419 protein-coding genes, 4 tRNA genes, 2 pseudogenes and 5 riboswitches (2 of these 430 running past the window's edge) are annotated in these 459,256 nt (G+C 70.0%); of the genes and pseudogenes, 260 read left to right on the plus strand and 165 right to left on the minus strand.

The window, feature by feature from the left end; genetic code table 11:
• Positions 1–1,152: the 5' portion of a DEAD/DEAH box helicase gene (locus HD557_RS04370; RefSeq protein WP_050801059.1), read on the minus strand. It extends 321 nt beyond the left edge of the window; 1,152 of the gene's 1,473 nt are visible here — the first part of the coding sequence; the start codon lies at positions 1,150–1,152; its stop codon lies beyond the left edge, outside the window.
• Positions 1,153–1,326: 174 nt separating this feature from the next.
• On the opposite strand from HD557_RS04370, the gene HD557_RS04375 reads away from it, so the two are divergent.
• Complete coding sequence (locus tag HD557_RS04375) at positions 1,327–2,028, plus strand: ferritin-like fold-containing protein (protein WP_008364174.1); 702 nt, start codon at positions 1,327–1,329, stop codon at positions 2,026–2,028.
• Positions 2,029–2,034: 6 nt separating this feature from the next.
• Complete coding sequence (locus tag HD557_RS04380; protein WP_196872923.1) at positions 2,035–3,096, plus strand: C39 family peptidase; 1,062 nt, start codon at positions 2,035–2,037, stop codon at positions 3,094–3,096.
• An 82-nt stretch (positions 3,097–3,178) separates the two neighbouring features.
• Here HD557_RS04380 and HD557_RS04385 read toward each other — a convergent pair whose 3' ends face one another.
• The 3 genes from HD557_RS04385 to HD557_RS04395 all read right to left on the minus strand — a co-directional run bounded on the left by HD557_RS04385 (position 3,179) and on the right by HD557_RS04395 (position 4,570).
• Positions 3,179–3,490 (minus strand): hypothetical protein, encoded by a 312-nt coding sequence (locus HD557_RS04385; protein WP_008364176.1) that lies wholly within the window; start codon positions 3,488–3,490, stop codon positions 3,179–3,181.
• Positions 3,491–3,629: 139 nt separating this feature from the next.
• Positions 3,630–3,851, minus strand: a complete 222-nt coding sequence (locus HD557_RS04390) for a DUF3107 domain-containing protein (protein ID WP_008364177.1) — start codon at positions 3,849–3,851, stop codon at positions 3,630–3,632.
• 86 nt (positions 3,852–3,937) lie between these two features.
• Entirely contained in the window at positions 3,938–4,570 is a 633-nt protein-coding gene (locus HD557_RS04395) for a TetR/AcrR family transcriptional regulator (RefSeq protein WP_008364179.1), read from the minus strand.
• A 127-nt stretch (positions 4,571–4,697) separates the two neighbouring features.
• On the opposite strand from HD557_RS04395, the gene moeZ reads away from it, so the two are divergent.
• The 11 genes from moeZ to HD557_RS04450 all read left to right on the plus strand — a co-directional run bounded on the left by moeZ (position 4,698) and on the right by HD557_RS04450 (position 17,082).
• Complete coding sequence (moeZ, locus tag HD557_RS04400; protein WP_196872924.1) at positions 4,698–5,912, plus strand: adenylyltransferase/sulfurtransferase MoeZ; 1,215 nt, start codon at positions 4,698–4,700, stop codon at positions 5,910–5,912.
• 161 nt (positions 5,913–6,073) lie between these two features.
• The gene (locus tag HD557_RS04405; RefSeq protein WP_196872925.1) at positions 6,074–6,364 is read left to right on the plus strand and encodes a hypothetical protein; all 291 of its coding nucleotides are present in this window, start codon (positions 6,074–6,076) and stop codon (positions 6,362–6,364) included.
• Positions 6,361–6,993, plus strand: a complete 633-nt coding sequence (locus HD557_RS28580) for a class F sortase (protein WP_196872926.1) — start codon at positions 6,361–6,363, stop codon at positions 6,991–6,993. The genes HD557_RS04405 and HD557_RS28580 overlap by 4 nt, the downstream gene beginning before the upstream one ends.
• Positions 6,994–7,105: 112 nt before the next feature.
• Positions 7,106–7,975, plus strand: coding sequence for a hypothetical protein (locus HD557_RS04415; protein ID WP_008364183.1), 870 nt, complete (start codon positions 7,106–7,108; stop codon positions 7,973–7,975).
• A 21-nt stretch (positions 7,976–7,996) separates the two neighbouring features.
• Complete coding sequence (locus HD557_RS04420) at positions 7,997–8,317, plus strand: MGMT family protein (RefSeq protein WP_008364184.1); 321 nt, start codon at positions 7,997–7,999, stop codon at positions 8,315–8,317.
• Positions 8,317–8,982, plus strand: coding sequence for a lysophospholipid acyltransferase family protein (locus HD557_RS04425; protein ID WP_008364185.1), 666 nt, complete (start codon positions 8,317–8,319; stop codon positions 8,980–8,982). Before HD557_RS04420 ends, HD557_RS04425 begins: the two co-directional genes overlap by 1 nt.
• Before the next feature lie 83 nt (positions 8,983–9,065).
• Positions 9,066–9,764, plus strand: a complete 699-nt coding sequence (locus HD557_RS04430) for a hypothetical protein (RefSeq protein ID WP_008364186.1) — start codon at positions 9,066–9,068, stop codon at positions 9,762–9,764.
• Entirely contained in the window at positions 9,745–10,194 is a 450-nt protein-coding gene (locus HD557_RS04435) for a cupin domain-containing protein (RefSeq protein ID WP_196872932.1), read from the plus strand. Before HD557_RS04430 ends, HD557_RS04435 begins: the two co-directional genes overlap by 20 nt.
• 5 nt (positions 10,195–10,199) lie before the next feature.
• On the plus strand, positions 10,200–10,490 hold the full coding sequence (locus HD557_RS04440) for a DUF1905 domain-containing protein (RefSeq protein WP_196872933.1): 291 nt from the start codon (positions 10,200–10,202) through the stop codon (positions 10,488–10,490).
• Between the two features lie 29 nt (positions 10,491–10,519).
• Positions 10,520–13,861 carry an ATP-dependent helicase gene (locus tag HD557_RS04445; protein WP_196872934.1) on the plus strand — a complete coding sequence of 1,114 codons (3,342 nt, stop codon included), beginning with the start codon at positions 10,520–10,522 and terminating at the stop codon, positions 13,859–13,861.
• Positions 13,862–13,866: 5 nt separating this feature from the next.
• Entirely contained in the window at positions 13,867–17,082 is a 3,216-nt protein-coding gene (locus HD557_RS04450) for an ATP-dependent DNA helicase (RefSeq protein WP_231380175.1), read from the plus strand.
• Positions 17,083–17,729: 647 nt separating this feature from the next.
• Here HD557_RS04450 and HD557_RS04455 read toward each other — a convergent pair.
• Positions 17,730–19,547 (minus strand): hypothetical protein, encoded by a 1,818-nt coding sequence (locus HD557_RS04455; RefSeq protein WP_196872937.1) that lies wholly within the window; start codon positions 19,545–19,547, stop codon positions 17,730–17,732.
• A gap of 37 nt (positions 19,548–19,584) precedes the next feature.
• On the opposite strand from HD557_RS04455, the gene nudC reads away from it, so the two are divergent.
• The gene (gene nudC / locus HD557_RS04460; RefSeq protein ID WP_196872939.1) at positions 19,585–20,496 is read left to right on the plus strand and encodes an NAD(+) diphosphatase; all 912 of its coding nucleotides are present in this window, start codon (positions 19,585–19,587) and stop codon (positions 20,494–20,496) included.
• Between the two features lie 15 nt (positions 20,497–20,511).
• On the opposite strand, the gene HD557_RS04465 is transcribed toward nudC, so the two are convergent.
• Positions 20,512–20,757, minus strand: a complete 246-nt coding sequence (locus HD557_RS04465) for a mycoredoxin (protein ID WP_008364195.1) — start codon at positions 20,755–20,757, stop codon at positions 20,512–20,514.
• A gap of 89 nt (positions 20,758–20,846) precedes the next feature.
• On the opposite strand from HD557_RS04465, the gene HD557_RS04470 reads away from it, so the two are divergent.
• The 4 genes from HD557_RS04470 (at position 20,847) to HD557_RS04485 (ending at position 23,970) form a co-directional block, all read left to right on the plus strand.
• Positions 20,847–22,898, plus strand: coding sequence for an ATP-dependent DNA helicase UvrD2 (locus tag HD557_RS04470; RefSeq protein ID WP_196872941.1), 2,052 nt, complete (start codon positions 20,847–20,849; stop codon positions 22,896–22,898).
• A gap of 138 nt (positions 22,899–23,036) precedes the next feature.
• On the plus strand, positions 23,037–23,252 hold the full coding sequence (locus HD557_RS04475) for a hypothetical protein (protein WP_008364198.1): 216 nt from the start codon (positions 23,037–23,039) through the stop codon (positions 23,250–23,252).
• A gap of 104 nt (positions 23,253–23,356) precedes the next feature.
• On the plus strand, positions 23,357–23,656 hold the full coding sequence (locus HD557_RS04480; protein ID WP_008364199.1) for a WhiB family transcriptional regulator: 300 nt from the start codon (positions 23,357–23,359) through the stop codon (positions 23,654–23,656).
• 149 nt (positions 23,657–23,805) lie between these two features.
• Entirely contained in the window at positions 23,806–23,970 is a 165-nt protein-coding gene (locus tag HD557_RS04485) for a hypothetical protein (protein ID WP_231380176.1), read from the plus strand.
• A gap of 120 nt (positions 23,971–24,090) precedes the next feature.
• On the opposite strand, the gene HD557_RS04490 is transcribed toward HD557_RS04485, so the two are convergent.
• Positions 24,091–25,737 carry a GMC oxidoreductase gene (locus tag HD557_RS04490; RefSeq protein WP_231380177.1) on the minus strand — a complete coding sequence of 549 codons (1,647 nt, stop codon included), beginning with the start codon at positions 25,735–25,737 and terminating at the stop codon, positions 24,091–24,093.
• Between the two features lie 97 nt (positions 25,738–25,834).
• Between HD557_RS04490 and HD557_RS04495 the strand changes: the two genes are divergently transcribed.
• The gene (locus tag HD557_RS04495) at positions 25,835–26,935 is read left to right on the plus strand and encodes an NAD(P)H-dependent amine dehydrogenase family protein (RefSeq protein ID WP_196872944.1); all 1,101 of its coding nucleotides are present in this window, start codon (positions 25,835–25,837) and stop codon (positions 26,933–26,935) included.
• Complete coding sequence (locus HD557_RS04500; RefSeq protein WP_196872946.1) at positions 26,932–27,414, plus strand: carboxymuconolactone decarboxylase family protein; 483 nt, start codon at positions 26,932–26,934, stop codon at positions 27,412–27,414. Before HD557_RS04495 ends, HD557_RS04500 begins: the two co-directional genes overlap by 4 nt.
• 246 nt (positions 27,415–27,660) lie before the next feature.
• Here HD557_RS04500 and argS (HD557_RS04505) read toward each other — a convergent pair whose 3' ends face one another.
• The 3 genes from argS (HD557_RS04505) to HD557_RS04515 all read right to left on the minus strand — a co-directional run bounded on the left by argS (HD557_RS04505) (position 27,661) and on the right by HD557_RS04515 (position 30,784).
• A complete protein-coding gene (gene argS, locus HD557_RS04505; protein WP_196876294.1) occupies positions 27,661–29,370 on the minus strand; it encodes an arginine--tRNA ligase in 1,710 nt (569 codons plus the stop codon).
• Between the two features lie 147 nt (positions 29,371–29,517).
• Positions 29,518–30,291, minus strand: a complete 774-nt coding sequence (locus HD557_RS04510) for a hypothetical protein (protein ID WP_196872949.1) — start codon at positions 30,289–30,291, stop codon at positions 29,518–29,520.
• A 334-nt stretch (positions 30,292–30,625) separates the two neighbouring features.
• On the minus strand, positions 30,626–30,784 hold the full coding sequence (locus tag HD557_RS04515; RefSeq protein ID WP_091051197.1) for a DUF5679 domain-containing protein: 159 nt from the start codon (positions 30,782–30,784) through the stop codon (positions 30,626–30,628).
• A gap of 551 nt (positions 30,785–31,335) precedes the next feature.
• On the opposite strand from HD557_RS04515, the gene HD557_RS04520 reads away from it, so the two are divergent.
• Together HD557_RS04520 and HD557_RS04525 are read left to right on the plus strand one after the other, a co-directional pair.
• On the plus strand, positions 31,336–32,364 hold the full coding sequence (locus tag HD557_RS04520; protein WP_307785534.1) for a PHP domain-containing protein: 1,029 nt from the start codon (positions 31,336–31,338) through the stop codon (positions 32,362–32,364).
• 11 nt (positions 32,365–32,375) lie between these two features.
• Positions 32,376–32,930 (plus strand): M48 metallopeptidase family protein, encoded by a 555-nt coding sequence (locus tag HD557_RS04525; RefSeq protein WP_196872954.1) that lies wholly within the window; start codon positions 32,376–32,378, stop codon positions 32,928–32,930.
• Here HD557_RS04525 and HD557_RS04530 read toward each other — a convergent pair.
• Both HD557_RS04530 and HD557_RS04535 read right to left on the minus strand, forming a co-directional pair.
• Positions 32,927–33,823, minus strand: coding sequence for an LLM class flavin-dependent oxidoreductase (locus HD557_RS04530; RefSeq protein ID WP_196872956.1), 897 nt, complete (start codon positions 33,821–33,823; stop codon positions 32,927–32,929). The two genes, HD557_RS04525 and HD557_RS04530, sit on opposite strands and share 4 nt — an antisense overlap.
• Positions 33,820–35,664: an FAD-binding protein gene (locus HD557_RS04535; protein ID WP_231380178.1), complete on the minus strand. Its 1,845-nt coding sequence runs from the start codon at positions 35,662–35,664 to the stop codon at positions 33,820–33,822. The genes HD557_RS04530 and HD557_RS04535 overlap by 4 nt, the downstream gene beginning before the upstream one ends.
• 87 nt (positions 35,665–35,751) lie before the next feature.
• Here HD557_RS04535 and HD557_RS04540 point away from each other — a divergent pair, with 87 nt between their 5' ends.
• Positions 35,752–36,285 carry a MarR family winged helix-turn-helix transcriptional regulator gene (locus HD557_RS04540; RefSeq protein WP_307785535.1) on the plus strand — a complete coding sequence of 178 codons (534 nt, stop codon included), beginning with the start codon at positions 35,752–35,754 and terminating at the stop codon, positions 36,283–36,285.
• Here the strand turns inward: HD557_RS04540 and HD557_RS04545 are convergent.
• Entirely contained in the window at positions 36,242–36,847 is a 606-nt protein-coding gene (locus HD557_RS04545; protein ID WP_196872964.1) for a dihydrofolate reductase family protein, read from the minus strand. The genes HD557_RS04540 and HD557_RS04545 overlap by 44 nt on opposite strands.
• A gap of 65 nt (positions 36,848–36,912) precedes the next feature.
• On the opposite strand from HD557_RS04545, the gene HD557_RS04550 reads away from it, so the two are divergent.
• Complete coding sequence (locus tag HD557_RS04550; RefSeq protein WP_196872966.1) at positions 36,913–37,749, plus strand: helix-turn-helix domain-containing protein; 837 nt, start codon at positions 36,913–36,915, stop codon at positions 37,747–37,749.
• On the opposite strand, the gene HD557_RS04555 is transcribed toward HD557_RS04550, so the two are convergent.
• Together HD557_RS04555 and HD557_RS04560 are read right to left on the minus strand one after the other, a co-directional pair.
• Entirely contained in the window at positions 37,746–38,285 is a 540-nt protein-coding gene (locus HD557_RS04555) for an NUDIX hydrolase (RefSeq protein WP_196872969.1), read from the minus strand. The genes HD557_RS04550 and HD557_RS04555 overlap by 4 nt on opposite strands.
• The gene (locus HD557_RS04560) at positions 38,282–39,631 is read right to left on the minus strand and encodes a zinc-dependent metalloprotease (RefSeq protein ID WP_196872972.1); all 1,350 of its coding nucleotides are present in this window, start codon (positions 39,629–39,631) and stop codon (positions 38,282–38,284) included. Before HD557_RS04560 ends, HD557_RS04555 begins: the two co-directional genes overlap by 4 nt.
• A 56-nt stretch (positions 39,632–39,687) precedes the next feature.
• Here HD557_RS04560 and HD557_RS04565 point away from each other — a divergent pair, with 56 nt between their 5' ends.
• From HD557_RS04565 to HD557_RS04590, 6 genes are all read left to right on the plus strand, one after another.
• Entirely contained in the window at positions 39,688–40,125 is a 438-nt protein-coding gene (locus tag HD557_RS04565) for a molybdenum cofactor biosynthesis protein MoaE (protein WP_008361863.1), read from the plus strand.
• A 191-nt stretch (positions 40,126–40,316) separates the two neighbouring features.
• Positions 40,317–40,553, plus strand: a complete 237-nt coding sequence (locus HD557_RS04570; protein ID WP_196872975.1) for a hypothetical protein — start codon at positions 40,317–40,319, stop codon at positions 40,551–40,553.
• A gap of 33 nt (positions 40,554–40,586) precedes the next feature.
• Positions 40,587–41,633, plus strand: coding sequence for a YlbL family protein (locus tag HD557_RS04575; protein ID WP_196872977.1), 1,047 nt, complete (start codon positions 40,587–40,589; stop codon positions 41,631–41,633).
• Positions 41,630–42,238 (plus strand): PPA1309 family protein, encoded by a 609-nt coding sequence (locus HD557_RS04580; protein ID WP_008361868.1) that lies wholly within the window; start codon positions 41,630–41,632, stop codon positions 42,236–42,238. Before HD557_RS04575 ends, HD557_RS04580 begins: the two co-directional genes overlap by 4 nt.
• Positions 42,235–45,132, plus strand: a complete 2,898-nt coding sequence (locus HD557_RS04585; protein WP_008361870.1) for a UPF0182 family membrane protein — start codon at positions 42,235–42,237, stop codon at positions 45,130–45,132. Before HD557_RS04580 ends, HD557_RS04585 begins: the two co-directional genes overlap by 4 nt.
• Before the next feature lie 53 nt (positions 45,133–45,185).
• A tRNA-Met gene (locus HD557_RS04590) sits at positions 45,186–45,259 on the plus strand.
• Positions 45,260–45,340: 81 nt separating this feature from the next.
• Here HD557_RS04590 and HD557_RS04595 read toward each other — a convergent pair.
• Positions 45,341–45,997 carry a TetR/AcrR family transcriptional regulator gene (locus HD557_RS04595; protein ID WP_196872979.1) on the minus strand — a complete coding sequence of 219 codons (657 nt, stop codon included), beginning with the start codon at positions 45,995–45,997 and terminating at the stop codon, positions 45,341–45,343.
• A 65-nt stretch (positions 45,998–46,062) separates the two neighbouring features.
• Here HD557_RS04595 and HD557_RS04600 point away from each other — a divergent pair, with 65 nt between their 5' ends.
• The 3 genes from HD557_RS04600 (at position 46,063) to HD557_RS04610 (ending at position 48,568) form a co-directional block, all read left to right on the plus strand.
• Positions 46,063–46,509: an ester cyclase gene (locus HD557_RS04600; protein WP_196872981.1), complete on the plus strand. Its 447-nt coding sequence runs from the start codon at positions 46,063–46,065 to the stop codon at positions 46,507–46,509.
• A gap of 195 nt (positions 46,510–46,704) precedes the next feature.
• Positions 46,705–46,778 (plus strand) — tRNA-Met (locus tag HD557_RS04605).
• A gap of 533 nt (positions 46,779–47,311) precedes the next feature.
• Complete coding sequence (locus HD557_RS04610; protein WP_196872983.1) at positions 47,312–48,568, plus strand: hypothetical protein; 1,257 nt, start codon at positions 47,312–47,314, stop codon at positions 48,566–48,568.
• 97 nt (positions 48,569–48,665) lie between these two features.
• On the opposite strand, the gene HD557_RS04615 is transcribed toward HD557_RS04610, so the two are convergent.
• From HD557_RS04615 to HD557_RS04665, 11 genes are all read right to left on the minus strand, one after another.
• Positions 48,666–49,481 (minus strand): hypothetical protein, encoded by an 816-nt coding sequence (locus tag HD557_RS04615; protein ID WP_196872985.1) that lies wholly within the window; start codon positions 49,479–49,481, stop codon positions 48,666–48,668.
• A complete protein-coding gene (locus HD557_RS04620; RefSeq protein ID WP_196872986.1) occupies positions 49,478–50,008 on the minus strand; it encodes a SigE family RNA polymerase sigma factor in 531 nt (176 codons plus the stop codon). The genes HD557_RS04615 and HD557_RS04620 overlap by 4 nt, the downstream gene beginning before the upstream one ends.
• 71 nt (positions 50,009–50,079) lie before the next feature.
• Positions 50,080–51,054 carry an expansin EXLX1 family cellulose-binding protein gene (locus HD557_RS04625; RefSeq protein WP_196872988.1) on the minus strand — a complete coding sequence of 325 codons (975 nt, stop codon included), beginning with the start codon at positions 51,052–51,054 and terminating at the stop codon, positions 50,080–50,082.
• Positions 51,055–51,184: 130 nt separating this feature from the next.
• Entirely contained in the window at positions 51,185–53,494 is a 2,310-nt protein-coding gene (locus HD557_RS04630) for a carbohydrate-binding protein (protein ID WP_196872990.1), read from the minus strand.
• A 159-nt stretch (positions 53,495–53,653) separates the two neighbouring features.
• The gene (locus HD557_RS04635) at positions 53,654–55,315 is read right to left on the minus strand and encodes a PHP domain-containing protein (RefSeq protein ID WP_196872992.1); all 1,662 of its coding nucleotides are present in this window, start codon (positions 55,313–55,315) and stop codon (positions 53,654–53,656) included.
• A 201-nt stretch (positions 55,316–55,516) separates the two neighbouring features.
• Positions 55,517–56,308 (minus strand): 5'-nucleotidase, lipoprotein e(P4) family, encoded by a 792-nt coding sequence (locus HD557_RS04640; RefSeq protein WP_196872994.1) that lies wholly within the window; start codon positions 56,306–56,308, stop codon positions 55,517–55,519.
• An 86-nt stretch (positions 56,309–56,394) separates the two neighbouring features.
• Entirely contained in the window at positions 56,395–57,348 is a 954-nt protein-coding gene (locus tag HD557_RS04645) for an ABC transporter substrate-binding protein (protein WP_196872996.1), read from the minus strand.
• A gap of 102 nt (positions 57,349–57,450) precedes the next feature.
• Positions 57,451–59,448 (minus strand): ABC transporter permease, encoded by a 1,998-nt coding sequence (locus HD557_RS04650; RefSeq protein ID WP_196872998.1) that lies wholly within the window; start codon positions 59,446–59,448, stop codon positions 57,451–57,453.
• Entirely contained in the window at positions 59,445–60,539 is a 1,095-nt protein-coding gene (locus HD557_RS04655; protein ID WP_196873000.1) for a quaternary amine ABC transporter ATP-binding protein, read from the minus strand. The genes HD557_RS04650 and HD557_RS04655 overlap by 4 nt, the downstream gene beginning before the upstream one ends.
• Entirely contained in the window at positions 60,536–62,266 is a 1,731-nt protein-coding gene (gene betA, locus HD557_RS04660; RefSeq protein WP_008361886.1) for a choline dehydrogenase, read from the minus strand. The genes HD557_RS04655 and betA overlap by 4 nt, the downstream gene beginning before the upstream one ends.
• A 17-nt stretch (positions 62,267–62,283) precedes the next feature.
• Complete coding sequence (locus tag HD557_RS04665) at positions 62,284–63,753, minus strand: aldehyde dehydrogenase family protein (RefSeq protein WP_008361887.1); 1,470 nt, start codon at positions 63,751–63,753, stop codon at positions 62,284–62,286.
• A 167-nt stretch (positions 63,754–63,920) separates the two neighbouring features.
• Here HD557_RS04665 and HD557_RS04670 point away from each other — a divergent pair, with 167 nt between their 5' ends.
• The 13 genes from HD557_RS04670 to hutI all read left to right on the plus strand — a co-directional run bounded on the left by HD557_RS04670 (position 63,921) and on the right by hutI (position 77,090).
• Entirely contained in the window at positions 63,921–64,493 is a 573-nt protein-coding gene (locus HD557_RS04670; RefSeq protein WP_196873002.1) for a TetR/AcrR family transcriptional regulator, read from the plus strand.
• Between the two features lie 50 nt (positions 64,494–64,543).
• The gene (locus HD557_RS04675) at positions 64,544–64,978 is read left to right on the plus strand and encodes an SRPBCC family protein (protein WP_040756760.1); all 435 of its coding nucleotides are present in this window, start codon (positions 64,544–64,546) and stop codon (positions 64,976–64,978) included.
• Between the two features lie 65 nt (positions 64,979–65,043).
• Positions 65,044–65,796 carry an IclR family transcriptional regulator gene (locus HD557_RS04680; protein ID WP_008361893.1) on the plus strand — a complete coding sequence of 251 codons (753 nt, stop codon included), beginning with the start codon at positions 65,044–65,046 and terminating at the stop codon, positions 65,794–65,796.
• Between the two features lie 134 nt (positions 65,797–65,930).
• Entirely contained in the window at positions 65,931–67,589 is a 1,659-nt protein-coding gene (hutU, locus tag HD557_RS04685; RefSeq protein ID WP_196873004.1) for a urocanate hydratase, read from the plus strand.
• Positions 67,586–68,920 carry a formimidoylglutamate deiminase gene (locus tag HD557_RS04690; RefSeq protein ID WP_196873006.1) on the plus strand — a complete coding sequence of 445 codons (1,335 nt, stop codon included), beginning with the start codon at positions 67,586–67,588 and terminating at the stop codon, positions 68,918–68,920. The genes hutU and HD557_RS04690 overlap by 4 nt, the downstream gene beginning before the upstream one ends.
• A 2-nt stretch (positions 68,921–68,922) precedes the next feature.
• Positions 68,923–69,504 (plus strand): HutD/Ves family protein, encoded by a 582-nt coding sequence (locus HD557_RS04695; RefSeq protein ID WP_196873009.1) that lies wholly within the window; start codon positions 68,923–68,925, stop codon positions 69,502–69,504.
• Positions 69,505–69,578: 74 nt separating this feature from the next.
• Positions 69,579–71,033: an aromatic amino acid ammonia-lyase gene (locus tag HD557_RS04700; RefSeq protein ID WP_196873011.1), complete on the plus strand. Its 1,455-nt coding sequence runs from the start codon at positions 69,579–69,581 to the stop codon at positions 71,031–71,033.
• Positions 71,034–71,159: 126 nt separating this feature from the next.
• Positions 71,160–72,290, plus strand: coding sequence for an ABC transporter ATP-binding protein (locus tag HD557_RS04705; RefSeq protein ID WP_196873013.1), 1,131 nt, complete (start codon positions 71,160–71,162; stop codon positions 72,288–72,290).
• Positions 72,287–72,931, plus strand: a complete 645-nt coding sequence (locus tag HD557_RS04710; protein ID WP_196873015.1) for an ABC transporter permease — start codon at positions 72,287–72,289, stop codon at positions 72,929–72,931. The genes HD557_RS04705 and HD557_RS04710 overlap by 4 nt, the downstream gene beginning before the upstream one ends.
• Positions 72,931–73,671, plus strand: coding sequence for an ABC transporter permease (locus tag HD557_RS04715; RefSeq protein WP_196873017.1), 741 nt, complete (start codon positions 72,931–72,933; stop codon positions 73,669–73,671). The genes HD557_RS04710 and HD557_RS04715 overlap by 1 nt, the downstream gene beginning before the upstream one ends.
• A gap of 19 nt (positions 73,672–73,690) precedes the next feature.
• On the plus strand, positions 73,691–74,599 hold the full coding sequence (locus HD557_RS04720; protein ID WP_196873019.1) for an ABC transporter substrate-binding protein: 909 nt from the start codon (positions 73,691–73,693) through the stop codon (positions 74,597–74,599).
• A 155-nt stretch (positions 74,600–74,754) separates the two neighbouring features.
• Complete coding sequence (locus HD557_RS04725) at positions 74,755–75,942, plus strand: allantoate amidohydrolase (RefSeq protein ID WP_196873021.1); 1,188 nt, start codon at positions 74,755–74,757, stop codon at positions 75,940–75,942.
• Positions 75,939–77,090 carry an imidazolonepropionase gene (gene hutI, locus HD557_RS04730; protein WP_196873023.1) on the plus strand — a complete coding sequence of 384 codons (1,152 nt, stop codon included), beginning with the start codon at positions 75,939–75,941 and terminating at the stop codon, positions 77,088–77,090. The genes HD557_RS04725 and hutI overlap by 4 nt, the downstream gene beginning before the upstream one ends.
• A 4-nt stretch (positions 77,091–77,094) precedes the next feature.
• Here the strand turns inward: hutI and HD557_RS04735 are convergent, their stop codons facing one another.
• Positions 77,095–77,754, minus strand: coding sequence for a TetR/AcrR family transcriptional regulator (locus tag HD557_RS04735; protein ID WP_196873025.1), 660 nt, complete (start codon positions 77,752–77,754; stop codon positions 77,095–77,097).
• Positions 77,755–77,808: 54 nt separating this feature from the next.
• Between HD557_RS04735 and HD557_RS04740 the strand changes: the two genes are divergently transcribed.
• From HD557_RS04740 to HD557_RS04755, 4 genes are read left to right on the plus strand one after another with little or no spacing between them, the layout of a single operon-like run.
• On the plus strand, positions 77,809–78,957 hold the full coding sequence (locus HD557_RS04740) for a flavin-containing monooxygenase (RefSeq protein WP_196873027.1): 1,149 nt from the start codon (positions 77,809–77,811) through the stop codon (positions 78,955–78,957).
• Between the two features lie 18 nt (positions 78,958–78,975).
• Positions 78,976–80,457 (plus strand): flavin monoamine oxidase family protein, encoded by a 1,482-nt coding sequence (locus HD557_RS04745; protein WP_196873029.1) that lies wholly within the window; start codon positions 78,976–78,978, stop codon positions 80,455–80,457.
• A 52-nt stretch (positions 80,458–80,509) separates the two neighbouring features.
• Positions 80,510–81,163: a hypothetical protein gene (locus HD557_RS04750; protein WP_196873031.1), complete on the plus strand. Its 654-nt coding sequence runs from the start codon at positions 80,510–80,512 to the stop codon at positions 81,161–81,163.
• Positions 81,160–83,013, plus strand: coding sequence for a YhgE/Pip domain-containing protein (locus tag HD557_RS04755; protein ID WP_196873033.1), 1,854 nt, complete (start codon positions 81,160–81,162; stop codon positions 83,011–83,013). The genes HD557_RS04750 and HD557_RS04755 overlap by 4 nt, the downstream gene beginning before the upstream one ends.
• 2 nt (positions 83,014–83,015) lie before the next feature.
• On the opposite strand, the gene HD557_RS04760 is transcribed toward HD557_RS04755, so the two are convergent.
• Complete coding sequence (locus HD557_RS04760; protein WP_196873034.1) at positions 83,016–83,783, minus strand: hypothetical protein; 768 nt, start codon at positions 83,781–83,783, stop codon at positions 83,016–83,018.
• A gap of 14 nt (positions 83,784–83,797) precedes the next feature.
• Positions 83,798–84,127: a PepSY domain-containing protein gene (locus HD557_RS04765; RefSeq protein WP_196873036.1), complete on the minus strand. Its 330-nt coding sequence runs from the start codon at positions 84,125–84,127 to the stop codon at positions 83,798–83,800.
• A 79-nt stretch (positions 84,128–84,206) separates the two neighbouring features.
• Here HD557_RS04765 and HD557_RS04770 point away from each other — a divergent pair, with 79 nt between their 5' ends.
• Both HD557_RS04770 and HD557_RS28585 read left to right on the plus strand, forming a co-directional pair.
• Positions 84,207–84,884: a response regulator transcription factor gene (locus HD557_RS04770; protein ID WP_196873038.1), complete on the plus strand. Its 678-nt coding sequence runs from the start codon at positions 84,207–84,209 to the stop codon at positions 84,882–84,884.
• A complete protein-coding gene (locus HD557_RS28585) occupies positions 84,881–86,227 on the plus strand; it encodes an ATP-binding protein (RefSeq protein ID WP_196873040.1) in 1,347 nt (448 codons plus the stop codon). Before HD557_RS04770 ends, HD557_RS28585 begins: the two co-directional genes overlap by 4 nt.
• Here HD557_RS28585 and HD557_RS04780 read toward each other — a convergent pair.
• Complete coding sequence (locus HD557_RS04780) at positions 86,224–86,856, minus strand: potassium channel family protein (RefSeq protein ID WP_196873042.1); 633 nt, start codon at positions 86,854–86,856, stop codon at positions 86,224–86,226. The genes HD557_RS28585 and HD557_RS04780 overlap by 4 nt on opposite strands.
• A gap of 127 nt (positions 86,857–86,983) precedes the next feature.
• On the opposite strand from HD557_RS04780, the gene HD557_RS04785 reads away from it, so the two are divergent.
• Complete coding sequence (locus HD557_RS04785; protein WP_196876295.1) at positions 86,984–87,256, plus strand: nucleotidyltransferase family protein; 273 nt, start codon at positions 86,984–86,986, stop codon at positions 87,254–87,256.
• Positions 87,257–87,308: 52 nt separating this feature from the next.
• The gene (locus HD557_RS04790; RefSeq protein WP_196873044.1) at positions 87,309–88,079 is read left to right on the plus strand and encodes an enoyl-CoA hydratase/isomerase family protein; all 771 of its coding nucleotides are present in this window, start codon (positions 87,309–87,311) and stop codon (positions 88,077–88,079) included.
• Positions 88,080–88,096: 17 nt separating this feature from the next.
• Here the strand turns inward: HD557_RS04790 and HD557_RS04795 are convergent, their stop codons facing one another.
• Entirely contained in the window at positions 88,097–88,480 is a 384-nt protein-coding gene (locus HD557_RS04795; RefSeq protein ID WP_196873046.1) for a DoxX family protein, read from the minus strand.
• Between the two features lie 76 nt (positions 88,481–88,556).
• Positions 88,557–89,600 carry an Lrp/AsnC family transcriptional regulator gene (locus HD557_RS04800; protein ID WP_196873048.1) on the minus strand — a complete coding sequence of 348 codons (1,044 nt, stop codon included), beginning with the start codon at positions 89,598–89,600 and terminating at the stop codon, positions 88,557–88,559.
• Positions 89,601–89,735: 135 nt separating this feature from the next.
• Here HD557_RS04800 and HD557_RS04805 point away from each other — a divergent pair, with 135 nt between their 5' ends.
• Positions 89,736–90,911 (plus strand): dipeptidase, encoded by a 1,176-nt coding sequence (locus HD557_RS04805; RefSeq protein ID WP_196873050.1) that lies wholly within the window; start codon positions 89,736–89,738, stop codon positions 90,909–90,911.
• A 31-nt stretch (positions 90,912–90,942) separates the two neighbouring features.
• Here HD557_RS04805 and HD557_RS04810 read toward each other — a convergent pair whose 3' ends face one another.
• The gene (locus HD557_RS04810; RefSeq protein ID WP_196873051.1) at positions 90,943–91,839 is read right to left on the minus strand and encodes a MerR family transcriptional regulator; all 897 of its coding nucleotides are present in this window, start codon (positions 91,837–91,839) and stop codon (positions 90,943–90,945) included.
• 8 nt (positions 91,840–91,847) lie between these two features.
• Positions 91,848–92,285 (minus strand): SRPBCC family protein, encoded by a 438-nt coding sequence (locus HD557_RS04815; protein ID WP_196873053.1) that lies wholly within the window; start codon positions 92,283–92,285, stop codon positions 91,848–91,850.
• A 102-nt stretch (positions 92,286–92,387) separates the two neighbouring features.
• Here HD557_RS04815 and HD557_RS04820 point away from each other — a divergent pair, with 102 nt between their 5' ends.
• From HD557_RS04820 to HD557_RS04845, 6 genes are read left to right on the plus strand one after another with little or no spacing between them, the layout of a single operon-like run.
• Positions 92,388–93,653: an NAD(P)/FAD-dependent oxidoreductase gene (locus HD557_RS04820; protein ID WP_196873055.1), complete on the plus strand. Its 1,266-nt coding sequence runs from the start codon at positions 92,388–92,390 to the stop codon at positions 93,651–93,653.
• Positions 93,650–94,405, plus strand: a complete 756-nt coding sequence (locus tag HD557_RS04825; protein WP_307785536.1) for a DUF1365 domain-containing protein — start codon at positions 93,650–93,652, stop codon at positions 94,403–94,405. The genes HD557_RS04820 and HD557_RS04825 overlap by 4 nt, the downstream gene beginning before the upstream one ends.
• Positions 94,402–95,664 carry an SAM-dependent methyltransferase gene (locus HD557_RS04830; protein ID WP_196873059.1) on the plus strand — a complete coding sequence of 421 codons (1,263 nt, stop codon included), beginning with the start codon at positions 94,402–94,404 and terminating at the stop codon, positions 95,662–95,664. Before HD557_RS04825 ends, HD557_RS04830 begins: the two co-directional genes overlap by 4 nt.
• Positions 95,661–97,001 carry a cryptochrome/photolyase family protein gene (locus tag HD557_RS04835; RefSeq protein WP_196873061.1) on the plus strand — a complete coding sequence of 447 codons (1,341 nt, stop codon included), beginning with the start codon at positions 95,661–95,663 and terminating at the stop codon, positions 96,999–97,001. Before HD557_RS04830 ends, HD557_RS04835 begins: the two co-directional genes overlap by 4 nt.
• The gene (locus HD557_RS04840) at positions 96,998–98,017 is read left to right on the plus strand and encodes an SDR family NAD(P)-dependent oxidoreductase (RefSeq protein ID WP_196873063.1); all 1,020 of its coding nucleotides are present in this window, start codon (positions 96,998–97,000) and stop codon (positions 98,015–98,017) included. Before HD557_RS04835 ends, HD557_RS04840 begins: the two co-directional genes overlap by 4 nt.
• Positions 98,018–98,064: 47 nt before the next feature.
• A complete protein-coding gene (locus HD557_RS04845) occupies positions 98,065–100,143 on the plus strand; it encodes an MMPL family transporter (RefSeq protein WP_196873065.1) in 2,079 nt (692 codons plus the stop codon).
• On the opposite strand, the gene HD557_RS04850 is transcribed toward HD557_RS04845, so the two are convergent.
• The 3 genes from HD557_RS04850 to HD557_RS04860 form a co-directional block, all read right to left on the minus strand.
• A complete protein-coding gene (locus HD557_RS04850) occupies positions 100,127–101,167 on the minus strand; it encodes an isopenicillin N synthase family dioxygenase (protein ID WP_196873067.1) in 1,041 nt (346 codons plus the stop codon). The genes HD557_RS04845 and HD557_RS04850 overlap by 17 nt on opposite strands.
• A 206-nt stretch (positions 101,168–101,373) precedes the next feature.
• Entirely contained in the window at positions 101,374–102,081 is a 708-nt protein-coding gene (locus HD557_RS04855) for a dienelactone hydrolase family protein (protein ID WP_231380179.1), read from the minus strand.
• A gap of 47 nt (positions 102,082–102,128) precedes the next feature.
• Positions 102,129–102,812, minus strand: a complete 684-nt coding sequence (locus HD557_RS04860) for an alpha/beta fold hydrolase (RefSeq protein WP_196873069.1) — start codon at positions 102,810–102,812, stop codon at positions 102,129–102,131.
• Between the two features lie 85 nt (positions 102,813–102,897).
• Here HD557_RS04860 and HD557_RS04865 point away from each other — a divergent pair, with 85 nt between their 5' ends.
• On the plus strand, positions 102,898–103,695 hold the full coding sequence (locus HD557_RS04865; RefSeq protein WP_231380180.1) for an AraC family transcriptional regulator: 798 nt from the start codon (positions 102,898–102,900) through the stop codon (positions 103,693–103,695).
• Here the strand turns inward: HD557_RS04865 and catC are convergent.
• Genes catC through HD557_RS04885 form a run of 4 tightly spaced genes read right to left on the minus strand, consistent with a single transcriptional unit; the run spans position 103,692 to position 106,894 of the window.
• The gene (gene catC, locus HD557_RS04870; RefSeq protein ID WP_008361945.1) at positions 103,692–103,970 is read right to left on the minus strand and encodes a muconolactone Delta-isomerase; all 279 of its coding nucleotides are present in this window, start codon (positions 103,968–103,970) and stop codon (positions 103,692–103,694) included. The two genes, HD557_RS04865 and catC, sit on opposite strands and share 4 nt — an antisense overlap.
• Entirely contained in the window at positions 103,970–104,845 is an 876-nt protein-coding gene (gene catA / locus HD557_RS04875) for a catechol 1,2-dioxygenase (RefSeq protein ID WP_008361946.1), read from the minus strand. The genes catC and catA overlap by 1 nt, the downstream gene beginning before the upstream one ends.
• A 37-nt stretch (positions 104,846–104,882) precedes the next feature.
• Positions 104,883–105,986: a mandelate racemase/muconate lactonizing enzyme family protein gene (locus HD557_RS04880; protein WP_008361947.1), complete on the minus strand. Its 1,104-nt coding sequence runs from the start codon at positions 105,984–105,986 to the stop codon at positions 104,883–104,885.
• Positions 105,983–106,894: a LysR substrate-binding domain-containing protein gene (locus HD557_RS04885; protein WP_008361949.1), complete on the minus strand. Its 912-nt coding sequence runs from the start codon at positions 106,892–106,894 to the stop codon at positions 105,983–105,985. Before HD557_RS04885 ends, HD557_RS04880 begins: the two co-directional genes overlap by 4 nt.
• Positions 106,895–107,088: 194 nt before the next feature.
• Here HD557_RS04885 and benA point away from each other — a divergent pair, with 194 nt between their 5' ends.
• The 7 genes from benA to HD557_RS04920 all read left to right on the plus strand — a co-directional run bounded on the left by benA (position 107,089) and on the right by HD557_RS04920 (position 117,693).
• The gene (benA, locus tag HD557_RS04890; protein ID WP_196873071.1) at positions 107,089–108,456 is read left to right on the plus strand and encodes a benzoate 1,2-dioxygenase large subunit; all 1,368 of its coding nucleotides are present in this window, start codon (positions 107,089–107,091) and stop codon (positions 108,454–108,456) included.
• Positions 108,457–108,458: 2 nt separating this feature from the next.
• On the plus strand, positions 108,459–108,983 hold the full coding sequence (gene benB, locus HD557_RS04895) for a benzoate 1,2-dioxygenase small subunit (RefSeq protein WP_196873073.1): 525 nt from the start codon (positions 108,459–108,461) through the stop codon (positions 108,981–108,983).
• A gap of 8 nt (positions 108,984–108,991) precedes the next feature.
• Complete coding sequence (gene benC / locus HD557_RS04900) at positions 108,992–111,709, plus strand: benzoate 1,2-dioxygenase electron transfer component BenC (RefSeq protein ID WP_196873075.1); 2,718 nt, start codon at positions 108,992–108,994, stop codon at positions 111,707–111,709.
• A 69-nt stretch (positions 111,710–111,778) separates the two neighbouring features.
• Positions 111,779–113,071 carry an MFS transporter gene (locus HD557_RS04905; RefSeq protein WP_196873077.1) on the plus strand — a complete coding sequence of 431 codons (1,293 nt, stop codon included), beginning with the start codon at positions 111,779–111,781 and terminating at the stop codon, positions 113,069–113,071.
• 19 nt (positions 113,072–113,090) lie between these two features.
• Positions 113,091–115,757, plus strand: a complete 2,667-nt coding sequence (locus tag HD557_RS28900; RefSeq protein ID WP_196873079.1) for a helix-turn-helix transcriptional regulator — start codon at positions 113,091–113,093, stop codon at positions 115,755–115,757.
• Positions 115,754–116,965 carry a benzoate/H(+) symporter BenE family transporter gene (locus tag HD557_RS04915; protein WP_196873081.1) on the plus strand — a complete coding sequence of 404 codons (1,212 nt, stop codon included), beginning with the start codon at positions 115,754–115,756 and terminating at the stop codon, positions 116,963–116,965. Before HD557_RS28900 ends, HD557_RS04915 begins: the two co-directional genes overlap by 4 nt.
• Positions 116,962–117,693, plus strand: coding sequence for an alpha/beta hydrolase (locus tag HD557_RS04920; protein WP_196873083.1), 732 nt, complete (start codon positions 116,962–116,964; stop codon positions 117,691–117,693). The genes HD557_RS04915 and HD557_RS04920 overlap by 4 nt, the downstream gene beginning before the upstream one ends.
• Here HD557_RS04920 and chrA read toward each other — a convergent pair.
• Positions 117,680–119,044: a chromate efflux transporter gene (gene chrA / locus HD557_RS04925; protein WP_196873084.1), complete on the minus strand. Its 1,365-nt coding sequence runs from the start codon at positions 119,042–119,044 to the stop codon at positions 117,680–117,682. The genes HD557_RS04920 and chrA overlap by 14 nt on opposite strands.
• 209 nt (positions 119,045–119,253) lie before the next feature.
• Between chrA and HD557_RS04930 the strand changes: the two genes are divergently transcribed.
• The 5 genes from HD557_RS04930 (at position 119,254) to yicI (ending at position 125,947) form a co-directional block, all read left to right on the plus strand.
• Complete coding sequence (locus HD557_RS04930; protein WP_196873086.1) at positions 119,254–120,429, plus strand: ROK family transcriptional regulator; 1,176 nt, start codon at positions 119,254–119,256, stop codon at positions 120,427–120,429.
• 138 nt (positions 120,430–120,567) lie between these two features.
• Positions 120,568–121,893: an ABC transporter substrate-binding protein gene (locus tag HD557_RS04935; protein ID WP_008361965.1), complete on the plus strand. Its 1,326-nt coding sequence runs from the start codon at positions 120,568–120,570 to the stop codon at positions 121,891–121,893.
• 4 nt (positions 121,894–121,897) lie between these two features.
• The gene (locus tag HD557_RS04940; RefSeq protein ID WP_196873088.1) at positions 121,898–122,803 is read left to right on the plus strand and encodes a carbohydrate ABC transporter permease; all 906 of its coding nucleotides are present in this window, start codon (positions 121,898–121,900) and stop codon (positions 122,801–122,803) included.
• Positions 122,800–123,657, plus strand: a complete 858-nt coding sequence (locus HD557_RS04945; RefSeq protein WP_196873090.1) for a carbohydrate ABC transporter permease — start codon at positions 122,800–122,802, stop codon at positions 123,655–123,657. The genes HD557_RS04940 and HD557_RS04945 overlap by 4 nt, the downstream gene beginning before the upstream one ends.
• A gap of 13 nt (positions 123,658–123,670) precedes the next feature.
• Positions 123,671–125,947 carry an alpha-xylosidase gene (gene yicI, locus HD557_RS04950; protein WP_196873092.1) on the plus strand — a complete coding sequence of 759 codons (2,277 nt, stop codon included), beginning with the start codon at positions 123,671–123,673 and terminating at the stop codon, positions 125,945–125,947.
• A 29-nt stretch (positions 125,948–125,976) separates the two neighbouring features.
• Here the strand turns inward: yicI and HD557_RS04955 are convergent, their stop codons facing one another.
• Positions 125,977–126,696 carry an MIP/aquaporin family protein gene (locus HD557_RS04955; protein ID WP_307785537.1) on the minus strand — a complete coding sequence of 240 codons (720 nt, stop codon included), beginning with the start codon at positions 126,694–126,696 and terminating at the stop codon, positions 125,977–125,979.
• Positions 126,697–126,742: 46 nt separating this feature from the next.
• On the opposite strand from HD557_RS04955, the gene HD557_RS04960 reads away from it, so the two are divergent.
• Together HD557_RS04960 and HD557_RS04965 are read left to right on the plus strand one after the other, a co-directional pair.
• The gene (locus tag HD557_RS04960; RefSeq protein ID WP_196873096.1) at positions 126,743–127,414 is read left to right on the plus strand and encodes an arsenate reductase/protein-tyrosine-phosphatase family protein; all 672 of its coding nucleotides are present in this window, start codon (positions 126,743–126,745) and stop codon (positions 127,412–127,414) included.
• Positions 127,415–127,457: 43 nt separating this feature from the next.
• Positions 127,458–127,907 (plus strand): arsenate reductase ArsC, encoded by a 450-nt coding sequence (locus tag HD557_RS04965; protein ID WP_196873098.1) that lies wholly within the window; start codon positions 127,458–127,460, stop codon positions 127,905–127,907.
• Here the strand turns inward: HD557_RS04965 and HD557_RS04970 are convergent.
• Complete coding sequence (locus HD557_RS04970; RefSeq protein WP_196873100.1) at positions 127,894–129,219, minus strand: NAD(P)-binding domain-containing protein; 1,326 nt, start codon at positions 129,217–129,219, stop codon at positions 127,894–127,896. The genes HD557_RS04965 and HD557_RS04970 overlap by 14 nt on opposite strands.
• A gap of 89 nt (positions 129,220–129,308) precedes the next feature.
• Between HD557_RS04970 and HD557_RS04975 the strand changes: the two genes are divergently transcribed.
• On the plus strand, positions 129,309–129,662 hold the full coding sequence (locus tag HD557_RS04975; protein WP_196873102.1) for an ArsR/SmtB family transcription factor: 354 nt from the start codon (positions 129,309–129,311) through the stop codon (positions 129,660–129,662).
• Positions 129,663–129,672: 10 nt separating this feature from the next.
• Here HD557_RS04975 and HD557_RS04980 read toward each other — a convergent pair whose 3' ends face one another.
• Both HD557_RS04980 and HD557_RS04985 read right to left on the minus strand, forming a co-directional pair.
• Positions 129,673–130,431, minus strand: coding sequence for an SDR family NAD(P)-dependent oxidoreductase (locus tag HD557_RS04980; protein ID WP_196873104.1), 759 nt, complete (start codon positions 130,429–130,431; stop codon positions 129,673–129,675).
• Positions 130,432–130,556: 125 nt separating this feature from the next.
• The gene (locus HD557_RS04985; RefSeq protein ID WP_196873105.1) at positions 130,557–131,015 is read right to left on the minus strand and encodes a MarR family winged helix-turn-helix transcriptional regulator; all 459 of its coding nucleotides are present in this window, start codon (positions 131,013–131,015) and stop codon (positions 130,557–130,559) included.
• Between the two features lie 57 nt (positions 131,016–131,072).
• Here HD557_RS04985 and HD557_RS04990 point away from each other — a divergent pair, with 57 nt between their 5' ends.
• On the plus strand, positions 131,073–131,408 hold the full coding sequence (locus HD557_RS04990) for a hypothetical protein (RefSeq protein WP_008361978.1): 336 nt from the start codon (positions 131,073–131,075) through the stop codon (positions 131,406–131,408).
• 51 nt (positions 131,409–131,459) lie between these two features.
• On the opposite strand, the gene HD557_RS04995 is transcribed toward HD557_RS04990, so the two are convergent.
• Together HD557_RS04995 and HD557_RS05000 are read right to left on the minus strand one after the other, a co-directional pair.
• Positions 131,460–133,043, minus strand: coding sequence for a 4-hydroxyphenylacetate 3-hydroxylase family protein (locus HD557_RS04995; RefSeq protein ID WP_196873106.1), 1,584 nt, complete (start codon positions 133,041–133,043; stop codon positions 131,460–131,462).
• A gap of 32 nt (positions 133,044–133,075) precedes the next feature.
• Positions 133,076–133,651 carry a flavin reductase family protein gene (locus HD557_RS05000; protein WP_196873107.1) on the minus strand — a complete coding sequence of 192 codons (576 nt, stop codon included), beginning with the start codon at positions 133,649–133,651 and terminating at the stop codon, positions 133,076–133,078.
• Positions 133,652–133,842: 191 nt separating this feature from the next.
• Between HD557_RS05000 and HD557_RS05005 the strand changes: the two genes are divergently transcribed.
• Positions 133,843–134,787 (plus strand): AraC family transcriptional regulator, encoded by a 945-nt coding sequence (locus HD557_RS05005; protein ID WP_196873108.1) that lies wholly within the window; start codon positions 133,843–133,845, stop codon positions 134,785–134,787.
• Between the two features lie 10 nt (positions 134,788–134,797).
• Here HD557_RS05005 and HD557_RS05010 read toward each other — a convergent pair whose 3' ends face one another.
• The 10 genes from HD557_RS05010 to HD557_RS05055 all read right to left on the minus strand — a co-directional run bounded on the left by HD557_RS05010 (position 134,798) and on the right by HD557_RS05055 (position 146,174).
• Positions 134,798–135,796 carry an IS481 family transposase gene (locus tag HD557_RS05010; RefSeq protein ID WP_196876299.1) on the minus strand — a complete coding sequence of 333 codons (999 nt, stop codon included), beginning with the start codon at positions 135,794–135,796 and terminating at the stop codon, positions 134,798–134,800.
• Positions 135,797–135,912: 116 nt separating this feature from the next.
• Positions 135,913–136,809: a LysR family transcriptional regulator gene (locus HD557_RS05015; protein ID WP_196873109.1), complete on the minus strand. Its 897-nt coding sequence runs from the start codon at positions 136,807–136,809 to the stop codon at positions 135,913–135,915.
• A gap of 180 nt (positions 136,810–136,989) precedes the next feature.
• A complete protein-coding gene (locus HD557_RS05020) occupies positions 136,990–137,808 on the minus strand; it encodes a YceI family protein (protein ID WP_196873110.1) in 819 nt (272 codons plus the stop codon).
• Positions 137,809–137,814: 6 nt separating this feature from the next.
• Entirely contained in the window at positions 137,815–140,244 is a 2,430-nt protein-coding gene (locus HD557_RS05025) for an MFS transporter (RefSeq protein ID WP_196873111.1), read from the minus strand.
• 21 nt (positions 140,245–140,265) lie between these two features.
• Positions 140,266–140,739 carry a MarR family winged helix-turn-helix transcriptional regulator gene (locus tag HD557_RS05030; RefSeq protein WP_231380182.1) on the minus strand — a complete coding sequence of 158 codons (474 nt, stop codon included), beginning with the start codon at positions 140,737–140,739 and terminating at the stop codon, positions 140,266–140,268.
• 96 nt (positions 140,740–140,835) lie between these two features.
• Positions 140,836–141,591 carry a class I SAM-dependent methyltransferase gene (locus HD557_RS05035; protein ID WP_196873113.1) on the minus strand — a complete coding sequence of 252 codons (756 nt, stop codon included), beginning with the start codon at positions 141,589–141,591 and terminating at the stop codon, positions 140,836–140,838.
• Positions 141,592–141,642: 51 nt separating this feature from the next.
• Positions 141,643–143,100, minus strand: a complete 1,458-nt coding sequence (gene gndA, locus HD557_RS05040; protein WP_196873114.1) for an NADP-dependent phosphogluconate dehydrogenase — start codon at positions 143,098–143,100, stop codon at positions 141,643–141,645.
• A gap of 43 nt (positions 143,101–143,143) precedes the next feature.
• Entirely contained in the window at positions 143,144–144,184 is a 1,041-nt protein-coding gene (locus tag HD557_RS05045) for an AurF N-oxygenase family protein (RefSeq protein WP_196873115.1), read from the minus strand.
• Between the two features lie 85 nt (positions 144,185–144,269).
• Complete coding sequence (locus tag HD557_RS05050) at positions 144,270–144,935, minus strand: DUF2470 domain-containing protein (RefSeq protein ID WP_008361992.1); 666 nt, start codon at positions 144,933–144,935, stop codon at positions 144,270–144,272.
• Between the two features lie 63 nt (positions 144,936–144,998).
• Positions 144,999–146,174, minus strand: a complete 1,176-nt coding sequence (locus HD557_RS05055; RefSeq protein WP_196873116.1) for a 4-hydroxybenzoate 3-monooxygenase — start codon at positions 146,172–146,174, stop codon at positions 144,999–145,001.
• 180 nt (positions 146,175–146,354) lie between these two features.
• Here HD557_RS05055 and HD557_RS05060 point away from each other — a divergent pair, with 180 nt between their 5' ends.
• Entirely contained in the window at positions 146,355–148,208 is a 1,854-nt protein-coding gene (locus HD557_RS05060) for an AMP-dependent synthetase/ligase (protein WP_196873117.1), read from the plus strand.
• Here HD557_RS05060 and HD557_RS05065 read toward each other — a convergent pair.
• Positions 148,190–149,128, minus strand: coding sequence for an aldo/keto reductase (locus HD557_RS05065; RefSeq protein WP_196873118.1), 939 nt, complete (start codon positions 149,126–149,128; stop codon positions 148,190–148,192). The two genes, HD557_RS05060 and HD557_RS05065, sit on opposite strands and share 19 nt — an antisense overlap.
• Positions 149,129–149,227: 99 nt before the next feature.
• Here HD557_RS05065 and HD557_RS05070 point away from each other — a divergent pair, with 99 nt between their 5' ends.
• The 3 genes from HD557_RS05070 to HD557_RS05080 all read left to right on the plus strand — a co-directional run bounded on the left by HD557_RS05070 (position 149,228) and on the right by HD557_RS05080 (position 151,809).
• The gene (locus HD557_RS05070) at positions 149,228–149,908 is read left to right on the plus strand and encodes a response regulator transcription factor (protein WP_196873119.1); all 681 of its coding nucleotides are present in this window, start codon (positions 149,228–149,230) and stop codon (positions 149,906–149,908) included.
• Between the two features lie 105 nt (positions 149,909–150,013).
• On the plus strand, positions 150,014–150,886 hold the full coding sequence (locus HD557_RS05075) for an RNase H family protein (RefSeq protein WP_008361999.1): 873 nt from the start codon (positions 150,014–150,016) through the stop codon (positions 150,884–150,886).
• 11 nt (positions 150,887–150,897) lie between these two features.
• Positions 150,898–151,809, plus strand: coding sequence for an amidohydrolase family protein (locus tag HD557_RS05080; RefSeq protein ID WP_196873120.1), 912 nt, complete (start codon positions 150,898–150,900; stop codon positions 151,807–151,809).
• Here HD557_RS05080 and HD557_RS05085 read toward each other — a convergent pair.
• Complete coding sequence (locus tag HD557_RS05085) at positions 151,806–152,921, minus strand: MGDG synthase family glycosyltransferase (protein WP_231380183.1); 1,116 nt, start codon at positions 152,919–152,921, stop codon at positions 151,806–151,808. The genes HD557_RS05080 and HD557_RS05085 overlap by 4 nt on opposite strands.
• A gap of 114 nt (positions 152,922–153,035) precedes the next feature.
• Here HD557_RS05085 and HD557_RS05090 point away from each other — a divergent pair, with 114 nt between their 5' ends.
• A complete protein-coding gene (locus HD557_RS05090; RefSeq protein ID WP_196873122.1) occupies positions 153,036–155,249 on the plus strand; it encodes an Eco57I restriction-modification methylase domain-containing protein in 2,214 nt (737 codons plus the stop codon).
• Between the two features lie 55 nt (positions 155,250–155,304).
• On the opposite strand, the gene HD557_RS05095 is transcribed toward HD557_RS05090, so the two are convergent.
• Complete coding sequence (locus tag HD557_RS05095; protein WP_196873123.1) at positions 155,305–156,153, minus strand: acyl-CoA thioesterase domain-containing protein; 849 nt, start codon at positions 156,151–156,153, stop codon at positions 155,305–155,307.
• Positions 156,154–156,287: 134 nt separating this feature from the next.
• Here HD557_RS05095 and HD557_RS05100 point away from each other — a divergent pair, with 134 nt between their 5' ends.
• From HD557_RS05100 to HD557_RS05130, 7 genes are all read left to right on the plus strand, one after another.
• Positions 156,288–157,670, plus strand: coding sequence for an NAD-dependent succinate-semialdehyde dehydrogenase (locus HD557_RS05100; protein WP_008362010.1), 1,383 nt, complete (start codon positions 156,288–156,290; stop codon positions 157,668–157,670).
• Between the two features lie 53 nt (positions 157,671–157,723).
• Positions 157,724–158,482: an alpha/beta hydrolase family protein gene (locus HD557_RS05105; protein ID WP_196873124.1), complete on the plus strand. Its 759-nt coding sequence runs from the start codon at positions 157,724–157,726 to the stop codon at positions 158,480–158,482.
• An 83-nt stretch (positions 158,483–158,565) separates the two neighbouring features.
• On the plus strand, positions 158,566–159,255 hold the full coding sequence (locus HD557_RS05110) for an EcsC family protein (protein WP_196873125.1): 690 nt from the start codon (positions 158,566–158,568) through the stop codon (positions 159,253–159,255).
• Between the two features lie 281 nt (positions 159,256–159,536).
• A complete protein-coding gene (locus HD557_RS05115; protein ID WP_008362013.1) occupies positions 159,537–161,744 on the plus strand; it encodes a DEAD/DEAH box helicase in 2,208 nt (735 codons plus the stop codon).
• 84 nt (positions 161,745–161,828) lie between these two features.
• Positions 161,829–161,969, plus strand: a complete 141-nt coding sequence (locus HD557_RS05120; protein ID WP_196873127.1) for a hypothetical protein — start codon at positions 161,829–161,831, stop codon at positions 161,967–161,969.
• A gap of 106 nt (positions 161,970–162,075) precedes the next feature.
• The gene (gene trxA / locus HD557_RS05125; protein WP_196873128.1) at positions 162,076–162,444 is read left to right on the plus strand and encodes a thioredoxin; all 369 of its coding nucleotides are present in this window, start codon (positions 162,076–162,078) and stop codon (positions 162,442–162,444) included.
• Between the two features lie 43 nt (positions 162,445–162,487).
• Positions 162,488–162,787, plus strand: coding sequence for a chorismate mutase (locus HD557_RS05130; RefSeq protein WP_196873129.1), 300 nt, complete (start codon positions 162,488–162,490; stop codon positions 162,785–162,787).
• 38 nt (positions 162,788–162,825) lie between these two features.
• Here HD557_RS05130 and HD557_RS05135 read toward each other — a convergent pair whose 3' ends face one another.
• Entirely contained in the window at positions 162,826–164,076 is a 1,251-nt protein-coding gene (locus tag HD557_RS05135; RefSeq protein WP_196873130.1) for an FAD-binding protein, read from the minus strand.
• 127 nt (positions 164,077–164,203) lie between these two features.
• Between HD557_RS05135 and HD557_RS05140 the strand changes: the two genes are divergently transcribed.
• The gene (locus tag HD557_RS05140; protein ID WP_196873131.1) at positions 164,204–165,349 is read left to right on the plus strand and encodes an endo-1,4-beta-xylanase; all 1,146 of its coding nucleotides are present in this window, start codon (positions 164,204–164,206) and stop codon (positions 165,347–165,349) included.
• Positions 165,350–165,438: 89 nt separating this feature from the next.
• Positions 165,439–165,627 carry a hypothetical protein gene (locus tag HD557_RS05145; protein ID WP_196873132.1) on the plus strand — a complete coding sequence of 63 codons (189 nt, stop codon included), beginning with the start codon at positions 165,439–165,441 and terminating at the stop codon, positions 165,625–165,627.
• A 12-nt stretch (positions 165,628–165,639) separates the two neighbouring features.
• On the opposite strand, the gene HD557_RS05150 is transcribed toward HD557_RS05145, so the two are convergent.
• The 10 genes from HD557_RS05150 to HD557_RS05195 all read right to left on the minus strand — a co-directional run bounded on the left by HD557_RS05150 (position 165,640) and on the right by HD557_RS05195 (position 176,043).
• On the minus strand, positions 165,640–167,139 hold the full coding sequence (locus HD557_RS05150; RefSeq protein ID WP_196873133.1) for a CoA-acylating methylmalonate-semialdehyde dehydrogenase: 1,500 nt from the start codon (positions 167,137–167,139) through the stop codon (positions 165,640–165,642).
• 19 nt (positions 167,140–167,158) lie between these two features.
• Positions 167,159–168,460, minus strand: a complete 1,302-nt coding sequence (locus tag HD557_RS05155; protein WP_008362028.1) for an aspartate aminotransferase family protein — start codon at positions 168,458–168,460, stop codon at positions 167,159–167,161.
• 153 nt (positions 168,461–168,613) lie between these two features.
• Positions 168,614–169,738, minus strand: a complete 1,125-nt coding sequence (locus tag HD557_RS05160) for an ABC transporter substrate-binding protein (protein ID WP_196873134.1) — start codon at positions 169,736–169,738, stop codon at positions 168,614–168,616.
• Positions 169,738–170,517, minus strand: a complete 780-nt coding sequence (locus HD557_RS05165; protein ID WP_196873135.1) for an ABC transporter permease — start codon at positions 170,515–170,517, stop codon at positions 169,738–169,740. The genes HD557_RS05160 and HD557_RS05165 overlap by 1 nt, the downstream gene beginning before the upstream one ends.
• Positions 170,514–171,380, minus strand: a complete 867-nt coding sequence (locus tag HD557_RS05170) for an ABC transporter ATP-binding protein (protein ID WP_196873136.1) — start codon at positions 171,378–171,380, stop codon at positions 170,514–170,516. Before HD557_RS05170 ends, HD557_RS05165 begins: the two co-directional genes overlap by 4 nt.
• Positions 171,377–172,255 (minus strand): ABC transporter permease, encoded by an 879-nt coding sequence (locus HD557_RS05175; RefSeq protein WP_196873137.1) that lies wholly within the window; start codon positions 172,253–172,255, stop codon positions 171,377–171,379. The genes HD557_RS05170 and HD557_RS05175 overlap by 4 nt, the downstream gene beginning before the upstream one ends.
• 2 nt (positions 172,256–172,257) lie before the next feature.
• Positions 172,258–173,283, minus strand: a complete 1,026-nt coding sequence (locus tag HD557_RS05180) for a TIGR03842 family LLM class F420-dependent oxidoreductase (RefSeq protein ID WP_196873138.1) — start codon at positions 173,281–173,283, stop codon at positions 172,258–172,260.
• Between the two features lie 4 nt (positions 173,284–173,287).
• Complete coding sequence (hydA, locus tag HD557_RS05185; protein ID WP_008362037.1) at positions 173,288–174,721, minus strand: dihydropyrimidinase; 1,434 nt, start codon at positions 174,719–174,721, stop codon at positions 173,288–173,290.
• Between the two features lie 10 nt (positions 174,722–174,731).
• The gene (locus HD557_RS05190; RefSeq protein ID WP_196873139.1) at positions 174,732–175,580 is read right to left on the minus strand and encodes a nitrilase-related carbon-nitrogen hydrolase; all 849 of its coding nucleotides are present in this window, start codon (positions 175,578–175,580) and stop codon (positions 174,732–174,734) included.
• Positions 175,581–175,743: 163 nt separating this feature from the next.
• The gene (locus HD557_RS05195; protein WP_040756489.1) at positions 175,744–176,043 is read right to left on the minus strand and encodes a hypothetical protein; all 300 of its coding nucleotides are present in this window, start codon (positions 176,041–176,043) and stop codon (positions 175,744–175,746) included.
• Positions 176,044–176,293: 250 nt separating this feature from the next.
• Between HD557_RS05195 and HD557_RS05200 the strand changes: the two genes are divergently transcribed.
• On the plus strand, positions 176,294–177,571 hold the full coding sequence (locus HD557_RS05200; protein WP_008362042.1) for a DUF445 domain-containing protein: 1,278 nt from the start codon (positions 176,294–176,296) through the stop codon (positions 177,569–177,571).
• A gap of 94 nt (positions 177,572–177,665) precedes the next feature.
• Complete coding sequence (locus HD557_RS05205) at positions 177,666–177,908, plus strand: RNA-binding S4 domain-containing protein (protein WP_008362043.1); 243 nt, start codon at positions 177,666–177,668, stop codon at positions 177,906–177,908.
• Between the two features lie 134 nt (positions 177,909–178,042).
• Here HD557_RS05205 and HD557_RS05210 read toward each other — a convergent pair whose 3' ends face one another.
• The 8 genes from HD557_RS05210 to HD557_RS05245 form a co-directional block, all read right to left on the minus strand.
• Entirely contained in the window at positions 178,043–178,417 is a 375-nt protein-coding gene (locus tag HD557_RS05210) for an FKBP-type peptidyl-prolyl cis-trans isomerase (protein ID WP_008362044.1), read from the minus strand.
• A 6-nt stretch (positions 178,418–178,423) separates the two neighbouring features.
• A complete protein-coding gene (locus HD557_RS05215) occupies positions 178,424–181,045 on the minus strand; it encodes a DUF4153 domain-containing protein (protein ID WP_196873140.1) in 2,622 nt (873 codons plus the stop codon).
• Complete coding sequence (locus tag HD557_RS28905) at positions 181,042–181,743, minus strand: response regulator transcription factor (RefSeq protein WP_040756491.1); 702 nt, start codon at positions 181,741–181,743, stop codon at positions 181,042–181,044. Before HD557_RS28905 ends, HD557_RS05215 begins: the two co-directional genes overlap by 4 nt.
• A 77-nt stretch (positions 181,744–181,820) precedes the next feature.
• Positions 181,821–182,252: a CBS domain-containing protein gene (locus HD557_RS05225; protein ID WP_008362047.1), complete on the minus strand. Its 432-nt coding sequence runs from the start codon at positions 182,250–182,252 to the stop codon at positions 181,821–181,823.
• A gap of 53 nt (positions 182,253–182,305) precedes the next feature.
• Entirely contained in the window at positions 182,306–183,178 is an 873-nt protein-coding gene (locus HD557_RS05230; RefSeq protein WP_008362048.1) for an inositol monophosphatase family protein, read from the minus strand.
• A gap of 98 nt (positions 183,179–183,276) precedes the next feature.
• Positions 183,277–184,290 (minus strand): ribosome small subunit-dependent GTPase A, encoded by a 1,014-nt coding sequence (rsgA, locus tag HD557_RS05235; RefSeq protein ID WP_196873141.1) that lies wholly within the window; start codon positions 184,288–184,290, stop codon positions 183,277–183,279.
• A 4-nt stretch (positions 184,291–184,294) separates the two neighbouring features.
• Entirely contained in the window at positions 184,295–185,602 is a 1,308-nt protein-coding gene (gene aroA, locus HD557_RS05240; protein WP_196873142.1) for a 3-phosphoshikimate 1-carboxyvinyltransferase, read from the minus strand.
• 69 nt (positions 185,603–185,671) lie between these two features.
• Entirely contained in the window at positions 185,672–188,242 is a 2,571-nt protein-coding gene (locus tag HD557_RS05245; protein ID WP_196873143.1) for a sigma-70 family RNA polymerase sigma factor, read from the minus strand.
• Between the two features lie 293 nt (positions 188,243–188,535).
• On the opposite strand from HD557_RS05245, the gene HD557_RS05250 reads away from it, so the two are divergent.
• The 5 genes from HD557_RS05250 (at position 188,536) to HD557_RS05270 (ending at position 193,420) form a co-directional block, all read left to right on the plus strand.
• Positions 188,536–189,258, plus strand: a complete 723-nt coding sequence (locus tag HD557_RS05250; RefSeq protein WP_196873144.1) for a hypothetical protein — start codon at positions 188,536–188,538, stop codon at positions 189,256–189,258.
• 41 nt (positions 189,259–189,299) lie between these two features.
• On the plus strand, positions 189,300–190,040 hold the full coding sequence (locus HD557_RS05255; protein ID WP_008362059.1) for an SOS response-associated peptidase: 741 nt from the start codon (positions 189,300–189,302) through the stop codon (positions 190,038–190,040).
• A 4-nt stretch (positions 190,041–190,044) separates the two neighbouring features.
• Entirely contained in the window at positions 190,045–190,683 is a 639-nt protein-coding gene (locus tag HD557_RS05260) for an alpha/beta hydrolase family protein (RefSeq protein WP_008362060.1), read from the plus strand.
• Between the two features lie 75 nt (positions 190,684–190,758).
• Positions 190,759–192,540, plus strand: coding sequence for an IlvD/Edd family dehydratase (locus tag HD557_RS05265; RefSeq protein WP_307785538.1), 1,782 nt, complete (start codon positions 190,759–190,761; stop codon positions 192,538–192,540).
• 10 nt (positions 192,541–192,550) lie between these two features.
• Positions 192,551–193,420 (plus strand): fumarylacetoacetate hydrolase family protein, encoded by an 870-nt coding sequence (locus tag HD557_RS05270; protein WP_196873146.1) that lies wholly within the window; start codon positions 192,551–192,553, stop codon positions 193,418–193,420.
• Here HD557_RS05270 and HD557_RS05275 read toward each other — a convergent pair.
• A complete protein-coding gene (locus HD557_RS05275; protein ID WP_231380185.1) occupies positions 193,410–194,498 on the minus strand; it encodes a LacI family DNA-binding transcriptional regulator in 1,089 nt (362 codons plus the stop codon). The two genes, HD557_RS05270 and HD557_RS05275, sit on opposite strands and share 11 nt — an antisense overlap.
• Positions 194,499–194,748: 250 nt before the next feature.
• Between HD557_RS05275 and HD557_RS05280 the strand changes: the two genes are divergently transcribed.
• From HD557_RS05280 to rsrA, 6 genes are all read left to right on the plus strand, one after another.
• Positions 194,749–195,657 (plus strand): carbohydrate ABC transporter permease, encoded by a 909-nt coding sequence (locus HD557_RS05280; protein WP_008362064.1) that lies wholly within the window; start codon positions 194,749–194,751, stop codon positions 195,655–195,657.
• Positions 195,654–196,520, plus strand: coding sequence for a carbohydrate ABC transporter permease (locus tag HD557_RS05285; RefSeq protein ID WP_008362066.1), 867 nt, complete (start codon positions 195,654–195,656; stop codon positions 196,518–196,520). Before HD557_RS05280 ends, HD557_RS05285 begins: the two co-directional genes overlap by 4 nt.
• A 33-nt stretch (positions 196,521–196,553) precedes the next feature.
• Complete coding sequence (locus HD557_RS05290) at positions 196,554–197,882, plus strand: ABC transporter substrate-binding protein (protein ID WP_196873147.1); 1,329 nt, start codon at positions 196,554–196,556, stop codon at positions 197,880–197,882.
• Positions 197,883–197,955: 73 nt separating this feature from the next.
• Positions 197,956–199,464: an arabinosylfuranosidase ArfA gene (arfA, locus tag HD557_RS05295; protein WP_196873148.1), complete on the plus strand. Its 1,509-nt coding sequence runs from the start codon at positions 197,956–197,958 to the stop codon at positions 199,462–199,464.
• Positions 199,465–199,591: 127 nt separating this feature from the next.
• Entirely contained in the window at positions 199,592–200,236 is a 645-nt protein-coding gene (locus HD557_RS05300; protein ID WP_269210709.1) for a sigma-70 family RNA polymerase sigma factor, read from the plus strand.
• On the plus strand, positions 200,233–200,496 hold the full coding sequence (gene rsrA, locus HD557_RS05305) for a mycothiol system anti-sigma-R factor (RefSeq protein ID WP_008362072.1): 264 nt from the start codon (positions 200,233–200,235) through the stop codon (positions 200,494–200,496). The genes HD557_RS05300 and rsrA overlap by 4 nt, the downstream gene beginning before the upstream one ends.
• A 67-nt stretch (positions 200,497–200,563) precedes the next feature.
• On the opposite strand, the gene HD557_RS29155 is transcribed toward rsrA, so the two are convergent.
• Complete coding sequence (locus tag HD557_RS29155; RefSeq protein WP_370249596.1) at positions 200,564–200,638, minus strand: 50S ribosomal protein bL37; 75 nt, start codon at positions 200,636–200,638, stop codon at positions 200,564–200,566.
• Between the two features lie 79 nt (positions 200,639–200,717).
• Positions 200,718–201,557 (minus strand): DUF2785 domain-containing protein, encoded by an 840-nt coding sequence (locus tag HD557_RS05310; protein WP_008362073.1) that lies wholly within the window; start codon positions 201,555–201,557, stop codon positions 200,718–200,720.
• An 83-nt stretch (positions 201,558–201,640) separates the two neighbouring features.
• On the opposite strand from HD557_RS05310, the gene HD557_RS05315 reads away from it, so the two are divergent.
• Complete coding sequence (locus tag HD557_RS05315; RefSeq protein WP_196873149.1) at positions 201,641–203,131, plus strand: sensor histidine kinase; 1,491 nt, start codon at positions 201,641–201,643, stop codon at positions 203,129–203,131.
• A gap of 36 nt (positions 203,132–203,167) precedes the next feature.
• On the opposite strand, the gene HD557_RS05320 is transcribed toward HD557_RS05315, so the two are convergent.
• Positions 203,168–203,422 carry a WhiB family transcriptional regulator gene (locus HD557_RS05320; RefSeq protein ID WP_008362075.1) on the minus strand — a complete coding sequence of 85 codons (255 nt, stop codon included), beginning with the start codon at positions 203,420–203,422 and terminating at the stop codon, positions 203,168–203,170.
• Positions 203,423–203,756: 334 nt separating this feature from the next.
• Here HD557_RS05320 and HD557_RS05325 point away from each other — a divergent pair, with 334 nt between their 5' ends.
• Complete coding sequence (locus HD557_RS05325) at positions 203,757–204,104, plus strand: hypothetical protein (RefSeq protein ID WP_196873150.1); 348 nt, start codon at positions 203,757–203,759, stop codon at positions 204,102–204,104.
• On the opposite strand, the gene HD557_RS05330 is transcribed toward HD557_RS05325, so the two are convergent.
• From HD557_RS05330 to sodN, 3 genes are all read right to left on the minus strand, one after another.
• On the minus strand, positions 204,101–204,850 hold the full coding sequence (locus tag HD557_RS05330) for a SigB/SigF/SigG family RNA polymerase sigma factor (RefSeq protein ID WP_307785539.1): 750 nt from the start codon (positions 204,848–204,850) through the stop codon (positions 204,101–204,103). The two genes, HD557_RS05325 and HD557_RS05330, sit on opposite strands and share 4 nt — an antisense overlap.
• Positions 204,851–204,899: 49 nt before the next feature.
• Positions 204,900–205,280 (minus strand): anti-sigma factor, encoded by a 381-nt coding sequence (locus HD557_RS05335; protein ID WP_196873151.1) that lies wholly within the window; start codon positions 205,278–205,280, stop codon positions 204,900–204,902.
• A gap of 130 nt (positions 205,281–205,410) precedes the next feature.
• Positions 205,411–205,812 carry a superoxide dismutase, Ni gene (sodN, locus tag HD557_RS05340; protein ID WP_008362081.1) on the minus strand — a complete coding sequence of 134 codons (402 nt, stop codon included), beginning with the start codon at positions 205,810–205,812 and terminating at the stop codon, positions 205,411–205,413.
• A gap of 54 nt (positions 205,813–205,866) precedes the next feature.
• Here sodN and HD557_RS05345 point away from each other — a divergent pair, with 54 nt between their 5' ends.
• The 4 genes from HD557_RS05345 (at position 205,867) to HD557_RS05360 (ending at position 210,369) form a co-directional block, all read left to right on the plus strand.
• Complete coding sequence (locus HD557_RS05345) at positions 205,867–206,241, plus strand: S24/S26 family peptidase (protein WP_196873152.1); 375 nt, start codon at positions 205,867–205,869, stop codon at positions 206,239–206,241.
• Between the two features lie 163 nt (positions 206,242–206,404).
• The gene (locus HD557_RS05350) at positions 206,405–207,598 is read left to right on the plus strand and encodes an NAD(P)-dependent malic enzyme (protein ID WP_008362085.1); all 1,194 of its coding nucleotides are present in this window, start codon (positions 206,405–206,407) and stop codon (positions 207,596–207,598) included.
• Positions 207,599–207,659: 61 nt separating this feature from the next.
• Complete coding sequence (locus tag HD557_RS05355) at positions 207,660–208,628, plus strand: zinc-binding dehydrogenase (protein WP_196873153.1); 969 nt, start codon at positions 207,660–207,662, stop codon at positions 208,626–208,628.
• A 211-nt stretch (positions 208,629–208,839) separates the two neighbouring features.
• Positions 208,840–210,369 carry an MDR family MFS transporter gene (locus HD557_RS05360; protein WP_196873154.1) on the plus strand — a complete coding sequence of 510 codons (1,530 nt, stop codon included), beginning with the start codon at positions 208,840–208,842 and terminating at the stop codon, positions 210,367–210,369.
• 51 nt (positions 210,370–210,420) lie between these two features.
• Here the strand turns inward: HD557_RS05360 and HD557_RS05365 are convergent, their stop codons facing one another.
• Positions 210,421–211,056 (minus strand): TetR family transcriptional regulator, encoded by a 636-nt coding sequence (locus HD557_RS05365; protein WP_008362090.1) that lies wholly within the window; start codon positions 211,054–211,056, stop codon positions 210,421–210,423.
• A 146-nt stretch (positions 211,057–211,202) separates the two neighbouring features.
• On the opposite strand from HD557_RS05365, the gene HD557_RS05370 reads away from it, so the two are divergent.
• Genes HD557_RS05370 through HD557_RS05380 form a run of 3 tightly spaced genes read left to right on the plus strand, consistent with a single transcriptional unit; the run spans position 211,203 to position 213,676 of the window.
• Positions 211,203–212,297: a flavin reductase family protein gene (locus tag HD557_RS05370; protein ID WP_196873155.1), complete on the plus strand. Its 1,095-nt coding sequence runs from the start codon at positions 211,203–211,205 to the stop codon at positions 212,295–212,297.
• 24 nt (positions 212,298–212,321) lie between these two features.
• Entirely contained in the window at positions 212,322–213,446 is a 1,125-nt protein-coding gene (locus HD557_RS05375; protein ID WP_196873156.1) for a fatty acid desaturase family protein, read from the plus strand.
• Between the two features lie 26 nt (positions 213,447–213,472).
• On the plus strand, positions 213,473–213,676 hold the full coding sequence (locus HD557_RS05380; protein WP_040756509.1) for a hypothetical protein: 204 nt from the start codon (positions 213,473–213,475) through the stop codon (positions 213,674–213,676).
• Between the two features lie 101 nt (positions 213,677–213,777).
• Here HD557_RS05380 and HD557_RS05385 read toward each other — a convergent pair whose 3' ends face one another.
• Together HD557_RS05385 and HD557_RS05390 are read right to left on the minus strand one after the other, a co-directional pair.
• The gene (locus HD557_RS05385; protein ID WP_008362094.1) at positions 213,778–213,954 is read right to left on the minus strand and encodes a DUF6104 family protein; all 177 of its coding nucleotides are present in this window, start codon (positions 213,952–213,954) and stop codon (positions 213,778–213,780) included.
• Between the two features lie 12 nt (positions 213,955–213,966).
• Positions 213,967–214,653, minus strand: a complete 687-nt coding sequence (locus tag HD557_RS05390) for a TetR/AcrR family transcriptional regulator (RefSeq protein ID WP_196873157.1) — start codon at positions 214,651–214,653, stop codon at positions 213,967–213,969.
• 85 nt (positions 214,654–214,738) lie between these two features.
• Between HD557_RS05390 and HD557_RS05395 the strand changes: the two genes are divergently transcribed.
• Positions 214,739–216,922, plus strand: a complete 2,184-nt coding sequence (locus tag HD557_RS05395; RefSeq protein ID WP_196873158.1) for an MMPL family transporter — start codon at positions 214,739–214,741, stop codon at positions 216,920–216,922.
• A gap of 66 nt (positions 216,923–216,988) precedes the next feature.
• Here HD557_RS05395 and HD557_RS05400 read toward each other — a convergent pair whose 3' ends face one another.
• Positions 216,989–220,732: a multifunctional oxoglutarate decarboxylase/oxoglutarate dehydrogenase thiamine pyrophosphate-binding subunit/dihydrolipoyllysine-residue succinyltransferase subunit gene (locus HD557_RS05400; RefSeq protein WP_196873159.1), complete on the minus strand. Its 3,744-nt coding sequence runs from the start codon at positions 220,730–220,732 to the stop codon at positions 216,989–216,991.
• Between the two features lie 220 nt (positions 220,733–220,952).
• Here HD557_RS05400 and HD557_RS05405 point away from each other — a divergent pair, with 220 nt between their 5' ends.
• Both HD557_RS05405 and HD557_RS05410 read left to right on the plus strand, forming a co-directional pair.
• Positions 220,953–221,606, plus strand: coding sequence for a hypothetical protein (locus tag HD557_RS05405; RefSeq protein ID WP_008362102.1), 654 nt, complete (start codon positions 220,953–220,955; stop codon positions 221,604–221,606).
• On the plus strand, positions 221,603–222,550 hold the full coding sequence (locus tag HD557_RS05410) for an LCP family protein (protein WP_196873160.1): 948 nt from the start codon (positions 221,603–221,605) through the stop codon (positions 222,548–222,550). The genes HD557_RS05405 and HD557_RS05410 overlap by 4 nt, the downstream gene beginning before the upstream one ends.
• On the opposite strand, the gene HD557_RS05415 is transcribed toward HD557_RS05410, so the two are convergent.
• A complete protein-coding gene (locus HD557_RS05415; protein ID WP_196873161.1) occupies positions 222,551–223,399 on the minus strand; it encodes an alpha/beta fold hydrolase in 849 nt (282 codons plus the stop codon). It abuts the gene before it with no gap.
• 52 nt (positions 223,400–223,451) lie between these two features.
• Here HD557_RS05415 and HD557_RS05420 point away from each other — a divergent pair, with 52 nt between their 5' ends.
• Positions 223,452–224,228: a lysophospholipid acyltransferase family protein gene (locus tag HD557_RS05420; protein ID WP_196873162.1), complete on the plus strand. Its 777-nt coding sequence runs from the start codon at positions 223,452–223,454 to the stop codon at positions 224,226–224,228.
• A 3-nt stretch (positions 224,229–224,231) separates the two neighbouring features.
• Here HD557_RS05420 and HD557_RS05425 read toward each other — a convergent pair whose 3' ends face one another.
• Genes HD557_RS05425 through HD557_RS05440 form a run of 4 tightly spaced genes read right to left on the minus strand, consistent with a single transcriptional unit; the run spans position 224,232 to position 225,580 of the window.
• On the minus strand, positions 224,232–224,564 hold the full coding sequence (locus HD557_RS05425; protein WP_196873163.1) for a MazG-like family protein: 333 nt from the start codon (positions 224,562–224,564) through the stop codon (positions 224,232–224,234).
• 54 nt (positions 224,565–224,618) lie between these two features.
• A complete protein-coding gene (locus HD557_RS05430; protein WP_196873164.1) occupies positions 224,619–224,744 on the minus strand; it encodes a VOC family protein in 126 nt (41 codons plus the stop codon).
• A gap of 26 nt (positions 224,745–224,770) precedes the next feature.
• Positions 224,771–224,968, minus strand: coding sequence for a VOC family protein (locus HD557_RS05435; protein WP_196873165.1), 198 nt, complete (start codon positions 224,966–224,968; stop codon positions 224,771–224,773).
• Positions 224,969–225,004: 36 nt separating this feature from the next.
• Positions 225,005–225,580, minus strand: coding sequence for an acetoacetate decarboxylase family protein (locus tag HD557_RS05440; RefSeq protein ID WP_196873166.1), 576 nt, complete (start codon positions 225,578–225,580; stop codon positions 225,005–225,007).
• 134 nt (positions 225,581–225,714) lie between these two features.
• On the opposite strand from HD557_RS05440, the gene HD557_RS05445 reads away from it, so the two are divergent.
• Positions 225,715–225,921, plus strand: a complete 207-nt coding sequence (locus tag HD557_RS05445; protein WP_196873167.1) for a DUF4287 domain-containing protein — start codon at positions 225,715–225,717, stop codon at positions 225,919–225,921.
• A gap of 12 nt (positions 225,922–225,933) precedes the next feature.
• Here HD557_RS05445 and HD557_RS05450 read toward each other — a convergent pair whose 3' ends face one another.
• Both HD557_RS05450 and HD557_RS05455 read right to left on the minus strand, forming a co-directional pair.
• On the minus strand, positions 225,934–226,479 hold the full coding sequence (locus HD557_RS05450; RefSeq protein WP_196873168.1) for an RNA 2'-phosphotransferase: 546 nt from the start codon (positions 226,477–226,479) through the stop codon (positions 225,934–225,936).
• A gap of 92 nt (positions 226,480–226,571) precedes the next feature.
• Positions 226,572–226,644: transfer RNA gene (locus HD557_RS05455), tRNA-Arg, on the minus strand.
• Positions 226,645–226,730: 86 nt separating this feature from the next.
• Here HD557_RS05455 and argS (HD557_RS05460) point away from each other — a divergent pair.
• Both argS (HD557_RS05460) and lysA read left to right on the plus strand, forming a co-directional pair.
• A complete protein-coding gene (gene argS / locus HD557_RS05460) occupies positions 226,731–228,395 on the plus strand; it encodes an arginine--tRNA ligase (protein ID WP_008362114.1) in 1,665 nt (554 codons plus the stop codon).
• Positions 228,395–229,780, plus strand: coding sequence for a diaminopimelate decarboxylase (gene lysA / locus HD557_RS05465; RefSeq protein ID WP_196873169.1), 1,386 nt, complete (start codon positions 228,395–228,397; stop codon positions 229,778–229,780). The genes argS (HD557_RS05460) and lysA overlap by 1 nt, the downstream gene beginning before the upstream one ends.
• Positions 229,781–229,797: 17 nt before the next feature.
• Here lysA and HD557_RS05470 read toward each other — a convergent pair whose 3' ends face one another.
• Positions 229,798–230,370 carry a hypothetical protein gene (locus tag HD557_RS05470; RefSeq protein WP_196873170.1) on the minus strand — a complete coding sequence of 191 codons (573 nt, stop codon included), beginning with the start codon at positions 230,368–230,370 and terminating at the stop codon, positions 229,798–229,800.
• A gap of 81 nt (positions 230,371–230,451) precedes the next feature.
• On the opposite strand from HD557_RS05470, the gene HD557_RS05475 reads away from it, so the two are divergent.
• The 8 genes from HD557_RS05475 (at position 230,452) to prfA (ending at position 239,011) form a co-directional block, all read left to right on the plus strand.
• Positions 230,452–231,114 (plus strand): hypothetical protein, encoded by a 663-nt coding sequence (locus HD557_RS05475; protein WP_040756517.1) that lies wholly within the window; start codon positions 230,452–230,454, stop codon positions 231,112–231,114.
• Between the two features lie 52 nt (positions 231,115–231,166).
• Positions 231,167–232,111, plus strand: a complete 945-nt coding sequence (locus tag HD557_RS05480; RefSeq protein WP_196873171.1) for a zinc-binding dehydrogenase — start codon at positions 231,167–231,169, stop codon at positions 232,109–232,111.
• A 75-nt stretch (positions 232,112–232,186) separates the two neighbouring features.
• Positions 232,187–233,500, plus strand: a complete 1,314-nt coding sequence (locus HD557_RS05485; protein ID WP_008362122.1) for a homoserine dehydrogenase — start codon at positions 232,187–232,189, stop codon at positions 233,498–233,500.
• On the plus strand, positions 233,500–234,567 hold the full coding sequence (gene thrC, locus HD557_RS05490) for a threonine synthase (protein ID WP_008362124.1): 1,068 nt from the start codon (positions 233,500–233,502) through the stop codon (positions 234,565–234,567). The genes HD557_RS05485 and thrC overlap by 1 nt, the downstream gene beginning before the upstream one ends.
• Positions 234,568–234,572: 5 nt before the next feature.
• A complete protein-coding gene (gene thrB, locus HD557_RS05495) occupies positions 234,573–235,496 on the plus strand; it encodes a homoserine kinase (RefSeq protein ID WP_196873172.1) in 924 nt (307 codons plus the stop codon).
• Between the two features lie 202 nt (positions 235,497–235,698).
• A complete protein-coding gene (gene rho / locus HD557_RS05500; protein WP_196873173.1) occupies positions 235,699–237,489 on the plus strand; it encodes a transcription termination factor Rho in 1,791 nt (596 codons plus the stop codon).
• Positions 237,490–237,631: 142 nt separating this feature from the next.
• Positions 237,632–237,844: a 50S ribosomal protein L31 gene (rpmE, locus tag HD557_RS05505; RefSeq protein ID WP_008362128.1), complete on the plus strand. Its 213-nt coding sequence runs from the start codon at positions 237,632–237,634 to the stop codon at positions 237,842–237,844.
• Between the two features lie 87 nt (positions 237,845–237,931).
• Positions 237,932–239,011, plus strand: coding sequence for a peptide chain release factor 1 (prfA, locus tag HD557_RS05510; RefSeq protein ID WP_008362129.1), 1,080 nt, complete (start codon positions 237,932–237,934; stop codon positions 239,009–239,011).
• A 70-nt stretch (positions 239,012–239,081) separates the two neighbouring features.
• Here the strand turns inward: prfA and HD557_RS05515 are convergent, their stop codons facing one another.
• Complete coding sequence (locus tag HD557_RS05515) at positions 239,082–240,023, minus strand: sunset domain-containing protein (RefSeq protein ID WP_196873174.1); 942 nt, start codon at positions 240,021–240,023, stop codon at positions 239,082–239,084.
• A gap of 176 nt (positions 240,024–240,199) precedes the next feature.
• On the opposite strand from HD557_RS05515, the gene prmC reads away from it, so the two are divergent.
• The 15 genes from prmC to HD557_RS05590 all read left to right on the plus strand — a co-directional run bounded on the left by prmC (position 240,200) and on the right by HD557_RS05590 (position 252,948).
• Positions 240,200–241,057, plus strand: coding sequence for a peptide chain release factor N(5)-glutamine methyltransferase (gene prmC / locus HD557_RS05520; protein ID WP_196873175.1), 858 nt, complete (start codon positions 240,200–240,202; stop codon positions 241,055–241,057).
• Positions 241,054–241,782, plus strand: a complete 729-nt coding sequence (locus HD557_RS05525; protein ID WP_231380186.1) for an L-threonylcarbamoyladenylate synthase — start codon at positions 241,054–241,056, stop codon at positions 241,780–241,782. Before prmC ends, HD557_RS05525 begins: the two co-directional genes overlap by 4 nt.
• Positions 241,782–242,957, plus strand: a complete 1,176-nt coding sequence (locus HD557_RS05530) for a glycosyltransferase family 4 protein (protein WP_008362133.1) — start codon at positions 241,782–241,784, stop codon at positions 242,955–242,957. The genes HD557_RS05525 and HD557_RS05530 overlap by 1 nt, the downstream gene beginning before the upstream one ends.
• 114 nt (positions 242,958–243,071) lie before the next feature.
• Complete coding sequence (locus HD557_RS05535) at positions 243,072–243,488, plus strand: hypothetical protein (RefSeq protein ID WP_196873176.1); 417 nt, start codon at positions 243,072–243,074, stop codon at positions 243,486–243,488.
• A gap of 113 nt (positions 243,489–243,601) precedes the next feature.
• Entirely contained in the window at positions 243,602–244,408 is an 807-nt protein-coding gene (atpB, locus tag HD557_RS05540) for a F0F1 ATP synthase subunit A (protein ID WP_196873177.1), read from the plus strand.
• A gap of 77 nt (positions 244,409–244,485) precedes the next feature.
• On the plus strand, positions 244,486–244,692 hold the full coding sequence (locus tag HD557_RS05545; protein ID WP_091047785.1) for an ATP synthase F0 subunit C: 207 nt from the start codon (positions 244,486–244,488) through the stop codon (positions 244,690–244,692).
• A gap of 26 nt (positions 244,693–244,718) precedes the next feature.
• Positions 244,719–245,255: a F0F1 ATP synthase subunit B gene (locus tag HD557_RS05550; protein ID WP_008362140.1), complete on the plus strand. Its 537-nt coding sequence runs from the start codon at positions 244,719–244,721 to the stop codon at positions 245,253–245,255.
• Positions 245,255–246,067 carry a F0F1 ATP synthase subunit delta gene (locus HD557_RS05555; RefSeq protein WP_196873178.1) on the plus strand — a complete coding sequence of 271 codons (813 nt, stop codon included), beginning with the start codon at positions 245,255–245,257 and terminating at the stop codon, positions 246,065–246,067. Before HD557_RS05550 ends, HD557_RS05555 begins: the two co-directional genes overlap by 1 nt.
• Positions 246,068–246,146: 79 nt before the next feature.
• Positions 246,147–247,787 carry a F0F1 ATP synthase subunit alpha gene (atpA, locus tag HD557_RS05560; protein WP_196873179.1) on the plus strand — a complete coding sequence of 547 codons (1,641 nt, stop codon included), beginning with the start codon at positions 246,147–246,149 and terminating at the stop codon, positions 247,785–247,787.
• Between the two features lie 3 nt (positions 247,788–247,790).
• Positions 247,791–248,717 (plus strand): F0F1 ATP synthase subunit gamma, encoded by a 927-nt coding sequence (locus tag HD557_RS05565; RefSeq protein WP_196873180.1) that lies wholly within the window; start codon positions 247,791–247,793, stop codon positions 248,715–248,717.
• A 26-nt stretch (positions 248,718–248,743) separates the two neighbouring features.
• Complete coding sequence (atpD, locus tag HD557_RS05570) at positions 248,744–250,180, plus strand: F0F1 ATP synthase subunit beta (RefSeq protein ID WP_008362144.1); 1,437 nt, start codon at positions 248,744–248,746, stop codon at positions 250,178–250,180.
• A complete protein-coding gene (locus HD557_RS05575; protein WP_008362146.1) occupies positions 250,180–250,572 on the plus strand; it encodes a F0F1 ATP synthase subunit epsilon in 393 nt (130 codons plus the stop codon). Before atpD ends, HD557_RS05575 begins: the two co-directional genes overlap by 1 nt.
• A 51-nt stretch (positions 250,573–250,623) precedes the next feature.
• On the plus strand, positions 250,624–251,040 hold the full coding sequence (locus tag HD557_RS05580; RefSeq protein ID WP_307785736.1) for a DUF2550 domain-containing protein: 417 nt from the start codon (positions 250,624–250,626) through the stop codon (positions 251,038–251,040).
• Positions 251,041–251,143: 103 nt separating this feature from the next.
• Positions 251,144–251,746, plus strand: coding sequence for a DUF1707 and DUF4870 domain-containing protein (locus tag HD557_RS05585; RefSeq protein WP_196873181.1), 603 nt, complete (start codon positions 251,144–251,146; stop codon positions 251,744–251,746).
• 41 nt (positions 251,747–251,787) lie between these two features.
• Positions 251,788–252,948 (plus strand): MFS transporter, encoded by a 1,161-nt coding sequence (locus HD557_RS05590; protein WP_307785540.1) that lies wholly within the window; start codon positions 251,788–251,790, stop codon positions 252,946–252,948.
• Between the two features lie 90 nt (positions 252,949–253,038).
• Here the strand turns inward: HD557_RS05590 and HD557_RS28600 are convergent, their stop codons facing one another.
• Positions 253,039–256,206, minus strand: coding sequence for a DEAD/DEAH box helicase (locus HD557_RS28600; RefSeq protein WP_196873182.1), 3,168 nt, complete (start codon positions 256,204–256,206; stop codon positions 253,039–253,041).
• Positions 256,207–256,582: 376 nt separating this feature from the next.
• Here HD557_RS28600 and HD557_RS05600 point away from each other — a divergent pair, with 376 nt between their 5' ends.
• The gene (locus tag HD557_RS05600; RefSeq protein WP_008362153.1) at positions 256,583–257,578 is read left to right on the plus strand and encodes a helix-turn-helix domain-containing protein; all 996 of its coding nucleotides are present in this window, start codon (positions 256,583–256,585) and stop codon (positions 257,576–257,578) included.
• 9 nt (positions 257,579–257,587) lie between these two features.
• Here HD557_RS05600 and HD557_RS05605 read toward each other — a convergent pair whose 3' ends face one another.
• Positions 257,588–258,160, minus strand: coding sequence for a cob(I)yrinic acid a,c-diamide adenosyltransferase (locus tag HD557_RS05605; RefSeq protein WP_008362154.1), 573 nt, complete (start codon positions 258,158–258,160; stop codon positions 257,588–257,590).
• Positions 258,161–258,343: 183 nt separating this feature from the next.
• On the opposite strand from HD557_RS05605, the gene HD557_RS05610 reads away from it, so the two are divergent.
• The 5 genes from HD557_RS05610 to HD557_RS05630 all read left to right on the plus strand — a co-directional run bounded on the left by HD557_RS05610 (position 258,344) and on the right by HD557_RS05630 (position 262,551).
• Positions 258,344–258,652, plus strand: coding sequence for an STAS domain-containing protein (locus HD557_RS05610; RefSeq protein ID WP_040756541.1), 309 nt, complete (start codon positions 258,344–258,346; stop codon positions 258,650–258,652).
• 94 nt (positions 258,653–258,746) lie between these two features.
• Positions 258,747–260,774 carry a protein meaA gene (locus tag HD557_RS05615; RefSeq protein WP_196873183.1) on the plus strand — a complete coding sequence of 676 codons (2,028 nt, stop codon included), beginning with the start codon at positions 258,747–258,749 and terminating at the stop codon, positions 260,772–260,774.
• Between the two features lie 120 nt (positions 260,775–260,894).
• Positions 260,895–261,335, plus strand: coding sequence for a DUF6069 family protein (locus HD557_RS05620; RefSeq protein ID WP_196873184.1), 441 nt, complete (start codon positions 260,895–260,897; stop codon positions 261,333–261,335).
• Between the two features lie 125 nt (positions 261,336–261,460).
• Complete coding sequence (locus tag HD557_RS05625) at positions 261,461–262,342, plus strand: FAD-dependent oxidoreductase (RefSeq protein WP_196873185.1); 882 nt, start codon at positions 261,461–261,463, stop codon at positions 262,340–262,342.
• 71 nt (positions 262,343–262,413) lie between these two features.
• Positions 262,414–262,551, plus strand: a complete 138-nt coding sequence (locus HD557_RS05630) for a hypothetical protein (protein ID WP_196876577.1) — start codon at positions 262,414–262,416, stop codon at positions 262,549–262,551.
• Here HD557_RS05630 and HD557_RS05635 read toward each other — a convergent pair.
• Positions 262,526–263,962, minus strand: coding sequence for an MFS transporter (locus HD557_RS05635; protein WP_008362164.1), 1,437 nt, complete (start codon positions 263,960–263,962; stop codon positions 262,526–262,528). The two genes, HD557_RS05630 and HD557_RS05635, sit on opposite strands and share 26 nt — an antisense overlap.
• A 114-nt stretch (positions 263,963–264,076) precedes the next feature.
• On the opposite strand from HD557_RS05635, the gene HD557_RS05640 reads away from it, so the two are divergent.
• Both HD557_RS05640 and HD557_RS05645 read left to right on the plus strand, forming a co-directional pair.
• Positions 264,077–264,928, plus strand: a complete 852-nt coding sequence (locus tag HD557_RS05640; protein WP_008362166.1) for a helix-turn-helix transcriptional regulator — start codon at positions 264,077–264,079, stop codon at positions 264,926–264,928.
• Between the two features lie 114 nt (positions 264,929–265,042).
• Entirely contained in the window at positions 265,043–266,869 is a 1,827-nt protein-coding gene (locus HD557_RS05645) for a bifunctional metallophosphatase/5'-nucleotidase (protein ID WP_008362167.1), read from the plus strand.
• A 16-nt stretch (positions 266,870–266,885) separates the two neighbouring features.
• Here the strand turns inward: HD557_RS05645 and HD557_RS05650 are convergent, their stop codons facing one another.
• Positions 266,886–267,161: a hypothetical protein gene (locus tag HD557_RS05650; protein ID WP_008362168.1), complete on the minus strand. Its 276-nt coding sequence runs from the start codon at positions 267,159–267,161 to the stop codon at positions 266,886–266,888.
• Between the two features lie 62 nt (positions 267,162–267,223).
• On the minus strand, positions 267,224–267,898 hold the full coding sequence (gene nucS / locus HD557_RS05655; RefSeq protein ID WP_008362169.1) for an endonuclease NucS: 675 nt from the start codon (positions 267,896–267,898) through the stop codon (positions 267,224–267,226).
• An 88-nt stretch (positions 267,899–267,986) separates the two neighbouring features.
• Here nucS and HD557_RS05660 point away from each other — a divergent pair, with 88 nt between their 5' ends.
• Positions 267,987–269,153: a 3-hydroxyacyl-CoA dehydrogenase family protein gene (locus HD557_RS05660; protein ID WP_040756547.1), complete on the plus strand. Its 1,167-nt coding sequence runs from the start codon at positions 267,987–267,989 to the stop codon at positions 269,151–269,153.
• Positions 269,154–269,263: 110 nt separating this feature from the next.
• On the opposite strand, the gene HD557_RS05665 is transcribed toward HD557_RS05660, so the two are convergent.
• Complete coding sequence (locus tag HD557_RS05665) at positions 269,264–269,770, minus strand: polyketide cyclase (RefSeq protein WP_196873188.1); 507 nt, start codon at positions 269,768–269,770, stop codon at positions 269,264–269,266.
• 61 nt (positions 269,771–269,831) lie between these two features.
• Here HD557_RS05665 and HD557_RS05670 point away from each other — a divergent pair, with 61 nt between their 5' ends.
• The 4 genes from HD557_RS05670 (at position 269,832) to HD557_RS05685 (ending at position 275,062) form a co-directional block, all read left to right on the plus strand.
• Complete coding sequence (locus tag HD557_RS05670; protein WP_196873189.1) at positions 269,832–271,610, plus strand: 3-hydroxyacyl-CoA dehydrogenase family protein; 1,779 nt, start codon at positions 269,832–269,834, stop codon at positions 271,608–271,610.
• 138 nt (positions 271,611–271,748) lie between these two features.
• Positions 271,749–272,537 (plus strand): hypothetical protein, encoded by a 789-nt coding sequence (locus HD557_RS05675; RefSeq protein WP_040756551.1) that lies wholly within the window; start codon positions 271,749–271,751, stop codon positions 272,535–272,537.
• A gap of 17 nt (positions 272,538–272,554) precedes the next feature.
• Positions 272,555–273,343 (plus strand): alpha/beta fold hydrolase, encoded by a 789-nt coding sequence (locus HD557_RS05680; protein WP_196873190.1) that lies wholly within the window; start codon positions 272,555–272,557, stop codon positions 273,341–273,343.
• 27 nt (positions 273,344–273,370) lie between these two features.
• Entirely contained in the window at positions 273,371–275,062 is a 1,692-nt protein-coding gene (locus HD557_RS05685; RefSeq protein WP_196873191.1) for an FAD-dependent oxidoreductase, read from the plus strand.
• Between the two features lie 12 nt (positions 275,063–275,074).
• On the opposite strand, the gene HD557_RS05690 is transcribed toward HD557_RS05685, so the two are convergent.
• Entirely contained in the window at positions 275,075–275,737 is a 663-nt protein-coding gene (locus HD557_RS05690) for a response regulator (protein WP_008362178.1), read from the minus strand.
• Positions 275,734–276,681, minus strand: coding sequence for a sensor histidine kinase (locus HD557_RS05695; RefSeq protein ID WP_196873192.1), 948 nt, complete (start codon positions 276,679–276,681; stop codon positions 275,734–275,736). The genes HD557_RS05690 and HD557_RS05695 overlap by 4 nt, the downstream gene beginning before the upstream one ends.
• Before the next feature lie 101 nt (positions 276,682–276,782).
• Between HD557_RS05695 and HD557_RS05700 the strand changes: the two genes are divergently transcribed.
• A complete protein-coding gene (locus HD557_RS05700; protein WP_008362180.1) occupies positions 276,783–278,072 on the plus strand; it encodes an ArsB/NhaD family transporter in 1,290 nt (429 codons plus the stop codon).
• On the opposite strand, the gene HD557_RS05705 is transcribed toward HD557_RS05700, so the two are convergent.
• Complete coding sequence (locus HD557_RS05705) at positions 278,051–278,605, minus strand: CGNR zinc finger domain-containing protein (protein WP_196873193.1); 555 nt, start codon at positions 278,603–278,605, stop codon at positions 278,051–278,053. The two genes, HD557_RS05700 and HD557_RS05705, sit on opposite strands and share 22 nt — an antisense overlap.
• 38 nt (positions 278,606–278,643) lie before the next feature.
• Here HD557_RS05705 and HD557_RS05710 point away from each other — a divergent pair, with 38 nt between their 5' ends.
• On the plus strand, positions 278,644–279,606 hold the full coding sequence (locus tag HD557_RS05710) for an EamA family transporter (RefSeq protein ID WP_196873194.1): 963 nt from the start codon (positions 278,644–278,646) through the stop codon (positions 279,604–279,606).
• 63 nt (positions 279,607–279,669) lie between these two features.
• Here HD557_RS05710 and HD557_RS05715 read toward each other — a convergent pair whose 3' ends face one another.
• The 4 genes from HD557_RS05715 to mce all read right to left on the minus strand — a co-directional run bounded on the left by HD557_RS05715 (position 279,670) and on the right by mce (position 284,273).
• A complete protein-coding gene (locus HD557_RS05715; protein ID WP_008362183.1) occupies positions 279,670–280,872 on the minus strand; it encodes an AI-2E family transporter in 1,203 nt (400 codons plus the stop codon).
• Positions 280,869–282,035 carry a hypothetical protein gene (locus HD557_RS05720; RefSeq protein ID WP_196873195.1) on the minus strand — a complete coding sequence of 389 codons (1,167 nt, stop codon included), beginning with the start codon at positions 282,033–282,035 and terminating at the stop codon, positions 280,869–280,871. Before HD557_RS05720 ends, HD557_RS05715 begins: the two co-directional genes overlap by 4 nt.
• 318 nt (positions 282,036–282,353) lie before the next feature.
• Entirely contained in the window at positions 282,354–283,694 is a 1,341-nt protein-coding gene (gene ccrA, locus HD557_RS05725) for a crotonyl-CoA carboxylase/reductase (RefSeq protein WP_008362188.1), read from the minus strand.
• Positions 283,695–283,823: 129 nt separating this feature from the next.
• Positions 283,824–284,273 carry a methylmalonyl-CoA epimerase gene (gene mce, locus HD557_RS05730; RefSeq protein WP_008362190.1) on the minus strand — a complete coding sequence of 150 codons (450 nt, stop codon included), beginning with the start codon at positions 284,271–284,273 and terminating at the stop codon, positions 283,824–283,826.
• A gap of 144 nt (positions 284,274–284,417) precedes the next feature.
• On the opposite strand from mce, the gene HD557_RS05735 reads away from it, so the two are divergent.
• From HD557_RS05735 to HD557_RS05750, 4 genes are all read left to right on the plus strand, one after another.
• The gene (locus tag HD557_RS05735) at positions 284,418–285,605 is read left to right on the plus strand and encodes an acetyl-CoA C-acetyltransferase (protein WP_196873196.1); all 1,188 of its coding nucleotides are present in this window, start codon (positions 284,418–284,420) and stop codon (positions 285,603–285,605) included.
• A gap of 12 nt (positions 285,606–285,617) precedes the next feature.
• The gene (meaB, locus tag HD557_RS05740) at positions 285,618–286,562 is read left to right on the plus strand and encodes a methylmalonyl Co-A mutase-associated GTPase MeaB (RefSeq protein ID WP_196873197.1); all 945 of its coding nucleotides are present in this window, start codon (positions 285,618–285,620) and stop codon (positions 286,560–286,562) included.
• 87 nt (positions 286,563–286,649) lie between these two features.
• Positions 286,650–287,156, plus strand: a complete 507-nt coding sequence (locus HD557_RS05745) for a PH domain-containing protein (RefSeq protein WP_008362196.1) — start codon at positions 286,650–286,652, stop codon at positions 287,154–287,156.
• Between the two features lie 23 nt (positions 287,157–287,179).
• Positions 287,180–288,133 (plus strand): co-chaperone YbbN, encoded by a 954-nt coding sequence (locus HD557_RS05750; protein ID WP_196873198.1) that lies wholly within the window; start codon positions 287,180–287,182, stop codon positions 288,131–288,133.
• On the opposite strand, the gene HD557_RS05755 is transcribed toward HD557_RS05750, so the two are convergent.
• Complete coding sequence (locus HD557_RS05755) at positions 288,106–289,032, minus strand: LysR family transcriptional regulator (protein ID WP_196873199.1); 927 nt, start codon at positions 289,030–289,032, stop codon at positions 288,106–288,108. The two genes, HD557_RS05750 and HD557_RS05755, sit on opposite strands and share 28 nt — an antisense overlap.
• Positions 289,033–289,078: 46 nt before the next feature.
• Between HD557_RS05755 and HD557_RS05760 the strand changes: the two are divergent.
• Positions 289,079–289,942, plus strand: a pseudogene (locus HD557_RS05760) (EamA family transporter); the annotation flags it as partial.
• A 24-nt stretch (positions 289,943–289,966) separates the two neighbouring features.
• Here HD557_RS05760 and HD557_RS28910 read toward each other — a convergent pair.
• Positions 289,967–290,710 (minus strand): NUDIX domain-containing protein, encoded by a 744-nt coding sequence (locus HD557_RS28910; protein WP_196873200.1) that lies wholly within the window; start codon positions 290,708–290,710, stop codon positions 289,967–289,969.
• Between the two features lie 150 nt (positions 290,711–290,860).
• Here HD557_RS28910 and HD557_RS05770 point away from each other — a divergent pair, with 150 nt between their 5' ends.
• The 3 genes from HD557_RS05770 (at position 290,861) to HD557_RS05780 (ending at position 294,629) form a co-directional block, all read left to right on the plus strand.
• Positions 290,861–291,742, plus strand: coding sequence for an RNA polymerase sigma-70 factor (locus tag HD557_RS05770; RefSeq protein WP_008362203.1), 882 nt, complete (start codon positions 290,861–290,863; stop codon positions 291,740–291,742).
• Positions 291,743–291,770: 28 nt separating this feature from the next.
• Entirely contained in the window at positions 291,771–292,925 is a 1,155-nt protein-coding gene (locus tag HD557_RS05775) for an MFS transporter (protein WP_196873201.1), read from the plus strand.
• Between the two features lie 441 nt (positions 292,926–293,366).
• On the plus strand, positions 293,367–294,629 hold the full coding sequence (locus HD557_RS05780) for an HNH endonuclease signature motif containing protein (protein ID WP_196873202.1): 1,263 nt from the start codon (positions 293,367–293,369) through the stop codon (positions 294,627–294,629).
• A gap of 608 nt (positions 294,630–295,237) precedes the next feature.
• Here the strand turns inward: HD557_RS05780 and HD557_RS05785 are convergent.
• Complete coding sequence (locus HD557_RS05785; protein WP_196873203.1) at positions 295,238–298,657, minus strand: M36 family metallopeptidase; 3,420 nt, start codon at positions 298,655–298,657, stop codon at positions 295,238–295,240.
• Positions 298,658–298,797: 140 nt separating this feature from the next.
• On the opposite strand from HD557_RS05785, the gene HD557_RS05790 reads away from it, so the two are divergent.
• The 13 genes from HD557_RS05790 (at position 298,798) to HD557_RS05850 (ending at position 307,962) form a co-directional block, all read left to right on the plus strand.
• Complete coding sequence (locus HD557_RS05790; RefSeq protein ID WP_196873204.1) at positions 298,798–299,577, plus strand: enoyl-CoA hydratase/isomerase family protein; 780 nt, start codon at positions 298,798–298,800, stop codon at positions 299,575–299,577.
• A gap of 5 nt (positions 299,578–299,582) precedes the next feature.
• Positions 299,583–299,918 (plus strand): hypothetical protein, encoded by a 336-nt coding sequence (locus HD557_RS05795; protein WP_008362211.1) that lies wholly within the window; start codon positions 299,583–299,585, stop codon positions 299,916–299,918.
• Positions 299,919–300,029: 111 nt separating this feature from the next.
• Positions 300,030–300,821: an electron transfer flavoprotein subunit beta/FixA family protein gene (locus tag HD557_RS05800; RefSeq protein WP_196873205.1), complete on the plus strand. Its 792-nt coding sequence runs from the start codon at positions 300,030–300,032 to the stop codon at positions 300,819–300,821.
• Positions 300,822–300,844: 23 nt separating this feature from the next.
• The gene (locus tag HD557_RS05805) at positions 300,845–301,798 is read left to right on the plus strand and encodes an electron transfer flavoprotein subunit alpha/FixB family protein (RefSeq protein ID WP_008362213.1); all 954 of its coding nucleotides are present in this window, start codon (positions 300,845–300,847) and stop codon (positions 301,796–301,798) included.
• A 212-nt stretch (positions 301,799–302,010) separates the two neighbouring features.
• Positions 302,011–303,213, plus strand: a complete 1,203-nt coding sequence (locus HD557_RS05810; protein WP_196873206.1) for a phospholipase D-like domain-containing protein — start codon at positions 302,011–302,013, stop codon at positions 303,211–303,213.
• A 23-nt stretch (positions 303,214–303,236) separates the two neighbouring features.
• On the plus strand, positions 303,237–304,142 hold the full coding sequence (locus HD557_RS05815; protein WP_196873207.1) for a phosphotransferase family protein: 906 nt from the start codon (positions 303,237–303,239) through the stop codon (positions 304,140–304,142).
• Positions 304,143–304,194: 52 nt separating this feature from the next.
• Positions 304,195–304,605, plus strand: a complete 411-nt coding sequence (locus HD557_RS05820) for a hypothetical protein (protein ID WP_196873208.1) — start codon at positions 304,195–304,197, stop codon at positions 304,603–304,605.
• A gap of 69 nt (positions 304,606–304,674) precedes the next feature.
• Positions 304,675–305,925: a glutamate-5-semialdehyde dehydrogenase gene (locus HD557_RS05825; protein ID WP_196873209.1), complete on the plus strand. Its 1,251-nt coding sequence runs from the start codon at positions 304,675–304,677 to the stop codon at positions 305,923–305,925.
• 30 nt (positions 305,926–305,955) lie between these two features.
• Positions 305,956–306,117 carry a hypothetical protein gene (locus HD557_RS05830; protein ID WP_196873210.1) on the plus strand — a complete coding sequence of 54 codons (162 nt, stop codon included), beginning with the start codon at positions 305,956–305,958 and terminating at the stop codon, positions 306,115–306,117.
• Positions 306,118–306,128: 11 nt separating this feature from the next.
• Complete coding sequence (gene nadD, locus HD557_RS05835; protein ID WP_008362219.1) at positions 306,129–306,809, plus strand: nicotinate-nucleotide adenylyltransferase; 681 nt, start codon at positions 306,129–306,131, stop codon at positions 306,807–306,809.
• A complete protein-coding gene (rsfS, locus tag HD557_RS05840; RefSeq protein ID WP_008362220.1) occupies positions 306,806–307,180 on the plus strand; it encodes a ribosome silencing factor in 375 nt (124 codons plus the stop codon). The genes nadD and rsfS overlap by 4 nt, the downstream gene beginning before the upstream one ends.
• A gap of 7 nt (positions 307,181–307,187) precedes the next feature.
• Positions 307,188–307,826, plus strand: a complete 639-nt coding sequence (locus tag HD557_RS05845; RefSeq protein WP_196873211.1) for a histidine phosphatase family protein — start codon at positions 307,188–307,190, stop codon at positions 307,824–307,826.
• A 63-nt stretch (positions 307,827–307,889) separates the two neighbouring features.
• A tRNA-Ala gene (locus HD557_RS05850) sits at positions 307,890–307,962 on the plus strand.
• A gap of 128 nt (positions 307,963–308,090) precedes the next feature.
• Here the strand turns inward: HD557_RS05850 and HD557_RS05855 are convergent.
• Complete coding sequence (locus HD557_RS05855; protein ID WP_196873212.1) at positions 308,091–309,533, minus strand: amidase; 1,443 nt, start codon at positions 309,531–309,533, stop codon at positions 308,091–308,093.
• A 189-nt stretch (positions 309,534–309,722) separates the two neighbouring features.
• On the opposite strand from HD557_RS05855, the gene HD557_RS05860 reads away from it, so the two are divergent.
• Complete coding sequence (locus HD557_RS05860; RefSeq protein ID WP_196873213.1) at positions 309,723–311,270, plus strand: AbgT family transporter; 1,548 nt, start codon at positions 309,723–309,725, stop codon at positions 311,268–311,270.
• Between the two features lie 14 nt (positions 311,271–311,284).
• Here the strand turns inward: HD557_RS05860 and HD557_RS05865 are convergent, their stop codons facing one another.
• Positions 311,285–312,268: an Lrp/AsnC family transcriptional regulator gene (locus HD557_RS05865; RefSeq protein WP_008362226.1), complete on the minus strand. Its 984-nt coding sequence runs from the start codon at positions 312,266–312,268 to the stop codon at positions 311,285–311,287.
• 72 nt (positions 312,269–312,340) lie between these two features.
• On the opposite strand from HD557_RS05865, the gene HD557_RS05870 reads away from it, so the two are divergent.
• The 6 genes from HD557_RS05870 (at position 312,341) to HD557_RS05895 (ending at position 324,142) form a co-directional block, all read left to right on the plus strand.
• Positions 312,341–313,348: a 1-aminocyclopropane-1-carboxylate deaminase gene (locus HD557_RS05870; RefSeq protein WP_008362227.1), complete on the plus strand. Its 1,008-nt coding sequence runs from the start codon at positions 312,341–312,343 to the stop codon at positions 313,346–313,348.
• Positions 313,349–313,400: 52 nt separating this feature from the next.
• Positions 313,401–315,749, plus strand: coding sequence for a transketolase-like TK C-terminal-containing protein (locus HD557_RS05875; protein ID WP_196873214.1), 2,349 nt, complete (start codon positions 313,401–313,403; stop codon positions 315,747–315,749).
• Between the two features lie 186 nt (positions 315,750–315,935).
• A complete protein-coding gene (locus HD557_RS05880) occupies positions 315,936–317,063 on the plus strand; it encodes a sugar phosphate isomerase/epimerase family protein (RefSeq protein ID WP_008362229.1) in 1,128 nt (375 codons plus the stop codon).
• Positions 317,064–317,187: 124 nt separating this feature from the next.
• Positions 317,188–320,556: a PQQ-dependent sugar dehydrogenase gene (locus HD557_RS05885; protein WP_231380190.1), complete on the plus strand. Its 3,369-nt coding sequence runs from the start codon at positions 317,188–317,190 to the stop codon at positions 320,554–320,556.
• Between the two features lie 149 nt (positions 320,557–320,705).
• A complete protein-coding gene (gene purU, locus HD557_RS05890; protein WP_231380191.1) occupies positions 320,706–321,608 on the plus strand; it encodes a formyltetrahydrofolate deformylase in 903 nt (300 codons plus the stop codon).
• A 29-nt stretch (positions 321,609–321,637) separates the two neighbouring features.
• The gene (locus HD557_RS05895; protein WP_196873215.1) at positions 321,638–324,142 is read left to right on the plus strand and encodes a GcvT family protein; all 2,505 of its coding nucleotides are present in this window, start codon (positions 321,638–321,640) and stop codon (positions 324,140–324,142) included.
• 70 nt (positions 324,143–324,212) lie between these two features.
• Here HD557_RS05895 and HD557_RS05900 read toward each other — a convergent pair whose 3' ends face one another.
• Complete coding sequence (locus HD557_RS05900; protein ID WP_196873216.1) at positions 324,213–324,890, minus strand: GntR family transcriptional regulator; 678 nt, start codon at positions 324,888–324,890, stop codon at positions 324,213–324,215.
• A gap of 127 nt (positions 324,891–325,017) precedes the next feature.
• Between HD557_RS05900 and glyA the strand changes: the two genes are divergently transcribed.
• From glyA to HD557_RS05955, 10 genes are read left to right on the plus strand one after another with little or no spacing between them, the layout of a single operon-like run.
• A complete protein-coding gene (glyA, locus tag HD557_RS05905) occupies positions 325,018–326,313 on the plus strand; it encodes a serine hydroxymethyltransferase (RefSeq protein WP_307785541.1) in 1,296 nt (431 codons plus the stop codon).
• A complete protein-coding gene (locus HD557_RS05910; protein WP_196873217.1) occupies positions 326,313–327,530 on the plus strand; it encodes a sarcosine oxidase subunit beta family protein in 1,218 nt (405 codons plus the stop codon). The genes glyA and HD557_RS05910 overlap by 1 nt, the downstream gene beginning before the upstream one ends.
• Before the next feature lie 12 nt (positions 327,531–327,542).
• Complete coding sequence (locus tag HD557_RS05915; RefSeq protein ID WP_008362241.1) at positions 327,543–327,833, plus strand: sarcosine oxidase subunit delta; 291 nt, start codon at positions 327,543–327,545, stop codon at positions 327,831–327,833.
• Complete coding sequence (locus HD557_RS28075) at positions 327,830–330,739, plus strand: sarcosine oxidase subunit alpha family protein (protein WP_307785542.1); 2,910 nt, start codon at positions 327,830–327,832, stop codon at positions 330,737–330,739. Before HD557_RS05915 ends, HD557_RS28075 begins: the two co-directional genes overlap by 4 nt.
• Entirely contained in the window at positions 330,732–331,364 is a 633-nt protein-coding gene (locus HD557_RS05930) for a sarcosine oxidase subunit gamma (RefSeq protein WP_196873218.1), read from the plus strand. Before HD557_RS28075 ends, HD557_RS05930 begins: the two co-directional genes overlap by 8 nt.
• Positions 331,364–332,737 carry an L-serine ammonia-lyase gene (locus tag HD557_RS05935; protein WP_008362245.1) on the plus strand — a complete coding sequence of 458 codons (1,374 nt, stop codon included), beginning with the start codon at positions 331,364–331,366 and terminating at the stop codon, positions 332,735–332,737. The genes HD557_RS05930 and HD557_RS05935 overlap by 1 nt, the downstream gene beginning before the upstream one ends.
• Before the next feature lie 25 nt (positions 332,738–332,762).
• Positions 332,763–333,647: a bifunctional methylenetetrahydrofolate dehydrogenase/methenyltetrahydrofolate cyclohydrolase gene (locus HD557_RS05940; RefSeq protein ID WP_196873219.1), complete on the plus strand. Its 885-nt coding sequence runs from the start codon at positions 332,763–332,765 to the stop codon at positions 333,645–333,647.
• Positions 333,644–334,528, plus strand: coding sequence for a dihydropteroate synthase (gene folP, locus HD557_RS05945; protein ID WP_196873220.1), 885 nt, complete (start codon positions 333,644–333,646; stop codon positions 334,526–334,528). The genes HD557_RS05940 and folP overlap by 4 nt, the downstream gene beginning before the upstream one ends.
• Positions 334,525–335,379, plus strand: a complete 855-nt coding sequence (locus tag HD557_RS05950; RefSeq protein WP_196873221.1) for a methylenetetrahydrofolate reductase — start codon at positions 334,525–334,527, stop codon at positions 335,377–335,379. Before folP ends, HD557_RS05950 begins: the two co-directional genes overlap by 4 nt.
• On the plus strand, positions 335,376–336,698 hold the full coding sequence (locus HD557_RS05955; RefSeq protein ID WP_196873222.1) for a bifunctional folylpolyglutamate synthase/dihydrofolate synthase: 1,323 nt from the start codon (positions 335,376–335,378) through the stop codon (positions 336,696–336,698). The genes HD557_RS05950 and HD557_RS05955 overlap by 4 nt, the downstream gene beginning before the upstream one ends.
• A gap of 77 nt (positions 336,699–336,775) precedes the next feature.
• On the opposite strand, the gene fdhA is transcribed toward HD557_RS05955, so the two are convergent.
• Positions 336,776–337,987 carry a formaldehyde dehydrogenase, glutathione-independent gene (gene fdhA / locus HD557_RS05960; protein ID WP_008362252.1) on the minus strand — a complete coding sequence of 404 codons (1,212 nt, stop codon included), beginning with the start codon at positions 337,985–337,987 and terminating at the stop codon, positions 336,776–336,778.
• Positions 337,988–338,269: 282 nt separating this feature from the next.
• Between fdhA and HD557_RS05965 the strand changes: the two genes are divergently transcribed.
• The 3 genes from HD557_RS05965 (at position 338,270) to HD557_RS05975 (ending at position 341,712) form a co-directional block, all read left to right on the plus strand.
• Positions 338,270–339,010 carry an IclR family transcriptional regulator gene (locus HD557_RS05965; RefSeq protein WP_008362253.1) on the plus strand — a complete coding sequence of 247 codons (741 nt, stop codon included), beginning with the start codon at positions 338,270–338,272 and terminating at the stop codon, positions 339,008–339,010.
• Positions 339,011–339,275: 265 nt separating this feature from the next.
• Complete coding sequence (locus HD557_RS05970; protein WP_196873223.1) at positions 339,276–340,526, plus strand: aromatic ring-hydroxylating oxygenase subunit alpha; 1,251 nt, start codon at positions 339,276–339,278, stop codon at positions 340,524–340,526.
• 19 nt (positions 340,527–340,545) lie between these two features.
• Positions 340,546–341,712, plus strand: a complete 1,167-nt coding sequence (locus tag HD557_RS05975) for a hybrid-cluster NAD(P)-dependent oxidoreductase (protein WP_196873224.1) — start codon at positions 340,546–340,548, stop codon at positions 341,710–341,712.
• Between the two features lie 77 nt (positions 341,713–341,789).
• Here HD557_RS05975 and HD557_RS05980 read toward each other — a convergent pair whose 3' ends face one another.
• Positions 341,790–342,464: a GntR family transcriptional regulator gene (locus tag HD557_RS05980; protein WP_008362256.1), complete on the minus strand. Its 675-nt coding sequence runs from the start codon at positions 342,462–342,464 to the stop codon at positions 341,790–341,792.
• Positions 342,465–342,522: 58 nt separating this feature from the next.
• Positions 342,523–343,791: an anthranilate synthase component I family protein gene (locus tag HD557_RS05985; RefSeq protein ID WP_196873225.1), complete on the minus strand. Its 1,269-nt coding sequence runs from the start codon at positions 343,789–343,791 to the stop codon at positions 342,523–342,525.
• Positions 343,792–343,912: 121 nt separating this feature from the next.
• Here HD557_RS05985 and HD557_RS05990 point away from each other — a divergent pair, with 121 nt between their 5' ends.
• From HD557_RS05990 to HD557_RS06005, 4 genes are all read left to right on the plus strand, one after another.
• The gene (locus HD557_RS05990) at positions 343,913–344,371 is read left to right on the plus strand and encodes a RidA family protein (RefSeq protein WP_196876310.1); all 459 of its coding nucleotides are present in this window, start codon (positions 343,913–343,915) and stop codon (positions 344,369–344,371) included.
• Positions 344,372–344,553: 182 nt separating this feature from the next.
• Positions 344,554–346,347, plus strand: a complete 1,794-nt coding sequence (locus tag HD557_RS05995; RefSeq protein WP_196873226.1) for a BCCT family transporter — start codon at positions 344,554–344,556, stop codon at positions 346,345–346,347.
• 25 nt (positions 346,348–346,372) lie between these two features.
• Complete coding sequence (locus HD557_RS06000) at positions 346,373–348,682, plus strand: FdhF/YdeP family oxidoreductase (RefSeq protein WP_196873227.1); 2,310 nt, start codon at positions 346,373–346,375, stop codon at positions 348,680–348,682.
• A gap of 90 nt (positions 348,683–348,772) precedes the next feature.
• The gene (locus HD557_RS06005; protein WP_008362261.1) at positions 348,773–350,065 is read left to right on the plus strand and encodes a hemolysin family protein; all 1,293 of its coding nucleotides are present in this window, start codon (positions 348,773–348,775) and stop codon (positions 350,063–350,065) included.
• On the opposite strand, the gene HD557_RS06010 is transcribed toward HD557_RS06005, so the two are convergent.
• From HD557_RS06010 to HD557_RS06020, 3 genes are all read right to left on the minus strand, one after another.
• Positions 350,016–350,990: a 2-hydroxyacid dehydrogenase gene (locus tag HD557_RS06010; RefSeq protein WP_196873228.1), complete on the minus strand. Its 975-nt coding sequence runs from the start codon at positions 350,988–350,990 to the stop codon at positions 350,016–350,018. The genes HD557_RS06005 and HD557_RS06010 overlap by 50 nt on opposite strands.
• Before the next feature lie 120 nt (positions 350,991–351,110).
• Positions 351,111–352,055: an alpha/beta fold hydrolase gene (locus HD557_RS06015; RefSeq protein WP_008362264.1), complete on the minus strand. Its 945-nt coding sequence runs from the start codon at positions 352,053–352,055 to the stop codon at positions 351,111–351,113.
• 113 nt (positions 352,056–352,168) lie between these two features.
• Positions 352,169–353,860, minus strand: coding sequence for an MSCRAMM family protein (locus HD557_RS06020; RefSeq protein WP_040756618.1), 1,692 nt, complete (start codon positions 353,858–353,860; stop codon positions 352,169–352,171).
• A gap of 333 nt (positions 353,861–354,193) precedes the next feature.
• On the opposite strand from HD557_RS06020, the gene HD557_RS06025 reads away from it, so the two are divergent.
• Both HD557_RS06025 and HD557_RS06030 read left to right on the plus strand, forming a co-directional pair.
• Positions 354,194–355,342, plus strand: coding sequence for an acyl-CoA dehydrogenase family protein (locus HD557_RS06025; RefSeq protein WP_008362267.1), 1,149 nt, complete (start codon positions 354,194–354,196; stop codon positions 355,340–355,342).
• Between the two features lie 105 nt (positions 355,343–355,447).
• Positions 355,448–356,767 (plus strand): TIGR01777 family oxidoreductase, encoded by a 1,320-nt coding sequence (locus tag HD557_RS06030; RefSeq protein ID WP_196873229.1) that lies wholly within the window; start codon positions 355,448–355,450, stop codon positions 356,765–356,767.
• A 63-nt stretch (positions 356,768–356,830) separates the two neighbouring features.
• Here the strand turns inward: HD557_RS06030 and HD557_RS06035 are convergent, their stop codons facing one another.
• Positions 356,831–357,775: an SDR family oxidoreductase gene (locus HD557_RS06035; protein ID WP_196873230.1), complete on the minus strand. Its 945-nt coding sequence runs from the start codon at positions 357,773–357,775 to the stop codon at positions 356,831–356,833.
• A gap of 132 nt (positions 357,776–357,907) precedes the next feature.
• On the opposite strand from HD557_RS06035, the gene HD557_RS06040 reads away from it, so the two are divergent.
• The 5 genes from HD557_RS06040 (at position 357,908) to araA (ending at position 363,741) form a co-directional block, all read left to right on the plus strand.
• A complete protein-coding gene (locus HD557_RS06040; protein ID WP_231380194.1) occupies positions 357,908–358,543 on the plus strand; it encodes an endonuclease in 636 nt (211 codons plus the stop codon).
• A gap of 43 nt (positions 358,544–358,586) precedes the next feature.
• The gene (locus HD557_RS06045; RefSeq protein ID WP_008362271.1) at positions 358,587–359,603 is read left to right on the plus strand and encodes a LacI family DNA-binding transcriptional regulator; all 1,017 of its coding nucleotides are present in this window, start codon (positions 358,587–358,589) and stop codon (positions 359,601–359,603) included.
• 242 nt (positions 359,604–359,845) lie between these two features.
• Complete coding sequence (locus HD557_RS06050; protein ID WP_196873231.1) at positions 359,846–361,480, plus strand: xylulokinase; 1,635 nt, start codon at positions 359,846–359,848, stop codon at positions 361,478–361,480.
• Positions 361,480–362,169 carry an L-ribulose-5-phosphate 4-epimerase gene (locus HD557_RS06055; RefSeq protein ID WP_196873232.1) on the plus strand — a complete coding sequence of 230 codons (690 nt, stop codon included), beginning with the start codon at positions 361,480–361,482 and terminating at the stop codon, positions 362,167–362,169. Before HD557_RS06050 ends, HD557_RS06055 begins: the two co-directional genes overlap by 1 nt.
• Before the next feature lie 45 nt (positions 362,170–362,214).
• Positions 362,215–363,741, plus strand: coding sequence for an L-arabinose isomerase (araA, locus tag HD557_RS06060; protein ID WP_008362273.1), 1,527 nt, complete (start codon positions 362,215–362,217; stop codon positions 363,739–363,741).
• Here araA and HD557_RS06065 read toward each other — a convergent pair.
• The 3 genes from HD557_RS06065 to HD557_RS06075 all read right to left on the minus strand — a co-directional run bounded on the left by HD557_RS06065 (position 363,717) and on the right by HD557_RS06075 (position 367,489).
• Complete coding sequence (locus HD557_RS06065) at positions 363,717–364,709, minus strand: NAD-dependent epimerase/dehydratase family protein (RefSeq protein ID WP_196873233.1); 993 nt, start codon at positions 364,707–364,709, stop codon at positions 363,717–363,719. The genes araA and HD557_RS06065 overlap by 25 nt on opposite strands.
• Before the next feature lie 102 nt (positions 364,710–364,811).
• Positions 364,812–366,209 carry an FAD-binding oxidoreductase gene (locus HD557_RS06070; protein WP_196873234.1) on the minus strand — a complete coding sequence of 466 codons (1,398 nt, stop codon included), beginning with the start codon at positions 366,207–366,209 and terminating at the stop codon, positions 364,812–364,814.
• A gap of 32 nt (positions 366,210–366,241) precedes the next feature.
• The gene (locus tag HD557_RS06075) at positions 366,242–367,489 is read right to left on the minus strand and encodes an alpha-hydroxy acid oxidase (RefSeq protein ID WP_196873235.1); all 1,248 of its coding nucleotides are present in this window, start codon (positions 367,487–367,489) and stop codon (positions 366,242–366,244) included.
• Between the two features lie 76 nt (positions 367,490–367,565).
• Here HD557_RS06075 and HD557_RS06080 point away from each other — a divergent pair, with 76 nt between their 5' ends.
• Together HD557_RS06080 and HD557_RS06085 are read left to right on the plus strand one after the other, a co-directional pair.
• A complete protein-coding gene (locus tag HD557_RS06080; RefSeq protein ID WP_196873236.1) occupies positions 367,566–368,687 on the plus strand; it encodes an L-talarate/galactarate dehydratase in 1,122 nt (373 codons plus the stop codon).
• The gene (locus HD557_RS06085) at positions 368,684–369,370 is read left to right on the plus strand and encodes a FadR/GntR family transcriptional regulator (RefSeq protein ID WP_196873237.1); all 687 of its coding nucleotides are present in this window, start codon (positions 368,684–368,686) and stop codon (positions 369,368–369,370) included. The genes HD557_RS06080 and HD557_RS06085 overlap by 4 nt, the downstream gene beginning before the upstream one ends.
• A gap of 4 nt (positions 369,371–369,374) precedes the next feature.
• Here HD557_RS06085 and HD557_RS06090 read toward each other — a convergent pair whose 3' ends face one another.
• From HD557_RS06090 to HD557_RS06135, 10 genes are all read right to left on the minus strand, one after another.
• On the minus strand, positions 369,375–370,193 hold the full coding sequence (locus HD557_RS06090) for an NAD-dependent epimerase/dehydratase family protein (protein WP_196873238.1): 819 nt from the start codon (positions 370,191–370,193) through the stop codon (positions 369,375–369,377).
• Positions 370,190–371,239, minus strand: a complete 1,050-nt coding sequence (locus HD557_RS06095; protein ID WP_196873239.1) for a TRAP transporter substrate-binding protein — start codon at positions 371,237–371,239, stop codon at positions 370,190–370,192. Before HD557_RS06095 ends, HD557_RS06090 begins: the two co-directional genes overlap by 4 nt.
• 48 nt (positions 371,240–371,287) lie before the next feature.
• Positions 371,288–372,583 carry a TRAP transporter large permease gene (locus tag HD557_RS06100; RefSeq protein ID WP_196873240.1) on the minus strand — a complete coding sequence of 432 codons (1,296 nt, stop codon included), beginning with the start codon at positions 372,581–372,583 and terminating at the stop codon, positions 371,288–371,290.
• Positions 372,584–372,609: 26 nt separating this feature from the next.
• Positions 372,610–373,134, minus strand: coding sequence for a TRAP transporter small permease (locus tag HD557_RS06105; protein WP_196873241.1), 525 nt, complete (start codon positions 373,132–373,134; stop codon positions 372,610–372,612).
• Positions 373,131–374,327: a hypothetical protein gene (locus HD557_RS06110; protein WP_196873242.1), complete on the minus strand. Its 1,197-nt coding sequence runs from the start codon at positions 374,325–374,327 to the stop codon at positions 373,131–373,133. The genes HD557_RS06105 and HD557_RS06110 overlap by 4 nt, the downstream gene beginning before the upstream one ends.
• Before the next feature lie 138 nt (positions 374,328–374,465).
• Positions 374,466–375,743 carry a glucarate dehydratase family protein gene (locus HD557_RS06115; protein WP_196873243.1) on the minus strand — a complete coding sequence of 426 codons (1,278 nt, stop codon included), beginning with the start codon at positions 375,741–375,743 and terminating at the stop codon, positions 374,466–374,468.
• Positions 375,740–376,135, minus strand: coding sequence for a universal stress protein (locus tag HD557_RS06120; RefSeq protein ID WP_196873244.1), 396 nt, complete (start codon positions 376,133–376,135; stop codon positions 375,740–375,742). Before HD557_RS06120 ends, HD557_RS06115 begins: the two co-directional genes overlap by 4 nt.
• Positions 376,136–376,165: 30 nt before the next feature.
• Positions 376,166–377,701, minus strand: coding sequence for a tripartite tricarboxylate transporter permease (locus HD557_RS06125; RefSeq protein ID WP_196873245.1), 1,536 nt, complete (start codon positions 377,699–377,701; stop codon positions 376,166–376,168).
• 14 nt (positions 377,702–377,715) lie between these two features.
• Positions 377,716–378,246: a tripartite tricarboxylate transporter TctB family protein gene (locus HD557_RS06130; RefSeq protein ID WP_231380195.1), complete on the minus strand. Its 531-nt coding sequence runs from the start codon at positions 378,244–378,246 to the stop codon at positions 377,716–377,718.
• Positions 378,247–378,274: 28 nt separating this feature from the next.
• Positions 378,275–379,270, minus strand: a complete 996-nt coding sequence (locus HD557_RS06135; protein ID WP_196873247.1) for a tripartite tricarboxylate transporter substrate binding protein — start codon at positions 379,268–379,270, stop codon at positions 378,275–378,277.
• A 115-nt stretch (positions 379,271–379,385) separates the two neighbouring features.
• Here HD557_RS06135 and HD557_RS06140 point away from each other — a divergent pair, with 115 nt between their 5' ends.
• Positions 379,386–380,297, plus strand: a complete 912-nt coding sequence (locus tag HD557_RS06140; protein ID WP_008362292.1) for a LysR family transcriptional regulator — start codon at positions 379,386–379,388, stop codon at positions 380,295–380,297.
• A gap of 331 nt (positions 380,298–380,628) precedes the next feature.
• On the opposite strand, the gene HD557_RS28085 is transcribed toward HD557_RS06140, so the two are convergent.
• Entirely contained in the window at positions 380,629–381,429 is an 801-nt protein-coding gene (locus HD557_RS28085; protein WP_307785737.1) for an HNH endonuclease signature motif containing protein, read from the minus strand.
• Here HD557_RS28085 and HD557_RS28090 point away from each other — a divergent pair.
• The 9 genes from HD557_RS28090 (at position 381,377) to HD557_RS06185 (ending at position 391,204) form a co-directional block, all read left to right on the plus strand.
• Entirely contained in the window at positions 381,377–381,751 is a 375-nt protein-coding gene (locus tag HD557_RS28090) for a hypothetical protein (protein ID WP_231380196.1), read from the plus strand. The two genes, HD557_RS28085 and HD557_RS28090, sit on opposite strands and share 53 nt — an antisense overlap.
• Before the next feature lie 824 nt (positions 381,752–382,575).
• Positions 382,576–383,490 (plus strand): 5-dehydro-4-deoxyglucarate dehydratase, encoded by a 915-nt coding sequence (gene kdgD / locus HD557_RS06150; RefSeq protein WP_196873248.1) that lies wholly within the window; start codon positions 382,576–382,578, stop codon positions 383,488–383,490.
• 49 nt (positions 383,491–383,539) lie between these two features.
• Positions 383,540–385,033, plus strand: coding sequence for an aldehyde dehydrogenase (NADP(+)) (locus HD557_RS06155; RefSeq protein ID WP_196873249.1), 1,494 nt, complete (start codon positions 383,540–383,542; stop codon positions 385,031–385,033).
• The gene (locus HD557_RS06160; protein ID WP_196873250.1) at positions 385,030–386,358 is read left to right on the plus strand and encodes an enolase C-terminal domain-like protein; all 1,329 of its coding nucleotides are present in this window, start codon (positions 385,030–385,032) and stop codon (positions 386,356–386,358) included. The genes HD557_RS06155 and HD557_RS06160 overlap by 4 nt, the downstream gene beginning before the upstream one ends.
• Positions 386,348–387,139, plus strand: a complete 792-nt coding sequence (locus HD557_RS06165; RefSeq protein ID WP_196873251.1) for a sulfite exporter TauE/SafE family protein — start codon at positions 386,348–386,350, stop codon at positions 387,137–387,139. The genes HD557_RS06160 and HD557_RS06165 overlap by 11 nt, the downstream gene beginning before the upstream one ends.
• A gap of 51 nt (positions 387,140–387,190) precedes the next feature.
• Positions 387,191–388,015, plus strand: coding sequence for an ion transporter (locus HD557_RS06170; RefSeq protein WP_196873252.1), 825 nt, complete (start codon positions 387,191–387,193; stop codon positions 388,013–388,015).
• A gap of 138 nt (positions 388,016–388,153) precedes the next feature.
• On the plus strand, positions 388,154–389,161 hold the full coding sequence (locus HD557_RS06175; RefSeq protein ID WP_196873253.1) for a Bug family tripartite tricarboxylate transporter substrate binding protein: 1,008 nt from the start codon (positions 388,154–388,156) through the stop codon (positions 389,159–389,161).
• A complete protein-coding gene (locus tag HD557_RS06180) occupies positions 389,158–389,685 on the plus strand; it encodes a tripartite tricarboxylate transporter TctB family protein (protein ID WP_196873254.1) in 528 nt (175 codons plus the stop codon). Before HD557_RS06175 ends, HD557_RS06180 begins: the two co-directional genes overlap by 4 nt.
• A complete protein-coding gene (locus HD557_RS06185; RefSeq protein ID WP_196873255.1) occupies positions 389,678–391,204 on the plus strand; it encodes a tripartite tricarboxylate transporter permease in 1,527 nt (508 codons plus the stop codon). The genes HD557_RS06180 and HD557_RS06185 overlap by 8 nt, the downstream gene beginning before the upstream one ends.
• A 16-nt stretch (positions 391,205–391,220) precedes the next feature.
• Here the strand turns inward: HD557_RS06185 and HD557_RS06190 are convergent, their stop codons facing one another.
• Positions 391,221–392,387 (minus strand): ABC transporter substrate-binding protein, encoded by a 1,167-nt coding sequence (locus HD557_RS06190; protein WP_196873256.1) that lies wholly within the window; start codon positions 392,385–392,387, stop codon positions 391,221–391,223.
• Positions 392,388–392,491: 104 nt separating this feature from the next.
• A riboswitch (cobalamin riboswitch) is annotated at positions 392,492–392,695 on the plus strand.
• Between the two features lie 55 nt (positions 392,696–392,750).
• On the opposite strand from HD557_RS06190, the pseudogene HD557_RS28095 reads away from it, so the two are divergent.
• The 7 genes and pseudogenes from HD557_RS28095 to HD557_RS06225 form a co-directional block, all read left to right on the plus strand.
• Positions 392,751–392,942, plus strand: a pseudogene (locus HD557_RS28095) (nitrite reductase); the annotation flags it as partial.
• 687 nt (positions 392,943–393,629) lie between these two features.
• Complete coding sequence (locus HD557_RS06200) at positions 393,630–394,238, plus strand: precorrin-8X methylmutase (protein ID WP_445321546.1); 609 nt, start codon at positions 393,630–393,632, stop codon at positions 394,236–394,238.
• The gene (gene cobJ, locus HD557_RS06205; protein ID WP_196873257.1) at positions 394,235–395,836 is read left to right on the plus strand and encodes a precorrin-3B C(17)-methyltransferase; all 1,602 of its coding nucleotides are present in this window, start codon (positions 394,235–394,237) and stop codon (positions 395,834–395,836) included. Before HD557_RS06200 ends, cobJ begins: the two co-directional genes overlap by 4 nt.
• Positions 395,833–396,630, plus strand: coding sequence for a precorrin-4 C(11)-methyltransferase (cobM, locus tag HD557_RS06210; protein ID WP_196873258.1), 798 nt, complete (start codon positions 395,833–395,835; stop codon positions 396,628–396,630). The genes cobJ and cobM overlap by 4 nt, the downstream gene beginning before the upstream one ends.
• Complete coding sequence (gene bluB / locus HD557_RS06215; protein WP_196873259.1) at positions 396,630–397,247, plus strand: 5,6-dimethylbenzimidazole synthase; 618 nt, start codon at positions 396,630–396,632, stop codon at positions 397,245–397,247. The genes cobM and bluB overlap by 1 nt, the downstream gene beginning before the upstream one ends.
• 17 nt (positions 397,248–397,264) lie before the next feature.
• Complete coding sequence (locus HD557_RS06220; protein WP_196873260.1) at positions 397,265–397,900, plus strand: HAD family hydrolase; 636 nt, start codon at positions 397,265–397,267, stop codon at positions 397,898–397,900.
• Positions 397,901–397,987: 87 nt separating this feature from the next.
• Entirely contained in the window at positions 397,988–399,235 is a 1,248-nt protein-coding gene (locus tag HD557_RS06225) for an IS30 family transposase (protein ID WP_196873261.1), read from the plus strand.
• Between the two features lie 35 nt (positions 399,236–399,270).
• Here HD557_RS06225 and cbiE read toward each other — a convergent pair whose 3' ends face one another.
• Positions 399,271–400,488 (minus strand): precorrin-6y C5,15-methyltransferase (decarboxylating) subunit CbiE, encoded by a 1,218-nt coding sequence (cbiE, locus tag HD557_RS06230; RefSeq protein WP_196873262.1) that lies wholly within the window; start codon positions 400,486–400,488, stop codon positions 399,271–399,273.
• Positions 400,489–400,556: 68 nt separating this feature from the next.
• Positions 400,557–400,690, plus strand: a riboswitch (cobalamin riboswitch).
• 24 nt (positions 400,691–400,714) lie between these two features.
• Between cbiE and HD557_RS06235 the strand changes: the two genes are divergently transcribed.
• From HD557_RS06235 to HD557_RS06250, 4 genes are read left to right on the plus strand one after another with little or no spacing between them, the layout of a single operon-like run.
• On the plus strand, positions 400,715–402,832 hold the full coding sequence (locus HD557_RS06235; RefSeq protein WP_231380197.1) for a VWA domain-containing protein: 2,118 nt from the start codon (positions 400,715–400,717) through the stop codon (positions 402,830–402,832).
• Positions 402,832–403,446 carry a cob(I)yrinic acid a,c-diamide adenosyltransferase gene (cobO, locus tag HD557_RS06240; protein ID WP_196873263.1) on the plus strand — a complete coding sequence of 205 codons (615 nt, stop codon included), beginning with the start codon at positions 402,832–402,834 and terminating at the stop codon, positions 403,444–403,446. Before HD557_RS06235 ends, cobO begins: the two co-directional genes overlap by 1 nt.
• A complete protein-coding gene (locus HD557_RS06245; protein WP_196873264.1) occupies positions 403,440–405,932 on the plus strand; it encodes a cobyrinate a,c-diamide synthase in 2,493 nt (830 codons plus the stop codon). The genes cobO and HD557_RS06245 overlap by 7 nt, the downstream gene beginning before the upstream one ends.
• A complete protein-coding gene (locus HD557_RS06250) occupies positions 405,929–406,855 on the plus strand; it encodes a cobalamin biosynthesis protein (RefSeq protein ID WP_196873265.1) in 927 nt (308 codons plus the stop codon). The genes HD557_RS06245 and HD557_RS06250 overlap by 4 nt, the downstream gene beginning before the upstream one ends.
• On the opposite strand, the gene HD557_RS06255 is transcribed toward HD557_RS06250, so the two are convergent.
• The 3 genes from HD557_RS06255 to HD557_RS06265 all read right to left on the minus strand — a co-directional run bounded on the left by HD557_RS06255 (position 406,843) and on the right by HD557_RS06265 (position 410,034).
• The gene (locus HD557_RS06255) at positions 406,843–407,199 is read right to left on the minus strand and encodes a (2Fe-2S) ferredoxin domain-containing protein (protein ID WP_196873266.1); all 357 of its coding nucleotides are present in this window, start codon (positions 407,197–407,199) and stop codon (positions 406,843–406,845) included. The two genes, HD557_RS06250 and HD557_RS06255, sit on opposite strands and share 13 nt — an antisense overlap.
• A gap of 115 nt (positions 407,200–407,314) precedes the next feature.
• Entirely contained in the window at positions 407,315–409,030 is a 1,716-nt protein-coding gene (locus tag HD557_RS06260; protein ID WP_008362316.1) for a ribonucleotide reductase N-terminal alpha domain-containing protein, read from the minus strand.
• Entirely contained in the window at positions 409,030–410,034 is a 1,005-nt protein-coding gene (locus tag HD557_RS06265) for a ribonucleotide-diphosphate reductase subunit beta (protein WP_196873267.1), read from the minus strand. The genes HD557_RS06260 and HD557_RS06265 overlap by 1 nt, the downstream gene beginning before the upstream one ends.
• Before the next feature lie 121 nt (positions 410,035–410,155).
• Positions 410,156–410,372, minus strand: a riboswitch (cobalamin riboswitch).
• Between the two features lie 233 nt (positions 410,373–410,605).
• Here HD557_RS06265 and HD557_RS06270 point away from each other — a divergent pair.
• Together HD557_RS06270 and HD557_RS06275 are read left to right on the plus strand one after the other, a co-directional pair.
• Complete coding sequence (locus HD557_RS06270; RefSeq protein ID WP_008362319.1) at positions 410,606–410,821, plus strand: CbtB domain-containing protein; 216 nt, start codon at positions 410,606–410,608, stop codon at positions 410,819–410,821.
• Positions 410,821–411,597 (plus strand): CbtA family protein, encoded by a 777-nt coding sequence (locus HD557_RS06275; RefSeq protein ID WP_196873268.1) that lies wholly within the window; start codon positions 410,821–410,823, stop codon positions 411,595–411,597. The genes HD557_RS06270 and HD557_RS06275 overlap by 1 nt, the downstream gene beginning before the upstream one ends.
• A gap of 1 nt (position 411,598) precedes the next feature.
• On the opposite strand, the gene HD557_RS06280 is transcribed toward HD557_RS06275, so the two are convergent.
• The 10 genes from HD557_RS06280 to pcaH all read right to left on the minus strand — a co-directional run bounded on the left by HD557_RS06280 (position 411,599) and on the right by pcaH (position 423,491).
• Positions 411,599–412,270: a (2Fe-2S) ferredoxin domain-containing protein gene (locus HD557_RS06280; protein ID WP_196873269.1), complete on the minus strand. Its 672-nt coding sequence runs from the start codon at positions 412,268–412,270 to the stop codon at positions 411,599–411,601.
• On the minus strand, positions 412,267–412,992 hold the full coding sequence (locus HD557_RS06285; protein ID WP_196873270.1) for a cobalt-precorrin-6A reductase: 726 nt from the start codon (positions 412,990–412,992) through the stop codon (positions 412,267–412,269). Before HD557_RS06285 ends, HD557_RS06280 begins: the two co-directional genes overlap by 4 nt.
• Positions 412,989–414,584 (minus strand): cobyric acid synthase, encoded by a 1,596-nt coding sequence (locus HD557_RS06290; RefSeq protein ID WP_196873271.1) that lies wholly within the window; start codon positions 414,582–414,584, stop codon positions 412,989–412,991. The genes HD557_RS06285 and HD557_RS06290 overlap by 4 nt, the downstream gene beginning before the upstream one ends.
• The gene (gene cobF / locus HD557_RS06295) at positions 414,581–415,354 is read right to left on the minus strand and encodes a precorrin-6A synthase (deacetylating) (RefSeq protein WP_196873272.1); all 774 of its coding nucleotides are present in this window, start codon (positions 415,352–415,354) and stop codon (positions 414,581–414,583) included. Before cobF ends, HD557_RS06290 begins: the two co-directional genes overlap by 4 nt.
• Positions 415,351–418,956 (minus strand): cobaltochelatase subunit CobN, encoded by a 3,606-nt coding sequence (gene cobN, locus HD557_RS06300; protein WP_196873273.1) that lies wholly within the window; start codon positions 418,954–418,956, stop codon positions 415,351–415,353. The genes cobF and cobN overlap by 4 nt, the downstream gene beginning before the upstream one ends.
• Before the next feature lie 50 nt (positions 418,957–419,006).
• Positions 419,007–419,116: riboswitch (cobalamin riboswitch) on the minus strand.
• On the minus strand, positions 419,112–419,672 hold the full coding sequence (locus HD557_RS06305) for a GNAT family N-acetyltransferase (RefSeq protein ID WP_196873274.1): 561 nt from the start codon (positions 419,670–419,672) through the stop codon (positions 419,112–419,114). It overlaps the preceding riboswitch by 5 nt.
• A gap of 78 nt (positions 419,673–419,750) precedes the next feature.
• Complete coding sequence (gene pcaDC, locus HD557_RS06310; RefSeq protein WP_196873275.1) at positions 419,751–420,902, minus strand: bifunctional 3-oxoadipate enol-lactonase/4-carboxymuconolactone decarboxylase PcaDC; 1,152 nt, start codon at positions 420,900–420,902, stop codon at positions 419,751–419,753.
• Complete coding sequence (locus tag HD557_RS06315) at positions 420,902–422,158, minus strand: lyase family protein (RefSeq protein ID WP_196873276.1); 1,257 nt, start codon at positions 422,156–422,158, stop codon at positions 420,902–420,904. Before HD557_RS06315 ends, pcaDC begins: the two co-directional genes overlap by 1 nt.
• Positions 422,159–422,166: 8 nt before the next feature.
• The gene (gene pcaG, locus HD557_RS06320; RefSeq protein ID WP_196873277.1) at positions 422,167–422,718 is read right to left on the minus strand and encodes a protocatechuate 3,4-dioxygenase subunit alpha; all 552 of its coding nucleotides are present in this window, start codon (positions 422,716–422,718) and stop codon (positions 422,167–422,169) included.
• Positions 422,715–423,491 carry a protocatechuate 3,4-dioxygenase subunit beta gene (gene pcaH, locus HD557_RS06325; protein WP_196873278.1) on the minus strand — a complete coding sequence of 259 codons (777 nt, stop codon included), beginning with the start codon at positions 423,489–423,491 and terminating at the stop codon, positions 422,715–422,717. Before pcaH ends, pcaG begins: the two co-directional genes overlap by 4 nt.
• A gap of 72 nt (positions 423,492–423,563) precedes the next feature.
• On the opposite strand from pcaH, the gene HD557_RS06330 reads away from it, so the two are divergent.
• From HD557_RS06330 to cobS, 3 genes are read left to right on the plus strand one after another with little or no spacing between them, the layout of a single operon-like run.
• Positions 423,564–424,307, plus strand: a complete 744-nt coding sequence (locus HD557_RS06330; RefSeq protein ID WP_196873279.1) for an IclR family transcriptional regulator — start codon at positions 423,564–423,566, stop codon at positions 424,305–424,307.
• 32 nt (positions 424,308–424,339) lie between these two features.
• On the plus strand, positions 424,340–425,389 hold the full coding sequence (cobT, locus tag HD557_RS06335; RefSeq protein ID WP_307785543.1) for a nicotinate-nucleotide--dimethylbenzimidazole phosphoribosyltransferase: 1,050 nt from the start codon (positions 424,340–424,342) through the stop codon (positions 425,387–425,389).
• On the plus strand, positions 425,389–426,156 hold the full coding sequence (gene cobS / locus HD557_RS06340) for an adenosylcobinamide-GDP ribazoletransferase (protein WP_196873281.1): 768 nt from the start codon (positions 425,389–425,391) through the stop codon (positions 426,154–426,156). Before cobT ends, cobS begins: the two co-directional genes overlap by 1 nt.
• 144 nt (positions 426,157–426,300) lie before the next feature.
• Here cobS and cobU read toward each other — a convergent pair whose 3' ends face one another.
• Positions 426,301–426,840: a bifunctional adenosylcobinamide kinase/adenosylcobinamide-phosphate guanylyltransferase gene (gene cobU / locus HD557_RS06345; protein WP_196873282.1), complete on the minus strand. Its 540-nt coding sequence runs from the start codon at positions 426,838–426,840 to the stop codon at positions 426,301–426,303.
• A 36-nt stretch (positions 426,841–426,876) separates the two neighbouring features.
• On the opposite strand from cobU, the gene HD557_RS06350 reads away from it, so the two are divergent.
• Positions 426,877–427,665 carry a metallophosphoesterase family protein gene (locus HD557_RS06350; RefSeq protein WP_196873283.1) on the plus strand — a complete coding sequence of 263 codons (789 nt, stop codon included), beginning with the start codon at positions 426,877–426,879 and terminating at the stop codon, positions 427,663–427,665.
• A gap of 36 nt (positions 427,666–427,701) precedes the next feature.
• Here the strand turns inward: HD557_RS06350 and HD557_RS06355 are convergent, their stop codons facing one another.
• From HD557_RS06355 to HD557_RS06370, 4 genes are read right to left on the minus strand one after another with little or no spacing between them, the layout of a single operon-like run.
• The gene (locus tag HD557_RS06355) at positions 427,702–428,463 is read right to left on the minus strand and encodes an ABC transporter permease (protein WP_196873284.1); all 762 of its coding nucleotides are present in this window, start codon (positions 428,461–428,463) and stop codon (positions 427,702–427,704) included.
• Positions 428,460–429,221: an ABC transporter ATP-binding protein gene (locus tag HD557_RS06360; protein WP_196873285.1), complete on the minus strand. Its 762-nt coding sequence runs from the start codon at positions 429,219–429,221 to the stop codon at positions 428,460–428,462. The genes HD557_RS06355 and HD557_RS06360 overlap by 4 nt, the downstream gene beginning before the upstream one ends.
• Positions 429,218–429,589 carry a DUF1048 domain-containing protein gene (locus HD557_RS06365; RefSeq protein WP_231380198.1) on the minus strand — a complete coding sequence of 124 codons (372 nt, stop codon included), beginning with the start codon at positions 429,587–429,589 and terminating at the stop codon, positions 429,218–429,220. The genes HD557_RS06360 and HD557_RS06365 overlap by 4 nt, the downstream gene beginning before the upstream one ends.
• 3 nt (positions 429,590–429,592) lie before the next feature.
• Positions 429,593–429,922 (minus strand): PadR family transcriptional regulator, encoded by a 330-nt coding sequence (locus HD557_RS06370; RefSeq protein WP_008363644.1) that lies wholly within the window; start codon positions 429,920–429,922, stop codon positions 429,593–429,595.
• Between the two features lie 260 nt (positions 429,923–430,182).
• On the opposite strand from HD557_RS06370, the gene HD557_RS06375 reads away from it, so the two are divergent.
• The 5 genes from HD557_RS06375 (at position 430,183) to HD557_RS06395 (ending at position 434,763) form a co-directional block, all read left to right on the plus strand.
• Positions 430,183–430,491 (plus strand): hypothetical protein, encoded by a 309-nt coding sequence (locus tag HD557_RS06375; RefSeq protein WP_196873286.1) that lies wholly within the window; start codon positions 430,183–430,185, stop codon positions 430,489–430,491.
• Entirely contained in the window at positions 430,488–433,178 is a 2,691-nt protein-coding gene (locus tag HD557_RS06380) for a hypothetical protein (protein WP_196873287.1), read from the plus strand. Before HD557_RS06375 ends, HD557_RS06380 begins: the two co-directional genes overlap by 4 nt.
• 104 nt (positions 433,179–433,282) lie before the next feature.
• Positions 433,283–433,816, plus strand: coding sequence for a hypothetical protein (locus tag HD557_RS06385; protein ID WP_196873288.1), 534 nt, complete (start codon positions 433,283–433,285; stop codon positions 433,814–433,816).
• 139 nt (positions 433,817–433,955) lie between these two features.
• Positions 433,956–434,306 carry a hypothetical protein gene (locus tag HD557_RS06390; RefSeq protein WP_196873289.1) on the plus strand — a complete coding sequence of 117 codons (351 nt, stop codon included), beginning with the start codon at positions 433,956–433,958 and terminating at the stop codon, positions 434,304–434,306.
• A 1-nt stretch (position 434,307) separates the two neighbouring features.
• Positions 434,308–434,763 (plus strand): hypothetical protein, encoded by a 456-nt coding sequence (locus HD557_RS06395; RefSeq protein WP_196873290.1) that lies wholly within the window; start codon positions 434,308–434,310, stop codon positions 434,761–434,763.
• Positions 434,764–434,774: 11 nt separating this feature from the next.
• Here HD557_RS06395 and HD557_RS06400 read toward each other — a convergent pair whose 3' ends face one another.
• Positions 434,775–435,794, minus strand: coding sequence for an alpha/beta fold hydrolase (locus tag HD557_RS06400; RefSeq protein WP_196873291.1), 1,020 nt, complete (start codon positions 435,792–435,794; stop codon positions 434,775–434,777).
• 77 nt (positions 435,795–435,871) lie between these two features.
• Here HD557_RS06400 and HD557_RS06405 point away from each other — a divergent pair, with 77 nt between their 5' ends.
• Positions 435,872–436,444 (plus strand): TetR/AcrR family transcriptional regulator, encoded by a 573-nt coding sequence (locus HD557_RS06405; protein WP_196873292.1) that lies wholly within the window; start codon positions 435,872–435,874, stop codon positions 436,442–436,444.
• On the opposite strand, the gene HD557_RS06410 is transcribed toward HD557_RS06405, so the two are convergent.
• From HD557_RS06410 to HD557_RS06420, 3 genes are all read right to left on the minus strand, one after another.
• Complete coding sequence (locus HD557_RS06410) at positions 436,410–436,976, minus strand: DUF6199 family natural product biosynthesis protein (RefSeq protein ID WP_196873293.1); 567 nt, start codon at positions 436,974–436,976, stop codon at positions 436,410–436,412. The genes HD557_RS06405 and HD557_RS06410 overlap by 35 nt on opposite strands.
• Before the next feature lie 112 nt (positions 436,977–437,088).
• A complete protein-coding gene (locus HD557_RS06415) occupies positions 437,089–438,711 on the minus strand; it encodes an alkaline phosphatase D family protein (RefSeq protein WP_196873294.1) in 1,623 nt (540 codons plus the stop codon).
• A gap of 86 nt (positions 438,712–438,797) precedes the next feature.
• On the minus strand, positions 438,798–439,709 hold the full coding sequence (locus HD557_RS06420; protein ID WP_008363660.1) for an oxygenase MpaB family protein: 912 nt from the start codon (positions 439,707–439,709) through the stop codon (positions 438,798–438,800).
• A 76-nt stretch (positions 439,710–439,785) separates the two neighbouring features.
• Between HD557_RS06420 and HD557_RS06425 the strand changes: the two genes are divergently transcribed.
• The 13 genes from HD557_RS06425 to holA all read left to right on the plus strand — a co-directional run.
• Positions 439,786–440,880 carry a hypothetical protein gene (locus tag HD557_RS06425; protein ID WP_196873295.1) on the plus strand — a complete coding sequence of 365 codons (1,095 nt, stop codon included), beginning with the start codon at positions 439,786–439,788 and terminating at the stop codon, positions 440,878–440,880.
• 8 nt (positions 440,881–440,888) lie between these two features.
• Positions 440,889–442,346: a protein kinase domain-containing protein gene (locus tag HD557_RS06430; RefSeq protein WP_196873296.1), complete on the plus strand. Its 1,458-nt coding sequence runs from the start codon at positions 440,889–440,891 to the stop codon at positions 442,344–442,346.
• A 50-nt stretch (positions 442,347–442,396) separates the two neighbouring features.
• Positions 442,397–443,578, plus strand: a complete 1,182-nt coding sequence (locus HD557_RS06435) for an MFS transporter (protein ID WP_196873297.1) — start codon at positions 442,397–442,399, stop codon at positions 443,576–443,578.
• Positions 443,579–443,641: 63 nt separating this feature from the next.
• On the plus strand, positions 443,642–444,073 hold the full coding sequence (locus HD557_RS06440; RefSeq protein WP_008363669.1) for a Fur family transcriptional regulator: 432 nt from the start codon (positions 443,642–443,644) through the stop codon (positions 444,071–444,073).
• 40 nt (positions 444,074–444,113) lie between these two features.
• Positions 444,114–446,264: a catalase/peroxidase HPI gene (katG, locus tag HD557_RS06445; protein WP_196873298.1), complete on the plus strand. Its 2,151-nt coding sequence runs from the start codon at positions 444,114–444,116 to the stop codon at positions 446,262–446,264.
• Between the two features lie 129 nt (positions 446,265–446,393).
• Positions 446,394–448,865 carry a transglycosylase domain-containing protein gene (locus HD557_RS06450; RefSeq protein ID WP_231380199.1) on the plus strand — a complete coding sequence of 824 codons (2,472 nt, stop codon included), beginning with the start codon at positions 446,394–446,396 and terminating at the stop codon, positions 448,863–448,865.
• Between the two features lie 74 nt (positions 448,866–448,939).
• A riboswitch (SAM riboswitch) is annotated at positions 448,940–449,053 on the plus strand.
• A gap of 58 nt (positions 449,054–449,111) precedes the next feature.
• Positions 449,112–450,431, plus strand: coding sequence for an aminotransferase class V-fold PLP-dependent enzyme (locus HD557_RS06455; RefSeq protein WP_196873299.1), 1,320 nt, complete (start codon positions 449,112–449,114; stop codon positions 450,429–450,431).
• A gap of 39 nt (positions 450,432–450,470) precedes the next feature.
• A complete protein-coding gene (locus tag HD557_RS06460) occupies positions 450,471–451,526 on the plus strand; it encodes a lipoate--protein ligase family protein (RefSeq protein WP_307785544.1) in 1,056 nt (351 codons plus the stop codon).
• A gap of 506 nt (positions 451,527–452,032) precedes the next feature.
• Complete coding sequence (gene leuS / locus HD557_RS06465; RefSeq protein WP_196873300.1) at positions 452,033–454,516, plus strand: leucine--tRNA ligase; 2,484 nt, start codon at positions 452,033–452,035, stop codon at positions 454,514–454,516.
• 56 nt (positions 454,517–454,572) lie between these two features.
• Positions 454,573–455,433, plus strand: a complete 861-nt coding sequence (locus HD557_RS06470) for a DegV family protein (RefSeq protein ID WP_196873301.1) — start codon at positions 454,573–454,575, stop codon at positions 455,431–455,433.
• 125 nt (positions 455,434–455,558) lie between these two features.
• Positions 455,559–456,452 (plus strand): ComEA family DNA-binding protein, encoded by an 894-nt coding sequence (locus HD557_RS06475; RefSeq protein WP_196873302.1) that lies wholly within the window; start codon positions 455,559–455,561, stop codon positions 456,450–456,452.
• The gene (locus HD557_RS06480; RefSeq protein WP_307785545.1) at positions 456,449–458,737 is read left to right on the plus strand and encodes a ComEC/Rec2 family competence protein; all 2,289 of its coding nucleotides are present in this window, start codon (positions 456,449–456,451) and stop codon (positions 458,735–458,737) included. The genes HD557_RS06475 and HD557_RS06480 overlap by 4 nt, the downstream gene beginning before the upstream one ends.
• A gap of 29 nt (positions 458,738–458,766) precedes the next feature.
• Positions 458,767–459,256, plus strand: the beginning of a protein-coding gene (gene holA, locus HD557_RS06485; protein WP_196873303.1) for a DNA polymerase III subunit delta. It continues 494 nt past the right edge of the window; only the first 490 of its 984 coding nucleotides appear in the window; the start codon lies at positions 458,767–458,769; its stop codon lies off the right edge, out of view.

A 459,256-nucleotide genomic window follows, 5' to 3' on the forward strand; every position in this document is an offset into this window, starting at 1 on the left:
CGAGGAGGAGTAGGTCTCCTGCGGGTCGTCGAAGGGGAGGTCGAGAGCCTTGTTGATCATCTTCCACTTGTGGAGGTCGGCCCAGTCGACCAGCGTCACGGCGACACCGGAGGCACCGGCACGGCCGGTGCGGCCGATGCGGTGGACGTAGGTCTTCTCGTCGTCGGGGGTCGTGTAGTTGACCACGTGGGAGACGCCGGTGACGTCGATGCCGCGGGCGGCGACGTCGGTGGCCACCAGGACCTCGACCTTGCCGTCACGGAACTTCTGCATCACCCGCTCGCGGGCGGCCTGCTGCATGTCGCCGTGCAGGGGAGAGGCCGGGAAGCCGCGCTCGGCGAGATCGTCGGCCACGCGCTGGGCCTGCCGCTTGGTGCGGGCGAAGACGACGACCTTGTCGTGGTCCTCGCACTGCAGCAGGCGGCCGATCATCTCGGGCTTGTCGAGGTCGTGGGCCTGGTAGACGAACTGCGCGGTGGCGGGCACCGTCTCGCGCTCGGCCGCGGACTCGGCGCGGATGTTCATCGGGTGGCGCATGTAGGAGCGGGCCAGGGCCACGATCGCGCCCGGCATGGTGGCCGAGAACAGCAGGGTCTGGCGGGTCTCCGGGGTCAGCGTGACCAGCTTCTCCACGTCGGGCAGGAACCCGAGGTCGAGCATCTCGTCGGCCTCGTCGAGGACCAGCGCGTGCACGTGGGAGAGGTCGAGGACCTTGCGGTTGGCCAGGTCGATCAGCCGGCCCGGGGTGCCGACGACGATGTCGACGCCCTTCTCCAGCGCCTCGATCTGGGGCTCGTAGCCGGCGCCGCCGTAGACGGTCAGCACGCGGAGGCCGCGGTCCTCGGAGATCATCGAGATCTCGGCCGAGACCTGCATGGCGAGCTCGCGGGTCGGCGCCACGATCAGCGCCTGCGGCTTGCCCTGCGGAAGGTCGATGTAGTCGCGGTCCTTGGGGGACACGCTGCGCTGCACGACCGGGATGCCGAAGGCCAGCGTCTTGCCGGAGCCGGTGCGGGCCTGGCCGATCAGGTCGGTGCCCTGCAGGGCGACCGAGAGCGTCATCTCCTGGATGGCGAACGGGGTGGTGATGCCTTTGCGCTCGAGCGGAGCGCAGATCTCGGGATGCACCCCGAGGTCCTTGAACGTTGTCATGTTTTCGTCGCTACTCGCTTGTCTCATCGAATGCGGCGAGCGACTCACGGGTGTCTCGAGCTTGCCAAGCGAGTGCCACGCCGCGCACATACGGGAACCAGACCACCGCGATATCGAGTTGAATATCTGCAGTGCTGGGTCGGTCAAAAGGCATTCTATCGGTAGGGTTCTCCCGTGGTTGCATCCTCAGAGTTCACGGGTCCTCAGAATCCCTTCGATGATCCTGTTTACAAGGCTGCCGTCATCGACCTGTTGGGTGCGGTCGCCTACGGCGAGGTCTCGGCCGTCGAGCGACTGACCGACGACGCGAAGATGGCTCCCTCGCTGGAGGACAAGACGGCCCTGCTCGCGATGGCGGCCGCGCAGCACGCCAAGATCCAGCCGGTCCTGGACCGGCTCGTGGAGCTCGGGGTCGACCCGTACGTGGCCATGGAGCCGCTGCGCGAGGGGTTCGACGAGTTCCACCGCCACACGAAGCCCGCCGACTGGTGGGAGTCGCTGGTCAAGGCCTACGTCGGTGACGGTCTCGCCAACGACTTCTACCGTGAGGTCGCGAGGTATCTGGACGAGGAGACCCACAAGCTCGTGGTCACCACCCTCGAGGACGCCGGCCGGGCCGACTTCGTCGTCGACCGGGTGCGGGCCGGCATCGAGGCCGACCACCTCATCGGTGGCCGGCTCGCGCTGTGGGGCCGTCGCCTGATGGGCGAGGCGATCATCCAGGCGCAGCAGGTCGCGGCCACCCGTGAGGGCCTCAGCGAGCTGATCACCGGCGGTCACCTCCCGGGCCTCGACCTCGGCACCATCGGCGAGATGCTCACCCGCCTGACCCAGCGGCACGTCGAGCGCATGGGCAAGCTCGGGCTCGAGCACTGAGGTTCCTTGAGTCCTGACATCTGCTGGACCGGCTGGTCGGGGGCGCAGATCGCGCCTGATGCCGGTGTCTGGGTGTCTCCCGAGGTCAGCCCCGGGTTTGCCTTCGACGAGCTGGTCGCCTCCTGGAACGTGGTGACGCCGCCCGGGAGCTGGGTGGAGGTCGCGGCTCAGGTGGTCGCCGAGTCGGGGGAGCGGAGCGGCTGGCTGGTGCTGGCGCGCTGGTCCTCGGACCCGGCGTTCACGTCCACCTCGGTCGCCGGTCAGGACGACCCCGTCGCGGTCGCGGCCGACGACACCATCCTGGGCCGGGACGGGCGCCGCTTCACCACGTTCTCGTTGCGGCTGAGCCTGCACGGTCCCGCCGACGGCCTGCCGCAGGCGAGCCTGCTCGGGGCGATGGTCTCGGCGGATGCCCGGGGCTCGCAGCCGGCACCGGGCACGGTGGCTCGCGGGGCGGTCGTGGGTGGCGTACCGGCCTATTCGCAGCAGCTCCACCGCGACCGCTACCCGCACTGGGACGGTGGCGGCCAGTCGTGGTGCAGCGCCGCCTCGACCGCGATGATCGCCGACTTCTGGGGTGCCGGGCCCACCCCCGCCGAGACCGCCTGGGTCGACTACGACACCCCCGATCCGCAGGTGCCGTTCACCGTGCGGGAGGTCTACGACGAGTCCTTCGGCGGCGCCGGCAACTGGGCCTTCAACACCGCCTATGCGGGCTCGCGCGGCCTGGTCGCGTACGTCACCAGGCTCCGCTCGTTCGCCGAGGCCGCCCGGTTCGTCGAGGCCGGGATCCCGCTGGTGCTGGCCGTCTCGCACCAGGCCGGCGAGCTGACCGGCGCCGGGTACGTCACCAACGGCCATCTGCTCGTGCTGACCGGCTTCGTGGACGACGGCCGCCCCGTCGTCCACGACCCTGCCTCCCACAAGATCGCGAGCGATGCGGAGGTGCGGGCGACGTACGACCTCGGCGAGCTCGACCGTGCCTGGGCCCGCTCGGGGCGGATCGTCTACGTCATCCGGCCGCCGCACGTGGTGCCGCCGGAACCGCCGGCTCAGCGCAACTGGTGATCCTGCACTGGGCCGGCCCGTGCACATGCAGAAGCGGTCCCGCCCCGAGGGGCAGGACCGCTTCGCATGACCTGGGCGAGGCTCAGGCCTTGGACCTTCCGGTGATTCCAGATGCGACGACGACCGCGACAGCGGCGACGACGACCTGCCAGATGTGACGCCACCAGTCGACACCGTTGGTGGCGTTGTCCCAGGCAGCTTCGTGGCCATCGAAGGCCGGGTTGTTCTGGCCGAAGATGACCCAGTAGAGCAGGCTTCCCACGATCATGCCGACGATGCCGCACACGACAGTCAACCAGAGCGGGATGTTGTCCTTGTCGCCTGGCGCAAGCCACTTGCCAAGCAAACCGATGACAACACCACCGATGAGGGTGACGAGAATGGTCCCGATCATGCCCTTTTCCCTTCAGGTTGTGGTTGGCGCCAACGATGCGCCTATTCCTCGATATTGCACCTGTTGAGACGGCTTTGCACGGGCAACATGGCCCAAACCAGGAACTTCTCCGTCGGAATCAGGGTCATCCCCGACTGAATCAGCCGGCGAAACCGACCTTGCCGACCTTGGCCGGGCCGATCTCGACGTAGGCGAGCTTCTCGGTCGGGACGATGACCTTGCGGCCCTTGCTGTCGGTCAAAGCGAGCACAGCGCCGCCGCCGAGGGCGTCGGCGATGAGCTTCTCCACCGATTCGCTGGACTCCTCGGTCTCCACGACGAGCTCACGGGCGGCCTGCTGGACGCCGATCTTGACCTCCACGGGTCCTCCTTGCGATGGGTCGATCAATGCTTCGGAATCCTCTCACACGGAAGGTGAGGAACCCCGTCGTTGCGCTACGAGCGGAATCAATCCGTCTTGGGGTAGCCGCCGATGCCGCGCCAGGCGAGGCCGGCGACGAGCCGCGCCGCGTCGGCCTGGGAGAGATCGCCGTTGTTGTGGAGCCAGTAGCGTGCGCTGACCTGGATCTGGCCGACGAGGCCCACGGCGAGCAGGTGGGAGGCGGTGGCGGCGAAGCCGGTGTCCTCGGCGATGACCTCGGCGATGACCTCGGCACACTCGTTGGTGACCCGGTCGACCTGCTCGCGCACGGCGGGGTCGTTGGTCAGGTCGGACTCGAAGACGAGCCGGAAGGCACCGGACTCGGAGGCCACGTAGTCGTAGAAGACCTCGACGGTGCGGGCCACGCGCTCCTTGTTCTCGTCGGTCGACGCCAGGGCTTCCCGGCAGCGATCGATGATCTCGCTGGCGGACTTCTCCAGCAGGGCGAGATAGAGGTCGAGCTTGCCGGGGAAGTGCTGATAGAGAACGGGCTTCGAGACCCCGGCCCGCTCCGCGATGTCGTCCATCGCGGCAGCGTGGAAACCGTAGGCGACGAAGACCTCGAGAGCGGACTCGAGAAGCTGGGCTCGTCGCTCCGTTCGGGGCAGTCGCGCCCCTCGCGGTCGAGTGGGGTCGAGCTCGGATTGGTGCGTGGTCACCCCAGCAGCCTACCCGCTGGTACTCGGATCGCGGGACGCGTCGTTGCCTTGCCCACGGATGAGGGAACATGGAGAAGTGCCCGCGGTGTTCAAGCAGGCATACGTACGTCCGAACTGAGGAGCCGTTGTGTCCCTAGCCCCGCTCGTGGAGCCCGCTGACGAGCTGACGATCGACGAGGTGCGCCGCTACAGCCGCCACCTCATCATCCCCGATGTCGGCATGGACGGGCAGAAGCGCCTGAAGAACGCCAAGGTGCTGGTCATCGGCGCCGGCGGTCTCGGCTCGCCCGCCCTGCTCTACCTGGCCGCGGCCGGCGTCGGCACGCTCGGCATCGTCGAGTTCGACGAGGTCGACGAGTCCAACCTGCAGCGCCAGATCATCCACAAGCAGTCGACCGTGGGTCAGCCGAAGGCCGACTCGGCCGCGGCTGCGATCCGGGAGGTCAACCCGTACGTCAACATCGTGCTGCACGACGTGCGGCTCGACAACGACAACGTGCGCGAGATCTTCACCGGCTACGACCTCATCGTCGACGGCACCGACAACTTCGCGACCCGCTACATGGTCAACGACGCGGCCTACTTCCTGGGCATCCCGTACGTCTGGGGCTCGATCTACCGCTTCGACGGCCAGGCCTCGGTGTTCGCGCCGACGCTGACCGACGACGCGCCCTGCTACCGCTGCCTCTACCCGGAGCCCCCGCCCCCGGGCATGGTCCCCTCCTGCGCCGAGGGCGGCGTGCTGGGCGTGCTCTGCGCCTCGATCGGCTCGATCCAGGTCAACGAGGCCATCAAGATGCTGACCGGCATCGGTGAGCCGCTCGTCGGCAAGCTGATGATCTACGACGCACTCGAGATGGAGTACCGCAAGCTGAAGGTCCGCAAGGACCCCAACTGCGCGCTGTGCGGCGAGAACCCGACGGTCACCGACCTGATCGACTACGACGCCTTCTGCGGTGCCCTCTCGACCGAGGCCGCCGACGCCGCGGCGGGCTCGACCATCTCGGTCACCCAGCTCGCCGAGATGATCAAGGAGCGCCAGGAGGGCAGCCGCGACTTCGTCCTCGTCGACGTGCGCGAGCCCAACGAGTACGAGATCAACAAGATCCCGGGCGCCGTCCTGATCCCCAAGGGCGAGTTCCTCAACGGCAACGCGATCCCGCAGGTCGCCGAGCTCACCTCAGATGGTGCCAAGCCGCTCGTGTTCCACTGCAAGAGCGGCGTACGCAGCGCCGAGGTGCTGGCGATCGCCAAGGGCGCGGGTTACTCGGACGCGGTCCACGTCGGCGGCGGCGTGGTGGCGTGGGTCAACCAGATCGACCCGTCGCAGCCTTCGTACTGACCAGTCACTTATCAACGAAGTCGCTTACTGAACTGTTGGCCAGCGGTGGCCCCTCTGGGGTCGCCGCTGGCTTTCTTTGAGCGTGGCGAAACCGATAGTTTTGCGATCGCAGCTGCGGGGGGCGGAGTTGCATCAATGCCCGAACCTCGGAGGATTCGACGTTGTCCACACGCGCTCGTCTCAGCGCGACGCTCGCCGGTGCCACCCTGGCCGGCGGACTGTTTCTCGGTGCCCCTGCCCACGCGAGCGACCAGACCCCGGAGCCGGCCTCCGGTGCGGCGGTCGGCTCTGCGATCGACCCGGAGAGGCTGGAGTCGAACGTCGCGGACCCGACCCGCGGCGTACCGCCGTCCTATGTCTTCGCCGGTGTCGGCGCGCTGCTGATGGGGGCGGGTGCGGGGATGGCCGTACGTCGCAAACGAGCTGAGGCTGTGGCACGCTCGGCCGAGTGAGCAACGGTCAACCCAGCCTGAGGACCTTCATCGGCGAGATCTTCGTCGTCGTCCTCGTGGTCGCGGTCGGCGTGCTCGGCTACGCCGCGTACGACTACTACACCAAGATCGACGAGGCGCAGAAGAGCAACGCGGCCCCGCCGGCGACGACGTCCTCGATCCCGGCCGAGGCGCTCGCCGAGGTGCCGAAGAAGAAGGGCAAGGTACGCGGCGTCTCCATCCCCTCGCTCAACGTCCATGCCGACGTGGTGCCGCTGGCGATGGACGGAGGCACGCTCACGCCGCCCGCCGACGCCGCCCTCATGGGCTGGTGGAAGGGCGGCGCCAAGCCCGGTGCGGACGAGGGATCGGTGCTGATCGTCGGCCACACCCTGCACAACGGCGGCGGTGTCCTCGACCGGCTGGGCGAGGTGAACGAGGGCGACGAGATCGTCGTGCGGACCAAGAAGGACGAGTTCAGCTACACCGTCCGGTCGGTGCGCGACCTCTCCAAGGAGCAGGTCGCCAAGCGCAGCTCGAAGCTCTTCGACCCCGACGGCGAGGCGAAGCTGGTCGTGGTGACGTGCGACGACTGGGACGGCACCTCGTTCCAGGGCAACACCGTGGTGGTCGCGGTCCCGGAGGGATGAAGTCGGGGGCGCGGACGCCCGGAAACCCCGGGTGGTGTAAACGGGTCGTAACCTCAGCCCACCGGTCCTCGTTGTTCTGTGAGTCACATCACCTACGAACAGAGGCCCCCACATGCTCCGCACCCGTAGCTCCGTACGCCGCGCCGCAGCAATCGCCGCCGGCACTCTGACCGCCGCGCTCGTCCCGGCCCTGATCCCGACCCCGGCCCACGCCTGGGCGCCGGCGGACACGGCCACCATCACCCCGGGCGTGATGATGTACACCGACGGTGCCCAGTGCACCGCCAACTTCGTCTTCGCCGACTCCGCGGCCAACGTCTACGTCGGCTACGCCGCTCACTGCGCCGGTCTCGGCGAGGCCACCGACACCAACGGCTGCGCCGCCGAGTCGCTCCCGCTGGGCACCCCGGTGACCTTCAACGAGGGCGGCTCGCTGCTGAGCGAGGGCACCGTCCTGGGCAAGGGGAAGCTGGTCTACTCCTCCTGGCTGACCATGAAGAAGCTGGGCACCAAGGACGAGGACACCTGCGCCTACAACGACTTCGCCCTGGTCAAGGTGGACGCCGCCGACGCGGGCAAGGTCAACCCGAGCGTGCCGATCTGGGGCGGCCCGACCGGCATCGACACCGACGGCACCGTGGCCGGTGACAAGGTCTACTCCTACGGCAACTCCTCGCTGCGCGCCGACGTCGACCTGCTCTCGCCGAAGATCGGCCTCTCCCTGGGCGACGACGTCAACGGCACCCGCTGGTCGCACCCGCTCTACAACCTCACCCCCGGCATCCCCGGTGACTCCGGCTCGGGCTTCCTGAACGCCGACGGCAAGGCGGTCGGCACGCTGTCGACCCTGGGCCTGGCTCCGCTGGCGGGCTCCAACAACATCGGTGACATGGACCTCGAGCTGAAGTTCGCCCAGGCGAACTCGGGCATCTCCGGTCTGCATCTGGTCAACGGCACGGAGCCCTTCAGCCCCATCCTGTGACACCGCGCTAGCCTGCCGGACATGAGTGACCGGGAGGCGTACGTGGAGGCCGTTCTGCGTCTCGTCGAGCAGATCCCTCGCGGGAAGGTGACGACGTACGGTGCGATCGCCGATGCCCTCTTCGACGAGTTCGGAGGTGGGCCTCGGCAGGTCGGTTCGGTGATGGCGCGCGAGGGCGCGGGAATGCCGTGGTGGCGGGTGGTGCGGGCCGATGGCTCGCTCCCCGCCTCCCACGGCGAGGAGGCCCGGCAGGCCTATCTCGAGGAGGGCACGCCGCGACGCGTCTCGGGGGCGGTGGACCTGCGCCAGGCGATGTGGCTGCCGCCTACGATGATCCCGTGATGTATCGCGTCCTCCACGCCATCGTGCCGCCCGTCCTCCGAGCAGTCTGGCGCCCTACGGTGACGGGGGCCGAGAACGTCCCGCGCACCGGTGGGGTGATCCTGGCCAGCAACCACCTCAGCTTCGCCGACTCCATCGTGATCCCGTCGGTCTCGCCCCGGCCGGTGCACTTCCTGGCCAAGTCCGACTACTTCACCGGCACCGGGATCAAGGGTGCTGCCCAGCGCGCGTGGTTCGAGGGCATGGGGATGCTGCCGGTCGACCGCGACGACCCGCAGGCCGCGCTCGGCTCGCTGGAGGTCGCGCTGGAGGTCCTCGGCAAGGGCGAGGCGTTCGGGATCTACCCGGAGGGCACCCGCTCGCGCGACGGGCGGCTCTACCGCGGGCGTACGGGGGTGGCGCACCTGGCGCTGACCGCCGGCGTACCCGTGGTGCCGGTGGGGCTGCGGGGGACCGCGGAGCTGCAGCCGGTGGGGTCGAGCCTGCCGCGGCTGGCGAAGGTCACGGTCGAGTTCGGAGAGCCGATCCAGGTGGCCGGGCGCTTCGACGGCGTACCTCTGGGCAAGGCCCGCCGGGTCATCACCGACGAGGTGATGGAGGCGATCGCCGCGCTGAGCGGCCAGGACGTGGCCGGGGTCTACAACGAGCGGCCGGCCGACGCCTGATCGCCTGTTGCGCTGGGGCCCGAAGGGGCGCACTCTGGAGGGTGACCCAGTACATCAGAGGGCTAGCAGCCGAGGTGAGGCAGATGGCCACGACGACCGTGTTGCAGGAAGAGCTGCGACACAAGCACGAAGAGCTCGCTGGGCGCCTGGCCCACGCTCGGAGCATCATCGCCAGGCCGGAGCAGACCCGTCGGGGCTGCCCGCCGATCGACCAGTTCAACGCCGGTACGTCTCGACACCTGCACGCGGTGGACGAGGCGCTGCTGCCGGCCGTCAGGTCCGAGTGCGAGGGCGGGGGGCGTCTGGTCCACGACTATCTCCCCACGGCCAAGCACCTGGAGGTGCTCCTCTTCCACGTGAAGGCGCACGAGTACGGCTCCACCTGGGAGACCGCCCACGAGTGGCCGACGCTCTGGGGCGAGGTCGAGGAGGCGCTCTACGCCCAGGAGGAGAAGGAGGACGAGCTGGTCGCGCACCTCGCCGAGGAGGCCTCCGACGACGTGCTCGTCCTCGTCGCGGCGCGGTTGACGGTGGCCGAGCGGAGGGCGCCCTCCCGCCCGCACCCCTACCTGCCTCACACCGGCCTGCCCGGGAAGGTCGTACGCCGCGTGGCGCGGCCCGTCGACGCGATCTGGGACAAGGTCGAGGGCCGTTCGGTCGGCGGGCCGAAGCCGATGCCGCACAAGGCGCCGGGGCTGCTCGGGCAGTATCTGCTCGGCGATCCGCGCTTTCCCGAGGAACCGGCTGACGACACCCGGCACAATGAGCCGGGTGACCGCTGATCCCATCACCTCCGACCTCGATCTCGCGCCGCACCCCGAGGGCGGGGCGTTCCGGCAGACCTGGGCCGCCCCCGAGACCGTGACCCTGCCCGACGGCCGCGTGCGCCCGACCGCGACCCTGATCTACTTCCGGCTCCTGGCCGGGGAGTCGTCCGCGTGGCACCGCGTCGCCTCCGACGAGATCTGGCTGGCCCACACCGGCGTCGTGTCCCTGCAGTACGGCGGCGCCGGTGTGGCCCCGGTCGACGGCGAGACCGTGCTCGTCGGGGTGGACGTCGCCGCCGGCCAGGTGCCGCAGGCGGTCGTGCCGGCGGGGGTGTGGCAGCGTACGGTCCCCTCGGCCGAGGACGCGCTCGTCTCCTGCGTGGTCTCGCCCGGGTTCGACTTCGACGACTTCGAGCTCGCCGCAGAGTCAGGCGTCACGGAGTAGGACCGATGGAGTACGCCTTCGAAGGAGCCGTGATCGAGTGGCGCGGGCCGGCGCCGTTCTACTACGTCCCCATGCCCGTCGAGGACGCCGAGGACCTCAAGGAGGACGCCCGCGGTCTCGAGTACTGGGGCCAGGTCGCCGTCACCGCCACCATCGGCGCGACCACCTTCACCACCGCGCTCTTCCCCAAGGACGGCACCTACCTGCTGCCCCTGAAGGTCGTCGTGCGGAAGGCGGAGGGGATCGACCTCGACGATGTCGTCGCGGTGCGGATGAGGTTGGGGCACGACGTCTGAGTGTCGGTGCTCTCTGATTGGCTGGTCCTGTGAGTGTCGCGTACCGCCTTGCCCCGCCGCCGAGTGCTGCCGCCGTGCCGGTGCTCGACGAGCACCAGCGGTCGGTCGTGGAGCATCCCGGCGGGCCGCTCCTGGTGCTGGCCGGGCCCGGGACGGGCAAGACCACCACGCTGGTGGAGGCGGTGGTCGACCGGATCGAGAACCGCGGCGTACGTCCCGACCAGCTGCTGGCGCTGACCTTCTCCCGCAAGGCGGCCGAGCAGCTGCGTGACCGGGTGACGGCGCGGCTGGGCCGGACGCTGTCCGGGGCGGTCTCCTCGACGTTCCACTCCTTCGCCTACGGGCTGGTGCGGAGGTACGCGCCGGCCGAGCTCTACGCCGCCCCGCTGACGCTGCTCTCGGCCCCCGAGGCCGATGTGGTGCTGCAGGAGCTGCTGGCCGACAACCCGGAGTCGGTGCGGTGGCCGGAGCGGTTCCGGATGGCGGTCGGCACCCGCGGGTTCGCGCGCGAGGTGCAGACCGTGATCGCGCGGGCGCGCGAGCGTGGGCTCGATCCCGACCAGCTGGTCGCGCTCGGCCGTGACGAGGGGATCGAGGAGTTCGTCGCCGCCGGGTGGTTCCTGGAGCAGTATCTGGACGTGCTCGGCGCCCAGTCGGCCATCGACTACCCCGACCTGATCATGCGCGGCGTGATCGAGGCCGAGCGGCACGCGGCCGAGCTGCGGGCCGAGTTCGCGTGCGTGTTCGTGGACGAATACCAGGACACCGACCCGAGCCAGGTCGCGCTGCTGCAGGCGCTGGCGGGCGACGGCCGCGACCTGATCGTGGTCGGCGACCCGGACCAGTCGATCTACGGGTTCCGGGGCGCGGACGTCAACGGGATCCTCGACTTCCCGTCGCAGTTCCTGACCCGCGAGCGCCGGCATGCGCCGGTGGTCGCCCTGGGCACCACCCGCCGGTTCGGCTCCCGGCTGCTGCGGGCGTCGCGGTCGATCGCCGCGGGCATCTCGGTGCGTGGCTCGATCCCGGCCTCGGCCTACGACACCTTCCGCAACCCGCATCCGCTGGCCTCCGACCCGGGCCGTGCCGAGGTGCTCACCTTCGACACCGACCGCGCCGAGACCGAGCACATCGCCGACCTGCTGCGCCGGGCGCATCTCGAGGACGGCCTCGACTGGTCCGACATGGCGGTCCTGGTGCGCTCGGGCCGCACCTCGATCCCGCAGCTGCGCCGGTCGCTGACCGCCGCCGGTGTCCCGGTCGAGGTCGCCTCCGACGAGACTCCGCTCGTCCGCGAGCCCGCCGCGGCCGTCCTCCTCGACGCGCTCGGGGTCGTGGTCGACGCCGACGTCGAGTCGGACCTCGACGAGCGCTACGTACGCCCCGAGCGCTGCGAGGAGCTGCTCACCGGCCCGCTCGGCGGCCTCGACGCCACCGACGTCCGCGCGCTCGTCCGCACCCTGCGGGCTCGCTTCCCGGACGTCGCTGCGCACGATCTCGTACGTCGCGCCGTTCTCGATCCGACGCTGCTCGCCGCCTCCGCTGGTCGAGCCGCGAGGCCGCCTGCGGCCGAGCGTGTCGAGACCAACACAGTCGAATCGAGCGCCGATGGCGACCGTGTTGGTCTCGACACGGATTCGCTCGTACCTCACGAATCCGGCTCGACCAGCGGGGCTGGCGGGGAGCGGGTGCTGGGACGCGTACGCCGGCTCGCGGTGCTTCTCGCCGAGGCCCGGGCGACGCTGAAGGACGGCGCCGGGGCGGAGCAGGTGCTGTGGACGCTGTGGGACGGTGCCGAGTGGGGGCAGCGGCTGCGGGCGCAGGTCGAGTCGGGCGGTCCCGCGGCACGGCTGGCCCACCGTGACCTGGACGCGGTCGTGGCTCTCTTCGACACCGCCGCCAAGATCGAGGGCCGTCAGGAGTTCACCTCGGTCGAGACCTTCCTGGCCACCCTGCGCGCCCAGGAGATCCCGGCCGACACCCTGGCCGACAAGGGTGTGCGTGGCTCCTCGGTGCGGCTGCTCACCGCCCACCGCTCCAAGGGCCTGGAGTGGGGTCTCGTCGTCGTCGCCCACGTCCAGGAGGGTGCGTGGCCCGACCTGCGCCGTCGCGACTCGCTCCTCGGCCCCGACCGGATCGCCCCGGCACTGCCGGACGGTCGTCATGGCGGGCTGCTGCCGCCGCTGACCCGGTCGGCGATGCTCGCCGAGGAGCGCCGGCTCTTCTACGTCGCCGCCACCCGCGCCCGGTCCCGGCTGGTCGTGACCGCGGTGAAGTCGCCCGACGACGACGGCGACCAGCCGTCGCGGTTCATCAACGAGCTCGGCCTGCGCGAGGACCAGATCCGGCACCGGGTCGGCCGGCCGGCGCGCCCGCTCTCGCTCGCCGGCCTGGTCGCAGAGCTGCGCCGCACCGCCGCCGACCCGGCTCAGCCCCTCGCGCTGCGCGAGGCCGCCGCGAGGAGGCTGCAGAAGCTGGCCGCCACCGAGGTGCGCGGCAAGCGGATCGCCCTCGCCGCGGATCCCTCGACCTGGTGGGGGCTGCGGGCCCCGACGTACGCCTCGGCCGCGGTCCGTCCCGAGGACCGTCCGATCACGCTGAGCGCGTCCGCGCTGGAGGCGATCCTGACCTGTCCCGCGCAGTGGTTCCTGGCCCGTGAGGCGGGCGGCGCGGTCACGGACTCCTCGAGCCAGGGCTTCGGCAAGGTGGTGCACGCGATCGCCGAGCAGCTCGCCCGTGGCGACCTCGACGCCGCCACCGTCGAGGACCTGATGCCGTTCGTGGACGAGGTGTGGGGCCGCCTCGAGTTCCGTACGCCCTGGTCCGCCGCCCGTGAGCGGGAGGCGGTCCGGGAGGTGCTTGCCCGGTTCCTGACCTGGCACCGGCGTCCCGGCGCGCGCACGGTGATCGGGTTCGAGGAGCAGCTGACCGCGAAGGTCTCGCTCCCCAGCGGGGAGACGGTGCGGCTCAACGGCTACGCCGACCGGCTGGAGCTCGACGAGAGCGGCCGGATCGTGGTGGTCGACCTGAAGACCGGGAAGTACCCGCCCACCGCGCAGGAGGTCAAGGAGCACGGCCAGCTCGGCCTCTACCAGCTGGCGGTGGAGCACGGTGCGGCCGCGTCGCTGGCGGAGGGCGCGACCTCCGGGGGAGCGGAGCTGATCCAGCTGCGCCACCCGGCGGGTTCGGGGAGCGAGCTGCCGAAGGTGCAGGTGCAGGCACCGGAGCCGCCCGAGATCATCAACCAGCTGGAGAAGGCGGTGGCGACGGTGCGCGCCGAGGAGTTCGTGGCCAGGCCCGGCAAGCAGTGCGACCGGTGCCAGTTCGTGGCGCTCTGCCCGGCGCAGACCTCGGGATCGGTGCTCTCATGAACCCGATGAGGGTCGAGACCCCCGAGGAGCTCGCCAAGCTGATGGGCCACGACTGGCTCTACAGCGAGGAGCAGTTCCGCGCGATCACCGCACCGCTGGAGCCGGCCGTGGTGATCGCCGGTGCCGGGTCCGGCAAGACGGCGGTCATGGCCGCCCGCGTCGTGTGGCTGGTCGCCACCGGCCGGGTGCTTCCCGGGGAGGTGCTCGGTCTGACCTTCACCACGAAGGCGACCGCCGAGCTGGCCACCAGGATCCGGGAGTCGCTGCAGAAGGCCGGCCTGTGGCCGGAGCGTCGCGAGGGCCCGCCGCGGCCCGGCGAGGACGCGGAGGAGGAGCCGACCGAGCCGACGGTCGCGACCTACCACTCCTACGCCTCCGGCCTGCTCTCCGAGCACGGGCTGCGGATCGGGCACGAGCCCGACACCCGGCTGATCGCCGACGCGACCCGCTACCAGCTCGCCGCGCGGGCGGTGGCCCGGCACACCCACCCGGTGGAGAAGCTGACCGACTACCCGAAGCTGGCCGTGCAGCAGTTGCTCGCGCTCGACTCCGAGCTCTCCGAGCATCTCGTCGACCCCGCCACCCTGCGGGCCTACGACCGCAACGAGCGGTCGCTGTTCGCGCTGGAGGTGGCTGACCTCAACGCCCAGCTCGCCGACGGCAAGCGGGTCAAGACCAAGCTGACCAAGGTCGAGAAGGCGATCGACGCGATCGACAAGCGCTACGAGCTGCTCGACCTGGTCGACGGCTACCGGCGCCTCAAGGACCGGCTCGGGCTGCTGGACTTCTCCGACCAGATCGCGCTGGCCGCCCGGCTGGCCGTGGAGACCCCCGAGGTCGGCGAGATCGAGCGCGGCAAGTTCAAGGTGGTGCTCCTCGACGAATACCAGGACACCTCGGTGGCCCAGGCCCAGATGCTCGCCCGTCTCTTCGGCGACGGACACCCGGTGACCGCCGTCGGCGACCCCAACCAGGCGATCTACGGCTGGCGCGGTGCCTCGGTGAGCAACATCCTCGAGTTCGGCCGCGACTTCCCGACCAAGGACGGGCGTCGTCCGTCCTACTCCCTGACCGTCAACCGCCGCTCCGACGCCCGCATCCTCGCCACCGCCAACCACCTCGCCGCCCAGCTCTACGAGGGTCGGGAGAAGGAGCGCCTGGTCGCCGCCGAGGGCGCGCGTGACGGTGAGGTGCGGGTGCATGTCCACGAGACGTACGACGACGAGCTGGTCTGGCTCGCGGACAAGGTGATCGAGGCTCATGAGGCGGTCGGCGAGTGGAAGGAGATCGGCGTCCTGACCAGGGACAACTCGCAGGCCGCGGCGGTCTTCGACGCGCTCACCGCTCGCGAGATCCCGGTCGAGATCGTCGGCCTGAAGGGGCTGCTCCGGCTGCCCGAGGTGGCCGAGGTCGTCGCCACCATGGAGCTGCTCCACGACGTCACCGCCAACGCCGCGCTGCTCACCCTGCTCGCCGGCCCGCGCTGGGCGATCGGGCCGCGTGACCTGGCCATCCTCGGCCGCAGGTCACGTGACCTGGCCGGGGTCGTCGGGGGTGCGGAGGAGTTCGCCGACATCGAGCGGCAACTGGAGGCGGCGGTCGAGGGCACCGACCCCACCGAGATCCCCTCGCTCAACGACGCGCTCGAGGACCCGGGCGACGCCGCCGACTACGACTACTCCCCGCAGGCGCGGGAGCGGTTCAAGCTGCTCGCCGACGAGCTCCGTGGGCTCCGGCGAGCGGTCAACGAGCCACTCCTCGACCTGGTCCGGCGGATCATCGACGTCACCGGCATCGACGTCGAGCTGGCCGCCTCGGTCTCCCCGGCGGCGTCGGCCCGGCGCGACAACCTCGATCTCTTCGTGCAGGCGGTCGCCGAGTTCGAGGGGCTCGACGGCCAGGTCACCCTCGCCGCGCTGCTGGCCTACCTGGAGGCGGAGGACGAATACGGCCAGGGTCTCGACGTCGCCACCCCGTCCGAGGCCGACTCGGTCAAGCTGCTCACCGTCCACCGTGCCAAGGGGCTGGAGTGGGACGTCGTCTTCCTGGTCGGGGTCACCCACAAGAAGTTCCCGACCGGCCAGACGCGATCCTCCTGGCTGACCGTCCCCTCGGTCATGCCCGCCGCGCTCCGCGGCGACCGCGACGACCTGCCCCAGCTCCACGGTCACGACGCCGACTCGATCGACGAGCTCCTCGCCGAGCGCAAGGAGCACGAGCGCGTCGAGGAGCTCCGGCTGGCCTACGTCGCCTGGACCCGCGCCCGCCACATCCAGTTCGTCTCCTGCTGGCGCTGGTCACCCTCGCTCAAGGAGGGCCGCGGGCCGTCGGTCTACGTGGAGAAGACCCGCGAGGCGCTGCTCCAGTGGGGCGCCAAGCCCGACCGCTGGGCAGACGTGGTCGTGAAGGGCGAGGAGGAGAGCCCCTACGCCGCCCTCGAGGTCGACCTGCCCTGGCCGATCAACCACCACACCCCCGAGGTGGAGCGCCGCCTGGAGGCGGCCAGGCTCGTCCGGGAGGTGGGGCCGGGGCCCGACGATCTCGACGACCTCACCCTGCTAGAGACGGTGAACCAGTGGGACGAGGAGATCGAGCGGCTGCTCACCGAGGCGGAGCGCGAACGTGCTCCCGAGGTGGTCGTGCCGCTGCCCTCCTCGCTGTCGGCCACCGCCATGTCCAAGCTGCGCGACGACCCGCTCGGCTTCGCCGCCGACCTGGTCCGCCCGATGCCGCGCAAGCCGTCCTCCCAGGCCCGCTTCGGCACCCGGTTCCACGCCTGGGTCGAGGCCCGCTTCGGCCAGCAGGACCTCTTCGACCCCGACGACCTCCCCGGCCGCGCCGACCACGGCATCGAGGACGAGTCCGGGCTCGAGGAGGTCATCGCCGCCTTCGAGCAGGGACCGTTCGCCGACCGGCCACCGTTCCGGGTCGAGGCCGCCTTCGCGATCGTCCTGGCCGGTCAGGTCGTACGCGGCCGGATCGACGCGGTTTACCAGGAACCCGACGGAAGCTTCCTGATCGTCGACTGGAAGACCAACCAGGCCCAGAACGCCGACCCGCTCCAGCTCGCGCTCTATCGGCTCGGGTGGGCTGAGCTGATGGGGCTGCCGCTGTCGAAGGTTCGGGCGGCGTTCTACTACGTGCGGTCGGGGAGGTTGGTCGAGCCGCCTGGGCTTGCTGATCGGGGGGAGTTGGAGCGGATCCTGGGTGGGGATCGCTAGCGACTTCTTTCGGCGCGCATTGGCTGCTTTGATTTTGTGGTTGGTGTTTGCCGCCGACCCGTTACGGGAGGGTGTTCTCAGCGGCGTCCGGAGTAAAGGACGGCCTGCGGCCGCCGGCTTCGCCGGCCGCTTCGCGGTCCTTGACACCGGCCGTCGCTGAGAATTTTGGCTGGTTATCGGGTCGGCGGCAGGGGTTTGGCGCGGTGATGTGGGTTGGGCAGGGGCTTGGGATCTGGAGTGAACGAATTTTCGTTCACTGCTGTCGACCGTGCCCAAGGGTGGCTGAGTCCGTGAAAGAAAATTCTCTTTCACACGGAGGAGGCTGGGCGGATTGGTGGGGGTGAACGAATTTTCGTTCACCCAGGAGAGCGTCTTCTTCCGCGGGGGTGAATGAATTTTCGTTCACCGTGGAGCGTCCGCCTCCCGAGGGGCGACTGTCTCCCGGCCACACTGGGGCCGCCGCCCCTGATAGCCAGCCAAATCTTTCTCGACATGGTCCGGTGTCAAGGACCGCGAAGCGGCCGGCGTAGCCGGCGGCCGCAGGCCGTCCTTGACTCCGGGGCAGGTCGAGAAATACTCGAGGACAGGGTCGGCGGCCCAGACCAGCCACAAACAACAGTGCCCGCCGGCGGCCATTAGAAGCGGAACTACTTCACCGTCCGAGCAACCTCCGGCAGTTCCCCCGACTCCCGCAGCGAGTCGAGCAGATCCCCAGGAAGGATCCAGACGGTCGCAAGCGGGAACGGCCGCTCGCGCAGCATCACCGCGCCGGTGACGAAGGAAGGCTCACCGTTCGGGCAGGAGAAGACGATGTCGTCCCCCCACTCCCACTGGCGCTTGACGATGGTGGGGAGCATCCACCACATCAACCAGTTGCGCTCCGAGTTCATCGACGAGCGGCGGCGGGGGCAGTTGTTGTCGTAGGCGACGACGGCTTCTGGGTGCTCGGCGAGGATCGAGCGGAGCTCGCCGACGACCGGGGTGTCGCGGTTGAAGTGGTCGTGGAACTCGTTCGAGGCCACGTCGGCGACGGCAGAGCCGGCGGTGCCGACCACCAGGACGAGCGCGGTGACGACCACCGAGCGCACCCGGTCGGAGAGTCGCGGGCTCACTCGGGAGAGGGCCGCGAGGATCGTCCAGATCGCCAACGGGATCAGCGAGCAGAGAGTCGCGATCAGCCAGAAGCGGTTGTCGTTGGTGAAGGACGGGATCGGCCCGGGCTGCGGGAACTGCCCGTCCGGAAGCGCCCACCACCACGGGATCGCGCCCGGGATGTGGGCCGGGGTGGTGTACGCCCAGGTGGGTGCGTCGGGGGCGACGACGAGGATGGTCACCAGCGAGACCCCGGCGACGATCACCCATGTCCAGACCAGGACGGCCCGGGAGCGTACGGCCTGGATCGCAGCACAGACCCCAGCCAGCACCAGGACCGCGAAGACCGGGTCGATGTAGCGCCCGTAGATCCAGTAGTCGAAGCGCCGCCACTCCATCGTGAACAGCGAGTACTCGTTGCCCCAGTTCAGGCAGCTGAGGACGTACATCGAGCCGGCCGCGATCAGCACGAACCCGGCGGGCCCGACCTGCCGCTCGCGGAGCTCCTTCCAGAACGCCGCGGTCACCACGACCAGGCCGACGACCACGACGCCGAAGCTGCCGATCATCTGTGTCCAGGCCTCACCGGCGAAGGTGTCGACCCAGAAGCGCGGGTTGGCGTGCACGACCTTCTCGAAGAAGCCCTGCGCCTGGATGAACTTCCACGGCACCAGCTGCGCGTGGAACCAGAGCGCGGCCTTGTTGGCGATCACGGCGAGCACACCGGTGGTGACCAGCCCGACGAGCGCGATGAGCGCGACCTGCCGCTTGCGTACGAGGAGACCGTGCACGAGGAGGCAGATCAGCCACAGCGCGACCGCGGCGACGAAGACCTGCATCCGGGCGTGCGAGAACAGGGCCAGTCCGGTGACCAGGCTGAGCAGGAGTACGCCGCGGTAGCTCGGCTTCTCCCAGAGCCGGAACGCGACCAGCGTCGCCACGACGACGAGCAGCGTGATCAGCCGCTCGGAGAGGATGTAGTCGGCCTGGATCGCGCGTGGCGGCAGGGCCATCACGACGGCGCCGGCGACCACACCCTGCGCCGGGGTGACGCCGCTGAGCCGCACCGCGACCCGGGCCAGTGGCCAGATCGTGAGCATGCTGATCACCAGGCCGACGACGATCGCCAGCTGGTAGAAGACGAAGACATTGGACGTGACCAGCCACAACGGCGCCAGCAGCACACCCCAGCCGGGGTAGTAGCCGGGGGTGTTCAGCTGGGGCGCGTCGAGGCCCAGAACGGTCCGCCCATGGATGACCGTGCCGATCTCGTCGTACATGAACGAGAGGTTCGAGCCCCAGGCGACGTAGACGTTGATCGCGAGAGCGACCACGACGGAGACGACAGCGGCGATGCGCCAGAACCGATCCACGCCGCGGAACATATACCCACCTCATAGGCTCTGACGGGTGGACTCCCCGAAGCTGCCCATCCATCTGAGAATCACCCAGGATCCCCACGACCGCTCCGGCCATCTGCGCGCCGACGACGGCTGGGTCGAGAAGGCCTGGACGGACGAGACCACGAGGGTCCTCGTGGTCGCCGGCAACAGGGTCGAGCCGTCCGGCGAGACCGGGGTGAGGTGGCGTACGCCGGCAGACTCCCCGGAGGGGATCCGGCTGCTCCTCGGCGACACCGCCGACGGGGCCAGGTTCGCGGTGCTCACCGGCCGCGAGGAGGCCGGCGAGACCTGGCGTGACCTGCGTGGGCTCTTCCCCGCGATGCTCGCCGACACGACCGAGGCGAGCTTCCTGATGCACGCGATCGGCCTGGCCGAGTGGCACCGGGCGACCCGGTTCTGCTCACGGTGCAGCGGCAGCCTGGTGCCGCGCGCGGCCGGTCACGAGCTGGCCTGCCCGGAGGGCCATCTGACCTTCCCGCGCACCGACCCCGCGGTGATCATGCTGGTGACGTCGGGCGAGCCCGGGACCGACGAGGAGCGTTGCCTGCTCGGCAACCACACCCGCTGGCCCGCGCCGAACTTCTCCACGCTCGCCGGCTTCGTCGAGCCGGGGGAGTCCCTCGAGGACGCGGTCCGTCGCGAGGTCGCCGAGGAGGTCGGCGTACGCGTCGGGCAGGTCGACTACTTCGGCAACCAGCCGTGGCCGCTGCCGGCCAGCCTGATGCTCGGCTTCTTCGCCCGTGCGGCGTCGACCGAGATCACGGTCGACGAGGACGAGATCCGCGAGGCGCGCTGGTTCACCCGCGCCGAGCTCGCCGCCGTCGCGCGCAGCGGCGAGATCAAGCTGCCCAGCGGCATCTCGATCAGCCGGTCGCTGGTCGAGGCCTGGTACGGCGGCGAGCTGCCCGGATCGTGGTGACGGAGACCGAGGAGGTCAGACCAGCTCGGCGAGCTTCGCCTTGACCTGAGCGATCGACGGGTTGGTCATTGCGGTGCCGTCCGAGTAGACGAGGGTGGGGACGGTCTGGTTGCCGTCGTTGACCTGCTCGACGATCTGGGCGGCCTCGGGCACCTGCTCGATGTCGACCTCGTCGAAGGTGATGTCCTCACGGCCGAGCTGTCCCTTGAGTCGCTGGCAGTATCCACACCAGGGCGTGGTGTACATGGTGAAGCTACTCATCGGGATCTCCTCATCAGAACTGTCGGTGCGAGCCAATAGTGTTGACCCGCAAGGCACAACGTTCCCACCCCGAGGAGTTCTTCCCGCCCATGACCCCCGAGTCCCTCCTCGCCGCACTGGACCCCGAGCAGCGCCGGGTGGCCGAGGCGCTGCGCGGTCCGGTCCGGGTGCTGGCGGGTGCGGGGACGGGCAAGACCCGGGCCATCACCCACCGGATCGCCTACGGCGTCGCCACCGGCGTCTACGCGCCGCAGGAGGTCCTCGCGGTCACCTTCACCACCCGGGCCGCCGGGGAGATGCGTCAGCGGCTGCGCGCGATGGGCGCCGGCGCGGTCCAGGCGCGTACGTTCCACTCCGCTGCCCTCCGCCAGCTGCGGTTCTTCTGGCCCAAGGTCTACGGCACCGAGCTGCCCACCCTGACCGAGTCGAAGATCCCGCTCATCCGCGCGGCCGCGCAGCGCCAGCGGATCAACGTCGACCAGGCCCAGGCACGCGACCTGGCCTCGGAGATCGAGTGGTCGAAGGTCTCCAACGTCCACCCCGACGACTACCCGAAGTCGGCCGAGGCGCGGGGCCGGGAGGTCGGCGGGCTGACGCCGTCGATGGTGGGGCACATCTACGCGGCGTACGAGGACGTCAAGCGCACCCAGGCACGCATGGACATGGAGGACGTGCTGCTGCTGACCGCCGGGCTCCTGGAGCACGACGAGCGGGTCGCGGCGCAGGTCAGGCGGCAGTACAAGTGGTTCACCGTCGACGAGTTCCAGGACGTCTCGCCGCTGCAGTCGGCTCTGCTCGACCTGTGGCTGGGCGGGCGCAACGAGATCTGCGTCGTCGGCGACCCGGCCCAGACGATCTACACCTTCGCCGGTGCCGACGCTGCCTACCTCCGTGACTTCCCGAAGAAGCATCCCGGTGCCACCTCGGTCGAGCTGGTCCGCAACTACCGCTCCTCGCCGCAGGTGGTGAGGGCGGCCAACAAGATCCTGGAAGGCACGCCCAGCGCCGGTGTGCAGCTGCAGGCGCAGCGTGACGCCGGGCCTGCCGTCGAGCACGTCGAGCAGCCCGACGAGGTCGCCGAGGCCGAGGGCGTCGCCGCCGAGATCCTGCGCCTGCACCAGTCCGGCAAGCCCTACAACGAGATGGCGATCCTGTTCCGGATCAACGCCCAGTCGGAGGCCTACGAGGACGCCCTCACCGCCCGCCGGATCCCCTATGTCGTACGCGGCGCCGCCCGGTTCTTCGACCGGCCCGAGGTCCGCGAGGCCGTCACCCGGATCCGAGGTGCGGCGCGAGGCGGCCAGGGAGCAGTGATCGGTGACGAGCTGCTGGAGTCGGTCCACGGGATCCTGGCCGGGATGGGCTGGACCTCGGAGCCGCCGGACGGCCGCGGCCAGACCCGCGACCGCTGGGAGTCGTGGCAGGCGCTGATCGACCAGGCGCGCGCCTTCGCAGCAGCAGGTGGCGACCTGGCCGGCCTCGTCGCCGAGCTCGACCGCCGCGCGGCCGAGCAGCACGCGCCGGTGCCGTCGGGAGTGACTCTGGCGACCTTCCACGCAGCCAAGGGGCTCGAGTGGGACTCGGTCTTCCTGGTCGGGCTCCAGGACGGCACGATGCCGTTCATCCTCCGCGGCGAGGAGCCGACCCCGGCCGAGATCGAGGAGGAGCGGCGCCTGCTCTACGTCGGCCTCACCCGGGCGCGGGTGGACCTGACCCTGTCCTGGGCGCTGGCCCGCCAGCCGGGCCAGGCGGCGCGGCGCCGGCCGTCGCGGTTCCTCGACCCGCTGCGACCGGCACGGTCTACGGCACCGGCACGCCGGCCCGGCTCCGGCAAGGCGCGGATGTGCAAGGCCTGCGGCGGACCGCTCGGCTCGGCGGCCGAGAAGCGGATGGGCCGCCACGAAGGCTGCGACGCGCCTTACGACGAGGAGCTCTACGGCCGGCTGAAGCAGTGGCGCAAGGAGACCGCCGAGGCGATCCGCAAGCCGGCGTTCGTGGTCTTCACCGACGCGACCTTGGAGCAGATCGCCGAGCAGAAGCCGGGCACGCTCCAGGATCTGCAGCGCATCGCCGGCATCGGCCGCGGCAAGGTGGAGGCGTACGGCTCGGAAGTCCTTCAGGTGATCTCCGCCGAGGCGTAAAAGTCCTTCACGGAAATTCCTCGAAATCAACGGGTTTAATCGTTTGCGGGCTACCTGCCCGGCCAGTTAGTGTTCTTCCATCAAGTAAAGCCGCGTGCTGCTCAAGCGCGCCCGACAGCCCCGAAGGAGGTGGCCCCAGTGAAGATCAACCAGATCAAGACGCCGATCAATGGCATCGCCATGTCCGCGTGCGGCCACCCCGAGCTGTCCAGCCCGACCTGGGCCACCCCGGCTGCCGGTGCCTTTGCGGGCGCCGGTTACGGCATGCGCGTCGAGGGACTCGTGTCCCCGCAGGCGGATGCCATCAAGGTCAAGTCCCTTGGGATTCGAGCCTGGAGCTGTCCGACTACGTAGAACCACGTAGTCACAGCAGCCTCCAGGCCGCGGAACCCGAAACCCGGGATCCGCGGCCTTTCTGTTTCTCAAAACCCGCGATCAGTCACAAAGGAGGTGTACATATGACCAGCATTCTCGAGCCCGAGGTCAAGCTCGGCGTTCTCCACGACCGCGCCAACCGCTACGACGAGGACCTGCTGCCCTGCCGGGCCAACAACCCCGAGCTGTGGTTCGCCGAGTCTCCTGCCGACGTCGAGTTCGCCAAGGCGCTCTGCGCGACCTGCCCCGTGCAGCCGCTCTGCCTCGCCGGCGCCCTCGACCGGCGTGAGCCCTGGGGCGTCTGGGGCGGCCAGCTGCTCCTGCAGGGGAAGGTGATCCCCCGCAAGCGGCCCCGTGGCCGGCCCCGCAAGGACGCCGCCTGATCGACCGAACAGCACCGAAGCACAGACAGCCGTTTCAACGACGAAAGGCGACAGCCATGAACACGATTGTGATGACCATGGGCGCCGGAGCCCGCTGACCAGCAGGAGAACCACCAGACATGAACACCAACCGAGTACGGAGCACTCAGATGAACTTGCTTTACGAAGACCTGGCGCGCGCGCAAATGGCCGCGCGCCTGGGAGAGGCGCGTGAACTGCGGCGAGGCCATGCCCTCGTCAAGGCCGCTCGCCTGGGCCGCAAGGCCGAGCGAGCCGCCGTCCAGGCGAAGCTGGCTCTTGCCCGCGCGCTGTAAGTCCCCCATGGGACACCAGACCTCACCCCTCTGATCGCGGGTGTGGAAGATGACCGGCCGGTCCGAGAAACCCTCGGACCGGCCGGTCCTACCTTTTCCGGCACCTACCTCCGGAAAAGGTCAGAGGTCGGTGGCGATGATCCTCTCGATGTTCCGCTCCGCGAGGGCGGTGATCGTGACGAACGGGTTGACGCTCGTGTTGCCGGGGATGAGCGAGCCGTCGATGACGTACAGACCGGCGTAGCCGTGCAGCCGGCCGTAGTTGTCGGTGGCCCGGTTCAGGACCGCACCGCCCAGCGGGTGATAGGTCAGGTGGTCACCCCAGATCTTGTTGGTGCCGAACAGGTCGGTCCGGTAGATCGTCCCTTCGGTCTTGTTGATCTTGTCGAAGATGGTCTTCGCCATCGTGATCGAGTCCTGCTTCCACGCGGTCTGCCACGACAGGTCGACCTTGCCGGTGGTCGAGTTGTAGCTGAACGCCGCCCGGCGCTGGGTCTTGGTGATCGCGAGATAGAAGGACGCGAACGTCTCGATACCGGTAGGCAGCGGCGCGACCTCGGCGAAGGCGCCGCCGGCGTCCCAGTTGTCGATGCCGGAGCACGGGATCGTCGACTGCACGTCACCGGTCGGGTCCCACATGTGGTTGGCGCGACCGACCATCACGTTGCCGTTGTCACCCCAGCCCTGGCCGATCTCGCCGTTCAGCGCCGGCAGCGCGCCGGTCGCCTTCAGCTTCACCAGCAGTTTGCTCGTGCCGACGCTGCCGGCCGCGAAGAACACCTTGCCCGCGTTGACCGTCTTCGTCGCCACCACGTCGCCGGCGGTGTTGATCTGCTCCAGGACGACGTCGTACCCACCGGTCGCCGCGGGCCGGACCGACGTGGCCCGGTGCAGGGAGGAGATCGTGACCTTCCCGGTAGCGGCGGCCTGAGCGAGGTATGTCTTCGGCAGCGTCCTCTTGCCGTGGTTGTTCCCGTAGATGACCTCCTGGGCCAGTGCCGACTTCGGGACGCTGCCGTTGTCCTCGGCCACCATGTAGTTCCAGTCGTACACGTCCGGGACGAACGTCCACGCGAAGCCGGAGCGCTGGGCGTGCTTCCGGCCCACGCGTGAGTACTGGTAGTAGGAGGTCCGTTCGAACCAGTCGGGGTCGACCGATCCGACGCCGAGTGCGGCGTTGGCCCGCGGATAGTAGGTGGAGTACATCTCGGCGGCGTCCACCGAGGGCAGGACGGCGCCGAAGTTTTCCCGCTTCGGGGTGACGGCCATGCCTCCGTTGACGAGCGAGCCGCCGCCGACTCCTCGTCCCTGGTAGACGGAGATCCCGGCGAAGTCCTCGGCATCCAGGATGCCGGCGTACTTCGGGACGTCCTTGTCGATGGGGAACCCGAGGAAGTTGCTGAGCGGCTGCTTGGTCCGCGTACGCATCCAGAAGGACCGATAGTCCGGAGCGCTCACCTTCGGGTGGATCTTGCCGTCCGGGCCGGGCGCGACCGTGGACCAGTCCTGGCCCATCTCGACCATGTGGACGTTGATGCCGGCCTGGGCCAGTCGCAGGGCTGCGACCGAGCCGCCGTAGCCGGTGCCGATGACCAGCACCGGCACCTGCGCGCCGTTGCCGATCGACGACGGTGCCGCGGTCGCCCAGGTCGGGCTGGTTCCGAATGCTCCTCCCAGCATCCCGACCCCAGCCAGCGAGCCCGCGCCGAGCACGAATCCGCGCCGCGAGAGCCCTCGCGACCGGTCCTGTCGTGGTGTGTTGCTCAAGATGACCTCCCTTTTCATCACTGATTGCTAGAACATGTTCTAGTATGCCGGTGGGGGTGTCAGAGGTTTCGCAACATTCACGCGACAGGGAGGTCGCATGGTCACCGTATGCGTATGGGGCACGGGAAACATCGGTCGACTCGCCATCCGGGCCGTCGACGCACATCCACGGCTCGAGCTCACCAGCGTGCTCGTCCACGACCCCGCGAAGGTCGGTCGCGACGCGGGTGATCTCGGAGAGGTCGACCATGGCCTCGGTGTCGCCGCCACCGACGACATCGACGCGGTGCTCGCGACGCGCCCCCAGGCGATCGTGTATGCCGCGTCCGGCGACATCCGCCCCGACGAGGCCCTCGCCGACATCGTGCGCGCGCTCCGGGCCGGCGCCGTGGTCGTCACGCCCGCGCTCTACGCGCTCTACGACCAGCGCAACGCTCCGCCGGAGATGCGCGAGCCGGTGCTCGCTGCGATCGCCGAGGGCGGCGGGTCGCTCTTCGTCTCCGGCGTCGACCCGGGCTGGGCGAACGACGTGCTGCCGCTGCTGGTCAGCGGTCTGGGGAGCACCGTGGACGTCGTCCGGTGCCAGGAGATCTTCGACTACTCGACCTATGACCAGCCCGACTCCGTCCGCTATCTCGTCGGGATGGGCCAGCCGATGGACTACGACGCCCCGATGCTCGCCGAGACCGTGCCGACCATGGTGTGGGGCGGCCAGGTCCGGCTGATCGCCCGTGGTCTCGACGTCGAGCTCGACGAGATCCGGGAGACCGTCGAGCGGCTGCCGCTGGACGAGACTGTGACCACCGCGTCGATGGGCGACTTCGAGAAGGGCACCCAAGGGGCGGTGCGCTTCGAGGTCCAGGGGATCGTCGCCGGCGAGCCGCTCGTCGTCGTCGAGCACGTCACCCGTATCCATCCCTCCTGCGCCCCGCACTGGCCGACGCCGCCCGACGGCGACGGTGCCCACCGGGTGATCATCGAGGGTGACCCGCGGATCGAGGTCACGGTCGAGGCGACCGACAAGACGGGCAACCGGGCCGGGGGCGGCAACGCCACCGCGGTCGGGCGACTCGTCGGCGCGATCGAGTGGCTCATCGACGCAGACCCAGGACTCTACGACGCGCTGGACGTGCCGCTGCGTCCGGCGATCGGCAGGCTCGGTGTGGCCAGGGCCGCCCAGGAAGGTGTGACCGCATGATCATCGACGTCCCCGACGGCAAGGACCCGATCGCGTACGTCTGGGGCGAGATGGTCCCCGGGATCGGCCCGGCCGCGGCCGGCCTCTCGCTCGCCGTCTACGAGCACACCACGCTCGGGCTCCGTGAGTTCGAGGCCGCGCGGCTGCGGATCGCGCAGATCAACGGTTGCGTGTTCTGCCTCGACTGGCGCACCGAACGTGACGGCCAGAAGGTCGAGGAGTCGTTCGCCGAGGCGGTGGAGGAATGGCGTACGACGGACGCGTTCGACGAACGCACCCGGCTCGCCGCCGAGTACGCGGAGCGCTACGCGAGCGACCACCACGGGATCGACCAGGCCTTCTGGGACCGGATGTCGGCCCACTACACCGATGCCGAGATCGTCGAGCTGAGCATGTGCCTCGGGTCGTGGCTGGCCTTCGGGCGGCTCAACCACGTCCTGGGCCTCGACACCGCCTGCGTGCTGCCTGCCCGGACGTAACACGGTCCTGACAATCAGGTGATGCAGAATTTCGGTGTTGCGCCCTCTGAGCCGCAGGATTTCGACCTATCGTTGATACATGAAGACCTGCGATTTCTGCGGATGCTACGAGGCCGACCCCCACCGCCTCCTCGCATGGACCACCGCGGTTGAGCGTGGGCGCTCGAAGGCGTTCTGCGAGGCATGCTCGCGACGTCACGTGCGCTCCATGGAAGCCAAGCTCGACTCCGACTGGTGGGCCTGAGCTCACATCCTTCGAGGCGCCTCGATGCCGAGGAGCCTGAGTCCGTCTGACAGCACTCGCCGGGTCGCTTCGCACAACGCGAGCCGGGTCTGCCTGACCTCGCCGTCCGCCTTGAGCACGGGACAGTTCTCGTAGAAGGCGGTCAGCGCGGTCGACAGACCGTAGAGGTACGCCGTCAGGTGATGCGGTTCCAAGGTGTCCGCGACCTTGGCGACCACGGGTGCGAAGCCGGTCAGCTCCAGCGCGAGTCGCTGCTCGGCCGGGTGGGACAGGGTGCCGACGGCGCGATGTCCTGAGCCTGTCGGAGGGTACGTCTGCTGCGGTGCCTGCGCGAGGATGCTGCACACCCGGGCATGGGCGTACTGCAGATACGGGCCGGTCTCACCGGTCGTGGCCGACATCCGGGCGAGGTCGAAGGCGTAGTCGCGGGCGAGGTGATTGGAGAGGTCGGCGTACTTCACGGCGGCGTTGGCCACGGCGCGTACGACCTCGGGGTTGTCATAGCGCGCGGCGACGGCCTCCTCGGCGTCGTCGAGGAGTGAGGTGAGGGTGACCGTCTCGCCCGAGCGGGTCTTGAAGGGCCGGCCGTCAGCGCCGAGCACGGTGCCGAAGCCGATGTGCTGGACCTCGACCGAGTCGGGCAGCCAGCCGGCGGCGCGGGCGACGGCGAAGACCATGTCGAAGTGGTGGCTCTGCCGGTGGTCGACCACGTAGACGACCCGGTCGACCGCCAGGTCGTCGACCCGGTGCCGGATCGTGGCGAGGTCGGTGGCGGCGTAGCCGAACCCGCCGTCGGCCTTCCGCACGATCAGCGGCAGCGGTGCGCCGTCGCGACCGGCGAAGCCGTCGGGGTAGACGACCTGGGCACCGGCCGACTCGGTCAGCAGACCCGATGCCCGAAGGTCGTCGACGACGCCGGGAAGCTGCGGGTTGTAGCGGCTCTCGCCGTCGAAGTCGTCCCTGGTCAGGAGTACGCCGAGCCGACTGTAGGTGGTCTCGAACTCGGCCAGCGACGCCTCCACGAGCGCCTGCCAGAGCGCAAGCGTGGTCGGGTCGCCGGACTGCAGCGCCACCACCCGGCGCCGGGCGGACGCGGCGAAGCCCGGGTCGTCGTCGAAGCGCGCCTTGGCCCGCTGGTAGAGGGCGAGCAGCTCGCTCATGTCCAGGCCGGCGACGGCCGCGGGGTCATGGAGATCCTCACCGAGCAGCTCCTCGACCAGCATGCCGAACTGGGTGCCCCAGTCACCGAGATGGTTCTGCCGAACCACGTCGTGGCCGGCGTAGGTCAGCACCCGGGCCAGGGAGTCGCCGATCACCGTGGAGCGCAGGTGGCCGACGTGCATCTGCTTGGCGACGTTGGGGGAGGAGTAGTCGACGACGACCCGTTGCGGTGTCTCCGGTGTGGGGACGCCCAGGTGGGGGTCGGTCAGCAGGTCGCCGACGGCCTCGCCGAGGACGGCGGGGGACCAGGTGAGGTTGAGGAACCCGGCGCCGGCCAGCTCGGCGGTGGCGAGATCGCCGAGGTCGACGGCATCGAGGAGGCGGGTGCCGATCTCCCGCGGCGCCAGGCCGAGCGGACCGGCCAGCCGCAGCGGGAGGTTGGACTGGAGATGCCCGAACTCGGGCCGGGTGGCCGGGCGCAGCTCGGGATCGATGCCGGCGTGGGCGTCGCCGAAGCAGGCGACGACGGCATCCTGGAGGTGTGCGGACAGGGCAAGGGTGTGCTCGTGCACGAGAGTGGTCCTAGGAGGTGAAGAGGGCAGGCTGACGCAAGGGCGGGGTCAGAGACCCATGCCTCGTCGTCGCAGCGCGCTCTTCGTGACCATGTCGGCAAGGGTGCCTGGACGTGCCGCCGTTGGTCAAGCCGGTTCGCTCCCCTCGGCCCTGGCCGAGGCGATCAGGTCCCAGGCGCAGCCGCAGTAGGGATGACGCAGCCACGGTCGCACGGTGGGCTCGTCGTCGCGGGTGAGGATCACCGACGCCGACCACGATGCCGGGGTGCGGCCGGCGAGATAGGTGCGGGCGTCACGTACGGCCCAGGAGAGCGCCAGCGACTGCAGCAAGGCATCGCTCGGCACCTCGTTGCCGACGAGCTGGCTCACGACGACTGCCCGTCGGTCGTCCTCCTCGGCGAGAGTTGCGTCGACGCAGCGCAGGCAGGCGGTGACGCCGGGAACGACCAGCGGGCCCACCGTCCAGGTGTCGGGGCCGCTCTCGACGACGAGGTGTGCCCGGCCCTCGCGCACCATCTCGTCGGTCCGCTCCCGGTCCAACGGGCCCTCAGAGAGGAGGACGACGAGGTCCGGCTCCGTCGACGCGGTCGGCGCCGGTCCGGCCAACGCCCGAGCCGCCGCGACCATCCCCGGCGGCCCGTCGAACCCGATGCGCAGCGGCGGCTCGCCGCCGTCGGCGTCCATCAGCAGACCGGCGCTGCCGAGCTGCTGCATCGCATGCCGGCCGGGTAGATGGTCGGGCTCGACCGCTCGTCCGGCGGCGAGGTCGGTCAGCAGGCGGCGTACCTCCACGCCGTCCTGCACGATCGCCCGCCGGGGCGGGTCGATGCCGATCTGGAGTCGGGTCTCATCACGTCGTACGGCCACATACCCCGGCCGAATCCGGTAGCGCGTGCTCATGCCGAGGAGTCTCACACCGCCCGAGATTCCCTGCATCAACAATCCACAGCCCCTGTGGATAACGTGCCGAGACGTCGCTCGCGTCGGTCGAGTCGGCACCAGCGTGACGCTTCGGCCGACGGGGCCGACGCCTCGGCAAAACGTGGCAGCGGCGCCGCCGGACTTGCCGGGGGCGCCGCCGCGAGTCGTGCACTTCTGGGATCTGCGCACGCACTGGCTTACTGCTCCGGGTAGCTTGGATCTCGACCCGCTTCGCGGGTTCGCAGGCTCACCCGCTGCGCTCGCTCGATCCCTTCGCGTTGCGACTCCGCTCCTTCGTCGCGGAGTCGCAGGCTCAGGCCTTACCGAGGATGCGGTTGAGGTTGGTGCTGCAGACGGGGCAGACGGCCTTGGCCATCTTGGTGCCCTTGTCGTTCACCCGGATCTCACCGGTTGCCTCGCGCTTCTCCTTGCACTTCACGCAGTAGAACTCGCCGCTCCAGGTCTCCGCCATGACGGCCTCCTTGCCTATGTGTAACTGGTCGTCGCGACGGGGTTGTCAGGGAAGCCCGTCGGAAGCTCGTCGGACGAGCCAACTCGACCCTACGACACGCGGCGCTTCCTGCGGCAACACGGGCTGTCCAGCGAGTGTCGGCGTGTTGGCGTCATACCGGGGGATTCGGGGCTTTCGAGGACGCATCGAAGGTCTGTCGAAGGCTCCCGTGAGGTCTGGGAGGCGACCCGAAAACTGGAGGGACCCCCGGTGCCTGGATCGTCCTTCGCCTTCCCCTTGCGAAGGCCGTCCGGCGGCGCCGGGGGTCCCACTGACATCGAACTTAAAGAGGATGTGGGGGCCCGTCAACGTCCCACTCCGCGATCCTTGTGGACAAGATGTGGACAACCCCGCTTTGCTTGGGGAAAGCCGGTGGAAGACACGCCCGTTTCTGTGGGTAACCAGGGTGAACGGATGGAGAATGATCGGTTGAATACGGACTGTGACCTGCGAAAAGCATTCTCCACCGGCTGTGGAGGAGAAAATAGTTGGAGGAAGATTTGGTAGGCGAGGTGTTGTCCCCCGTCGCAGCCCTGCGTCGGATCGCGTTCCTGCTCGAGCGCGGCCGTGAGGACAGCTACAAGGTGAAGGCCTTCCGCACCGCGGCGGCCGCGATCCTTCCGCTCCCCGAGGAGGAGGTACGCCGCCGGGCGGCCGAGGGCACCCTGACGGAGCTGAGCGGGGTCGGCGCGAGCACGGCCAAGGTCATCACGGAGGCCGCGCGCGGCGAGGTGCCGCAGCGGCTGGCGGACACCGAGCGGGTCCACGGCGGTCCACTGACCGAGCGCGGGACGGGGGAGGGGCTGCGGAGCAGGCTCCGGGGCGACCTGCACAGCCACTCCGACTGGTCCGACGGCGGCTCCCCGATCGAGGAGATGGCCTTCACCGCGGTCGAGCTGGGCCACGAGTACCTCGTGCTCACCGACCACAGTCCGCGCCTGACCGTCGCCAACGGGCTCAGCGCCGCTCGTCTGGAACGCCAGCTCGGCGTCGTCGACGCGGTCAACGACCACCTCGCGGGGCACGGGTTCACCCTGCTCAAGGGGATCGAGGTCGACATCCTCGACGACGGCAGCCTCGACCAGACCGACGAGATGCTCGCCAAGCTCGAGCTCCGCGTCGCCAGCGTCCACTCCAAGCTCAAGATGGACAAGGAGCTGATGACCAGACGGATGGTCACGGCGGTCTCCACCACGCGGATGAACGTGCTCGGCCACTGCACCGGCCGCCTGGTCACCGGGAGCCGCGGCACCCGGCCCGGCAGCCAGTTCGACGCCAGGAAGGTCTTCGAGGCGTGCGCCGAGCACGGGGTCGCGGTCGAGATCAACTCCAGGCCCGAGCGGAGAGACCCGCCGACCAAGCTTCTCGAGCTCGCTCGCGACCTCGGTTGCCTCTTCTCGATCGACTCGGACGCGCACGCTCCGGGGCAGCTCGACTTCCTCGTGCTGGGGTGTGAACGAGCCGAGAAGGCGGGTATCGAAGAGGAACGGATCATCAACACCTGGCCGCGGGACCGCCTGCTGGCCTGGGCGAACAGGTAGTTTCTTGACCTATGGACGGCCCGGAGATCGAGGTACGACGCAGCAAGCGGCGTCGGCGTACGGTCTCTGCCTACCGTGATGGCGACCGCATCATCGTGATGATCCCGGCCGCGATGTCGCAGCGCGAGGAGGCCGAGTGGGTCGAGCAGATGGTCGCCCGGCTGGAGAAGGCCGAGCGGCGTCGCAAGCCCAGCGACGATGACCTGATGCGCCGGTCGGCCGCCTTGAGCGACCAGTACTTCGGGGGTCTGGCCAAGCCGGACTCGGTCCGCTGGGTCGACAACCAGAACAGTCGCTGGGGTTCGTGCACCCCGGGCGACCGCTCGATCCGGCTCAGCGACCGGCTGCGGGGCATGCCGAGCTGGGTCATCGACTACGTGCTCGTCCACGAGCTCGCCCACCTCTTCGAGGCCAAGCACAACGAGGCCTTCTGGGCCTGGGTCGACCGCTACCCCCAGGCCGAGCGCGCCAAGGGCTACCTGGCCGGCTGGTCCGCCGCCGCCAAGCTCCCCGCCCCGCCGGGCGAGGAGGACGACGACGTCGACGGGGACGACCAGGTCGACTAGCGCTCCTTGGCGACCAGCTCCCTTACCTGCGGCGCGACCTCGGCCGCGAACCGCTCGGCCACCGCGGGGTCGTCGCCGCCGATCAGGAAGGCCGAGAACCCGTACTCCAGGACCAGCCCGGCAAGATCCTCGACCCACTGGTCGGCCGGGCCGTTGAGGAGCGTGCGGCTGGTGGGCTGGAACGAGACGTTCATGAGGTTGAGGAGGCGGCGCACGTCACCGGGCGAGCGCCCGGCGGCGACGGCTGCCTCGTCGATGCGGCCGTTGAGGCCCGGCACCGCGTCCAGCCCGCCCTCGATGTACTCCAGCGTCGGCAGCCACCCGTCCGCGTACGCCCCGGTGAGCTCCAGCATCCTCGGCTTGTAGGAGCCGACCCAGATCGGGATGTCGTGGGCCGGCTCGGGGCCGCGCTTGGTCCCGTCGGCCTGGTAGAACTCGCCGTCGAGGTGGATGCCGCCGCGGGTCGAGACGTCCCAGACCTCGCGGATGATCCCGATCGCCTCGCGCAGCGCGGTCACGCCCTGGGCGGCGGTGAGCCGTCGCCCGCCCATCGCCGCGATGCCGTCCCAGAACGCGCCGGCGCCGATGCCGAGCTCGATCCGCCCGCCGGAGAGCCGGTCGAGCGAGGCGACGGAGCGGGCGAGCATCGCGGGCGGCCGCAACGGCAGCGAGTGGACGTTGCCGGCCAGGTGGATGCGCGAGGTGCGCGCGGCGGCGTACGACATCAGGGTCCAGGTGTCGAGGAACGCGGGTTGGTAGGGGTGGTCCTGGAAGGTCACCAGGTCGAGCCCGGCGCGGTCGGCGGTGACGGCGAGGTCGACCACCTTCTGCGGGGACTGGGCGGACGGGGTGACGAAGGTGCCGAACAGCAGGTCGTGTCCGTAGTCGGTCATCGGTTCTCCGAAGGTTCGATGTTGACGATGTTGAAGATGTTGAAGTTGTCGCGAAGCAGGTTGGTCGGGTCGACGCGCTGCTTGAGCTCACGCAGTCGGGCCAGGGTGGCGGGCGGGAACGCGTCCGCGACCCGCTCGGTGGACGTAGTGGTCTCGAAGCTGAGGTAGAGCCCCTCGAGATGCGGTCGCAGCCGCGACCACGCCGTGTCGAGTGCCGCCGGGTCGCCGCCCATCGCGGTGACCTGGAACGCAGCGGTCCGGTGGGCGAAGGCGGTCGCGTCAGGATCCACGTCGGCGATCGCGCCGCCCATGGTGCGCAGCTGGAAGAAGTAGACGTCACCGGTGCGCAGCATCTGCGCCGCGTCGCGGGCGAGGTCGCCGGTCAGCGCCGGGATCAGCCCCGAGCGGGCGTGCGGCTCGCCGTGTCCGTGGTGGCCGTCGGAGCCGACGTCGGGGGCCTGGTTCATCACGTCGGTGTAGCGGGCGCGGAACACCTGCTGCTGGACCAGCGCCCCGAGGGAGGCGAACGGGGTCAGCCGCTCCACGATCACCTCCGGGTCGGGCGAGTCGACCAGGCCGTAGAGCTGGATCACGGCGCCCTCCGCTCGCGGGCGACCGGTCACCAGGAACACGGTTGTGTCGCGCGGCGCCGCGGCCGCGACCGCTCCGAACCGGAGCAGCGCCTCCTCGATGTCGGGGACGACCAGCGTGAGCTGGGCCGAGCCGACCTCGGCGACCTCGTACACCTCGAACTCGAAGGCGGTCACGATGCCCAGGTTGGCACCCGCACCGCGTACGCCCCAGAACAGGTCGGGGTTCTCCTCGCGGTCGGCGCGCACGATCGACCCGTCGGCGAGCACCATCTCGACGGCGACCAGGTGGTCGATGGTGAGCCCGTGCTCGCGGGAGAGGAAGCCGATCCCGCCGGCGGTCGCGAGCCCGCCGACCCCGACACCGCCGTAGTCGCCCGAGCCCAGCGCCCACCCGTAGGGATCCAGCGCTGCCGCCACCTGCTTCCAGGTGGCTCCCGGCCCGATGCGTACGCGGCGGCTGGGGGCGTCGAGGACCTCGATCGAGCTCATCCCGCCCAGGTCGATCACCAGGCCGCCGTCGTTCGTCGAGCGGCCGCTGACGCCGTGCCCGCCGCTGCGGATCCCGAGCGGCAGATGCCGATGATGGCCGGCGAAGCGGAGTGCGTCGGCCACCTGGGCCGGGGTCGTCGGTCGCAGCACCAGGCCGGGTCGGCCGCCGCGGAGGTAGGTCGAGCGGACCGCGCGGTACGCGGCGTCACCGGGCTCGACGGCGGTCGCCGCGAGCGAGGCGGGCACGTCGTCGTAGGCGATGCCCGGACGCCGCTTCGCCCAGACCGATGACGTACGCCGCGGCCCCGACGGCCGCGGGCCTCCGTGCTCCACGAGCAGACGGGCCACGCGGTCGACCTCGGCCTCGGTCGCCACCGGGACGACCAGCGGCACGCTCGTGGACGCGGCGCTCTCGAGGGCGGCGGGGGAGAGGTCGGCAGGGGCGCTCGTCCATGCGTCCGGGTCGGTGATCAGGCGTGCGCCGGCCAGCAGGTCGAGGCTGTCGCGGGCTCGCTCGGCGACGCTCGGGTAGCCGGCGTCCGGGTCGCGCGGGTCGGGCGCGCCGGTGGGCGTCAGCGTGACGCCGATCGGGACCGACTTGGTGCTGCCCAGCAGCCAGGTCGCGGTGGTCCAGGGGTCGAGGTCACCGGGGTCGATCACCACCAGGTCGAGGCCGGCTTCCTCTGCGCGCTGCGCGAGAGCGGTCATCGCATCGGGTGGCAGCGCCGGGTCGAGGGCGACGCCCAGCTCGAGAGTCATTCGATCGTTCCTCCAAGAATCGTTCGCCACAAGATCGTATGTGACACAGACGATTGGTTCAACAGAACGATTTGCTAGGATGTTCCCGTGACCACCCGAGCCGAACCGCAGACCGCAGCCCATCCGGCGCAGCCGGAGGGTGCCGACGACCTCGGCTGGGGCCTCGGCGCGCTGCTGCGCGGCTACCGGCAGCGGGTCACCGAGGCGATCGGAGATTTCCCGCACGGGGCGCGGGGCTACCAGACGATGTGCGCGGTGGTCGGCGGCGACCACCCCAGCCAGCTGGCGCTGGCCGGCCATCTCGGTATCGACAAGACCGTGATGACCTACCTGCTCGACGATCTCGTCGACGCGGGTCTGGTCGAGCGGCGCCCCAACCCGGCGGACCGCCGCCAGCGTCAGATCGTCGCCACCGACCAGGGCACCCGGGCCGTCGCCGAGCTGTGCCGCCGGGTCGACGCCGCCGAGAACGACCTGCTGGGCCGGCTCGACGACGACGAGCGCGCCACCCTGCGCCGCCTGCTCAGCAAGGCGACCGGCCCCGCTCCCGGCCACACCGCCGAGGCCTGCGCGGTCGTCACCGGGACGCCGACGGAGTCTCCCGACCCACGGAGTAGGTGAGCGCCACGGTCCCGAGGCTCGTCGAGGCGATGTCCTCGAGCCTCAGCGAGCTCGGCAGCGGCAGGTCCCCGAAGAGCCGCTTGCCGGTGCCGAGCAGCAGCGGGTGCAGGAACAGCCGCAGCTCGTCGATGAGACCGGCAGGCATCAGCTGACGGACGAGGACGCCGCTGCCGAGCGCGACGACGGTGCCCGAGCCGTCGGCCTTCAGGCCGCTCACCGCGTCGAGGACGTCGCCCTCGAGCACGGTCGCGCCGCTCCAGGCCAGGTCGCGGAGCGTGCGGGTCGCGACGTACTTCGGCGTGGCGTTGAGGCTCGCCGCCATCGGGTCCGTGTCGGGCTGGGTGGGCCAGAAGGCCGCCATCTTCTCGTAGGTGCGCCGCCCGAACAGATAGGCCGAGGTCTGGGCACCGACATCGGGGGAGAGGACCTCGCCGAGGGCCGCGCCGAACGGTGCGCCCCAGCCGCCGTGCTCGAAACCACCGTCGCGGTCCTCGTCAGGGGAGCCCAGCCCCTGCATCACCCCGTCGACGCTCAGGAACTCCACGATCGCAAGTCTTCGCATGACCACATCCTGCGCCGGGGCCGAATCGGCTGGCTTGAACGAAATCGACCGGCGATGGTCGGTCCATGACGGGTGTGACCCGCGAGATCGTCCGACTGCCGCCCCACCCCGGGCTGCGGGGGCTGGTCGCGGGCGTCATCGGTTTCCACGAGCAGTCGGCCACGCCGCTCGAGCGCCGCCAGCCCGCCGGGACGCTGCTGCCGCTGGTGCTCTCCTTCAGTGACCCGTTCGAGATCGTCGACGTCGCCGCAGGGGAGGGGGAGGGGACGTACGGGTCGTTCCTCTCCGGCTTCATGCCCGGGCCGGTCTCGACCCGGTCCGGCCGCAGTCATGCGTGCGTGCAGGTCTATCTGACGCCGCTCGGCGTCACCCGGCTGCTGGGTGTGCCGGGCCGTGAGATCGCGGGCCGGGTGGTGAGGGTCGAGGACCTGGTCCCCGAGCTCGGTCCGTCCTTCTCGGAGCAGCTGGCGGAGGTCGCCACCTGGCGGCGAAGGTTCGACCTGGTCCAGTCCGCGCTGCTGGCGCGAGCCGGCGACCCCGCCGACCCGCTGGCGTCCTGGCTGTGGGGCCGGATCACCGAGTCCGGAGGCCAGGCGCGCATCCGGGACCTCGTGACCGAGACCGGCTGGAGCCACCGCTACGTCACGACCGCCTTCCGACGCGCCGTCGGGCTCACCCCGAAGGCGGCCGCGGGCGTCGTACGTTTCGAGCGGGCCGCCGCCGACCTCGGCCGGCTGCCCGTCGCCGAGGTCGCGGTCCGGCACGGCTACGCCGACCAGAGCCACCTGACCCGCGAGGCGGTCAGGTACGCCGGCGAACCGCCTGCTGCGCTCGCCGCCAACCGGCGGCCGACCGCCCACACCGCGCTCGGGACGACCCCGTCCGGCTCGCGCGTGCGCTAGAGGCGCGCCTGCGCGAGCTTGATGAGCTCGAGGAGGTTGTCCTCGGGATCGGGGATCGCGTCGACCGGCCACCAACGTACGTCGAGGGACTCCTCGCTCACCTCCGGAACCACACCGGCGGGAGCGACCGCCATGAAGCGCACGTCGAGGTGGTGGACGTCGCCCGACGGAGCGCAGAAGGGCACCGGGTGCTCGGAGAGCTGCACGAGTCCGGGCAGCGGCACCAGGTCCGGCACGCCGGACTCCTCACGCAGCTCGCGGGCCGCGGCCGCCCACAGGGTCGCGTCGTCCTGCTCGAGATGTCCGCCGAACTGGAACCAGCGCCGCGCCTTGCGGTGATGGGTCAGCAGCACCGAGGTGCCGTCGTCGGAGAGCACCACGCACGAAGCCGTCAGGTGGTCGGGGACGCACGACTTGAAGACGCCGGTGGGCTCGGCCTCGAGGTGAGCGACGTAGCGCTGCCGCAGGGTCTCCTGCGGAGCCGACGGCGCATCCCACGCCCGCAGGGCTGCGAGCGCGTCAGCGTGCAGGCTCACTCCTCGTCCGGCTTGTCCGAGTCGGTGCCGCCGAGGAGCTTCTTCAGCTCCTCGTCGAAGTCGATCGAGTCGACGTCGGGCGCCTCGGCGCCCTCGCGGAAGCCGAGCGGGTCGTCGAGGTCCGCCGAGGTGGGCAGCAGCGCCGGTGACATCCAGACGCCGTCGCGGGCCTCGATGCCCTGCCGGGTGCGCAGCGAGCCCCACAGGGCAGCCGCGTCGCGCAGGCGTCGCGGACGGAGCTCGAGGCCGACCAGGGTCGCGAAGGTCTGCTCGGCCGGACCGCCGGCAGCGCGCCGGCGGCGTACGGCCTCCTGCAGCTGCGCCGCGACCGGCATCCGCTCGGCAGTGGCCAGGGCGACGACCTCGTCGACCCAGCCCTCGACGAGCGCCAGCACGATCTCGAGCCGCTCCAGCGCGGCCTTCTGCACCGGCGAGTCGGGCACCTCGAACATGCCTTCCTCGAACATGTTCTGCAGCTGCGAGGGGTCCTGCATCGCGGAGAGGTCGAGGCCACGCATCTGCTCCTCGATCCGCTGCTGCATGGCCTCCATGTTGAGCTCCACGCCCTGCGCGTAGTCGGTGACGGCGGTGACCACGTGGTCACGCAGCCACGGCACGCCGGCGAAGAGCCGCTGGTGGGCCGCCTCACGCAGGGCCAGGAAGAGCAGCACGTCGTCGGTGCTGACTCCCAGGCCCTCGGCGAAGGGCTCGACGTTGACCGGGAGCAGCGCCGCCTGGCCGGTCTCGGCCAGCGGGATGCCGATGTCGGAGACCGAGATGACCTCGCCGGCGAGGTGACCGAGGCCGGTGCCGGCCTGGTTCGCGTACAACGCGCCCATCGCCTTGCCGACGAACCCGATCATCGGGCCCATCTGCGCCTTCATCTCCTCGGGCAGCTGACCGCTCATCGCGGCCGCCGTCGAGGCCGCGACCGGCTCGATCAGCGGCTTCCACGCGTCCAGCGTGTTGACCAGCCACTCGGCCTTGGACCAAGCGGTGGCGGACTTCACGCCGGAGGGGAACGAGGTGGTGTCCTCCAACCAGTGGTCGGCCAGCTGGATCGCGTCGGCGACCGCGTCCTTCTGCTTCTGAGAAGGCGTCGGGTCGGGCGTGGACGCGGCGACCTTTCGGGCGAGGTCCATCGCGACGTCCCAGTTCAGCGGGCCGTCATAGGGCTGTAGCAGCGACTGGATCTGACCGAAGATCTGGCTCAGGTCAGGCATGCCGCCGGGGCCGCCACCGACGCCGCCGATGGGGAAACCACCGAAGAACGCTTCAAAGGGCGTGCCCTTGAAGGGGTTCTCCGGCTCCTCCGGCTCGTCGGGGCCACCTGGGGTCTGACTCATGTGTCCAGCCTACGCGGTTACGGAAGCCCGCTGTCAGCAAGCACTACGCTGGTCCCATGGCTGAACCGAAGAAAGGCGCCGTCAAGCTTCTGGACATCCGGGAGACCCCTCTCGATGTCTCCGAGGTGATGGACGCCCTCGACGACGACGCGTCCGGCGGCGTGACTCTCTTCGTCGGTCGCGTACGTGACCACGACGGGGGCAAGGGCGTGACCGGGCTCGACTACCAGGCCCATCCCACCGCCCTCGCGCGCCTGACCGAGGTCGCCGAGAAGGTCGCCGCCGACCACGGCGTCGCGGGCGTCGCCGCCGTCCACCGCACCGGCCACCTCGACATCGGCGACATCGCCGTCATCGTCGCCACCGCCTCCGGCCACCGTGGCGAGGCCTTCGCCGCCTCCCGCGACCTCATCGACACCCTCAAGGCCGAGGTGCCCATCTGGAAGCACCAGGTCTTCACCGACGGCACCGACGAGTGGGTCGGCGCGCCGTGACATGGCGATTGCTTCGCAATTCGCGCAGCGCCTCCGCTTGACCCTCGTCTTCCTCCGCTGCGCTCAGTCGCTTCGCTCCCTCGCTCCGCTGCGTCCAGACGAGGGGCGCTCCGGCGCTGGGATGTCGCGCTGGCGGGTCTTGGACGGCGCGCCATGATGCGCGGCGTTGGGTGACCAAATAGGCTGCGTACGTGGACATCCTGCTGTGGCTCGTGCCGTCCGCGGTCATCACCGTGCTGGCGATGGCGTGGGTCGCCTTTCTCGGCCGTGAGGGGCGCGAGGAGGACCGCGAGGAGGTCGTACGCCGCCTCGGCATCGCGCTGGAGAAGGAGAAGACGCGCGAGCGCTCGAAACGGTACGCAGCCCCGCAGCCGCCGCCCGACAGGTCGACCGGCGTCGCGGTCCGTGTCAACCGCGATGCCTCTTAGGGTCGAGTTGGTCCTGAATGAGAAGGTGACGCTATGACACAGCGCACCCTGGCCGGCCTTGTCGCCCTGCCGCTCGTGGTCGCCCTGATCGTGATCGCCTGGGTCGTTCCGCTGCCCTACACGATCTACAGCCCCGGGCCGACGGTGAACGTCCTGGGCAAGTTCGACGGCAAGGACATCGTCCAGGTGAAGGGCCACGAGAGCTACCGCGACAAGGGGCAGCTGCGGATGACCACGGTCTCCGAGACCACCCGTGAGGCGCGGCTCGGCCTGTGGACCCTGCTGGGCGCATGGATGAGCGAGACCGAGGCGGTCTACCCGCGCGAGGTCGCCTACCCCGACCAGGGCACCGTCGAGGACGACCGCGAGGCCGGGCAGGTGCAGATGGCCAGCGCGCAGGACGCCGCGATCGCCGCGGCCCTCACCAAGCTCGGTGAGGACGTCGACGAGGTCTCGGTCGCCGAGGTCAGCAAGGACGCTCCCGCCGAGGGCAAGCTGAAGGCCGAGGACGTCGTCACCAAGGTCGGCGACAAGGCGGTCGACACCCCCGAGGAGGTCGTCACCGAGGTGCAGAAGGTGAAGCCCGGCGACACCATCGAGCTGACCGTCGAGCGCAAGGGCAAGACGCTCACCCAGACCATCAAGACCGGTGAGAAGGACGGCAAGGCCTTCATCGGCGTCTCGCTGGGGGCGACCTACGAGTTCCCCTACGACGTCAAGATCACGCTCGACCCGGCCATCGGCGGACCGAGCGCGGGGCTGATGATGGCGCTGTCGGTCTACGACACGCTCACCAAGGGCCCGCTGACCGGGGAGCAGAAGATCGCCGGCACCGGCACCATCGACGGCGACGGCAACGTCGGCCCGATCGGCGGGATCCAGCAGAAGATCCCGGGTGCGGCCTCGGACGGGGCCAAGCTCTTCCTGGTGCCCGCCGGCAACTGCCAAGACGTCGAGGGCGCCGAGAACGGTGACATGCGCCTGACCCGTGTGGAGAACCTCGACGACGCCATCAAGGCCATCGAGACCTGGACCGAGGACCCGAATGCCAAGCTGCCGACCTGTGGGAGCACGAAGTGAACGACACCCCTGAGCCCACACCCGGGCCCACGCCAGAGCTCAGCCGCGGCCTCGACCTGGAGACCGATCCCGCTCTGGCCGCGGCCGTCCTCGAGATCGAGGCCCACGTCGCGAGCGAGGGCTGGGACGGGCCGGCGAGGCTGTTCGCGCTCGTCGACACCGCCGCGCTGGTCAAGGCCGAGCCCGCGCTCGCCACGATGATGGGCCTGGACAACCCCGACCAGGAGGGGTCGCTGACCCCGATCGAGCAGGACCAGGTGCCGGTCACGACCCAGCTGGAGGAGGTCCTCCAGACGACGGCCTGGCCCGCAGGGGTCACCGGCTGCGCCGCGGTCGTCGAGCGCCTGGTGCTGCCGCCCGACGCCGACGGCAAGATCCCCGACGACGCCGAGGCGGCCGCGGAGTTCGCCAAGGCGCACCCCGACCGGCAAGAGGTACGCATCGTGGCCGGCGCGACACGTGCTGGTGCCACGTACTGTGCTCTGCGGTTGAAGGCCCACGACGACGACCAGTCGGTCATCGGCGGCGTCGACCTGGTCCCCGAGCTCCTCGAGCTGCTGCGTGGCACTCTCGAGGAGAACCCAGACAGCGAGGGTGACGAATGAGCTTGTTTGACGACGACGACCCGGCGCAGGCGCCGGTGCGACAGAGCAGCGGCCGCAACCGATGGCTGGTGATCGCCGCCGTCTCGGTCATCGTGCTCTTCTTCGGGATCAGCGCCTTCGCGGCGGTCTACACCGACGCGCTGTGGTACGACGCGATCGACTTCAGCAGCGTCTTCGGCACGGTCTTCTGGACGCGTACGGCACTCTTCGTGATCTTCGGCGTGCTGATGGGGATCATGATCGGGCTGCCGGCCGCGCTCGCCTACCGCACCCGTCCCTACTTCCACCCGGCCGACGACATCGGCGGCCTGGACCGCTACCGCGACGCGATCGCCCCGATCCGCACCTGGCTGCTGGTCGGCATCGCGGGGGTCTCGGGGATCTTCGCCGGCTTCTCCGGCGCGGGCCACTGGCGTACGTATCTGATGTGGCGCCACGGGCGCGACTTCGACAAGGTCGATGAGTTCTTCAAGAAGGACATCGGCTTCTACGTCTTCGACCTGCCGTGGTGGCACTACCTGGTCAACTTCGCGCTGACCGGGCTGATCCTCGGCACCATCGGCGCGATGATCGTGCACTACGTCTACGGCGGGATCCGACTCACCGCGCAGCGCGACCGGTTCACCCGCTCGGCGCAGATCCAGCTCAGCGCCATGCTCGGGCTGATCCTGCTGGTGAAGGGGCTCGACTACTGGGTCGACCGCTACGACCTCGTCAACGGCTCCGGTCCGCGCCTGGACGGGATGACCTACACCGACGAGCACGCGGTGCTCCCGGCCAACCAGATCCTGCTCGCGATCGCGGTGATCTGCGGCGTGCTGTTCCTCCTGAACATGTGGCGACGCAGCTGGCAGCTGCCCTCGATCGCGATCTCGCTGTTCGCGATCTCGGTGCTGCTGATCGGGATGATCTGGCCCGCGATCGTGCAGGGCTTCCAGGTCCGGCCGAGCGAGCAGGACAAGGAGAAGCCCTACCTGGCGGCCAACATCAAGGCCACCCAGGACGCCTACGGCATCTCCAAGGACGACCTCGAGGTGACCGAGTACACCTCGCAGGCCGAGGCCGACGGCGCCTCGCCCGACCAGCTCGACGAGACCGCGTCCTCGCTGCCGATCGTCGACCCCGCGGTCGTCCACCGCGAGTTCGAGCAGGTCCAGCAGGGTCGCTCCTACTACTCGGTGCACGAGCCGCTCGACATCTCCACCTACGACGTCGGTGGCAAGGAGCGGGCGGTCGTGCTCGGCGTACGCGAGCTCAACCAGGCCGGCATCTCCGACTCCGACCGCACCTGGACCAACCTGCACACGGTCTACACCCACTCCAACGGCGTGATCGCCTCCTACGCCAACATGCGCGGCGCCGACGACAAGTCTGAGTCGAGCCAGATGCAGTGGGCCGAGGGCGACCGCACCGGTCAGCACGACCTGACCTCGGGCCAGGGCAAGTTCCAGGACAAGGTCTACTTCGGCGAGGACTCCCCGGAGTACTCGATCGTCGGCAAGTCTGGCGAGGGCGCCGCGGTCGAGCTCGACTACAACTCCGAGGACGGCGAGACCCGGACGACGTACGAAGGTGCCGGCGGTGTCCCGATCGGCTCCAACTTCCGCCAGCTGATGTACGCCATCCAGTTCGGCTCCACGAACTTCCTGCTCTCCTCGCGGGTCAACGAGAACTCCGAGATCCTCTACGACCGCTCCCCGAAGGAGCGCGTGCAGAAGGTCGCGCCGTGGCTGACGCTCGACGACGACGTCTACCCGGTGATCGTCGGTGGGCGGATCCAGTGGGTGGTCGACGGCTACACGACCACCGACCGCTACCCGCAGGCCGCGCGCGACTCGTTCGCCTCGATGACCGACGACGCCACCCAGACCTCGGCCGGGGTGCAGACGCTGCCCACCGACGAGATCAACTACATGCGCAACGCGGTGAAGGCGACCGTGGACGCGTACGACGGCACCGTCACCCTCTACGAGTGGGACGAGGCGGACCCGATCCTGCAGACGTGGGAGGCGGCCTTCCCCGGCACCGTGATGCCGAAGTCGTCGATCCCGAAGGAGCTGATGGAGCACCTTCGCTACCCCGAGGACCTCTACAAGGTGCAGCGCTACCAGCTGGCGCGCTACCACGTCTCCGACCCGGACGTCTTCTTCTCCGGCAACGAGCGCTGGGCCGTGCCCGAGGACCCGAACGACGACAACCACCAGCAGACGCCCTACCGGATGTTCCTCGACGACGGCTCGGGGACCGCGCGCTGGTCGCTGACGTCGGCCTTCGTGCCCTACAACCGCCCCAACCTGGCGGCGATGATGTCGGTCGACTCCGATGCCACCTCGGAGAACTACGGGAAGATCCGGATCACCACCGGCTTCCCCGACGACACCCAGGGCCCCGGCATGGTCTCCAACGAGTTCCGTACGGACAAGGCGATCGCGGACGAGGTCGCCTCGTTCAACCGCTCCGGGTCGGCGCCGGTGTGGGGCCAGGTCATCACGTACCCGACGGCGAAGAACGGCATCCTGTACGTCGAGCCGATCTACGCGCGCCGGGCGACCGCCTCCACCTCCGGCTATGCGCAGCTCGCCTTCGTGCTGGTCTCCTACGACGGACGGGTCGGTTACGGATCGACGCTGAGCGAGGCTCTCGAGGTCGCGCTCACCGGCGCCGCCCCGACGCCTCCGACGGCCTCCGATCCCGACGAGGAACCGGCCGAGACCACCCCACCCTCCTCCGGTGACTCACCGCGCGAGGTCGGCCAGCTCCTGGAGGACGCGCGCGCCCTCTTCGCCCAGGCCGACGAGGCCGGCAAGGCCGGCGACTACGCCGAGCGTGAGCGGCTCATCGCGGAGGCGCAGGACAAGGTCGACCAGGCCGCCGAGCTTATCTCGGGCGGGTGAGGACATCTCCGATTAGGGTTCGTTTCCCTTCGCGTGTAATGTTCTTCTTGCGACGCGGGGTGGAGCAGCTCGGTAGCTCGCTGGGCTCATAACCCAGAGGTCACAGGTTCAAATCCTGTCCCCGCTACTCCGAAGAAGAAGCCCGGACCAGCTGGTCCGGGCTTCTTCGATTTCCGGCCCGATCTGCGGCTTCGTTGCGCTGTCGGTCTCAGTCGGCCAGAAGTGCGTCCTGCAGCGTGCGGGCGAGCCAGGCCACGTACTCGTCCACGGACCAACCGCGGCCGAGAACGAGTGCGTCGTGGTTGGCCTGCGCGCACAGGGTCCAGATGATGTCCGCCGCTCGATCAGCCGTCAGCCCGGGCCGCAGAGCGCCACGCGACTCCAGGAGGGCGGCGAACCGGCCCAGACCTGCTCGTCGGGTCGCGGCGTGCTCGCGCTGCAACCGCTGCAGGTCCGGCTCCGACGCCGCTGCGGCGTCGAGGACCCGCAGCAGAGGTCCTACCCGGCCCCACACGCCGGGCTGTGTGGCCGCGTAGAGCTCGAGCTGGCGACGCGGGTCGGCCTCGTCGATGATCGTGCTGATCGCCGGGCGCTCCTCCACGGGTACCTGCGCGCGACCGGCGCCCCCGGCCACCGCTGCCTGGACCGCTGCATCGAGCAGTCCTGCTTTGCCCGGCGCCGCGCGGTAGACCGTCTGGAGGGCGACTCCGGCCTCGGCGGCGATCGCCGGGATCGTGGCGCCGGCGTAGCCACGCTCGAGGAACAGGCGAGTGGCCGCCTCGATCACGCGATTTCGGGTGTGCTCCGCCTTCGCGCGACGGCCGGCCGCGTCGTACGTGCGTTTGGGGGTTGACGAGTCAGACATTGAGTAGAATGCTACTAACATCAATATCTCGGGATCATGCGACACGCCCGAGACAGGAGATCGAGATGGAAGGCACCGAGATCACGGCCAACGCCCGCCGCGTGCTCGAAGAGGTGTTCCCCGCCAACGACAAGAAGTCCCTGGGGGAGCTGATCAGCGACCGCTTCGTCAACCACGAGGCGCCCCCAGGGACACCCCCGGGCCGGGGGAGTGTCGAGATGTTCATGGACCTGCTGGCCGCGGCTTTCACCGACCAGCGGTGGGAGATCCACCAGACGGTGACGCAGGGAGACACGGTCGTCCTGCAGTGCACGCACAGCGGCGTGCACACCGGCGACTGGTTCGGCATGCCCGCTTCCGGGAAGCGGTTCGCCTACAAGCAGGTGCACATCGTGCGGTTCGAGGACGGGATCGGCGTCGAGCACTGGGCGGTGCGCGACGATGCCGCGCTCATGCGCCAGCTTTCGGGTTCCGATCGCCCGCTCGACGCGGCCGTCGGCGCCGAGTCCTGACGATCTGCGAGGGTGCGACATGCCTGACAGGCTCGAGAGGCTGCTTCCCCACAGTGGTGTTGCTCGCCGGTTTGCTGTTCGTGGTCACTGGCGTCGTGCTCGCCAGGCGTGTGCCGGCCGAGGTCTTCGACGTCGCGCGGTCGAGCTGACCCGGATTTGGGTTCGGCTCGGTTCGCGGTAGAGTTGCTCCTGCGACGCGGGGTGGAGCAGCTCGGTAGCTCGCTGGGCTCATAACCCAGAGGTCACAGGTTCAAATCCTGTCCCCGCTACTCCGAAACGAAGGCCCGGACCGAAAGGTCCGGGCCTTCGTGGGTTCTGGCCTGAACTGCGGGTTTGCTCGTTATGGATTAGGCGGCCGTGCCGTTTCCCTCCTAGTACCTCGAACATGGAGAGACCACTCACGCGGCTGACCATGCCTGGTGGACGACGGAAGGCGCTGAGAAGCATCTCAACGTCGCGGCCTTCACGATTCGCGCATACGCAGCGCGCGGTCAGATGCCCAGCCCAGGGAAACACGTGGACCGCACGGCACTCTGGCGCCCAGAAGCCATCAGGTCGTGAAACGCAGACGCACTCGAAAGCGGTTGAAGCTGGCAGGCACGGGCCTTGCCCCATATCCTTGGTAACTCAAGTGCCGAAGCGATCGTTTCAGACGTTGATGTCGCTCTTGGCCGGTCGGATCTGATCGACCGGTAGCCAATCCATCACCCGAACCCGAAGCCCAGCATTGACATCTCTCGATTCATGCACGCCTTCGAAAGCAGATTAGGCCCAGAAAAGTGTTGGCATTAGAACGGCCAGTATGAGGAAGTTTCTCGAGCACATAGGGATAGTTGCGAGCATCACTGGACTTCTCTTCGTTGCGGTCCGCCTATTTAGCGTCTCTGGCGGATCGACTGAAACTGCATTCGCAATCTTGCAGTCCCAAGGCACGGGAACAGTGCTATTGTCTGCAATTCTTACATGTGTGCCAATTGTTCCGCTTATTGCCATCAATTTGTGGATCTTCTGGATCAAGTATAGTCGCGGCACGTTCATTCTGGTCGACATACCAATAGTTGCAATCCTGCTGCTCTTGGTGGGCCTGCTTACCCCCTGGTTCTTCGCCGTAGTGTTCATCTCAGTTACGGCCGCTGGTGAAGTGGCACAGAACATCCTCAATAGACAGACGTTCAAGAACGCATTTCAGCGCGTGCGTGATCAGGTCGATAAAGCGCGCAAGAGCAACGGTCCAGCCGCCGAGGAAGGAGCGAGGACGGTCCAGTCGGAGGCATCGGAGACCAATGCTGAACAGGAATTCACCGCCGCTGAGGTGAATTCCCTTATGCCTGATATAACGCCTGAGCGGCGCCGCATATTGATACGGTTTCTAGCGGAGGATGAGCCTGAACGCGTCCCAGGACTACATCCAGAAGATGCGGAGAGCTTCAGGGACCGATGGAATGCTCGAAAATCCACTAGAGACGTATTACTGGAGGTCCTGGACGAGCTCACGGTAATTATGGATGACATGAACTCCCCTGCTCCGATGCGGTGGCGAGGATTGTCGCAGCGAATATCTTCGCTGACCGCCAAAGTCAACGCAGTCCCCTACCCAGACTGGGAACGGTGTTCGGAGGTGCGCGAGGCTATTTCAAATGCTGAGGATCGTGCCGCGGAATACGAGGCATTTTCTAAGGGACTTATATCTGCCATGTCGATATTACTCGGCATCGTAACAGTGGCCTTGGTGGGCATCAGCGCCATCTTCTTCCCAATGTGGGCTCCTCTCGAACGAGTCGAGCATGCCGATACTGCTTCCGTGGGTTATGTTCTGGGGCACGATGACGATGAACTCGTCATTCTGATGGATCGGCCCCGCGGTGTGGTAAGAGTCGAGAATGTCACGCGGCGGTCGTTCTGCACTAAGAGAAGCGTGAACACACGTCTCGGACCGATGCACTGGATGGCGGACCCTGCTCCTATACTCGGGTTTGTCTATCCGCCGCGTCTCGAGTATCCGTCATGTGCGCGCCCAACCCCGGACGAGCAACCGTCAAAACCTCGGAAAGCCAGCTGAGTGTGAACTGACGGCCCGGATACCTCAAAATGAGCGAACCGGAAGACCTGAACCAGACTTGTGACAACAGAGGGGTCACAGCATCAGCCGGCCTTCCTCAACGGGCCGGGGCGAACCCTCCCCAGACGGCGAAGGAACCGCCTGAGCCGTGGGCGTCGACGCGGTAGCTGTCGCGCTCGAGATCGCGGACGCCGGTCGCGTGGTTGTACTGACCGGCGAACTCGTGCCGTCCGGCCGGCACGGTGCGGCCCGGCTCGAGGACCCAGCGGTAGAGCAGGGCACCGCCGGACTCCTCGACGGTGACGGTGAAGTCGTCGCTCGGCAGGGTCTGCCAGTTGCCGGTGCTCCGCACGTCACCGGTCTGGGCGATGCGCAGCTCCACGGTGACCGAGGTGAGCGGCTTGGTGGTCTCGAGGGTCAGGTTGCTCTGGGCCCAGTAGATGGTGCTGTGGGGGTCCAGCGAGCCCTCGGACCGCAACGGTCCGTCCTCGACCCGGCTGTCGTCGGCCGGCGTCGGGTGCGCGCTGCCCCAGGTGGGGGCAGGGGTCGGGACCGGGGCCGGACCGGTCGTGGTGGTCGTGCCGGAGGAAGGCGCCGGACTGGGCGTGACGGTCGGGGAGGTGACGGTCGGGGATGTGACGGTCGGGGACGGGGTCGTGGGAGCGGGTGCGGTGGCCGGCAGCAGTGGTGCTCCGCCGATGGCGGCAGCGACGGCGAGACCACCGGTCGCCAGGGTGGCGGTGGCGACGAGACCGACGATCGCCGCCCGGGGCCATGACCTGGCGATCGAAGGTGTGCGGTGCCGGACACCGGGGTCGGCCGCACCGCGCTCCACGCGCGCCAGGATCCTGGCGCGGTTGGGCTCGTGGGCCGCGGCGGCCTCTCGCAGCCGTCGGCTGATCTCGTCGTTCATCGGTTCCTCCCTCCTGTAGCCAGTTCGCCGGCCGTATCCGCGCCGAGTAGCCGTTCCAGCTCGGCCATGCCCTTCGAGGTCTGGCTTTTCACCGTACCGACCGAGATGCCCAGAGCAGCGGCGGTGTCCTTCTCCGACAGGTCGAGGGCGTGGCGCATGACCACGCATGCCCGCTTGCGGAACGGCAGCCGGGTGAGCGCGGCTCGGACGTCCTGCACGACCGCGACGTCCGGTCCGTTCACGTGCTCGGCGCCGAGAGACCAGAACAGCGCCACCCGCCGTCGCTCACGTACGCTGCTCCGGATCCTCTCCCGCGCCAGATTGGCCACCACGCCGCGGGCGTAGGCGACCGGGTGTTGCGCTGCCCGCAGCCGGTCCCAGCGCTGCCACAGGGCGACCAGTGCATCGGCGGCGAGATCGTCCGCCGCGTCCTTCTCGCCGGTCAGCAGGTGGGCGAGACGCGCCAGTTCGGCGTAGTGGCGTTCGAAGAAGTCGTGGAACTCTGCGGACGCGTCGTCGGCGAGCATCTCCGGCGGTTGCCCTCTCCCTGCGATGTGCACGTTAACAATCGGCGTGAGCGTAGCAACGCCGCCCACGGTCAGTGCCTGGCGAACTGGACCCGGGTCGGCTGCGCGACGTCCGGTTCGAGGGCGATCCCGGTGATGGTCAGCCGCTCACCGTAGATGTCGGTGATCCTGATCGCTCTGCCGCAGCCGTTGCCGTCCTCGGCGAGGAAGTAGTTGTAGTCGGTGCGTTGCAGCCTGCGCCAGCCGTTGCTGGTCCGCACCTCGAGCGCGGCCACCGGGTTGCGGTGGCCGATCGCCTGGATAGCGCACCACCACTGACTGGACCCGTCCTTGTACCGGATCGAGATGGTGCCGGCCTCGGCGGGGCTCAACAGCTTCCAGGTGATCGGGATCCGGCCGACGGAGAGATCGGCGAGCTTGGCGAACGCCTGTTGGCTGAGGTCGATCTGCCCGGGTTCGCAGGGCAACGGGCACTCGTTGGTGATCCGCACCGTGATGGAAGCCCCGTTGGCGGCGCGGACCCGCACGTACGCCCCGCACGCCCTGGCCGTCTCGTAATCGGTGTGGTTCATCGCCGCGATCATGAGGTCGTCGGCCGGGCCGAAGAGGCAGGCGCCGTTCCCGTCACCCGCCTCGTAGGCGGTCGCGACGCCCCGGTAACGGACGCCGGGCTCGATCCGTCCGGCCAACGACCCGGTGGACCCCGCGGACTCAGCGCGAGGGGTGCTCGAGGGCGTGCGCGGCTTGCTGGCGGGCGACGGCTTTCGGGTACGGCGGGGCGATGGGGACGGACTCGTGACTGGCGGCTGACTCGATGCGATCGTGGCGTCGGGCGCCGCGGTCGGAGAGTCGGAATCGGCGGGGTCGCTCGACTGTGCAGCCGTGGCGGACTCGTCGGTCGCACGCCAGGCGTCCGTGCTGCCCCCGACGAGGAGCGCGGCGGCCAGGCAGACCACAACACTGACGGCCAGCAGCGTCAGCGGATTATCGATGGTCAGCCGGTGCTTGCGAGGCGGCTCCGACGGGCCGTGATTCGTTGTCCTCATGTCCATCCGTTCGGTAGATCGAGTCGATGTTCACGGCGCAGTTGCCGCCGGAGCCGAAAAGGTTGCCGCCGATCGCCCAGTCCCGGGTCGGCCTGCTGGCAGGCCGACCCGGGACTCGACGGTTGTGGGGTCAGGACGGGTCGCCGTACTGCAGACCGCGTCCGTTGGTGCCGATGTAGACGCGGCCGTAGGTGTCGGGGTCGCCGGTGATGACGCCGACGCTGCCGATGGCGCCCCACTGGTGGGCGTTGTCGTTGACGCGGAGCCAGGTGGCGCCCTTGTCGGTGGAGCGGAAGACTCCGGTGACGTCCTTGACGGTGCCGATCAGGTACAGGGCCTGGTACGAGGCGCCCGGCTTCGCCTTGCCGAAGCCGAGGGCGGAGGCGGACTGCGCGGACTTGAGCGTGCTGAAGCTCCGGCCGCCGTCGGTGGAGTGCAGCAGTCCCTTGCCGCTGCCGGCGATCCACAGGTCCCCGGCGATGCCGGGCACGGCCGTGAGCCGGCCGGAGGGCAGGTTGCCGGCGCGGGCGGTGAAGGTCGCGCCGCCGTCGGTGCTGGCGTAGAGCGTGCCACCGGACAGTGAGTAGAAGGTCTTGGCCGAGGAGCGGTCGGCGACGACCACGGCGTCGGTGCCCAGGCCGCTGACCCTCGACCAGCTCGACCCCTTGTCGGTCGAGCGGTACGGCGCCTGGCCGGCCTGCGTCCAGACGATGGTGGAGCCGTCCGCCGCGAGCGCGACACGGCCGTCGTCGGCCTCGGCGACCGGCTCCGCCTTGAAGCCGCTCCAGGTGCTGCCGCCGTCGGTGGAGTACGCGCCGTCCTGATCGCCGCCGTGGCCGACCCGGACCATCGTCGAGGGCTTGGCCTGGGCGAAGTCGATGTCGGTGCTGTTGGTCATCAACGGGTTCGCCAGCCGCCCAGAGGGCACCTTCGTCAGGGAGCCGTGGCGGAAGCCGCCCTGGTCGCCCATGGACGTGATGACGCTGGCGCCGCCGGGAGGAGCGATCGCGTCCAGCAGCGAGGTCTCCTCGAGACCTCGGGCGCCGGAGCTCCAGTGGCTGGTGCCGCCGCTGTCGGAGGCGTTCGCGTCCTTGCTGCGCCAGATGCCGTTGCCGGTGCCGTACAGCACGTGGCCGGAGCTGAAGGGGTCGATGGCCAGGGCGGTCATCCAGTGCCCGGTGTGGGTGCCGACGTACGGAGCGCCGGAGGCGTTGCGCTTCGACCTGTCGGCCAGTGCCTTCCAGTGCGCGCCGCCGTCGGTGCTGCGGTAGATCTCGTCCTCGGGCCACCAGCGGTCGAGGGTGGTGACCATCACCGTGGAGGGCTTGCGCGGGTCGACGGCCAGACCGGAGAACCCGTAGCTGCCCTGCGACGGGGAGATGTTCGTCCACGCCCCGCCCTTCGGCGTGTACTTCCACACCGAGCCCGCCGTCGCGTCCATCGGGCCGGTGCTGTTGCTGTAGGTCAGGTACAGCGAGCCGTCACCGGAGACCACACCGTGCTGCGGCATCTGGCCGGTGGGCTGCCCGGCCACGGCCTGCCAGGTGCGGCCGCTGTCCGTGGAGCGGTACAGGGAGGTCGACGAGTCGCCGACGCCGACGTAGATCGTCCTGCTGCCGGCCTTGCCGTACGTCACGAAGGAGACGCCCGCGCCGCTGCTCGCGCCGTTCTTGACGGGGAACGAGGAGACCTGACGCCAGGTCACGCCGTAGTCGGTGCTGCGCCACAGGCCGTTCTTGCGGCTGCCCAGCAGCAGGGTGTCGTGATTGGCCGGGTCGACCGCGAGCCGTTCGCCCGTCCCGCGGCCGTGCTCGTTCGCGCCCACCTTGAACGGCAGATCGGTGCGCTTGAAGGTGCGGCCCCGATCCGTGGAGCGCAGGATCGCGCCGTTGCCCGCCCAGTCGTTGGTGTAGGTGCCCGCCATGAGGTAGAGCCGTTTGGGGGCGACGGGGTCGGTGGCCACCGAGTCGATGCCCAGCAGGTTCCAGTCCTTCTCGCCGACCCAGTCGGTCAGCGGGACCCACCGCTCGGCCGTGGTGTTCCAGCGGTAGGCGCCGCCCATGTCGGTGCGCGCGTACAGCAGGCCCTTCTCCTTCTGGTTGAACACCAGACCCGTGACGTAACCGCCGCCCACGACCTGGGCGTTCCTCCACTTGTACGATCCGGACCCAGCCGTCCGGGGCTGGGCCGACGCCACCGGCTCCTGCTGCTGGACGCTGGTGCCCTCGGCGGTGGAGGCGCCGTCGTCATCGAGCACCGCGCCACTGCGTACGGAGGTCTGCTGCTCGTCGGCGCTGCGCTCGACCGTCGTGGACGGCGAGTCCTCCTGCGCGAACACGAGGCCTGGCGCGACGACGGCGGGCACGCCGACCAACAGACCGGCGGCGATCCAGCGGCGGCGGTGACGCCCGCGGCGGGCGCGGGGCGTGGGGTTGTTCATGGGGGACGTACTCCTTGCAGGTCGATCACCGGAGGAAGGCGGATCCAGGCGACGAACGTGGCCTGGATCCGCCCTCTAGTGGTCACCGGCACTGCAAAGGGTTGCCGCTGGCTGGGAACTTTCTGGTCCGCCCGTGTGGCGAGCGGTGGGGCAGCGGCCTCACGTCACGTCGATGAAGATCGGGTTGGTGTAGAGCCAGGTGTCGGCCCACGGGTCGCCGTCGTTGTCGGGGTGGGAGATCGGACCGGCGGGATCGATGGCGGAGCCGAGGAAGCCGGCGCCGTGGCGGTTGCCGTCGCTGCCGCGGAGGCGTACGTAGCAGGGCTCGGTGATGCGTCCGAGCGGCATGCGGACGGTGTAGGTGCCGGTCCGGGCACCGGTGTCGAACTGCTCGATGACGCGGGTGTCGGGCGCACGCCAGGTGTCCCTGTTCGCGACGGCCCCGGTGACGGCGCCTCGGATGACGTCCAGGTGGGCGAGGCGGGGGACGACCCCGTGCGGGTTGGCGCGCGTCGCGGTTCGTACGACGACCCGGAGCTCGACGCGGGTGCCGCGGTCCACGGCGAGCCGGCCACCGAGCGTGCGGCTCCGTCCGTCCTGGGCGACGAGGCGGACGTCGAGCGCATCCACGAGGTGACCGTGGTCCACCCAGACACGGCCGCGGCGCAGGCCGTCCATGACGTTGCGGTAGCCGTGGCGGGTGACGCCGACGTGGGTGCGGCTGAACTCGCCGGGCCAGAAGTCGCTGCCGGGCTGGGGGCTGCCGGTGTCGGTCGGAGACGGCTTCCAGCCGAGCGAGTCGAAGGTCTCTCCGGGTGGCATGTCGCCGTCGCGCCAGGTGTCCCAGATCGTGCGGTGGTTGTCGGAGTTCGACGTGACCGAGAACAGGGTGCCCTCGGCGAGCAGGGCGTCCCAGAGCCCGCCGACGGTGGCGGTCATCCAGTCGAAGCCGCCGAAGGTCCGGTACGCCTCGACGGGGTATCCGGGGAAGGAGTCGGTCCGGGGCGCGTTGCTGTACTCACCACGCTGGGCGCGGGTGCTTCCCCGGTAGGCCACCCACGCGGGGTCGGCGTCCCCCTGTGCGCCGGGCGCGCCTTCCATGCCGATGCAGATCCCGGCCGCGGCGTCGCGCCAGGCGCGTAGCTCGTGCGGGGAGTCGATGCCCAGCCGCGAGGGGTGGTTGGCCAGCACCAGTACGTCGTCGACGTACCTCTCGCTCTTCCTGGCCGCGAGCCAACGCAGCGCCGCGACCGCACGTGCCTCGTTCTCGGGGAGGTCGGCCGACCAGCCGTTGAGCTTGCCGTCCCACTGCTGCTCGAACGCCCGCAGCAGGTCGACCTCGTGCGGACCGGGCGCGACCATGACGGTGCCGTGCTCGGCGGCAGGGATGTACCACTCCAGGCCCTGGAAGATCAGCTGCCGCGGGTTGCGCTCACGGGCCGCGATGATCTCGGCATGCTCGGCCGCCGCGCCCTTGTCGGCATGCCCATGGTTGCTGTGCTCGGTGAAGACCATCCAGTCCAGCCCGAACTCGGCACCCTTGCGCGCCAACTGGTCGAAGTCGTACTTGGCGTCGTGGCTGTAGCGGGTGTGCACATGGTGGTCACCGACGAGCCAGGCGAGGGCGGGATCTGTCGGTGCCGCCGACGTGGCCGCCGCTGCGCCCGGTGCAGCGTGGGCGCCGACGGCGAGTGCGAGTCCGCCGGCCATGCCGAGGCCCAGGAACGTACGCCGCGAAGCGCCCTGCGCGTCCAGCGAGGAGGAGGGGATCGAGGGGTCCGCCCAGCGGGGCAGATGGGTGGCGCGGAAGGGTGCGGGCATGAGGGTGCTCCTGGGGGTGAGGAATGTCGGAGACACGCTCTCCCACACAGTCGTCACCTGCGTGAACACCGTGCAGCCGGGCAGGGTCATACCTCCGGTACGAGCGAGATGTGTCTGCGTCCCCAGACGAACAGACGGCCCGCCCACCCGTGACGGGTGAGCGGGCCGCTACGTGATGTGCGCTCTGCCGTGGCGAGGCGGTCAGGGGAGCTGGAGCGGCTCGTCCCAGGCCTTCAGCGGCGACTTGCGCCAGCTGCCGTAGGTCGCGTTGGGGAACATGACCCAGTCGCGGCCGAAGTGGCCGGCGTACCGGGCGACGAGCTCGGCCTGCCGGTCGGGGGTCGCGCCGTCGAAGGCCTCGTGGAAGTCGGGCAGGCTGTCGCCCAGGAGCAGCACGACATCGTGGTCGGCCGCCGCGACCTGGCGCCGCTGCTCCTTCGTCGGGCCGTAGAGCAGCACCTGCTCCGAGGTGACCTGGGGCAGGCCGAGCTCGCGCAGCGTGGCCATCGTCGAGGCCTTGTTCTCCTCGAACCGGTCGGAGATGTAGTAGATCGCCACGTGGTGCCGGTCGGCGTACCGGAAGAAGTCGGCCGCGCCCGGCGTCAGGGTGGGGTGCCCCTTGACCTCCCAGTCCGACCAGGTGTCCCAGGTCGTGTAGGTGTGGCAGGCCTCGAGGTCGCGGGCGAGCAGCGGGCTGTTGTCGAGGACCGTCTCGTCGAGGTCGGTGACGACGGCGAGGTCGCGGTCGGAGTGGTGATCGGCGATCGCCTTGCGCAGGCGGTCCTTCGCGATGCTCCACGACTGGAGCTGGGCCGCGGCGGCGTGCGCCGACTGCTGGTAGCGGATGCCCATCGCGTACTCACGCACGGGACAGCCGTCCTCGGCCGTGGTCGCGCTCGTGGTCGCGGCCGAAGACCCGGTCGGGGAGAGCACGGTCAGCGACAGGACGGCCGCGCCGGCGAACAGGGCCGCCGTCAGGGATGCGATTCTCAAGGTTCCTCCTGGTGGGTGACGGGTGATGCGTTCGGGTACGCGACGGCCCGGCCACCACACGGGTGGCCGGGCCGTCGTTCGGGCGGTCAGTCCTTCAGCCAGGCGTCCACCTTGTCGGGGTTGTCCTCGACCCACTTCTTGGCAGCCTCTTCGGGGTCCATCTGGTCCGTGGAGATGTATTTCGCGACGAGGTTCTGGTCGTCATTGGTCCAGGTGAAGTTCTTCACCAGGTCGACCGAGGAGGAGTCCGACTCGGCCCACGAGGTGGAGACGACCTTCTTCAGCTCCGTCTCGGGATAGTCGCAGGCGACCTCGGCCGGGACGTCCTGGCAACCCTCGGTGTACGGCGGCAGCTTGACGGCCTTCAGCGGCACCTCGGCGAAGAGCCCCTGCGGCTCGTAGAAGTACCCGATCAGGAACTCCTTGTCCGCCTCGGCCTTCTTGAACGCCTGGATGGACGCTGCCTCCGAGCCGGAGAAGACCACCTTGAAGTTCAGGTCCAGGTTGTTGACGATCGCCTCGTCGAACTGGACGTACGACGGGTCCGCTCCCAGGAACTGGCCCTTGCCGTCCGACTCCGAGGTGGCGAACTGCTTGGCGTACTTGTTCAGGTTCTTGTAGTCGAGGATGTCGGGGTGCGCCTCGGCCAGCCACGGCGGGACGTACCAGTGGATGATCCCCTGGTTGCCGTTGGGGCCGAAGTCGGTGGCGCTGCCGTCGCCGCCCTTGTCCTCGACGAACTTCTTCTCGAGGTCCGGGTGGCCCCAGTCCTCGATCACGACGTCGACGTCACCGGTGCCGAAGCCCTGCCAGGAGACGTCCTCCTTGAGCTCCTTGTAGTCCACCTTGCAGCCGAGCTCGGTCTCGGCGACGTGGCCGACGACGTAAGCGCTCGCCTCGTAGCCGACCCACGGGTTGACGGCCATGTTCAGGTCGCCGCAGTTCCCGGCGTCGGCCGCCTTCTTCTCGTTCTCTCTCGTCTGGTCGGCGATCGATCCCGAGCCGCACGCCGAGATGGCCAGGACTGAGCACGACAGCATCGCTGCCAGGCCGGCGGCCCTACTACTTCTGGACAACTTCACTTCGTTCCTCCATGGATTGGTGATGGGCGCTCTTGCGGTTGCTCGAGGCGGTGGCGCAGCTCAGCGCGTGGGCTGGCTTCTTTCGGCCGCAGCCCGGGTGATGCGGTCGATCATGATCCCGAGGAGGACGATGGTCAGGCCGGCTGCGGCGCCCTTGCCCCACTCCTCCGAGCGGGAGAAGCCGAGGACGACGTCGTACCCGAGCGCACCGGCTCCGACCATGCCGCCGATGACCGCCATCGCCAGCACGTAGAGCAGTCCCTGGTTCGCGGCCAGTACGAGGGAGCCGCGAGCCATGGGCAGCTGCACCTTGGTGATCTCCTGCCACGTGGTCGCGCCCGTCGAGCGGGACGCTTCGATCGTGTTCGGCGAGACGCCCTTCACGCCGTCCGCGACCAGCTTGATCGCCGCGGGCGCGGCGTACACGATGCCGGCCACGATCGCGGTGAAGCGGGTCGGCCCGAACAGCGCAAGCACCGGGATCAGGTACACGAACGGCGGGATCGTCTGCCCAGCGTCGAGGAGCGGCCTGAGGATCAGGTCGACGCCGCGGCGGCGGGCCATCCAGACGCCGAGCACCAGCGCCAGCACCATCACCATCAGGGTGGCCACCAGCGTCATGTTGAGCGTGATCATGGCGTCGTGCCAGAGGTCGAGGTACCAGATGCCGGCCAGGCAGACCACCGCGGAGAGAGACGCGCGGAGCCCGCCGACGATCCAGGCCAGGGCGAGGATCGCGACCCCGGTGAGCCACCACGGCGATTCGGCGAGCAGCGACTGCATCGGGTTCAGGAGCAGGTCGCTCGTCACGTTCTTCACGGCTTCGGTGAAGCCGCCGAAGGTGGCCGTCACCCAGCCCACGAAGCTGTCGACCCGCTCCGACAGCCACGGGCCCCACGTCGTCGCGGGGAACTCCGCAGCCCAGCCGTAGGTGCGGGAGAGGTAGACCAGCACGAGCGCGACGAGGGCACTGGCTCCGAGTACGACGCGGCGCAGGGTCGCCCCGCCGCCTCCACCGCGCGCCACCAGCTCACTGCGCTCACTGGCAGCGGTCGTGGTGCGGTCGAGCATCACGGCCATCACCACGATCAGCATGCCGGGCACGAACGCGTTCCCGACGTTGTTCTTGACCAGCGCGTCGAGCACCGGCTTGCCGAGCCCGGGGCCGTCCACGTACGACGCGATGGTGGCCATCGAGAGCGCCGCCATGATGGTCTGGTTCAGGCCCACCACGATGGTCTTGCGGGCCATCGGCAGCTGCACCTTGAGCAGCCGCTGCACGGCGGTCTGTCCGGCGGCGTCGGTGGCCTCGATGGTCGTCTCCGGCACCGACCGGATGCCGTAGCCGGCGATCCTGATGATCGGAGGCAGCGCGTACACCAGGGTGGCGACGACGGCGGCCGAGGCGCCGATGCCGAAGAACAGCACGATCGGCAGCAGATAGACGAAGGTCGGCATGGTCTGCATGAGGTCGAGCAGATTGGACAGCACCGTGTTCGCGGCCTTGCTGGTGCCTACCCACACGGCGAGCGGCAATCCGATGATCACGGAGGCGGCGACCGCGACGAACGTGACGATCAGCAGGTCCATCGAGTCCGACCAGTAGCCGAACATGCCGAACGAGAGAAAGGAGAGGCCGACCAGGACGGCGGTCCGCCAGCCGGCGATCGCCAGAGCCACCCATGCCGCGAGGGCGGTGACGCCGAGCCAACCGATCTGCGGCACCGGTCGCGGGAAGTCCGGAACGGACACCAGGCGCTGCAGCCAGTCGACCGCGCTGGTGAACGACTCGCCGAGCTGGTAGGTGAGCTGGATCACCGGGTTGGTGTCGCGGCTGCCCAGGACGCTGTCGCGGAAACCGGTCAGTGCGTCGTGCAGGTCGGTGTGCTCGCGACCGGGAAGCACCAGGGTGTCCTGGCCCTTGGTGACCGCCCAGATGGCTATCCACACCACGAGGACACCGAGCCCGAGGGTCCAACGGGGCAGTCGGAACCGCTGCTTCTCGGGAGGGGGACCGGACGACCCGACGGGGACCGGGCGTTCGGCCACCGCAGTCATCGGGTGACCTCCTCTTCGGCGACCACGGTCCGGAGGATCGCGTCGTCGTCCACGATTCCGACGAGCTTGCCGTCTTCGACCACCCGGACCGGATGCGCGGAGGCGAGTGCCGCTCGAGCGGCCGCCCGGACGATCGTGTCGGGGGTCATCTCCGGGCCTTCGAGGGAGTCTCCGGGCTCCGGGTCGCGCATCACCCACTTGAGCGTCAGGACGTGGGAGCGGGGCACCTCGCTGACGAAGTCCGCCACATAGTCGTCGACCGGGTGGGCCACGATCTCCGCTGCTGTGCCGAGCTGGACCATCTCGCCGTCACGCATGATCAGGATCCGGTCGCCGAGCTTGATGGCCTCCTGGAGGTCGTGGGTGATGAAGATCATCGTCTTGCCGACCTCGTGGTGCAGGCGCACGATCTCGTCCTGCATGTCCCGGCGGATCAGCGGGTCGAGCGCGGAGAAGGGCTCGTCGAAGAAGAGCACCTGCGGGTCGACCGCCAGAGCGCGCGCCAGGCCGACGCGCTGCTGCATGCCACCGGAGAGCTGGTCGGGAAAGGAGTTCTCGTAGCCCGACAGGCCGACCAGGTCGACCATCTCCTGGGCCCGCTTGCGGCGGGCGGCCTTGCCCTCACCGCGTACCTCCAGGCCGTAGGCGATGTTGTCGATCACCTTGCGGTTCGGCAGCAGGCCGAAGTGCTGGAAGACCATCGCCACGTGCCGGCGGCGTAGGTCGCGCAGCTTGGCACCCGGGAGGGAGGTGATCTCCTCGCCGTTGATGACGACACTGCCCGAGGTCGGCTCGATCAGCCGGTTGAGGAGGCGGACCAGGGTGGACTTGCCCGAGCCGGAGAGGCCCATGATCACGAAGACCTCGCCGGGGTCGACCTCGAAGGAGATGTCCTTCACCGCGGTGACGCAGCCGGTCTTGGCCTGCAGGTCCTTCCGGGACAGGCTCTCGTCGGCGGAGCCGATGATCTTGTCCGCCTTGGCGCCGAAGATCTTCCAGAGGCCCTCGACCTTGAGGGCGGGCTGGTTGCCGGCAGCCGCAGCCGCGTCGGTGACTCCTGGTACGTCGGTGCCCTGAGTGTCCGTGGTCATGCTCGCTCACCTGTCCTGACCGCAGCCTCGGGGTCGAGCGGGCTGCCCTGGCGGTAGTTGTAGAAGGGGACCTCGGACGGCGGCAGCGGCGTCTTGCCGAGGATCAGGTCGGCCGTCTTCTCGGCGACCATCATCACCGGGGCGTAGATGTTGCCGTTGGTGACGTAGGGGAAGACGCTGGCATCGCAGACCCGCAGGCCGTCGGTGCCGTGCACCTTCATCGTCAGCGGGTCGGTGACGGCCATCTCGCCGGTGCCCATGGCCGCGGTGCAGGAGGGGTGCAGCGCGGTCTCGGCGTCCTTGCGGACCCACTCGAGGATCTCCTCGTCGGTCTCCACGGACGGCCCGGGCGAGATCTCCCCGTCGTTGTACGCCGCGAACGCCGGCTGGTTGAGGATGTTGCGTGCCACCCGGATCGCCTCCACCCACTCCTTGCGGTCGGTCGGCGTCGAGAGGTAGTTGAATTGCATCGACGGGTGCACGCGCGGGTCCTTGGACTTGACGCGCACCCAGCCACGGGTGTCGGCGTACATCGGGCCGATGTGGACCTGGTAGCCGTGACCCTCGGTCGGGCTGCTGCCGTCGTAGCGGATCGCGATCGGCAGGAAGTGGAACATCAGGTTGGGGTAGTCGACGTCCTCGTTGGAGCGACAGAAGCCGCCGCCCTCGAAGTGGTTGGTCGCGCCGAGGCCCTTGCGCTGGAACAGCCACTGCCAGGCGATCTTCGGACGCTGGTGCCAGGCCAGACCGGGAGCGATCGAGACCGGCTCCTTCGAGGCGTACTGGATGTAGACCTCCAGGTGGTCCTGCAGGTTCTCGCCGACGCCGGGGAGGTGGTGGACGAGCGGGATGTCGTGCTGGGCGAGGAGCTCCCGGTCGCCGATGCCGCTGAGCTGGAGTAGTTGCGGGGTGTTGATCGCGCCGCCGCAGAGGATCACCTCACCGGCGTGGACCGTGTGCCGGCGGGCGGCGCGGCCGACGCCCCGGGTGTATTCGACACCGGTCGCGCGAGGGGTGTCGCCGGTGGTGTCGAAGAGGATCTTCTCGGCGAAGGCGAAGGTCTGGACGGTCAGGTTCGGACGCTTCTTCGCCGGGTGCAGGTAGGCCCGGGCGGCCGACCAGCGGCGACCCCTCTTGACGTTGCGGTCGAACGGCGCGAAGCCCTCCTGGCGGTAGCCGTTGACGTCGTCGGTCAGTGGGTAGCCGGCCTCCTGGACCGCGTCGAAGAACGCGCCGAAGAGAGGGTTGTCGCACTTGCCGCGCTCGAGGTGCAGCGGGCCGTCGCCGCCACGCCAGTCGTCGGCCCCGGAGCTGCCGTCGGCCAGGTGCCGCGCCTCCATGCGCTTGAAGTAGGGCAGGCAGTGGGCGTAGTCCCACGTCTCCATGCCCGGGTCGGAGGCCCAGCGCTCGTAGTCCAGCGGGTTGCCGCGCTGGAAGATCATCCCGTTGATGCTGCTGGAGCCGCCGAGGACCTTGCCGCGGGCGTGGTAGACCTTGCGGCCGCCCATGTGCGGCTCCGGGTCGGTCTCGTACTGCCAGTCGTAGAACCGGCTGCCGATCGGGAACGGGAGCGCCGCCGGCATGTGCACGAACGGGTCGATCTTGTAGTCGCTGTGGCCGGCCTCGAGAACCAGCACACTGTTGCTCGGGTCCTCGCTGAGGCGAGCGGCGAGCGCGCTGCCCGCCGAGCCGCCGCCGATGATCACGAAGTCGTACTGCTTGTCCATCAGAAGAACTCCTGCTCTCACGCGCCGAACCAACGGGTGGGCTCGGGGGTGGTGTTGTGCCAGACGTGCTTCGTCTCGCGGTACTCGTCCAGGCCGGCCATGCCGAGCTCTCGGCCGACGCCGGACTGCTTGAACCCGCCCCACTCGGCCTGCGGCACATAGGGGTGGAAGTCGTTGATCCAGACAGTGCCGGCACGCAGCCCCGCGGCGATGCGGCGCGCGCGGTCGGCGTCGGAGGTCCACACCCCACCGGCCAGGCCGAAGATCGTGTCGTTGGCCAGGGCCAGCGCCTCTTCCTCGGTGCGGAACGTCTCGACGGTCAGCACCGGCCCGAAGGACTCGTCGCGCAGGACCGACATCCCGGCGGTGCAGCGGTCGAGCACCGTCGGCGGGAAGAAGTAGCCGGCGGCGTACTCCGGATCGGTGAGGCGGGCACCGCCGCAGCGGAGCACGGCTCCTTCGGCGACGCCGGCCTCGACGTACGCCGCCACCTTCTCCAGGTGCGGCAGGGAGATGAGCGGACCGGTCTCCGCCTTGTCGTCGAACGGGCCTCCGAGCCGGATGGCGGAGGCCCGCTCGACGAGGGCGTCGACGAACTCGTCGTGGATCGACTCCTCGACGAGGAGGCGAGCGCCGGCCGAGCAGACCTGCCCGGAGTGGAGGAAGACCGCGGTCAGCGCGTTGTCGAGGGCCGTCTCCCGGTCGGCGTCGGCGAAGACGATGTTGGGGTTCTTGCCGCCGAGCTCCAGCGCCACCTTCTTGACCGTGGCGGCCGCCGTGGCCATCAGGTGCTTGCCGGTCTCGAGGCCGCCGGTGAAGGAGAGCAGGTCGACCCGCGGGTCCTCCGCGAGCGGAGCCCCCGCGACCGGGCCGGCGCCGAGGACGAGGTTGCCCACGCCCGCCGGGAGCCCGGCCTCGGCGAGCAGCTTCATCAGGTGGATGGCCGTGTGCGGCGTCAGCTCGCTCGGCTTGAGGACGAAGGTGTTGCCCGCGGCGAGGGCCGGGGCGACCTTCCAGGCCGTCTGGAGGAGCGGGTAGTTCCACGGCGTGATGAGGGCGCAGACCCCGACGGGCTCATGGACGATCATGGACTCGACCTCGGGCCGGTCGGTGACGACCGGGCGGGTGTGGTCCTCGACGGCGAGACGTGCGTAGTGGTCGAAGACGGCGACGACGTCGTCGACGTCGATCTCGCTCTCCACCAGGCGCTTGCCCGTGTCGAGCGACTCGGCCCGCGCGACCAGCTGCTTGTCGCGCTCGAGCAGGCGAGCGACCCGCTCCAGCAGGGCACCTCGCTCGGCGGCCGGAGTCCGGGGCCAGGGCCCCTCGTCGAAGGCGCGTCGCGCCGCTGCGATCGCGGAGCGGGTGTCCTCCGCTCCGGCCTCCGCAACGGTGCCGACGACCGCGCCGTCCGCGGGACAGCGGATCTCCCGCTGATCGCCCGACTGCGCGGGCGACCAGCGCCCGTCGATGTAGATCTCGCTCATGCAACCTCCGGCGTCAGGTTGCGCAGCAGGCAACCGCGGGTGAATTGCAGAAGATCCTGCGCGGCCCCGAAGGGCCAGGTCAAGGGCTACACGGACAAAATTGTTGCAGGCGGTACAAAATTGTTGCAGCTGATACAAATGGCTCCACCAGTTGTTACAGTCGCCGCATGACGAGCGTGAGCACCGCCCCGGCGAAGGACCCGCAGCGCCGTGCTGCCTGGGCCGAGCTGGCGACCGACTACGTCCACGAGCACGGCCTGATCGGTCTGAGTCTGCGCCCGCTGGCGGCCAAGCTGGGCACGAGCAACCGGGTCCTGCTCTACCACTTCGGCACCAAGGACCAGCTCGTCGCAGATGTGCTCCGTACGTCCAACGAGCGGTCCGTCGCCGCGGTCGCCGCGCTCGAGCCCTCCGAGGACCTGCGTAGCGCCGTCCACGACCTCTGGTCGGTGATGGAGGGCGACCGGTGCAGCTGGATCTACGTGGAGGCGGCCGCGCTCGGCCTGTTCGGCAGGGAGCCGTACGCCTCGGCGGTCCGTGAGGCCAACGCGGTGTGGATCGCCGGCCTGATCGCGCATCTGGAGAAGTCCGGAGTGGGTTCCGCCGTCGCGGAACGAGCAGCCCATGTCATCGACGCTGCCTTCCAAGGTCTCCAGCTCAGCCTGGGCCTCGACGGCAGCCTCCCCGAGCGTGCCCGTTCCGTCGACGATCTCGCCGACGCGGTCGCCGCTCTGGCCTGATCCCTCGTGGTCGCTCTGGTCGGCGACCCGATCTCGGGGGACGATGGGCCATGAGCGTGGACGTGATGGTGGAGACGACCATCCGGCGTTCGCCGGCCGAGGTGTCCGCCTACGCCGGCGACCCCGGCAACGCGCCGACCTGGTACGCCAACATCCGCTCCGTCGAGTGGCGTACGGAGCCACCGGTGCGGGTGGGGTCGCGCATGGACTTCGTGGCCCAGTTCCTCGGGCGCCGGCTGGCCTACACCTACGAGGTGGTCGAGTGGGTGCCGGGGGAGCGGCTGGTGATGCGTACGGCGGACGGACCGTTCCCGATGGAGACGTCCTACACCTGGGCGCCGGCCGACGGCGGCACCAGGATGACGCTGCGCAACCGTGGCAACCCGGCCGGCTTCGCCCGTATCGCCGGGGCGGCGATGGAGTTGGCGATGCGGCGGGCGACGACGAAGGACCTGGCCAGGCTCAAGGAGATCCTGGAGACCTGAGGTGAGATCCTGACGGTCACGAGTCCGTGACCGAACACCGGTCTGACACCGAGAGAGGTGGCGTCATGGGAGTCCCTGCGGCCGAGCAGACCCTGGCCATCCTGCGTCACCTCGCGAGCCAGGCGAGCCCGCTCCAGGCGTCCGCGATCGCGCGGTCGCTGGAGCTGCCGCGCTCCACGACGTACCACCTCCTGAACACGCTCATCGAGTTCGGCTTCGTCGTCCACTACCCCGAGCAGCGGGTCTACGGGCTGGGCGTGGGGGCCTACGAGCTCGGCAGCGGCTACGCACGCCAGGAGCCGTTGCAGCGGCTGGCGCGGCGGCCGGTCGCCGCGCTCGCCGACCGCTGCGGCAACAGCGCCCATCTCTCGGTGCTCCTCGGCCGCGACGTCGTGTACGTGATCGAGGAGCGGGCCGCGGGCAGACCGCTCCTGATCACCGAGGTCGGTGTGCGGCTGCCCGCGGCCACCACGGCCTCCGGCCGGGCGATGCTCGCCTCCCTTCCGCATCCCCAGGTCAGGGCGCTGTACGCCGACCGCGAGGCGTTCTCGCTCGAAGGTCCCGGGGCGCCGTCATCGCTGTCCCAGCTACGCCGGATGCTCGTCGACGTTCGCGCCAATGGCTTCGCCGCCGAGCACGGGGAGGTCACCGAAGGCCTGGCCTCGGTCGCCATGCCTGTCCTCGACGGCACCGGATATCCGGTCGCCTCGGTGGCGGTGACCTATCCCCAGGCGGAGCAGTCGCCCGAGCTCGTCGAGCGGCTGGTCGGCGAGGTCCGCGCGACGACGCGGATGCTGTCGCGCCGCCTGGGTGGCTGACCGGCTCGCCACGGGTCTGGTATCCCAGACCACGATCGGGGGAACGCACTTCCTCTTGTGCCGGGCCGGGAGTGCAATGGCAGTGGGCCACGTGCCCTCATGATCGACGTGCACAACCGAACGAGGAGAAGTCCATGGAAGGCGCCCGCCCCGTCCGCTCACCCCGCGGCACCGAGCTGACCGCGCGCAGCTGGTCGACCGAGGCCCCGCTGCGGATGCTCATGAACAACCTGGATCCGGAGAACGCCGAGCGTCCCGACGATCTGGTGGTCTATGGCGGAACCGGCAAGGCAGCCCGCAGCTGGGAGGCGTACGACGCGCTCGTCCGCATCCTGACGACCCTGGGTGATGACGAGACCATGCTGGTGCAGTCCGGCAAGCCGGTCGGCGTCATGCGCACCCACGAATGGGCACCGCGCGTGCTGATCGCCAACTCCAACCTGGTCGGAGACTGGGCCAACTGGGAGGAGTTCCGCCGGCTCGAGGATCTCGGGCTCACGATGTACGGCCAGATGACCGCGGGCTCGTGGATCTACATCGGCACCCAGGGCATCCTGCAGGGCACGTTCGAGACCTTCGCAGCCGTTGCTGACAAGCGCTTCGGAGGCACGCTCGCCGGCACCATCACGCTCACCGCCGGTCTCGGCGGCATGGGCGGCGCCCAGCCGCTCGCCGTCACCATGAACGACGGTGTCGCGATCTGTGTCGACGTGGACCAGAGCCGCATCACCCGCCGCATCGAGCACCGCTACCTCGACGTGCAGGCCGACAACCTGGAGCACGCCCTCGAGCTCGCGGTCGCGGCACGTGACGAGCGACGAGCTCTCTCCATCGGCCTGCTCGGCAACGCCGCCGAGGTCTTCCCGCGGCTGCTCGAGATGAAGGCGCCGATCGACATCGTCACCGACCAGACCTCCGCCCACGACCCGCTGTCCTACCTGCCGGTGGGCGTCGCCTTCGAGGACTGGCACGCCGCCGCCGAGCGTGAACCGGAGGACTTCACCAAGGACGCCCAGGCCTCGATGGCCGCGCACGTACGCGCGATGGTGGAGTTCCAGGATGCCGGCGCCGAGGTCTTCGACTACGGCAACTCGATCCGCGACGAGGCGCGCAAGGGGGGCTACGAGCGGGCCTTCGAGTTCCCGGGCTTCGTGCCGGCCTACATCCGTCCGCTCTTCTGCGAGGGCAAGGGCCCCTTCCGGTGGGCAGCGCTGTCCGGCGACCCCGAGGACATCCGCAAGACCGACGAGGCGATCCTGAAGCTCTTCCCCGAGAACGAGCGGCTGCACAAGTGGATCACCATGGCGCAGGAGCGGGTGCACTTCCAGGGTCTCCCGGCGCGCATCTGCTGGCTGGGCTACGGCGAGCGCCACCTGGCCGGCCTGAAGTTCAACGAGATGGTCGCCAGCGGCGAGCTCTCCGCGCCGATCGTGATCGGCCGCGACCACCTCGACTGCGGCTCGGTCGCCTCGCCGTACCGCGAGACCGAGGCGATGAAGGACGGCTCCGACGCGATCGCCGACTGGGCACTGCTCAACGCCCTGGTCAACACCGCCTCGGGTGCCTCCTGGGTCTCGATCCACCACGGCGGCGGCGTCGGCATGGGCCGGTCGATCCACGCCGGTCAGGTCTGCGTCGCCGACGGCACGGACCTGGCGGCGCAGAAGCTCGAGCGGGTCCTGACCAACGACCCCGGGATGGGCGTGATCCGCCACGTCGACGCGGGCTACGACGAGGCCGTCACCGTCGCCGACGAGCGCGGGGTGCGCATCCCCATGCGGGAGCAGGCGTGACGGCGTACCTCGCCGAGCACGCCTGGCTCGGCGCCGAGAAGGTCGACGTCGACGTCCTCATCGAGGTGGACGGCGACCGGATCCGCGCCGTCACCCCGGGCGTCACCGGCTCGGCAGCCCCCGCAGGCGCGACGCGTCTGCGGGGGCTCACCCTCCCCGGTCTGGCGAACGCGCACTCGCACGCCTTCCACCGAGCGCTGCGCGGCCGCACCCACCGGGGCGGCGGCACCTTCTGGACCTGGCGCGAGGACATGTACGCCGTCGCCGGGCGGCTCACCCCGGACTCCTACTTCGCGCTGGCCCGGGCGACGTACGCGGAGATGGCGCTGGCCGGGATCACCACGGTGGGGGAGTTCCACTACCTCCACCACGCTCCCGACGGACGTCCGTACGCCGAGGCGAACGCCATGGGCGAGGCACTGATCGCGGCGGCCGCCGAGGCCGGCATCCGGATCACGCTGCTCGACGCCTGCTACCTGACCGGTGCTCCGGGTCAGCCCCTCGAGGGCACCCAGCTGCGCTTCGGGGACGGCGATGCGGATGCCTGGGCGGACCGCGTCTCCGCGCTGTCCGGCTCGGGCCACGCCCGGATCGGTGCCGCGATCCACTCCGTCCGCGCCGTGCCCGCCGACCAGCTCGCCACGGTGGCCGGCTGGGCCACCGAGCAGGGTGCGCCGCTCCACTTCCACCTCTCCGAGCAGCGCGCCGAGAACCAGGCCTGCCAGGAGCGCTACGGGTGCACGCCCACCGAGCTGCTCGCCCGCCACGGGGCGCTCGGCGAGCTCTCGTCGGCGGTGCATGCGACGCACCTGACGTTTGCGGACATCGCCGCGCTCGGCGACTCCCGCACGACGGTCTGCATGACCCCGACCACCGAGCGCGACCTCGCGGACGGCATCGGACCCGCCCGCAACCTGGCCGACGCCGGCTCGCCGGTCTCGCTCGGCAGCGACAGCAACGCGGTCATCGACCTGCTGGAGGAGGCCCGGGCACTCGAGCTCGACGAGCGGCTGCGTACCGAACGGCGTGGCCACTGGTCCGCGAGCGACCTCCTGCGCGCGGCGACCGTCGACGGGCATGCCTCACTGGGCTGGTCGGAGGCCGGCCGGATCGCGCCGGGGGGACTGGCCGACCTGACGACGATCTCGCTCGACTCCGTGCGCCTCGCCGGGTGGGAGGCCGAGACGCTCCTCGAGTCGGCCGTCTTCGCCGCCGCCGCGCAGGACGTCACCGACGTCATCGTGGGTGGCGACGAGATCGTCCGCGATCGCCGGCATCTGGCGGTCGGCGACGTGGCCGGTGCGCTCCACCGCGCGATCACCGGGATCTGAGGATGGTGTTCGATCTTCGCCGCGCGGAGGAGCACGTCCGGCGCCCGTGGCGCAACGGCGGCGGCATGACGGCCGAGGTCGCCGCGTGGCCCCCGGGCACGGATGCCGGGTCCGACTTCGCCTGGCGGGTCAGCTTCGCCGACGTCGCCGGATCGGGTGACTTCTCGACGTTCCCCGGCGTGGAGCGGGTGATCACGCTGATCGACGGACCGCCGATGACGCTCGAGCTGCCGGGGGAGACGACGGTGCTGCGGCCGTTCGTGCCGTACGCCTTCGACGGCGAGGTCCTGGTGCGGTGCTCGGTGACGGCGCCCACCCGCGACCTCAACGTGATGACCCGGCGCGGACAGGCGAGCGCCACGGTCGAGATGCTGGACGTGGGCAGGGGTGACGAGCCTCTGCCCCAGGGTTCTCCGTTGCTCGTGGTGGGCCTCACGGGTGCGGTGTGCGCCCGTGAAGGCGACGACTCGGCCACCCTCGGCCCGGGCGATGTGCTCATCACCGACCGGCCCGTGACCGTCGAGGGTGCCGGAGCGGTCGCGATCGTCCGCATCGCGGCGCCACCGTCTGAGATCCGAGACTGAATCCGCTTGACGACGCGTGCGCCACGGGTGGCCCGACGCGTTGAATTGAGCCCACGAAACCCAAGGAGCTCACCATGTCGCGCGGTAAACCTCACGTACTCATCGACGGCACCTCACTCGGCCGTGACGAGATCCTTCTGGTCGCTCGCGGTGGCGCATCGGTCCAACTCGACCCAGCCGCTCGCGAACGGGCGCAGAAGTCGTGGGAGACGGCGGAGGCCGTCGCCCACAGGCGTCACGTCTACGGGCGCACCACCGGTGTGGGTGCCAACCGGCAGGAGGAGGTCGGCGGCGACGCAGCGCTGGGACACGGGCTCCGGTTGCTCCGCAGCCATGCGGGCGGGGTCGGCTTCGAGCTGGCCGCCGACGTGGTCCGCGCCACCATGGTCATCCGGCTCAACCAGCTGGCCGCAGGTGGGTCCGGGGTCCACGTACGCGTCCTGGACGCTCTCGAGCAGGCTCTCGACCTGGGCGCTCTGCCGAGGGTGCACAGGCTCGGTGCGATCGGCACCGGCGACCTGACCGTCCTCGCCGAGATCGCGCTCACCCTCGCCGGTGAGCGTCCGTGGGCGGTCGGCGAGGCGCCACCGGTCGCGCTCGACACCGGGGACGCGCTCGCGTTCATGAGCAGCAACGCCGCGACGCTGGCCGAATCGGTCATCGCCTGCGCCGACCTGCAGACCCTCCTGCGTGCCAGCCACACCGTCGCCGCGCTCTCGTTCCTGGCGATGGGTGGCTCGGCCGAGGCCTATGCCGCGGTCGTGCACGAGGCACGACCGCACCCGGGCCAGCAGCAGTGCGCCGCCGAGATGCGCCGGTTGCTCGGGCTGACCGGACCTCCTGTGGCCGGCCGCCGGATCCAGGATCCGTTCGGCCTGCGGGCGTTCCCGCAGGTGCAGGGACCGGCGCTGGACAGCCTGGCTCAGCTCGAGCAGGTCCTCTCCGTCGAGGTCAACGCGCGAGCCGAGAACCCTCTCATCTCGGTGGAGTCCGACGACGTCTTCCACCACGCGCACTTCCACACCGCGTACGTCGCGGTGGCGCTGGACCAGGCCCGCGCCTCCGTCCACCAGGTGGCCGAGCTGTCCGCCGCCCGCCTCGGTGACCTGGTCGAGCCGACCATGACGGGTCTGACACCGTTCCTCGCCTCGGGGCCGGCGGGGAGCTCCGGCGTGATGATCCTGGAGTACGTAGCCCACGACGCCCTCGCCCAGATGCGGCACGCCGCCCTGCCGGTGACGATGGGCACCGCGGTCGTCTCCCGCGGGCTGGAGGATCACGCGAGCTTCTCGACGCAGGCCGCCCGGCAGGCCATCGTGGTGGTCGAGGCGTACCGCCATGTGCTCGCCTGCGAGCTCGTGGCCGCCGTGCGGGCGCTTCGCGTCCAACAGCCGGAGCTGGGCGACATCCCCGCCCGAGCCGCGTTGGAGCGAGCCGCCCACGTCCTGGACCCGAGTCTGGAGGACCGGTCGCTCGGCACCGACCTCGATCGCGCCGCCGATCTGCTCGACGAGCTGGCCGCGCTCTGAGCCGGTCGGTCAAGTCTCGGATCCCAGACAGTACCGCGCTGCGGCCCATATCCCTGGCGGACCCCCGAGGGGTGCACTGGGACCCGCACCACATTTCGATGACCCAGCAGTGGAGGTGAGTGCCGGATGATCCGGTTCGACTCAGTGAGCAAGGAATACCCCGACGGCACCGTCGCCGTGGGTGGCCTGGAGATGACCGCCCCGACCGGCAAGATCACGGTGCTCGTCGGCCCCTCGGGCTGTGGCAAGACGACGTCGCTGCGGATGATCAACCGGATGATCGAGCCGACGAGCGGACGGATCTGGATCGACGACCGCGACACCACCACGATGGATGCGGCCGAGCTGCGGCGAGGGATCGGCTACGTGATCCAGCAGGCGGGTCTGTTCCCGCACCGCACGGTCGCCGCGAACATCGCGACCGTCCCGATGCTGCTCGGCTGGGACAGGAAGAAGGCGCGTGCCCGCGCGCTGGAGCTGCTGGAACGCGTCGGTCTGCCCACCTCTTTCGCCGATCGCTACCCCAATCAGCTCTCCGGCGGTCAGCAGCAGCGCGTCGGCGTGGCCCGGGCGCTGGCCGCCGACCCGCCCGTCATGTTGATGGACGAGCCGTTCAGCGCGGTCGACCCCGTCGTACGCGACCAGTTGCAGGACGAGTTCCTCCGGCTCCAGGGCGACCTGGGCAAGACCATCGTGTTCGTCACCCACGACATCGACGAGGCGATCAAGCTGGGTGACCAGGTCGCCGTGCTCCGGGTCGGCGGCAAGCTCGCCCAGATCGCCGAGCCCGCGACGCTCCTGGCGCACCCCGTCGACGACTTCGTCGCCGACTTCGTGGGCCGCGACCGGGGATACCGCGGGCTCGGCTTCCAGAAGGCCCCGACGCTGCCGCTCTCGGCGGAGACGACGGCGAGCCTCGGTGACAGCGCGGAGCAGGTGCGGGCCGCCGCCGGGACCGAGCCGTGGACCCTGGTCGTCGACGACGCCCGGCGTCCGCTGGGCTGGGTCGACGCCGAGCAGATCGCCGGCACGGTCTCCACCGAGGCGCTGCACCGCGGAGGCACCGTTGCCTCCACGAACGGGACCCTGCGCAACCTGCTCGACGCCGCGCTGTCCTCGCCGGCGGGACGCGGCGTGGTCGTGGACGAGGACGGTACGTTCGCCGGCACCGTCCTGGCCCACCAGGTGCTCGACGCCATCGAGGGCGAGCGGGCCGCGGCGCTCGACGCCCGGCCGGCCGGGAGCGCGGCACGATGAGCTGGTTCGTCGAACACCTCCCTGCGGTCCTCGCCCTCACCTGGAGGCACGTCTACCTGGCCGGCGTCCCGCTCCTGCTCGGGCTGCTCGTCGCGGTTCCCCTGGGGTGGCTGGCGCGGCGCTACCGGGTCCTGTACCCGCTGCTGATCGCCGGGACCGGTCTCCTCTACACGATCCCGTCGCTCGCCCTGTTCATCCTGATGCCGCTGTTCATCGGCACCAAGATCCTCGACCCGGTCAACGTGGTCCTCGCGATGACGATCTACACCGTGGCGCTGCTGGTGCGTACGGTGGCGGACGGTCTGGGTGCAGTGCCGGACTCGGTCAACCAGGCGGCGACGGCGATGGGCTTCGGGCGGGTACGCCGGCTGTTCATGGTCGAGCTCCCGCTGGCCGTCCCGGTCATCTCCGCAGGCCTCCGGGTCGCCGCGGTGAGCAACGTCAGCATCGTCAGCGTCGCGGCGATCATCGGCGTACCCCAGCTGGGGTCGCTCTTCACCGACGGCTTCCGCCGCAACTTCATGGAGCCGATCCTCGTGGGCGTCGTCGCGTGCGTCCTGCTGGCGCTCGTGTTCGACCTCCTGATCATCGCCGGAACCCGGCTCATCACCCCGTGGCAGCGCACGAGGAGGGCCGCTTGATGAACCTCGTCCTCACCTGGTTGACAGACCCCGCCCGCTGGTCGGGCGACGACGGTGTCCCGAACCGCATCCTCGAGCACCTGAGCTACTCGGCCGTCGCCCTGGTGATCGCCGCGCTCATCGCGATCCCGCTCGGTCTGTACGTCGGTCACACCGGACGCGGGAAGTTCCTGGTCGTGAACGTCGCCGGCGCCGCCCGCGCCATCCCGAGCCTGGGTCTGCTGTTCATCATGGTCCTTCTCCTCGGCCCCCGGCTCTCCGGCGACGCGGCCTTCGTGGTCCCGTGCCTGGTCGTGCTGGCCGTGCTGGCCGTCCCGCCGATCCTGGCCGGTGCGTACGCAGGTGTCGAAGAGGTCGACGCCGGCGCCCGGGATGCCGCGAAGGGCATGGGGATGCGAGACCTCCAGGTGCTCCTCAAGGTCGAGCTGCCGTGCGCGCTACCCCTCATCTTCTCGGGCCTGCGCTCGGCCACGCTCCAGGTCGTCGCGACCGCGACGATCGCCGCGACGGCCGGCCTCGGCGGGCTCGGGCGGCTTCTGATCGACGGCCTCGCCGTACGCGACTTCGGCCAGATGGCCGCGGGAGCCGTGCTGGTGGCAGCACTCGCCCTCGTCGTCGATCTCATCTTCGCGCTGATCCAGCGCTACGCGGTGTCCTCGGGCCTGACGGGCCGTCGCACCGCTTCCCGACGATCGCGGCCGAGGGCGTCCGCTGATTCCACCCCCATCACCATCAGCTGACCCGAGAGGAACCGAACCCATGCACAGAACGAAGATCTACCTCGCCGTAGCGGCCTCGGCCGCACTGCTCGCCGGATGCGGCAGCGGTGACCCGCTGGCGACCGAGCCCGCCGGAGGCGGCGACGCGGACACCGTCACCGTCGGCTCCGCCGACTTCCCGGAGAGCGCCCTGATCGCCGAGATCTACGCGGGCGCGCTGGAGGCCAAGGGCGTCGAGGTCGACAAGACCCTGAACATCGGCAGCCGCGAGGCGTACGTCCCGGCCCTGCAGGACGGCTCGATCGACCTGATCCCCGAATACACCGGTGCGCTCCTGCACTACTTCGACGAGGACGCCACCGCCACCGACTCCGAGTCGGTCTACCAGGCTCTGACGGCCGCCGTACCGAAGGACCTGACGGTCCTGACGATGTCGTCGGCGGAGGACAAGGACGCCATCGCGGTCACGAAGGCGACGGCGGACAAGTACTCCCTCACGTCCATCGGCGACCTCGCCGCGGTCTCCGACGAGCTGGTCCTCGGCGGTCCGCCCGAGTGGAAGACACGCCGTCAGGGCGTCAAGGGCCTGGCCGACGTCTACGGGGTCGAGTTCGGCACCTTCCGCGCGCTCGACGCGGGCGGTCCGCTGACCGTCCAGGCCCTGAAGAACGGACAGGTCGACGCGGCGGACCTCTTCACCACCGACCCCTCGATCCAGGAGAACGGGTTCATCATGCTCGATGACCCGGAGAGCCTCTTCCCGGCGGAGAACGTCGTTCCCCTGATCGCCACCTCGAAGGTCGACGACACGGTCACCCAGGCGCTCGACGCGGTCTCGGCCGAGCTCGACACGCAGACGCTGGCGGCCCTGGTCAAGCAGGTCATCGTCGACAAGAAGGACGCCGAGGACGTGGCGAGCGAGTTCCTGTCCGAGCAGGGTCTGGCCTAGGTCTCCGGCACGCATCACAGAAGCGGCATCGCGGGTCATCGGGGCCTGCGATGCCGCTGTCTGCGTCGGTCGCTCTCGCGGGATGTCTGGGATACCGGACAGTTCACCCCGTCGGAACCCTTGCCTCGAACCCCGGATCCCGATGGACTCGGGTCATGACGTTCGAGCGCATGTGGGCCGACATCGCCCCGGTGGGCAGATCCGCCTCCTCCCAGGGCTACTTCCGTCAGCCGTACACCTCGGCCGAGATGGAGCTGCGCTCCTGGTTCGCCGAGGAGTGCGTACGCCGCGGGCTCGATCTCGAGCGTGACGGCAACGGCAACCTGGTCGCCTGGTGGGGGAGCGGCGACGACGCTGTGCTCACCGGATCGCACCTGGACAGCGTTCTCGACGGCGGGGCGTACGACGGACCGCTCGGGGTGGTCTCCTCCCTCGCCGCCGTCGACGTCCTGACGGAGCGAGGCTTCCACCCACGCCGACCGATCGCGATCGGCGTCTTCGCCGACGAGGAGGGGTCCCGCTACGGGCTCGGCTGCCTCGGCTCCCAGCTCGCGACCGGTCTGACGACGCCTGACCAGGCGCGGGCCCTGCGCGACCGCGGCGGACGACCGCTCGAGGAGGTCATGGCCGATGCCGGCCTCGAGCCGGCGCTGGGCCGATCGGCCTGGCTGGACCGGATCGGCTGCTACGTCGAGCTCCACGTCGAGCAGGGCCGCAACCTCGTCGACCGCGACGCCGCGGTCGGCGTCGCCAGCGGGATCTGGCCGCACGGTCGCTGGCGCTTCGACTTCGACGGCGAGGCCAACCATGCCGGTGCCACCCGCATGGAGGACCGGCGGGACCCGATGCTGACGTTCGCGATGACCGCGCTCGCGGCCGACGAGGAGGCCCGCCGCACCGGGCAGCGCGCCACCTTCGGCCGGATCGAGGCCACCCCCAACGGCACCAACGCGGTGCCCTCGCGCGTCGCCGCATGGCTCGACGCGCGCTGCGAGGACGAGGCGATGCTCGGCGACCTCGTGGCCACCCTCGAGAAGCGGGCCGGCGAGCGGGCCGGTCTCGACCGGACCCACGTCACCGTGACCGCCGAGTCGCTCTCGGCCGCCGTCGAGTTCGACCCCGACCTGGCGACCCGGATCGCCGCTCCCGGCGGCTGGCCGATCATCCCGACCCAGGCAGGGCACGACGCCGGCATCCTGTCGACCGCGGGCATCCCGACCGCGATGCTCTTCGTCCGCAATCCCACCGGCATCTCGCACTCGCCCGAGGAACGGGCCGAGATGGCCGACTGCCTCGCCGGCGTCGAGGCGCTCGCCGACACCCTCACGGAGCTGGCCCGATGAGCACGCTGGTCACCGGCATCGGCGAGCTCTTCGTCGGTGACGCCGCCGGAACGGTGATGGAGCAGGCCGCGTTCGTCGTCGAGGACGGCCGGGTGGCGTGGGTGGGGTCCGCCGCCGAGGCACCCGCCGCCGACGCGGCGTACGACCTCGGAGGGCGCGCCGTCATCCCCGGGTTCGTCGACTCCCACAGCCATCTCGTCTTCGCCGGCGACCGCTCGGCCGAGTTCGCCGCGCGCATGGCGGGGGAGAGCTACGCCGCCGGCGGCATCCGTACCACCGTCCGCGCGACCCGGGAGGCCAGCGATGCGCAGCTCACCGCCCACGTCGGCCGGCTCGTGACCGAGATGCAGCGGCAGGGCACCACCACCCTCGAGATCAAGAGCGGCTACGGGCTGAGCGTCGCCGACGAGGCGCGCTCCCTGGCGGTGGCGCGGCAGTTCACCGAGGAGACGACGTTCCTCGGCGCCCACGTCGTGCCGGAGGGGATCGGCGCGGAGGACTACGTCGCGCTGGTCACCGGCCCGATGCTCGAGGCCGCGCGGCCGCACGCCAGCTGGATCGACGCCTTCTGCGAGCGCGGTGCCTTCGACGTCGACCAGGCCCGGGCGGTGCTGGCCGCGGGGGCGGCCGTCGGCCTGAAGGGCCGGCTGCACGCCAACCAGCTCACCTACGGCGGCGGCGTCCAGCTGGCCTGCGAGCTCGGCCTGGTGGCGGTCGACCACTGCACCTATCTCAGCGACGCCGACGTCGACGCGCTCGCGCAGTCGGGCACCGTCGCGACCCTGCTGCCCGGCGTGGAGTTCTCGACCCGCCATCCGTACGTCGATGCCCGGCGCCTTATCGACGCCGGTGTCCGGGTCGCGCTGGCCTCGGACTGCAACCCGGGCTCCTGCTTCACCAGCTCGCTGCCGTTCTGCATCGCCCTCGCCGTACGCGACATGGGCATGACGCCGAGCGAGGCCGTGTGGGCGGCCACCGCGGGTGGTGCAGCGGCGCTCGGCCGGACAGACGTCGGACACCTGGGCGTCGGAGCGGCCGCCGACTTCGCCGTCCTCGACGCACCGTCCCACGTGCACCTGGCCTACCGGCCCGGGGTGCCCCTGGTCGCCGAGACCTGGCGGGCTGGTCAGCGGCTCGACGGACGCTGACCGCTCAGTCGGACGATGTGCGACCGGTCGGGTTGGCGAACCGCTCGAGGTAGCCGACGAGCATCTCGATGCCGTCGTCGATGACCCGCTGGTCGCCGGTGTAGCCCTCGCGGAAGGCCCACTCCAGCACCCGGTCGCCGATCTCGACCGCGAGCAGCCCTCGTGCCAGGTCGGCGTCCTCGGACAGCAGATCCGCCGCCGTCATCACAGCGAACAGTGCCTCGGCGATCCGCACGTTGTGCTCGCGGCAGAACTCGATGACGGCGGGACTGGTGCGTCCGCGGAAGTAGATGGCGACGAACTCCTTGCGCCGCGCGTAGACGTCGAGGAAGGCATGCATGGTCGTCGTGACGACGGAGCGGATGCTCAGCGTCTCCAGCGCGGCGACGGTCTCCGCGACATGTGCGTCCATCTCCTCGGTGTCGCGCTTCACCAGCTCGAGGATGATCTCCTCCTTGTCGGCGAAGTACTGATAGATCGAGGCCACGGGGACACCGGCAGCCTCAGAGATCCGGCGGGTGCTGAGGGCGTCGACGCCCTCCGACACGACCAGCTCGGCCGCCGCGTCCAAAATCTTCGCGACCCGTTCCCTGCTGCGCCGCTGTGCCGGCGCCCTCCGATCCGTCCGGCTCCCGGTGCTGGGGCTTGTGCTCGCTGCGGACATGCCACATAGTGTAACGAAAATATGACTCATGTTCAGGTTTGAGAGAGGCGTGGCATGTCGCACCAGGTCCCCACCACCTCCGCGGTCGCCGTCATCGGCGCCGGACCCGCCGGACTGGCCGCCGCTGCGGCGCTGCGCACGAGAGGTGTGGACGCCGTCGTGCTCGAGCGCGCCGACGACGTCGCCTCGAGCTGGCGGAATCACTACGACCGGCTCCACCTGCACACGGTCCGATGGTTGTCCGGCCTGCCGGGGATGGCGATGCCGCGCTCGGAGGGCAGCTGGGTGTCGCGCGACGGCGTCGTCCGCTACCTCGAGGCGTACGCCGCGCACCACCGCCTCGACATCCGCACCGGGGTCACTGTCGAGCGGGTCGAGCGCAACGAGCGGGGCTGGGTGCTGCGCTCGCCGCAGGGCGACGTGCACGCCCGCGCGGTGGTGGTGGCCACCGGCTACAACCACACCCCGGTCATGCCCGACGTGCCCGGCATCGACGACTTCACCGGCGAGCTGCTCCACGCGAGTCGCTACCGCAACGGCAAGCCGTACGCGGGCAAGGACGTGCTGGTGGTGGGCCCGGGCAACACCGGAGCCGAGATCTCGGTCGACCTGACCGAGCACGGCGCGGGCCGGGTGCGGCTGGCCGTCCGTACGCCGCCGCACATCCTGCGTCGTGCCGTCGGCCCGATCCCCACCCAGGCGACCAGCGTGCTGTTGCGCCGGGTGCCGACGGTCGTCGGTGACGCGCTGGCGGAGGTGACCCGCAAGCTGCAGGTGCCGGACCTGTCCGCGTACGGCCTGGCCGACCCGGGCAGGGGCGTGATCACCCGGGCGCGGCGGGGCGAGATCCCGATCCTCGACGTCGGCCTGGTCGATGCGGTCCTGGCGGGGAAGGTCGAACCCGTCGCCGCCCTCGCCGGCTTCGAGGGCGACAAGGTGCTGCTCGCCGACGGCACCGCGATCGTGCCGGACGCGGTCATCGTCGCCGCGGGCTACCGCCGTGGCCTCGAGCCGCTCGTCGGCCACCTGGGTGTGCTCGACGGGGCCGGCAACCCGGTCGTGTCCGGCACCGCGACCCCGGACGGCGCGCCGAACCTCCACTTCATCGGCTACTCCAACCCGATCAGCGGGATGTTCCGCGAGATCGCCATCGACGCCAAGCGCATCGCCAAGACGTTGAGCAAGCAGTTCACCGCCGCCTGAGATCGGAAGGATGAACAGATGAGGTCGAGCCTGAGCCGCCGCGGCCTGCTGGGAGGCATCGCGGCAACCGGTGCCTGGACCGCTACCGGAGCGCTGCCGGGCGCTGCCTCCGCCGCGTCGAAGGGCCGAGCCGGTGAGCTGCCGTCGACGGTCGACGTGGTGGTCGTCGGCGCGGGCATCTCAGGCCTGGTCGCTGCGCGGGAGGTGGCCGCGAAGGGGCGCTCGGTGGTGGTGCTCGAGGCGCGCGACCGGGTCGGAGGCCGCGTCCTCAACCACGAGCTCGCAGACGGGTCGGTCATCGAGGCGGGCGGAGCGTTCGTCGGGCCGACCCAGGACCACGTCCTCGGGCTGTGCGACGAGCTGGGCATCCAGACGTTCAAGGAGCACACCGCCGGCGACAGCGTCTACTTCTCCCGGGGCATCCGGCAGACCTATCAGGGCACCGTCCCGCCCGACCCGCTGGTCCTGCCCGACGCCGGTCGCCTGCAGCTGCAGCTGGACGAGATGTCCAAGGACGTGCCGGTCGACGCGCCGTGGCTGGCGGCGAAGGCAGCGGAGTGGGACTCGACGTCGCTGCACGACTGGGTCGCGCAGAACACGGTCAACCCCGACACCGCCAAGCTGCTCGAGGTCTACCTGCAGCCGCTGCTCGGCGCGGATGCCCGCGACGTCTCGCTGCTGTTCATGCTCTGGTACGTCGCCACCGCCGGCAACGAGCAGCACCCCGGCACCTTCGAGCGGTCCTCCGGCACCGAGAACGGGGCCCAGGACTCGCGCATCGTCGGCGGCTCCCAGCTGATCCCGCTGCGGATGGCCGAGCAGCTCGGCGACATCGTGGCGCTGTCCGCCCCGGTCCGGCGCATCGAGCAGCTCGCCGACCGGGCGGTCATCACCACCGACCGCGGCCAGGTCAGCACGGCCCGGGTCATCGTGGCGGCGCCGCCGCCGCTGATCACGCAGATCGACTGGGCTCCGCTGCTGCCGCCCAGGCGGCTGCAGCTGTTGCAGCGACACTTCATGGGTGCGCTGATGAAGTGCGACGCGGTGTACGAGAAGCCGTTCTGGCGGGAGAAGGGCCTCAACGGCTTCGGCATCTCCGACGTCGCGCCGGTGCGGGTGGCCTTCGACAACTGCCCCGCCGACGGGAGCCCCGGCGTGCTGCTGGCCTTCGTCGGCGGCGCCACCTGGGCCGACTGGGGGAACCGGCCGTTCGAGGAGCGCAGGCAGGGCGTGCTGGAGGGGTTCGCGCGGCTGTTCGGCCCGGAGGCGCTCGACCCGATCGACTACACCGAGCAGGACTGGACGCACGAACGCTGGTCCTACGGCGGCCCGGTGGCCAATCCCGGCCTGGGGGCGACGTACCGGTTCGGGGACCAGATCCGTAGGCCGGTCGGCCGCGTCCACTGGGCGGGGACCGAGACGTCGACCTACTGGTCCGGCTACATGGACGGAGCGGTACGCGCGGGCAAGCGTGCCGCGGCCGAGGTGACGGCGCCGTAGGCGGTTCGTGTCTGTGCCCGTCATCGGTGGCATTTGATGACAGGGTTCGATCATGAGCGATGAGGCGGTCGACGAGGAGACCACGACGCTGCGGGCCACCGGCGTACGCGCTCGGCAGGGGGCTCGAGATCTGCTTCCGACCACGACGTTGACGCTGCGCGGGGGAGAGGTCGCGGTGGCCGTCGGTCCCCCGGGAGGCGGGCACACGTCGCTGGCGCTCGCCCTGGCAGGACGGCTGCGGCTGGATGCGGGCAGGGTCGCGCTGGACGGCGACGCGTCGCCCCGGGTCCTCCAGGGCGCGGTGGCACTCGTCGACGTGCCGGGCGTCTCCGAGCCGGACGAGATGGTCCCGTTCCGTACGATCCTCGGCGAGGAGCTCGCCATGGCGAAGCACAAGCCGAGCGCCGCGGCGATCGACCGCTGGCTGGGGGACTACGCCCTCGCGGGCGACATCACCACGGAGGCCGTCCCGCCGAGACCACGGCTGGAGATCCTCGGGCGGATGGCGGCGCTGCGGCCCGGCACCCGTTTCCTCGTCCTCACCTATCCCGAGCGGCTCGGCCTGCCGGTCGAGGAGTGGCTCGCCATCGCGGAGGATCTCGCCGGGGCCGGCCCGAGGCCCGGCGTCCTGGTCACCGCCAGTCCCGCGGCGGTGATCCCGAGCGACGTGCGTACGTTCACCATCGGCCCGACGGAGGAAGCATGAACTCGCTGCGTATCGCTCTGACCGAGCTGCGCCGGATCACGGCCGGCCGGCTGGCGAAGCTCGTCATCGTCGCGCTGGTGGTCGTGCCCACCCTCTACGCCGGGCTCTACCTCTACGCCAACCACGATCCGTACGCCCACTTCGACGAGCTCCCGGCGGCGCTGATCGTGGAGGACACCGGTGCCACCACCACCGACGGCACCGAGATCGACGCGGGGCGCCAGGTCGCCGACAAGCTGCTGAAGTCGGGCGACTTCGACTGGACGGAGACCTCCACGGCGAAGGCGGAGAAGGACATCCGCGAGGGCGACTACTACTTCGCGCTGCGCATCCCGGAGGGGTTCTCCCGGACGCTGACCGGTGCGGAGCGGCTCGACCCGAAGCAGGCGCAGATCCAGGTGATCACCAACGACGCCAACTCCTACCTGTCCACGACGATCGCGACCAACGTGACCGACAAGGTCCGCGACGCCATCGCCAGCGAGGTCTCCGAGCAGGCCGCGGCCAGCTTCCTGCTCGGCATCTCCGACCTCCGCTCGGGCCTGGTCAAGGCCGCCGACGGCGCCGCGAAGCTGGAGAAGGGCGCGGTCTCGCTCCGCGACGGCGCCGGGAAGCTGGCCACCGGAGCCGGCGACCTCGAGGACGGTCTGGACACCATCGAGGGCAAGGTCACCGACCTGCCCGCCAAGACCCGTGAGCTCGCGACCGGCGCCCGCAAGGTCGCCGACGCGAACGGCGAGATCGCCGCCACCGGGCAGCGGGCCGCGACCGCCGTCGACGACGCGGTCGCCGCCTACGAGGCGAACCGGGCAGACCTCGACGCCCGGCTCGAGGCGCAGGGCCTGGACGAGCAGCAGCGGGCCGAGGTGCTGGCGATCTACGACCGGGGATCCGTTCCGCTCGACCGCGTCGACCAGCGCGTCGGGGACGTCTCCGGGAAGCTGAACGAGCTCGCCACCGGAGCCGATCAGGTCGCCGACGGCAACGAGCAGCTGGCCTCGGCGATGCCCGATCTGGTGGCCGGGATCTCCCAGGCCGCCGACGGCGCCGGAGAGCTGAGCACCGGCGCGACCCAGCTGCGCGACGGCGCCGCGAAGCTCGCCACCGGCGCCGGGGATCTGAAGAAGGGCCTGCAGGACGGCGTCGCGCAGGCGCCGGCGACCGACGAGGAGCTGCGCGACCAGATCGCCTCGACGATCGCCGACCCGGTCGCGATCGACTCGGTCTCCGAGGCGAAGGCATCGTCCTACGGTGCCGGGCTGGCGCCGTTCTTCCTCGCCCTGGGCGCCTGGATCGGCGGATACGTCCTCTTCCTGCTCGTCCGGCCGATCTCGACCCGCGCGCTGGCCGCCAACCAGACCCCGCTGCGGATCGCCCTGGGCGGGTGGCTCACCCCGGCACTCATCGGCGCCGCGCAGATGGTCGTGGTGCTCGTGGTCGTCGGGCTCGCCGTCGACATCACCCCGGTGAACTGGCTCGGTACGTTGGGCTTCCTGCTGCTCACCTCCGCGACCTTCATCGCGATCGTGCACATGCTCAACGCGCTCCTCGGGGCACCGGGCCAGTTCCTCGGCCTCGTCCTGATGGTGGTCCAGCTCGTCACCGCCGGCGGCACGTTCCCCTGGCAGACGATCCCCGAGCCGTTGCACCCGCTCCACCACATACTCCCGATGAGCTATGCGGTCGACGGGCTCCGGCAGCTGATGTACGGCGGGCTGTCCGGCCGGGTCGTCTCCGACGTCCTCGTCCTGGCCGCCTTCCTCGTCGGTGCCCTGCTGCTGACCGCCTACGGCGCCCGGCGACAACGTGTCTGGACGCCCAAGCGGGTGCGGCCCGAGATCGTCCTCTGACCTCAGTACGCCGCACCCAGCCGCGCCTCGCCGGCGCGGCGGGCCTGAGCGGGGGAGATGTGCGTGACCGAGATCAGCTCCTCGCGGCCGCCGGCCTCCCTGTCGATCGTGAGGACGAGCCCGACGCCGCGCGCGTAGAATTTGTGCTCCAGCACGTCGGGCTCGAGCGGGGTGGTGTCGGCGGTCTTCACCAGGCCGTCGTACTCGCCGGCAGGGACACGTGCCCGTTCGCCCAGGTCGATCACCTCGCCGTTGTCCTCGGCCTTGCCCGCGTAGTACTCCTGCCGATAGCTCATGCCGACCTCCGGGGAGGCGGGCATGATGACCCCCGCTTGGGCGGAGTCCACGCCGGCCTCGAAAGACCCGGCGCGGGTGGTGATCCTCCCGTCCTCGAACTCGGCGGTGTCCTCGCCGAAGTACCAGACGGTGCTTGCCTCGTCCTGGGCGTACCAGTCCAGGGTGTCCTCGATGATCTCGCCGTCGAGGGTGACGGTGTCGCGTACGACCCTGGCGGTCACGCCGTTGGCGATCTCGCGGGTGACCGGGGTGGCGGTGACGACCACCTCGACGGTCTCGCCGTCCTCGGTGGTCTCGCGGTAGGTCCAGCGGGTGCCCGGCTCGAGCGGGAACCAGGGGTTCGTGATCTCGGCGGTGAACTCGGCGGGGTCGAGCTCGACCGGCTCGTCGGACTGCGGCAGTGCGTCGCTCCGGGTGCCGCAGCCGGTGGCCACCAGGAGGCATCCGATCACGGCGACGGCGAGGCGAGGCATCGTACGTCCTCGGGTCAGTCGTCGGCGCCGGAGTCGTCGCCCTCGGTGCCGACGACCCGGAAGGCCTCGTCGAGCTGGACGTCGACCTGGTGTCCGTCCTCGAGGGTCACCTCGACCTCGTACCTGCTCTCCTCGTCGTCGACCTCGGTCCCGGTGACGGTGCCGCCGCCGGTCTCCTCCAGTGCGGCCCGCTCGGCCTGCTCGAGCTCGGAGGCGGGGATGGGTTGTTCGTGGGAGTCGTCGTCGCCGGACAGGGCACGGGCCGCGCCGACGGTTCCGGCGCTGACCACGGCCGCGGCCGCGACGACCACGGCGATGCGCCTGTGGGTGGTTGTCGGGTTCATGCCATCGACGCTACGGCGGCTCGATGAGGAGCCGATGAGTCTCTCATCCGGTCCTCATCTGCGTGCCTAGCATGAGCATGTGCGGGTGCTGCTGGTGGAGGACGAGGAGAAGCTCGCCGCGCTGGTCGCCCGTGGGCTGACCGAGCGTGGTGGGGTGGTCGACTCCGTCACGACCGGCTCGCAGGCCGTCGCCTCGGCGCGCGCCGCCGACTACGACGTGATGCTGCTGGACGTCATGCTGCCCGACATCGACGGGTTCGAGGTCTGCCGTCGCCTGCGGGCGGCGCGGGTGTGGACCCCGATCCTCATGCTGACCGCACGCACCGCGGTGGGGGACCGGATCGCCGGTCTGGACAGCGGTGCCGACGACTACCTCGCCAAGCCGTTCGCCTTCCAGGAGCTGCTCGCCCGCATGCGTGCTCTGGCGCGCCGTGGCCCCGTGCCCAGGCCGGTGATGCTGGAGGTCGGTGACCTGCGCATGGACCCCGCGGCGAGGCGGGTCTGGCGTGGGACGACCGAGCTGTCGCTGTCGACCCGGGAGCTCACACTCCTGGAGGCCATGATGCGCCGGTGCGGCCAGGCGCTCACCCGCGAGCAGCTGCTCGCGCTGGCCTGGGGCGGCCACCACGACGTGACCTCCAACGTCGTCGACGTCTACGTGCGCTATCTGCGCGCGAAGATCGACCGGCCGTTCGGCGTGAACACCCTGCAGACCGTACGCGGCGTCGGCTACCGGCTCACCGCGGAGGCGTCGTGAGGGCCTGGCCGCCGTCGCGGTGGCCGCTGCGTACCCGGGTCGCGCTCGCCTTCCTGGCCGCGACGGCGGTCGCGGTCACCGGTCTCGGCGTCCTGGTCCAGCTGCGGGTCAGCGATGCTCTGGAGGACCGCCTGCGCGACTCGGTCGGTGCCGAGGCCGACCGGCTCGGGTCGTTGCGGGGCCGCGAGCTGCTGGAGGCCGTCTCGGCTCTTCGCGGCGAGGTCCACGCCCAGGTGCTGACCGCGCGGGGTGACGTACGGGCTTCGTCCGGTCTGGTCGCGGACCCGCTTCTCGATGCCGCCGAGCTACGGGGGTTCGACAGGATCGGCTGGCTCGAGCGGACCGCCACCGTCCTCGACGACGACGCCGAGGCCGCGGGGAAGCCCGATCCGGAACGGGAGCGGCTCGTCCTCCTGGTCGAGCCGGTCGAGGACGGATTCCTGGTCGTCGCCACGTCACGGGAGGACGCCGACGAGACTCTCACCACGCTGCGCAACCAGCTGCTGATCGCCGGGCCGCTCGCCCTGGCCGTCGCCGGTGGACTCGGCTATCTGGTCGCCGGCGCGGGCCTGCGCCCGATCGAGCGGATGCGCTCGCGGGCGGCCACGATCTCCGCGCGCAGCGCCGGCGAGCGCCTCCCGGTCCCTGAGGCCGACGACGAGCTGCGCCGCCTCGCGCTCACCCTCAACGCCATGATCGGACGCCTCGACGACGGCCTGCAGCGGGAGCGGAGGTTCGTCGCCGAAGCCAGCCACGACCTGCGTACGCCGCTGGCACTGATGCTCACCGAGATCGAGTTGGCGCTGGCTGGTGAGCGCACGCCCGAGGAGCTGCGGCTGGCCCTGTCCTCCGTCCAGGACGAGGTGCGCCGCCTGATCGCCCTGGCCGAGGAGCTCCTGGACCGGGCCGGGTCGGAGGATCTCTCGTTGTCGATCGAGTCGCGACCTTTCGACCTGGTGGATCTGGCCGCCCGGGTCGTGGATCGGTTCCGGGTGGCGGCCGGACGCCGGGACCTCACACTGACGGCTGCGCCACCCGTCGAGGTCCACGGCGACGCCACCCGCCTCGACCGGGCCCTGTCGAATCTCGTCGACAACGCCGTCCGGCACGGTGCCGGTGCCATCGAGGTCACTGTGAGCGCAGCGCCCGGCCACGCGGTCGTCACGGTCACCGACGAGGGCGACGGCCAACCGCAGGACTTCTGGCCGCGATCAGCAGACCCCGGCCTCGGTCTCACGATCGTCCGTGAGATCGCGCGTGCCCACGGCGGCTCGATCGACGTCGAGCACTCCGGCGGCCGCACCCGCGTACGTCTGGTGGTTGCGTCGCCGCCCGGCCACTAGGCCGCGTGCTCGGCCTGTGCATGCTGGAGGAACCAGGTCGCGACGGCGGCCGTCACGGAGCCGACGAGCGCGATCCCGACCACCATCAGCGCAACCGCGACCAGGCGCCCGCTCGTGGTGACCGGGTAATGGTCCCCGTAGCCGACGGTCGTGACCGTCGTACACGCCCACCACACCGCATCGCCGAGCGTCTTGATGTTCCCGTCGGCAGCTGATCGCTCCGCGTCGAGCACGGCGAGTGCGCCGAGGAAGACGGCGGTGATCGCCGAGCCCACCACGTAGAGCGTCGTCCGGCCGACGAACGTCCGCGCGGCCGAGCGGCTCAGCAGGCGGGCGAAGGCTAGCGCACGGAGGATACGCAGCGGCCGCAGCACCGGGAGGCCGATGAGGGCGACGTCGTACCAATGGTGGAGCAGGTAGTGACCGCGTCTGTCGGCCAGCAGGACTCGGATCAGGAAATCGAGACAGAACGCGGCCCATACGGTCCAGAAGACGACCGTGAGCATCTCCTCGAGAGTGCGGTCCAGGCGGGGGTCGACGATCGGCCATGCGTACGCGACGAGGAAGGCGACGGCGAGGAGCAGGAGCGGAATCTCGGTCCGGTGCTCCCACCGTTGAACACGAGTCATCGGGCGAGCGTAGGTCGGTTGGTCGGGGACATCCGGCTATCCGATCGATGGTGCTCCGAATCCGGTATGTGCCGATAAGGTCCCCTTATGACGGTGTTGGCCACGTACCGGCTGAAGGTGGCTCAGGATCGAGGCAGCAGGGCCGGTCCTCAGGAGCGTTGCCGAGGATGCGGGCTACCGCAGGCTCGCGGTCTTCGGGTCGGTGGCTCGTGGTGAGGCGCGGTTCGACTCCGACATCGACCTGATTGTCGAGTCGCCACAGGGAACGTCGTCGTTCGGGTTTCTTCGGTTCAAAAGGATGATCGAGCAGGTGCTCGGTCGGGAGATCGACCTGGTCGACTACGGCGGCCTGAAGCCACGAGTGGACGATGATGTTCGACGTGATGCCGTGCTGCTCTGATGGAGCTTGTGGCGTCGCGTGACGTACTCCTGCCCGAAGGGATCGACAAGCCATGAACATCAACGAGCCGGGTGTCGAGCTGAGCATCGACGGCGCGGTGGCGACCGTGCTGCTGGATCGTCCTGACGTACGCAACGCGCAGCATCCGGCGATGTGGGCGGCGATCGCGGGGTTCCTCGAGTCGCTTCCGGACGAGGTACGGGTCGTCGTGGTGCGTGGGGCGGGTGGCACCTTCTCGGCGGGGCTGGATCTGTCGCTGGTCGACCCGGGGCAGACCGAGGTGGAGGGCAGCCTGGTCGCGACGCTGGCGCGCAGCGACCAGGAGGTCGTCGACCTGATCGGGGAGTACCAGCGGCCGTTCGTGGCGTTGGCCGACCCGCGGTTCATCTCGATCGCTGTCGTCGATGGGTACGCGATCGGGGCGGGTTTCCAGATGGCGCTGGCGTGCGACCTGCGGATCATGGCCGAGGATGCCTGGGTCTGCATGAAGGAGCCGGCGCTGGGGCTGGTTCCCGATCTGGCCGGGACCAAGCCGTTGGTCGAGGCCGTGGGCTACTCGCGGGCCCTGGAGATCTGTGCGACCGCGCGCAAGGTGGGTGCGCACGAGGCCGAGCGGATCGGGCTGGCGCAGAGCGTCGTCCCGGCGGTCGAGCTGGACGCCACCCTCACCGAGCTGGTGGCAGCCCTCCTCGCCCACGACGCGACCGCGGTGCGGCGTACGCACGAGCTCCTGGCATCCGCCCCCGGCCGGAGCCTCGACGAGCAGCGTCTCGCCGAGCGCACCGCCCAGGTGGGCCGGCTCCGCGCGGTGCTCGGACGCTGATCCCGCCTGCGGGCCCGTCAGGCGGTGAAGGGCGTGGTGCCGAAGCGGCCGACGACGATGAAGGCGGCGATGGCGAGGTAGACGACATTGACCAGGACGAGCTTCGCCTGGCCGAGGCGGCCGTGGGTGATCATCGCGCCGATCATCAGGGCGATCCAGCAGGCGGCGGTGACGGGCACCATGACAGGTGCGATGTCGAGCACGGCGGGAAGGATGAGTCCGATCGCGGCCAGGATCTCCAGGATCCCGAGGGTCCTGACGAAGGTGGGGCTGGCGCCGCGGGTCCATGCGGCGCCGTCGTGCTCGGCCAGCTTGTCCAGAGGCACGAAGGTCTTGGTGAGGCCTCCGGCCAGGGCGACGAGGGCCAGCAGTCCGGCGGCGGTCCAGAGGACGACGTTCATTGTTCTCTCCTGTTCCGTGGGTTCACCACAGGAGACGAGAGGACACGACGCTCTGTGACACGACCCCCGACCGGCGTCAGCCGGCGTCGGGAACGACGGTGCCGTCCGTGCTGGGTGGGTAGGGGACCAGCGTCCCGGTCGAGCGGCCGAGCTCGTCGAGCTTCCAGCCGAGACGCTTGATCTGGCGCAGGACGATCGCTGACTCGACCACCGTGAGCGCGAGGTCGCGCTGGAGGTGCTCGTGGAGGAGCATCGCGCTCTCGGCCGAGCGCGTCCAGGTGCCGATCAGCAGGTTCGTCGGTCCGGGCAGGCCGACGACCTGGCGTACGCCGGGGGTGGTCCGCAGGCGGTTCACGCACTCGTCGACCGCCCTGACCGGCACCTGGCACCAGGTCTGCACCACGATCGGCAGCGGGGTCAGGCCCTGGGCGACCTCGCAGCGGAAGGTGAGGGCGTCGGAGGCGAGCAGATGGCCGAGCTGGCGGCGGGTGGTCGACAGCGACCGGCCGGTGTGGCGGGCGATGTCAGCGGCGCTGCTGCGGCCGTTGCGGATCAGGGCCTGGGTGAGGGCGGCGTACGGTTCGGCCCAGGGGTTGACCGGAGCGGACCTGGCGCCGCCGGCGTGGTCGGGAATCCGAGCCACTGCCCGGGCGTGCTCACGGTCGAGCCCGCCGACCCGCCAGCTGCTCGCGTCGACGTGGAGCCGGGCGACATGGTGGGCGCGTACGCCGAGGACGCCTGGCAGCGCGGACAGGTCGTCGAGCAGCAACCTGGGCATGTCCCCGGGGCCGAGGCCGACGGCCGTCACGATCAGGCCGTAGTCGCGGGCCGCCTCCTCGATGGTGATGATCATCGGCCAGTCGGCCAGCTCCTGGGCGAGGGTGCCGGCCCGTCCGCCGGCGCAGGAGATCTCGGCGACGGCGAGGCTGGCTCCGTCGTGGCCACGGACCCGTGGGTGGGCCATGACCCAGGCACTGCCGTCGGCACGCAACCGCTCCCAGCGACGGCTCAGGGTCGTCGGCGAGGTGCCGAGCGCGGCTGCCAGGTCGGTCCAGGAGGCCCGCGGCCTGATCTGCAGCGCGTGGATGAGCGAAAAGTCGTCCTCATCCAGTGTCGCCATGGTCACATCCTGTCCGATCGCCCCGCCGGACGGGCGATTCGGGCCGATTCCCCGGCCTCCGGCGCACCCGCCGTGATACTCGTCCCCGCCCGTGTGCTCGGTCGTGCCGAGCCTGCCCCGAGAGGATCCCGACCCATGACCCGCTGGACGAAGCCCCTGCTCCTGGCCGTACTCGCCGTCCTCCTCGTCGGCGGCGCCGGCTTCTTCGCCCTGGCGCCAGGGATCGTGGAGAACGGCCGGAACAAGATCAAGCCGGCCAGCCTGCCCGAGGTCACGCCCGAGACGCGACGGTTGCACGACTCGCTGCAGGTCATCGACATGCACAGCGACACCTTGATGTGGGACCGCGACGTGCTGGAGCACTCGGACCGGGGTCACATGGACCTGCACCGGATGGAGGACGGCAACGTCGCGCTGCAGGTGTTCTCGTCGGTGTCGAAGTCGCCGAAGGGGCAGAACTACGACCGCAACACCGGCGACAGCGACAACATCACCCTGCTGACCTTCGCCCAGCTCCAGCCGCCGCGCACCTGGACCTCGCTCCTCGACCGCTCGCTCTACCACGCCCAGAAGCTCGACAAGGCGGCGGCGGACTCCGACGGCAAGCTGCGGCTGATCCGCACCCGCGCTGACCTGGACGCCCTCATCGCCGACCGTGAGGCCGGCAAGCAGGTCACCGGTGCGCTCTTCTCGGTCGAGGGCCTCCAGAACCTCGAGGGCGACTTCGACAACCTGGGCACGCTCTACGACGCCGGCATGCGGATGGCCGGGTTCACCCACTTCTTCGACAACGAGGTGGCCGGCTCCATGCACGGGGTCGAGAAGGGCGGCCTCACCGACCTCGGGCGCCGGGTGTTCGTCGAGATGGAGCGTCGCGGCATCATCGTCGACATCGCGCACGCCAGCCACGCCGCGGTCGCCGAGATGCTCGCGATGGCGACCAAGCCGGTGGTGCTCAGCCACGGCGGCGTACAGGCGACCTGCGACGTCAACCGCAACCTGACCGACGAGGAGGTACGCGGGGTCGCCGCGACCGGCGGTGTCGTCGGCGTCGGCTACTGGGACGCCGCGGTGTGCGACCTGACCGTCGAGGCCGTGGTCGACGCCATCGACCATGTCGTCGAGGTCGGCGGTATCGAGACCGCGGCGCTGGGCAGCGACTACGACGGCTCGACCACCGTCGGCTGGGACACCAGCGACCTCGCCGCCATCACCCAGGAGCTCGTCGATCGCGGCTACGACGAGACCGAGGTGGCCGCGATCATGGGCGGCAACACGCTGCGCGTGCTGCGGGCCACGCTGCCCGAGTAGGCCGGTCCGGCGTGCTCCGTGCCCGGGCCGGTCAGCGCTGCGAGATCATCGCGGCCAGCGTCTTCGCGCCGGCGGCGATGTCGTGGCCCAGGCGGGCAGCGGGTTCGGGAGCCTGGCTCTGCTGCGCTCCGCCGACGGCGACGACGAGATCGGGACGGTGGTCACGCAGGGCGGTGATCACCGTGGTGGTGGCGGGGATGTCGGCGGTGGTGGGGATCGCCAGCACCACCGCGGCGAGGGCGGGATCGCCGGCGACGCCGACCCAGTCGTCGATCGGGAGATCGGCTCCCAGGTAGTCGGTGTCCAGGCCGCGTCGCCGGGCGGCGACGGCGAAGGCGAGGAGACCGATCTCGTGGCGGGTGCCGGGTGCCAGTCCGAGGACGACGCGGGGGCCGTGACCATGGGCGGCCGCCGCCTCGTAGGCGACGGCTAGGCGGCGCATCACCGCGTTCGAGGCCAGGTGCTCGCCGGCGACGCTGACCCTGCCGTCCGCCCAGGCGTCGCCGAGCTCCTCCAGCGCGGGAAAGACGTGGTCGGTCATGACCGTCTCGAAGCTGCTGAGGGCGAACACCTCGTCCAGAACGGCTGCCAGGTCGCCGGTGTCGAGCGCAGCCGCGGCGACGGTCAACCTCCGGGCGAGGCCGGGGGAGGGCTGGGTGTGGCTCCCGCCGTCCCGCGCCTCCGTGGTCGGGAGGTGTTCGGGTTGCTCACGATCGAGCCGGATCGCCTCGGCGGCGGCCAGGCCGACCGCCCAGCCCTGATCCACCAGATGCTTCATCGAGCGCAGCACGGCGACGTCGCGCTCGCCGTAGAGCCGGTAGCCGCTCTCGGACCGGTGTGGCGCGATGACGCCGTAGCGGCGCTCCCAGGCACGAAGCGTCGCGGTGGTGATGCCGACCCGCTCCGCCGCGTGCTTGATGGTGAACATCTGATCGGCTACCGGCCCAGTCGGTCCAGGGTCGCGCGCATCTGGTCGGACGCCTTGTCACCCAGGCGGGTGAAGGCGGGGGTCAGCAGCGGCGCCACCATCCTGGCCATGCCTTTCAGCTCGAAATCGGCCACGTAGCGAACAGATGTTCCGCCCGTGGCTGTCGGTACGAAGGTCATCGTGTCATGAGCCACGACCGTCTTGTTCTCACCGCGTAGCTCGACCCGCGCACCGGGCTCGTAGGCCTCCACCACATAGGTGAGGTCGGTGTTGCGTCCGAGGAACCGAGAGGTGTTCGCGTACGCCGTCCCGACCCCGCCGTCGCCGGAGATGCGTTCGGTGCGCACGGTGCCCGGATCCCACTGCTCGGTGGTCGTGAAGTCGGCCAGGAAGGCGAAGACCTCGGAGGTCGGTGCGGAGGTCTCCACGGTCCGATCGATTCTCATCATCGTGCCCTTTCAAACCTTTGACATACTTTGTACAAAGATTGTACATTCGATCACCGGAACGAGCCAGCGGCAGTGCTGTTGCCTGAAGAGGGAGTACCCATGAGCCGAACGGCCCAGCGGCCGACCGTCGCCGTGATCGGGGGCGGGGTGTCAGGGCTGACCGCGGCCCATCTCCTCGGCCGCACCCACGACGTCACGCTCTTCGAAGCCGAGCAAAGGCTCGGCGGTCATGCGCACACGCACGACGTCTCGGCCGCTTCGGGAGACCGTCTCCGGGTGGACAGCGGCTTCATCGTGATGAACGAGCGCACGTATCCGAACCTGCTTCGCCTGTTCGCGGAGCTCGGCGTCGAGACCCGGCCCACCGAGATGAGCATGAGCATCGTCTGCGACGACTGCGGCCTGTCCTATGCCGGCGGTCGGGGGCTGAGCGGCATCCTGGCCGACCCGGGTCGTCTCGGCGACCCGCGCTTCCTTCGGATGCTGGCCCAGGTGCCGCGGTTCCACCGCCGTGCCCGCCGTCTGCTCGGGACCGACAGCGACCTGACGTGGGGGCAGTTCCTCGCCGATGGCGGCTTCAGCGACTACTTCGTCCAGCACTTCGCGGTGCCGCTGGTCTCGTGCGTCTGGTCGTGCGGCGACGAGGACGCGGCTGCCTACCCGGCGAGGCATCTCTTCGCCTTCCTCGACCACCACGGGATGCTCCAGGTCACCGGGTCGCCCACCTGGCGCACGGTCGTGGGCGGGTCGCGCACCTATGTCGACCGCATCGCCGAACGGCTGGGCGACGTCCGTGTCGGTGAGCCGGTCAGCGCCGTGGAGCGGCACACCGATGGTGTGGAGGTACGCACCGCGGCCGGTTCCCGGCGCTTCGACCGCGTGGTCGTGGCGACCCACGCGGACCAGGCCCTGAGGCTGCTGGTCGACGCCACCCCGGAGGAGAAGGCGGACCTGGCCGCCATCCGATACTCGCGCAACGAGACCTGGCTGCACCGCGACGCCTCCCTGCTTCCGGACTCGCCACGTGCCCGCGCCTCGTGGAACTACCGCCTCGCCTCCTGCGACGGCGGCGCCGACAAGGTGGCCGTCAGCTACTGGATGAACCGGCTCCAGGGACTCGAGGACCGTGACGAGCACGTGGTCACGCTCAACGCGACCGAGCATGTCGACCCGGCCACGGTCACCGCGCGGATGACCTACGAGCACCCGGTCTTCACCACCGAGGCGGTCGCGGCGGCCGCGCGGCTGCGTACGGCCGGTGGACCGCGGCTGGCCTTCGCCGGCGCCCATCTCGGCTGGGGCTTCCACGAGGATGGCTGTCGCTCCGGCGTGGAGGCAGCCGAGTCGTTCGGGGTGACGTGGTGATCCCGTCACCGGTCTTCCCCGAGGTGCCGGCGCTGGTCGTCGGCCACGTCAGCCACACCCGGGAGCTGCCGTTGCGGCACGCCTTCCGCCACCGCAGCTACCACTGGCTCATCGATGTCGACGATCCGCCTCGGCTCCCGTTCTGGCTGCGTCCCCTGGCCGGATTCCGGGTCGAGGACCATCTCGACGGGGGCTCGTCGGGTGGCGGCGTACGTGGCGATCTCGGTGTCTTCCTCGCCGGCCACGGCGTCGACCTCGCGCCGACCGACCGGGTGCTGATGCTGGCGAACGCCCGCGTTCTGGGTCATGTCTTCAACCCCCTCACCGTCTTCTGGGTGCAGTCGGACGACGGCGTCCTGCGCGCCGTCGTCTTCGAGGTGCACAACACGTACGGCGAACGCCACGCCTACCTGATCGACGTCGATCGATACGGACGAGCCCGCACCGGCAAGGCCTTCTACGTCTCGCCGTTCAACGACCTGGCCGGGACCTATGACATCCGGCTGCAGATCGATCCAGGACAGGTCTCGGTGACCGTCGGCCTCGACCGCGACGGCGCCCGCGTGCTGACGGCGACCACGCGCGGGACCCCGGAGCCGGCGACGCACCGCGCACTGTTGCGGGTGAGCCTCTCCCACCTCCTGATGCCACACCGGGTCAGCGCTCTCATCCGGTTCCACGGGATCCGGCTGTGGCTGCGCAGGTTGCCCCTCGTCCCACGTCCGGCCACTCCGAAGGAGACCACATCATGACCGCAGAGCCTGTGACGCTCGGGCTGCCGGCGCACAGGGCGCCGGCAGCTTCCAAGAGCCTGCGAGCAGGGATCGCCAAGCAGATCCTGCGCCTGGCGACCCGGCAGGTCCCGGTCGACGTCGTGCTCCCCGACGGCGGCCTGCTCAACGAGCGATCGCGTACCGAGGGACGGCCGGGGATCGTGCTGCACCGCCCGGAGTCCCTCTTCGCCCGGATCGCGGAGAACCCGAAGATCGGCCTCGGTGAGGCCTACACGGCGGGCGACTGGTACGCCGCCGAGGGCACCGATCTCGCCGATGCGCTGACGCCGTACGCCGAACGCCTCTCGAGGCTGCTCCCGGGCTGGATGCTGCGGCTGCGCCGCCTGGTCGACCAGCCCATCCCCGCCGACCAGCGCGGCGCGGTGGAGGACTCCCAGGAGAACATCTCCGCCCACTACGACCTCGGCAACGACATGTTCGCCGCCTTCCTCGACCCCAGCCTCAGCTACAGCTCGGCCCTGTTCGACCACACCCGTCCGGTCGCGGAGCAGGATCTGGAGGAGGCCCAGCTGCGCAAGGTCAACGCTGCCCTCGACCTGGCGGGCGTCGGTGCCGGTGACGATCTGCTCGAGATCGGCACCGGGTGGGGGACGCTCGCGATCGAGGCGGCACGCCGCGGAGCCCGGGTCACCACGGTCACGCTGTCGGTCGAGCAGGCGGCGCTGGCCAGGGAGCGGATCGAGGACGCGGGATTCACCGACAGGGTCGACGTGCTCGTGCAGGACTACCGACACGTCGTCGGCACCTTCGACGCCGTGGTCAGCGTGGAGATGATCGAGGCGGTCGGCGAGCGCTACTGGCCCGACTACTTCGCCGCCCTGTCCCGGCTGGTCCGCCCCGGCGGCGCCATCGCCCTGCAGGCGATCCTCATGCCGCACCAGCGCTACCTGGCGACCCGCAACTCCTACGGCTGGATCCAGAAGCACATCTTCCCGGGCGGTCTCATCCCGTCCGAGACCGTCATCTCCGAACAGGCCGCCGACGTCGGTCTGAGCGTGACCCGCACCGACAGGTTCGGCGCCGACTACGCCGAGACGCTCCGCCGCTGGCGCGCCGCCTTCCTGGGTGCGTGGCCGGAGATACGGTCGGAGGAGTTCGACGAGGAGTTCCGGCGCACCTGGGAGTTCTACCTCGCCTACTGCGAGGCGGGCTTCCGGGCCGGGGCTATCGACGTCGCCCAGATCCGCCTGGAAGCCGATGAACGGAACCGTCCATGACGACCTCACTGATGTGGTTCCGACGAGACCTGCGGCTGGGGGACCATCCCGCCCTGCAGGCGGCGGCCGCCGAGGGGCAGGTGGTTCCGCTGTTCGTGCTCGACCCGCGCCTGGCCGGCTCCGGAAGCAGGTGGGAGCGGCTGCTGGCCTCGCTCGCCGCGCTGCGCGAGGAGACGGATGGCGCGCTGGTGATCCGGCAGGGCGACCCGGCCGAGGTGGTGGCCGAGGTCGCCGCCGAGGCCGGGGCGAGCCAGGTGCACGTCTCGACCGAGACGACCCCCTACGGCCGGCGACGCGACGCGGCGGTGGAGCAGCGTCTGGCGGCCGCGGGCATCGGGCTGGTCGGCACCGGGAGCCCCTACGCGGTCACGCCGGGCAGGGTCCGCAACGCATCCGGGGCGCCCTATCGCGTCTTCACCCCCTTCCTGCGCGCCTGGCGGGAACACGGGTGGCGGGCGCCCGCGGGCGATCCCGAGGTCGAGTGGATGACGAAGCTCGAGTCGGACCCGCTGCCGGCCCACTCCGACCAGGAGGCCGGTGAGCGTGCGGCGCTCCACCGCTGGGAGGACTTCTGCGCGGAGGACCTGGCCGGCTATGCCGAGTCCCGGGACCGACCCGACCTCGACCGGACCAGCCGCCTTTCGGTCGCGCTGAAGTACGGCGAGATCCACCCGCGTACGCTGCTGGCCGATCTGGGCACGCACGGCACCGGGGCCTCCGGCGAGGATGTCGAGCGCTTCGTCGCGGAGCTGGCCTGGCGCGAGTTCTACGCCGACGTCCTCTGGCACGATCCCGGGTCGGCCTGGCGTGACCTGAAGGACGGCCTGGACGGGATGCGCTACGAGGACGACCCCGAGCTGCTGGAGGCGTGGAAGTCGGGCACGACCGGCTATCCGTTCGTCGACGCCGGCATGCGCCAGCTGCTCGCGGAGGGCTGGATGCACAACCGCGTACGCATGGTCGTCGCGAGCTTCCTGGTCAAGGATCTGCACATGTGGTGGCCCGTCGGCGCCCGGCACTTCATGGACCATCTCCTCGACGGCGACATGGCCTCGAACAGCCATGGGTGGCAGTGGGCGGCCGGGACCGGCACCGACGCCGCGCCCTACTTCCGCGTCTTCAACCCGGTCACCCAGGGGATCCGGTTCGACCCGCAGGGCGACTACGTCCGGCGCTGGGTGCCCGAGCTCCGCCACCTCCCCGGGGCGGCGGCCCATGAGCCGTGGCGTCACTCCGAGGGTCTGGCCCACGGCTATCCGGAACCCGTCGTCGACCATGCCGAGGAGCGGCGCGAGGCGCTGGACCGGCTCGCCGAGCTGAAGGAGTCCAGGCGATGACCACGCCGCGGCACATCGGCCGGACCTCAGCACCTGATCGCGGCCTCGACCGCCTGCTCGACCGCACGGTACTGCTCGGCTACTCGCGTCTCGGCTACGCGATCCGTCGCCGCCGCTGGGCCGCGGGCGACCCGCGTCCCGGAGCGCTGGCCGGGCGTACCGCCCTGGTCACCGGTGGTGGCAGCGGTCTCGGTGAGGCCACCGTGCTGGGCCTGGCCCGACTCGGCGCGCGTGTCCATGTCCTCGTCCGCTCACCCGAGCGCGCCGCGCCCGCGATCGCCCGGATCGAGCGGCTGCTGCGCGGCGAGAGGCGGGTCGCCGACCTTCGGATCGAGCGCTGCGACGTCTCCGACCCGGCCATGATCGACGCGTTCGCCGACGAGTTCTGTGCCCGAGCCGGCGGCAGCATCGGGCTCGACGTGCTCGTGCACAACGCGGGGGTCATGCCGCCCGAGCGGACCGAGTCGGTCGAGGGGCATGAGCTCTCCGTCGCCACGCACGTGCTCGGGCCGATCCGGCTGACCGAGCGCCTGCTGCCGGCCCTGCGTCGCTCGGAGCGCGGCGCCCGGGTCGTGCTCGTCGCCTCGGGAGGGATGTACACCCAGCCGCTCCCGGTCGACGACCCGGAGTTCGAGCACGGCAGCTATCGGGGCGCCGTCGCCTACGCGCGGTCCAAGCGTATGCAGGTGGAGCTTGCCCCGATCCTGGACCGACGCTGGTCGCCGGACCGGATCGCCACCTTCGTCATGCACCCCGGCTGGGCGGACACCCCGGGCCTCGCCCGATCGCTCCCCGCCTTCCGTACGTTGACCCGACCGTTGCTGCGTCCCGCCGAGGCGGGCGCGGACACAGCGGTGTGGCTCGCGGCCACCGAGCCGACCCCGCCGTCCGGCACCTTCTGGCACGACCGTCGCCGGCGTCCGACGAGCTATCGGTCGTCGACCCGTCCGGGTCGCGGCGAGACCGGCGAGCTGTGGACATGGGCGGCAGCCGCCGCCGGCCTCGAGCGGCCCTAGCTCCGATGTCATCCGACGAACCCCCGACTCCAAGGAAAGGCCCGACCATGCGGTCCGCGCTGGCACGTCTCGCCCACATCACCACGAGCAAGGCCACGGCCTGGGTGGTCCTGGTGATCACGGTCGTCCTGACCGGTGCGGTGATGGTCCTCGGATCGTCGCTGGGATCCACCAGCGCGGCGCCCGACCCGCTGCCGGCCGACGCGGAGTCGGCCCGGGTGGCGGAGCTCCAGCAGAGCTTTCCGGGAGGCGACGTGTTGCCCGCGGTCGCCGTGGTCGAGCGCACGGGTGGGCTGAACGCCGATGACCGGGCCTGGATCGCCGAGGTGTCGCAGCGCTGGGCCGAGATCACCGGGAACGAGGTCTCCCCGCCGATCCCGGCGTCCGACGGCGAGGCCTTGATCGTCGCCATCGACGTCGATGCCGACGTGACCGGACTCGATCTCACCGAGCTGGTCGGCGACCTGCGCGAGACGGTCGACGAGGACCGGCCCGACGGTCTCACGGTCCAGCTCACCGGTGGCGCCGCCTTCGCCGCCGACATCTCCTCGGCGTTCGAGGGTGCCGACCTGCGGCTGCTCCTCGTCACGGCCGCGGTCGTCGCGCTGCTGCTGATCCTGACCTACCGCTCGCCGGTGCTGTGGCTGGTGCCGCTGATCGTGGTCGCGGTGGCCGACCGCACCGCCGCGGTGGTCACCCAGATCGTCGCGGACTGGACGGGCAGCGGGCTCGACGGCTCGACCTCGGGGATCACCAGCGTGCTCGTCTTCGGCGCCGGCACCAACTACGCGCTGCTGCTGGTCTCGCGCTACCGCGAGGAGCTCCGCCGGCATGCGCATCATCGCGATGCCCTCGCGGCCGCGGTCCGTGGCTCCGGCGAGGCGATCGTGGCGAGCAACCTCACGGTCGTGCTCGCCCTGCTCGTGCTGGTGCTCAGCGTCGCACCCAACAGCCGGTCGCTGGGGGTCTCGGCCGCCATCGGCCTGCTCGTGGCGCTGCTGTTCGCCCTCTTCGCGCTGCCTGCCGCGCTGTCGTTGTTCGGCCGGGGCCTCTTCTGGCCGTTCGTTCCCCGAGACGGCGACGACGAGAAGTCCCGAGACGGCGTCTGGTTCCGGATCGCCCGCGCCGTCGTGAGCCGCCCCGCGGCGGTGCTGGCCGTGGCCGCGGTGATCCTCGGCGTACTCGCCTCCGGTCTTCTCGGAGTCAAGGTCGGGCTGTCGCAGACGGACCAGTTCCGGGTCCAGGCCGAGTCCGTCGATGGTCTGGAGACGCTCTCGAAGCACTTCCCGCCCGGTTCCTCCGATCCGGTGACGATCGTGGTCGGAGCCGACCAGGCCGACGCGGTGCTTGCGCAGGTCAACCGGATCGACGGCGTGGACAGCGCACGTCCCTCGGGCGAGAGCGGTGACCTGGCGAAGATCACCGCGACCCTGGACGCCGCTCCGGCGACCCCGGAGAGCATCCGGACGATCGAGACGATGCGCAGCGAGCTGGCCGGATCGGGAGCGCTCGTCGGCGGCAGCGTGGCCAAGGACCTCGACAGCCGCAACGGTGCGGAGCGAGATCTCATGGTCATCGTGCCGTTGATCCTGCTGGTCGTGCTGCTCGTGCTCTTCGTGGTGCTGCGGTCGATCGTGACGCCGCTGGTGCTCGTCACCATCAGCGTGATCGCGACCCTGGCCGCCCTCGGCCTGGGCGCCTGGATGAGCACCCACGTCTTCGGGTTCCCCGCCCTCGACGTGAGCACACCGATCTACGCCTTCCTGTTTCTGGTCGCCCTCGGCATCGACTACACGGTGTTCCTCGTCCTGCGTGCCCGGGAGGAGGCGGCCGAGCACGACACCGTCGATGCGATGGTCATGGCGGTCGGGCTGACCGGTGGGGTCATCACCAGCGCCGGCATCGTGCTGGCCGCGGTGTTCGCGGTGCTCGGTGTGCTGCCCTTGATCACGCTGACCCAGGTGGGCCTGATCGTGGGCCTGGGCATCCTGCTGGACACGTTCCTGGTCCGCACCGTCGTCGTGCCCGCGGTCTTTGCGCTGGTCGGCGACCGGATCTGGTGGCCGGCGGCGATCGCCCGCCGGCGCACCAGAGAGACCGAGGAGGCGGTCAGCGACCCGCGGTGAGCACCCGGGCAGCCTCGCGATCCGCGGCGGCGTTGAGGACTCCGGCACGGGAGCCGGCGAGCTTAGCGGCGATGTGCTCGTCGACGGTGACGTCGCGGTAGAGACGTGGGTGCTCGTCGTCGACGAACCCCGGCAGCGGACCGATCACCGCCTCGGCGTCGCCGTCGAAGAAGTACGCAGCCGACCGGCGCCGCCGGATGGTGCCACCGACGATCGGAGGCTTGACCCGGTGCAGGGTCGAGAGCCACTGCTCGTTGGTGAGTCTGGTCGTGAGGTCGCCGAGGTTGATCAGCAGCGCCCCGTCGGCCGGGCTGACGTCGTGCCACTCGCCCCCGTGGAGGACCTGCAGGCCCTTGACCTGGTCGGCCCAGAGGATCGTGACGATCCCGTAGTCGGTGTGCTCGCCCATCCCGATCATGTCCTCGTCGACCTCGACCCGGGTGCCCTCGGGCAGGGCGTAGTTGTTCATCCGGAGGACCTCGATCGGGTGCGTCGCGAGGCGAGAGATCGCGCCGCGCTCCAGGCCGAGCGCGTCCTCGAAGACGGTGACCATGGTGCGCGCGACCCGGGCGGCCTCGGCGCGCCAGGCGTCGATGCGCACCTGGAAGTCCGGGACCTCCGGCCAGGTGTTCTCCGCGTAGTGCGCCTCGACGAGCTCGGCCTCGGGGTGGTCGGAGACCGAGGAGCCGACGTTGAAGGCCTCGAAGAAGTCCTTCATCCGGGTCTCGGACTGCACGCCGGCGCTGAGCGCGAGCGTCTCCGACTTGGGCGGGGTGTAGCCGCGGTTCTCGACGGCCGGTCGGCGCCAGCGGCTCTTCTCCGCCGTCGGCAGCGCGAAGAAGTCGTCCATCGCCGAGGCGAGACCCTCGGCCGTAGAAGGCGCGACGCCGTGGCCGAGGATCTGGATGAAGCCGACCTCACGGCAGGCGGTGTCGATCGCGGCCGCGACGGCTGCCTTCTCCGCGGGCGTCCCGCCCTGGACGTACGCAGCGATGTCGACGGCGGGGACGTGGAAGGTGTTCACGCGACCGCCTCCGTAGCGCAAGCGCCAGAATACGGACACGGTCGTGTGATGATCGGACGGTTCGCTCGCTGACGCTCGCTCACGGGTGCTCTCCTTGTTCGGGGCAGACGGTTGGTCTCGCCCGGAGGTGTCCGCTTTCCCGGCCTGGAGGCCTTGCTGTCCGTTGAACTCGGGCACCACCACAGTAGAGCGCCGACGTTTCGGAGCTATTTCGGGCCGAGGTGCTCGTCGAAGAAGGCGAAGATGCGTCGCCAGGCGTCCTCCGCCTCGGGCTCGGAGTAGTTGTAGCCGACCACCCGTTCCAGCGTGGGAACCGGACGGGGGAAGCCCCAGTCGTTCATGAAGCTGTGCCCGACCTCGGGGTACTCCTTGAGGTCGCGGGGCACATCGCCCGCGGCGAGCGCCGCCTCGACCTTGTGCACGGCGCCGGGCAGCAACCGGTCCTTGGCGCCGAAGCTCGCCACTATCGGACACGACGAGCTCAGCGCGGACAGGTCCCGCGGCAGCACCCCGTAGTTGGGTGCGGCCGCGTCGAAGATGCCCCGCGGAGCCAGCAGGAGCGTGAAGCCGCCGCCCATGCAGAAGCCGACGATGCCGACCTTGCCGGTGCAGCGGGGGTCGGCGACGAGGTGGTCGCGAGCGGCGATCAGGTCGTCGACCGCGGTGCCCTTGCCGGTCACCAGCGACTTCATCGTGCTGACGACGCAGCCGACCTTCGGGCCGCGATGGTAGAGCTCCGGCGTCAGCGCCAGGTAGCCGTTGGCAGCGATCCGGTCGCCGATCCGCTGGACGTCCGCGCTCACGCCCATCAGGTCCTGCACGACGACCACGCCGGGCCAGGGGCCGTCGCCTTCGGGCACCGCCAGGTAGCCACGCGTCGGTCCGGCGGGCGCCGCATAGTCGATCATCGACATCTCATCACCTCGGGCGCCCATCCTTGCAGGTCGGACGACCCGTCGGACTACGACTGGTCGATCAGCAGGTCGGCGACGGCGCTCGGGGCCTCCCGCATCGCGTTGTGGGCGGTCGGGATGTCGTGAACGCGCCAACCCGGCTCGGCTCGGAGCCGGGTGCGGAGTCCGGTGAAAGGGGTGTCGTCCTCCCACCCGGAGCAGTAGACGAAGTCGCGACGTGGGACCCGGTCGACGGCGCCGGTGAGCCGGATCCTCTGCACGAGCGAGGGGAGCGGATGAGGACGACGGCGGGCGTCACCGCCGTGCGGCGCACGGAAGGGCGGACGGACGGCGTATCCCGTGTCTGCCGCTCCGTCGACGAACGACCGCCGGTACGCGTCCGTGGTCAAGGACCAGCACGACTCCCCGTCGTTCGGCACATAGGCGTCGAGATGGACCAGACGTGCGATGCGGGTGGCTGCCCGGTCCGCGGCGGCCGAGATCACCATCCCACCGTAGCTGTGCCCGACGAGCGTCGCTTCGGTGATCTCGGCGGACTCGAGAAGCCGCACGACGTCGTCGGCATGGGTGTCGAGGTTGGCGCGGGCCACCGTTGCGCCGTCGTCCTGGGGTCGCAGACCGGTCAGGGTCAGCGGATGCACGGTGTGCCCGGCGGCCTCCAGCAGCGGGGTCACCGTCTCGAACGCCCAGGAACCGTGCCATGCGCCGGGGACGAGTACGAACGTTGCCATCGCATATCTCCTTGGGTCACCGGTTGGGTTCCGGACCAGGTCATCACCCCGCAGGCATGGCTCGCTACCGATAAAATGCCAGCTGATGCCTGTTGCACGCCAAGATCCCGCACCGGCGGTGGTGACCTCCCGGACATGGCCGTCGGGTGGACGGCACGTGTGGCCGTCGGGCGGCTCCAGCTCCGCGCAGACCCACGTACGTGGCCACCTGGTCTACGCCGCCACGGGCGTCCTGACGGTCCACACCGACCGCGGCACCTCGGTGGTGCCGGCCAACCGGGTCGCATGGACACCGGCCCGAACCCTCCATCGGCACACGGCCCACGGCGACACGGACATGCGGATCGTCTTTCTTCCGCCGTCCCTGGCCCGACGCATGCCGGAGCGACCGGCGGTGTTCTTGGCCACCGGGCTCGCTCGCGAGCTGCTGCTGGCCCTCACCGGACGTCACGACGATGATGTCCCCGGATACGACTCGGCTGCGCGCGCTCGTCTCCACAGAGTCCTGGTCGATGAGCTCCGAGAGGTGCATCTGCAGCCCCTCCACCTCCCGGACCCGCAGGACGATCGGTTGCAGGCTCTCGCGCGGAGGCTGTCCGAGCATCCGGCTGACAACAGCTCTCTGACCGAGCTGGGAAGGTCGGTCGGTGCGAGCTCCCGCACGCTCAGCCGGCTGCTGCGCAACGAGCTCGGCATGACCTTCTACGAGTGGCGTACCCAGCTCCGCATCTACCACGCACTCGTACTGCTGGCTGAGGGCTACGACGTCACCCGGACCGCCCACGCCTGCGGCTGGGCGGCCCCGAGCGGTTTCATCGCGGCCTTCACGAGCATCCTGGGGAGCACCCCCGGTCGCTACCAGGCCGATCGCAGGCGGTCCTAGTCCACCTTGGACGGGTGTTTCGCCAGCGGGGTGACCTGGACGTCCATGTAGGGGAACAGCGGCAGGCCGGAGAGGATCTGGTGCAGCTCGTCGTGGGACTCGACGTCGAAGACCGAGAAGTTGGCGTACTCCCCGGCGATCCGCCACAGGTGCGGCCACTTGCCGGCGCGCTGGAGCTCCTGGGCGTAGGCCTTCTCGCGGGCGATCGTGTCGTCGCGGACGTCCGGATCCAGGTCGTGCGGGATCCGGACGTCCATGCGTACGTGATAGAGCATCAGCCGCGAACCGGGTCGAGCACGAAGCCGTAGTCGACGCTGACGGAGCCGTCCTCGTTGGCGACGGGGGCGAGCACCAGCTCGGGCTTGACGGCCGAGGCGATGTCGTCGTCGTTGTGCTCGTCGCCGGGGAAGTAGAGCTGGGCGGTGAGGAGCTCGTGGCCCGGGGCCGACACCTTGACGTGCAGGTGGGCCGGACGCCAGGCGTGCCAGCCGGCGGCGGCGATGAGCTTGCCGCAGGAGCCGTCGGTCGGGATCTGGTAGGGCGCCGGCTGGATCGTGTGGATCTCGAAGGCCCCGTCGGCCCCGACGGTGAAGCTGCCGCGCAGGTTCCACTCCGGGATGCCGGGAGCGAACTGCGAGTAGAAGCCGTCGGCGTCGGCGTGCCAGAGCTCGACCTTGGCGCCGTCGAGCGGGGTGCCGTCGGTCGAGGTGATCGTGCCGGTCCAGGTCAGCGGCGTGCCGGACTCGCCCTCGCGCATCGGGATGGTGCCGTTCGCGCCCTGCTCCGGGGCGGCGGGGACGTAGTAGGGGCCCTCGATGGTGCCCTTGTTGCCCTCGCGGTGCTCGGTGGCGACCTTCTCGACCTCGTGCTCGACCCAGACGTCGAGGAAGAGCGGCCACTCGCCGTCCTTGCCGACCTGGATCAGCCACGCCTTGAGCGCGTTGTACTCGTCGTAGCTGACCTTCTCCTCGCGGATCGTCTCGTAGACCGCGTTGAGGACGCGCTTGGCGAGCCGGTCGACGCGCTCCGGCGGGGTGTCCTTGACGGCCTCGAAGGGCGACTTGTCGGCGGCGAAGCGCTCGGTGGCGGAGGCACCTGAGGCGGCCGCGGTGGCAGCCTCGGCGGACTCGAGGGTCTGGTCGGTGGTCATGGTGTGTCCTCTCGTGTTGCGGTGTGGGGTCTGGTGTTCAGTTGTCGGTGCGGTAGTGATCGAGCTTCTCGGCATCGATCTCGACCCCGAGGCCGGCACCAGGACGTACGGCGAGCTCGCCGTCGCGGATCTCGAGCGGCTCGGTGAGCAGGTCATCGGCCATGTCGAGGAAGTTGGAGAGCTCACCGGCGCGGCGGGAGGTGAGCCGGTGGGCCGCGCCGAAGGCGATCGAGCAGGCGCTGCCGAGCTGGCCGTCGATCTGGTTGCCCATCACGACCTCCAGCCCGAGTCCCTCGGCGAGATGGAGCACCTGCTGCGAGCCGGTGAAGCCGGTGCGCGCGGTCTTGATGCTGATCGCGGTGGCGGAGCCACCGAGCACCTCGCGGGTGACGTCGGCCGCCGTCGGGACCGACTCGTCGGCGATGAACGGCACGTCGATCTGGCTGACCAGCCAGCGCCGCCCGAGCACGTCGTCGGCCGGGTTGAGCTCCTCGGCGAAGAGCAGGTCCAGGTCGGCCATCTGCTTCATCGCCCGGGCGGACTCGGCCGCGGTCCAGCCGCGGTTGCCGTCGACGTACAGCTCGATCTCGGCGCCGAACCGCTCGCGCAGCGCACGGACGACGGCGGTGTCGAGCTCGACGGGGGAGCGGCCGACCTTCACCTTGAACGTCGAGATGCCGTACGTCTCCCGCATCCGCTCCGCCTCGGCGACCATCGCCTCGGGCCCGTCGAAGCCGAGCATGTGGGAGACCCGCATCCGGTCGGTGAAGGCACCGAGGAGGTCGACGACCCGCAGGTCGAGGGTCTTGCCCAGGGCGTCCCACATGGCCATGTCGACGGCGGCCTTGGCGGTGGGGTTGCCGACGGTGCGCTCCATCAGGGCCCGGGCGTTCTCGCGCTCGAGCAGGGTGAGCCCGGCGAGCTGCGGGGCGAAGAGCTGGTCGATCACGGCGATGATCCCGGCCTGCGTCTCGCCGTAGGTGAACGGCCGCGGCGGCGCCTCGGCGATGCCGACGACACCGTCGTCGGTGTGGACCCGGACCAGCACGTGCTGGGCGGTGTGGACCTCGCCGGAGGCGAAGCGCAGCGGCTTGCGGTAGGGGATGGCGAAGGGGATCGCCTCGATCTTGGTGATCTTCATGACCGGGGAGCTTCCAGACGGGGTGCGGTGAACAGGTCGGCTGCCTCGAGGATCTCGATGACGGCGTCGACGACGGGGTTGTCGTCGTCGGTGCGGTAGGCGAGGGAGAGTTCGACGCTGCCGGCGTCGAGCAGGTCGCGGAAGACCACGCCCTCCAGCGGAAGGGCACGGACCGAGGCCGGGACGACCGCGACGCCGAGGCCTGCGGCGACCAGCGCCAGCAGGACCGCGGTGCTCGGCGCCTCGTGCTCGCGGCGCGGCACGAACCCGGCCTCGCGGCAGCTGCGCAGGACGGCCTCGTTGACCGCCGAGTCGCGGGCGCTGTAGGCGATGAAGGGCTCGGTGCGGACGTCGGCCAGCGCCACGACCGGCTCGACGGCGAGCCGGTGGTCGACCGGGATGGCGAGCGCGAGGGGCTCGACCTCGAGGGTGCGCAGGGTCAGCCCCTCGCCGATCGCCGGCGGCCGCAGTACGCCGAGGTCGAGCGCCCCGCTCTGCAGCCGCTCGCACTGGGCCGGCGTGAGCAGGTCGGCGTGGATCTCGAGCGCCACCTCGGGCAGCTCGCGCTTGACCACCCGGGCGATGCCCGGCAGGTGCGAGAACGAGGCGGTGCCGGTCAGGCCGAGACGGACCAGGCCGTGGCGGCCGGCCCCGATGCGGCGTACGCCTCGGACGCTGTCGTCGATGGCGGAGAGCACCCGGGCGGCCTCGGTGCGGAGGAACTCGCCGGCGGGGGTGAGGGAGACCTGGCGGGTCGTCCGGGTGAACAGGGTGACGTCGAGCTCGGACTCGAGCTGGCGGATCGCCTGGGAGAGTGCCGGCTGGGCGATGTGCAGCTGCGCCGCGGCCTGTCCGAAGTGACAGGTCTCGGCGACCGCGGCGAAATACCGCAGGTGGCGTAGCTCCATGAAGCGCTCCTCAGCAGGCGGTGACGACCGCCACACTAAGCCTGCGATAGATAAACAACAAGGACGAAACAGGCGCCTATTGATTGATTCGAGTGATCAATTGATGCCTAGGTCGGAACTGGGCATTCACCTGGTGTGACGACCGCCACTGCCTTGCGAAGGTGTGGTCACCGTCACCCGTTGGAGGCATCACCATGACCGCACCGCTCACCGAGAGCCTGGGCCACATCGAGAACGTTCTGTCGGACGCCGTGGTCGAGGACCGCGAGGCCGGGATCTACCGCGCCAACCGCCGGATCTTCACCGACGAGGAGATCTTCGAGCTGGAGATGAAGCACATCTTCGAGGGCAACTGGATCTACCTCGCCCACGAGAGCCAGGTGCCGAACCCCGGCGACTACCTCACCACCTACATCGGGCGGCAGCCGGTCGTGATCACCCGCGACAAGGACGGCGAGCTGCACTGCATGATCAACGCCTGCGCCCACCGCGGCGCGATGCTGTGCCGGCGCAAGACCGACAACCGGATGACCCTGACCTGCCCGTTCCACGGCTGGACGTTCCGCAACGACGGCACGCTGCTCAAGGTCAAGGACCCCGACGACGCCGGCTACCCGGAGAGCTTCAACACCGAGGGTTCCCACAACCTCACCCACGTGGCCCGCTTCGACAGCTACCGCGGCTTCCTGTTCGGCTCGCTCAACGAGGACGTGCTCCCGCTCGACGAGCACCTCGGCGACACCGTCAAGGTCATCGACATGCTCGTCGACCAGTCGCCCGACGGGCTCGAGGTCCTGCGCGGCGCCTCGACCTACACCTACGACGGCAACTGGAAGGTCCAGGCGGAGAACGGCGCGGACGGCTACCACGTCACCGCCACCCACTGGAACTACGCCGCCACCACCTCACGCCGCAACACCGGCGAGTCGAAGAACACCACCAAGACCGTCGACGCCGGCAGCTGGGGCAAGGCCGGCGGCGGCTACTGGTCCTACCCGAACGGCCACCTGTGCCTGTGGACCTGGGCCGCCAACCCCGCCGACCGGCCGCTGTGGGACCAGATGGACACGCTCAAGGAGAAATTCGGCGACGCCAAGGGCGAGTTCATGGTCAAGGGCTCCCGCAATCTGCTGCTCTACCCGAACGTGTATCTGATGGACCAGTTCTCGACCCAGATCCGGCACTTCCGGCCGATCTCGGTCGACAAGACCGAGGTCACCATCTACTGCATCGCCCCCAAGGGCGAGAGCCCCGAGTCGCGAGCCTGGCGGATCCGGCAGTACGAGGACTTCTTCAACGCCTCCGGCATGGCCACGCCCGACGACCTGGAGGAGTTCCGGTCCTGCTACGTGACGTACCAGGCCTCCGCCGCGCCGTGGAACGACATGAGCCGCGGCGCCGAGCACTGGCTCACCGGTCCCGACGAGGTCGCCGAGGCGCTGGAGATGCCGGGCGTCATCTCGGCCGGCGCGAAGAACGAGGACGAGGGGCTCTACCCGGTCATGCACGCGCAGTGGGCCGAGCAGATGCGTACGGCCATCGCGAACGAGAAGGGGAAGTGACCATGACGCTCACGCAGAACGCGCCCGCCGGGGCGAAGCTGATCACGCAGAACGCGATCGAGCAGTTCCTCTACCGCGAGGCGCGCTTCCTCGACGACCGCGAGTTCGAGAAGTGGCTCGAGTGCTACGCCGACGACGTCGTCTACTGGATGCCCTGCTGGGACGACGCCGACCTCCTCACCGAGGACCCGCAGACGGAGATGTCGCTCATCTACTACCCCAACAAGGGTGGCCTGGAGGACCGCGTCTTCCGGATCCGTACGGAGCGGTCCTCGGCCACCTCGCTGCCGGAGCCGCGTACGTCCCACAACATCAGCAACGTCGAGGTCATCGAGCGCCGCGGCGACCTGGTCGACGTGCGCTTCAACTGGCACACCATGTACTTCCGCTACAAGACCGTCGACCCCTACTACGGCACGTCGTTCTACACGATCGACTTCTCCGGTGAGCAGCCGCTGATCCGCCGCAAGACGGTGGTGCTGAAGAACGACTACATTCACCACGTCGTCGACATCTACCACGTCTGAGGCGCGCGATGACTGCAACAGAGACCGAGCCCACGACCGGGGTCGCGACCCACCAGGTCGCACTGTCCTTCGAGGACGGCGTGACCCGGTTCATCACCGTCCGTGAGGACCAGACCGTCGCCGACGCGTCCTACCGGCAGCGGATCAACATCCCGCTGGACTGCCGCGACGGCGCCTGCGGGACCTGCAAGGCGCTGTGCGAGTCGGGGGAGTACGACGGCGGCACCTACATCGAGGACGCGCTGTCGGCGGCGGAGGCCGCCCAGGGGTACGCCCTGCCGTGCTCGATGAAGCCGCGCTCGGACCTCGCGCTGCAGATCGCCACCACCTCCGAGGTCGCCAAGACCGGCGCCGCGAGCTACACCGGCACCGTCGTCGGCCTGGACCGGCTGAGCCCGACCACGGTCGAGCTCTCCCTCGACATCCCCAACCGCGGCGACCTCGCCTTCCTGCCGGGTCAGTACGTCAACATCGCCGTCCCCGGCACCGAGGTCACCCGGTCGTACTCCTTCGCCAACGCCCCGCACGAGGAGCGGCTCGTCTTCCTGGTCAAGCTGACCGAGGGCGGCGCGATGTCGACCTGGCTGACCGAGCGCGCCGCCGTCGGCGACGAGGTCACCTTCACCGGGCCGAACGGCTCCTTCTTCCTGCGCGAGGCCCGCCGGCCGGTGCTGATGCTCGCCGGCGGCACCGGGCTCGCGCCGGTGCTCTCGATGCTGCGCCAGCTCGAGGTCGACGGCTGCGACCGCGGCGGCCGGCTGGTCTACGGCGTCAGCACCGACGACGATCTGGTCAAGCTCGACGAGGTCGGCGAGCTGATCGCGCGGCTGCCCGGGTTCAGCTGGGACCACTGCGTCTCCGACCCCGCCTCGACCGCGGCCAACAAGGGCTACGTGATGAGCCTGATCCGCGAGCAGGACCTGCACGACGGCGACGTCGCGATCTACCTGTGCGGCCCGCCGCCGATGGTCGAGGCGGTGCGTACGCACGTCGCCGGTGCCGGCATCGAGCCCACCGGGTTCTACTACGAGAAGTTCGCCCTCGCCGTCCCCGCTGCCGAGGCGTCAGCCCCGTCGGCCGAGGCGTCAGCCCCGTCGGCCGAGGCGTCACCTGTACGCATCGAGCTGGAGACACACCCCGAGGCACGGGCGATCGCGGGCCAGCAGATTCTCCCGGCGCTCGACCTCGGCCCCGCCGGATCGGCTGCCGCGGCTCGGGACGACGGAGATGTCGTACGCCGCATCGCCGGTCAGCTGGTCGCGCCCGCTCCCGCTGGTCGAGCCGCGAGCGCCAGCGAGCGTGTCGAGACCAACACGGTCGAGGACCTGATCGAGTCTCCCGAGGCGCGGGGTATCGGCGGTCAGGTGACGTTCGCTCGAGACGACTCTGTTGGTCTCGACACGCCTCCGCCTAGCGGCTCCGGCGGCTCGACCGGCGGGGACACCACTGCGGACGGCTACACGATCGGCGAGGAGCACCCGGACATCTCCGCGTCCGACGCGATCTTCGAGGCCCGGGCGGCGCTGGAGGTGGGGGCGCTCGACCTGACCATCGGGCGGCTCGACTCCCGGCAGCTGGCCGGCTACCGGCTGCTCGCCGAGTCGACCCTCCCGTACGTCGACGGCGACCGGTTCCTCGACGCCCACGGCTACACCGAGTCGAACGCGGCCTTCCACGACTACCTGTTCACCCTCACCGGCAACGGCCATCTGCTGGCCGCCTACCAGGCGCTCGGGGTCAAGGGCCGGATGGAGGACGTGCTGCGCAACGCCACCTGGTGCCACCCGCGGTGCGCCCAGGACCACCTCGACATCGTCGAGGCGTTCGAGCGCGGCGACCGGATCGCCGCCCGCGACCTGATCAAGGCCCACAGCGAGCGGTCCAAGGAGACGATGCGGCGCGCGATGGCGGAGTCGGCCGCCGCGACCAGGCCGAGGTTCATCACCCCGGGCCGGTTCGCCGGGCAGGTCGTGGTGGTCACCGGCGCGGCCCAGGGCATCGGCGCCCAGGTCGCCCGCCGGGTGGCCGCCGAGGGCGGCAAGGTCGTCCTCGCCGACCGCTCCCCGCTGGTCGCCGAGGTCACCGACGAGCTCACTGGCCAGGGCGCGAGCGCCAGCGCGGTCGAGTGCGACCTCGAGCGCTTCGAGGGCGCGGCCGCCCTCGTGGAGCGGGCAGTCGCGACGTACGGCCGGATCGACGTGCTGATCAACAACGTCGGCGGAGCGATCAATTTCAAGCCGTTCACCGAGTTCACCGCCGAGCAGATCGACGCCGAGATCACCCGCTCGCTGATGACCACGCTCTACGCCTGCCGGGCCGCTCTGCCGGGCATGGTCGAGCGCGGTCGCGGCGTGATCGTCAACGTTTCCTCGGCCGCGACCCGGGGCATCCACCGGATCCCGTACTCGGCCGCGAAGGGCGGGATCAACGCGATCACCGCCTCCCTCGCGCTGGAGTACGCCGGCGACGGCATCCGGGTCACCGCGACGGCCCCGGGAGGTACGGAGGCTCCGCCGCGCCGGATCTCCCGGGGCACACCAACGCCCAGGACGGAGACCGAGAAGGCGTGGTTCCAGGCCCACATCGACCAGACCCTCGAGACCTCACTGATGCACCGCTACGGCACGCTCGACGAGCAGGCCGCCGCGATCTGCTTCCTCGCCTCCGAGGAAGCCTCCTACATCACCGGCACGATCCTTCCCGTCGCCGGCGGTGACCTCGGCTGAGCCACCAGGTCCTCTCTCGGGGCCGTTCCCCCTTCGCGAGCGCGCTCGCGTCACCCATGGAGATCACCCATGCCCGACAACACCGAAAACACCGACCAAACCGCCCGGGCCACCACCGGGCGCCAGCTGTCCTGGGTCGTCGCGCTCTCCGCGCTGGCCCTGATGTTCGACGGCTACGACCTCGTGGTCTACGGCACGGTGCTGCCGACGCTCATGGCCGACCCCACCCAGATCGGGCAGCTCTCCGCGGGCCAGGCGGGCACGCTGGGCAGCTACGCCCTGATCGGCGTGCTGGTCGGGGCGCTGAGCGCGGGTGCGGTCAGCGACCGGATCGGCCGCCGCAAGGTCGTGCTCGCCAGCATCACCTGGTTCTCCCTCGGGATGGCCGCGACCGCGTTCGCGCCGTCGATCGCCGTCTTCGGCATCCTGCGCTTCCTCACCGGCATCGGGCTGGGCGCGATCCTGGCGACCGTGGGTGCCCTGGTCGCGGAGTTCGCGCCGCCGGAGCGGAAGAACCGGCTCAACGCGATCGTCTACAGCGGCATCCCCGCCGGTGGCGTGAGCGCCTCGCTGATGGCCCTGATCATCGACCCGAGCGGCTCCAACTGGCGGATCCTGATGGCGATCGGCGCCGCCCCGCTGGTCCTGTTGCTCCCGTTCGCCGTCGCCAAGCTGCCCGAGTCGCAGCTTTGGCTCGACTCGCGTGGCCGCGTCGCCGCGACCAGCACCCAGGAGGCGGTCGGCTTCGGTGCCGTGGCCCGCCGCCCGCTCGCCTTCCCGACCCTCGTGCTCGGCCTGATGAGCTTCTCCGGCCTGCTGCTGACCTACGGTCTCAACACCTGGCTGCCGAAGATCATGGAGGACAACGGCTACGGCAAGGCGTACGCGCTCACCTTCCTGCTGGTGCTCAACGGTGGCGCCATCATCGGCGGTCTCCTCGCCTCGTACGTCGCCGACCGCACCGGCGCCAAGAAGGTGGTCTCGACGACCTTCGTGCTCGCCGGCCTGATGCTCCTGCTGCTGCCCCTCGGGCTGCCGCTCGCCGTCCTGTTCCCAGCCGTCGCGATCGCCGGCGTCGGCACGATCGGCACCCAGGTGCTCATCTACGGGCTGGTCGCCAACTACTACCCGACCCGGGCCCGCGGCGCGGGCGTCGCCTGGTGCGCCGGGTTCGGCCGGCTCGGCGGGATCGTCGGGCCGATCATCGGCGGGGCACTCGTCGCTGCCGGTGTCGGCGGCACGACCGCCTTCCAGATCTTCGCGGGTGTCGCGGTGCTCGGTGCGGTGGTCACCGTGGCGGTGCCGCGCTCCCCGCAGGAGACCGTCATGGACGTCGCGCTCGAGGAAGGCCTGCCCGCGTGAGGAGGCCTAGGGTGTGACCGTGCTCATAGAGAGAGCTGGGTGTGTCGGTCGCGAGGACGAGCTCGTCGAGCTCACCTCGCGGCTGGCCCTGGCTCGCACCGAAGGCTCCGCCGCCGTCCTGGTCCTCGGGGACCCGGGACTGGGCAAGACCGCGCTGCTGCGTGGCCTGGCGGACCGGGTCGCGACGCCGGCCCTGACGGCCCGCGCGGGTGCCTGGGAGCAGGACTGCCCCGGCTCGGTGCTGCGCCAGCTGCTCGGTGAAGAGCCACCGGACGACGCGGTCGCCGCGGCCGACACCCTGATCGCACGAGCCCTGGCCGAGTATGCAGGGGAGTCCGGTCTCGTCCTGGTCGACGACGCCGACCTCGCCGACACGCTCTCGCTGCAGGCGATCGCCTCCGCGCTGCGCCGCCACCACGACGCACCGGTGCTGGTGGTGCTGGCGGCCACCCGCAGCACCCCGTTCCTCGGCGAGATCGCCGCCGAGACCGTACGCATCGAGGGGCTGGACGCGACCGCGGTCGGCGAGCTCGCGGCACTGCGCGGACGGGTCCTGCACCCGGCGATGGCCGAGGTCCTCACCCGCCACACCGCCGGCAGCCCGCGCGACGCGGTCGCCCTGCTCGACGAGCTCCCGCCGAGCCGCTGGGCGCGGCCGGACACCCAGCTGCCCGCCCCCGTCCACGTACGCGACGAGGTCCAGCTCGCGCTCGCCGGCTGCGGTGCCGACGGGCGCGCCCTCGCCGAGGCCTTCGCGATCCTCGGGGAGGACGCGTCGCTGGGTCAGGCGGCGACCCTCGCCGGCCTCGACGACCCGCTGTCCGCGGTCGACGCCCTGGCCGCGGCCGGGCTGATCGAGACCACCCGCGACCACCGCCCCCGATGGCGTACGCCGCTGGTCGGCGTCGCCGTGCTGGGCACGATGGGCGCCCGCCGGGCCGCCGACGCCCACCAGCGGGCGGCCGCGATCGTCGACGACGAGGTCCGACGGGCCCGGCATCTCGTCGCCGCGACCCCGGTGCCCGACGCCGAGCTCGCCGACGAGGTCGCCCGACTGGCGCAGCGACGGGGCGACGAGGGTGCCTGGGCGCAGGCGGCGGCCCTCTACCGCGACGCCAGCCGCCTCACCGAGGACCCGGTATGCCGCGACGACCGGCTGATCCGCTCGGTCGACGCGCTGGTCGCGGCGGGCGACGGCATGGGCGCCGCGGCGCTGGTGCCCGTGGTCGAGAGCCTGCGCGAGACGCCGCTGCGCGACGCGGTGCTCGCCTACCTGGCGATCCTGCGCGGCCGCGCCACCGAGGCCGAGGTGCGCCTCGCGCGCGCCTGGGACATCGTCAACGCCGACCGCGAGCCCGAGACCGCCGCGCTGATCGCCACCCGCCGGGTGCTGCACTCGCTGGCCCTGTGTCGCGGCGAGGAGCTGGTCTCCTGGGCCGACCGGGCGATCTCGCTGGCCGGACGTGACTCGGCCGCGGGCGTCGAGGCGGCGGCGATCCGCGGGCTCGGGCTGGCGATGGCCGGCCGGTTCGAGGAGGCCCACGAGGCCTACGCCCTGGCCGCCCGTCGCGTCGGCCACAGCGCCCAGACCCAGCGGGTCACGATGGGCCGTGGCTGGCTCGACGTGCTCGCCGACGAGCCCGACGAGGCCCGTAGCCGGCTGGAGGGGGTCACCGACCCGAGGATCCTCGGCGGCTCGACCCGGATCGCGATGTGGGCGCTGGCCTGGCTGGCGCGGGTGCAGTTCCTGACCGGCGAGGGCGACGCGGCCCTGCAGACGGTCGCCGCCGGGCGAGCGCTCGCGACGACCTCGGGCATCGCCCTGGTCACGCCCTTGCTGGAGTGGACCGCCACCGAGACCCACCTGCTGCGCGGCAGCTGGGAGGAGGCCGCCCGCACCGCCCGCGCCGCCGAGATCGGCGCCCAGGGCTACGAGATCATGCGGGTCCCCGCGCTCCTCGCCCGCGCCCACATCGCCGAGGCGCGCAGCGACTTCCGCGCCGTCCTCCGCATCCTCGAGCCGCTCACCCACGCCCCGGCCGGCAGCGCCCTGACCGAGCCGGCCATCTGGCCCTGGGCCGAGACGTACGCCGCCGCGCTGGTCGCGGAGGGCCGGCTCGACGAGGCCGACGAGTTCCTGCGCCCGCACGAGACCCGCGCCCGGGAGGAGCAGCACCGCTCAGCCCAGGCCAGGCTGGCCACCGCCCGCGGCCGCTGGTACGGCGCCCGCGGCGATCTGGCCGGGGTCCGCGACACCTTCGACCGCGCCCTCGAGCTGCTCGACGGGCTGCCGCTGCGCTACGAGCGCGCCCGGGTGACCTTCGCCTACGGCCAGGCGCTGCGCCGTGCCGGCCGCCGCCGCGACGCCGAGGCGCTGCTCTCCTCCGCCCGCGACCTGTGGGACGGCCTGGGCGCGACGATGTACGTCGACGCGGCCGAGCGCGAGCTGCGCGCCGGGGGAGTGCGGGCACCGCGCGGCCGGCGAGGCCCGGTGGACCTGACCCCGCAGGAGGAGACCGTCGCCGAGATGGTCGCCTCGGGCCTCTCCAACCGCGAGGTCGCCGCCCAGCTGTTCGTCTCGCCCAAGACCGTGCAGTACCACCTGACCCGCATCTACGCGAAGCTCGGCGTCCGCAGCCGGACCGAGCTCGCGGCGATGGCGGCCGAGCCGACGGAGGAGCCTTGAGCACCGACCTCGACGTCCGGGACGCCCCGACAGGCCTGAGGCGAGACCTCGGCCGCCACGAGCTGGTCAACGGCTTCATCGGCTTCCTGTTCTCCTGCACCGGCCCGGTCGCGGTGATCCTGGCCGTCGGCCAGGGCGCCGGCCTCTCCGCCGGTGTCGTCGCCTCCTGGGTGAGCGTGGTCTTCTGCCTCAACGGTGTGCTGACGATCGTCGCCTCGCGCTGGAGCCGGCAGCCGCTGGTCTACTTCTGGACCATCCCCGGCACCGTGGTCGTCGGCCAGGCGATGGCCGCCGGCACCACGTGGCCGGAGGCGGTCGGCGGGTTCGTCATGGCCGCGGTCCTGCTGGTCGCGCTGGCCCTGACCCGGCAGGTCGACCGGGTGATGCACCTGCTGCCGATGCCGATCGTGATGGCGATGGTCGCCGGGGTGTTCCTCCGCTTCGGCACCGACCTGGTCCTCGCGGTCGACCGCGACGTGGCGGTCGCCGGGCCGATGGTGGCCGCCTTCGTCGCGGTCAGCGCGATCCCACGGCTTGCGCGCTGGCTCCCCGCGGTGCTGGTGGCGCTGGCCGTCGGCGCGGTCGCGGTGAGCCTCGCGGACCGGCCCGCCGTCGAGGTCTCCGGCCGCTGGGTCGTCGACCCGGTCTGGACGACACCCGTCTTCACCGGGTCCGCGTTCGTCGAGCTCACCATCCCGCTGCTGATCACCGTCCTGGTCGTCCAGAACGGCCAGGGCATGGCCGTCCTGCGCGCCGCCGGTCACGACCCGCGGATGAACCAGGTGACCGGCTGGTGCGGGGTGACGTCGCTGGTCGCGGCCCCGTTCGGCGGGGTGTCCACCTGCCTGGCCGGGCCGACCAACGCGCTGGTCACCGCCTCGGGGGAGCGGCGGCGGCACTATGCCGCGGCGGTCTGGTGCGGCGTACTGGCGATCGGGTTCGGACTGCTCGCCCCGGGCATGGTCCGGGTCATCACCACCATGCCCGAGGCGTACGTCGCCGCGCTCGGCGGCCTCGCCATGCTCAAGCCGCTCCAGGGTGCCTTCCAGACCGCCTTCAGCGGGCCTCACGTCACCGGCGCGCTGGTCACCTTCCTGGTGACCGTCGCCGACATCACCGTCCTCAACATCGGCTCAGCCTTCTGGGGGCTGGTGGTCGGTGTCGCGGTCAGCATCCTGCTCGACCGCACCAGCAAGGAGAATCCATGACCACGACCGACACCACCTACCCCGACGCGACGATGCGCTACGGCGCCACCGCCCGCCAGGTCGCCGACGTCTTCGAGCCGGCGGAGGCGACCGACTCGCTCGTCCTGCTGCTCCACGGCGGGATGTGGCGCGACTCCGACCGGATCCGCACCTGGGCGGCCGGCCGGGCGCTGGCCGACGCGGGTCACCTGACCGCCACGGTGGAGTACCGGCACGGCCCGGGCCAGTGGCGGCAGGCCTTCGAGGACGTCGAGACGGCGATCGAGTCGATCCAGCTCAGCGGCCGGGAGTGGACGATCCACAACGACGCACCCCGCCGGATCACCCTGGTCGGACACTCCTCCGGCGGTCAGCTCGCGCTCTGGGCCGCCTCGCGCCCGGGCACCCTGGTCACCGGGGTCGTCGCCCTGGCTCCTGCCGCGGCGCTGGCCGCGATGAGCGAGGACGGACTCGGCGACGGGGCTGTCGAGGAGTTCCTCGGGGGCACCCCGGCGCAAGCCCCCGAGGCGTACGCCGCCGCCGACCCGCTCGCCCTCGCTCCTCGGGTCCCGGTACGGGTCCTCCACGGCGCCGCCGACACCCTGATCCCGCTCGCGATCTCCGAGCGCTACGCGGCAGCACACCCCGGCGTACGTCTCGAGGTGGTCGACGGCGTGGACCACGCCGCCTGGGGCGACCCGGCCTCGCCGGCCTGGCCGCACCTGCTCACCGCGGTCAGAGAGGGATGAGGGTCGAGGCCAGCCCGAGCAGCGCGCAGACACCGAGGGTGCGCAGGGTGGACCACTTGCGCCAGAACATGAGCGCGATCGCGACCGCCGTGATCGCGAACGCGACCGGGTCCCACGAGGACAGCACCGGGAGGTCGAGGTCGACCGGGCCCCACGCGAGCGTGCGGGAGCGGTCGAAGAGGGTGTGCAGCGCGAAGAACAGCGCGAGGTTGGCGATCACGCCGACCACCGCCGCGGTGATGCCGGTGAGCGCCGCGGTGAGGTGGTGGTTGTTCCGGAGCCGCTCGACGTAGGGCGCGCCGTGGAAGATGAACAGGAAGCAGGGCACGAAGGTCACCCAGGTCACCAGCAGCGAGGCGATCACGGCGGCGACCCAGGGGTCGAGCGAGCCGGGGTTGCGGTAGGCGCCCACGAAGGCGACGAACTGGACGACCATGATCAGCGGCCCCGGCGTGGTCTCGGCGAGCGCGAGACCGCGGACCATCTCGCCGGCCTTCAACCAGCCGAAGACGTTGACGGCCTGGTGGGCGACGTAGGCCAGCACCGCGTACGCGCCGCCGAAGGTGACCACGGCGGCACCCGAGAAGAACAGGCCCATGTCCACGAACACGCTGTCGCGGCTGAACACGATCGCCGCCAACGCCACCGGAGCGAACCAGAGCACCAGCCCGAGCACGAGGATCTTCAGGCCGCGGACCTTTGAGGGGGCGTCATGGTGCAGGGCGTCGTCGCTGATCAGCGGCTCCGGACCGTCGTCGCTGCCGCCGTGGCCCTTGCTCCGGGTGAAGGCGGGGACCCGGGTGCCGACCAGCCAGCCGAGCAGGCCGGCCACGAAGATCACGATCGGGAACGGCACCTTGAAGACGGTCAGCGCGAGGAACGAGGCGACCGCCATCGCCACCAGGATCGGATGGTGCAGGGCTCGTGTGCCGACGCGCTGCACGGCCTGGACCACGATCGCGATGACCGCGGGGGCGAGACCGGCGAACAGCCCGGTCACGACCGCGGTCGATCCGGCGCCGACGTACAGCGCCGAGAGGGCGAGCAGGGCGACGACGCCGGGGAGCACGAACAGGATCCCGGCGATCAGCCCACCGAGGGTGCCGTTGAGCAGCCAGCCGACGTAGATGGCCAGCTGTTGGGCCTCGGGGCCGGGCAGCAGCATGCAGTAGTTCAGCGCATGCAGGAACCGCTGCTGGCCGATCCAGCGCTTCTCGTCCACCAGCTTGTGCTGCATGACCGCGATCTGGCCGGCGGGGCCGCCGAACGTCTGCAGGGAGATCGCGAACCAGGCGCGCGTCGCCTCACGCAACGGGATCACGTCGCGAGCGCGGGTCTTCTCGGAGGTCATGGGGTGTCCGTTTCCGTGAGCGTGGTCCGTCGTGCGTGGTGTGGACGGCGTCGAACATCGGGGCGGTGAGCTCGACGACATCATCGTCGTTCCCCACCACTCGTCGGGATCGGGGGGTGTGGTCCGCGTTCGCTGCGACCATTCCGGGGCGATCATCCGTTGATTGTTCGACTAACGAACAAAAGGCTTCCCGGTGGTAGTGTCGCTCCATGACGAGCCAGACGACGGAGGACCTGCGTCGGCGCAACCTCTCGCGGGTGTTGACCTTGCTTCATGAGGAGGGCGCGAGGTCGCGAGCCGAGTTGACCCGAGAGGTCGGTCTCAGCAGATCGACGATGGCCGGGGTGGTCGCCGACCTGGTCGGCCTGGGGCTGGTCACCGAGTCGACACCGGCTCTGACGGGTGGAGCGGGTCGGCCCAGCGGCGTCGTTCGGCTGGCCGAGGACGTCGTCGCGGTTGCGGTCAACCCGGAGGTCGACGCGGTTCATGTCGGCCTCGTCGGCCTGGGCGGGCGAGTCGTCAAGCACGTCCGCATCGAGACCCCGGACACCGAGGTGGCCACCGTCGTGGGGCTCGCGGCGGCGACGGTCCGGGGCATGCTGGCCGGCGACTCGGCGCGGGTGCTGGGCCTTGGGCTCGCCATCCCTGGTCAGGTGCGTATCGGCGATGGTGTCGTGCGCCAGGCCACTCATCTCGGCTGGAGCGAGGTGCCGATCGTCGACGAGGTCACCAAGGCCACGGGGCTGCGCTCCTGGGCGGCCAATGCTGCCACGCTCGCGATGCGTGCGGAGAGTCGGTTCGGTGCCGGAAAAGGCGTCGCTGACCTGGTCTATCTCATCGGCGGGGCAAGCGGTGTCGGCGGTGGGGCGGTGGTGGCGGGACGGCTCCTGACCGGTGCTGCCGGCTACGCCGGCGAGTTCGGGCACACCGTCGTGCGGCCCGGGGGAGCGCGGTGTCACTGTGGCGCCGCAGGCTGTCTCGAGGCCGAGGTCGACCAGGCCACTCTGCTCGCCGCCGTAGGTCTGGGCGCGGCCGACGCCGGACGCCTCGGCCACGAGTTGACCGAGCGGCTGTCCGGGCAGCGGGGCGAGGATCCTGATAGCGCCCTCGCGGACCTGGTCGAGGAACTTGCCGGCCTGCTCGCGGTCGCGGTGCGCAATGCTGTCAACGTGCTCAACCCGCAGGCCATCGTCCTCTCCGGGTTCCTCGCCGCGTTGCGGGATGCGGCGCCCGTCGACCTGATCGGCGACGCGGTCGCCTCCATCCGCGAGGGCGTCGAGGTGCGCGACGCGGCGCTCGGGGAGGAGCAGCTGATGATCGGGGCCGCCGAGCTGGTCTGGGCGGAGCTGCTTGCAGACCCGGCCGGCTTTCTGCTGGGCGGCTGAGCGCCGCGTACAAAACCTCCGGGCGCGACGGAGATTTGGCTTTGTTGTGCCTTGCGTCACACTGAGACCCGCGTTATGTTCTGGTCTCGAACAAATATCGGCGGTGCGTCGGAGGACCGCCAGACGAGGAGGTACGCCATGCGCAGCACGAGATGTGCGCTCGGTGCCGTCATGCTCGCCGGAGCGCTGGCCATGAGCGCTTGCGGCGGCTCGAGCACGAGCTCGGACAGTGGTGACGTCGACACGAACGTCGACGGAAAGGGTCGCACGCTCACGCTGTGGCACTACGAGGACGAGTCCAGTGCCATGGGTGTGGCCTGGGCCGCCGCGATCGAGGAGTTCGAGAAGGAGACCGGAGCGAAGGTCGAGTTCGAGGCCAAGGCCTTCGAGCAGGTCCGCACCACTGCCAGCCAGGTGCTCAACTCCGACAAGGCGCCGGACCTGATGGAGTACAACAAGGGCAACGCCACCGCCGGCCTCCTCGCCAGCCAGGGCCTGCTGACCAACCTCGACGGTGCCGTCGAGGCCTACCAGTGGGACGACAAGCTGGCGCCGAGCCTGCAGACCACCGCGACGTACGACGACAAGGGCGTGATGGGGTCGGGCGGCTACTTCGGCATCCCGAACTATGGCGAGTACGTCGAGTTCTACTACAACGAGGATCTCTTCGAGAAGCACGGCGTCAAGGTGCCCACCACCTTCGCAGAGCTCGAGGAGGCGATGGCCGCGTTCGAGGCCAAGGGCATCACTCCGCTGGCCGAGTCGGCCGCCGAGTACCCGCTCGGCCAGCTCTGGTACCAGCTGGCGATGACGAAGGCCGACCGTGACTGGGTCACCGCCTACCAGACCTACACCGAGAAGGTCGACTTCACCGGCCCCGAGATCAGCTACGCGACCCAGACGATCAAGGACTGGGTCGACAAGGGCTACATCTCCAAGAGTGCGACCGGCCTGAAGGCCGAGGACGCCGGTGTCGACTTCATCAACGGTGAGGCGCCGATGTTCTTCTCCGGCAGCTGGTGGTACGGCCGGATCGTCGAGGAGGCGAAGTTCAACTGGAGCACCGGGCTGTTCCCCGGGGCCGAGATGTCGCCCGGCTCCTCCGGCAACCTGTGGGTCGTGCCGACCAAGGCCGAGGAGAAGGACCTGGCCTACAAGTTCATCGACATCACCATGAGCCCGAAGATCCAGAACCTGATGGGCAACAACGGTGGGGTGCCGGTCGCCGCCGACGCCGAGGCGATCACGGACGAGAAGAGCAAGGAGCTCATCGCCAACTTCAACACCCTCACCGAGCAGGACGGTCTGGGCTTCTATCCCGACTGGCCGACCCCGACGTTCTACGACGAGCTCAACGCGGGTCTGCAGGAGGTCGTCAACGGCACCAAGACGCCTGAGGCGGTCGACGAGGAGCTCGGCGGGCTCTATCAGGACGGCGTCGACAGCGTCACCGGCGGCTCCTGACCCGATGAACTCCTCGAGGGCCCGCACGGGCTACTGGTGGTATCTCCTGCCGGGGATGCTGCTGGTGACAGCGATCGTGGTCGTCCCGCTGGCGATGAACATCTACTACAGCTTCACCTTCTACCGCGGCATCCTCCCGCCGCAGTGGATCGGACTGGAGAACTGGCAGCGGCTCTTCTCGGACGCCAAGTTCTGGACGTCGTTCCGCAACAGCATCGCCATGATCGTGGCGATGGTGGTGGCGCCGACGCTGCTGGGACTGGTCATCGCCTCGGTGCTCTTCGACCTCGTCGGGAAGCGGTTCGGCGGCAAGGTGGCGAGCTTCCTGCGGGCCACCTACTACATCCCCCAGATCATCCCGATCGTCGTCGCGGCCATCGTGATCGGCTGGATCGCGCGCCCCGACGACGGGGCCTTCAACTCGATCCTCGCCACGGTCGGACTCGACCGGGCCCAGCAGAACTGGCTCGGCGATCCGACCTGGGCGCTGCCGACCATCATGGTGGTGCTGATCTGGGTGCAGATCGGCTATCCGGTGGTCGTCTTCATGGCCGCGCTCGCCCGGGTCGACCCCGAGCTCTACGAGGCCGCCGAGCTCGACGGCGCCAACTGGTGGCACCGGTTCCGGGCGATCACGGTCGCCGTCATCCGCCCGGAGATCTTCGTGGTGGTCCTGACCTGCACGATCGCGGCGCTGAAGGTCTTCGCGCCGGTCTACGCCCTCACCCGGGGTGGGCCGGGCACCTCCACGATCGTGCCGAGCTACTACTCCTACAGCGAGTTCTTCCAACGTACGCAGGTGGGCTACGGCGCAACGATCTCGACCGCCCTGACCGTGGTGATCGTTGCCGTCTCGATGGTCTTCCTGGTGGCCCAGCGACGCGCCGAGCAGGCCGAGGAGGTCCGATGAGTGGCCGGAGGACTGGCCGGAGGACTGGCCGGAGGAACCGGCCGCTGGACTGGGTGCTGCTCGCGCTCGCGGTGCTCGGCGCGCTGGTCGTGGTGGCTCCGCTGCTGCTGATCGTGCTCAACTCGTTCAAGTCGCCCGACGACTACAACCAGGGTGGCCCGCTGCAGCTCCCGTCGCACCTCTACTTCGACGGCCTGGCAAGGTTCTGGGAGGCGTCCGACTTCCCGACGAAGCTGTGGAACAGCATCTTCATCTCTTCGATGGTCGCGGTGCTCGGGGTGCTGGTCTCGCTGTTCAACGCCTATGCCCTCGGCATCGGCCGGGCTCGGGGCAGGTTGCCGCTGCTCGTGGTGTTTCTGCTGGCCAACATGCTGCCGCAGGAAGCCCTGCTCTATCCGCTCTACACCATGTCGAAGGCGGTCGGTCTCTACGACAGCCAGTGGTCGGTGATCATCATCTTCACCGTCATCCAGAGCGCGTTCGGCACCTATCTGCTCACCAGCGTCTACAGCGGGTTCCCGCGGGAGCTGCTCGAGGCCGCCGAGATCGACGGCGCCGGCCGCTGGCGCTCGCTGTGGCAGGTGGTCGTCCCGGTCTCGTGGCAGACGCTGTCGGTACTGCTGATCTTCTTCTTCATCTGGACCTGGAACGAGTTCTTGATCCCGACGACGTTCCTGGTCAGCAACGACAAGCAGACCGTGCCCCTCGCGGTGGCCGCGCTCCAGGGCGAGAGGCTGATGGACGTCACCACCACCAGTGCCTCGGCGTTGCTCGGCCTGATCCCCACGCTCGTCTTCTTCCTCATCTTCCAGCGCACGCTCACTCGCGGGGTCACCGCCGGAGCGGTCAAGTGAGAAAGGCTCATCTGTGAAGTTCACCGACGGTTTCTGGCGCACCCTGCCCGGGGTCGAGATGCTCTACGCCAAGCAGGCCTACGACATCGAGGCGAGTGACGACACCGTGGTCGTCACCGCGCCGACGAAGGTCATCGAGTCCCGCGGCGACACCCTCAACCGACCGACCCTGACGGTCACCCTCAGCTCGCCGTCGGACGGCATCATCGGCGTACGCATCGAGCATCTGCGCGGCGCCCGCAAGCCCCGCGGGTTCGAGCTGATCGGGGCCGAGGAAGGCGCCGCGAAGGCCACCACGACCGAGGCGGGTGGGGTGCTGCGCAGCGGGCCTCTGCAGGCGACCGTCGCCGCCGGGGCACCCTGGGACCTGCGTTTCGAGGCCGACGGCACGGTGCTCACCCGCAGTGGGGAGCGGTCGGTCGGCTACGCCGCCACCGCCGGGGAGACGTACGTCCACGAGCAGCTCACGCTCGGGGTGGGTGAGCTCGTCTACGGGCTCGGTGAGCGGTTCGGGCCGCTGGTGAAGAACGGGCAGACGGTCGAGGTGTGGAACGCCGACGGCGGCACGTCCAGCGACCAGGCGTACAAGAACGTCCCGTTCTATCTCACCAACCGCGGCTACGGGGTGCTGGTCAACCACTCGGGAAAGGTCTCCTTCGAGATCGGCAGCGAGGCGGTCGAGCGGGTGCAGTTCTCGGTGCCGGGGGAGAGCCTGGAGTATTTCGTCATCTACGGTCCGACCCCTGAGCAGATCCTGGAGCGCTACACCGCGCTCGTCGGGCGGCCGGCGCGGGTGCCGGCATGGAGCTATGGACTGTGGCTCTCGACGAGCTTCACCACCGACTACGACGAGGACACCGTCAGCGGGTTCCTGGACGCGATGGCCGAGCGTCGGCTGCCGCTGTCGGTGTTTCATTTCGACTGCTTCTGGATGCGCGAGTTCAACTGGTGCGACTTCGAGTGGGACCCGCGCACCTTCCCCGATCCCGACGGGATGCTCGAACGCCTGCACACCGAGCGTGACCTGCGGGTATGTGTCTGGATCAATCCCTACATCGCGCAGCGCTCACCGCTCTTCGACGAGGCGGCCGGTCTCGGCTATCTGGTACGCCGCGAGAACGGGGAGGTCTGGCAGTGGGACATGTGGCAGGCCGGGATGGGGTTGGTCGACTTCACCAATCCCGGAGCCGTCGAGTGGTTCCAGGCGAAGCTGCGCCGGCTGATCGGGCAGGGGGTCGACTGCTTCAAGACCGACTTCGGTGAGCGGATCCCGACCGACGTCGTCTACCACGACGGCTCCGATCCGGTACAGATGCACAACTGGTACACCCAGCTCTACAACCAGGCCGTGCACGACGTCCTGGTCGAGGAACGCGGGGAGGGCGAGGCGATCCTCTTCGCCCGTTCGGCCACCGTCGGTGGCCAGCGGCTGCCGGTGCACTGGGGCGGTGACAGCACCTCGACCTACGAGTCGATGGCCGAGACGCTGCGCGGTGGGTTGTCGCTCGCGCTGAGCGGGTTCGGCTTCTGGAGCCACGACATCGGAGGGTTCGAGGGCACGCCCGATGCCGGCGTGTTCAAGCGCTGGGCCGCGTTCGGACTGCTCTCCAGCCACTCCCGGCTGCACGGCAGCGGCTCCTACCGGGTGCCGTGGACCTTCGACATCGACCCGGTCACCGGTGTCGTCGACGAAGGGCCGCAGAGCGCCGTCGCGGTGACCAGGCGATTCACCGAGCTCAAGCTCTCGCTGATGCCCTATCTGTACGCTGCCGGGCTGGCCGCCAGCACCCGGGGCGTACCGCTGATGCGTCCCCTCGCCCTGGCCTTCCCCGACGATCCCGGCAGTGCCTACGTCGACCGGCAGTATCTACTCGGACCGGACCTCCTCGTCGCACCGGTGTTCTCCGCCGACGGGTCCGTCGACGTCTACCTGCCACCGGGTAGCTGGACCGACTGGTGGACCGGCCAGGTCGTCTCCGGCGGCGGATGGCGCCGGGAGCAGCACGACTTCTCGTCGCTTCCGCTCTACGTACGCTCCGGAGCTGTCATTCCCGTCGGCGCCCGCACCGATCGGCCCGACTACGACTATCTGGACGATCTCGTGCTGCGGATCTTTCCAGGGCTCGAGCCCGGGCAGCGACGTGTGGTCGAGGTGGTCACGCCGTCGGGGGCGGTGGGGGAGTACGAGGTGGTGATGGGAGCCGACATGCGCCCGGTGGTGACCGCCACCTCCACCGCGCCGTGGCGGGTGGAGGTGGTCGGGCCGGACCCGGGGCAGACGGTGGTGTAGCCGATGCCCCGGCAGCCACTGGCTCGTGCTCAGGCGCCGCTGCCGACGACGTCGTCGGCACGGTCGCCGGCGTCGGCGTCGGGGTAGAGAACCAGGACCAGGAGCACCCCGACAACGAGACCGACGAGCTGCGCGAGGACGAACGGGGCGACCGAACCGGGCGCGATGCCGGCGAAGGTGTCGGAGAAGACCCGGCCGATCGTGACCGCCGGGTTGGCGAACGAGGTGGAGCTGGTGAACCAGTAGGCGGCGCCGATGTAGCCGCCGACCGCGGGCGCCGCGAGAGCGCCGCGGTCGCTGCGTACGAGGGCGAAGATCAGCGCCACCAGGCCGGCGCTGGCGACAACCTCGGCCACCAGGTGGCCGCCGGTGGCGCGGTCCTTCGTCGAGATCGCCTGGTCGACGTCGAACATGACGTTGGCGAGCGCGGCACCCCCGACCGCGCCGAGGATCTGGGCGACCGCGTAGGCGCCCACCTCGGCGAGCGAGAGCCCCGTCCCTGCGCGGCGGCCGAGGAACCAGTCGGCGAGCGAGACGACCGGGTTGAAGTGCGCGCCCGAGACCGGGCCGAACATCAGGATCAGCGCGGCCAGCCCGAAGACGGTCGCCATCGAGTTCTCCAGGAGCTGCAGGCCGATGTCGTCGGGGGAGAGCTGCTGCGCGGCGATGCCGGAGCCGACGACGACGGCCACGAGCAGCGCACTGCCCAGGAGCTCGGCCAGCAGGCGGCGCGGAAGGGAGGAGGTCACGTCAGCATTCTTGACTTCCCGAGATTGCTCAGTCAACATTGAGTCAATGGAGGTTGAAAGACAGGCCGAACTGGAGCGCCGGGCCAAGATACATGCCGCGCTCGGCGATCCCGTGCGGCTGCGCATCGTCGACAGCCTCCAGACGAGTGATGCCTCCCCCACAGAGCTCGCCGGGATGTTGTCTGTCCCGTCGAACTTGTTTGCTCATCATGTGCAGACGTTGATGAGCGCAGGCGTTGTTTCCCGTCATCGTTCCGAGGGCGACGGGAGGCGTACGTATCTGCACCTCGAGCAGGACACGCTCGAGAGCCTGGGCACCGCGTCCCCCGTGGCGGTGCCCAGGCGTGTCCTGTTCGTGTGCACGGGTAACTCGGCGCGGTCTCATCTGGCGGCGGCGTTGTGGCGGCAGGTGAGCTCGATCCCGGCTGCTTCGGCGGGTACTCATCCTGCTGATCGGATCAATCCGGGCACGGTGGATACCGCTGCCCGCCATCATCTGGACCTGCCGATCGTCGATCCCGCCAGCCTCGATGACGTGATCGACCCGGAGGATCTCGTGGTCACGGTCTGCGATCGGGCTCATGAGACACCGAAGGTCCCCGGTGAGCTGCACTGGTCGATCCCGGACCCGGTGGACAAGGGCCCCGAGGCCTTCGACGCCGCCTACCTCGAGCTCGAGCGCCGGGTCAGGGCCCTCGCGTCCCGCTTCGACTCCTGACCCCTGCTCTCCCTCACACCCCCACCACCCAGGAGAAGCTCCGTTGAACGCTGATCGATCGACGACCGACCCCAAGCCGGCCGTCCTCTTCCTCTGTATCGAGAACGCCGGCCGCTCCCAGATGGCGCTCGGCTTCTTCCAGCACTACGCCGGTGACCAGGCGATCGGCTGGTCCGGTGGCTCGGCCCCGGCCGCGGCGATCAACCCGGTCGCCGTGGAGCTCATGGCCGAGCTCGGGATCGACATCTCCGGCGAGTTCCCCAAGCCGTGGACCGACGAGGTCGTACGCAGCGCCGACGCCGTCATCACCATGGGCTGCGGCGACGCCTGCCCGTACTACCCGGGTAAGCGCTACGAGGACTGGAAGGTCGCCGACCCGAAGGGCGGCGACATCGACCACGTACGCGGCATCCGGGACGAGATCGAGCAGCGGGTGCTCGGCCTCCTCGATGAGCTCGGCGTGACCCCGGCCCGCTCCGTCACGAGAGAGTGATCGGCGCCCGGCTGATCGTGAACAGCTCCTCGCTCGGCGCCGCCGGACCGCAGCAGCCGCCACCGTTCTTCGTGCTGTCCGGGTCGTCGAAGACCCCCGCGCCGCCGCAGACGCCGGTGTCGGGGAGCTCGAGCTCGACCCGGGCGGCTGCGTCGTGGTCGCCGGCGAGCTCGGCCACCACGCTGCGTACCTGCTCGTAGCCGGTCATCGCCAGGAACGTCGGGGCCCGGCCGTAGGACTTCATCCCAACCAGGTAGAGGTCGGGCTCGGGCTGGGCGAGGTCCTTGGCACCGGTCGCGCTGACCGAGCCGCAGGAGTGGACGTTGGGGTCGATCTGGACCGCGATGTTGCGCGGCGCCTCCAGCGTCGGGTCGAGGTCGAGCCGCATCTCGCTCAGGAAGCCCAGGTCAGGGCGGTAGCCGGTCAGCACCACCACGTGGTCGGCCTCAAGGACGCGGCCGTCCTCGGCGATCACCGTGGCGCCGTCGACCTGCTCCGTACGGAACCCGGTGACCAGCTCGACGGTGCCGTCCTGGACCGCCTTCTTCGCGCGTACGCCGAGGGCGCCCCGCTCCGGGAGCTCGTCGGCCTCGCCGCCCCCGAAGGTGTTGGTCGAGACCGCGCGGCGGATCGCCCAGGTGACCCGCGTCCCCGGGTGGTCCTTGGCGATCGCGGTGAGCTCGTTGACCGCGTTGAACGCCGAGTCACCTGCGCCGATCACCACGGTGTGCTTGCCGGCGTAGGCCGCGGCGTCGGCCCGGTCGGGCACCGCGTAGGTGAGCGTGCCGGCCGCGTGGGCGGCGCGCTCGCCGAGCGCGGGGAGCCCGTCGGCGCCGGCCGGGTTGGGCCGGCGCCAGGTGCCGGAGGCGTCGATGACCGCGCGCGCCTCGATGCGCTCCTCGCTGCCGTCGGCGCTGGTCACGTGGAGGACGAACGGCTGCTCGGCGCGGCCCGCGTCGACCAGGCGGTCACGCCCCTTGCGGGAGACGCCGGTCACCGTGGCGCCGTAGCGGATGTGGTCACCGAGGGCGTCGGCGAGCGGGACGAGGTAGTCCTCGCGCCACTGTGCGCCGGTGGGGTAGCCCTTCTCGGGAGCGACGTAGCCGGTCGGCTCGAGGAGCCGGGCGGCGGCCTTGTCGATGAGCTCGGGCCAGGCCGAGAAGAGGCGTACGTGGCCCCACTCGGCGACGGCAGCGGCCGGCTCGCGGCCCTGCTCGAGCACGAGCGGGGTGAGGCCGCGCTCGAGGAGATGGGCGGCGGCCGCGAGGCCCTGGGGTCCGGCGCCGATGACGGCAACAGGCAGGTCGGTCATGATGCTCCTCGGATTCAAGAACGTCGATATGTCGGCGACCCTAGGTCACGTATCGACGTTCGTCAATATCATTGGGTAGACTCCTCGCCATGACCGTTCTCCCCGTGCTTCCCTCCGCTGCTGCCGCGTGCTGCTCACCGGTGACCGCGGGCGTCCTCGACGACGAGCAGGCCGAGGCGCTGGCGCGGACGTTCAAGGCGCTCGGTGACCCCAACCGGGTCAAGCTGCTCTCGATCATCGCGGCCTCCGAGGGCCAGGAGGCGTGCGTCTGCGACCTCACCGAGCCGGTCGGGCTGTCCCAGCCGACGGTCTCCCACCACATGAAGCTGCTGGTTGAGGCCGGCCTGGTCGCCCGCGAGCAGCGCGGCCGGTGGGCCTACTTCTCCATCGTCCCCGGCGCCCTCGACTCGCTCGCGGGTGCGCTGGCCTCGCGCACGAGCTGACCGTGGGGTGTCAGACGGTGGTGTAGCCGCCGTCGATCTTCCAGTACGCACCGGTGACGAACGAGGCGTCCTCGGAGAGCAGGAAGCGTACGACCGTGGCGATCTCCTCAGGGCGGCCGAGGCGGCCCAACGGGTGCTTGGCGACCAGGGCCTCGTAGGCGCCCTCGACGGCGGAGACGGCCTGGACGGCTGGGGTGTCGATGTAGCCGGGGCCGACCGCGTTGATCCGCAGTCCGGCCGGGCCGTACTCGGCGGCAGCGTTCTTGGTGAGGCCGATGACGCCGTGCTTCGCGGCGGTGTAGGCCGGATTGCCGAGGGCGGCGACCTCGCCGTGGATCGAGGCCATGTTCACGATCGCGGACTCGCCGGCGCCGGTCTTGAGCAGCTCGGGGATCTGGTAGCGCAGGCCGTACGCCACGCCGGAGAGGTCGATGCCGATGACGCGGTCCCAGTCGCTGGGGACCAGCTCGCCCACCGGGGCCGGGGGCTCGCCGATGCCGGCGTTGTTGACCGCGTAGTTGAGCTTCCCGTAGGTCTCGACGGCGAAGGCGACCGAGCGCTCCGCGTCCTCGACCTTCGAGGTGTCCGACCGCAGCGGGGTCGCCTCGCCGCCCTGTGACTTGATCTCCTCGGCGACCCGGGTCGCGGCCTCTAGGTTGATGTCTGCGACCACGACCTTCGTACCCAGTCCGGCGAGCTCCTTGGAGATCGCCTCTCCGAGCCCGCTGCCGCCACCGGTCACCAGGGCGACCTTGTTGTCGAACGTCATGTGTTCCTCCTCGCGTCTGTCCGGGCCGGGGTCCGGGCGTTATTTGATCCAACATTCAAGTAACGCTGGCGAGGGATGGTGCCCTTCCATTTGCATAGGTGATCTATGCCTCGATGAGGCGTGGCTCACCGGGTGGCCGCGGCGATGACCTCCAGCAGCCGGCGGTGGAGTTCCATGAGCTCATCGACGCTCATGTCGAGGCGCTCGACGATCGTGGGCGGGATCTTCTCGGCGTCATCGCGCAGGGCCCGTCCTCGATCGGTCAGCACGACGGCGAGCGAGCGCTCGTCGTGCTTGTTGCGCTCGCGCCGGATGTAGTCCTGGGCCTCGAGGCGCTTGAGCAGCGGGGAGAGGGTGCCGGGGTCGAGCTGGACCTTCCGGCTCAGCTCCGAGACGCGCAGCGGCTCCTCTTCCCAGAGCGCGAGCATGACCAGATACTGCGGGTGGGTCAGTCCCATGGGCTCGAGCAGCGGTCGGTAGAGCGCGATGACGCTGCGGGCGGCGACGGCCAGGCCGAAGCAGACCTGCTGATCGAGGGCGAGCGGGTTCTCGATCTCCGAGAGTGGATCCTTCTTCGTCGGCATGTGAGTTAGCGTACCAATAATTGGTGCACAAACAATTTGTCTGGTAAGTATGGTGTCGTGAACGAGCAGCAGCGACGACCGCGCCACCTGATGGACCCGGACAACCCGATCCGGCCCGTCAACGACAAGTCGCTGACCCATGTGAAGCAGTGGGTCGCGTCCGTCCTCGTCGTCTTCACCGTCGCTCACCTGGTGGTCGGGCTGGTCATCGGGGCGGTGGCGATCGACCCGGTCTACCAGAGCTCCCGCATCGGGCTGTGCGTCATCGCCGCGGGCTTCGGGGTGCTCGGTCTGGCCGGAGGGTTCCTCATCCACCGGCGCAACCCGCTCACCCCGTGGCTCATCCTCGGGCTCCTGCCCTCCGCGGTCGGGCTCTGGCTCGTGCTGCGCTGAGGACGGCGCCCGGGGGAGGGGCGCCGTCCTGTCAGCAGTGAGGACGACCGGTCAGAACAGGTCCGGCACGGTCCAGCCGTCGAGGTCGTACTCGGCCAGGAACTCGTCCGCGAAGCCCTTCATGGCGTCCGCCCCGCCGCGGTTCTGGGCGGCGAAGAGGAGCTCGGCCTTCACGTTCTCGTGGTTGCCGGAGTAGTTGCGCTCGTAGAGCTCGTGACGGCCGCCGAACTCGGAGCCGATCGAGTCCCACAGCGCCTTCATGACCTTCACTCGGTCGACGGCGGTGATGCCGTTGGAGCCCCGGACGTACTTGTCCAGGTACGGCCGCACCTCGGGGCTCTTGAAGTCGGCGGCGCCGGAGGGCAGGTAGATCAGCCCGGAGGCGACGTCCTGCTCGATGATCTCCTTGACCCGCGGATAGCCGTGGATCATGAACATCCGGTACGTCAGGCCGTACTCCAGCTTCGGGATCACCGCGTCGCCGACCCACGGCTCGGGGTCCCGGGCCATCGACTCGGTCAGCGACCAGAACAGGTTGCGCCAGCCGATGACCTCGCCCACCCGCGTCTGTACGCCGCGGAAGCCGCCCGAGCCGGTGGCGTCGAGCGCCTTCATCAGCAGGCCGGCGATGAAGTCGAGCTTGACGGCCAGGCGGGTGCAGCCCTGGAAGGTGAACCGCGGCAGGAACCCCGACTGCGGGAAGAACGCGTTGATCCGGTCGACGTCGCCGTACATGAAGACGTTCTCCCAGGGCACGAGCACCTTGTCGAAGATGAAGATGGTGTCGTTCTCGTCCATCCGGCTCGACAGCGGGTAGTCGAAAGGCTCGCCGTTCCGGGCCGCCTGCTCGGTGTAGGAGGAGCGGCAGATCAGCTTGATGCCCGGGGCGTCCATCGGGACGGTGCAGATCAGCGCGAACTGCTTCTTGCGGATCGGCAGGCCGTAGTGGGCGATGAAGTTGTAGTTGGTGATCGCGCTCCCGGTCGCCACCACCTTCGCGCCGGAGACGATCAGGCCGGCGTCGGTCTCCTTCTCGACCTTCATGTAGACGTCGCCGACCTCGTCCGGCGGCAGCTGGCGGTCGACCGGCGGGTTGATGATCGCGTGGTTCCAGTAGAGGACCTTCTCCTGGGACTCGCGATACCAGCGCTCGGCGTTGTCCTGGAACGGGGCGTACAGCTCCTTGTTGGCGTGCAGCGTGCCGAGGAAGCTGGCCTTGTAGTCGGGGGAGCGGCCCATCCAGCCGTACGTCATCTTCGCCCAGCGCGCGATCGCGTCGCGCTCCTTGAGCAGGTCAGCCGAGGAGGTCGGGGTCTTGAAGAACGGCATCGTGACGCCGCCGTTGCCGGTGTCGGTCGGCACGGTGACCTCGTCGACGTGTGGGCCGGTGTGCAGGGCGTCGTAGAGGCGCGCGGTCATCCGCACCGGGTTGCGGAAGGCCGGGTGCGTGGTGACGTCCTCGACCCGCTCGCCGTGCAGGTAGATCTCGCGGCCGTCGCGCAGGCTCTCGATGTACTCGTCGCCGGTCATCGGCCGCGAGGCGAAGTTGGTCTGCTTGTTGGCGGGCGACTCGGCGGCCGGGTTGACGGTCGGCGGGCCGTCCGTCTGGGACTCGGGGGCGAGGGTGTCGGTCATGGTTCTCTCCTTGGTCTGGCTGTTGGTGGGCGTCAGTAGCGGGTGGATCGCGGGATCGCGGGAGTCTCGATGGCGGTGAACGACGTGGTGGCGTCGAACCAGCCGGTGCTCGGGTCGTCCTGGCAGCCGAGCCAGACGACCTCCGAGGACGGGTTGCCGATGTGGTGGAAGGCGCTGTCGTGGAAGAGCAGCGGCTTGCGGTCGGTGGTGATCACCTCGACGACCTCCCCGAGGAACAGCAGGTGGTCCCCGCCGTCGTCGGTACGCCACGGCCGGCACACCAGCGTCGCGGCGGTCCCGCCGAGCCGTGGCGCCGTCGCGCCCTCGCGCCAGGGGAGCGGGTCGCCGCACGGGCGTCCGGCGAAGTGCATGGCGACATCGCTCTGGTCGGCCGCGAGCACGTTGACCGCGAAGGCGGCGCCCTCGAGATAGGCGGCCGCCTTGGACGTACGCGTCAGGGCGACCTGCACCAGCGGCGGGTCGAGCGAGATCGGTGTGAAGGCCGTGACCGTGGCGCCGTGGTGGGCGCCGTCGGGGGTACGGCAGGTGATCACGGTGACGCCGGTCGCGAAGCGGCCGAAGGTCGACCGCAGGGTGCGTGGGTCCATGGAGCTCCTCCTTCGTCGGGCCGCAGGATGTGTGGCGGCGGTCACGTCGGGGAATGACGCTAGATCCGGATCGCGAGGGCGGCGATCCGCTGGGCGAAGGGGTTGTCCGGATTGCGCACCGGGTTTCCGGAGGCTCTCGGCGGGACGCCGATGCGCTGTTAATGTGAAGGACGTCACTAAGGGGGTGACAGATGAGCGTGACCGGCACTCTCACCGCATCGTCCGGGTCGTCCGGCGACATGGAGACCTTCTCCGACGAGGTCTCCCGGGCCTACTTCCCACATGCCCTGACCATGCGCGGTCGCCCGGCTCGTCCGGCGGAGCTGCGTGCGGTCGACCTCGGCCCGGTCCGGCTGACCCGGATCGGCTGGGGCGCCGAGGTGTCGGTCGAGTCCGACCACCCGGGCGCCTGGGCGGTCAACGTCCCGCGCAGCGGTGTCCTCGAGGCCAACGTCGGCGGCGCTCACGTGCTCTCGCTCGACGGTCAGGCGACCGTCTGTCCACCCGACCGTCCGACCAAGATGACCCGGTGGTCGGCCGACTGCTCCATCGTCGGGATGCGGGTCGACCGCGACTACCTGGTCGACGAGGTCGCTGCCCTGGTCGGCCTGCACACCGACCGGCTGCCCGCCCAGCTCGACCTGCGTGCCGACGGCGCCCGCGCCTGGATCGGCCTGCTCGGCTCGCTCGGCACCGAGGCCATGCGCAACCCGGCTCTGGTCGGCGACGAGCGGGTGCGTCGCCGGCTGGCGGGGACGCTGACCGCGGCCTTCGTCGCCGCCTGCTTCCCCGAGGAGCCCGCCGTCGGCTCCGTCCAGCCCCGCATCGTCTCCCGCGTCGTGGAGGCCATGGAGGCCGACCCGGCCCGGGAGTGGACCGTCTCGGACCTGGCCCGCGAGGCCGACGTCGGCATCCGCCGGCTCCAGCAGGGCTTCCAGCGCTACCTCGGCCGCACCCCGACCCAGCGACTGCAGGAGATCCGCCTCGAACGCGTCCACGCGGATCTCATCGCCAGCCGCGGGGACACCGTCGCCGAGGTCGCCCACCGCTGGGGCTTCACCCATCTCGGCCGCTTCGCCGCCGCCTACCGTCAGGCCTACGGCGTCGCCCCGTCGCAGACGCTGCGCTGCCGCTGAGCCGCCTCGGCTAGTTGTGATGTCCAGGGAGGTTGGTCAGCTGGGTGATCGGTGGTTGGCCTCCAATGGCGGAGTGGGCGCGGTGATGATTGTAGAAGTGGAGCCAGCCGGGTAGCGCGGTGTTGCGTTGCTCGGTTGACTCGTACAGGCGGGCGTAGGCCCAGCCGTCGGCCAGGGTGCGGTGGAAGCGTTCGATCTTTCCGTTGGTCTGGGGTCGGTAAGGCCGGGTGCGTTTGTGCTTGATGCCGAGTTCGGTGCAGGCGTTGCGCCAGGCGTAGGACCGGTAGGCCGAGCCGTTGTCGGACAGGACTCGTTCCACGTTGACGCCATGGTCGGCGAACCAGGCCACGGCTCGTTGCAACACTGCGATGGCGGTGGCGGCCTTCTCATCGGTGCAGATTTCGGCGTAGGCCATCCGGGAGTGGTCATCGATGACGGTGTGCACGAAAGCGGTCCCGATCCGGGGACGGTAGTCGTGACCGCGCTCTCCAGTGCGGCGGGCCGTGGATTGGGCGTTGGCCTTGCTCTGCTGGCGTCCGATGAAGCGGTGGCCGCCACCATCAGGAATGTTGCCGAACTTGGTGACGTCGACGTGGATCAGCGAGCCTGGGTGCGGGTGTTCGTAACGGCGGATCGGCTCACCGGTGACGCGGTCGATGTGGGAGAGCCGGCTGATCCGACACCGCACCAGAACCGCGTGCACCGTCGAGGCCTGCATCCCGAGCCGGCCGGCGATCTGGACCGGGCCAAGCCGGTGGCGCCATCGCAGCCGCACGATTCGCCGGACGACCACAGGCGCTGTCTTGGTCGGACTCGAGTGTGGCCGTGAGCTGCGGTCGGTCATCCCCGCAGGCCCCTCGGACCGGTAGCGGTCTGCCCACTTCTTCGCGGTTCGTGGAGCGACCATGAACATCTTGGACGCCGCAGCATAGGTCCACCCGTCATCGACAACGAGCCGAGCGAGTCGTAAACGGGCGCGTGGGGTCAGAGCAGCGTTAGCGTGGGACACGAAGGCCTCCTGGTTCGTGAAGCGGTTCCTAGACAGCTCCACTTCACAACCGGAGGCCTTCGCCTGTCAGACAGGCTCACCGATGCCGGGCGATACAACCTCCCTGGACATCACAGCTAGTCGGCGCTGAGACTCGCCAGGATCGTCAGCGCGCGGGCGAGCAGCGGGCTCTCGTCGCCCGCCCGGGTGGCGGCGACGAGCTCGACGCCGGGGGTGCCGGTGAGGGGTACGTAGACGACGCCGGGGACGGCGAGGGCGGCGGTGGGCTCGGGGACGATCGCCACGCCGAGGCCGGCGGCCACGAACGTGACCAGGGTGGAGGTCTCGGCGACCTCGTGGGCGATGTGGGTGCTGATCCCGGCCTCGTCGAAGAGGTGCTGGATCATCGCGTTCATCGCCGAGCGGCCGCCGCCGGCGTGGATGACGAGGGCTTCGCCGTCGAGGTCGGCGATGCGTATGCGACGACGGGCGGCGAAGCGGTGGTCCTTCGGCAGCGCCACCAGCAGGCTCTCCTGCCGCACGTGGGTGATCGAGAGGCCGGGGCCGGGGGAGGGATTCGTGGGCAGGGGACGGAGCAGGCCGAGGTCGAGGGTGCCGTCGGTGAGCGCCGCGGCCTGGTCCGGCGAGAGCATCTCGCCCCGGAACCCGAACTCGACCTCCGGCAGCTCCGCGCGCAGGGTGCGAGCGAGGGCCGGGAGCAGCGAGTACGTCGCCGATCCGACGCACCCGATCAGCAGCCGTCCGCGCCGCCCGGAGGCGATGCTGGCGGCCTCGTGCGCGGCGGCGTCGACGGCGCCGAGGATCTCCCGCGCCCGTTCCAGGTACGCAGCCCCGGCCGGCGTCAGGTCGACCCGTCGCGTCGTCCTGGTGAGCAGGGTCAGCCCCAGCTCGGCCTCGAGCTGGCGGATCTGCTGCGACAGCGGCGGCTGCGCCATGTGGAGCCGTTCGGCCGCCCGGCCGAAGTGGCGCTCCTCGGCGACCGCGACGAAGTAGCGAAGATGGCGCAGCTCCATGCACTCATACTCGCAGAGTCTCAGTCGGCCGTCAGTGATCAGCCTGCCGAGGCGTCGCCCCCGTCGGCCGAGGCGTCACGTACGTCGGCCGAGCCGGCACAGCGATGCCAGCTCGGCCGACGCGGTTGACGCCTGGGCCGACCTGGCCGACGCCTCGGCCGACCTGGCTGACGCCTCGGCTCAGCCCGGCAGCGAGTCACCCTGGACGGCCTGGATGTCCAGCTCCACCTTGAGGGTCGTACCGATGGCGGCGATGCCGGCGGCGACGGCCTGGTTGTAGTTCATCGCGAAGTCCTCGCGCCGCAGCTGAGCGGTGGCGCGGAAGGCGGCGCGGGTGCCGCCCCAGGCGTCGGGGCCGGTGCCGAGGTAGGCGACGTCGAGGTCGACGGGACGGGTCTGCCCGTGCATCGAGAGATCCCCGTGGACGGTCCAGCGGTCCGCGCCGGCCGGGGTGAGGCCGGTGGAGCGGTAGACGATCTCGGGAAACGCCTCGACGTCCAGGAAGTCGCCGCTGCGGAGGTGGTCGTCCCGCATCCGGTTACCGGTGTCGATCGAGGCGGCCCGGATGACCGTCTCCACACGTGACTTCTCCAGATGGTCCGGGGCGATCTCGACGACCCCGGCGAAGTCGGTGAACCGGCCGCGCACGCTGGAGATGCCGAGGTGCTGGGCGACCGCGCCGACGGTGGAGTGGGCGGGATCGATGGTCCACGGCCCAGGGGCCGGCAGCGAGGTGTCGCCCTGGCGGGTCAGCGTGACGGTCCCGAGGGAAGCGAGACCGGAGCCGGTCACCAGTGCGGTCGCCGCCGTGGGGGACCAGCCGATCGCGGTGACGATCGCGACGTACGGCCCGGGGGCGAGGACGGTGTCGTCGGTGACGACACCGTCCTCGTCGGCCTCGGCGCGCAGCACCTGACCGCCGGCCGTGTCGGTGAGGGTGACGACCGCGTGCGCCACGGGCCAGCCGTCGCGGGTGCGGATCTGTGCGGTCAGTGCCATCGCCGATCAGTCCTCGGGGTGGGAGAGGACGATCTCGTGGCCGTCGACACCGTGGCCGGTGAGGCTCACGGCGCCGGCCGCAGGCGGATAGCTGGTCGCCAGGACGGTGTAGTCGCCGCTGTCGAGATCGGCGAAGGCGTACGCCCCGTCCGCACCCGTCGTCGCGGTGCCGGCCACGTTGCCGGCCGCGTCGATCAGCGTGACCCGGGCGTCGGCGAGGGGACCGAAGGCCGACCTCACGACACCGGTCAGCCGGGCGCCGGTGGCCATCTCGACCTCGATCCGGGTCAACCCGGTGGCGCCGATCTCGATCGGCACCGCGCGCGGACGGAAGCCCTCCGCGTTGACCGCCACCGTGGCCGGTCCCGGGACCAGCTCGTCGATGAAGAAGGTGCCGTCCGCGACGGTGGTGCCGGTGGAGAGCAGGTCGCCGCGTACGTCGGTCACGATCACCATCGCGTCCCTGATCGGCGCGCCGTCCTCGCCGCCGCGCACGATGCCCTTGAGGCCGGTGGTGCCGCTGAGCAGGAGGTCGTACGCCACCGGCTCACCGCCCACGACCACCGTGGAGGCCTGCGGCTGGAAGCCGTCGGCCGACGCGATCAGGACGTACGTCCCCGAGCCGGGCGCGTCCACCGAGTAGGAGCCGTCGGCGTGGGCGACCGAGCGGCCGAGCTGGCGCCCGGACAGCGAGATCAGCGTGACCGCGGCGTGCGGGACCGGGACGTCGCCGGAGCCGCGGACGGACCCGTGCAGCGGGATCCCGTGAGAGACCGGGGCGGCGTGCTGCTCGGGCACCCCGGCGACGCCCTCGGCGACCGCGGCCGGCCCGTCGACCGAGGCAGCCTCCTCGGCGGCCTGGGCGAGCCCGCCCTTGGTCTTCAGCGGCACCTCCTTGATGAACACCACGAACAGCAGCGCGATCACGGCTGCACCGGCGGCGACCAGGAAGATGTCGGCGATGCCGTGGCCGTAGGCGCTCTCCAGCACCGAGCGCAGCGGCTCCGGGACCTTGTCCATGTCCGGGATCTCGCCCGAGGTGCCCTGGGCGAGCGTTGCATAGCGCGGACCGAGGTCCGCGAGACCGTCCGAGACGTAGTCGGTGACCCGGTGGGCCATCAGCGCACCGAGCGCGGAGACGCCCATCGCGCCGCCGAGGCTGCGGAAGAAGGTCACCATGGAGCTGGCCGCGCCGAGGTCGGCGGGGGTGACCTGGTTCTGCGTGGAGAGGACCAGGTTCTGCATCGTCATGCCGACGCCGAGGCCGAGGACGGCCATGAAGACGGCGACGTGCCAGTACTCGGTGTCGTAGCGGATCGTGCCGAGCAGACCCAGCCCGCCGACGATGAGGACGGCGCCGACGACCAGCCAGGCCTTCCATCTCCCGGTGCGGGTGATGACCTGGCCGGAGATCGTCGAGGAGAGGAACAGTCCGGCGATCATCGGGATCGTCATCACGCCGGCCATCGTCGGCGACTCGCCGCGAGCCAGCTGGAAGTACTGGCTGAAGAAGATCGTGCCGGCGAACATCGCCACGCCGACGAAGAGCGAGGCGAGCGAGGAGAGCGTGATCGTGCGGTTGGCGAAGAGCCGCAGCGGGATGATCGGCTCCTTGGCCCGAGACTCGACGAGCACGAAGATCAGCAGGAGCAGCACGGAGCCGCCGACCATGGCCGCGGTCTCCCAGGAGGCCCAGTCGTACTTGTCGCCGGCGAAGGTGACCCAGATGAGCAGCAGGGAGACGCCGGCAGCCATGAAGAACGCGCCGGCCCAGTCGACCTTGACGCCCTCGCGCCTGATGACGGGCAGGTGCAGGGTCTTCTGCAGGACGACGAACGCGATCACCGCGAACGGGATGCCGACGTAGAAGCACCAGCGCCAGCCGAGCGAGTCGGCGTCGGTGATGACGCCGCCGATCAGCGGGCCGCCGACGGTGGCGACCGCGAAGACGGCGCCGAGGTAGCCCGAGTAGCGGCCACGCTCACGCGGCGAGATCATCGCCGCCATGATGACCTGGGCCAGGGCGGTCAGCCCGCCCATGCCGATGCCCTGGACGGCCCGCGCGGCGATCAGCTCGCCCGGGTTCTGGGCCAGGCCGGCGACGGCCGAGGCGGCCACGAACAGGACCAGCGCGATCTGCATGAGCAGCTTCTTGCTGAACAGGTCGGCCATCTTGCCCCACAGCGGGGTGGTGGCCGTCATGGTCAGCAGGGAGGCCGTGACCACCCAGGTGTAGGCCGACTGCCCGCCGCCGATGTCGGCGATGATCTCGGGCAGGGCGTTGGAGACGATCGTGGAGGAGATCATCGCCACGAACATGCCGAGCAGCAGACCCGAGAGCGCCTCCATGATCTCGCGGTGAGACATGTGGAAGCCGTCCTCGGACGGGCTTCCAGGTGGACCGGCGTGAGTCCGCTCGGCTGTTGTCGTTGCCATGGACTTCCCTTCTTCGAGAGCTCAGCGGGGGTGAGCAGAGCGTTGGTTGCGTACGTGGGTGAGGGGGTGTGCCGGGCAGGCGAGGCTGTCGTGCAGCTTGGCCATGAGCCGGATCAGCTCGTGGACGTCGTCGTCGCTCCAGTCGCAGAGCCGCTCGGCGAGGAGCTCGGTGATCTGGTCGGCGAAGCCGCTGAGCAGGTCGTGCCCGGAGTCGGTGAGTCGCAGCAGACGCGAGCGCCCGTCGGCCGGGTTGGGGGAGCGTTCGAGCCAGCCCTGGTCGGCGAGGTACGACACGTGGCGGCTGGTCACCGAGATGTCGATGGCGAGCAGATCGGTGAGCTCGCTGATCGTCATCTCGCCGTGCCGGCTCAGCAGGCCCAGCACGCCCGCCGAGCCGGCCGGCAGGTCGGGCGGGAGGTTGCGGGCGAGGCTCTTCTTGACGGCCCCGACCTCGCTGAGCCGATGCATCAGGTCGCGGTAGGTCGCCTGTTCCATCATCGCCCCTCTGATTGGTTGACTTTTACAACCTTATGGAGGATAGGGGAACGATGCAAATTGCCACGCCGGACGAGGGCGTGGTCGAACGAGCGATCAGGCGACGATGCCGCGGGCAGCCCAGGCCGTCGCGGTCACCGTGATCGGGCCGTTCCCGAGCCGGCGCCGGGCGACCTCCTCGAGCGCCGTACGGCCGGCGTCGTCGAGGGACGCCACGTAGTCACCCGCCGGGCCGACGCCGAACGTGTAGGGGTCCCACCAGTCCTCGAAGGTCGGGTGGGTGACGCGGATGACCAGGCCGCTGGGCTCGACCCTGCGGAGGCCGAGCTTCTTGAACAGCTTCTCGAGGTCCCCCAGGCGCGACCCCGCGAGGAAGGCCTCGTCCTCGGCGTCCGGGTCGATCTCGTGCACGCACGCCCAGAACGGCGCGACGGCACCGGTGTCGCCGTCCCACACGCAAGCCGCGACCGTGCCGCCGGGGCGGGTGACCCGGATCATCTCCTTGATCCCCGCTTCCGGGTCGGTCATGAAGTGCACGACCAGCTGCGCCAGCGAGGCGTCGAACCAGTTGTCGGCGAAGGGGAGCGCCTCGGCCACGCCGGTGTGCACGTCCACCCTGGCCAGCTGCCGTGCGACCGCCTCGATGAAGGGCGGCGAGGGGTCGACGGCGGCGACCAGGTGCGCCTCGGTGAGCGTCACCAGGTGGCGGGTGAGCGTGCCCGGGCCGCAGCCGACGTCGAGCACGCGCTGCCCCATGCTGATCCGGGCGAAGTCGGCGAAGTGAGGGGCGAGGGGTTCGGCGTAGCGCCCCATGAAGCGGGCATACCTCTCGGCGGCGACATCGAAGCCCATGCTTCAGGCTAGGACCGCCGCTCGCTACGCCGACAGACCCAAGTTCGGTATCTAGTGCGTCGAGGGTGTCGTCGCGATCTCCGAGCGGTCGTCAGACCACAACGTGTGGAAGGTGCCGTCCTTGTCGATGCGCTTGTAGGTGTGCGCACCGAAGAAGTCCCGCTGGCCCTGGATGAGCGCCGCCGGAAGCCGGTCGGCGGCGAGCGAGTCGAAGTAGGCCAGCGCCGAGGAGAACCCCGGGGCCGGTACGCCGGAGGCGGCCGCGATCCCGACGACGCGACGCCACGCCTCCTCGCCGGAGGCGACCGCGTCGGCGAAGTAGGGGTCGACCAGCAGCGTCTCGAGGTCGGGCTTGGTGGCGTAGGCGTCCACGATCCGGTTGAGGAACCGCGCCCGGATGATGCAGCCGGCCCGCCAGATCTTGGCGAGCGCACCGAGGTCGATGTCCCAGCCGTACTCCTTCGCGCCGGCCACGATCAGGTCGAACCCCTGCGCGTAGGCGACCACCTTCGAGGCGTAGAGAGCCGCGCGTACGTCGTCGACGAACGTGTCGGGGACCTCGGGCGGCTTCGGACGGTTGGTGACGGTGGCCCGCATCGCGCCGCGCTGCGCCGGCTTGGAGGAGACCGCCCGGGCGAAGACCGCCTCGCCGATCCCGGAGACCGGGATGCCGAGGCCGAGCGCGTTCTGCACGGTCCACACGCCGGTGCCCTTCGAGCCGGCCTCGTCGAGGATGACGTCCACGAGCGGCGACCCGGTCTCGGCGTCGGTCTGGGCAAGCACCTCGGCGGTGATCTCGATCAGGTAGGACTCCAGGTCGCCGGTGTTCCAGTCCTTGAAGACGTCGACCAGCTGCTCCACCGAGAGCCCGCCCACCCGCCGGAGGAGGTCGTAGGCCTCGGCGATCAGCTGCATGTCGGCGTACTCGATGCCGTTGTGGACCATCTTCACGAAGTGGCCGGCGCCGTCGGTGCCGACGTGGGTCACGCAGGGCTCGCCCTCCGCGACCGCCGCGATCGACTTCAGGATCGGGCCGAGCGTCTCCCAGGCCTCGGCCGAGCCGCCGGGCATGATCGAGGGGCCGTTGAGCGCACCCTCTTCGCCGCCGGAGATGCCGGTGCCGACGAAGTTGAGGCCCCGCTCGCGCAGCTCACGCTCGCGCCGGATGGTGTCGTTGAAGTTGGCGTTGCCGCCGTCGACGATGATGTCGCCGGGCTCGAACCGCTCGGCCAGCTGCTCGATCACCGCGTCGGTGCCCTTGCCGGCCTGGACCATGATGATCGCCGTGCGCGGCTTGGACAGCGTCGCCACGAAGTCGTCGATCGTCTCGGAGGCGAGGAATCCGGCCTCGGGATGATCGGTGACGAGCTCCTCGGTGCGGGCGTAGGTGCGGTTGTAGACCGCCACCGTGTTGCCCTCGCGGGAGGCGAGGTTGCGGGCCAGGTTGGACCCCATCACGGCCAGGCCCACCACGCCGATGTTCGCGCGGCCATTGTCGTTGTTCGGCATCGTGCTCCTCGGTTGAGTCGGTGATGCCATTCAACTCCGCTCGTCAAGCAGCGACGCCGGGAGGCTCGGCGCGGAACCGCGCCGGCCGGCCGTCGACCCCGAGCACCCGCCAGGACCACCGGGTCAGCGGCGTACGCAGCCCGAGGTTGTCGAAGAGCATCCGGACGTCGGCGAAGAGGTGGCGGCGGAACGCGGCGGCCTCGGGACCGGTGCCCCAGACCTCGCGTACCACCGAGTCGGGAAGGCCCATGAGCTCCCGGTCGGCGCGGGACGGGATGATGATCGCGTCCGAGCCCAGCCGCATCGCGAGCGGCGTGAGGATGCCGAGGGCGAGACGCGAGACCGGGTTGAGCGACGGCGCGTGCTCCTCGAGCCAGGCGTGCGCGAAGCCGATGTGGCGCGCCTCCTCGGCGATGTGGATCGCCATGATCCGGTCCAGGAGCGGGTGGGTGCCGCCGCCGCGCATGGCCTCCTTCTGCACGTGGTCGATCGGCTCCTCGCCGGCCAGGATGATCGCGAAGAAGAGGGCCGGGTAGAGCGCGCCGAGGTGTCCCACGAGCGGGATGGACCGCATCAGCCAGCCCGGTGCGCCCGCGACGTCGGGGCAGACCCGGTTGGTGAACTCCTGGAACATCTGGATGTGGTGCGTCTCCTCGGTGAGCTCGTGCATGAAGTAGCGGAACTCGGGGTCGCCGTTGTCGACGCCCATGAGGAACTGGGTGCCGCCGAGGAGGAGCAGCTGCTCGAACTGGGAGCCGGTCTTGACCATGGCGGTGAGCCGGTGCCGGCCGACCTCGATCTGCCGTGCCTTGGGCAGCGACTGGTACCACGGGTGGGCGCCGAGCAGGTCGAGCGTGGGCAGGATCCAGCGCTCGTCGTCCTCGTCGACGGCCATCTCCGGGGCGTCCCAGTCGACGTCCTTGAACGCGTTGAAGTACTTCTCGACCGATGCCTCCGACAACGTACGCAGCGTCTGGTCGTACTCCCGGCGAGGCTGCGGCCTGGTCGGCGTGATCATCCGGACCGGGGTGCCGGCGACGGCACCCACGTAGCCACCGATCGAGCGAAGTGTCTGCACAACCATCCGAGCCTCCTTGCACGACGTTGATACGTCACCAAGGTACATGGGATTTGTGTACCGGGAAACAGGTTCGGCGTGTGTGTCCCGCTCAGCAGATCTCGGCGGCGAGGGCCTTCCGGACCCCGGCGACGAGGTCCTCCGGTGTCCGGGCGGGCCGGTCGAAGGTGGTGCGCGCGCTGTGCGCGCCCCGCTCGTCGACCCACTGGAACTCGAAGCCGTCGGCGCAGAGGCCGGTGATCTGGGCGGCCAGGATGGTGTCGACGGGGATGTAGGAGCGGGTCGCCACCGCCTCGCGGAGCTCGTTGCCATGGTGGTTGTTGAGGTGGTCCTGGTTGCGGTGGAGCACGCCGTCGTTGAGGTCGAGGTCGCGGTCGGTGAAGGCGTCGAGCGGGATCGGGACCGCCTCGCCGGTGGGACGGACCAGCATCACGTTGGCGACGTCCATGACGATCTCCTCCCACTCCGTCTCGCAGCACGTGCAGGCATCCGTACGCAGCCACCGCAGCGTGCCGGTGAGCCGGACCGCCTCGCGGTCGCCCAGCGCGCCCTGGAGGACCAGCACGACATGGCTGCCCCGGCGGCCGGCGTACGCCATCCGCTGCTCGGGCGGGCACAGGAAGGTCGGCCGCCCGCCGTCGTCGGCGAACCCCTGCATCTCGAGCTCCTCCATCGAGTAGGGGATGCCGTCGATCACCACGCTGCCCCCGCGGGGGCAGGACAGGATGCTGCGGGCAATGCGGGGAGTCGACTCCATGACACCTCCATGTTTAGGTAAGGCTTACCTAAACATGAATCGGGTGGCGGGACAAGTGACCCTTCAGAATCCGATCGGCAGCCCGGCGTAGTTCTCCGCGAGCCCGGCGGCGGCGTGCTCGCTGGAGGTCACCCAGCGCAGCTGGGAGAGCTGGAGCTGGGTGTCGAACGGGTCCTCGGCGGTGTGCAGCATCGTGGTCATCAACCAGGAGAAGTGGGTGCAGCGCCAGACGCGCCGCAGCGCGGTCTCGGAGTAGTCGTCAGCCAGCCGCGGGTCGCCCTTGAGCAGCGCGGTGAGCGCGGGTGCGAGCAGCGCGACGTCGGCGATCGCGAGGTTGAGGCCCTTGGCGCCGGTCGGCGGGACGATGTGGGCGGCGTCGCCGGCCAGGAAGAGTCGCCCGTGGCGCATCGGCGTGGAGACGTGCGAGCGCATCGGCAGGACGCTGCGGTCGGTGATTCGGCCCGACTGCAGCGTCCAGCCGTTCTGGCCATGGCCGAGCCGGGTGGCGAGCGCGTCCCAGATCTGGTCGTCGGACCAGGTCGCCGGGTCGGTCCCGTTGGGCACCTGGAGGTAGAACCGGGAGACGTTCTCCGAGCGCATCGAGTGCAGCGCGAAGCCGTCGGGGTGCCAGGCGTAGATCAGCTCGTCGGTCGAGGGCGCGACGTCGGCGAGGATGCCGAACCAGCTGTACGGGTAGGTGCGGTCCCAGCTCTCCCGGGCGGGGATCGCGGCGCGGCTGGGGCCGAAGGAGCCGTCGCAGCCGACGATCACGTCAGCCCGGATCCGCCGGGCGACCCCGTCGGCGTCGGTGAAGGTGACCGACGGCCGGTCGGACTCGATGTCGTGCAGCGCGGTGTCGCTGACCTCGTAGTGGACCACCTGCCCGGCGGCGCGCCGGGCCTCGATCAGGTCCTTCTGCACCTCGGTCTGGCCGTAGACGTAGACCGCCCGGTCGACCAGGTCGACGAAGTCGAGGTGGTGTCGCTCCTCGGGCCACTGCAGGTAGATCCCGCGGTGCTTGTCGGCGTCGCGGGCCAGCCGGTCGCCGAGCCCGACCTCGGTGAGCAGGTCGACGCTCGACTGCTCCAGGATGCCGGCGCGGATCCGGGCGGCGACGTACTCCTCTGACCGGGTCTCGACCACGACCGAGTCAACCCCGTCGGCGGCGAGGAGATGGCTCAACAGCATCCCTGCGGGGCCGGCGCCGACGATCACAACCTGCGTACGTTCATCTGCCATGGGGTGAGTGAACTCCTGTCCGGGTGGCCGTCGCCACAGCCGCTTTCCGTTGAGTGGAAAAGTTCCGATGGCATGGATTCTCAAATGGTGCGGACGGGCTCTTGTGTCCGCGCCGGTGCGTCCCTACGGTCGAGGCAACTCAATTGTGACCCGAGTCACAACCTATGAAGGAGCGACCTGATGCCCGACGTTCTCGCCGACCGCGCCGCCCTCGAGTCCCAGATCGGCGACCAGACCATGGTCGACGTGCTTGCGAAGGTGGTCGCCGAGCGCGGCACCGAGCCGGCCTTCTCCGACCGGCACACCGCCGACGGCACCGGCTGGCGCACCCTGACCTGGGCCGAGCTGCACCAGCGGGCCCGCGAGCTGGCCGCCGCGTACGTCAAGGCCGGCCTCCAGCCGGGGGAGTCGGTCGCGATCATGGCCGCCAACCGCATCGAGCACATCGTCGCCGACCTGGCCGCGGTGCTCGCGGGTGGTGTGCCGATCAGCATCTACAACACCCTCGCGCCCGACCAGGTGGGCTACGTCGCCGAGCACGCGGACCCGCGGATCGTGGTGCTGGAGACCGACGACCACGTCGCCCGCTGGGCGCTCGGGCTGAAGCGTGAGGAGATCCTGCGCGTCGTCACCATCGACACCGCGGTGCCCGACGACACGCGGGCGGTCTCGTGGGACGACTTCGTCGCCTCGGGGGCGGAGGCGCTCGCCGAGGTCGGCGAGGAGCTGGACGCGCGCAGCGCGGCGGTGACCCCGGAGGACACGGTCACGATGCTCTACACCTCGGGCACCACCGGGCAGCCCAAGGGCGTGGTGCTCACCCACCGCAACATCGTCTTCGAGACCACCAGCTCGCTGTCGACCTCGGGGATCGAGGAGCCGGGCATCCTGGTCTCCTACCTGCCGTTCGCGCACATCGCCGAGCGGGTGCTCAGCCTCTACATCCCGCAGTTCAACGGTGGTCACGTCTACCTGATCCAGGACCCCTCGCTGCTGCTCGCCACGCTCCAGGAGGTGCACCCGACCAGCTTCTTCGGGGTGCCGCGGGTGTGGGAGAAGATCCGCACCGGCGTCACCGCCCTGCTCGCCGCCGAGACCGACGACGCCAAGCGGGAGGCCGTGGAGAAGGCGATGGCGGTCGGCCTCGCCTACGTCGAGTCGCAGCAGACCGGGCAGACCACCTCGCCCGAGCTGCAGGCTCAGTTCGAGCAGGCGGACGCCGCGGTCCTCTCGACCATGCGTGCCCTGCTCGGGCTCGACAAGGTCGAGTGGGCGGCGAGCGCGGCCGCGCCGATGCCGCTCGAGGTCGCGAAGTTCTTCGCCGGGCTGGGGATCAAGGTCTACGACGTCTACGGGATGACCGAGACCACCGGCGCCGCGACCGCCAACGGGCCGGACGGATTCCGGCTCGGCACGGTCGGCCGGCCCCATCCCGGGATCGAGGTGCGGATCGCAGAGGACGGCGAGATCCTGTTCCGCGGTCCGATCACGACCCCTGGCTACGTACGCCGGCCGGAGGCGACCGCCGCGCTCCTCGACGCCGACGGGTGGCTGCACACCGGCGACATCGGCTCCCTCGACGAGGACGGCTTCCTCAGCGTCGTCGACCGCAAGAAGGAGATGATCATCAACTCGGCGGGCAAGAACATCGCGCCGTCCAACATCGAGAACCTCCTCAAGGAGAGCCCGCTGGTCGGCCACGCGATGGTGGTCGGCGACGGCCGTTCGTACGTCGTCGCCGTGCTCACCCTCGACGGCGAGATCGCCCCGGTGGTCGCGCAGAAGCTCGGCGTCGAGGCCGGCTCGCTCGCCGAGCTGGCTCAGCACCCAGTCATCCGGGGTGCGGTGGGCCAGGCGGTCGAGGCGGCCAACGCCCGGCTGTCGCGTCCCGAGCAGGTCAAGGCCTTCGAGCTGCTCGGCGAGGAGTGGACCGCCGAGTCCGAGGAGCTGACGCCGACCCTGAAGCTCAAGCGCCGGGTGGTGAGCAAGAAGTACGCCGACATCATCGACGGGCTCTACGCCGCCGGGGAGTGAGAGGGGTCGCCGGCCAGGCTCAGCCTGGCGACCTCCTCGTCGGTGAGCCGGAGGGCGCCGGCGGCGATGTTCTCCTCGAGATGGTCGGGGTCGGCGGTGCCGGGGATGGTGAGCACGTGCGGGCCCTGGTGGAGCGTCCAGGCGAGGCGTACCTGCGAGGGGGTCGCGGCATGCGCCTCGGCGATGGCCTCGACGATGTCGCGACCGGTCTCGTCGGGGGAGGTTCCGGGGACCGCGCCGGGGACGGCGGCGCCGATGGAGTTGAAGGGTACGAACGCGACCCCGTGCTCGCCGCACAGCCGCAGCAGGGCATCGTCCTCGCGGCGGGTGGTGAGGCCGTACTGGTTCTGCACGCAGGCAACCGGTCCGATCGCGAGCGCCTCGGTGAGCTGCTCGGGTCCGATGTTGGAGAGGCCGACGTGCTCGACCAGGCCTGCCTCGCGCAGGTCGAGCAGCGCGCCGAAGTGGTCGGCGATCGACCCGGTGCCGCGCTCGAGCCCGACTCCCCAGCGCAGGTTCACCACGTCGAGGTGGTCGAGGCCGAGCTGGCGGATGTTCTCCTCGACCTGGTCGCGCAGCCGCTCGGGCCGGGGCTCGGACTCCCAGGCGCCGTCGCGGCCGCGCGGGGTCGGGCCGACCTTGGTCGCGATGACCAGGTCGTCGGCGTACGGCTGGAGGGCGGTCGCGATCAGCTCGTTGGCCGAGCGCGTCGGGGTGAAGTAGATCGCCGCGGTGTCGATGTGGTTCACGCCGAGCTCGACGGCGCGGCGGAGCACCGTGATCGCGTTCTCGCGATCGGGGGCGACCGGGGTGGACAGGTTGCCGATCAGGCGCATCGCGCCGAAGCCGATCCGGTTGATCCGCTTGTCGCCGAGCTGCCAGGTGCCGGCGGCGCCGGCGGTGAGGTTGTTCGTCGTCATGCTCTCCAGCGTCGCGGCCCGTCGCTGCGTACTCACGTCCTTGGCAGGTTGTTGCCGATCGCCGCCCGCCCCTTGGTGGGCCGGGGGAGAATCGACGCCATGACCAACACGGTGGGGACGATCCGCACGGGTGGGACCGTCGCCGTCGTACGGGGCGAGGAGGAGCTCGTGCGACGCACCTCGCACCTGTTCGCGGCTGCCACCGACATCGCCTGCGCCGCGATCGACCTGCGCACCTGGTCGGCCGCACGGACCGAGGCCGGCATCCGGGCCGCGCTGTGCGGTCGCAACGGCGGCGGGGTGCGGCTGCGGAAGGTCTACCAGCCCAACGTCCTGCTCGACCCGGTCTCCGCCGCCCATCTGCGCGAGATCCGCGACATCCGCGGCGCCCAGATCCGGATCACTCCCGACGAGATCAACGAGACCATCCTGATCGACCGCCGCATCGCGATCCTCGCCGGTGACCGGCGGCTGGGCGAGCGCAGCTTCAGCATCGTCACCCAGTCCGAGGTGGTCCAGGGCGTCACCTCCCTCTTCGACGCCGCCTGGCGCTCGGCGACCTCGGTGGACGCCTACGACGCCCGGATCGCCGAGCTGCGCGACATCGCGCCGCAGGTGCTCGACCTGCTCGGCCGCGGCGTGAAGGACGAGGCCGCGGCGCGCACTCTGGGGCTCGGCGTACGCACCTATCGGCGCCGTGTCGCCGAGCTCATGGAGGCGCTCGGGGCCTCGTCCCGGTTCCAGGCGGGCGTACGTGCCCGGGAGCTCGGGCTCGTCTGATCCGTTCCGGTCAGCGGTGTCCGGATCCTGACGCTGCTGTCTCGTTCTCAGGATCCGCCCGGTAACGTCGAGAGCGACTTGTTCGGGCGGGTCAGGAGGTCTGGTATGCGTTGCTTCATCGTCGTCAAGGAGCGCAGCGACGCCGAGAGCTGGGACTGGGTTCTGGCCGGTCCGGGGCTGCACGCGGCGGGATCGCTGGGTGCCCGCGGGACCGAGGACGCGATCATCGCGGCGGTCGGGGCTGCGTACGACTCTCTCGTGCGGATCGCGCCGGTGCAGATCGTGGTCGCGCTGCCGTCCAACTCCCGGTTTTGGATGCTGACCGACGAGATCGCGGACGCCTATCCGGGGGTCACCGTGGTGCCTTTCGTCGAGGACGACGCGGACATCCGGGCGGAGGCGGTGGAGGCCCTGGCGGTCTACCGGACGGGGCCGCTGCCGCCGCTGGTGGTGGCGACCGACGGTTCGGCCCATCGCGGGTTCATCGGTTGGGGGTGGCTCGCGGGCGACGGCCAGCACGGCTTCGGCCGGCAGGTGCCCAACGCCCGGATCCGGGACCCGCAGTCGCTGGTGGTGCTGGCCGAGCTGCAGGCGATCGCGGAGGCGGTGCGGGCGCTGCCGCGGCGCACGCTGACCATCCGGACCGACTCGCGGGTGGCGCTCGCGCTGATCGAGGACTGGCTGCGGGGCGAGGAGTCGATGCCGAAGGGCTACGAGACCGAGCACCGCGCCGAGCTCGCCGGCCTGACCCGGATGCACGACGACCTGTGTCGCGAGTCCGAGCGGCTCTCGTTCGAGTGGGTACGCGGCCATGTCGGTGAGGCGCTCAACGAGGGCGCCGACTCGCTGGCGAAGCTGGCTCGGCGCTTCGCCGAGGGCACCTGGGGGCTGACCGCCGACGAGATCCCGGGCAGAGCGCGGGCGATCGCGGAGACCTTCGCCGCACCGATGGCCTCGGGCACCGCGTCCGCCGGGTAGGTTCGCCTGTCGTGAAGCCTCCGACGGTCACCATCGCCCCGGACGAGCCGGCGCAGATCCGCGCGCGGCTCGATGCGCTGGGGCTGGACGGCATCTTCGACGTACACACCCACTTCCTGCCGCAGCGGATGCTCGACAAGGTGTGGGGCTACTTCGACTCGGCCGGGCCGCTGACCGGCCGGCCGTGGCCGATCGCCTATCGGCACTCCGAGGAGGAGCGGCTCCGGGTGCTGCGCGCCCTCGACGTACGTCGCTTCTCGGCGCTCACCTATCCGCACAAGCCCGGGATGGCGGCGTGGCTGAACGAGTGGGGCGCGGAGTTCGCGGCGGACAAGCCCGACTGCCTGCAGTCGGCGACGTTCTACCCGGAGCCGGGTGCCGGCGACTACGTGCGGGAGGCGGTCGAGGCGGGTGCGCGGATCTTCAAGGCGCACGTCCAGGTCGGCGACTACGACCCCAACTCGCCGCTGCTGGACCCGGTCTGGGAGGTGCTGTCGGAGTCGCGTACGCCGCTGGTGATCCACTCCGGTCACGGGCCCGCTCCGGGGCGGTTCACCGGGCCGGCCGGGATGGAGGCGCTGCTCGGGCGCTATCCCGATCTGGTGGTGATCGTCGCCCACATGGGGCTGCCGGACTACGCGCGGTTCCTCGACCTGGTGGAGAAGTACGACGGGGTGCACCTGGACACGACGATGGCGTTCACCGCGTTCACCGAGGCTTCGACGCCGTTCCCGGCCGAGGAGTTGCCGCGGCTGAAGGCGCTGGGGGAGCGGGTGCTCTTCGGGAGCGACTTCCCGAACATCCCCTACCCCTACCTGGAGGCGGTCGACGGGGTGCTCGGCCTCGGGCTCGGGGACGAATGGGCGCGCGGGGTGCTCCACCAGAACGCCGCGCGACTCTTCGGACCGCCCTCGGGCAGCTAGGCGACAGCGGTCTCGTCGTAGCTGTCGGTGAGGATCTGGACGATGTCGGGAACCCCGAGCGCGAGCCGGTTGAACCGGGGCGACTCGGCGGCGACGACCAGGTGCTTGGCGAGCTCGATCTCGTCGCGGGCCCACGGGATCAGCCCGGCGCGGTCCAGGTTGGCCGAGTTGGCGGCGCCGTGGCCGGAGATCGAGCGGTAGGTGATCACCGGCGTGCCCGAGGCCAGGGCCTCGAGCGAGGTGAAGCCGCCGGCGTTCTGGACGACGCAGTCGCTGGTCGCCATCAGGGCGCGTACGTCGGTGCGCCAGCCGAGCGCCACCACGCCGGGGATCCGCTCCAGGCGGCGCTTGAGACAGGGGTCGGTCGCGCAGAGCACGATCGGGGTCATGTCGCTGTGCTCGAGGATGTCGCGGGCAGTCTGCTCGAGCGCACCGGCGCCCAGCGAACCGCCGGTGACCAGCGCCCGCGGACCCTTCAGGTCGAGGTCCGCCAGGGGGTCGGGGAAGACCTGCCCCGGGACGTACTCCGCACCCGGCGGGACGAGCGGCTGGACCACCGCCGCGTTGCCGCCGAGCATGCGCGCCTCGCGGGCGGCGACGTCGTGGATGGCGAGGTTGAGGTCGATGCCGGGGTTGATCCACAGCGCCGGGACCGCGGCGTCGGTCAGGTAGGTGACGGCAGGGACGGTGAGCTGTCCGGTGGAGCGCAGGTGTCCGATGACCTGGGAGCAGAACGGGTGCGTGGAGATGACCAGGTCCGCGCCGTGCATGGCCTCGGTGATCTTGCGGGTGGAGAGGCGGAGGAACCGGTTGAACGGCTTGTGGAGCGGGCGTCCCGGCATCACGAGGCTCATCGTGGTGCCCCAGGAGTCGGGGCTGACCTGGAGCTGCATCTTGTAGCCGACCTTCAGGCTGTGCCCGAGCCGCCAGGGCATCAGGTCGACGAAGTCGAAGATCTCGACGTCGCATCCGGCCTCTCCGAGTGCTCGTGAGATCTCCCGGGAGGCCGAGTTGTGGCCGGCGCCGTAGCTCGCCGAGATGATCGCCACGCGAGGTGTCGCGCCTGGCCGGAGTGGGAGGAGGGGCCTGAGCCGCTCCGAGTCGATGGACATGCGCCGGATTCTGTACGCACGGTGTGACGTTGTGGTGAACGGGGGCACCCCGACGCGTCACTCTTCACCATCGGTTCGCCTCCCCGAACCTGCGGGCGTTCTAAGGTTCATCCTGTGATCACGGCCCGAGGACTGCGCACCCGTGCGCGGTCGGCCGTGGCCGAGCTGGGCGGCGGCCCCTCGGCGGTGGTCGCGGTGATGCGCCGGGTCGTGGCGGCGTTCGCGGAGGAGCGGGGCATGGTGCTCACCGACTCCGCGCTCGACGAAGCGGGGCTGCTCGTGCCTGCCGCGGACCATCCGCTGCCGGATCATCTGCTGTCGAACTATCTGTTCCCGGACGGGATGGGAGCGGACGACCTGGTCCTGGAGGAGATCGGCTACGTCTACGAGGCGCTGCTCGAGGACTCCTCCCGGCGCGACAACGGCGCCCACTACACCCCGCCCGAGCTCGCCGACGAGGTCGTCGCGCACACCCTGGCGCCGATCGCCGCCCCGGACGCGACGGTGGTCGACATCGCCGCCGGGACCGGTGTCTTCCTCCTCGCCTCCGCCCGCTACCTCGCGACGTCGTGCCGGCTGCCGATGGCCGAGGTCGTCGGCAGATGTCTCTACGGCGCCGACATCGACCCGGTCGCGGTCGACCTCGCGAAGCTGTCGCTCTGGCTGCTCTGCGAGGACCCCTCGCTCCCGCTGACCTTCCTCGACGACCGGATCCTGTGCGGCAACTCGCTGGTCGGGCTGGTCGACGCCGAGGATCTGCCTGCCGGCCTCGGCGACCCGAAGGCCTACGCCGATGCGATGGTCGCGGTCGCGCTGCCGCTGGGCGGCCGGCCGGGGAAGCGGCTCGAGGAGGCGTACGCAGCGCTGGGCCGCGCCCGGCGTCTTCCCGTTCCCGCGGTCCGGCCGATCCACTGGGCGCTGGTCGCCCCCGAGGTGATGGCGCGCGGCGGCTTCGACGCGGTGGTCGGCAACCCGCCCTACCTCGGTGTGAAGCGGGTGCGCGACGCGATCGGCCAGCAGCTGCGCGACTATCTCGCGCACACGCTCGCCGCCGGCACGACGAGGCGGGCCGACTACGTCATCTACTTCCTGCTCCGCGCCGCCGCCCTCAGCCGAGGCGAGATCGGGCTGATCACGACCGACTCGATCAGCGAGGGCGACACCGCACGGTTCGGGCTCGGCGCGCTCCTCGACCGCGGCTGGCAGGTCGCCCGGGCGGAGCGGTCGGCCCCGTGGCCGACGGCAGGGGTGCGGTTCGCGAAGATCTGGCTCACCACCCGGCCGCTCGACAGCGCGTGGCTCGACGGCCGCGAGGTCCCCGCGATCACCGGGACGCTCGAGGACGGCTTCTCGCTCCCGGAGCCGGCGCGGCTGGACCTCGACGTCCCGCTGCCCCACGGCTACCAGGGCACGATCGTGCTCGGGCGCTCGCTCGTGCTGACCCCGTCCGACGCGCAGAAGCTCGGTGCCGGGCCCCTCGGTCACACGGTGCGGCCCTATCTGAGCGGCGAGGACCTGGTCACTCCGTGCGGCTCGACCGCCTCCCGCTTCGTGCTCGACCTCGGCAAGCTGGGGCTCGAGGAGCTCGCCGAGGACCGCGCGCTCGCACGCCTGGTGCGGTCCAAGGTGCGGGCCGAGCGCCGCCGCCAGTTCGTGAAGTACCCCCAGCTGAAGGAGCGCTGGTGGGGCTTCCTCAGCCCGGTCGACGAGCTCTACCGCGACGCCGCCGGGCTGTCGCACGTCATCGCGTTCAGCAAGCACAGCAAGCACCTGTGGCCGGTGCTGGTCGGTGCCGACCATGTCTTCTCCAACGGTCTGGTCGTCTACCCGACGCAGGATGCGGCTGCGTACGCGTTCCTGGCCTCGGACCTCCACCGCGTCTGGGCGATGCGCGCGGGCGGCACCATGCTCAACACCGCCTACCGCTACAACCCCTCGCGCCTGCGCGCCACCTACCCGTTCCCTGCGGATCTCGCGCCGCTCGGTCCGGCCGGGGAAGCGCTCCTGGCGGCCCTGGACCGGGTCGGTGGCGAGCGTCGGCTCGGGATCACCGGCGTACTCAACCTCGTCGGCGACCCCGGCGCCCGGGATCCCGCCACCGCCGCCCTCCGGCAGGCCATCGCCGACGTCAACCACGCCACCGCCCGCCTCCACGGCATCGACGAGTCCCTGGCCACCCCCGACTTCACGCCCTCCGGCTTCGGCCTGACCCCTACCCGACAACGGGCTCTCATGGCGGCCCTGATCGACCAGAACCTCGCGCTCGCCGAGAAGGCACAAGCGTCGGCCGAGGCGTCAGGTACGTCGGTCGAGACGTCACCCCGGTGACGTCTCGGCCGACGCGAGTGACGCCTCGGCCGACCGGGCCGACGCCTCGGCAGGCCTAGACCGGCGTCGCCGGACCACCTTCGACGGGAGCGGTGAAGTCGACGGTGCGCTTGGCGTTGGCGAGGGCGGTGACGGTGGCGGTGCCGATGGTGCCCTCGCGGTCGAAGACCTCGGCGGTGCCGACGGAGATGCCCTCGTGGGCGACGTGGTCGATGGTGGCGAGGCCGACCTCCATGCCGGCGGGGCGGCGGGCGAGGGCGAGGGAGATGTCGGTGTTGATCCACTCGACGCCGTTGCTGCCCCAGTTGGTGACCATCGAGGTGGCGTCGGCGATGGAGGCCACGGTCTGGAACGGGGTCATCGGCTCGCCGGCGACGGTCGGGACCGCGACCTGCCAGGTGACGTGGCGCCCGGCGTTCTGGTGCTTGCCGAAGTCGTCGGACCAGGGGTTGTCGGAGACGAAGAAGGGTACGTGCGGCTCGGAGGTCGGCGGCGCCACCTCGAGCGGCGGGGGAGTGGCGCGATCGGTCGCCGACCAGACCTCGCCGGCCGGGTTCTCGCCGGTGAGCAGATAGGTGCAGGTCGCCCGGGCCACCACCTGTTCCGAGCCGTCGCCGGACGACTGGACCATCTCGGCGTCGAGCAACGCGATGCGGGGGCCGTTGCGTACGACGCTCGTGCGGATCCTCGTCGGCACCATCCGCGGCGGCCGGAACAGGTCGACGTGGTAGCGCGACGGCACCAGCTCGGCGGCCCGGCCGAGGACCTCGATCTGGTCCTCGAGGCCGCGGGCGATCAGGCCGCTGGCGGCCACTCCGTGCATGTGGTCGTCGGCCCACATGCTGCGAGCCATCGGCGTAGGCTCGAAGCCGTCATCGGTGCGCCGGAAGAATGCAAGATCCATGAGCACATTCTAGAACGTGTCCTAACTTCGGATTCAGTTGCGAAAACCGGTAAATAGTAACGGTTCCGTCATTACAAGTGGCCTAAAACCACGTATCATCGCACTCAAAGCAGCCCCGATCGAAGAGGACGACGATGAGCACCACGCCTCCCTACCAGGTGACCGACCCCGCCACGGGTGAAGTGATCGAGACCTTCCCGTTCGCCACCGACGCCGAGGTGGAGGAGGCGCTGGCGCGGTCCCAGAAGGCGTACGAAGCCTGGCGCGCGACCCCGATCGAGGAGCGCTCCGCGATCGTGAAGCGCGCCGCGGACCTCTTCACCGAGCGCGCCGCGGAGCTCGGCTCGATCATCCGCACCGAGATGGGCAAGAAGACCTCCTCGGGCGCGGGCGAGGCGGAGTTCTCCGGCGAGATCACCGCCTACTACGCCGACCACGGCCCCGAGCTCCTCAAGGAGACCGACCTGCCCGGCCACGAGGGCAAGGCCGTCATCCAGCGCCTCCCGCTCGGCCCGGTCCTCGGCGTGATGCCGTGGAACTACCCCTACTACCAGGTCGCCCGCTTCGCCGCGCCCAACCTGGTCGCCGGCAACACCGTGATCCTCAAGCACGCCGAGAACTGCCCGCGCTCCTCGGCCGCGATCGCGAAGATCTTCGAGGACGCCGGCCTTCCCGAGGGCGTCTACCAGAACCTCTACGCCACCCACGAGCAGATCGCCACGATGATCGCCGACCCGCGGGTCCGCGCGGTCTCCCTGACCGGCTCCGAGCGCGCCGGCACGGCGGTCGCCGAGGCCGCCGGCCGCAACCTGAAGAAGGTCGTCCTCGAGCTCGGCGGCTCCGACCCCTACATCATCCTCGACTCCGACGACATCGACGAGGCCGCCGAGACCGCCTGGGCGACCCGGATGGAGAACGTCGGCCAGGTCTGCAACGGCAACAAGCGGATGATCGTGAACGAGGGCGTCTACGACGACTTCGTCGCGGCCCTCACCAAGCGCGCCGCCGCGATGAAGCCGCTCGAGGGGGAGGACGGCGACGACACCGTCTACTCCCCGCTGGTGGCCCGCAAGGCGGCCGAGGCGCTGCGCGCGCAGATCCAGGACGCGGTCGACAAGGGCGCCACGCTCCACGCCGGCGGCGAGATCTCCGACGGCCCCGACGCGTTCTTCGCACCCGCCGTCCTCACCGACGTCACCCCCGAGATGCGCGCCTACACCGAGGAGCTCTTCGGCCCGGTCGCCGTGGTCTACAAGGTGAGCACGGACGAGGAGGCCGTCGAGCTGGCCAACGCGGTCGAGTACGGCCTCGGCGGTGCCGTCTTCTCCACCGACGAGGCTCGCGCGATCGCCGTCGCCCAGCAGCTCGACGTCGGCATGGCCAACGTCAACACCCCGGCCGGCGAGGGCGCCGACGTCCCCTTCGGCGGCACCAAGCGCTCCGGCTTCGGCCGCGAGCTCGGCCCGCTCGGGATCGACGAGTTCCTCAACAAGCGCCTGTTCTACGTCGAGCGCTGAGCTGGGCTGAGCACACCTGAGCGGTCGCGCCGGACTCTGCGAGAATCCTGTGCGTGGCTGAGAAGGTGACCTTCAAGAGTACGTCCGGACCCATGCTGGCCGGTCTCATCGACCTGCCCGAGGGTGAGGTGCGTGGCTGGGGAGTGTTCAGCCACGGCTTCACCCTCGGGAAGGACTCTCCGGCCGCCGCGCGGATCTGCAAGCAGCTGGCCGCCGAGGGCATCGGGATGCTGCGCTTCGACAACCTCGGGCTCGGTGACTCCGAGGGAGACTGGGGCGACGGCTCCTTCACCCACAAGGTCGCCGACACCGTCGAGGCCACCCGCTTCATGGCCGAGCGCGGCACCCCGTCCGAGCTCCTCGTCGGCCACTCCTTCGGCGGTGCGGCGGTCCTGGCCGCGGCCAGCGAGGCGGTCGGGGTCGACGCCGTCGCCACCGTCGGCGCCCCGTTCCAGCCGGCCCACGTCGAGCACAACTACGACGCCGTGCTCTCCCGGGTCATGGAGGACGGCGAGGCGCCGTGGATGGCCGGCGGCAAGTCGCTGACCCTGCGCAAGGCCTTCGTCCATGACGTACGCCGCGCCGACCTGCGCCACAAGATCATGCAGCTCAAGAAGCCGCTCCTGGTCATGCACAGCCCCACCGACACCACGGTCGGCATCGAGAACGCCTCCGACATCTTCAACACCGCCCGCCACCCGCGCTCCTTCGTGGCGCTCGAGGGCTCCGACCACCTCCTCACGAAGCGCGGCCAGGCCCAGCGCGCCGCGCGGATCATCTCGGCGTGGGCGGACCAGTATCTGAACGACTGAGTCGTAGCGCCGGACCGGGTCCGGCCTCGGATAGGTTCGGCTCATCAGGCGGCGACACCGTCGTCGAACGACGCGGAGGGCAGATGAGCAAGAAGCCGAAGTTCCCGGTCAAGGAGCTGATCAAGGCAGGTCCGGCGGCGCCGCAGGTGCTGGTCGGGCACCTGGTGGCCACGCAGGGTCCGGAGATCGCCAGGAAGGTCGCCGCGGACCGCGAGGAGCCCGGCTTCGACACCGAGGCGTACGTCGACGAGCTGATCAGGAAGCACCGCTGGCTCGCCCGCCTGCAGGGCGCCGGCGGTGGCGCGATGATCGCGGTCGCCGAGGTGCCGGCCGTCATCGGCGGTCCCGCGGCTGTCGTGGCCGCGGCCGGCACGGCGATCCTCGGGGACCTGGTCGCCCTGGCGTGGATCGAGCAGCGGCTGGTGATGCACATCGCCGCGGCGTACGGGCAGGATCTGGAGGACCCGGCCCGGATCGACGAGTTCCTCAGGCTCGCCGGCGTGGAGCTGCTCTTCGCCGGCGGCGGCAGTGCGGCCGGCACCGCGGGCAGCCGGTTCGGCGTCCGTGCCGCCTCCCGCTGGGCGGCCAACAAGACCGTCGAGGCGACCAAGGGGATGGCGCAGCTCGTCGGTGCCCGGGTGGCCCGGCGTGTCTTCCTGCGCGGCATCCCGGTGCTCAACATCCCGCTCGGCGTGGTGCTCTCGGACACCGCCACCAAGCGTCTCGGACGGCGCGCACGCGAGTTCTACCGGGCGCGTCCGCGGCCTGCCTGACACGCATGTTTGATCAATCGACAGAAAACACCGAACGAGACTTCCACTAACGGGTGTGGGTGGGGTTACACTCGCTGCAAGCGCCCGGCTCGTGGACGTTCGTCGTGGGGACCGAACGAGTCACTGCCCGGTCGATGAGGCGCCGATCGCGGGTATCCGCTGTTGTACGCGGTCGTCAGTCGTCAGCCATCGACCTGCGCGAGCCCTGGGAGGGCGACCGGCCGATGAGGGTCGGCATTTGGACATGCCACTCACCCGTGCGTGGCCCAAGGAGGATTCAGTTGGCTCAGGGAGCCGCTACCCGGCGCAACAACCGGTCCGGCCGTTCACGTAGCAACGGCAACGCCGGCAAGTCCGGGCAGAACGGTCGCCGCAAGGGCGTCCACAAGGACAACGAGGGCATCATCCCGGTGCTCGCTCAGGTCGTCCGCGAGGTCGAGTCGGCGGTTCAGCGCCGCTCGGCGATGCCCGACGTACGGACCAAGTTCCAGGTCGTCGCGCTGCTCGCCCGAGACGAGCGCCACCGCGTGCTCGAGGACGAGACCCTCAACGAGGGCCGTCGCGCCGAGCAGCTCAAGCGTCTGGACGGGATCGCCACGATCCTGGCCAAGACCGCGACCATGGACTCGCGTCTGTTCGAGCTCCTCGCCGAGGACGCCGAGATCTCCGAGGCCGCCGTCGACCTCAAGCACGAGCTGATGGCCCGTGGTGGCGTCGACGTGCCCGAGGACGAGGAGGAGGACGAGGACGAGACCCCCGCCGTCGTCGTCCCCGACAAGCGCGTGGTCCCGACGAGCGTCATCCAGCGCCAGCTCTCCAACCCCTTCCTGGCGCCCGACTTCACCAACGCCCGCCCGCCGGTGCACGCCCGCCGGCTCTCCGGCTGGGAGCTCCTCGGGCCGCTGTTCCGCAGCTTCGAGTACGCCGACTCCGGGCCGTCCTGCATGCCGCTGCCCGACCCGCCCGCCTACGGCCCCGGCCACGTCGACGCGCCCGGCACCCGCGAGCTCATGCACCACCAGGCGCAGCTCGTCGCCTCGGCGGCCGAGGGACACCGCTCCTACCTGCTGGCCGACGAGCCCGGCCTCGGCAAGACCGCCCAGGCGCTGCTCGCCGCCGAGGCGGCCAACGCCTACCCGCTGCTGGTGGTCGTGCCCAACGTCGTCAAGGCCAACTGGGCCCGCGAGGTCAGCCTCTGGACGCCGTCCAAGAAGGCGACCGTCGTGCACGGCAACGGTGAGGACATCGACGGCTTCGCCGACATCATCGTGGTCAACTACGAGATCCTCGACCGCCACGTCGGCTGGCTCGGCGAGTTCGGCTTCAAGGGCATGGTCGTCGACGAGGCCCACTTCATCAAGAACAAGTCCTCCCAGCGTTCCCAGCACGTGCTGGCCCTCTCGGAGAAGATCCGGCAGCGTACGGCCAACCCGCTGCTGATGGCCCTGACCGGGACCCCGCTGATCAACGACATCGAGGACTTCCGGGCGATCTGGCAGTTCCTCGGCTGGATCGACGACGTCAAGCCGCTCAACGGGCTGCTCGAGGGGCTCGAGGAGACCGGGCTGACCCCGCAGGACAACAGCTTCTACGGCGCCGCTCGCCGTGTCGTCGTCAACCAGGGCATCGTGCGCCGCCGCAAGATCGACGTCGCCAGCGACATCCCGGCGCGGCGCGTGGCCGACCTCCCGGTCGAGCTCGACGACGCCGAGGGCCGCTCGATCCGGGCCGCCGAGGCCGAGCTGGCCAAGCGGATGATGCAGCGCTACGACACCGCGATCGAGACCCGGGTGACCGGCGCCAAGCCGGCTCCGGGCGAGCTCGACCTCGAGCTGATCCGTCGGGTCGCCACCTGGGAGCGCGAGGACCAGGACGCCTCCACCGGCGAGAACGTCTTCGGCATGATGCGCCGCATCGGCCGGGCGAAGGCGTCGCTGGCCGCCGACTACGCCGCCCAGCTGGCGCGCAACGTCGGCAAGGTCGTCTTCTTCGCCAAGCACATCGAGGTCATGGACACCGCGCAGAAGCTCTTCGAGGAGCGCGGCATCCGCTACTCCACGATCCGCGGCGACCAGACCTCGAAGGCGCGCGAGAAGGCCATCGACGAGTTCATGAACGACCCCGAGGTCGAGATCATCGTCTGCTCGCTGACCGCCGCCGGTGTCGGCGTCAACCTGCAGGCCGCCTCCAACCTGGTCCTGGCCGAGCTCTCCTGGACCGACGCCGAGCAGACCCAGGCGATCGACCGGGTCCACCGCATCGGCCAGACCGAGCCCGTCACGGCCTGGCGCATCATCGCGAGCCAGACCATCGACACCCGGATCGCCGAGCTGATCGACTCCAAGGCCGGACTCGCGGCTCGTGCCCTGGACGGCTCCGACGAGGAGGTCACCGACTCCGCCGACGTGCAGCTCGAGGCCCTGGTCTCGCTGCTCACCGACGCGCTGCGCAAGCGCGAGTCGGGCCGCCGGGGTCGTCGCGCCGCCTGACCCGGTCTCCGGGACTCGATCCGGGCCCCATCTCAGGGAGAATCCTGAGGTGGGGCCTGGGTGCTGCGGCGTACGCTTGCTCACATGTTCTGGATCATTCTCCTCCTCGTCGCGGCGGCCGTCGGTGGCTACGTTTTCCGGGTGCCGATCGTCGCCAAGCTGACCGGGCAGCCACGCAGCCGCATCGAGCGGCACATCGGGCCGAAGGCCAAGCGCCTTCCCTGATCCCGCGGGCAGGCGCCCCGGGAATCCTCAGCGACACCCGTGCGTTGAGGCGTACGTGTCCGCCGATCCGGCGCGCACACGAATTCAGACCGGAAGTGAGAGCCCCATGCCCACCGTCGAGCTCGGCGCAGAGAACTTCGAGAGCACCGTCACCGACAACGAGATCGTTCTCGTCGACTTCTGGGCGTCCTGGTGCGGCCCGTGCCGCCAGTTCAGCCCGATCTACGACGCCGCCTCCGAGGAGCACCCGGAGATCGTCTTCGGCAAGGTCGACACCGAGGCCGAGCAGGCGCTCGCCGGTGCCGCCAACATCACCTCGATCCCGACGCTGATGGCCTTCAAGAAGGGCAACCTCGTCTTCTCCCAGCCCGGTGCGCTGCCCGCGCCCGCGCTCAAGCAGGTCATCGACGCGGTCGTCGACCTCGACATCGACAAGGCGCTGGCCGAGCAGGCCTCGAAGGAGTCCGGCGAGTAAGACTCGTCGTGGCTCCGCGGCCGCCATCAGGTTTGATAGCGCTGTGACCGAACCCGATAGCGCCGCCCACGAAGAGCTCCTCCGTCTGCGCGGCAGCATCGACAACCTCGACGCCGCCCTCGTCCACCTTCTCGCCGAGCGCTTCAAGTGCACCGAGCAGGTGGGCCGGCTGAAGGCGCGCGCGGGGTTTCCTCCTGCCGACCCCAACCGCGAGGCGATCCAGATCGAGCGGCTCCGCCGCCTCTCCGACGACGCCGGCCTCGACCCGGAGTTCGCCGAGAAGATCCTCAACGTGATCATCGCCGAGGTGATCCGCAACCACCGGCAGTTCCTGGAGAGCTGACGCCACCGGACTACCCCGGAAGTCTCAGCCCAGGCAGGTCAGTCGAGCACCCGGGCCAGCCAGGCGTTCCAGAACCGGCGGTCCGGGTCGAAGCGGCGAACCAGGTCCTTGAAGTCGTCCCAGCGCGGGAAACCGGCGCCGGGCTCCGAGGTGGCGAAGAGCTTGCCCCAGTGGGGCCGCGTTCCGGCCGGGAGCCGCTGCTCCAGCTCGGGCAGGAGCTCGCCCACGCCGACCGGGTCGGCGTTCCAGGTGAAGTGCAGCGCCAGCACGTCGGTGCCGTAGGCGGGGGAGAGCCACAGGTCGTCGGCCGCGACCGCGCGGATCTCGCCGACCTGCAGCAGCGGCCGGACCCGGTCGGCGAGCGACCGGACGGCGTCGACGGCTTCCTGGGCGCGGTCGAGAGGCACCAGGTATTCGCTCTGCAGCTCCGCGCCGACGCTGGGCTGGAAGTCGAGCCGGAAGTGGGGCAGCCGCTCGTGCCACGGTCCCGGCACCCCGAGCTGCTCGGTGCACGGGGCCGGGTCGAGACCGGGGATGACATGGCGAGGCTGGGCCGCGAGGACCGTCCCGGGGATCTCCGGAGTCGTCGAGCGCGACTTCACCCAGACCCGGCCGACAGAGCCGTCCGGCTCGTCCTCCCAACGCGTGAAGATCGAGACCGAGTAGGCCGCCCCGAGGATCTCGGTGAGATGTTCTCGCAGGTCAACGTAGGTGAGGCCGTCGTGGACCGTCTGCCTGATCTGGTAGGTCGGCGAGGTCGCCAGCTCGAGATGAGTCACGACTCCCAGGGCGCCGATGCCCACCACGGCTCCCGCGAAGTCGGGGGACCCGGCCTCCACGCGCACCAGCTCGCCCCGGCCGTCGACGATCTCCAGCGCGGTCACGGACGTGGCCAGCGACCCGTTGCCGATCCCGGAGCCGTGGGTGCCCGTCGCGACCGCTCCGGCCACGGAGATGTGGGGGAGCGAGGCGAGGTTGGGCAGCGCCCGGCCGCGCTCCTCGAGCCAGGCGGCGAGCTCGCCGTAGCGCATCCCGCCGGGCACCCGGACGACCTCCCCGGCCAGGCTCGGCGAGGACTCCAGGGCGTCGAGCGAGACCAGCACTCCCGAGGTGTCCGCCAGATCGGTGAAGGAGTGCCGAGAGCCCAGCGCCCGCAGTCGTGGCTCGCGCAGCACGAGGTCGCGTACGTCCTCCACGGAACGTGGTCGCACGAGCGCGCGGGCGGTGTAGTCATAGCTGCGGGCCCACGTCGATCCGGGAGCTTCGCGGGCAGGGGTCTCGGTGCGCATGAATCGGATCGTAGCCGGGTGCGAGCTTCTGCGCGCCTCTTCAGAAAACGTTATCGACAACGATTGACAACCCCGCTCCACCAAGGCCAGTCTGTGATGCCGATCACACTTATTGACTGGAGGCACCGTGAAAATTCGCTATCTGGCCGCCGCCGTCGCCGCGACGGTCGCAGTCGCCGGCACCGCGTCATCCACCGCTTACGCTGAGCCGCGAGGCTTCCAGCCCCCGTCGGACTCGCTCCGCTCCTACGGCTCCCAGATCGGCCTGCGCGTCGGGGTCGCGGTCAACCCCGAGGTGCTGGCCGACGACGTGCTCGCCGGCATCGCCGCCGACGAGTTCTCCAGCCTCACCCCCGAGAACGAGATGAAGTGGGAGACCGTCGAGCCCACCCGCGGCACCTACGACTGGTCGGGTGCCGACGCCGTCGTCGAGTTCGCCGAGGCCCATGGCCAGAAGGTGCGCGGTCACACCCTGCTCTGGCACAACCAGAACCCGGCCTGGCTGACCGAGGGCGTCGCCAACGGGACGATCAGCGCCGGCGAGCTCCGCGCGATCCTCAAGAAGCACATCACCGACGAGGTCCGCCACTTCCGCGGCAAGGTCTACCAGTGGGACGTCGCCAACGAGTTCTTCGCCGACTCCTGGAGCCCCGCCCCGCTCCCCAACGGCATGAACGGCGACAACTTCTGGATCAAGCACCTCGGCACCGGCATCGTCGCCGACGCCTTCCGCTGGGCCCATGCCGCCGACCCCAAGGCCCAGCTGTTCTACAACGACTACAACATCGCCGGTGAGGACGGGAACAGCGCCAAGTCGACCGCGGTCTACAACTGGGCCAAGGAGCTGATCGCCCAGGGTGTGCCGATCCACGGGATCGGCAACCAGGGTCACCTCGACACCCAGTACGGCTTCTCCGGCGAGCGGTTCCGCGCCGACCTGCAGCGCTACGCCGACCTGGGGCTGAAGGTCGCCGTCACCGAGGCCGACGTACGCACCTTCGTCGACTCCGCCGAGACCCAGGTCCCGACGGACAATCTGGCGCTCTTCGCCCATCCCTACGAGTTCTCGCAGATGCTCCAGGCCTGTCTGGCCGTACGCGCCTGCACCTCGTTCACGGTCTGGGGCATCGACGACACCCACTCGTGGGTACCGGGCTGGTTCGAAGGACAGGGCTACGCGCTGCTCTGGGACGTGAACAAGCAGCCCAAGGTGGCGTACACCACGCTGAAGCAGGACCTGCGGCTGGCTCTGGGGGCGCCCCGTCGCCGCTGAGGCAGCCGAGCCACAGCTGGTCGTGGCGACTCCCGCCCGCCGGTGGTCTACTGGAGACCGAGCACATCGATCGATCTGAGCGAGGGTAGATGAGCGAGTACGCAGCAGAAGCAGACCTCGAGGAGCAGGCGACCGACGTCGTGAAGACCACCGTCGACGACGAGGCGCCGCTGGACGCCGAGGAGACCGCCACCTCGGCGCCGGACGACGTCGACGAGGCCGACTACGCCGAGCAGAAGCTCGACGCGGGCGGCCCCGACGACGACTACGACTACTGACCGGGTAGGCGGCTAGGAGTTCTGCGGGAACCCGAGGTTGATCCCGCCGTGCGAGGGGTCGAGCCACCGGGTGGTGACGGCCTTCTCGCGGGTGAAGAAGTCCAGCCCGGCGGGACCGTAGGCCTTCGCATCGCCGAACAGCGACGCCTTCCAGCCGCCGAAGGAGTGGTAGGCGACCGGCACGGGGATCGGCACGTTCACACCGACCATGCCGACCTGCACCTCACGCTGGAACCGGCGCGCAGCGCCGCCGTCGTTGGTGAAGATCGCGGTGCCGTTGCCGAACTGGCCCGAGTTGATCAGCTCCAGGCCCTCCTCGTAGCCGGAGACGCGGACGACCGAGAGCACCGGGCCGAAGATCTCCTCGGTGTAGACGGTCGAGGTGGTCGGCACCCGGTCGACCAACGTCGGCCCGACCCAGAACCCGTTGGGGTCGCCGTCCACGTCGATCCCGCGGCCGTCGACGACGACCTCGGCGCCGTCGGCGGCCGCCACGTCGACATAGCTCGCCACCTTGTCGCGGTGAGCCCCGGTGATCAGCGGGCCCATGTCGGTGCCGCGGGTGCCGTCGCCGGTCTTGAGCGTGGCCATCCGGGAGGTGATCTTCGAGATCAGGCTGTCGGCCACCGAGTCGACCGCGAGCACCACCGAGATCGCCATGCAGCGCTCACCGGCCGATCCGAAGCCCGCGTTGACCGCCGAGTCGGCGACCAGGTCGAGGTCGGCGTCGGGCAGGACGAGCATGTGGTTCTTCGCACCGCCGAGCGCTTGGACGCGCTTGCCGGCGGCGGTGCCGCGCTCGTAGACGTAGCGGGCGATCGGGGTGGAGCCGACGAAGGAGATCGAGGCGACGTCGGGGTTGTCGAGGAGCGCGTCGACCGCCTCCTTGTCACCGTGGACGACGTTGTAGACGCCGTCGGGCAACCCCGCCTCGGCCCACAGCTCCGCGATCCAGTTCGACGCGGTCGGGTCCTTCTCCGACGGCTTGATCACCACCGTGTTGCCGGCCGCGATCGCGATCGGGAAGAACCACATCGGCACCATCGCCGGGAAGTTGAACGGGCTGATGATGCCCACGACCCCGAGCGGCTGCTTCAGGGTGGTCACGTCGACCCCGGTGGAGACCTGCTCGGAGACGGTGCCCTTGAGCAGGTGGGAGAGCCCGCAGGCGAACTCGACGACCTCGAGCCCGCGGGCGATCTCGCCGGCGGCGTCCGAGAGCACCTTGCCGTGCTCGGCGGTCAGGATCTCGGCGAGCTCGCCCTTGCGGGCGTTGAGCAGCTCGCGGAACTTGAAGAGCACGGCCGTACGCCGCGTCAGCGAGGTCTCGCTCCACTCGTCGTAGGCCTTCTTCGCCGCGGTGACGGCGGTGTCGACGTCGGCGGCCGAGGCGAAGCGTACGTGCTTCTGGACGGTGCCCAACGCGGGGTTGTAGACGTCGCCGAGACGGGTGCCGGTGCCGGGGTTGGTGGCCCCGCCGATCCAGTGGTCGAGGATGGGGAGATCGGTCATTTCATGCGTCCTTTGAGTGTTACAGCGAGCCGAGCACGTCGTCGTAGATCGAGATCGCCTCGGCGACCTCGTCGGGGGTGACGACGCACGGAGGCACCACGTGGATGCGGTTCTCCATGATGAACGGGATCAGGTTGCGGGCGATGAGGTCGGACTTGATCCGGCCCATCGTCGCCGCCGGGAGCGGCTCCCGCGTCTCGCGGTCGGCGACGAGCTCGAGGGCCCAGAAGACCCCGGTGCCGCGCACCTCGCCGATCACGTCGTGCTTCTCGGCCAGCGCGGCCAGCCCGGGGGCGATGTGGTCGGTGCCGATGGTCGCGGCGTTGTCGACGATGCCCTCCTCGTTCATCGCCTCGATGGTCGCCACGATCGACGCCATCGCGAGCGGGTGGCCGGAGTAGGTGAGGCCGCCGGGGAAGACCTGGTCGTCGAAGGTCGCCGCGACCGGGTCGGAGATGATCACCCCACCGGCCGGTACGTAGCCCGAGTTGACCCCCTTGGCGAAGGTGATCAGGTCGGGGACGACGTCGTAGGCGTCCAGCGCGAGCCACTCGCCGGTGCGGCCGAAGCCGGCCATGACCTCGTCGAGGATGAGTACGATCCCGAACTCGTCGGCCAGCGCCCTCACCCCAGGGAGATAGCCCGGGGGCGGGATCATGATCCCGGCCGTGCCCGGGATGGTCTCGAGGAGGATCGCCGCGATGGAGGCGGGACCCTCGGCCTCGATGACCCGGCGCAGGTGGTGGAGGGCGCGCTCGGACTCCTGCTCCGGCGTGGTCGCCCAGAACTCCGAGCGGTAGAGGTAGGGGCCGAAGAAGTGCACGTGGCCGCGGGCGTACTCGTTCGGGATCCGTCGCCAGTCGCCCGTCGCGACGATCGCGGCGCCGGTGTTGCCGTGGTAGGAGCGGTAGGTCGAGAGCACCTTGTCGCGGCCGGTGTGGATCCTGGCCATCCGGATCGCGTTCTCGATCGCGTCGGCGCCGGCGTTGGTGAAGAAGACCTTGTTGAAGCCGACCGGTGCGATGTCGGTGATCCGCTCGGCGGCCTCGCCACGAGCCAGGTTGGCCGTCGTCGGCGCGATCGTGGTCAGCGTCTCGGCCTGCTTCTTGATCGCCTCCACCACCCGGGGGTGCTGGTGGCCGATGTTGGTGTTGACCAGCTGGGAGGAGAAGTCGAGGTAGGTGTGCCCCGAGTCGTCCCACACACGCGAGCCCTGCCCGCCGGCGATGACGAGCGGCTTCAGCGACGCCTGGGCGGACCAGGAGTGGAAGACGTGGGATCGGTCGAGGTCGTACGCGCGGGCGTCGCTGGCGCTGGTCAAGGCTGTCCCCTGGGGTGCGTGGATGGACATGGATCTGGCACTCACTCTACGCCGGAAACAGCAACGTAGCCGCCGAACAAGAGTACCGATTACGACGGTATATCAGGTCGACGGCTACGTTTTCGTTACATTGAGGTGCCATGCGCGACTGAATCACGCGCCACCAGCGGTGACCTCCACCTCGATGGGCTTGAAGTCGGTGCCCTTGCTGTCGACCTCGTCGCCGAGCTCGTCGAGCGCCTTCTCGATGTACTCGTTGGAGTAGGCCGTCTCCGGCGGAGCCTTGGTGATCAGCTTCTCGCCCTTCTCGTTGGTCGCCGAGAGCGCGCCGTCGACGGTCTGCTTCCAGGCCGCCTCGTCGATGACCCCGACCCCGTTCTCGGCCGGCCAGATGAGCTTGTTGGTCTCGTTGAGCATCCACAGCTCGTGGGAGGGGCCCCAGGTCGACTCGTGCTCGGCCATGGTCGGGGCGACCTCCTCGGCGTTGTCGCGGGCGTAGGCCCAGCCCTTGACGACCGCCTTGAGGAACTTGACGGTCGTCTCCTCGTAGTCGGCGTCCGAGGAGAGTCGCTCGGTGTCGGCCCAGAGGGCGTCCTGCAGCATCGCGCCCTCGGTGTCCTCGTAGGAGATGACGTTGAAGTCGGAGGGCTGGTAGAGCTTCCCGGTCTTGGGGTTCTCGGCCTCCAGCAGCTGGGCGTACTCGTTGTAGGTCATCGCCTGCGCCGCGTCGATGTCGCCCTGGAGGAACGCGTTCATGTTGAAGTCCTGGGTGACGATCGAGACGGACTTGGAGTCGAGTCCCTCCGCGGCCATCGCGGCGAAGATCTCCCACTCGTTGCCGAAGCCCCACGAACCGATCTTCTTGCCCTCGAAGTCCGCGACCGACTCGATGCCGGAGTCTGCCCAGGAGACCTGCAGAGTGCCCGAGCGCTGGAAGATCTGGGCGACGTTGGTCAGCTCGGCACCGGCCTCGATCGAGCCCAGCACCTTCGGCACCCAGGCGACGGCGTAGTCGACGTCGCCGTTGGCCAGGGCGTCCTGCGGCACGATGTCGCCGCCCGAGGGGATGATCTCGACGTCGAGCCCCTCGTCCTCGAAGAAGCCCTGGTCCATCGCCGCGTAGTAGCCGGCGAACTGCGACTGCGGCAGCCACTGCAGCTGCAGCTTGACCTGGGTCAGGTCGCCGTCTCCCTCGCTCTCCGAGCTGCCGCACGAGGCGAGCCCCAGTGCCAGCGTCAAGGCGGCCGCGGCCGCCAGTCCCTGTCGTACGCGTCCCATCATCGTTTCCTCCGGTGGTCGAGGTGTTGCCCGTAGGCCCTGTGCGCCAGCCGCTCCAGCGCGGCTGTGATCGCGAAGACCAGCAGGCCGAGCACGATCGCGCCCCCGACGTACGCGAATGCCCGGGCATGGTTGGTGGTCGCGGCGTTCTTGATGGCGCTGCCGAGTCCGTTGTTGACGCCGCCGAAGTACTCCGCGACCAGCGCCGAGATGACCGCAAGCGACCCTGCCACGCGTAGCCCGGTGAGGGCGTACGGGATCGCGACGGGGAGCGTGACGGTGCGGAAGCGCTGCACCGGCCCGGCGGCGTACGTCCTCATCAGGTCGCGCTGCAGGGGAGTGGTCTGCCGCAGCCCGCGGAGGGTGTTGACGAAGACGGGTACGAACGCGGCGATGCCGCCGATGATGCGCCGAGGGGACTCCTGGTCGGTGCCGAGCATCGTGTAGAGCAGCGGCGCGATCGCGACGATCGGGATGACCGCGAGGACCGCGACCAGGGGGCCGAGCATGCCGTCGAAGAGCCGGGCGGTCGCGGCGATGCCGGCGAGCGCGATGCCCAGGACGGCGCCCGCGGCCAGGCCCCACAGCGAGTTGACCGCGGTGACCCGGAAGGCTGCCCGGATCGGCTCCCAGCTCTCCCCGAGCGCGGTGACGACCTCGCCGGGGCCGGGAAGGAAGAACGTTCCGATGCCGAGCACGTCGACGGTGAGCGCCCACAGGGCCAGGCCGAGCAGCCCCACCACGAGCGGGGCGAGCAGGCGTGCGGGCGACAGTGTCATGCGCCGGCTCCCTCGGGGGCGCGCTCGTCGGGGGCGGGTCTCGCGTGCAGCGCCTCGCGGACCTCGGTGACCAGCTCGTAGAAGCGCTCCGACTCGCGCAGCGCCTCGTCGCGGACGACGTCGGGGCCGATCCCGGTGTCCACGATCCGGGTGATCCGGCCCGGCCGCGGCGACATCACCACCACCCGTTCGGAGAGGAAGGCCGCTTCCGGGATCGAGTGGGTGACGAAGACGACCGCGGCTCCGGTCTCGCGGACCAGCCGGGACAGCTCGGTCTGGAGCCGCTCGCGGGTCATCTCGTCGAGCGCGCCGAACGGCTCGTCCATCAGCAGCAGCCGAGGTTGCTCGGCGAGGGCGCGGGCGATCGCCACCCGCTGCTGCATGCCGCCGGAGAGCTGGTCCGGGTAGTGCCCGGTGAACTCCTCCAGCCCGACCAGCGCCGCCAGCTCGGCGACCCGCTCCTGCCGCCTGCGCCTGGAGACCTTGTGCAGCTCCAGCGGCACGGCGATGTTGTCGACGACCGTACGCCACGCCAACAGGCCCGCCTGCTGGAAGGCGATCCCGTAGTCCTGGTCCCGGCGGGCGCGCGACGCGGTCTTGCCGAACACCCGCACCGTCCCCGCCGTCGGGCTCTCGAGATCGGCCACCAGCCGCATCAGCGTGGACTTGCCGCACCCCGATGGCCCGATGAGCGAGACGAACTCTCCCGGTGCGATGTCCAGGTCGATGTCGGCCAGCGCGTGCACCTGGCCCTGCTTGCTCGGGAACTGCTTGGTCACGCCGGCCAGCGAGACGGCGGTCTCGGATGTCGGCGTCGTCGTGGGGGAATCAGGGGTCACGGTGACCTTTCCGTCGTCGATCATGCCGCCTCACCCCGCCGGTAGCGCCGCAGCGCGACACCGATGAGCCAGACCACGCCGGCGGCGAGCAGTCCCAGCACGGCCGCGCCGAAGATCGGCGCCCAGGCCTTGGCCGGGTCGCCGGAGGCCTGGCCGCCGTAGCCGATCAGCTTGCGCCCGATGCCGTCCATGTAGGCGATCGAGCCCTCCGCCACGACCGTCCCGACGACGGCGGCGGCCGCCGCCAGACGCAGCGCGGAGAGCAGGTAGGGCACGGCGGCGGGCAGCTTGACCTTGCGCAGCGTGGGCCAGTAGCCGGCGTCGTACGTCGTGAAGAGCTCGATCTGCTGCACGGTCGGTGACTGCAGCCCTCGCAGCGCTCCGACAGCGATCGGGAAGAAGGCGAGGTAGGAGGCGATCACGGCGACCGACATCCACGCCGGCCACTCCCAGCCGCCGACGGCGATGTTGGAGCCCCACGACTTCACCATCGGCGCGAACGCGATCAGGGGCACCGTCTGGGACAGCACGATCCACGGCAGCAGGCCGTGCTCGGCAAGCCTGAACCGATCCATGACCAGCGCCAGCGCCAGACCGACGACGGTGCCGACGAGCAGCCCGACGCAGGCGATCCCCAGTGACACCAGCGCCGCCTGGAGGACGACCAGCCACAGCGGCGACGAGGTCGAGGCGGAGGTCTCCGGCTCGAGGAGTCGGCTGACCATCTCCCAGACGTGCGGCATCGCCAGGTCGGTCGCCCTCGGCAGGATCCGCGCCTCGCCGATGCTCCAGCCGGACTCGGGACCGAGCTGCTTGTAGCCCTCCCACAGCGCGACCACCAGGGCCAGCCCGAGCAGCCCGGCCGCCGTCCGGGTGACCCCGGTGAGGACGCGATCCACGCTCAGGCCTTTGCTGTCACGGGCCGGTTGACCCGGGGGATCACCAGATCGCCGTACGCGGCCAGGGTCTGGTCCATCGCGTCGTGCTGCAGGTAGACGGCGAACTGGTCGACCCCGAGGCTCTTCAGCTGCTCGAGCTTGGCGACCTGCTCCTCGACGGAGCCGAGGAGGCAGAACCGGTCGATGATCTCGTCGGGCACGAACCCGGTGTGGGTGTTCCCGGCCCGGCCGTGCTCGTTGTAGTCGTAGCTCTCGCGGCCCTCGATGTAGTCGGTGAGCGCCTGCGGGACCGCGCCGCTGCCGTACTTGGCGACGATGTCGGCGACGTGGTTGCCCACCATCCCGCCGAACCACCGGCACTGCTCCCGGGCGTGCGCGAGCGTCTCGGGCGACCCGTCGGTGACGTACGCAGGGGCGGCCACGCAGAACGTCAGCGACTCCGGGTCGCGGCCGGCGTCGGTGGCGGCCTTTTTGACCGCCCCGATCATCCACTCGGTGATGTCGGGGTCGGCGAGCTGCAGGATGAACCCGTCGCCGACCTCGCCGGCCGCCTTCAGCGCGAGCGGGCCGTAGGCGGCGATCCATACCTCCAGCTCGGAGCGCTTCGCCCACGGGAACTGCAGCGTGGTGCCGTTGACCTCGACCGGGCGCCGGTTGGCGAGCTCGCGGATCACCCGGGTCGCCTCGCGCATCTCCTTGATCGTGGACGGCTTCCCGTTGAGCACCCGCACCGCCGAGTCGCCGCGGCCCATGCCGCACACGGTGCGATTGCCGTACATCTCGTTGAGCGTTGCGAAGACCGACGCGGTCACCGTCCAGTCGCGGGTCGCCGGGTTGGTGACGAACGGACCGACCTTGATCGTGCGGGTCTCGGCGAGGATCTGGCTGTAGATGACGTACGGCTCCATCCACAGCAGGTGGCTGTCGAAGGTCCACACGTAGTCGAAGCCGTACGCCTCGGCCCGCTTCGCCAGGTCGACGACCCGCCAGGCGGGCGGGTTGGTCTGGAGCACCACACCGAAGTCCATGACGTCACACCAGGTACTGGGAGAGGTCGCGCTTGAGGTAGCTGCCGTGGCCCTTGGTGCCGTGGAACTCGCCGTCGGCGACGACGACGGACCCGCGGGAGAGCACCACGTCGACGTGGCCGTCGATCTCGTAGCCCTCCCAGGCGGAGTGGTCCATGTTCATGTGGTGGGTCCTGCCCTCCCCGATGCCGATGGAGGTGTGGCCGGCCGGGTCGTAGACGACGATGTCGGCGTCGGCTCCCGGCGCGATGACGCCCTTGCGACCGTAGAGCCCGAACATCCGCGCCGGCGTGGTCGCGATCAGCTCCACCCATCGTTCGAGAGTGATCTGCCCGGTCACCACACCCTGGTAGAGCAGGTCGACGCGGTGCTCGATCGAGCCGATCCCGTTGGGGATCGCCCGGAAGTCGTCCTTGCCGAGCTCCTTCTGCTCCTTCATGCAGAAGGGGCAGTGGTCGGTGGAGACCATCTGCAGGTCGTTGGTGCGCAACGCCTGCCACATCGCGTCCTGGTGGCCCTCCGCGCGCGAACGCAGCGGCGTCGAGCAGACCCACTTGGCACCCTCGAAGTCGCCCCACTCCTCCGAGGAAGCGCCGAGCTGCTCCTCGAGGGAGAGGTAGAGGTACTGCGGGCAGGTCTCGCCGAACACGTTCTTGCCCTTGTCCCGGGCGGCGGCGAGCTGCTCGACGGCCTGCTTGGCACTGACGTGCACGACGTAGAGCGGTGCCCCGGTCACGTCGGCGAGCATGATCGCGCGATGGGTGGCCTCCTCCTCCATCTGCCAGGCACGCGCGATGCCGTGGTAGTAGGGGCTCGTCTTCCCCGACTCGGCCAGCTGCGCGGCGAGCACGTCGATCGCCGGGCCGTTCTCGGCGTGCATCATGGTCAGCAGGCCGTGGTCGGTCGCCTTCTGCATCGCCCGCAGGACCTGCGCGTCGTCGGAGTAGAAGACGCCCGGGTAGGCCATGAAGAGCTTGTAGGAGGTGACCCCCTCGTCCACGAGGGTGTCCATCGCCTTGAGCGAGTCGTCGTCGACCCCGCCGATGATCTGGTGGAACCCGTAGTCGATCGCGCAGTTGCCGGCGGCCAGCTCGTGCCAGTGCGCCAGCCCGTCCTGTACGCGTTCGCCGTAGCGCTGCACCGCGAAGTCGATGATCGTCGTGGTGCCGCCCCAGGCCGCGGCCCGGGTGCCGGTCTCGAAGGTGTCGGAGGCGTTGGTGCCACCGAACGGCAGCTGCATGTGGGTGTGGGCGTCGACGCCGCCGGGGATGACGTACTTCCCGGTCGCGTCGATCGTCACGTCTGCGTCGATGGTGCCGAAAGGACTGGCTCCGGGCGAGATGAGCGCGACGATCTTCTCGCCGTCGACGAGCACGTCGGCCTGGGTGCGCCCGGTCGCGGAGACGACCGTGCCGCCCGTGATGAGCGTGGTGGTCATGCCGGCCTCCTCAGGGTCGGGGGATGGCGGTGTACGAATCGGGCCGCCGGTCGCGGTAGAACTGCCAGTCGTCGCGCATCTCCTGGACCATGTTCATGTCCAGGTCGCGTACGAGCAGTTCCTCCTTCTCGCCCGAGCCGAGCTCGCCGACGTAGTTGCCGCGGGGGTCGACGATCTGCGACATCCCGTAGAAGTTGACCGCCTCCGGGCCGTACTCGTTGTCCTCGAGGCCGACCCGGTTGGGCGCGAGCACGAAGTAGCCGTTGGCGACCGCGGCGGCGGGCTGCTCGACCTCCCACAGCCGGTTGGAGAGGCCGGGCTTGGTGGCGTTGGGGTTGAAGACCATGTGGGCCCCGTTGAGGCCGAGCTCGCGCCAGCCCTCGGGGAAGTGGCGGTCGTAGCAGATGTACATCCCCACCTTGCCGACCGCGCACTCGAAGACCGGGTAGCCCAGGTTGCCCGGGCGGAAGTAGAACTTCTCCCAGAACTTCTCCACGTGCGGCAGATGGTTCTTGCGGTACTTGCCGAGGATCGTGCCGTCGGCGTCGACCAGCACGGCGGTGTTGTAGTAGATCCCGGTGTCGGCCTCTTCGTAGATCGGCAGCACCATCACCATGCCGAGCTCCTTGGCCAGGCTCGCGAAGCGCTGCACGATCGGCCCGTCGGCCGGCTCGGCGTAGCGGTAGTACTTCTTGTCCTGGGTGATCCCGAAGTAGGGCCCGTAGAAGAGCTCCTGGAAGCAGATCACCTGGGCGCCCTGCGCGGCCGCATCACGCGCGAAGCCCTCGTGCTTGTCCAGCATGGAGACCTTGTCCCCGGTCCAGGTGGTCTGGCTGATTGCGGCCCTGACGATGGTCATGCAACTACCTCCCAGTCATGAACCCGCGGAGCTACGAGTCCCGCCATCGTTCCTGGGAGTCGTTTCCCCTGAGTTTCCTCTTAAATACAAACATGCCGCCGAGGCCCGTGGGGCTGCGACGGCAATTTTGCTGAAACTATCTCGGGCGTGAGGATTTCTTGATCTAGGCGGCGCTCGCCGGATGACGTACGACCACGTGCTCGACGGCCCTGGCGAGCTCCTCGCGGAGCTCCGGCGCGAGCTGCGGGCAGTCGACCGAGAGGAACAGCTCCATCGCGGAGCGGGTCGCGCGGGCACGATCGCCCGGCGTGCCCTCGGCAAGGGTGGGCGCGATCTCGGCGAGATGGGCGCTGGTCTCGACCACGGTGTTGCAGTCGTGCGGGGTGAGTGGGGCGCGGGCCTCCCGGCCGGCGCGGACGAGGACGCTGAGAACCTCCACCTTGGCGGCGGTGGTCAACGACATAGCGCTCCTCGACGAGTCGAACAGATGCGACCCCACACCGTCCGCGTTGTGCGACGACATGTATCTCCTCGGTGGGACGTGTGCCTCCCCCGAGGCACTCTCGCCCACTCCAACGATCAGGGGAAGGGATCGGTGACGCCCTTGGGTGCTTTGTAACTCACCTGTGGGCCAACCCGTGAGTAGCCTATAGAAACTAGGGTCCTGGTGTTGCTGTCGCCGTCGCGTGGGGCGACCCGGCACAATTGAGCCCATGAGTTCTCCTGGGGGCGTCGGCATCGGCGGCCTGATGGTCGAGACCGAGGCCGATGTCGTACGCCGCCAGGCACTGCGCCGCATGCGCATCGTCGCCACCGGGCTCCTGGTCGTGGCCGCCATCGTCTATCTGCTGACCCTGGGTATGCACGGGTTCTGGGGATTCGTGAACGCCGGCGCCGAGGCGTCCATGGTCGGCGCGATGGCCGACTGGTTCGCGGTCACCGCGCTGTTCCGTCACCCGCTCGGGCTGCCGGTGCCGCACACCGCGCTGATCCCGAAGCGGAAGGACGAGCTCGGCGCCAGCCTGGAGGAGTTCGTCCAGGACAACTTCCTGCAGGAGGAGACCATCCGCGAGCGGCTCGGCGTCGCGATGCCGTCGCTGCGGCTCGCGCTGTGGCTCTCCGAGGAGGCCAACGCCAAGCGGGTCGTCGACGAGGTCTCCACCGTGGTCGCCGACGGGCTCTCCCGGATCAGCAACCGGCACATCGTCGAGATCATCCAGGACGGGTTCGTGCCCCGCCTGCGCGAGGAGCAGATCGCGCCCCTCATCGGCGGCACGCTGCAGGCGGCGCTGGACGACGGCGTCCACCACGGCCTGGTCGACCTGGCGCTGGTCGAGCTGCACGGCTGGCTCGAGGAGAACGAGGAGATCGTCACCGAGGTGCTCGGCGAGCGCGCGCCCTGGTGGACACCACAGGTGCTGCGCGAGCCGGTGACCGCCCGCATCCACGTCGAGCTGGTCCGCTGGATCGCCGACATCCGCGACGACCCCGAGCACCGCGCCCGCAAGGCGATCGACACGATGCTCGCCGACCTCGCCGACAACCTGCAGCACGACGAGGCCACCATGGAGCGCGCCGAGCGGCTCAAGGAGCGCGTGCTCGACCACCCCGGCGTCATCAACACCGCCATCTCCATCTGGGACGCGCTGCGCCGCGCGCTGACCACCTCGCTGCGCGACCCCGAGGGCGTCGTCCGCCGCCGCGCCCTCGACGAGGTCGTCCGCTACGCCCAGAAGGTCGTCCTCGACGAGACCCTCCAGCGCCGCTACGACGCCCTCGCCTCCGACGTCGCCGTCTACGTCGTCAAACGCTACGGCCGTGAGGCGACCACCGTCATCACCCACACCATCCAGCGTTGGGACGGCAAGCAGGCCGCCCGCCGCATCGAGCTCTTCGTCGGCCGCGACCTGCAGTTCATCCGTATCAACGGCACCATCGTCGGTGGCCTCGTCGGCGTCATCATCCACACCATCACCGTCCTGGTGTCCTGACCCGCCGAGGCGTCACGTACGTCGGCCGAGGCGTCACCGCGTGCCCTCTCGGCCGATATTTGTGACGCCTCGGCGGGCGGGAGAGGATGAGAGGGTGAGCGAGCCCTTCGACGTACCCATCACCGACGAGGTCATCCGCCTCGGTCAGTTCCTGAAGCTGGCCAACCTGGTCGAGACCGGCTCGGAGGCGCGCCCGGCGATCACCGCGGGCGAGGTGAAGGTCAACGGCGAGACCGAGCTCCGCCGGGGCCGCCAGCTCCGCGTCGGCGACGTGGTCGAGTACGCCGGCCAAGCTGCCCGGGTCTCCGACGAGGCCGACTTCGACGTCCCCTGGTGACCCCCGCCGAATCGGTGGTTTCGGACGCCGAAAAGTGAGTTGTGGGCGACGAAACTGGAGTTTCGTCGCCCACAACTACGTTCTCGGCCGCCACAACTACCGACTCGGCGACCAGTTCTACTGATTCGGGTGGGTTACTTCTCGACCTTCACCAGGTCGCAGACGAAGATCAGGGTCTCGCCGGGCTTGATGACGGCACCGGCGCCGCGGTCGCCGTAGGCGAGGTGGGGCGGGATGACGAGCTGACGGCGGCCGCCGACCTTCATCCCGAGGATGCCCTGGTCCCAGCCCTGGATGACCTGGCCGATGCCGACACGGAAGTCGAGCGGCTCGCCGCGGTTGTAGGACGCGTCGAACTCCTCGCCGGTGGACAGCGCCACGCCGACGTAGTGGACCGAGACGCGGTCACGCTCGGTGGCCTCCTCGCCGTCACCGACGGTGATGTCTTTGATGACGAGGTCGGTCGGAGGGGTGGGGTCGACGAAGTCGATCTCAGGCTTCTGGCTCATGAGAAATCAGTCTACGTATCGAGTCTCGCTGGGGCACACCGCCGCCGCGTCGGCCGTGTCGGTCGTCGCGGGATAGGTCGGGGTCATGCCGTCGGCCCGCTCGCGGCCGAGGTTCCACTCCAGCCAGTCGCCCTCGCGGTCGTTGGTGCCGAGCACGCAACCGCGCAGGTCGTCGGGGAGCTTCTCGAGGGCCGGCACCGCGTCGTCGCTGAGCCCGGCGAGGAAGTCGGTGTCGATCTTCCCGGTCTCCTCGTAGCGCGAGACGTTGTGCTCGGCGATCCAGGCGTCCGGGTTGATCGCCGCGATCCCGAGCAGTGCCGCGGCACCGCTGACCAGCGCGAACCGGCCGAGCCAGAGTCCGCCGCCGATCGCGCGGCCGGCCACCGCGGCGACCAGCCCGGCGATCACCAGCAGACCGAGCCACGCCTCGAAGACGTCGACGAGCAGGCGGAGCTGGGTGAAGCCGTACGCCTCCTGGTAGAGGTGCATCCGATACAGCGCCGACCCGACGACGACCAGCGCCTCGGCGGCCAGCAGCCCGAGCGCGACCCGCAGCCACAGCCGGTCGGCCACGGTCTCCACCGGGGCCTTGCGCGCCGCCGCCCAGATCACCAGCAGGGTCAGCGCGGTCGCCACGGTGAGCTGGCCGAACCCCTGGTGGACGTATTCGGCGTACGTCAGCCCCGTCGTCTCCCGCAGGTAGTCCTCGCCGCCGAAGACCGCGGTCGCCTGGGCGATCAGGAAGGCGGCGAAGACGGCGACGACGACACCGACCGGGGCCAGCCACTCGTAGCGGTTGGCGACGGGCTGGGACGTACGCTCGCTGCGGTCGATCCGGGGCGGGTTCACGGCCAGGTAGGCGGCGCCCATCACGACCCCGAAGACGAACACGGTCATGAAGATCCGAGCCGCGAAGGTGTCGGGACGTACGTCCGGAACGAACTGGTCGACCCAGCTGCCCAGCACCGCGTCGGCGGTGGTGAACAGCAGCCCGAAGATCACCAGCCCGAGCAGCGAGAGAACCGTGGTGCGCGCGACCGCGGCTCCGTGACCGTGTCCGGAGACGCTGGTCAGCGTACGGCCCAGCCAAGGGATCCCGCGGAGACCGGCCAAGGGCCAGGAGATCCCGGTCAGCACGATCCCGAGCAGCGTCTTGGCTCCGGTCGAGGCGCAGAGGATCACCGCGATCGCGGTGAGCAGGCACAGGACGACGATCCACTCGGCGTCGCGGAACACCGCGACCGAGGAGAGCAGCGCGAACAGCACGTAGCAGACGATCGAGAACCAGCTGCGACGCCTCTCGCCCGCCAGCATCACGACCCCGCCGGCCGCGAGCAGCACGATGACCGTCCCGAGCCCGGCATTGCGGTCGGGGATCAGCAGCCCGCCGAGCAGGCCGGCGACCACAGCGCCGATGAAGAGCCCGAACCTGCCCGCGACACCGGAGTCGGGCCAGTAGGTGCCGAAGATGTCGTCGAGGACGGACGGGGTGGCGTAGGCGGCCTTGGGGTCCGTCGTGGGCGCGTCGACCGACGGGGAGGGTTCGGCGGGCTGGGCGGGTTCGGCCGCCGGGGGAGTGGTGGGCATCTGGCTCTCCTCGTGGGTGGGGGTGAGATGACTGGTGATGGGACGTGCGGGTGGCCGCAGCGGAAGGTCGACACGCACTCGGGCGCCGGCGGCCCCGGGCAACGGGTCGAGAAAGGCGATGGAGCCGCCGTGCAGGTCGGTGACCCACCGGGCGATGGCGAGCCCGAGCCCGGTCCCGCCGCCCTCGGCGGAGGCGCTGAGCGTGCCGAAGGGCTCGAAGACGCGACCCCGGTCGGCGGCCGGGACACCGGGCCCGGAGTCGAGGACCTCGAGGTGGTAGCGATCGCCGTCGAGACCGGCGCGCACGACCACCACGCCGTCGCGCGGACTGTGCCGGGAGGCGTTGTCGAGCAGGTTGACGACGAGCTGGCTGAGCCGATCGGCGTCGGCCTCGACGACAAGAGAGTCCGGCGCGTCGATCTCGTAGGTGACCGGCCGCCCGTTGACCCGTGCCTCCGCGACGCAGGCCTCCAGCAGCGGTGCGAGCTCGACCGATGACGTGCTCAACGGCGCCTTGCCGGCATCGACGCGCGCCAGGTCGAGCAGGTCCTCGACGAGCCGGCTCAGGCGCTCGGCCTGGCCGAGCGCGGTCTCGAGCGCAGCCGGGTCGGACCCGACGCCGTCCACGAGGTTCTCCAGCACGACGGTGAGAGCCGCCAGCGGCGTACGCAGCTCGTGGGAGACGTTGGCGACCAGATCGCGGCGCTGGCGGTCGACCGCGCCGAGATCGCTGGCCATCGTGTTGAACGCGCGGCCCAGCTGGCCGACCTCGTCGGCCCCGCCGGCGGGCACCGAGACCGAGTAGTCGCCCCGGGCCATCCGGCGGGCCGCGACCGTCATCTGCCGCAACGGCGAGGTCATCCCGGCCGCGAGCAGCTGGGTGACCGCGAGCGCGATCCCGATCGTGACCGGGATCGAGATCCACGGGGAGACCCCGGTGATCCGTCCGACGGAGGCGACCACCGCCGCCACCAGGGCGCTCGCCGCGACCAGCAGGCCGAGCTTGACCTTGATCGAGGAGACCCGTTCCAGCGGAGTCATTCCCCGGCCTCCAGCGCGTAGCCGACACCGTGCACGGTCCGGACCCGCGCGGACCCGATCTTGGCGCGCAGCCCCTTCACGTGGCTGTCGACGGTGCGGGTGCCCGAGGCGTCGTTCCAGCCCCAGACCTCGGCGAGCAGCCGCTCGCGGGTGACCACGGCACCCGGGTCGGCGGCCAGGCAGACCAGCAGGTCGAACTCGGTCGGCGTGAGCCTGACCTCGGACCCGTCGACCCACACCCGTCGCGCCGCCGGGTCCATCCGCAGCCCGCCGATCTCAGCCGTACGCCGCGGCGCCCCGGCCAGCTCGGCCGCCCGCTCCACGCGCCGCAGGAGCGCGTTCACCCGGGCCACCAGCTCGCGCGCCCGGAACGGCTTGGTCAGGTAGTCGTCAGCCCCGACGCCGAGCCCGACCAGCACATCGGCCTCGTCGACACGGGCGGTGAGCATGAGCACCGGCACGGGGCGTACGGCCTGGATCCGGCGGCAGACCTCGAGGCCGTCGTAGCCCGGCAGCATCACGTCGAGGACGACCAGGTCCGGCGAGGTCTCCTCGAAGCAGGAGACGGCTCCCGGCCCGTCCCACGCCCGGACGACGTCGTATCCCTCGGCGGTGAGGCGATCCGAGACGGCCTGGTTGATGACCGGCTCGTCCTCGACCACGAGAACCCGGCGCGTGGCGGTCACATGTTCTGGCACATGCTCAGGCTAGAAGCCGCAGCGGCCGGAAAGGCTGCAGAAGTTGTGAAGGTCCTGTGCAGACCTGTGGAACGGCCTTACGTCTGGTGGACGTACGCCTCGAGCTGGTCGCGCTCGAAGGCGAGCTGGTCGATGCGGTGCTTGACCAGGTCGCCGATGCTGACGATGCCGACCAGGGCGCCGTCGGCGACGACCGGCATGTGCCGGATCCGGCGCTTGGTCATGATGCCCAGGATCTCGTCGATGGTGGCGTCGGGGGCGCAGGTCTCGACCTCGGCGGTCATGATCGAGGAGACCTCGGCGGCGAGCAGCGCGTCGTTCTCGTGGAGGCGCCGCACGACGTCGCGCTCGGAGACGATCCCGGCGACGGCCGCGCCGTCGCTGCTGACGACACAGGCCCCGATGCCGTGCTCGGCGAGCACCCCGAGCAGGTCACGCACGGTGGCGGTTGATGCGATCGTGACGACTTCTGCGATCGCCTTGCGAGTGAGTACGTCCGCGATCTTCATGCATCAACGGTAGCGGCTGTGACTCGCGTCACGCCAGAGGTTCGTGTGACGGTCTACTCGCTCGCCGGACGACGGAACGCGGTGACCGACCCGGGCTGGGCGGCCGGCCAGTCGGCGTCGTTGTTGCCGTCGGGGAGCCCGCCCAGGAAGGAGAGCACCGCGTCGTGCAGGTGGCCGTTGGTGGCCAGCGCGTTGCCGCCCCACGGCCCCGGGTCACCGGCCAGCGACGTGAAGGACCCGCCGGCCTCGCGCACGATGATGTCCAGCGCGGCCATGTCGTAGACCTCGAGCTCCGGCTCGACCGCGATGTCGACGGCGCCCTCGGCGACGAGCATGTAGGACCAGAAGTCGGAGTAGGCGCGGGTGCGCCAGCAGCTCCGCATCAGCGCCAGGAAGTCCTCGAGCCGCTCGCGCTCCTCCCAGCCGTGCAGCGAGGAGTAGGACATCGAGGCGTCCTCCAGGCGGCGTACGTCCGAGACCTGGCAGCGGGTCGACTTCATCAGCGACTTGCCGGTGTGGGCCCCCTGACCCTTCGCCGCCCACCAGCGCCGCCCGAGCTGGGGCGCGGAGACGACCGACATCACGACCTCGTTGTCGACCGCGAGCGCGATCAGGGTGGCCCAGACCGGCACCCCGCGCACGAAGTTCTTCGTCCCGTCGATCGGGTCCACGATCCAGCGCCGGCTGGAGGAGCCGGAGGACCCGGACTCCTCACCGGTGATCGCGTCGCGCGTCCGCGCGCGGGAGAGCGTGCGCCGGATGGACTCCTCCACGGCCTTGTCCGCGTCCGAGACGGGGGTCAGGTCGGGCTTGGTCATGACGTGCAGGTCGAGCGCCTTGAACCGCGACGTCGACAGCGAGTCGGCGTCGTCGGCCAGCAGGTGCGCCAGCCGCAGGTCGTCGTTGTAGTCAGGAGTGCTCGCCACGAGGCATCACTCTAGTGGCTCCCGCTCCGCAGCGAACCCTCCCCTGGTAACCGGTTGCCCACGAAAACACCGCCCAGGGCATGGGAAGTCGCCCCAGGTCAGAGCGCGTACGCCGGCACCGACCGGGCTTCGAGCAGTCGACGGAACGACGCGACCCGCTCGGGATCGAGGCTGCCGGCCTCGATCGCCGCGTCCAGACCGCACTCGGGCTCGTCCGCTGCGTGGGTGCAGCCTCGCGGGCACTCGGCCGTCGCCTCCTCCAGGTCGGGGAAGGAGACGATGAGCCGTTCGGGCTCGACGTGGGCCAGTCCGAACGTACGGATCCCCGGGGTGTCCACGATCCAGCCCGCGTCGTCCGGCAGCGGCAGCATCAGGGCCGAGGTGGACGTGTGCCGTCCCCGGCCGGTGACCGCGTTGACGTGCCCCACCTCTCGCCCTGCGTCGGGGACGATCGCGTTGACCAGCGTCGACTTGCCCACGCCGCTGTGGCCGAGCAGGACCGACGTACGCCCGTCGAGCTTGTCGCGCAGTGCCGTCATGTCGCCGCCCCGCTGGGTGACCACCCACGGCACCCCCAGCGACCGATAGGTCGAGACCAGCGTCTCCGGGTCGGCCAGATCGGCCTTGGTGATGCACAGCAGCGGGTCGATGCCCGCCTCGTAGGCGGCCACCAGCGCGCGGTCGATGAACCCGGTGCGCGGCTCGGGGTCGGCGATCGCGGTGACGATCACCAGCTGGTCGGCGTTGGCGACCACGACCCGCTCGACGGGGTCGTCGTCGTCAGCCGTACGCCGCAGCACCGTCTCCCGGGGCTCGACCTCGACGATCCGGGCCAGTGCGCCCTCCGCACCCGAGGTGTCGCCGACGACCTTCACCCGGTCGCCCACGACGACGCCCTTGCGGCCGAGCGGGCGGGCCTTGACCGCCCACACCTCGACGTCGGGGACGTCGTCCATGACCAGCGTGAACCGGCCACGGTCGACCGTGATCACCCGGCCGAGGTCGGCGTCGTCGTAGCTGGGCCGGTCCTTCGTCCGCGGGCGGGTGCGGCGCCGGGGACGGTCGTAGTGCTCGACGTCCTCGGTCCCGTAGCGCCGCTGTGCCTTCGCCATGTCGTCAGAACAGGTCTGCCCAGAAGGGCGCGAAGTCGGTGAAGGTCTTGGACGTGGTGGTGATGTTCTCGACCAGGACGTCCTCGACGGCGGCGCCGATGATCACGCCGGCGTGGGCCATCCGGTGGTCGGCGTAGGTGTGGAACACCCCGCCGTGAAGCGTCGCCGGCCGGATGGTCAGCCCGTCGGGGTGCTCGGTGACGTCGGCCCCGAGAGCGCCCAGCTCCCGGGCGAGCGCGGCGAGCCGGTCGGTCTCGTGGCCGCGGATGTGGCCGATGCCGGTCAGGTGCGAGGGCGTCTCCGCGAGCGCGCAGAGGGCCGCGACCGCCGGAGTGAGCTCGCCGATGTCGTGCATGTCCAGGTCGATCCCGGTGAGCCGCTCGGGCCCGGTCACGGTGAGCCCGTCGTCGCCCACCTGCACCTCGCAGCCCATCAGCGCGAGCACCTCGCGCAGCTGGTCGCCCGGCTGGTCGGTGGCCTGCGGCCAGTCGCGCACGGTCACGGTCCCTCCCGAGACCGCCGCCAGCGCCAGGAAGGGGGCCGCGTTGGACAGGTCCGGCTCGATCGTGCGGTCCAGGGTCTTGATCGGCCCCGGCGCCACGGTCCAGCGGTTGGCGTCGCCACCCGATGACGGAGCGTCGACCGCGACGCCGTGCTCGCGCAGCATCGCGACCGTCATGTCGATGTGGGGGAGCGACGGCACCGGCTTGCCGTCGTGGCGGATGTCGACGCCCTGCTCGTAGCGCGCCCCTGCCAGCAGCAGCGCGCTGATGAACTGGCTCGAGGCCGAGGCGTCGACCACCACGGTGCCGCCGGGCACCGAGCCGGCGCCGCGGATGGTGAACGGCAGCCCGTCACCCTCGATGTCCACGCCGAGATCGCGAAGCGCGCGCAGCACCTCGCCGACCGGCCGCTTGCGCATGTGCGGGTCGCCGTCGAAGGCGATCGTGCCGGTGGAGAGCGCGGCCACCGGAGGTACGAACCGCATCACCGTCCCCGCCAGCCCGCAGTCGACCTCGGCGTCGGCGCCGAACGTCCCAGGCGTCACCACCCAGTCGTCGCCCGAGGTGTCCACGTGCGACCCCAGCGATGTCAGCGCTGCCGCCATCAGCAGCGTGTCGCGCGACCGCAGCGCACGACGTACGACACTCGGCCCGTCCGCGATCGCGGCCAGCAGCAGCGCCCGGTTGGTGAGCGACTTGCTCCCGGGCAGCGACACCGTCGCCGTCACCGGACCCTGTGCACGGGGAGCCGGCCAGGGGTCGGCCGGTCCGTTGGCAGGGTCAGCGGCACGGTCGGTCGTCGTAGTCACAGGTCCAACTTTAGAGGTTCTGAGAGCCGAGGCGGCCGTCGGTCACCGGGGATGGAACCGGCGATGGGCTCACTCGATCCCGAGCGCCTTCAGGAAACCCTTCCAGGTCAGACCGCCGGACACGGACCCACGCTCGACCTCGGGTGTCTCGTCCGGGTCGGCGCTGTCGCTGGGCTCGTCGGGGTCTTCGGGCAGCGACGGGCTCTCGCTGGGAACGCTCGGCGTGCTGGGCACATCTGACGGAGTCGGCACCTGGGGCACGTCCGGAGTGGTCGGCGGCGTGGGCACCTGCGGCACGTCGGGAGTGGTCGGTGGCGTCGGCACCTGCGGGACGTCCGGGGTCTCGGTGGGAGAGGGCGTCGGGGTCGGCGTGGGCTCCTGGCCCGCGGACCCCGAGACGGTGCGGTGGTTGTTGCTCGCGTCGCTGTCTTCGTAACCGTCCGGCACGATGCGGGCCTCGAAGGTCCAGGTCTCGCCCGCCCTCGGGATGAAGTTGACCTGCGCCGCGGTGCCGTCACCGGTCAGCTCGCACTCGTAGGAGTAGGTGCTGCCCGTCGGCGGGGGAGCGAAGGTGCCACAGGCCTGCCAGCCGAGGTAGGCCGGCTCCAGGCCCGTCACCGTGATCACGAGGTTGGTCGACCGACCCGCTGCGGTCTCGGGGAGGCCGGAGACCTCGGCGGTGGCGGCCACGTAGCTCGTCCACCCGGCCAGGCCGAGGAACGTCGCACCGAACCCGCCGCCCTGCTGGGTGGCGCTAACCTCGACTTTTGGGTCGTGCTTCGGAGCATCCTCGAAGGTCACCTCCACAGCACCGACGTCCTTGCCGCCGTGGCCGTCCGAGATCCGATAGGTGAAGGTGTCGCCGGCGCCGTCGTAGCCGGGGGTCATCGTGTAGGCGACCTTGCCGTCGACGATCTCGGCACGGCCGTGCGCAGGCTGGTCCACGATCTCGACGAGTTCGAGGGTGTCGTCGTTGTCGTCGGTGTCGTTGGCGAGCACGTCGATGGTGCCCTGCGCCGTCGACGGCTGGTTGCCGTTTCCGTTGCCGTTGTTGCCCTCGCCGTTGCCGTTCGATCCCGGGGTCCTGGTCAGGGTCGCGGCGTCGCCGGTGGCATTCGGGTCGGCGTTGGGCGTGGTGACGTCGACGGTGCCGGCGACCTCGCCGCCGTTGCCGTCGGTGAGGACGTACTCGATCGTGTCGGTCCCGCGCCAGCCCTTGTCGGCGGTGTAGGTGACCGTGGTGACCGGCTCATCGGCCATCCGCAGGCCGCCGAAGATCATGCCGCTCGGGCCGCGGCCCTTGCCACCCGAGGACGTGCCGCCCACGGTGACGGCGCCGTGGGCGGGGGCGCGGACGTTGGCCTCCTTGACCGAGAGCGAGTCGCCGTTGGCGTCGGTCGCGCCCTGGGTCAGGTCGATGACCGCCTTGCCACCCGGAGCGACCTGCACCTCGGGCAGCGGCGAGGTGATGACCGGCGCCTCCTGGGTCTGCGCCGGGGCGGTGTCGGCGGGCTGGTCGGCGGGAGGTGCGGCCGGCGGGTCGGCAGGAGGTGCGGCCGGCTGGTCGGCGGGCGGCGCGGCAGGCGGAGCGGCGGGAGGCGCAGCGGGAGGAGCGGCGGGAGGAGCGGCGGGTGCCGGGTCGGCGGGTGCCTCCGCAGCGGGCTCCTCGGCGGCCGGCACCTTCGGGGCCGGGTCGCCACCGGTGAGCACCAACCCGGCGGCCACGGCCGCGGCGGCCGCGACACCCGCACCACCCGCGACCGTACGTCCCACCGGATCGCCCAGCACCCAGTCCCTGACCCGCCCGAAGAAGAGCACGACACCGCCCTTGGCGGCGACACCGCCACCGACGGCGAGGTAGCCCGCGCCCGCGGTGCCGAGCAGGGCCGGAGCGAGCCAAGCACCCATCCCGGAGTTGACCTCGGTGAGCTCGAGGTAGATCGCGGTGCACGGACGGCAGTCCTGCAGGTGGTCGTCGACCTTCTTCGCGTCGCGCTTGGACAGGCCGTTGCGGATGTAGGCGCCGAGGTTGGCGCGCGTGGTGGCGCAGGCCTCCTCGACGGCGTCCTGCGCGTGCATGGAGATGAAGGCCTGCTTGAGGCCCTCACGGGCCCGGTAGGCGAGCGCGGAGACCGAGTTGGCGGACATGCCGAGCATCGGCGCGATCTCGGCCGGCTTCTGGCCCTCGACCTCGGTGTGCCACAGCACCTGCTGCCAGCGCTCGGGAAGCTGCTGGAACGCCTTGGCTGCGGCCTGGTTGTCAAAGCCCGACACCGCGGTGTCCTCGAAGGGCACGCCCGGGTCGAAGGGCGTCAGGTCGTCGGTGGTGGTCAGCTTCGAGGCGGCCCGGATCTTGTCCACGTGGAGCCGGCGCAGCGAGGTCAGCAGGTAGGCGCGGAAGGCCAGGTCCGGGCCACCGCCCCTCTGCAGCACGTTGAGCACCTTGGCGAACGCCTCGGAGACGAGGTCGTCGACGTCTCCCTGGGACACCAGCTGACGGGCGAGGCGGCGAGCGGCCTCGACATGGCGCTCGAACAGCGTCCCGTACGCATCCAGGTCGCCACCGCGGACGGCGGTGATCAGCTCGGCGTCGCCAGGGGCGTCGAGGGTAGGTAGGGAGGTGGGGGTCGTTTCGCTCACGGCACCAGAGACGTTAGAAGGACGGAGGTATGACGCGGCTTGCGCCGACGGAAGACATGCGTTGTGCTAACGACTGCGGCGGCCCGCACGTCACGCCCCCTTCCCGGGATCGGACAACAAGTTGGAGAAAACCCGGAAAAGGTGGGTCTCTATCGCGTCATGCTTGCCGATTTCGCCCGTCACGTCCACGTGGGCGCGCAGGAGATCGGCGCGCGCACCACTGTATCCATCGACCGACGATTTCGAACGAGGAACCACAGCAACGTCAGGAAACACGAGGAAAGAGGTGAGTCGTGCGGCTGTTCTCCCGGGGTTGGCGTGCGCGTGCGTCCACCTCGCCTGAGACCACAGAGCTCTCCGAGGAGCAGCGGGCGGCGCTGCCGCCTCGGTTCGAGGCTGTCGCAGAGGCGCTGGCCGAGCGGAGCAGCTATGTCGCCGAGGCCTGCTGGGTGGTCGGTCATGACCTCGCCGAGATCGGCGTACCGCTCGGGGAGAGCCTCGAGGACCTCCGGCTGACGACGCAGACCGTCCACAGCCGCGACCCGGCCTTCGCCGAGGTGCACGCACTCTCCGTCGCCTGGAGCGAGGCGACGCTCGGCTACCTGCACACGATCTCCTGCGCCGACCCGCTCACGGGCCTCTCCACGCTCGCCCACGTACGTGAGCGCATCTCGGACCTCTACCGCGAGGCCAAGGCGTGCAGCCACGCGCTGGTCGTCACCGACGCCCACGTCCCGGGCACCGGCGGGCAGACCGACAGCATCGCCACCGCCCGTCGGATGTCGCTGCTGGGCCAGACGGCCCGCACGGTCTTCGCCGGTGCGGCCGCCGTCGGACAGGTCGGTCACAGCCGGATGGTCGTGGTGGCCCCGCGCGACGAGACGCTGGTCAAGCGGCTGGGCCTTCTCAAGCGGATGGTCGAGCACAGCGCCGACCGGATCTGGATCGAGGGGCTTCCGGAGAACGACAGATCGGCAGGCTTCCTGCTCGACGAGCTCGCCCGCGGAGCCTCGTAATACCTGGAAACAGCACCGTCCGGCGGCGCTAAGGTGAACGTATGTGCGGTCGTTACGCGTCCAGCCGCCAACCCGACGAGCTGGCCGAGGAGTTCGAGATCGATGAGCTGCGCCTGCAGGAGCCGCTCACCGAGAGCTACAACGTGGCGCCGACCGACCAGGTCTACGCGGTCCTCGAGCGCCCGCCGCACGAGGAGAACACCTCCAGCGAGCGCCAGCTCCGTTCCGTACGTTGGGGTCTGGTGCCCTCCTGGGCCAAGGACGTCAAGATCGGCAACCGGATGATCAATGCCCGGATGGAGACGGTGGGCGAGAAGCCCGCCTACCGCCGGGCCTTCGCCAAGCGCCGCTGCCTGCTGCCGGCCGACGGCTACTTCGAGTGGTACGCCACCGACGCGAAGGACGCCAAGGGCAAGCCCCGCAAGCAGCCCTACTTCATCACGCCGAAGGACGGGGGAGTGCTGGCGATGGCCGGGCTCTACGAGCTGTGGCCCGACCCCGCCAAGGACGAAGACGACCCCACCCGCTGGCTGTGGAGCTGCACGGTGATCACCACCGAGGCGGAGGACTCCCTGGGCCGGATCCACGACCGGATGCCGCTCATGGTCGAACGCGAGCGCTGGGACCAGTGGCTCGACCCGACCCGGCCCGGCGACGTGGACCTGTTGACCCCGGCGGCGCCGGGCCGGCTGGAGGCCTACCCGGTCTCGACGCTGGTGAGCAACGTACGCAACAACGGCCGTGAACTCATCGAGCCCCTGCCGCTCGAGGAAACCTGGTGATGACATGGGTGGAACCACGACGCAGATGATCGACACGCCCTACGGAGAAGGACGGCTCTACACCCGCCGGGCGCGACGACCACAGGCGACGCTGCTGCTCTCCCACGGCGCCGGCAACGGGATCGACACCCACGACCTGATGGCGCTCAACGACGCGCTGCCGGCCCAGGGGATCACCGTGGTCCGCTTCGAGCAGCCCTGGCGCGTCAAGGGGAAGCCGGTCGCCACGCCTCCCAAGTCGCTCGACGCCGCGCTGACGCTGGCCGCCAACTGGATGCGGGTGCGTACGCCGCTGGTGGTCGGAGGCCGCTCCGCCGGTGCCCGCTCGGCGGTCCGCACGGCGCGCGGGTTCGGCGCCGCGGGAGCGCTCTGCCTGGCCTTCCCGCTGCACCCGGTCAGCAAGCCCCAGGTCTCACGAGCCCACGAGCTGCTGGAGGCGAGGGTGCCGACGCTGGTGCTGCAGGGCACCCGCGACAGGTTCGGCAGGCCCGAGGAGTTCCCCGAGGGGATCGAGGTCACCCCGATCCCGGGCGCGGACCATTCCCTCATCGTCGGCAAGCGGGGACCGGTCACCCAGGCCGACGCCGACGCGATCCTGGTCGAGTCCACCCTGGAGTGGCTGGTTCGCGAGGTCATCGCCTAGCCGCCCGTTCTGCGGGCGAGCACGACCGAGTGATTTTCAGCGCGCGCCGTGCTTGCCGGCGCTAGGGTTTACCACGTGGTAAACGCCCCCCGACTGCGCAGCCAGGACTGGTTCGACAACCCGGCCAACCCCGCGATGACGGCGCTCTACATCGAGCGCTACCTGAACTGGGGCGTGACCCGGGAGGAGCTCCAGTCGGGCAAGCCGGTGATCGGCATCGCTCAGACCGGCTCGGACCTGGCGCCCTGCAACCGCCACCATCTCGGGCTGGCGCAGCGCGTACGCGACGGGATCCGGGAGATGGGCGGGATCGCGTTCGAGTTCCCGGTGCACCCGATCCACGAGATGGGGAAGCGGCCGACGGCGGCGCTGGACCGCAACCTCGCCTACCTCGGTCTGGTGGAGGTCCTCTACGGCTATCCCCTCGACGGGGTGGTGCTGACGACCGGGTGCGACAAGACCACGCCGGCGTGCGTGATGGCGGCGGCCACGGTCGACATCCCGGCGATCGTGCTCTCGGGCGGGCCGATGCTCAACGGCTGGCTCAAGGGCGAGCGCATCGGCTCGGGCACGATCATCTGGAAGGCGCGCGAGATGCTCGCGGCGGGGGAGATCGACGAGGCGGAGTTCACCGAGCTGATCGCGTCCTCGGCGCCCTCGCCCGGCCACTGCAACACCATGGGCACCGCCGCCACCATGAACAGCCTCGCCGAGACCCTCGGGATGAGCCTGCCCGGCTCGGCGGCGATCCCGGCGCCGCACCGTGACCGCGGCCGGGTGGCCTACCTGACGGGCCGGCGCATCGTCGAGATGGTGCACGAGGACCTCAAGCCCTCCGACATCCTGACCAGGGACGCGTTCGAGAACGCGATCGTCGTCAACTCGGCGATCGGAGGCTCTACCAACGCTCCGGTCCACATCAACGCGATCGCCCGGCACATCGGGGTCGACCTCGGCATCGAGGAGTGGGAGAAAATCGGGCACCCGGTCCCGCTCCTGGTCGACATGCAGCCCGCCGGCAGGTTCCTCGGCGAGGAGTTCCACCGCGCAGGTGGGGTGCCGGCCGTCGTCCACGAGCTGATGCGGCACGGGCTGATCCACGAGGATGCGCTCACCGTGAACGGACGGACCATCGGCGAGAACTGCCGCGACACGGTGAGCGAGGACCCCGAGGTGATCCGCGGCTTCGACGACCCGCTCGTGGAGCAGGCCGGCTTCATCGTGATGACGGGGAACCTGTTCGACAGCGCGATCATGAAGACCAGCGTGATCTCGGACGAGTTCCGCGAGCGCTACCTCTCCGACCCCGAGCACCCGAACGTGTTCGAGGGTCGCGCGATCGTCTTCGAAGGGCCCGAGGACTACCACGCCCGCATCGACGATCCGGCGCTCGAGGTCGACGAGGGGTGCATCCTGTTCATCCGTGGTGTCGGCCCGATCGGCTATCCGGGCTCGGCCGAGGTCGTCAACATGCAGCCTCCCGCCGCGCTCATCGAGCGGGGCGTGCACTCGCTGCCGTGCGTCGGCGACGGCCGCCAGTCCGGTACGTCCGGGTCGCCCTCGATCCTCAACGCCTCGCCCGAGGCCGCCGCCGGTGGAGGCCTGGCGCTGCTGCGTACCGACGATCGGGTCCGGATCGACCTCAACACGGGACGGGCGGACATGCTGGTCACCGACGAGGAGCTGGCCGAGCGGCGCGAGGCGCTCGGGGAGTTCCCGGTGCCGGAGTCGCAGACCCCGTGGCAGGAGATCCAGCGGTCCATGGTCGGCCAGCTCGCCGACGGCATGGTCCTCGAGCCCGCGGTGAAGTACCAGCGCGTCGCGCAGACCAAGGGCACCCCACGCGACAACCACTGAGGAGCAGACGATGCACCTTGTCCGATACGACAGCGGGAACGGCCCCCGGGTCGGCGTGCGCACCGATGACGAGATCACCCCGGTGAGCGGCGTCGGGTCCATGGCCGACCTCCTCGCGATGCCGCACGACGAGCTGCGGGCGACCGTCGAGTCCGCCTCCGCGGCGCCGGTCCCGGTCGCGTCCGCACGCCTGCTCGCCCCGCTGGACGGCCGGGCCGAGCTGTGGTGCGCGGGTGTCACCTACGCCCGTTCGCGCAGCGCCCGGATGGAGGAGAGCGCCGAGCAGTCGGTCTACGACAAGGTCTACTCCGCGCAGCGGCCCGAGCTCTTCCTGAAGGCACCGGCCTGGCGCCTGGTCACCGACGGCGAGCCGGTCGGCATCCGCACCGACTCCGGCCACGACGTACCCGAGCCGGAGCTCGCCGTCGTGGTCAACGCCCACGGCGAGATCGTCGGATACACCGTCTGCAACGACATGAGCTCCCGCTCGATCGAGGGCGAGAACCCGCTCTACCTCCCTCAGGCCAAGGTGTACGCAGGTGCAGCAGCGCTCGCGACAGGCATCAGGCCGGCGTGGGAGGTCCCCGACGCCACCGACCTCGCCATCACCCTGGTGGTCCGGAGGGGCGGACGCGAGGTCGTCGCCGCGGAGACATCGTCCGACCAGCTCGTGCGTCCGATCCAGCAGCTCGTCGACCACCTGTTCGCCGCCAACGACTTCCCCGACGGTGCGGCGCTGGCCACCGGCACCGGGATCGTCCCCGACATGGACTTCAGTCTTCAGCCCGGCGACGTGGTGGAGATCGAGGTCGCGGAGGTCGGCAGGCTCGTCAACCGGGTGGAGGCCGGGAAGGAGCCCTTCGCGTGGCTCAACCGTTGAGTGCCTGAGCCGTCGCGCCGGGCTTCCGTGACGAGGCCTCCGCTGCCCCGGAAGCGGTCCCGCCGGAGGACTCCCGCACGATGACGTCGAAGGCAGCCTTGTGCAGGCGGGCCGGCCGCGACGACCCCGCGCCCCACTCGATGCGCTCGACGAGCATGCCGACCGCCGTCTCCGCGATCTCGGCGCGGCCGGGGTCGATGCTGGAGAGCGAGGGCATGGTGAGGTGGCTGATGGTGATGTTGTCGAAGCCGATCACGGCCACGTCGTCGGGCACGACGCGCCCCGCTTCGCCGAGAGCCCGGAGAGCACCGAGCCCGAGCGCGTCGGTCAGGGTGAAGATGGCGTCGAACTCCAGCCCCGACTCGATCAGCAGCCGGGCCGCGTCCGCCCCGTCCTCCGGATGCCAGGGCGCGACGACGCGCTCGAGGCGTGGGTCGTGCTCGATACCGGCGGCCGCCAGCGCCTCCCGGTAGCCCTGGATCCTCAGGTTCGAGGGCCCCATCACGCGGGTCTCGTCGTCCGGGTGGGCGCCGATGACGGCGATCCGCCGGCGCCCCTGCGAGATCAGGTGCTCGACGGCTGCGCGGGCCGCGCTGACGTTGTGCATCGTCACGTGGTCGGTGGGCCCACCGAAGATCCACTCGCCCAGCATGACCATCGGGAAGTCGACGTACGCCAGCAGGTCGCGGTCCTCGGTGCCGAGTCGCTCCGGGCTGAAGAGCAGACCGTCGGTCTGGGGGAGCCCGTGGGTGAGGAGCTCGATCTCGTGCTCGCGGTCGCCGCCGAGCTGTCCGACGATGACGCTCAGCCCGCGCTTGGCCGCCGCCGCGATGACCGCGTCGGCCAGCTCGGCGAAGTAGGCCTGCCTCAGCTCCGGCACCGCCAGTCCGATGACGCCGGTGCGGCCCGAGCGCAGGCCGCGCGCGGAATGGTTCGGCCGGTAGCCCAGCTCGGAGATCGCCTGCTGCACGCGGGCACGCGTGTCGGGGTGCACGTTCGGATGGTCGTTCACCACGTTGGACACGGTCTTGGGCGAGACGCGGGCCAGGATCGCGACGTCGCGCATCGTCACAGCCATCGTCGCCTCGTGTTCCCTCGTGCCCCCGGTTCAGGGGCAGCCTACATCGGTGTTTCGCGCCAGCCCCTGCCTGCCCTTTTCCACACTTCGTGTGGCGAATGTCACGTTCGGGTCTTGACAGGGTCTGACCGCAGGACAAGGATATGCGCTGATTACCACGTAGTAAATCCGCTGGTGAGAGACGTACATCGTCGTAAACCGGTGGTGATGCCCCCACCCGCGTGTGATACCTCAGCGAAGAGGAGTCTTCATGGTCGTTCTCCGGCGGCTGCTGTACTCGCAGAGGGCGGCGCCCTATCTCTTCATCGCGCCGTTCGTGATCACGCTGCTCGCCTTCTGGCTGCTCCCGCTCGCGCGCACCTTCATGCTGAGCACCCAGGAGGTGGTGTTCGGACAGGCCGCCTTCATCGGTCTGGACAACTACCAGCGGCTCTGGGAGGACCGGCTCTTCTGGAAGGCGATGTTCAACAGCGCCCGCTACATGGTGCTGACCATCGCGCTCCTGATCCCGATCCCGCTGGTGCTGGCGGCGCTCATCAACTCCAAGATCGGCAGCGACCGCGTCAAGGCGGTCTTCAAGGCCTCGATGTTCGTGCCGGCGCTGACCTCCGTCGTCGTCGCCGGGATCATCTTCCGGCTGATGTTCGCCGAGACCGGCACCGGACTGATGAACCAGATCGTCGGGCTGTTCGGCCTCGACCCGGTCCGGTGGCTCCGCATCGACACCGGCGGGCTGATCGCCCTGCTGGCACTGGCGATGTGGCGCTGGACCGGCGTCAACATCCTCTACTTCCTCGCCGGGATGCAGTCCATCCCGGAGGAGTACTACGAGGCCGCGACCATCGACGGGGCCAGCAGGCTGCAGCAGTTCTTCCACATCACCCTGCCCAACCTGAAGCCGACCATCGTCTACGTCACCACCATCAGCGTGTACGGCGGTCTGGCGATGTTCCTGGAGAGCTTCATGCTCTACCGCGGCAACTCCTCGCCCAACGACCAGGGGCTGACGGTGATCGGCTACCTCTACCGGCGGGGGATCGAGCAGAACGACCTGGGCTTCGCCTCCGCGGTCGGTGTCGTGCTGGTCGTGGTCATCATGGCCATCAACCTGACCTTCCTCACGCTCAGCGGAACCTTCAAGAAGGAGAGCGCCCGATGAGCGCCGAGCGGTCGCCCCGTACGAGGGTGCAGCTGCCCTACTGGCTCCACGGCTCGATCCAGACCACGTTCCTGCTGGTGCTGACCCTGGTCGTGCTCGCGCCGCTGCTCATCATGTTCGTCGCGACGTTCCAGGACGGCAACGACGTCATCCGGCGAGGACTCTCCTTCGACATCGATCTCGGCTCGCTGTCGCTGGACAACTACGTGATGCTCTTCACCGACTCCGGGCCGTACTTCCGGTGGTTCGCCAACTCGATCCTGCTCACCGTCGTACAGGTGGCCGGGACGCTGCTGGTGAGCTCGTTCGTGGCCTACGGCTTCGCGGTCTACGACTTCAAGGGCAAGACCGCGATGTTCATCGCCGTGCTGCTGCTCATGGCCGTGCCGTTCGAGATCATGATGCTCCCGCTGTACGTCCTGGTGAACGACGTCGGCCTGGACGACTCCTACTCGGTGATCGTGCTGCCGTTCCTGGCCGCCTCGGTGACGATCTTCTACTTCCGGCAGTACTTCCTCGGCATCCCCAAGGACCTGCTCGAGGCGGGCCGCATGGACGGCGCCACGGAGTTCGGCATCTTCTTCAAGATCGTGGTGCCGGTGGCGAGACCGGCGTTCGCGGCGATGGCCATCCTCAACGGGATGATCATCTGGAACAACTTCCTCTGGCCGCTGCTGGTGCTGCGCTCGGAGTCGAAGTTCACCCTCCCGATCGGGCTCAACACCCTGCTCACCCCGCATGAGAACAACTACGAGCTTCTCATCATCGGATCCATGTTCTCGCTCCTTCCCGTCCTGGTGCTTTTCCTGCTGTTCCAGCGGTTCTTCGTCGCTGGGATGACGGCCGGGGCGCTCAAGGGGTGACCCCTTGTACAAACCTCACAGATGGAGAGAACCATGACGACAAGGCGGAGAATCACCTCGTTACTCGCCGCAGGGCTCGCCGCGACGCTCGCGCTGAGCGCCTGCGGCGGATCCGAGGAAGAAGGCGGGCCCGACGCCCAGGGCCGCACCAGCATCGAGATGTGGGTGTTCGCCGAGCTGCACGGCACCTACTACGAGGCGATGGCCGAGGCGTGGAACGAGAAGAACCCCGACAAGGAGATCAAGCTCGACGTCACGGTCTTCCCGTACGACGAGATGCACAACAAGCTCCAGCTGGCGGTGAACTCGGGCAAGGGGCTCCCGGACGTCGTGGACATCGAGGTGAACAAGTTCTCCAACTTCGTCTCCGAGGACGGACGTACGCCGCTGGCAGAGCTGTCCGAGGCCGCCGAGCCCTACGAGGACGACATCGTGCAGGCCCGGATGGACCTGTACAACCGTGAGGGGAAGCAGCTCGGCTTCCCGACCCACGTCGGTGCCCAGGTTGCCTTCTACAACGTCCCGTTGATGGAGAAGGCCGGGGTCGACTACAAGACCATCAAGACCTGGGACGACTTCAAGGCGGCCGGCGCCAAGTACAACAAGGCGACCGGCAAGGCGTTCGGCATCGCCAGCACCGACACCAACATCGTGCAGCCGCTGATCATGGCGCAGCTCGGCGGGAACCTGTTCGACGAGGACGGCAACGTCACCGTCAACAGCCCCGAGGTCGTGGAGGCCGTCGAGATGCTGCAGGACATGCAGAAGGCCGGCGCGCTCTCGACCATCCCGGGCGGCAGCCCGGACATCGAGGAGGCCTACGGCCCCATCAACGACGGCGAGTACGCGGCCGTCGTCTACCCGGCCTGGTACACCTCCCGGTTCGTCGACTACATGCCCGACCTGGCCGGCGACATCGCGATCGCACCGGCGCCGATCATCGAGGGCGGTGAGGTCGCCACGATCGGTGGCGGCGGCACCGGCACCGCGGTGATCGACAGCTCCCCGGACAAGGAGTTCGCGATGGAGTGGCTCGGCTTCGCGAAGCTGTCGCCGGAGGCCAACGTCGCCGTCTGGGAGGAGCTCGGCTTCGACCCGGTGAACATGTCGGTGTGGGAGGACAAGGAGGTCACCCACAACCCGGAGAACAAGTTCAACAAGTACTTCCGGACCAACCTCTTCGACGTGCTCAACGAGGTCAAGGGCGACATCGGCCACTTCGAGTCCTTCGCGGACCCGAACCTGCCCAAGGTCGACGAGGTGTTCACGACCAGCACGTACAACCAGATCTTCGGGGACGGCGTCCCGGCCAAGCAGGCGCTGGACCAGGCGCAGGCCGATCTGGAGAACCAGCTCAAGTAGCCGCGAACGATCCCGGGCGCCGGACGGATGCCGGCGCCCGGGACGCCGCTGCCCAGACCAGAGAGAGGTACCCATGGAGAACGGCAAGCTGACGATCGATCCGGCGTTCACCGTCGCCCCCGTCAACAGGAGGATCTTCGGGTCGTTCGTGGAGCACATGGGGCGATGCGTCTACGGCGGCATCTTCGAACCGGGGCACCCGACGGCGGACGAGGACGGCCTGCGCGGGGACGTACTGGATCTCGTACGTGAGCTCGGGGTGACCGCTGTCCGCTACCCCGGCGGCAACTTCGTCTCCGGCTACAAGTGGCAGGACGGAGTGGGCCCGCGCGACCAGCGGCCGACCCGCCTGGACCCTGCGTGGCGGACCATCGAGACCAACGCGTTCGGGCTCAACGAGTTCATGACCTGGGCGCGGAAGGCCGGTATCGAGCCCATCATGGCGGTGAACCTGGGCACCCGCGGTCTGGCGGAGGCGATCGAGCTGCTCGAGTACGCCAACCACCCCGGCGGGACCGAGCTGTCCGAGCGTCGTATCGCGCACGGCGCCGACAAGCCGCACGACATCCGGATGTGGTGTCTCGGCAACGAGATGGACGGCCCCTGGCAGCTGGGCCACAAGACCGCCGAGGAGTACGGCCGGCTGGCCAAGGAGGTGGCCGGCGGCATGCGTCAGTACGACGCCGACCTGGAGCTGGTTGCCTGCGGCAGCTCGGGCCGCTCGATGCCGACCTTCGGTGCGTGGGAGGCGACGGTGCTCGAGCACACCTACGACGTCGTCGACTTCGTCTCGGCGCACGCCTACTACGAGCTCGAGGGCGACGACGTCGCCAGCTTCCTCGCCTCGTCGGTCGACATGGACCTCTTCATCCGCGAGGTCGTCGCGACCGCCGACCACGTCGGGGCGAAGCTCTCCTCGCCGAAGCGGATCAACATCTCCTTCGACGAGTGGAACGTCTGGTACCTGAAGAAGTTCCAGCAGGAGGGCACCCCGGAGGAGTGGACCTCCGCCCCTCGGCTCAGCGAGGACGCCTACACGGCGCTCGACGCCGTCGTCGTCGGCTCCCTGCTCATCACGCTCCTCAAGCACAGCGACCGGGTCACTGCCGCCTGCCAGGCCCAGCTGGTCAACACCATCGGCTCGATCAGGTGCGAGCCCGGCGGGCCGGCGTGGCGGCAGTCGATCTTCCACCCGTTCGCGCTGACCGCGCGGTTCGCGCAGGGGGAGGTGCTCGAGCCGCGGGTGGTCGCTCCGACGATGGCGACCGCCAAGCACGGTGACGTCTCCGTCCTCGACGCCGTGGCGACCCACGATCCGGACAACGGCCGGGTGGCGGTGTTCGTCGTCAACCGGCACCCGTCGGAGTCCGTGGCCTTCTCCACCGACGTGCGCCACTTCGGCGACGCGGATCTGGTCGAGGCGACGGTCCTGGGTGGCGAGGACCTGTACGCGGTGAACAGCATGGAGGACCCCGACCGGGTGGTGCCGAAGACGTTCGACTCGGCGAAGGTCGTGGGCGGCGCGCTCGAGGCCGAGCTTCCTCCCGCCTCGTGGAGCATGTTCGTCCTGCAGACGTCCTGATGTAGCCGGCGGCCGCCTGCAGGGATCCCTGACAGCAGGGAATGTTTGGCGGCCGCCGCGGTGTTCATGAAGCATGACCATCCTCCTCGAACGCCCTGCGGAGATCGTGGCGCCGATGGGCGCCCCGATGCTCACGCGCGTACCCTGGGACGTGATGAGCGACAACAACGATGAGGTCGACCTGGCCACCGAGACACCCGAGGAGCGCGCGCTGCGCTTCGAGCGGGACGCGCTGCCCTTCCTCGACCAGCTCTACTCGGCCGCGATGCGGATGACCCGCAACCCGTCCGACGCTGAGGACCTGGTGCAGGAGACGTTCGCGAAGGCGTACTCCTCCTTCCACCAGTTCAAGCCCGGCACCAACCTGAAGGCCTGGCTCTACCGCATCCTCACCAACACCTTCATCAACACCTACCGCAAGAAACAGCGCCAGCCGCAGCAGTCGATGTCCGAGGACGTCGAGGACTGGCAGCTCGCGCGCGCCGAGTCGCACACCTCGACCGGGCTGAAGTCTGCGGAGATGGAGGCCCTCGAGCACCTGCCCGACTCCCAGGTCAAGGACGCCCTGCAGCGTCTTCCGGAGGAGTTCCGGCTCGCTGTCTACCTCGCCGACGTCGAGGGATTCGCCTACAAGGAGATCGCCGAGATCATGGAAACCCCGATCGGCACCGTGATGTCGCGGTTGCACCGCGGCCGGCGCCAGCTGCGCGATCTTCTCTCCGACTACGTACGCACCAACGATCTCACCGGCGCTCGTGGAGGTGCGTCATGAGTGCCCACAAACACGACGCATCTCCCAGCGACTGCGCGGACTTCCTCGAGCAGATCGTCTTCCTGATCGACAACGAGCTGGCCGAGCCGGACGCCGACCAGGTCAAGCGCCACCTGCAGAGCTGCAACCCCTGCCTGGAGACCTACGACCAGCAGCGCATCGTCAAGGCGGTCGTGGCGCGCTCGTGCACCGAGGTCGCTCCCGGTGAGCTGCGGGCGAAGATCATGGTCCAGATCCAGGAGCTTCGCACGAAGTCCTGACCCGGCCACAGACGCGACGAGAGCCCCAGCCGATCGGCTGGGGCTCTCACGTCGTCTACAGCTGTGTTCAGCTGTTGGGGCGCTTGCCGTGGTTCGCGCCCTTCTTGCGGCGCGCGCGGCGCTTGCGGCCGGTCTTGCCCATGATGATCTCCTCCATTGGGGTACGTGGACCCCGAGGGGCCTCGGCACAGTCTCTCAAACCCAGGTGGGTGAGAGCCAATTCAGGTCAGGTAGGGGCGGTTCGAGTTCTTCAGCGCCGCGACGACGACCAGCAGCAGGTCGCCGCGGATCTGCGGGGTGTCGTTGCTGAGGGCGAGCTGGATGTAGAGGGCCCGCAGGAAGGCCTCGGCGTTGCCGGTGAGCAGGAACGGGTCGCGGTCGGGAGTCTCCGGGGTGGCGGTGGCGACGGTGACGATCCGGTTGATCCACGGCTCCATGATGTTGAGCGGGACCAGGTTGCGGCGCAGCACGGACATCGTGGCCGCCGCCAGCCGGTCGGGCTCGCCGTGGGTGTAGATGGTGTCGCCGCGGGCCAGCACCCGGTCGGCGACGACGTCGAGGATCACCGTCAGCTCGGGCTTGCCGAGATGCTCGGAGGCGGCCAGGGTGCCCAGCGCGTCGGCACCGCGGGCGACCGCGTGCGCCCAGCCGCGCTCGGGGACGAAGGCGCGCAGGTCGCGCTCGCGCAGCAGCCAGGTGGCGATCCGGTCGCCCCACTCCAGCACCTTCTCCGCGGGCACGAGCGAGCGGGCGTTGTCGCGGGCGATGCACTCGGCCAGGGCCTCGACCGAGGAGGCCCGGCGGAAGACGCCGTTGTTGCCGGAGTCGCCGAGCCCGACCACGAGACCGGCGGCCATCCCGTCGCCCAGCCCCGCGAGCAGGTCGTCGTAGACACCGCGCTGGATCCACGTCGACAGGGCCGGCACGGCCAGCCCGCTGCGTACGTCCGGGTCGGGGTCGCCGAGCATCCGGGTGAGCTCGATGGTGAGGTCGCCCAGGGGCCGGTCCGTGGGTACGGCGAGACCGGTCGAGTGAACCTCCCGCCAGTACGCCTCCGACATGGGGAACATCCTGCCAAACCCCGCCGCGCGTGGACATCCGACCCGCGCAATGCCCTACCAAGGTCTACATCTACGCTGTGCCCGTGCCCACCCTGAGTGAGCTTGCCCAGAACCACACCGACCTCGACAGCGAGGATGTCGGGTGGCTTCAGCTGCTCATGGCCGACTGGCAGATCCTGGCCGACCTCTCCTTCGCCGACCTGGTCCTGTGGCTGCCGGACAAGTCGGGCAACGGCTTCTGGGCGGCCGGTCAGATGCGCCCCACGACGGGCCCGACGGCCTACGTCGACGACATCGTCGGCATGTTCGTGCCGAAGGGTCGCCATGCCACGCTCGACAACGCCGTCGACGCCGGCCGGCTCGTGCGCGAGGGCGACCCGGAGTGGCGCGACGACCTCCCGGTGCGGGTCGAGACGATCCCCGTACGCCGCGCCGGCCGCATCATCGCGGTGCTGAGCCGCAACACCAACCTGCTCGGCGTACGCACGCCGTCCAAGCTCGAGCTGACCTACCTGCAGACCGCTGCCGACCTCACCCAGATGATCGCCAACGGCTACTTCCCGGCGGTCGGTCAGCGCAGCGACCACACCGACACCCCGCGGGTGGGCGACGGGTTCGTGAGGGTGGACGCCGACGGGGTCGTGGACTATGCCAGCCCCAACGCCCTCTCGGTCTTCCGCCGGCTGGGCCTCTCCGGCGATCTCGCGGGCCAGTCGCTGGCCGGGATGACCCGGGCGCTCGTGCCACCGCGCAAGCGGCCCGACGAGGAGACGCTGAGCGCGGTGCTCGGCGGTCGGGCCCATCGCGACACCGAGATCGACACCGGGGTGATGGCGATCATCATGCGCTCGATCCCGTTGCGGCCACGCGGCGAAGCGATCGGTGCGCTGGTGCTGCTGCGCGACGTCACCGACCTCCGCCGACGCGATCGCGAGCTCGTCACCAAGGACGCGACCATCCGCGAGATCCACCATCGGGTGAAGAACAATCTACAAACCGTGGCCGCCCTGTTGCGGATGCAATCGCGCCGGGTCGACTCCGGGGTGGCGCAGGACGCACTGAACGAGGCCGTACGACGTGTCGGGTCGATCGCCCTGGTCCACGAGATCCTCTCCCAGCAGGCCGTCGAGGAGACCGTCGAGTTCGACGAGATCGCCGACCGGCTCGCCTCCATGGTCGGAGAGGTCACCTCGGTCGGCGTCGCGGTGCGGGTGCGCCGGGAGGGCTCGTTCGGGTCGCTGCCCTCGGAGGTGGCCACGCCGATGGCGATGGTCGTCACCGAGCTGCTGCAGAACGCCGTCGAGCACGGCTACCGCGGCACCGGCCCCGGCGATGCCGAGACGGGCACGATCGTGATGTCCGTACGACAACAACCCGCCGGGCATCTCCAGGTGACCATCGAGGACGACGGTCATGGACTACCCGACGGGTTCAGTCTCGACACCTCCACGAACCTGGGGCTGTCGATCGTCAAGACTCTCGTCGAAGGTGAGCTCGGTGGCCGGCTCTCGTTGGGGCCCCGGCCTGGCGGCCACGGGGCGAGAGCTTCGGTCGAGCTGCCGTTGGAGCTCTAGGTGGATCTCTAGGGGTTGATGGCCTCTAGGGGTTGGTCAGACGGCGGTGCGGACACGGGAGCGGGCGTTGCGGCGCTTCAGCGCACGACGCTCGTCCTCGCTCAGTCCACCCCACACGCCGTGGTCCTGACCGGCCTCAAGAGCCCACTGAAGACACTGCTCCCGGACGTCGCAACGCCGGCAGACCTGCTTGGCTTCCTCGATCTGGAGGATGGCCGGACCGGTGTTTCCGATGGGGAAGAACAGCTCCGGGTCTTCATCGAGACAAGCCGAACGGTGGCGCCAATCCATGGCTGGGTAGACCCTCTTTCTGACGTAGGATGGGCAAGGCCCTGGTGCTGCGAGACCCTGCGAGTGGGCACGTGGCGGGGATGTGTGAATGTCTTCACGTGCGTGCTGGTCTCTAGAGTTCCAAGAAATGGACTCCGAAACAACCCCTAACCAGTGTCTGGTTCGTCACCGGACCGTAACACTCAGTCTTCCTGGGGCTAGACATTTCGGTAACGCGGTGAGTTACCCGCAAAACCGGTGGTGTATGCTCTCGCCGTTTCACGCCCGTGAGCTCCAGTCTACGGGCATGGCCTAGGCTGCTGAAGTGACCGCGCCGCATCGACCTTGGACTCTCTTGCTGACCGTGTTCGCCGCAGGCATCGAGGCCGCGGCGCTGCTGTTCTGGGGCGCGCTGGAGTTCGTACGCATCCCCGACGCCGCCTCGCTCACGACCGCGATCGCGGGCGGGCTGTTCTTCCTGCTCTGCGCCGCCGGGATCGGGTGGTGCGCCGTCATGTTCTGGCGACTGGAGTCGTGGGCGCGGGCGCCGCTCGTGCTCGTCCAGCTGATCGTGCTCGGCCTGGCGTGGAACCTGCGTGAGGACCTCGCCCTCGCGGGCGGGCTCGCGCTGGTCGCGGCCGTCGCCCTCGTCGGCGTCTTCGCGCCGCCCAGCATCGCCGCGCTCGAGGAGCGCTCGAGCTAGTCCTCCTCGAGCGCCTTGCGGAGCTGGGCGAGCGAGCGGTTGAGCAGCCGGGAGACCTGCATCTGCGAGACGCCCAGCTCGCCGGCGATCTCGGTCTGGGTCTTGTTGCGGAAGAACTTCAGCATCAGCACCTGCTTCTCGTGAGCCGAGAGGCTGTCGAGCACCGGCTTGATCGACTCCCGCACCTCGACGTCGTCGAGGCGCAGGTCGTGGGCGGTCAGCGAGTCGAGCATCGGCGCGGTCTCGTCGCTCTCGGAGTCGAGCGACAGCGCTGCGTACGCGTTGCTGGACTCCAGCCCCTCGACGACGGTCTCCAGGCTGACGCCGAGGCGGGTGGCGAGGTCGCGGGCCGTGGGGGAGCGGCCGAGCTCCTGGGAGAGCTCGGCGGTGGCGTCGCGCAGGTTCTGCTGCAGGTCGCGCAGGCGGCGGGGGACGCTGACGGCCCACCGGCTGTCGCGGAAGTAGCGCTTGATCTCGCCGAGGATCGTCGGCACGGCGTAGGTCGAGAACTCCACGTCGCGGGCGAGGTCGTAGCGGTCCACGGCGTTGAGGAGACCGACCACGCCGACCTGGACGAGGTCCTCGTGCGGCTCGCCGCGGCCGTAGAACTGCGAGGCGCAGTACTCCACCAGCGCCATGTTGAGGTGGACCAGCTCCTCGCGCGCGGCAGTGCGCTCGGCGTCGCTCAGGTCGGTGCCGGCGAGGGTCGTGAAGAGCTCCCGGGAGCGGGCGCGGGCGTCCTCCACCTCGCTGGTGCTCCTGGACCTCGACGACCGAATCGTCTCCTGCGCCATGTCAGCGCGCGGCTCCAAGCGGGGTCGCTCCCGCGGCCAGCGAGATCCTGAGCTGGTCGCCGTCGGGGGTGGCGGTGACGTCCCTGGCGAGCGTGGTGAGCACCTGCCAGGCGAAGCTCTCCTCGTCGATCTCGGCCTCGGCGTCGCAGGTCGTGGTCACGGTGACGCCGATGGTGTCCTCGCCGAGGTCGAAGACGACGTCCAGGTCGGCGCCCTCCGCGGCGCACTCCAGACAGAGCGCCGCCGCCTCACTGACCGCCATCCGCAGGTCCTCGATGTCCTCGAGGGTGAAGTCGAGGCGCGCGGCGAGCGCGGCGGTCGTCGTACGCAGCACGGAGACGTAGGCGCCTTCTGCGGGAAGACGCAGCTCGACCTGGGGCATCTGGGTTGTCAGTCCTTCGTGTTGGCTTGCGCCTGATTATGCAACGAGATCTCGTGCGTGGTGCCGGAAACGCACCGCAGCCGCTCCGGGAACGGAGCGGCTGCGGCGTACGGCTGATTCTCGAGGAGTCTCAGGCCTTCTTGGTCGCCCAGAAGATCTCGGCGATCTCGTCGATCTTGGCGAGGAGCTTGTCGGCGGTCTCGAGGTCGAGGGTGCCCTTGGTGCCGGAGGCGCCGGCGAGCTTGGTGGCCTCGTTGACGAGGGTGTGGAGCTGGGGGTAGGCCTCGAAGTGCGGGGGCTTGAAGTAGTCGGTCCACAGCACCCACAGGTGCTCCTTGACCAGGTTGGAGCGCTGTTCCTTGATGATGATGGCGCGGGTGCGGAAGTCGGGGTCGTCGCTGTCCAGGGCCTTCTGGATGACCGCCTTGACGGACTCGGCCTCGATGCGGGCCTGGGCGGGGTCGTAGACGCCGCAGGGCAGGTCGCAGTGGGCCGAGACCTCGATGGTGGGAGCGAAAAGTCGCGCGAACATGCGGGTCCTCTCAAAGAGTGTTCATGTGTCCTACGGATTGCGACACTACTCCGCATGGAAGACATCGCGGCCAGGGCACCCCGACACACCTGGGGGATGGCGAAGGTCGTAGGGGTCTCGATGGAGCCGACACTGCGGGCGGGGGACCGGTTGTGGGTCGCCTACGGACGTACGCCGGTGCCGGGCCGCGTGGTCGTCGCCCGGCTCGCCGACGGGGCGGTCGTCGTGAAGCGGGCGGTGGAGCGGCGTACGACCGCGTCCGGCCGCTCCGGGTGGTGGCTGCTCTCGGACAACCCGGCCGCCCCGGGGGTGGTCGACTCCCGTCATCGGGGGCCCGTCGCGGATACCGACGTGCTCGGTGTCGTCGTGGCCAGGCTGTGGCCGCGCCCGGGCCTCCTGGGCGAAACTCTGCACGAGGGCTCCAGATGAGGGCTTCGTCACCTGTAGGAAACATCAACCGCTTCCTCCGGTAGCCTGTGCGAAACTGCCATCCGGGCAACACATCCCTGTAGATGGCGCCTTGCGCGGCTCCACCCCTCGGCTCGCGTTCGACCGCCCGACGTCCGAGTCCGTAGTTTTCTGGAGGCCCCCAATGACCGAGTCCACCCTGTCCACCGAGACCACCGCCTATGACGGCGACCCGGTGTTCGAGCTCCACCGCGGCGGCAAGATGGCGATCGCGGCGACCGCATCGGTCTCCGACAAGGCCTCGCTGTCGATGGCCTACACCCCCGGCGTCGCCCGGGTGTGCACCGCGATCGCCGAGCAGCCCGAGCTGGCCCACACCTACACCTGGGTGCCCAACACCGTCGCCGTCGTGACCGACGGCACCGCGGTCCTCGGCCTGGGCGACATCGGCCCCGCCGCGGCGATGCCGGTGATGGAGGGCAAGGCGGTGCTGTTCAAGGAGTTCGGCGGCGTCGACTCCATCCCGATCTGCCTCGACACCACCGACGTCGACGAGATCGTCGAGACCGTCATCCGGATGGCGCCCTCCTTCGGCGGGATCAACCTGGAGGACATCTCCGCGCCGCGCTGCTTCGAGATCGAGGACCGCCTCAAGGAGGCGCTCGACATCCCGGTCTTCCACGACGACCAGCACGGCACCGCGGTGGTCACGCTGGCCGCGCTGATGAACGCGCTGAAGCTGACCGGCCGCAACCCGGAGTCGACCCGTGTGGTCATCTCCGGCGCCGGTGCCGCCGGTGTCGCGGTCGCCAAGATCCTGCTCGAGTTCGGCATCAAGGACCTCGCCCTGCTCGACCGCAAGGGCGTCATCTCCTCGACCCGGTCGGACCTGACCGCGTCGAAGAAGGCGATCGCCGAGGTGACCGCGGACGTCACCGGTCGCACGGGCTCGCTGGCCGACGCGCTCGCCGGCGCCGACGTCTACGTCGGCGTCTCCGGCGGCACGGTGCCCGAGGAGCTCGTCGCGACCATGGCCGACCAGGCGATCGTCTTCGCGATGGCCAACCCGAACCCCGAGATCCACCCCGACGTGGCGCACAAGTACGCCAGCATCGTCGCCACCGGTCGCTCGGACTTCCCGAACCAGATCAACAACGTCCTCGCCTTCCCCGGCATCTTCCGGGGTGCGTTCGACGTGCACGCCTCCTCGATCACCGAGGGCATGAAGCTGGCCGCCGCCCAGGCGCTGGCCGCGCTGGTCGGGGACGAGCTCAGCGAGTCGAAGATCATCCCGGAGCCGTTCGACCCGCGCGTCGGCCCCGCGGTCGCCGCTGCGGTCGCCGAGGCTGCCCGGGTCGACGGGGTCGCCCGCCGGTAGCCGACCCGGCCGGTTTGGACGACCGGTTGCGCCGGCTCGGCGGGTCGGTAGGGTCGGGCGCATGTTCGCTGCGTACGCCGAGAAGTTCTCATCCGACGACCCGATCTCCGGCCTCGTGCTGGGGGAGCGGCCCGAGCCGGTCGCGCCCGACGGGTGGACGACGGTCACCGTCAAGGCGGCCTCGCTCAACCACCACGACCTGTGGTCGCTGCAGGGGGTCGGGCTCAAGGCCGAGGCGCTGCCGATGATCCTCGGCTGCGACGCGGCCGGCCTCGACGAGGACGGCAACGAGGTCGTGGTCCACTCGGTGATCTCCTCGCCGGACTGGACCGGTGACGAGACCCTCGACCCGAAGCGGTCGCTGCTCTCCGAGCGCCACCAGGGCACCTTCGCCGAGAAGGTGACCGTGCCGCGTCGCAACGTGGTGGCCAAGCCCGCCGGCATGTCGTTCGAGGAGGCGGCGTGCCTGCCGACGGCCTGGCTGACGGCCTACCGGATGCTGTTCACCCAGGGCGGGCTCAAGGCCGGTGACTCGGTGCTGGTGCAGGGCGCCGGCGGGGGCGTCGCGACCGCGGCGATCACGCTCGCGCGGGCGGCCGGCCTCAAGGTCTACGCCACCTCGCGTGACGAGGCGAAGCAGAAGCGCGCCCTCGAGCTCGGTGCCCACGAGGCCCTGGCCTCGGGGGAGCGGCTGCCGGTCAAGGTCGACGCGGTGATCGAGACCGTCGGGCGAGCGACCTGGACCCACTCGGTGCGCTCGCTGCGTCCGGGCGGGGCGATCATCATCAGCGGCACCACGTCGGGCCCGAACCTCGACGACGCGCTGCTGACCAACATCTTCTTCCTGCAGCTCAAGGTGATCGGCTCCACGATGGGCACCCGCAACGAGCTGGCGAGCCTGGTCTCGCTGCTCGAGGCGACCGGCACCCGCCCGCTGATCGACCGCACCATGCCGCTGACCGAGGCCAAGGCCGGCTTCGAGGCGATGCACGCCGGTGATCTCTTCGGCAAGGTCGTCTTCACGCTGTGACCCGGTAGAGCTGACGCCGGCAGTGATGCCGGCCGTGTGACGTACGGAATATCGTTCGACTCCCCCGGGTTCAGCAAGGGACCATTGAGTGTCACTGCCGAGGGGCTCGAAAAGTTTCTCGTGGCGTGATGTCGAAATCGGCCTCGCCCGTTCGATCTATGTATGAGAGCGGGCGGCACCGGGCCCCTGCGTACGACCCGAGGAACTCGTCATGACTGCTGCCGTCACAACATCGCATCGTCCGCTCGACGGTGAGAAGCGGCGTACGCCTGCCGTCATCACCCTGCTCGTGCTGGCCACCTTCGTGGTGATCCTCAACGAGACGATCATGCTCAACGCGATCCCGAACCTGATGAACAGCTTCGGGGTCACCGAGCACGCCGCTCAGTGGGTGTCGACCGCGTTCATGCTGACCATGGCCTCGGTGATCCCGGTGACCGGCTGGTTCCTGCAGCGGGTCACGACCAGGACGGCGTACGCCACGGCCATGGGCGTCTTCATCGCCGGCACCGTGATCTCGGCGATCGCGCCGGTCTTCGGCATCCTGCTCGCCGGCCGGGTCATCCAGGCGGCCGGCACGGCCGTGATGATGCCGCTGCTGATGACCACCCTGATGACGGTCGTCGACGAGAGCGACCGCGGCCGGGTGATGGGCAACGTCACCATGGCCGTCTCGGTCGCGCCGGCACTCGGGCCGACCCTGTCCGGCCTGATCCTGGGCTTCGGCTCGTGGCGGCTGCTCTTCCTGCTGGTCCTGCCGATCGCCGTCGGCGTCGCCTGGTCCGGCCTGCGCCGCCTGGAGAACGTCAACGAGCCCGCGGAGTCGAGCGTCGACTGGGCCTCGGTGGTCATCGCCGCGCTCGGCTTCGGCTCGCTCGTCTACGGGCTGAGCCGGTTCGCCGAGGGTGAGGTAGGGATCCCGCTGGTCATCGCCGCTGTCGGTGCGGTGCTGATCCTCGGCTTCGTGCTCCGTCAGCTCCGGCTGCAGCGCACCGGCTCGCCGCTGCTCGACCTGCGCGCCTTCCTGCACGGCACCTTCACCAAGTCGCTGGTCCTGATGGCGGTCGCGTTCCTGGCGATGATGGGCTCGATGATCTTGCTGCCGCTCTACCTGCAGACCGTGCGCGGGCTCTCGCCGCTCTCCACCGGCCTCCTGGTGATGCCGGGCGGTCTCGCGATGGGTCTCCTCGGGCCGACCGTGGGGCGGATCTTCGACGCGTACGGCGGCCGGGTGCTCGTCATCCCGGGCTCCATCGGCATCGTGGCCGCTCTCGGCGGGCTCTCGCAGATCTCGCTGACCACGCCCTACTGGCTCGTCCTGGTGCTCCACCTGGTCCTGATGGTCAGCCTGGCCGCCGCCTTCACCCCGGTCTTCACGCTGGGCCTCGGGTCGCTGCCGGCTCACCTCTACTCCCACGGCTCCTCCATCCTGGGCACGCTGCAGCAGGTCGCGGCCGCGTTCGGCACCGCCCTGGCGGTGACCGTGATGTCCGTACGCAGCGACCAGGTCGTCGACGAGGTCGGTGCGGTCGCGGCCCACGTGAGCGGTCTGCAGGCCGCGTTCATGGTCAGCGCAGGGCTGGCTCTGATCGTCGTCCTGATGGCCGTGCTCCTGCCGGCTCGGGCCGAGGGACACGAGGAGTCTGCTGACGGGGCCGCTGAGGAGCCTGCCGCGGATCTCGACGCCGAGCTCGCCGAGCTGTGCGAGCACGGGCGCGAGCCCGCGGTCTGCGGCTGCTGAGGCGTTCGGAGTCGTATTCCTGTGTAGGAATACCCGGTCAACCGGGTATTCCTACGCTTCGGACCGCCACTGGTAGACGCCGATCAGCAGCATCCTCAGCTGCGTGCGCACGGTGGCGATGATCTGCTCCTCCTGCTCGGGGCGGGTGGTGGAGAGGATCTGCTCGGCCGTGGCGACCAGGACCGTCACGAACAGCGACGAGAGCACGTGCAGGTCTTTGGCGGTCCAGGTGTCGGTGCCGGTCATCAGCGCGAGGTCGGTGGCGAGCTCGCGCTCGCAGAGCTCGATCTCGCGCCGGATGGCCTCGCGCACCGATCGCGGCCCGGCGACACGTTCGCGGGCGATGAACCCGAAGTGATCCCGGCGCCGGTGGACGTGGTCGACGAGGGCATCGATCGAGCCGTCGACGACGTCCTTGTCGGCCCGGGCGTTGCGGCGTACGTCGCGGAAGAGGTCGCGCAGCGAGTCGAAGGACTCCTCGACCAGGGCCAGCCCGAGCGACTCGATGGAGTCGAAGTGGCGGTAGAACGCGGTCGGCACGATGCCGACCTGTTTGGCGACCTGGCGTAGCGAGAGCGCGGTCAGCGAGCTGTCGGCGCACAGCTCCAGCGTCGCGTCGAGGATCGCTCGCCGGGTCCGGAGCTTGCGCTCCGCACGGCTCTCCGGCTCCGCACCCGTCTCGATCACCAGACCATCCTAGGGGCAGAGGCCGGCGAGGCGTCAGGTGCACACCTGTACACCGTGACCTGGACCACGTGCGTCTTGTCTTGACGCGGGTTGTGCTGACCCGCCATCGTTGTCGGTGTACAGATGTTCACTGAAAGGCGAAACACATGGCACTCGACCTCGGCGGCCGGATCCTCCGCTCCCGCACGGTTGCGGCGCTCGCCTCCCCGCACGGCATCGACCGCTACCTGACCCAGATCAACCCGATGCTGGCCGCGCACGAGGTGCGCGCCCGCATCACCGACATCCACCCCGAGGTGAGCGCGCCCGGCGCGCCCCGGGTGGCGACCGTGACGCTCCAGCCCACCTCGACCTGGCGCGGTCACCGCGCCGGCCAGCACGTCAGTGTCGGCATCGACACGGGGGAGGGGCGGCGCACCACCCGCGTCTTCACCGTCTCCAACACCGAGGGCAAGGCCGGGGAGCCGCTCACCATCACGGTGCGTGCCCACGACGACGAGCACGCGACCCCCTACAGCATCTCCAAGTACCTGACCGAGCGCGCCACCGTCGGCACCCTTGTGCACCTGTCGCAGGCCGAGGGTGACTTCGTCCTTCCCGACCGCGTGCCCGAGCACATCGTCCTGATCTCCGGTGGCTCCGGCATCACCCCGGTGATGTCGATGCTGCGCTCCCTCCAGCGGCGTACGCACCGGGGCAAGGTCACCTTCCTGCACTGGGCGCCCAGCGCGGACCGCCAGATCTTCGCCGAGGAGCTCGCGGAGATCCGGCACCAGGGCCACGGCGTCGACCTGCACCTTCTCCACACCGGCGACGGGGCGCCCTACCTCTCCCCGGCGCTGCTCTCGAAGCTGGTCCCGGGATATCGGGACCTGCCGACGTGGGCCTGCGGGCCGGCGTCGCTCATCGAGGCGGCCCAGGCTGCGTACGCCGGCACCGAGTCGCTGAAGGTGGAGTACTTCAAGCCTCCGAAGACCGCCGGTGTGGCCGGCGGCGAGATGGAGTTCGCGCGCACCGGCACGACCGTCGCCAACGACGGCGCCACGATCCTCGACCAGGCCGAGGCTGCGGGGCTGACCCCCGAGTCCGGCTGCCGGATGGGGATCTGCTTCTCCTGCACCACCAACAAGAGCTCCGGACGGGTCCGCAACATCCTGACCGGCGAGACCTCCGAGCTCCCCGACGAACAGATCCGGATCTGCGTGAGCACGCCCGAGGGCGACTGCTCCGTGGACCTCTGACGATTCCCTCGAGGAGACACCCCCATGACCACCGTTGAGAACACCGGCAACCGCCGCCTCTCCGCCGAGGAGCTCGAAGCCTTCGGCCAGGAGATGGACGCCATCCGCCAGCGGATCGTCGCCGACCTGGGCGAGAAGGACTCGGCGTACATCTACGACATCGTCAAGAAGCAGCGCGCCTTCGAGATCGCGGGCCGCGCGCTCTTCTACCTGCCCGTGATCGGCTGGGTCCCGGCCGTCGCCTGTCTGTCGATCTCCAAGATCCTCGACAACATGGAGATCGGGCACAACGTCATGCACGGCCAGTACGACTGGATGGGCGACCCCGACCTCAACTCGCGCATGTTCGAGTGGGACAACGTCTGCCCCTCCGACCAGTGGAAGTACTCCCACAACTACATCCACCACACCTTCACCAACGTCCTCGGCAAGGACCGCGACATCGGCTACGGCATCCTGCGGATGGACGAGGACCAGAAGTGGCACCCCTACTTCCTGGGCAACCCGATCTACGCCTTCCTGCTGATGATCTTCTTCGAGTGGGGCGTCGCGATGCACGACCTCGAGGTCGAGAACCTCGTCGCGGGCAAGCGCACCTTCGCCGACAACGCCGACCTGCACCGCGGCCTGATGAAGAAGGTCAAGCGCCAGGCGCTGAAGGACTACGTCCTGTTCCCGCTGCTCTCCGGTCCGCTGGCGCCGCTGACGTTCCTCGGCAACGCCACCGCGAACCTGGTCCGCAACATCTGGGCGTTCAACATCATCTTCTGCGGCCACTTCCCGGCCGGCGTCGCCTCCTTCTCGCAGGAGGAGTGCGAGGACGAGACCCAGGGTCACTGGTACTACCGCCAGCTCCTCGGCTCGGCCAACATCACCGGCGGCCGCATCTTCCACATCATGTCCGGCAACCTGTCGCACCAGATCGAGCACCACCTCTTCCCCGACCTCCCCGCACGCCGCTACCCGGAGATCGCCGAGGAGGTCCGCGAGATCTGCGAGCGCTATGGGCTCGCCTACAACACCGGTCCGCTGCACAAGCAGCTGTGGGGCGTCTTCAAGAAGATCTGCCGCTACGCCCTCCCCGACCGCAAGCGCCCCGCCGCCGAGGGCGTCGAGACCGCTCCCGCCCTCGAGGGGGTCGCGGCATGACGGATGACCGGCCACAATGGGTGGTCATGGCACCAGATCTGAGCAAGAACGAGATCCGCAAGGATGTCGCACAGAGCGCCGTCGAGGTCACGGCCACCACCGTCGGTCAGGTGGCGGTCATCATCACCGGCGCCGTACGTGACGTGGCCGGCGCCATCGGCGGCCTCGCCACCGAGCTGTTCGAGCTCCGCGCCGCGGCCAAGCGCGCCGAGAAAGACCTCGACGAATAGGTAGTTCTGACGGCCGAGTCCGCAGTTGTGGGCGACGAAACTTCAGTTTCGTCGCCCACAACTGATTTCTCGTCCTCCAGAACTACGGACTCGGCGAGGGGTCAGTCCTCGGGGTCGTCGAGGCGGGCCAGCCAGGTGGCGAGCCGCTCGATGGCGGTCTCGTGCTCAGGGTGTACGTCGACGAAGGCCTGGAGCTGCTCGGCCAGCCAGGCGAGGGTGACCTCCTCGTCGCCCCGACGGGTGACGAGCTCCTCGATGCCGCGGTCGGTGAAGTACATGGGCTCAGTCTTTCATTCTGCGTTCAGCGGTGAGTCGGAGGCCGGGCCACCGGAGAGGCCGCGTACGACCATGCCGAGGGTGGCGTTGATGAGCTGGTCGCGCTCGGCGTCGGCGAAGACGCGGTACGGGCCGTCGATGAAGAGGACCGCGAGGCCGTGGACCGTGGCCCAGGCCGCCGTCTCGGCGTTCGGGCGGAGCTCGGGGGCCAGCCAGCCGGCCTCGACCAGGTCGTCCAGGGCGGTGGTCAGGAACGCGTAGGGCGGGGCGTCGGCGAGGAGCGCGGAGATCTCCTCGGGCGGGTGCTCCTCTCCGTTGTGCGGGCGGAGGAAGGCCGTGCGGAACAGGCCGGGCTGGGCGAGCGCGAACTGGACGTAGCCGCGCCCGGCGGCGGCGAGGCGCTGCACCGCGGCCTCGGCCGGGTGTGGTGCCGGCTTCTCGGCGGCCAGGAGGTCGAGGATCGTCGCGGCCAGCCGGTCCATCGCCTCGTGCTTGGCGGCGACGAGCAGGTCGGCCTGGTTGGCGAAGTGGCGGTAGGTCGCGGTGGGGGTCACGCCGACCGCACGTGCCGCGGCGCGGATGGTCACCGCGTCCGGGCCGCCCTGCTCGGCGAGGGTTGCGGCCGCATCGACCAGGGCGTTGCGGAGGTCGCCGTGATGGTAGGGCCGGGTGCCCTCGTCCGAGCTCTCTGAGGATTTCACGGAATTCATGTTGACACCTGCCCACATCGAAGGGAAAGTTAACACCTGCAAAGTTTACGCCTGCCCACATTCCTCTGGAGGAATCATGTTCCACCGACTCGGCACCCTTGTGGTGCGAAACCCGCGCCGGGTCCTGGTGATCGGCCTGATCGCCCTCCTCGGCGCGATCTATCTGGCCACCTCGGCCTTCGGCAAGCTCGACGACGCCGGCTTCGACGACCCCGCCTCGGAGAGCAGCCGCGCGGCCACCGCGCTGGAGGAGGGCTTCGGCAACGAGGCCGGCTTCCTCCTCACCGTCAGTGCCGACGCCGGCAAGGTGACCGACGGCGCGGCTGCGAAGGACGCCCAGGCGCTCGTCGACCGCCTCCGGGCCGACGACGACCTGACCGACGTCGTCTCCTACCTCGATGCGCCCGGACCGGGCATGGTCTCGGACGACGGCACCCACGGGTTGATCTCGGTCGGCGCCAAGGACCCCGACGGCATCGACGCCGCCGCGGTGATCGATCGCTACACCGACGACACCGCGGCCGACGGAGCCACGACCGTCCACGTCGGCGGCCAGCTCGCGATCTTCGAGGAGGTCGGCACCCAGATCGGCGCCGACCTCGGTCTCGCCGAGGCGATCGCGATCCCGCTGATGATCGCGCTGCTGGTCCTCGCCTTCGGCAACGTCGTCGCCGCGTTCGTGACGATCGGGGTCGGCGGGTTCGCCATCGCCGGCACCTTCGCGGAGCTCTCGGTGCTCGGTAACTTCACCGACGTCTCGATCTACGCGCTCAACCTGACGACCGGACTCGGCCTGGGCCTGGCGGTGGACTACGGCCTGCTGATGGTGGCGAGGGTCCGCGAGGAGCGGGCCGCCGGGGCCAGCCACCCCGACGCGGTCGTCCGTGCGGTGGAGACCGCCGGCCGGACCATCGTCTTCAGCGCCACCACGGTCGCCGTCTCACTGGCCTCGCTGCTCGTCTTCCCGCTCTACTTCCTGCGCTCCTCGGCGTACGCCGGGATCGGGGTCATGGTCATCACCGCCGTCGTCGCGGTCGTGCTGCTTCCGGCCACGATCACTCTCCTCGGCGACCGGATCGACGCTCTCCGCGTCCCGGGTGTGCGTGGCCTCCGCGGCGGCGCGGCTCCGTTCTGGACCCGGCTGGCCGGCTTCGTCACCAGGCGGCCCTGGGTCGCGCTCCCCGTCGTGGCGGTCCTGCTTGCGATGGCCACGCCGCTGGCCGGCATCGAGTTCGGCACGCCCGACGACCGCGTCCTGCAGACGTCCGCCGGGAGCCGCCAGGCCGGCGACCTGCTCCGTGACGAGTTCGGCGGTGACGGCACCAGCCCCATCCGCGTGGTGACCACCTCGACCGTCGACGACGAGAGCCTGGCGACGTACGCCGCCGACCTCTCCCGGGTCGATGACGTCGACCGCGTCGACACCCGCGTCGGGACGTACGCCGACGGTGCCCTCGTCTCAGAAGCACCCGCCCTCCCGCCCGGCGACGGCGCGGACGAGCTCGCCGTCGTCAACCAGCTCGACCGCCAGTCCGAGGAGGCACGCGATCTCGTCCGTGACGTTCGCGCCGTCCCGGCCCCAGACGGCACCACCGCGCTCGTCGGCGGCGGCGCCGCGGAGCTGCTGGACTCGCTGGACGCGATCGGGGCCAAGCTGCCCTACGCCGTCGGCGGCCTCGCGATCGCGATGGTGGTGATCCTGTTCCTGTTCACCGGCAGCCTGGTCCAGCCGCTGCGGGCGCTGGTGCTCAACGTCATCGGCCTGGGAGCGACCGTCGGGACGACCGTGTTGATCTTCCAGGAGGGCCTGGGCGCCGACCTCCTCGGCTTCACCGCGATGCCGCTCAACGTCTCGATGGTCGTGCTGCTGCTGGTCATCGCGTTCGGGCTGTCGATGGACTACGAGGTGTTCGTGCTCGGCCGGATCACCGAGATGCGCCGGCGAGGCCTGGGCAACGTCGACGCCGTCGTGCAGGGCCTGGCCCACACCGGTCGGATCGTCACCACGGCCGCCGCCCTGATCGCGACCAGCTTCTTCGCGTTCATGGTCAGCGAGATCAGCTTCATGAAGTTCTTCGGCCTCGGCGTCGGGCTGGCGATCCTCATCGACGCGGTCCTGATCCGCGGTGTGCTCCTGCCGGCCGCCATGCGGATGCTCGGCGAGGCCGCCTGGTGGGCGCCGCGCCCGCTGCGGCGCCTGCACACGAAGGTCGGGCTGAGCGAGGAGGGGAGCAGGGCGCCCGTATCGGTCCCCGCCTGACCCGAAAAGCAATGCCGAGTCGGCGCGTCAGAACGCGCCGACTCGGCATCGTGGTTGATCCGGGGATCAGGCGAAGGCGCGCTCGATGAGCTCCTTCTGCTCGACCGTGTGCCGCTTGATCGTGCCGACGGCGGTGGTGGAGGAGGCCGGGCGGGTGACCGGCTCGACCTCGCGACCCAGCTCGGGGACCACGTTGAGGTAGTAGCTCGGCCACGGACCCTGGTTGAAGGGCTCGTCCTGGACCCACTTGACCTTCGCGTTGGGGTACTTCGCGAGCTCGGTGGCGAGCTGCTCGGTCGGCCACGGGTAGAGCTGCTCGACGCGGACGATCGCGACGTCCTCGCGGCCCCGCTTCTTGCGCTCGACGGCGAGGTCCCAGGTCAGACGGCCGGAGACCAGCAGAACGCTGGTGACCTTCGAGGCGTCCGCCTCGGAGTCGCCGATGACCGGCTGGAACGAGCCCGAGGTGAAGTCGGCCGGCTGCGAGGCGGCCTCCTTGCGGCGCAACATCGACTTCGGGGTGAAGACGATCAGCGGACGGTGCTCGGCACCGAGCGTGTGCGTACGCAGCAGGTGGAAGTAGGACGCCGGGGTCGAGGGCTGAGCCACGACCATGGCCTCGTCGGCGCACAGCGTGAGGAACCGCTCGATGCGCGCCGAGGAGTGGTCGGCACCCTGACCCTCGTAGCCGTGCGGCAGCAGCAGCACGACGCCGGAGTCCTGGCCCCACTTGGTCTTGCCGGCCGAGATGTACTCGTCGATCACCGACTGGGCGCCGTTGACGAAGTCACCGAACTGCGCCTCCCACATGACCAGCGCGTCGGGACGCGCCACCGAGTAGCCGTACTCGAAGCCGAGGGCGGCGTACTCGGAGAGGAGCGAGTCGTAGACGTAGAACTTCGCCTGCTCCTCGGTCAGGTTGTTCAGCGGGGTCCACTCATCGGCGTTCTTGCGGTCGATGATGGTCGCGAAGCGCGAGGCGAAGGTGCCGCGACGCGAGTCCTGACCGGCCAGACGCACCGGACGGCCGTCGAGCAGGAGCGAGCCGAACGCGAGGATCTCGCCGGTGCCCCAGTCGATGTTGCCCTCGGTGATCGCGGTGGCGCGACGCTGCAGCTGCGGCATCACCTTCGGGTGGACCGTGAAGCCCTCCGGCGGGGTGACGTACGCGTCGGCGATGCGCTTCAGCACGTCGGTGGTGATCGCGGTGACGGTCTCGCCGGCAGGCTTCTCCGGGTAGTCCGGGACGGTCTCCCAGGCCTGCGGCATCTTGTCGGCCTCGCGGACCTCGGTGAAGACCTGCTCCAGGCGGGCCTGGTAGGCGGCCAGCACCTGCTCGGCCTCCTCGATCGTGATGTCACCACGACCGATCAGCGACTCGGTGTAGAGCTTGCGGACCGAGCGCTTCTGCTCGATCAGGTCGTACATCATCGGCTGGGTGAACGACGGGTCGTCGCCCTCGTTGTGACCGCGGCGGCGGTAGCAGATGAGGTCGATGACGACGTCCTTGTTGAACGCCTGGCGGTATTCGAAGGCGAGCCGCGCGACGCGTACGCAGGCCTCCGGGTCGTCGCCGTTCACGTGGAAGATCGGCGCCTGGACCATCCGCGCGACGTCGGTCGCGTAGAGCGAGGAGCGCGAGGAGCCCGGCGAGGTGGTGAACCCGACCTGGTTGTTGATGACCAGGTGGACGGTGCCACCGGTGCGGTAACCACGCAGCTGGGACAGGTTGAGCGTCTCCGCGACCACACCCTGGCCGGCGAAGGCGGCGTCACCGTGGACCAGCAGCGGCAGGACCGGGAAGACGGCGCCCTGGTCGAGCACGTCCTGCTTGGCGCGGGCGATGCCCTCCAGGACCGGGTCGACGGTCTCCAGGTGGGACGGGTTCGCGGCCACGGAGACCTTGATCGTGTCGCCCAGGTCGGAGAGGAACTCGCCCTCGGCACCGAGGTGGTACTTCACGTCGCCGGAGCCCTGGACCGTGCGCGGGTCGATGTTGCCCTCGAACTCGCGGAAGATCTGGTTGTAGGACTTGCCGACGATGTTGGCGAGCACGTTGAGGCGGCCGCGGTGGGCCATACCGATCGTGACCTCGTCCAGACCGGCCTCGGCAGCGGCCTCGCAGACCTCGTCGATGACCGGGATCGCGGTCTCGCCGCCCTCGAGGGAGAAGCGCTTCTGACCGACGAACTTGGTCTGCAGGAAGGTCTCGAAGGCCTCGGCCTCGTTGAGCTTCGACAGGATCCGGAGCTGCTCCTGGCGCGGGGTCTTGTCGTAGGGCCGCTCGACGCGGTCCTGGATCCACCGGCGCTGCTCGGGGTCCTGGATGTGCATGTACTCGATGCCGGTCGTGCGGACGTAGGAGTCACGCAGGACACCGAGGATCTCGCGCAGCTTCATGAACGGCTTGCGGCCGCCGGCGAAGGAGCCGACCGGGAACTCGCGGTCGAGGTCCCACAGGGTCAGCCCGTGCGACTCGATCTGCAGGTCGGGGTGCGAACGCTGCTTGTACTCCAGCGGGTCGGTGTCGGCCATCATGTGACCACGCACGCGGTGGGCGTGGATGATCTCGCCGACCTTGACCTGCTTGGAGATCTGGTCGTCGTGGGTGGTGTCGATGTCCTGGTTCCAGCGGATCGGCTCGTAGGGGATCCGCAGCGACGCGAAGATCTCGTCGTAGAAGTCGTTCTCGCCGAGCAGGAGCTTGTGCACGGTGGCCAGGAACTCACCCGACTGCGCGCCCTGGATGACCCGGTGGTCGTACGTCGAGGTCATCGTCATGATCCGCGAGACCGCGTTCTGGGCGAGCTTCGAGGGGGAGGCGCCCTGGAACTCGGGCGGGTAGTCCATCGAGCCGACGCCGATGATCGCGGCCTGGCCCTGCATCAGCCGCGGCACCGAGTTGTTGGTGCCGATGCCGCCGACGTTGGTCAGGCTGACCGTGGTGCCGGAGTAGTCGGCCATGGACAGCTTGTTGTCCTTGGCCTTGCGGACGATGTCCTCGTAGGCCGTCCAGAAGCCGGCGAAGTCCATCAGCTCGCAGCCCTTGATGGAGGGCGCGACGAGCTGGCGGGTGCCGTCCTTCTTCTGCTGGTCGATGGCCAGGCCGAGGTTGATGTGCGGCGGGGTCACCATGGTCGGCTTGCCGTCGATCTCGGCGTAGGTGTTGTTCATCGCCGGCATCGCCTTGATCGCCTTGATGATGGCGTAGCCGATGAGGTGGGTGAAGGAGACCTTGCCGCCGCGGGCGCGCTTGAGGTGGTTGTTGATGACGGTGCGGTTGTCCCACAGCAGCTTGACCGGCATGTTGCGCACGGAGGTCGCGGTCGGCACCGAGAGCGACACGTCCATGTTCTTGGCGGTGGCCGCGGGGATGCCGCGCAGCGTGGTGTAGGTCGGCTCGTCGGTGACGGCGACGGCGGTCGGCTTCGGGGCGTCCTTGGGGGTGGGCGTCGCGGTGCCCTTGGCCGGCTCGGCGGCCTGGGCGTCGGGGCGCGGCTTGGCCTTCGGGGCCGGGGCCGCCTTGGCGGCCGGAGCCTCGGCCGATGCGGGGGTGGTCGGCGCGGGCGCGTTGGCCGGCGCGGGGGAGACCGGAGCCTTGGCTGCCGGAGCGGCGGGCGTGGCCGGGGCCGCGGCGCCGTTCGGCGACGCGCCAGGCTGTCCGTTGGTCTCGAAGAACTTCACCCACACGGGGTCAACACTGCTGGGGTCCTTCGTGTACTGGTCGTACATCTCCTCGACCAGCCACTCGTTGGCGCCGAATTCCGCGGGGATGTCGGCAGTGTTGGGGGACGGGGTGCCTGAGGACACGGCTTGATTCGCCTCTTCCGAATTTTCGCACTGTAAGAAATGGGTTGCCCACGGGCAAGGCTATCCCCACGAACACGCAAATGCCCGACGCAGGCCCTACCTGTGGACAGGATGTAATCCGTGCCACATCTTGCGTTATCAGCCGGGGGAAGTTGCAACCCGGGTCGTTGTGCGTATGGTGGCCCGGTCCCGGAGCAGGTCGACGAGGTGGATTCCCCACATGACGAGCAGCAGTACGAAGCGCTTTCCGCGCGTCGCAGCGGCCCTCACGGCTGCGGTCCTGAGCGGCACCCTGGCGCTCGCCGGATGCGGTGGTGAGCCCGACAAGCCGGCCGCCTCGCCGTCCCCGTCGCCGGTGCCCGCGCCGACCGTGAAGTCGGCCGCGAAGCTCGTCCACGTGCAGGGCAAGTTCCCCAGGAGCCGGCACCAGGCGGTCGCCACCAACGTGGCCAAGGTCGTCGACCGCTGGCTGCAGGCTGCGTACGTCGGGGGTGACTACCCGCGGGCGACCTCGACCTTCACCGCGAAGTCCTTCCCTGGCTTCTCCAAAGGCACGATCGCCCAGGCGGGCAAGCAGATGAGCCTGATGAGCAACGCCACGATCGCCCCCGACATCGACGGGGTCGAGGTGGTCTCCAGCGACGTCCACGTCGACCTGCTGGCCAACAACAACTACCCGGTCGGCGCGGTCGCGCGGGTCCGGCTGGTCTACGACACCACCGGCGACCTGGAGTCGCGCCAGACCGTCCGCGGCAGCCTCGACATGGTGCCGACCGAGACCTCCTGGGCCGTCTTCGGCTTCAACATCACCCGCGAGGAGAAGCCCGCCACGGCGCCCTCCGCCTCGCCGAGCCCGTCGGGAGACAAGTCGTGAGCCACCTGAGGACGTTCGTACGCCGCCGCCTCCTGACCACGCTCGCGCTCGGTGTGGTGCTCGCGCTGACCGCCGTCCTGGTGCCTGACGCCGAGGTCGCCGAGCCGCGCGCCGAGCTGATCGCGACCAAGTGGGCCAAGGGCCTCGACGTCGCCAAGTTCACCCGCAAGGGCGGCACGATCTGGGTCCTGGCCGTCGGCTCGGACGCGCGCCCCGGCCAGAAGGTCACCCGCACCCGCGGCGACGCCCTGCACCTGATCGGCTTCAACCCGTCCTCGGGCTACGCGACCGACATCAGCATCCCGCGCGACTCCTACGTCAACATCCCCGGCCACGGCCGCGACAAGATCAACTCCGCGCTGCTCTACGGCGGCCCCAAGCTGATGGGCCGTGCCGTCGGCGACCTGGTCGGCGTGCAGCCGCAGTACGTCTTCGTCACCTCCTTCTCGGGCATGAGCGACATGGTGATCGGGATCGGCGGCGTCGACGTCGACAACCCACGTGCCTTCAGCGACCCGTACGTCGCCCCCTACGGCTTCAAGAAGGGCCGGATCCACATCAACGGCCCGCACTCGGTCGACTTCGCCCGGGCCCGCAAGACGCTGCCCGGCGGTGACTTCGACCGCTCGGCCAACCAGTCCCGGGTCATCCGCGGCATCCACCGCAAGATCGTCGCCCGCCAGCACGACGTCGGCTTCATGGCCAAGGGCGTCTCGCTGGTGATGCGGAAGATGCACACGACCGGCCTCTCCGGCCGCGACCTCTACCAGCTCGGCCACGCGGTCGCCGCCGTCAACCCCGGCAAGATCCGCACCTGCGTCGTCCCCGGCGGGATCGGCTACGCCGGTGCCGCGAGCGTCGTCTTCCCCAACGTCGGGGCGGCACGGGCGATGGGCGACGACGCGCGCCACGACGGCCGGCTCAACCGCGGCTGCCGCGGCTGATCACCCGTGCGCGGCGACGAAGTCGCGCACCAGCGGCGCGACCCGCTCGGGGTGGTCGGCGACCACCCAGTGCGAGCCCTCGACCTCGTGGACCGTCAGGTCCGCGACGTACGGCTCCGGGGCCTCGGCGGCGAGCGCACGGCTGACGTAGGCGTCGCCGATCGGGGCGATGACCTGGACCGGGACGTTGACCGGGCGCGGCTGCGGTCGGCCCATCCGGGCGATCGCGTTGGCGCGGTAGAGCTCGAGGCCGTTGATCCGGTCGGCCCGGGTGCGGTCGACGGCCGAGCCGCCGACGATCCGGTCGAGGACTCCCGAGCGCCAGGCGAGCTCGGGGAGCAGCGGCGCCTGGAAGAAGCCGATGTAGGTCGACTCGACACCTTGCTTGAGGCGCTCGAGAACACCGCGGGCGGTCCTCCCGGGCGTACGCAGCCAGGCTCCCGCCTGGTCCAGGCTCGGCCCCGAGATCGAGGTGAACGACGCGATCCGCTCGGACGGTACGTTGCCGGCGACCGCCTCCCAGGTCTGCGTCGAGCCCCAGTCGTGGGCGAGCAGGTGCACCGGCGCCGACGGGCTGACCGCGTCGATGACGGACTCCAGGTCCGCGTTGAGCTGCTCGATCAGGTAGCCCTCGCGCGTGGCCGGTGCCTGTGAGCTGCCGTGGCCGCGTACGTCGTAGGTCACGATCCGCAGGTCGCCGCCCAGGATCCTGACCAACGGCAGCCAGACGCTGGAGTTGTCGGGGTAGCCGTGGACGCAGACGAGGGTCGGGCGGGTGTCACCGGAAGACCCGAAGTCGGTGACGGCCAGCCGGAGCCCGTCGGTGGTCGTCACGTAAAGGCTGCTCATACCGGCGAGGCTAGTCGGGCGGCGTTGACGCCGACGTGACACGATTCGCCCCATGGACATCAGCTATCCGGTCACGATCGCCGCGGCTCGCACCTGGTTCAAGCTCGGCGACATCAAGATCAACATGACCGGCGCGGAGCACATCCCCGAGAAGGGTGGCGCCCTGCTGGCGATCAACCACCTCTCGTTCGTCGACTACATCATGGCCGGGTTTCCCGGCGCCGAGCGCGGTCGGCTGACCCGGTTCATCGCCAAGAAGGAGGTCTTCGACCACCCCGTCGGCGGCCCGGTGATGCGCTCGTTCCACCACATCCCGATCGACCGCAGCTACGGCGCGGCCGGGATGAAGAAGGCCGTCGAGTACCTCCAGAACGGCGAGGTCGTCGGGATCTTCCCCGAGGCCACGATCTCGCGCTCGTTCCTGATCAAGGACCTCAAGACCGGCACCGTACGCATCGCCGCCGACGCCGGCGTCCCGCTGATCCCCGTCGTGCTGTGGGGCACCCAGCGGATCATGACCAAGGGCCAGAAGGTCGACCTGTCGCGTCACAAGACGATCGGCATCGAGATCGGCCCGCCGCTGCCGGTGACCGGGGAGGACCCGGCCGCCGAGACCGCTGCGCTCAAGGCGCAGATGGAGGCCATGCTCGACCGGCTGATCAAGGCGCACCCCGCCGAGGAGCAGCCCCCGGGCTCGTGGTGGCTGCCGAAGGCATACGGCGGCTCGGCCCCCACGCTCGAGGAGGCCGAGGCGATGTACGCCGAGGAGCGCAGGCTCCGCGCCCAGCGGAAGGCCGCGAAGCGGCAGGCCGACAAGAAGAAGAGCTAGGCGCTAGGTGGTGACGCCGGCGCGCTCGGCGACGGCGCCGACCTTCTCGTGGAAGAGGCCGAGCCTCGCGTCGTTGCCGGTCATGTGCTCGATCGCGGTGATCGCCACATCGAGGAGCTCTTCGACGACGTCGTCGTAGCTGTGGGTGTTGCCCCAGAGAGGGCGCAATCGGGGATTCTGGCCGGTGGCTCCGACGAGTGCGGCGATGGCTTCGCCTGCCTCTTCGCTCACCTTCGCGACTCTCCCCCAGAGAACGGCTTCCGCCTCACGATCGCCCTGGGACTCATCGAGCCACCGGGACAGATACGCGAGCAGAGCCGGCGTAGCGTCGGTCATGCGGTGGGAGTCTAGGGCGGTCCCCGTAATTCGGTCGAGCCTTAGGTTTAGCGGCTACTCCGCGGGTTGGTACACGCCGAGCCGGTTTCCGGACGGATCGGTGAAGATGAACCGGCGTCCGCCGGGGTAGTCGTAGGCCGGCTCGGCAATCGTCCCGCCGGCCTTCTCGACCGCCGCCACCGCGGCCTCCAGATCGGTGGTGCGGATCAGCGGGAGCGGCGCGACCGGGGTGTCTCGGACGCGTACATCCCGCCGTTCTCGTCCTTGCCGTCAGGCCCCACGATCCCGGCGTACATGCCGCCGTAGTCGTTGAAGGTCCAGCCGAAGGCGGACTCGTAGAAGGCGCGCGAGCCCGGGAGGTCGGTGACCGCGAGCTCGAGGTAGTCGATGTGGAGTGCGTTCATGCTCCTCGACGCTACGCGCAGCCACCGACACTTTGCTCAGCTGAAGTCGACCTCGAAGCCCTTGCCGCGGAAGGAGCCGAGCTTGGTGGCGTCGCGGAGGTAGGCGAGGGGGCCGTCGGGGTCGAAGGTCCAGGTGCCCCGGGCGGGAAGCAGCTTGGCGCCGCCCTTCATCGTCAGCCAGGCGGTGTCCGGGTGCTCCTCGATGCCGGGCTGCTCGACGTTGCCCTGCATCGGGATGCGCGGGGCGAGCTGGGTGACGTCGTTGAACCTGGCCGTCGCGATCGGGCCATCGTCGTTGCTCGCCTCCCAGGTGTGGGACGCCAGCGGCCCCTTCTCGGACGACCCTCCGCTGAACTTGGCCAGGCCCTTCGGGATCGCCCACAACGTACGGCCGCCGGCCACGGAGTCGGGGGAGTCCACCCAGATGTCGACCACGCTCACCGCCTTCTTCCCGTTGGAGGCGGTGATCACCCGGGCGGAGAGGAGCTCGTGATAGGTCAGCGGGCTCGGCTCGGTGTAGTCGACCAGCGCGACGGCGTAGATGCCCTTCGGGTGCCGCTCGTCGACGTCGTGAGCGAGCCGGTAGACCGAGAGCCACATCGATCCGTGCATGTGCCAAGGGGCTGGGGGATAGCTGGTCACGAGGTCTCCCGAATTTTTTGGTTGGTCCGTGTCGAAGCGGTCGTGCTGAGTTCGACGCGTAGGCGTGTGGCGATCGTCGCCACGGTTTACCAAGGAGACCAGAGATGACCGACCAGGTGAAGGGCCCCGCCTCCTACTTCCCGTCCATCGAGAAGAAGTACGGCCGCCCGATCGCGGAGTGGCAGCAGATCATCCGCACCTGCGGGATCACCAAGCACATGCAGATCGTGGCCCACCTGAAGACCGAGTACGGCCTCGGGCACGGCCACGCCAACGCGCTCGTCGCCCACACCGTTGCCGAGGGTCTCTAAGTCGCAGATGCGTCAGAGGTCCAGTGCGAGATAGCCCGCGGGCACCGCGTCCGTCAGCCAGACGTCGTTGTCGGTGCGCCAGAAGATGAGCCCCTCGGCGCGCATCCTGGCCGCATCGACCCGGAAGACGACGAAGTCGCCGCGGCGGGCGCCGACGCGCTCCGCGGTCTCGCGGTCGGGGGAGAGGTGGACGTGGTGCCGCTGGCGGCGGTCGAGACCGGAGGCGAGGATCGACTCGACGTTGGTGCGTGGTGTGCCGTGGAAGAGCACCGCCGGCGGTTCGGCGGGGGCGAGACCCAGGTCCACCTCGACGGTGTGGCCCTGTCGTGCCCGGATCCGGTCGAGCACTGCGTCGATCTCGAAGCGCTGCTTGTCGTTGCCGCGTACGACTCGGTCGACGTCATCGCGAGTCATCGGGGAGCCGTGGGCGGCGAGGGCATCGAGAAGGGTGGGCAGATCGATCCAGCCGTGCGGGTCCAGCTCGATGCCCACGGAACCGGGTTGGTGCCTGAGCACCTGTGAGAGCCGCTTCGAGCGGCGTACGTCTGTCTTGTCCATGCTGGCCACAGACTGGCATGCCGACGGCCTCGGTCGCTTCCGGTTATCGGCTGAAATGAAAGAAACCGCTGGTCACCCAGCGGTTCCAACTGTGCCCCCGGCAGGAATCGAACCTGCGGCCTACGGTACCGGAAACCGGCGCTCTATCCCCTGAGCTACGGAGGCAATGCACCACCTGAGCGGTGCAGATGGAACCCTACAGGCTGGGACGGATAACGGTGAAACCGACTGGCGCTTATACGCTGGACCCCGTGACTCCTGAGCAGCTTTCCACCGCGGTCGTCGATGTCCTCACCGCGCTCGTCGATGAGGGTGCGATCACCCTTCCCGACGGCGTTCCGAGCACTGTCACGGTGGAGCGACCCAGGCAGAAGGGTCACGGCGACTACGCCACCAACGTGGCGCTGCAGCTGGCCAAGAAGGCGGGCACCAACCCCCGCCAGCTCGGCGAGCAGATCGCCGCGAAGCTCAAGGAGAGCGACGGCGTCGCCGACGTCGAGATCGCCGGTCCGGGCTTCCTCAACATCTCCGTCGAGGCCGGTGCCCAGGGCAAGCTGGCGGGCGAGATCGTCGCGGCCGGCAAGGCCTACGGCAACAACGACTCCTTCAAGGGTCACAACATCAACCTGGAGTTCGTCTCCGCCAACCCGACCGGCCCGCTGCACCTCGGTGGCGTGCGCTGGGCCGCGGTGGGCGACGCGCTGGGCCGGGTGCTGGAGGCGTCCGGCGCCGAGGTGACCCGGGAGTACTACTTCAACGACCACGGCGGCCAGATCGACAGGTTCGCCCGGAGCCTCCTGGCCTGGGCGCAGGGCAAGCCGGTCCCCGAGGACGGCTACGGCGGGGCCTACATCGAGGAGATCGCCAAGCAGGTCCTGGCCAAGGAGCCGAACGCGCTCGAGGCCGACGACCCGCAGGAGGTCTTCCGTGCGATCGGCGTGGAGCTGATGTTCGCGGAGATCAAGAAGAGCCTGCACGACTTCAACGTCGACTTCGACGTCTACTTCCACGAGGACAACCTCCACAAGTCCGGTGCCGTCGAGCGCGCCATCGAGAAGCTCCGCGAGCTCGGCAACGTCTACGAGAAGGACGGCGCGATCTGGCTGGCGACCGAGAAGTTCGGTGACGACAAGGACCGCGTCGTCATCAAGGCCGACGGCAACGGGGCCTACTTCTCCGGCGACCTCGCCTACTACCTCGACAAGCGCGAGCGTGGCTTCGACCGCTGCTTCATCATGCTGGGCGCCGACCACCACGGCTACGTCGGCCGGATGATGGCGATGTGCGCCGCCTTCGGCGACACGCCCCACGAGAACCTCGAGATCCTGATCGGCCAGATGGTCAACCTCCTCAAGGACGGCCAGCCGATGCGGATGTCGAAGCGTGCCGGCACCGTGGTCACCATCGACGACATCGTCGAGGCGATCGGTGTGGACGCCGCCCGTTACGCGCTGGCGCGCTACTCCAGCGACTCCAACATCGACATCGACCTGGACCTGTGGGCCAAGGCCGACAGCGCCAACCCGGTCTACTACGTGCAGTACGTCCACGCGCGCACCTGCCGGATGATGGCCAACGCCGCCGACCTCGGCATGGCGATCGACCTCGACACCTTCGATCCCTCGCTGCTCACCCACGCGCGCGAGGGCGAGCTGCTGCGCGCGCTGGCCGAGCTGCCGCGCGTGGTCGCGACCGCCGCCGAGCTGCGCGAGCCGCACCGGGTCGCCCGCTACCTGGAGGACACCGCCGGGATCTTCCACCGCTGGTACGACGATGACGACTGCCGGATGCTGCCCAAGGGCGACGAGCCGGTGGCTCCCGTCAACCTGGCCCGGCTGGCGCTCGTCTCGGCTGCCCGCACCGTCTTCGCCAACGGCCTCGGCCTGCTCGGCGTCTCGGCCCCGGAGCGGATGTGATGACGGCGCACGCTTCGCCGGGCTCGTTCACCGGCACCTCCCCGGTCTGGCTGAAGACGCCGGACGACGTCAACGCCCTCGTGCCCGCGCTATGGTCGGCGACGGCCGAGAAGACCGACGGTGTCCTCACCGTCGGGGGTGTCGCGGTGCCCGACCTGGTCGCGAACATCAACACACCTGCGTACGTCCTGGACGAGGTCGACTTCCGCGAGCGCGCCCGCGCGTTCCGTGACGCCTTCACCGGCTACGACGTCTACTACGCCGGCAAGGCGTTCCTGTGCACCGAGGTCGCGCGCTGGGTGGCGCAGGAGGGGCTCTGCCTCGACGTCTGCTCCGACGGTGAGCTCTCGGTGGCGCTGCGCGCCGAGGTCGACCCGGCGAAGATCGGCTACCACGGCAACAACAAGACGCCGATGGAGCTGCGCCGGGCGATCGTCGCCGGTGTCGGGCGGATCATCGTCGACTCCTTCCACGAGGTCGAGCGGGTCGCGGCGATCGCGGCCGAGACCGGCATCACCGCGCGCGTGATGGTGCGGGTGACCGCCGGGGTCGAGGCCCACACCCACGAGTACATCGCCACCGCCCACGAGGACCAGAAGTTCGGTTTCTCGATCTCGTCGGGCGACGCCTTCGAGGCCGTACGCCGCCTGCTGGCCGCCCCGAACGTCGAGCTGCGCGGGCTCCACTCCCACATCGGCTCCCAGATCTTCGACTCCTCCGGGTTCGAGGTGGCCGCGCGGCGCGTGCTGGCACTGCAGGCGCGGATCCGCGACGAGCTCGGCACCGAGCTGCCCGAGATGGACCTCGGTGGTGGCTTCGGCATCGCCTACACCACCCAGGACGACCCCTCGACGCCCAAGGCCCTGGCCGAGGAGCTCACCGCGATCGTCGAGCACGAGTGCCGCGGCTTCGGTCTCGCGGTGCCGCACCTCTCGATCGAGCCCGGTCGGGCGATCGTCGGGCCGTCGATGTGCACCGTCTACACGGTCGGCACGGTCAAGGAGGTCGCCCTCGACGGCGGCGTCACCCGCACCTACGTGAGCGTCGACGGCGGGATGAGCGACAACATCCGCACCGCTCTCTACGACGCCGACTACTCCGCCACCCTGGCCGGGCGGGCCTCGTCCGCCGGACCCGTGCTCGGGCGCGTGGTCGGCAAGCACTGCGAGGCCGGCGACATCGTGGTCAAGCACGAGTTCCTGCCCGCCGACATCGCTCCCGGTGATCTGATCGCCGTCCCGGGCACCGGTGCGTACGGACGCTCGATGGCCTCCAACTACAACCACGCGCTGCGGCCGCCGGTCGTCGCGGTCCGCGACGGGGAGTCCCGGGTCATCGTCCGGCGCGAGACCGAGGCCGACCTGTTCGCTACCGATATGGGCTGAGCGGGCGCGCGAACCCCTCAGGCCCGCAGCGCCCGAAGCACCGCCCGCCCGCGCGGCGAGAGCCGGTAGCCGACGGGCAGGGACTCGGTGAGACCGAGCTCCTTGAGCCGCCGGATGTCGGCCTTGAACGGCTTCTTCTCGCGGCCGATCGAGGCGGCGATGGTCTCGGCCAGCTCGCCGGGCCGGGCCTCGATGAGCTCGAGGTGCTCCCTGGTCCACGGGCCGCGGCGGCTGCGGCGGTCCATGTCGGCCAGCCTCGCGACGAGCGCGTCGGTCTCCTTCTTGCCCGGGCGCTTCGCACGCAGGGCGACACGCTCGTCCTCGCCGGCGAAGCGCATCTCGATCCGGTAGACCTCGCCGTCCTTGCGGGACAGGAACGCCAGCAGGTCCGAGAGCGTCGTGCCCGCCCGGCGGGCGTCGTCCTCGGTCAGCGAGTCCGGGGACACCGGTGAGACGGACACGAATTCGACCACGCCCATCCGGGTGCGCTGGCGGCCGCCGGCGACGTGCATGGGCCGTTTCCAGCGGCGGAAGGCGAGGTCGACGTCGCCGGTGCGGATGCGTTCGAGGTCGGCGTTGGGGAACAGCACCCACCCATCAAACCGCGCAGAGCAGGAAATTCGGTTTCGCCTTCCCGAAATCCGGGGGTTCGTGAGCCTACGATGGTCCGCATGCCGAGGGGGGTCTACTCAGAAGGACCGCTCGCGGCGCCCTCCCAGGCGCCGCGAGCGTCCTTCGCCCGGCTCACCAAGGAACGGCGCGAGAGCGTGACCCGTGCGGCCCAGACGTTCGGCTGGCCGGTGGTGACCGGCAAGGCCGCCGCGCAGCGGCCGGTGCGGTGGGAGGTGCTGGGCCCGGACGTACGTGCCGAGCGCTGCGACCTCGTCGTCGACGGCACCTGCGACGGCATCCTGGTCGAGTACTGGCACGGCAAGGCGTCCCCGGGAAAGGGCCCCTGGCGCCCGGCCCGCTGGGTGGTGGTCCGGGTCCCCGCCCATCTGCCCAAGACGGCCGCGATGATCGGTCTCTCGCCGGGCTCCGGCAACACCGGCACCGGCCGGGTACCCACGCCGGTCTTCTTCCCGCCCGAGTTCCGCGCCAAGACCAACGTGACCACCCCCGACGGCGCGGTCATCGCGGCCGACGAGGAGCACGCCCGGTCGCTGTCCCGGTTCGCGAGCCACGTCGTCGACGAGCGCCTGTGGGTGGTGGCGCGCGAGGACGCGATCACCGTCACCACCGATGTGGAGCCCGACGTGGAGGAGCTGCTCCGTCGCGTACGCCTGGCGCGTGACGTCGCCGCCGTGCTCCGGCCGATCCCGGAGCTCTCCTGAGGCTCCGGAAATCGCTTGACCTCAAGTCAACTTGAGCAGGTTGACTCGAGGCATGCGAGCGATCAGACAGCACGAGTTCGGTGGTCCGGAGGTCCTGCGCCTCGAGGAGGTGCCCGACCCGACCCCAGGTCCGGGCCAGGTACGCATCAGGGTGGAGGCCGCCGGCGTCCACCGCCTCGACACATCGATCAGAGCGGCCGATCTTCCGCCGACGATGCCGCGCCCGGAGCTCCCGATGACGCCCGGCCGTGAGGTATCCGGGGTGGTCGACGAGATCGGTGAGGGCGTCGACGAGGCCTGGCGGGGCGCGAAGGTCGTCGCCCACCTCGGCCCGGGAAGCAGCGGCGGCTACGCCGAGCTCGCGGTCGCCGACGAGAAGCAGCTCTACCGCCGTCCCGACGGCCTCGACTCGGCCACGGCGGTCGCCGCGATCGGCACCGGACGCACCTCGGCCGCGGTGCTCGAGGCCGCCCAGATCACTCCCGACGACGTCGTCGTGGTCACCTCGGCGGCGGGCGGCATGGGCGCGATCCTGCTCCAGGGCGTCCGCAACGTAGGCGCACGCGCGGTCGGGCTCGCGGGGTCGGAGGCCAAGCTCGAGATCGCCCGCGGGTTCGGGGCGCAGACGGCGATCGACTACCGCGCGGACGGCTGGCTCGAGCGCCTTCGAGCAGAGGAGCCGCGCATCACGGTTCTTCTCGACGGGGTCGGGGGTGACGTACCTCGGCAGGTCTACGCCCACCTCGAGAACGACGGCCGGATGGTCCGGTTCTCCGGCGACCAGGACGGCTACGAGGGCGGCGCGAAGATCATCGACATCCTCGGTCCGTGGGTCCAGGGCCGGATCAAGGAGTTCGAGCAGGCCGCGCTCGAGGCCGCCGCGGACGGCACCCGCAGGCCGTACGTCGGCTCCAGCTTCCCGCTCGCCGAGGCCGCCGAGGCCCATCGTGCGCTCGAGGCTCGCGAGACCAGCGGCAAGGTCGTGCTCCTGACCTGACCGGATCAGCGTGCGAGTGTCCGCACCTAGAGCGGAAGTCGGACCCTGGAGCCTGTCCCGGATACCCTTGGGCGCGTGAGCAGCAACAAGACGACCGCGCACGCCGTCGAACCCCTGGGCGTCGCCGTCCTCGGCTGCGGTGTGGTGGGGTCCCAGGTGGTCCGGCTCCTGCTCGAGGGCGATGCGGATCTCGCCGCCAGAGTGGGTGCGCCGCTGGAGCTCAGGGGCGTGGCGGTACGCCGCCTCGACGCTCCGCGCGACGTCGAGGTCCCCGCCGAGCTGCTGACGACGGACGCCCACGGCCTGGTCGCCCGCGACGACGTCGATCTCGTGGTCGAGGTGATCGGCGGCATCGAGCCGGCTCGCGGCCTCATCCTCAAGGCGCTGGAGAGCGGCGCCAGCGTCGTGACCGCCAACAAGGCGCTCCTCGCCGAGGACGGCCCGACGCTCTACGAGGCCGCCGAGAAGGCCGGCACCGACCTCTACTACGAGGCTGCCGTCGCCGGCGCCATCCCGATCCTCCGCCCGCTGCGCGACTCGCTCGTCGGCGACCACGTCACCAAGGTGATGGGCATCGTCAACGGCACCACCAACTACATCCTCGACAAGATGGACACCTACGGTGCCGGCTTCGAGGAGGCGCTCGCCGAGGCCCAGGACCTGGGCTACGCCGAGGCCGACCCGACCGCCGACGTCGAGGGATTCGACGCCGCCGCCAAGGCCGCCATCCTGGCGAGCCTCGCCTTTCACACCCGGGTCACCGCCAGCGACGTCTACCGCGAGGGCATCACCGAGGTGACCGCCGGTGACGTCGCCTCGGCCAAGGCCATGGGCAGCGTCGTCAAGCTGCTCGCGATCGCCGAGCTCGACGACGACGACGTCTCGGTCCGGGTCCACCCGGTGATGATCCCGCGCAGCCACGCGCTGGCGACCGTACGCGGCGCCTACAACGCCGTCTTCGTCGAGTCCGCCTCCGCGGGTGACCTGATGTTCTACGGCCAGGGCGCGGGCGGCGAGCCGACCGCGAGCGCGGTCCTGGGCGACCTGGTCACGATCGCGCGCAACAAGGCCCTCGGCGCCCGTGGCTTCGGTGAGTCCGCCTACGCCGCCCGAGCGGTGCGCCCGATGGGGGAGACCGTCACCCGTTACCACGTCAGCCTCGACGTGGCCGACAAGGCCGGCGTGCTCGCCGCCGTCGCGACCGCCTTCTCCGAGCACGGCGTCTCGATCAAGGCCGTCCGACAGGAAGGCAGGGGAGAGGACGCCCAGCTCGTCGTCGTCTCCCACGAGGCCCCCGATGCCGCGCTCGCGGCGACCGTGCAGCACCTGCGCGAGATGGAGTACGTCCGCGACGTCGCCTCGGTGATGCGCGTAGAAGGAGCAGTCTGATGACCACAAGCCAATGGCGCGGCGTGATCGAGGAGTATCGCACCCTCCTCGACATCCCCCAGGACACCCCGGCGGTGACGCTCGGGGAGGGTGGCACCCCGCTGGTCCACTCCGAGTGGCTCTCCGGCGCCACCAAGGGTGAGGTGTGGCTGAAGGTCGAGGGCCAGAACCCGACCGGCTCGTTCAAGGACCGCGGCATGACCGCGGCGATCTCCGTCGCCGTCCACGAGGGCGCCAAGGCCGTGGTCTGCGCCTCGACCGGCAACACCTCCGCATCGATGGCCGCCTACGCCGCCAAGGCCGGGATCACCCCGGTCGTGCTCGTCCCCAACGGCAAGATCAGCGCCGCCAAGATGGCCCAGGCGCTGGTCCACGGCGCCGAGGTGGTCAAGGTACGCGGCAACTTCGACGACTGCCTCAAGCTCTCCCGTGCGCTCGCCGACAGCTACCCGGTCGCGCTGGTCAACTCCGTCAACCCGGTCCGCCTCGAGGGCCAGAAGACGGCGGCCTTCGAGGTCGTCGACCGTCTCGGCGACGCCCCCGACTACCACCTCATGCCGATCGGCAACGCCGGCAACCTCTCCGCCTACTGGCTCGGCTACGAGCAGTACGCAGCGGCCGGCCACGCCACCAGGACCCCGGTCATGCGCGCCTTCCAGGCCGAGGGTGCGGCGCCGCTCGTGCTCGGCCACCCGGTCGAGCACCCGGAGACCAAGGCGACCGCGATCCGCATCGGCAACCCGGCCTCGTGGCAGCTCGCCGAGGCCGCCGCCGCCAAGTCCGGTGGCCGTTTCCGGGCGCTCTCCGACGAGCAGATCCTCTCCGCCCAGGCCCAGCTGGCCCGTAACGACGGCGTCTTCGTCGAGCCCGCCTCGGCGGCCGGTGTCGCCGGGCTGCTCGCCGACCTCGAGCTGGGGGAGACGTACGCCGGGGCCACCACGGTCATCACCGTCACCGGTCACGGGCTCAAGGACACCGCCACCGCCCTGGAGTTCTTCGGCGAGATCCCCGAGATCGTCATCGACGCCGACCTCGAGGCCGCCGCGGCCGCAGCAGGGCTCGCGTAGCACTCATGACGTTCGTAGAAGGCCCGGTGACCGTCACCGTCCCGGCCACCTCCGCCAACCTCGGCCCCGGCTATGACTCCCTCGGCCTCGCGCTCGACCTGCGTGACGAGCTCACCGCCGAGGTGGTCTCGACAAGCTCGACCACCGGGGATCGGACCTTGGAGGTCACCGTCGAGGGTGCCGGCGAGGGCACGGTCCCGCTCGACGAGTCCCACCTGGTCGTACGCTCCATGCGGGCCGCCTTCGACATCATCGGCAAGCAGCCGGCGGGTCTGCGGCTCCACTGTCACAACCGGATCCCGCACGCGCGCGGGCTGGGCTCGTCCTCGGCCGCGATCATCGGCGGCCTCGTGCTCGCTCGAGCCCTCGTCGCCGGCGGCGAGCTGATCCTCGACGACGAGACGCTCTTCCAGAAGGCCGCCGAGATCGAGGGGCACCCCGACAACGTGGCGCCCGCCTTCCACGGTGGTTTCACCATCGCCGGTGAGGACGACGGGTTCTTCGCGGTCCGCACCGCCGTCGACCCCCGGGTCAGCGTCGTCGTCTTCGTCCCGGCGACCGGGGTCGAGACCAAGGCCGCCCGCGGCCTGCTGCCCGAGACGGTCCCGCACTCCGACGCGGCGGCCGACGCCGGGCGTACGGCGCTCCTGGTCGCGGCGCTCAGCGACGCGCCCGAGCACCTGCATCGCGCCACCCGCGACTTCCTCCACCAGGAGTACCGCCGCCCCGCCATGCCGGAGTCGCTCGCCCTGGTCGACGAGCTGCGCGCCGACGGTGTCGCGGCCATCGTCTCGGGCGCCGGGCCGACGGTCCTGGCGTTCAGCAGCGGGGTGGAGTCGGCCGAGACGACCAAGCTCGCGGCCCGCTGTCCGGCGGGCTGGGCCTGTCATGCGCTGAGCGTCGACATGGACGGCGTACGCATCCTCTGACCGGGGTTTCGGGCCCCTGCTGTGGGGGCCGCTATGCGTGTTAGCCTGGATCCACATCCGTCGGGCCGTTCAGGTCTACGGGTGTGCTATCCCCCTTTCGTGCCGTGCCACTTCGGTTGGCACGCATCGGCGCGTCAGGGGTTCTGACAAGACGAGCCGTCGGCGTCGTACGCCGATCGGCGATACGTGGGAAAGGACTCACGTGACTGAGACCATGGAATCCACCGCGCCGGAGCCGAACGCCGCCCCGAAGAAGCGCGGTGGCCTTGGCGGAATGCTCCTCGCCGACCTCAAGGCGATGGCGAACGGCATGGGCATCAGCGGGGCCAACTCGATGAAGAAGGCCCAGCTGATCGACGCGATCAAGGCTGCTCAGAGCAGCCGCGCCCAGTCGGCGCCCGCCCCGGCGGAGAAGGCCGAGAAGCCTGCCGCCGAGAAGACCGCGGACAAGCCCGCGGAGAAGCCGGCCGACACGGCCGAGAAGCCCGCGGAGAAGTCCGCCGAGGCTGCCGACGCCGGCAACGAGGGTGCCCAGCGCCCGCGCCGCCAGCGCAACCAGAACAAGAGTGCCGGCCAGGCCCAGGGCGGCCAGTCCGGCCAGGGCGGTCAGTCCGGCCAGGGCGGTCAGTCCGGCCAGGGCGGTCAGGGCGGTCAGCCCGCCGCCGGTGGCCAGAACAAGGGCCCGGCCAAGGCCGGCCAGCCCGCCGCCGAGAAGAAGAACGAGGACGCCCCGAAGGACAGGCCGTCCGAGTCCGCCGACGACGCGGACGACGACCAGGGTGAGGGCGGCAGCCGCCGCAACCGCCGTCGTCGTGGTCGCGACCGCGACCGCAACCGCCCGGGACGCGGCGAGCCGGACACGACCATCCTCGAGGACGACGTGCTCGTGCCCGCGGCGGGCATCCTGGACGTACTCGACAACTACGCCTTCGTCCGCACCTCCGGCTACCTGCCCGGACCCGACGACGTCTACCTCTCCCTGTCGCTGGTCAAGCGCCTCGGCCTGCGCCGTGGTGACGCGATCGTCGGCCAGGTGCGCCAGCCCCGCGAGGGCGAGCGCAAGGAGAAGTACAACCCGATGGTGCGCATCGACTCCGTCAACGGTGCCGACCCCGAGGTCGCCAAGCACCGCGTGGAGTTCGACAAGCTCGCCCCGGTCCACCCCGACCAGCGGCTGCGCCTCGAGGGTGGCGCCGACCCGGTCACCGGCCGGGTCATCGACCTGGTCGCGCCGATCGGCAAGGGCCAGCGTGGCCTGATCGCCTCCCCGTCGAAGGCCGGCAAGACCACCGTCCTGCACGCCATCGCCGGCGCCGTCACCGCCAACAACCCCGAGTGCCACCTGATGGTGGTGCTCGTCGACGAGCGCCCCGAGGAGGTCACCGACTTCGAGCGCAGCGTCAAGGGTGAGGTCATCGCCTCCACCTTCGACCGGCAGCCCGCCGACCACACCGTGGTCGCCGAGCTGGCCATCGAGCGGGCCAAGCGTCTGGTCGAGCTCGGCCACGACGTGGTCGTCCTGCTCGACGGGCTGACTCGTCTGGGCAAGGCCTACAACCTCTCCGTCCCCGCCTCGGGCCGGATCCTCGGTGGCGGCGTCGACTCCGCGGCGCTCTACCCGACCAAGCGGTTCTTCGGCGCGGCCCGCAACGTCGAGGACGGCGGCTCGCTGACCATCCTCGCCACGGCCGCGGTCGACACCGGTTCGAAGACCGACGAGATCATCTTCGAGGCGTTCAAGGACACCGCCAACTCCGAGCTGCGGCTGAGCGAGGACTACGCCGAGGCCGGGATCTTCCCTGCCGTCGACGTCAACGCCTCGGGCACCCGCCGCGACGACCTGCTCTTCGCCGGTGGCGAGGGTGACGCGGTGCGCAAGCTGCGTGCCTCGCTGGCCAAGCTCGACGGAGCCAAGGCGGCGTCGGTGCTGGCCGAGAAGGTCGCCGGGTCGGCCACCAACATGGTGCTGCTCAACGAGGTCTCGAAGAACTGAGACGACCGGAGCGACGAGCGTTCTGGGGCCGCCGGGAATTATTGGCGGCCCCAGGCGTTCACATACACTGAATCCTCGGTGCCGGTTCACGTCCCGCAACCTGCGGCGGCGACCCGGAACCCCATGTCTTGAGAGGAACCTCATGAAGTCCGACATCCACCCGACGTACGTCGAGACCCAGGTCACCTGCACCTGCGGCAACTCGTTCACCACCCGCAGCACCGTGGCCGAGGGCGCCATCCGCGCCGACGTCTGCTCCAACTGCCACCCGTTCTACACGGGCAAGCAGAAGATCCTCGACACCGGCGGTCGCGTGGCTCGCTTCGAGGCTCGCTTCGGCAAGCGCAACAAGTAGCTGCTTCCCAGCGCCGGCCCCTGCATTCGCAGGTGGCCGGCGCTGGCGTGTTTGGAGGGTTTCACAGGCGTACGAAGCGAGGCGGAGATGTCACAGTTTGAAGCAGTCGAAGGGCTGATCGAGGAGCACGAGGGGCTGGAGAAGCGGCTCGCCGAGCCCGAGACCCACGCCGACGCGCGCCTGGCGAAGAAGCTCAACCAGCGGTACGCCGAGCTCAGCTCGATCATCGACGCCTACCGCTCCTGGCAGCAGCTGGGGGACGACATCGAGGCCGCCCGCGAGCTGGCGGGTGAGGACCCGGCGTTCGCCGAGGAGGCCGAGGCGCTGGTGCCGCAGCGCGAGGCGGCCGAGGAGCGGCTGCGTCGCCTGCTCGTGCCTCGCGACCCGACCGACGACAAGGACGCCATCCTCGAGGTGAAGTCGGGGGAGGGCGGCGAGGAGTCGGCGCTGTTCGCCGGCGACCTGCTGCGGATGTACACGCGCTACGCCGAGCGTCAGGGCTGGAAGCTCGAGTTCCTCGACGCCACCGAGTCCGACCTCGGCGGCTACAAGTCGGTCACCGTCGCGGTGAAGGCGAAGGGCAACCCCGAGCCCGGCCGCGCCCCCTATGCGCTGCTCAAGTTCGAGGGTGGTGTGCACCGCGTCCAGCGGGTGCCGGTCACCGAGTCGCAGGGCCGGGTGCACACCTCGGCCGCCGGCGTGCTGGTGGTCCCCGAGGCCGAGCCCGTCGACGTCGAGATCAACGACAACGACCTCCGCATCGACGTCTACCGCTCCTCGGGCCCCGGCGGCCAGTCGGTCAACACCACCGACTCGGCGGTCCGGATCACCCACATCCCCACCGGCATCGTCGTCTCGATGCAGAACGAGAAGTCGCAGCTGCAGAACAAGGAGCAGGCGATGCGCGTGCTGCGCTCGCGCCTGCTCCAGGCCGCGCAGGACGCCGCCGACGCGGAGGCCTCCGACGCCCGTCGCTCCCAGGTGCGCACCGTCGACCGTTCCGAGCGCATCCGGACGTACAACTTTCCGGAGAACCGCATCTCCGACCACCGCACCGGCTACAAGTCCTACAACCTCGACCAGGTCCTCGACGGTGACCTGGAGCCGGTCATCGGCAGCGCGGTCGACGCCGACCTGGCCGCCCGCCTGGCCTCGCTCGACTCCTGAGACCGAAACGCCGAAGGTCGCAGTCACCAGGCGGTGACTGCGACCTTCGTGCGCGTGGTGCGGGCCGCGCTCAGGCGTTGGCCTTCTTCTTGAAGCCGATCACGAAGCCGGCCGCCTCGGCCGAGGCCTCGCTGTCGAACCAGACCTCGGCCTGGGTCCGCTTGAAGGCGGTGCTGGCGGAGGTGTGGTAGCGCTTCGCGCCGTCCTTGCGGATGTTGCCCTTCACGACGTACGCCGGGTGCGGGCTGGAGCCGTCCTCGAGCGGGTCGGCACTACCGGTGCCATAGCTGCTCGCCGGCGGCAGCGGCTGCTCGGTCTCGGCGGCCGCGGCCTTCTTACCGCGGTCGTAGAAGTCGCTGCTCGCCCCGACGAACCCGGCCGCCTCGGCCGACTCCACGGTGTCGAAGTAGACAGCCGCCTTCGTACGTCCGTAGTAGGGGCTCGCCGTCGTGTGGTACTTCTTCCCGCTGCTGCCCTTGATCGTGTACGCAGCATCCGAGCTGCTTCCGTCGGCAGCAGGCAGCACGGCGCCGGCGTAGGGAGCGCCCTTGGTCGCGGCGGGCGCCTCGGCGGCGGGAGCGGTCTCGGTGACCTCGGCGGTGGGAGCCGGGGTCTCGGCGTCGTCGACCGTCGGCTCGGCGGGCGCGTCAGCGGCAGCGGCGGCGGTGACGCTCTCGGCCTCGGCGACCACGGCAGCGGTGTCGGCCTCGGTGACCTCGGCCACCGGGGTCTCCGATGCCTCGGCGGCAGGAGCCTCGACCGGCTCCTCAGCGGCGGGCGTCTCGTCAGCCGTGGCCTCGGCCGCGGGAGCCTCGTCGGCGACCGTCTCGGTCGCGGACGCCTCGGCGGGGACCGCGGCCGCGGCGACGGGAGCGCTGGTGGTCTCGGTCGCCGGGTTGTCCTTGTCTGCGCGGTGCGCGGCCTTGGCGTCCTTGCGGACCGGCCGTCCGAAGAAGAACCAGATCAGGAGGGCGAGGACGAGAATGAGTGCAAGCAGCAAGGGCCACTTCATGGGGTGATGTTTCCTTCCGGGGGAGAACTCGGGTGTGTTGGTGGGGCACCACAGCGCCCGACGAGGGTGGCGGCCATTCCCCGCGTCCCCCCATATGACCGGAAGAACCCTTGAGGCGCCCGAACGTTACCCTCAGCCGGGTAAAGCATGACTAACACATTCAGGAGCAGTTGCCCATGACCGCCCCGCGCACACTTCTGGCAAGTGCCCGAAAGCAGCTCGCAGAGGCCGGAGTCGACAGTCCCGACGCCGACGCGGCCATCTTGCTGGCCCATGTCCTCGACACCGACCGCAACCGTCTCTTCCTCGTCGACGACGTGGCGGAGCACCAGGAGAAGGCCTACGCCGACCTGCTCGCCCGCCGCGCGCACCGTGAGCCGCTGCAGCACCTGACCGGGGTGGCGTACTTCCGGCACGTCGAGCTCGCCGTCGGCCCCGGTGTGTTCGTGCCCCGGCCCGAGACCGAGCTGCTCGCCGGCTGGGCGATCGACCGGGCCACCGCGATCGACGCACCTGTCGTCGTCGACCTCTGCACCGGCTCGGGTGCGATCGCCAAGAGCATCGCCGACGAGGTCCCGGGCGCCGAGGTGCACGCGGTCGAGCTCTCCGAGGACGCCTATCCCTGGGCCGTACGCAACCTGACCGGCACCGGCGTGGACCTGCGCCAGGGCGACATGGCCGACGCGTTCGCGGACCTGGACGGCGGCGTCGACGTCCTCGTCTGCAACCCGCCCTACATCCCGCTCGAGGCCTGGGAGTCGGTCGCGCGCGAGGCGCGGGACCACGACCCCGACCTCGCCCTCTTCTCCGGACAGGACGGCCTGGACGCGATCCGGGTGCTGGAACGCCGGGCGGCCGAGCTGCTCAGGCCCGGGGGAGTGGTCGGCTTCGAGCACGCCGACGAGCAGGGCCCGGACGGCGCCGGCGGGGGTGCACCGGCGGTCTTCAGCGGCACGGGGAGATGGAGCGACGTACGCGATCATCTCGATCTGGCAGGCCGTCCGCGCTTCACGACCGCGCAACTGGCAACATGAGCACTGTGACTGAGCGCTACCCGATCGCGACCGAGGACGAGCAGACCAAGGCGATAGATGCGGCTGCGGCCGCCCTTCAGGCCGGCGAGCTCGTGATCGTGCCGACCGACACGGTCTACGGTGTCGCCGCCGACGCGTTCGACAAGGGAGCGGTGGCCGGTCTGCTGGCCGCCAAGGGCCGGGGCCGTGCGATGCCGCCGCCGGTGCTGATCTCCAACGTCGCCACCCTCGACGCCCTCGCCACCCGGATCCCCGACTGGGCCCGCACCCTCGTCGAGGAGTTCTGGCCCGGGGCGCTGACCGTCGTCTTCCACCAGCAGCCGTCGCTGCAGTGGGATCTGGGCGAGGCCCGCCAGACGGTGGCCGTACGCATCCCCGACTCCGACATCCTGCGCCGGATCATCGACCGGGTCGGCCCGCTGGCCACCAGCTCGGCCAACCGCACCACGATGCCGGCCGCCACCAACGCCGACCAGGCCGACGAGATGCTCGGCAAGATGGTCAGGGCGATCATCGACGGGGGCGAGTCGCCCGTCGGCGAGGCGTCCACGATCGTCTCCGCCACCGGTGACGAGCCGAAGGTCCTGCGAGAGGGTGCGATCAGTATCGACCGGATCAACGAGCTGCTGGCGAAGCACGACGTCGCCATCCGGCGTCCGGGCGACCCGGACCCGGCCATGACCGACACCGACACGCCCGACACGGACGCCGACGCAGAAGCCTGATGCGCGCCTACGTCCTCCTCTTCCTGGTCGCCGCCGTGGTGACCTACCTGCTCACCGTCGTCGCCCGCGAGTTCGCGATGCGCACGGGGGCTGTCGCGAAGGTCCGTGACCGTGACGTACATGCCGTGCCGATTCCCTACATGGGCGGCGTGGCGATGCTGGGTGGCCTGGTCGCCGCCTATCTGGTCGCCCGCGAGCTGCCGTTCCTGGCCGACGCGCCCGACTTCGTGCTGCAGGACACCGGCGTGGTGATCCTCGCCGGTGCGCTGATCTGCATCGTCGGTGTCGTCGACGACATCTTCGAGCTCGACGCCCTCACCAAGCTGGGCGGTCAGGTGCTGGCCACCGCGATCCTGGTGGGCTTCAACCTGCAGTACACCTTCATCACCTTCCCCGACGGCACCCAGTTCGCCGTCGACCCGGCCCAGGGTGCGCTGCTCACCGGGCTGGTGGTGATCACCGTGGTCAACGCGGTCAACTTCATCGACGGCCTGGACGGCCTGGCGGCGGGCGTCGTGGGCATCGGCGCGCTCGCCTTCTTCCTGTTCTGCTACCAGTTCACCCGCATCAACGACATCGGCCGCGCGTCCACCGCCGCCCTGCTGAGCGTCGCGCTCGCCGGAGCGTGCGTCGGCTTCCTGATCCACAACTGGCACCCCGCGAGGCTCTTCATGGGCGACAGCGGCTCGATGCTGATCGGCCTCATCCTCGCCGCCAGCGCCGTCACGCTCTCCGGCTCCTACAGCGCCGGCGGCCTGAACGTGAACGCCTTCGACGCCTCCACCGCGCTCCTGGTGACCTTCCTGCCGCTGCTGCTACCCCTGACCATCCTGGTCGTCCCACTCGTCGACCTGGTCCTGGCCGTCGTACGCCGCACCCGCGCCGGGCGCTCCCCGTTCGCCGCCGACAAGAAGCACCTCCACCACCGTCTCCTGGAGATCGGCCACTCCCAGCGCCGTGCCGTGCTGATCATGTGGCTCTGGGCCGGCCTGATGTCCTTCGGATCGGTCTTCGTGACCCTCTACCGCGGTCCCGTCGTCATCACCGGCCTCGCCGTCGCCACCGCCCTCATCGTGCTGCTCACCTTCGTCCTCCCCAAGATCCGCGGCGAGCGCACCGACAAGCTCCTCGAGGTCCCCGAGGAGCTCACGCCGCTGGAGGAACAGCCCCGCTAGCGGAGCCTTGATCGATCAATTAGGGAGCCCAAAGACGCTTGTGATAGTTTTCACGAGCGTTCGGGATCCGCTCCTGAACACGTGAAATGCCCCCAGAGAGAACGGCCGCCGACGATGACGACCGCAACCAGCAAGTCCAAGGTGCTGCGAGGTTCTGCCGCAGTGTCCGCAGTTGCTGTGCTCGCGGCCCTCGCGGTGGCCTTTGTTCTTGCCGGGACCCATGGTCTGACCGGTGCTGCGATCGGTTCGATCGCCACCGTTGTCGTGCTGGCGATCGGCTCTTGGGCGATGTTCTGGATCGCGGCGAAGTCGCCCGCTCTGTCGCTGCCCGCCGCCGTCGGTGTCTTCACCCTGTCAGGCATGGTTCTCTTCGTCGTCCTGCTGGTTGTTTCGCAGACCGGAGGAGACGCTGTCGTACGTCCGGCAGCCTTCTCGGTCATGGCGCTCACGGTCGCATGGACAACCACGTTTGCGTTCCTGGTGCGACGCGAGCGGATCCCGCTCTTCGACCTGCCCGGGGCAGACTCGTGACCCGCCAGTAGTGCCTGATATCGTCCGGGCCGTCGGGGGCGGCCGCCGGGATGATGCCCGAGCCTTTGAAGCTCGCCACCCAGAATCGTAAGTTCGAACAAACAGGAGACAGCGTGAAGTCGCTTGCCGCCACCGTTATGGCGTCGGAGTCGGGGCCTCATATCCCGGGGCCCGCGGACTTCTTCCTTCCGCCGATCGTCGGCTCCGGCGACTGGGCTCTGACCAAGGTGAGCCTCCTGGTCCTGCTGTCCGTCGTGATCGTTCTCGGCTTCTTCTACGCGGCCTCTCGCAAGGCCGCCGTGGTTCCGGGCCGACTGCAGTTCGCCGGTGAGTACGTCTACGGGATGGTCCGCAACTCCATCGCGCGCGACATCATCGGCTCGCACGACTACATGAGGTTCGTGCCGTACCTGTTCACGGTCTTCACCTTCATCCTGGTCAACAACTTCTACGGGATCATCCCGCTGATCCAGTTCCCGACGATGTCGCACATCGGCTACACGGCGGCGCTGGGGGCCATCACCTGGCTGATCTACAACATCGTCGGCATCGCGAAGCACGGCTTCGTCGGCTACCTCAAGCTCCAGACGGTGCCCAGCGGTGTCAGCGGCCCGATCCTGCTGATGATGGTTCCGCTGGAGTTCCTCTCCAACATCGTCGTCCGGCCGTTCACCCTGGCGATCCGTCTCTTTGCCACGATGTTCGCCGGCCACCTGCTGGTGGCGCTCTTCTCCATCGGCGGCGCCTGGCTGATCCTGCACTACGCTCCGACCTGGCAGGGCGTCGCGGCCGGCGTCTTCGCCTTCCTGCTCGGCATCTTCGTGTCCTTCCTGGACATGCTGATCATGTTCCTGCAGGCCTATGTCTTCACGCTGCTCTCGGCGATGTACATCGCCGGAGCGGTCGCCGACGAGCACTGAGTCTCGTCTAAACAGCCAACCCAAGTCGACGCACAACAACTGACGCAGTTCGCGTCACAACCGAAAGGAATATCCCCATGGAGGGACAGCTCGGAATCATCGGCCTCGGCCTCTCCGCCATCGGCCCGGGTGTCGGTGTCGGTCTGATCTTCGCCGCGTACGTCGCCGGTGTTGCCCGTCAGCCGGAGGCCCAGAGCCGCCTGCAGGCGATCGCGATCCTCGGCTTCGCTCTGTGTGAGCAGTTCTTCATCATCTCCCTGGCTCTCGCCTTCGTCCTTCGCTGACGTAGGGAACTACTGAAGGTTCCGACATGATCCTTACCCAGGTAACCGCTGCGGAGACCGAGATCAACCCGTTGGTCCCGCACGTCCCGGAGATCATCCTCGGTGTCATCGTCATCGCCATTCTCTTCGTGGGAGTCGCGAAGTTCATCGTTCCGAACTTCGAGAAGGCGTATGCCGATCGAACCGCGGCGATCGAAGGCGGCATCGAGAACGCCAACGCCAAGCAGGCCGAGGCCGATGCCAAGCTCGCCCAGCTGGAGGCTCAGCTGGCCGATGCTCGTCACGAGGCTGCCCGCATCCGCGAGCAGGCCCGCGAGGAGGGCGCCGCGATCAAGGCCGAGCTTCGTGCTGAGGCGCAGGCCGAGGCCGAGCGCATCATCACCGCAGGCAAGGCGCAGATCGAGGCCGAGCGCCAGGCGGCTGCCGCATCGCTGAAGACCGAGGTCGGCTCGCTGGCCACCGGTCTCGCCGGTCGCATCGTCGGCGAGTCCCTCGACGACGACGAGCGTTCCAGCCGTGTGGTCGAGCGGTTCCTCGCTGACCTCGAGGCAGGGGTTCACTGATGGACTTCCGTGGAGCGTCGGCCGACGCCGTTGCCGCCCTGACCGAGGAGCTGAAGACCGCTGTCTCCGCCTCTCCTGAGGCGGCGGCGAAGGCGGCCGACACCCTCTTCGAGGTCTCCCAGACCTTCCGCGCCGAAGCAGCTCTGCGCCGCTTCGTCACCGACGCATCGGTGCCGGCGGAGGCCAAGACCGGCCTCGTCGGCGAGCTCTTCGGCGGGAAGGTCGACGCGACGGGCCTCGGCGTGGTCGAGTCGGCGGTCAAGCACCGCTGGACGCACGCCGGTGACCTGAGCGACGCGGTCGAGCGACTGAGCGAGATCGCCGCGGTCCGCAGCGCCGGTGGCGAGGCCAAGCGCCTCGCCGACGAGCTGTTCGCGGTCCAGCAGGCCGTGCAGGAGACGCCGGAGCTGCGCGACGCGCTCTCCGACCCGGCTCGCACGACCGCGGACAAGGTCACGCTGGTCGACGACCTTCTCGGCGGCAAGGCGCTGGCGGCGACCGTCGCCCTGACCAAGCAGGCGCTGGCGGGCACCTACCGCACCGCCACGGTCGCGCTGGGTGAATACCAGAAGGTGGCCGCTGCGGTCGCGGGCGAAGGCACCGCGGTCGTCCGCGTGGCCGCTCCGCTCTCGGAGGCGGACACCACCCGCCTGGCTGCGGCCCTCGCGAAGAAGTACGGCCGCGAGGTCCACCTGAACATCGTGGTCGACCCGGCCATCGTCGGCGGCATCAAGGTCTCGATCGGTGACGACGTCATCGACGGCACCATCTCCAGCCGCCTCGACGGGGCGCAGCGAGCACTCGCCGGCTGATCCGGCATCACGGCCCCAACTGGCCGTATGACCCCTGTGTGACACAGACTTCGACGTAAGAACGAGAGAGAAGGCAGAGATGACGGAGCTCACCATCCGTCCCGACGAGATCAGGGACGCGCTGGCAAAGTACGTCGCGGACTACAAGCCCGAGGCGGCGAAGACCGAGGAGGTCGGCACTGTCGCGCGGACCGCTGACGGCATCGCCCAGGTCTCGGGCCTGCCCTCGGCCATGGCGAACGAGCTCCTCGAGTTCGAGGACGGGACCCTCGGTCTCGCCCTGAACCTCGAGACCCGCGAGATCGGTGTCGTCATCCTGGGCGACTTCGACAAGATCGAGGAGGGCCAGTCGGTCCGACGTACGGGCGAGGTTCTCTCGGTCCCCGTCGGTGACGGCTACCTCGGCCGCGTCGTGGACCCGCTCGGCAACGCGATCGACGGCCTCGGCGACATCGAGACGGTCGGCCGCCGCGCCCTGGAGCTCCAGGCTCCGGGCGTGATGCAGCGCAAGTCGGTTCACGAGCCGCTCGCCACCGGCATCAAGGCGATCGACGCGATGACCCCGATCGGCCGTGGCCAGCGTCAGCTGATCATCGGTGACCGCGCGACCGGCAAGACCACGGTCGCCATCGACACGATCATCAACCAGAAGCAGAACTGGGACTCGGGCGACCCCGACAAGCAGGTTCGCTGCATCTACGTCGCGATCGGCCAGAAGGGCTCGACCATCGCCTCCGTGCGTGGCGCCCTCGAGGAGGCCGGCGCGCTGGAGTACACGACCATCGTGGCCGCTCCCGCGTCCGACTCCGCCGGCTTCAAGTACCTCGCCCCCTACACCGGCTCGGCCATCGGCCAGCACTGGATGTACGAGGGCAAGCACGTCCTGATCGTCTTCGACGACCTGACCAAGCAGGCCGAGGCCTACCGCGCCGTGTCGCTGCTGCTGCGCCGCCCGCCGGGCCGTGAGGCCTACCCGGGTGACGTCTTCTACCTGCACTCCCGTCTGCTGGAGCGCTGCGCGAAGCTCTCCGACGACATGGGTGCCGGCTCGATGACCGGTCTGCCGATCATCGAGACGAAGGCCAACGACGTCTCGGCGTTCATCCCGACCAACGTCATCTCCATCACCGACGGTCAGATCTTCCTGCAGTCCGACCTGTTCGCGGCCAACCAGCGTCCGGCGATCGACGTCGGTGTCTCGGTCTCCCGCGTCGGTGGTGCGGCGATGACCAAGGCGCTCAAGGCCGTCACCGGCTCGCTCAAGGTCGACCTCGCGCAGTACCGCGCGATGGAGGCCTTCGCGATGTTCGCCTCCGACCTGGACGCGGCCTCGAAGCAGCAGCTGGCCCGCGGTCAGCGCCTGATGGCGCTGCTCAAGCAGCCGGCCTACTCGCCCTACCCGATCGACGAGATGACCGTCTCGCTGTGGCTGGGCACCACCGGCCGCCTGGACATCGTCCCGACCGAGGACGTGCTCAAGTTCGAGCAGGAGTTCCTCGACTTCCTGCGTCGTTCGCACGAGGGCATCCTGGCCGCGATCCGCGAGTCGCTGAAGTTCGACGACTCCACCGAGTCCGCGCTCAACGATGCCTACGACAGCTTCCTCGACCAGTTCGAGACCTCGGAGGGCGCCTCGGTCAAGCCGGGTTCCGCCAAGGCCGAGGCCCTGGCTGACGAGGACGTCGAGCAGGAGCAGATCGTCAAGCAGAAGCGGGGCTGACCCATGGCCGTGTCAGTGCGTGAACTCCGCGCGCGGATCAAGTCGACGGAGTCGATGAAGAAGATCACGCGTGCCATGGAGCTCATCGCTGCGTCCCGGATCATCAAGGCGCAGCAGCGGGCCAATGCGGCCGCGCCGTACGCCCGTGAGCTCACCCGCGCCGTCTCGGCGGTGGCGACCTACTCCAACGTGGACCACCCGCTGACCACCGAGCCGGAGGCGCCGACCCGTGCCGCCGTGCTGGTGGTCACCAGCGACCGTGGTCTGGCCGGCTCCTACTCCTCGAGCGTGCTCAAGGAGGCCGAGGGCCTGGTCGAGAAGCTCAAGGCCGAGGGCAAGGAGGTCGACCTCTACGTCACCGGACGTAAGGCCGAGGCCTTCTACAAGTTCCGCGGTCGTTCCGTGGCGCAGGCCTGGACCGGCTTCTCCGACCGTCCGGACTACGACGCGGCCAAGGAGATCGGCGAGAAGCTGATCGAGGTCTTCGTCGAGGGCACCGAGGCCGAGAAGGCCACCGCTCCCGGCGTCGACGAGGTCCACGTGGTCTACACGCGGTTCATCACCATGATGACGCAGAAGCCCACCGCCGTACGTCTCCTGCCTCTGGAGGTCGTGGAGGGCACCGAGGCTCCGGCCGAGGGCGACGTCCTGCCGCTCTACGAGTTCGAGCCGTCGGCCGAGGCCGTGCTCGACTCGCTGCTCCCGCAGTACGTCGTGAGCCGGATCTGGTTCGCGCTGCTGCAGGCGGCCGCCTCCGAGCTGGCCCAGCGTCAGAAGGCGATGAAGTCGGCTACCGACAACGCCGACGAGCTCATCAAGAAGTTCACCCGGGTTGCCAACCAGGCTCGCCAGGCAGGCATCACCCAGGAGATCAGCGAGATCGTCGGTGGCGTGAACGCGCTGGCCGACGCCCAGGCTGCGAACGACTGAGAACCCACAGAAAGACTGACTAGAAAATGACCGCACAGGTTGACGAGAAGACCACGACGGGCCGCATCGCCCGCGTGATCGGCCCGGTCGTCGACGTGGAGTTCCCCGTCGACGCCATGCCGGAAATCTACAACAAGCTCGAGGTCGAGGTCACCGTCAACGGTGAGACCTCCGTCCTGCCGCTCGAGGTTGCCCAGCACATCGGTGACGGCATGGTCCGCGCGATCTCGCTGAAGCCGACCGACGGCGTCGTCCGCGGTGCCACCGTGTCCGACACCGGCGCTCCGATCACCGTGCCCGTGGGTGACGTCACCCTCGGCCACGTGTTCAACGCGACCGGTGACATCCTCGACGTCGACCCGTCCACGGTCGAGGTCAAGGAGCGCTGGGGCATCCACCGCAAGGCTCCGGCCTTCGACCAGCTCGAGTCCAAGACCCAGATGTTCGAGACGGGCATCAAGGTCATCGACCTCCTCACCCCCTACGTGACCGGTGGAAAGATCGGCCTCTTCGGTGGTGCGGGCGTCGGCAAGACCGTCCTCATCCAGGAGATGATCGCCCGAGTCGCCAAGAACCACGGTGGTGTCTCCGTGTTCGCCGGTGTCGGCGAGCGCACCCGTGAGGGCAACGACCTCATCCACGAGATGCAGGAGGCCGGCGTCTACGACAAGGTCGCCCTGACCTTCGGCCAGATGGACGAGCCGCCGGGCACGCGTCTGCGCGTGGCCCTCTCGGCGCTGACGATGGCGGAGTACTTCCGCGACGTCCAGGGCCAGGACGTGCTGCTGTTCATCGACAACATCTTCCGCTTCACCCAGGCGGGCTCCGAGGTTTCCACCCTGCTGGGCCGGATGCCGTCCGCGGTGGGCTACCAGCCCAACCTCGCCGACGAGATGGGTCTGCTCCAGGAGCGGATCACCTCGACGCGTGGTCACTCGATCACCTCGATGCAGGCGATCTACGTGCCGGCCGACGACTACACCGACCCAGCCCCGGCGACCACCTTCGCCCACCTCGACGCGACCACCGAGCTCTCCCGTGAGATCGCCTCGCTGGGTATCTACCCGGCGGTGGACCCGCTGACGTCGACGTCGCGAATCCTGGACCCGCAGTACATCGGCCAGGACCACTACGACTGCGCCGTCCGCGTCAAGCAGATCCTCCAGCGCAACAAGGAGCTGCAGGACATCATCGCGATCCTGGGTGTCGACGAGCTCTCCGAGGAAGACAAGATCATCGTCTCCCGCGCTCGCCGGATCCAGCGGTTCCTCTCGCAGAACACCTACGTTGCCAAGCAGTTCACCGGCATCGAGGGCTCGACGGTTCCGGTCAAGGACACCATCGAGGCGTTCAACAAGATCGCCGACGGTGAGTACGACCACGTCGCCGAGCAGGCGTTCTTCATGTGCGGTGGCCTCGACGACGTCGAGGCGAAGTGGGCCGAGATCCAGAAGAGCCTCTGATGACGGACGCACTTCAGGTGGAGCTCGTCGCTGCAGACCGCGTGGTCTGGAGCGGCGGGGCCACCATGGTCATCGCCCGAACGGTCGACGGTGACGTCGGCATCCTGCGCGGTCACGCGCCGGTGCTGTCGGCGCTCACCGAGGCGGTCGTGGAGATCACGCCGGAGGAGGGCACCGAGGTCATCGCGACCGTCGACGGTGGCTTCCTCTCGGTGGCCAACGACCGCGTCTCGATCCTGTCCGAGCACGTGCTGCTGGCCCACGAGATCGACCTCAACAAAGCGCAGGTCGAGCTCGAGGAGGCCCGTCGCCTGCTCGGCACCAACAACGACGCCGAGAAGCGCATCCGTCACGCCGAGGCGCGCATCCGCGCTGTCGAGAAGGCCTCCTAGGGAAAGAGGGGCGATACCCGGATGGCATGGTGGGAGCTGCTCTTGGCCGTTGTGGCCGCATTGCTTCTGCTTGTCCTCGCCTATGGCATCGGGATCGCCGCTCGTCGCCGTCTGCTCGCTCGCAACGGCGGCGTCTTCGAGCTGAGCCACCGCGTCCGGGACACCAGTCCCGGGCGCGGTTGGGTCATCGGCATCGGCCGCTACTCCGGTGACGCACAGCTGGAGTGGTTCCGGATCTTCTCGCTCTCGCCCAAACCCAAACGGGTCTGGCGCCGCACCGAGATGGCCTACATCTCCAGCCGCTCTCCCGAAGGGCTCGAGGAGCTGGTCCTCTACCCCGAGAGCCTGATCGTGACCTGCGAGGTCAACGGCGAGCACATCGACCTGGCCATGGACCCGCAGACGCTGATCGGCTTCCAGGCGTGGCTCGAGTCGCGCCCGATGCGGTCCACCTGGACCGTCTTCTAGTCTTCTTCCTCCGGCCGTCCCTGGCCTGACACCGGGGTCGGCCCGTTTGCTTTCGGGGGCTTCCCTGATTGTCCGGAGGGCGTCTGCGGCGGATCGTTGAGGTATGTCCTCAACCGCTCCCATTCCGACCCCGCCCACCGCGCCCGCTTCGCCTGCTGGCGACGAGCTCCGCTGCACCGACGCCGATCGCGACCGCGTGATCGACCTGCTCAAGGCGTCCTACGCCGACGGCCGGCTCGACCAGGCCGAGTTCGACGTCCGGTTCGACCTGACCATGAAGGCGAAGACGTACGCCGCGCTGGAGCCGATCACCCGCGACCTGGTCGCGCAGCCCACCCCAGCCCCGGCGCCGGCCAAGCCCGCCCGCGACCTGCTGCCCCCGCCGACCACCGAGGAGCGGCTGCTGGCCGCGCTCGCCCAGGCCACGACCTGGGTGCCGATCGTCGTCGGCCCGGCGATCCTCTACTACACCGTCGGCAAGCGCTCCGAGTTCGTGAAGCACCACGCCGCCGGTGCGCTGAACCTGCAGCTCACCCTGCTCGCCGTCACGATCGTGACGTTCGGGCTCGGTGGTGCGCTCTACGGGATCGCCTGGGTCCTGGCGACCGCCTTCGCCGTCGTCGCGCTCGCCGGCGCCCCGCTGCGCCAGCCGTGGGTGCTGCCGATCTTCGGTCGCGGCGGTCCCTACGAGAAGAAGCGGGACTGAGACCCGCCTGGGTGCGGCCCCGGGGTCACTAGCCTTTACTCGTGACGCCTCTTCGCCGTGCCCAAGCCGGATCGGTGGTGGCGTTCGCCACCAACGGCCTGCTGTCCGCGACCTTCATCTCCCGCATCCCCGCACTGCGCGAGGGCCTCGGCCTGAACAACTCGGCCGTCGGCCTGATGCTGCTGGCGATGGGGATCGGGTCGGTCGCCGCGCTGCCGCTCGCCGGGGGACTGGTGATGCGCTGGGGCGCCGCCCGGGTCGTACGCCGCTGCGCAGCGCTCTGCGCCGCCGCCCTGTGCCTGGTGGCGGTCTCCGGCAGCTGGCTGGGGCAGGCGTGGCTGGTGGCACTGTTCCTGGTGGCGTACGGCGTCGGCTACGGCATCTGGGACGTCGCCATGAACGTCGAGGGGGCCGCGGTCGAGCGGCTCGGCGGCAAGACGCTGATGCCGCAGCTGCACGCGATGTGGAGCGTGGGCACCGTGCTCGGTGGGCTGCTGGGCATCGCTCTGGTCGGCACGCTGCCGACGGTGTGGCACGTGGCCGGGGTCGCTGCCGTCGCGCTGGCGGTCTGCTGGTGGGGGACCGCCGGGTTCCTCCCGGCCGAGCCGCCACCCGAGGGGCACTCGCCGCGGCGTGAGCTGCTGGCCGCCTGGCGCTCGCCCCACACCCTGCTGCTGGGCCTGATGGTGCTCGCCTTCGCCGCGGCCGAGGGAAGCGCCAACGACTGGGTCTCGCTGGCGATGATCGACGGCTACGACGTCAGCCACCGGGTCGGGGTGGCGTGCTACGCGGCGTTCGTCTTCTGCATGAGCCTGGCCAGGTTCGCCGGCGCGAAGGTGATCGACCGGGTCGGCCGACAGCCGGTCCTGATCACCTCGGCCGCGCTGGCCGGCGCCGGGATCGTGCTGACCGTCCTCGCCGGCTCGTTCGGGCTCGCGCTGGTCGGGATCGTCCTGTGGGGCTTCGGTGCGGCCCTGGGCTTCCCTCTGGGGATCAGCATCGCCGCCGACGACGAGACCCGCGCCGCTGCTCGCGTCTCGGTCGTCTCCACGCTGGCCTACGGCGCCTTCCTCGGCTTCCCGCCCATCCTGGGCGCCGTGGGGGACCAGATCGGCACCCTGAGGGCGCTCCTGGTCGTCGCCGTCCTCATGCTCCCCGCTGCGGCGTTGGCTGCCACGGTGGCGCGGCGGCGGGCCGTGTAACACGCTGTTCGTAGGTCTATCCGGTCGTTCAGACAGGGCGAGTAGTCCTACGAACGACGTGTTACACCAGGAGCGACGCCGTTGGCCGGGTCAGTCGAACAGCGCGCGGATGTCGTCGGCGCCGATGGTGGAGCCCATGGCACCCTCGCCGTCCACGACCTTCGCGAAGAGCTCAGCCTTGCGCTCCTTGAGCTCCATGACCTTCTCCTCGATCGTGTCGGTCGAGACCAGCCGGTAGACCATGACGTGCTGGGTCTGGCCGATGCGGTGGGCGCGGTCGACGGCCTGGGCCTCGGCGGCGGGGTTCCACCACGGGTCGAGCACGAAGACGTAGTCGGCCTCGGTGAGGGTCAGGCCGACGCCGCCGGCCTTCAGCGAGATCAGGAAGACCGGGGCATCGCCGTCGCGGAAGCTCTCGATCACCGCACCGCGGTCGCGGGTGGCGCCGTCGAGGTAGGCGGCGTCGATCCCCGCCTCCGCGAGCCGGGTGCGCGCCCGGCCGAGGAACGAGGTGAACTGGCTGAAGACCAGCGCCTTGTGGCCCTCGGCGGCGAGCTCCTCGATGTGGTCGACGAGGGTGTCGAGCTTGGCCGAGCCGACGTGGTCGTCCTCGGGGTCGACCAGGCCGGGGTCGAGGGAGAGCTGCCGCAGCCTGGTCAGCGCGCTGAGGATCGCGACCCGGTTGTCGTTGAAGTCGTCGAGCAGGTGCAGGATCCGCTGCCGCTCCTTGGCCAGGTGGGCGTCGTAGATCTTGCGGTGGGCCGGGTTGAGGTCCACGCCGAGCACCTGCTCCTGCTTGGGCGGCAGGTCGTCGGCGACGAGCTCCTTCGTACGCCGCAGCAGGAACGGGCGCAGCCGGGTCCGGAACCGGCGCAGCGCGCCGTCGTCACCGGACTTCTCCACGGGCGAGACCACCGTGTCGCGGAACATCCGCGGGCTGGGGTAGAGGCCGGGCGCGGTGATCGAGAGCAGCGCCCACAGCTCCATCAGCCGGTTCTCGAACGGTGTGCCCGTCACCGCGAGACGCCAGCGGGCGTCGATGCGGCGGGCCGCTGCGTACGTCTTGGACTGGTGGTTCTTGACCTGCTGGGCCTCGTCGAGGACGAGACCGGCCCAGGGACGCCCGGCGAAGGCGTCCTGCTCGAGCCGGAGGATGGCGTAGGTGGTGACCACGACGTCGGCGCCCTCACGGGCCTCGGCCACGGAGTCGACGCGCTTGCTCACCGTGCTCACCCGGAGGCCGGGGGTGTGGCGGCGGGCCTCCTGGACCCAGGCCGGTACGACGCTGGTGGGCGCCACCACGAGGTAGGGCGCACGCGGGCCCGGCTGCGAGTGCACCGCATGGGAGATGGTGGCCAGCACCTGGAGCGTCTTGCCCAGACCCATGTCGTCGGCGAGGATTCCGCCGAGGCCCTGGTCGTGCAGGAGCGCCAGCCAGTGGAAGCCGTCGAGCTGGTAGTGGCGCAGCTCGGTGGCCAGGCCGGTCGGCTCGGGCCGCGGGATCTCGCGCAGGTCACGCAGCGCCTGGGCACGCTGGACCCATTCGGCGGCCTGCTGGTCGACCACGCCCAGCTCGGCGAGCTCGGCCCAGACACCGAGGTCGTGCTTGCCGACCGCGATCCCGTCGCCGGTGCGCTCGTGGAGCTGTCCGGCGGCCTCGACGACGTTGCGCAGCCGGTCGAGCTCGGGGCGGTCCGTGGTGATGTAGGTGCCGCTGGGGAGGATCAGGTGGTCGTCACCGCGGGTCAGCGCGCCGAGCACGTCCGGCAGCGGGACGGCCTCGCCGCCGATCCGGATCACGACCTGCAGGTCGAGCCAGTCCTGCCCGATCCCGGCTCCGCCCTCCGCGGAGCTGATCTCGAAGGAGATCTCCGGGTCCTCGTCGGTCTCGCGGAAGTCGGGCCGCTCCACCTCGGTGACCTCGACGCCCTCGATCTCGCGCAGCGCCGGGAGGTCGTGGATGGCGAGCGCGAGCGCGTCGCCGTCGCGTACCTCCCGCTTGCGGAGCAGGTCGGCGGAGACGCGCCCACGGAGAGAGGCCTCCTGCGCCGGGTCCCGGACGAGGCCGAGATCCTCGCGGGAGTCCACCGGGTAGTGACGTACGCCGTAGGCCCACGTCCAGCCGAGCGTGGCGTGCGTCGAGCTGCGCCAGGTGACGGTCAGGCTCAGGCGCGGCGCGGGAGGCGCCGGGATGTCGAGGGAGCCGTCGGAGGAGCGCAGCGGGACCAGGCGGGCCAGCGGGCCCAGCAGGGCGCTCAGCGTGCCGATCTCGGGCTCGGGGACGATCAGCGGCTCCCGGGCGGTCACCAGCCGCTGCGCGTGCGTCGACAGCGGCCCGGACAGGTCGCCGAGGTGGAGCACCCCCGCGTCGAGCACACCCACCGAGCGGGTCGGGCGACCGATCGGAAGCACGGTCGGGCCGGCGTAGACGCGGTCGCCGTGGGCCAGGCCGAAGCGGAGAACGGCCTCGCCGTCCTCGCGGCGCAGCTCGCCGGCGAGCGAGAGCGGCTCGTCGAAGACCACCACGCCGCGTACGTTCTCGCCGGGCAGCACGGTGACGCCGCCACGGATCGCGTCGCGGATCAGGCTGACGGCGTGCTCGCCGAAGTCGGCGAGGCTGAGCGAGGAGCCGCGGGCGTAGAGCAGCCGGTCGGGCCGCAGCTGCCGAGCGAGCTCCTGGAGGGGGAGCAGCTGGCTGCGTGGGAAGTCCTTGCCGGGCAGCGCGCTCGGGATGTTGGACCAGTCGGCGCCCGTCTTGGCCCAGCGCTCGCGGTTGCCCATCCGCATCGGCCGGAGCTCGACCGTGGGGGAGCTCGCGACCGCCGACCGTGGGCTGTGCACGTCGATCTCGAGGGCCAGCGCCGGCAGGTCGTCCTCGGGCTTGTTGTCCTCGGCGAGCTGGCCGAGCAGCGTACGCAGCTCCGTCTCCCACAACGAGCCCTGCGACGCCGCCGACGCGCTCGAGCCGGCGAGGACCAGGCCCAGGGCGGCACCGTGCTTGCAGCTGTTGCGTACGGGGCAGCTGCACGAGCTGGTCAGCCGGTCGACGCCGTTGCGGGAGTCCAGGCTGAGGGTCACGCGGTAGGGGGCGGGGCCGCTGCCCCGGACCTCGGCCGTGGCACGCAGCGTGCCGCCGACCTCGCTGACCTGGGGCTCGGCGACGCGGCCCTCGGCCGCGTAGGCCTTGCCGCGCTCCATGGTCTGTGGGTCGAAGGTCTCGCGGAGCAGGCCGTTCGTGAGAGCTTCGAGCGAGGACACCCGACCTAGTCTTCCAGCATGAGGGCGGTTCTGCGACTTCGTGGACGCTGGTGGTGAGGAGCGTCTCGTTCGTTGCGGTGGCGGTGGTCTAGACCAGAGGCGCGCCTCGACGGGGTTCCGGTGCATTCAGGGGCCTGCATAGGCGCGCGTCCGCCGCCCGTACGCAGGCAACCGAATCCGAACCCATCGCGACAACTTCGTCGCGCAAAAGGAAAGCCACCTCGATCCGAGCGGGGGGATCCGGACCGAGGTGGCGATGAATACTTTCGGCCAAGTTGCCGGTGATTGCAAGTCGAACCGCTATGGCGGGAATGTGACGTGTCGTATATCTGCCATGATGTCCGTCGTTCCTTCCCCGCCACGAAAGGGTTCTCGGATGCTCGATGCGCTCGGTCTCGACAATCTCGAGGAGACGGTCTACCGCCAGCTGGTCGGCGCTCCGTCGGCCAACCTCGACGAGCTGGCCGAGGCGGCCGACCTGGACAGCTACGCGGTCTCCGCGGTGCTGGCTGCGCTCGAGGGGAAGGGCCTGGTCGCCCGGGCCTCGGCGGGCCAGGACCGATACGTCGCCTCGCCGCCGGCGGTGGCCCTGGGAGCGCTGCTGGTCCAGCGGCAGGACGAGCTGCGCCGCGCCCAGGTCGAGATGACCGAGCTGGCCGGCCTCTATCGCGGGTCGGTCGCTCGCCGCGACGTGGCCGACGTCGTCGACGTCGTCCACGGCACCGAGGCGATCGCCCAGCGGTTCGCCCAGCTGCAGTACTCGGCGAAGAAGTGCATCCAGGCGCTGCAGAAGCCGCAGGCCGCGGTCGTCACCCGGGAGGATGCCGACGAGGCCGAGCGGGCCGCGATCGAGCGCGGCGTCAGGCACGACATCGTGCTGGAGCGCTCCGTCTTCGACACCCCCGGCATCTACGAGACCATCGACTCCGGGCTCGAGATCGGGATCGAGCTGCGGGTGGTGCCCACCGTGCCGCTGCGTGCCTTCATCGTCGACCGGGAGATCGCCCTGATCCCGCTCATGCAGGGCTCGACTCCGTCGGGCGAGCACAACACGGTCCAGGACGCGCTCCTGCTGCACCCCAGCGGCCTGCTCGACGCGATCCTCGCCCTCTTCGACCTGATCTGGGCCTCGGCGCCGAAGCTGGTCGCAACCCCCGAAGGCACGGTCGAGACGGCCGCCGACCGGCTCGAGCCGCTGGACACCAAGGTGCTCTCGCTGCTGCTGGCGGGCCTGACCGACGCCTCCATCGGGGCGCAGCTCGGGCTGTCGCTGCGTACGGTCCAGCGGCGGGTGCGCCAGATGATGGACCGCGCGCAGGTCGACACCCGCCTCCAGCTCGGCTACGAGGCGGGTCGTCGCGGCTGGCTGTGACGCCGAGCCCTACCGCTCGCCGCCGGGCACCCACAGGACGTCGCCCTGCTCCCGGTTGGCGTGCCGGGCGAGGATGAAGAGCAGGTCGCTGAGGCGGTTGAGGTAGGTCAGGGCGAGCTTGTTCATGGTCTCGCCGTGCACCTCGTACGCAGCCCAGGCCGCCCGCTCCGCACGACGCACGACGGTGCGGGCCACGTGCAGATGGGCCGCGGCGACGGTGCCGCCGGAGAGGATGAACGAGCGGAGCTTCTCCAGCGGCTCGTTGTAGTCGTCGCACCAGGCCTCGAGCCGGTCGATGTAGGCCTGCTCGACCCGCAGCGGCGGGTACTCGGGGTCGGGGACGACCGGCGTCGAGAGGTCGGCGCCGACGTCGAAGAGGTCGTTCTGGACGGTCGTCAGCACCGTGACGACGTCCTCGTCGATGCCGCCATGGGCCAGCGCGACGCCGATCGCCGCCCCGGCCTCGTCGGTGGTCGCGTACGCCTCCAGCCGCAGGTCGGTCTTCGCGGTCAGGCTCATGTCGCCGAGGCGGGTCTCGCCGGCGTCGCCGGTGCGGGTGTAGATGCGTGTCAGGTTGACCATGCGCTGAGCCTATGCGGACGGCCTACTTCCGGGCGAGCGTGGTCATTTGACAGAAAATAGTGACGGAAGTGACGAACGAGGCTGGTGAGGTGCAACCAATCGGAGCTGCCGCGCGTCATAGTGGGCGAGAGGGAGCGTCTTGTTCTGTGTGAGGGCAACCCATTTCTGGGGATGGAGGCAGGCATGGAGATCGTGATCGACGGGCCGACGCTGGTGTTGAACGGGGACTTCGACGTACGCAGCACCTGGATGGCGCGCAGTGTCATCTACGACCACCTCGAGTCGGTCGAGGGTGATGTCGTGCTCGACGTCTCCGGCGTGTCCAGTGCGGACGTGACGGCGCTGAAGCTGCTCGCCGTCGCGACGCGACAGGCTCACGCCGAGGGTCGCCACCTCACTCTCCACGGCTGCACCCCCGCGGTTCGCCGGATGCTCCACCTCTCGAGGCTCTATCGTGTGCTCGAGGTGGAGAACTCGCCGCTCATCGCGTAGTCGTCGCGTGGTCGGTAAAGAGTCCGCCAGGGAGTGACATCTTCCACACCGGAGTCGGTTACTGATCGGTAACCGAGGGGCTAGCATGCCTCTTATGACGGACACCACGCCTTCCGAGCAGAGCCGCCCGGCGAAGGATCGCTCCTGGCTGATGCGCACGTACGCCGGCCACTCGACCGCCGAGGCGTCCAACGAGCTCTATCGCACCAACCTCGCCAAGGGCCAGACCGGTCTCTCGGTCGCCTTCGACCTGCCCACGCAGACCGGCTACGACCCCGACAGCGTCCTCGCCCGCGGCGAGGTCGGCAAGGTGGGCGTGCCGATCATGCACATGGGGGAGATGCGCAAGCTCTTCGACCAGATCCCGCTCACCGAGATGAACACCTCGATGACGATCAACGCGACCGCCATGTGGCTGCTCGCGATGTACCAGGTCGCCGCCGAGGAGCAGAACCCGGACATGGACCCGGCCGAGGTGGCCGCCAAGCTCGCCGGCACCACCCAGAACGACATCATCAAGGAGTATCTGTCCCGGGGGACGTACGTCTTCCCGCCGGAGCACTCCCTGCGCCTGATCAGCGACATGATCGCCTACACGGTCCACCAGATCCCGAAGTGGAACCCGATCAACATCTGCAGCTACCACCTGCAAGAGGCCGGCGCGACGCCGGTGCAGGAGATCGCCTACTCGATGTGCACCGCCATCTCGGTGCTCGACGCGGTCAAGGCCTCCGGCCAGGTCTCGGAGGAGGACTTCGGCAAGGTCGTCGGCCGGATCTCTTTCTTCGTGAACGCGGGCGTGCGGTTCGTCGAGGAGATGTGCAAGATGCGCGCCTTCGTCCAGCTGTGGGACGAGATCACCCGCGAGCGCTACGGCGTCGAGGACCCGAAGATGCGCCGCTTCCGCTACGGCGTGCAGGTCAACTCCCTCGGCCTCACCGAGGCGCAGCCGGAGAACAACGTGCAGCGCATCGTGCTCGAGATGCTCGCCGTGACGCTGTCCAAGAACGCGCGGGCGCGCGCGGTGCAGCTGCCCGCCTGGAACGAGGCCCTCGGCCTGCCGCGTCCGTGGGACCAGCAGTGGTCGCTGCGCCTGCAGCAGGTGCTGGCCTACGAGTCCGACCTGCTGGAGTACGGCGACCTCTTCGACGGCTCGCCGGTCGTCGAGGCCAAGGTGGCCGAGCTCGTCGCCGGCGCCAAGGAGGAGATCGACCGGGTCCAGGCCATGGGTGGTGCGATCGCCGCGGTCGACACCGGCTACATGAAGTCCGAGCTGGTCTCCTCGCACGCGCGCCGTCGCGCCGCGATCGAGGCCGGCGAGGAGATCATCGTGGGCGTCAACAAGTTCACGACGACCGAGCCGAGCCCGCTGACCGCCGACCTGGACGCCGCGATCATGGTCGCCGACCCGCGTGCCGAGGAGGCCGCCAAGGCCTCCCTCGAGGCGTGGAAGGCCGAGCGCGACGAGACGGCCGTCTCCGAGGCGCTGGCCGCGCTGGCCGCCGCCGCGAAGACCGACGCCAACCTGATGGAGGCCACCCTGGCCGCCGCCCGTGCGGGCGCGACCACGGGGGAGTGGGCCGGCACCCTGCGCGAGGTCTTCGGCGAGTTCCGGGCGCCCACCGGTGTCTCCGGCGCCGTCGGTGCCGCGGAGGCCGGCGCCGAGCTGGGGGCGGTACGCGACCGGGTGAAGGCCACCGGCGAGGAGCTCGGCGTGAAGCTGCGCATGCTCGTCGGCAAGCCGGGTCTCGACGGCCACTCCAACGGCGCCGAGCAGGTCGCGGTCCGGGCCCGTGACGCCGGCTTCGAGGTCATCTACCAGGGCATCCGGCTCACCCCGGAGCAGATCGTCGCCGCGGCGGTCGCCGAGGACGTACACGTCGTCGGGCTGTCCATCCTCTCCGGGTCGCACATGTCGCTGGTGCCGTCGGTGGTCGAGGGCCTGCGCGAGGCGGGTCTCGGGGACGTACCCGTCATCGTGGGCGGCATCGTGCCGGAGTCCGACGCCAAGGCGCTGCTCGCCTCGGGCGTCGCGGCGGTCTACACGCCCAAGGACTTCAGCCTGACCGAGATCATGGCCGACATCGTCGAGGTCATCCGCAAGGCCAACGACCTCTCCTGAGTCCGCCGTCGACACGTCTCCCGAAAAACTTCGGGAGACGTGTCGATCCTGCGAGCGGCCGTTCGTGGAAGGGGCAGAGGGAGGCGGACAGCGCCTCCCGCCACTTCACGGGAGAACGAGATGTCCACGATCACCACCGCTCAGCAGACCACCCGCTCGACCCGCTCGACCCGCGCCGCCGACCGCAAGCCGGTCTGGCTCCATGGCCTCGGCGCCACGGTTGCCGCAAGCGCGGTCGTCACCGCCTTCGCGGCCGCGGCCTCGGCGGCCGGGGTGAGCTTCGAGACCGCCTCGGGGCCGATCCCGATCCTCGGCTTCGCCCAGCTGACCGCCTTCTTCTCGCTCATCGGCGTCGCGATGGCCGCGGTGATGGCCCGCGTCGCCCGCCGCCCGCGGCGTACGTTCGTGGTCACCACCGTCGTGCTGACCGCCGCCTCGCTCGTCCCCGACGTCACCTTCGGCTTCGACGCCGCCAGTGCGGTCGTCCTGATGCTCCTGCACGTCGTGGCCGCCGTCATCGTCGTCCCGGTGCTGGCTCGTCGCCTGGCCGAGGAGCGCTGAGGTCGGCCCTACGACGCGCCGAACCGATCGTGTAACACGTTGTTCGTAGTACTACTCGCCCTATCAGATAGGGCGAGTAGTACTACGAACAACGTGTTACAGCGGCGCCCGGTAGCCTGCCGCGCATGCGGGTAACGGTGGTGGGAGCCGGAGTCATCGGGCTCTCGTGCGCGGTGCGGTTGCTGGAGGCCGGCCACGAGGTGAGCGTGATCGGCCGGGAGCGGACGAGCGGAACGACATCGGCGGTGGCCGGCGGGTTCTGGTTCCCCTACCTGGCCGAGCCGCGCGACCGGGTGACGGCCTGGGCGGCCGAGACCTTCCTCGAGCTCGCCCGGCTGGCCAGGGAGGAGCCGGAGGCAGGCGTACGCATGGTGCACGGCACGCAGCACAACCCCGGGACCGACCTGTGGTGGGCCGCGCCGCTCACCGACCTGGCCGTCAGCGAGGACCGGGCCGAGTTCACCGTCCCGATCGCCGAGATGCCGGTCTACCTGCCGTGGCTCGAGCGGCAGGTCACCGAGACCGGCGGGAGCATCACCACCGGGACGGTCGACGACCTGGAGAGCCTGGACTCCGACGTCGTGGTCAACGCGACCGGCCTCGGCGCGCGCGAGCTGGTCGGCGACACCAGCCTCTACCCGGTCCAGGGCCAGATCGTCCTCCTCGAGCCGGGCGCCACCGAGGAGTGGCTGGAGGCCGAGGGCGAGGCTCCCTCCTACGTCTTCCCGCGCGGCGGGGACACCGTGGTCGGAGGTACGTCGGTGCCGCACGCCTGGGACCAGAGCCCTGACCCGCGTACGGCTGAGCGGATCCTCGCCGATGCCACCGCCGCCATGCCGGAGATCGCGAACGTCGAGGTCAGGGGCCACAAGGTCGGCCTCCGGCCGGCCCGCTCCTCGGTCCGGCTGGAGCGCGAGGGGCGGGTCGTGCACTGCTACGGCCACGGCGGCGCCGGGGTGACCCTGAGCTGGGGCTGCGCCACCGAGGTGGCCGCGCTCGTGAAGTAAGGCTCGCCTAACTCTGCTGTTACCCTTCGAGCGTGGGCAAGAAGAGGAAACCTCCCAAGACGGAGTGCTGCGTGTCGAAGTCGCGGTGCAAGCGGTGTCCGATCCGCATGCTCAAGGAGGGCACCCTGCCCGAGGGGATGACGGTCAAGAAGCGCCGTCTGGTGACCCTCGACGGCAAGCCGGTCAAGAAGAAGCACCTCGCCGCCTGAGCCTGCTCATCCCCGCCGTCCGTCGCGGCAGGGTGAGAGTGAGGCCGCCGACCGCCAGCATCGCGACCGCGAGGACGTATCCGGTCCGCGCGAAGTCGCCGTCCCAGCTGAGGTAGAGAGCGCCGACGAGCGCGGATCCGAGCGCCAGGCCCACCTGCATCACGGTGATCAGCAGGCCGCCGCCGAGGCCGGCGAGATGGCTCGGGACCTGGCTCAGCGCGATGCCCATGAGCGGCGACCAGAGCAGGCCGAAGCCGGCGCCGATGACGACCATGCCGACCGCGACCGTGGCCGGGCTGAATCGTGATGCCGGTTCGAGGGCGGCGATCGCACGGCTGACCAGCGCGAACCCCGCCGCGCCGAGGACGGCCCCGGAGGTGAGGACGCCGGTGCCGAAGCGCGGTGTCAACCGTCCCGAGACCACCGAGGTGGCCAGGAATGCCAGTCCGAGGGGAAGCATGCTGGCCCCGATCTGAACCGCCGAGAGCCCTCGGGTCGCCGCGGTGATCGAGAAGATGAACGTGAAGCCGCTGAACGCGACGTACATCGGCAGTCCGGTGCCCAGGCCGGCCGAGACGCTGCGGAACCTGAAGAGGGAGAGCGGAACCAGCGGGATCGACGCGCGGCGCTCGAGCCTGGCCTGCCACCACACGAACGCCGCTGCCGCCACGGGGGTGCCGGCGAGGCAGATCCAGGTCCAGGCCGGCCAGCCCAGGGCGCGCCCCTCGGTGAGGGGCAGGACCAGCAGGGTCATCAGGATGCCCAGCAGCGCGGCACCTCCGATGTCGAGCCGGCTCGGTGCCGGGGCCTTCGACTCCGGCAGGTAGCGCACCACGACGACGATGACGACGGCGACCAGCGCGGACGTCACCCAGAAGAGGGAGCGCCAGCCGAGGGATGAGTCGGTGAGGACGCCGCCGGCGAGGAACGCGACCGAGAAGGCCACCCCCGCGGTCGCGCCGAAGAGCGCCATCGCGCGGACCCGGTGGTGGCCGTCGGTGTTTGCATGGATGCTGGCCAGCACCTGTGGGGCGACGAGGGCGGCGGTCGCGCCTTGCAGCAGCCTGGCCCCGACCAGCACCTCGGAGCTCTGCGCGACGGCGCAGAGCAGCCCGGTGACGGCGAAGAGCACCAGCCCGATCGACAGCATCCGACGGCGGCCGTGCGAGTCCCCGAGCCGTCCGCCGATGACGACGAGAGAGGCGTAGACGACGCCGTACGCCGCCACGACCAGCTGCAGGACGCCCGGTGAGGCATGCAGCTCGGCACCGATCTCGCCGAGGGCGACGGTGACCGACACGAAGGAGATGACCGGCACCGCGACCGCGCACAGCGCGGCGGCGAGCGCCAGAGGATGGAGTCGGCGGGGCTCGGTGGCACCACCGACGGCTTCAGGAGATGTCATGGTCATGTTCTCAACCCTGAGGGTGGTGCTATCCCGGTGGTGAGTGCCTGGTTATCCAGGTATCAGCGGTGCCTGGCTAACCGCTGGCCATCGGCGTACCGCGGGGTGACCATAGGAGCCATGGCCACCAGCACCGCCGGGCGAGCAGAGCTCGCCGCCTTCCTGCGCACGCGCCGTGAACGGATCACCCCGGAGGACGTCGGGCTGCCCGGCGGCGGCCGGCGACGTACGCCTGGTCTGAGGCGCGAGGAGGTCGCGCTGCTCGCCGGGGTCGGTGTCACCTGGTACACCTGGCTCGAGCAGGGCCGCGACATCAATGCGTCGGTCCAGGTGCTGGAGGCGGTCGCGCGTACGCTGCGGATGGACTCCCAGGAGCGTTGGCACCTCTTCCAGCTGGCCGGTGTCACCGTCGTGCCTCCTGCCCAGGAGGGTTCGCTGGTGGACCGCCCGCGGCAGGAGGTCCTGGACCAGCTCGACCCGCTGCCTGCCGTGGTGACGTCGCCCCGCTTCGACATCATGGGATACAACCGGGCGTACAACCGGATGATGGGTGACATCGACCGCGTGGAGCCGGGGGAGCGGAACACCGCGTGGCTGTTCTTCACCGACCCTTACTGCAAGAACATGTGCGTGGGCAACCGGCCGGCGGCGGCCGCGCACCTGGTCGGAACTCTGCGGGCGACGATGGCCCAGCACCTCGACGACCCGCTGTGGACCGGTCTCGTGCAGCGACTGCGGGAGGCCTCGCCGGAGTTCGACGAGGTGTGGATGCGCCATGACGTGGTCGACGCCCCGGTGCCGGCCAAGGACTTCGTCAGCCCGGTGGGCGACCTTCATCTGACCTCGACGCGCTTCGGCGTCGGCTCCGGCGGCTCCCGGATGATGGTCTACACGCCTCGTGACCAGGTGACCGCGGAGCGCTTGGAGGCACTGGTGGCCTACGACGAGCGGCACCGGCTGCGGGCAGTCTGACGGACGTGCTGGTTCCGGTCCTCGAACAAGTGCGGAAATTGGGCCGCTGATCCATTGCCCGGGTGGTAGGAATTGCTTTGCAGTCGATTACCTACTCGTGCAAGGACGTTACCGATGCCTCACGCCACCCGCCGCTCTGTCCTGTCCGGTGCTGCTGTCACGGGCGCCGCGGCGCTGAGCGCTGCCGGTTACACCGCCACCCCGGCGTACGCGGGAAAGCCGGACACCGTCCGGCTGACCGTGCTCGGCACGACCGACCTGCACGGCAACGTCTTCAACTGGGACTACTACAAGAACGCCGAGTTCTCGAACAGCGCCGGCAACGAGATCGGCGTCGCCAAGGTCAAGACGCTGATCGATGCGGTGCGCGAGGAGCGACGCGGCGAGCCGATCCTCACGATCGACGCCGGTGACACCATCCAGGGCACCCCGCTGGCCTACTACTACGCCCGGATCGACCCGATCACCGAGGGCGCGATCCACCCGATGGCTCGGGCCATGAACCTGGTCGGCTACGACGCCGCGGCGCTCGGCAACCACGAGTTCAACTACGGCATCGACACGATCCGGAAGTTCGAGGAGCAGGTGAACTTCCCGATGCTCGGCGCCAACGCGGTCGACCCGTCGACCAAGCTGCCGGTCTTCCCGCCCTACATCATCAAGGACTACGACCTCGGCCGCGGCCGCCGCCTCCGGGTGGGTGTGCTCGGTCTGACCAACCCCGGCATCGCGATCTGGGACAAGGCCAACGTCGAGGGGAAGATGGAGTTTCCCGGGCTGGTCGAGCAGGCCAAGATCTTCGTGCCCGAGCTCAAGAAGGCCGGCTGCGACCTCGTCATCATCAGCGCCCACTCCGGCGCCGACACCTCCAGCTCCTACGGCGACGAGCTGCCCCCGGAGAACGCCTCCACCCTGGTCGCCGAGCAGGTGCCGGACGTCGACGCGATCCTCGTCGGCCACGCCCACCGGGAGATCACCCAGCGCTACGTCACCAACACCGAGACCGGCAAGCAGGTGCTGCTGACCGAGCCGCTCTACTGGGGTATGCGCGTCTCCGTGATGGACCTGGTCGTACGCCGCGAGAAGCGTCACGGCCGGCCCCGTTGGGTCCTGCAGTCGGCGACCTCGCAGACGCTCAACTCCAACACCGTCGACGCCGACCCGGAGGTCTCGGCCGCCGTGCAGGAGCAGCACGACGTGGTGATCGACTACGTCAACTCCGTCGTCGGCACCTCGGCCGTGGAGATGCTGGCCGCGCGGGCGGTCGTGGAGGACGTACCGATCATCGACTTCGTCAACTTCGTCCAGGCCGACGCGGTCAAGGCGGCGCTCACCGGTTCCGACGCGGAGCTGCCGGTCATCTCGATCGCGGCCCCGTTCAGCCGTGCCGCGGCCTTCCCGGCGGGCGAGGTGACCGTACGCGACGTCGCCGGTCTCTACATCTACGACAACACCCTGATGGCCGTGCGCATCACCGGCGCCCAGCTCAAGGACTACCTCGAGTTCACCGCGCGCTACTTCAAGCAGGTCAGCGGCACCGGCCCGTTCCCGATCGACCAGGTGACCAACGCGCCGACCAACACCGCGCCGAACGGCACGCCCGACTACAACTTCGACACGATCGCCGGCCTGGACGCGCCGCTGACCTACGACATCGACATCTCCGTCCCGGTGGGTTCGCGGATCACCGGCCTCGCCTACGGCGGCGTCGCGGTCACGGATGCCCAGGAGTTCGTGCTCGCGGTCAACAACTACCGCCAGTCCGGTGGCGGCGGCTTCCCGCACGTCACCGACGCCACCGTGGTCTACAACCAGCAGGTCGAGATCCGACAGCTGCTCATCGACTGGGTCACCGCTCACCAGGTCATCGACCCGGCCGCCTTCGCCTCGGTCGACTGGCGCCTCGTCTCCGGCGGCGAGCCGATCACCGTCAACTCCTGAGCGCCGACTCGGCTCGTCAGCGGGGGTTGATCCAGTTGAGCAGCTGACTCATCGAGATCAGCAGGTCGTCCAGCCGCCGCTCGACGCTGTCCAGGCGCGCGTTGACGCTGTCGATCGCGGCGTCGGTGCGCTCCATCCGCCCCTTGATCGCATGGAACTCCGCCGTGTGCATCTGCTGCATCGTCAGGAGATCGATCATGATCGCCTCGACGTCGCTCACGGACAGGCGGCCCCCAACGCCATGCCCCGAGTAGTTCATGGACATGGCGTGAATCTTGTCACGCAGTTCCATGCGAAACGTATGGAATGGTGTTTCGCCGACGTGAACTTGCCTGACCGTGCACCAACTGTTGGTCAGAAGAGTCTCTCGGTCGGATCGTCGAGGCCGCGCAGCGCGTCGTAGTCGACGATCGCGCAGGTGATGCCGCGGTCCTCGGCGAGCACGCGGGCCTGCGGTTTGATGGCCTGGGCTGCGAAGATGCCCCGCACCGGCGCCAGCAGCGGGTCGCGGTTGAGCAGCTCGAGATATCGGGTCAGCTGCTCGACACCGTCGATCTCACCGCGTCGCTTGATCTCGACGGCGACCGACTTCCCGTCGGCGTCGCGGCACATCAGGTCGACCGGGCCGATCGCGGTCGGGTACTCGCGGCGTACGAGGGTCAGGCCCTCGCCCAGCGTCGCCGGGTGGTCGGCGAGGAGCTCCTGGAGGTGCTTCTCGACGCCGTCCTTCTGCAGACCGGGGTCGATGCCCAGGTCATGCGACGTCTCGTGGTGGATCTCGTCGATCAGGATCCGCAGGGTGTCATCGGTCTTGGAGGTGACGGTCCACTCGACGCGGCCGTCCTCGGACTTGCCCTCCGAGAGGGTGCAGGGCGGCGACATCCAGTTGAGGGGCTTGTAGGAGCCCCCGTCGGAGTGGACCAGCACCGATCCGTCGGCCTTGAGCATCAACACCCTGGTGGCCATCGGGAGGTGGGCGGTGAGCCGCCCCGCGTAGTCGACCTGGCAGGTGGCAACGACGAGTCTCACCGGGAGAACGTATCGCATGGGCCCATGTGAGCAGCGTCACGCCACCAGGGGTTACTCATGGGTAATAAATTTGGCAGTCTTCCGTCGCATGACGGTTTCGACTCAGGGTTCCATCCACGACGTGCTCGTACTGCCCTACCTCAACCACGCGATTCGCATGCTCGAGTCGGGCTACGCCACCGCCACCGACATCGACAACGCCATGCGCTTCGGCTGCGGCTACCCCCAGGGACCGCTGGCCACGGTCGACGAGATCGGCGCCTCCGTCGTACGCGACGCGCTGCTCGCCCGCTTCGAGGAGACCGGCGACAACCTGCACAAGCCCGCCGACCTGCTCACCCGGGTCGCCGACGAGGCCGGGTCGTTCACCGGCGCGGACGGGGACGACGTACGCGCTCCGGAGCTGCGCCACACGATCGAGAAGATCGGCGTGGTCGGCACCGGCACGATGGCCTCCGGCATCGTCCAGGTCTTCGCCCAGGCGGGCTACGACGTCGTCTTCGTCGGCCGCTCCCAGGAGAAGCTCGACGGCGTCGTCGCCGGGATCACCAAGTCGCTCGACAAGGCCATCGCCAAGGGCCGCTCGGACGAGGCGACCAAGGCGGGCGTGCTCGGCCGGCTCACCGGGAGCACCTCGCGCGAGGACCTCGCCGAGGCCGACCTGATCGTCGAGGGCATCGCCGAGGACCTCGAGGTGAAGACCGAGCTCTTCAAGGACCTCGACCGGATCGCCAAGGCGGGCGCCATCCTGGCCACGACCACCAGCTCGATGCCGATCACCGAGCTCGCCAAGGTGACCGCGCGCCCCGGCGACGTCATCGGGATGCACTTCTTCAACCCCGCGCCGGTCATGAAGCTCGTCGAGGTGGTCACCACCGACCTCACCTCCGCCGAGGTCGACGAGACCGTGCGCGCGCTGTCCACGGCGGTCAAGAAGGTGCCGGTCTCCTGCGGCGACCGCTCCGGCTTCATCGTCAACGCCCTGCTCTTCCCCTACCTGAACGACGCCGTCAAGCTGCACGAGTCCGGCGTCGCGATGGACGAGATCGACACCGCGATCAAGGAGTCGGCCAAGTTCCCGATGGGCCCCTTCGAGCTCCTCGACGTGGTCGGCAACGACGTCTCCCTGGCGATCCAGTCCGAGCTCCGCAGCGAGTTCGGCGAGCCCGGCTTCGACCCCGCGCCTCTCCTGGTCCAGAAGGTCCAGGAGGGCAAGCTCGGCCGCAAGACCGGCGAGGGCTTCCACACCTACTGATCCCGCCCGGCCGAGGCGTCACGTACGTCGGCCGAGGCGTCACCTACGCGAATCGAGTCGTCACCCCGGTGACGGCTCGATTCGCCTGTCTGACGCCTCGGCCTCCTCGGTCAGGGGCGGGGGTAGCCGCGGCGTACGGCTCGCTCCAGGATTCCCAGCGTGGCCCGGATCGACTTCTGGTCGATGACCGGGAAGATCGGCTTCCACTCGGGGAGGGCGGTGGACCAGTCGCAGTAGGAGGTGACGCGGGTGTCGCCGGAGTCGAGCTGCTCGAGCTCGTAGCCGAAGCGGTGGCCGATCGGCGGCTTGACGGTGCCTTCGATGGTCCACTCGATCGCCCGGTCGGGGTCGAAGCCGGTGATGATCACGGTGACGTCGTACCTGCCCATCGGGTAGTCGCCGAGGGCCTCGCGGTCCATGTGGACGACGAACCGGTCGCCGATCGCGGCCACGGCGGACCCGTCCGCCGACTGGAGCATGCCGGAGGCGTCGATGGCGACGTGCCCGTCGGGGTCGACCAGGACGGCGAAGATGTCGGTGGGGGAGGCGGGGATGATCCGCTCGGCGTCGATGCGTTCGGCCTCGACGGGCTCGGCGGCCTGGGTCTGTTCCGTCACGGGGCCTGAATCTAGCGGCGTCCTGGCGTACCCGGCACCACCCCGTGGCAGGATGCTCGACATGAGCGAGCGCACGATCGAGACAGTCGGAGTCGTCGGCCTGGGCACCATGGGTGCGGGGATCGCGGAGGTGTTCGCCCGCAACGGGTTCACCGTCGTCGGGGTGGAGCGGGACGAGGAGGGCCTCGAGCGCGGCAAGGCGCACCTGGCGCACTCGACGGGTCGTGCGGTCAAGCGTGGCAAGCTCAGCGAGGAGGAGCAGGAGGCGCTGCTCGGCCGGATCTCCTTCGCCACCGACGCGACGGCGCTCAAGGACGTCGACATGGTCGTCGAGGCGGTCGTGGAGTCGTTGGAGCTGAAGAAGTCCATCCTCGCCACCCTCGACGAGATCGTGGCTCCCGAGACGATCCTGGCGACCAACACCTCGTCGCTCTCGGTGACCGAGATCTCGACCGCCTCCAAGCACCCGGGGCGGGTCGTCGGCGTGCACTTCTTCAACCCCGCGCCGGTGCAGAAGTTCGTCGAGATCGTACGCACCGTGGTGACCGAGCCCGAGGTGCTCGAGGACGCCCGCGCGGTCGTCGGCAAGCTCGGCAAGTCGCCGGTGGTCTGCGGTGACCGGGCCGGGTTCATCGCCAACGCACTCCTCTTCGGCTACCTCAACCACGCGGTCGCGATGTTCGAGGGCCACTACGCCACCCGCGAGGACATCGACACCGCGATGCGGCTGGGCTGCGGCTACCCGATGGGGCCGCTGGCACTGCTGGACCTGATCGGCCTGGACACCTCCTACGAGATCCTCGACACGATGTACCGCCAGGGTCGCGACCGGCTGCACGCCCCCGCGCCGATCCTCAAGCAGATGGTCACCGCCGGGATGCTCGGGCGGAAGTCGGGCCGCGGCTTCTACACCTACGAGGCCGCCGACTCGCCGGTCGTGGTCCCGGACGCGCTCACCCCGAGCGCCGACGCCACCCACGAGCTGCGCCGGTCGATCACGAAGGTGGGCGTCGTCGGCACCGGGACGATGGCCTCCGGGATCGTCGAGGTCTTCGCCAAGGGCGGCTACGACGTGACGTACGTCGGGCGTAGTCAGGACAAGGTCGACGGCGTCGCCGCGCGGATCACCAAGAGCCTCGACAAGGCGATCGGACGAGGCAAGCTCGAGGAGTCGGCGAAGCCGGAGATCCTCGGCCGCCTGACGGGCACCACGTCGCTGGACGACCTGGCCGACGTCGACATCGTCGTGGAGGCGATCGCCGAGGACCTGGCCATCAAGACCACGCTCTTCGAGAACCTCGACGACATCTGCAAGCCCGGCGCGATCCTGGCGACCACGACCTCGAGCCTGCCGGTCATCGAGCTGGCGCGGGTGACGAAGCGGCCGGCCGACGTCGTCGGGATGCACTTCTTCAACCCGGCGCCGGTGATGAAGCTGGTCGAGGTCGTCTCCACCGTCACCACGGCCGAGGAGGTCTCCGAGACCGTCCGTGCGCTGTGCGCGAAGGTCGGCAAGTCGCCGGTCTCGTGCGGCGACCGCGCCGGCTTCATCGTCAACGCGCTGCTCTTCCCCTACCTCAACGACGCGGTCAAGATGCTCGAGGGGCACTACGCCACCGCCGACGACATCGACACCGCGATGAAGCTCGGCTGTGCGCTCCCGATGGGTCCGTTCGAGCTGCTCGACGTGGTCGGCAACGACGTCTCGCTCGCCATCGAGCGTGAGCTCTACCTGGAGTTCCGCGAGCCGGGCTTCGCGCCCGCGCCGCTGCTCGAGCACCTGGTCACCGCGGGCTACCTCGGCCGTAAGACCGGCAAGGGGTTCCGCGACTACAGCTGAGCCGCCGGCGGCGTCAGTTCGTCTAGGTATGCAGCCAGACTGCCGCATCCCACGTGGAACTCCGCTTGGGATGCGCGGGCTCGCCTGCATACCTAGACGAACCGCGCCCCCGACCACCCCGGCAGTACGCTGAATGACGTGGGACTTCTGATCGCACTTCTCATCGTCGTCGCGGTGATCGGGACCGTGGTCGTGACCAGCAGGCGTTCGCAGGCGCGAGCGCTGGAAAAGCAGCGCGCCGAGCTCGAACCGGTCAAGCAGCTCGCCTTCGAGGACGTCACCGCCTTCGGTGAGGAGCTGCAGAAGCTCGACCTCGACATGTCCGGCAAGGAGCTCGACGAGGGCGCCAACGCCGACTACCAGCGGGCGCTGGACGAGTACGAGACGGCCAAGCGCACCGTCGACAGGATGACCTCGCCCGACGACGTCAAGCAGATCACGACGATCGTCGAGGACGGTCGCTACGCGATCGCGTGCGTCAAGGCGCGGGTCGCCGGGGAACCGCTGCCCAAGCGCCGCCCGCCGTGCTTCTTCGACCCCCGCCACGGCCTCTCGGTCGAGGACGTGGCCTGGGCGCCGCCGGGCGGCACCACTCGTGACGTACCTGCCTGCGCGCTCGACGCCGAGCGTGTCAAGGCCGGCGCCGAGCCCGACACCCGCAAGGTGATGGTCGGCAACGAGCGGGTTCCCTACTGGCAGGGTGGCCCGGCCTACCGGCCCTACGCCGCCGGCTACTTCGGCGCCTTCTCGCCGATGGACTGGATGTTCGCCGGGCTGATGTTCAGCGCGTTCGGCGGCTTCGACGCCTTCGGTGAGATCGGTGAGGGCATGGGCGACGCGATCGGCGGCATCGGCGAGGGCATCGGCGACGCCTTCGGTGGGATTGGTGACGGCATCGGAGACATGTTCGACGGCTTCGATTTCTGAGCCCTTACGATCCTCCGGTGACACTTCATACGCTCGAGCTCGGCGAGTCCGGCAACCGCGTCGTCTTCCTGCACGGGCTCTTCGGCCAGGGCCGCAACTGGAACACGCTCGGCAAGCAGCTGGCCGACAAGCATCGGGTCACGCTCGTCGACCTGCCCCACCACGGCCGCTCGCCGCAGCCTGACACCTTCGACTACCTCGACGTGACCGCGGCCGTCGCGGAGCTCCTCTCTGCTGATGACGGGGCCGACGACCCCGCGACCGTGGTCGGCCACTCGATGGGCGGCAAGGTGGCGATGCTGCTCGCGATCACCCGCCCCGAGCTGGTCGCGAAGCTGGTCGTGGCCGACATGTCCCCGGTCGTCTACGAGCGCGTCGGCGGCTTCAAGACGTACGTCGACGCGATGCAGGCGCTCGACCTGAGCCGCATCACCCGGCGCGAGGAGGCGGACGCGGGGATGCAGGAGGCCGTCCCGGACCCGACGATCCGCGGCTTCCTGCTGCAGAACCTGCGCCGCGATGGCGACGGCTGGCGCTGGGCGATGAACCTGGACGTGCTCGGGCGCGACCTCGACCGCATCGGCGCCTGGCCGGCCGAGGAGCTGAAGGCGTACGAGCCCTACGACGGGCCCGTGCTGTGGGTGGCCGGCGAGCTGTCGAACTACGTCACCGACGACTACGCGCCGGCGATGAAGGAATGGTTCCCGCGCTACCGCAAGGTGACCATCAAGGGCGCCGGTCACTGGGTCCACTCCGAGAAGCCGGAGACCTTCCTCGCCGCCCTGCGTCAGTTCCTCGGCGACTGAGCCGCTGCGGCGTCTACGCTGTGCGGCATGGAGCGCGACAGGCCCGTCATCGTGCTGGTCGGCGGCGAGCACGCCGACCTCATCGAGCAGGAGTTCAGGGCACGCTACGACCGTGACTACCGGATCGAGCCGGTGGTGGGCTTCGCCGCGGGCCTGGACCGGACGCGCGAGCTCGTGGCCGAGGGTGCGCAGATCGCGATGGTCGCCGCCGAGCACGTGCTCGACGAGGGCACCTCGATCGAGCTGCTGCACCGCGTACCGGGCATCGTGGCGACGGCACGCCGGGTCGCGCTGGTCTCGTGGGAGGACTTCTCCGATGCACTCGACGACCTGCGTGCCGCCGCGCTCGAGCGCGAGATGGACACCTTCGTCCTCATCCCGCGCGGCCCGCGGGACGAGGAGTTCCACACCGCGCTGATCGAGCTTCTCTCGGAGTGGGGATGGTCGGTGGGCAGGCCTCTGGTGACCGTGACCGATGTCGTCGCCGAGCCGGGCGACCGCGCTGCGGCGGCGATCCGGGACCTGCTCGAACGGATGGGCTTCCCGAACCGGCTGCTCGAACCGGGCGACGACGAGGCGCAGGAGCTCATCGAGGCCGCCGGCCCGGGGGCACAGCTGCCTCTGGTCCGTACGTTCCGGGGCCAGGTGGTCTCCGGGGCGACCGCGGCGACGGCCGCCGAGGCCATCTACGGCGGGTTCGACGAGATTCCCGAGGGTGTGATCGCCGACGTCGCCATCGTGGGCGGCGGACCGGCGGGCCTCGCTGCGGCCGTCTACGCGGCGTCGGAGGGCTTGGCGACGGTCGTCGTCGAGCGCGACGCGATCGGCGGCCAGGCGGGGTCGAGCTCCATGATCCGCAACTACCTCGGCTTCCCCCGCGGCATCTCGGGGATGCGTCTCGCCCAGCGATCCCGCATCCAGGCCAGCCGGTTCGGGGCACGCTTCTTCTCCGGGCGGCCGGTGACCGGGATCGAGCCCGGCCCGGCCGACGAGCCGGAGCACCAGCACGTGCACGTACGCGGCGCCCAGTTCTGCGCGCGAACGGTCGTGCTCGCGATGGGCGTGACCTACCGGCGGCTCGGGGTCGCCGGCGTGGACGACCTGGTGGGTGCGGGCGTCTACTACGGCGCCGCGACGTCGATGGCGCGCGAGATGCAGGGCCGTGAGGTCTTCGTGGTGGGCGGCGGCAACTCGGCCGGACAGGCGGCCATCCACCTCGCCAAGTTCGCGAAGGCCGTGACGATCCTGGTCCGGCGGCACGACCTCGCGGAGACCATGTCGGCCTATCTGGTGCGGGAGATCGACGCGACCTCGAACATCCAGGTTCGGCCCCGCACGATCGTCGCCGACGGCGGCGGCGAGGGCCAGCTGGAGTGGCTCCTGCTGGAGAACCTGGACACCGGCGAGGACACCAAGACCTCCGCCGACGGCCTCTTCTGCCTGCTCGGAGCCGAACCCGACTGTGCGTGGCTGGCGGAGGGCGTGGCCCTCGACGAGCACGGGTTCGTCCTGACCGGCCGCGACGTGCCGCGCGAGGAGTGGGTCGACGGCAGCCCGCCCGCGAGCCTGGAGACGACGGTGCCGGGTGTCTTCGCCGTCGGCGACGTACGCGCCGGGTCGATGAAGCGGGTCGCCTCCGCGAGCGGCGAGGGTGCGTCCGTGCTTCCGCTGGTGCACGCCCACCTGGCGCGACTGCGCGCCCGGGAGTTCGGCGCCTGAGCCGCTGAGACCTCAGGGCTCGATGAGGCCTGCCCTGATCGCGTACCGGGTCACCTGGGTGCGGTCGCGCAGGCCCAGCTTGGCGAGGATGTTCTCGCGGTGCCGCTCGACGGTCTTGTAGGAGATCGTCAGCTCGCGGGCGATCTCGCGGGTCGAGTGGCCCTCGGCGATGAGCTTGAGCACCTCGTCCTCACGCTCGGTCAGGACCGTACGCGGCAGGCTCTCGCCCCGGTTGAGCCGGTCGAGGTAGTCGCGGACGAGCGCGCTCATCGCCCCGGGGTAGACGAAGGCCTGGCCGCTCATCGCGGTGCGGCACGCCTTGACCAGGTCCTCGTCGGCGACCGACTTGAGGACGTAGCCGCTGGCGCCGACCTTGAGCGCCTCGAAGAAGTACTGCTCGTTGTCGTGCATCGAGAGCATCAGCATCTTCGGTGGCGTACGCATCCGGACGATGCTGCGAGCGGCCTGCAGCCCGGTCATCCGCGGCATCGCGACGTCGAGGATCACCAGGTCGACGTCGACGTCGCGCAGCGCGGCGACGGCCTCGGCGCCGTCCGCCGCCTCGGCGACCACCTCGAGGTCGGGCTCGGCGTCGAGGATGAGGCGTACGCCGCGGCGTACCAGGGTGTGGTCGTCGGCCAGCAGGATCCGGATCTTCGCAGGCGTCGGGGTCACAGCGGCACCTCCAGGACGACGGTGGTGCCGCGGCCGGGAGCGCTGGTCACCCGGAGGTCGGCGCCGACGAGCAGGGCCCGTTCCCGCATGCCGCTGATCCCGGCGCCGGCGACGAGGTCGGCGCTGCCGCGGCCGTCGTCGGTGACGGTGAGGACGATCTTGTCGCCGACCTTGCACAGGGACAGCTCGGCGGTGGCGGCGTGGGCGTGGCGGACGACGTTGGTGAGCGCCTCCTGGGCGACCCGGTAGATCACCAGCTCGCGGTCCTGGGGCAGCTCGGGCAGTCCGCGCCCGACGGTGCGGCGTACGCTGGTACGGCCGAGCGCGCCGACGTCGGTGGCCAGCGCAGCCAGGGCGGCGTGCAGGCCGAGGTCCTCGAGGACGCCCGGTCGCAGCTGCCGCGCCACCCGGCGTACGTCGTCGATACCCGTGCGCGCGGACTCGCGCACCGCGGCCAGGTCGGGTCGCACCGACTCGGGCACCTGTCGCTCCAGCCCCTTGAGCCCCAGGAGCACGACGGTCAGCGACTGGCCGACCTCGTCGTGGAGCTCCTGGGCGATCCGGTGCCGCTCGGCCTCCTGGGCGGCGAGCGCCTTGGCGTTGCTGGTGCTCCGCTCGGTCTCGAGCCGCTCCAGCATCGCGTTGTAGCTGGCCACCAGCCGGGCGCCGGCGCCCTTGCCGTGGGTGGTCAGACGCTGGTCGGGGGAGAGGTGGTCGACCGAGTCCATCGTGCGGATCACCCGGTCGATCGGCGCCAGGCTGCGCAGCAGGAGCAGTGCGTTGAGGGTCGCCATCACGACCAGCCCGACCGCCAGCACCACCGCCTCGGAGGCCAGGACCCGCTCGGAGACCCGGGCCGGGGACAGCGCCAGGACCAGGGTGCCGACGCAGAAGACCGCCCAGTTCGTCAGGCAGACCCGCCAGTAGAGGGGCAAGTGGCTCATGCCCCAACCCTGACATGCTCTCTGGCCTGGACTTATGGGTGGCAGCACCCATTCGGATCCGGCGTGCGGTCGCGGAGAGTCGAGGGCATGGAGCTCAACGCATGATCGTGTACGCAGCGGTGGCCGTCTTCATCGTCACCTACGGCCTCATCGCCACCGAGCGCGTCCACCGCGTCGCCGCCGCCCTGGGTGGCGTCGCCGCGATGGTCGCGCTCGGGATCATCAGTGCCGAGTCGGCCTTCTACAGCCACGAGACCGGGGTCGACTGGGACGTCATCTTCCTGCTCTTCGGGATGATGGTGATCGTCGGCGTCCTCAAGCAGACGGGGCTGTTCGAGTTCCTCGCGCTCTGGGCGGTCAAGCACTCCGGCGGCCGTCCGGCGCGGCTGGCGACGCTGCTGATCCTGGTCACCGCCGTGCTCTCGCCGATCCTCGACAACGTGACCACGGTGCTGCTCGTCACGCCGGTGACGCTGTCGGTCTGCGAGCGGCTGGGGCTGCGGCCGATGCCCTACCTGATCTCGCTCATCCTGGCCGCCAACGTGGGCGGCACCTCGACCCTGATCGCCGACCCGCCCAACATCATCGTGGCCAGCCGGGCCAACCTGACCTTCGACGACTTCCTGATCCACTCGCTGCCGCTGTGCCTGATCCTGCTGGTCGTGCTGATCGGGCTCGTCCGGGTCCTCTTCCGGCACGACTTCCGTGGCCGGGTCGATCTGGACGGCCTGATCGAGCCGCCCGCCTCGGCGATCCCGGACCGCGGGCTGCTCTACCGCTGCCTGGCCGTCCTGGCCCTGGTGATGCTCGCCTTCGGGCTGCACACCGAGCTCCACCTCGACCCCTCGCTCGTCGCCATGCTCGGCGCCGGCGCGATGGTGGTCGTCTCCCGGACCAGGACCGAGGCGTTCCTGGAGGAGGTCGAGTGGTCGACCCTGGCCTTCTTCATGGCCCTGTTCGTGCTGGTCGGCGGCCTGGTCGAGGTCGGCGTGATCGGCTCCCTGGGCACCTTCGCCGCCGACCTGATGGGCGACAACGAGCTCGCCGGGGTCACCGGGCTGATGATCGGCTCGGCCGTCGTCGGCGGGTTCGTCGACAACATCCCCTACACCGCGGCGATGGTGCCGATCGTGGAGGAGATGGTGGCCGCGACACCGTCCTCGGGGGCCGACAGCCCGCTGTGGTGGGCGCTCGTCTTCGGCGCCGATCTCGGCGGCAACACGACGGCGGTCGCCGCGGGTGCCAACGTGGTCGTGCTCGGCCTCGCCGCCAAGGCCGGCCATCCGATCAGCTTCTGGAAGTTCACCAGGTACGGCATCGTGGTGACGATCGTGACCCTGGCCGTCGCCTGGGTCTACGTCGCCCTGCGCTACTTCGTGCTCGCCGCCTGACGCTCCCGGTAGGCCGCGACCGCGTTGCGGTTGGTGCAGGTCGGCGAGCAGTAGCGCTTCGACCGGTTGCGGGAGAGGTCGACGACCACCCCCGCGCAGCCGTCGTCGGCGCAGATCGAGAGCCGGGACAGCTCATCGTCGCGGATCACGTCGACCATCGCCATCGCGGTCTCCACGGCGATCCGCGTCGCCAGCGGCGCGTCGGGCTCGGTGGCGTGGATGTGCCAGTCGTACGTCGTGTGGCGGACGAGCTGGGGCGTGGCCCGGTGCTCGGCGAGCAGCGCGTTGGTCAGCCGCACGGCCTCGTCGCCCTCGGCGGTGAGCAGATCGCGCAGCCGGATGCGCAGGGCACGGACCTCGTCGAGCTCGGCGCGGTCGCGGTCGTGCCGCCCCGTGTAGTCGTACGTCACGAAGAACTCGTCGAGCGCCGCCACGGTCCTCAGCTCGTCGACCGAGCCGGGGGAGAGGGCGAGGGTGTTCGCCAGCGCCGCGGCCGCCTGGAGGCCTACCTCGGTGTCATGGGTGAAAACCATGTTGACACATTACCGCGTCGCTGGGATCGTCATGTGTCATGACGACTTTGACCAATGACGAGGCGGTGCCGCAGAGCACGACGAAGACGCCGCTGGTGGCGGCCGGACTGCTCTTGGCGGTCGTCTCGGCGGTCACGTTCAGCCTGTCCGGGCCGCTGGGACGCGGCCTCTTCGACACCGGCTGGTCGACCGGCGGCGTGCTGGTCTTCCGCGTCGGTATCGGCGCCCTCGTGCTGGCCCCGTTCGCGGTGCGCTCGCTGGCTGGCCGGTGGCGGAACATCGCCGCGAGCTGGCGGGTCGTGGTGGCGTACGCACTGCTGGCGATCGTGGTGCCGCAGTTCGCGTTCTTCTCGGCGGTGCAGTGGATGGCGGTCGGGCCGGCGCTGCTGCTGGAGTACATGGGGGTCGTGCTCGTCGTCGCCTGGATGTGGCTGCGGCACGGCGAGCGGCCCTCGCGGCTGACGATGGTGGGCGCGCTGGTCGCGATCGCCGGACTCGTGCTGGTCCTCGACCTCGTCAGCGGCGCGAACGTGCACCCGCTCGGTGTCCTGTGGGGCTCGGCGGCAGCCGTCGGCCTGGCCGGCTACTACGTGCTCAACGCCCACTCCAGCACCACGCTGCCGCCGCTCGCGCTGGCCTGGCTCGGCCTGACCGGTGCCACGATCCTGCTCGCGCTGCTCTGCCTGGTCGGGGCGATCCCGTTCGCGATGGAGACCACGCCGGTGGTCCTGGCGGGCCTGGAGATGCCCTGGTGGGGGCCGCTGATCGGCCTCGGCGTGCTGACCTGCTCGGTCGCGTACGCCGCCGGCATCGCCGCCACCCGCACCCTGGGGTCGCGCCTGTCGTCCTTCGTCGGACTTCTCGAGGTCGTCTCGGCCGTCGTCTTCGCCTGGCTGCTGCTCGGCGAGGCGCCCGGCCTCATCCAGCTCGTCGGCGGCCTGGTCGTGCTGGCCGGCATCATCGCGGTCCAGCAGGGCGAGCAGTCGACGAGCGCCTCCTGACAGCCCGAAGCGCCGCATGCCTCAGCTGATCAGCTGAGGCATGCGGCGCTTCGAAGGGTCCTGCTAGCGCTCGTCCTGAGCTCTGACGTAGACCTCGCGGATCAGCATCAGGATGGCCGCCGCGGTCGGGATCGCCAGCAGCGCGCCGACGACACCGAGCAGCGAGGCGCCGATGAGGGCCGCGATCACGGTGACCACGCCGGGGATGTCGACCGAGCGGGACATGACCCGCGGGTAGACGACGTAGTTCTCGAACTGCTGGTAGGCGATGTAGAAGACGACCGCGATGAGGCCCGTCTTCACGTCGGTCGTCGCGAAGGTGATCGCGCAGACGATGACCGCGCCGATGGTGGCCCCGATCATCGGGATCACGTCGGTGATCATGACGACGAAGGCCAGCGCCACCGCGTACTCGCCCATGCCGATGACGAAGAGCAGCACCAGCGTCGACAGACCGGCGCACAGGGCGACGATGAAGGCGCCGGAGACATAGCCGCCGATGCCGTCGAAGACCCGGTCACCGAGCTTGCTGACCCGGTCGCGGCGCGAGGCCGGGGCGAGCCGGTAGATCGCGTTCTTCGTCTGGTCGTAGGCGGCGATGAAGTAGAGCGTCAGGACGATGACGATGAACGCCGTGACGAGCACGTTGATCACCGCCAGGCCCACGCCGAGCGCACCACCGAAGGCGCTGCTGACGAAGTCGCCGCTGGCGACGTACTCCTGCACCTTGTCGAGGATCTGGTAGTCCTCGTTGAGCTGCTGGATGCGCTGGTTGCGCTGGAGCTCCTCGATCCAGTCGGGCACGTTGGCCGAGATCTTGGCGACCTGGTCGCTGATCACCGGCACGAGCGCCACGAAGAAGAGCGCGAGCGCGCCCAGCACGCCGAGGATGACGGTCAGGACCGCCCACGGACGCGCGAAGCCACGCCTCTGCAGGAAGACCACCATCGGGTTGATCCCCGCCGCGATGAAGAGCGAGACCACCACCTGGAGGATCACGCTCCCCATCGTGGTGAGGAGGTTGCCTGCCGCGTACGCGGTCAGCAGGCCGAAGCCGAGGAGCAGCCCGAAGAGGTAGGGCGAGTTGCGGTCGAACCGCGGTCCGGGCTTGCCGTACCGCTTGTCGCGCTCGCTCTCCTCCTCGGGCTCCGGCTCCTCGACGTCGATCGCGGTCTCGCTGTCGACCGCTGGGTCCTCGTTCGAGCCGTTTTCGGCAGACGTCGACTCAGGACCGTCCGTGGGACGGTCGGCAGCGGCCGCGTTCACCGGCTTTCGGACTTCGCAGTCTCGGGCTCGCGGATCGCGGTCTTCTCCGAGGGCTCGTCGTAGTCGTCGTAGTCGTCGGAGAGGTCGTCGTCGGAGTCGACCAGGGTGACGCTCTCATCGACCACGAGCTCGCCGTCGACGATGTCCTCCTCCTCGGCGCGCGGCTTCGGCGCCTCCAGCTCGGCCGGGTCCTCGGTCTTGCCGAACCCGGAGACCAGGTCGGTGAGCGAGGAGAGCTGAGCGGCGATGGCGTCGCGGCGCTTGGTGAGACGGTCGACCTCGGCCTTGATGATCGCGAGGCCCTTCTCGGCCTCGACGGTCGCGGTGGAGGCGAGGTGGTCGGCCTCGGCGCGAGCCTTGGACAGGATCGCCTCGGCGTCGCGGCGGGCGCGCGAGATGATCCCCTCGGACTCCTTGGCCAGCTCGGCGCGCTGGTCGGCGACGTGCTGGGCGGCGATCCGGGCGCGCTCCTCGGCGTCGGCGGCGCGGGTCTCGCCCTCGGCGACGATGCGAGCGGTCTCGGCCATCGCCTGGTCGTGGTGGTCGGCGGCCTCGCGGGCGAGGCGCTCGCGCTCGACGGCGAGCATCCGCCGTGCCTCCTGGACCTCACGGTCCGCGCCCGCACGGGCCTTCTCGACCTCGCGCTGGGTCGACGTACGCAGCTGGGTGACCTCCTGCTGCACGGCGAGCCGGATCTGGTCGGCCTCGCGCTTGGCGGCGGCGAGCATCTCGTCGCTCTCGGCCTGCACCATCGAGCGAGCCTGCTGGACCTCCGACATCACCTTCTCGCGGTGGTCGTCGATCTCCTTGTAGTGAGTCGTACGCAGCGACTCGATGTCACGCTGGGCGGACGCCTTCGTCGCGGCGGCCTCGCGCTGGGCGGCCTCGCGGATGACCGCGGCCTCCTTCTCGGCGGACTCCTTGACGGCGGCGGCCTCTTCCTCGGCCAGCCGGAGCATCGCGCTGGCGCGGCCACCGAGCGAGGCGTAGGAGGGGGCCTCGTTGCTCTGGGCGGCTGCTGCCTTGAGGTCGTTGACCTTGCGCTCGAGCTCGGCGATGCGCCGCTGCGCGTTGCGCAGGGCCGACTGACCCTGGCCGTTGGCCTGGAGCAGCTGCTGGACCCGCGCGTTCACGGTGCCGGGGTCGTATCCGCCACGACGCACGACCGGGAAGGCTGGGAGCGAGCCTGGAGCCGGTGGTGGCGAGTTGTGGCCGGAGCTGGGTGAACCAGATGCGCCGGGGACCCTGGGGAGGACCTGTGTCTCGGTCGAGTCCTGCTCGGGCTTCTGCCGAGGCTCTGAAGCCTCGTTGAAGATGGACAGTCCCTCATTCGTCATTTGTGGCGGATTCCTCACACTGTAGGTCGTCTACGAGCTGCCTCTGCTCCCAAAGGGCAAGACTACGGCCGGTCGCCCCTCGCGCAAGGGGAGACCGGCCGTGAATCCAGTCTCAAACGGTTCTATTTACTGAGACTACGGGTCTCAGATTCCCCGGAAGAGGTTGATCTTGTCGATGTGCGCGGCGCGCTTCTCCTCGTCGAGGACGCCGAGCCCCTCCTCGGGGGCCAGGCAGAGCACGCCGACCTTGCCCTGGTGCTTGTTGTGGTGCACGTCGAGCGAGGCCTGGCCGACCTCCTCCAGGGTGTAGGTCCGGGAGAGGGTCGGGTGGATCTTGCCCTGCGCGATGAGGCGGTTGGCCTCCCACGACTCGCGGTAGTTGGCGAAGTGGCTGGAGATGATCCGCTTGAGGTTCATCCACAGGTAGCGGTTGTCGTACTCGTGCATGTAGCCCGAGGTCGACGCGCAGGTGGTGATGGTGCCGCCCTTGCGGGTGACGAAGACCGAGGCGCCGAAGGTCTCACGGCCCGGGTGCTCGAAGACGATGTCGATGTCCTCGCCGCCGGTGAGCTCGCGGATGGCCTTGCCCAGGCGCAGCCACTCCTTCGGGTTCTGCTGGGTGCCGTCCTCGTTCCAGAACTTGAAGTCCATCTCGGAGCGGTTGATGACCATCTCGGCGCCCATGTTGCGCACGATCTTGGCCTTCTCCTCGTTGGAGACCACGCAGACCGGGTTGGCGCCGCCGTTGAGGGCGTACTGCGTCGCGAAGCCGCCGAGGCCACCGGAGGCACCCCAGATCAGGACGTTGTCGCCCTGCTTCATGTTGCCGCCGTTGGCGGAGACGAGCTGACGGTAGGCGGTGCAGTTGACCAGGCCGGGGGAGGCGGCCTCCTCCCAGGTGAGGTGCTCCGGCTTCGGCATCAGCTGGTTGGCCTTGACCATCGCGACGTCGGCGAGGCCGCCGAAGTTGGTCTCGAAGCCCCAGATGCGCTGGGAGGGGTCCATCATCGTGTCGTTGTGGCCGTCGGGAGCCTCGAGCTCGACCGAGAGGCAGTGGGCCACGACCCGGTCGCCCGGCTTCCACTTGGTCACGCCCGCGCCGACCTTCAGCACGACGCCGGACAGGTCGGAGCCGACGATGTGGTAGTCGAGGTTGTGGCGGGCACCGAGCTCGGACTCCTTGCCGTAACGCTCCAGGAACCCGAAGGTGGAGACCGGCTCGAAGATCGAGGTCCACACGGTGTTGTAGTTGATCGCCGAGGCCATCACCGCGACGAAGGCCTCGCCCGGGCCGAGCTCGGGAAGGGCGACGTCCTCGACGTGGAGGGACTTCCGGGGGTCCTTCTCCTTGGTCGCGACGCCCTCGAACATGTCGACCTCGTCCTTGTGGACGGTGGCGGCACGGTAGTGGTCGGGGATCTCGAGGTTCGCGAACTCCTCGCTGGGCGTGTCGCCCGCAAGGATCGCGTCGAGGATTTTCTGCATGGTCGGCTCCTGCGTCGTCGTAGGGGTCGCGGTTGGCTCTATTTCGCTGGACATTACTGGTGAGTAACCGTTAACGCCAGCCTGATGTGACACATGACTCTTGGATCGTTCACGTGCCGTGGTGGGCTCTCAGTGGGCGGGGTTCGCGGCCGGCTCGACGAGCTCGACCAGCACGCCGCCGGCGTCCTTCGGGTGGATGAAGTTGATCCGCGAGTCGGCGGTGCCGCGCCGCGGTGCGTCGTAGAGAAGACGTACGCCGCGCTCCCGGAGGATCGCCGAGACCTGCTCCACGTCGGTGACCCGGTAGGCCAGCTGCTGCATGCCCGGGCCGTTGCGGTCGAGGAACTTGGCGATGGTGCTGTTCTCGTTGAGCGGGGCGAGCAGCTGCAGCTTGTTGTCGGAGTCGCCGATGGCGATCATCGCCTCCTCGACGCCCTGCTCCTCGTTGGTCTCCCGGTGGGCGAGCTTCATGCCGAAGGTCTTCTCGTAGAAGTCGATCGCCGCGTCCAGATCGGCGACGGCGAGGCCGACGTGGTCGATCTGGGTGAACAGGTGCGGCGGGATGTCAACGGTAGTCATGGGCCTACTCTCCTTGAGGTCGGGCCTAAGAGGCACAATGTGTGATGACAGCCACACCCAGCTGCTGTCATCTCTCTTCCCACTGAGGTTACTAATAAGTAACCTCAGTGGCAGATCAGCACCACCAACATCCTTGGAGGACCCATGTCCAACGTCATCGTCGCCGGGGCGCGTACGCCGATCGGCCGCCTGCTCGGCGGGCTCAAGAGCCTGTCCGCGGCCGATCTGGGCGGCGTCGCCATCAAGGGCGCCCTGGAGAAGGCAGGCGTCTCGCCGGAGCAGGTCGACTACCTGATCATGGGTCAGGTCATCCAGGCCGGCGCAGGTCAGAACCCGGCTCGCGCGGCCGGCATCGCCGGCGGGCTGCCGATGAACATCCCGTCGATCACCATCAACAAGGTGTGCCTCTCCGGCCTCAACACCATCGCCATGGCCGACCAGATGATCCGCGCCGGCGAGGCCGAGATCATCGTCGCGGGCGGCATGGAGTCGATGACCAACGCGCCGCACCTGCTTCCGAAGTCCCGCGAGGGCTTCAAGTACGGCGACACCACCCTGGTGGACTCGATGGCCTACGACGCGCTCTACGACCAGCTCACCCAGCAGGCGATGGGCGGGCTCACCGAGCAGGTCAACGCCGAGGGCGTGAAGCTCACCCGCGAGGAGCAGGACGCCTTCGCCGCCACGTCGCACCAGCGCGCCGCCGCGGCCCAGAAGAACGGCGTCTTCGACGACGAGATCGTCCCGGTCTCGATCCCGCAGCGCAAGGGCGAGCCGATCGTCGTCAGCGCCGACGAGGGCGTACGCGGCGACACCACTGCCGAGTCGCTGGCCAAGCTCCGCCCGGCGTTCTCCAAGGAGGGCACCATCACCGCCGGCTCCGCCTCGCAGATCTCCGACGGTGCCGCTGCCGTCGTGGTGATGAGCAAGGAGAAGGCCGAGGAGCTCGGTCTGGAGTGGCTCGCCGAGATCGGTGCCCACGGCATGGTCGCCGGCCCCGACTCCTCGCTGCAGCTGCAGCCGGCCAACGCCACGGCCAAGGCCCTCGAGAAGGAGGGCATCACCGCCGCCGACCTCGACCTGGTCGAGTTCAACGAGGCGTTCGCGGCCGTCGGCATCGAGTCCACCAAGAAGCTCGGTCTCGACCCGGAGATCGTCAACGTCAACGGCGGCGCGATCGCGCTCGGCCACCCCGTCGGCATGTCCGGCACGCGCGTCGTGCTCCACCTGGCGCACGAGCTCAAGCGTCGCGGTGGCGGCACCGGTGCGGCCGCGCTGTGCGGTGGTGGCGGTCAGGGTGACGCACTGATCGTGCGTGTGCCCAAGGCGTGAGCCATCGCTGAAGTGAGCGACCTGGTCGCGCGCGCCCGGGGCGGTGAGCCCCGGGCGGTCGCGCGGCTGGTGTCGTACGTAGAGAACGCCCCCGTCGGCGGGGGAGAGCGCCTCCGCGAGGTGATGGCCGCGCTCGCGCCGCACGGTGGGAACGCCCAGATCGTGGGGCTCACCGGTGCCCCGGGCGTCGGGAAGTCGACGACCACCTCAGCGCTGGTCCGCGAGCTGCGCTCCGCCGGGCGGACCGTGGCCGTGCTGGCGGTCGACCCGTCGTCCCCGTTCTCGGGTGGTGCGCTGCTCGGTGACCGGATCCGGATGACCGACCACGCCACCGACCCGGGTGTCTTCATCCGGTCGATGGCCTCCCGGGGCCATCTCGGCGGTCTGGCCTGGTCGGCGCCGCAGGCGATCCGGGTGCTGGACGCCGCCGGTTTCGACGTGGTGCTGGTCGAGACCGTCGGTGTGGGCCAGTCGGAGGTGGAGATCGCCGGCCTCGCCGACACCACCGTGGTCCTGCTCGCGCCCGGGATGGGCGACGGCATCCAGGCGGCGAAGGCCGGGATCCTGGAGATCGGCGACCTCTACGTCGTCAACAAGGCCGACCGGGAGGGGGCGACCAAGGTGCAGCGCGACCTGCGCGGGATGCTCCGCCTGGCCGACCGCCCGACGGAGGCCTGGACCCCGCCGGTCCTCACCGCCGTCGCCCAGTCCGGCAAGGGCCTGGCCGAGGTGGTCGCCGCGCTCGACGAGCACCGGGCCTGGCTCGAGTCCAGCGGCACGCTGGGGCTGCGGCGTACGCGACGGGCCAGGGCCGAGATCGAGGCCATCGCCGTCGAGACGCTGCGGGCCAGGTGGACGACGGTGGGGTCGTCGAGCGACCTGGACGCCCTTGCGGAGAAGGTGGTCACGGGGGAGAAGGACCCCTACGCCGCCGCCGACACGCTCCTCGCCGAGTAGCCGGTCGCCGGCCTTTCCGCAGGAGTTGTCCCGGCGTACGGCTTGTTCTGTCGACTCTCGCTTCGCGGAGTCACTATCGTTGCCGGTGTGAACCTCTTCGGTGTCGACATCTCCAAGCACCTTCTGCGAGACGAAGGTGAGGTCGTCGTCGACGAGGTCACCCATCACTGGGTGTCCTACATCAGGCCGGTGGCGGAGGCGATCCTCGGTCTGGCGCTGATGATCGTCGCCGCGACGATCGACATGAACGTCGCCTGGATCATCGTGCTGCTCGCGTTCGCGCTGGTCGGGCACGCGTTCTGGCGGTCGCTGGTGGTCAGCCGGGACCGGTTCGTGGTCACCAACATGCGCATCTTCCGTGTCCACGGCGTGCTCTCGAGTGAGCTGGCGACCATGCCGCTGGCCCGAGTCCTCGACATCACCGTGAAGCAGTCGTTCACCGGCCAGATCTTCAACTACGGCCACTTCGTCTTCGAGTCGGCCGCCCAGGAGCAGGGCCTCAACAACATCTACTTCGTCGGACGGCCGAACGAGCGTGACCTGACCATCCAGCGCGTCGTCCAGCGTGCGGGCCTCCGTGGCAGCGTCGGTTAGACCGTCCTCATAGGATTGGCGACATGACGCAGCAGCCGTTCTCCCGTCCCGGAGCCGTCGACCTCTCCGGGCTCGCCAGCACCCCCGCACAGGACGCCCCCTTCGGCGGTCCGGCCGATGCGGCTCCCGCCCAGGGGCGGAGCGCCGGCTCCTACACCGTCGAGGTCGACGAGCAGATCTTCCAGTCGGTGCTCGAGGCGTCGATGACCGCCCCGGTCGTCCTGGTCTTCTACTCCGCCTCCCGCGCTCCTGAGAGCGTCACCTACGCGCGCGACGTCTCGACGGTCGTGGAGCAGTACGACGGCCGGTTCCTGGTCGGCTTGGTCGACATCGACAAGAACCCGCAGATCGCGCAGGCGCTGCAGGTGCCCCAGGTGCCGCTCCTCTACATCCTGCTCGACGGCCGGCCGGTCACCCAGCCGATCCCGGGCGCGCTCAACCTCGAGGAGCTGCGTACGGTCTTCCAGCAGCTCGGGCAGCAGCTCACCACCCAGGGCATCGGCGGGCGGCACAAGCCCAACGCCATCGGCGGTGGCGCGACCGAGGAGGGCGCCGAGCCGGCGCTCGACCCGCGCTACGCACCGGCCCAGGACGCGCTGGAGCGCGGTGACATCGACGCGGCCGTGGCCGAGTACGAGAAGCTGATCGCCTCCAACCCCGCCGACTCCGAGGCCGCCGCCGGGCTGGCGATGGCCAAGGTCCTGCAGCGTACGCAGGGGGTCGACCTCAACGCCGCCCGTGCCGCCGCCGCGGCCGCGCCCGAGGACGTCGACGCGCAGACCCTCGTCGCCGACCTGGACCTGCTCGGTGGCCACGTGGAGGACTCCTTCCTCCGGCTGGTCGAGCTGGTGCGGCGTACGTCGGGGGACGAGCGCAACAAGGCGCGCGAGCACCTGCTGGGGCTCTTCGCGGCGGTCGGCAACGACGACGAGCGCGTGCTCAAGGGTCGTCAGTCGCTGGCCTCTGCGCTGTTCTGATCCGCGCTGTTCTGAGCGGCTAGGGCCGCGAGCACGGCGGTGACCGCCGGTGAGGCGGTCATCGTGCGCCGGTGCAGCGCGAGGATCTCACGGGTGGGGACCGGGTCGACGACGCGTACGGCGACCAGGTCCTCACCCAGCGCCGCCCGCCCCAGGCGCGGGACGAGCGCGATCCCGAGGCCTGCCCGCACCAGCGCCAGGTGGCTGTCGAACTCCATGGAGACGTGCGCGATCCGCGGCAGCCGGCCGGTGCCGGCGTACATCCGGTTCAGCCACTGCCGGCAGATCGTGCCCTCAGGTGTCGCGATCCAGTCCTCGGCGACCAGGTCGTGCGGGGTCACCTTGGCGAGCTGGGCCAGCGGGTGGTCGCGATGGGCGATCACGTCGGCGACGTCGCGGAGGAGCTCGGTGGTGACGAGGTGGTCGGGGATGGAGAGCGGCACGTCGCCCCAGGAGTGCACCACGCCGATCTCGCTGTGACCGGTCGCCACCAGGTCGACGGTGTCCCACGGCTCCCGCTCGGAGAGGGTGAGCAGGAGGTCTGGATGGGCGGTGCGGAGCTCGCCGGCGACCGGCGCGATCAGCCCGCGCATCGCGGTGGAGAAGGCGGTCAGCCGCAGCCGCCCGGCGACGGTCGTGGCCTGCTCGTGCAGCCCGGACTCCAGCGACTCCATGTCGGCGAGCAGCCGTGAGCCCTCGTCGACCAGGTGCCGCCCGGCATGGGTGAGCATGACGCCGCGCCCGATCCGCTCCAGGAGCGGTACGCCGACCTGCCGCTCGAGCCGCTTGACCTGCTGCGAGACCGCGCTCGGTGTGAAACCCAGGGCGTCGGCGGCCGCCACCACCGAACCATGGGTGTCGACGGCACGGAGAGCGACGAGCGCGGACAGATCGATCATGAAGCGATGCTACGTCATCCGATGAAGAATCATTCGCTGGTGCTTCATGATCTTTGCCTTCATCCTGGTGGATGTGACTCGCCGTGACTCGCTGCTCGCCGTCCTCGTCGCCGTCCTGTGGGGCTTCAACTTCGTCGTCATCGACTGGGGCCTCGAGACGCGTGACGGGCACCCGGTGCCGCCGCTGCTGCTGCTCGCCGTGCGCTTCGTGCTGGTCGCCTTCCCGGCCGTCTTCCTGCTGCCTCGCCCGAAGGCGTCGTGGAAGGTGGTCGCGGCGGTCGGGGCCTTCATGAGCCTGGGCCAGTTCGGCCTGCTCTACACCAGCATGGCCGCGGGGATGCCGCCCGGCCTGGCGGGGCTCGTGCTCCAGGCGCAGGTCGTGCTCACCATCGTCATCGCGGCCGGCGTGCTGCGTGAGCGGCCGACGCTGATGCAGGTGGTCGGCGTCGTCGCCGGTGCGCTCGGCCTGGTCGTGGTGGCGCTGGGACGCGGTGGCCACGTGCCGGTCGTGGCGTTGGTGCTGTGCCTGCTCGCGGCGCTGTCGTGGGCGATCGGCAACGTGATCTCCCGTGCGGCCAAGGTGCCCGGCGGCCTCTCGCTGACGGTCTGGTCGGCGCTGGTCGTGCCGCTCCCGCTGCTCGCGCTCTCCTTCGTGATCGACGGACCCGAGGGGGTCCGCGACGGGGTGGCCGCCTTCGGCTGGGAGGCGCTCGTCTCCACGGCCTACACCGTGGTGCTCGCCTCGTTCGTCGGCTACGGCATCTTCAACTCGTTGCTCGCGCGGCACCCGGCCTCCTCGGTGGTGCCGTGGATCCTGCTGGTGCCTCCGGTGGCCATCGGGTCCGCATGGCTGCTGCTCGGCGAGGTGCCGAGCGCCGGCGAGCTCGCCGGTGGTGCCCTGCTGGTGCTCGGTGCGCTCGTCGCGCAGGGAGTGCTACGCGCGCCCCGACTCGGTGTAACCCGGGCCGCCCCGCAGCGCGGCCAGAGCGGCCTCGACCCGGCGGGCGGTGAAGTCGGCGGCCCGCTCGCGGACCTCGTCGAGGGTGCAGAACGCCACTGAGCGGATCTCGCGGGGCTGGAGGGTGGTCTGCTCGAGGACCGAGGAGGGGTGGACGCCCCCGTCGAAGACCAGGCAGACGGCGTCGTCCCAGCCGCCCCACGGCGGCAGCCAGTCGGTGAGCAGCAGGTCGCCGGCGGGGAGGACGAGGGCGAGCTCCTCCTCGATCTCGCGGGTGGTCGCCAGCTTGGGCGACTCGCCCACCTCCACGATGCCGCCGGGCAGGTCCCAGTCCTTCTTGTAGGTCAGCTGGCACATCAGCACGCGGTCCTCGGGGTCCCGCACCAGCATCTGGCCGATCGCGCGCTTGCGCGGGAGGAAAGAGTTGAGCAGGGCCCGGAAGCCCTCGGGGGCCTCGACCGGAGCGTCGCTCGCCACCCGGGCGTAGAGCATCCGGTCCTTGCCGCCCGTCACGCCTCGGAGCAGGCCCTCGCGGTGGAGCCCCGCCCAGGTCGCGGTGCGTTGCTCGACGGTGTCGTCCGGGTCGACCAGCGCCTCCACCCGATGGTGGGTGAGCAGCGCGGCGGCCACCTCGCGGCGTACGACATCGACGGCCTCGCCCGCTGCCCACTCGATCCGGGCAACACCCTCCGCCACCGTTGTCGTCTCTGGCTCGCTCACGCCCCAACCCTAGTGTCACAACCTGATGGTTGTCGGTGTCTGGATGGTGACGAGACGCACGAGACGACACAGGAGGGCGACGATGCCCAGTATGTTCACGATCATCCCGCCGGCCTTCGCGCCGGTCGAGCCGCCGGTAAGGTCGCGGGCATGAGCGATGATGCCGCGACGGAGGTCTTCGTCGCCCACCGCAACCTGCTCTTCACCGTCGCCTACGAGATGCTCGGCTCGGCCGCCGACGCCGAGGATGTCCTCCAGGAGACCTGGCTGCGCTGGGCCGACGTGCCGCTGGAGGAGGTGCGCGACCAGCGCGCCTATCTGGTGCGGATCACGACCCGGCTCGCGCTCAACCGCATCCGGACGCTGTCGCGCCGCAAGGAGACGTACGTCGGTCCGTGGCTGCCCGAGCCGCTGCTCACCGCGCCGGACGTCGCCGAGGACGCCGAGCTGGCCGACTCGCTCTCGACCGCGGTGCTGCTGGTGCTGGAGACGCTCTCGCCGACCGAGCGGGCCGTGTTCGTGCTGCGCGAGGTCTTCGCGCTGGGCTATGACGAGATCGCCGCGGCGGTCGACAAGTCGCCGGCCGCGGTGCGCCAGATCGCCCATCGCGCCCGTGACCACGTCGCCGAGCGCCGGCCGCGCGAGTCGGTCTCGTCGGCCGAGGCACGTCACGCCCTGGAACGGTTCCGCGACGCCGCGACCGGCGGCGACCTGCAGTCGCTGCTCGACGTGCTGGCGCCCGATGTCGTGCTCTTCTCCGACGGTGGCGGCGTGGTCCAGGCGGCCCGCAAGCCGATCCACGGCGCCGAGAAGGTGCTGCGGTTCTTCGCGGGGCTGGCGACGAAGTACGGCGTCCCCCGGTTCGAGATGGCCAGCGTCAACAGCGCCCCCGGGATGCTGCTCTACTTCGGCGACGAGGTCGACGGCGTGGTCACGCTGCACGTCGAGGACGGTCTGGTGACCGGTCTCTACTACGTACGCAACCCGTCCAAGCTCAGCGGTGTCCTCGAGCAGGTTCATCTGGAACGCTGACGGGGTGGGGAGTCGGTCGCTTCGCGGGGTGCTGGTCACGCTCTGCGTGACCGTCACGGCGGCGTACGGCGTCCTCTACTACGCCTTCACCGTGCTGCAGCCGCGGATCGTCGACGACACCGGGTGGTCGGCGGCCGCGATCACCACCGCCTTCTCCGCGGGCACGCTCGTGGGGGCGGTCGCGGGCATCCCCGTCGGGCGGGTCATCCAGCGCTTCGGGCCTCGGTGGGTGATGGCGGGCGCCAGCCTGCTGGGCACGCTGGCGCTGCTCGTGGTCGCCGCCGCGCCCTCGTACTGGATCTTCGCGCTCGGCTGGCTGGTGGTCGGGCTCTCGTCGGCGGGGACCTTCTACCCGCCGGCGTTCGCGGCGCTGACGCACTGGTTCGGTACGCGGCGCGTGGATGCGATCACGACGCTCACCCTCGCCGGTGGGTTCGCCTCGACGATCTTCGCGCCGCTCACCGAAGCGCTGGCGGCGCGGGTGGAGTGGCGCTGGACATACGTCATCTTGGCCGGCGCCTTCGTCGTGCTGACGTTCGTGCCGAGCGTCGTGGTGCTCGACCTGGCCTGGGAGCCGGCCGCTCCGGACGAGGACGGTCGGCCGGTGCGGGACCGCGACGTGCTGCGGAGCCGCCGGTTCGTGCTGCTCACGCTCGCGGGCACGCTGGTCACGATGGTCGTGTTCGCCTCGATCGTGCACCTGGTGCCGTTCCTCGTCGAGCACGGGCTGAGCCCGGCCACGGCCGCCTGGGCGCTCGGGCTCAGCGGCGCCGGCCAGGTCGCCGGGCGTGCGTTCTACCCGCTGCTGGCCCGGCGCTTCGGCGTCCGCGCCCGGATGACCGGGGGAGTGCTGTGGTTCGCCGCCTCGGTCGCGCTGCTGCCGCTGCTGCCCGCGGTCGGCTGGGTGATGATCGTCGTCGCGGTGCTCACCGGGACCGCCCGCGGGCTGTACACGCTCATCGCGGCGACCGTCGTCAGCGACGTATGGGGACCCGAGAGGTACGCCGCGCTCAACGGGGTCTACTCCGCCCCTGCCGGGGTTGCGGGTGCGCTGGCTCCGGCGATGGGTGCTGCGCTCGCTGCTGTGATGGGCGGGTACGACGCGCTCTACTGGGTGCTTGCCGGGACTGTGTTGGTCGCGGGGTTGCTTGCTGGGATCGCCTTGTCGCTTGACCGGCGGTGACGGCTCGGGGTCGTCTGGTCGAGACCCGCATCCTCCGGTGGTCGAGCTTGTCGAGACCCCTTGTCGCGGACTGGTTCTTCGGGGTCGGTCTGGGCCGCCGACCCGTTCTCGAGGGTCTTCTCGACGGGCCCCGGAGTAAAGGACGGCCTTCGGCCGCCGGCTTCGCCGGCCGCTTCGCGGTCCTTGACACCGGGGCCCGTCGAGAAAAGATCTGGCTGGCTATCGGGGCGGCGGCCCGGGTGTGGCGCAGCGAGATTCTTACTGGTTTCGGCGGTGTTGGCGCGGTGGAATCGTGGCCCTTCGGGCCACTTATCATCCACAGGAACGATCTCGTTCGCTCACCGCAAAAAACGCAGTTGAACTGGGAAAATAGGTGGCTCTACTTGGCCCGGAGGAGTAGAATCAGGCCAATCACAGCACGCCTCTGAAGGGAGGGAAGCGATGAGTCTCGGCCACGGGATCAACCCCTGGGGCACCAACCCCGGCGATGCGATCGACACCGCGCTGAGCGCCATCGAAACCTCCCTCCACGACCTGCTGTCCGGCGATCCTGTGTATTGGCGGACTAGTCAGAAGAAGGACGTCCTCGAGCGGTTGGAGAGACTTCAGGCCCAGCAGGCTGCGTTGAAGTTGCGCGTGCTCGCTGCTGCCGGCGATATCGCCGAGGAGACCGGTGCCAAGGACGCCTCCGGGTGGCTGCGGACCGAGCTGCTGGTCGACCAGGCCGTCGCCCGTTCCCAGATCAAACTCGCCGCCAGTGTCGCGAAGTACGACGTCGTGGCCGCTGGTCTGGCGGAGGGGGTCGTGTCCCAGGACAAGGCCCGGGTGATCACGAAGGCCCTCGACGCGATCGAGGCCGACCCGGCAGCCAGCGTCGAGGACCTGATCTTGGCCGAGAAGCTGCTGGTCGACTACGCCACCCGGCTGACCGCGAACGAACTCAAGATCGTCGGGAAACGCATCCTCGCCGAGATCGACCCCGACCGGTTCGAGCAAGCCGAAGCCAAAGCACTGTTGGCGGAGGAAGAGCATGCGCAGCGGCGCACGTTCTTCCATGCCCGTGACAACGGTGACGGGACCGTCGACATTCAGGCGCGGGTCTCCCGAGCCGTCGGAGCGAGACTCCGCACGATCCTGGACTCCCTGGCGCAACCGAGAAAGCTCTCGGCCGAGAACCGTGGCCGCAAGGCTCCCTATGACCGGTTGCTGGGTCAGGCGTTCGCCCGGGTGATCGAGACCTACGACGTCGACCAGCTCCCTCGCCACGGTGGCCACGGCACCACGGTGTTCATCACGATGAGCGTGGAGGACCTCCGCAACGACCTCGGCACCGCTGCGTTGGGGTTCGACGGAGACAAGATCGCCGCCGCCGAAGCCCGCCGGATGGCCTGCAACGCCGACCTCGTCCCGGTCGTCCTCGGAACCAACTCCGAGATCCTCGACTTCGGTAGGACGGCGCGGTTGGCGCATCCGATCCAACACCGGGCACTACGGTTACGCGATAAGTGTTGTCAGGCCGAGGACTGCGATGCACCGGCGGCGTGGACCGAGGCGCATCATCTGAAACCGTGGTCTGAGGGCGGCCGCACCGACCTCGAAAACATGGTCTTGTTGTGCGCGAGTGACCATAGGCGCATTCATGATCCGAACTACGGCTATGAGCGTCTCCCGGATGGTCGGATCCGGTTCATCCGGCGTACCTGAGGCCGCGTTCCCCACTGGGGTGGAGTGTTCCCCATCGTGGGGGTGGTTCCCCATGCTCCGGAGCGTGGGGAACCACCTCAGGTGTGGGGATGTGTCCCCAGCGGTGGCGAAACGACGAGGGGACGCTCGTGAGCCCGTCCCAGGCCACGTTCATGGCCGTTGGGCGAGAGCATGTCTTCGCAGGAGCGGCCCGTCAGGTTCCAGGTCCGCGCCGATGGCCTTGCGCGAGACCAGTCCTCTTGGGAGCGTCCGGCCGGGTTCGAAGTCCGCGCCCATGCCCTTGCGCGAGACCAGTCCTCCCGAAACCGGCCGCCCGGTCCCCAAGCCCGCGGCCAAACCCGAACTTTGCTGCGCCAAACTGCCGCCGCCGACCCGATAGCCAGCCAAATCTTCTCGGCGGAGCCCGGTGTCCAGGATCGCCGCAGGCGACCGGCGAAGCCGGCGGCCGAAGGCCGTCCTTGACTCCGGGGTTCGTCGAGAACACCCTCCGTAACGGGTCGGCGGCCACCAGCCTTCGAGTCGAGATCAAACGAAGTGCCGCACGAAATCACGAAACCCGAAAGACGCCTCGGTGCCCCACCCCGCAGGACACCGAGACGCCTACGGACTCACTGACCGAAGATCTGAAGCTCAGCAGCGTGGACGATCGTCCCGCGGTCGGAGCCGGTCTTGCAGTCGGTCGTGGTGGTGGGGTCGGCGTCCTGCTCACCGGCGTACCCGTCGAAGCCCGTGCACTGGTTCTCCAGCGCCACCAGACGTACCGCGGCGGCGGTGGTGTCGGGGACGTCGAAGGTGCGCAGGTTCAGGTTGGGTGCGACCGGCCTCGGGCGCTTTCCGGGGAAGGCGTCGTCGGCCGAGGTGTAGAAGCGCTTCCAGACCGCGCCGGAGGTGGTGCACGCGGAGACGCACGCCTCCAGCGCGAACTTCCGCAGAGCGGTGAAGCGCGACCCCGAGTCCGCGTCCGTGTCGGTGGCGGGGGAGAGGTAGGCGCTCACGTTCACCTTGGTCACCGTGTGGGTTCCGCCCGCCAGGTCGACGGCGACGGACGGCGTGGTCGTGTCCACGTTGTCCGCGGTGACGCCGCCCCAGTTGGTGCCCTCGGTGCCGTCGATCAACGCGTCCGGGTTGCGCGAGCCCTCGGTCGAGGCGATCACCGTCGCGCCCTTGGCAGCCGCGGCGAGGTTGGTGCTCGCTGCGAAGGAGACGGTCTTGGTGATCTCCGAGGAGGAGATCGTGACCGTCTTGCGCTGAGCGCCCCCGGTCTTGGTGACGTAGAGGAACTCGTACGTCCCCGGGACGAAGTGCGCCACCGACCCCATCGCGGTGTCGACCAGCGTGTCGGCGATGGGCGTGGCCCGAGCCTCGAAACGGCCGACGTACACCTTCCCCGGCGTGCCGGAGGGCGCGCTGAAGGTGACCTTGACGTTGCGCGAGGCCGGTGAGGCGAAGCTCGGGGTCGGCTCGTGGTCGTCGGCGGTCGTGGTGGCGTACTGGCCCATGCCGCGTCGTGCGAACGCGTCCGCGATCACCTGGCGGTTGGCACCGCCGAAGCGCATCTGGTCGGCGGCGAGGAAGGCGTCGCGGGCGTCCAGCATCGAGGTCGCGCCCTGCTGGAGCAGGAACGAGTCGAAGACCAGCTGGATCCAGCGGCGGTTGCCGGGGCACTTGTCGGCGGCGAGCGGCGAGGCCGTCGTCGTCCCGACCGAGCAGCGCCGCTGCAGGGCCCTGTCGGCGTAGGGGTAGGTCGCGTTGTACTTGTCGACCAGCGCCTGCCGGACCGACCACATCGTGCCGTTCCAGATCTCGCCGTCGGCGTGGACCTCGGGACCGGTGGAGTCGAACCCGTAGTCGGAGAAGTTGAGCGGGTTCCTGTCGATCGCGAAGTCACGGATGGCGACATCGGTGTTGCCGGTGGCGTAGGACCCGACGGCCCACGGGCTGCCGCCGTTGTAGAGGTCGTGGGCGAACATGTGCTCGGCCGCGGCCAGGTCGCTCCAGGACTCACCCATCGCGCCACCCTGCTCCGAGGTTAGCCCGTCGTCGGGGCCGCCGACCATCCGGTTGGAGATGGCGTGGGTGTACTCGTGGCCCACGATCCCGAAGTCCAGCGAGCCGTCGGTGCAGGGCGCGTAGAAGGCGCCGGCGGCGGGCTGGAAGAGGTACTGGTTGGTGATGCCCGGCACGCCGTCCATCAGGGTGAGCTGGTTGGCGTTGTTGCGGCCGGTCAGGATGCCCGTCTGCTCGATGACCTGCGAGTCGAGCGCGGCGGCCTGCGCGTTGCCGACCTCGGCGTCGAGGCCACGGCCGCCACGGGCGAGGTTGTCGGTCTGCAGGTTGTAGTTCTCCTCGGTGAAGCCGAGGAAGTAGGACCAGTCGTGCATCCGGTTGTGGCTGGCGAACAGATTGCCGACCACGTAGTTGACGTCGTTGCCGCCCGGCACCAGGTTGGTGGGCGCGCACTGCGCGTTGTTCCAGGCATCGGTGAACGTGCCCGAGTAGTCACGCACCGGCGAGACCGGAGCCTGCTCCAGGCCACCCGCGGCCAGCGGGGAGAGCCAGCCCTCGTGGGTGTTGGCGTTGTTGCCGATCGTGGTCAGGCTCGGCACCCCGACGGTCGTGTTGAGCAGCGTGTCCCAGGGGCCGGCGTTGGCCAGGCTCTTCAGCTCGGGCCCGGTGCACTCGGCGACCTTGGTCCAGCACGCGATCACGTCGTTGGTGGGAACCGCGTCGCCGCCGGTCGAGGCGGCGTCGGGCGTGCCGGGGAAGTAGGACCAGCGCGGGTTGCTGCCCGGCAGGTCACCCGACTCCGCGCCGGCGTCGGAGGACGCCACGGTCACCGTGTAGCTGCCGACCAGGAGCGAGTCGTCGAAGGGACAGACCTGGACCGCGTACGTCCCCGGGTCGATCTTCTCGGCGGTGTAGGTCGCCGTCTCGGGGCTGGTGAGCAGGTCACCCTCCACGAGCAGCCGCCCGTCGGGGGCGAAGAGCTTCACGGTGAAGTCGTCGGTCGGCAGCCCGACCGCGACCGCGGCGATCGTGCGGGTCTTGTCGTCGGTGATCTCGAAGGTGTGCTTCGGCCCGCAGGCGCCGAGCGCGGTGCCGGTGAACGGCCCCTCGACGTCGTTCTCGTGGTCGACGTTGTCGTGGCGCCAGAGCACCTCGCCGGTGACCGCCTCGACCAGTGCCGTCTGCCCCAGCAGGGTGGCGGCGGCGGAGTCGACGACGGTGGCCTGGAAGACGGGGCGTACGCCCTCACCGGGGACCGGGAACGCCCGCAGCCGCACGAGCTGGTCGGTCGCCAGGCCCGGCACGGTCAGCTTCGTCCAGTCGGTCAGCTTCGCGGCGGCGTCGGTGACGATCTCTCCGACCTTCGATCCGGTGATCGGACGTCCGGCCGAGGCGGCCGCCTTCAGCCATGCCTCGGTGGGAGTGAGCTCCGCCTTCGCGGGCGTGCCGGTCACCTTCGAGAGCGAGGAGGAGACATAGGTGATGTCACCTCCGGCCACCCCCACGGTGACCAGGCCCTCGGTGGCGGCGGACAGACCGTCGTAGGTCTGCCTGAAGAGCACCGCGTGGCCGCCGCCCCCGGCCAGCTTCTGGTCGCTGACCAGCTCGAGGTCGCCCAGCTGGGCCGCGGTGAGTCCGAAGACCGCCGCGTTGTCGGCGAGGAAGCCCCGGGCCGCGGTGACCGGGTCGGAGGAGCCGGCCGGAGCCAGCACGCCGTCCGCCGTGATCAGCGAGGTAGGCGTCCCGTGGGCGTTCCAGCGGATGTCGACGGCGTCCAGGGCCTGAGCCGCGGACTCCTGGGTGGAGGTGGGAAGCACGCGGTCGCGTACGTCCAGGCCGGAATCGGCCTCGTGACCGAGAAGCCCGCCGGAGCGGGCCACGTCAGCCGTGGTGGTGGCAGTGTCATCAGTAGTGGAGAGCGCGGCACCCGAGACCGGCGTCACCAGCACGAATGCGCCGAGGGCGATGCTCAGCGCGGCACCGAGGCTCACCCTGGCGCGACTGGAACGAATATCGGTCATGTTATTGAAACGGCCCTTTACCAGCCCGGGTTACGCGATACACGCAACGCCTGTACCGCGAACCCGCACACGAGAGGTGGAAGGCACCCGATAGTGTTCCGGACACATGTAACCGCCTTCACAGACAGGGGAGCGCCACGATGGGTGACTTCGTCAACCTCACCGTCGAGGACGGCATCGGCACGATCCGGCTCGACCGGCCGAAGATGAACGCGATCAGCTTCCAGGTGCAGGCGGAGCTGCTCGCGGTCGCGACCGAGGCGGCAGCCGACGACGACGTACGCGCGGTGGTCGTCTACGGAGGCGAGAAGCTCTTCGCCGCCGGCAACGACGTCAAGGAGATGGCCGGCCTCTCCTACTCCGAGATGGCCAAGCGGGTCGCGGGCGTGCAGGCCGCGGTGACCGCGGTCGCGGAGATCCCCAAGCCGGTGGTCGCCGCGGTGACCGGCTACGCGCTGGGTGGTGGTTGCGAGCTGGCCCTCGCCGCCGACTTCCGGATCGCCGCCGACGACGCCACCTTCGGTCAACCGGAGGTGCTGCTCGGCATCATCCCCGGCGCCGGCGGCACCCAGCGGCTGGCACGACTGGTCGGGCCGTCCAAGGCCAAGGACCTGATCTTCTCGGGCCGCTTCGTCAAGGCAGACGAGGCGCTTGCAATCGGCTTGGCCGACCGGCTCGTGCCGGCGGCCTCGGTCTATGAGGAGGCGCTCGCGTGGGCGAGCCAGTTCACGAAGGCGGCCCCGTACGCCCTGGCGGCGGCGAAGACGGCGATCGACAAGGGGCTCGGGGTGGACCTCGCCACCGGGCTAGCCATCGAGCAGCAGCAGTTCGCCGGCGTGTTCGCGACCCAGGACTCCCAGACCGGGATGACATCGTTCCTGGAGAACGGCCCCGGCAAAGCCAACTTCGAAGGGAAGTGAACCCCGTGTCCGACACCAAGACGTCCACCGGCCCCGGCGTGGTCCACACCGTCCGGTCCTACGCCTCCAGGGTGGTCTGGGTGATCGCGCTGATCGCTGCGCTGGCGCTCGCCATCGGAGCTCTGCTGATCGCGCTCAAGGCCAACCAGGACAACTCCCTGGTCGACTTCGTGCTCAACGCCGCCGACACCGCCGATCTCGGCCTCTTCTCGCGGGAGAACGGCATCAAGCAGTTCGGCGGAGAGGACGCGGAGATCAAGAACGCCCTCTTCAACTGGGGCATCGGCGCGCTGGCCTGGCTGATCGTCGGTCGGATCGTGGCTGGTTTCATCAGGCCCTGAGGCCATGTGACATTCTCAACGCGTAGGCACCTGTCATCCCTATGTGACTGACGGGTAACATCGCTGGCGAACTACGACCATTCCAGGAGGGGCCGGCAAGGCCGCACCATCATGAACATTGTTGTGCTTGTGAAGTACGTGCCGGACGCGACCGCGGACCGGCAGTTCGAGGACGACTTCACCGTCGACCGCGTGAACGTCGACGGTCTGCTCTCCGAGCTCGATGAGTACGCGGTTGAGCAGTCGTTGCAGATCAAGGAGAAGCGTGACGGCGAGGAGATCACCGTCACCGCGCTGACCGTTGGTCCCGAGGCGGCCGAGGCGGCTGTGCGCAAGGCGCTGCAGATGGGTGCCGACAAGGGCGTCCACGTCGTCGACGACGCCATCGCCGGCTCCGACTCCATCGCCACCTCGCTGGTGCTCGCCAAGGCGATCGAGAAGCTCGGCCCGGTCGACCTCGTCGTCGGCGGTCTGGCCTCGACCGACGCCGGCATGAGCGTCGTCCCGGCGATGCTGGCCGAGCGTCTCGGCCTGCCGCAGGTCACCCTGGCCTCGGTCGTGGAGACCCAGGGCGACCAGGTCCGCATCAAGCGTGACGGCGACGTGGCCACCGAGGTCATCGGCGGCACGCTGCCGCTGGTCCTCTCGGTCACCGACCAGTCGGGCGAGGCTCGCTACCCGTCGTTCAAGGGCATCATGGCGGCCAAGAAGAAGCCGCTGGAGACGTGGTCGCTGGCCGACCTCGGTGTCGACGCCTCCCAGGTCGGTCTGGCCGCTGCGTACACCGCGGTCGAGGAGACGGCGGCCCGCCCGCCGCGCACCGCCGGTGAGATCGTCACCGACGAGGACGGCTCGGGCGCCAAGGCGCTGGCCGAGTTCCTCGCGTCCAAGAAGTTCATCTGAGGCCGAGAAGGGATATCTGAATCATGGCTGAAGTTCTCGTTCTCATCGACCACGTGGCTGGTCAGGTCAAGAAGCCGACCTACGAGCTGCTCACCCTGGCCGCCAAGCTCGGCGAGCCGTCCGCGGTCTACATCGGTGGCGCCGACGGCGCCGCTGGTGCCGCGGAGGCCGTGAAGGGCTACGGCGCCGAGAAGGTCTACGTCATCGACGACGCCCAGATCAAGGGCTACCTGGTGGCGCCGAAGGCCGAGGCGCTCGCGCAGCTGGCCGGCTCGGCCTCCCCGGCCGCGATCCTGCTGCCGTCCTCCGCGGAGAACAAGGAGGTCGCCGCTCGTCTGGCGATCAAGCTCGACTCCGGTCTGATCACCGACGCCGTCGACCTCGACGAGTCCGGTGTGGCGACCCAGTCCGTCTTCGCCGGCAACTTCACGGTCAAGGGCAAGGTCACCAAGGGCACCCCGATCATCACGGTCAAGCCCAACTCGGCCGCTCCGGTCGAGAAGGCCGGCGCCGCCGCGGTCACCCCGTTCGAGGTGACCATCTCCGACGCCGCCAAGACCGCGCAGATCGTGGCCTCCCAGCCGCGTAAGGCCTCCGGCCGTCCCGAGCTCACCGAGGCCGCGATCGTGGTCTCCGGTGGTCGTGGCACCGGCGGCGACTTCTCCGCCGTCGAGGGTCTCGCCGACGCGCTCGGTGCCGCCGTCGGTGCCTCGCGTGCCGCGGTCGACTCCGGCTGGATGCCGCACACCTTCCAGGTCGGCCAGACCGGTAAGACCGTCTCCCCGCAGCTCTACGTGGCCAACGGGATCTCCGGTGCGATCCAGCACCGTGCCGGTATGCAGACCTCGAAGACCATCGTCGCGGTCAACAAGGACGAGGAGGCACCGATCTTCGAGCTCGTCGACTTCGGTGTGGTGGGTGACCTGCACACCGTCCTCCCGGCCGTCACCGAGGCCGTCAAGGCTGCCAAGGGCTGACGAGGCCTGGGATGTACGTCACAGAACCCGCCTCCGAGCACGGCTCGGAGGCGGGTTTGTCTCTGTTCGGCATCTTGTTCTCGGAATTGTCGTTGCGGCACATACGTCGCTGGGTATAGTCCGGCCGCATGTGGGGGAATGTGCTCAGGTCGAGAACGACCCGGAAGATCTCGATCGCTTCGGCTGTGGCCGGCTGTGTGGCGGCTCTGGTGATGGCGACGATGTCCGTGGTCTCGACATCGGCGACTGCGGCGACCTGGGCGCCGCCGGCGGGGCCGTTCTTCAACAACCCGACCGGTGACTTCGCCCAGCGCAACGCCGTCGTGAGCCGGATCAACAACAGCATCCGCTACGCGCGCGCGGGCTCCTACATCCGGTTCGTCACCTACAACCTCGACCGCGCCGACACCGTCGACCAGCTCATCGCCGCCCACAAGCGTGGTGTGCACGTGCAGATCCTGGTCAACCGGAAGATGTGGAGCAGCGGGGAGCGGAAGCTGGCCGACCGCCTCGGCACCAGGCGCTCCCGGCCGAGCTTCATCTACGGCTGCGCCGGCGCCTGCCGTGGCTACGACACCGGCAACCTGCACATCAAGATCCACTCCTTCACCCAGGTCGGCGACAAGCGCAACATCATCATCAACAGCTCCGGCAACCTCGGTGGCGGAGCGGCCGGCTCGCAGTGGAACGACGCCCAGACGATCTACGCCAACGACGGCCTCTGGAAGACCTGGCTGCGGATGTTCAACGAGCTCAAGGCCGACAGGAAGGCCACCCCGCGCTACGTGTCGTGGTCCGGTGGCGGCACCTCCGTCGGCTTCCAGCGCCAGCACACGGGCACGACCAGCGACGAGGTCTACGCCCGCGGCACCGGTGACCGGGTGATCGACCGGTTGCGGCTGATCGGCTGCAGCGCGCCGAGGGGATACGGCACCAAGGGCAAGACGATCCTGCGGATCCACATGTACGCATGGTACGGCCGCCGCGGCGAGCGCATCGCCGACGAGGTCGTCCGGCTGAAGAAGCGCGGCTGCGTGGTCCGGGTGATCGGCTCGGTCACCAACAACGCGGTCTACCGCAAGCTGAGGGCGGTCGGCATCCCGGCGCGCGACGCCGCCTGGGACTGGGGCCAGAAGAAGTCGACCAGCGGCGACGAGATCGTCTACGGCTCGCGCTGCTACTCCCACTACAAGTGGATGAGCGTCAACGGCCGCTACGCGGACAGGGGCACCCACAGCGTCTGGACCGGCTCGGAGAACTGGTCGCCGCCGTCGTTCAGCAACGACGAGGTCACCTTCCGGTTCACCTCGAAGAGCTACTACGACGCCTACACCGCCCGGTTCAACAAGATGTGGGACAGCCCGCGGGCGACCCACCGGATCTACCTGCAGCCGACGACTCGTCCCTGCGCCTGACCGCGGGGCGCTAATCTCGCCGGGTGAGCTTCGGTGAACTCGGTGGGGGTCTTCGGCCGCTCGACGGCGGCTGGTCCGGGGAGACGTTCCTGGCGGAGGCCGGTGGGGAGAGGTCGGTCGTGCGGGTCTTCGCCGACCCCCGCCACCACCCGCAGGCCGCCGAGATCCACGAGGCCCTGCACCGACTGGTGCGGGGCCTCGTCCCGGTCCCCGGCGTGCTGGAGGTACGCCACGCCGACCCGGCCCTGGGCACGCCCGCGCTCCTGGTGACCGAGTTCGTCGAGGGCGTACGCGGCGACCTGCTGCTCCCCGACCTGGACGAGGCGGACCGGGGCAGGCTCGGGCGCGCCCTCGGGGAGATCGCGGGCACCCTGGCGGGGATGCCGTTCCTCACCGCGGGGACGTTCGCCGACAAGGAGCTGCGGATCGAGCCGTTCGCCCTGGACCTGCCCGAGTGGGTCGCGTCGCTCGCGGAGCGTCTCGCCTGGTCACCGGCCGACCTGGAGGGTCTGCGCGACGTGACCGCCGACGCCCAGGACCTGCTCGACACGGTCGGCAGGGTGAGCCTGGTGCACAGCGACCTCAACCCCAAGAACCTCATCGTCGACCCGGAGACGCTGCAGGTGCGTGCCGTGCTCGACTGGGAGTTCGCCCACGCCGGGTCACCCTTCGCCGACCTCGGCAACCTGCTGCGGTTCGAGCGGGACGCGGCGTACGTCTCGGGGGTGCTGGAGAGCTACGTCGCGATGCGCGGCGGCAGCACCAGGGACGCCCTCGATCTGGCCCGCTCCGCGGATCTGGTCGCCCTGGTCGAGCTGGGAGCGCGGCGTACGGACAATCCGGTGGCCGCCCGGGCGCACGAGCTCCTGCTCGAGATCGCCCGATCCGGGGATGTCCACTCCGCCCCGGAGGGCTCCGTTCGCCGCTAGGATTCGGAGCGCGCCGGGGCGGCGCCGCGCAACATGGGGGATGGTTGTGGGAGTGAGCGATCTCGACGGGGCTCGGGACCCTGCCGGAGCTTGGTGGCGTGGCTGGACGCCGTGGATCTCGGCACTGGTGCTGTCGGCGCTGTTCGCCGGTGCGACCTCCGGGATCACGTACGTGAGGAGGTCCTACGAGCCTCCGGTGGACTATCCGGCGATGAACGAGTCGGAGCTGGAGGAGAGCGCCGTGCGCTCCGCTCCCGTGGAGCCGACGCGCAAGAAGGAGCGGCTCGAGTCGTCGCCGTCGACGCGGCCGACGGGGGCGCCGACACCGGCGAAGGCGCCCAGGAAGCTCAGGCCGTCGGCCTCGGCGAGCACCGAGCCGATGGCGTCGGAGGAGCCGTCCGAGAGCCCGGCCGGCCCGTTCGCCGGTCTGGGTGAGCTGCTCGGCCTGGGTGGCGAGGACTGACTCTCGCCGAGCGGTCCGCACGGCGAAAGGGTGGTGGCTGCGTACGCCTGACGGCATAGGCTTCTCGCCATGAGCGCTGAGGCAGTGATTCGTGAGGTGGCGGCGAAGGCACGAGAGGCGAGCTACGAGCTCGCGGTCGCGCCGCGCAGCGTGAAGGACGCGGCGCTGCACGCGATGGCCGACGCGCTCCTCGCCCGTGCCGAGGAGGTGCTGGAGGCCAACGCGACCGACGTCGCCCGCGCCGAGGCCTCGGGCAGCCCCGCCAACATCATCGACCGCCTCACCCTGACCCCGGAGCGGCTCGACGGCATCGCCGGCGCGCTCCGCGAGCTGGCCGCTCTCCCCGACCCCGTCGGAGACGTCGTACGCGGCAGCACCCTGGCCAACGGCCTCGAGCTGCGCCAGGTGCGGGTGCCCTTCGGTGTCGTCGGGATGATCTACGAGGCGCGCCCCAACGTGACCGTGGACGCCGCCGGGATCTGCCTGAAGTCCGGCAACGCGGCGCTCCTGCGCGGCTCCTCCAACATCGCGGCCAGCAACGACGCGATCGTCGCCGTGCTCCGCGACGCCGTCGCCTCCGTCGGCCTCCCGGCCGACGTGATCCAGGTGGTGCCGGGGGAGGGCCACGACCCGGTCAAGGCACTCATGCGCGCCCGTGGCCTGGTCGACGTGCTCATCCCGCGCGGTGGCGCCGGCCTGATCCGCACGGTCGTCGAGGAGTCGACGGTGCCGGTCATCGAGACGGGGGTGGGCAACGTACACGTCTATGTGGACAAGGCCGCCGACCTCGACAAGGCGCTCTCGATCGTCATCAACTCCAAGACGCAGCGCACCAGCGTCTGCAACTCCGCCGAGTCGCTGCTCGTGCACGCCGACATCGCCAAGGAGTTCCTGTCCAAGGTGGTCCCGGCGCTGCAGGAGCGCGGTGTGCAGATCCACGGCGACGAGGCCTTCCAGGGCTACGACCTGGTCGAGCCGGTCACCGACGAGGACTACGCGGCCGAGTTCCTGGCGCTGAAGATCAGCGCCGCCGTCGTGCCCGACCTCGACGCCGCCGTCGCCCACATCCGGCGCTGGTCGAGCGGTCACACCGAGGCGATCGTGACCGAGGACCTGCGCGCGGCGCGGCGGTTCACCGCCGCCGTCGACTCCGCGGCGGTCATGGTCAACGCCTCGACGCGGTTCACCGACGGCGGTGAGTTCGGCTTCGGCGCCGAGATCGGCATCTCGACGCAGAAGCTGCACGCCCGGGGCCCGATGGGTCTGCCCGAGATGACCTCGACGAAGTACGTCGTCACCGGGGACGGGCACGTGCGCTGACCCGGCAGCGGGCAAGGTAATCTGTCGCCCATGTCGAACTCTGTTGTGTCGAGCATCATCACCTCCGCTGAGCACGGGGCCGAGCACGGCACCTCCGGCGTCGAGTGGGTCATCGGTGGTGGCGCCCTGGCGATCCTCGTCTTCGCTCTGCTGGTCCTGGTCTGGTTCGCCGGCGGCCGTGAGCACTCCTGAGCGCTGATCAGATGGGCAGCCGGGGAGCGCCCGAGCCAGGCCTGGAGGGCCTGACCGGCAAGCGCCGCGTCGGGGTGATGGGTGGCACCTTCGATCCCATCCACCACGGCCACCTGGTGGCGGCCTCCGAGGTGCAGTCCTTCTTCGACCTCGACGAGGTCGTCTTCGTGCCCACCGGTGACCCGTGGCAGAAGGCCGACCGGGACGTCTCGCCGGCCGAGCACCGCTACCTGATGACGGTCATCGCGACCGCCGCCAACCCGCGCTTCACCGTCAGCCGGGTCGACATCGACCGGGCAGGCCGGACCTACACGATCGACACGTTGCGCGATCTGGCCAAGGCGCTGCCCGACTCCGATCTCTACTTCATCACCGGGGCCGACGCGCTCGCCGAGATCTTCACCTGGCGCGACACCGACGAGCTCTTCGAGCTCGCTCAGTTCGTGGGCTGCACGCGTCCGGGATACGCCATGGATCCCGAGGTCATCGCGAAGATCCCCTCCGACCGCATCACCATGCTCGAGATCCCGGCCCTGGCGATCTCCTCCTCCGACTGCCGCGAGCGGCGCCACCGGGGTGAGCCGGTCTGGTATCTCGTCCCCGACGGCGTGGTGCAGTACATCGGCAAGCACGACCTCTACCGATCCAAGACTCCGCACGACAAGACTCCCCAGAACGAAGAAGGCCTATGACCGCCACCGAGCACGCCATCGAGCTCACCATCACCGCCGCCCGCGCGGCCTCGGAGAAGAAGGCCGCGCACATCATGGCCTTCGACGTCAGCGACCAGCTGGCCATCACCGACGCCTTCGTGCTGGCCTCCGCGCCCAACGAGCGCCAGGTGCAGTCGATCGTCGACGAGGTCGAGCTGAAGCTGCGTGACCTCGGCTCCAAGCCGCTGCGCCGGGAGGGCCACAAGGAGGGACGCTGGGTGCTGCTGGACTACGGCGAGATCGTCGTCCACGTCCAGCACGAGGAGGAGCGCCAGTTCTACGCCCTCGAGCGGCTCTGGCGCGACTGCCCCTCGATCTCGCTGCCCGCCGACGTCGTCTCCGAGAGCTGAGGTTTCGGTGGTCGAGCCTGTCGAGACCACTCGTCGCATCGTCCTGCTCCGTCACGGCGTCACCCCCTGGAACGCCGAGGGCCGCTACCAGGGCCAGACCGACATCGAGCTGGCCGAGACCGGCCACCAGCAGGCCAAGGCCGCCGCTCGTGCGCTCGGGACGACGTTCTCCGTCACCCGCCTCGTCTCCTCGGACCTGATGCGGGCGCGGCAGACCGCTGCGTACGTCGCCGAGGAGACCGGATTGCAGGCTGCGTACGACCCTCGTCTGCGGGAGGTCTGTGCGGGGGAGGCCGAGGGGATGGACCGCGCCCAGATCCTCGAGCGCTTCGGTGAGATGCCGGCCAGCTGGGAGCCCTACGGCGGGGAGTCCTGGCCCACCGTGGCGGCCCGCTTCAGTGCTGCGCTCCACGACGTCGCCGAGACCGTCGCGCCCGGCGAGACCGTCGTGGTCGTCGCTCACGGCGGCGCCATCCGCCAGGGCCTGGCCGCCTTCCTCGGCTGGGACCCGGCCGTGGTCACCACTCTCGCCCCGCTGACCAACTGCTCCTGGATCGAGCTCGTGGCCCGGGAGTCCGCGCCCGGACTCATCCCCTCGGCGCCCTGGCGACTCGCGACGTACGGAATGGGGGCCCCGATTTCGTGATCGCGAGCGGGTTCCGCTACTGTTCTTCTCGTTGCCCGGGGTGATCAACCGGGACAACGCCACGGGGGTGTGGCGCAGCTGGTAGCGCATCTGCATGGCATGCAGAGGGTCAGGGGTTCGAGTCCCCTCACCTCCACCGAAACACCAGATCAGGGCGGTGTTTCAGACCTTCACCGAGGGTCTGAAACACCGCCCTGATCTTATTGATGCAGCCTCTCTTATTGAGGGAAGTCGAGCCGTTCCCCGGCGTCGACGGGCAGTTGTCTAACGGGCGCTCGCTGGCCGCGTAGTTCTTCGGTCGGGACGGATGTGGTGCTGCGGGTTGACGCGCTCAAAAGCTTCGGCCACCGCCATCAGGAGATCGTCGGACCCGTCCGCGCCCACCATCTGAAGGCCTACCGGCAAACCGTCGATGTCGAAGCCGGCCGGCACCGACATGGCGGGCAGGCCCGTCGCCGAGATGAGTGTCGCCGCCCGCATCCAGTCCAGGTAGGTCTCCATCCGGACACCATCGATCTCGGTCGGGTACTCCAGCGAGGCATCGAACGGCTGTACTTGCGTCGTCGGTGCGAGCAGCACGTCATACCGGTCGAAGAACGCTGTCGTGGACCGATGCAGGCGGGAACGGGCACGGGTCGCGGAGCGGAGATGGTCGGAGGTCAGCGCCAAGCCACACTCGATGTTCCACTGCAAGGCAGGTTTCAGCTCGTCGCGATGCTCGAGATAGATCTGTTCGTAGGTGGTGGAGAAGTCGAGGGCACGGGTGGTTAAGAAGACCTCGTCCGCGTCCCGGAGATCCGGAGCTGCGACCTCGACGTGGGCGCCCAGCGTCTCGAAGTGGCGTAGCTGCTCGGTGAGCACGGTCAGGACCGGTCCCGCGACCGGGATACCGAGGCCGAGGTCGGGGGTCCACGCCACGCGTAGGCCCGAGAGGTCGCCGGCCCGCACCCGGTCGCTCACCGGGTTCTGGCCCGCCGGATGAATCGCGGAGGACGGGTGCGAGCGCCCGATGACCGACATCATCAACCGCAGGTCGGCGACGGTGCGGGCGAGTGCGCCCTTGCGGGATATCCAGGCCCATGGGTCGTTCGCGTTGCCGAGCGGAACCAGCCCGGCCGACGGACGGAGACCGACCAGGTTGCAGAACGAAGCCGGCGTACGGATGGAGCCGCCCATGTCACTGGCATCACCGGCCGGCTGGATGCCCGCGGCCACCGCGGCGGCGACGCCACCGCTCGACCCTCCCGAGCTACGGGTGGGATCGTAGGGGTTGGTCGTCGTCCCGAAGATCGGGTTGAAGGTGTGGGAACCCGCGGCGAGCTCGGGAACATTCGTCTTGCCTGTCGTGATCACCCCGGCGTCCCGGAGCATCGCGACGATCGGTGCGTCGACGGACGGGACCCTGTCGGCGAAGAGCGCAGACCCGAGAGTGGTACGCATCCCCGCGGTGTCGTGGGTGTCCTTGTGCGTCATAGGGACACCGTGCAGCACCGGAAGCGGTTGGCCGGCCGCGGCCCTGCGGTCGGCCTCGGCGGCCGCCTCGAGCGCGCGGTCGGCATCGAGCGTGCACACCGCGTTGATGACTCCGTTGACCTGGTCGATGCGTTCGAGATGGGCGGTCACCGCCTCCCGTGCGGACAACCGGCGTTCGCGAAGGAGGCGGGTCATCTCGAGGAGGCCGAGGTCGCAGAGTTCGGTGCTTTCCATGGGCCACATCGTCGGCGACGTTTGCTATCTCCGTCAGCAGAGCTGGTCATGTACTGCTCATGTGATGCAGATTCGCCACGGTTGTGGCCGATTCCGCCAAACGGCGGGAAGGCGGTCTGAGGTGATGTGACTGACATCCGACGTTGCTAGCGTCCCGGCCACTACCTGACCCGGCTGAGGGAGTCCATCATGAGCACGACCAGCCCCGATGACATCAACGCCATGTCTCCTGCGATGCGACGGATCTTCTCTGTCCTCGCAGCAGTCGAACGAATCGGCAACAAGCTGCCGCACCCATTCTGGCTGTTCTGGATCCTCAGCGGAGTCCTCGCGGTGGCCAGCGCCGTCATGGCGGCCGCGAACGTGTCTGTGACCCTTCCCGCCACCGACGAGACCCAGCGAGTGCAGAACCTGCTGTCGCTGGACGGTCTCACCTACGCTCTCGACTCCGCGCTGGAGAACTTCGCCGGCTTTCCCCCGCTGCCCGTTGTGGTCACCGTGCTCATGGGTGTGGCGGTCGCCGAACGAAGCGGTCTGACCGAAGCGGTGCTGCGAGCAACCATCGTGAGGCTGCCGGCTCGTTGGGTGACATTCGCCGTCGCGTTCGCCGGGACCGTGGCTCACGTGACGTTCGACGCCGCGTTCGTCATCTTGATCCCCATGGCGGCGCTGGCATTCAAGGCGGCGGGACGGAACCCGGTCATCGGGGTGGTCACGGCCTACGTATCGATCTCCGCCGGGTACAACGCCAGCCCGCTGGTCACCCCCTCGGATGCGATCATCGGATCCCTGACCACCAGCGCCGCCCAGATCGTCGACCCGAACTACGTGGTCACCCCGACCGCGAGCTACTTCTGGAACGCCGCCTCCTCCGTCCTGGTCGCGGTGGTGGTCACCGTGATGATCGAGTTCGTCCTCAACCGGCGCCCGGAGGCGGAGTCCGACGAGCTGGCCGATGGCGAGCCGATGGATCTCACGCTGTCACCCCGCGACCGGCGCGCGATGTGGCAGGCGCTCGCCATCGGTGCGGCCATGCTGGCGGTCGCTTTCGCCATCACGTTGCCGCCCGGCTCGCCGCTGCGCGGGGAGTCCGGCACCCTCTCGGAGTCGATCATCCTGCTCAACATGGCGGTCGTCGTCTCCCTGCTCTTCGCCACCATGGGGTTCGTCTACGGGCGGAAGACCGGATCGATCGCATCGCTGGGTGACCTGCCGGGGCTGATGGCCGAAGGCGTACGCCTGATCGCGCCGATCGTCGTCCTGTTCTTCTCCATCTCCCAGTTCCTCGCCTACTTCTCCTGGACCGGTATCGGCTCGGTGGTCGCGGTCGACGGCGCGGCGCTGCTCGAGCGGCTGGATGCGCCGACGCTGGTGATCCTCGCGATCCTGGTGGTCGTGGTCAGTGCCGTGAACCTGATGGTCACGAGTGGATCGGCGATGTGGTCGCTGATCGCCCCGGTCGTGGTCCCGATGCTGATGTACGTCGACATCTCGCCAGAGGTGGCTCAGACGGTCTACCGCATCGGGGACTCGTGCACGAACGCTGTCACCCCGATGAGTGCGTACTTCATCCTCGCACTGGGATACATGCAGCAGTACCGGCGCAGCGCGGGCATCGGCACCCTGGCTTCCTACACGTTGCCGATCGCGCTGGTGCTGCTGGTGGTCTGGACGCTCTTCTTCGCGCTCTGGTACGCAGCTGGTGTCCCGCTGGGACCCGGAGTCCCGGTTCGATGACCCGGGTCACGGGATCAGGTCGCATGGGCGCCGAGAGGCAGACGCACCCCGGAGCGCTTCATCGCCTCGAGGATGACCGAGATCTGCCGGCTCTGCACCATCTGACGCCACGGCGCGGTGTCGATCAGCTCGTAGAGGGAGGCCTGGTCCGCCACGGCGACGTTGATGGCCAAGTCGTACTCACCCGCCAGCGCACTCATCTGCCGCACTCGTGGCTCGGCGAGAACGTGCTTGACGAACGTGTCGAGGCGCCCCGGAAGGACACGCACCCAGATCATCGCCTCGAACGGGAAGCCCAGCAGGGCTGGTTCGACCACGGCCCGCGACCACACGCGCCGGTTGACCAGGAGCCACTCCAGCCGTCGCCGAGCGGTCGACTCACTGATCCCGGCTCCTCGGGCGATCTCGGTGGTGCTCGCACGACCATCTCGGCGCAGCACCTGGGTGATGGCGCGGTCGGTGGGCGTGAGGGGCTCCGGCTCGCTCCCGTCTGGCTGCTGCAGACCGAAGGGTGGTGCCTCGAGCGCAGCGATCTGGGCCGGGGTCAGGATCGGCGGGCGCCATTGACGTACGGACCGCAGGATGCGCAGCACCGGATCGGCGTGCGCCCGTGCCAGTCCGATCGTGGCGGGCAGCTCGTCGAGCACGAGCCGGGGCAGGTTCGCAGTGCTCACCCGGATCTCGGCGACACAGTCGACCCTGCCGGTGAGGGCATATGCGAACACGCAGTCGGGGCGCTGTGCCAACGCGGTCGCCGTGCTCCGCACGGCGCCGACCGCGCACTCGGCTCGCACCATCACGGCGGCGTTGTGACCATCGAGGCTGGATATCTGGATCAGCCGCTTGGCGAGGAGGTCGGTGCCACGCCTCGTGATGGTCCGCTCAGGTTCGTCCAGCACCTCCGCGATCCGTCTCCAGCTGACCCGCCCGTCGACCTGCATCGCCGCCACGATCTTGCGATCCAGCTCGTCGAGCGGGGTCGCAACGGGCGTAGGCACAAGCCCATTGTTCCCCAAGAGTTATTTCCTTCGTATGACCTCAGCACGATCACTCCACCGAGAGGAACCATCATGTCGCTCGACGACTTCGACCGCTATCCGCTGCTGTTCGGCCCCAGCCCGATCCACCGGCTCGACCGGCTGACCAAGCACCTGGGCGGCGCACAGATCTGGGCCAAGCGCGAGGACTGCAACTCCGGGCTCGCCTACGGCGGTAACAAGACCCGCAAGCTGGAGTACATCGTCCCGGATGCTCTCGCCAGTGGGGCAGACACGCTGGTGTCGATCGGCGGGTACCAGTCCAATCACACCCGACAGGTGGCCGCGGTAGCCGCGAAGCTCGGGCTCAAGGCTCGGCTCGTTCAGGAGAAGTGGGTGGACTGGCCCGACGTCACGAACGACCGGGTCGGCAACATCATGCTCTCCCGGATCATGGGAGCCGACGTCAGACTGGACGCGAGCGGCTTCGACATCGGCATCAGGGACTCCTGGGAGCAGGCGATGAAGGAGGTACGCGACGCCGGCGGCACGCCGTACGGGATCCCGGCCGGCGCCTCCGAGCACCCACTGGGTGGTCTGGGCTTCGCAAACTGGGCACGTGAGGTCGAGCAGCAGGAGGCCGAGCTCGGCGTCTTCTTCGACACCATCGTCGTCTGCACCGTCACCGGGTCGACCCATGCCGGGATGATCGCCGGGTTCGCCGGGCAGGATCGCCCGCGGCGGATCATCGGTATCGACGCCTCGGCCACGCTCGAGAAGACCCGTGCCCAGGTCGAGCGGATCGCACGGCACACGGCCGAGCTGATCGGCCTGGGCCGCGAGCTGCGCGACGACGAGATCACCGTGCTCGAGGGTTGGGCAGGCGACCTCTACGGGATCCCGGTGGAGTCGACGATCGACGCGATCCGGCTCTCGGGTGCCCTGGAGGGCATGATCATCGACCCCGTGTACGAGGGCAAGTCGATGGCGGGACTGATCGACCTCGTCACCCAGGGTGAGATCGGGTCTGACTCGACCGTGCTCTACGCCCACCTCGGTGGGCAGCCGGCCCTCAACGCCTACGCTGGACTCTTCTCGTGATCAGGCAGGACGAACGCCAGGTCGAACGCCGGGCCAGGACAGGGGAGATCGCATGACCGATGCCGATGTCGTCGGCAGGACCGTCCCGACCACCTCGCCCGAAACGATCGCTGCGCTGCGGGACGTGGCACAACGCGTCCGCTGGCTCGCCACAGCAATCGTCGATGCGGCGAACCGTGGCCGCCCCAACCGATCCGGCGTCAAGGTCGGCGGACACCCGGCCTCATCTGCCTCGATCGTCGAGGTCATGGTCGCACTGTGGTTCCACGAGCTGACCCGTCACGACAGGGTGTCGGTCAAGCCTCACGCGTCGCCGGTGCTGCACGCGATCAACTATCTGCTGGGAGACCTCGACGAGACCTACCTGCCGACCTTGCGGGCCAAAGGGGGTCTGCAGAGCTACCCCAGCCGGCTGAAGGATCCGGACACGGTGGACTTCTCCACCGGCTCCGTAGGTATCGGCGCAACCGCAGCGCTGTGGGCGGCGATGTCGCATCGCTACCTTCGGTCGCATTTCGACACCGCGCCCGAGGCCGGTCGTTTCATCAGCCTGCTCGGTGACGCCGAGCTGGACGAGGGAGCGGTCTGGGAAGCGATCGCCGACCCCGCGGTCTCCCGCATGGGCGAGCTGATGTGGGTGGTCGACCTGAACCGCCAGTCCCTCGACCGAGTGATCCCCGACATCCAGATCGAACGCCTGCAGGGGATGTTCGCGGCTGCGGGATGGCAGGTCGTCACCCTCAAATGGGGACAGTCGATCTCACGACTGTTCGAGCAACCGGGCGGCGCCGACCTGCGTACTCGCCTCGAGCAGATGCCCAACGAGGAGTATCAGCGCATGTTGCGCGTGGACAGCTCCGAGATCGGTGAGCGCATCGTCGCCTCCGGGGCGAGCGGGGAGCTCCAGGACCTCGTCGATCGAACCGCTCCCGACGTACTCGCCGAGGCGGTTCGCGACCTGGGTGGACACGATCTTCCGCAGCTGATCGAGACTTTCGGATCCCTCGACACTCATCGGCCGAGCGTGGTGTTCGCGTACACGATCAAGGGACGAGGGCTCCCGACGGAGGGGCATCCCAACAACCACTCGGCGCTCCTCACCGAGTCCCAGATGGCTGCACTCGCGGAGAGCACGGGCAGCAGCGTCGAGGACCCGTGGCGTCGCCCGGTGCCTGGCTCGGAGGCAGCCGAGCTCTGTGCCCGGCGCGCCGCCGCGCTTCGCCGCAGCCCGCACCAGGCAGCGCCGGCGCTACCGGTTCCGCCCTCGCTTGGTCACCCCTACCGCAAGCCGATCTCGACCCAGGCGGCGTTGGGGAGGTTGCTGGCCGACCTCCCGCGTGATGCTCCCCTGGCGGCATCACGGGTCGTGACCTGCAGCCCTGACGTCGCCTCTTCGACGAACCTCGGTGGATGGATCAACAAGACCGGTGTCTGGTCGGTCGAGGACCGGCGCGACTGGTTCGCCGATGATGCGGAGCGAGTCCTCAAGTGGTCGGAGGCGACCAGCGGCCGCCACATCGAGCTCGGGATCGCCGAGGTCAACCTGGTCGGTCTCCTGGGTGAGCTCGGGACGACCTGGAGCCGTTGGGGCGAACGGCTCATCCCGATCGCCACTCTCTATGACCCCTTCGTCTCCCGGGCCCTGGAACCCTGGTCCTACGGCATCTACGCCGGGGCGCAATCGATCCTGGTGGGTACGCCCTCGGGGGTCACGCTCGCGCCAGAAGGCGGAGCTCATCAGTCCATCACCACCCCGTCGATCGGCCTGGAGCAGCCTGGTTGTGTCGCCTGGGAGCCGTGCTTTCCCCAGGATCTGGAGTGGACGTTCCTGCACGCCATGAGCCAGATCGGAGTTCCCGGCGGAACCTCCGCGTACTTCCGCCTCTCCACGCGTCCCATCGACCCCGCCGCGGCGGCGCTCCCCGAGGATCCAGATCTGCTCGAACGACGCCGGCGACAGGCGGTCGCCGGAGGCTACCGGCTCTCCGGCCATGATCCTCGAACCGAGGACGTCACGCTCGTTGGTGTTGGGGCGATCATGCCTGAGGTCCTGCGCGCCGCCGAGGTCTTGTCCGGTCAGGGTGTGGTGGCAGGAGTCGTCTGTCTGACGAGTCCCGACCTTCTGTTCCGCTCCTTCCAGCAGCGCTCTCGTCGAAAGCCCGGAGAAGGTAGCAACATCATCGACGATCTGTTTCCGCCGACATCGCCGGCGCCTCTGGTCACAGTGCAGGACGGGCATCCCCACACTCTCTCGTTCCTGGCAGGAGCTCGAGGCGACGAGATCCGTTGCCTGGGCGTCTCCGATTTCGGGCAGTCCTCCGACCTCGACGACGCCTATCGGATCCACGGGATCGACACGGCGTCGATCTTGGATGCGGCGTTGTCGTTGATGGGCCGATAACCGTTTGCGCTGGAAGAACGTGACTGACGTGGCGGGGTAGGACTTTCGAAAGTCACTTTCTAACTTTCGGTAGTTCCATCTGAACTATTGACGGGTGCTTGGCTGAAACCGTAGGTTGACGAGCGCACAACGTGACACAGGTCACAGTTGCGGCTCACTTGGCTTCACCCTCCCGAAGGAGCATTGATGCGCAACCGTCCCACCCCTGCCGCGAACCACGAGGTTCCGGCTATCGCACGCAAGCTCGGGCTCAACCGTCGGCAGCTGCTGGCGGCCACGACAGGCATGGCCGCGGCGGGAATCGCCCTCGGCGGTGTCCCTCTCGCCGGTCCCGCCGCCGCCGACAACGCACTGCTGATCCCGCGGCCGCGGCGCGGGATCATCCTCTACACGGTGCGCGACGCGATCAGTCGCGACCCCGCCACCAGCCCGTACGCCTCGGGGTTCAAGGCGGTCCTCGAGGAGCTCTCGAAGATCGGCTACCGGCAGATCGAGTTCGCCGGCTTCAACCAGAATGCCAACGCGCCCGGCGGCAACGTCAACAACGTCGAGGGCGCGCACCTGCTGCGCATGTGGCTCGATGACAACGGTCTCGAGGCCGAGGGGAACCACGGGTCGGTCCCCTCCACGATCACCGATGCGTCCCTGGCCGCCTTCGACGCGGCGTGCGAGGTCGCGAACATCTTGGGGATGAGGCACATCGGGACCGGAAGCGATCCCACTGGGTCGGCCTACCTGGCCGACTGGCAGGCCGCGGCCGATCGCTGGAACATCCTCGGCGAGCGCGCAGCCGGGCATGGGCTCAAGCTCTACACGCACAACCACGACATCGCGTACAGCTTCCTGCTGGACAGCGGGCCCAACGACGCGCTGGGCCGCCCGACGCGGTCGTCCGGGGTGCGCCGGCTGGAGTGGTTCCTGGCGAACACCGACCCGCGCTACGTGTCGCTGGAGATGGACATCTACTGGGCGCACGTCGCGCAGTACAAGCATCACACCTACACCGCCCCCGACGGCAGTCTCGTCGAGGACCGCTTCGACCCGCTCGAGGTCGTCAAGTCCGCGCCGATGCGCTTCCCGCTCTTCCACGCCAAGGACGGGAAGAAGGACGAGACGCAGGCCAACGGCTACGTGATGGCGCCGTTCGGGGAGGGCGACATCGACTACCAGGCCTTCTTCGGCGACATGCCGGCACGGGGCTACCACAACCCGATGTGGGAGCAGGACACCGCGCCCGGCGGTGCGGCCAACCCTGGCCAGTCCCTCGCCTTCGCCAAGCTGAGCTACCAGAACATGGACGAGCTCCGCGGCTGACCGGCCGCCACCCCTCCCTTCGCCAATCGCCGGAGCGCGCCCTCACCGGGTCGCGCTCCGGCCACCGGCGTGCTCGCACGCCCTTCTCCGGCTTTCTCTCGCTCTCGCACTCCAAGGAATCGTCATGCCCGAACACAGCACAGTCGGTGGGGTACCCCGCCGTCGTGCCCGGCGATCACTCCTCGCGGTGACCTCCGGGCTCGCGCTCGGTCTCACCTCCGGGATCGCCCTCGCGACGCCCGCTGCCGCCCACGACGGTGTCGACCACGGCACCGAGCCCGGGGCCGGCCTCGCCCTGGACTGGTCCAACTACGAGAAGGTCACGCTCACCAAGGACACCGGTGAGCCGATCGACATGGCCGTCCTGCCGGACCGGCGCGTGCTCACCACGGCGCGCAACGGTGACGTCCGGCTCGTCGACCCCGACGCCGGTACGACCCGCGTGGTCAACACGATCGCGACATACAACAACTCCGAGGACGGTCTGCAGACGATCACCCTCGCGCCCGACTTCGAGGAGTCGGGCTGGGTCTACCTCTACTACGCGCCGCGCACCATGACCGGCCCGTACCCGACGACCACGCCGTCCGGCTCGGCGCCCAACACGCTGCCCGCAGGTCAGACCGAGGCCTACTGGGACCAGTGGAAGGGCTACAACCAGCTCACCCGCGTGAAGTGGGACGAGGCCGCCGACAAGCTGGACCTCGCGACCGAGCAGGTGATCCTCAAGGTCGAGGTGCAGCGGGGTCAGTGCTGCCACGTGGCCGGCGACGTCGACTTCGACGACCAGGGCAACCTCTACCTGGCCACGGGTGACAACACCCCGGCCGGAACCCCGGGCGCGAACGGGTACGCCCCCAACAACGACGCCCCCGGCTTCAACCCCGGCTTCGACTCCCGCCGCGGTGCGGGCAACACGAACGACCTGCGCGGCAAGATCCTGCGCGTCGCGGTCCAGGAGGACGGCTCGTACACCATCCCCGAGGGCAACCTCTTCGCCCCCGGCACGGACGGGACGCGACCGGAGATCTTCGCGATGGGTCTGCGCAACCCGTTCCGGATGGATGTCGACCCCGCGACGAACTCGGTGAGCTGGGGCGACTACGGCCCGGACGCCGGGGTGCCGAACCCGGATCGTGGCCCGATGGGGTACGTCGAGTGGCAGACGACCGCGATCGACGAGCCGATCAACGGCGGCTGGCCCTACTGCACCGGCGACCACTTCAACTACAACGAGTGGAACTTCGAGACGGCGACGCCGCGGGAGTTCTTCGACTGCGCCGCTGGTGCGGAGAACAACTCGCGGTGGAACACCGGGCTCTCGACCCTTCCGCCGGCGACGGCCGCAACCCTCTACTACGGCGACAACAACACCCACCAGCCGTGGCCGGAGCTGACCGACTTCAGCCCCGCCGGCGGCCAGGGGCCGATGGGCGGTCCGGTGTACCACTACGACGCGGACAACCCCTCGCCGACGAAGTTCCCCGAGTACTGGGACGGCAAGGCGTTCTTCGCCGAGTTCTCCCAGGACTACCTGGCGGCGTTCACCGTCGACTGGCCCAGCGGCCCGGTCTCTCATATCGAGCAGTTCCTGCCCAACATCGATCTCGAGACGAACCGGCAGCCGATCACCGACAGCCCGATCGACATCGAGTTCGGGCCGGACGGCTCGCTCTACGTCCTCGACTACGGTGACGGCTTCTTCCGCGCCAACCCGGATGCCGGCCTCTACCGGATCGACTACAGCGTCGGCAACAAGGCACCGCGTGCGGACATCGTCGCCGACCCCATCTCCAGCAGCTCCGCACCGCTGACCGTGGAGTTCGACGGCTCGGGCTCGGTCGACCCCGAAGGTGGCGCGCTCACCTACGACTGGGACTTCGACGGCGACGGCACCTTCGACGCCACCGGGGCGACCACGTCGCACACCTACGACGAGCTCGGTCGCTACACCGCCCGGCTCCGGGTCACCGACGCCGAGGGACGTCGCGGCATCACGTCGACCTCGATCAGCGTGGGCAACGTCGCGCCGACGATCAAGGTGGCCACACCGGCCGAGGGAGGCTTCTTCGACTGGGGTCAGGCGGTTCCCTTCGACGTGACGACCGACGACCCCGAGGACGGCAGCGCGACGGTGTGCTCGCGGGTGACCTGGACGTTCGGCCTCGGGCACGACGTCCACGCCCACCCGCTCAGCCAGGGGACCGGCTGCCGGTTCGCGATCCCGACGCCCGCCGACGCCACCGAGCACGGCGAGACGGAGAACATCTACGGAGTCGTCGTCATCGGCTACACCGACAACGGCGCCAACGGTGTGCCGGCGGCCCGGTCCGAGGTCTCGATGGTCCTCAACCCGAAGTCGCAGGAGGCCGAGTGGGCCGACGCCTCCGAGGGCGTGGCCATCGCTCCGGACGAGACGGCGAGCGGCCTGCGGAAGGTCACCTCGCTCGATGAGGGCGACTGGCTCTCCTGGAAGCCTGTGAACCTCGCCGGCATCACCTCGGCGAAGCTGCGCGCCAGCGGCACCGGCACCGTACAGCTGCGCTGGGGGTCGGCCGACGCGACGCCGTTCGCCTCGTTCGACGTCTCCAGCCAGGACTGGTCCGAGACCACGTCCGACCTGACCGGAGCGCCGTCGGGCAGCGGCGAGCTGTTCGTGACCTCCACCGGCGGCGTCACCCTGGACCGGATCAGGTTCGTCGGCGACGGCTTCGCCGACGTCACGCCTCCGACGGTCTCCGCGACGCTCGACCCGGCGCAGCCGACCGGGCAGAACGGCTGGTGGACGGGGAACGTGTCGGTGGCGGTCGTCGCGACCGACAACGGCACCGTCGCCTCCCGGCAGCGCTCGACCAACGGCGGTCAGACCTGGGAGAACGCGAACAACCCGCTCACGGTGTCCGCGGAAGGCGTCACGACCGTGCACTACCGGGCGACCGACAACGGCGGCAACGTCTCCGAGGTCGGGAAGGTCGTGGTGCGGATCGACAAGACCGCTCCGCAGGTCGCGGTCGACGGTGTCACCGACGGAGCCACCGTCGGCAACGCCGGGGATGCATCGTGGTCGGCCACCGACGCCACCTCCGGTGTCGGGTCCGTGACCGCGACCCTGGACGGTGCGGCGGTCACCGGTGACACGCTTCCCCTGTGGCGGCTCTCGCTCGGGTCGCACACCCTCAAGGTCACCGCGACCGACAAGGCGGGACACGCGACGACGAGAACGGTGACGTTCACGACCAGCACCTCGCTGGCCGAGCTCACCGCCCTGACCGAGCGGCTCGCTCGCTCCGGCGAGATCACCCCCGCCGGGGAGAGCGTCCTCGAGAAGCGGCTCAGCCAGGCCGCCAAGCACGTCGATGCCGGACGGTACGCCTCCGCGCGATCGCAGCTGCGGGAGTACGCCGACCTGGCGGCCAGCTCGCTCTACGTCGCCGACGCCGACGCTCGTGCCGCGCTGCAGCGCGACGCCCGGGCGGTGATCAGCCAGCTCTGAGGTACACCTCCGTGCGGGTCCAAGGGCATGCCCTTGGGCCCGCACGGCCGTTCCGGACGTACCGAGACCCTTGACGTCGCTCTGAGAGCCGTTCTACGATCGTTCTGATATATGAGTTGTGTATCATTACCGGCATCCAGGAGCCCAGCATGACCATCAGTCCTCCCAGCTCGACCGCTGTTGCGTCCATGGCGACCGCCCCAAGAGCGACGACCAACGTGCTCACGCTCTCGTGCCAGGAGCGCCCGGGGATCATGCACGCGGTCACGAGCTTCCTGTACGACCGCGGCTTCGACATCCTCGAGCACCAGCAGCACGACGACCGGATGGGGGAGCTGTTCTTCCTCCGGACCGCGTTCGCCTCTGCCGACGGGGCCGACGTCGATGAGCTCACCGCCGCGTTCGGGCCGATCGCTGACCGGTTCGGGATGTCGTTCACCTTCCACGACGAGCGCAAGCCGCGGCTGCTGGTGATGGTCTCCAAGTTCGGCCACTGCCTCAACGACCTCATCTTCCGGTGGCGGGGCGGGACCCTGGGCGGCGAGATCGCGGTGGTGGCGTCCAACCACGAGGACCTCCGCCCGATGGCGGAGGCGGCCGGGCTGGACTTCGTCCACATCCCGATCACGGCCGAGACGAAGCCGCAGGCCGAGCAGCGCATGCTCGACCTGGTCGACGAGTACGAGATCGACCTGGTCGTGCTCGCCCGCTACATGCAGATCCTCTCCGACGGCCTGTGCCGTCAGCTCGAGGGGCGCGCGATCAACATCCACCACTCGTTCCTGCCGGGTTTCAAGGGGGCCAAGCCCTACCACCAGGCGCACGATCGTGGCGTGAAGCTCGTCGGGGCCACCGCCCACTACGTCACCGCAGACCTCGACGAGGGGCCCATCATCGAGCAGGAGGTCAACCGGGTCGACCACACCTACACCCCGCAGGCTCTGGCCAACGTCGGTCAGGACGCCGAGTGCCTCGCGCTCTCGCGTGCCGTCCGCTGGCACTGCGAGCACCGCGTCCTCATGCACGGCTCCAGCACCGTCGTGTTCCGCTGACCACCCACCCCGAAATCACGGAGAAGCTCATGCCATCGTCCCGCAGCACCGTCTCGCCCCGCACAGTCATCATCGGCGCCGGCATCGTCGGCACGAACCTCGCGGACGAACTCGTGTCGCGCGGGTGGTCCGACATCACGGTCATCGAACAGGGCCCGCTCAGCCTGCCCGGCGGCTCGACCTCGCACGCCCCCGGTCTCGTCTTCCAGATCAACCCCTCGAAGACGATGACCCTGTTCGCCAAGTACACCGTCGAGAAGTTCATGGGCCTGGAGAAGGACGGCGTGAGCTGCTTCAACCAGGTCGGCGGCCTCGAGGTCGCGACGACCGAGGCCCGCGTCGCGGAGCTCTACCGCAAGCTCGGCTACGCCAAGTCCTGGGGGATCGATGCCCGGGTCGTCGGCCCTGCCGAGTGCAAGGAGCTCTACCCGCACATCGACGAGTCGCAGGTCCTCGCCGGCCTGCACATCCCCACCGACGGCCTGGCCCGGGCGGCTCGTGCCGTCGACCTGCTCGTCGAGCGTACGCGTGAGGCGGGGGTCACCTACCTCGAGCACACCACGGTGACCGGAGTGCTGCAGGAGGGCGGCCACGTCACGGGCGTGGAGACCACGAACGGCGTGGTCGAGGCCGACATCGTCGTCTCCTGCGCCGGCTTCTGGGGCGTCGAGGTGGGGAAGATGGCGGGCACCGACGTGCCGCTCCTCCCGCTGGCCCACCAGTTCGTCAAGACCACGCCCGTCCCGGACCTGGCCGGCAAGCACGAGCTGGCCGACGGCGCGACCCTGCCGATCCTGCGTCACCAGGACCAGGACCTCTACTTCCGTGAGTGGGGGGAGGTCTACGGGATCGGCTCCTACGCCCACAAGCCGATGCCGTACGCCGCCTCCGACCTCGGTCCGACCCCGGAGCACGTCGACCACGACAACATGCCGTCCCGGCTCGACTTCACGCCCGAGGACTTCGAGGGCCCCTGGGACGAGTGCCGCAAGCTGCTCCCGTGCCTGCAGGAGGCGGAGATCGCGGAGTCGTCGTTCAACGGCATCTTCTCGTTCACGCCCGACGGCGGGTCGCTCGTCGGTGAGTCCCGCGACCTCGACGGCTTCTGGGTGGCCGAGGCGGTCTGGGTCACCCACTCGGCCGGCGTCGCCCGGGCGGTGGCGGAGGTGCTGACCACCGGGCGGTCGCAGTACGACCTCGCCGACCTCGAGCTCAACCGGTTCGAGGAGACGCAGCTGGCCCCGGCGTACGTCAGCGAGACCTCGCAGCAGAACTTCGTCGAGATCTACGACATCCTGCACCCGCTGCAGCCCAAGGAGTCGCCGCGCAACATCCGGGTCAGCCCGTTCCACGCCCGCCAGGTCGAGCTCGGCGCCTTCTTCCTCGAGGCCGGGACCTGGGAGCGGCCGCACTGGTACGAGGCCAACGCCGCTCTGCTGGACGAGCTGCCGGAGGAGTGGAAGTCGCCGACCCGCGACGACTGGTCGGCCCGCTACTACTCGCCGATCGCAGCGGTCGAGGCGTGGAAGACCCGCACCGCGGTCGCGATGTACGACATGACGCCGCTGCGCCGTCTCGAGGTCTCCGGTCCCGGCGCCGAGGCGCTGCTGCAGCGGCTCACCACCGGTGACGTGAGCAAGAAGCCCGGTGCGGTGACCTACACCCTGTTCCTGGATGAGCAGGGCGGGATCAAGAGCGACATCACGGTCGCGCGCCTGGAGGACGAGGTCTTCCAGGTCGGCGCCAACGGCCCGGTCGACCTGGCCTACCTCCGCCGGGAGGCCCGCAAGCTGCGGGCCGAGGATCCCGCGCTCGCCGCCCACGTCCGCGACATCACCGGTGGCACCTGCTGCATCGGGCTGTGGGGTCCGCTGGCCCGGGACCTGATCGGCAAGGTCAGCGCCGACGACTTCACCAACGACGGTCTGAAGTACTTCCGCGGCAAGCGGGCCACCATCGGCGGGATCCCGGTCACCGCGCTGCGGCTGTCCTACGTCGGTGAGCTCGGCTGGGAGATCTACGCCTCCGCCGAGAACGGCCAGAAGCTGTGGGACGTCCTGTGGGAGGCCGGCCAGGAGCACGGCGTCATCGCCGCCGGGCGGGCCGCGTTCGGCGCGCTCCGCCTGGAGAAGGGCTACCGGTCCTGGGGTGCGGACATGACCACCGAGCACGACCCGTACGAGGCGGGTGTCGGGTTCGCGGTCAAGACCGCGAAGGAGGACTTCGTCGGCAAGGCCGCGCTCGAGGGCCGCTCGGTCGAGACCTCGGCCCGCCGCCTTCGCTGCCTCACCATCGACGACGGCAAGTCCATGGTGCTCGGCAAGGAGCCCGTGCTGTCGGGGGAGACCTCGGTCGGCTACGTCACCAGCGCTGCGTACGGGTTCACGATCGGCAAGCCGATCGCCTACGCCTACCTCCCGGCCGAGATCGGGGAGGGAGACCAGGTCGAGATCGAGTACTTCGGCCAGCGGATCCCGGCGACGGTCACCCCGGAGCCGCTCTTCGACCCGAGCATGAGCCGCCTGCGGGGCTGATCCGACGGATCCAGATCGGGCGCCGGCCGGGTGGGCCGGCGCCCGATCGCATGTGGTGGGGAGCCCGCGTTCAGAGAACGCGACGGATCTCGGCCGCGAAGCTGTCGACGTGCTCGCGGGTCAGCCGCTCGGCGCGCTCGGCGTCGCCGTCGGCGATGGCGTCGAGGAGCTGCGCGTGCTCGGCGATGTGGGAGGCCAGGTTCGGCACCTTGTCGACGACCAGGCACCAGATCCGGGTGGCCAGGTTGTCGTAGCGGACCAGGACGTCCTCGAGATGCTTGTTGCCCGTCGCCCGGTAGATCATCCGGTGCACCGACATGTCGAGCCGCATCAGCGTGGGCCGGTCGTCGCCCGCCCCGTCGAGCCCTCGAACCCGGTCGGCCATGGCGCGCAGCTCGGCGCGCATGCTGTCGGTCGCGGACGTCGCCGCGCGGTGGGCGGCGAACGGCTCGAGCTGCTCGCGCAGGTCGGAGATCGCGCCCAGCTCGGTGACGTCGACGGGCGTCGCGAACGTGCCACGGCGCGGGTAGGAGACGACCAGGTGGTCGGTCTCCAGGCGCTTGAGGGCCTCGCGCACGGGAGTGCGGCCGAAGCCGAGGGAGTCCGCGAGCCGGCCGTCGTTGATCGGCTCGCCCGGCCTGATGTCGAGCATGATCAGCCGGTCGCGGATGCGCTCGTAGGCGGCGTACGCCAGGGAGGTCGGCGGCGCTCCGACCGTCGGCCGGACGGGCGCCTGAACGTCGGTCATTCGATGTCACCGCTTTCTTTGATCTGAACCGTCTGGTCTGGACCGTTGACAGGTGTCTTCGTCACCAAGCATACTGGTGATCCGGAACTGATATATCAATCGTACTTCAAGAGTTTGGGAGCTCACCGTGGTTGACGTCCTGACTGCCTCGCTCGCGGACCTCGATCCGGAGGTCCGCGAGCAGATCGACGCCGAGCTGAGCCGCCAGCAGAACACGCTGGAGATGATCGCCTCGGAGAACTTCGCCCCCGCCGCCGTGATGGAGGCCCAGGGGTCGGTTCTCACCAACAAGTACGCCGAGGGCTACCCCGGCCGTCGCTACTACGGCGGCTGCGAGCACGTCGACGTCATCGAGCAGCTCGCCATCGACCGCCTCAAGGCGCTCTTCTCCGCGGAGTACGCCAACGTCCAGCCGCACTCGGGCGCCCAGGCCAACGCCGCCGCGATGTTCGCGCTCCTCGAGCCGGGTGACACCATCCTCGGCCTCTCGCTGGCCCACGGCGGCCACCTCACCCACGGCATGAAGATCAACTTCTCCGGCCGCCTCTACCAGGTCGTCCCGTACGAGGTCAGCCGCGAGGACTTCCTGATCGACATGGCCGAGGTCGAGCGCCTCGCCGTCGAGCACCGACCCAAGCTGATCGTCGCGGGCTGGTCCGCCTACCCGCGCCAGCTCGACTTCGCGGAGTTCCGCCGGATCGCCGATCTGGTCGGCGCCCGGCTCATGGTCGACATGGCCCACTTCGCCGGCCTGGTCGCCACCGGCCTGCACCCGAACCCGGTGCCGTTCGCCGACGTCGTCACCTCGACGACCCACAAGACCCTCGGCGGCCCGCGCGGCGGCGTCATCCTCACCAACGACCCCGCCATCGCCAAGAAGATCAACTCCTCGGTCTTCCCGGGCCAGCAGGGCGGGCCGCTCGAGCACGTCATCGCCGGCAAGGCCGTCGCCTTCAAGGTCGCCGCGGAGCCGGAGTTCCGCGAGCGCCAGGAGCGTACGCTGCGGGGCGCCCGCATCATCGCCGAGCGGCTGCTCGCCGACGACGTCGCAGCCGCCGGTGTCTCGGTGGTCAGCGGCGGCACCGACGTCCACCTCGTGCTGGTCGACCTGCGCGACTCCCAGCTCAACGGCCAGGACGGCGAGGACCGGCTCCACCGCATCGGCATCACCGTCAACCGCAACGCCGTCCCGTTCGACCCGCGTCCGCCGATGGTCTCCTCCGGCCTGCGGATCGGCACCCCGGCGCTCGCCACCCGTGGCTTCGGCGACACCGACTTCCATGAGGTGGCCGACATCATCGCGGCCGCGCTGAAGGACGACTTCACCGAGGAGACGGCCGACGCGCTGCGCGCACGGGTCACGAACCTCGCCGAGAAGCACCCGCTCTACCCCCACCTCCTCGAGTCGAACGGAGCCGAGTGATGGCAGACCTGCTGCCCGAGCACCCCGACTTCCTCTGGCGCAACCCGGAGCCCAAGTCCTCCTACGACGTCGTGATCATCGGCGGCGGCGGCCACGGCCTGGCGACGGCGTACTACCTGGCGAAGAACCACGGCATCACGAACGTGGCCGTCCTCGAGCGCGGCTGGCTCGCCGGCGGCAACATGGCGCGGAACACGACGATCATCCGGTCCAACTACCTGTGGGACGAGTCCGCCGCGATCTACGAGCACTCCCTCAAGCAGTGGGAGGTGCTCCCCGACGAGCTCGACTACGACTTCCTCTTCAGCCAGCGCGGCGTGCTCAACCTCGCCCACACGCTCCAGGACGTACGCGACTCGGTGCGGCGCTGCGAGGCCAACCGACTCAACGGGATCGACGCCGAGTGGCTCGACGCGGACCAGGTGAAGGAGGTCTGCCCGATCATCAACACCAGCGACAACATCCGCTACCCGGTCCTCGGTGGGACCTACCAGCCCCGCGCGGGCATCGCCAAGCACGACCACGTCGCCTGGGCGTTCGCCCGCAAGGCCGACGAGCTCGGTGTCGACCTGATCCAGGACTGCGAGGTGACCGGGATCGTCAAGGACGGCAACCGGGTGGTCGGCGTGCAGACCAGCCGCGGCACCATCGCGGCCGGGAAGGTCGCGCTCTGCGCGGCGGGGCACTCCAGCGTCCTCGCCGAGATGGCCGGCTTCGACCTGCCGATCCAGTCGCACCCGCTCCAGGCGCTCGTCTCCGAGCTCCACCAGCCCGTCCACCCGACCGTGGTGATGTCGAACCACGTCCACGTCTACGTCTCCCAGGCCCACAAGGGCGAGCTCGTCATGGGCGCGGGTGTCGATGCGTACAACGGCTACGGGCAGCGCGGCGGGTTCCACGTGATCGAGGAGCAGATGGCGGCCGCCGTCGAGCTGTTCCCGATCTTCGCCCGCGCGCACCTGCTACGGACCTGGGGCGGCATCGTCGACGTCACGCCGGACGCCTCCCCGGTGGTGGGCAAGACACCGATCGACCAGCTCTACGTGAACTGCGGCTGGGGGACCGGTGGCTTCAAGGGCACCCCCGGTGCGGGCTGGACGATGGCGCACACGATCGCCCACGACGAGCCCCACGAGTACAACGCCCCGTTCGCACTGGAGCGCTTCAGCACCGGTGCCCTCATCGACGAGCACGGCGCCGCCGCCGTGGCCCACTGAAAGGAGCCGACGATGATCCTCATCAGCTGCCCCAACTGCGGGTCCCGCGACGAGACCGAGTTCCACTACGGCGGTCAGGCGCACGTCCCGTACCCGGAGGACCCGAACGCCCTCAGCGACGAGGAGTGGGGTCGCTACCTCTTCTACCGCGAGAACACCAAGGGCATCTTCGCCGAGCGCTGGGTCCACAGCGCCGGGTGCCGCAAGTGGTTCAACGTCCTCCGCGACACCGTCACCTACCGCATCGCCGCCGTCTACCGCACCGGCGAACCACGCCCCACCCTGGATGGAGGACAGCAGTGAGCACGACGTCGCACCGCCTCGCAGACGGCGGCCGCATCGACCGGTCGACCCGTCTCACCTTCAGCGTCGACGGCCAGGAGTACGCCGGCCACGCCGGTGACACCCTCGCCTCGGCACTGATCGCCAACGGAGTGCTCGAGTGCGGGCCCTCGCTCTACCGGCAGCGCCCCCGCGGCGTCCTCGCCGCCGGGGTCGAGGAGGCCAACGCCCTGGTCAGGCTGCGTCGCCCGGGTGACGCGGTCGCCGAGTCGATGCTGCCGGCCACGGCCGTCGAGCTCGTCAACGGGCTCCAGGCCGACTACCTCAGCGGTCTCGGCGAGCTCGACCCCGCCGACGACACCGCGATCTACGACAAGAAGTACGTCCACACCGACGTGCTCGTCATCGGCGCCGGCCCGACCGGGCTGGCCGCGGCGCGCACCGCGGCGGCCTCCGGCGCTCGCGTGATCCTCGTCGACGACCAGCCCGAGCTCGGCGGCTCTCTCCTCTCGGCCCGCGACCTCGAGATCGACGACGTCGACAGCGACACCTGGCTGCGCGACGTCGCCGAGGAGCTCGCCGCCGCCCCCGAGGTTACCGTCCTCACCCGGACCAACGCCTTCGGCAGCTACGACGCCAACTACGTGATCGCCCTCGAGAGCCGGCTGGACCACCTCGACGGCCCGGCCAAGGAGGCGCTCGCCGGACTGTCGCGGCAGCGCCTGTGGCACATCCGCGCCCACCAGGTCATCATCGCGACCGGCGCTCACGAGCGCCCGCTCGTGTTCGGCAACAACGACCGTCCCGGCGTCATGCTCGCCTCTGCGGTCCGCACCTACCTGAACCGCTACGGCGTCGCGGCCGGCTCCAACGTCCTGCTCGCGACGACCAACGACAGCGCCTACGAGGTCGCTGCCGACCTGGCTGGTGCCGGAGTCGCCGTGGCGGCCGTCGTCGACGCCCGCGCCGAGCGGTCCGAGGCCGCGCGCCGGGTCGAGGAGGCCGGCATCGAGGTCGTCCTCGGCTCCGCCGTCCTCGACACCACCGGCGACCCGCGGGTCACCGCCGCGACGGTCTCGGCCATCGACGCCGACGGCATCGCGGTCGGCGAGCAGCGGGAGATCGCCTGCGACACCGTCGCCGTCGCCGGCGGCTGGAGCCCCGTCGTCCACCTGCACAGCCAGCGGCAGGGCAAGGTCCGCTGGGACGAGGACCTGGCCGGGTTCGTTCCCGACGGCGAGGTCGCCGACCAGCAGATCGTGGGATCGGCCCGGGGCAGCTACACGCTCGACGCCTGTCTCGCCGAGGGCCGCCACGCGGCAGCCACCGCGCTGCTCGCCACGGGCTTCATCGGCGCGGCCGAGGCCCCGGCGGCCGCGCTTCCCACGGCGGCCGGCAGTGGCACCACCCGAGCCCTGTGGCTCGTCGCCGAGGACGGCGTCGCGCTCGACGACCTGGTCGACCACTTCGTCGACCTCCAGCGCGACCAGACGGTGCACGACGTACTGCGTGCGACCGGCGCCGGCATGCGCAGCGTCGAGCACGTCAAGCGCTACACCTCGATCAGCACCGCCAACGACCAGGGCAAGACCTCCGGCGTCAACGCCATCGGGGTCATCGCGGCCGCGCTCAACGACGGTCGCAGCCCCGGCGAGATCGGCACGACGACGTACCGCGCGCCGTACGCTCCGGTCCCGTTCGTCGCGCTCGCCGGCCGTGAGCGGGGCGACCTGTTCGACCCCGCCCGGCTGACCTCGATCCACCCGTGGCACGTCGCGCACGGCGCCGAGATGGAGATCGTGGGGCAGTGGCTGCGGCCGTGGTACTACCCGCAGGACGGCGAGTCGCTGGACGAGGCCGTGCTCCGTGAGTGTGCCGCGGTCCGCGAGTCCGTGGGCATGATGGACGCGACCACGCTGGGCAAGATCGAGGTGTGGGGGAGCGACGCCGGTGAGTTCCTCAACCGGATCTACACCAACGCCTTCAAGAAGCTCGCCCCCGGCTCCGCCCGCTACGGCGTCATGTGCACGCCCGACGGGATGATGTTCGACGACGGCGTCACGCTCCGTATCGACGAGGGCCGCTACTTCATGACGACCACCACCGGCGGCGCCGCCAAGGTCCTCGACTGGCTCGAGGAGTGGCACCAGACCGAGTGGCCGACCCTGGACGTCAGCTTCACCTCGGTCACCGAGCAGTGGGCCACCGTCGCCGTGGTCGGCCCGAGGTCGCGCGAGGTGATCGCCAAGATCGCGCCGGACCTGGATGTCAGCAACGAGGCGTTCCCGTTCATGACGTTCCGCGAGACCACGCTCGCCTCGGGCATCCCGGCGCGGGTGTGCCGGATCTCCTTCTCCGGCGAGCTCGCCTTCGAGGTCAACGTCGAGACCTGGTTCGGTCCGCAGGTGTGGAAGGAGATCCACGCCGCCGGTCAGGAATGGGCGATCACCCCGTACGGCACCGAGACCATGCACGTGCTCCGGGCCGAGAAGGGCTACCCGATCGTCGGCCAGGACACCGACGGCACGGTCACGCCGCAGGACGCCGGCATGGAGTGGATCGTCTCCAAGGCGAAGGACTTCGTCGGGAAGCGGTCCTACAGCCGGGCCGACACCTCCCGTACCGACCGCAAGCACCTCGTCTCGGTGCTGCCCGTCGACACGTCCTTCCGACTGCCCGAGGGCACCCAGCTCGTCGAGGCCGGTACGCCGATCACCCCTGCCGACGGACCGGTGCCGATGCTCGGCCACGTGACGTCGAGCTACCACAGTGCCGCGCTCGGACGCTCGTTCGCGCTGGCACTCATCAAGGATGGCCGCAACCGCATCGGCCAGACCCTCGTCGCGCCGGTCGGGGGCCGACTGGTCGACGTCGTCGTCGCTGAAACCGTCCTCTACGACCCGGAAGGAAGCCGCCGCGATGGTTGAGACCACGATCGAGCCGCTCGACAAGACGATCTCCGGTCTGCGCGTCAGCCCGGCCCACCACCTCCACGGCGCCTTCGTCGACGCCGGCGTCACCGGAGCCTTCGGGGTGCGGGTGCGCGAGGAGCAGTTCCTCACCATGGTCGGCCTCCGGGTGCCGGTCGGCTCGCCCGACCGGGCGCGCCTGGCCAAGATCCTCGGTGCCGAGCTCCCCGGCGGATGCGGCGAGGTGGCCACCGGCCACGACGTGGTCGTCCTGTGGCTCTCGCCCGACGAGTTCCTGGTCATCTCGCAGAGCGTGGCCGGCTCCACCCTGGTGTCCTACCTGCGCGCGGGCGTCTCCGAAGGTGGTGCCGCGGTCGTCGACCTGTCGGCCAACCGCACCACCCTCCGGCTCGAGGGCCCGTCCGCGCGGGCCGTCCTGGAGAAGGGCTGCCCGCTCGACCTCCACCCGCGGTCCTTCGCGGAGGGCACCGCGGTCGTCACCAACATCGGCCGGGTCCCGGTGATCCTCTGGAAGGTCGAGGCCGACTCGTACCGGATCCTGCCGCGGGCCTCGTACGCCGACTTCCTGGGCCGCTGGCTGATCGACGCCATGGCCGAGTTCAAGGTGTTGGGATCCGGCTGATGGCACTCAGCGTCTTCGACATGTTCTCGGTCGGCATCGGGCCGTCGTCGTCCCACACGGTCGGCCCGATGCGCGCGGCGGTGCAGTTCACCGACGCCCTGAAGGCGGGGTCGCTGCTCGACGCCGTCACCCGGGTGCAGGTGGAGCTGTTCGGCTCCCTCGGCGCCACCGGCCACGGGCACGGCTCCGACAAGGCGGTCGTCCTCGGTCTGGAGGGCAACCGTCCCGAGACCGTCGACACCGACAACGCCGACGCCCGGGTCGCCGAGGTCCGCGCCACCCGGCGGCTGAGGCTCGCCGGTGCCCGGGACATCGAGTTCGACGCCGACGACGTCGTGATGCACCGCACCCGCACCTTGCCCGCACACCCCAACGGGATGACCTTCCGAGGGTTCGGTGACGCCGGGGAGGTGCTCCAGGAGAGCACCTACTACTCGGTCGGCGGCGGGTTCGTCGTGGACGAGGACGCGGCCGGCGCCGACCGGATCGTCGAGGACGCGACCCCGATCCCGTACCCGTTCACCACCGGGGCGGAGCTGCTCGCGGTCTGCGCCGAGTCGGGCAAGCGGATCAGCGACGTCATGCTGGCCAACGAGCTGGCGTGGCGTACGGAGGAGGAGGTGCGCGGCGAGCTGCTGCACATCTGGTCGGTCATGCAGGAGTGCGTGCACAACGGCTGCACCCGGGTCGAGCCCACCCTGCCCGGTGGGCTGAAGGTCCCGCGGCGCGCCCCCGGCCTGTACGCCCACCTGCACGCCTCCACCGACGAGACCGATCCGCTCCGGGCGATGGACTGGGTCAACCTCTTCGCCCTGGCCGTCAACGAGGAGAACGCCTCGGGCGGCCGGATCGTGACCGCCCCGACCAACGGCGCCGCGGGCATCGTCCCGGCGGTTCTGCACTACTACGAGAAGTTCGTGCCCACCGCCGACGAGGACGGGATCGTGAGGTTCCTGCTCGCCGCCGCGGCGATCGGGATCCTGTTCAAGATCAACGCGTCGATCTCCGGCGCCGAGGTCGGCTGCCAGGGCGAGGTCGGCTCCGCCTGCGCGATGGCCGCCGGCGCCCTGTGCGAGGTGCTCGGCGGCACCCCGGAGCAGGTGGAGAACGCCGCCGAGATCGGCATCGAGCACAACCTCGGTCTCACCTGCGACCCGGTCGGCGGGCTCGTACAGATCCCCTGCATCGAGCGCAACGCCATCGCCAGCAACAAGGCCATCAACGCCGCCCGGATCGCCGCGCGGGGCGACGGCAGCCACCGGGTCTCCCTCGACGCCGCGATCAAGACCATGCGCGAGACCGGGGCCGACATGAAGATCAAGTACAAGGAGACCTCCCGCGGAGGCCTCGCCGTCAACGTCATCGAGTGCTGACGGGCCTCGCGAGAAGGAGAAGCGCATGACGACCGCAGCAAAGATCGACGGCAAGCGCGTCGCTGCCGAGCTGAAGGCCGGGCTCGCCGAGCGGGTGAAGGCCCTGCACGAGGCCGGGATCGAGCCGGGTCTCGGCACCATCCTCGTCGGGGACGACCCCGGCTCCCGCTCCTACGTCGCGGGCAAGCATCGCGACTGCGCCGAGGTGGGCATCGCCTCGCTCCGGATCGAGCTGCCCGCCAGCGCGTCGCAGGCCGAGATCGAGGCCGCGGTGCGGCAGCTCAACGACGACCCGAGCTGCACCGGCTTCATCGTCCAGCTGCCGCTGCCTCCGCACGTCGACACCCACCGGGTCCTGGAGCTCATCGACCCGGACAAGGACGCCGACGGGCTCCACCCCACCAACCTCGGCAAGCTGGTGCTCGGCACTCCTGCTCCGCTGCCGTGCACGCCGCGCGGGATCATCGAGCTGCTGCGGCAGCACGACGTGCCGATCACCGGCCAGCGCTTCTGCGTCATCGGCTGCGGTCTGACCGTCGGCAGGCCCCTCGGGCTCATGCTCACCCGCCCCACCGAGCACGCCACCGTCACCCTGTGCAACATCGAGACCCGCGACGTCGCCGCCCATGCTCGCGCCTCGGACGTCATCGTCGCGGCGGCGGGCGTGGCTCACCTGGTCAAGCCCGACTGGGTCAGCCCCGGCGCCACGGTCCTGTCCGTCGGGATCACCCGCACCATCGAGGGCATCCTCGGCGACGTCGACCCGAACGTCGACGTCGTCGCCGGCAAGATGACCGGCGCCACCGGCGGAGTCGGGCCCATGACCCGCGCCATGCTGTTGACCAACATCGTCGAGATCGCCGAGCAGCAGCTGGCTGCCAGGGAGGCGACCGTCGGGGCGCTGACATGATCGCCACCCAGCTGCCCACCGGCGCCGCTCGACGTTGTCAGGTGATGGGCATCATCAATGTCACCCCCGACTCCTTCTCCGACGGCGGCCGGTTCCTCGACGTCGACGCGGCCGTACGCCGGGGCCTCGAGCTCATCCGTGACGGCGCCGACATCCTCGACGTCGGTGGTGAGTCCACCCGGCCGGGCGCCCAGCGGGTCAGCGAGGCCGATGAGCTCGCCCGGGTGATCCCGGTGATCGAGGGCCTGGCCCGGAGCGGGTTCCCGGTCTCGGTCGACACCATGCGCGCCTCGGTCGCCCGGCAGGCGGTCGCGGCCGGGGCGGTCATCGTCAACGACGTCTCCGGCGGGCTCGCCGACCCCGAGATGCTGCCCTTCCTCGCGGAGGCGGACGTCACCTGCGTACTCATGCACTGGCGGGCGCACTCCACCCGGATGGACGACTACTGCTTCTACGACTCGGTCGTCGACGATGTCTGCTCCGAGCTCCGCGGCCGGGTCGAGTCGGCGCTCGCCGCCGGCGTACGCGCCGAGCGGATCGTCCTCGACCCGGGTCTGGGGTTCGCGAAGAACGCCGCCCAGTCCTGGGAGCTGCTCGCGTCCCTCGGGAGACTGCGAGACCTCGGCTTCCCCGTCCTCGTCGGGGCCTCCCGCAAGCGGTTCCTCGCCGAGGTCACGACGTACGGACGTCGCGAGCCGGACGTCCCGGCCGACCGTGACGAGGCGTCGGACGCCGTCGCCACGATCGCGGCCGCCGGAGGGGCCTGGGGCGTACGCGTGCACTCGGTCTCCGGCGCGGCGGCCGCCTCCCGGGTGGCCGCGCGCCTCCGTGGTGCCACGGTCGACGCCGGTCTGGCCGGGGCGTGGGCGGGCCGGCGGTGAGTCGCCGCTCGGCCGCCGCCGTCGTACGTCGCCTCCTGCTCGACGCGCGCTACGAGGTCCTGCCCACCGCCGCGATCGAGGAGGTCGTCACCACCGCTCTCCCCGTCGGCCGGACGGTCACCGTGACCGCCTCCCCGGCCAAGGGTCTGGAGCGGACCGTGGACCTCTCGATCCGCCTCGCCGGACACGGCTACGACGTCGTGCCCCACCTCGCCGCGCGCATGGTCTCGAGCCGGGCCGAGCTCGCCGACATCACCGGTCGCCTGAAGGCGGCCGGCATCGAGAAGGTCTTCGTGCCCGCCGGTGACGCGGAGCAGCCCGGGCCGTTCCCCGGCGCGCTGGAGCTGCTCGAGGCCCTCGTCGATCTGGGCGACCCGTTCCGCCATGTCGGCGTCGCCGGCTACCCCGAGGATCACCCGACGATCATCCACGACCGCCTGGTGCAGGCGATGTGGGACAAGCGCCACCACGCCACCGAGATCGTCAGCAACCTCACCTTCGACCCCGATGCCCTCACCGACTGGGTACGCCGCGTCCGCGCCCGAGGCGTCACGACACCGATCGTCGTGGGGCTGCCCGGCCCGGTCGAGCGTGCCAAGCTCCTCGCGATGGCCACCAAGATCGGGGTGGGGGAGTCGACGAGGTTCCTCGCCAAGAACAAGGGGATGTTCGCGCGCATCGCCGCGCCCGGCGGCTACTCGCCGGAGCGGTTCCTCAGGCGCGCCGCTCCGGGCTTGGACGGCCCTGAGGCCGCGGTCTCGGGCCTGCACCTGTTCACGTTCAACCAGGTCGCCGAGACCGAGGCCTGGCGCCGCGACCTGCTGGCACGCCTGGGTGGTGACCACCGATGACCGACACCGCCCTCGAGCACCTCGCCGAGGTGGAGCGCCGGCTCCTCGCCCGCTGGCCGGAGACCAGGATCGCCCCGTCCCTGGAGCGCATCCGGGCGGTGACCGACCGGCTCGGCCGTCCGCAGCGCGGCTACCGGTCGATCCACATCACCGGCACCAACGGCAAGACGAGCACCGCGCGGATGGTGGAGGCGATCCTGCTCGAGCTGGGCTCGACGGTCGGCAGGTTCACCAGTCCTCATCTCGCCGACATCCGGGAGCGGATCAGCATCGACGGCCGGCCGATCTCCCGCGAGGGCTTCGTCCGGGCCTATCAGGACGTCCTGCCCGCGGCCGACGCCGTGGACCGCGAGAGCCCCACGCCGCTGTCGTTCTTCGAGATGACGGTCGCCATGGCCTACCAGGCGTTCTCGACCGCCGGCATCGACGTCGCCGCGGTCGAGGTCGGCATGGGTGGCATGTGGGATGCCACCAACGTCATCGACGCCGAGGTCGCGGCGATCCTCCCGATCGGCCTCGACCACGTCGACCACCTCGGGCCGACCAGGCTCGACATCGCGGCCGAGAAGGCCGGGATCATCAAACCCGGTGCCCTGGCCGTGACGGCCCGGCAGACGCCCGAGGTCGAGCAGCTCCTGCGCGCTCACGCCGACGCGTATCTCGCGCGGCTCATGGTCGAGGGGCGCGACTTCCGCCTGCGCGGCCGACGAGTGCTCGACGAGGGCCAGATCATCTCGGTCGCCGGCCTCGCGGGTGACTATCCCGAGCTCCCGCTCTCCCTCCACGGGCGCCACCAGGCGCACAACGCCGTGCTCGCGATCGCGAGCGTCGAAGCCCTTCTGGGGGACGCGATCCCGCTGGACCCGCTGCGGCGAGCGCTGGGTTTGACCAGGTCGCCCGGGCGGCTGGAGGTGCTGCCCGGGAACCCGGCCGTGATCCTCGACGCCGCCCACAATCCCGACGGCGCCCGCGCCCTCGCGGCCGGCCTCTCCGACCTGGGTCGGCGCCCGACCGTCGCGGTCGTCGCCGCGATGGGCGACAAGGACCTGGCCGGCATGCTCGCCGAGCTCGAGCCCGTCGTGACCACGATGATCTGCACCCGGAACAGCAGCCCGCGGTCGCTGTCGGCCGGAGACACCGCGGCCGAGGCTCGAGGCGTCCTGGGCCCGGACCGGGTCGTGGAGATCGGGCATCTCGGCCATGCCCTCCTCGAGGCGGTCCGGACAGCCTCGGCGCTGTCCGGGGAGGGTGGGGCTCAGGTGCTGGTCACCGGCTCCGTCGTCACCGTCGGGGAAGCACGCCGCTTGCTGGGACTGTGACCCTGGCGGACATGTGAAACGGTCCTGCCCCCGGCCGATCTGGCCGGGGGCAGGACCGTCGTGCAGTCCGGTCGGGGTCAGCTCACCATGCCGTGCGGGTCGATGACGTACTTGGTCGCGGCGCCCTGGTCGAACGCGGCGTAGCCCGCCGGGGCCTCGTCGAGGCTGATCGTCTTCGCGTTGACGGCGTCGGCGATGTGGGCCTTGTCCGCGAGGATCAGGTTCATCAGCTGGCGGTTGTACTGCTTCACCGGGCACTGGCCGGTCACGAACGTGTGCGACTTCGCCCAGCCGAGACCGAGCCGGACGCCGATCTGGCCCTGCTTGGCCGCGTCGTCGACGGCGCCCGGGTCGCCCGTGACGTACAGGCCGGGGATGCCGAGCGAGGCGCCGGCACGCGCGACGTCCATGATGTCGTTGAGGACGGTGGCCGGCTGCTCGGCGGCATCGCGGCCGTGGCCGCGCGCCTCGAAGCCGACCGCGTCGACGGCGGCGTCCACGACCGGCTCGCCGACGATGTCCGCGATGATGTCGGCCAGGGCGTCACCGGAGGAGAGGTCCGCGGTCTCGCAGCCGAAGCTGGCCGCCTGCTTGAGCCGGTCGGCGTTCATGTCGCCGACGATGACGGTGGCGGCACCGAGCAGCTGCGCCGAGTACGCCGCGGCGAGCCCGACCGGGCCCGCGCCCGCCACATAGACCGTCGACCCGGTCGTGACACCGGCGGTGTAGGCGCCGTGGTAGCCGGTCGGGAAGATGTCGGAGAGCATCGTCAGGTCGAGGATCTTCTCCAGGGCCTGGTCGCGGTCGGGGAACTTGAGCAGGTTGAAGTCGGCGAACGGGACCATCACGTACTCCGCCTGGCCACCGAGCCAGCCGCCCATGTCCACATAGCCGTACGCCGCACCGGCCCGTGCCGGGTTCACGTTGAGGCAGATGCCGGTCTTGCCCTCGTTGCACATGCGACAACGACCGCACGCGATGTTGAACGGGACCGAGCAGATGTCACCCACCTCGTGGAAGAGGACGTCGTCGCCGATCTCGACGATCTCGCCGGTGATCTCGTGGCCGAGGGTCTGACCGACCGGGGCGGTCGTCCGGCCGCGGACCATGTGCTGGTCGCTGCCGCAGATGTTGCTGGTCACGAGCTTGAGGATCACTGCATGCGGTGCCGCACGCTTGATGCCGAGGCCGCTGACGACATCCTGGGGGAGCTCCAGCTTCGGGTAGTCGATGGTCTCGACGGCCACCTCGCCCGGCCCCTTGTAGACGACGACTCTGTTGTCTGCCATGGCGTCTCTTCTTCCTGCCCCCGGATGGGGGCGTCCGGCGTTCTCAGGTTGCAGAAGATGTTTCTTATAGCGAAACAGCAGCGCTATATGAAACAAACTAGACCGTCGAACGCGTCGGCATCAAGACCCTCGTTCGACCGATTTCGCGGCTCGCGCGGCGGCGTCTGATCGCTCGCGCCGCGCCTACCCGGCAGTAGGGGGTGACCAGGGCGATCTGGCAAGGAGGCATACTGTTTCAGCATGAGCAACACGAGCGAAACACGGAGCACGACCGTTCACTCAGTGGACCGAGCCATCTCCATCCTCCAGGTGCTCGCCCGTCGGGGGGCTGTCGGAGTCACGCCGATCTCCGAGGAGCTGGGGGTGCACAAGTCCACCGTCTTCCGGTTGCTGGCCACTCTCGAGGCCCGCGGGCTGGTGGAGCAGAGCGCGAGTCGAGGCGACTATCAGCTCGGCTACGGCGTCATCCAGCTGGCCGCCGGCGCCACCCGCAAGCACGACATCTCGGTCACCAGTCGACCGATCTGCATGGCCCTGGCCGACGCGGTCGGCGAGACCGTCAACATCGTCATCAACGACGGTGAGGAGGCCATCACGATCGACCAGGTGATCGGGAGTGCGGAGATCACCTCGGTCAACTGGGTCGGGCAGCGGAGCCCCCTGCACACGACCGCGTCCGGCAAGGTCTTCCTCGCCGCGATGTCGCCGGAGGACCGCCGGCGGATCATCGAGGGTGGGCTCGAGCGCTACACGGAGCAGACGGTGGTCGACCCGGTGCTCCTGGAGGAGCAGCTCACCGAGTTCAGGAAGCTCGGCTATGCCTACTCGGCCGACGAGCACGAGATCGGTCTCACCGGGGTGGCTGCGCCGATCCGTTCCCTGGGGGGCGGCGTGATCGCCGCCGTGGTGGCCTCGGGTCCGTCGTTCCGGATCACGTCCGAGAAGGTGCCCGAGCTGGCCGAGCACGTGCTCGCCGCGGCGGCCGCGATCTCCGAGCGGAACGGCTTCCCCAAGGCCGAGTGACCTGCCCAGGCCGAGGCGAGGATCGGCCCCCGAAGTGGCCCGCATGCCTGCTGCATGCGGGCCACTTCGCGTCGGCAGTAAAGCCCGTGTAAATCCTGCTGGCGAATCCAGATCGACCCGTTGACAGCGTCTTCTCACGCGCGGCAGAATCGTTTCGCGCTACGCAGTAGTTGTGCAGAGTGAAACACCCGCCGTCTGGCGGACCGCCGTATCTGAACCCGGAAACCTGCCCGGTTTGAGCGTGGGAGACATCAACGTGACGCGAATGAGCATCGAATCGACGCCTGTGGATCTGGCGTCCTTGGCGGACGAGCGTGCAGCCGGTTTCGGGCTGGAGGCGCCTTTCTACACGAGCCCGGAGGTCTACGAGCAGGATCTCGATCTCATCTTCGGTCAGCACTGGATCTTCGCTGTCGCCGAGGCGGAGATCCCGGACCCGGGTGACTACGTGACCGTCGACCTGGGACCCCACTCCGTGATCGTCGTCCGCGACGACGACGAGAACGTCCGCGCCTTCCGCAACGTCTGCCGTCACCGCGGGTCTCGACTGCTCCAGTCGGGCTGCGGCTCGATCGGCAACATCGTGTGCCCCTATCACCAGTGGACCTACCGCGTCGACGGCAGCCTGATCTTCGCCGAGTCGCAGGCCGGCACCTTCGAGTACGACAAGTTCGGGCTCAAGCCGGTGAACGTGCGTGCGGTCGGCGGGCTGGTCTTCCTCTGCCTGGCCGACGAGCCGCCGGCCGACTTCGACGACGTCAGCAAGGTCATCGAGCCCTACCTGAAGCCCTACGACCTGGCCTCGGCGAAGATCGCCCACCAGACCGACATCGTGGAGGAGGGCAACTGGAAGCTGGTGATGGAGAACAACCGCGAGTGCCACCACTGCGACGCCTCCCACCCCGAGCTGCTCACGGCGTACTTTCCGATCAGCCGCTACGAGGCCGAGGACGTGCCGCCGCGTCTGCAGCAGGTCTTCGAGCGCTACCAGGAGGCGCAGGCCGAGCTGGAGAAGGCCCGCGAGGTAATCGGCTTCCCGAACGGGGATCTGTGCCAGCTGGAAGGCAAACCGACGGGGTTCCAGATCTCCCACCTTCCGCTGGACGGCGCCGGTGCCTCCTTCGGCCCCGACGGTCAGCAGCTCTGCGCGAAGCTGATGGGGTCCATCGAGGACCCGAGGTTCGGCGACCTGTCGCTGCACATGCAGCCCAACTCGTGGTTCCACTTCCTCGCCGACCACGCCGTCGTCTTCTCGGTGATCCCGCTCGCGGTCGACCGGACGCTGGTCCGCACGACCTGGCTGGTCAACCCGGAGGCCGTCGAGGGCGTCGACTACTCGGTCGAGTCGCTCACCTCCGTCTGGCGTGCCACCAACGACCAGGACCGGGTCCTGGTCGAGGGCACCCAGCGAGGCGTGACGGACCCGGGCTACGTACCTGGTCCGTACTCAGAGGTCGAGGGTGAGGTCGATGCATTCGTCACCTGGTACGTCCAGCGCATCCAAGCCAACGCCTAGCCGGAGACCGGGAGGAGACATGACCATCATGGAGACCGACATCCCCGAGGTGTCGGAGCCCAACTCGTTCGGTCTGCAGAACGGCCGCCCGGCGGCCGTCCGCAGCCGGCGGAACCTGGAGCCCTGCTGGGCCGAGAGCGACGTGATGGACCTGGTGTGCAGCCAGGTGCTCGCGGTCACCCATGATGTGAAGACCTTCGTCTTCACGACCCCCGACCGGCGTCCCTTCGACTTCGAGGCGGGCCAGTTCATCACCATCCGCGTCGAGATCGACGGCGAGCTGATGACCCGCTGCTACACGATCGCCTCGCCGCCGACCCGGCCCGACCGGTTGGCCATCACGGTCAAGCGGGTCCCCGACGGTGTGGTGTCGAACTGGCTCCACGACAACCTCGAGCCCGGCAACTGGATCTCGATGCACGCTCCGGCGGGTGCGTTCGTCCTGCCGGAGGAGGACGCCCCGAAGTACCTCTTCCTCTCGGCCGGCAGCGGCATCACCCCGGTGCTGTCGATGACGAGGACGCTCTACGACCTCGGCTCCGAGGCGGACATCCTCTTCGTCCACAGCGCGCGTACGCCGGCGGACATCATCTACCGCGGTGAGCTCGAGGCGATGGCTCGTCTGATGCCCAACCTGCGAGTGGCCGAGATCTGTGAGGGCGACGCCCCCACGGAGCGGTGGATGGGGCTGCAGGGACGCATCTCCAAGCCGGTGCTCGAGATCCTGGCACCCGACCTCGAGGAGCGCGAGACCTACATCTGCGGTCCCGCGGGCTACATGGCTGCCGCGAAGTCGCTGCTCGAAGAGCTCGGCTACGACATGGACAAGTACCACGAGGAGAGCTTCGACTTCGGCGCTCCCGAGGTGCCTGCCCCGACGGCCGCGCCGCCGATGGAGCAGGACGCCGAGGAGGAGGCCGCTGCCGGCTTCTCGATCGAGTTCGCGCGCAGCGGGAAGATGATCACCTGTGGTCCGGACGAGACCATCCTGGAGGCTGCGATCGCCGCCGGTATGCGTCCGATGTCCGCCTGCGGCCAGGGCATGTGTGGCACCTGCAAGGTGTCGATGCTCTCCGGCGAGGTCGACATGAAGCACAACGGCGGCATCCGGCCGAAGGAGGTCGCCAACCAGAAGGTGCTGATCTGCTGCTCCAAGCCGCTGGGCGACATCCAGCTGGACTGCTGAGACCGGCCTGCTGCGGCAGACGTACGCAGCGACGGTGGCTGTCGGGTCGGTGACCCGGCCTGGCAGCCACCGCGTGGTCAGAGGACCTGGCGGATCTCGCGCTCGAAGTCACCGATGTGCTCGAGGGTGAGCTTCTCGGCCCGGTCGGCGTCGCCGTCGGCCACGACGTTGAGGAGCTGAGCCTGCTCGATGACGTGGTGGGCCAGATCGGGGAGTCGGTCGATTACCATCCACCAGATCCTGATGGCGAGGTTGTCGTACCTGATCAGGATGTCCTCGAGGTGGGGGTTGCCGCTGGACCGGTAGATCAGGCTGTGGGCCGCCTTGTCGACCTGCATCAGCGCGGTGCGGTCGCCGTCGCCCAGCTTGCCCTTGCCGATCTGGGCCGCGAGGTCGCGCATCTGCTCCCGCTGCTGCGGCGTGGCGCGCTCTGCGGCGGCACGGGACGCGTAGGGCGCGAGCTGACGCCGGATCTCGGCGATGGCGGTGAGCTCGGTCGCGTCGATGGTCGTCGCGAAGGTGCCGCGGCGGGGGAAGGAGTGGACCAGGTGGTCGGCCTCGAGGCGCTTGATCGCCTCGCGGACAGGCGTGCGGCCCATGCCGATGGCCGCCGCGATCTGGCCGTCGTTGATCGGCGCCCCCGGACGGATGTCGAGCATCACCAGGCGATCACGGATGTAGAGATAGGCCTGCTCGGCGAGTGAGGTGGCGGGCGGGTTCGCCGTCGTTGCCAGGATCTCGTCAACCGTCATTGAGTCGTGCCCCACTTGTCCGTTCCGGCCTGCGTCTTAACCATCCTAGTCTGATACATCAGTCACCGGGTAGCGGCGTGCCGAACACCCGGAGCAGCCGCTCGGCCTTCCAGCCGGTCTCGGCGTACTCGTCCTCGGCGGTCGAGTGGATGGTGATCCCGCCTCCGGTACCGAGCTCCCAGGAGCCGTCGCCGGTGGTGGTGAGACTCCGGATCACGACGCCGAGATCGGCCCGGCCGTCGGGCGCGATCCAGCCGAAGGCGCCGGAGTACACGCCGCGGGCGGTGGTCTCGACGCGCCCGATGATCTCCATGGTGCGCAGCTTCGGCGCACCCGTCATCGAGCCGGCCGGGAAGAGGGCGCGCAGCGCTCCGACGCCGGTGACGTCGTCGCGCAGCCGGCCGCGCACGGTCGTCACGAGCTGGTGGACCGACGCGTACGACTCGACCGCCATCAGCGAGGGGACCGTCACCGAGCCGGGTTCGCATACCATCGCCAGGTCGTTGCGCAGGAGGTCGACGATCATCAGGTTCTCGGCGCGGAACCGCGGGTTCGAGGCCAGGTCGCGGCGCAGCTCGTCGTCCTCGGCGGCGCTCCTCCCGCGCGGCGTGGTGCCCTTGATCGGCCGGGTCTCGATCATCCGGTCGCGGTCGATCGTGGCGTAGCGCTCGGGCGAGGAGCTGAGCAGCCGGAAGCCGTGGTGCTGGATGAAGCCCGCGTACGGGGCGGGGTTGAGGTCGCGGAGCCGCAGGTACGCGACGGCCGGGTCGACATCGTCCTGCACCTCGATCCGGTGGGTCAGGTTCACCTCGTACGTGTTGCCGGCCCGCAGCTCCCGCTGCACCTCGTCGAAGGCTCGTGCGTAGGCGTCCGGGGTCTGGCCGGCGGGCCGCGCCGGCCGGTGTCGCGCCGGACCGGCGGCGGGCGACGCCGGCGGGTCGACCGGGGTCGCGTGCCGCGTACGCATCCAGATCGCGTCGGGCATCGCGGGCTGTCCGGACCGGTGTGCCCTGGCCGGGAGGTCCGGGCGACAGGCGTAGCCGAGGTAGCCCACCCAGATCTCGTCCGGTGGCGTGCGAGCGAGCTCGTCCTCGAGGACCGTGAAGATGTCCGTGCCAACCAGCCCGGCCTCTCCGCCGGCATGTCGGCGCACCTCGCGCCGAGCGGCGTCGTAGGTGAGCGAGACGTCGTCGTCGCGCAGAGCGCCCATGATCGGCCGGTGGGCGGCCCCGTCCCCGGGGCCGGCGTCCAGCCAGAAGCAGCGCGGACGGGTACTCGCCATCTCGGCGAACAGGTCCGCGGTGGTCGCTGCCATCGCCTGGGTCATGCGTCCACTTCCTGAAAGTCAACGTATCGACAACTAGTATATCAGTGTTAGGGTTCCGGCCATGTCGGATCGCGGGAGCAGGGTTCTGCGGCTGTTCAGCCCCCGGAGGTCGAGTGCTGCGGTGCTCGGCCCGGGCGCCGCGCTGCTCGACCTCGGTCTGACTGTCGCCGAGAACGCGCCGCCCGTCGTGACCCATGTCCCGGCGGTCCGCGCCGGGGCGCTCGTCTTCACCTCGGGGCAGCTGCCGATCCGCGACGGCGAGCTCATCGCCCGCGGCCGGGTGGGCGACACCCTCGGTCTCGCCGACGGCCAGGCGTGTGCGCAATGGTGCGCGCTCAACGCGCTGGCCGCGATCAAGTCCGAGATCGGCGATCTCGGGCAGGTGAAGCGCATCGTCAAGGTCGTGGCGTACGTCGCCTCCGGCCCGCTCTTCACCGACCAGGCTCTGGTGGCCAACGGCGCCTCGGAGCTTCTCGGCAAGGTGTTCGGCGACGCCGGGCGACATGCGCGCTCCGCGGTCGGGGTCTCGGTGCTGCCCCTGGATGCGCCGGTCGAGCTCGAGCTCGTCGTCGAGATCTGACCCTTGCCCGGTGTGATGCATCACATATAAGGTGACTAGTATATCAGCGTCTGACCGCGTAGCGCCCCACTGAAGTGCCGCCACCCGGAGCCTCGATGGCACCGACAGATGCTGCTCATCCCAAGAGCTCTCGATCGGAGTGCGTCATGAGATCATCTGCAGGTAGCGGAGACCTTTCCGCGGTGGCATCCTCGCGCCACAAGGCCCTCGGCCAGAACGGGGCGACCCATCCGGCCCTCGACTGTCCTCCCGAGGAGGCGGCCAAGAACGCCGGGGGGCTCGACCGCGTCGTCTTCGGCGTGACCGCCGTCATCGCGGTCGGCTTCCTGGCCTGGGGCTTCGTCAGCACCGATTCGCTGGCCGCGGTGTCGGGGAAGTCGCTGTCCTGGGTGATGGCCAACCTCGGGTGGCTCTTCGTCACCGCGGCCTCGACCTTCGTCGGGTTCGTGCTGTGGCTGGCGTTCGGCAAGTTCGGCAACATCCCGCTCGGCCGTGACGGCGAGGAGCCCGAGTTCCGCACGGTCTCGTGGGTCACGATGATGTTCAGCGCCGGCATGGGGATCGGCCTGATCTTCTACGGCGTCAGCGAGCCGATCAGCCACTACGTCTCGCCTCCGCCGGGCGCCGTCGGCGACGGTCAGTCCGAGAAGATCCAGACGGCCATGGCCACGACCCTCTTCCACTGGGGCATCCACCCCTGGGCGATCTACGCCCTGGTCGGGCTCGCGATCGCCTACAGCGTCTTCCGCAAGGGCCGCGGTCTGCTCATCAGCTCGGTGTTCGAGCCGATCCTCGGGCGTCACGCGCACGGCGCCGGCGGGAAGGTCATCGACATGCTCGCGATCTTCGCGACCCTCTTCGGGTCGGCCGCGTCGCTGGGCCTGGGCGCGCTCCAGATCCGCAGCGGGCTCGAGATCGTCGGCGGTCTCGGCAGGACCGGCAACGGCATCCTGGTCGCGATCATCGCCGTGCTCACGGTCGGGTTCGTCTTCTCGGCGGTCTCGGGTGTGGCCAAGGGGATCCAGTGGCTCTCCAACATCAACATGGTGCTCGCCGTCGGCCTCGCCCTGTTCGTCTTCGTGGCCGGTCCGACCGTGTTCATCCTCAGCCTGGTGCCGACCACGGTCGGCAGCTACTTCCAGGAGGTGGCGATGATGTCGGCGCGTACGTCGGCCGAAGGTTCCGAGACCGCCTCCTGGCTGTCGAGCTGGACGGTCTTCTACTGGGCCTGGTGGCTCTCCTGGACGCCGTTCGTCGGCATGTTCATCGCGCGGATCTCGCGGGGCCGGACCATCCGTCAGTTCGTGACCGGCGTGCTGCTGGTGCCGTCGCTGGTCAGCCTGGCCTGGTTCGCGATCTTCGGCGGTGCGGCCATCGACCTCCAGCAGGGCGGCGTGGACATCGCCGGCGCCGGCGGCGTCGAGACCCAGCTGTTCACCACCCTCGAGTCCTTCCCCCTCGCCACGGTGGCCAGCGTGGTGGTCATGATCCTGGTCGCTCTCTTCTTCGTCTCGGGCGCCGACGCGGCCTCGATCGTCATGGCGACGCTCTCCGAGCGCGGTTCCATCGAGCCGGGGAAGCCGACCGTCATCTTCTGGGGCGTCGCCACCGGTGCGGTCGCCGCGGTGATGCTCCTGGTCGGTGGCTCCGACGCGCTGAGCGGGCTGCAGACCATCACGATCGTCGCCGCCGTGCCGTTCGTGCTGGTCATGATCGCGCTGTGCGTGTCCCTGGTGAAGGACCTGCGGGAGGACCCGCTGGTCGTGCGTGCCGAGTACGCCTCCAGAGCCGTCGAGCAGGCCGTCGTCTACGGCGTCTCGGAGCACGGTGACGACTTCGTCATCAGGGTCTCCCGCGATCCCGACGCGCCCGCCGACGAATCGGCCGGCGAATCGGCCGGCGAGCCGGCCGACGAGCTCGACGACGAGCTCGACGAGCTGGTCGAGGAGGCCGAGCTGCCCAGGTCGGCCGGCTAGCACGAGTTCTGAAGGAGCGGTTGTGGTGAAGCGAGACGCGGACGGCGCGTACTCCGTGGAGGATCCGGTGGACGCGCTCAGCGTCACCGAGCCGAAGACCTGGGCCGCCGGTGTGCCGGCGGTGCGGAAGGCGATCGAGTACTCGCTGACGCAGACCTCGGTGCGGCGTACGGCGTTGACGTTGCTGAACCTCAACCAGACCGGCGGGATGGACTGCCCGGGCTGCGCATGGCCGGAGCCCGGGCACCGGCACCGGAACGAGTACTGCGAGAACGGTGCCAAGCACATCGCCGACGAGGCGACCTCGCGCCGGGTGACGCGGGAGTTCTTCGCGCAGCACTCGATCGCGGAGCTCGATGGGAGGTCGGACTACTGGCTCAACCAACAGGGCCGGCTGACCGAGCCGATGGTCAAGCGGCCCGGGGCGACCCACTACGAGCCGATCACCTGGGACGACGCGTTCCGGACCATCGGCGAGGAGCTCAACGGCCTGGACTCTCCCGACGAGGCGATGTTCTACGTCTCGGGCAGGCTCAACAACGAGGCCGCCTTCCTGCTCCAGCTCTTCGCCCGGGCGTACGGCACCAACAACCTGCCGGACTGCTCGAACATGTGCCACGAGTCGAGCGGCTCGGCGCTGAACGAGACGCTCGGGATCGGCAAGGGCAGCGTGCAGCTCGAGGACATCTACAGCGCGGACCTGGTGTTCGTCGTCGGGCAGAACCCGGGCACGAACCACCCGCGGATGCTCTCGGCGCTGGAGGAGACCAAGCAGCGCGGTGGCAGGGTGATCGCGGTGAACACGCTGCCCGAGGCGGGCCTGATGCGGTTCAAGAACCCGCAGAAGGTCCGCGGCGTGGTGGGCCGTGGCACCGAGATCGCCGACCAGTTCCTGCAGATCCGCCCCGGCGGTGATCTCGCGCTGTTCCAGATGCTCAACCGCCGTCTGCTCGAGGCCGACCAGGAGGCCGGCGGCGGCGTGCTCGACTGGGAGTACATCGCCGAGTACACGACCGGGTTCTACGCCTTCGCGGAGCACGCCCGCACCATCACCTGGAAGGAAGCGCTCGAGGCCACCGGGTTGACCCGGGAGGAGATCGAGGCGGTCCACGAGCAGGTGCTGGCCAGCCGCTCGGTCATCGTCTGCTGGGCGATGGGGCTGACCCAGCACAAGCACGGGGTGCCGACGATCCGCGAGGTGGTCAACTTCCTGATGCTGCGCGGCAACATCGGCAAGCCCGGCGCGGGCGTCTGCCCGGTCCGCGGCCACTCCAACGTGCAGGGCGACCGGACGATGGGCATCTGGGAGAAGATGCCCGACTCCTTCCTCGACGCGCTCGGCGCCGAGTTCGGGTTCGACCCGCCGCGCAGGCGCGGGTACGACTCGGTCGACGGTGTGCGCGCGATGCGGGACGGGCGGGCGAAGGTCTTCATGGGCGTCGCCGGCAACTTCGTCCGGGCGATCTCGGACAGCGACGTCGCCGAGGCCGCACTCAGGAAGTGCCGGCTGACGGTCCAGGTCTCCACCAAGCTCAACCGCTCCCACACGGTGGTCGGCGAGACGGCTCTGATCCTGCCCACGCTGGGCCGCAGCGACATCGACGTCCAGGCGAGCGGCGAGCAGTTCGTCACCGTCGAGGACTCGATGAGCGCCGTGCACGCCACCCGCGGCAAGCTCCCGCCGGCCTCGGAGAGCCTGCTGAGCGAGGTCGCGATCGTCTCGCGTCTGGCGAAGGCCACGATCGGTGACCGCCACGGCATCCGCTGGGCGGACTTCGAGGCCGACTACGCCCGGGTCCGGGACCGGATCGCCCGGGTCGTGCCGGGGTTCGAGGACTTCAACGAGCGGATCAAGGACCCGAAGGGCTTCGTGCTCCCGAACCCGGTCAACTCCGGTGTCTACCGCACCCCGAGCGGCAAGGCGGTCTTCACCCGCAACGACCTGACCTGGCTGGAGGCCCCGCCGGGCCATCTGATCCTGCAGACGCTGCGCTCCCACGACCAGTGGAACACCATCCCGTACGCCATGGACGACCGCTACCGCGGCATCCACCACGCGCGTCGCATCGTCATGGTCAACCCGGCCGACATCGCCGAGCTCGGGCTGGCCGACGGTGACCGCGTCGACATCGTCGGGGTCTGGGAGGACGGCGTGGAGCGGCGGGCGCCCGGGTTCACCCTGGTCGCCTATCCGGCGAGCCGTGGGTCGGCGGCTGCGTACTATCCGGAGACGAACGTCCTGGTGCCGCTCGACAGCGTCGCCGAGGGGAGCAACACCCCGACGTCGAAGGGGGTCGTGGTTCGGCTCGAGCGCGCCGGAGCGGAGTCCGGCTGACGCGCAGCATGGCTGTAGATTCGTACTCGTGAAGAGGCCTCGAAGTTCCTACCGCTCACCTGCGTTCGACACGAGGGGTGAGCGGGCCTGATGGACAGCCAGACATTCCTCGCGCTCGGGCTGGTGCTGGTCTTCGTGCTGGTCGGCGGCGTCTTCGCCGCGACCGAGCTGGCGCTCGTGTCTCTGCGGGAGAGCCAGCTGGCGGCCATGGAGAGGCAGGGGTCTCGTGGAGCGCGGGTGGCCGAGGTGGCGCGCAACCCCAACCGCTTCCTGGCCGCGGTGCAGATCGGGGTCACCGTCGCGGGTTTCCTCTCCGCTGCCTACGGCGGCTCGACGATCGCTCCGGACGTCGCGCCCTACCTCGAGCGCCTCGGCATGGGGGAGGCGCTCGCCGAGACCACGGCGCTGATCGTGCTGACCCTGTTCATCGCCTACCTCTCCCTGGTGCTGGGCGAGCTGGTGCCCAAGCGGCTGGCGCTGCAGAAGGCCGCCGGCATCTCGCTGGCCGTGGCGCCCGTGCTGGACCGGTTCGCCAGCGTGATGCGGCCGGTGATCTGGCTGCTGTCGGTCTCCACCGACGCCGTCGTACGCCTGCTCGGGGGTGACCCCAAGGCCTCGGCCGAGGAGGTCTCGGAGGAGGAGCTGCGCGAGATGGTCTCGACCAACCGGGACCTCGAGGAGGACGAGCGCCGGATCCTCCGCGACGTCTTCGCCACCACCGAGACGACGCTGAAGGAGGTGATGCGCCCGCGCGGCGACGTCACCTTCATGCCGGCCTCGATGCCGCTTCCCGAGGCGGCCGAGACGGTCCGCGACCTGCCCTACTCCCGCTACCCGGTCACCGGTGAGGGCTTCGACGACATCCTCGGGTTCCTGCACGTACGCGACCTGCTCGGTGTCGCCGCGACCGACCAGCGCACGATCCGCGACATCTGCCGTCCGGTGCTGGCGCTGCCCGGGAGCAAGCGGGTGATCCCGTCGGTCGCCACGATGCGCGAGGGCGGCACCCACCTGGCGATGGTCGTGGACGAGTACGGCGGCACCGACGGCATCGTGACCCTGGAGGACCTCGTCGAAGAGATGATCGGCGACATCCAGGACGAGTACGACCACGGCGAGGCGCGCATCCGTGACTACGGCGACCTGTCCCGGGTCGACGGAGCGATGACCATCGAGGACTTCGCGGACACCACCGGTATCGAGCTCGAGGACGGTGGCTACGAGACCGTCGCGGGCTACCTCATCTCGCGGCTGGGCCACATCCCGCAGGTCGGTGAGGTGCTGGCTCTTCCGGGCGTCACCTTGGAGGTGGCCGCCCGGAACGGCAACCGGGTCACCGAGATCGCGCTGCACCCCGAGGCGACACCTCCGGCACCGGAGTGAGGACGGTCCCGTCGGCGAGCCACCGGTCGAGGTTGTCCAGGGTCAGCTGCTCCATGGCCGCGCGGGTCTCGACGGTCCCGCTGGCCAGGTGGGGGAGGAGCACCACGTTGTCGAGGTGCATCAGCTCTTCGGGGACCTCGGGCTCATCGGTGTAGACGTCGAGGCCGGCGCCGGCGAGTCGGCGCTCGAGCAGCAGCTCGACCAGCGCGTCCTGGTCCACCACGGAGCCGCGCGCGATGTTGACGAGGTAGCCCTCGGGCCCGAGGGCCTCGAGGACCGTGCGGTCGACGAGGTGCTGCGTACCGCTGCCGCCGGAGGTGGCGAGCACCAGGATGTCGACGTCGGCGGCGAGCTCGGCGGGGGAGGCGGCGTAGGCGTAGCGGGAGCCGGGCACCTCGCGACGGGAGTGGTAGGAGACCGGGCAGCCGAACGCCTCGAAGCGGGTCGCGATCGCCCGGCCGATCCGGCCCAGGCCGAGGATGCCGACCCGCTTGCCCGAGACCCTGCGGGTCAGCGGATAGGCGCCGACCCGCGGCCAGTCGCCGCGGCGTACGAACCGGTCGGCGGCGCTGAGCCCGCGCAGGGTGTCGATGGCGAGGCCGATCGCGGTGTCGGCCACGCAGTCGGTCAGCACGTCGGGGGTGTTGGCGACCAGCACCCCGCGCGCGGCCGCGGCCCCGACGTCGGTGGTGTCGTAGCCGACCCCGAAGTTGATGACGGCACCGAGCGCGGGCAGCTGCGCCATCAGGTCGGCCGGTACGCCGGTGCGTCCCGTCGTCACCACGGCACCGATCGAGGCGCCGTGCTCGGCGAGGAACGCGGCCCGGGTGTCGTCGTCGGGGAGAGCCAGGGCGTCGTACGTCTCGGTGAGGGTCGCGGCCAGCGACGGCTTGAGCGGTCCCACCTGGAGGATGCGGCGGTTCACGGATTTCTCCTCGAGGCTTCGACGACATCGGGATCCCGAGGCTAGGTCGGGACCGTGATGCGCGTCCAACATCAGGACGGCATCGACCGATGCGGCAGGGGCATGGCGTCGGCCGGCCTGCTACTCGCTCACGACCTGGGTGGCGGGGGCATCGGGTTCCGGTCCGGGACCGGTACGCAGCCGCTTCTGCCATGCCTGCTGGTCCCAGGTCGCGGGCTCGGTGTCGTGGATGAACTGCTCGACGACCTTCGTGAACCGTTCGGGGTCGGACCGGAAGGGGAAGTGGCCCGCGCCGTGGAACACCTCGAGCGCGGCCAGGGGAAGTGCCGCCTGCGCCTGCGCGGCGTGGCGGTAGGGGATGACACCGTCGCGGTCGCCCCAGATCATCAGCATCGGGACGTCCGAGGCCAGATAGCTGCGGTCGAGCATCGTGACGACCTGGCCGTGCCAGTCGACGACGGCGCGCAGGGTCCGGGCGAACGCCTGGCGGGAGGGGCCGTCGGGCAGCGCGTCGACGATCCTGGTCAGGTCCGGGGCGTCGACGCCGAGGTCGTGGTCGACGCGGCGCAGCAGGGCGAGGGCGGTGGACACCGCGGGCCGCGAGATCGGCAGCCGCAGCAGCTTGAGCAGCTCCGGGGCCAACGGCAGGGTCGCGAGTCGCAGCCAGGTCGAGACACTCCGTCCGGAGCCGCCGTTGGAGACCAGCACGATCCGCTCGACCAGCTGCGGGTACTGGTAGGCGAGCTGCATCGCGATGCCGCCGCCGAGCGAGTGCCCGACCAGGGTGACCCGCTCCACGTCCAGCACCGCCAGCAGGTCGCGCATGCCGTTGGCGAACCCGCCGATCGAGTAGTCGGCGCGTGGCTTGTCGGAGTCGCCGTGCCCGAGGAGGTCCGGAGCGATGACGAGATGGTTCTCGGCGAACAGGGGAAGCACCTCGTCCCACGTGCGCGAGCTGTCGCCGATCCCGTGGATGAACATGATCGCGGAGCCCTCTCCGCCGATGCGGTACGCACGTCGGTAACCGTGGACCACCCGGGACTGCTGCTCTATCGCCCGCGTCATGATCGCACGCTAGTCGCCACGGATTTCGAGCATGTTGCAGCCACGCCGGTGGCCGGACGTGACGGGGCCGCCCGGTGAACCGGACGGCCCCGCGGTGGGGTGGGAGTGGGGGATCAGGGATCGATCACGATGGTGCAGGTGATCGTCCGCGGCGACGGGTCGATCGCGATGCCCTCGTGGGTCACCGTGTCGTCCCAGCCGCTCGCCGTGCCGGTGTCCGGCGTGGTGCCGGTGTTCTCGCAGGTCAGCGACGTCAGGCTGGTCTCGCCGGAGCCGCCGTCACGGAAGTTGACCTGGATGTCGGCGAGCGGCGCGTTGGTGAACGTCGCGACCGCCGCACCGGTCGGCTGGTTGTCGGTGCAGTTGGTGCCGGTGACCACGGTGACGGTCTGTGCACCTCCGGGGGCGTCGGCGTATCCGGGCGGCGGCGACGTCTCGGTGACGTCGTAGTCGCCCAGCGAGAGGCCGGAGACGCAGACCTCGCCGACGTCGGGATCCTCGTCACCGGTGCCGTTGTCGGTCACGCTGGTGCCGTCGTAGGAGAAGACCGCTCCGGCGTTGGCGACCGCTCCGCCCTTGGTGCTGTTCTTCAGGATCTTCAGTGCTCCGAGCTGGAGCTGGTTGGTGTAGGTGCAGTCGAGCACGTCGGTGTCACTGTCGATCGCGAAGGTCACGGTCGCGCCGTTGATGCTCGGCGTGACCCCCGTGCTGGCATTGCAGTTCACACTGACGAACGCCCAGTTCGTCGGGATCACGTCCTCGACGACCGTGTAGCCGCTGCCGAAGAGGACGGTCTTGCCGTAGTCCTTGACCCCGTCGTCCTTGAGCGTGAACGTGTTCGCCGAGCTGGGGTCGGTGCCGAACGACTTCGTGTAGCCGAAGTCGGTCGAGTTCGGGTCCTCGTCGGGCTGCGTCTGCTTGCGGATGATGACCTGGCCGCAGTTCTGCAGGTTGATCCCGACCGGTGCCACGAAGTCCTTCAGCTGCGAGGTGAAGGAGTCCGAGGAACGGCTCTTCAGCATCGCGCTGCCGAACGAGGTGCACTTGTTGGGCTGGAACAGGAGCCGCAGGTCGATCTGCGCCTCACCGAAGGTCCGTGCCTGCTTCGACCCGGAGGCGATCAGCCCGTCGGACTCCGCGGCCGGGATGGTCGAGGAGTTGATCGTGCCGGCCGCGCACGGGGCGCCGCCACAGGTGGCGGAGGGGACGTCCAGGTCGGTGGTCGGACCCCAGGCGGAGCCGGTCCACCGGCGTGCGGTGATGTCGGCGCGGGAGCCACCTTGGTCGATGGCGTACTCGATGAGCAGGTCACCGACGGTGCGGACGACGTTGGGGCCGGTGGCGCACTTGGTGCTGGACTGGTTGAACTCGAAGTCCATCAGCGTGGTGCCGCTCGGGTCGCTGACCCGGCTCCAGGCGAGGTTCAGGAACCCGGGGTGGGACCCGGTGCCGGCCTCCCGGTAGACGTGGAAGCTCAGCAGGTCGCTCTTGTTCGGCGGGATCGAGTCGGTCACCTCGCTCGGACAGGAGGTGTCCTCCTTGACGCCGCCGGCGTAGGAGTTGTCGCCGGTGCCGTTGACCTTGTCGGTCGCGCGGATCTCGTTGACGCCCGCCCAGTCGGTGGACGGTGATGGGTCGTCGACCTTGAGGTTGGCGTCGACGTCGATCTCGAAGTTGCTGCCGGCGAGGCTGGCCTCGGGGTGGGACGCCGAGGCGCCGGAGGAGACGAGTGTGGTGACGACGAGGGCGGTGGCGCTGAGCGCCGCCAGCTTCTTGATGAACCTCGGCTTTCGGGCGCGAGGCATGAGTGGGCTCGGTATCGAGCGCATGGCGTGTCCCCTTTCAGAGACCTCGCGGTCGCTGTCTACGTGGGATGGTGGGTCCGCTCCCAGATGCGGGCTCCCGTCGGCGCGTGCGGCTGCGGCCTGGACGGATCGATTTCTTCAGAGGCTCAGGGCATCGGCTGGGGGCTCGATGCTCGGTCCTCGTGATTCGATCGTTATCCCGCCCGGGGTATCAGCGCATGCCGAAGATCGGGTAACTGCTGTAGGCGCCCGGGCTGAGGCCCACCGTCGCGTGGTCGGCCGGTTCGCCGACATACTCGTCCTACGCCCCGACCCCCGCACGAAGGAGCACCCATGGAGCCCGACGAGTTCGACGCGATCCTCGACGCCGTCCGCGCGTTCGTCCGCAAGGAGGTCGTCACGGCCGAGGACGAGATCGAGGAGACCGATCAGATCCCCGACCGGCTCCGGCAGCAGGCCGCGGCGATGGGGCTGTTCGGCTACGCCATCCCGGAGGAGTACGGCGGTCTCGGCTTCACCATGTCGGAGGAGGTGCGGCTGGCGATGGAGCTCGGCTGGACGACGCCGGCGTTCCGGTCGATGTTCGGCACCAACAACGGCATCGCCGGCCAGGTGCTGGTCAACTGCGGCACCGAGCGGCAGAAGCAGCAGTACCTGCCGGGGCTGGCCAGCGGCGAGCTGGTGGCCTCGTTCGCGCTGACCGAGCCGGAGGCCGGCTCCGACCCGAGCGGGCTGCGCACGCGCGCGGTGCGTGCGGGTGATGCGTACGTCATCAACGGGCAGAAGCGCTTCATCACCAATGCGATCTGGGCCGATCTGCTGATGGTCTTCGCCCGCACGGGCGACCTCGCCGAGGGCGCGAAGAACATCTCGGTGTTCGTGGTGCCGACCGACACCCCGGGCGTCACCATCGGCCCGCGCGACCACAAGATGGGCCAGCGCGGCTCGGTGACCTCGGAGATCTTCCTCGACGGCGTCCGGGTGCCCGCCGAGAACCTGGTCGGCGAGGTCGAGGGCGAGGGCTTCTCCGCGGCGATGCGGTCGCTGGCCAAGGGCCGGCTGCACATCGCCGCGCTCACCGTCGGCCTGGCCGACCGGCTGATCGAGGAGAGCCTGCGCCACGCCACGACCAACAGCCAGGGCGGCCAGAAGCTCGCGGAGTTCCAGCTGATCCAGGCCATGCTCGCGGAGAGCCGGACCGAGGCGTACGCCGGTCGCGCGATGGTGCTCGAGGCCGCCCGCAGCTGGGACGACGGCAGCGACCGCCGCACGGCGCCGTCGCTGTGCAAGCTGTTCTGTACCGAGGCGGTCGACCGGATCGCCGACCGTGCGGTCCAGATCCACGGCGGCCTGGGCTACATGCGAGAGGTGCCGGTCGAGCGGTTCTACCGCGACGCGCGGCTGTTCCGGCTCTACGAGGGCACCAGCGAGATCCAGAAGCTGATCATCGCCAAGCAGATGGTCAAGGAGTTCCAGGGGTGACCTCTGGGCGCTCCGGGCTGCCTCCCCGGAGCGCCGGCGCCACGACTTCACCGACACCTGACCAGGGAGGTTGTCCGGCGGCCCCATCCGCGCAAGGCTTCAGGCATGACGTCGCCGCTGGTCCGGGTCCACTCGCTGACGACACGTGTCGAGGCGCCGCTCGAGGAGGTTTTCGAGTGGCATCGGCGTCCGGGAGCGATCCACCGGCTGATGCCGCCGTGGACGCCCGGGAAGGTGCGGGTCGAGGCGACCGACCTGGCCGACGGCACCGCGGTGCTCTCGCTCGGCCGCGGCGTCGACTGGGTGGCTCGCCACGACCCCGATTCCTATGACCCGCCGCTGCTGTTCACCGACCGGCTCGCCTCGCTGCGCCCGCTGTCGTGGACCCATCGGCACGAGTTCGCCGCCTCCGGCGACGCCACGCTGGTCACCGACCGGATCGAGACCAACGTGCTCGGGAAGATGGTGGACCGGATGCTCGGCTACCGCCACGCCCAGCTGACCGCCGACCTGGCCGCCCACCACCGGACGTACGCAGCGGGCAAGAGCCTCACCGTCGCGGTCACCGGATCGAGCGGGACCGTCGGGCGCGCCCTGGTCCCGTTTCTCACCACCGGCGGGCATCGGGTGATCAGGCTGGTCCGGCATGCGCCGGAAGGTGAGGACGAGCGTCGCTGGGACCCGTCCGCGCCCGCACCGGATCTCCTCGACGGCGTCGACGCGGTCGTCCATCTGGCGGGGGCGTCCATCGCCGGCCGCTTCACCCAGGCGCACAAGGCGGCCATCCGCGACTCCCGGATCGAGCCGACCCGACGGCTGGCGGAGGTGGCGGCCCGCAGCGGCGTACCGACCTTCGTGAGCGCCTCCGCGATCGGGATCTACGGCGCCGACCGGGGTGACGAGGTCCTCACCGAGACCTCGGCGCCGGGCGCGGGATTCCTCGCCGACGTGGTCGCCGACTGGGAGGACGCGAGCCGGGTCGACGGGCCGCGGGTGGTGAACGTGCGGACCGGGATCGTGCAGACGCCCGCCGGCGGAGCGCTGCGGCTGCAGCGACCGCTCTTCGCGGCCGGTCTGGGCGGGCGGCTCGGGAGCGGCGAGCAGTGGCTGAGCTGGATCGGCATCGACGACCTGGTCGACATCTACCACCGCGCGCTCCTCGACGAGACGCTGGACGGTCCGGTCAACGCGGTCGCGCCCGAGCCGGTCACCGGCCGGGTCTACGCGCAGACCCTCGCGCACGTCCTCCACCGGCCCGCGCTCCTGCCCACGCCGGCCCTCGGTCCGCGGCTCCTGCTCGGCAAGGAGGGGGCCGAGGAGATGGCGCTGGCCAGCCAGCGGGTCGAGCCGGCCGCGCTCGGGAGCGACCACGAGTTCCGCCACCCCACGCTGGAGGCGGCGCTGCGTCACGTGCTCGGGCGATGAGGCGCGGGCCCCGCCGTCGAGCAGCAGCCCCGCCCGATGGCCCGCATGCAGCTCCGGGGCCGCTCAGGGCGTCGGCAGCGCAACCCGGGTGAGGCGCTCGGAGACCTCCCACAGCCGTGCGGCGTCCTCGGCGCTGACCATCGGCCGGTAGAGCGTCTGCTCAGCGGGCGCGCCGCCGAGGTTCCCCGGCCCGCTCGGGCCGTACATCCGGCCGCCAGTGGCCTCGGGCGACGTCGCGGCCAGCAGCGCGGGAAGGGCGGCGGTCTCGGGGGTGCCCAGCAGGATCCCGCGGGCCGAGAGCCAGCGGATCATGCGTACGGAGAAGGTGTCGGTCGTACGTCCGATCTCGGGTCGCGCGGCCAGCAGGTTGGTCGGGGCGACGCCGGGGTGGGAGAGATTGCTGGTGATGCCCCAGCCGCCCGCCCGGCTGCGCCGGTCCAGCTCCAGGCCGAAGAGGCCGACGGCGACCTTGGACTGGCTGTAGGCCCTCATGACGTTGTAGCTCTGCTCCCAGTTGGGGTCGTCCCAGTTGATCGCGCCCCGCCTCGCGGCGATGCTGACCTGGGACGTCACCCGAGCCTGCCCGGCCCGCAGCAGGGGCAGGATCTTGGCGACGAGGGCGAAGTGGCCGAGGTGGTTGGTGCCGAGCTGGAGCTCGAACCCGTCGGCGGTCGTCTGCCGCTCCGGCGGGGTCATCACGCCGGCGTTGTTGATCATCACGTGGAACGGCTGGTCCTCGCCCAGCAGCATCTCGGAGAGCGCCGCCACCGACGCCAGCGAGGACAGGTCGAGGTCGCGCAGCGATACGCTCGCCTCCGGGACCTGCTCGCGGATCGTGGCCAGCGCCTTCTTGCCCTTGGCGGCGTTGCGTACGGGCATGACGACCTCGGCCCCGGCTGCCGCCAGCCGGGTGGCCATCACCAGCCCCATGCCGTCACTGGCTCCGGTGACCAGGGCTCGTCGGCCGGACAGGTCCGGGATCGTGATGTCGATGGGTCGGCGTGGCATCGGGCTGCTCCTTCAGAAGGGCTCTGGGGTCGAATCCATCCTCGGTCGCCCCTCGGCATCTATCCAGGGTCTGCCGATCCCAGCCTCCGGAGACCGCGCATGGGACCGGCGCCGGGCGGGTACGTCGGCAGGGTGAGCAGACGGGAGCTCGACCTGGTGCGGCGGCTGCTGGACGCCGCCGGCACCACGTACTCCGAGGAGGCCGGCATCCGGCTCCGGGACAAGCCGTCGCCGCTCTACCGGCTGCTCGTCCTGGCGATGCTCTCCTCGACCCGGATCACGGCCGACATCGCGGTCGCCGCGGCGCGCGAGCTCTCGGCCGCCGGTTGGCGTACGCCGCACCGGCTGCTCGACTCCACCTGGCAGCAGCGCGTGGACGCCCTCGGGCGGGCGCACTACCGCCGTTACGACGAGAGCACCGCGACCAAGCTCGAGGAGCAGGCGCAGTGGCTGCTCGACACCCACCGCGGTGACCTCCGCCGGCTCCGTCCCACGTCCCGCGACGACGCCGACGCGTTGATCGACGCGCTCACCTCGTCACCCCGCATCGGCCCGGTCGGAGCCCGGATCTTCTGTCGCGAGGTGCAGGACGTGTGGCCCGCGCTGTCACCCTTCCTCGACGGTCCGCTCCTGGAGCAGGCCGGGGAGCTCGGCCTGCCCGAGGACCCGGACGAGCTCGCCTCGCTGGTCCCCGACGGGCGCTGCGCCCCGCTCGCGGCAGCGCTCACCCGAGCGCGTCACGGGCTTCCCGATCTCGAGGTGAGCTGAGGGCCTCCCACCCGTCCTGGGTGATCCCGCTTAGGATCACCGCATGGTTCACGGGGAGTCGAAGAACGCGCCGAGCATGGCGGATGTGGCGGCCCGGGCAGGGGTCTCGCACCAGACCGTGTCCCGGGTGGTCAACGGCTCCGATGCCGTACGCGGCGACACCCGCGACCGGGTGCTGGCGGCGATCGAGGAGCTGGGCTACCGGCGCAACAAGTCGGCGCGGGCTCTGGTGACGCGGCGGTCCGGTCGACTGGGCCTGCTCTACTCCCAGCCGCACCTGTACGGGCCGGGCACGTTGGCCGCCTCGGTGCACCAGGCCGGCCAGCGGGCCGGCTACGACATCATCCTGAGCCCGGTGCCGCACCTGGACGCCACCTCGGCGGAGGGGGCGATCGAGGCGCTGCTCGACGACGCGGTCGAGGCCGTGCTCCTCGGCGTCTCCCACCAGTCGCTGGAGGACCTGGTCGCCCAGATCGCGTCCACCGTCGAGGTCGTGATGATCCACAGCGACCCGCCGGAGGGGGTGCGCTCGGTGGGGATCGACCAGCGCGCCGGAGCCGTGCTGGCCACGCAGTATCTGCTGGACCTCGGCCACCGCACCATCGCCCACGTGGCCGGTCCGGTCGGCTGGATCGACGCAGGACAGCGCCGGGAGGGCTGGCTGGCCGCGCTCCGCGACGCCGACGCCCGACCGGGCCCGGAGATCTTCGGTGACTGGTCGAGCCGCAGCGGCTACGAGGCCGGTGCCGCGATCGCCCGGGATCCGTCGGTCACCGCGGTCTTCGCGGCCAACGACTCGATGGCGCTCGGGGTGATCCGGGCGCTCCACGAGGCCGGCCGCCGGGTCCCGCAGGACGTGAGCGTCGTCGGCTTCGACGACGTCCCGGACGCGGCGTACCTGTGGCCGCCGCTGACCACCGTCCGGCAGGACTTCGCGTCGCTGGGCGAGCTCGCCGTCGAGGTGGCCACGAAGGCCATCGCCGAGGGCACCGTCGAGGTGCCGCCGCTGTTGCAGCCCGAGCTGGTCGTGCGGTCCTCGGCTGCCCACAGGCCGAGCTGATCGATACCGCCGAGGCGTCACGAACGTCGGCCGAGACGTCACCCAGGTCGGGCGAGGAGTCACTCAGGTCGGGCGAGGTGGCACTGCGACGCCAACTCGGCCGACGGCGCTGACGTCTCGGCCGACGGGGCTGACGTCTCGGCAGGCTCTTCGGGGAACCACGAGGTAACTCCCGCGTAATATGTTAGCGTTCACATCGCCTCGAACCCCACCCCGAGCCGTCGGGCAGAAACGGAGCCGTGATGACGCAGCGAGCTGGCCAGCTGCCTGACCCCGAAGAGACCGCGCTCGGCATCGAGCTGGGCTCCACCAACATCAAGGCGTGCCTGATCGGGCCCGACCACGCGCCCCTCGCGACCGGGTCCCACCTGTGGGAGAACGAGCTCGCCGACGGCCTGTGGACCTACTCGCTCGAGGCGGTCTGGGCGGGCGTCCAGGGTGCGGTCGCCGCCCTCGGGGACGAGGTCGAGCGCCGCTACGGCTCCCGGCCGACGACCTTCGGGGCGATCGGGGTCTCGGCGATGATGCACGGCTACCTCGCCTTCGACGAGGCCGGCGAGCTGCTGGTGCCGTTCCGCACCTGGCGCAACACCAACACCGCCGTCGCCGCCGCCGAGCTGTCGCAGACCTTCGGCACCAACATCCCGCTGCGCTGGTCGGTCGCCCATCTCTACCAGGCGGTCCTCGACAACGAGCCCCACCTGTCCCGGATCGCCTCGCTGACCACCCTCGCGGGCTACGTCCACCGGACGCTGACCGGCGAGCACGTGCTCGGCGTCGGCGACGCGTCCGGGATGTTCCCCATCGACCCTGCGACCGGGACCTACGACCAGCGGATGCTCGAGCAGGCCGGTCACCTGGCCGCCGCCAAGCACCCGGGCCTACGCCTCGAGGGGCTGCTCCCGCGGGTCCTCCCGGCAGGCGCCGAGGCCGGCCGGCTCACCCCCGAGGGCGCGGCGCTGCTCGACCCCACCGGCACGCTCCGGCCGGGCATCCCGCTGTGCCCGCCCGAGGGCGATGCCGGCACCGGGATGGTCGCCACCAACTCGGTGGCCCAGCGCACCGGCAACGTCAGCGCCGGCACCTCGATCTTCGCGATGGTCGTCCTCGAGGAGCCGCTCGCCACCGTCCACCACGCCATCGACATCGTCACCACCCCGGCCGGTGACCCGGTCGCGATGGTGCACTGCAACAACGGCGCCAGCGAGCTCGACGCCTGGGCCGGCGTCTTCGGCGAGTTCGCCGCCGCGCTCGGCCACCCCTGCGAGCCCGACGCCGTCTTCGGCGCCCTGCTCACCGCCGCCCTGAAGGGCTCGCCCGACGGCGGCGGGCTGCTGGCCTACAACTACCTGGCCGGCGAGCCGATCACCGGTCTCGACGAGGGCCGCCCGCTGTTCGTACGCACCCCCGGCAGCCGTCTCGACCTCGCCGGGTTCGCCCGTGCCCAGGTCTACGGCGTCTTCGGCACCCTCGCCCTCGGCATGCGCGTGCTCGCCGACCAGGGCGTCGAGATCGACGCGATGTTCGCCCACGGCGGCCTGTTCCGCACCGCGGGCGTCGCCCAGCGGCTGCTCGCTGCGGCCACCGGCGCCCCGGTCGCCGTCGGCCGCACCGCCGGCGAGGGCGGTGCCTGGGGGATCGCGGTCCTGGCGGCGTACGCCCGGGCGGCCTCGGCCGGCAGCGACCTCGCCCTGAGCGCCTACCTCGCCGAGCGCGTCTTCGGCGACATCGACCTCGAGGTCGTCGAGCCGGACGCCGCCGACCTCGTCGGGTTCCGGGCCTACCTCGAGCGCTACGAGACCGGCCTGGACATCGAGCGTGCCGCCGTGGCCGCGCTCGCCGCCAAGCCAGAGAACACAGAAGAAGGAGACCAGTGATGACGGGCGTCCCCACCGCTCTTCGCGCCGCCGTCGACGAAGCCAAGGAGCGCGTCGCCGCGCTGCACGCCGAGCTGCCCCGCTGGGAGCTGGTCGTGTGGACCGCCGGGAACGTCTCCGAGCGGGTGCCGAACCCCGACGGCGAGGACCTGCTGGTCATCAAGCCCTCGGGAGTCGCCTACGACGACATCACCGCCGAGGCGATGGTCGTGTGCGACCTGGCCGGCGACCTCGTCGAGGGCGACCGGTCGCCGTCCTCGGACACCGCCGCCCATGCGTACGTCTATGCCAACATGCCCGAGGTCGGGGGCGTGGTCCACACCCACTCCACCTATGCCACCGCCTGGGCGGCCCGCGGGGAGGAGATCCCCTGCGTGCTCACGATGATGGCCGACGAGTTCGGCGGGCCGATCCCGGTCGGCCCGTTCGCGATCATCGGCGACGACTCGATCGGCCGCGGCATCGTGGAGACCCTGCGCGAGTCGCGGAGCCCGGCGGTGCTGATGCGCAACCACGGCCCGTTCACGATCGGCAAGGACGCCCGCGCCGCCGTCAAGGCCGCGGTGATGTGCGAGGAGGTCGCCCGCACGGTGCACATCGCGCGCCAGCTCGGCCAGCCGCTGCCGATCGACCAGCGCCACGTCGACTCCCTCTACGACCGCTACCAGAACGTCTACGGCCAGCACTGAGCTGCGCCGTCCTCGAACCACACCCAGCACTGGAAGGACCCCCACATGAGCATGCCCACAGCGCCGAAACCCTATGGCGACCGCGAGGTCTGGTTCTTCACCGGCAGCCAGGACCTCTACGGCGAGGAGACCCTTCGCCAGGTGGCCGAGCAGTCCCAGGAGGTCGCCCGCGCACTGGACGCCTCCTCGGACGTACCGGCGAAGGTCGTGTGGAAGCCCGTCCTGAAGGACTCCGCGGCCATCCGCCGCGCGATGCTCGAGGCCAACTCCGACGACAACGTCCTCGGCGTCATCACCTGGATGCACACCTTCAGCCCGGCCAAGATGTGGATCGCCGGTCTCGACACCCTGCAGAAGCCGCTGCTGCACCTGCACACCCAGGCCAACGTCGAGCTCCCCTGGTCGGAGATCGACATGGACTTCATGAACCTCAACCAGGCCGCCCACGGCGACCGCGAGTACGCCTACATCGCCACCCGCCTCGGCGTCGCCCGCACCACCGTCGTCGGCCACGTCTCCAACCCGGCGGTCACCCGCCGCGTCGGCACCTGGGTCCGCGGCGCCGCCGGCTGGGACGCCACCCATGGGCTCAACCTGGTCCGCTTCGGCGACAACATGCGCAACGTCGCGGTCACCGAGGGTGACAAGACCGAGGCAGAGCTGCGCTTCGGCGTCTCGGTCAACACCTGGGGCGTCAACGACCTGGTGGCCGCCGTCGAGGCCGTCGACGAGGCCGCCGTGGACGCGCTCGTCGCCGAGTACGAGGACCTCTACGACGTGGTCCCCGAGCTCCGCAAGGGCGGCGAACGCCACGAGTCCTTGAGGTATGCCGCCCGTCAGGAGATCGCCATGGAGGCGTTCCTGGTGGAGCGGGACGCGAAGGCGTTCACCACCAACTTCGAGGACCTCGGCGGCCTGCGCCAGCTCCCCGGCATCGCCGTGCAGCGGTTGATGAGCAAGGGCTACGGCTTCGGCGCCGAGGGTGACTGGAAGACCGCGGTGCTGGTGCGTGCCGCCAAGGTGATGGGGGAGGGGCTGCCCGGCGGCGCCTCCCTGATGGAGGACTACACCTACGACCTCACGCCCGGCGCGGAGGTCATCCTGGGCGCCCACATGCTCGAGATCTGCCCCTCGCTGACCACCTCCACCCCGCGGGTCGAGATCCACCCGCTCGGGATCGGCGACCGCGAGGACCCGGTCCGGATGGTCTTCGACGCCGACTCGGTCGAGGGTGCCGTGGTGGTGTCCCTGGCCGACATGCGCGACCGCTTCCGGTTGACCGCCAACGTCGTCGACGTCGTTCCGCCGACCGAGGCCCTGCCGAACCTCCCGGTCGCCCGGGCCGTGTGGACCCCGCGCCCCGACTTCGCGACCTCGGCCGAGGCCTGGCTGACCGCCGGCGGCGCACACCACACGGTGATGTCGACCGCCGCCGGGATCGAGGCCTTCGAGGTCTTCGCGAACATCGCCCGCACCGAGCTGCTGGTCATCGACGAGTCCACCACCCGGCGCGGCTTCGCCGACCAGGTGCGCTGGAACCAGGTGTTCTACCGGGTCGCCCAGGGGCTCTGACGCCATCCGTCGAGGAGCTCGGCCTCGCGGGTCGGCGAGATGCCGGTGACGTACGCATCGGGGGTGGCCTGCAGCCAGGCGAGGGCGTCGCGGGCGGTCTCGGCGATCGGGCGGGTGGTGAGGCCGGCTGCCATGGCCGAGGTGGTGTCGTGGGCGAGCATCCCGTCGTACTCGGGGCGAGGGAGCCACAGCGGGATCGAGCCGGGGCCTGACCAGGGGTCGACGTCGTTCGCCTGGAGGAAGTCCTGGGGGAGCCAGCTCCAGGTCGGGGCGGTGCCGACGCCGCTCGCGGTCTCGGTGAGCAGGGTGCTGATCGGCATCGACGGACCGGTGGCGTCAAAGGTGCCGTCCACCCGGTTGGTGGCGCAGCGGAGGATCCAGTCCGCCAGGTCGCGTACGTCGATGACCTGGGTGCTGTCGTCGGGCGAGCCGGGAGCGAGGATCTCGCCGCCGGCTTCCAGGCGCCGCGGCCAGTAGGAGTACCGGCCGCTGGGGTCTCCTGGGCCCACGATCAGGCCGGGGCGGACGATGGTGGCTGAGGCCGCACCGGCGCGGACGAGCTCCTCGCAGGCGACCTTCATCGAGCCGTACGCATCGGGGTCGTCATCCTCGATGTCGTCCGTCGCCGGAGCGAGGACAGGGAGCGAGTCCGGAGTGCCGCCGGGGGTGCTGTGGTCGGCGTACACGCTGATGGTCGAGACGAAGACCCAGTGGGCCTCGCTGAAGGCGCCGACGGCAGAGCGAACCCACGAGGGAATCCGGGCCACGTCGACGACCGCGTCGAACTTCGCAGTCGTCAGGGTGGAGGGAGGTGTCTCGGTGCGGTCCCACGGCACCAGCTCCGCGCCCTCGGGCACGGTCCCCGACCGGCCGCGCGCTGCGCAGACCACCTCGTGACCGCTGCGTACCGCCGACTCCGCCACTGCGCGGGAGAGGAAGACCGTGCCGCCGAGCACCAGGATTCGCATGAGGACACGCAATCACCGCGAACACCACGCGGCAAGCGGTTCTGCTGCAGGCAGATCCTCGAGACCGGAAGACCGATCACAGCCCGCACCGCGCTGTCCGACTCACAGCATCTTGCGAGGGTTCATCACCCCGTCGGGGTCGATCGCCTGCTTCACGGCGCGCAGGAGGTCGACCTCGACACCCGTCTTGTACGCAGCCGCCGCATCTCGCTTGAGCGCGCCGATGCCGTGCTCGGCGGAGATGCTGCCACCGAGCGCGGTGACGGCGTCGTAGACGATCCGGGTCAGGGCGGCGGCCTCCCGCCTCAGCGCCGGGTCGTCGCCGACGGGCGCGGAGATGTTGTAGTGCAGGTTGCCGTCCCCGATGTGGCCGTACGTCACCAGCCGCAGCCCCGGCAGCGCGGCGAGGAGCGCGGGGCCGGCCTCGGCGACGAACCGGGGCAGGGCCGTGATCGGGACGGTGACGTCGTGCTTGAGGGTCGCCCCCTCGCTCTTCTGGGCCTCCGAGACCCCTTCGCGCAGCGCCCACAGCGACTCGCGCTGGGCGGGACTGCCGGCGACGACCGCATCGAGAAGAAGCCCGTGCGAGGCTGCTGCCTCGAGCGCCGACTCGAGGCGCTCGTCGACGTCGGCGGAGGTGCCGGCGAGCTCGACGAGGCCGTACCACTCGTGCCGGTCCGCGAACGGGTCACGGGCTCCGGGCAGGTGGGCCAGGACCAGGTCGAGCGCCTGGCGCCCGAGCAGCTCCCAGGTGGACAGCTGGCCACCGCCGTGCTCGCGGAGCAGCGGAAGCAGTGCGGTGGCGGCCTCGACCGACTCGAGCGCCACGAACGCGGTCGCCCGGCGCGGTGTCGCGGGCAACAGTCGCAGCACCGCCGCCGTGACCACGCCGAGGGTGCCCTCGGAGCCGATGAAGAGCTGCTTGAGGTCGTAGCCGGTGTTGTCCTTGCGCAGCGGGCGCAGCCCGTCCCAGACCCGGCCGTCGGGGAGCACGACCTCGAGGCCGAGCACCAGGTCGCGCATCATCCCGTAGCGCAGCACGGCGGTGCCGCCGGCGTTGGTGGCGATCGTGCCACCGATGGTGCACGAGCCCTCCGAGCCGAGCGAGAGCGGGAAGAGCCGCCCGGCGGCCGCGGCCGCCTCCTGCACGGTCGCCAGCGGGGTGCCGGCCTCGACGGTTAGCGTGTCGGCGACGGGATCGACCTCCCGGACGCGCCGCATCCGGCCGAGCGAGAGCACGACCTGGTCGCCGGCGGAGTCGGGCACGCCGCCGCCGACGAGGCCGGTGTTGCCACCCTGCGGGACGACCCCGACCCCTGCCGCGCCGCACAGCCGGACGACCGTCGCCACCTCCGCGGTCGAGGCCGGGCGCACCACCGCGAGGGCGGTGCCGGTGAAGACGCCGGTCCAGTCGGTGACGTACGCCGCCATGTCGGCCGGGTCGGTCAGCACGGCGCTCTCGCCCAGGGCGGTGCGCAGGTCGTGGACGAGGTCGGTCATCGGGTGCTCCTCGGGTCGGGTGGGGGAGACGGTCATGCCGACCGCAGACGTACGTGCTCGGGGCCGATCGCGGCGATGTCGGGGGTGCCGAGCAGGCACATCGCCCGCCGCAGCTCCTCGACCAGCAGCGTCAGAGTGGCGTCGACCCCCTGCCGGCCACCGACCATCAGGCCGTAGAGATAGGGGCGGCCGATCAGCACGCCGCGGGCGCCGAGCCCGAGTGCCGCCGCGATGTCGCCGCCGGAGCGGACGCCGGAGTCGAGGTACACCTCGGTCCGGTCGCCGACCGCGTCGACCACCGCCGGCAGCAGCTCGAGCGGCACCGGCGCCCGGTCGAGCTGGCGGCCGCCGTGGTTGGAGAGCACCAGTGCATCGGCCCCGGCCTCGACGCAGGCGACCGCGTCGGCGACCGAGAGCACGCCCTTGACCACCACCGGGCCGCCCCAGTGCTCCTTGAGCCAGCCGATGTCGGAGGGCCGGATCGCCTGCTCGCGCAGCTCGTTGGACATCCCCCACCGGCCGTAGTGGGACCCCTCGGGGAAGGTCGCGAACCGCAGCGGCTCGGTGGTCAGGATGTTCGCGACCCAGCCGGGGTGGCGGGCCATGCCCGCGAACGTACGCAGGCTCAGCTGCGGCGGGATCGCGAACCCGTTGAGCTTGTCCTTGCGCTTCATCCCGGTCACGGTCGTGTCGATGGTCAGCATCAGCGCCTCATAGTCCTGCTCGGCCGCCTCGGCAAGGTGCTCGAGCGTCACCGAGCGGTCCTTCATCAGGTACACCTGGAACCAGTTGCGTCCCTGCGGGGCGGCGCGGGCGACGTCGGTGATCGAGGTCGTGGCGTACGTCGAGAGCGTGTAGGGCAGCCCGGCTGCGGCCGCCGCCGCGGCGACCGTCCGCTCGCCGGTGTGGTGGCTGAGCCGGGTGTAGCCGGTCGGCGCCAGCACGATGGGTGCCGCCGCGGGCCGTCCGAGGATCGTCGTACGCACCTCAGGCTCACCCACCTGGCCGAAGGCGGTGGGCCGCAGCTCCACGCGGTCGAAGGCCTCCCGGTTGCGGCGCATCGCGTGCTCGGCGTCCGAGCCGCCGTAGACGTAGTCCCAGACCGCCGCCGGCACCCGCCGGCGGGCGGCCCGCTCCACGTCGTCGACGCCGAGGCAGCGGGCCAGCCGGCGGTCGGCCGCGCGCCAGCGGAACGGACGCGGGCGCAGGAAGGGCGCGAGGTCGCGCCATCGGGGGACCTGCCGGACGACTTGCCGGACAACGTGGGGATCGGCGGCCACGCTCTGGACTCCTCATCACTCATCGGATAAGTTCTTCACTTGTCATACAACTTAGCCCATCGAGGAGCATCCCGCCATGGCCGCCGACCGCATCACGTCACTGACGCTCTCCCACGTCGTCCTCCCGCTCGAGAACCCGGTCAGCGACGCCAAGGTGCTCACCGGGCGGCAGAAGCCGCTCACCGAGACCGTCCTGCTCTTCGTCGAGGTGAGGACCGAGCAGGGGTTCGAGGGCATGGGCTTCAGCTACTCCAAGCGGGCCGGTGGCCCGGCGCAGTACGCCCACCTCAAGGAGATCGCCGAGGTCGCCATCGGTCAGGACCCCTCCGACATCGCCAAGATCTACGAGTCGCTGATGTGGGCCGGCGCCTCGGTCGGCCGCAGCGGCGTGGCGACCCAGGCCGTGGCCGCTCTCGACGTGGCGCTCTACGACCTCAAGGCACGTCGCGCGGGCCTGCCGCTGGCCAAGCTCCTCGGCGCCCACCGCGACTCCTGCCGCGTCTACAACACCTCCGGCGGCTTCCTCCAGGCGAGCGTCGAGGAGATCAAGGAGAAGGCCACCGCCTCGCTCGAGGCCGGCATCGGCGGCATCAAGATCAAGGTCGGCCAGCCCGACTGGGCCGAGGACCTGCGTCGCGTCGCCGCGCTGCGCGAGCACCTCGGCGACACCCCGTTCATGGTCGACGCCAACCAGCAGTGGGACCGTGCCCGCGCCCGCCGGATGTGCCGTGAGCTCGAGCAGTTCGACCTGATCTGGATCGAGGAGCCGCTCGACGCCTGGGACGCGGTCGGCCACGCCGACCTGTCGCGTACGTTCGACACCCCGATCGCCACCGGCGAGATGCTGACCTCGGTGCCGGAGCATATGGCGCTGATCGACGCCGGCTACCGCGGCATCGTGCAGCCCGACGCGCCGCGCATCGGCGGCATCACCCCGTTCCTGAAGTTCGCCACGCTCGCCGCCCACGCCGGCCTCGCGCTCGCGCCGCACTACGCGATGGAGATCCACCTGCACCTCGCCGCGGCCTACCCGACCGAGCCGTGGGTCGAGCACTTCGAGTGGCTCAACCCGCTCTTCGAGGAGCGCATCGACATCCACGACGGCCGGATGTGGGTCCCGGACCGCCCGGGACTCGGCTTCACGCTCAGCGACCAGATGCGCAAGCTCACCGTGGAGATGGCTAAGTTCTCGGCATGACTCTCAGCGCCGGGCTCGCCGACCGCGTCGTCTCCGGGATCAAGGACCAGATCCTCGCCGGGGACCTCGCCCCGGGGGCGAAGCTGCCCTCGGAGTCCGACCTGGTCGCGACGTACGGGGTGTCGCGGACCGTGGCGCGCGAGGCGGTGACCCGCCTGCGTGCCGAGGGCCTGGTCGAGACCTTCCAGGGCCGCGGGTCGTTCGTCCTGGCGGTCCCGGCGCCCTCGCCGTTCGCGCTGGAGTCCTCCGCGATCCGTACGCAGCACGACGTGCTCGACATGGTCGACTTCCGGCTCGGCGTGGAGTGCGAGGCGGCGGCCCTGGCGGCCGCCCACCTCGACGAGCAGGGCTCGCGCACCATCGAGGAGGCGCTCGCCGCGCTGGCCACCGCGCATCCCGACGGCGCGGTGGAGGCCGACTTCGCCTTCCACCGCGCCGTCGCGGCCGCCACCGGAAACCGCTTCTACCTCGACCTGATGGACTCGCTGGGCCCGATGATGATCATGCTGCCGCGCACCCGGCTCGGCGACGCCTACTCGCCCAGCGACGCGCTCCACGTCGAGCGGGTGCAGCGCGAGCACGACAACATCGCCACCGCCATCCTCGCCGGTGACGCCGACACCGCCCGGGCAGCGATGCGGGTGCATCTGGGCAGCACCCGCCGGCGGCTGCTGAGCAGCTGAGCCGCTACATGTGCTCCCCGAGTGGGGTGAAGCAGAACTTCCCGCCCGCCAGACGCTCCTCGGGCCCCTGCGGGCCGTCGTCGACCGCGTCGCCGAGCAGCTCCGCGGCGTACATCTCGGAGTCGTCCTGCGGGTGGTAGCCGATCGCCTCGCCCTCGGCCAGCGACCACCAGCGCCGGGTGTTGCGGGAGATGCCCCACACCACCCGGAAGCCGGGTTCGGGAGTGGCCAGGCACGCCTCGAGGAGCCGGGCACCGTCGTCGGGCGACATCCACGTCCACAGCGAGCGGCGGTCCCACGGCTTCTCGAAGCACGAGCCGATCCGCAGCGCGGTCACGTCGATGCCGTAGCGGTCGTGGAAGAGGCTGCCGAGCGCCTCCATCGCGACTTTGCTGACCCCGTAGTAGGTGTCGGGTCGGGGGAAGGCGTCCGCGGGGAGCCCACCCTCGGGGGCGTTGTCGAGGTCGTAGAAGCCGGCCGCGTGGTTGCTGGAGGCGAGCACGACCCGCGCCACCCCGGCGTCCCGGGCGGCCTCCAGGACCACCCGGGTGCCGTCGATGTTGGCCGAGAGGATGCCGTCCCAGGGCGCCTCGACGCTGATGCCACCCAGATGGATGACCGCCTCGACGCCCTCGCACGCGGCGCGCATCGCGGCCGCGTCGGTCACCGACGCCTCGATGATCTCGACGGCCTCGCCCTCGGCGGGGTCCTCGGGACGTACGACGTCGAGGAGGCGCAGCACCCGGCCCTCACGGGCGAGCCGGGTGCGCATCATCCGACCCACGCCACCGCTGGCCCCGGTGATCAGTACGACCTGGCTCATGCGCTGCGCAGCTCCTCGACGGCGTCGATGTAGGTGCCGAGGTCGGCGCCGTGCTTCTCGATGACCGACCTGGTCGCCTCGCGCCAGGGGGCGAGGTCGGTGATCTCGTTGATCGTGACACCCTCGCCGCGCAGCTTCTCCAGGTCGGCCTCGACCTGGGCGTCCCACTTCTCGCGCTGGAACGGTGCGGCCTCGTCGGCGGCCTTCTGGAGGGCCTCCTGGTCCGCGGGGTCGAGCCCGTCCCACACGTCCTTGTTGATGAGCAGCACCTCGGCGACGCGCATGTGCCGGTCGAGGGTGTAGTTCTTCGCGACCTCGTAGTGGGAGGCGGAGTAGTAGGACGGCTCGTTGTTCTCGGCACCGTCGAGCAGGCCGCTCTGCAGCGAGCTGTAGACCTCGCCGTAGTCCATCGGGGTCGGGGAGCCGCCCAGGGCCTTGACGAAGTCGATCTGCACCTGCGACTCCTGCACCCGGATCTTGAGCCCCTTGACGTCGGCCGGTGCCTTGATGGCCTTCTGGGAGGTGTAGAAGCTGCGGGCGCCGGGGTCGAAGTAGCCCAGGCCCTTGAAGCCGGCGCCCTCGGCCTCGCCGAGCAGCTTCTTGCCGTTCTCGCTGTCCAGGAAGCGCCACAGGTGGTCGGCGTCGTCGAAGAGGTACGGCAGGCTGAACAGCCCCATCGCGGGCACGAACTCGCCCATCGGGGCCGAGCTGATCCGGGTCATCTCGATCGAGCCCATCTGCACCTGCTCGATCGCGTCGGACTCCTCGCCGAGCTGGGCGTTGGGGTAGACCTGGATCTTGATCCGGCCGTCGCTGTACTTCTCGGCCAGCTCGGCGAACTTCTTGTCGCCCAGCGTGGTCGGGTAGTCGTCGGGGTGGGTCTCGGCCAGCTTGAAGGTCGTCGAGCCGCCGCCTCCGCCGGTGCCGCGCAGCGACCCGCCGCCACAGGCGCTGAGCGCGAGGCCGCCGGCGACCGCCGCGGCACCGAAGGCGCCGGCCTTGAACAGGGACCGCCGGGCGACCGGCGTGGGGGATGAGGTGTTCATGGTTGGTTCCTTTCGATGGTGACTACTTGGCCGAGCTCACAGCCGGGCTCATTGGCCCAGCGCATCGGGAAGGGCGAGGGAGAAGAACGGGACGTACGTGATCAGCAGCAGGACCACGAGCATCGGGATGAGGAAGAGGCCGACGGTCTTGATGACCTTCTCGATGGACGTACGTCCGATGGCGCAGCCGACGAAGAGGACGTTGCCGACCGGCGGGGTGATCAGGCCGATGGCCAGGTTGAAGACGAGCATGATCCCGAACTGGACGGGGTCCATGCCGAGACCGGTGGCCACCGGCAGCAGGATCGGCGTCATGATCACGATCAGCGGGGCCATGTCCATGATCGCGCCGAGCACGAGCAGCAGCAGGTTGATCAGCAGCAGGACCACGACGATGTTGTCGGAGATGCCGAGCAGGGCGTCGGTGGCCAGCGCCGGCACCTGCAGGAACGCCAGGAAGTAGCCGAAGGCTCCCGCCGCCGCGATGATGAACAGCACCACGCCCAGGGTGCGTAGAGCGCTCTGCAGGATCGGGATCATCGCCTTGAGCGGCAGGTCGCGGTAGACGAAGAAGGTCAGCACGAAGGCGTACAGGCAGGCGATCGCCGCCGACTCGGTCGCGGTGAAGATGCCGCTGAGGATGCCGCCCAGGATGATCACCGGCATCAGCAGGCTGAGCAGCCCCTCGCCGATGATCTTCGGTACGTCCGCGAGCGGGACCAGCTCCTCCTTCGGGTAGCCGCGCCTGACCGCCAGGATGTAGGCCATCACCATCAGCGAGGCACCGAGCAGGAGCCCTGGGACGACGCCTGCGGTGAACAGCGCGCCGATGGAGACGCCGCCGGCGGCCATCGAGTAGATGATCAGGTTGTGGCTCGGCGGGATCATGACCGCCTGGGTGGCGCCGGAGACGGTGACCGCGACCGCGTAGTCGGTGTCGTAGCCGCGCCGCTTCATCATCGGGATGGTCACCGACCCGATCGCGGAGACGTCCGCGACCGAGGAGCCGGACAGGGCGCCGAAGAAGGTGCTGGCGCCGATGTTGACCATCCCGAGACCGCCGCGGACCCAGCCGACGAGCAGTCCGGCGAGGGCGATCAGGCGGCGGGAGATGCCGCCGGCGCCCATGATCTCGCCGCCGAGGATGAAGAACGGGATGGCCAGCAGGGCGAAGGTGTCGAGACCGGCGACCATCCGCTGGCCCACGACGGTCAGCGGGAGGCCGATGTAGAGGGCCTCGAAGAGGGCGGCCAGGGCGAGGGCCAGGGCGACGGGGATGCGGAGCAGGATCAGGACGACGAAGCTGCCCAGCAGGATGGCGATGGCGAGGGGATCGATAGGCATGGGGGACTCCTCCGGCTCTCGGCGGCTCAGTCGATCGCGGCTGTGTCGTCAGGTTCGGCGTAGCGCTGGGTGCTGATGCCGAAGGCCTGGAGGACGGTGTAGAGGACGAGCATGGCGCCGGCGACCGGCATCGCGAGGTAGAGGACGCTGCGCGGGAGCCCGGTCCCGGGCAGCGTCGCGGCCCGGGCGTCGACGACGAACTGGCTGCCCTGGACGATCAGGAAGAGCCCGAAGCCGAGCAGCAGCACCTGGACGACGCGGTCGATCACCGACCGGAGCGCCGCGGGGAACCTGTCCACCAGGAAGGTCACCGCGATGTGGGCGCCCTCGCGGAAGCCGATCGTGGCGCCGAGGAACCCGACCCAGACCAGCAGGATCCGGGCGCTCTCCTCGCTCCAGCTGGGGGAGCTGCTCAGCACCTCGCGGCTGAACACCTGCCACAGCACGATCAGCAGCGTGGCGACGAGGCAGAGGATGCAGAGGGCCTCGAAGACCGTGTCGACCGCGCGCCAGGCGCGCCTGAGCGTTCGGGTCTCAGGGGATGTGTTCATGCCTTCGCTCCGTCCTCGTCTCGGCGGTGGGGCACCTCGGTCGCCGCGGCGAGCAGGTGTTGCCTGTCCGCACCCGCGAGCCCGAGGTGGTAGAGGTGGATCTGGTCGATCCCGGTGTCGACCAGCGCCCGCAGGTGGTCACCGAAGGCGTCCTCGGTCGTGGGCGGGAGCACGGTGACGTACGCAGCGGCCGCTGCCCTGCCGTCGACCGCCTCGACCAGCCGGCGCCCGGTCTCCACCGACGCCTCGGTCGTCGGCCAGCAGAAGGAGACGACCAGGTCGACGTCGTCGGCCGTGGTCGGAGTGAGCCCAGGGCTGGCGCCGGTGGCCCAGGGGTCGGGCTGGGCGTGCAGGGCGATCTCGGCGATGCCGGGGGCGGCCTCGCGGACGGCCGCGATCACCCGGTGGCGGAGCGCGTCGGCCGCGGCGTGGCGGGACTCGAGGATGACCTCCAGTGCTCTCGGGTCCACGGGCTCGCCGGAGGGGCTCGCGCCGGTCGCGGCGCGCAGGCCCGCGACCGTGGCCTCGGCGTCCAGCCCGCGGCCGGTCCAGTCCGCGCGGCAGGCCGGGCAGCAGCAGATGGAGAGCAGCTCCTGGGTGGCGTCGTCGTAGGCCCCGTCGGTCTTCTCATGGTGGCCGCCGTGGCCGAACCCGAGCTGGCCGCACGCCTCCAGGACGGCCGTGGTGGTGGGGGTGTCGCGGACGGCCTCGGCGGCGAGGGTCTCCGCGTAGCGGCGGACCTCCTCGTGGCGGGGGCACAGGGCGTAGGGGTAGGGCTCGTCCCAGCAGTTGACGACCGCGAGGTCCGGGTGGGCCTCACCGAGCCGCGTCGAGTGGGTCAGCACGATCCAGGCGGCGACCTCGAACCCGGCCTCGGTCAGGAGCGCGGCGGCCTCCCCGAACGGGTCCTCCGCGGCCACCCAGGTCGCCGCCGGCGGCACCAGCCGGGCGCCGTCCCAGGCCTCGGGGCGGACCGGGCGGTAGAGCGCCGCGCTGTGGGCCTCGACGATCCGGTGCTCCGGGTGGAGCGGGGTCGCGGCGCGGGTGGTGTGGTACGCCGCCGCGAGGGCGACCTTCGTGACCCCGAGGCCCCGGGCGCGATCGGCGAACGAAGGATCGCCGATCACGTCCCAGGGGTAGGCATAGCCGACGACCGGAACGGTGCCGGTCCTTCCCGAGTCGGTCTCTGTCACCGGTGTCTGCTCCTGCCAGGCGATGTTCCGTGGGCGGAGCCGAGTGTGGCCCCGGTCACAGGAGACTGTCAGGATGTGCGATTCGTGTCCAAGCCACTTATCGCATCAGGCGATACCCCGAAGGCATCGACCGATCGGTCACCAGCGCGAGGTGTTCGGCGTGAAGTCCGGCTCGAACGACCGCATGTAGACCGTGTCCTCACGGCGGCGCACCCCGCAGGTGAGGTACTGCTCGTGCAGCACGCCCAGCAGGTCACGGTCGAGCTCCACGCCCAGGCCAGGACCCGTCGGCACCGCGATGGAGCCGTCGGTGAAGTCGAGCACCCCGGGACGTACGACGTCCTGGGTCTTCCACGGGTAGTGGGTGTCGCAGGCGTAGGTCAGGTTCGGGGTCGCGGCGGCCAGGTGGACCATCGCGGCCAGCGAGACGCCGAGGTGGGAGTTGCTGTGCATCGACAGGCCCATCCCGAAGGTGTCGGTGATGCCGCCCAGCAGCGCCGACCGGCGCAGCCCGCCCCACAGGTGGTGGTCGGAGAGCACGATCTGGACCGCGTCCACCGCGATCGCGGGTTTGAGGTGCTCGAAGGCGATGACGCACATGTTCGTGGCCAGGGGTACGTCGGTGCGGGCTGCGACCTGGGCCATCCCCTCGATCCCGGGGGTGGGGTCCTCGAGATACTCCACGACACCGGCGAGCCGCTCGGCGACCTTGACGGAGGTCTCCGGCGTCCAGGCGCCGTTCGGGTCGAGCCGGAGCGGCAGGTCGGGGAAGGCGTCGCGGAGCGCCTCGATCGCGGCGCACTCCTCGTCGGGATGGAACACCCCGCCCTTCAGCTTGAGCGAGCCGAAGCCCCAGCCGTCGACCATCCGCCTCGCCTGCGCGACGATCTGGTCGGGGTTCAGCGCCTCGCCCCACGCGTCGCCGGGCTGCCCCGGGTGGCCGGCCCACTTGTAGAACAGGTAGCCGCTGAACGGCACCCGGTCGCGTACCGCGCCACCGAGCAGGTCGCTGACCGGTCTGCCCGCCTCGCGGGCGACCAGGTCGAGGCAGGCGACCTCGAAGGGGGAGTAGACCGTGTCGACCGCCGAGGAGACGTCGAGCATGCCGCCGAAGGAGGCACCCGCCCCGCCGGTCTCCTTGCCGAGCACGCCGACGACGAGCCGGCGCAGGCCGTGGGTGTCGTAGGGGTCGTGCCCGGGCAGGGCGGCGGCGACGGCGTCGAGGCGAGCGAGGTGGGTCTCGTCGGCGTACGTCTCGCCGAGGCCGACCAGGCCGGTGTCGGTGTGGAGCTCGACGATCGCGCGCAGCGCCCAGGGCTGGTGGACGCCGACCACGTTGAGCAGCGGCGGGTCGGCGAACGCGACCGGTGTGACGACGACCTTCGAGACCCGGCTTCCGTTGGGCCCCGCGCTCATGCGGTCGGCTTCACGGCGAGGACGGGCACGGCGGCGTCGAGCAGGATGCGCTGGGCGTCGCTGCCCAGCAGGGCCTTGCCGACCGGGGAGCGCCGGCGCAGCCCGATCACGATCAGCCGGGCACCGGTCTCGGCGGCCAGCGCGTCGAAGGTCTCCACGACGTCGGCTCCGTGCGTGGTGTGGTCGACGCGGGCGCTCACCCCGGCCTCGGTGGCCCGGGCGACCAGCTTCGCCGCCGTCTCCTCGTCCACCAGGTCGGCGTCCACGGTGGCCCCGCGGCGCGGGCTGTTGACGATGACGACGTCGTCGCCGCGCGCCGCCGCCTCGGCCAGGCCGGCCTCGAGGGCCGCCTCACCTACCGGTGTGGGTACGTAGCCGATCAGGATGGTCATGGTGTGCCTCTCTCAGCGGGCCCAGCGGGCTCAGCGGGACGGGGTGTCGACGTGGTCGCGGTCGGCCGGGGCGGCGACGGTGGCGGCCTTGCGCCGGGCCAGGATCGCCTTGGCCGCGGGCCAGAGGGCGACCAGGACGAAGGCGGCCAGGATGGTTCCGGAGATCGGCCGGGTGAAGAACCCGGTCGGGTCGCCGTCGAAGATCAGCATCGAGCGGCGTACGCCGTCCTCGACGATCGAGCCCAGGACGAAGGCGAGCACCATCGGGCCGGGCTCGAAGCCGACCTTCTTCATCAGGTAGCCGATCAGGCCGAAGACGATCATCACGAAGATGTCGAAGGTGGAGTTGTTGATCGTGTAGACGCCCAGGATCGTGATCAGCGCGGTGATCGGGGCCAGGATCGCCGGGCGCACCCGCAGGATGCGCACGAAGATGCCGACCAGCGGGATGCTCAGGACCAGCAGGATCAGGTTGCCGATGTACATCGAGTTGATGACGCCCCAGAACAGGTCGGGGCGCTCCTCGACCAGCTGCGGCCCGGGGGAGATGCCGAGGATGAGCAGGGCGCCGAAGAGCATCGCCATCGACGCGTTGGCCGGGATGCCGAGGGTCAGCAGCGGGATGAACGAGGAGGTCGCGGCGGCGTTGTTGGCGGTCTCGGGGGCCGCGACGCCCTCGATGGCACCGCGCCCGAAGCGCTCGGGGTTCTTCGAGATCCGCTTCTCCGTGGCGTACGCGGCCAGGGAGGACATCACCGCGCCACCACCGGGCAGGACGCCCAGGACGAAGCCGATCAGCGAGCCGCGGCCGATCGCGCCGGAGGACTGCTTGAGGTCCTTGCGGGAGGGCCAGATGTTGGCGACGGCGGCGGGGACGTGGGGCTTCCCGTGGCGCTCCTCGAGGTTGTAGAGGATCTCGCCGACGCCGAAGAGGCCCATCGCGACGACCACGAAGTCGATGCCCTCGGTCAGCTGCAGGCTGCCGAAGGTGAAGCGCTCGGCGCCGCTGAAGCTGTCGCGGCCGATCGTGGCCAGCAGCAGGCCGAAGGCGGCGGCGAGCATGGCCTTGAGCTTGTTGCCGTTGCCGATGGTGGCGACCAGCAGGACGCCCAGCAGGGCCAGGGCGGCGTACTCCGGGTCACCGAAGCTGAGGGCCCATCCGGCGATCAGCGGGGCCACCAGCGTCAGGCCGAGGATGGAGACTGTGGCGCCGATGAAGGAGCCGATCGCGGCGATGCCGAGGGCGGTGCCGGCCTTCCCCTCCTTGGCCAGGGCGAAACCGTCGAAGACGGTGACGACCGAGGAGGCCTCACCCGGCAGCCGGAGCAGCACCGAGGTGATCGTGCCGCCGTACTGGGCGCCGTAGTAGATGCCGGCCAGCATGATGATCGCGGAGACCGGGTCGATGCTGTAGGTGATCGGCAGCAGGATGGCGATCGTGGCCGCCGGCCCGAGGCCGGGGAGTACGCCGATCAGCATGCCGATGAGCACGCCGATCAGGCAGTAGAGCAGGTTCTGCGGCTCGGTGACGAGCCCGAAGCCGTCCAGGAAGGCGTTGACGTCCATGGTGGGGGCTCCGCTCAGAACAGGTGGGGCAGCGGGATGCGCAGCCCGTAGAGGAACAGGAAGTAGAACGCGGCGACCGTCGCGACCGAGGTGATGACCGTGCTGCGCCAGGACTCGCCGCCGAGGAACCTCAACCAGACGACGCACAGCAGCAGCGAGGGGATCTCGAAGCCGATCACCGGCATCAGCAGGGCCAGGACGATGAAGGTGACCAGGCCGACCGCGGGGAGCACGCTGGAGCGGGTGAACTTCTCGCTGTCGGTCAGCCGGCGACCGACGACGAGCAGCGCCGCGGCCATCAGGGCGATGGCGATGCTGACCACGAAGGGCCACAGACCCGGCCCGGGCTGGCGCAGCGACCCCAGGCCGTAGCCGTAGGAGAGGACCGCGCCGCCGATGCCGACGACGAGGGCGACGAGCGCACCCACCACCTGATAGACCGGTCCGCCCGCCGGAGGCCGTTCCTCCTCCAGGTCGTGGGCCACCTCGGCCTGGATCTCGGCCAGGATGTCCTGCTCAGGAGAGGGGGTACGTTCGTCGCTCATCGGCATGCTTTCGTCGTGTGGGGCGGGGTCAGCTCGCGCCGAGGTTGAGACCGTACTGCTCGACCAGGTCGGCGAACCGCTTCTTGTCCTCCTCGAGCTGGGTCACCACCTCGTCGCCGGAGATCTCCATCGGCGTGAGGCTGTTCTGCTTGTTGAAGGCCTGGTACTCCTCGGTCTTGAACGTCGCCTGCATCGCCTCGGCGATGGCGTCCTTGACGTCGTCCGGGGTGCCCTTCGGGACGGTCATGAAGCGGTACTGCGCGACCTCGACGTCGAGACCCTGCTCCTTCGCGGTCGGGACGTCCGGCAGGTAGTCGACCCGCTCGGGGCCGAAGACGCTCAGCGGGGTCAGCTTGCCGGACTCGATGTTCTCGATCGCCTCGCCGACCTGGATGCACGCGGTGTCGACCTGGTTGCCGAGCACGGCGGTCAGGGCAGGCGCGCCGCCGTCGAACGGCACCGCCTCGGCGTCGACGCCGGCCGAGGCGTACGTCAGGCCGCAGGAGAGCTGGGCACCGGTGCCGACGCCGGTGGTGCCGTAGGTGACCTTCTTCTTCGCCGCCTTGATGTCGTCGAGGGTCTTGAAGCCGCTCTTCGGCCCGGTGACCATGACGTAGTCGTCGCGGGAGACGCCCTGGACGACGTCGAAGTCGTCGAGGCTGGTGGCCTCGTCCTCGCTGACGGCCAGGGGAGTGATCGCGAACAGGGAGGCGTTCTGGATGGCGATGGTCTGACCGTCGGCCTTGGCCTTGGCGACCTTGTTCGCGGCGAGCGCACCGTTGGCGCCCTCCTGGTTGATCACCGGGAAGGAGGTGCCGAGCTCGTCGGAGAGGCCCTTGGAGACCGCCCGGCTGATCAGGTCGCTGGAGCCACCGGCCGAGGCACCGACGTACATCTCGACGTTGCCGGAGGGGTACTCCTCGCCGCCGCTGCCGCCGCCGGTGGTGTTGGAGACACCGCAGGCGGAGAGGGCCAGTGCCGCGACGCCGGCGGTCGCGGCGAGAAGGTGGGTGGTCGTACGCATCGTTGCTCCTAGTTCCGTCGTGTGACCACCGACACTAAGAGTCTTGGCGATACCGGTCCAAGCCCGTTTCAGCATGGAGTGTTCCACCTGGTGCATCGTGGTCTACGCTGACCGAATGATCACGCTCGACCAGGTGCGTTCGTTCGTGGCGGTTGCCGAGGAGCTCCACTTCGGCCGGGCGGCGGAACGCCTGCGGATGACCCAGCCTCCGCTGTCGCGACAGATCCAGAAGCTGGAGAAGGCCGTCGGCGCGCGGCTGCTCGAGCGCGACAACCGCCGGGTCGCGCTCACCGGTGCCGGAGCCGCCTTCCTCGACGAGGCCTACCGGATGCTCAACCTGGTCGAGAGCGCCGGTGACCTCGCCCGTCGCGTCGACGCCGGTGCCGCCGGTGTCGTCCGTCTCGGCTTCACCGCCGTCTCGGCCATCTCGATCCTCGGGCCGCTGCTGCGCCGGCTCACCGTCGAGCTCCCCGACGTCGAGGTGCGGCTCTCCGAGCGGGTCACCCTGGCCCAGGTCGACGGCATCCGCCACGGCGAGATCGACATCGGCCTCGCCCGCCCACCCTTCGACACCGAGCTGCTCTCCTCCCGGGTGATCTCCCGCGAGCCGCTGATGGCCGTGCTCCCGAAGGGCCATCCCCTGGCGGACGTCGACCGTCCGCTGACGCCCCAGGACTTCGAGGGCCAGCCCGTCATCGGCTACCACCCGCAGCAGTCGCGCTACTTCCACGAGCTCTCCGTACGCTTCCTCGCCAACGCCCACCCCCGCATCGAGCAGCGCGTACACCAGGTCCTCACCGCCATGCTCCTCGTCTCCGCCGAGCGTGGCGTCGGCTTCGTCCCCGTCTCCGCCAGCTCCCTGCACGTCGAAGGCGTCGTCTTCCACCCCATCGAGCACGGCGGCGGAGACACCCGCCTCGACAAGGACCCCGAGCGGCCGGTCGAGCTGCATGCGATCTGGGCAAGGGGGTCTGTCAGTCCGGTCGTACGCCGGGTTCTCGACGTGATCGTCGAGGTGAGTCGGTAGGCGGGTTTGCCCCGGCGGGCGGTTGGGCGCTGGAGTGTCTCGAGAGGCTGATGGCCGCCGACCCGTTACGGAGGGTGTTCTCGCCGGTTCCCGGAGTCAAGGACGGCCTGCGGCCGCCGGCTTCGCCGGTCGCCTTCGGCGATCCTTGACACCGGGCTCCGCCGAGAATTTGGCTGGCTATCGGGTCGGCGGCGGGGTTTGGCGCGGATTCCATTGGTTGCGTACGTGCTCGGCGATCCGGGCTGGGGAATTCTGTCGGGCGAGGGGCTGCTCGCGCTTTTACTAGACGATGACGCCTTGCGAAGGCTTCACAAGGACGAGCAGGACTCATTCAGGTGCGTCGGGTGAATCGGATGCGTCGGTCCGGGAGTCGCTCGTAGGTGTAGTTGGGGTCGTGGATGCGGCGATGGTCACTGGCACACAACAAGACCAGGTTGGCCATGTCGGTCTTGCCGCCTTGGGACCAGGGTTTGAGGTGGTGGGCTTCGGTCCACGCGGCGGGTGCGTCGCAGTCTTCGGCTTGGCAGCACTTGTCGCGTAGGCGGAGTGCCCGGTGTTGGACGGGGTGGGCTAGGCGGGTGGTGCGGCCCAGGTCGAGGATTTCGGAGTCGGTGCCTAGGACGACGGGGATGAGGTCGGCGTTGCAGGCCATCCGGCGGGCTTCGGCGGCGGTGATCTGGTCGCCGTGGAACCCGAGGGCCGCGGTGCCGAGGTCCTTGCGGAGGTCCTCCACGCGCATGGTGATGAACACCGTGGTCGCATGCCCACCGTGGCGGGGCAGATTCTCCACGTCGTAGGTCTCGATCACGCGGGCGAAGGCCTGGCCGAGCAGCCGGTCGTAGGGCATCTTGATGCCCTTGTCCTGGGCCGAGAGCTTTCGGGGCTGGGCCAGCGAGTCCAGGATCGTGCGCAACCGGGCCCCGATGGCGCGGGTGACCCGGGCGTGGATGTCGATGGTGCCGTCGCCGTTGTCGCGGGAGGAGAAGAAGGTGCGTCGCTGGGCGTGCTCCTCTTCTCGCTGCAGTGCTTTGGCTTCCGCGGCCTCGAACCGGTCTGGGTTGATCTCGGCGAGGATCCGTTTGCCGACGATCCTCAGCTCGTTGGCGGTCAGCCGGGTGGCGTGGTCGACCAGGAGCTTCTCGGCCGAGGATCAGGTCCTCGGCACTCGCGGCCGGGTCGGCCTCGATCGCGTCGAGGGCCTTGGTGATGACGCGGGCCTTGTCCTGCGACACGATGCCCTGGGCCAGGCCCGCACTCACCAAGTCGTACTTCGCGACACTCGCGGCGAGTTTCACCTGGGCTCGCGCGACGGCCTTGTCGACGAGCAGCTCGGTCCGCAACCACCCCGAGGCGTCCTTGGCACCGGTCTCCTCGGCGATGTCACCAGCCGACGCGAGCACCCGGAGCTTCAATGCGGCCTGCTGGGCCTGGAGCTTCTCGAGTCGCTTGAGTAAGTCCTTCTTCTGCCCGGTCTGCCAATACGCCGGATCGGACGCCAGCAGTTCAAGGAGAGAGGTTTCGATGGCGGTCAGGGCGGCGTCGATCGCGTTGCTGGGGTTGGTGCCCCAGTGGTCGATCTCGTGGCCGAGACTCATCGCGTCCCTCCCTTCAGAGGTGTGCTGTGATGGGTCTGATTCTACTCGCAAAGCACCCACTTGAACACCTATTTGTCCAGGTCAGGCTGCTTTTTCGCGGTCAGCGAACGGTCTCGTTCCTGTGGATGGTAAGTGGCCCGGAGGGCCACCATCCCTCCCCCAAAGCAGTCCGGTCCAGTACAAGAATCTCGCTGCGCCACACCCGGGCCGCCGCCCCGATAGCCAGCCAAATCTTTTCTCGATCTGGTCCGGAGTCCAGGACCGCCGAAGGCGGCCGGCGTAGCCGGCGCCCGAAGGGCGTCCTTGACGCCGGAGCAGATCGAGAAGACCCTCAAGAACGGGTCGGCGGCCCACGCCAGCCCTGGGGAACGGTTACGCACCCGGTGGTCTCGACAAGCTCGACCACCGGGTCATCACTGGTCCGTGACACACAAAGTCGCGGCCCATCGAGAAGACCCGCGAGAACGGGTCGGCGGCCACGCCAGCCCCGGGGAACGGTTACGCACGGGGTGGTCTCGACAAGCTCGACCACCGAGGGCGTCGCGGTGCTCCGGCATCACCCTGCAATGCCCCCAAGGCATCAAGAGATTCAAATTCGGGCTTGGACAGGCATCACCGAACGTTCCTAACGTGATGGTCACCACCTTCCCCCTCAGCAACCCAACATCTGAAGGACGTGACTCGTGACCGAGTACAGCCCGACCGACCTGGCCGCCCAGCTCAAGAGCGGGCTCCTCTCGTTCCCGGTCACCCATTTCACCGAGGATCTGCAGTTCGACGAGGAGGGCTACCGCAAGCACCTGAGCTGGCTGGCCGAGTACCCGGTGGCAGGGCTCTTTGCGGCCGGCGGCACGGGGGAGGGCTTCTCGCTGAACCCGGAGGAGACCGACCAGGTCGTACGTGCCGCCGTGGACGAGGTCGCGGGGGCCGTTCCGGTGCTGGCGCCGGCGACGGGCAGCACGGCCACCGCGGTGGCGCAGGCGAAGGCGGCGGAGGCCGCGGGGGCGGACGGGATCCTGCTGATGCCGCCCTACCTCACCGAGGCCGGGCAGGCCGGGCTGGTCGAGCATGCCAGCCGGGTCTGCGAGGCGACCGGTCTCGGCGTGATCGTCTACAGCCGTGCCAACGCGGTGCTGCGCGACGAGGCCGTCGCGCAGCTCGCCGACCGCAACCCCACGCTGATCGGCTTCAAGGACGGTGTCGGCAACATCGAGCAGATGACCCGCACCTACGCCCGGGTCGGTGACCGGCTCACCTACATCGGCGGCCTGCCGACGGCGGAGACCTTCGCGCTGCCGCTGCTGCAGCTCGGCGTGAGCACCTACTCCTCGGCGCTGTTCAACTTCGCGCCGAGGTGGGCGATCGAGTTCTACGATGCCGTACGTGCCCAGGACCGCGACGAGGTCTACCGTCGTCTCAACGAGTTCGTGATCCCCTACCTCGACATCCGGGACCGTACGGCCGGCTACGCCGTGTCGATCGTCAAGGGCGGTCTGGCCGCGATCGGCCGGCCCGCGGGCCCGGTCCGGCCGCCGCTGACCGACCTGCGCGAGGACGAGATCGCCGAGCTGCGCGACCTGATCGCCCGCATCTCCTGACGCCGACCGCCCCGAGACTGCACCGAGACAGACCCGATAGGAAGGGACCATGAGCCACCGCTCGATCATCGCCGGAGCCGACTCCGAGCAGCCCGACGTCACCGCCGCCACCAGCGCCGCGGCGGAGGCCTTCGCCGGCTACCGTGCCACGTCCCCCGAGGCCCGGGCGGACTTCCTCGACGCCGTCGCCGCCGAGATCGAGGCGGCCCGCGCCGAGATCGTCGAGGCCGCCGTCGCCGAGTCGCACCTGCCCGAGGGGCGGATCAGCGGCGAGGTCGGCCGCACCACCGGCCAGCTCCGGATGTTCGCCGGCGTCGTACGTCGCGGCGACCACCTCGGCGTACGCATCGACCCGGCTCTCCCCGACCGGACCCCGCTCCCGCGCGCCGACATCCGGCAGCGCCAGATCCCGCTGGGGCCGGTCGCGGTCTTCGGCGCCAGCAACTTCCCGCTCGCCTTCTCCACCGCCGGCGGCGACACCGCCTCGGCGCTCGCGGCCGGCTGCCCGGTGATCGTCAAGGGTCACCCGGCGCACCCGCTCACCGGCTACCTGGTCGCCCAGGCGATCACCCGCGCGGTCGAGAAGGCCGGCCTGCCCGCCGGCACCTTCTCCTTCCTCCTCGACACCGACTTCAAGGGCGGCATCGAGCTCGGCCAGGCCCTGGTCGTCGACCCGCGGATCAAGGCCGTCGGGTTCACCGGCTCCCGCGGCGGCGGGCTCGCAATCGCCGCGGCAGCGGCCGCCCGGCCCGAGCCGATCCCGGTCTACGCCGAGATGTCCTCGATCAACCCGGTCGTCGTCCTCCCGGGCGCCCTCGATGGTGACGTCGACGCGCTCGCCACGGCGTACGTCGGCTCCCTGACCCTCGGCTCCGGCCAGTTCTGCACCAACCCCGGCCTGCTCTTCCTTCCGAGGGGCGAGGCGGGCGACGCCTTCCTCGCCGCCGCCGGCCGAGCCACCGCCGAGGCCGTCGGCGCCACCATGCTGACCCCCGGGATCGCCCAGGCCTACGAGGCAGGCATCGAGAAGCTCCGTGCCACCGACGGCGTCACCGTCGTCGGCGAGGGCACCGCGGGCGACACCGACGCCCCCGCGCCCCAGATCGTCGAGGCCGCCCGCCTGGCCGGCGTGACCGACGAGGTCTTCGGCGCCTCCGGCGTCGTGGTCCGCTTCGACACCGTCGAGGACCTCCTGCCCAGCCTGGACTCCCTCGAGGGCCAGCTCACCGCGACCGTCCACGCCACCGACGCCGACCACGAGGCCGCCGCCCGGGTCGTCGAGGCCCTCGAACTCAAGGCCGGCCGGATCCTCTTCAACGGCTGGCCCACCGGCGTCGAGGTCGGCCACGCGATGGTCCACGGCGGCCCGTTCCCGGCCACCTCCGACTCCCGCACCACCTCGGTCGGCAGCCTCGCGATCGAGCGCTTCCAGCGCCCAGTCGCCTACCAGGACGTCCCCGCGGCGCTCCTCCCGGAAGCCGTACGCGACGACAACCCGTGGCACCTCGCCCGCCGCATCGACGGGGAGCTGCAGCTGCCATGAGCACCAACCCGACCATCGCGAAGGTCGAGGTCGTCTCGGTCGCCGGCCACGACTCGATGCTGCTCAACCTCAGCGGCGCGCACGCGCCCTTCTTCACCCGCAACATCGCGATCCTCACCGACTCCGAGGGACGCGAGGGCGTCGGCGAGGTGCCGGGCGGCGAGCCGATCCGCCGCACCATCGAGGAGGCCGCCGAGCTGCTCGTGGGGCAGCCGGTCACCCGCTACCGTAGCCTCTTGCGCCAGGTCTCGGACACCTTCGCCGACCGCGACGCCGGCGGCCGCGGAGCCCAGACCTTCGACCTGCGTACGACCGTCCACGCCGTCACCGCACTGGAGTCCGCGCTCCTCGATCTCGCAGGTCAGGCCCAGGGTGTGCCGGTCGCCGAGCTGCTCGGCGACGGCCAGCAGCGCGACTCCGTACCGATGCTCGGCTACCTCTTCTACGTCGGCGACCCCGACCGGACCGACCTGCCCTACCTGCGCGAGAAAGACGCCGCCGACGACTGGGACCGCCTCCGCCGAGAGGTCGCGCTGACCCCCGAGGCGGTCGTACGTCTCGCCGAGGCCGCCCAGGCCCGCTACGGCTTCGCCGACTTCAAGCTCAAGGGCGGCGTCCTCGCCGGTGAGGAGGAGGTCGCCGCGGTGACCGCCCTCCACGAGCGCTTCCCCGACGCCCGGATCACGCTCGACCCCAACGGCGGCTGGCTGCTCGCCGACGCGGTCCGGCTGCTGAAGCGCAAGGACGACGTGCTCGCGTACGCCGAGGACCCCTGCGGCGCCGAGGGCGGCTACTCCGGGCGCGAGATCATGGCCGAGTTCAAGCGCGCCACCGGGCTGCGTACGGCGACCAACATGATCGCCACCGACTGGCGCCAGATGTCCCACGCGATCCGCACCAACGCCGTCGACATCCCGCTCGCGGACCCGCACTTCTGGACCATGTCGGGCTCCGTCCGCGTCGCGCAGCTGTGCCACGAGTTCGGGCTGACCTGGGGCTCCCACTCCAACAACCACTTCGACGTCTCGCTGGCCATGTTCACCCACGTCGGTGCCGCCGCGCCGGGGGAGATCACCGCCCTGGACACCCACTGGATCTGGCAGGACGGCCAGGGGCTGACCGAGTCGCCGCTGGAGATCCGCGACGGCGCGATCGCGGTGCCGACCGCGCCGGGGCTCGGGATCCGGCTCGACCGCGACCGGGTCGCGGCCGCGCACGAGCTCTACCTCGAGCACGGGCTCGGCGTACGCAACGACGGCGTCGCCATGCAGTACCTGGTGCCGGGGTGGACCTTCGACCCCAAGCGCCCGTGCCTTGTCCGCTGAGCTCGCCTGGCTCCTGCTCGCCGGCATCGGAGCGGGACTGACCGGCTCCGTGGCCGGTCTGGCCTCGCTGGTCAGCTACCCCTCCCTGCTGGCCGCGGGGCTGCCGCCGGTCGTCGCCAACGTCACCAACACGGTGGCCATGTTCGGCGTCACCGGCGGCACCGTCGCCGGGTCACGGCGCGAGCTCCGCGGCCAGGGCCGGAGGATCGCCTGGCTGGCCCTGGCCTCCTTCCTCGGCGGCGCGGTCGGCGCGGCCCTGCTGCTCACCACACCCGCCGAGGCGTTCGAGGCGGTCGTGCCCTGGCTCGTCGGCGGCGGCGCGATCCTGCTGCTGCTCCGCGACCGGATCCGCCTCTGGACCGCGGCGCTCGCCACCAGGAGAAGGCCACGGCAGGATCCGGTCGACCACGAGGGGCGGCATACCGTCGCCCGCGGCCTCGCGTGGGGAGCGGCCGTGTTCGTGCTCGGCATCTACGGCGGCTACTTCGGCGCGGGCGTCGGCATCATCGCGCTCGCGGTCCTCGTCCTCGAGCGCACCGAGGCCCTGGCCGTCACCAACGCGGTCAAGAACGTCGCGACCGGCGTCGCCAACGGCACCGCCGCGGTCGCGTACGTCTTCTTCGCCCCCGTCGACTGGCCCGCCGCGGTCGCGCTCGGCGTGGGTGCCGTGCTCGGCGGCTTCCTGGGGCCCGCGATCGTCCGGGTCGCCCCCGAGCGACCGCTGCGCTGGCTGGTCGGCCTTGCCGGCCTGGGCCTGGCCGTGCACCTCGCCACCAGCTGACCCCGGTAGGCTCCGGCCGTTGTCACGGGTCGACAGAAGGACGAAGCGAACATGGGTTCGAGCATCACCGCAGCGCGCGGCCGGGCGCGTGCGCTGGTAGACAACGACACGTTCCAGAAGGTCATCATCGGCGTGATCATCCTCAACGCGGTGGTCCTCGGTGTCGAGACGATGGTGCCCGAGCACCTCGCCCACGAGCTGGCGATGCTCGACAGCGTGCTGCTCGGCGTCTTCGTCGTCGAGCTGGTGCTGCGGCTGGTGGCGTACGGCCCGAGGTTCTTCCTCGACCCGTGGAACATCTTCGACACCGCGATCGTGGCGATCGCCCTGGTGCCCGCCACCGGCCCGATGTCGGTGCTGCGGGCGCTGCGGATCCTGCGGGTGCTGCGCCTGGTCAACTCGGTCCCGTCGATGCGCCGCGTCGTCGACGGCCTGATCAACGCGGTGCCGGGGATGGGCGCGGTCGCGGGGCTGCTGGGGCTGATGATGTACGTCGCGGTGGTCATCTCGACCAACCTCTACGGGGAGATCGCGCCGGAGTACTTCGGCGACCTCGGCACCAGCGCGTTCACGCTCTTCCAGACCATGACCGGTGAGGCCTGGCCCGACATCGCCCGCGAGGTGATGGCCGAGGACCCCTCGGCGTGGATCTTCTTCGTCGTCTTCATCCTGGTGATGACCTTCGCGGTCCTCAACCTCTTCCTCGCCGTCGTCGTCTCCGGCATGGAGAGCGTCGAGAGCCTCGCCCGGCACGAGGAGGAGTCCGACGCCGAGATGATGGCCGTGCTGACCTCGCTGCGTGAGGACCTCACCGCTGTACGCGAGGAGCTGGCCTCCACCCGCGCCGAGCTGCAGAGCAGCCGCTCGGAGGTCTGAGCCGCGGTCGGTCACCGGCCCATCCCCGTGACCACAACGACCACAAGATCCAATACGTCCAGATGCTTCCTGGCATCTCCTCGCCGCCCATAACTTCGCGGCCATGAAGTGACGAGCGTCACTTTCGAAGGAGATCCCATGAACCCCCTCATCCGTACCGCCGCGATCGCCGTCGCCACAGCCCTGGCCGGCACCTCGCTCGCCGCCTGCAGCTCGGTCAACAGCTCCGACTCGTCCGCCGGCGAAGCGCCGACGAAGGTGAACATCGTCGCCCCCGCCGACCCGGGTGGTGGCTGGGACCAGACCGCGCGCGCTCTCTCCGAGGTGATGACCGGCGAGAAGATCGTCGAGAGCGCCTCGGTGTCCAACGTCCCGGGGGCCGGCGGCACCGTCGGTCTGGCGCAGCTCGCCAACGAGACCGACCCCAACACCCTGATGGTGATGGGCCTGGTCATGGTCGGTGCGATCGAGACGAACAAGTCGGCCACCAAGCTCTCCGACACCACCCCGATCGCGAAGCTGACCGAGGAGCAGGAGGTCGTCGTCGTACCGGCCGACTCGAAGTACCAGACCATCAACGACCTGGTCGACGACATCAAGGCCAACGGGCAGGACGTCGCGATCGCCGGCGGCTCCGCGGGCGGCACCGACCAGATCCTCGCCGGCCAGCTGCTCAAGGCCAGCGGTGTGCCCTCGGGTGACATCGCGAAGAGCCTCAACTACGTGCCCTTCGACGGCGGCGCCGAGTCGGTGACCGCGCTGCTCGGCGGCAAGGTCGACGCCGGCATCTCCGGTGTCGGTGAGTACGCCGAGCAGATCAAGGCCGGCAAGCTCCGGGCGCTGGCCGTCTCCGGCGAGGAGCCCTCCGGCCTGCTCCCGGACGTGCCCACCCTCACCGACGCGGGCATCGACCTGGTGCTCACCAACTGGCGTGGCATCGTCGCCCCGGGCGACCTCGACGACGCCGAGCGCGAGGCCCTGACCGACCTGGTCACCGAGGCGGCCGAGTCCGACGCCTGGGCCGAGGTCCTCGAGACCAACGACTGGGACGACGCGTTCATGGCGGGCGAGGAGTTCGAGACGTACGTCGACGAGGAGGTCACCTCCGCACAGACCACGCTCGAGGAGATCGGTCTCGTCCAGTGACCACTCAGACCCCCACCCAGCCTGGCCGGCTCTCCTTCGGGGAGCCGGCCATGGCCGGGGGCATCCTCGCCCTCGGTGTGTTCGCGCTGGTCCGTGCGGGAAGCATCGCCGAGCCGGTGACGGCCGCCGGCGCGATCGGACCGCGGACGATGCCCTACCTGGTCGGCGGCCTGCTGGTCGTGACCGGTGGCATCACCATGGCGCGTGTCCTGCGCGGTGAGCGCGGCGAGGCCGAGGGCGGCGAGGACGTCGACCTCTCCGGCAGCACCGACTGGCTCACCGCCGGCCTGCTCGCCGTGGCCGTCCTGGGCCACGCCCTCCTGATCGGCCTGGTCGGCTGGCCGCTGGCCGGCGCCGCGCTGTTCACCGCGGGCGCGGTCATCCTCGGCGCCCGCCCCTGGTGGCGATCGCTGCTGATCGGTCTGGTCATGGCGTTCGCGATCCAGATCGTCTTCGCCGGCGGTCTCGGTGTCTCGCTGCCGCCGGGTCCGTTCCTGGAAGGGGTGGCGTTCCTCCATGGATAACCTGACGCTGCTCCTGGAGGGGTTCGCCACCGCCGCGCACCCCGAGTACCTCGTCTTCGCCTTCATCGGCGTCATCCTCGGCACCGCGGTCGGCGTCCTGCCGGGCATCGGGCCCTCGATGACCGTCGCGCTGCTGCTGCCCCTGACGTACGCCCTGGACCCGACGGCCGCGCTGATCACCTTCGCCGGGATCTACTACGGCGGCATGTACGGCGGGTCGACGACCTCGATCCTGCTCAACACGCCCGGCGAGGCGTCCTCGATGATCACCGCCCTCGAGGGCAACAAGATGGCCAAGCGCGGCAAGGGCGCCGCGGCGCTCGCCACCGCCGCCATCGGGTCGTTCGTCGCCGGCACGCTCGCCACGGTCGCGCTCACCTTCCTGGCGCCCCTGGCCGCGGACCTCGCGGTCAAGCTCGGTCCGGTCGAGAAGGTGGCCCTGATGGTGCTCGCCTTCACCACGGTCGGGGCGCTGCTGGGCCGCTCGGTCTCGCGCGGGCTGGCCGCCCTCGGTGTCGGCATGTTCATCGGGCTCATGGGCGTCGACGGCATGTCGGGCCAGATGCGGTTCACCTTCGGCGTACCCGTGCTCAACGACGGCATCGACGTCGTGGTCGTCGCGGTCGCGCTCTTCGCCGTCGGCGAGGCGCTGTACGTCGGCGCGCAGCTGCGCCGCGGGCCGCAGCAGCTCGTCCCGGTCACCCGGGGTTGGCGCACCTGGATGACGCGTGAGGACTGGCGCCGCTCCTGGAAGCCGTGGCTGCGCGGCACCGCGATCGGCTTCCCGATCGGGACGCTGCCGGCCGGTGGGGCCGAGGTCGGCACGTTCCTGTCGTACTCCGCCGAGCGCAAGCTCGCTCGGGGCAAGGCGAAGGAGGAGTTCGGCCACGGTGCCATCGAGGGCGTCGCCGGGCCCGAGGCGGCGAACAACGCATCGGCGGCCGGTGTGCTCGTGCCGCTGCTGACCCTCGGCATCCCGACCTCGGCCACGGCCGCGGTGATCCTGGTGGCGCTGCAGCACTACAACATCCAGCCCGGGCCGCTGCTGTTCAAGGACCACGGCGACCTGGTCTGGCCGCTGGTGGCGAGCCTCTACATCGGCAACGTGCTGCTGCTGGTGCTCAACCTCCCGCTGGTCGGGCTGTGGGTGAAGGTGCTCCAGATCCCGCGGCACTATCTCTACGCCGGCATCCTGCTGTTCGCGGCCCTGGGCGCCTTCGCGGTGCACTTCAGCCCGCAGGACGTCATGGTGCTCCTCGTGCTCGGCATCCTCGGCTTCTTCATGCGCCGCTACGGCTACCCGGTGGCGCCGATGGTGGTCGGGCTGATCCTCGGGCCGATCTTCGAGCGGCAGCTGCGCTCGGCGCTGCAGATCGCCCAGGGGGACTGGCTGACGCTGGTGCAGTCGCCGTTCGCGATCGTCGTCTACGTCGCCCTGCTGCTCGCGCTCGCCGGGTCGATCGTGCTCCGCCGCAAGGAGGAGGACCTGGAGCACGAGCTGATCGAGGCCGATCGCTGAGGTGCAGCAGATCGCCTCAGCTTCCGGCTGGGGCGATCTTCTGCAGCACGACGTTGCGGGGGCCGTCGGCGGTGCCCTTGACCACACGCAGGAAGTAGGGCTGGTCGGGGTTGTGGTTGGGGTCGAAGGTCCAGTTCCCGCGGGGACTGACGATCGTGCCGACGGACCCCAGGGAGTCCGCGATCTCGTTGCGGTTGACGTCGTCGGAGAGCTCGAGCGCCTTGTCGAGCGCGGCCGCGGCGTCGTAGGCCTGCACCGAGTAGGCCGTCGGGGTGGCGTCGTACTTCTCGCGGTAGTCCTTCACGAAGGCGGCGTTCGTCAGCGAGTCCATCGCGTCGCTGTAGTGCAGCACCGTCCGCACCCCGGTCGCGTCGCCGCCCAGGGTGGACAGCACGTCGCCCTCGGTGAGGAAGCCGGGACCGTAGAGCGGGGTGCTCCGGGCCAGGCCGGAGTCGCGGTACTGCTTCACGAACGCCTCGGCCTCCTTCCCGGCGTAGGCGGCATAGATCGCGTCCGCGCCCGACTTCTTCACCTTGGCGAAGAGGCCCGACCAGTCCTCGGTCGCGTCGGCCGGCGTGTAGCCCTGTCCCGCGATGCCGCCGCCCTCGGCCTCCAAGGCGATCATGAAGCCGTCGGAGGACTCGTGGCCGGCGGCGTCGTCGGAGGCGATGACGTACGCCGCGCCCCGCTCGGTCTCCTGAGCGACCGCCTCCCCGAGCGCGCCGCCCAGGTCTGCGTTGGTCACGGACGTACGCCACAGGTAGTCGGAGCCGTCGGCGAACTGGTCGGCCCCGGCGCCGGTGACGATCAGCGGTGTCTCGCCGCCCTCCGCGACGTCCTTGGCCGCGAGCGCCGTCTCCGAGCCCACCAGCCCGACGACCGCCTGGACCTCCTCGTCCTCGATCAGCCTGGTCACCGCGGCGACCCCGGTCTTCACCCGCTCGCCCTCGTCGGCCTCGATGACGTCGACCAGCCGGCCACCGAGCTTGCCGCCGTGCTGGTCGAGGTAGAGGTGGAAGCCGCGGGACATGTCGGTGCCGATCGACTTGTGGGCGCCGGAGATGGGGACCACGAGACCGATCGCGACCTTCGACTCCGACGTCGTGGCGCATGCGGTGAGACCGAGCGCGAGCGCGGAGACGGGCGCGAGAACGAACAGCTTCCGACGAGCCGATCCGGTCACGGGGGACTCCATCTGTGCGAAGACGAGTGGAAGGTTCCGAGTAGCCGAACACTGGCACAGACCACCGCCGCAGGGCGAGCAATTCGGCGCCGTGTCCGCAAGTGGGTAGTCTCGCCCTGCCAGTCGTACTCCATGCCTGATGGGGTCAGGGAACCCGGTGAGAGTCCGGGACTGACGCGCAGCGGTGAGGATGACGGGCGGTACACGCACCTCCTCCGGGAGGGGCAGCCACTGGAGCCTGGCTCCGGGAAGGCGTCCCGCACCGATCGATTCCGAGTCCGAAGACCTGCTGGCTCTGGCGGCGCCCGCCGCCAGGTCACCACGTGCCCCGCGGAAGGGCACCTGACCAGAGCAGGTGTGGCGATGTCCCGAGTCCGATCCGACCGGTGCCCAGGAGTCGGCCGTCCGTGGCCGGCCGACGACGGCCTGCTGGTGCGGCTGCGCCTGATCGGCGGCTCCGTCTCGTCGGCCTCGCTGCTCTCCTTGGTCTCCGTCGCCGAGACCTACGGCGACGGCCGTGTCTACCTGACCGGCCGTGCCAACCTGCAGGTACGCGGCCTGCCCGCCGTCGACGGTGCGCTGCCCAGCGAGGTGCTCACCGCGCTGAAGGCGACCGGTCTGGTGCCGGCGCAGACCCACGAGCTCGTACGCAACGTGATGGTCTCCCCGCAGACCGGGCTCGCCGGCGGCCGGGCCGACCTGCGTGGCGTGGCCGCCTCGCTGGACCGGCTGCTGTGCGCCTCGCCCCGGCTGGCGGCGCTGCCCGGGCGGTTCCTCTTCGTGCTCGACGACGGTCGCGGCGACCTGGTCGCGCGGGAGTGCGACCTCGGTCTGGTGGCGCTCTCGGACGCTGAGGGTCAGCTGCGGGTCGGCGACTCGTGGGGGCCGGTCGTGCCGCTCGCCGAGGCCGCGTCCCGGCTGGTCGCGCTCGCCTCGCGCTTCCTGGACGTACGCGGCGAGGGGCCGTCGGCTGCCTGGCACGTCTCCGAACTGGGCGGCCCGCTCGTCGAGCCGGTCGAGGCCGACGACCGGGTGCCGGCGCCAGCCGCTGAGCTCGGGTTCGGCGAGGTGCCCGGCGGCGAGCATGTCGCCGCCACCGACGGAGCCCTGGACCGGGCCGCCGTCGAGGCGCTGGTGGAGCGGGCGCCGGCGGTCGTGGTGACGCCGTGGCGCGGCGTACTCGTGCCGGCGCCGCAGGTGCGCCCGACCCGGCGCTACGACTACATCGACCAGGGGCCGGCGATCTACGTCGACTCCTTCGCGACCATCCGCCGCGAGGCCGACCTCTCCGCGGTGCCCGCCGACGCCGAGCGGCTCGCGGTGCGGATGATCCACGGCAGCGGACAGGTCGACCTCGCCTCCGACCTGGTCATCCACCCCGGTCTGGTGAAGGCCGCGCGTGGTGCCCTCGAGGCCGGGGCACCGATCCTGTGCGACGCGACGATGGTCGCCACCGGAGTCACCCGCAGCCGGCTGCCGCGCGACAACGAGGTGCTCTGCATGCTCGGCGACGACCGCGTCCCGGCGCTGGCCCGTGCCTGGGGCACGACCCGCACCGCGGCCGCGCTGTCGCTGTGGGAGCCCTACCTCGAGGGCGCCGTGGTCGCCATCGGCAACGCTCCGACGGCGCTCTTCCACCTGCTCGAGATGATCCTCGACGGCGGTCCGCGGCCGGCCGCGATCGTCGGCTGCCCGGTCGGCTTCATCGGTGCCGCCGAGTCCAAGGAGGCGCTCGCCTCCTTCGCCGACGACCACGGGATCGACATCCCCTACGTCACCGTCCGTGGCCGCCGTGGCGGCTCCGCGATGACCTCGTCCGCACTCAACGCACTCGCCCAGGAGCAGGAATGAGCAGCACTCAGCAGGCTCTGGGACGGTTCACCGTCGTCGGCATCGGCCCGGGCGACCCCGAGCTGATCACCCTCAAGGCCGCCCGGCTGATCGGCGCGGCACCGGTGATCGCCTACCACGCCGGGGTGCGCAAGCAGTCCCACGCCCGCCGGATCGCCTCCTCGCTGATCCCGGCCGGTGCGGTGGAGGAGGAGCTGCGCTACCCGGTCACCACCGGAACCACCTCGCACCCGGGTGGCTACGTCGGGGCGATGGCCGAGTTCTACGAGTCCTGCGCGGTCCGGCTCTCCGCCCACCTCGACGCCGGCCGCGACGTGGTCCTGCTCGCCGAGGGCGACCCGCTCTTCTACGGCTCCTCGATGTATCTCCACGACCGGTTCAAGGAGGTCTACGAGACTTCTGTGGTTCCGGGCGTCCCGGCCTTCGCGGCCGCCACCGCCGCCGTCTCGACACCGCTGGTGCGCCAGACCGACGTCCTCACCGTGCTGCCCGGGACCCTGCCCGAGCCCGAGCTCGCCCGGCGTCTCGCCGACACCGAGGCCGCGATCATCATGAAGCTCGGCCGGACCTTCCCGGCGGTCCGCTCCGCGCTTGCCGCGGCCGGGCGGCTCGAAGGTGCCTGGTACGTCGAGCGTGCCTCGCAGCCGGAGGAGCGCTGGCTGCCGGTTGCCGATGTGGACCCGTCGTCCGTGCCGTACTTCTCGCTCATCGTCGTCCCCGGCGACTCTCAGCCCTCCGCTGGTCGAGCCGGAGTCGTGAGGGACGAACGACTCCGTGTCGAGACCAACACGGTCGACTCGAGCGCGTCAGGGGACTGTGTTGGTCTCGACACGCCTCCGCCTAGCGGCTCCGGCGGCTCGACCAGCGACGGGGAGGTGCTGGTCGTCGGGCTGGGGCCGGGGCCCGATGGGTGGCTGACGCCCGAGGTGAGCACGGCGCTCGCCGAGGTCGGCCACGTCGTCGGCTATGCGCCGTACGTCAACCGGGTGCCGCAGCGTGAGGGGCTGCGGCGGCACGCGTCGGGCAACACCGTCGAGGTCGACCGAGCCCGGCACGCCCTGGACCTGGCGCTCGCAGGGGAGCGGGTCGCCGTGGTCTCCGGCGGCGACGCCGGCGTCTTCGGGATGGCCTCGGCCGTGTTCGAGGCGGCTTCTGACCCGGCCTATGCCGGCGTACGTGTCCGGGTGCTGCCCGGCGTCAGCGCCGTCCAGGCGGTGGCCGCGCGTGCGGGCGCTCCCGTCGGCGCCGACTTCGCGGTGATGTCGCTCTCCGACCGGCTCAAGCCGTGGTCCGTCATCGAGGAGCGGCTGCGTGCGGTCGCCGCCGCCGACCTGGTGCTGGCGATCTACAACCCAGCGTCGCGCTCGCGCACCGAGCAGATCGGCCTGGCTCGTGACGTACTCCTCGAGCAGCGCAAGCCGGACACCGTCGTCATCGTCGGGCGCGACGTGGGTCGGGCCGAGGAGTCGTTGACGGTGACCACCCTCGGTGAGCTGGACCCGGGGTCGATCGACATGAAGTGCCTGGTCATCGTGGGGGCGAGCTCGACCCGGGTGACCCCGGCGGGGCAGGTCTGGACGCCGAGGTTCGTCCAGTGACCGGCCAGCAGGTGCCCGGTCGGACGGTCCACTTCGTCGGTGCCGGGCCCGGCGCGGCCGACCTGCTGACCGTGCGTGCGACGCGGTTGCTCGAGGCCGCCGACGTGGTGCTCTACCCGGGCACCTATCTGGATCCCGAGGTGCTGGCCCACTGCAGCCCCGAGGCCGAGCTGGTCGACACCCAGAAGCTCGATCTGGACCAGATCGTCGGTGCGATCGTCGCCGCTCAACGTGCCGGCAGGCAGGTCGTGCGCCTCGTCTCCGGCGACCCGTCCGTCTACTCGGCGGTCGCGGAGCAGACCCGGCGGCTCGACGTCGCCGAGGTGCCCTGGGACGTGACTCCCGGCGTGCCCGCCTACGCTGCCGCGGCCGCGCTGGTCGGCCGCGAGCTCACCGTGCCGCTGGTGGCCCAGTCGGTCGTCCTCACCCGCACCCAGGCCCGGTCGACGGCCATGCCGGAGGGGGAGTCGCTGGCTGCGTACGCCGCCACCGGGGCCACCCTGGTGCTCCACCTGGCGATCCGGCGCACCCGCGAGCTGATGGCCGAGCTGCTGCCGTACTACGGCCCTGAGTGTCCGGTCGTGGTGGTCTATCGCGCCAGCCAGCCCGACGAGCTGGTGCTGCGCGGGACGGTCGCGACGATCGCCGACGCGGTCGAAGAGGCCGGGCTCCGCCAGGCCGCCGTGATCCTCGCCGGGCCCGCGCTGGCCCGCGACGGCGGAGAGTCGTTCCTCTACGACGCGGCTCGCCCGCGTGTCTCGACGAGCTCGACCACCGGGTCGGGAGGTTCCTGATGGACCTCTACGACGCCATCAACCGTCGCCGCGACACTCGCGCGGAGTTCACCGGCGAGCCGGTAGCGCCCGAGGTCCTGGATCGGCTCCTCTCCGCCGCCCACGCCGCCCCGAGCGTGGGGATGTCGCAGCCGTGGGACTTCGTGCTCGTACGCGACGCCGACCGCCTCGAGCGCTTCCACACCCACGTCGCGACCGAGCGGGAGACCTTCGCCGCCACCCTGTCCGGCGAGCGGGCCGAGACCTTCTCCCGGATCAAGATCGAGGGCATCCGCGAGTCCGGCCTGGGCATCGTGGTCGGCTACGACCCGAGCCGCGGCGGCCCCAACGTCCTCGGCCGCCACGCCATCGCCGACGCCGGCCTCTACTCGGTCGTCTGCGCCATCCAGAACCTCTGGCTCGCCGCCACCGCCGAGGGCCTCGGCGTCGGCTGGGTCAGCTTCTACCGCGAGGAGTTCCTGCGCGACCTGGTCGGGATGCCCGAGGGCGTACGCCCCGTCGCCTGGCTCTGCGTCGGACACGTCGCCGACCTCCCCGACGTCCCCGACCTGGAGCGCTTCGGCTGGCGCCACCGCTCACCGCTCTCGACCGTGGTCCACGAGGAGAAGTTCGGGTAGTCCGTCAGAATCGGCGGGTGAAGAAGTACATCCTCTTCGACCATGACGGTGTCCTGGTGGACACCGAGCCCTGGTATTTCAGGGCCGGGGCGCGAGCCTTGGCCGCGATCGGTGTGACGTTGGACCAGGAGCGGTATCTCCGGGACATGAGCCTGGGTCTGGGGACCTGGGAGCAGGCGCGAGCGGCCGGCGTCGACGAGCGGGTCATCGACAGGCTGCGGGAGGTTCGCGACGCCTACTACCAGGAGTATCTGCGGACCGAGGCGATCGAGATCGAGGGTGTCGTCGAGGTGCTGGCGGAGCTGTCGAAGCACGTTCGGATGGCCGTCGTGACGACGGCGAAGCGCGCTGATTTCGAGGTGATCCACGAACACCGTCAGCTCAGGGGGTTCATGGACTTCGTCCTCGTCCGCGAGGACTACGAGCACTCCAAACCGCACCCGGAGCCCTATCTGACCGCGTTGAGGCGGTTCGGGGCGGCCAAGGAGGAGGCGCTCGTCGTCGAGGACTCGTCCCGAGGTCTCAGCTCGGCCGTCGCGGCCGGGATCGACTGCGTGGTCGTACACAACGACTTCACCGGCACTCAGGACTTCTCCCAAGCTACTTACCGCATCGACACCTTGGGAGAGCTGAAGCGCATCGCGCTCGGATGAGATGCCGACCTTTTACTAGACGATGACACTTTGTGAAGCCGGTGGACTCAACCGGTCGAAGCAACGCTGAGTTGAAGGAGCGTTGTGATGCCGACGGGGAAGCCCTTTTCACAGGAGTGTCGTTCTCGAGTCGTGGATCTGATCTGTGCGGGTATGTCGGCACGGCGGGCTGCTGATGTGGTCGGCGTGGCGAAACCGACCGCGGTGCTGTGGTGGCATCAGGCTTGCCCAGTGCCGATTCCACTTGAGCCGGGTGCGTTACGGGGTGGGCTGGGCACAGTGCTACAGAGTGACCCGAGTGTCCCCGGTACCGACCGTGCAGGCCGTCAGCGTCGTTGTTTGACCGCCCAGGATCGTGCGGTGATCGCTGCAGGACTGGCTGATCGGTGGTCGCAGGCCAAGATCGCTGCGGTGATCGGGCGGGATAGGTCGGTGGTGTGCCGCGAGGTCGCCCGCAACACCGGCCACGATGGTGTCTATCGCGGTGAGGTGGCTCATCGGGCAGCCCACCAGCGCCGCCGGCGTCCCAAGGAGTTCAAGCTGGCCGCGAACCCACGACTGTCTCGGCTGATCGAGACCTGGATGGACCAGGGCTGGTCACCCGGGTTGATCGCGGCGGTGCTGCGCACCGATCACCCCGGTGCCGATCCGGCTGCGAGGATGGGACGGGTGAGTCACGAGACGATCTACCGGGCCCTCTATGTTCAAACCCGCGGTCAGCTCCGAGCCGATCTACATCGATGCCTCTCTACTCGGCGCAAGGCCCGCAAACCTCGTGGCCGTTCCAGCCATGACCCCAGCAAGAACGCCTATGCCGAGGCATTCAAGATCAGTCAACGACCTGCCGAGGTCGCTGACCGAGCCGTTCCGGGGCACTGGGAGGGCGACTTGATCCTCGGGAGCGGGAACGGCTCAGCGATCGGCACCTTGGTCGAACGCACCACCCGGTTCGTGATCCTGCTCCACCTGCCCGGTCGCCACGACGCCGAGACCGTTGCTGAAGCGATGATCCGCGAGATGGGCACGCTGCCCGATCACCTACGACGCTCGATCACCTGGGACCGTGGCCTTGAACTTGCCCGCTACCAGCACATCCAGGTCGAGCTCGGCACCACCATCTACTTCGCCGATCCACACTCCCCCTGGCAGCGAGGATCCAACGAGAACACCAACCGGCTCCTCAGACACTGGTTCGAGAAGAGCAGCGACCTCTCACGCCACACTCCCCAAGACCTCCAACGCATCGCCGACACCCTCAACCAACGCCCACGCCCTACCCTTGACCTACAGACGCCGGCCCAACGGCTGGCCCAGCTGCTGAACCCAGCAGCCTGACCAACCGTTGCTTCGACCGGTTGAGTCCACCGCCTTCACAAAGTGTCATCGTCTAGTAAAAGGGGCGCGCGGTAGGCCCACTGCACGACGGTGCGCTGAGGCGCCCAGCCGCGGAAGGTGCCGATCGTGTCGACGGACTCCACAGAGATCCGGGTCAGCTCGCCGCCCAGCTCGGCATGCTGTCGCGTCAGGAGCTGCTCGGTCTCCAGGGTGACGCCGTGGACGACCAGACGACCGCCGGGGCGGAGGGCGGCGAGGCAGGTGTCGAGGACGCCGGGGCGGGTTGCGCCGCCGCCGATGAAGATCGCGTCGGGGGAGCGGAGGCCGGGCAGGGCGTCGGGGGCGCGGCCCTCGACGACGGCGAGGCCGGGTACGCCGAGGCGGGTCGCGTTGCGGGCGATCCGGGCGGCCCGCTCGGGGCTGGCCTCGATGGCCGTCGTGGTGCAGGAGGGGTGCGCCCGCATCCACTCGATCCCGACCGAGCCGGCGCCGGCGCCGACGTCCCACAGGTGCGCCCCAGGAGTGGGTGCCAGTCGGGCCAGGGCCGAGGCGCGCAGGTCGCGCTTGGTCAGCTGGCCGTCGTTCTCGAAGACGTCATCGGGCAGGCCCGCAGCCCAGCCGAGAGAGGGCGCGCCGACGCACTCGATCGCGACGATGTTGAGCCGTGGTGACTCGCCCGCCCAGGTCGAGGCCGTCCCCGTCCGGGCGCTCTCGGTCTCTGCGCCCAGCTCGCCGAGGACGGTCATCGTCGACGCGCCGAACCCGCTCGTGATCAGCAGGTTCGCGAGCTCGGCCGGGGTCGACCCGTCGGAGGAGAGGGCCAGGATCCGGCGGCCGGGGGCGAGCTCGCGGGCGACCAGCGACACGTCGCGGCCGACCAGACTGACTGCCACGCACGACTCGGCCGGCCAGCCCATCCGGGCGCGGGCGAGGGCGACGGAGGAGACGGCCGGCTCGATGCGTACGTTGGCTGCTCCGAGCAGGTCGATCAGGGTCGTACCGATGCCGGAGACCAGCGGGTCGCCCGAGGCCAGCGCGACGACAGGGGCGTCCGTCGGCAGCGACTCGAGCAGGGCCGGGAGCCCCTCGCGCAGCGGCGAGGGCCAGGGCTCGCGCCGCTGGCCGGGAACGTCGGGGACGAGGTCGAGATGACGCTTGCCGCCGAGGAGGGTCGCGGCGTCCTGGATCAGCTGCTGGTGACGTACGGGGATCTCGTCCCAACCTCCGGCACCGATGCCCACCACGACGATCATGAGGCCAGACGCTACAGTGACCGCACAGGCGCGAGGTGCCCCGACTGCCCAGTCATCGGCTCGAGAGGAGAGCTGGTGAGGACGGTGGGACGGGAGAATCTGGGAAGCCGGTGAGATTCCGGCACAGGCCCGCTGCGGTGAACCGAGCCCCACACGGGGGACTCGGCAAGTCCGAAGACCGGCCCCGCGTCCATCCATCCAACGCGATAGGGAGCGGGAGCCTCTCATGCCGGTGCACTATCCATTTTCTGCCGTCCTCGGCTGTCAGGCGGACGACCTCGACGACATGGGCCTCGCGCTCGTGCTCACCACGATCTCCCCGGAGATCGGCGGGGTCCTGGTCCGCGGCGAGAAGGGGACCGCGAAGTCGACGGCCGTACGCGGCCTGGCGGCCGTGCTGCCCTCGATCTCGGTCTATGCGGGGGACCGGTTCTCGATCGACCCCGCCGACCCGTCCGCGGAGTCGCCGGACGGGCCGTTCGGGTCCGCTGCCGTCGTGGAGAGCCGGCCGGTGCGGCTGGTCGAGCTCCCGGTCGGTGCGACCGAGGACCGGGTCGTGGGCTCGCTCCATCTGGAGAGCGCGCTGTCGCGCGGTGCGGTCGAGTTCGAGCCGGGGCTGCTCGCCCGGGCCCACCGCGGACTGCTCTACGTCGACGAGGTCAACCTGCTCCACGACCACCTGGTCGACCTGCTCCTGGACGCGGCCGCGATGGGCCGGGTCTCGGTCGAGCGCGACGGGGTCTCGGTCGAGCACGCCGCCCGGTTCGTGCTGATCGGCACCATGAACCCCGAGGAGGGCGAGCTGCGCCCGCAGCTGCTGGACCGCTTCGGGCTCACCGTCGAGGTTGCCGCTCCTCGCGATCCCGCCCTCCGGGCGGAGGTCGTACGCCGCCGGATGGCCTTCGACCTGGACGCTCCCGCGTTCGTCGAGCGCTATGTGGCCGCCGAGCGTGACCTGACCGCCCGGGTGTCCGCCGCCCGCGCGCTGGTCGGGAAGGTCCGGCTCACCGCACCGGGGCTGCTCAAGATCGCCGAGGTCTGCGCGGCCTTCGAGGTCGACGGGCTGCGCGCCGACATCGTCACCGCCCGCACCGCGGTCGCCCACGCCGCCTGGGCCGGGCGCTCCGAGGTCACCCGCGAAGACATCCGCCGGGCCGCACTCCTGGCCCTTCCGCACCGCCGCCGTCGCAACCCGTTCGACGCTCCCGGTCTCGACGAGGACCTGCTCGACCGCATCCTCGGCGACGAGGAACTGCCGCCGGAGCCCCCGGAGGGTGGGCCTTCGGATGGCTCGGACAGCGAAGACTCTGTTGGTCTCGACACGCCTCCGCCTAGCGGCTCCGGCGGCTCGACCGACGCGGAGGACGGTTCGACCGACGCGGAACCCCCGTCGGTCGAGCCCGCGAGCGAAGCGAGCGGTGTCGAGACCAACACAGCCGATGACGCACCCGACCAGGCCCAATCTCCTTCCGGCGTCGCAGGCGAGTCCGTCACCGCCGCCGCCCCGGCCTACCGCCCCCGCCTCCTGACCGTCACCGGCCTGGGCACCGGCCGCACCGGCGGCCGGAGCAAGGCGATCGGCAGCAGCGGCCGCCGGATCGGCGCGAACACCAGCGTCCGCGGCTCCCTCCATCTCGTCGAGACGCTCAAGGCGGCCGCTGGCAAGCAGGCCGCCCGGCCGCGTACGTCCGCGAAGGTCGAGCTGCGCATCGAGGACCTCCGCACCGCGGTCCGTGAGGGTCGCGAGGCCAACCTGGTGCTCTTCTGCGTGGACGCGTCCGGGTCCATGGCCGCGCGCAAGCGGATGGCGCAGGTGAAGGCCGCGGTCCTCTCGCTGCTCCTCGACGCCTACCGGCGCCGCGACAAGGTCGGGATGATCACCTTCCGCGGCGAGGGCGCCGAGCTGGTGCTGCCGCCGACCGGGTCGGTCGACCTCGCAGCGGCCCGTCTCGACGAGGTGCCCGCCGGAGGACGTACGCCGCTGGCCGAAGGCCTCCTCGAGGCCGCCCGAGTGCTGCAGCGCGAGCACCTGCGTGACCCCGATCTGCGGCCGCTGCTGGTGGTCGTCACCGACGGTCGCGCCAACTCGTCCCGAAAAACTGCGCAGACCCACGGTAAGGACGCCGTCCGACGCTCGCAGCAGGCCGCCGCGTACGTCGCCGGCCTGGGCGTCACCACCGTCGTCATCGACTCCGAGAGCGGACCGATGCGGCTCGGGCTGGCGCGTCAACTGGCCGAGCACCTGGGCGCCGAGCACGTCCCGGTCGCCGAGGTGAGCGCCGAGGCGCTGACGTCGGCCGTCCACGGGTTCACCGGATCCACCATGGGAAGGGGCGCTGCCTGATGCCGAAGGGACAGCCGCTGAACGTGCCCGACGACGGGCTCACCACCCGCCAGCGCCGCAACCGGCCGCTGGTGATGGTCCACACCGGTCCCGGCAAGGGGAAGTCGACCGCCGCCTTCGGCCTCGCGCTGCGCGGCTGGAACCAGGGCTGGCGGATCGGGGTCTTCCAGTTCGTGAAGTCGGCCAAGTGGCGCATCGGCGAGCAGACCGTGCTCGAGCGCCTCGGCAAGCTGCACGAGGAGACCGGCGAGGGCGGACCGGTCGACTGGCACAAGATGGGCTCCGGCTGGTCCTGGAGCCGCAAGCAGGGGGAGGCCGAGGACCACGCCGCGGCCGCCGCCGAGGGCTGGGCCGAGATCAAGCGGTGCCTGGCCGACGAGCGCTACGACCTGCTCGTCCTCGACGAGTTCACCTACCCGATCAAGTGGGGCTGGGTCGACGCCGCCGAGGTCGCCTCGGTGCTCGCCGAGCGGCCGGGGCGCCAGCACGTCGTCATCACCGGCCGCGACGCCGATCCCGCCGTGCTCGAGGTCGCCGACCTGGTCACCGAGATGACCAAGATCAAGCACCCCATGGACGCCGGGCAGAAGGGCCAGAAGGGCATCGAATGGTGACCCTGCCCCGGCTGGTGGTTGCGGCTCCGTCGACGGGTTCGGGGAAGACGACGATCGCGACCGGGCTGATGGCGGCGCTGCGCGCCTCCGGGATGACCGTGAGCGGGCACAAGGTCGGCCCGGACTACATCGACCCCGGCTACCACGCGCTCGCGACCGGACGCCCGGGCCGCAACCTCGACCCGCACCTGGTCGGCGTCGAGCGGGTGGTGCCGCTGCTGCTCCACGGTGCCGCTGGTGCCGAGGTGGCGGTCATCGAGGGCGTCATGGGGCTCTACGACGGCCGCCTCGGCACCGACGGCTTCGCCTCCACCGCGCATGTCGCCGCACTGACCTCCTCGCCGGTCGTCCTGGTCCTCGACGTCGCCCGGATGTCCCGCTCCGCTGCCGCGATCGCCGCCGGGATGGCGGCCTTCGACCCGTCCGTACGCATCGGGGGAGTCGTGCTCAACCGCTGCTCTCCCGGGCGCAACGCCGAGGAGATCCGGCGAGCGCTGGAGCAGGTCGGTCTGCCGGTGCTCGGCATGCTCCCGCGGGACGAGTCGCTCGCCTCCCCGTCGCGTCACCTGGGTCTCGTCCCGGTCGCCGAGCGCGACGAGTCCGTCGCGCTGATCGAGCGCCTGGGGGAGCAGGTCGCCGCCCACCTCGACCTGTCCGCCCTGCTCGACGTCGCCCGCTCCGCTCCCGATCTGGACGCCGAGCCGTGGGATCCGGCCACGGCGCTGGAGATGGACGCCGCGCCGGGCGGGGAGCGTCCGGTCGTCGCGGTCGCGGGCGGCCGGGCGTTCACGTTCCGCTACCCCGAGACCGAGGAGCTCCTGGAGGCCGGAGGCTGCGACGTACGCCCCTTCGACCCGCTCACCGATCCCGCGCTCCCCGAGGGCACGAGGGGGATCTATCTCGGTGGCGGCTTCCCGGAGGTGTACGCCGCCGACCTGGCCGCCAACACGAGCCTGCTCCGCGACCTGAGGGCCGCCGTCGAGGCCGGGATCCCGACCGTCGCCGAGTGTGCCGGACTCCTCTACCTGGCCGAGTCGCTCGACGAGGTCCCGATGGCCGGCGCCATCCCCACCCGGGCTGCGATGAGCGAGCGCCTGACCCTGCGCTACCCGGTCGCCACCGCCGAGTCCGACTCCTTCCTCACCCGCGCCGGCGAGCAGGTGACCGGCCACGAGTTCCACCGCACCATCACCTCGCCCCCGGCCGGCACCCAGGCGGCGTGGGCCGTCGACGGTGTGCAGACAGGCTTCAGCAGCGACACCGTCCACGCGTCGTACCTCCACGTGCATTGGGCCGGCCATCCACACCTTGCCCGCCGCTTCGCCGAATCCGTCGGTCGAGCCGCCCCGGCTGGTCGAGCCGCGAGCGCCAGCGAGCGTGTCGAGACCAACACGGTCGAATCGAGCGCGACCGGGGACCGTGTTGGTCTCGACACGCCTCCGCCCAGCAGCTCCGGCGGCTCGACCAGCGAGGTGGCCGACCCGTTGCGGCACCACGGCGATGTCGAGGTGGGCGACGGGCTGCTCGACTTCGCGGTGAACGTCTACCCGGACCCGCGACCGGAGTGGCTGGACCAGGCGCTCCACGACTCGCTGGCCCCCACCGCCTACCCCGACGAGGAGCCGGCGCGCGCGGCGCTGGCCAAGCATCACGGCCGCGAGCGCACCGAGGTGCTCCCGACGGCCGGTGCGGCCGAGGCGTTCACGCTGGTCGCCCGGGCCAGGACGTGGCGTAAACCGGTCGTCGTGCACCCGCAGTTCACCGAGCCCCACGCGGCGCTCGAGCAGGCCAGCCACACGGTGACCGAGGTGCGCCTCCGTGCCGAGGACGGGTTCGTCCTCGACCCGGCAGCCGTACCCGGTGACGCCGACCTGGTCGTCGTCGGCAACCCGACCAACCCCACCGGAGTGCTCCATCCCGCCGCCACCCTCCGCGGACTCCTCCGCCCCGGCCGCCTGGTCGTGGTCGACGAGGCGTTCATGGACGCGGTCCCCGGCGAGCCCGAGACCCTCACCGCGGAGCGGGCCGAGGGCCTGCTGGTGATCCGGAGCCTGACGAAGCACTGGTCGATCCCGGGGGTCCGCGCGGGCTACGTCGTCGGCGACGCCACCGCGATCGGCGACCTCGAGGCCGTACGCACCCCGTGGTCCGTCTCGGCCACCGCCGGCGCCGCGATGCTCGCCTGCGCCACCGAGCGCGCGAGCGCCGAGGCCCGCGAGCGCGCCGAGCGCATCGCCACCTGGCGCGAACACCTCGAGGCGGGCCTGCGCGAGCAGCAGATCGAGTACGTCCCCTCGACCGCCTCCTTCGTCCTGGCCCGCCCCGGCGCCGGGGTCCGGGAGGCCCTGCGTGAGCAGGGCATCGCCGTACGCCGCGCCGACACCTTCCCCGGGCTCGGCCCGGACTGGGTGCGGATCGCGGTGCGCCCCGAGGAGATCACCGACCAGCTCCTGACCGCCCTGCGGCGGACCGGGGGAGACCGGTGAGCCCACGGGCGATCGGGCTGCTGGCCGGCTTCGCGCTGGATCGCCTGCTCGGCGATCCCCGGCGCTACCACCCGGTCGCCGGCTTCGGCACGGTCGCGATGAAGGCGGAGCAGACGTGCTACGCGGACGATCGTGCCCGAGGAGTCCTCCACACCGCGACGCTGGTCGGGGGAGCGGTCGTCCTCGGCGCCGCCGCCGAGCGCCTCGCTCCCGGCCGGGCCGGGAAGATGTTGGTCACCGCCGCCGCCACCTGGGCTGTCCTGGGCGGCCGCTCGCTGGAACGCGAGGCACTGGCGGTCCACGCACACCTCGACACGGGTGACCTGCCCGCCGCGCGGCAGCGGCTGACCCACCTCGTCGGCCGCGACACCGCCGAGCTCGATGCGTCCGAGGTCTCCCGCGCGGTGGTCGAGAGCGTCGCGGAGAACACCTCCGACGCGGTGGTCGCGCCGCTGGTGTGGGGTGCGCTCGCGGGCGTACCCGGCCTTCTCGGCTACCGCGCCGCCAACACCCTGGACGCGATGGTCGGCCACCACAACGACCGCTACGAGCGCTTCGGCTGGGCCAGCGCCCGCCTCGACGACCTGCTCAACCTCCCCGGCTCACGACTCTCCGGCCTGCTCACCCTGGCCGCCGCGCCGTCACGGGCGACGCAGGCCTGGCAGGCCTGGCGCCGCGACGCAGCGCAGCACCCGAGCCCGAACGCGGGTGTCGTCGAGGCGTCCTTCGCCGGTGCCCTCGACATCCGCCTCGGCGGCACGAACCGCTACTACGGCAACCGGGTCGAGCACCGCGCGGTCATGGGTGACGGCCGCGCCGCCACCCCCGCGGACGTCGTCGGCGCCACCACCCTGGCCCGCAGGGTCGGCATCGGCGCGGCCCTGGTCGCGGCGGCGTACGCGGCGGTCGCTCAGCGCCCGTGACGGAACGCTCGGGCCATGACCGCCGGCGGTGCGTCGGCGACGCCCGGCCCGCCAGCGCGGGTCCACTCGGCCAGCGCGTCGGCGACCCGCTCCGAGCCGGCCCGGGCGACCCAGACGGGCTTCGCCCCACGCTGCCGCCCCTCGGGTGAGGGGCCGACGACCACGACGTCGGCCCGTTCGCACGGGCCGAGGCAGTCGGCGACACGTACGGTCGCCGACTCCCCGGCCGCCGCGTTCAGCGTGCTGAGCACGGCGGCGTGGTCCACCCCGGGCGACTTCCGCTCGGTCCCGCAGCAGCAGCCGCGGCAGACCGTCAGCGTCGGCCGCCCGGCGGGGGCGCTCATCCTTCGCAGGCCTCGCAGTCCGGGCCGTTCTCGATGGCACAGACAGCGGCGTCGCTCCAGTCGTCCCAGCTCAGGTCGTCGATGGCGTCGGTGGTGGTCGGGTTCTCGTTCATGGTCACGCCTTTGCGGTCGGAGTGGTCGAAGTGGACTGCTTGCTGGCCTGGATACCGGCGCGCGAGCGCAGGTAGTACAGGCTCTTGATGTTCGGGTCGAGCAGCGCGAGCTTGTGGATCTTGCTGATGTACTGCGGGGTCGCGTCGGCCTGGAAGAACAGGTTCAGCGACTGGGCCTGGTCGATGTAGACCTGCCGGTCGGAGGCCCGGGCGAGCAGGATCTCCTGGTCGATCTCATAGCCGGTCCGGAAGACCTCCTTCTCGTGGTCGTCGAGCCACGAGACGTGCTGGACCGAGCCGCCGTGGTCGATGATGTCGGAGATGTGGGCCTGGTCGTAGACGCCACGCTCCTTCATCACCTCGACGAGGTTCTGGTTGGCCCGCGGCATCTCGCCGGCGGAGGTGGTCTGGTTCCAGACGTTGGCGACGTACGGCTCGATGCCCTGGCTGGTGCCGCCGACGATCACCGCGGTGCTCATCGTCGGCGCGATCGCCATGAGGTGGGAGTTGCGCCGTCCGACGCACCACTCGGGGATGCCGGCGACCGAGCCCATCCACCGCGAGGCGGCGTCGGCACGGGACGAGATCCGCTCGAAGATGTCCTTGTTCAGCGCTGCCGCCTTGTCCGACTCGAACGGCACCCGCTGCTTCTGCAGGTAGTCGTGGTAGCCCATCACGCCGAGGCCCAGGCTGCGGGCCTTCTCGGTGTAGCGCACCGCCCGCTCCAGACCGCGGATGGTACGCGCCTTGCGCAGGAACGCCTCGGCGACCGCGTCCAGGAAGACGGTCGCGACGTACGCGGTGTCCTGGTCCTTCCACTCGTCGTAGGTCGACAGGTTCAGCGAGGAGAGCACGCAGGTGTAGGAGTGGTCCTCGTCGCTGAAGAGGGTGATCTCCGAGCACAGGTTGGAGGCCTTGTTGGCCAGGCCGTTGGCCTGGTAGGACTCGGTCTGCGCCGCGTTGACGGTGTCGACCTTCCAGATGTAGCCCTTGCCCAGCACGACCCGGATCTTCAGCACCCGCTGGTAGCGCTCCAGGGCGTCCTTGTCGCCGGCGAGCATCCGGTCGATGAAGGCCTGGCTGAAGATCCAGCCGACGTTCTTGTTGGCCGGCTCGCGGAAGATCAGGTCGGCGAGCTCGTAGAAGTCCGGGTGGTCCACGGGCAGGTAGCCCGCCCAGGAGCCGCGGCGGGTGGCGCCCTGGCTGATCTGGTTGGTCATCTCCACGAAGTTGCAGAAGACCGGGACCACGCCGTTGGCCTTGCCGTTGTCGCTGAACTTCGCGCCGCGCGGCCGGACGTCACCGAGGTACGCCGAGGTGCCGAACCCGTTCTGGGACAGGATCGCGGCCTCCTTGAGGGTCTCGTAGAAGCCCCAGACCGAGTCCTCGACGTAGGACCCCTCGCACGAGACCGGCAGGCCGCGGTCGGTGCCGAGGTTGGACAGCACCGGCGTCGAGGGGGAGAGCCAGCCGTTCCAGATCGCCTCGAAGAACGGCTCCGTCCAGGAGACGCCGTCCTCGCGGGGGTACATCTCGTCGGCCAGCCCGCCGGCGGTGGCCGCGATGGTCTCGTAGCGCTCGCGGACGCTCTGGTCCGCGACGGTGTACTTGGCCTTGAACATCGCGTAGCCCGCGGTGGTCATGAAGGCAGGCACGGTGCCCTCGTCCTGCAGTGCCTTGCGCTCGGCGGAGAGCGCCTCCCAGCTGGTGCTGCTCATCAGAACTCGAACTCCGTCTCGCCGATGTTGCGGTTGTATTCGTTGCCGGTGACCTGGAAGAAGTCGTGGAACTGGGTGCCGTTGATGCCGGCGTAGAACCACTCGGCGACCGGGTTGGTCTCGACCCCGAACAGCGGCTCCATCCGCATGTTCTCCAGGGTCATGTCGATGCGGGAGCGCACGAAGGCCTCCAGATCGGCCTGCTCGATGCCGGTGATCGGCCCGTGGGCGAAGAGCATCTCCACGATCCGGGCCTCGTGGGCGTAGAGGTGCTCGGCGACGCCGCGGACGCGGGCGAAGAGGTCGTCGCGCTCGGCCTCGAACTTGTCGGCCGGGACGGTCGCGGCGTACTCGTCCAGCGTCGTGTTGAACAGCCAGGCACCGCCGGTGGCGTGCAGGTTCTCGTCGCGGGCGGAGAAGTTGATGCCGCTGATCACGTTCTGCAGCAGGTTCTTGCCACCGGACTGGAAGTGCTTGAGGAAGGCGAAGTTGGAGTAGAGGACGCAGTTCTCCATCAGCGTGAAGACGCTCAGCGCGTAGAGCAGGTCCTCGTCGGCGATGGCGTCCCACACGAAGGCGATCCGCTCGGCCAGCACCGGGTCGTTCTTGTAGGAGTCGTAGAACTCCTCGGTGTCGATCATCAGCGTCTTGTTGAGCTTCGCGTAGAACGGCGCGTGCATGTTCAGCTCGGCGAAGGAGAAGGCGTTGGTCATCATCTGGATCTCGGGCCGCGGGAACGCGTGGAAGAGCCGGTCGCCCCACACCTCGCCGCCGAGGATCAGCTCGTAGATGGTGAACAGCTTCAGCGTCGTCTTGACCGCAGCCTGCTCGGCGTCGGTCATGTTGACCAGGAAGTCCTGCTTGTCGTTCTCGACCGGGATCTCCTCGGCGGTCCAGAAGATGCTCCGCTGCTTCTTGGCCAGGTCCTCGGCCATCGGATAGTCGAAGACGTACGCCGACTTCTCGGTGCGGATCGGTAGACCCTCGGTGTCGATCAAGCCCATACCCCCCTTGTTCAGGCGGGCCCCGCGGCCCGCTGGATGTCTCGTGCATCCGTGCCGGGGCAGGAGAGGACGGCGTCGTACGCGCTCGATCCCCTGACCTTCCCTCGAGGTCGCGGACCCCACCATGAGGTGGGCACTGGCAGGTCTTCGGACTCGTGGGCGTCTCGTGCTCGGTCCTAGTGGCCGTCGCTTCCCAGGAGCCGGCTTGCTCCCAGTGCTTCGTGACGGCGGTCGTTCCCACTCACCGCTGCGGGGCAGTCCCGGACTCGCACCGGGTTCCCTCTTGCCTCTCCCGCCTCGTCGCCGAGGTGGGAGAACCAGCTGCGGGCACCACTATATGCGGGAATTACACCAATGCAACTTCCTAGATCTTGTGTTTCGCCGACTCCATGGAACGCTGTGGGTGCGGCCAGCGTCCCGACGTGGCATGATGCCGCCAACGGACATGAGGAAGCCGGTGGAACTCCGGCACAGTCGCGCTACTGTGACACCGCCTCGCGGCGGTGGAGTCAGACCCGAATGTCCGTCCAACCCCAACGAACAGGGACGCAGGTATCCCTGAGGAGGACATATGTCGCAGCACGCTGTGGCGCCGGTCGCCGGCGCAGATCTGCCCACCATCCCGCTCCGTGAGCTCGCCCCCTGGGCGCTCTTCTTCGGTCTGCTCGGTCTCCTGGCGCTCTTCTTCATCAGCGCCGACCAGGGCGCCGTCTCGATCCCGTCGGGCACCCTGATCCACGAGTGGGTCCACGACGGTCGTCACCTGCTCGGCTACCCCTGCCACTGATGAGCCCGCGTGCCTTTCTCGTACGCGGCCTCCTAGCCGGCCTCCTCGCCGGAGTCGCCACCTTCCTGGTGGCGTACGCCGTCGGTGAGCCGCAGGTCGGTGCTGCCATCGCGCTGGAGGAGGCCGGCGGCGACGGACACTCGCACTCGCATGCCGCCGAAGGTGCTGAGGGCGAGGAGGAGGCCGCCGAGGTCTCCCGCACCAACCAGAGCACCTGGGGGCTGCTGACCGGCACCCTCGCGGTCGGCGTCGCGCTCGGCGGCATCGTCGGGCTGGTCGCCGCGGCAACGCTGGGTCGTCTGGGACGGCTCACGCCGGGCCAGTCGACGGCGCTGGTCACCCTGATCGGGTTCGTCGCGGTCGCACTCGTGCCGTTCCTCAAATACCCGGCGACCCCGCCGGCGGTCGGCAGCGGCGACACCATCGGCGTACGCACCGCGGTCTACTTCGCCTTCCAGGCCCTCTCGGTCGTGGCGGCGGTGGTCGTGACGTACGCCGCGGTGCGGCTGCGCGGGCGGTTCGGCACCTACCTCGCCGTCGTCGGCGCGACCGCGGCCTACCTGGCCGTGATGGTCGTCGCCGGAGAGCTGTTCACGACGGTCAACGAGGTCGGGGACTTCCCGGCCGACACGCTGTGGTTCTTCCGCCGGGCCTCGCTGATCACGCTCGCCACGATGTGGGGCGTGCTCGGAGTGGCACTGACCGGACTGGTCATTCGTCTGTACGCGGCAGAGCGCGCTGTCGCGGAACGCAAGGCCCTGGCCGCCAGCCTGTGAGCTAGCGGGGGAGGCGGTAGGCCTCCACGGGACGGCCGCCGTCCAGGTGATCGCGCACGATCACCCGGGCGGCGGCCGCTTCCACGTTGCCGTACCAGACGTCGTCGGGCTGCACGCTGAGCACCGGCGCCTGGTTGCACGGGAACTGGCAGCCGGTGTGGGTGATCAGCAGGTCGTCGTCGCCGAGACCGGCCTCCATCGCGCCCAGGACGACCGCCCTGGCCACCTCCTCGGAGCCCTTCGCGGTGCAGCGCGGGCCGCGGCAGATCAGCACCTGACGTACGTGGCCGGGGACCCGCTCCCAGGCGGGGGAGGTGAGCCCGGGCTCGGTGCCGGTGATCGGTCTGGTCTCGGCCAGCACCTCGGCGAGCTCGTCACGCGTGGTCGCCAGAGCGGTCGCCACCTGGATCGTGGGAGGCTCGCCCGCGCGCTCGCGCCACCAGTGGGCCGCGATCCGGCGCAGCCAGGAGTGGCCCGGGGCGAGCGGGCCGAGGCTGACCCCGGCCAGGGTGATCGTCTCCGCACCGGCGTCGGCGAGCCGGGTCAGCTCTGCGGAGAGGGACGGGCCGCCCATCTGCAGGAAGGCGAGGCTCGCGTCGAGCTCGCCGGCCCAACCGAGCAGGTCCTGGCGGCGGTCGACGTCGGTCACCGACATCCCGACGACCACCCTCATCCGAGGCTCCGGACCCAGGCGACCGCCTCGGCGACGTCGTCGACGGTGCGGACGCCGTCGGCGGCGGTGGGTCGGCGTACGACCACGACGGGCACGCCGAGCTCGGCGGCCGCGGCCATCTTCGGCCAGGTGAAGGTGCCGCCGGAGTCCTTGGTGATGAGCACGTCGGTGCGGTGCTCATGCATCAGCGCGAGCTCGCCCTCGATCTCGTAGGGGCCACGGCTGGTCAGCAGCGTCCAGGGCTCGGGCAGGTCGAGGTCGGGCGGGTCGACCACGCGGGCCAGAGCCTCGTGGCCCGCGAGCGCCGGGACGAACCGGGCCAGCTCCTGGCGTCCGACGGTGATGAAGGGACGCCTCCCGAGACCGGAGGCGAGCGCGGCGGCCTCGTCGTGGGTGTCGACGTAGGTCCAGGACGGGTCCGCCGGCCAGCCCGGCCGCTCCAGCCGGAGCAGCGGATGCCCGGTCTGCGCGCAGGCCGTGGCCGCGTTGGCCGAGATGCCGCGCGCGAACGGGTGCGTCGCGTCGACGACGGCGTCGAAGTGGTCGAGAGCCCCCCTCAAGCCCTCGACCCCTCCGAAGCCGCCGATCCGCACCGCCCCCACCGGCAGCCGCGGCCGAGCCACCCGGCCCGCCAACGAGGAGGTGACCGCCACCCTCTCCTCGACCAGCCGTGCCGCCAGGTCCCGAGCCTCCCCGGTCCCGCCCAGGATCAGCAGCCTCATCGGATACCCCCGCTGGTCGAGCCGCCCCCGCTGGTCGAGCCGCCGGAGCCGTTAGGCGGAGGCGTGTCGAGACCAACACAGTCCTCTGTCGACCTCGAGGGGACTGTGTTGGTCTCGACACGACGTCGTTCGTCCCTCACGACGTCGGCTCGACCGACGGGGGAGACGGCGAGGTCGAGCAGGGCGTCGACGTCGAGGTGCTCCTCGACGAGGTCGGCGATCAGGTCCAGGCGGCGTTCACGGGCCGCCGGGAAGGAGACCGAGGAGGGTTCGCGACCCAGCGTCGCCTGCAGGAACGCGCCCCGGAGGGCGTCGCCCTCCAAGGAGCCGTGCCACATCGTCCCGAAGACGTTGCCGGCCTGCGCGCCACCGAGGAACTCGGTGACCCCGTCGCCGCGGGTGATCCGGCCGTGGTGGATCTCGTAGCCGCTCGCCTCGACCCCGAGGGCCGGGCCGGTGGGCAGGCGGAGGTTCTTGGCGGGGGCGAAGTCGGTGCGGACGTCGAGCAGGCCCAGTCCCTCGACCTCGGTGACCGACCCCTCGACCCCGTCGGGGTCGGCGATGACGCCGCCGAGCATCTGGAAGCCACCGCAGATCCCGAGGAGCGGGCGGCCGCGGCGTACGTGCTCGATCAGGGCGACGTCGAGGCCGCGCGAGCGGAGCCAGGCCAGGTCGCTGATCGTGGACCGGGTGCCCGGCAGGACCACCAGGTCGGCGTCGGCGACGTCGGCCGGGGAGGAGGCGAAGACGACGTCGAGGTCCGGCTCTAGACCGAGCGCGTCGACGTCGGTGAAGTTGGAGATGCGAGGGAGGCGTACGACCGCGACCTTGCGGGTGGCGCCGGCCGCCGCACGACGGCCCTCCAGGTCGAGCGCGTCCTCGGAGTCGAGCCACAGCGACGGCTCCCAGGGCAGCACCCCGAAGACCCGGCGCTCGGTGAGCGACTCCAGCGAGTCGAGCCCGGGCTTCAGCAGACCCGCGTCGCCGCGGAACTTGTTGATGACGAAGCCGCTGATCAGGGCCTGGTCCTCGGGTTCGAGGAGGGCCAGGGTGCCGTACATCGCCGCGAACACCCCGCCGCGGTCGATGTCGCCGACGACGATCGTCGGCAGCCCGGCATGCCGGGCCAGTCCCATGTTGACGTAGTCGCCGGCCCGCAGGTTGATCTCGGCCGGGCTGCCGGCCCCCTCGGCGACGATCACCTCGAAGCGCGAGGCGAGATCGTCGTACGCAGCGTGGGCCGCGGTCGCCAGATGCCGGCGCCCGTGCTCCCAGTCGTGGGAGGAGACCTCGCCGGCGGGATGGCCCATCAGCACGACATGGCTGCGGCGGTCGGAGCCGGGCTTGAGCAGCACCGGGTTCATCGCCGGCTCCGGGGCGACCCGTGCCGCCAGCGCCTGGACCCACTGGGCCCGGCCGATCTCCGCGGTCGTCCCGTCAGGCGCCTCGCAGACCATCGAGTTGTTGGACATGTTCTGGGCCTTGTAGGGCGCCACCTTCACGCCGCGGCGGGCGAACGCCCGGCACAGCCCGGTCGCCACGACCGACTTGCCCGCATCCGAGGTGGTGCCGGCGACCAGCAATCCGCTCATCGGCGCGGAGCCCGCAGGAGGTAGATGTCCATCACCCAGCCGGACGTCTCGCGCAGCCGGGCGCGTGCCTCATCGATGGCGGGCAGGACCTCGCCGACGGTGCCCGCGACCAGCTCCTCCTCACGCGTGCCGAGGTTGCCGCCCCACCAGATCCGCCAGTCCTCGAGCCCCGGGAGTTCGACGACGCGGTTGAGCATCACCACGAGGTTGTCGTGGCCGGCCTCGACGGCCTCGAGCACCGCGCGGCCAGTGGTGACGTAGAGCGGACGGCCGACGTCGTGGAGCACCAGGCGGTGGCGCGCCGCGAGCAGCTGCACCGAGGAGATCCCGGGGATGACGTCGACCTCGATGTCGAGCTGCTCGGCGATCTGGTCGACGACGCGAATCGTGGAGTCGTAGAAGGCCGGGTCGCCCCAGACGAGGAAGCCGACGTCACCGGGGTGCTCGGCGAGCACGGCGAGGTAGCGCTCGACCCGGGCGCGGTGCCAGTCGGCGACCGCGGCCCGGTACTCCTCGTCGGTCCCGGTGAACTCCTCGCGCCGCTCGCGGGGTGCGTCGTCGACCTTGACCACCCGGGCCGGCTGGTCGAGATGGCGGTCGAGGAGCTCCTCGCGGGCTCGCACCAGCGGGTCCGGCATGCCCTTCTTGACCGTGCCCGACTTGTCGGTGACCAGGAAGTAGTCGACCGACCGCATCGCGGCGACGGCCTCGAGGGTGACCTGGTCGGGGTCGCCGGGGCCGACGCCGATGATCTTGATCCGACGCGTCACTCTTCCTCCAGGTCACCTTCGATGTCGAGATAGATCTCCCGCATCGCAGCGACGACCTCGGGGTCGGGTTCCTCCCACAGCCCCCGCTCGGCCGCCTCGTGCAGCCGCTCGACGATGCCGCGCAGCGCCCACGGGTTCGAGGAGCGCATGAACTCCTGGTTGGTCTCGTCCAGGACGTACTCGCGCGCGAGCTTCTCGTACATCCAGTCCTGCACCACACCGGCGGTCGCGTCGAAGCCGAAGAGGTAGTCGACGGTCGCGGCCAGCTCGAAGGCGCCCTTGTAGCCGTGGCGCTGCATCGCCGAGATCCAGCGCGGGTTGACCACCCGGGCCCGGAAGACACGGTTGGTCTCCTCCTGCAGCGTCCGGGTCTTGATGGCGTCGGGCGAGGTCGAGTCGCCGACGTACGCCTTCGGATCCGAACCGGTCAGCGCGCGGACGGTGGCGACCATGCCGCCGTGGTACTGGAAGTAGTCGTCGGAGTCGGCGATGTCGTGCTCGGCGGAGTCGACGTTCTTGGCGGCGACCTTGATCCGGCGGTAGTTGGCGCGCATGTCGTCGGCCGCCGGGGCGCCGTCGAGGTCGCGGCCGTAGGCGAAGCCGCCCCAGGCTGCGTACACGTCGGCGAGGTCCTGGTCGGAGCGCCAGTTGCCAGCCTCGATCACCTGCAGGATCCCGGCGCCGTACGAGCCGGGCTTGGAGCCGAAGATCCGGGACGTCGCGCGGCGCTGGTCGCCGTGCTCGGCGAGGTCCTCGAGGGTGTGCGCCCGGACGAAGTTGTCCTCGGCCGGCTCGTCCAGGTCGGCCACCATCCGGACCGCGTCGTCGAGCATCGAGACGACGTGCGGGAACGCGTCGCGGAAGAAGCCGGAGATGCGTACGGTCACGTCGATGCGGGGCCGGCCGAGCTCGGCCAGCGGGATGACGTCGAGGTGGGTGATGCGGCGGGAGGCCTCGTCCCACTCGGGACGCACCCCGAGCAGCGCGAGCACCTCGGCGACGTCGTCGCCGGACGTACGCATCGCACTCGTGCCCCACACGGAGAGCCCGACCGACGTCGGGTAGTCGCCGGTCTCGTCGAGGTAGCGCTGCAGCAGCGAGTCGGCCATCGCCTGCCCGGTCTGCCACGCCAGCCGGCTCGGGACCGCGCGCGGGTCGACGGTGTAGAAGTTGCGCCCCGTCGGAAGTACGTTGACGAGCCCCCGCAGCGGCGAGCCCGACGGCCCCGCGGGGACGAAGCCACCGTCCAGGGCGTGCAGCACCGCGGACAGCTCGTCGGTGGTCTTCGCCAGCCGGGGCACGACCTCGGTCGCGGCGAAGGCGAGCACCTGCTGGACAGCCGGGTCGTCGTGGAGCGTCTCGGCGACCGCCGGGTCCCAGCCGGCCGCGTCCATCCGCTGCACCAGGTCGCGCGCCTGGGTCTCGATCTCGTCGACGGCGCGGGTGTCCGCACCCTCCTTGAGGCCGAGCGCCGCCCGCAGACCGGGCACGGCCCCGCCGACGCCACCCCACACCTGCGCGGCGCGCAGGATGGAGAGGACCAGGTTGACCCGCGCCTCGCCCTCGGGGGTGCCGCCGAGCACGTGCAGGCCGTCGCGGATCTGGGCGTCCTTGATCTCGCAGAGCCAGCCGTCGATGTGGAGCATGAAGTCGTCGAAGTCGTCGTCCTCGGGGCGCTCCTCCATGCCGAGGTCGCGGTGGAGCTCGGCGGCCTTCATCAGCTGCCAGATCTCGCCGCGGATGGCGGGCAGCTTGGCCGGGTCCATGGAGGAGATCCGGTCGTACTCCTCCATCAGCGACTCCAGCCGGGCGATGTCGCCGTAGGACTCCGCGCGGGCCATCGGCGGCACCAGGTGGTCGATGATCGTGGCGTGCGCCCGGCGCTTGGCCTGGGCGCCCTCGCCCGGGTCGTTGACCAGGAACGGGTAGATCAGCGGCATGTTGCCGATGGCCGCATCCGGGCCGCATGACGCCGACAGCGCTGCGTTCTTGCCCGGCAGCCACTCCATCGAGCCGTGCTTGCCGAGGTGGACGACGGCGTCGGCGCGGAAGCCGTGCTCGAGCCAGCGGTAGGCGCCCAGATAGTGGTGCGAGGGCGGCAGGTCGGGGTCGTGGTAGATCGCGACCGGGTTCTCGCCGAACCCGCGCGGCGGCTGGATCAGGATGACGATGTTGCCGGCCTGGAGCGTGGCCAGCACGAGCTCGCCGGAGTCGTTGACGAAGAGCTCGCCCGGCGTCGGGCCCCAGGTCTCGACCATCTGCTCGCGCAGGTCGGCGGGGAGATCGGCGGTCCACGCGTCGTAGTCGGCCTTGGAGATGCGGACGTGGGCGTCGGTGAGCTGGGCGTTGGTCAGCCACTCCTCGTCCTGGCCGCCGGCCGCGATCAGCGCGTGGATCAGCGCGTCGCCGGCAGCGGTGTCGCCCTCCTCGGTGGCGACGGAGTCGAGGATGCGTACGACCTCGTTGTTCTGGCCCAGGTCGTAGCCCTCCTCACGGAGCCGGCGCAGCATCCGGATCGCGGAGACCGGGGTGTCCAGGCCGACCGCGTTGCCGATGCGGGCGTGCTTGGTGGGGTAGGCGGAGAGCACCAGCGCGAGGCGCTTCTCGGGGTTGGGGGTGTGGCGGAGCCGGGCGTGATTGACCGCGATCCGGGCCACGCGCGCGGCCCGCTCGGGGTCGGCGACGTAGTGGGGGAGCCCCTGCTCGTCGAGCTCCTTGAAGGAGAACGGAGCGGTGATGATCCGGCCGTCGAACTCCGGGATCGCGATCTGGTTGGCCGAGTCGAGCGGCGTCACACCGTCGTCGGAGGCCTCCCACTCCGCGCGCGAGCTGGTCAGGCAGAGGCCCTGGAGCACAGGGATGTCCAGCGCCGCCATCCGCTCGACGTCCCAGGCCTCGTCCTCACCGCCGGCGGAGGCGGACGCGGGCACGGACCCGCCGGCCGCGAGCACGGTCACGATCAGCGCGTCGAGGGTGCCGAGCGCCTCGTAGAGGTCGTCGGGGGCCGAGCGGAGCGAGCCCGCGAAGACGGGTACGCCGGTGGCCGCGCCGGTCGCGTCGATGGCGTCGGCGAGCGCGTGCGCGAACGCGGTGTTCCCGCTGGTCTCGTGGGCGCGGTAGTAGAGGACGCCGATGCGCGGTCGGGTGTCGTCGGCCTGCGAAGGCCGCTCCGCGAACCCCCAGGCCGGCACCTCCGCCGGCGGCTCGAACCCGAACCCGGTCAGCAGGACCGTGTCGGAGAGGAACGCGTGCAGCTGGGCGAGGTTGGCCGGCCCGCCCTCGGCGAGGTAGCGGTGGGCCTCCGCGGCGACGCCCATCGGGACCGTGGAGTGCTCCATCAGCTCGGCGCTCGGCTGCTGCTCGCCGCCGAGGACCACCACCGGGGTGCCGCGCTCCTTGACGGCGCTCAGGCCGTCCCACAGGTCGGTGGGGGAGCCGAGGAGCCGGAAGACCACCAGGTCGGCGTCGGCGACGACGGTCTCGAGGTCGGTCGCCCGCGACGGGTTCGCCCAGGCGTAGTCGGCTCCGCTGGCACGGGCCGAGAGCAGGTCGGTGTCCGAGGTGGACAGAAGGGCGATGCGTACGCGTGCAGGGTCGGCCATGCCGGGGTCCTCCTAGGGGTTCTCGCCCCGTCGATCGGTCGGATGCCCGCGGCCAGTGTCTGGCTGTGCCCGTGCCCAGCGTCGGAACGGACGTCACAGTGGCGGAACCGCCCCGGACTCTCACCGGGTTCCTGCGCCACGAGCGTGCTCGCAGCCTACCCCGCCCGGTGCGCGAGCCAGGTCTCGCGGGTGATCTCGTACTCGACCTCGCCGTCGGCATGTCCGAGGAGCGGTTCCTCGAAGTCCTGGTGGAAGGCGCGCACGAAGCTCATCCCGACCGACGCCATCGTGGCCCGCGAGGGCTCGTTGACGGCCATCGTCTGCGCGATCACCCGGTCGAAGCCGAGGTCCTCGAAGGCGTGCCGGAGCAGCTCGAGCGACCCCTCCTTCGCGTAACCCTTGCGCCAGTGTCGCTGCGGCAGCCGGTAGCCCAGCTCGGCGGCATCGGTCCGGGGCGGGGCGTCGGGCGGCTCGAGCATGTAGAGCCCGACGGCCTCACCCGCTGCGTACCCGATCCACTTGCCCTGCGCCTCGGTCTCCTTGGCCGCCCGGATCCAGGTGTGCATCCGCTCCTCGGTCTCCGCGGGCGTGAGTGCCCGGGTGAACAGGTAGCGCAGCACCACCGGATCGGAGTTGAGGTCGATCAGGAACGGCAGATGCTCCTCGCTCAGCGGGACCAGGTCGAGGCGCTCGGTGCGCAGTCGGGCTTGCGGCATGGGCGAGACGTTAGCCAGGACGTACGCCGCCGGCACCTGGTTTCTACGCAGGTCGAGCCGCGAGCGCCAGCGAGACGGTCATTCGTTCAGCACCCGGTTGGCGACGGCGAACGCGGTGTTGGCGGCGGGTACGCCGACGTAGATCGAGGTCTGCAGGAGCACCTCGACGATCTCCTCACGGGTGAGCCCGTTGGTGAGGGCGGCGCGGAGGTGGAACTCGAGCTCCTCGAAGTGGCGCCCCGCGACGAGGGCGGTGAGGACGCCGATCGAGCGGTCGCGGCGGGCGAGGCCGGGGCGGGTCCAGATCGTGCCCCAGGCATAGCGGGTGATCAGGTCCTGGTAGTCGCGGTTGATGTCGGTGATCGCGGCGGTGGCGCGGTCGACGTGGGCGTCGCCGAGCACCTGGCGGCGTACGTTCATCCCGGCCGCGTAGGCCGGGTCGGCCGCGGTCACGTGGGCGGTGATCAGGCTGGAGACGGCGTGCGGTGCCTCGGCGGGGGCGAGGTGGCCGACGGCGTCGAGGGTGACGAGTCGCCCGTCGCGCACCCCGACGGCGACCTCCTCCAGCGAGGCGGGCGGGGTCGGGGCGTCGTCGACACCCGCGATCGCCAGGACCGGCGCAGTGATCTCGGCGAGCCGCCCGCGCACGTCGTACGCCGCCAGCGCATCACACACGAGCGCGTAGCTCTCCGCGTCGGCGTCGCGCAGGGAGTGGAGCAGGGCGCCGCCCCGCGCGGGCTCGCGCTCGAGGAAGCCGGGGGAGAACCAGCGCTGGGTGGAGCCGGCGATCTGGGAGGCGGTGCCGGCGCTGCGTACGGTCGTGGCGCGGTCGTTCCAGCCGTCGGGCTCGCCGATCTTGGCGCCGGTGTTGGTGAGCACGGCGGCGCTCACCCGGGCGGGCGCGTCGAGCAGGAGCTGGAGGCCGACGGCGCCGCCGACCGAGTCGCCGGCGTAGGCGAACGTGCCGTGGCGCTCGCCGCGGTCGGTGAGGACCCGGTCGACGCAGGCGAGCACGCCGGCGGCGAGATCGGCCATCGAGAACGCGTCGGTGGTCGGTGCCCCGTGGCCGTGGCCCGGGAGCTCCCAGCCGATGACGTGGAAGCGGTCCGCGAGCAGCTCGGCCGTGGCGGACCAGAGCGCGGTGACCGAGGTGCCCAGCGACGGGCCGACGACCAGCACCGGCTTGCTCGGGTCTCCGGCCAGCTCGACAGGGGTGATCCTCGGCGTCATCACAGGTCCTTCCAGAGTTCGTGGGCGCGGGCGACCGCGGAGTCGATGAGGGCGTCGGTGGCCCCGAGATAGTCGTCGAGACCTGCGGCTGCCTCGGAGCCGGCCAGGATCTCGCCCCCCACGAACCCGGTCAGCGACCGCTGCTCGGCCAGCAGGTCCGCACCCGCGGCCTCGGCGGTGGCGCGCATCCGGGCGGCGTCGACGCGGAGCCCGGCGAGCAGCTCGGTGGTCTGCGAGGCGGCGACGACGCTGCGCCGGGCCAGGGTCTGCAGGGTCTCCCACTCGACGTGCCAGGCGCCGTCGGGGCGCTCGTCGACGTAGCTCGCCGCGGCGGTGTGGAGCGTCGCGGCCAGCGGGGGAGCGGCCAGCGCGTGGCGGCGGACGAGGACCGAGAGCACCGGGTTGGACTTGTGCGGCATCGTCGAGGAGCCGCCGCGCCCCTCGCCCGCCGGCTCGGCGAGCTCGCCGATCTCGGGGCGGGTGAGCAGGGTGATGTCGGTGGCGATCCGGCCCCAGGCGTCGGCCGCAGTCACCAGCGCGTCGCCGGCTGCGGTCAGCGGGGCACGGGTGGTGTGCCAGGGCGCCCGCGGGGTCAGTCCGAGGGCGGTCGCGGTGGCGTCGGCCGCGGTCTGCGCCGCGCCGACCGGGTCGGCCAGACCCCGGAGCCGGGCCAGCCCGACGACCGCGGCCAGGGTGCCGGCCGCGCCGCCGATCTGGGCGGGCAGCGACGTCCGCGCGCGACGGAGCGCCTCGGCGGCATCGGCCAGGCCGGCGAGCCAGGTCGCGGCCTTGAGGCCGAAGGTGACCGGCACCGCGTGCTGGGTCAGGGTGCGGCCCGACATCACGGTGGCGCGGTGCTCCCGGGCAAGACCCACCAACGAGGCGGCCTGCGCCGCGAGCTCGTCCTCGACCCGGTCGAGCACGTCGCGCAGGCAGAGCACGAGCGCGGTGTCGACGACGTCCTGGCTGGTCAGGCCCTTGTGGAGCCACCGGGCGGCCTCACCGTCGAGCCGGCCCCGCAGGAGCTTCACCAGGCCGATGACCGGGTTGCCGCCGGCCTCGGCGCCCTCAGCCAGCCCCGGAACATCGGCCCCGGAGACCAGGCCGGCCAGCGGCGTACGCGCCTCCTCGGGGGCGATCCCCGAGGACGCGGTCGCGGCCAGCCAGGTCTCCTCGACCCGAACCATCGCGGCGAGATAGGCCGCCTCGGAGAAGAGATCCCCGGCGCGCTCCTCGCCTGGCCACAGCAGCGACATTCGACTCCTCAGCCGTAGTTGAGAAAGGTGGTCTCGCGGTCGCCCTGGAGGTGGATGTCGAACCGCAACCCGGTTGCGTCCGCGGTGGCCACCAGCGTCGCACGCTCGTCCTCGGACAGCGACACCAGCAGGGGGTCGCCGGCGTTGGCGGGGTGCTTGGGCAGGTAGATCCGGGTCTGCAGCTTGTCGAGCAGGCCACGGGCGAAGACGGTGAGGGCGAAGAACGGCGCCGCCCCTTCCGCGGACGGACCCGGGAGCACCGTCGAGAAGGTGTAGTGGCCGTTCAGGTCGGTGTCGGCGCGGCCCCAGCCGGTGAAGGTCCAGCCGTCGCGGTGCAGCGACCCCTCGGCCTGTGGCACGTTGCCCTCGGCGTCGGTCTGCCAGATCTCGAGGAGCGCGTCGGGGATCGGGTTGCCGGCGCCGTCGTAGACCCAGCCGTGCAGCCGGATCGAGCCCGGGCTGCCCGGCGGGACCAGGTCGGCGTCGCCCTCGTAGGGGAGCGCGTAGCCGAAGAAGGGGCCGATCGTCTGGCCCGGCGTCGGGAGCGGAGAGGTGGTCACAGGTCGCCCTCCTCGGGCTCGGTCCAGGTGCGGCTCGGGCCGGTCAGGACGATGTCCCAGCTGTAGCCCATCGAGTACTCGGGGATGGTGAGGTCGTGGTCGTACGTCGCCACCAGCGCGTCCCGGTCCTTCTGCGAGGTGATCGACTGGTAGATCGGGTCGAGCGCGAAGAGCGGGTCGCTGGGGAAGTACATCTGCGTGATCAGCCGCTGCGTGAACGCGCGCCCGAAGAGCGAGAAGTGGATGTGCGCCGGCCGCCAGGCGTTGATGTGGTTGCCCCACGGGTAGGGGCCGGGCTTGATCGTCTGGAACCGGTAGCGCCCCTCGGAGTCGGTGATGCAGCGGCCCACGCCGGTGAAGTTGGGGTCGAGCGGTGCCGGGTGCTGCTCGTGCTTGTGGATGTAGCGGCCGGCGGAGTTGGCCTGCCAGATCTCGACGAGCTGGTTCCGTACGGGGCGGCCCTCGCCGTCGAGGACCCGGCCGCTGACCGTGATCCGCTCGCCGATCGGCTCGCCGCTGCCGGCGATGGTCAGGTCGGCCTCGAGCGGGTCCACGTCGGTGTGCCCGAAGCACGGCGACCACAGCTCGATGGTCTCGGGGTCGGCATGGCGCGGGTCCTTGGTGGGGTGGCGCAGCATGCTGGACCGGTAGGGCGGGTAGTCCAGCAGCGGCTGACGTACGTTCTGGCCCGCTGCGTCCGCCTCGATCTTGGCGATCTCGGCCGAGAGGTCCGCCTGGGTCTCGACTGGTTGTTTCCTGGTGGGCGCTGTCACATTCCGAACGCTAGGTGGGGGAGACGTACGATGAAAGCGCGGACTTCCGCTGAGCGAAAGTAGGTGGGTCGAATGGCAGGTGGCAGCGGAGGGCGGACGGTCGCCTCGCGCGTCCTCGGTCTCATCGGCGCCTTCGACGCGTCCCACCGGCGGCTGACGCTGAGCGAGCTCGCGACCCGGGCCGACGTCTCGCTCCCGACCGCCCACCGCCTGGTCGCCGAGCTGGTCGACTGGGGTGCCCTGGTGCGGGAGGAGGACGGCACCTACGCCGTCGGCCGGCGGCTGTGGGACGCCGGCCTGCTCGCCCCGGTCGCCACCGACCTGCGCTCGGTCGCGGCGCCGTTCCTCCACGACCTCTACGGCGCGACGCTGGAGACGGTCCACCTGGCCGTGCGCGAGGACGACCACGTCCTCTATCTCGAGACGCTGCGCGGCACCCGCAACGTACCCATCGTCTCCTCCGTCGGCTCCCGCCTGCCGATGTACTCCACCGGTGTCGGCAAGGTCCTCCTGGCCCATGCGCCCGAGGACGTACGCAACCGGGTGCTGTCCGCCCCGCTCAAGCCGTTCACCCGCCACACCATCACCACGCCCGGGCTGCTGCGCCGCCAGCTCGACCGGGTGCTCGCCGAGGGCTATGCCACCACCGCCGAGGAGATGACTCTCGGCGCCTGCTCGGTCGCGGTCCCGATCACCACCTCGTCCGGAGTCGTGGGCTCCCTCGGCATCGTCGTCTCCGATCTCCGCCGCAACCGGCTCCGCCTCGTCTCCGCGCTGAAGGTCGCCGCCCAGGGCGTCTCCCGCGGACTCGGATGAAGCCGCAGAGCGGGGTGGGGTACCTTGCGCTGGTGACGATCCAGACCCCGAACGAAGACGTACGCCGCGCCGCCGCCGAGCGCCTGGGAGCCCTCGCGACGCCGCCGGGTGCCCTGGGCCGCCTCGGAGAGCTGGCGGTCTGGGTGGCGGCGTGCCAGGGCGAGGTGCCGCCGCGACCGGTCGACGACGTACGCCTGGTGATCTTCGCCGGCGACCACGGCGTCGCCCAGCACGGGGTCTCCGCGTTCCCGCCGGCGATCACGGGCGCGATGGTGCGTACGTTCCTGGGCGGCCGGGCCGGCGTCAGCGCGCTCGCCAAGGCGCACGGTGTCCAGGTCCGGGTGCTCGACCTCGGCGTCGACGAGGAGTTCGAGGACCTCGACGCGGCGACCCGTGAGGCGCTGACCGCGCACAAGATCCGGCGGGGGAGCGGCGCGATCCACCTCGAGGACGCGCTGACCGCCGAGGAGACCACCGCCGCGCTGGAGGCCGGCGCCGCCGTGGCCCGCGAGGAGATCGCGGCCGGTGCGCAGCTGCTGATCAGCGGTGACATGGGCATCGGCAACACCACGCCCGCGGCCGCGATGGTGGCCGCCGGGCTCGGCCTGCCCGCGAGCGAGGTCACCGGTCGCGGCACCGGCATCGACGACGAGGCGCTGCGCACCAAGACCGACGTCATCACCGCGGCGCTCACTCGTGCCGGCGAGCGCGCCGCCGACCCGGTCCAGACCCTCGCCGCCCTCGGCAGCGCCGACCTCGCCGCGACCACCGGCTACCTCCTCGAGGCCGCCCGTCAGGGCGTCCCGGTCCTTCTCGACGGCCTGATGAGCGTCGCCTGCGCCCTCACCGCCGACCGGATCGAGCCCGGCGCCGCGGCCTGGTTCGCCGCCGGCCACCGCTCCACCGAGCCGGCCCAGTCGATGGCCCTGGAGAAGCTCGGCCTGGTGCCGCTGCTCGACCTCGACCTGAGGCTCGGCGAGGGCTCCGGCGCCGTCGCCGCGGTGCCGGTCGTACGCAGCGCCGTCGCCCTGCTGCGCGACGTCGCCCTGCTCTCCGAGCTTGCTCCGGGAGAGCCTGCCTGATGCTCGTGCGGGACGCCTGGCGTCTCGCGGTCGGCACGCTGACCGCGATGCCCGTGCCCCCTCCCGAGCTCGTCGACCGCCGCCGCGCCGCGGTGGCGATGGCGGTCGCGCCACTGGCCGCTCTGCCGCTGGCACTGGGTGCCGGCGCTATCGCACTCCTTGGGCAGCTCGCCGCGCTACCGCACCTGGTCACCGCGCTGCTCGCGATCGGCGCCGTGGTCGCCGGCAACCGGGCGTTCCACCTCGACGGCCTCGCCGACACGGTCGACGGCATGGCCGCCTCCTACGACCGCGAGCGCTCGCTGGCGGTCATGAAGACCGGCACCTCCGGCCCGGCCGGTGTCACCGCGATCGTCCTCGTCCTCGGTCTCCAGGTGGCGGCGCTGGCCTCGCTGCTGGACGGTGGGCTCGTACGCTCCTCGGTGCTCGTGGCGGTCGCCGTCTGCGCCTCGCGCGCGGCGCTCGCACTGTGCTGCACCCGCGGCATCAGGCCGGCGCGGGAGGACGGGCTGGGACGAACGTTCACCCAGACCCTGCCGCCCCTCGTCACCGTCCTCGCCTGGACCGTCGTCGCTGCCGCGCTCGCCGGCGCGGGTGCCTGGGCCGGCCTGCCGTGGTGGCGAGGAGCCTTAGCGGTCGCCGTCGCGGCAGTCGTCGTCGGCGCGATCATCCTGCGGGCGGTCAAGCGGTTCGGGGGAGTGACCGGTGACGTCTTCGGTGCCGCCGTCGAGGCCGCGCTCGCAGCGCTTCTCGTCGCCTTGGCCTGACGCGCCCCGCTGGTCGAGCCGGATTCGTGAGGAACGAGCGAATCCGTGTCGAGACCAACACGGTGCCGTCCGCGCTCGAGGGGACTGTGTTGGTCTCGACACGCCTCCGCCTAGCGGCTCCGGCGGCTCGACCAGCGGGGGTGGCTAGAGCTTCAGCACCCGTCCGGCGATGACGAGGTGCACCTCGTCGCAGGCCGCGGCCAGCCGCTGGTTGACCAGCCCGAGCAGATCGCGGAAGAGACGGCCCGAGCGGTGGGCGGGCACGACCCCGAGCCCGACCTCGTTGGTCACCAGGACCACGTCGCCGTTCCGGTCCCCGAGCACGGCGGTCGCCTCCTCGACCAGCGCCGAGACCGCCGCCGTGGCCTCCTCCGAGGTGGCCTCCCACAGGCCTCGCGCGTCCATGACGGCGGTGAGCCAGGTGCCCAGGCAGTCGACCATCACGGCGTCACCCGCCGCCAGCCCCTCGGCCAGCGCTGCGGCGAGATCCCGCGACTCGACCGTGCGCCACCGCTCCGGCCGCCGGGCCTGATGCGAAGCCAGCCGTGCGGCCCAGTCGGGATCCGGCTCCTCCTCGAGCGTCGGCCCGGGCGCGACGTACGCCACCGACGGCGCGGCAGCGAGCAGCGACTCGGCGTGCCGAGACTTCCCCGACCGCACCCCACCCGTCACCAGAATCCTCACCCGGCCAGTCTCCCAGCCATCGCATAGCCTGCGGCCATGACCCCAGAGCGCATCGCGCTGATCTCGGACGTACATGGCAACCTGACCGCCCTGGAAGCCGTCCTCGCAGACATCGAGGCGCGAGGAATCACCCGGATCTTCAACCTCGGCGACTACGTCGGCAAGGGCCCGCGAGGGCGTGAGGTCGCCGAGCTCTGCCGGGAGCGGTGCGAGGTCAACATCCTCGGCAACTGGGAGGACTTCCTGCTCACCCCCGAGCCCGACTTCGGCCGTGAGTCGGTCGGGCTGATGTGGTGGCGGCTGCAGGCATGGGAGCAGGCCGAGTGGCTGCGTACGCTCCCGTTCAACCACGACTTCTGGATCAGCGGCCGAAGGGTCAGGCTCTTCCACGCCTCCGAGGAGACGGTCCACCGCCGAGTCAGGTTCGACCACGACGAGAAGGAGTTCCTGGGCCTGTTCCAGAACACCGAGGCGACCGGGTTCGACGGTCCGGAGCCCGACATCGTCGGCTACGCGGACACCCACGACCCCTACTACGAGACCGACCGCGACCGGCGCACCGTCTTCAACACCGGCAGCGTCGGCAACTGCATGAGCGACCCGACCCCGGTCTACGTCATCCTCGAGGGCGTCATGGACAGCGACCAGGAGGCCCCGTTCGGCATCCAGTGGGTCCGGGTCCCCTATGACGTGGAGGCCGAGATCGCGTACGCGGCCGAGGTCGGCATGCCCGAGCTCGAGGCCTACACCTACGAGCTGCGCACGGGCTTCTACCGGGGCAACCTCAGGAACGGCGAGCAGCCGACCTACCACCGGAGGCGGTAGATCGGCTCTTCGCCGCTCTTGCGGTTCTTCTTGTGCTCAACTGATCTTGCGTCGGTAGGCGGCCATGGCGAAGGCGTACGAGACGACCAGGATGCCCACGCACCAGGCCAGCGCCACCCAGATGTCGTCACCGACCGGCTGCTCGGCGAAGAGCGCCTGGATGGTGTTGACGATCGAGGTCACCGGCTGGTTCTCGGCGAAGGCGCGCACCGGACCGGGCATCGTCTCCGTCGGTGCGAACGCCGAGCTGATGAACGGCAGGAAGATCAGCGGGTAGGAGAACCCGGTGGCTCCCTCCATGGTCTGCGCCGCCAGGCCGGGAATGACGGCCAGCCAGGTCAGCGCCAGGGTGAGCAGCGCCAGGATCCCGGCGACCGCGAGCCAGGCACCCAGCCCCGCCGAGGTGCGGAACCCCATCACGAACGCGACGCCCAGGATGATCACCAGGGTGAGCATGTTGGCCACCATCGAGGTGCCGACATGGGCCCACAGCACCGCGGACCGGGCGATCGGCATCGACTGGAACCGCTCGAAGATCCCGCCCTTCATGTCGGTGAAGAGCCGGAGCGCGGTGTAGGCGATGCCCGAGGCGATCGCCATGATCATGATCCCGGGAAGCACGTAGTTGACGTAGTTGTCGGTCCCGGTGCGGATCGCCCCGCCCAGCACGTAGACGAAGAGCAGCATCATCGCGATCGGGGTGAGCGCGGTGGTGATGATCGTGTCCGGGCTGCGGGTGATGTGTCGCAACGAGCGACCCAGCAGCGTGCTGGCATCGGCGAATGCGTGCTTGTTCATGACTGCCTCTTTCCGGTGAGCGAAAGGAAGATCTCTTCCAGCGACGGCTGCTTCTCGACGTACTCGACCTTCGCCGGCGGCAGCATCGCCTTGAGCTCGGCGAGGGTGCCGTTGGCGATGATGGTGCCGCCGTGGAGGATGGCGATCCGGTCGGCGAGCTGCTCGGCCTCCTCCAGGTACTGCGTGGTGAGCAGGACGGTCGTGCCCTGCTCGGTCAGCTCCTTGACGACCTTCCACACCTCCAGCCGCGCCTCCGGGTCCAGCCCGGTGGTCGGCTCGTCGAGGAAGATCACCGACGGCGAGCCGATCAGCGACATCGCGATGTCCAGCCGCCTCCGCATGCCGCCGGAGTACGTCGCGACCTTCCGGGCGCCCGCCTCGACCAGGTCGAACCGCTCGAGCAGCCCGTCGGCGATGTCGCCGGGGGAGGGGAGGTGGCGGAGCTTCGCGACCAGGACCAGGTTCTCCCGCCCGGTCAGGATCTCGTCGACCGCCGCGAACTGGCCGGTCAGCGAGATCGCCTCACGCACCCGCTGCGCCTCGTCCACAACCGAGGCGCCCTCGACCAGCGCCGCGCCGGCATCGGGTTTCAGGAGCGTCGAGAGGATGCGTACGGCCGTGGTCTTTCCGGCTCCGTTGGACCCGAGCAGCGCGAAGATCGAGCCTCGCGCCACCTCGAAGTCCACGCCCCTCAGCACCTGGTTGTCCTTGTAGGACTTCTCCAATCCCCGTACGGAGATCGCGGCTGTCGCGCTCATGACTCGTCCTCCTTGTTGATGGCCTCGATGGCGTCGGTGAGCCGAGCGCGCTCCTTCTTGATCCAGGCGCCCTCGGAGTAGTTGCTCGCGAACTCCTCGGCGAACTCGACGGGGTTGTCGCCGACGATCGCGCTGACCGGGGTGCCGTCGGCGGCGCCCTGCTCGAAGAGGTCGAGGAGGTCCTCGGCCATCGCCGTCAGGATCGTGCCGTCGGCGATGCCGGCGGAGTACATCAGGTAGCGCTCGACTGCGTCGTGCGCCTTGCGGTGGCTCTCGGGGAGCTGCTGCTTGCGGGACTTGAGCTGCCGCCAGCGCTTCTTGAGCTCGAGCTCGCCGACGACGGTCTCGAACATCGATCGGATAGACATGTCCTACTTCCCTTCCGTGCGGAGGCTCTCCAGCCGTTCGGCCAGGAACCCCCAGGTGGTCCAGAACTCTTCGAGGTACTTCTCGCCATCTGCGTTGAGCGAGTAGACCTTCCGCGGCGGCCCCTTCTCGGACGGCCGCTTCTCCACGTCCACCAGCCCGTTCTTCTCGATCCGGACCAGCAGCGCGTAGACCGTGCCCTCGGCGATCTCGGTGAACCCCTGGCTCCGCAGCCAGGTCGTGATCTCGTATCCGTACGCCGGGTTGCCGGTCAGGAACGCCAGCACGATCCCCTCCAGCGTCCCCTTGAGCATCTCGGTCATCTGCTTGCCCATCGGGCACCTCCTTCCACTACTCAGTGTTGCTGACTACTGGTACATAGTAGCGCTGAGTAGTGACGAAAGGTCAAGTCCTTTGGTCGGCTGGGGTCCGAGGGTGGCGGCTACGCTCCTGCTCGGAAGGCGGCTAAGTAGTCGTGCGCCACGTAGTGACAGTCATTGACCGTCGCTGAAGCGTCTGAAACTTTTATGTTTAGAACCCCGGCAACGGGGTATGAGGTGGTTGTAACCATCACCAAGAGTCTTGGGGGGCGCGCATGACCGTGCAGATGATCGAGGCGGACGTCAGGAAGTCCGCGCAGAAGATCCAAGCAGCAGCGAACAATGTCAAAGGGATCGACTTCTCTGACTCGATCAGTGCGATCACCTCCGCCCTCCCTGACAGCACGTGCGTCGGTGCGGCGAACAAGCTCAAGACAGAGCTGAAGACCAACCTCGACGCGTGGGTGAAGTCGGCGAACAGCCACCACGAGCTCACGAACAACGCGGCCGACCACATCGTCGCCTCCGACGAGACCAGCCAGCGCACCGGCAACAAGATCAACCAGCAGGTCGGTCCGCGATGACCGTCACCTACGAGAAGCTCCAGAGCTGGAAGCCCGACGGGCTGAGCGACGCCGCCGACAAGCTCAACAACCTGCGCAAGAAGCTCATCGACCAGCAGGACGAGATGGACGCCGGCAAGCCGCCGGAGACCTGGCAGACGCCCAACAGCTCAGAGGCTGCACGCAGCCGCCACAAGCGCCTGGTCGAGGACCTGAACGACATCGCTGCTCCGTTGTCGGCGGTCGTCGCCGGTCTCGACAGTGCGGCGTCGTCTCTCCGCAGTGCCAAGGAAGCCGCGAAGAGCGCGTACGACGGCGCCATCGGCAAGGGCTGGACGGTGAAGTTCCCCGGCGGCACTCAGGTCGAGATCGAGGACCCGACGCCGCCCGAGTCGAAGGCGCCCGGTAATCGTCGAGGCGCGCCCGTCGGTCACCCCGAGCAGGACACGATGGACTCCTACGCCGAGACGATCTCGAAGGCGTTGGCGGATGCGACCGAGGCCGAGACGGAGCTGGAAGGGGTCCTCACCACCGCGACGAACGGTGGCTACGACGGCGGCGACGGCGAGATCGCCGACGCCATTCCGCCCGAGATCGGCAAGATCCTTGCGTCCGGCCAGGAGGATGGCGACAAGCCGGACAAGGCAGCGATGCAGCGCTACGCCGCCTACATGGATGAGCTCGAGGACGAGCCGGAGCTCAAGCGCGAGATCATGAGTCAGATGGGTCGCGAGGGCATCGCCAACGCCCTGGACAACGCCAAGGATGTCGGCGTCGACCTTCACGCTGCCCTGGGTGCAACGGGCCGAGGCGTGATCGAGGACTGGGTCGAGTCCGACATCAAGAACAAGTCGGTCACCGGCGACAGCGCGACCCTTCTGGAGCACTACTCCAAGGATTCGGCGTTCGCCAAGGAGCTTTACTCCAACGTCAAGCCTGAAGAGTTCGCCGACGCCATCGAGGACCTCAACAAAGAGGCGTTCCCTAGCTCGGGACGCATCGATGAGGCAGAGAAGGACGCCTACTCGAGGTTCTTGAAGGGTGCTGGTGCCACGTTGGCAACGTACTCCAACGGGCTCAGCCCTGAGGACGCCAAGGCACTGGGCCAGACGTGGACCGAAAAGATCACCCGCGGTGAGGGTGCTGACGCAGCGGCCCTCAGCCTTCTGTTCAAGAAGGGCGGTGAAGTTGCCGAGTATCAGACCGACTTCGCCTACAACCTCGCGAACGGGGTGTACGAGTTCGAGCAGAACTGGATCAAGGAGCATGAGGGCGAGCCGCTGTGGCGCGGCCGGTCGGACGGAATCCTCGACCCGGACGATGCCGAGGGTCATCCCGCCGCGGGACGTGCGCCGGCGAAGTGGACCGCTGGGTTTGCCACGGATGCGCTCGGGAACATTCTCGGCGGTCTCAACCACTCCCCGGACGCGGCTCAGCGGTTCTTCATGGACGGCTATCCCGACGGAGACACCAGCAAGGACAACGAGCGGCTCAAGTACCTCATGCTCGAACGGACGTTTTCTGGCGAGGCGGAGTCGGACGAGGGTGACGGCCTGGGCATGGCGCTCGAGGCGGCGACAATCGGCGACCGCAGCCTCGCCGATGGTGACAAGTTCGTTCCTGGAACATCCATGAAGCAGAACGAGTTCAGCGCCGCGCTCGCCTCAGACATGATGCAGACCATCGCCGACTACAGCGGTCGCGATGATGGTGGGGACTGGGATATGTGGCGCCCAGAGGATCGCTGGCACATCTGGCCCGAGATGAAGGACAGTCTAGGCACCATCACATCCGGCTACGCCAACGACATCTTCGATCTGATGAAGCCTGAAGGTGCCACCCAGACCGGCGCTGACGAACTTCACATCAGCAAGGAAGACTTCAAGTTCGTCCTGGGTGAGCTTGGCCGTGGCGAGGACAAGTCCGGCGCCGAGATGCTCGGTGCGGCACTAGTCCAAGAGGGAAACCTACGCATCCAGGACAAGATCATCGAGGAATTCAAGGATGAGCCGGGCGTTCCGTCTCTGAGAGAGATCAATGCGCGGCTCGGGCTCGATATCAACGGCATCAACACCCAGATGGGAAGCGTCCTCTCCGAGACGATCGCCCACTCGGCGGTCATTGACATCGACGAAGAAAATCGCGCCAAAGCGCAGGCAGCCTTCATGGAGAAGGCTTTCAGCATCGGCACAGAGTTTGTTCCTGGTGCGGGCGACGTGCTCACTGACGCGTTCAAGGACAAGATCGGCAAGGTCGGTGAACACTTTCTGACGTCGACCGTAGACACTGCATCCGGGGAGGGCCTTGACGCCCTGAAGAGCGCGGTCGGTGAAGGCCCCAAGGGCGACGAGTGGAGAGAAGGGCAGCACGCCAGTGGTTCCCAGTTGCTTGAACGAAGCATGCTCAACACCTACATTCGGATGGGTGTGATCCCTGCTTCGGACATCGGTCCGGAGCTCCTCGTCCAGACCGCAGACGGGGTGAAGTTTCGAGACGACGTCTACTCGGGCGAGGACATCAAGGATCCGCAGAGTCCTCTTGGGCGGGCGTTCGATCAGTGGACGTCCAGCGCCTCTTACGATCAGTTCGGCGGCTTGACCGCTGACGGAAAGCAGCAGTTCGAGATCGACTACGCCAACGATCTCGAGGCAGTCAAGAAGTTCGTCGAGGAGAAGTACGAGCCGCGAGCCGATTCGTATGAGCCGTGAGGAGAGCAGTGAATCGACCAATAGCGTTTGCTGTGGTGTGCGTGGTCGTCATTTCCGTAGTTGCGTGCGGGCAAGAGAAGTCATCCAGTCCCAAGGAGTCGGCGATGCAGTGTGACGTTCTGAGCGGCGAATATTTGAACTCGCTAACCGGCGTTAGTGACCTTCATGATGAGAAGACGGACGTCGCGGTCGGCAGCATGGATTGCGTCTGGCGTGATCCTGCCAGCGATCGGTGGGTAGTGCGTGCGATCGTGCGACAGCTCGATGGTGCCGAACGCTCCAAGGCTGAGGCGATGGTTGCGGACGAGAAGGTCGACCTCGAGGGCGAGGCGGTCGATGTGCCGGCCCTCGCCGAGCTCGGTCCCGGCTACGTCGAGCATTGGTCGAGCGACGGCAGCCAGGATGAGTTCAAGGCCGTAGTGGTCGCGAATTCCTACCTGCTTCGCGTGAGTTACCGACCGAGCGACGCCAAACTGAGCGACGCCGCCACGGCGGTCGTGGATATGGCTGCGACGCTCAGTGGAGATCTCCCGAAGGTGGAAGCCGCGTCACCGACAAGCCAAGGATCCTACGGGACAGATGGATCTGGCGACGCTGCGGTTACTGCCTCCTCGGATCTGTCGAGCAGGCTGGGCTAGGGATTAGAGCGGAATGTCGAACCCAAGCAACCCGGGCGCAGGTCCGTCGTGGCCGGCGCCCGGAGTTCCCGCGCCTCGCTCTGGCGCTCGGCGCGCCAGCGGATGGCTCGGGCCGGCCGGACTCGGGTTTGCGGCGGGGATGCTGGGGGTCGTCGCCCTGGTGCGGGTGATCGTCGGCATGCCGAAGGTCAGCCAGGGCTACTACAACTCCCTCTACCGGTTCGAGGACCGCCCGGTCATCTGGGTCATTCTCGGGCTGCTGATGATCGCCTCGATCGTCCCGATCGGCATCGCTGTCGTCCTCGGCCACGTCGGCCTGGGTCAGGCGAAGGCGGCCGGAACCAGCGCCGCCGTCTCGGGGATAGCGCTCGGGATCGGCTACACGCTGGCCGTCTTCTGGGTCGTACGAATCGTCAACGCGATCACGAACGCCGCCGAGCTCAACGGCGGGTTGCGGATTTTCATCGAGTACGTCGGGCTCTGGGCCTGACGTGGCCGTTCAGTCTCGGGAAGCGCGGCCGCCGACCCTGGTGATCGGGTCGGTGCTGGCGCTGCTGTACGCGGTCGGCTCGCTGATCATCTGTTTGCGGGTCATCGGCATGGTGTTCGAGGACGAGGGCACCCGCCTGAGCAGCGGTGAGCAGTCGGGGCTGGCTGTCGCCTGCACGGGGATCGCGGTCACCGTGTTCGGGATCTTCTGCATCCTTCGCGGTCTTCATCGCCGGATCTGGGCGCTGACCTTGGTGGTGATCGGGCTCGGGGTCGGTGTCTTCGTCGGCATCGGGATCACGGTGATGGCGTTCGAGGCGGACGAGGGCGGGCTGTTCAGCAGCGGCTGGTTCTGGCTCGTGATCACGTTGGTCATGATCGCCCCGGTCGTTCTGCTGAGCATCGCGATCTCGAAGCTGCCGTCGCCGCACGAGTCCACGACGACCGGGCCGCCCTGACGGCGGCGCCGTCAACGTACGTCGGCCCAGAACCTCTCCAGCTCGGCGTCGAGCTCGGCCGCGACCTGCATGGGCAGGGAGTGGGTGGTCTTCGGCCAGACCTTGACGGTCGCGCCGGGGATCCGCCGGGCCTTCTCGGCCGCGTCCTCGCCGCCGGCCAGCGACTTGTCGCTCGCGATGGCGACGTAGACAGGCATCCGGAGAGCGCGCAACTGCTCGTCGGTCAGCCGTGAGGGCGTCGGGAGGCTGCCGGAGTCGAAGTGCGCCGTACCGGCCGCGATCATTCGAGCCATCGGGTCGTCCGGGTCGACCTCGTCGTCCTCGACGCCGCCGATCCGGTTCAGTGCGTGGTCGCGCCAGGAGTCGGGCAGGAACGGGAGTACGGCCACCGCGGACCAGCCGATCGCCCAGGCAGGCAGCATGCCGAACGTCATGATCGGCTCGAGCAGGGTCAGGCTGGCCAGCCGATCCGGGTAGCGCACGGCGACGGCCGCGGCGAGCCCTCCGCCTTGGGAGTGACCGACCAGGTGGATCCGGTCGAGCTCGAGACCGTCCAGCGCCTCCTCGACCCAGCGGGCGTTGTCGTCCATGCCACGCAGCGGAAGGGTCTGCTCGGAGAGCCCGCTGTCGCCGATCGCGTCGAACGCGTAGACGGTGCGGTGCTCGGCGAAGTCCCGCAGGTTCTCTCCCCACATGGGTACGCCGCTGGCCCGTCCCGGCACCAGCACGACCGGGACATCGTCGACCGGGTTCGGGTTCAGCCATGCGTACGCACGGACCGTGCCGAAGGTGGTCTCGACGTCATGCGTCTCGGTCGGCTTCGGCAGTGCGGCGAAGGCGGCGTCGTACGCCTCGATGTAGGCCTGGCGTCCCGCTGGCGTGCGGAAATGGCCGACGCCGGGGCCGCTCGTGCCGAGCACCATCACCAGGCACCCCGTCGAGACGACCGCGATGGCGGTGAGGAGGACCACCGGCCAGCGTCGGCGCTTCCTGTGCGGTTCGACGTCCTCATTCTCGATGTCCCCGTCCATGTCGTCCCCTCGTTTGCGATAACGATGCGATCGCATTGAAACCGTTACGATGCGACTGTATTGCTAGCCTGGGCGTCATGCCAAGAGCCGTCGACCACGAACAGCGCCGGTTCGAGATCGTCGCCGGGCTCTGGCAGATCGTCGCCGAGCAGGGGATCGAGGGCATCAGCCTGCGGACCGTCGCCGCCCGGGCCGGCGTCTCGATGGGCCGCGTACAGCACTACTTCGGCACCAAGGACGCGTTGGTCGTCGCCGGCATCGACCTGCTCGTCAAGCGCGCCGTCATCGAGTACGAGGCGACCGCCGACCGTCCGCCCGCCGACCGTCTCCTCCACATCCTGCTCCAGCAGATCCCGGCCACCGAGGCCGGTCGCATCGGGGTCACTGTGTGGTACGCCTACGTCGCCAAGGCGATGACCCACACGGCCGTACGCCAGATCCTGGCCGACGCGACCCGGGTGGGCGTCGAGGAGTGCACTCGCCACATCCAGGAGGCGGACGGTCTCGATGAGGCCGAGGCGCGAGCCCGTGCCATCGAGCTGCTCGCACTCTCCGACGGTCTCACCCTGCGGGTCCTCGTCGGTGACATCACCGCCGAAGAGGCCGAAGCCTCGATCAGGGCATACAGGTCGCGCCTACTGAGGTCATGAAGAAGAGGACGCGGCCGCGGGACGAGCCGGCGTACTCGGCCTCGCTGCCGCGCACCGTGACCACCTCGCCGTTCGCGCGCGATTCGATCTCCACCGAGGCGCCCTCGCTGCCGGCCAGGGCGTGCAGGGCGTCGGGGTTGGCGACCTTGTCCTGGGCGTTCCACTTCACCGTCTGCTCGAACTTCGGCTTCAGCCGCCGGCACTCCTCCTTGGAGCGCGCAGCCGCCTCGTCCTCCTTCTCCCGCGCTTGGGCGAAGCCTTCGGCCAGGGGGTCCGAGGTCGCCGTTCCGGTCGGGGAGTCGTCCGACTCCGGCGTACCGCCGCCCGGGCCGCCGAAAGCGAAGATGGCGGCGAAGACGAGGAGGGCGATACCGAGGACGGCCGAGCCGAAGCGGGTCACACCGAGGTAGAGGTCGGAGGGTTCCGCGTCGCGGAACTTCCAGCCCTCTTCGAGGAAGAACCCGACCTCCGGCCGGGCGGCGATGAAGAAGGACCATGCGGCCCCGAGAACCAAGATGATCGCGAGCAGCATCACGGGATACGTATACCCCGAGTCGGGCACCGGCCGCGCACCCGGTGAACGAAAGTTCGTTCGCCCGGGATGCGCCGCGAGCGTGGTCCGGCACCAGCCTCGGCAGGATTCGCTACGCCGGAACCAGCCCGGGCCTGCCGGACTCGGTGAAGAAGCGTCCACCGACGGTCAGCGGTGCGCCGGGCGTGCTGACGTACGGGACGTTCTTGTAGGTGATCTCCGCGCCGGTCGCGTCGAGCGAGACGGTCGTGTAGCCACGGAGGCCGTTGTAGAACTTCATGTGCGGGTTGCGCTCCAGGTACGCGGCCCAGTTGGCCGGGTGCTCGGCACCGTTGCCGCCGGAGGTGATCGAGCTGGTGACGATCTCGGTGCCCATGATCCGCGAGGACGGGTCGTCGAAGTCGTCGTGGATGTCGAGGCCGTAGTGGACGTGTACGTCACCGGTCAGCACCATCAGGTTCGACTGTTCGGACGCCTTCCAGCCCTCGAGGATCCGGCGCCGCGAAGCGGGGTAGCCGTCCCACGAGTCCATCGAACGGGTGCCGTCGCCGGACGGGTGGTCGCGGCGCGAGAAGGTGACCTGCTGCGGGACGACGTTCCACGTCGCCGCGGAGCGGCGCCAGCCGTTGATCAGCCACTGCTCCTGCTCGTTCCCCGGCAGCGTCATCGATTCCGCCTCGGACTCCGCCGACGGCACCTTCCAGCCGTCGCCGTTGGCCTGGTTGGTGCGGTACTGCCGGGTGTCGAGGATGTCGAACTGGGCCAGCCGGCCCCACTGCAGCCGCCGGTAGAGCCTCAGGTCGGGGCCGGTCGGCTGCTGCGGGAGCCGCAGCGGCTGGTTCTCCCAGTAGGCCCGGTAGGCGGCGGCGCGGCGTACCAGGAACTCCTCGGGCGGCACCGAGTTCTCGGGGGTGTCGGCGGCGTAGTTGTTCTCGGTCTCGTGGTCGTCCCAGGTGACGATGAACGGGTGCGCGAGGTGGGCCGCGATCTGGTCCGGGTCGGACTTGTAGAGCCCGTAGCGAGCCCGGTAGTCGTCCAGCGTGACGGTCTCGTGGTTGAGGTGTGCGGGCAGCGGCTGGGTATAGGCGCGCGTCCCGGCAGAGGCGTTCACGGCGTACTCGTAGAGGTAGTCGCCCAGGTGGAAGACGGCGTCCACGTCCTCACCGGCAAGATGCTTGTACGCGGTGTAGTAGCCCTGGTCGTAGCGCTGGCACGAGGCGAGGGCGAAGGTCAGCGACGACACCGCGGCACCCACGGCCGGGGCGGTCCGGGTCCGTCCGACCGGGCTGATCCACCGGCCGACCCGGAAGCGGTAGAAGTACTCGGTCGCGGCGTCCAGGCCGCGGACCTCGGCGTGCACCGAGTGGTTGAACTCCGTGTGCGCGGCAGCGGCGCCGCGGCGTACGACCCGGGTGAAGGCGGCGTCGCGGGCCACCTCCCACGCGACGTCGAAGCGCGCGGGCGGCATCCCGCCGGTGGGCTCCAGCGGTAGGGGAGCGAGCCGGGTCCACAACAGCACCGAGTCGGGCAGCGGGTCGCCCGACGCGACGGCGAGGGTGAACGGGTCCGAGGTGATGGCGGACGGAGAGCCGGCCGGGGCGGCGAAGGCGCCGGTACGCGGCAGGCCGGTCGTGAACGCCAACGCGGTCGCGGCGGCCGAGACGGTCAGGAAGCGGCGGCGGTCGAGGCCTCGAAGGGCGCCGCGGAGATCAGGAGTGTTGCTGGGGCCAGGCATGGACGTGCTCCTGTCGATATGGGGGTTATCGACATCAGCGAAGCGGTGCCTGGTGAAGGCCTCGTGAAGTGCGGGGGAGGGGTGGGCTACGGCTTGGTGCCCTCGACGGGCTCGGAGGTCTGATCGGCGGTCCGGTGCACCGGACACCCCGGCGCGAAGGTGCCGAGGGCCTCGGTGTCGAACCCGTGGGGATAGCTGCGGATGCGCGGCATGTCCCGGACGTACGCAGGTTTCCGTCGTGCCGGCAGCAGAGCCACCACACGTGCCCGCGCCTTCAGCGCCCCGCGCGACAGCGCCCGCGGGAGACGCCCGGGCTCGGGATAGCCGAACGCCTCGAGCAGATGCGGCTCCATCAGCGACAGCGAGAAGATCCGGATGAGCGGTGCCAGCGGGCGCGGGTAGAAGGTGGTCAGCAGCTCGAGGGTCGAGTCGGCGACGGCACGGCCGCCCTCGTCGTACCCGAAGTGCTCGGCCTCGTAGGTGTCGAGCAGCTGCTCGAACTCCTCGTAGGTCGCCGGGATGTCCTTGATCCCCATCCGCTTCCCGAGCGCCTGGTAGTAGCGCAGCGCCGCGAGCTGCTCGTCGGAGGTCGACTGCCGCCAGCCGAACTCCTGGTTCCAGCGCCGCGGGATCACCACGAACGTCGAGAGGACGTAGCGCATGTCGTCGTTGGAGATGTCGTACATCCGGTGCATCTGGTTGATCCGCCGCACCGCGGCCCGGCCGCGAGGGCTGTCCAGGTCCTCGATCGCCGCGTCCTCCAGCAGCAGCGCGGTGTCGTCGTAGCGCTTCTGGGTGTGCTCGGTGAACTGGTGGGTGTCGGCCAGCAGCCGGCCGATCGAGGGCACCGCATAGGTGCGGAACAGCGCGAAGCTCAGCGCCTGAGTCGTGTCCCACGGGAACTCGTAGAGCCCCAGACGCCTCGAGATCTCCTGGAACTCGGTCTCCGGGTCCAACCCGGCCGTGCGCGCCCGCCTGTGACAATTCAGCTTGGGCATCGTGCCTCCTCGCTCGATACATAACTGTATCGTGATCTGGGTCACTTGTCGTGGCCTTCCCCGTAGTGTCTTCGGCATGGAGAAGTCGGGAACGCAGTCGCCCCTGTCCCTCGCTGCCGCCGAGGCGGTCCGGACGTACGCCGCCACCACCCGCTCCGCGCTCGGCACGGCCGAGTCCCCGGTGATCTCGTACGCAGGTCTGTGGCTGCTCCTCGCCTCGCTGGCGCCGGCGTCGGAGACCGAGACCGGCGAGATTCTTGGGCTGAACCGCGCCGACGCCCGGGCTGCCGCGCTGACGCTGCTGGAGGCGCCGCACCCCACGATCGGAGCCGCCGTGGCCGGCTGGCTGCGCCCCGGGATCGAGCTCACGAAGGGCCTGCCCGTGCTGCTCGACCCGCTCCCGGAGCAGGCCGGGCTCGACGCGTGGGCCGCGGAGAACACCCGCGGCCTGATCAAGGAGTTTCCGCTCGAGATCGACGCCCGGACGCTGCTCGTGCTGGCCTCGGCGCTGGTGGTGACCCCGCGCTGGAGCGAGCCGCTCGACGACGGCGGCGACGGGCTGCTCCTGCTCGAGGGCGGCTTCCAGGCGGTGGTGGAGACCGAAGCCGCCGGCCCGGTCGCGGTCGCCTGTCCGTCGAGCGAGGACGGCATCTCGGTCTACTCCGTGATCGCCGCGCCGGACGTCACCGCCGACGACGTGTGGCGGGCCGCCGACGAGGTCGTCCGGAGGATCGACGCGGGCGAGGTGCGCAACCGCGCCTTCGAACCCGATGACGACGGTGGCCACGCCTGGACGGTCGACGAGGTCACGATCTTCGGTGGCTCACCCGCCGACCGCTGGCGCAGCCACCTTCCGGAGTGGAGCGCCGAGGACCGCCATGACCTCTCGGCCGCGCCGGGGGTCGGCGAGATCGCCCGCGGCGTGATGGCCGCGGTCGAGGAGGAGTCGGAGGCTGCCTGCGTACAGAAGGCGGTCGCGTCCTACGACCGTGAGGGTTTCGAGGCGGCCGCGGTGACCGGGATGATGGTCCGGGCAGCCGCCGCGCCGCGCGAGACGAAGGTGCGGCAGGTCGACCTGAGGTTCGACCGGCCGCACGCGGTGGTGGCGGTCGCGCGCGGGGGAGCCTGGGAGGGCATCCCGCTCTTCAGCTCCTGGGTGACCCCGGCATAATTTCCGCCATGGATGCGCACCCCCCGATCGCCGGCCGTTACCGGCTCCTCGCCCTGCTCGGAGCCGGCGGCATGGGAGAGGTCTGGCGGGCGCGTGACACCGTCCTCGACCGTGATGTGGCGGTGAAGCTGCTGCGCGACGTGGACGACCCGACGATGGCCGAGCGGTTCCGCCGGGAGTCCCTCTCGACGGCTCGGGTCGTCCATGACGACGTGGTCAAGATCTTCGACGCGGGCAGCGACGACAACGACGTCTTCCTGGTGATGGAGCTGCTGCCCGGCCCGACCCTGGCCGAGCCGATCCGGCAGCACGGCGCGATGCCGGTCGACATGGCGGTCGAGTACACCCGCCAGGTCGCCGGTGCCCTCGGCGCCGCTCACCGGGCCGGTGTGGTGCACCGCGACATCAAGCCGGCCAACCTCATGTTCGACGGCGACGGCCGGCTGACCGTGCTCGACTTCGGCATCGCGTACGCCATGACGGGGGTCGACGCCGGGCTGACCCAGACCGGCCACGTCATCGGGAGCCCGTCCTACCTCTCGCCCGAGCAGGCCGCCGGCGACCCGGTCGGACCGCCCGCGGACGTCTACTCGCTGGGCTGCGTGCTCTTCGAGATGCTCACCGGCAAGGTGCCCTACTCCGCCCCACATCCGGTGAAGATCCTGCACATGCACCTCAGTGACCCGGTGCCGCGCATCACCGACTTCCGCTCGGTGCCCGCACCGCTGGCGCGGCTGGTCACCCGCATGCTCGACAAGAACCCGGCCGCCCGGCCCTCGATGGACCAGGTCGGGCACGAGCTCGGCTATGTGCTCAGCGGCGCCGACCCCGACGCCACCGACCTGCTGGGCTCCGGGCAGGCGCCGCGTCCGACCCAGGCGATGCCGCAACGGCCCCTTGATGAGCCGATGGCGCTGCCCGGCTCCCGCACCGGCGTCCTGCCCCGGCCCGACGCCCCGCCGCCCGTACGCGGGCCGCGCCCGGGGTCGCTGCGGAGGTTCCCGACCGGCCGTCTCCTCGGAGCCGCGGCGCTCGTGATCGCGTGCCTCTTCGCCGCCTCGTGGCTGGCTGCGTACGAGCCCGCGCCGGCCGAGGCCGACCAGCCGTCCCAGAGCTCCGACAACTCCAGCGGCTCCGACAACAACACCGACACCGGCTCCGACGACTCCGCCGACGAGAACACCGACGAGAACACCGACGAGAACACCGACGCGTCGGACAACAAGACCCTCAACCGGCTCGACCGGCTGGACCGCTGGCGGGAGAACCTGGAGAGCTGGAACGTCATCGACGAGGGCCAGTCCCAGGAGTGGGAGGACCAGATCCAGGACATCCGCGACCTCGTCGAGAAGGGTGAGAGCGCCAAGCGCGAGATGGAGCAGCTCCGCGACGAGTTCGACAGCCTGGGCAAGCGCGACGGCAAGGACGGCGAGAAGATCCTCGACGGGCTGCTCAAGGGCAACTGACCTGAGGAAACGGGTGCGCGACCCGGCGTGAGGGTGCAGACTTCGCGTCCATGACCCGACTCCAGCTGGCCCGGACGGCGGTCTTCGTCGCCTTCGCGATCCAGGGACTGACCTTCGCATCGCTGATCACCCGGCTCGAGTCGATCGCGACCAAGCTCGATCTCAGCGCCGGCGACGTCTTCGTCGTGCTCGGAGTCACCACCGCGATCGGGGCGCTGGGCAGCGTCGTCGCGGGTCACCTCGCGACCAGGATCGGCAGCGCCGCAACCCTGTCGCTGATGCTCGGCGGTGCGTCCCTGGCCGCCGTCGCGCCCGCCTTCGCGCCGACCATGGCGACCCTGCTGGTTCTCAACGGCGTCTACGGCTTCTTCCTGGGCGGCGTCGACGCGTCGATGAACATGCAGGGCACGGCCACCCAGGACGCGTACGCCCGCCCGCTGATGAACGGCTTCCACGCGATGTGGAGCGCGGCGGCCGTCCTCGGCGCCGTCTACGCGACCGTGACGATCGCCCTCGGCGTACCTCTGGGTTTCGACATGATCCCGATCGCGCTCATCGGCCTGGCGGCCAACGCTGCCACGTTCCGGCTCCTGCTGCCGCCGGAGGCGGTCGACGCCGCCGAGCACCGGACCAGCAGTACGCAGCGTCCCAAGCCCCAGCTGCCGTGGCTGCCCCTCCTCCTGGTGGCGGTGCCCACCTTCGCGATGTGGTTCATCGACTCCGCGGCCTCGGCCTGGGGTGGGATCTACGTCGTCGACGGCCTGGGCGCCGTCGCCGCGGTCGGGCCGGCGATCTACGCCGCCTACCAGCTGGTCCTCCTGGTCGTACGGCTCCCCGGCGACCGCCTCGTCGCCCGCTTCGGTCCCGAGCGGGTGATCCGGACCGGCGGGATCGTCGGCGTCGGCGCCCTGGTGCTGATCGTCGCCGCCCCGCACTGGAGCGTCGCCGCCGTCGGCTTCGCCGTCCTCGGCGGCAGCCTCGCGATGGTCCCGCCGCAGTCCTTCGTCGCCGCCGCCCACATCTCCCCGGACAACGCCGAGGAGGCGATCGCCCGCGTCAATCTCGCCAACTACGCCGGCTACCTCGCCGCCGCCTCCCTCATCGCCGGCGTCGCCGAGCTCTTCGGCGAGCGCTCGATGTTCGTCATCCCGCTGGCGATCTCCGTGCTGATCCCGCTGATGGCCCGCCGCTTCGCCACCCGCCCTGCTTCCGAGGCGGTGAACCTCGGCTGATCCGGCCGAAAATTTCCTCCGCCGTTTCTTGACTCATTCAGGATTTCGCGTAGTGTCTGAGGCGTGGGGAACGCGGACTACGAACAGTTGCTGAGAGGTGCCTCCCTGCGCGTCACTCGCCCGCGAGTGGCCGTTCTGGGGGCCGTCACCGAGAACGCGCACGCCGACACCGAGACCATCCTCGGAGCGGTGCGCGAGCGGCTTCCGGACGTCTCCCATCAAGCCGTCTACGACTCCCTCGCCGCCCTCTCGGCGGCCGGGATCGTACGCCGCATCCAGCCGTCCGGCTCGGTGGCTCGTTACGAGACCCGGGTCGGGGACAACCACCACCACGTGGTCTGCCGCTCCTGCGGGAGCATCGCCGACGTCGACTGCGCCGTCGGCCATGCGCCCTGCTTGACGGCATCGGACGACAACGGCTTCGTCGTCGACGAGGCCGAGGTCATCTACTGGGGCACCTGTCCGCAGTGCCAGGCCGCCCAGCGCAAGAACTGAGCAGCGCAGCAATGATCCGAACAAGAAGGACTGGAACCTGATGTCTGAAGAGTCCGTGAGCAAGTGCCCGGTCATGAACGCCGGCCGCGTTCACCCGACCGTCGGCAGCGCCAACCAGGAATGGTGGCCCAACAAGCTGAACTTGAAGATCCTGGCCAAGCATCACCCTGCGGCCAACCCGGTCGACCCCGACTTCGACTACAAGACGGCCTTCGAGGCGCTCGACCTGGCCGCCGTGAAGGCTGACATCGCCGCGGTCCTGACCGACTCCAAGGACTGGTGGCCGGCCGACTTCGGCAACTACGGCCCGTTCATGATCCGTCTCGCGTGGCACGCCGCGGGCACCTACCGCAGCCACGACGGCCGCGGTGGCGCCGGCAGCGGTCAGCAGCGCTTCGCGCCGCTCAACTCCTGGCCCGACAACGTCTCCCTCGACAAGGGCCGCCGTCTGCTGTGGCCGGTCAAGGCCAAGTACGGCCAGGCGCTCTCCTGGGCCGACCTGTTCGTGCTGGTCGGCAACGTCGCGCTGGAGACCATGGGCCTGAAGACCTTCGGCTTCTCCGGTGGTCGCGAGGACGTGTGGGAGGCCGACGACGACGTCTACTGGGGCCCCGAGAAGGTCTGGCTCGACGACGAGCGCTACACCGGCGACCGCGACCTGCAGGCGCCGCTGGCCGCCGTCCAGATGGGTCTGATCTACGTCAACCCGGAGGGCCCCAACGGTGACCCCGACCCGCTGAAGTCCGCGGTGGACATCAAGGAGACCTTCCGCCGCATGGGGATGAACTCCGAGGAGACCGTCGCCCTCATCGCCGGTGGCCACACCTTCGGCAAGACCCACGGTGCCCACCCCGACGACCTGATCGGTCCGGACCCGGAGGCCGCGCCCCTGGAGAACCAGGGCCTCGGCTGGAAGAACGGTCACGGCACCGGTGTCGGCCCCGACGCGGTCACCTCGGGCCTGGAGGTCACCTGGACCTACCACCCGACCCGCTGGGACAACGAGTTCTTCCACATCCTCTACGCCTACGACTGGGAGCTCACCGAGTCCCCGGCCGGCGCCAAGCAGTGGAAGCCGAAGAACAACGGCGGTGCCGACCTGGTGCCCGAGGCGTTCGGTGACGGCAAGCGCGAGCCGCGCATGCTCACCTCCGACCTCGCCCTGCGCATGGACCCCGAGTTCGACGCGATCTCGCGCCGCTTCAAGGACGACCAGGACGCCTTCTCCGACGCCTTCGCCCGCGCCTGGTTCAAGCTGACCCACCGCGACATGGGCCCGAAGAGCCGCTACGCCGGCGCCGAGGTCCCGGCCGAGGACCTGCCCTGGCAGGACCCGCTCCCGACCGGTTCGGCGGCCACCGACGACGCCTCGATCGCCGCCGCCAAGAAGGCGATCGCCGAGTCCGGCCTCACCGCTCAGCAGCTCGTCTCCACCGCCTGGAAGGCTGCGGCCACCTACCGCAACTCCGACAAGCGCGGTGGCGCCAACGGCGGTCGCATCCGCCTCGAGCCGCAGGTGTCCTGGAAGGTCAACCAGCCCGACGAGCTCAAGCCGGTCATCGCCGCCTACGAGCAGATCGCGGCCTCGACCGGTGTCTCCTTCGCCGACGTACTCGTCCTCGCCGGTGGCGTGGGTGTCGAGCAGGCCGCGAAGGCGGCGGGCTACGAGGTGACCGTGCCGTTCACGGCCGGCCGCGTCGACGCCACCCAGGAGCAGACCGACGCGGAGAACTTCGGCTGGCTCGAGCCGGTGGCCGACGGCTTCCGCAACTACGACTCCGGGTTCCTCAACCTGCCCTCCGAGTTCCTCTTCATCGACCGCGCCAACCTCCTGGGCCTCTCCGCCCCCGAGGCGACCGTCCTCACCGGTGGTCTGCGCGTGATCGGCAACAACTGGGACGGCTCGGACCTCGGTGTCTTCACCAAGACCCCGGGCGCCCTGACGAACGACTTCTTCGTCAACCTGCTCGACTACGACCAGCAGTGGACCCCGTCCGCAGACGAGACGACCTACACCAGCACCAACGGCTGGACCGGTTCGCGCGTCGACCTGGTCTTCGGCGCCAACTCCGAGCTCCGCGCCATCGCCGAGCTCTACGCCGGCGACGACGCCAAGGAGAAGTTCGTCAAGGACTTCGTCAGCGCATGGGTCAAGGTCATGGAGAACGACCGCTTCGACCTGAAGAAGTGATCTGAGGCCGTACGCCGCGGCGTACGACCGACACGGAGGCCGGCCCCTGACGGGGTCGGCCTCCTTCGTCATACCCGCCGGGGTAGGATCATCGGCCGCCGCAATCAGTTGCCTAGGTCAGGTGGAGCAATGGAACACCGGAGCGCCGAGCCTCCGAAGGGTCCGACCGGTCCGCCGCCGTCGTGGCGGCCGCCTCCTCCGCCCGCCCCTCCGCCCGCCCCTCGGATCGCGGCCGAGCCGCCCCGGACCACGCCCAGCCGACCGGGTGCCCGTCGCGCCGCGCCCCGGCCCTCCACCGCCCGCGCCCTGCTCGCCAGGGCAGAGCCGGCCGCGGCCTGGGCCGCCGAGAAGTGGGCCGCGGCCAGAGCCTCGGCGACCAAGACCTCGGCCGCCACGGGCTCGGCGAACCGGCCCTCCGCGCCGCCGAGCTGGCGGCGCTGGGGAAAGCTCACCGCGAAGGTGGCACTGGTCGGCTTCCTGGCGATCGCCCTGATCGGCTCGATGACGGCGATCGTGGCGTACAACCGGATCACGGTGCCGGACCCCAACGCCGAGTTCGAGGTCGAGACCTCGTTCGTCTACTACAGCAACGGCAAGACCGAGCTCGGCCGCTACCAGGAGGGCGACCAGAACCGGATCAAGCTGGACGCCGACGAGATCCCGGAGATGGTCAAGCACGCCGTCGTCGCCGCCGAGGACCGCACCTTCTACGAGAACAGCGGCGTCGACGTGAAGGGCATCGTGCGGGCGGCGTTCTCCAACACCACCGAGGGCACTGCCGGGGGTGCGTCCACGATCACCCAGCAGTACGTCAAGAACTACTACCTCAACTCCGAGCGGTCCTACTCGCGCAAGCTGAAGGAAGCGGTCATCGCCCTGAAGCTCACCCGGCAGAAGAGCAAGGACCAGATCCTCACCGACTACCTCAACACGATCTACTTCAACCGCGGCGCCTACGGCATCGAGGCCGCCGCCAAGGCCTACTTCGCGAAGTCGACCAAGGACCTGTCTCTCCAGGAGACCGCCGCGCTCGCGGCGATCCTCAACAACCCGGCCGGTTTCGACCCGGCCAGCAGCACCTTCCGCGGCAAGGAGAAGCTGCTCGGCCGCTACCAGTACGTCCTCTCCGGCATGGTCGACCTCGGCTACCTGAAGCAGGCCGAGGCCGACAAGGTGAAGGACGCGCTGCCGAAGTTCCCCGCGAAGACGGTGCCGAGCCGGCTCGGCGGCCAACGCGGACACGCGCTCACCATGATCAAGGCCGAGCTGCTCGGCCTGAAGGGTGCCGACGGCAAGCCGCTGTTCACCGAGGAGAAGATCGACAGCGGTGGCCTGCGGATCACCGCGACGCTCTCGCCGAAGGTGATGAAGGCGTCGGCCACCGCGGCCAAGACCGTGAAGCCCAAGAACCGCAAGGCGTACGTCAAGAACGACCCGGAGCAGAAGAACGCCCTGCACGTGGCGACCGCCTCGGTCGATGTCGCCTCCGGTGCGCTGCTCGGCTTCTACGGTGGCCAGGACTACCTCGACAGCCAGCACAACTGGGCCGCGACCGGCGGCCACGCGGGGTCGACGATGAAGGTCTTCGCCACCGCTGCGGCGATCGCGAAGGGCTACTCGCTGGAGTCGACCTGGGCGGGCGACTCGCCGTTCACCACCTACACCGGCTCGCAGGTCGTCAACGAGGGCGAGCAGGCCGGCGTCGCCGACGGCATGGACTACGGCCAGTACATCACCATGCTCAAGGCGCTGGAGCAGTCGGTCAACACGGCCTACATCGACATGACCGAGTCGATGGGTGGGGCCGAGGAGGGGCGCAAGGCCGTCTACCAGACCGCGCTCGACGCGGGGCTGACGCCCGAGAAGGCTGACCCGAGGTATCCCGGCATCCCGAGCACGTCCGGCTACCTCACCGACCAGGACGACCGGATCGCGCTGGGCGGCGCCAACGTCAGCCCGATCAACATGGCCAACGCCTACGCCACGATCGCCAACGGCGGCTACCGCCACGACGTGCACGTGGTGAAGAAGGTCCGCGACCGCGCCGGCAACGTCCTCTACAGCTGGAACGGCCGCAAGAACGCCCGGCACGCGATCTCCGAGGACGTCGCCGCCGACGTGACGTACGCGATGCAGGGCGTGGTGCAGAGCGGCTCGGGCCAGAAGGCCCAGAGCATCGGCCGTCCGGTGGCCGGCAAGACCGGCACCGGCACCTGCACCAGCGAGCAGTACGTCTGCTCGTCCTGGTTCGTCGGGTTCACGCCGCAGATCGCGACCGCCGTGCGCTACTCGCGCGGCAACGGCGAGGGGAAGCTCGACGGTGGCTGGATGCCGTCCTACTTCGGCGCCGACTATCCCACCGAGACCTGGGCCGCCATCATGGCGAAGGCCATGGAGGGCAAGGAGGTCGAGAACTTCCCGGAGCCGGTCTACGTGGACGGCCAGGACCCCGAGCCCGGCCACGAGAAGCAGCTGATCGCGCCGCCGCCACCACCTCCGGAGGAGGACGACGGCGAGGAGTGCGACCCGATCGCGGAGTTCTTCGGCGCCTGTGAGGGCAATGGCAACGGCAACGGCAATCCCTGGGAGGGTCGTCCGTGATCTGAGATACGTGCCCACGTATCGAGATGACGAGTTGGTGGGCGCGCCCCGACTCGGGCAGCATCTTCGCCGAAGGTCACGACTGCCAGCGCGAAGCCCCGGCTTGCTGGCGGGCAACCCTCCCACGCGGTGGGGTGCTCCGGGTGACGACCAGGCCCTCGCCGAGGTGGCGCGGGCAAGCGCGTGCTTCGCCCGGGCAGCCCTCGCGCGGCCCTGGGGGAGCCATGACCCCCGAAGGGTGCCCCCATGTCACTGCTCCCGCTCGTCGGCTCGAAGACCCAGGTCCCGCTGCTGGACGGGTCGACCGCGACGTACGCCAACCTCGATGTCGCCGCGTCGGCGCCGGCCCTGCAGGCCGTGGCCGACCGGGTGGCCGAGGTCCTGCCCTGGTACGCCTCGGTGCACCGTGGCGCCGGCTACCTGTCCCAGGTCTCGACCGCCCTCTACGAGGAGTCGCGCGCGACCATCGGCGCCTACGTCGGAGCCCGTGAGGACGACGTCACCGTCATCACCCGCAACACCACCGACGCGGTGAACCTGCTGGCCGGCTGCGTACCCGGGCGGGTGCTCGTCCTCGACATCGAGCACCACGCCAACCTGCTCCCGTGGCACCGGGTCGACGCGGGCGTCACCGCCGTCACCGCCCGGGACACCCTCGCCGGCACCATCGACGCGCTCGCCGGCGAGCTGGCCCGCGGCGACTACGCCCTGGTGTCCGTCACCGGTGCCTCCAACGTCACCGGCGAGGCGCTGCCGATCGGCGAGATCGTCACCCTGGCCCATGCCCACGGTGCCCGGGTCCTCGTCGACGGCGCCCAGCTGCTCGCCCACCGCCACTTCTCGCTGGCCGTGACCGGCGCCGACTACGTCGCCTTCTCCGGCCACAAGCTCTACGCCCCCTACGGCGCCGGAGCCCTCGTCGGGCGCCGCGACTGGCTCGACGTCGGCACCCCCTACCTCGCCGGGGGAGGGGCGGTCGACGACGTGGAGGTCGGGGAGACCACCTGGCAGCCCGCCCCCGCACGCCATGAGGGCGGCTCGCCCAACGTCATCGGCGCCGCGGCGCTGGCCGCGGCGTGCACGACTCTCGGCGACCTCTCGGCCGCCGAGCTGGACCGCCACGAGGCGTCGCTGAGGGGGCGCCTCGTGGCCGGCCTGTCCGAGGTGGAGGGTGTCGAGATCCTCCGCCTGTGGCCGGACTCCGACGAGCCGGTCGGCGTGGTCACGTTCACCGTCGACGGCATCGAGCCCGGCCGGGTCGCGGCCTACCTCTCCGCCGAGCACGGCCTGGGCGTACGCGACGGCCGCTTCTGCGCCCAGCCGCTCCTCAAGCGCCTCGGGCACACCGGCGGCGCGGTCCGCGCCAGCATCGGCATCGGGACCTCGGCCGGCGACGTGGACCGGCTGGTGGCCGGCGTACGTGCTCTTCTCGACGGTGACGTCCGGGGCGACTACGTCCTCCTCGACGGCGCCTGGACGCTCGCCGAGGACCCGCGGCCGTTGGTCGGACCGGTCGGTCTCACCCGCCTCGCCGACACCGCCGGATCGTGCGGCGCGGCGGTGTAGTGCAGGGATGAATCCAGGCGCTCACGGTGTTGAGGAACTGTGAGTGAACGAGTGCATGGCGAGCGGAAGGTACGCGGCGGCAAGCTCGTCGTCGTCGACGCGACGGTCTCCGCTGATACGATCATCGACGTCGTCCTCTCGGGCGACTTCTTCCTGGAACCCGACGAGGCGCTGGGGTGGCTGACCGCGGCGCTGGAGGGACAGCCGGCGGACGCGTCCCTCGACCGGCTGACGGCCTCTCTGGACGCGGCCGCGCGTGACGCCGAGCTGGTCGGCTTCGGCACCCGCGACATCGCCCTGACGGTGCTGCGCGCGCTCGGCCGGGCCACGACCTGGGACGACCTCGACCTCGAGATCGTCGAGACCGGGCCGCTGTCGCCGACGATGCAGATGGCCCTCGACGAGGTCATCGTCCGCCAGGTCGCCGAGGGTCGCCGCGCGCCCAACCTGAGGTTCTGGGACTGGGCCAGCAGCGCGGTCGTGATCGGCAGCTACCAGTCGCTCTCCAACGAGGTCGACTCGGCCGCCGCCGAGCGTCACGGCATCGAGGTCGTACGCCGCATCTCCGGTGGGGGCGCGATGTTCATCGAGCCCGGCAACACGATCACCTACAGCCTCGCCGTGCCCGACACGCTCGTGGCCGGCATGTCCTTCCAGGAGTCCTACGCCTTCCTCGACGAGTGGGTGCTGCGCGGCCTGCGCAGCGTCGGCATCGAGGCCGCCTACGCCGGCCTGAACGACATCGCCTCGCCGGTCGGCAAGATCGCCGGCGCCGCGCAGAAGCGGGTCCCCGGCGGCGTCCTGCACCACGTCACGATGGCCTACGACATCGACGCCGACAAGATGCTCGAGGTGCTCCGGATCGGCCGGGAGAAGATGTCCGACAAGGGCACCAGGAGCGCGGCCAAGCGCGTCGACCCGATCCGTTCCCAGACCGGGCTCAGCCGCGAGAAGGTCGTCGAGGCGCTGCTGGCCGAGTTCGAGCAGAGCTTCGGGGCTGCGTACGTCGGGCTCGATCAGGCCACGATCGACGAGGCTGCCGCGCTGGTTGTTGGTAAGCACGGCGCGCGGGAATGGATCACTCGGGTGCCGTAGGTGTGGGGCTTGCCCCCATACGTTGTGAGGCCCGGCGACTTCGTCGCCGGGCCTCAAAGATTTGGACTCCGCTGCTCGGAGCGTTCCTTGGATGAGATGGGGGGGTCCTCATTCACGACCGACATCACGAGCAGCGGAGCGTCGCCAGTTTGGCACGCTGGAACTTGCCGTCGCAATAGGTGAAGGCCCCTCTGGCCATATTTTCTGTCGGTCGATCCGCAGGGCAGAACTCATGACCTATCGAAAGTGCCTTTCTAGAGGCCTTCGACCCTGTCACCGGCGGCGGGCGCGGGAGTATGGCGGGCCTGCGAATGACGCTGGCGGCGGTGGTCGGCTACCCTGGACACATGCAGATGTCTGTCCTGCTTCTTAGGCAGCCGCGCTGACCCTGAGGGACACACCCCGGTCACGCGGCTACCCCTCCATGTGAGGGGCCTTTTTAGTTCTACGGAGCTTTGTTCCAGAAGCAGTCTTGACGCACGACACTCGACAAGGACGAAAGACCAATGACGCAGGAGCAGGCCGAGCAGGCGACGTACGACGTCGTGGAGCTGCAGGACAAGTGGCGCCCGATCTGGGAGAAGCTGGAGCCGTTCAAGGCGGGCCAGCGTGCGGGGGCCGAGAAGCGCTACGCGCTCACGATGTTCCCCTACCCCTCGGGCGACCTGCACATGGGCCACGCCGAGGTGACCGCGCTCCACGACGTACTGGCCCGCTACTGGTGGCTGAAGGGCTTCGACGTCCTGAACCCGATCGGCTGGGACTCCTTCGGCCTGCCCGCCGAGAATGCCGCGATCAAGCGCAACGAGAACCCCGCCGGCTGGACCTACGCCAACATCGAGACCCAGGCGGAGTCGTTCAAGCGCTACGGCATCTCCTTCGACTGGTCGCGTCGGCTGCACACCTCCGACCCGGAGTACTACAAGTGGACGCAGTGGATCTTCCTGAAGCTGTACGAGGCCGGCCTGGCCTACCGCAAGAAGTCCCCGGTCAACTGGTGCCCCAACGACCAGACCGTGCTGGCCAACGAGCAGGTCGTCAACGGTGAGTGCGAGCGGTGCGGCGCGACGGTCACCAAGCGTGACCTGACCCAGTGGTACTTCCGCACGACGGCCTATGCCGAGGAGCTGTACAACGGCCTGGACAAGCTGCAGGACACCTGGATCGGCAAGGTCGTCAACATGCAGCGCAACTGGATCGGCCGGTCCGAGGGCGCGCACGTCGACTTCGAGATCGCTCTGACCTCGGGTGAGACCAAGAAGGTCACCGTCTTCACGACCCGTCCCGACACGCTGTACGGCGCGACCTTCATGGTCGTCGCCGCCGACGCGGACCTGGCCGCCGAGATCGTGGCGCCCGAGCGGGCCGCCGCGCTGGAGAGCTACCTGGAGGACGTACGCAAGGCCTCCGACATCGACCGGCTGGCGACCGACCGTCCCAAGACCGGTGTCGACCTGGGCGTCACCGCGACCAACCCGGTCACCGGCGAGCAGATCCCGGTGTGGGCCGCCGACTACGTCCTGGCCGACTACGGCACCGGCGCGGTCATGGCCGTCCCGGCCCACGACCAGCGTGACCTGGACTTCGCCAAGGCCTTCGACCTGCCGGTGCGCCGCGTCGTGGACGTGCCGGGCGCGGACAACCCCGAGGAGACGTACGTCGCGACCGCCGGTGACGGTGCGTACGTGAACTCGCCCGAGCTGGAGGGCGTCGCCGACAAGGCGAGCGGCATCCACAAGATCATCGAGAAGCTGGAGGCCGAGGGCCACGGCAAGGGCACGATCAACTACCGGCTGCGTGACTGGCTGCTGTCGCGGCAGCGCTACTGGGGCGCGCCGATCCCGATCATCCACTGCCCGGTCGACGGCGAGGTGCCGGTGCCCGAGGCCGAGCTGCCGGTGCAGCTGCCGGAGCTGAAGGGCGCCGACCTGAAGCCGAAGGGCGTCTCGCCGCTGGCGGCCGCCACGGAGTGGGTCAACGTGTCGTGCCCGAAGTGTGGCGGGCCAGCCACGCGCGACTCGGACACGATGGACACCTTCGTCGACTCGTCCTGGTACTTCCTGCGCTACCTGTCGCCGACCGACGAGACCCAGGCGTTCTCCTCGGAGGCCGCCCGCGAGTGGGGCCCGGTCGACTTCTACCTGGGCGGCGACGAGCACGCGGTGCTGCACCTGCTGTACGCCCGCTTCTTCACCAAGGCGCTGCGTGACATCGGCCTGATCGACTGGGACGAGCCGTTCTCGGCCTACCTGTCGCAGGGCAAGGTCATCAACGGCGGCAAGAAGATGTCGAAGTCCCTGGGCAACGGCGTGAACCTGTCGGACGTGCTGGAGGAGTTCGGCGTCGACGCGACCCGGCTGACGCTGGTCTTCGCCTCCCCGCCGGAGGACAACATCGACTGGGCCGACGTCTCGCCGGGTGGCTCGGCGAAGTTCCTGCAGCGGGCCTGGCGCCTGGCGGGCGACGTCACCTCGGAGCCGGGTGTGTCTTTCGACGACGGCGACGTGGCGCTGCGCCGGGTCACCCACAAGACGGTCGCCGAGGCCGAGCAGCTGATCGAGTCCTACCGGTTCAACGTGGTCGTGGCTCGGGTGATGGAGCTGGTCAACGCCACCCGGAAGGCGATCGACTCCGGTGTCGGCCCCGCCGACCCTGCCGTACGTGAGGCCGCGGAGACGGTCGCGATCCTGCTCTCGCTGGTCGCGCCCTACACCGCCGAGGAGATGTGGGAGCGTCTGGGGCACGAGCCGACGGTCGCGCGAGCCGCGTGGCCCACGGTCGAGCCCCACCTGCTCGTCGAGAACTCCGTGACCGCCGTCGTGCAGATCAAGGGCAAGGTCCGTGCGCGCCTGGAGGTCTCGCCCTCGATCTCCGAGGCCGACCTCGAGGCCGCCGCCCTGGCCGACCCCTCGATCGCCGCCGCGATCGAGGGCCAGACCGTACGCAAGGTCATCGTCCGCGCGCCCAAGCTGGTCAACATCGTCGTCTGATCACATCGGGTCGGCTCGTGGTGCCGTCGCGATGGGTCGATCTGTAGGCTTCGGGCATGGCCCGGGTAGCGATCGTGACCGACTCGACCGCGATGCTTCCATCCGATCTCGGGGATGCCACGGAGCTGATCACATCGGTGCCGTTGCAGGTGATCGTGGATGGGACGTCGTACGACGACGGGGTGGAGGAGACGTCGCCGCAGGCGCTGCTGACGGCACTGGCAGCGCACCGGACGGTGACGACCTCTCGACCGTCGCCGGCACTCCTGGGGGAGGTCTACGCGAAGCTCGCGGCCGAGGGGTTCGACGAGATCGTCTCCATCCACCTGTCCGCGGAGCTGAGCGCGACGTGCGAGTCCTCGATGCTCGCCGCGCGCGAGGCTCCGGTGCCGGTGATCACGGTGGACACGCGGCTGGTCGGCCCCGGGGTCGGGTTCGCGGTGATGGCCGCCGCTGCTGTCGCCGGTCGTGGCGGCAGCGCGGCCGAGGCGAAGGCGGCCGCGTTGGAGCGGGTCGCGGCGACGCGTTCCTACTTCTACGTCGACACGCTCGAGTACCTGCGCCGTGGCGGGCGGATCGGCGCTGCCGCCGCGCTGCTCGGGACGGCGCTGGCGGTCAAGCCGCTGCTCACGATCGAGGAGGGGCGTGTCGTGCCGCACGAGCGGGTGCGTACGGCTGAGCGGGCGATCGCCCGGCTCCAGGCGCTCGGGCTCGAGGCTGCCGAGGACGCCGACGCCGTCGAGGTCGTGGTCGCCCACCTGGGCAGCCCGGACCGGGCAGCGGCGATGACCGAGGGGCTGTGCGCCGAGCTCGACGGCAAGATCGACGGAGACGTACGCGTCGGGGAGCTGGGTGCGGTGCTCGGTGCGCACGTGGGGCCGGGGTGTGTCGCGGTCGTCGTGGGGCCTCGGCTCTGATCCTGGGCTGATCTCGGCCTGATCTCGGGCCGGTTGCCGTCCACAGGGATGGTTCAGGATCGGGTTCTCCACAGGCGCCGAAATCGCGCTCGGAACCGTCGGCGCGGGCGCATAGTTTCGGCCGCATGCGCACCCGACCGACCACCGATCATGCCGATGCCGTCGCCCGGCGGCTGGAGCAGCTGCGTGCCGAGCTCGACCCGCCGGGGGAGGCGGACGAGGGTGAGGACGACTGGCAGCCGCCGTGGTGGGACGGGCCGGCTGCGACCGACACCGCGGAGCTGGATCCGCTGGTGCCGGTCCCGGGGCGGCACGCGTCCCGGCGGCAGGTCGTGATCTCACCCGACGCGATGCTGCCGGAGCCGCTGCGCGGGCGGGTGAGCCTCGGTCCGTGGCATCTGGTGGTGGTCTCGCTGGTGCTGGTCGCGGGGTTGGCGGTGGCCTGCTGGTGGATGATCCGGGCCGATCCCGAGGTGGTTCCAGCCGCCCGGGCGTCGCCGTCGGCCTCCCCGCTGGTGTCCCTGCCGACCGGCTCGGCCGCGCCGGGGAGCGTCGCCGCGGTGCCGTCGGATGGGGCGTCGGCAGGGACGGTGACGGTCGATGTGGAGGGCAAGGTGCCCAAGCCAGGCATCGTCGTGCTGCCGGTCGGCTCGCGGGTGGTGGATGCCGTCGAAGCAGCCGGTGGGGCGTCCCACAAACACCTCGCCGGTCTCAACCTCGCAGCCCTGCTCAGCGACGGGCAGCAGATCGTGGTCGGGGTGCCGGCCGGCGGAGCGGGTGTTGCTGCGCCCGGCTCCGGTGGTCCGGTGGCAGGGGCGCCGCCAAGGGCTGGGGTGAGTCTCAACGCCGCCTCCATGGAGGAGCTGGAGACCTTGCCAGGGGTCGGGCCGGTGACGGCGCAGGCGATCATCGACTGGCGCACCACCAACGGCGCGTTCACCTCGGTCGACGAGCTGCTCGAGGTCGACGGGATCGGACCGAAGACCTTCGACTCCCTGGAACCGCTGGTCACGTTGTGAACGATCTGCGACTGCCGCTTCTCGGGGCCGGTGCCTGGGCGGGGGCGCTGGCCGGGCCGGTCGTCGCGGCAGGCGGACGGTCCGGCATGGTCCTGCTGGCGCTGCTCGCCGCCGTCCTCGGCATCGGTGGCGGTTGGGCGGTCCGCCAGCGCCGGTCGACGGTGCTGGCCCTGGTGCTGATGATCGCCGGCACTGCGATCGTCTCGGGACTGCACGCCGCCCGGGTCAGCGACAACCCGGTCGCGCAGCTGGCGGCGCGAGAGGCGCAGGTGCGGGTGATCGCCACCGTCACGACCGACCCGAAGGAGGTGACCGGCCAGCATGCGACCTACCAGCTCCGGCGCGCCGGCGTGCGGGAGATCAGGGGCCGCGGGGTGGTCTACCGGCTGCGTACGCCGGTGGTGGTGCTCGGTGACGACGCGTGGGCCGACATCCCGCTGGGGGCGACGGTGGCGACGACCGGTCGCCTGGCGAAGAGCGACTCGCACGAGGAGTCTGCGTTGCTCATCGCGGGGGAGCCACGGGTCGTCGCCGGTCCGGGGCTCTGGTGGCGGGCCTCCGACAAGCTACGCCTCTCCATCCGGGACGCGGTGGCACACCGACCACCCGACCAGGCCGCGCTGGTTCCCGCCCTGGTCGACGGTGACGACACCGGGCTCTCCGACGACCTCGCCGACGACTTCCGCACCACCGGGCTCACTCACCTGCTCGCGGTCTCGGGCACCAATCTGACCCTCGTGGTGGGATTCCTGCTCATCATCGCCCGGTGGGCCGGGGTGCGGGGGAGAGGTCTGTACGCCGTCGGGGTGCTCGGCATCCTCGGGTTCGTCGTGCTCGCGCGGACCGAGCCGAGCGTGGTGCGTGCCGCCGCAATGGGTGCGGTCGGGCTCCTGGCGATGACGCACAACGGACGCCAGCGAGCGCTGCGCGGACTCGGCGCTGCGGTGATCGGGCTCCTGCTGATCGACCCGAGCCTGGCGACCTCGGTCGGGTTCACCCTCTCGGTGCTGGCCACCGCCGGCATCCTGCTCTTCGGACCGCCATGGCGTGATGCGCTGCGGCGGTGGATGCCGCAGTGGTGCGCGGAGGCGATCGCGGTTCCGGCCGCCGCGCAGCTGGCGTGCACGCCAGTGGTGGCCGCCATCTCCGGCCAGGTCAGCCTCGTCGCGGTGCTCGCCAACCTTCTCGTCGAGCCCGCCGTCGCACCCGCGACGGTGCTCGGCCTGCTGGGAGGTCTGCTCGGGCTGGTGTGGGATCCGCTCGGGATGGTTGCGGGCACGCTCGCGACTTGGTGCGTCGCCTGGATCATCGCCGTCGCTCGCTTCGGCGCCGGGCTGCCGACCGCCGAGGTCGGCTGGGCGACGGGGCCGCTGGCCCTGGTGGTGCTGGTCGTCGTCTGTGCCGCGATCGCGTTCCTGGCGCCACGGGTCCTTCGGCATCCGGTCACCGGCGTCGCCGGATGCCTGGTGCTGCTCGCCGTGGCGCTGGTGCGGCTGCCGAGCCCGGGCTGGCCGCCGGCAGGGTGGGTGCTGGTGATGTGCGACGTCGGGCAGGGAGACGCGCTGGCGGTGCGTACGGGGCCGGGGAGTGCGGTCGTCGTCGACGCCGGCCCCGACCCGGACCTCGTCGACGACTGCCTCGACCGGCTCGAGGTCGACGACGTCCCGCTCGCGGTGATCACCCACTTCCACGCCGACCACGTCAACGGCGTCGAGGGTGTCTTCGCCGGACGTCGGGTGGGCGAGCTGTGGACCTCGCGCCTCCAGGACCCGCCCGAGGGAGTGCGGGTCCTCGGCGAGGCCATCGGGGCGGCCGGAGTGGTGCCGGTCCCGGCTCCCTACGGAGCCACGGTGACCATCGGCGAGGTGCGGATCCAGGTGCTCTGGCCGACGGCAGGCTCCGACACCCGCGGACCCGGAGACGGCTCCACGGCCAACGACGCGAGCGTCGTCCTCCTCGTCGAGTCGCACGGTCTGCGCCTGCTGCTGACCGGTGACATCGAGCCGGAGGGACAGGACCAGCTCGCCGACGACCTCGCCGGTCTCGACATCGACGTGCTCAAGGTGCCCCACCACGGCTCGCGCTACCAGGACCTCGACTGGCTGCGTACGCTGCACGCGCAGGTCGCGCTCACCTCGGTCGGTGCCGGCAACGACTACGGCCATCCCGCCACGGCCACGGTCCGGGGGCTCGAGGACAGTGGCACCGAGGTCTACCGCACCGACCGCGACGGCTCGGTCGCGGTCCTCGAGTCGGGAGGGGAGGCCGCCGTGGTGACGCGATAAGTGTCGGTGCCGTGTGGGAGGGTTTGAGCATGGCACGCACCGCCTCCGCCCCGAGCCCCACCGGAAACCTGTCGGCCGCCGATGTCCTCGGCCGGGTGACGCTGGTGACGGGCAAGGAGGAGTTCCTGGGGGAGCGCACGGTCGCGGCAGCGAAGGCCGCGGTGAAGGAGTATGACGCCGAGGCGGAGATCTCCGAGGCGACCGCCGCCGATCTGACCCTGGCCACGCTCGGCGAGCTGAGCGCCCCGTCGCTCTTCTCGAGCATCCGCTGCGTCGTGGTGCGCAACCTGGAGAACCTGCCCGACGAGTCCGTGGCAGGCCTGGTGGACTACGCCGGGATGCCCTCGGAGGAGGTCGCGCTCATCCTCGTCCACGGAGGAGGACAGAAGGGCAGCGGCACGCTTGCGAAGCTCCGCAAGCTCCCGAAGGTCACCGAGCACAAGTCCGTCGAGCTGAAGGCGCGTGAGTTCGGCAGCTTCGTCAAGGCCGAGATGCGGCTCCACGGAGCGAGCCTCGATG

This window comes from Nocardioides luteus, assembly GCF_015752315.1.
Taxonomy (GTDB): domain Bacteria; phylum Actinomycetota; class Actinomycetes; order Propionibacteriales; family Nocardioidaceae; genus Nocardioides.

Coding starts and splice junctions, on each gene's coding strand:
- HD557_RS04385 (WP_008364176.1), bottom strand. CDS start 3,490: ATGATCGGGACCATTCTCGTCACCCTCATCGGTGGTGTTGTCATCGGT.
- HD557_RS04415 (WP_008364183.1), top strand. CDS start 7,106: ATGCTCCGCACCCGTAGCTCCGTACGCCGCGCCGCAGCAATCGCCGCC.
- HD557_RS04420 (WP_008364184.1), top strand. CDS start 7,997: ATGAGTGACCGGGAGGCGTACGTGGAGGCCGTTCTGCGTCTCGTCGAG.
- HD557_RS04425 (WP_008364185.1), top strand. CDS start 8,317: ATGTATCGCGTCCTCCACGCCATCGTGCCGCCCGTCCTCCGAGCAGTC.
- HD557_RS04430 (WP_008364186.1), top strand. CDS start 9,066: ATGGCCACGACGACCGTGTTGCAGGAAGAGCTGCGACACAAGCACGAA.
- HD557_RS04435 (WP_196872932.1), top strand. CDS start 9,745: ATGAGCCGGGTGACCGCTGATCCCATCACCTCCGACCTCGATCTCGCG.
- HD557_RS04440 (WP_196872933.1), top strand. CDS start 10,200: ATGGAGTACGCCTTCGAAGGAGCCGTGATCGAGTGGCGCGGGCCGGCG.
- HD557_RS04450 (WP_231380175.1), top strand. CDS start 13,867: ATGAGGGTCGAGACCCCCGAGGAGCTCGCCAAGCTGATGGGCCACGAC.
- HD557_RS04465 (WP_008364195.1), bottom strand. CDS start 20,757: ATGAGTAGCTTCACCATGTACACCACGCCCTGGTGTGGATACTGCCAG.
- HD557_RS04470 (WP_196872941.1), top strand. CDS start 20,847: ATGACCCCCGAGTCCCTCCTCGCCGCACTGGACCCCGAGCAGCGCCGG.
- HD557_RS04480 (WP_008364199.1), top strand. CDS start 23,357: ATGACCAGCATTCTCGAGCCCGAGGTCAAGCTCGGCGTTCTCCACGAC.
- HD557_RS04485 (WP_231380176.1), top strand. CDS start 23,806: ATGAACTTGCTTTACGAAGACCTGGCGCGCGCGCAAATGGCCGCGCGC.
- HD557_RS04495 (WP_196872944.1), top strand. CDS start 25,835: ATGGTCACCGTATGCGTATGGGGCACGGGAAACATCGGTCGACTCGCC.
- HD557_RS04500 (WP_196872946.1), top strand. CDS start 26,932: ATGATCATCGACGTCCCCGACGGCAAGGACCCGATCGCGTACGTCTGG.
- HD557_RS04510 (WP_196872949.1), bottom strand. CDS start 30,291: ATGAGCACGCGCTACCGGATTCGGCCGGGGTATGTGGCCGTACGACGT.
- HD557_RS04515 (WP_091051197.1), bottom strand. CDS start 30,784: ATGGCGGAGACCTGGAGCGGCGAGTTCTACTGCGTGAAGTGCAAGGAG.
- HD557_RS04525 (WP_196872954.1), top strand. CDS start 32,376: ATGGACGGCCCGGAGATCGAGGTACGACGCAGCAAGCGGCGTCGGCGT.
- HD557_RS04530 (WP_196872956.1), bottom strand. CDS start 33,823: ATGACCGACTACGGACACGACCTGCTGTTCGGCACCTTCGTCACCCCG.
- HD557_RS04535 (WP_231380178.1), bottom strand. CDS start 35,664: ATGACTCTCGAGCTGGGCGTCGCCCTCGACCCGGCGCTGCCACCCGAT.
- HD557_RS04545 (WP_196872964.1), bottom strand. CDS start 36,847: ATGCGAAGACTTGCGATCGTGGAGTTCCTGAGCGTCGACGGGGTGATG.
- HD557_RS04550 (WP_196872966.1), top strand. CDS start 36,913: ATGACGGGTGTGACCCGCGAGATCGTCCGACTGCCGCCCCACCCCGGG.
- HD557_RS04560 (WP_196872972.1), bottom strand. CDS start 39,631: ATGAGTCAGACCCCAGGTGGCCCCGACGAGCCGGAGGAGCCGGAGAAC.
- HD557_RS04565 (WP_008361863.1), top strand. CDS start 39,688: ATGGCTGAACCGAAGAAAGGCGCCGTCAAGCTTCTGGACATCCGGGAG.
- HD557_RS04575 (WP_196872977.1), top strand. CDS start 40,587: ATGACACAGCGCACCCTGGCCGGCCTTGTCGCCCTGCCGCTCGTGGTC.
- HD557_RS04585 (WP_008361870.1), top strand. CDS start 42,235: ATGAGCTTGTTTGACGACGACGACCCGGCGCAGGCGCCGGTGCGACAG.
- HD557_RS04595 (WP_196872979.1), bottom strand. CDS start 45,997: ATGTCTGACTCGTCAACCCCCAAACGCACGTACGACGCGGCCGGCCGT.
- HD557_RS04600 (WP_196872981.1), top strand. CDS start 46,063: ATGGAAGGCACCGAGATCACGGCCAACGCCCGCCGCGTGCTCGAAGAG.
- HD557_RS04610 (WP_196872983.1), top strand. CDS start 47,312: ATGAGGAAGTTTCTCGAGCACATAGGGATAGTTGCGAGCATCACTGGA.
- HD557_RS04615 (WP_196872985.1), bottom strand. CDS start 49,481: ATGAACGACGAGATCAGCCGACGGCTGCGAGAGGCCGCCGCGGCCCAC.
- HD557_RS04620 (WP_196872986.1), bottom strand. CDS start 50,008: ATGCTCGCCGACGACGCGTCCGCAGAGTTCCACGACTTCTTCGAACGC.
- HD557_RS04625 (WP_196872988.1), bottom strand. CDS start 51,054: ATGAGGACAACGAATCACGGCCCGTCGGAGCCGCCTCGCAAGCACCGG.
- HD557_RS04630 (WP_196872990.1), bottom strand. CDS start 53,494: ATGAACAACCCCACGCCCCGCGCCCGCCGCGGGCGTCACCGCCGCCGC.
- HD557_RS04635 (WP_196872992.1), bottom strand. CDS start 55,315: ATGCCCGCACCCTTCCGCGCCACCCATCTGCCCCGCTGGGCGGACCCC.
- HD557_RS04645 (WP_196872996.1), bottom strand. CDS start 57,348: ATGCTGTCGTGCTCAGTCCTGGCCATCTCGGCGTGCGGCTCGGGATCG.
- HD557_RS04650 (WP_196872998.1), bottom strand. CDS start 59,448: ATGACTGCGGTGGCCGAACGCCCGGTCCCCGTCGGGTCGTCCGGTCCC.
- HD557_RS04655 (WP_196873000.1), bottom strand. CDS start 60,539: ATGACCACGGACACTCAGGGCACCGACGTACCAGGAGTCACCGACGCG.
- betA (WP_008361886.1), bottom strand. CDS start 62,266: ATGGACAAGCAGTACGACTTCGTGATCATCGGCGGCGGCTCGGCGGGC.
- HD557_RS04665 (WP_008361887.1), bottom strand. CDS start 63,753: ATGAGCGAGATCTACATCGACGGGCGCTGGTCGCCCGCGCAGTCGGGC.
- HD557_RS04670 (WP_196873002.1), top strand. CDS start 63,921: ATGACGAGCGTGAGCACCGCCCCGGCGAAGGACCCGCAGCGCCGTGCT.
- HD557_RS04675 (WP_040756760.1), top strand. CDS start 64,544: ATGAGCGTGGACGTGATGGTGGAGACGACCATCCGGCGTTCGCCGGCC.
- HD557_RS04680 (WP_008361893.1), top strand. CDS start 65,044: ATGGGAGTCCCTGCGGCCGAGCAGACCCTGGCCATCCTGCGTCACCTC.
- hutU (WP_196873004.1), top strand. CDS start 65,931: ATGGAAGGCGCCCGCCCCGTCCGCTCACCCCGCGGCACCGAGCTGACC.
- HD557_RS04695 (WP_196873009.1), top strand. CDS start 68,923: ATGGTGTTCGATCTTCGCCGCGCGGAGGAGCACGTCCGGCGCCCGTGG.
- HD557_RS04700 (WP_196873011.1), top strand. CDS start 69,579: ATGTCGCGCGGTAAACCTCACGTACTCATCGACGGCACCTCACTCGGC.
- HD557_RS04705 (WP_196873013.1), top strand. CDS start 71,160: ATGATCCGGTTCGACTCAGTGAGCAAGGAATACCCCGACGGCACCGTC.
- HD557_RS04710 (WP_196873015.1), top strand. CDS start 72,287: ATGAGCTGGTTCGTCGAACACCTCCCTGCGGTCCTCGCCCTCACCTGG.
- HD557_RS04715 (WP_196873017.1), top strand. CDS start 72,931: ATGAACCTCGTCCTCACCTGGTTGACAGACCCCGCCCGCTGGTCGGGC.
- HD557_RS04720 (WP_196873019.1), top strand. CDS start 73,691: ATGCACAGAACGAAGATCTACCTCGCCGTAGCGGCCTCGGCCGCACTG.
- HD557_RS04725 (WP_196873021.1), top strand. CDS start 74,755: ATGACGTTCGAGCGCATGTGGGCCGACATCGCCCCGGTGGGCAGATCC.
- hutI (WP_196873023.1), top strand. CDS start 75,939: ATGAGCACGCTGGTCACCGGCATCGGCGAGCTCTTCGTCGGTGACGCC.
- HD557_RS04735 (WP_196873025.1), bottom strand. CDS start 77,754: ATGTCCGCAGCGAGCACAAGCCCCAGCACCGGGAGCCGGACGGATCGG.
- HD557_RS04740 (WP_196873027.1), top strand. CDS start 77,809: ATGTCGCACCAGGTCCCCACCACCTCCGCGGTCGCCGTCATCGGCGCC.
- HD557_RS04745 (WP_196873029.1), top strand. CDS start 78,976: ATGAGGTCGAGCCTGAGCCGCCGCGGCCTGCTGGGAGGCATCGCGGCA.
- HD557_RS04750 (WP_196873031.1), top strand. CDS start 80,510: ATGAGCGATGAGGCGGTCGACGAGGAGACCACGACGCTGCGGGCCACC.
- HD557_RS04755 (WP_196873033.1), top strand. CDS start 81,160: ATGAACTCGCTGCGTATCGCTCTGACCGAGCTGCGCCGGATCACGGCC.
- HD557_RS04760 (WP_196873034.1), bottom strand. CDS start 83,783: ATGCCTCGCCTCGCCGTCGCCGTGATCGGATGCCTCCTGGTGGCCACC.
- HD557_RS04765 (WP_196873036.1), bottom strand. CDS start 84,127: ATGAACCCGACAACCACCCACAGGCGCATCGCCGTGGTCGTCGCGGCC.
- HD557_RS04780 (WP_196873042.1), bottom strand. CDS start 86,856: ATGACTCGTGTTCAACGGTGGGAGCACCGGACCGAGATTCCGCTCCTG.
- HD557_RS04790 (WP_196873044.1), top strand. CDS start 87,309: ATGAACATCAACGAGCCGGGTGTCGAGCTGAGCATCGACGGCGCGGTG.
- HD557_RS04795 (WP_196873046.1), bottom strand. CDS start 88,480: ATGAACGTCGTCCTCTGGACCGCCGCCGGACTGCTGGCCCTCGTCGCC.
- HD557_RS04800 (WP_196873048.1), bottom strand. CDS start 89,600: ATGGCGACACTGGATGAGGACGACTTTTCGCTCATCCACGCGCTGCAG.
- HD557_RS04805 (WP_196873050.1), top strand. CDS start 89,736: ATGACCCGCTGGACGAAGCCCCTGCTCCTGGCCGTACTCGCCGTCCTC.
- HD557_RS04810 (WP_196873051.1), bottom strand. CDS start 91,839: ATGTTCACCATCAAGCACGCGGCGGAGCGGGTCGGCATCACCACCGCG.
- HD557_RS04815 (WP_196873053.1), bottom strand. CDS start 92,285: ATGAGAATCGATCGGACCGTGGAGACCTCCGCACCGACCTCCGAGGTC.
- HD557_RS04820 (WP_196873055.1), top strand. CDS start 92,388: ATGAGCCGAACGGCCCAGCGGCCGACCGTCGCCGTGATCGGGGGCGGG.
- HD557_RS04830 (WP_196873059.1), top strand. CDS start 94,402: ATGACCGCAGAGCCTGTGACGCTCGGGCTGCCGGCGCACAGGGCGCCG.
- HD557_RS04835 (WP_196873061.1), top strand. CDS start 95,661: ATGACGACCTCACTGATGTGGTTCCGACGAGACCTGCGGCTGGGGGAC.
- HD557_RS04840 (WP_196873063.1), top strand. CDS start 96,998: ATGACCACGCCGCGGCACATCGGCCGGACCTCAGCACCTGATCGCGGC.
- HD557_RS04845 (WP_196873065.1), top strand. CDS start 98,065: ATGCGGTCCGCGCTGGCACGTCTCGCCCACATCACCACGAGCAAGGCC.
- HD557_RS04855 (WP_231380179.1), bottom strand. CDS start 102,081: ATGTCGATGATCGACTATGCGGCGCCCGCCGGACCGACGCGTGGCTAC.
- HD557_RS04860 (WP_196873069.1), bottom strand. CDS start 102,812: ATGGCAACGTTCGTACTCGTCCCCGGCGCATGGCACGGTTCCTGGGCG.
- HD557_RS04865 (WP_231380180.1), top strand. CDS start 102,898: ATGCCTGTTGCACGCCAAGATCCCGCACCGGCGGTGGTGACCTCCCGG.
- catC (WP_008361945.1), bottom strand. CDS start 103,970: ATGCTCTATCACGTACGCATGGACGTCCGGATCCCGCACGACCTGGAT.
- catA (WP_008361946.1), bottom strand. CDS start 104,845: ATGACCACCGACCAGACCCTCGAGTCCGCCGAGGCTGCCACCGCGGCC.
- HD557_RS04880 (WP_008361947.1), bottom strand. CDS start 105,986: ATGAAGATCACCAAGATCGAGGCGATCCCCTTCGCCATCCCCTACCGC.
- HD557_RS04885 (WP_008361949.1), bottom strand. CDS start 106,894: ATGGAGCTACGCCACCTGCGGTATTTCGCCGCGGTCGCCGAGACCTGT.
- benA (WP_196873071.1), top strand. CDS start 107,089: ATGACCGCACCGCTCACCGAGAGCCTGGGCCACATCGAGAACGTTCTG.
- benB (WP_196873073.1), top strand. CDS start 108,459: ATGACGCTCACGCAGAACGCGCCCGCCGGGGCGAAGCTGATCACGCAG.
- benC (WP_196873075.1), top strand. CDS start 108,992: ATGACTGCAACAGAGACCGAGCCCACGACCGGGGTCGCGACCCACCAG.
- HD557_RS04905 (WP_196873077.1), top strand. CDS start 111,779: ATGCCCGACAACACCGAAAACACCGACCAAACCGCCCGGGCCACCACC.
- HD557_RS04920 (WP_196873083.1), top strand. CDS start 116,962: ATGACCACGACCGACACCACCTACCCCGACGCGACGATGCGCTACGGC.
- chrA (WP_196873084.1), bottom strand. CDS start 119,044: ATGACCTCCGAGAAGACCCGCGCTCGCGACGTGATCCCGTTGCGTGAG.
- HD557_RS04930 (WP_196873086.1), top strand. CDS start 119,254: ATGACGAGCCAGACGACGGAGGACCTGCGTCGGCGCAACCTCTCGCGG.
- HD557_RS04935 (WP_008361965.1), top strand. CDS start 120,568: ATGCGCAGCACGAGATGTGCGCTCGGTGCCGTCATGCTCGCCGGAGCG.
- HD557_RS04940 (WP_196873088.1), top strand. CDS start 121,898: ATGAACTCCTCGAGGGCCCGCACGGGCTACTGGTGGTATCTCCTGCCG.
- HD557_RS04945 (WP_196873090.1), top strand. CDS start 122,800: ATGAGTGGCCGGAGGACTGGCCGGAGGACTGGCCGGAGGAACCGGCCG.
- HD557_RS04960 (WP_196873096.1), top strand. CDS start 126,743: ATGGAGGTTGAAAGACAGGCCGAACTGGAGCGCCGGGCCAAGATACAT.
- HD557_RS04970 (WP_196873100.1), bottom strand. CDS start 129,219: ATGACCGACCTGCCTGTTGCCGTCATCGGCGCCGGACCCCAGGGCCTC.
- HD557_RS04975 (WP_196873102.1), top strand. CDS start 129,309: ATGACCGTTCTCCCCGTGCTTCCCTCCGCTGCTGCCGCGTGCTGCTCA.
- HD557_RS04980 (WP_196873104.1), bottom strand. CDS start 130,431: ATGACGTTCGACAACAAGGTCGCCCTGGTGACCGGTGGCGGCAGCGGG.
- HD557_RS04985 (WP_196873105.1), bottom strand. CDS start 131,015: ATGCCGACGAAGAAGGATCCACTCTCGGAGATCGAGAACCCGCTCGCC.
- HD557_RS04995 (WP_196873106.1), bottom strand. CDS start 133,043: ATGACCGACACCCTCGCCCCCGAGTCCCAGACGGACGGCCCGCCGACC.
- HD557_RS05000 (WP_196873107.1), bottom strand. CDS start 133,651: ATGGACCCACGCACCCTGCGGTCGACCTTCGGCCGCTTCGCGACCGGC.
- HD557_RS05005 (WP_196873108.1), top strand. CDS start 133,843: ATGAGCGTGACCGGCACTCTCACCGCATCGTCCGGGTCGTCCGGCGAC.
- HD557_RS05015 (WP_196873109.1), bottom strand. CDS start 136,809: ATGGAGCTGCGCCATCTTCGCTACTTCGTCGCGGTCGCCGAGGAGCGC.
- HD557_RS05020 (WP_196873110.1), bottom strand. CDS start 137,808: ATGGCACTGACCGCACAGATCCGCACCCGCGACGGCTGGCCCGTGGCG.
- HD557_RS05025 (WP_196873111.1), bottom strand. CDS start 140,244: ATGGCAACGACAACAGCCGAGCGGACTCACGCCGGTCCACCTGGAAGC.
- HD557_RS05030 (WP_231380182.1), bottom strand. CDS start 140,739: ATGGAACAGGCGACCTACCGCGACCTGATGCATCGGCTCAGCGAGGTC.
- HD557_RS05035 (WP_196873113.1), bottom strand. CDS start 141,591: ATGGGCTTCGATGTCGCCGCCGAGAGGTATGCCCGCTTCATGGGGCGC.
- gndA (WP_196873114.1), bottom strand. CDS start 143,100: ATGCCGAACAACGACAATGGCCGCGCGAACATCGGCGTGGTGGGCCTG.
- HD557_RS05045 (WP_196873115.1), bottom strand. CDS start 144,184: ATGGTTGTGCAGACACTTCGCTCGATCGGTGGCTACGTGGGTGCCGTC.
- HD557_RS05050 (WP_008361992.1), bottom strand. CDS start 144,935: ATGGAGTCGACTCCCCGCATTGCCCGCAGCATCCTGTCCTGCCCCCGC.
- HD557_RS05055 (WP_196873116.1), bottom strand. CDS start 146,174: ATGGCAGATGAACGTACGCAGGTTGTGATCGTCGGCGCCGGCCCCGCA.
- HD557_RS05060 (WP_196873117.1), top strand. CDS start 146,355: ATGCCCGACGTTCTCGCCGACCGCGCCGCCCTCGAGTCCCAGATCGGC.
- HD557_RS05065 (WP_196873118.1), bottom strand. CDS start 149,128: ATGACGACGAACAACCTCACCGCCGGCGCCGCCGGCACCTGGCAGCTC.
- HD557_RS05070 (WP_196873119.1), top strand. CDS start 149,228: ATGACCAACACGGTGGGGACGATCCGCACGGGTGGGACCGTCGCCGTC.
- HD557_RS05075 (WP_008361999.1), top strand. CDS start 150,014: ATGCGTTGCTTCATCGTCGTCAAGGAGCGCAGCGACGCCGAGAGCTGG.
- HD557_RS05085 (WP_231380183.1), bottom strand. CDS start 152,921: ATGTCCATCGACTCGGAGCGGCTCAGGCCCCTCCTCCCACTCCGGCCA.
- HD557_RS05095 (WP_196873123.1), bottom strand. CDS start 156,153: ATGGATCTTGCATTCTTCCGGCGCACCGATGACGGCTTCGAGCCTACG.
- HD557_RS05100 (WP_008362010.1), top strand. CDS start 156,288: ATGAGCACCACGCCTCCCTACCAGGTGACCGACCCCGCCACGGGTGAA.
- HD557_RS05110 (WP_196873125.1), top strand. CDS start 158,566: ATGAGCAAGAAGCCGAAGTTCCCGGTCAAGGAGCTGATCAAGGCAGGT.
- HD557_RS05120 (WP_196873127.1), top strand. CDS start 161,829: ATGTTCTGGATCATTCTCCTCCTCGTCGCGGCGGCCGTCGGTGGCTAC.
- trxA (WP_196873128.1), top strand. CDS start 162,076: ATGCCCACCGTCGAGCTCGGCGCAGAGAACTTCGAGAGCACCGTCACC.
- HD557_RS05135 (WP_196873130.1), bottom strand. CDS start 164,076: ATGCGCACCGAGACCCCTGCCCGCGAAGCTCCCGGATCGACGTGGGCC.
- HD557_RS05145 (WP_196873132.1), top strand. CDS start 165,439: ATGAGCGAGTACGCAGCAGAAGCAGACCTCGAGGAGCAGGCGACCGAC.
- HD557_RS05150 (WP_196873133.1), bottom strand. CDS start 167,139: ATGACCGATCTCCCCATCCTCGACCACTGGATCGGCGGGGCCACCAAC.
- HD557_RS05160 (WP_196873134.1), bottom strand. CDS start 169,738: ATGGGACGCGTACGACAGGGACTGGCGGCCGCGGCCGCCTTGACGCTG.
- HD557_RS05165 (WP_196873135.1), bottom strand. CDS start 170,517: ATGACACTGTCGCCCGCACGCCTGCTCGCCCCGCTCGTGGTGGGGCTG.
- HD557_RS05170 (WP_196873136.1), bottom strand. CDS start 171,380: ATGATCGACGACGGAAAGGTCACCGTGACCCCTGATTCCCCCACGACG.
- HD557_RS05180 (WP_196873138.1), bottom strand. CDS start 173,283: ATGGACTTCGGTGTGGTGCTCCAGACCAACCCGCCCGCCTGGCGGGTC.
- hydA (WP_008362037.1), bottom strand. CDS start 174,721: ATGACCACCACGCTCATCACGGGCGGCACGGTCGTCTCCGCGACCGGG.
- HD557_RS05190 (WP_196873139.1), bottom strand. CDS start 175,580: ATGACCATCGTCAGGGCCGCAATCAGCCAGACCACCTGGACCGGGGAC.
- HD557_RS05195 (WP_040756489.1), bottom strand. CDS start 176,043: ATGTCGTTGACCACCGCCGCCAAGGTGGAGGTTCTCAGCGTCCTCGTC.
- HD557_RS05200 (WP_008362042.1), top strand. CDS start 176,294: ATGAGTTCTCCTGGGGGCGTCGGCATCGGCGGCCTGATGGTCGAGACC.
- HD557_RS05210 (WP_008362044.1), bottom strand. CDS start 178,417: ATGAGCCAGAAGCCTGAGATCGACTTCGTCGACCCCACCCCTCCGACC.
- HD557_RS05215 (WP_196873140.1), bottom strand. CDS start 181,045: ATGACTCCGCTGGAACGGGTCTCCTCGATCAAGGTCAAGCTCGGCCTG.
- HD557_RS05225 (WP_008362047.1), bottom strand. CDS start 182,252: ATGAAGATCGCGGACGTACTCACTCGCAAGGCGATCGCAGAAGTCGTC.
- rsgA (WP_196873141.1), bottom strand. CDS start 184,290: ATGGCGAAGGCACAGCGGCGCTACGGGACCGAGGACGTCGAGCACTAC.
- HD557_RS05255 (WP_008362059.1), top strand. CDS start 189,300: ATGTGCGGTCGTTACGCGTCCAGCCGCCAACCCGACGAGCTGGCCGAG.
- HD557_RS05260 (WP_008362060.1), top strand. CDS start 190,045: ATGGGTGGAACCACGACGCAGATGATCGACACGCCCTACGGAGAAGGA.
- HD557_RS05270 (WP_196873146.1), top strand. CDS start 192,551: ATGCACCTTGTCCGATACGACAGCGGGAACGGCCCCCGGGTCGGCGTG.
- HD557_RS05275 (WP_231380185.1), bottom strand. CDS start 194,498: ATGGCTGTGACGATGCGCGACGTCGCGATCCTGGCCCGCGTCTCGCCC.
- HD557_RS05280 (WP_008362064.1), top strand. CDS start 194,749: ATGGTCGTTCTCCGGCGGCTGCTGTACTCGCAGAGGGCGGCGCCCTAT.
- HD557_RS05285 (WP_008362066.1), top strand. CDS start 195,654: ATGAGCGCCGAGCGGTCGCCCCGTACGAGGGTGCAGCTGCCCTACTGG.
- HD557_RS05290 (WP_196873147.1), top strand. CDS start 196,554: ATGACGACAAGGCGGAGAATCACCTCGTTACTCGCCGCAGGGCTCGCC.
- arfA (WP_196873148.1), top strand. CDS start 197,956: ATGGAGAACGGCAAGCTGACGATCGATCCGGCGTTCACCGTCGCCCCC.
- HD557_RS05300 (WP_269210709.1), top strand. CDS start 199,592: ATGCTCACGCGCGTACCCTGGGACGTGATGAGCGACAACAACGATGAG.
- rsrA (WP_008362072.1), top strand. CDS start 200,233: ATGAGTGCCCACAAACACGACGCATCTCCCAGCGACTGCGCGGACTTC.
- HD557_RS05310 (WP_008362073.1), bottom strand. CDS start 201,557: ATGTCGGAGGCGTACTGGCGGGAGGTTCACTCGACCGGTCTCGCCGTA.
- HD557_RS05320 (WP_008362075.1), bottom strand. CDS start 203,422: ATGGATTGGCGCCACCGTTCGGCTTGTCTCGATGAAGACCCGGAGCTG.
- HD557_RS05335 (WP_196873151.1), bottom strand. CDS start 205,280: ATGCCCCAGGTCGAGCTGCGTCTTCCCGCAGAAGGCGCCTACGTCTCC.
- sodN (WP_008362081.1), bottom strand. CDS start 205,812: ATGTTCGCGCGACTTTTCGCTCCCACCATCGAGGTCTCGGCCCACTGC.
- HD557_RS05345 (WP_196873152.1), top strand. CDS start 205,867: ATGGAAGACATCGCGGCCAGGGCACCCCGACACACCTGGGGGATGGCG.
- HD557_RS05350 (WP_008362085.1), top strand. CDS start 206,405: ATGACCGAGTCCACCCTGTCCACCGAGACCACCGCCTATGACGGCGAC.
- HD557_RS05355 (WP_196873153.1), top strand. CDS start 207,660: ATGTTCGCTGCGTACGCCGAGAAGTTCTCATCCGACGACCCGATCTCC.
- HD557_RS05360 (WP_196873154.1), top strand. CDS start 208,840: ATGACTGCTGCCGTCACAACATCGCATCGTCCGCTCGACGGTGAGAAG.
- HD557_RS05370 (WP_196873155.1), top strand. CDS start 211,203: ATGGCACTCGACCTCGGCGGCCGGATCCTCCGCTCCCGCACGGTTGCG.
- HD557_RS05375 (WP_196873156.1), top strand. CDS start 212,322: ATGACCACCGTTGAGAACACCGGCAACCGCCGCCTCTCCGCCGAGGAG.
- HD557_RS05380 (WP_040756509.1), top strand. CDS start 213,473: ATGGCACCAGATCTGAGCAAGAACGAGATCCGCAAGGATGTCGCACAG.
- HD557_RS05385 (WP_008362094.1), bottom strand. CDS start 213,954: ATGTACTTCACCGACCGCGGCATCGAGGAGCTCGTCACCCGTCGGGGC.
- HD557_RS05395 (WP_196873158.1), top strand. CDS start 214,739: ATGTTCCACCGACTCGGCACCCTTGTGGTGCGAAACCCGCGCCGGGTC.
- HD557_RS05405 (WP_008362102.1), top strand. CDS start 220,953: ATGACGAGCAGCAGTACGAAGCGCTTTCCGCGCGTCGCAGCGGCCCTC.
- HD557_RS05415 (WP_196873161.1), bottom strand. CDS start 223,399: ATGAGCAGCCTTTACGTGACGACCACCGACGGGCTCCGGCTGGCCGTC.
- HD557_RS05420 (WP_196873162.1), top strand. CDS start 223,452: ATGGACATCAGCTATCCGGTCACGATCGCCGCGGCTCGCACCTGGTTC.
- HD557_RS05425 (WP_196873163.1), bottom strand. CDS start 224,564: ATGACCGACGCTACGCCGGCTCTGCTCGCGTATCTGTCCCGGTGGCTC.
- HD557_RS05435 (WP_196873165.1), bottom strand. CDS start 224,968: ATGAACGCACTCCACATCGACTACCTCGAGCTCGCGGTCACCGACCTC.
- HD557_RS05440 (WP_196873166.1), bottom strand. CDS start 225,580: ATGCACGGATCGATGTGGCTCTCGGTCTACCGGCTCGCTCACGACGTC.
- HD557_RS05445 (WP_196873167.1), top strand. CDS start 225,715: ATGACCGACCAGGTGAAGGGCCCCGCCTCCTACTTCCCGTCCATCGAG.
- HD557_RS05450 (WP_196873168.1), bottom strand. CDS start 226,479: ATGGACAAGACAGACGTACGCCGCTCGAAGCGGCTCTCACAGGTGCTC.
- lysA (WP_196873169.1), top strand. CDS start 228,395: ATGACGGCGCACGCTTCGCCGGGCTCGTTCACCGGCACCTCCCCGGTC.
- HD557_RS05475 (WP_040756517.1), top strand. CDS start 230,452: ATGCCGAGGGGGGTCTACTCAGAAGGACCGCTCGCGGCGCCCTCCCAG.
- HD557_RS05480 (WP_196873171.1), top strand. CDS start 231,167: ATGCGAGCGATCAGACAGCACGAGTTCGGTGGTCCGGAGGTCCTGCGC.
- thrC (WP_008362124.1), top strand. CDS start 233,500: ATGACCACAAGCCAATGGCGCGGCGTGATCGAGGAGTATCGCACCCTC.
- thrB (WP_196873172.1), top strand. CDS start 234,573: ATGACGTTCGTAGAAGGCCCGGTGACCGTCACCGTCCCGGCCACCTCC.
- rpmE (WP_008362128.1), top strand. CDS start 237,632: ATGAAGTCCGACATCCACCCGACGTACGTCGAGACCCAGGTCACCTGC.
- prfA (WP_008362129.1), top strand. CDS start 237,932: ATGTCACAGTTTGAAGCAGTCGAAGGGCTGATCGAGGAGCACGAGGGG.
- HD557_RS05515 (WP_196873174.1), bottom strand. CDS start 240,023: ATGAAGTGGCCCTTGCTGCTTGCACTCATTCTCGTCCTCGCCCTCCTG.
- prmC (WP_196873175.1), top strand. CDS start 240,200: ATGACCGCCCCGCGCACACTTCTGGCAAGTGCCCGAAAGCAGCTCGCA.
- HD557_RS05525 (WP_231380186.1), top strand. CDS start 241,054: ATGAGCACTGTGACTGAGCGCTACCCGATCGCGACCGAGGACGAGCAG.
- HD557_RS05530 (WP_008362133.1), top strand. CDS start 241,782: ATGCGCGCCTACGTCCTCCTCTTCCTGGTCGCCGCCGTGGTGACCTAC.
- HD557_RS05535 (WP_196873176.1), top strand. CDS start 243,072: ATGACGACCGCAACCAGCAAGTCCAAGGTGCTGCGAGGTTCTGCCGCA.
- HD557_RS05545 (WP_091047785.1), top strand. CDS start 244,486: ATGGAGGGACAGCTCGGAATCATCGGCCTCGGCCTCTCCGCCATCGGC.
- HD557_RS05550 (WP_008362140.1), top strand. CDS start 244,719: ATGATCCTTACCCAGGTAACCGCTGCGGAGACCGAGATCAACCCGTTG.
- HD557_RS05555 (WP_196873178.1), top strand. CDS start 245,255: ATGGACTTCCGTGGAGCGTCGGCCGACGCCGTTGCCGCCCTGACCGAG.
- atpA (WP_196873179.1), top strand. CDS start 246,147: ATGACGGAGCTCACCATCCGTCCCGACGAGATCAGGGACGCGCTGGCA.
- HD557_RS05565 (WP_196873180.1), top strand. CDS start 247,791: ATGGCCGTGTCAGTGCGTGAACTCCGCGCGCGGATCAAGTCGACGGAG.
- atpD (WP_008362144.1), top strand. CDS start 248,744: ATGACCGCACAGGTTGACGAGAAGACCACGACGGGCCGCATCGCCCGC.
- HD557_RS05575 (WP_008362146.1), top strand. CDS start 250,180: ATGACGGACGCACTTCAGGTGGAGCTCGTCGCTGCAGACCGCGTGGTC.
- HD557_RS05585 (WP_196873181.1), top strand. CDS start 251,144: ATGTCCTCAACCGCTCCCATTCCGACCCCGCCCACCGCGCCCGCTTCG.
- HD557_RS05600 (WP_008362153.1), top strand. CDS start 256,583: ATGCTCGATGCGCTCGGTCTCGACAATCTCGAGGAGACGGTCTACCGC.
- HD557_RS05605 (WP_008362154.1), bottom strand. CDS start 258,160: ATGGTCAACCTGACACGCATCTACACCCGCACCGGCGACGCCGGCGAG.
- HD557_RS05610 (WP_040756541.1), top strand. CDS start 258,344: ATGGAGATCGTGATCGACGGGCCGACGCTGGTGTTGAACGGGGACTTC.
- HD557_RS05615 (WP_196873183.1), top strand. CDS start 258,747: ATGACGGACACCACGCCTTCCGAGCAGAGCCGCCCGGCGAAGGATCGC.
- HD557_RS05620 (WP_196873184.1), top strand. CDS start 260,895: ATGTCCACGATCACCACCGCTCAGCAGACCACCCGCTCGACCCGCTCG.
- HD557_RS05625 (WP_196873185.1), top strand. CDS start 261,461: ATGCGGGTAACGGTGGTGGGAGCCGGAGTCATCGGGCTCTCGTGCGCG.
- HD557_RS05635 (WP_008362164.1), bottom strand. CDS start 263,962: ATGACCATGACATCTCCTGAAGCCGTCGGTGGTGCCACCGAGCCCCGC.
- HD557_RS05640 (WP_008362166.1), top strand. CDS start 264,077: ATGGCCACCAGCACCGCCGGGCGAGCAGAGCTCGCCGCCTTCCTGCGC.
- HD557_RS05645 (WP_008362167.1), top strand. CDS start 265,043: ATGCCTCACGCCACCCGCCGCTCTGTCCTGTCCGGTGCTGCTGTCACG.
- HD557_RS05650 (WP_008362168.1), bottom strand. CDS start 267,161: ATGGAACTGCGTGACAAGATTCACGCCATGTCCATGAACTACTCGGGG.
- HD557_RS05660 (WP_040756547.1), top strand. CDS start 267,987: ATGACGGTTTCGACTCAGGGTTCCATCCACGACGTGCTCGTACTGCCC.
- HD557_RS05670 (WP_196873189.1), top strand. CDS start 269,832: ATGAGCGAGCGCACGATCGAGACAGTCGGAGTCGTCGGCCTGGGCACC.
- HD557_RS05685 (WP_196873191.1), top strand. CDS start 273,371: ATGGAGCGCGACAGGCCCGTCATCGTGCTGGTCGGCGGCGAGCACGCC.
- HD557_RS05695 (WP_196873192.1), bottom strand. CDS start 276,681: ATGAGCCACTTGCCCCTCTACTGGCGGGTCTGCCTGACGAACTGGGCG.
- HD557_RS05700 (WP_008362180.1), top strand. CDS start 276,783: ATGATCGTGTACGCAGCGGTGGCCGTCTTCATCGTCACCTACGGCCTC.
- HD557_RS05705 (WP_196873193.1), bottom strand. CDS start 278,605: ATGGTTTTCACCCATGACACCGAGGTAGGCCTCCAGGCGGCCGCGGCG.
- HD557_RS05710 (WP_196873194.1), top strand. CDS start 278,644: ATGACGACTTTGACCAATGACGAGGCGGTGCCGCAGAGCACGACGAAG.
- ccrA (WP_008362188.1), bottom strand. CDS start 283,694: ATGCAGAAAATCCTCGACGCGATCCTTGCGGGCGACACGCCCAGCGAG.
- mce (WP_008362190.1), bottom strand. CDS start 284,273: ATGACTACCGTTGACATCCCGCCGCACCTGTTCACCCAGATCGACCAC.
- HD557_RS05735 (WP_196873196.1), top strand. CDS start 284,418: ATGTCCAACGTCATCGTCGCCGGGGCGCGTACGCCGATCGGCCGCCTG.
- HD557_RS05750 (WP_196873198.1), top strand. CDS start 287,180: ATGACGCAGCAGCCGTTCTCCCGTCCCGGAGCCGTCGACCTCTCCGGG.
- HD557_RS05755 (WP_196873199.1), bottom strand. CDS start 289,032: ATGATCGATCTGTCCGCGCTCGTCGCTCTCCGTGCCGTCGACACCCAT.
- HD557_RS05770 (WP_008362203.1), top strand. CDS start 290,861: ATGAGCGATGATGCCGCGACGGAGGTCTTCGTCGCCCACCGCAACCTG.
- HD557_RS05780 (WP_196873202.1), top strand. CDS start 293,367: ATGAGTCTCGGCCACGGGATCAACCCCTGGGGCACCAACCCCGGCGAT.
- HD557_RS05785 (WP_196873203.1), bottom strand. CDS start 298,657: ATGACCGATATTCGTTCCAGTCGCGCCAGGGTGAGCCTCGGTGCCGCG.
- HD557_RS05790 (WP_196873204.1), top strand. CDS start 298,798: ATGGGTGACTTCGTCAACCTCACCGTCGAGGACGGCATCGGCACGATC.
- HD557_RS05800 (WP_196873205.1), top strand. CDS start 300,030: ATGAACATTGTTGTGCTTGTGAAGTACGTGCCGGACGCGACCGCGGAC.
- HD557_RS05805 (WP_008362213.1), top strand. CDS start 300,845: ATGGCTGAAGTTCTCGTTCTCATCGACCACGTGGCTGGTCAGGTCAAG.
- HD557_RS05810 (WP_196873206.1), top strand. CDS start 302,011: ATGGCGACGATGTCCGTGGTCTCGACATCGGCGACTGCGGCGACCTGG.
- HD557_RS05825 (WP_196873209.1), top strand. CDS start 304,675: ATGAGCGCTGAGGCAGTGATTCGTGAGGTGGCGGCGAAGGCACGAGAG.
- HD557_RS05830 (WP_196873210.1), top strand. CDS start 305,956: ATGTCGAACTCTGTTGTGTCGAGCATCATCACCTCCGCTGAGCACGGG.
- nadD (WP_008362219.1), top strand. CDS start 306,129: ATGGGCAGCCGGGGAGCGCCCGAGCCAGGCCTGGAGGGCCTGACCGGC.
- rsfS (WP_008362220.1), top strand. CDS start 306,806: ATGACCGCCACCGAGCACGCCATCGAGCTCACCATCACCGCCGCCCGC.
- HD557_RS05855 (WP_196873212.1), bottom strand. CDS start 309,533: ATGGAAAGCACCGAACTCTGCGACCTCGGCCTCCTCGAGATGACCCGC.
- HD557_RS05860 (WP_196873213.1), top strand. CDS start 309,723: ATGAGCACGACCAGCCCCGATGACATCAACGCCATGTCTCCTGCGATG.
- HD557_RS05870 (WP_008362227.1), top strand. CDS start 312,341: ATGTCGCTCGACGACTTCGACCGCTATCCGCTGCTGTTCGGCCCCAGC.
- HD557_RS05875 (WP_196873214.1), top strand. CDS start 313,401: ATGACCGATGCCGATGTCGTCGGCAGGACCGTCCCGACCACCTCGCCC.
- HD557_RS05880 (WP_008362229.1), top strand. CDS start 315,936: ATGCGCAACCGTCCCACCCCTGCCGCGAACCACGAGGTTCCGGCTATC.
- HD557_RS05885 (WP_231380190.1), top strand. CDS start 317,188: ATGCCCGAACACAGCACAGTCGGTGGGGTACCCCGCCGTCGTGCCCGG.
- purU (WP_231380191.1), top strand. CDS start 320,706: ATGACCATCAGTCCTCCCAGCTCGACCGCTGTTGCGTCCATGGCGACC.
- HD557_RS05895 (WP_196873215.1), top strand. CDS start 321,638: ATGCCATCGTCCCGCAGCACCGTCTCGCCCCGCACAGTCATCATCGGC.
- HD557_RS05900 (WP_196873216.1), bottom strand. CDS start 324,890: ATGACCGACGTTCAGGCGCCCGTCCGGCCGACGGTCGGAGCGCCGCCG.
- HD557_RS05910 (WP_196873217.1), top strand. CDS start 326,313: ATGGCAGACCTGCTGCCCGAGCACCCCGACTTCCTCTGGCGCAACCCG.
- HD557_RS05915 (WP_008362241.1), top strand. CDS start 327,543: ATGATCCTCATCAGCTGCCCCAACTGCGGGTCCCGCGACGAGACCGAG.
- HD557_RS05930 (WP_196873218.1), top strand. CDS start 330,732: ATGGTTGAGACCACGATCGAGCCGCTCGACAAGACGATCTCCGGTCTG.
- HD557_RS05935 (WP_008362245.1), top strand. CDS start 331,364: ATGGCACTCAGCGTCTTCGACATGTTCTCGGTCGGCATCGGGCCGTCG.
- HD557_RS05940 (WP_196873219.1), top strand. CDS start 332,763: ATGACGACCGCAGCAAAGATCGACGGCAAGCGCGTCGCTGCCGAGCTG.
- folP (WP_196873220.1), top strand. CDS start 333,644: ATGATCGCCACCCAGCTGCCCACCGGCGCCGCTCGACGTTGTCAGGTG.
- HD557_RS05955 (WP_196873222.1), top strand. CDS start 335,376: ATGACCGACACCGCCCTCGAGCACCTCGCCGAGGTGGAGCGCCGGCTC.
- fdhA (WP_008362252.1), bottom strand. CDS start 337,987: ATGGCAGACAACAGAGTCGTCGTCTACAAGGGGCCGGGCGAGGTGGCC.
- HD557_RS05970 (WP_196873223.1), top strand. CDS start 339,276: ATGAGCATCGAATCGACGCCTGTGGATCTGGCGTCCTTGGCGGACGAG.
- HD557_RS05975 (WP_196873224.1), top strand. CDS start 340,546: ATGACCATCATGGAGACCGACATCCCCGAGGTGTCGGAGCCCAACTCG.
- HD557_RS05980 (WP_008362256.1), bottom strand. CDS start 342,464: ATGACGGTTGACGAGATCCTGGCAACGACGGCGAACCCGCCCGCCACC.
- HD557_RS05985 (WP_196873225.1), bottom strand. CDS start 343,791: ATGACCCAGGCGATGGCAGCGACCACCGCGGACCTGTTCGCCGAGATG.
- HD557_RS06005 (WP_008362261.1), top strand. CDS start 348,773: ATGGACAGCCAGACATTCCTCGCGCTCGGGCTGGTGCTGGTCTTCGTG.
- HD557_RS06015 (WP_008362264.1), bottom strand. CDS start 352,055: ATGACGCGGGCGATAGAGCAGCAGTCCCGGGTGGTCCACGGTTACCGA.
- HD557_RS06020 (WP_040756618.1), bottom strand. CDS start 353,860: ATGCCTCGCGCCCGAAAGCCGAGGTTCATCAAGAAGCTGGCGGCGCTC.
- HD557_RS06025 (WP_008362267.1), top strand. CDS start 354,194: ATGGAGCCCGACGAGTTCGACGCGATCCTCGACGCCGTCCGCGCGTTC.
- HD557_RS06030 (WP_196873229.1), top strand. CDS start 355,448: ATGACGTCGCCGCTGGTCCGGGTCCACTCGCTGACGACACGTGTCGAG.
- HD557_RS06035 (WP_196873230.1), bottom strand. CDS start 357,775: ATGCCACGCCGACCCATCGACATCACGATCCCGGACCTGTCCGGCCGA.
- HD557_RS06045 (WP_008362271.1), top strand. CDS start 358,587: ATGGTTCACGGGGAGTCGAAGAACGCGCCGAGCATGGCGGATGTGGCG.
- HD557_RS06050 (WP_196873231.1), top strand. CDS start 359,846: ATGACGCAGCGAGCTGGCCAGCTGCCTGACCCCGAAGAGACCGCGCTC.
- HD557_RS06055 (WP_196873232.1), top strand. CDS start 361,480: ATGACGGGCGTCCCCACCGCTCTTCGCGCCGCCGTCGACGAAGCCAAG.
- araA (WP_008362273.1), top strand. CDS start 362,215: ATGAGCATGCCCACAGCGCCGAAACCCTATGGCGACCGCGAGGTCTGG.
- HD557_RS06065 (WP_196873233.1), bottom strand. CDS start 364,709: ATGCGAATCCTGGTGCTCGGCGGCACGGTCTTCCTCTCCCGCGCAGTG.
- HD557_RS06070 (WP_196873234.1), bottom strand. CDS start 366,209: ATGACCGACCTCGTCCACGACCTGCGCACCGCCCTGGGCGAGAGCGCC.
- HD557_RS06080 (WP_196873236.1), top strand. CDS start 367,566: ATGGCCGCCGACCGCATCACGTCACTGACGCTCTCCCACGTCGTCCTC.
- HD557_RS06085 (WP_196873237.1), top strand. CDS start 368,684: ATGACTCTCAGCGCCGGGCTCGCCGACCGCGTCGTCTCCGGGATCAAG.
- HD557_RS06090 (WP_196873238.1), bottom strand. CDS start 370,193: ATGAGCCAGGTCGTACTGATCACCGGGGCCAGCGGTGGCGTGGGTCGG.
- HD557_RS06095 (WP_196873239.1), bottom strand. CDS start 371,239: ATGAACACCTCATCCCCCACGCCGGTCGCCCGGCGGTCCCTGTTCAAG.
- HD557_RS06100 (WP_196873240.1), bottom strand. CDS start 372,583: ATGCCTATCGATCCCCTCGCCATCGCCATCCTGCTGGGCAGCTTCGTC.
- HD557_RS06105 (WP_196873241.1), bottom strand. CDS start 373,134: ATGAACACATCCCCTGAGACCCGAACGCTCAGGCGCGCCTGGCGCGCG.
- HD557_RS06115 (WP_196873243.1), bottom strand. CDS start 375,743: ATGAGCGCGGGGCCCAACGGAAGCCGGGTCTCGAAGGTCGTCGTCACA.
- HD557_RS06120 (WP_196873244.1), bottom strand. CDS start 376,135: ATGACCATCCTGATCGGCTACGTACCCACACCGGTAGGTGAGGCGGCC.
- HD557_RS06125 (WP_196873245.1), bottom strand. CDS start 377,701: ATGGACGTCAACGCCTTCCTGGACGGCTTCGGGCTCGTCACCGAGCCG.
- HD557_RS06130 (WP_231380195.1), bottom strand. CDS start 378,246: ATGAGCGACGAACGTACCCCCTCTCCTGAGCAGGACATCCTGGCCGAG.
- HD557_RS06135 (WP_196873247.1), bottom strand. CDS start 379,270: ATGCGTACGACCACCCACCTTCTCGCCGCGACCGCCGGCGTCGCGGCA.
- HD557_RS06140 (WP_008362292.1), top strand. CDS start 379,386: ATGATCACGCTCGACCAGGTGCGTTCGTTCGTGGCGGTTGCCGAGGAG.
- HD557_RS06155 (WP_196873249.1), top strand. CDS start 383,540: ATGAGCCACCGCTCGATCATCGCCGGAGCCGACTCCGAGCAGCCCGAC.
- HD557_RS06160 (WP_196873250.1), top strand. CDS start 385,030: ATGAGCACCAACCCGACCATCGCGAAGGTCGAGGTCGTCTCGGTCGCC.
- HD557_RS06170 (WP_196873252.1), top strand. CDS start 387,191: ATGGGTTCGAGCATCACCGCAGCGCGCGGCCGGGCGCGTGCGCTGGTA.
- HD557_RS06175 (WP_196873253.1), top strand. CDS start 388,154: ATGAACCCCCTCATCCGTACCGCCGCGATCGCCGTCGCCACAGCCCTG.
- HD557_RS06185 (WP_196873255.1), top strand. CDS start 389,678: ATGGATAACCTGACGCTGCTCCTGGAGGGGTTCGCCACCGCCGCGCAC.
- cobJ (WP_196873257.1), top strand. CDS start 394,235: ATGAGCAGCACTCAGCAGGCTCTGGGACGGTTCACCGTCGTCGGCATC.
- bluB (WP_196873259.1), top strand. CDS start 396,630: ATGGACCTCTACGACGCCATCAACCGTCGCCGCGACACTCGCGCGGAG.
- HD557_RS06225 (WP_196873261.1), top strand. CDS start 397,988: ATGCCGACGGGGAAGCCCTTTTCACAGGAGTGTCGTTCTCGAGTCGTG.
- cbiE (WP_196873262.1), bottom strand. CDS start 400,488: ATGATCGTCGTGGTGGGCATCGGTGCCGGAGGTTGGGACGAGATCCCC.
- HD557_RS06235 (WP_231380197.1), top strand. CDS start 400,715: ATGCCGGTGCACTATCCATTTTCTGCCGTCCTCGGCTGTCAGGCGGAC.
- cobO (WP_196873263.1), top strand. CDS start 402,832: ATGCCGAAGGGACAGCCGCTGAACGTGCCCGACGACGGGCTCACCACC.
- HD557_RS06245 (WP_196873264.1), top strand. CDS start 403,440: ATGGTGACCCTGCCCCGGCTGGTGGTTGCGGCTCCGTCGACGGGTTCG.
- HD557_RS06255 (WP_196873266.1), bottom strand. CDS start 407,199: ATGAGCGCCCCCGCCGGGCGGCCGACGCTGACGGTCTGCCGCGGCTGC.
- HD557_RS06260 (WP_008362316.1), bottom strand. CDS start 409,030: ATGAGCAGCACCAGCTGGGAGGCGCTCTCCGCCGAGCGCAAGGCACTG.
- HD557_RS06265 (WP_196873267.1), bottom strand. CDS start 410,034: ATGGGCTTGATCGACACCGAGGGTCTACCGATCCGCACCGAGAAGTCG.
- HD557_RS06270 (WP_008362319.1), top strand. CDS start 410,606: ATGTCGCAGCACGCTGTGGCGCCGGTCGCCGGCGCAGATCTGCCCACC.
- HD557_RS06275 (WP_196873268.1), top strand. CDS start 410,821: ATGAGCCCGCGTGCCTTTCTCGTACGCGGCCTCCTAGCCGGCCTCCTC.
- HD557_RS06280 (WP_196873269.1), bottom strand. CDS start 412,270: ATGAGGGTGGTCGTCGGGATGTCGGTGACCGACGTCGACCGCCGCCAG.
- HD557_RS06285 (WP_196873270.1), bottom strand. CDS start 412,992: ATGAGGCTGCTGATCCTGGGCGGGACCGGGGAGGCTCGGGACCTGGCG.
- HD557_RS06290 (WP_196873271.1), bottom strand. CDS start 414,584: ATGAGCGGATTGCTGGTCGCCGGCACCACCTCGGATGCGGGCAAGTCG.
- cobN (WP_196873273.1), bottom strand. CDS start 418,956: ATGGCCGACCCTGCACGCGTACGCATCGCCCTTCTGTCCACCTCGGAC.
- HD557_RS06305 (WP_196873274.1), bottom strand. CDS start 419,672: ATGCCGCAAGCCCGACTGCGCACCGAGCGCCTCGACCTGGTCCCGCTG.
- pcaDC (WP_196873275.1), bottom strand. CDS start 420,902: ATGACGCCGAGGATCACCCCTGTCGAGCTGGCCGGAGACCCGAGCAAG.
- HD557_RS06315 (WP_196873276.1), bottom strand. CDS start 422,158: ATGTCGCTGCTGTGGCCAGGCGAGGAGCGCGCCGGGGATCTCTTCTCC.
- HD557_RS06330 (WP_196873279.1), top strand. CDS start 423,564: ATGGCAGGTGGCAGCGGAGGGCGGACGGTCGCCTCGCGCGTCCTCGGT.
- cobS (WP_196873281.1), top strand. CDS start 425,389: ATGCTCGTGCGGGACGCCTGGCGTCTCGCGGTCGGCACGCTGACCGCG.
- HD557_RS06350 (WP_196873283.1), top strand. CDS start 426,877: ATGACCCCAGAGCGCATCGCGCTGATCTCGGACGTACATGGCAACCTG.
- HD557_RS06355 (WP_196873284.1), bottom strand. CDS start 428,463: ATGAACAAGCACGCATTCGCCGATGCCAGCACGCTGCTGGGTCGCTCG.
- HD557_RS06360 (WP_196873285.1), bottom strand. CDS start 429,221: ATGAGCGCGACAGCCGCGATCTCCGTACGGGGATTGGAGAAGTCCTAC.
- HD557_RS06365 (WP_231380198.1), bottom strand. CDS start 429,589: ATGTCTATCCGATCGATGTTCGAGACCGTCGTCGGCGAGCTCGAGCTC.
- HD557_RS06370 (WP_008363644.1), bottom strand. CDS start 429,922: ATGGGCAAGCAGATGACCGAGATGCTCAAGGGGACGCTGGAGGGGATC.
- HD557_RS06375 (WP_196873286.1), top strand. CDS start 430,183: ATGACCGTGCAGATGATCGAGGCGGACGTCAGGAAGTCCGCGCAGAAG.
- HD557_RS06380 (WP_196873287.1), top strand. CDS start 430,488: ATGACCGTCACCTACGAGAAGCTCCAGAGCTGGAAGCCCGACGGGCTG.
- HD557_RS06385 (WP_196873288.1), top strand. CDS start 433,283: ATGCAGTGTGACGTTCTGAGCGGCGAATATTTGAACTCGCTAACCGGC.
- HD557_RS06390 (WP_196873289.1), top strand. CDS start 433,956: ATGCTGGGGGTCGTCGCCCTGGTGCGGGTGATCGTCGGCATGCCGAAG.
- HD557_RS06400 (WP_196873291.1), bottom strand. CDS start 435,794: ATGGACGGGGACATCGAGAATGAGGACGTCGAACCGCACAGGAAGCGC.
- HD557_RS06405 (WP_196873292.1), top strand. CDS start 435,872: ATGCCAAGAGCCGTCGACCACGAACAGCGCCGGTTCGAGATCGTCGCC.
- HD557_RS06410 (WP_196873293.1), bottom strand. CDS start 436,976: ATGCTGCTCGCGATCATCTTGGTTCTCGGGGCCGCATGGTCCTTCTTC.
- HD557_RS06415 (WP_196873294.1), bottom strand. CDS start 438,711: ATGCCTGGCCCCAGCAACACTCCTGATCTCCGCGGCGCCCTTCGAGGC.
- HD557_RS06420 (WP_008363660.1), bottom strand. CDS start 439,709: ATGCCCAAGCTGAATTGTCACAGGCGGGCGCGCACGGCCGGGTTGGAC.
- HD557_RS06425 (WP_196873295.1), top strand. CDS start 439,786: ATGGAGAAGTCGGGAACGCAGTCGCCCCTGTCCCTCGCTGCCGCCGAG.
- HD557_RS06430 (WP_196873296.1), top strand. CDS start 440,889: ATGGATGCGCACCCCCCGATCGCCGGCCGTTACCGGCTCCTCGCCCTG.
- HD557_RS06435 (WP_196873297.1), top strand. CDS start 442,397: ATGACCCGACTCCAGCTGGCCCGGACGGCGGTCTTCGTCGCCTTCGCG.
- katG (WP_196873298.1), top strand. CDS start 444,114: ATGTCTGAAGAGTCCGTGAGCAAGTGCCCGGTCATGAACGCCGGCCGC.
- HD557_RS06450 (WP_231380199.1), top strand. CDS start 446,394: ATGGAACACCGGAGCGCCGAGCCTCCGAAGGGTCCGACCGGTCCGCCG.
- HD557_RS06455 (WP_196873299.1), top strand. CDS start 449,112: ATGTCACTGCTCCCGCTCGTCGGCTCGAAGACCCAGGTCCCGCTGCTG.
- leuS (WP_196873300.1), top strand. CDS start 452,033: ATGACGCAGGAGCAGGCCGAGCAGGCGACGTACGACGTCGTGGAGCTG.
- HD557_RS06470 (WP_196873301.1), top strand. CDS start 454,573: ATGGCCCGGGTAGCGATCGTGACCGACTCGACCGCGATGCTTCCATCC.
- HD557_RS06475 (WP_196873302.1), top strand. CDS start 455,559: ATGCGCACCCGACCGACCACCGATCATGCCGATGCCGTCGCCCGGCGG.